At 64.0% G+C, this 432,092-nt stretch carries 440 protein-coding genes, 3 tRNA genes, 2 rRNA genes, 1 other RNA gene and 2 riboswitches (1 of these 448 only partly in view); of the genes, 190 read left to right on the forward strand and 256 right to left on the reverse strand.

Annotated features, from left to right (window positions below; translation table 11 throughout):
* A protein-coding gene (locus CAER_RS0110050; RefSeq protein WP_027235235.1) for a prephenate dehydratase crosses the window boundary here: on the forward strand, window positions 1-623 show its 3' portion. The gene continues 211 nt to the left of window position 1, outside the view; the window shows 623 of its 834 coding nt (coding positions 212-834); its start codon lies off the left edge, out of view; the stop codon is at window positions 621-623.
* 191 nt (window positions 624-814) lie between these two features.
* On the opposite strand, the gene ffs is transcribed toward CAER_RS0110050, so the two are convergent.
* Window positions 815-913, reverse strand: an RNA gene (gene ffs, locus CAER_RS29230) — signal recognition particle sRNA small type.
* A 63-nt stretch (window positions 914-976) separates the two neighbouring features.
* Entirely contained in the window at window positions 977-2,908 is a 1,932-nt protein-coding gene (locus tag CAER_RS0110055) for a 5'-nucleotidase C-terminal domain-containing protein (protein WP_245597349.1), read from the reverse strand.
* Window positions 2,909-3,168: 260 nt separating this feature from the next.
* Here CAER_RS0110055 and nudC point away from each other — a divergent pair, with 260 nt between their 5' ends.
* On the forward strand, window positions 3,169-4,155 hold the full coding sequence (gene nudC, locus CAER_RS0110060; RefSeq protein WP_027235237.1) for an NAD(+) diphosphatase: 987 nt from the start codon (window positions 3,169-3,171) through the stop codon (window positions 4,153-4,155).
* Window positions 4,156-4,212: 57 nt separating this feature from the next.
* Complete coding sequence (locus tag CAER_RS0110065) at window positions 4,213-4,680, forward strand: SRPBCC family protein (protein ID WP_027235238.1); 468 nt, start codon at window positions 4,213-4,215, stop codon at window positions 4,678-4,680.
* A 25-nt stretch (window positions 4,681-4,705) separates the two neighbouring features.
* Here CAER_RS0110065 and CAER_RS0110070 read toward each other — a convergent pair whose 3' ends face one another.
* Complete coding sequence (locus tag CAER_RS0110070) at window positions 4,706-5,584, reverse strand: alpha/beta hydrolase family protein (protein WP_027235239.1); 879 nt, start codon at window positions 5,582-5,584, stop codon at window positions 4,706-4,708.
* Between the two features lie 70 nt (window positions 5,585-5,654).
* Here CAER_RS0110070 and CAER_RS0110075 point away from each other — a divergent pair, with 70 nt between their 5' ends.
* Window positions 5,655-6,251 carry a TetR/AcrR family transcriptional regulator gene (locus CAER_RS0110075; protein ID WP_027235240.1) on the forward strand — a complete coding sequence of 199 codons (597 nt, stop codon included), beginning with the start codon at window positions 5,655-5,657 and terminating at the stop codon, window positions 6,249-6,251.
* Window positions 6,252-6,269: 18 nt separating this feature from the next.
* Window positions 6,270-6,492, forward strand: a riboswitch (cobalamin riboswitch).
* A 109-nt stretch (window positions 6,493-6,601) separates the two neighbouring features.
* Entirely contained in the window at window positions 6,602-7,006 is a 405-nt protein-coding gene (locus CAER_RS0110080; RefSeq protein WP_051357768.1) for a hypothetical protein, read from the forward strand.
* Between the two features lie 65 nt (window positions 7,007-7,071).
* Here the strand turns inward: CAER_RS0110080 and CAER_RS0110085 are convergent, their stop codons facing one another.
* A complete protein-coding gene (locus CAER_RS0110085; protein WP_027235242.1) occupies window positions 7,072-7,614 on the reverse strand; it encodes a protein-tyrosine phosphatase family protein in 543 nt (180 codons plus the stop codon).
* A gap of 193 nt (window positions 7,615-7,807) precedes the next feature.
* Here CAER_RS0110085 and CAER_RS0110090 point away from each other — a divergent pair, with 193 nt between their 5' ends.
* Both CAER_RS0110090 and CAER_RS0110095 read left to right on the forward strand, forming a co-directional pair.
* A complete protein-coding gene (locus CAER_RS0110090; protein ID WP_027235243.1) occupies window positions 7,808-9,595 on the forward strand; it encodes a DNA polymerase III subunit gamma/tau in 1,788 nt (595 codons plus the stop codon).
* 193 nt (window positions 9,596-9,788) lie between these two features.
* Window positions 9,789-10,133, forward strand: coding sequence for a YbaB/EbfC family nucleoid-associated protein (locus CAER_RS0110095; protein ID WP_027235244.1), 345 nt, complete (start codon window positions 9,789-9,791; stop codon window positions 10,131-10,133).
* Between the two features lie 61 nt (window positions 10,134-10,194).
* On the opposite strand, the gene CAER_RS0110100 is transcribed toward CAER_RS0110095, so the two are convergent.
* Window positions 10,195-10,698, reverse strand: coding sequence for a GNAT family N-acetyltransferase (locus CAER_RS0110100; protein WP_027235245.1), 504 nt, complete (start codon window positions 10,696-10,698; stop codon window positions 10,195-10,197).
* A gap of 135 nt (window positions 10,699-10,833) precedes the next feature.
* Here CAER_RS0110100 and recR point away from each other — a divergent pair, with 135 nt between their 5' ends.
* Window positions 10,834-11,433 (forward strand): recombination mediator RecR, encoded by a 600-nt coding sequence (gene recR, locus CAER_RS0110105; RefSeq protein WP_027235246.1) that lies wholly within the window; start codon window positions 10,834-10,836, stop codon window positions 11,431-11,433.
* Between the two features lie 70 nt (window positions 11,434-11,503).
* Here the strand turns inward: recR and ltaE are convergent, their stop codons facing one another.
* Window positions 11,504-12,553 carry a low-specificity L-threonine aldolase gene (gene ltaE, locus CAER_RS0110110; protein ID WP_084299516.1) on the reverse strand — a complete coding sequence of 350 codons (1,050 nt, stop codon included), beginning with the start codon at window positions 12,551-12,553 and terminating at the stop codon, window positions 11,504-11,506.
* On the reverse strand, window positions 12,550-13,227 hold the full coding sequence (locus CAER_RS27880; protein ID WP_036797221.1) for a hypothetical protein: 678 nt from the start codon (window positions 13,225-13,227) through the stop codon (window positions 12,550-12,552). The genes ltaE and CAER_RS27880 overlap by 4 nt, the downstream gene beginning before the upstream one ends.
* A gap of 137 nt (window positions 13,228-13,364) precedes the next feature.
* On the opposite strand from CAER_RS27880, the gene CAER_RS0110120 reads away from it, so the two are divergent.
* The gene (locus CAER_RS0110120) at window positions 13,365-14,252 is read left to right on the forward strand and encodes a LysR substrate-binding domain-containing protein (RefSeq protein ID WP_027235248.1); all 888 of its coding nucleotides are present in this window, start codon (window positions 13,365-13,367) and stop codon (window positions 14,250-14,252) included.
* A gap of 106 nt (window positions 14,253-14,358) precedes the next feature.
* On the opposite strand, the gene CAER_RS30630 is transcribed toward CAER_RS0110120, so the two are convergent.
* The gene (locus CAER_RS30630; protein ID WP_027235249.1) at window positions 14,359-16,494 is read right to left on the reverse strand and encodes an ATP-binding protein; all 2,136 of its coding nucleotides are present in this window, start codon (window positions 16,492-16,494) and stop codon (window positions 14,359-14,361) included.
* 310 nt (window positions 16,495-16,804) lie between these two features.
* The gene (locus tag CAER_RS0110130; RefSeq protein ID WP_027235250.1) at window positions 16,805-17,572 is read right to left on the reverse strand and encodes a DUF1013 domain-containing protein; all 768 of its coding nucleotides are present in this window, start codon (window positions 17,570-17,572) and stop codon (window positions 16,805-16,807) included.
* Between the two features lie 144 nt (window positions 17,573-17,716).
* Between CAER_RS0110130 and CAER_RS0110135 the strand changes: the two genes are divergently transcribed.
* Window positions 17,717-18,361: a ribonuclease T2 family protein gene (locus CAER_RS0110135; protein WP_027235251.1), complete on the forward strand. Its 645-nt coding sequence runs from the start codon at window positions 17,717-17,719 to the stop codon at window positions 18,359-18,361.
* Window positions 18,362-18,666: 305 nt separating this feature from the next.
* A complete protein-coding gene (locus CAER_RS0110140) occupies window positions 18,667-19,524 on the forward strand; it encodes a DUF2189 domain-containing protein (protein WP_027235252.1) in 858 nt (285 codons plus the stop codon).
* 63 nt (window positions 19,525-19,587) lie between these two features.
* Here the strand turns inward: CAER_RS0110140 and CAER_RS0110145 are convergent, their stop codons facing one another.
* Window positions 19,588-20,571, reverse strand: coding sequence for an NAD(P)H-quinone oxidoreductase (locus CAER_RS0110145; protein ID WP_027235253.1), 984 nt, complete (start codon window positions 20,569-20,571; stop codon window positions 19,588-19,590).
* 219 nt (window positions 20,572-20,790) lie between these two features.
* On the opposite strand from CAER_RS0110145, the gene CAER_RS28905 reads away from it, so the two are divergent.
* Window positions 20,791-21,594, forward strand: coding sequence for a class I SAM-dependent methyltransferase (locus tag CAER_RS28905; protein ID WP_027235254.1), 804 nt, complete (start codon window positions 20,791-20,793; stop codon window positions 21,592-21,594).
* Window positions 21,595-21,731: 137 nt separating this feature from the next.
* On the opposite strand, the gene CAER_RS0110155 is transcribed toward CAER_RS28905, so the two are convergent.
* Complete coding sequence (locus CAER_RS0110155) at window positions 21,732-22,433, reverse strand: COQ9 family protein (protein WP_027235255.1); 702 nt, start codon at window positions 22,431-22,433, stop codon at window positions 21,732-21,734.
* Window positions 22,434-22,553: 120 nt separating this feature from the next.
* On the opposite strand from CAER_RS0110155, the gene rpsU reads away from it, so the two are divergent.
* Window positions 22,554-22,760, forward strand: a complete 207-nt coding sequence (gene rpsU, locus CAER_RS29235) for a 30S ribosomal protein S21 (protein WP_005614280.1) — start codon at window positions 22,554-22,556, stop codon at window positions 22,758-22,760.
* 709 nt (window positions 22,761-23,469) lie between these two features.
* Complete coding sequence (locus CAER_RS0110165) at window positions 23,470-24,513, forward strand: CAP domain-containing protein (protein ID WP_027235256.1); 1,044 nt, start codon at window positions 23,470-23,472, stop codon at window positions 24,511-24,513.
* An 82-nt stretch (window positions 24,514-24,595) separates the two neighbouring features.
* On the opposite strand, the gene ppk2 is transcribed toward CAER_RS0110165, so the two are convergent.
* Together ppk2 and CAER_RS0110180 are read right to left on the reverse strand one after the other, a co-directional pair.
* On the reverse strand, window positions 24,596-25,513 hold the full coding sequence (gene ppk2, locus CAER_RS0110170; protein ID WP_027235257.1) for a polyphosphate kinase 2: 918 nt from the start codon (window positions 25,511-25,513) through the stop codon (window positions 24,596-24,598).
* A gap of 326 nt (window positions 25,514-25,839) precedes the next feature.
* Window positions 25,840-26,298 (reverse strand): Lrp/AsnC family transcriptional regulator, encoded by a 459-nt coding sequence (locus CAER_RS0110180; protein WP_008556791.1) that lies wholly within the window; start codon window positions 26,296-26,298, stop codon window positions 25,840-25,842.
* Between the two features lie 140 nt (window positions 26,299-26,438).
* On the opposite strand from CAER_RS0110180, the gene ald reads away from it, so the two are divergent.
* The 4 genes from ald (at window position 26,439) to CAER_RS0110210 (ending at window position 30,893) form a co-directional block, all read left to right on the forward strand.
* A complete protein-coding gene (ald, locus tag CAER_RS0110185) occupies window positions 26,439-27,557 on the forward strand; it encodes an alanine dehydrogenase (RefSeq protein ID WP_027235258.1) in 1,119 nt (372 codons plus the stop codon).
* A 284-nt stretch (window positions 27,558-27,841) separates the two neighbouring features.
* Window positions 27,842-28,726 (forward strand): hypothetical protein, encoded by an 885-nt coding sequence (locus CAER_RS0110195; RefSeq protein ID WP_027235259.1) that lies wholly within the window; start codon window positions 27,842-27,844, stop codon window positions 28,724-28,726.
* 252 nt (window positions 28,727-28,978) lie between these two features.
* Window positions 28,979-29,884: a calcium-binding protein gene (locus tag CAER_RS29715; protein WP_154667762.1), complete on the forward strand. Its 906-nt coding sequence runs from the start codon at window positions 28,979-28,981 to the stop codon at window positions 29,882-29,884.
* Between the two features lie 202 nt (window positions 29,885-30,086).
* Entirely contained in the window at window positions 30,087-30,893 is an 807-nt protein-coding gene (locus CAER_RS0110210) for a mechanosensitive ion channel family protein (protein ID WP_027235260.1), read from the forward strand.
* 96 nt (window positions 30,894-30,989) lie between these two features.
* On the opposite strand, the gene CAER_RS0110215 is transcribed toward CAER_RS0110210, so the two are convergent.
* The 5 genes from CAER_RS0110215 to CAER_RS0110235 form a co-directional block, all read right to left on the reverse strand.
* A complete protein-coding gene (locus tag CAER_RS0110215) occupies window positions 30,990-31,526 on the reverse strand; it encodes a hypothetical protein (protein ID WP_027235261.1) in 537 nt (178 codons plus the stop codon).
* A gap of 243 nt (window positions 31,527-31,769) precedes the next feature.
* Complete coding sequence (locus CAER_RS0110220; protein WP_027235262.1) at window positions 31,770-32,300, reverse strand: GNAT family N-acetyltransferase; 531 nt, start codon at window positions 32,298-32,300, stop codon at window positions 31,770-31,772.
* Complete coding sequence (locus tag CAER_RS0110225; RefSeq protein ID WP_027235263.1) at window positions 32,297-32,746, reverse strand: YtoQ family protein; 450 nt, start codon at window positions 32,744-32,746, stop codon at window positions 32,297-32,299. The genes CAER_RS0110220 and CAER_RS0110225 overlap by 4 nt, the downstream gene beginning before the upstream one ends.
* Window positions 32,737-33,399: a phosphoribosyltransferase gene (locus CAER_RS0110230; protein WP_027235264.1), complete on the reverse strand. Its 663-nt coding sequence runs from the start codon at window positions 33,397-33,399 to the stop codon at window positions 32,737-32,739. The genes CAER_RS0110225 and CAER_RS0110230 overlap by 10 nt, the downstream gene beginning before the upstream one ends.
* Window positions 33,400-33,447: 48 nt before the next feature.
* The gene (locus CAER_RS0110235; RefSeq protein WP_027235265.1) at window positions 33,448-34,083 is read right to left on the reverse strand and encodes a class I SAM-dependent methyltransferase; all 636 of its coding nucleotides are present in this window, start codon (window positions 34,081-34,083) and stop codon (window positions 33,448-33,450) included.
* Between the two features lie 87 nt (window positions 34,084-34,170).
* Here CAER_RS0110235 and CAER_RS0110240 point away from each other — a divergent pair, with 87 nt between their 5' ends.
* On the forward strand, window positions 34,171-35,049 hold the full coding sequence (locus CAER_RS0110240) for a LysR family transcriptional regulator (RefSeq protein WP_027235266.1): 879 nt from the start codon (window positions 34,171-34,173) through the stop codon (window positions 35,047-35,049).
* Between the two features lie 88 nt (window positions 35,050-35,137).
* Here CAER_RS0110240 and pheT read toward each other — a convergent pair whose 3' ends face one another.
* The 4 genes from pheT to pheS all read right to left on the reverse strand — a co-directional run bounded on the left by pheT (window position 35,138) and on the right by pheS (window position 40,335).
* Window positions 35,138-37,534 (reverse strand): phenylalanine--tRNA ligase subunit beta, encoded by a 2,397-nt coding sequence (pheT, locus tag CAER_RS0110245; protein WP_027235267.1) that lies wholly within the window; start codon window positions 37,532-37,534, stop codon window positions 35,138-35,140.
* Window positions 37,535-37,621: 87 nt separating this feature from the next.
* On the reverse strand, window positions 37,622-38,437 hold the full coding sequence (locus tag CAER_RS0110250; RefSeq protein ID WP_027235268.1) for a CE1 family esterase: 816 nt from the start codon (window positions 38,435-38,437) through the stop codon (window positions 37,622-37,624).
* Between the two features lie 435 nt (window positions 38,438-38,872).
* Window positions 38,873-39,265, reverse strand: a complete 393-nt coding sequence (locus tag CAER_RS29245; RefSeq protein ID WP_154667763.1) for a DUF2513 domain-containing protein — start codon at window positions 39,263-39,265, stop codon at window positions 38,873-38,875.
* A complete protein-coding gene (pheS, locus tag CAER_RS0110260) occupies window positions 39,262-40,335 on the reverse strand; it encodes a phenylalanine--tRNA ligase subunit alpha (protein ID WP_027235269.1) in 1,074 nt (357 codons plus the stop codon). The genes CAER_RS29245 and pheS overlap by 4 nt, the downstream gene beginning before the upstream one ends.
* Window positions 40,336-40,506: 171 nt before the next feature.
* Here pheS and CAER_RS0110265 point away from each other — a divergent pair, with 171 nt between their 5' ends.
* Window positions 40,507-41,142, forward strand: a complete 636-nt coding sequence (locus CAER_RS0110265) for a DUF1326 domain-containing protein (RefSeq protein ID WP_027235270.1) — start codon at window positions 40,507-40,509, stop codon at window positions 41,140-41,142.
* Window positions 41,143-41,149: 7 nt separating this feature from the next.
* Here the strand turns inward: CAER_RS0110265 and CAER_RS0110270 are convergent, their stop codons facing one another.
* Entirely contained in the window at window positions 41,150-41,914 is a 765-nt protein-coding gene (locus CAER_RS0110270) for a MauE/DoxX family redox-associated membrane protein (RefSeq protein ID WP_027235271.1), read from the reverse strand.
* Window positions 41,915-42,123: 209 nt separating this feature from the next.
* On the opposite strand from CAER_RS0110270, the gene CAER_RS0110275 reads away from it, so the two are divergent.
* Window positions 42,124-43,170, forward strand: a complete 1,047-nt coding sequence (locus tag CAER_RS0110275; protein ID WP_245597350.1) for a PAS domain-containing sensor histidine kinase — start codon at window positions 42,124-42,126, stop codon at window positions 43,168-43,170.
* Between the two features lie 146 nt (window positions 43,171-43,316).
* Complete coding sequence (locus CAER_RS0110280; protein WP_027235273.1) at window positions 43,317-44,318, forward strand: jacalin family lectin; 1,002 nt, start codon at window positions 43,317-43,319, stop codon at window positions 44,316-44,318.
* An 87-nt stretch (window positions 44,319-44,405) separates the two neighbouring features.
* On the opposite strand, the gene rplT is transcribed toward CAER_RS0110280, so the two are convergent.
* The 3 genes from rplT to pyk all read right to left on the reverse strand — a co-directional run bounded on the left by rplT (window position 44,406) and on the right by pyk (window position 46,717).
* Window positions 44,406-44,771, reverse strand: a complete 366-nt coding sequence (rplT, locus tag CAER_RS0110285) for a 50S ribosomal protein L20 (RefSeq protein ID WP_008206278.1) — start codon at window positions 44,769-44,771, stop codon at window positions 44,406-44,408.
* A gap of 14 nt (window positions 44,772-44,785) precedes the next feature.
* Window positions 44,786-44,986, reverse strand: a complete 201-nt coding sequence (gene rpmI, locus CAER_RS0110290; RefSeq protein ID WP_008557770.1) for a 50S ribosomal protein L35 — start codon at window positions 44,984-44,986, stop codon at window positions 44,786-44,788.
* 285 nt (window positions 44,987-45,271) lie between these two features.
* Window positions 45,272-46,717 carry a pyruvate kinase gene (gene pyk / locus CAER_RS0110295; RefSeq protein ID WP_027235274.1) on the reverse strand — a complete coding sequence of 482 codons (1,446 nt, stop codon included), beginning with the start codon at window positions 46,715-46,717 and terminating at the stop codon, window positions 45,272-45,274.
* Between the two features lie 119 nt (window positions 46,718-46,836).
* Between pyk and CAER_RS0110300 the strand changes: the two genes are divergently transcribed.
* The 3 genes from CAER_RS0110300 to CAER_RS0110310 all read left to right on the forward strand — a co-directional run bounded on the left by CAER_RS0110300 (window position 46,837) and on the right by CAER_RS0110310 (window position 48,356).
* On the forward strand, window positions 46,837-47,574 hold the full coding sequence (locus CAER_RS0110300) for an N-formylglutamate amidohydrolase (RefSeq protein WP_027235275.1): 738 nt from the start codon (window positions 46,837-46,839) through the stop codon (window positions 47,572-47,574).
* 147 nt (window positions 47,575-47,721) lie between these two features.
* On the forward strand, window positions 47,722-47,961 hold the full coding sequence (locus tag CAER_RS0110305) for a DUF6868 family protein (protein WP_027235276.1): 240 nt from the start codon (window positions 47,722-47,724) through the stop codon (window positions 47,959-47,961).
* 80 nt (window positions 47,962-48,041) lie between these two features.
* A complete protein-coding gene (locus CAER_RS0110310; protein ID WP_027235277.1) occupies window positions 48,042-48,356 on the forward strand; it encodes a DUF1244 domain-containing protein in 315 nt (104 codons plus the stop codon).
* A 105-nt stretch (window positions 48,357-48,461) separates the two neighbouring features.
* Here the strand turns inward: CAER_RS0110310 and CAER_RS0110315 are convergent, their stop codons facing one another.
* Window positions 48,462-48,950, reverse strand: a complete 489-nt coding sequence (locus CAER_RS0110315; RefSeq protein WP_245597351.1) for a winged helix-turn-helix transcriptional regulator — start codon at window positions 48,948-48,950, stop codon at window positions 48,462-48,464.
* A gap of 72 nt (window positions 48,951-49,022) precedes the next feature.
* Here CAER_RS0110315 and CAER_RS0110320 point away from each other — a divergent pair, with 72 nt between their 5' ends.
* The gene (locus tag CAER_RS0110320) at window positions 49,023-49,847 is read left to right on the forward strand and encodes a dienelactone hydrolase family protein (RefSeq protein WP_027235279.1); all 825 of its coding nucleotides are present in this window, start codon (window positions 49,023-49,025) and stop codon (window positions 49,845-49,847) included.
* 36 nt (window positions 49,848-49,883) lie between these two features.
* Here CAER_RS0110320 and CAER_RS0110325 read toward each other — a convergent pair whose 3' ends face one another.
* The 6 genes from CAER_RS0110325 to CAER_RS0110350 all read right to left on the reverse strand — a co-directional run bounded on the left by CAER_RS0110325 (window position 49,884) and on the right by CAER_RS0110350 (window position 55,846).
* A complete protein-coding gene (locus CAER_RS0110325; protein ID WP_027235280.1) occupies window positions 49,884-50,720 on the reverse strand; it encodes a CE1 family esterase in 837 nt (278 codons plus the stop codon).
* Window positions 50,721-50,907: 187 nt separating this feature from the next.
* A complete protein-coding gene (locus CAER_RS0110330; RefSeq protein WP_027235281.1) occupies window positions 50,908-51,144 on the reverse strand; it encodes a hypothetical protein in 237 nt (78 codons plus the stop codon).
* Window positions 51,145-51,472: 328 nt separating this feature from the next.
* A complete protein-coding gene (locus CAER_RS0110335) occupies window positions 51,473-52,333 on the reverse strand; it encodes a D-amino-acid transaminase (protein WP_027235282.1) in 861 nt (286 codons plus the stop codon).
* Between the two features lie 10 nt (window positions 52,334-52,343).
* On the reverse strand, window positions 52,344-53,309 hold the full coding sequence (gene dgcA, locus CAER_RS0110340) for an N-acetyl-D-Glu racemase DgcA (RefSeq protein ID WP_027235283.1): 966 nt from the start codon (window positions 53,307-53,309) through the stop codon (window positions 52,344-52,346).
* Between the two features lie 153 nt (window positions 53,310-53,462).
* On the reverse strand, window positions 53,463-54,464 hold the full coding sequence (gene dgcN, locus CAER_RS0110345) for an N-acetyltransferase DgcN (protein ID WP_027235284.1): 1,002 nt from the start codon (window positions 54,462-54,464) through the stop codon (window positions 53,463-53,465).
* A gap of 110 nt (window positions 54,465-54,574) precedes the next feature.
* The gene (locus CAER_RS0110350) at window positions 54,575-55,846 is read right to left on the reverse strand and encodes an MFS transporter (RefSeq protein ID WP_027235285.1); all 1,272 of its coding nucleotides are present in this window, start codon (window positions 55,844-55,846) and stop codon (window positions 54,575-54,577) included.
* Between the two features lie 174 nt (window positions 55,847-56,020).
* Here CAER_RS0110350 and CAER_RS0110355 point away from each other — a divergent pair, with 174 nt between their 5' ends.
* Window positions 56,021-56,980, forward strand: coding sequence for an L-malyl-CoA/beta-methylmalyl-CoA lyase (locus CAER_RS0110355; RefSeq protein ID WP_027235286.1), 960 nt, complete (start codon window positions 56,021-56,023; stop codon window positions 56,978-56,980).
* A 66-nt stretch (window positions 56,981-57,046) separates the two neighbouring features.
* Window positions 57,047-57,661: a hypothetical protein gene (locus tag CAER_RS0110360; RefSeq protein WP_027235287.1), complete on the forward strand. Its 615-nt coding sequence runs from the start codon at window positions 57,047-57,049 to the stop codon at window positions 57,659-57,661.
* A 429-nt stretch (window positions 57,662-58,090) separates the two neighbouring features.
* On the opposite strand, the gene CAER_RS0110365 is transcribed toward CAER_RS0110360, so the two are convergent.
* Window positions 58,091-58,543, reverse strand: a complete 453-nt coding sequence (locus tag CAER_RS0110365; RefSeq protein WP_027235288.1) for an Lrp/AsnC family transcriptional regulator — start codon at window positions 58,541-58,543, stop codon at window positions 58,091-58,093.
* Window positions 58,544-58,616: 73 nt separating this feature from the next.
* On the opposite strand from CAER_RS0110365, the gene CAER_RS0110370 reads away from it, so the two are divergent.
* From CAER_RS0110370 to CAER_RS0110380, 3 genes are all read left to right on the forward strand, one after another.
* Complete coding sequence (locus CAER_RS0110370; RefSeq protein ID WP_027235289.1) at window positions 58,617-59,213, forward strand: LysE family translocator; 597 nt, start codon at window positions 58,617-58,619, stop codon at window positions 59,211-59,213.
* Between the two features lie 150 nt (window positions 59,214-59,363).
* On the forward strand, window positions 59,364-60,326 hold the full coding sequence (locus tag CAER_RS0110375) for an acetyl-CoA carboxylase carboxyltransferase subunit alpha (protein WP_027235290.1): 963 nt from the start codon (window positions 59,364-59,366) through the stop codon (window positions 60,324-60,326).
* 159 nt (window positions 60,327-60,485) lie between these two features.
* Window positions 60,486-61,361, forward strand: coding sequence for a DUF1206 domain-containing protein (locus CAER_RS0110380; protein WP_027235291.1), 876 nt, complete (start codon window positions 60,486-60,488; stop codon window positions 61,359-61,361).
* A gap of 10 nt (window positions 61,362-61,371) precedes the next feature.
* On the opposite strand, the gene CAER_RS0110385 is transcribed toward CAER_RS0110380, so the two are convergent.
* From CAER_RS0110385 to CAER_RS0110395, 3 genes are all read right to left on the reverse strand, one after another.
* Window positions 61,372-62,034 carry a GntR family transcriptional regulator gene (locus CAER_RS0110385; RefSeq protein ID WP_027235292.1) on the reverse strand — a complete coding sequence of 221 codons (663 nt, stop codon included), beginning with the start codon at window positions 62,032-62,034 and terminating at the stop codon, window positions 61,372-61,374.
* An 81-nt stretch (window positions 62,035-62,115) separates the two neighbouring features.
* Window positions 62,116-63,948 (reverse strand): adenylate/guanylate cyclase domain-containing protein, encoded by a 1,833-nt coding sequence (locus CAER_RS0110390; RefSeq protein ID WP_027235293.1) that lies wholly within the window; start codon window positions 63,946-63,948, stop codon window positions 62,116-62,118.
* 85 nt (window positions 63,949-64,033) lie between these two features.
* Window positions 64,034-64,720 carry a M48 family metallopeptidase gene (locus tag CAER_RS0110395; protein WP_027235294.1) on the reverse strand — a complete coding sequence of 229 codons (687 nt, stop codon included), beginning with the start codon at window positions 64,718-64,720 and terminating at the stop codon, window positions 64,034-64,036.
* Window positions 64,721-64,819: 99 nt separating this feature from the next.
* On the opposite strand from CAER_RS0110395, the gene CAER_RS0110400 reads away from it, so the two are divergent.
* Window positions 64,820-65,146 carry a TIGR02300 family protein gene (locus tag CAER_RS0110400; RefSeq protein ID WP_027235295.1) on the forward strand — a complete coding sequence of 109 codons (327 nt, stop codon included), beginning with the start codon at window positions 64,820-64,822 and terminating at the stop codon, window positions 65,144-65,146.
* Between the two features lie 185 nt (window positions 65,147-65,331).
* A tRNA-Ala gene (locus CAER_RS0110405) sits at window positions 65,332-65,407 on the forward strand.
* Window positions 65,408-65,759: 352 nt separating this feature from the next.
* Here the strand turns inward: CAER_RS0110405 and CAER_RS0110410 are convergent.
* Genes CAER_RS0110410 through CAER_RS0110435 form a run of 6 tightly spaced genes read right to left on the reverse strand, consistent with a single transcriptional unit; the run spans window position 65,760 to window position 71,314 of the window.
* The gene (locus CAER_RS0110410; RefSeq protein WP_027235296.1) at window positions 65,760-66,200 is read right to left on the reverse strand and encodes a c-type cytochrome; all 441 of its coding nucleotides are present in this window, start codon (window positions 66,198-66,200) and stop codon (window positions 65,760-65,762) included.
* Complete coding sequence (locus tag CAER_RS27905; RefSeq protein WP_245597352.1) at window positions 66,197-67,465, reverse strand: 6TM ABC transporter family protein; 1,269 nt, start codon at window positions 67,463-67,465, stop codon at window positions 66,197-66,199. The genes CAER_RS0110410 and CAER_RS27905 overlap by 4 nt, the downstream gene beginning before the upstream one ends.
* A gap of 56 nt (window positions 67,466-67,521) precedes the next feature.
* A complete protein-coding gene (locus CAER_RS0110420; protein WP_027235297.1) occupies window positions 67,522-68,220 on the reverse strand; it encodes a copper-binding protein in 699 nt (232 codons plus the stop codon).
* A 36-nt stretch (window positions 68,221-68,256) separates the two neighbouring features.
* A complete protein-coding gene (locus tag CAER_RS0110425; protein WP_027235298.1) occupies window positions 68,257-69,615 on the reverse strand; it encodes a multicopper oxidase family protein in 1,359 nt (452 codons plus the stop codon).
* A 14-nt stretch (window positions 69,616-69,629) separates the two neighbouring features.
* Entirely contained in the window at window positions 69,630-71,090 is a 1,461-nt protein-coding gene (locus tag CAER_RS0110430) for a TolC family protein (RefSeq protein WP_027235299.1), read from the reverse strand.
* Window positions 71,090-71,314 carry a hypothetical protein gene (locus CAER_RS0110435; protein WP_027235300.1) on the reverse strand — a complete coding sequence of 75 codons (225 nt, stop codon included), beginning with the start codon at window positions 71,312-71,314 and terminating at the stop codon, window positions 71,090-71,092. The genes CAER_RS0110430 and CAER_RS0110435 overlap by 1 nt, the downstream gene beginning before the upstream one ends.
* Window positions 71,315-72,614: 1,300 nt before the next feature.
* Between CAER_RS0110435 and CAER_RS0110450 the strand changes: the two genes are divergently transcribed.
* Window positions 72,615-73,655, forward strand: a complete 1,041-nt coding sequence (locus CAER_RS0110450; protein ID WP_027235302.1) for a radical SAM/SPASM domain-containing protein — start codon at window positions 72,615-72,617, stop codon at window positions 73,653-73,655.
* A gap of 78 nt (window positions 73,656-73,733) precedes the next feature.
* Here CAER_RS0110450 and CAER_RS0110455 read toward each other — a convergent pair whose 3' ends face one another.
* A complete protein-coding gene (locus CAER_RS0110455) occupies window positions 73,734-74,531 on the reverse strand; it encodes a phytanoyl-CoA dioxygenase family protein (RefSeq protein ID WP_027235303.1) in 798 nt (265 codons plus the stop codon).
* A gap of 99 nt (window positions 74,532-74,630) precedes the next feature.
* Here CAER_RS0110455 and CAER_RS0110460 point away from each other — a divergent pair, with 99 nt between their 5' ends.
* On the forward strand, window positions 74,631-75,560 hold the full coding sequence (locus CAER_RS0110460) for a LysR family transcriptional regulator (protein ID WP_027235304.1): 930 nt from the start codon (window positions 74,631-74,633) through the stop codon (window positions 75,558-75,560).
* Here the strand turns inward: CAER_RS0110460 and irrA are convergent.
* The gene (gene irrA, locus CAER_RS0110465) at window positions 75,525-75,941 is read right to left on the reverse strand and encodes an iron response transcriptional regulator IrrA (RefSeq protein WP_027235305.1); all 417 of its coding nucleotides are present in this window, start codon (window positions 75,939-75,941) and stop codon (window positions 75,525-75,527) included. The genes CAER_RS0110460 and irrA overlap by 36 nt on opposite strands.
* A gap of 215 nt (window positions 75,942-76,156) precedes the next feature.
* Between irrA and fabA the strand changes: the two genes are divergently transcribed.
* The 3 genes from fabA to CAER_RS0110480 are packed head-to-tail and all read left to right on the forward strand — an operon-like array spanning window position 76,157 to window position 78,739.
* Window positions 76,157-76,666 carry a bifunctional 3-hydroxydecanoyl-ACP dehydratase/trans-2-decenoyl-ACP isomerase gene (fabA, locus tag CAER_RS0110470; protein ID WP_027235306.1) on the forward strand — a complete coding sequence of 170 codons (510 nt, stop codon included), beginning with the start codon at window positions 76,157-76,159 and terminating at the stop codon, window positions 76,664-76,666.
* A gap of 45 nt (window positions 76,667-76,711) precedes the next feature.
* Window positions 76,712-77,941: a beta-ketoacyl-ACP synthase I gene (gene fabB / locus CAER_RS0110475; protein WP_027235307.1), complete on the forward strand. Its 1,230-nt coding sequence runs from the start codon at window positions 76,712-76,714 to the stop codon at window positions 77,939-77,941.
* A gap of 6 nt (window positions 77,942-77,947) precedes the next feature.
* A complete protein-coding gene (locus tag CAER_RS0110480) occupies window positions 77,948-78,739 on the forward strand; it encodes an enoyl-ACP reductase FabI (protein WP_027235308.1) in 792 nt (263 codons plus the stop codon).
* Between the two features lie 233 nt (window positions 78,740-78,972).
* Here CAER_RS0110480 and CAER_RS0110485 read toward each other — a convergent pair whose 3' ends face one another.
* On the reverse strand, window positions 78,973-79,401 hold the full coding sequence (locus CAER_RS0110485; RefSeq protein ID WP_027235309.1) for an FKBP-type peptidyl-prolyl cis-trans isomerase: 429 nt from the start codon (window positions 79,399-79,401) through the stop codon (window positions 78,973-78,975).
* 137 nt (window positions 79,402-79,538) lie between these two features.
* On the opposite strand from CAER_RS0110485, the gene CAER_RS0110490 reads away from it, so the two are divergent.
* The 12 genes from CAER_RS0110490 (at window position 79,539) to CAER_RS0110545 (ending at window position 90,722) form a co-directional block, all read left to right on the forward strand.
* Window positions 79,539-80,225: a haloacid dehalogenase type II gene (locus CAER_RS0110490; RefSeq protein WP_027235310.1), complete on the forward strand. Its 687-nt coding sequence runs from the start codon at window positions 79,539-79,541 to the stop codon at window positions 80,223-80,225.
* Between the two features lie 8 nt (window positions 80,226-80,233).
* The gene (locus CAER_RS0110495) at window positions 80,234-81,064 is read left to right on the forward strand and encodes an alpha/beta fold hydrolase (protein ID WP_027235311.1); all 831 of its coding nucleotides are present in this window, start codon (window positions 80,234-80,236) and stop codon (window positions 81,062-81,064) included.
* Window positions 81,061-82,038 (forward strand): threonine ammonia-lyase, encoded by a 978-nt coding sequence (locus tag CAER_RS0110500; protein ID WP_027235312.1) that lies wholly within the window; start codon window positions 81,061-81,063, stop codon window positions 82,036-82,038. The genes CAER_RS0110495 and CAER_RS0110500 overlap by 4 nt, the downstream gene beginning before the upstream one ends.
* Before the next feature lie 44 nt (window positions 82,039-82,082).
* On the forward strand, window positions 82,083-83,279 hold the full coding sequence (locus CAER_RS0110505) for an endonuclease/exonuclease/phosphatase family protein (protein WP_027235313.1): 1,197 nt from the start codon (window positions 82,083-82,085) through the stop codon (window positions 83,277-83,279).
* A 132-nt stretch (window positions 83,280-83,411) separates the two neighbouring features.
* On the forward strand, window positions 83,412-84,203 hold the full coding sequence (gene pcaD, locus CAER_RS0110510; RefSeq protein ID WP_027235314.1) for a 3-oxoadipate enol-lactonase: 792 nt from the start codon (window positions 83,412-83,414) through the stop codon (window positions 84,201-84,203).
* Window positions 84,196-84,906: an alpha/beta fold hydrolase gene (locus CAER_RS0110515; RefSeq protein ID WP_027235315.1), complete on the forward strand. Its 711-nt coding sequence runs from the start codon at window positions 84,196-84,198 to the stop codon at window positions 84,904-84,906. Before pcaD ends, CAER_RS0110515 begins: the two co-directional genes overlap by 8 nt.
* Window positions 84,906-86,243 carry a class-II fumarase/aspartase family protein gene (locus tag CAER_RS0110520; RefSeq protein ID WP_027235316.1) on the forward strand — a complete coding sequence of 446 codons (1,338 nt, stop codon included), beginning with the start codon at window positions 84,906-84,908 and terminating at the stop codon, window positions 86,241-86,243. The genes CAER_RS0110515 and CAER_RS0110520 overlap by 1 nt, the downstream gene beginning before the upstream one ends.
* Window positions 86,244-86,352: 109 nt before the next feature.
* Window positions 86,353-87,516, forward strand: a complete 1,164-nt coding sequence (locus tag CAER_RS0110525) for a TCR/Tet family MFS transporter (protein ID WP_051357858.1) — start codon at window positions 86,353-86,355, stop codon at window positions 87,514-87,516.
* Between the two features lie 81 nt (window positions 87,517-87,597).
* Window positions 87,598-88,686 carry a Zn-dependent alcohol dehydrogenase gene (locus CAER_RS0110530; RefSeq protein WP_027235318.1) on the forward strand — a complete coding sequence of 363 codons (1,089 nt, stop codon included), beginning with the start codon at window positions 87,598-87,600 and terminating at the stop codon, window positions 88,684-88,686.
* 24 nt (window positions 88,687-88,710) lie between these two features.
* Window positions 88,711-89,079, forward strand: a complete 369-nt coding sequence (locus CAER_RS0110535) for a hypothetical protein (RefSeq protein WP_027235319.1) — start codon at window positions 88,711-88,713, stop codon at window positions 89,077-89,079.
* Window positions 89,080-89,082: 3 nt separating this feature from the next.
* Entirely contained in the window at window positions 89,083-90,315 is a 1,233-nt protein-coding gene (locus CAER_RS0110540) for a mandelate racemase/muconate lactonizing enzyme family protein (RefSeq protein ID WP_027235320.1), read from the forward strand.
* 122 nt (window positions 90,316-90,437) lie between these two features.
* The gene (locus tag CAER_RS0110545; protein WP_008555493.1) at window positions 90,438-90,722 is read left to right on the forward strand and encodes an ArsR/SmtB family transcription factor; all 285 of its coding nucleotides are present in this window, start codon (window positions 90,438-90,440) and stop codon (window positions 90,720-90,722) included.
* A gap of 154 nt (window positions 90,723-90,876) precedes the next feature.
* On the opposite strand, the gene CAER_RS0110550 is transcribed toward CAER_RS0110545, so the two are convergent.
* Both CAER_RS0110550 and CAER_RS0110555 read right to left on the reverse strand, forming a co-directional pair.
* Window positions 90,877-91,725 (reverse strand): fumarylacetoacetate hydrolase family protein, encoded by an 849-nt coding sequence (locus CAER_RS0110550; protein WP_027235321.1) that lies wholly within the window; start codon window positions 91,723-91,725, stop codon window positions 90,877-90,879.
* Between the two features lie 32 nt (window positions 91,726-91,757).
* Window positions 91,758-94,703 carry an ABC transporter transmembrane domain-containing protein gene (locus tag CAER_RS0110555; RefSeq protein WP_209320219.1) on the reverse strand — a complete coding sequence of 982 codons (2,946 nt, stop codon included), beginning with the start codon at window positions 94,701-94,703 and terminating at the stop codon, window positions 91,758-91,760.
* A 247-nt stretch (window positions 94,704-94,950) separates the two neighbouring features.
* Between CAER_RS0110555 and CAER_RS0110560 the strand changes: the two genes are divergently transcribed.
* Window positions 94,951-95,343 (forward strand): DUF3307 domain-containing protein, encoded by a 393-nt coding sequence (locus tag CAER_RS0110560; protein WP_027235323.1) that lies wholly within the window; start codon window positions 94,951-94,953, stop codon window positions 95,341-95,343.
* 132 nt (window positions 95,344-95,475) lie between these two features.
* Here the strand turns inward: CAER_RS0110560 and CAER_RS0110565 are convergent, their stop codons facing one another.
* Complete coding sequence (locus CAER_RS0110565; RefSeq protein WP_027235324.1) at window positions 95,476-95,934, reverse strand: Lrp/AsnC family transcriptional regulator; 459 nt, start codon at window positions 95,932-95,934, stop codon at window positions 95,476-95,478.
* Between the two features lie 147 nt (window positions 95,935-96,081).
* On the opposite strand from CAER_RS0110565, the gene CAER_RS0110570 reads away from it, so the two are divergent.
* Window positions 96,082-99,504 (forward strand): indolepyruvate ferredoxin oxidoreductase family protein, encoded by a 3,423-nt coding sequence (locus tag CAER_RS0110570; protein ID WP_027235325.1) that lies wholly within the window; start codon window positions 96,082-96,084, stop codon window positions 99,502-99,504.
* 31 nt (window positions 99,505-99,535) lie between these two features.
* On the opposite strand, the gene CAER_RS0110575 is transcribed toward CAER_RS0110570, so the two are convergent.
* Window positions 99,536-100,201, reverse strand: coding sequence for a TetR/AcrR family transcriptional regulator (locus CAER_RS0110575; protein ID WP_027235326.1), 666 nt, complete (start codon window positions 100,199-100,201; stop codon window positions 99,536-99,538).
* Between the two features lie 330 nt (window positions 100,202-100,531).
* Between CAER_RS0110575 and CAER_RS0110580 the strand changes: the two genes are divergently transcribed.
* From CAER_RS0110580 to CAER_RS0110600, 5 genes are read left to right on the forward strand one after another with little or no spacing between them, the layout of a single operon-like run.
* Window positions 100,532-102,313, forward strand: a complete 1,782-nt coding sequence (locus CAER_RS0110580) for an ABC transporter ATP-binding protein (protein ID WP_027235327.1) — start codon at window positions 100,532-100,534, stop codon at window positions 102,311-102,313.
* Window positions 102,306-104,219 carry an ABC transporter substrate-binding protein gene (locus CAER_RS0110585; RefSeq protein WP_027235328.1) on the forward strand — a complete coding sequence of 638 codons (1,914 nt, stop codon included), beginning with the start codon at window positions 102,306-102,308 and terminating at the stop codon, window positions 104,217-104,219. The genes CAER_RS0110580 and CAER_RS0110585 overlap by 8 nt, the downstream gene beginning before the upstream one ends.
* The gene (locus CAER_RS0110590) at window positions 104,219-105,247 is read left to right on the forward strand and encodes an ABC transporter permease (protein ID WP_027235329.1); all 1,029 of its coding nucleotides are present in this window, start codon (window positions 104,219-104,221) and stop codon (window positions 105,245-105,247) included. Before CAER_RS0110585 ends, CAER_RS0110590 begins: the two co-directional genes overlap by 1 nt.
* Window positions 105,244-106,398, forward strand: coding sequence for an ABC transporter permease (locus CAER_RS0110595; RefSeq protein WP_027235330.1), 1,155 nt, complete (start codon window positions 105,244-105,246; stop codon window positions 106,396-106,398). Before CAER_RS0110590 ends, CAER_RS0110595 begins: the two co-directional genes overlap by 4 nt.
* Entirely contained in the window at window positions 106,395-107,741 is a 1,347-nt protein-coding gene (locus CAER_RS0110600) for a CoA transferase (RefSeq protein WP_027235331.1), read from the forward strand. The genes CAER_RS0110595 and CAER_RS0110600 overlap by 4 nt, the downstream gene beginning before the upstream one ends.
* A 110-nt stretch (window positions 107,742-107,851) precedes the next feature.
* Here the strand turns inward: CAER_RS0110600 and CAER_RS0110605 are convergent, their stop codons facing one another.
* Complete coding sequence (locus tag CAER_RS0110605) at window positions 107,852-110,326, reverse strand: mechanosensitive ion channel family protein (RefSeq protein ID WP_027235332.1); 2,475 nt, start codon at window positions 110,324-110,326, stop codon at window positions 107,852-107,854.
* Window positions 110,327-110,719: 393 nt separating this feature from the next.
* Between CAER_RS0110605 and CAER_RS0110610 the strand changes: the two genes are divergently transcribed.
* The 7 genes from CAER_RS0110610 to CAER_RS0110640 are packed head-to-tail and all read left to right on the forward strand — an operon-like array spanning window position 110,720 to window position 117,234.
* Window positions 110,720-111,946, forward strand: coding sequence for a glycosyltransferase family protein (locus CAER_RS0110610; RefSeq protein ID WP_027235333.1), 1,227 nt, complete (start codon window positions 110,720-110,722; stop codon window positions 111,944-111,946).
* On the forward strand, window positions 111,943-113,187 hold the full coding sequence (locus tag CAER_RS0110615; protein WP_027235334.1) for a glycosyltransferase family 4 protein: 1,245 nt from the start codon (window positions 111,943-111,945) through the stop codon (window positions 113,185-113,187). The genes CAER_RS0110610 and CAER_RS0110615 overlap by 4 nt, the downstream gene beginning before the upstream one ends.
* 6 nt (window positions 113,188-113,193) lie before the next feature.
* Complete coding sequence (locus CAER_RS0110620; protein ID WP_027235335.1) at window positions 113,194-114,282, forward strand: glycosyltransferase family 4 protein; 1,089 nt, start codon at window positions 113,194-113,196, stop codon at window positions 114,280-114,282.
* Window positions 114,279-114,866, forward strand: coding sequence for a histidine phosphatase family protein (locus CAER_RS0110625; RefSeq protein ID WP_027235336.1), 588 nt, complete (start codon window positions 114,279-114,281; stop codon window positions 114,864-114,866). The genes CAER_RS0110620 and CAER_RS0110625 overlap by 4 nt, the downstream gene beginning before the upstream one ends.
* A complete protein-coding gene (locus tag CAER_RS0110630; RefSeq protein WP_027235337.1) occupies window positions 114,863-115,999 on the forward strand; it encodes a glycosyltransferase family protein in 1,137 nt (378 codons plus the stop codon). The genes CAER_RS0110625 and CAER_RS0110630 overlap by 4 nt, the downstream gene beginning before the upstream one ends.
* Entirely contained in the window at window positions 115,996-116,754 is a 759-nt protein-coding gene (locus tag CAER_RS0110635) for a polysaccharide deacetylase family protein (protein WP_027235338.1), read from the forward strand. The genes CAER_RS0110630 and CAER_RS0110635 overlap by 4 nt, the downstream gene beginning before the upstream one ends.
* Window positions 116,755-117,234, forward strand: coding sequence for a class I SAM-dependent methyltransferase (locus CAER_RS0110640; protein WP_027235339.1), 480 nt, complete (start codon window positions 116,755-116,757; stop codon window positions 117,232-117,234).
* A 65-nt stretch (window positions 117,235-117,299) separates the two neighbouring features.
* On the opposite strand, the gene CAER_RS0110645 is transcribed toward CAER_RS0110640, so the two are convergent.
* The gene (locus CAER_RS0110645) at window positions 117,300-118,442 is read right to left on the reverse strand and encodes an alpha-D-ribose 1-methylphosphonate 5-triphosphate diphosphatase (protein WP_027235340.1); all 1,143 of its coding nucleotides are present in this window, start codon (window positions 118,440-118,442) and stop codon (window positions 117,300-117,302) included.
* A 50-nt stretch (window positions 118,443-118,492) separates the two neighbouring features.
* Here CAER_RS0110645 and CAER_RS0110650 point away from each other — a divergent pair, with 50 nt between their 5' ends.
* Entirely contained in the window at window positions 118,493-119,176 is a 684-nt protein-coding gene (locus tag CAER_RS0110650) for a DUF1045 domain-containing protein (RefSeq protein WP_027235341.1), read from the forward strand.
* On the opposite strand, the gene phnN is transcribed toward CAER_RS0110650, so the two are convergent.
* The 7 genes from phnN to phnG form a co-directional block, all read right to left on the reverse strand.
* Window positions 119,158-119,718 (reverse strand): phosphonate metabolism protein/1,5-bisphosphokinase (PRPP-forming) PhnN, encoded by a 561-nt coding sequence (gene phnN / locus CAER_RS0110655; protein WP_027235342.1) that lies wholly within the window; start codon window positions 119,716-119,718, stop codon window positions 119,158-119,160. The genes CAER_RS0110650 and phnN overlap by 19 nt on opposite strands.
* On the reverse strand, window positions 119,715-120,398 hold the full coding sequence (gene phnL / locus CAER_RS0110660) for a phosphonate C-P lyase system protein PhnL (RefSeq protein WP_027235343.1): 684 nt from the start codon (window positions 120,396-120,398) through the stop codon (window positions 119,715-119,717). Before phnL ends, phnN begins: the two co-directional genes overlap by 4 nt.
* Window positions 120,399-120,408: 10 nt before the next feature.
* On the reverse strand, window positions 120,409-121,179 hold the full coding sequence (phnK, locus tag CAER_RS0110665) for a phosphonate C-P lyase system protein PhnK (RefSeq protein WP_027235344.1): 771 nt from the start codon (window positions 121,177-121,179) through the stop codon (window positions 120,409-120,411).
* Window positions 121,179-122,036, reverse strand: coding sequence for an alpha-D-ribose 1-methylphosphonate 5-phosphate C-P-lyase PhnJ (locus CAER_RS0110670; protein WP_027235345.1), 858 nt, complete (start codon window positions 122,034-122,036; stop codon window positions 121,179-121,181). Before CAER_RS0110670 ends, phnK begins: the two co-directional genes overlap by 1 nt.
* A gap of 315 nt (window positions 122,037-122,351) precedes the next feature.
* The gene (locus CAER_RS0110675) at window positions 122,352-123,452 is read right to left on the reverse strand and encodes a carbon-phosphorus lyase complex subunit PhnI (protein ID WP_027235346.1); all 1,101 of its coding nucleotides are present in this window, start codon (window positions 123,450-123,452) and stop codon (window positions 122,352-122,354) included.
* A gap of 4 nt (window positions 123,453-123,456) precedes the next feature.
* The gene (gene phnH, locus CAER_RS0110680) at window positions 123,457-124,041 is read right to left on the reverse strand and encodes a phosphonate C-P lyase system protein PhnH (RefSeq protein ID WP_027235347.1); all 585 of its coding nucleotides are present in this window, start codon (window positions 124,039-124,041) and stop codon (window positions 123,457-123,459) included.
* Entirely contained in the window at window positions 124,041-124,493 is a 453-nt protein-coding gene (gene phnG / locus CAER_RS0110685) for a phosphonate C-P lyase system protein PhnG (protein ID WP_027235348.1), read from the reverse strand. Before phnG ends, phnH begins: the two co-directional genes overlap by 1 nt.
* A gap of 107 nt (window positions 124,494-124,600) precedes the next feature.
* On the opposite strand from phnG, the gene phnF reads away from it, so the two are divergent.
* Entirely contained in the window at window positions 124,601-125,314 is a 714-nt protein-coding gene (gene phnF, locus CAER_RS0110690; RefSeq protein WP_027235349.1) for a phosphonate metabolism transcriptional regulator PhnF, read from the forward strand.
* 290 nt (window positions 125,315-125,604) lie between these two features.
* On the opposite strand, the gene CAER_RS0110695 is transcribed toward phnF, so the two are convergent.
* The 3 genes from CAER_RS0110695 to CAER_RS0110705 are packed head-to-tail and all read right to left on the reverse strand — an operon-like array spanning window position 125,605 to window position 127,819.
* Window positions 125,605-126,408 carry an ABC transporter substrate-binding protein gene (locus CAER_RS0110695; RefSeq protein WP_027235350.1) on the reverse strand — a complete coding sequence of 268 codons (804 nt, stop codon included), beginning with the start codon at window positions 126,406-126,408 and terminating at the stop codon, window positions 125,605-125,607.
* Window positions 126,405-127,115: an ATP-binding cassette domain-containing protein gene (locus CAER_RS0110700; protein WP_027235351.1), complete on the reverse strand. Its 711-nt coding sequence runs from the start codon at window positions 127,113-127,115 to the stop codon at window positions 126,405-126,407. Before CAER_RS0110700 ends, CAER_RS0110695 begins: the two co-directional genes overlap by 4 nt.
* The gene (locus CAER_RS0110705; protein ID WP_027235352.1) at window positions 127,115-127,819 is read right to left on the reverse strand and encodes an ABC transporter permease; all 705 of its coding nucleotides are present in this window, start codon (window positions 127,817-127,819) and stop codon (window positions 127,115-127,117) included. The genes CAER_RS0110700 and CAER_RS0110705 overlap by 1 nt, the downstream gene beginning before the upstream one ends.
* 347 nt (window positions 127,820-128,166) lie before the next feature.
* Between CAER_RS0110705 and nadA the strand changes: the two genes are divergently transcribed.
* The 3 genes from nadA to nadC are packed head-to-tail and all read left to right on the forward strand — an operon-like array spanning window position 128,167 to window position 131,630.
* Window positions 128,167-129,219 (forward strand): quinolinate synthase NadA, encoded by a 1,053-nt coding sequence (gene nadA / locus CAER_RS0110710; RefSeq protein ID WP_027235353.1) that lies wholly within the window; start codon window positions 128,167-128,169, stop codon window positions 129,217-129,219.
* Between the two features lie 3 nt (window positions 129,220-129,222).
* Window positions 129,223-130,779, forward strand: a complete 1,557-nt coding sequence (locus tag CAER_RS0110715; protein ID WP_027235354.1) for an L-aspartate oxidase — start codon at window positions 129,223-129,225, stop codon at window positions 130,777-130,779.
* Window positions 130,776-131,630: a carboxylating nicotinate-nucleotide diphosphorylase gene (gene nadC / locus CAER_RS0110720; protein ID WP_027235355.1), complete on the forward strand. Its 855-nt coding sequence runs from the start codon at window positions 130,776-130,778 to the stop codon at window positions 131,628-131,630. Before CAER_RS0110715 ends, nadC begins: the two co-directional genes overlap by 4 nt.
* Window positions 131,631-131,690: 60 nt before the next feature.
* On the opposite strand, the gene CAER_RS0110725 is transcribed toward nadC, so the two are convergent.
* From CAER_RS0110725 to CAER_RS0110750, 6 genes are all read right to left on the reverse strand, one after another.
* Window positions 131,691-133,160: a hypothetical protein gene (locus CAER_RS0110725; RefSeq protein WP_027235356.1), complete on the reverse strand. Its 1,470-nt coding sequence runs from the start codon at window positions 133,158-133,160 to the stop codon at window positions 131,691-131,693.
* Window positions 133,157-133,921, reverse strand: a complete 765-nt coding sequence (locus tag CAER_RS0110730) for a class I SAM-dependent methyltransferase (protein ID WP_027235357.1) — start codon at window positions 133,919-133,921, stop codon at window positions 133,157-133,159. The genes CAER_RS0110725 and CAER_RS0110730 overlap by 4 nt, the downstream gene beginning before the upstream one ends.
* Before the next feature lie 18 nt (window positions 133,922-133,939).
* Window positions 133,940-134,320, reverse strand: a complete 381-nt coding sequence (locus CAER_RS0110735; RefSeq protein WP_027235358.1) for a GtrA family protein — start codon at window positions 134,318-134,320, stop codon at window positions 133,940-133,942.
* 2 nt (window positions 134,321-134,322) lie between these two features.
* Window positions 134,323-135,300, reverse strand: a complete 978-nt coding sequence (locus CAER_RS0110740; RefSeq protein WP_036797233.1) for a glycosyltransferase family 2 protein — start codon at window positions 135,298-135,300, stop codon at window positions 134,323-134,325.
* Between the two features lie 202 nt (window positions 135,301-135,502).
* Window positions 135,503-137,488, reverse strand: a complete 1,986-nt coding sequence (locus CAER_RS0110745) for a CocE/NonD family hydrolase (protein ID WP_027235360.1) — start codon at window positions 137,486-137,488, stop codon at window positions 135,503-135,505.
* Window positions 137,489-137,725: 237 nt separating this feature from the next.
* A complete protein-coding gene (locus tag CAER_RS0110750; protein ID WP_027235361.1) occupies window positions 137,726-138,829 on the reverse strand; it encodes a CaiB/BaiF CoA transferase family protein in 1,104 nt (367 codons plus the stop codon).
* A 273-nt stretch (window positions 138,830-139,102) separates the two neighbouring features.
* Between CAER_RS0110750 and zwf the strand changes: the two genes are divergently transcribed.
* From zwf to eda, 3 genes are read left to right on the forward strand one after another with little or no spacing between them, the layout of a single operon-like run.
* Window positions 139,103-140,551 (forward strand): glucose-6-phosphate dehydrogenase, encoded by a 1,449-nt coding sequence (gene zwf / locus CAER_RS0110755; RefSeq protein WP_027235362.1) that lies wholly within the window; start codon window positions 139,103-139,105, stop codon window positions 140,549-140,551.
* A gap of 48 nt (window positions 140,552-140,599) precedes the next feature.
* Window positions 140,600-142,408 (forward strand): phosphogluconate dehydratase, encoded by a 1,809-nt coding sequence (edd, locus tag CAER_RS0110760; RefSeq protein WP_027235363.1) that lies wholly within the window; start codon window positions 140,600-140,602, stop codon window positions 142,406-142,408.
* A 3-nt stretch (window positions 142,409-142,411) separates the two neighbouring features.
* The gene (eda, locus tag CAER_RS0110765) at window positions 142,412-143,062 is read left to right on the forward strand and encodes a bifunctional 4-hydroxy-2-oxoglutarate aldolase/2-dehydro-3-deoxy-phosphogluconate aldolase (RefSeq protein ID WP_027235364.1); all 651 of its coding nucleotides are present in this window, start codon (window positions 142,412-142,414) and stop codon (window positions 143,060-143,062) included.
* Window positions 143,063-143,074: 12 nt separating this feature from the next.
* Here the strand turns inward: eda and CAER_RS0110770 are convergent, their stop codons facing one another.
* Together CAER_RS0110770 and CAER_RS0110775 are read right to left on the reverse strand one after the other, a co-directional pair.
* Complete coding sequence (locus CAER_RS0110770; RefSeq protein WP_027235365.1) at window positions 143,075-144,004, reverse strand: carbohydrate kinase family protein; 930 nt, start codon at window positions 144,002-144,004, stop codon at window positions 143,075-143,077.
* On the reverse strand, window positions 144,001-145,032 hold the full coding sequence (locus tag CAER_RS0110775) for a D-cysteine desulfhydrase family protein (RefSeq protein ID WP_027235366.1): 1,032 nt from the start codon (window positions 145,030-145,032) through the stop codon (window positions 144,001-144,003). Before CAER_RS0110775 ends, CAER_RS0110770 begins: the two co-directional genes overlap by 4 nt.
* A 164-nt stretch (window positions 145,033-145,196) precedes the next feature.
* Here CAER_RS0110775 and CAER_RS0110780 point away from each other — a divergent pair, with 164 nt between their 5' ends.
* Window positions 145,197-145,865 (forward strand): DsbA family oxidoreductase, encoded by a 669-nt coding sequence (locus CAER_RS0110780; RefSeq protein WP_036797236.1) that lies wholly within the window; start codon window positions 145,197-145,199, stop codon window positions 145,863-145,865.
* Between the two features lie 51 nt (window positions 145,866-145,916).
* Here the strand turns inward: CAER_RS0110780 and CAER_RS0110785 are convergent, their stop codons facing one another.
* Window positions 145,917-147,245, reverse strand: a complete 1,329-nt coding sequence (locus tag CAER_RS0110785; RefSeq protein ID WP_027235368.1) for an aspartate aminotransferase family protein — start codon at window positions 147,243-147,245, stop codon at window positions 145,917-145,919.
* Window positions 147,242-148,024: a 3-keto-5-aminohexanoate cleavage protein gene (locus CAER_RS0110790; protein WP_027235369.1), complete on the reverse strand. Its 783-nt coding sequence runs from the start codon at window positions 148,022-148,024 to the stop codon at window positions 147,242-147,244. Before CAER_RS0110790 ends, CAER_RS0110785 begins: the two co-directional genes overlap by 4 nt.
* A 291-nt stretch (window positions 148,025-148,315) precedes the next feature.
* Between CAER_RS0110790 and CAER_RS0110795 the strand changes: the two genes are divergently transcribed.
* Window positions 148,316-149,713 (forward strand): aminotransferase family protein, encoded by a 1,398-nt coding sequence (locus CAER_RS0110795; protein ID WP_027235370.1) that lies wholly within the window; start codon window positions 148,316-148,318, stop codon window positions 149,711-149,713.
* Between the two features lie 74 nt (window positions 149,714-149,787).
* Here CAER_RS0110795 and CAER_RS0110800 read toward each other — a convergent pair whose 3' ends face one another.
* The 3 genes from CAER_RS0110800 to CAER_RS0110810 all read right to left on the reverse strand — a co-directional run bounded on the left by CAER_RS0110800 (window position 149,788) and on the right by CAER_RS0110810 (window position 152,288).
* A complete protein-coding gene (locus tag CAER_RS0110800; protein ID WP_027235371.1) occupies window positions 149,788-150,543 on the reverse strand; it encodes an SDR family oxidoreductase in 756 nt (251 codons plus the stop codon).
* Between the two features lie 409 nt (window positions 150,544-150,952).
* Window positions 150,953-151,984, reverse strand: coding sequence for a permease (locus CAER_RS0110805; RefSeq protein WP_027235372.1), 1,032 nt, complete (start codon window positions 151,982-151,984; stop codon window positions 150,953-150,955).
* Window positions 151,977-152,288 carry an ArsR/SmtB family transcription factor gene (locus tag CAER_RS0110810; protein WP_027235373.1) on the reverse strand — a complete coding sequence of 104 codons (312 nt, stop codon included), beginning with the start codon at window positions 152,286-152,288 and terminating at the stop codon, window positions 151,977-151,979. Before CAER_RS0110810 ends, CAER_RS0110805 begins: the two co-directional genes overlap by 8 nt.
* Window positions 152,289-152,490: 202 nt before the next feature.
* Here CAER_RS0110810 and pdxR point away from each other — a divergent pair, with 202 nt between their 5' ends.
* From pdxR to CAER_RS0110860, 10 genes are all read left to right on the forward strand, one after another.
* Window positions 152,491-153,951 (forward strand): MocR-like pyridoxine biosynthesis transcription factor PdxR, encoded by a 1,461-nt coding sequence (gene pdxR, locus CAER_RS0110815; protein WP_027235374.1) that lies wholly within the window; start codon window positions 152,491-152,493, stop codon window positions 153,949-153,951.
* 356 nt (window positions 153,952-154,307) lie between these two features.
* Entirely contained in the window at window positions 154,308-156,083 is a 1,776-nt protein-coding gene (xsc, locus tag CAER_RS0110820) for a sulfoacetaldehyde acetyltransferase (RefSeq protein ID WP_027235375.1), read from the forward strand.
* Between the two features lie 5 nt (window positions 156,084-156,088).
* Window positions 156,089-156,835 carry a TSUP family transporter gene (locus CAER_RS0110825; RefSeq protein ID WP_027235376.1) on the forward strand — a complete coding sequence of 249 codons (747 nt, stop codon included), beginning with the start codon at window positions 156,089-156,091 and terminating at the stop codon, window positions 156,833-156,835.
* 55 nt (window positions 156,836-156,890) lie between these two features.
* On the forward strand, window positions 156,891-157,889 hold the full coding sequence (gene pta, locus CAER_RS0110830) for a phosphate acetyltransferase (RefSeq protein ID WP_027235377.1): 999 nt from the start codon (window positions 156,891-156,893) through the stop codon (window positions 157,887-157,889).
* 80 nt (window positions 157,890-157,969) lie between these two features.
* Window positions 157,970-159,001 carry a YeiH family protein gene (locus CAER_RS0110835; RefSeq protein ID WP_027235378.1) on the forward strand — a complete coding sequence of 344 codons (1,032 nt, stop codon included), beginning with the start codon at window positions 157,970-157,972 and terminating at the stop codon, window positions 158,999-159,001.
* A gap of 25 nt (window positions 159,002-159,026) precedes the next feature.
* Window positions 159,027-161,849, forward strand: a complete 2,823-nt coding sequence (locus tag CAER_RS0110840; RefSeq protein ID WP_027235379.1) for a molybdopterin oxidoreductase family protein — start codon at window positions 159,027-159,029, stop codon at window positions 161,847-161,849.
* Between the two features lie 82 nt (window positions 161,850-161,931).
* On the forward strand, window positions 161,932-162,708 hold the full coding sequence (locus tag CAER_RS0110845; protein ID WP_027235380.1) for a 4Fe-4S dicluster domain-containing protein: 777 nt from the start codon (window positions 161,932-161,934) through the stop codon (window positions 162,706-162,708).
* Window positions 162,708-163,595 (forward strand): dimethyl sulfoxide reductase anchor subunit family protein, encoded by an 888-nt coding sequence (locus tag CAER_RS0110850; protein ID WP_027235381.1) that lies wholly within the window; start codon window positions 162,708-162,710, stop codon window positions 163,593-163,595. Before CAER_RS0110845 ends, CAER_RS0110850 begins: the two co-directional genes overlap by 1 nt.
* 121 nt (window positions 163,596-163,716) lie before the next feature.
* A complete protein-coding gene (locus CAER_RS0110855; RefSeq protein ID WP_027235382.1) occupies window positions 163,717-164,178 on the forward strand; it encodes a carboxymuconolactone decarboxylase family protein in 462 nt (153 codons plus the stop codon).
* Window positions 164,175-165,056 (forward strand): sigma-70 family RNA polymerase sigma factor, encoded by an 882-nt coding sequence (locus tag CAER_RS0110860; protein WP_027235383.1) that lies wholly within the window; start codon window positions 164,175-164,177, stop codon window positions 165,054-165,056. The genes CAER_RS0110855 and CAER_RS0110860 overlap by 4 nt, the downstream gene beginning before the upstream one ends.
* 141 nt (window positions 165,057-165,197) lie before the next feature.
* Here CAER_RS0110860 and dapA read toward each other — a convergent pair whose 3' ends face one another.
* Window positions 165,198-166,070: a 4-hydroxy-tetrahydrodipicolinate synthase gene (dapA, locus tag CAER_RS0110865; RefSeq protein WP_027235384.1), complete on the reverse strand. Its 873-nt coding sequence runs from the start codon at window positions 166,068-166,070 to the stop codon at window positions 165,198-165,200.
* Between the two features lie 139 nt (window positions 166,071-166,209).
* Between dapA and CAER_RS0110870 the strand changes: the two genes are divergently transcribed.
* Window positions 166,210-168,168, forward strand: coding sequence for a lytic transglycosylase domain-containing protein (locus CAER_RS0110870; protein WP_027235385.1), 1,959 nt, complete (start codon window positions 166,210-166,212; stop codon window positions 168,166-168,168).
* Here CAER_RS0110870 and CAER_RS0110875 read toward each other — a convergent pair.
* On the reverse strand, window positions 168,142-169,050 hold the full coding sequence (locus CAER_RS0110875) for a DMT family transporter (RefSeq protein ID WP_036797241.1): 909 nt from the start codon (window positions 169,048-169,050) through the stop codon (window positions 168,142-168,144). The two genes, CAER_RS0110870 and CAER_RS0110875, sit on opposite strands and share 27 nt — an antisense overlap.
* Window positions 169,047-169,715, reverse strand: coding sequence for a tRNA (5-methylaminomethyl-2-thiouridine)(34)-methyltransferase MnmD (mnmD, locus tag CAER_RS0110880; protein ID WP_027235387.1), 669 nt, complete (start codon window positions 169,713-169,715; stop codon window positions 169,047-169,049). Before mnmD ends, CAER_RS0110875 begins: the two co-directional genes overlap by 4 nt.
* A gap of 58 nt (window positions 169,716-169,773) precedes the next feature.
* On the opposite strand from mnmD, the gene CAER_RS0110885 reads away from it, so the two are divergent.
* A complete protein-coding gene (locus CAER_RS0110885) occupies window positions 169,774-170,814 on the forward strand; it encodes an NAD(P)/FAD-dependent oxidoreductase (RefSeq protein ID WP_027235388.1) in 1,041 nt (346 codons plus the stop codon).
* 220 nt (window positions 170,815-171,034) lie between these two features.
* Here the strand turns inward: CAER_RS0110885 and CAER_RS0110890 are convergent, their stop codons facing one another.
* The 5 genes from CAER_RS0110890 to CAER_RS0110910 all read right to left on the reverse strand — a co-directional run bounded on the left by CAER_RS0110890 (window position 171,035) and on the right by CAER_RS0110910 (window position 175,240).
* Window positions 171,035-171,856: an HTD2 family dehydratase gene (locus tag CAER_RS0110890; protein WP_027235389.1), complete on the reverse strand. Its 822-nt coding sequence runs from the start codon at window positions 171,854-171,856 to the stop codon at window positions 171,035-171,037.
* Window positions 171,857-171,892: 36 nt separating this feature from the next.
* On the reverse strand, window positions 171,893-172,435 hold the full coding sequence (locus CAER_RS0110895; protein ID WP_027235390.1) for an NADPH-dependent FMN reductase: 543 nt from the start codon (window positions 172,433-172,435) through the stop codon (window positions 171,893-171,895).
* Window positions 172,436-172,614: 179 nt separating this feature from the next.
* Window positions 172,615-173,274 (reverse strand): OmpA family protein, encoded by a 660-nt coding sequence (locus tag CAER_RS0110900; RefSeq protein WP_027235391.1) that lies wholly within the window; start codon window positions 173,272-173,274, stop codon window positions 172,615-172,617.
* 136 nt (window positions 173,275-173,410) lie between these two features.
* On the reverse strand, window positions 173,411-174,100 hold the full coding sequence (locus CAER_RS0110905; protein WP_027235392.1) for a helix-turn-helix transcriptional regulator: 690 nt from the start codon (window positions 174,098-174,100) through the stop codon (window positions 173,411-173,413).
* Between the two features lie 270 nt (window positions 174,101-174,370).
* Entirely contained in the window at window positions 174,371-175,240 is an 870-nt protein-coding gene (locus tag CAER_RS0110910) for a methylated-DNA--[protein]-cysteine S-methyltransferase (protein WP_027235393.1), read from the reverse strand.
* A gap of 203 nt (window positions 175,241-175,443) precedes the next feature.
* On the opposite strand from CAER_RS0110910, the gene nth reads away from it, so the two are divergent.
* Complete coding sequence (nth, locus tag CAER_RS0110915; RefSeq protein ID WP_027235394.1) at window positions 175,444-176,088, forward strand: endonuclease III; 645 nt, start codon at window positions 175,444-175,446, stop codon at window positions 176,086-176,088.
* A 121-nt stretch (window positions 176,089-176,209) separates the two neighbouring features.
* Window positions 176,210-177,202 carry an adenosine kinase gene (locus tag CAER_RS0110920; protein ID WP_027235395.1) on the forward strand — a complete coding sequence of 331 codons (993 nt, stop codon included), beginning with the start codon at window positions 176,210-176,212 and terminating at the stop codon, window positions 177,200-177,202.
* A 150-nt stretch (window positions 177,203-177,352) separates the two neighbouring features.
* Here the strand turns inward: CAER_RS0110920 and CAER_RS0110925 are convergent, their stop codons facing one another.
* The gene (locus CAER_RS0110925; protein ID WP_027235396.1) at window positions 177,353-177,859 is read right to left on the reverse strand and encodes a MarR family winged helix-turn-helix transcriptional regulator; all 507 of its coding nucleotides are present in this window, start codon (window positions 177,857-177,859) and stop codon (window positions 177,353-177,355) included.
* 76 nt (window positions 177,860-177,935) lie between these two features.
* Between CAER_RS0110925 and CAER_RS0110930 the strand changes: the two genes are divergently transcribed.
* A complete protein-coding gene (locus CAER_RS0110930; RefSeq protein WP_027235397.1) occupies window positions 177,936-178,811 on the forward strand; it encodes an EamA family transporter in 876 nt (291 codons plus the stop codon).
* 6 nt (window positions 178,812-178,817) lie between these two features.
* Here CAER_RS0110930 and CAER_RS27910 read toward each other — a convergent pair whose 3' ends face one another.
* A complete protein-coding gene (locus CAER_RS27910; RefSeq protein WP_245597353.1) occupies window positions 178,818-179,273 on the reverse strand; it encodes a hypothetical protein in 456 nt (151 codons plus the stop codon).
* 145 nt (window positions 179,274-179,418) lie between these two features.
* Window positions 179,419-179,901 carry an RNA pyrophosphohydrolase gene (locus CAER_RS0110940; RefSeq protein ID WP_027235398.1) on the reverse strand — a complete coding sequence of 161 codons (483 nt, stop codon included), beginning with the start codon at window positions 179,899-179,901 and terminating at the stop codon, window positions 179,419-179,421.
* A gap of 139 nt (window positions 179,902-180,040) precedes the next feature.
* On the opposite strand from CAER_RS0110940, the gene CAER_RS0110945 reads away from it, so the two are divergent.
* Together CAER_RS0110945 and CAER_RS0110950 are read left to right on the forward strand one after the other, a co-directional pair.
* Window positions 180,041-182,068 carry an NADPH-dependent 2,4-dienoyl-CoA reductase gene (locus CAER_RS0110945; protein WP_027235399.1) on the forward strand — a complete coding sequence of 676 codons (2,028 nt, stop codon included), beginning with the start codon at window positions 180,041-180,043 and terminating at the stop codon, window positions 182,066-182,068.
* Between the two features lie 131 nt (window positions 182,069-182,199).
* The gene (locus CAER_RS0110950; protein WP_027235400.1) at window positions 182,200-182,760 is read left to right on the forward strand and encodes a type 1 glutamine amidotransferase domain-containing protein; all 561 of its coding nucleotides are present in this window, start codon (window positions 182,200-182,202) and stop codon (window positions 182,758-182,760) included.
* Window positions 182,761-182,816: 56 nt separating this feature from the next.
* On the opposite strand, the gene CAER_RS0110955 is transcribed toward CAER_RS0110950, so the two are convergent.
* From CAER_RS0110955 to CAER_RS0110965, 3 genes are all read right to left on the reverse strand, one after another.
* Window positions 182,817-183,161 carry an antibiotic biosynthesis monooxygenase family protein gene (locus CAER_RS0110955; RefSeq protein WP_027235401.1) on the reverse strand — a complete coding sequence of 115 codons (345 nt, stop codon included), beginning with the start codon at window positions 183,159-183,161 and terminating at the stop codon, window positions 182,817-182,819.
* 11 nt (window positions 183,162-183,172) lie between these two features.
* Entirely contained in the window at window positions 183,173-183,496 is a 324-nt protein-coding gene (locus tag CAER_RS0110960; protein ID WP_027235402.1) for an NIPSNAP family protein, read from the reverse strand.
* A gap of 76 nt (window positions 183,497-183,572) precedes the next feature.
* Window positions 183,573-184,013 (reverse strand): DUF4399 domain-containing protein, encoded by a 441-nt coding sequence (locus tag CAER_RS0110965; RefSeq protein ID WP_027235403.1) that lies wholly within the window; start codon window positions 184,011-184,013, stop codon window positions 183,573-183,575.
* A gap of 197 nt (window positions 184,014-184,210) precedes the next feature.
* Between CAER_RS0110965 and CAER_RS0110970 the strand changes: the two genes are divergently transcribed.
* Both CAER_RS0110970 and CAER_RS0110975 read left to right on the forward strand, forming a co-directional pair.
* The gene (locus CAER_RS0110970) at window positions 184,211-185,122 is read left to right on the forward strand and encodes an AEC family transporter (RefSeq protein WP_036797246.1); all 912 of its coding nucleotides are present in this window, start codon (window positions 184,211-184,213) and stop codon (window positions 185,120-185,122) included.
* A gap of 164 nt (window positions 185,123-185,286) precedes the next feature.
* Window positions 185,287-186,198, forward strand: coding sequence for a LysR family transcriptional regulator (locus CAER_RS0110975; protein WP_027235405.1), 912 nt, complete (start codon window positions 185,287-185,289; stop codon window positions 186,196-186,198).
* Window positions 186,199-186,463: 265 nt separating this feature from the next.
* On the opposite strand, the gene CAER_RS0110985 is transcribed toward CAER_RS0110975, so the two are convergent.
* On the reverse strand, window positions 186,464-187,255 hold the full coding sequence (locus tag CAER_RS0110985) for a class II aldolase/adducin family protein (RefSeq protein ID WP_027235406.1): 792 nt from the start codon (window positions 187,253-187,255) through the stop codon (window positions 186,464-186,466).
* 95 nt (window positions 187,256-187,350) lie between these two features.
* Here CAER_RS0110985 and CAER_RS0110990 point away from each other — a divergent pair, with 95 nt between their 5' ends.
* Complete coding sequence (locus tag CAER_RS0110990) at window positions 187,351-188,274, forward strand: GlxA family transcriptional regulator (protein ID WP_027235407.1); 924 nt, start codon at window positions 187,351-187,353, stop codon at window positions 188,272-188,274.
* A 190-nt stretch (window positions 188,275-188,464) separates the two neighbouring features.
* Here CAER_RS0110990 and CAER_RS0110995 read toward each other — a convergent pair whose 3' ends face one another.
* Genes CAER_RS0110995 through CAER_RS0111010 form a run of 4 tightly spaced genes read right to left on the reverse strand, consistent with a single transcriptional unit; the run spans window position 188,465 to window position 191,401 of the window.
* The gene (locus tag CAER_RS0110995) at window positions 188,465-189,373 is read right to left on the reverse strand and encodes an OmpA family protein (RefSeq protein ID WP_084299636.1); all 909 of its coding nucleotides are present in this window, start codon (window positions 189,371-189,373) and stop codon (window positions 188,465-188,467) included.
* Between the two features lie 5 nt (window positions 189,374-189,378).
* Complete coding sequence (locus tag CAER_RS0111000; protein WP_027235409.1) at window positions 189,379-189,951, reverse strand: peroxidase-related enzyme; 573 nt, start codon at window positions 189,949-189,951, stop codon at window positions 189,379-189,381.
* Between the two features lie 5 nt (window positions 189,952-189,956).
* Window positions 189,957-190,682, reverse strand: a complete 726-nt coding sequence (locus CAER_RS0111005; RefSeq protein ID WP_027235410.1) for a GNAT family N-acetyltransferase — start codon at window positions 190,680-190,682, stop codon at window positions 189,957-189,959.
* A complete protein-coding gene (locus tag CAER_RS0111010) occupies window positions 190,679-191,401 on the reverse strand; it encodes a competence/damage-inducible protein A (protein ID WP_027235411.1) in 723 nt (240 codons plus the stop codon). The genes CAER_RS0111005 and CAER_RS0111010 overlap by 4 nt, the downstream gene beginning before the upstream one ends.
* 48 nt (window positions 191,402-191,449) lie before the next feature.
* Here CAER_RS0111010 and sfsA point away from each other — a divergent pair, with 48 nt between their 5' ends.
* Complete coding sequence (gene sfsA, locus CAER_RS0111015; protein WP_027235412.1) at window positions 191,450-192,154, forward strand: DNA/RNA nuclease SfsA; 705 nt, start codon at window positions 191,450-191,452, stop codon at window positions 192,152-192,154.
* 24 nt (window positions 192,155-192,178) lie between these two features.
* Here sfsA and CAER_RS0111020 read toward each other — a convergent pair whose 3' ends face one another.
* Window positions 192,179-193,066 carry a mechanosensitive ion channel family protein gene (locus CAER_RS0111020; RefSeq protein ID WP_027235413.1) on the reverse strand — a complete coding sequence of 296 codons (888 nt, stop codon included), beginning with the start codon at window positions 193,064-193,066 and terminating at the stop codon, window positions 192,179-192,181.
* A 154-nt stretch (window positions 193,067-193,220) separates the two neighbouring features.
* Here CAER_RS0111020 and map point away from each other — a divergent pair, with 154 nt between their 5' ends.
* Window positions 193,221-194,030, forward strand: a complete 810-nt coding sequence (map, locus tag CAER_RS0111025; protein WP_027235414.1) for a type I methionyl aminopeptidase — start codon at window positions 193,221-193,223, stop codon at window positions 194,028-194,030.
* Between the two features lie 73 nt (window positions 194,031-194,103).
* Here the strand turns inward: map and CAER_RS0111030 are convergent, their stop codons facing one another.
* The 5 genes from CAER_RS0111030 to CAER_RS0111055 form a co-directional block, all read right to left on the reverse strand.
* The gene (locus CAER_RS0111030; RefSeq protein WP_027235415.1) at window positions 194,104-194,295 is read right to left on the reverse strand and encodes a hypothetical protein; all 192 of its coding nucleotides are present in this window, start codon (window positions 194,293-194,295) and stop codon (window positions 194,104-194,106) included.
* A gap of 24 nt (window positions 194,296-194,319) precedes the next feature.
* The gene (locus CAER_RS0111035) at window positions 194,320-194,982 is read right to left on the reverse strand and encodes an HAD family hydrolase (RefSeq protein WP_027235416.1); all 663 of its coding nucleotides are present in this window, start codon (window positions 194,980-194,982) and stop codon (window positions 194,320-194,322) included.
* Window positions 194,983-195,169: 187 nt separating this feature from the next.
* Window positions 195,170-195,496: a YgdI/YgdR family lipoprotein gene (locus CAER_RS0111045; protein ID WP_027235417.1), complete on the reverse strand. Its 327-nt coding sequence runs from the start codon at window positions 195,494-195,496 to the stop codon at window positions 195,170-195,172.
* 133 nt (window positions 195,497-195,629) lie between these two features.
* Window positions 195,630-196,181 (reverse strand): 16S rRNA (guanine(966)-N(2))-methyltransferase RsmD, encoded by a 552-nt coding sequence (gene rsmD / locus CAER_RS0111050; RefSeq protein ID WP_027235418.1) that lies wholly within the window; start codon window positions 196,179-196,181, stop codon window positions 195,630-195,632.
* A complete protein-coding gene (locus tag CAER_RS0111055) occupies window positions 196,178-197,389 on the reverse strand; it encodes an NAD(P)/FAD-dependent oxidoreductase (RefSeq protein WP_027235419.1) in 1,212 nt (403 codons plus the stop codon). Before CAER_RS0111055 ends, rsmD begins: the two co-directional genes overlap by 4 nt.
* 95 nt (window positions 197,390-197,484) lie before the next feature.
* On the opposite strand from CAER_RS0111055, the gene CAER_RS0111060 reads away from it, so the two are divergent.
* Entirely contained in the window at window positions 197,485-197,973 is a 489-nt protein-coding gene (locus CAER_RS0111060) for a peroxiredoxin (protein WP_027235420.1), read from the forward strand.
* A 149-nt stretch (window positions 197,974-198,122) separates the two neighbouring features.
* Here the strand turns inward: CAER_RS0111060 and CAER_RS0111065 are convergent, their stop codons facing one another.
* From CAER_RS0111065 to CAER_RS0111090, 6 genes are all read right to left on the reverse strand, one after another.
* Window positions 198,123-198,431 (reverse strand): 4a-hydroxytetrahydrobiopterin dehydratase, encoded by a 309-nt coding sequence (locus CAER_RS0111065; protein ID WP_027235421.1) that lies wholly within the window; start codon window positions 198,429-198,431, stop codon window positions 198,123-198,125.
* Complete coding sequence (locus tag CAER_RS0111070; RefSeq protein ID WP_027235422.1) at window positions 198,428-199,615, reverse strand: GNAT family N-acetyltransferase; 1,188 nt, start codon at window positions 199,613-199,615, stop codon at window positions 198,428-198,430. The genes CAER_RS0111065 and CAER_RS0111070 overlap by 4 nt, the downstream gene beginning before the upstream one ends.
* A 48-nt stretch (window positions 199,616-199,663) precedes the next feature.
* Entirely contained in the window at window positions 199,664-200,437 is a 774-nt protein-coding gene (locus CAER_RS0111075) for a glycerophosphodiester phosphodiesterase family protein (protein WP_027235423.1), read from the reverse strand.
* Window positions 200,434-200,892 (reverse strand): RidA family protein, encoded by a 459-nt coding sequence (locus CAER_RS0111080; RefSeq protein WP_027235424.1) that lies wholly within the window; start codon window positions 200,890-200,892, stop codon window positions 200,434-200,436. The genes CAER_RS0111075 and CAER_RS0111080 overlap by 4 nt, the downstream gene beginning before the upstream one ends.
* A 197-nt stretch (window positions 200,893-201,089) precedes the next feature.
* Window positions 201,090-202,394: an HlyD family type I secretion periplasmic adaptor subunit gene (locus tag CAER_RS0111085; protein WP_027235425.1), complete on the reverse strand. Its 1,305-nt coding sequence runs from the start codon at window positions 202,392-202,394 to the stop codon at window positions 201,090-201,092.
* Window positions 202,391-204,124, reverse strand: a complete 1,734-nt coding sequence (locus CAER_RS0111090; protein WP_027235426.1) for a type I secretion system permease/ATPase — start codon at window positions 204,122-204,124, stop codon at window positions 202,391-202,393. The genes CAER_RS0111085 and CAER_RS0111090 overlap by 4 nt, the downstream gene beginning before the upstream one ends.
* Window positions 204,125-204,312: 188 nt before the next feature.
* On the opposite strand from CAER_RS0111090, the gene CAER_RS0111095 reads away from it, so the two are divergent.
* Both CAER_RS0111095 and CAER_RS0111100 read left to right on the forward strand, forming a co-directional pair.
* Window positions 204,313-205,065, forward strand: coding sequence for an MlaA family lipoprotein (locus CAER_RS0111095; RefSeq protein WP_245597355.1), 753 nt, complete (start codon window positions 204,313-204,315; stop codon window positions 205,063-205,065).
* A gap of 2 nt (window positions 205,066-205,067) precedes the next feature.
* Entirely contained in the window at window positions 205,068-205,655 is a 588-nt protein-coding gene (locus tag CAER_RS0111100; protein ID WP_027235428.1) for an MlaC/ttg2D family ABC transporter substrate-binding protein, read from the forward strand.
* A gap of 172 nt (window positions 205,656-205,827) precedes the next feature.
* On the opposite strand, the gene CAER_RS0111105 is transcribed toward CAER_RS0111100, so the two are convergent.
* A complete protein-coding gene (locus CAER_RS0111105) occupies window positions 205,828-208,041 on the reverse strand; it encodes a transglycosylase domain-containing protein (RefSeq protein ID WP_027235429.1) in 2,214 nt (737 codons plus the stop codon).
* Window positions 208,042-208,310: 269 nt separating this feature from the next.
* Here CAER_RS0111105 and CAER_RS0111110 point away from each other — a divergent pair, with 269 nt between their 5' ends.
* The 3 genes from CAER_RS0111110 (at window position 208,311) to CAER_RS0111120 (ending at window position 211,312) form a co-directional block, all read left to right on the forward strand.
* Window positions 208,311-208,649, forward strand: coding sequence for a P-II family nitrogen regulator (locus CAER_RS0111110; protein ID WP_027235430.1), 339 nt, complete (start codon window positions 208,311-208,313; stop codon window positions 208,647-208,649).
* A 26-nt stretch (window positions 208,650-208,675) separates the two neighbouring features.
* Window positions 208,676-210,010: an ammonium transporter gene (locus tag CAER_RS0111115; protein ID WP_027235431.1), complete on the forward strand. Its 1,335-nt coding sequence runs from the start codon at window positions 208,676-208,678 to the stop codon at window positions 210,008-210,010.
* Window positions 210,011-210,445: 435 nt separating this feature from the next.
* Window positions 210,446-211,312: a sulfotransferase domain-containing protein gene (locus CAER_RS0111120; protein WP_027235432.1), complete on the forward strand. Its 867-nt coding sequence runs from the start codon at window positions 210,446-210,448 to the stop codon at window positions 211,310-211,312.
* Window positions 211,313-211,384: 72 nt separating this feature from the next.
* Here the strand turns inward: CAER_RS0111120 and CAER_RS0111125 are convergent, their stop codons facing one another.
* Both CAER_RS0111125 and sseA read right to left on the reverse strand, forming a co-directional pair.
* Window positions 211,385-212,569 carry an amino acid aminotransferase gene (locus tag CAER_RS0111125; protein WP_027235433.1) on the reverse strand — a complete coding sequence of 395 codons (1,185 nt, stop codon included), beginning with the start codon at window positions 212,567-212,569 and terminating at the stop codon, window positions 211,385-211,387.
* Window positions 212,569-213,423 carry a 3-mercaptopyruvate sulfurtransferase gene (sseA, locus tag CAER_RS0111130; RefSeq protein ID WP_027235434.1) on the reverse strand — a complete coding sequence of 285 codons (855 nt, stop codon included), beginning with the start codon at window positions 213,421-213,423 and terminating at the stop codon, window positions 212,569-212,571. Before sseA ends, CAER_RS0111125 begins: the two co-directional genes overlap by 1 nt.
* Window positions 213,424-213,707: 284 nt before the next feature.
* On the opposite strand from sseA, the gene CAER_RS0111135 reads away from it, so the two are divergent.
* Entirely contained in the window at window positions 213,708-214,799 is a 1,092-nt protein-coding gene (locus CAER_RS0111135; protein WP_245597356.1) for a leucine-rich repeat domain-containing protein, read from the forward strand.
* A 73-nt stretch (window positions 214,800-214,872) separates the two neighbouring features.
* On the opposite strand, the gene CAER_RS0111140 is transcribed toward CAER_RS0111135, so the two are convergent.
* The 4 genes from CAER_RS0111140 to CAER_RS0111155 form a co-directional block, all read right to left on the reverse strand.
* Window positions 214,873-215,355: a hypothetical protein gene (locus CAER_RS0111140; protein WP_027235436.1), complete on the reverse strand. Its 483-nt coding sequence runs from the start codon at window positions 215,353-215,355 to the stop codon at window positions 214,873-214,875.
* A gap of 214 nt (window positions 215,356-215,569) precedes the next feature.
* A complete protein-coding gene (smpB, locus tag CAER_RS0111145; RefSeq protein WP_027235437.1) occupies window positions 215,570-216,052 on the reverse strand; it encodes an SsrA-binding protein SmpB in 483 nt (160 codons plus the stop codon).
* 45 nt (window positions 216,053-216,097) lie between these two features.
* Window positions 216,098-216,952, reverse strand: coding sequence for a DMT family transporter (locus CAER_RS0111150; RefSeq protein WP_027235438.1), 855 nt, complete (start codon window positions 216,950-216,952; stop codon window positions 216,098-216,100).
* A gap of 81 nt (window positions 216,953-217,033) precedes the next feature.
* Window positions 217,034-217,594, reverse strand: a complete 561-nt coding sequence (locus tag CAER_RS0111155; protein WP_027235439.1) for a helix-turn-helix domain-containing protein — start codon at window positions 217,592-217,594, stop codon at window positions 217,034-217,036.
* Between the two features lie 105 nt (window positions 217,595-217,699).
* Here CAER_RS0111155 and CAER_RS0111160 point away from each other — a divergent pair, with 105 nt between their 5' ends.
* Together CAER_RS0111160 and ilvD are read left to right on the forward strand one after the other, a co-directional pair.
* Window positions 217,700-218,878, forward strand: a complete 1,179-nt coding sequence (locus CAER_RS0111160; RefSeq protein ID WP_027235440.1) for a benzoate/H(+) symporter BenE family transporter — start codon at window positions 217,700-217,702, stop codon at window positions 218,876-218,878.
* A 134-nt stretch (window positions 218,879-219,012) separates the two neighbouring features.
* A complete protein-coding gene (ilvD, locus tag CAER_RS0111165) occupies window positions 219,013-220,857 on the forward strand; it encodes a dihydroxy-acid dehydratase (protein ID WP_027235441.1) in 1,845 nt (614 codons plus the stop codon).
* 344 nt (window positions 220,858-221,201) lie between these two features.
* Here the strand turns inward: ilvD and CAER_RS0111170 are convergent, their stop codons facing one another.
* The gene (locus CAER_RS0111170; RefSeq protein ID WP_027235442.1) at window positions 221,202-222,020 is read right to left on the reverse strand and encodes a sulfotransferase family protein; all 819 of its coding nucleotides are present in this window, start codon (window positions 222,018-222,020) and stop codon (window positions 221,202-221,204) included.
* Between the two features lie 143 nt (window positions 222,021-222,163).
* Between CAER_RS0111170 and CAER_RS0111175 the strand changes: the two genes are divergently transcribed.
* Both CAER_RS0111175 and CAER_RS0111180 read left to right on the forward strand, forming a co-directional pair.
* The gene (locus CAER_RS0111175; protein ID WP_027235443.1) at window positions 222,164-223,741 is read left to right on the forward strand and encodes a DUF5928 domain-containing protein; all 1,578 of its coding nucleotides are present in this window, start codon (window positions 222,164-222,166) and stop codon (window positions 223,739-223,741) included.
* 121 nt (window positions 223,742-223,862) lie between these two features.
* Window positions 223,863-225,266, forward strand: coding sequence for an MATE family efflux transporter (locus tag CAER_RS0111180; protein ID WP_027235444.1), 1,404 nt, complete (start codon window positions 223,863-223,865; stop codon window positions 225,264-225,266).
* Window positions 225,267-225,271: 5 nt separating this feature from the next.
* Here CAER_RS0111180 and CAER_RS27915 read toward each other — a convergent pair whose 3' ends face one another.
* A complete protein-coding gene (locus CAER_RS27915) occupies window positions 225,272-226,204 on the reverse strand; it encodes a LysR family transcriptional regulator (RefSeq protein WP_051357771.1) in 933 nt (310 codons plus the stop codon).
* Between the two features lie 352 nt (window positions 226,205-226,556).
* Here CAER_RS27915 and CAER_RS0111190 point away from each other — a divergent pair, with 352 nt between their 5' ends.
* A complete protein-coding gene (locus CAER_RS0111190) occupies window positions 226,557-228,209 on the forward strand; it encodes an ABC transporter substrate-binding protein (protein ID WP_027235445.1) in 1,653 nt (550 codons plus the stop codon).
* 58 nt (window positions 228,210-228,267) lie between these two features.
* Here the strand turns inward: CAER_RS0111190 and CAER_RS0111195 are convergent, their stop codons facing one another.
* Both CAER_RS0111195 and CAER_RS0111200 read right to left on the reverse strand, forming a co-directional pair.
* Window positions 228,268-229,353, reverse strand: a complete 1,086-nt coding sequence (locus tag CAER_RS0111195; RefSeq protein ID WP_036797252.1) for an FAD-binding oxidoreductase — start codon at window positions 229,351-229,353, stop codon at window positions 228,268-228,270.
* A gap of 4 nt (window positions 229,354-229,357) precedes the next feature.
* Window positions 229,358-230,593, reverse strand: a complete 1,236-nt coding sequence (locus CAER_RS0111200; RefSeq protein WP_027235447.1) for an aromatic ring-hydroxylating oxygenase subunit alpha — start codon at window positions 230,591-230,593, stop codon at window positions 229,358-229,360.
* A 107-nt stretch (window positions 230,594-230,700) separates the two neighbouring features.
* Window positions 230,701-230,901, reverse strand: a riboswitch (cobalamin riboswitch).
* A 272-nt stretch (window positions 230,902-231,173) separates the two neighbouring features.
* On the opposite strand from CAER_RS0111200, the gene CAER_RS0111205 reads away from it, so the two are divergent.
* On the forward strand, window positions 231,174-231,710 hold the full coding sequence (locus CAER_RS0111205; RefSeq protein ID WP_027235448.1) for a dihydrofolate reductase family protein: 537 nt from the start codon (window positions 231,174-231,176) through the stop codon (window positions 231,708-231,710).
* A 15-nt stretch (window positions 231,711-231,725) separates the two neighbouring features.
* The gene (locus CAER_RS27920; protein ID WP_051357772.1) at window positions 231,726-232,265 is read left to right on the forward strand and encodes a TetR/AcrR family transcriptional regulator; all 540 of its coding nucleotides are present in this window, start codon (window positions 231,726-231,728) and stop codon (window positions 232,263-232,265) included.
* Window positions 232,266-232,337: 72 nt separating this feature from the next.
* Here CAER_RS27920 and CAER_RS0111215 read toward each other — a convergent pair whose 3' ends face one another.
* From CAER_RS0111215 to CAER_RS0111275, 12 genes are all read right to left on the reverse strand, one after another.
* The gene (locus CAER_RS0111215) at window positions 232,338-232,982 is read right to left on the reverse strand and encodes a DUF1523 family protein (RefSeq protein WP_027235449.1); all 645 of its coding nucleotides are present in this window, start codon (window positions 232,980-232,982) and stop codon (window positions 232,338-232,340) included.
* Between the two features lie 11 nt (window positions 232,983-232,993).
* On the reverse strand, window positions 232,994-233,260 hold the full coding sequence (locus CAER_RS0111220; protein WP_027235450.1) for a hypothetical protein: 267 nt from the start codon (window positions 233,258-233,260) through the stop codon (window positions 232,994-232,996).
* Between the two features lie 2 nt (window positions 233,261-233,262).
* Window positions 233,263-234,624, reverse strand: coding sequence for a DUF6638 family protein (locus CAER_RS0111225; RefSeq protein ID WP_027235451.1), 1,362 nt, complete (start codon window positions 234,622-234,624; stop codon window positions 233,263-233,265).
* Window positions 234,621-235,484, reverse strand: a complete 864-nt coding sequence (locus CAER_RS0111230) for a hypothetical protein (protein WP_154667764.1) — start codon at window positions 235,482-235,484, stop codon at window positions 234,621-234,623. Before CAER_RS0111230 ends, CAER_RS0111225 begins: the two co-directional genes overlap by 4 nt.
* A 163-nt stretch (window positions 235,485-235,647) precedes the next feature.
* On the reverse strand, window positions 235,648-237,585 hold the full coding sequence (locus tag CAER_RS0111235) for an AAA family ATPase (RefSeq protein WP_027235453.1): 1,938 nt from the start codon (window positions 237,583-237,585) through the stop codon (window positions 235,648-235,650).
* A gap of 468 nt (window positions 237,586-238,053) precedes the next feature.
* The gene (locus CAER_RS0111245; protein WP_027235455.1) at window positions 238,054-239,175 is read right to left on the reverse strand and encodes a hypothetical protein; all 1,122 of its coding nucleotides are present in this window, start codon (window positions 239,173-239,175) and stop codon (window positions 238,054-238,056) included.
* The gene (locus tag CAER_RS0111250) at window positions 239,172-239,636 is read right to left on the reverse strand and encodes a hypothetical protein (RefSeq protein ID WP_027235456.1); all 465 of its coding nucleotides are present in this window, start codon (window positions 239,634-239,636) and stop codon (window positions 239,172-239,174) included. The genes CAER_RS0111245 and CAER_RS0111250 overlap by 4 nt, the downstream gene beginning before the upstream one ends.
* A gap of 392 nt (window positions 239,637-240,028) precedes the next feature.
* Complete coding sequence (locus tag CAER_RS0111255) at window positions 240,029-241,111, reverse strand: hypothetical protein (protein WP_027235457.1); 1,083 nt, start codon at window positions 241,109-241,111, stop codon at window positions 240,029-240,031.
* 181 nt (window positions 241,112-241,292) lie between these two features.
* A complete protein-coding gene (locus CAER_RS0111260) occupies window positions 241,293-241,916 on the reverse strand; it encodes a class I SAM-dependent methyltransferase (RefSeq protein ID WP_027235458.1) in 624 nt (207 codons plus the stop codon).
* Window positions 241,917-241,943: 27 nt separating this feature from the next.
* Complete coding sequence (gene pssA / locus CAER_RS0111265; protein ID WP_027235459.1) at window positions 241,944-242,684, reverse strand: CDP-diacylglycerol--serine O-phosphatidyltransferase; 741 nt, start codon at window positions 242,682-242,684, stop codon at window positions 241,944-241,946.
* Window positions 242,685-242,987: 303 nt separating this feature from the next.
* Window positions 242,988-244,196: an aminopeptidase P family protein gene (locus tag CAER_RS0111270; protein ID WP_027235460.1), complete on the reverse strand. Its 1,209-nt coding sequence runs from the start codon at window positions 244,194-244,196 to the stop codon at window positions 242,988-242,990.
* 316 nt (window positions 244,197-244,512) lie between these two features.
* A complete protein-coding gene (locus CAER_RS0111275) occupies window positions 244,513-245,298 on the reverse strand; it encodes an alpha/beta hydrolase (protein ID WP_027235461.1) in 786 nt (261 codons plus the stop codon).
* Between the two features lie 200 nt (window positions 245,299-245,498).
* Here CAER_RS0111275 and CAER_RS0111280 point away from each other — a divergent pair, with 200 nt between their 5' ends.
* Window positions 245,499-246,971: an NAD-dependent succinate-semialdehyde dehydrogenase gene (locus CAER_RS0111280; protein WP_027235462.1), complete on the forward strand. Its 1,473-nt coding sequence runs from the start codon at window positions 245,499-245,501 to the stop codon at window positions 246,969-246,971.
* A gap of 27 nt (window positions 246,972-246,998) precedes the next feature.
* Here CAER_RS0111280 and CAER_RS0111285 read toward each other — a convergent pair whose 3' ends face one another.
* The 7 genes from CAER_RS0111285 to CAER_RS0111315 form a co-directional block, all read right to left on the reverse strand.
* Window positions 246,999-247,397, reverse strand: coding sequence for a globin domain-containing protein (locus tag CAER_RS0111285; RefSeq protein WP_027235463.1), 399 nt, complete (start codon window positions 247,395-247,397; stop codon window positions 246,999-247,001).
* A gap of 242 nt (window positions 247,398-247,639) precedes the next feature.
* Complete coding sequence (locus tag CAER_RS0111290; RefSeq protein WP_027235464.1) at window positions 247,640-248,104, reverse strand: Hsp20 family protein; 465 nt, start codon at window positions 248,102-248,104, stop codon at window positions 247,640-247,642.
* A 132-nt stretch (window positions 248,105-248,236) separates the two neighbouring features.
* Window positions 248,237-249,052, reverse strand: coding sequence for a trypsin-like serine peptidase (locus tag CAER_RS0111295; RefSeq protein WP_027235465.1), 816 nt, complete (start codon window positions 249,050-249,052; stop codon window positions 248,237-248,239).
* Complete coding sequence (locus tag CAER_RS0111300) at window positions 249,049-249,858, reverse strand: trypsin-like serine peptidase (RefSeq protein WP_027235466.1); 810 nt, start codon at window positions 249,856-249,858, stop codon at window positions 249,049-249,051. Before CAER_RS0111300 ends, CAER_RS0111295 begins: the two co-directional genes overlap by 4 nt.
* A gap of 102 nt (window positions 249,859-249,960) precedes the next feature.
* Window positions 249,961-251,283 carry a glycolate oxidase subunit GlcF gene (gene glcF / locus CAER_RS0111305; RefSeq protein ID WP_027235467.1) on the reverse strand — a complete coding sequence of 441 codons (1,323 nt, stop codon included), beginning with the start codon at window positions 251,281-251,283 and terminating at the stop codon, window positions 249,961-249,963.
* 3 nt (window positions 251,284-251,286) lie between these two features.
* Window positions 251,287-252,384 carry an FAD-binding protein gene (locus CAER_RS0111310; protein WP_027235468.1) on the reverse strand — a complete coding sequence of 366 codons (1,098 nt, stop codon included), beginning with the start codon at window positions 252,382-252,384 and terminating at the stop codon, window positions 251,287-251,289.
* A 53-nt stretch (window positions 252,385-252,437) separates the two neighbouring features.
* Complete coding sequence (locus tag CAER_RS0111315) at window positions 252,438-253,883, reverse strand: FAD-linked oxidase C-terminal domain-containing protein (protein WP_027235469.1); 1,446 nt, start codon at window positions 253,881-253,883, stop codon at window positions 252,438-252,440.
* Window positions 253,884-253,963: 80 nt separating this feature from the next.
* Here CAER_RS0111315 and CAER_RS0111320 point away from each other — a divergent pair, with 80 nt between their 5' ends.
* Together CAER_RS0111320 and CAER_RS0111325 are read left to right on the forward strand one after the other, a co-directional pair.
* The gene (locus tag CAER_RS0111320; protein WP_027235470.1) at window positions 253,964-254,686 is read left to right on the forward strand and encodes a DUF599 domain-containing protein; all 723 of its coding nucleotides are present in this window, start codon (window positions 253,964-253,966) and stop codon (window positions 254,684-254,686) included.
* A gap of 35 nt (window positions 254,687-254,721) precedes the next feature.
* Window positions 254,722-255,078, forward strand: coding sequence for a hypothetical protein (locus CAER_RS0111325; RefSeq protein WP_027235471.1), 357 nt, complete (start codon window positions 254,722-254,724; stop codon window positions 255,076-255,078).
* Between the two features lie 71 nt (window positions 255,079-255,149).
* On the opposite strand, the gene rlmH is transcribed toward CAER_RS0111325, so the two are convergent.
* The 3 genes from rlmH to CAER_RS0111340 all read right to left on the reverse strand — a co-directional run bounded on the left by rlmH (window position 255,150) and on the right by CAER_RS0111340 (window position 257,607).
* Window positions 255,150-255,620, reverse strand: coding sequence for a 23S rRNA (pseudouridine(1915)-N(3))-methyltransferase RlmH (rlmH, locus tag CAER_RS0111330; RefSeq protein ID WP_027235472.1), 471 nt, complete (start codon window positions 255,618-255,620; stop codon window positions 255,150-255,152).
* Window positions 255,621-255,682: 62 nt separating this feature from the next.
* The gene (gene rsfS / locus CAER_RS0111335; RefSeq protein ID WP_027235473.1) at window positions 255,683-256,063 is read right to left on the reverse strand and encodes a ribosome silencing factor; all 381 of its coding nucleotides are present in this window, start codon (window positions 256,061-256,063) and stop codon (window positions 255,683-255,685) included.
* A 167-nt stretch (window positions 256,064-256,230) separates the two neighbouring features.
* Entirely contained in the window at window positions 256,231-257,607 is a 1,377-nt protein-coding gene (locus CAER_RS0111340) for a mechanosensitive ion channel family protein (RefSeq protein ID WP_027235474.1), read from the reverse strand.
* Between the two features lie 164 nt (window positions 257,608-257,771).
* On the opposite strand from CAER_RS0111340, the gene CAER_RS0111345 reads away from it, so the two are divergent.
* The 7 genes from CAER_RS0111345 to CAER_RS0111375 all read left to right on the forward strand — a co-directional run bounded on the left by CAER_RS0111345 (window position 257,772) and on the right by CAER_RS0111375 (window position 263,664).
* On the forward strand, window positions 257,772-257,870 hold the full coding sequence (locus CAER_RS0111345; RefSeq protein ID WP_226429013.1) for an isopropylmalate isomerase: 99 nt from the start codon (window positions 257,772-257,774) through the stop codon (window positions 257,868-257,870).
* Between the two features lie 53 nt (window positions 257,871-257,923).
* On the forward strand, window positions 257,924-259,327 hold the full coding sequence (leuC, locus tag CAER_RS0111350) for a 3-isopropylmalate dehydratase large subunit (RefSeq protein ID WP_027235475.1): 1,404 nt from the start codon (window positions 257,924-257,926) through the stop codon (window positions 259,325-259,327).
* A gap of 12 nt (window positions 259,328-259,339) precedes the next feature.
* Entirely contained in the window at window positions 259,340-259,945 is a 606-nt protein-coding gene (gene leuD, locus CAER_RS0111355; protein ID WP_027235476.1) for a 3-isopropylmalate dehydratase small subunit, read from the forward strand.
* 364 nt (window positions 259,946-260,309) lie between these two features.
* Window positions 260,310-261,146 carry a hypothetical protein gene (locus tag CAER_RS0111360; RefSeq protein ID WP_027235477.1) on the forward strand — a complete coding sequence of 279 codons (837 nt, stop codon included), beginning with the start codon at window positions 260,310-260,312 and terminating at the stop codon, window positions 261,144-261,146.
* Window positions 261,143-262,183: an endonuclease/exonuclease/phosphatase family protein gene (locus CAER_RS0111365; protein ID WP_027235478.1), complete on the forward strand. Its 1,041-nt coding sequence runs from the start codon at window positions 261,143-261,145 to the stop codon at window positions 262,181-262,183. Before CAER_RS0111360 ends, CAER_RS0111365 begins: the two co-directional genes overlap by 4 nt.
* 126 nt (window positions 262,184-262,309) lie before the next feature.
* Complete coding sequence (gene leuB / locus CAER_RS0111370; RefSeq protein WP_027235479.1) at window positions 262,310-263,413, forward strand: 3-isopropylmalate dehydrogenase; 1,104 nt, start codon at window positions 262,310-262,312, stop codon at window positions 263,411-263,413.
* A gap of 174 nt (window positions 263,414-263,587) precedes the next feature.
* Window positions 263,588-263,664, forward strand: a tRNA-Pro gene (locus CAER_RS0111375).
* Between the two features lie 91 nt (window positions 263,665-263,755).
* Here the strand turns inward: CAER_RS0111375 and CAER_RS0111380 are convergent.
* From CAER_RS0111380 to glyA, 7 genes are all read right to left on the reverse strand, one after another.
* Window positions 263,756-264,676, reverse strand: coding sequence for a LysR family transcriptional regulator (locus CAER_RS0111380; RefSeq protein WP_027235480.1), 921 nt, complete (start codon window positions 264,674-264,676; stop codon window positions 263,756-263,758).
* A gap of 13 nt (window positions 264,677-264,689) precedes the next feature.
* Window positions 264,690-265,733 (reverse strand): ABC transporter ATP-binding protein, encoded by a 1,044-nt coding sequence (locus CAER_RS0111385; RefSeq protein WP_027235481.1) that lies wholly within the window; start codon window positions 265,731-265,733, stop codon window positions 264,690-264,692.
* Complete coding sequence (locus CAER_RS0111390; RefSeq protein ID WP_027235482.1) at window positions 265,730-266,725, reverse strand: ABC transporter ATP-binding protein; 996 nt, start codon at window positions 266,723-266,725, stop codon at window positions 265,730-265,732. The genes CAER_RS0111385 and CAER_RS0111390 overlap by 4 nt, the downstream gene beginning before the upstream one ends.
* A gap of 4 nt (window positions 266,726-266,729) precedes the next feature.
* A complete protein-coding gene (locus tag CAER_RS0111395; protein WP_027235483.1) occupies window positions 266,730-267,680 on the reverse strand; it encodes an ABC transporter permease in 951 nt (316 codons plus the stop codon).
* On the reverse strand, window positions 267,677-268,657 hold the full coding sequence (locus tag CAER_RS0111400; RefSeq protein WP_027235484.1) for an ABC transporter permease: 981 nt from the start codon (window positions 268,655-268,657) through the stop codon (window positions 267,677-267,679). Before CAER_RS0111400 ends, CAER_RS0111395 begins: the two co-directional genes overlap by 4 nt.
* A 146-nt stretch (window positions 268,658-268,803) precedes the next feature.
* The gene (locus tag CAER_RS0111405) at window positions 268,804-270,366 is read right to left on the reverse strand and encodes an ABC transporter substrate-binding protein (RefSeq protein ID WP_027235485.1); all 1,563 of its coding nucleotides are present in this window, start codon (window positions 270,364-270,366) and stop codon (window positions 268,804-268,806) included.
* Between the two features lie 275 nt (window positions 270,367-270,641).
* Window positions 270,642-271,907, reverse strand: a complete 1,266-nt coding sequence (glyA, locus tag CAER_RS0111410) for a serine hydroxymethyltransferase (protein ID WP_027235486.1) — start codon at window positions 271,905-271,907, stop codon at window positions 270,642-270,644.
* A gap of 112 nt (window positions 271,908-272,019) precedes the next feature.
* Between glyA and CAER_RS27925 the strand changes: the two genes are divergently transcribed.
* Window positions 272,020-272,907 carry a LysR substrate-binding domain-containing protein gene (locus CAER_RS27925; RefSeq protein ID WP_051357773.1) on the forward strand — a complete coding sequence of 296 codons (888 nt, stop codon included), beginning with the start codon at window positions 272,020-272,022 and terminating at the stop codon, window positions 272,905-272,907.
* A 42-nt stretch (window positions 272,908-272,949) separates the two neighbouring features.
* On the opposite strand, the gene CAER_RS0111420 is transcribed toward CAER_RS27925, so the two are convergent.
* Window positions 272,950-273,900, reverse strand: coding sequence for a capsular polysaccharide export protein, LipB/KpsS family (locus CAER_RS0111420; protein ID WP_245597357.1), 951 nt, complete (start codon window positions 273,898-273,900; stop codon window positions 272,950-272,952).
* A gap of 175 nt (window positions 273,901-274,075) precedes the next feature.
* Window positions 274,076-275,242 (reverse strand): MFS transporter, encoded by a 1,167-nt coding sequence (locus CAER_RS0111425; RefSeq protein ID WP_027235488.1) that lies wholly within the window; start codon window positions 275,240-275,242, stop codon window positions 274,076-274,078.
* 88 nt (window positions 275,243-275,330) lie between these two features.
* Between CAER_RS0111425 and CAER_RS27930 the strand changes: the two genes are divergently transcribed.
* Window positions 275,331-276,668 carry an aminotransferase-like domain-containing protein gene (locus CAER_RS27930; RefSeq protein WP_036797260.1) on the forward strand — a complete coding sequence of 446 codons (1,338 nt, stop codon included), beginning with the start codon at window positions 275,331-275,333 and terminating at the stop codon, window positions 276,666-276,668.
* A 234-nt stretch (window positions 276,669-276,902) separates the two neighbouring features.
* On the forward strand, window positions 276,903-278,474 hold the full coding sequence (locus CAER_RS0111435; protein WP_027235489.1) for an SGNH/GDSL hydrolase family protein: 1,572 nt from the start codon (window positions 276,903-276,905) through the stop codon (window positions 278,472-278,474).
* A 402-nt stretch (window positions 278,475-278,876) separates the two neighbouring features.
* Here the strand turns inward: CAER_RS0111435 and CAER_RS0111440 are convergent.
* From CAER_RS0111440 to CAER_RS0111455, 4 genes are all read right to left on the reverse strand, one after another.
* A tRNA-Arg gene (locus CAER_RS0111440) sits at window positions 278,877-278,953 on the reverse strand.
* Between the two features lie 98 nt (window positions 278,954-279,051).
* Window positions 279,052-280,437 carry a sensor histidine kinase gene (locus tag CAER_RS0111445; protein WP_027235490.1) on the reverse strand — a complete coding sequence of 462 codons (1,386 nt, stop codon included), beginning with the start codon at window positions 280,435-280,437 and terminating at the stop codon, window positions 279,052-279,054.
* Window positions 280,438-280,452: 15 nt separating this feature from the next.
* Complete coding sequence (locus CAER_RS0111450) at window positions 280,453-281,871, reverse strand: dihydrolipoyl dehydrogenase family protein (RefSeq protein ID WP_027235491.1); 1,419 nt, start codon at window positions 281,869-281,871, stop codon at window positions 280,453-280,455.
* Between the two features lie 2 nt (window positions 281,872-281,873).
* Window positions 281,874-282,647, reverse strand: a complete 774-nt coding sequence (locus CAER_RS0111455) for a TVP38/TMEM64 family protein (protein WP_027235492.1) — start codon at window positions 282,645-282,647, stop codon at window positions 281,874-281,876.
* Between the two features lie 319 nt (window positions 282,648-282,966).
* Here CAER_RS0111455 and rpmH point away from each other — a divergent pair, with 319 nt between their 5' ends.
* The 3 genes from rpmH to yidD all read left to right on the forward strand — a co-directional run bounded on the left by rpmH (window position 282,967) and on the right by yidD (window position 283,908).
* Window positions 282,967-283,101 carry a 50S ribosomal protein L34 gene (rpmH, locus tag CAER_RS0111460; RefSeq protein ID WP_008554144.1) on the forward strand — a complete coding sequence of 45 codons (135 nt, stop codon included), beginning with the start codon at window positions 282,967-282,969 and terminating at the stop codon, window positions 283,099-283,101.
* Window positions 283,102-283,124: 23 nt separating this feature from the next.
* Complete coding sequence (gene rnpA, locus CAER_RS0111465) at window positions 283,125-283,550, forward strand: ribonuclease P protein component (RefSeq protein ID WP_027235493.1); 426 nt, start codon at window positions 283,125-283,127, stop codon at window positions 283,548-283,550.
* A 127-nt stretch (window positions 283,551-283,677) separates the two neighbouring features.
* The gene (gene yidD / locus CAER_RS0111470; RefSeq protein ID WP_027235494.1) at window positions 283,678-283,908 is read left to right on the forward strand and encodes a membrane protein insertion efficiency factor YidD; all 231 of its coding nucleotides are present in this window, start codon (window positions 283,678-283,680) and stop codon (window positions 283,906-283,908) included.
* A 2-nt stretch (window positions 283,909-283,910) separates the two neighbouring features.
* On the opposite strand, the gene CAER_RS0111475 is transcribed toward yidD, so the two are convergent.
* Complete coding sequence (locus CAER_RS0111475) at window positions 283,911-284,447, reverse strand: hypothetical protein (protein WP_027235495.1); 537 nt, start codon at window positions 284,445-284,447, stop codon at window positions 283,911-283,913.
* Window positions 284,448-284,567: 120 nt separating this feature from the next.
* On the opposite strand from CAER_RS0111475, the gene ttcA reads away from it, so the two are divergent.
* From ttcA to CAER_RS0111510, 7 genes are all read left to right on the forward strand, one after another.
* On the forward strand, window positions 284,568-285,455 hold the full coding sequence (gene ttcA / locus CAER_RS0111480) for a tRNA 2-thiocytidine(32) synthetase TtcA (protein WP_027235496.1): 888 nt from the start codon (window positions 284,568-284,570) through the stop codon (window positions 285,453-285,455).
* A gap of 66 nt (window positions 285,456-285,521) precedes the next feature.
* The gene (locus CAER_RS0111485) at window positions 285,522-287,066 is read left to right on the forward strand and encodes a putative bifunctional diguanylate cyclase/phosphodiesterase (RefSeq protein WP_027235497.1); all 1,545 of its coding nucleotides are present in this window, start codon (window positions 285,522-285,524) and stop codon (window positions 287,064-287,066) included.
* Between the two features lie 134 nt (window positions 287,067-287,200).
* The gene (gene yidC / locus CAER_RS0111490) at window positions 287,201-289,006 is read left to right on the forward strand and encodes a membrane protein insertase YidC (RefSeq protein WP_027235498.1); all 1,806 of its coding nucleotides are present in this window, start codon (window positions 287,201-287,203) and stop codon (window positions 289,004-289,006) included.
* Window positions 289,003-289,755, forward strand: coding sequence for an MOSC domain-containing protein (locus CAER_RS0111495; protein ID WP_027235499.1), 753 nt, complete (start codon window positions 289,003-289,005; stop codon window positions 289,753-289,755). Before yidC ends, CAER_RS0111495 begins: the two co-directional genes overlap by 4 nt.
* Complete coding sequence (gene yihA / locus CAER_RS0111500) at window positions 289,755-290,402, forward strand: ribosome biogenesis GTP-binding protein YihA/YsxC (protein WP_027235500.1); 648 nt, start codon at window positions 289,755-289,757, stop codon at window positions 290,400-290,402. The genes CAER_RS0111495 and yihA overlap by 1 nt, the downstream gene beginning before the upstream one ends.
* A gap of 3 nt (window positions 290,403-290,405) precedes the next feature.
* The gene (locus CAER_RS0111505) at window positions 290,406-290,771 is read left to right on the forward strand and encodes a DUF2946 family protein (protein WP_027235501.1); all 366 of its coding nucleotides are present in this window, start codon (window positions 290,406-290,408) and stop codon (window positions 290,769-290,771) included.
* Window positions 290,772-290,842: 71 nt separating this feature from the next.
* Window positions 290,843-292,240 (forward strand): PepSY-associated TM helix domain-containing protein, encoded by a 1,398-nt coding sequence (locus tag CAER_RS0111510; RefSeq protein ID WP_027235502.1) that lies wholly within the window; start codon window positions 290,843-290,845, stop codon window positions 292,238-292,240.
* 103 nt (window positions 292,241-292,343) lie between these two features.
* Here CAER_RS0111510 and CAER_RS0111515 read toward each other — a convergent pair whose 3' ends face one another.
* The gene (locus CAER_RS0111515; protein WP_027235503.1) at window positions 292,344-293,072 is read right to left on the reverse strand and encodes an SDR family NAD(P)-dependent oxidoreductase; all 729 of its coding nucleotides are present in this window, start codon (window positions 293,070-293,072) and stop codon (window positions 292,344-292,346) included.
* A 134-nt stretch (window positions 293,073-293,206) separates the two neighbouring features.
* On the opposite strand from CAER_RS0111515, the gene argB reads away from it, so the two are divergent.
* The 5 genes from argB to CAER_RS0111540 all read left to right on the forward strand — a co-directional run bounded on the left by argB (window position 293,207) and on the right by CAER_RS0111540 (window position 296,912).
* On the forward strand, window positions 293,207-294,067 hold the full coding sequence (gene argB, locus CAER_RS0111520; protein WP_027235504.1) for an acetylglutamate kinase: 861 nt from the start codon (window positions 293,207-293,209) through the stop codon (window positions 294,065-294,067).
* Between the two features lie 156 nt (window positions 294,068-294,223).
* On the forward strand, window positions 294,224-295,018 hold the full coding sequence (locus tag CAER_RS0111525; protein WP_027235505.1) for a sterol desaturase family protein: 795 nt from the start codon (window positions 294,224-294,226) through the stop codon (window positions 295,016-295,018).
* Window positions 295,019-295,126: 108 nt separating this feature from the next.
* Window positions 295,127-295,828, forward strand: a complete 702-nt coding sequence (locus CAER_RS0111530) for a hypothetical protein (RefSeq protein WP_027235506.1) — start codon at window positions 295,127-295,129, stop codon at window positions 295,826-295,828.
* Complete coding sequence (locus CAER_RS0111535) at window positions 295,825-296,322, forward strand: SixA phosphatase family protein (protein WP_027235507.1); 498 nt, start codon at window positions 295,825-295,827, stop codon at window positions 296,320-296,322. Before CAER_RS0111530 ends, CAER_RS0111535 begins: the two co-directional genes overlap by 4 nt.
* A 131-nt stretch (window positions 296,323-296,453) precedes the next feature.
* Window positions 296,454-296,912 carry a DUF411 domain-containing protein gene (locus CAER_RS0111540; RefSeq protein WP_027235508.1) on the forward strand — a complete coding sequence of 153 codons (459 nt, stop codon included), beginning with the start codon at window positions 296,454-296,456 and terminating at the stop codon, window positions 296,910-296,912.
* Window positions 296,913-296,979: 67 nt separating this feature from the next.
* Here CAER_RS0111540 and CAER_RS0111545 read toward each other — a convergent pair whose 3' ends face one another.
* The 37 genes from CAER_RS0111545 to CAER_RS0111725 form a co-directional block, all read right to left on the reverse strand.
* Window positions 296,980-297,771, reverse strand: a complete 792-nt coding sequence (locus CAER_RS0111545; RefSeq protein ID WP_027235509.1) for an amino acid ABC transporter ATP-binding protein — start codon at window positions 297,769-297,771, stop codon at window positions 296,980-296,982.
* A gap of 12 nt (window positions 297,772-297,783) precedes the next feature.
* On the reverse strand, window positions 297,784-299,082 hold the full coding sequence (locus CAER_RS0111550; RefSeq protein WP_027235510.1) for an amino acid ABC transporter permease: 1,299 nt from the start codon (window positions 299,080-299,082) through the stop codon (window positions 297,784-297,786).
* 3 nt (window positions 299,083-299,085) lie between these two features.
* Window positions 299,086-300,318: an amino acid ABC transporter permease gene (locus CAER_RS0111555; protein WP_027235511.1), complete on the reverse strand. Its 1,233-nt coding sequence runs from the start codon at window positions 300,316-300,318 to the stop codon at window positions 299,086-299,088.
* Between the two features lie 126 nt (window positions 300,319-300,444).
* Entirely contained in the window at window positions 300,445-301,461 is a 1,017-nt protein-coding gene (locus CAER_RS0111560; RefSeq protein WP_027235512.1) for an amino acid ABC transporter substrate-binding protein, read from the reverse strand.
* Between the two features lie 229 nt (window positions 301,462-301,690).
* Window positions 301,691-302,395, reverse strand: a complete 705-nt coding sequence (locus CAER_RS0111565; protein WP_027235513.1) for an ATP12 family chaperone protein — start codon at window positions 302,393-302,395, stop codon at window positions 301,691-301,693.
* A 3-nt stretch (window positions 302,396-302,398) separates the two neighbouring features.
* The gene (locus CAER_RS0111570; RefSeq protein ID WP_027235514.1) at window positions 302,399-303,067 is read right to left on the reverse strand and encodes an HAD family hydrolase; all 669 of its coding nucleotides are present in this window, start codon (window positions 303,065-303,067) and stop codon (window positions 302,399-302,401) included.
* Window positions 303,064-304,110, reverse strand: a complete 1,047-nt coding sequence (locus CAER_RS0111575; protein WP_027235515.1) for an RluA family pseudouridine synthase — start codon at window positions 304,108-304,110, stop codon at window positions 303,064-303,066. Before CAER_RS0111575 ends, CAER_RS0111570 begins: the two co-directional genes overlap by 4 nt.
* Window positions 304,107-304,487, reverse strand: coding sequence for a fluoride efflux transporter CrcB (gene crcB / locus CAER_RS0111580; RefSeq protein WP_027235516.1), 381 nt, complete (start codon window positions 304,485-304,487; stop codon window positions 304,107-304,109). Before crcB ends, CAER_RS0111575 begins: the two co-directional genes overlap by 4 nt.
* A gap of 144 nt (window positions 304,488-304,631) precedes the next feature.
* Complete coding sequence (locus CAER_RS0111585) at window positions 304,632-305,954, reverse strand: replication-associated recombination protein A (protein ID WP_027235517.1); 1,323 nt, start codon at window positions 305,952-305,954, stop codon at window positions 304,632-304,634.
* Complete coding sequence (locus tag CAER_RS0111590; RefSeq protein WP_027235518.1) at window positions 305,954-307,345, reverse strand: trypsin-like peptidase domain-containing protein; 1,392 nt, start codon at window positions 307,343-307,345, stop codon at window positions 305,954-305,956. Before CAER_RS0111590 ends, CAER_RS0111585 begins: the two co-directional genes overlap by 1 nt.
* A gap of 246 nt (window positions 307,346-307,591) precedes the next feature.
* Window positions 307,592-308,671: a 3-deoxy-7-phosphoheptulonate synthase gene (locus CAER_RS0111595; protein ID WP_027235519.1), complete on the reverse strand. Its 1,080-nt coding sequence runs from the start codon at window positions 308,669-308,671 to the stop codon at window positions 307,592-307,594.
* A gap of 280 nt (window positions 308,672-308,951) precedes the next feature.
* Window positions 308,952-311,357 carry a CHASE3 domain-containing protein gene (locus CAER_RS0111600; protein WP_036797263.1) on the reverse strand — a complete coding sequence of 802 codons (2,406 nt, stop codon included), beginning with the start codon at window positions 311,355-311,357 and terminating at the stop codon, window positions 308,952-308,954.
* 171 nt (window positions 311,358-311,528) lie between these two features.
* On the reverse strand, window positions 311,529-311,957 hold the full coding sequence (rplQ, locus tag CAER_RS0111605; RefSeq protein ID WP_027235521.1) for a 50S ribosomal protein L17: 429 nt from the start codon (window positions 311,955-311,957) through the stop codon (window positions 311,529-311,531).
* A 136-nt stretch (window positions 311,958-312,093) separates the two neighbouring features.
* The gene (locus CAER_RS0111610; RefSeq protein ID WP_027235522.1) at window positions 312,094-313,110 is read right to left on the reverse strand and encodes a DNA-directed RNA polymerase subunit alpha; all 1,017 of its coding nucleotides are present in this window, start codon (window positions 313,108-313,110) and stop codon (window positions 312,094-312,096) included.
* Between the two features lie 113 nt (window positions 313,111-313,223).
* Window positions 313,224-313,613, reverse strand: a complete 390-nt coding sequence (gene rpsK / locus CAER_RS0111615) for a 30S ribosomal protein S11 (RefSeq protein WP_027235523.1) — start codon at window positions 313,611-313,613, stop codon at window positions 313,224-313,226.
* 14 nt (window positions 313,614-313,627) lie between these two features.
* Window positions 313,628-313,996: a 30S ribosomal protein S13 gene (gene rpsM / locus CAER_RS0111620; protein ID WP_008557298.1), complete on the reverse strand. Its 369-nt coding sequence runs from the start codon at window positions 313,994-313,996 to the stop codon at window positions 313,628-313,630.
* 229 nt (window positions 313,997-314,225) lie between these two features.
* Window positions 314,226-314,618, reverse strand: a complete 393-nt coding sequence (locus CAER_RS0111625) for a hypothetical protein (RefSeq protein ID WP_027235524.1) — start codon at window positions 314,616-314,618, stop codon at window positions 314,226-314,228.
* 71 nt (window positions 314,619-314,689) lie between these two features.
* Complete coding sequence (locus tag CAER_RS0111630; RefSeq protein ID WP_027235525.1) at window positions 314,690-315,337, reverse strand: adenylate kinase; 648 nt, start codon at window positions 315,335-315,337, stop codon at window positions 314,690-314,692.
* Complete coding sequence (gene secY, locus CAER_RS0111635) at window positions 315,334-316,698, reverse strand: preprotein translocase subunit SecY (protein WP_027235526.1); 1,365 nt, start codon at window positions 316,696-316,698, stop codon at window positions 315,334-315,336. Before secY ends, CAER_RS0111630 begins: the two co-directional genes overlap by 4 nt.
* 110 nt (window positions 316,699-316,808) lie before the next feature.
* The gene (gene rplO / locus CAER_RS0111640) at window positions 316,809-317,279 is read right to left on the reverse strand and encodes a 50S ribosomal protein L15 (RefSeq protein ID WP_027235527.1); all 471 of its coding nucleotides are present in this window, start codon (window positions 317,277-317,279) and stop codon (window positions 316,809-316,811) included.
* 171 nt (window positions 317,280-317,450) lie between these two features.
* Window positions 317,451-317,924 carry a hypothetical protein gene (locus CAER_RS0111645; protein ID WP_154667766.1) on the reverse strand — a complete coding sequence of 158 codons (474 nt, stop codon included), beginning with the start codon at window positions 317,922-317,924 and terminating at the stop codon, window positions 317,451-317,453.
* 608 nt (window positions 317,925-318,532) lie between these two features.
* Window positions 318,533-318,748 carry a DUF1127 domain-containing protein gene (locus tag CAER_RS0111650; protein WP_027235529.1) on the reverse strand — a complete coding sequence of 72 codons (216 nt, stop codon included), beginning with the start codon at window positions 318,746-318,748 and terminating at the stop codon, window positions 318,533-318,535.
* A 262-nt stretch (window positions 318,749-319,010) separates the two neighbouring features.
* Window positions 319,011-319,223 carry a DUF1127 domain-containing protein gene (locus tag CAER_RS0111655; RefSeq protein ID WP_027235530.1) on the reverse strand — a complete coding sequence of 71 codons (213 nt, stop codon included), beginning with the start codon at window positions 319,221-319,223 and terminating at the stop codon, window positions 319,011-319,013.
* 268 nt (window positions 319,224-319,491) lie between these two features.
* The gene (locus tag CAER_RS0111660; protein WP_027235531.1) at window positions 319,492-320,418 is read right to left on the reverse strand and encodes a hypothetical protein; all 927 of its coding nucleotides are present in this window, start codon (window positions 320,416-320,418) and stop codon (window positions 319,492-319,494) included.
* Window positions 320,419-320,594: 176 nt separating this feature from the next.
* A complete protein-coding gene (gene rpmD, locus CAER_RS0111665) occupies window positions 320,595-320,783 on the reverse strand; it encodes a 50S ribosomal protein L30 (RefSeq protein ID WP_008554849.1) in 189 nt (62 codons plus the stop codon).
* Between the two features lie 13 nt (window positions 320,784-320,796).
* Window positions 320,797-321,366 (reverse strand): 30S ribosomal protein S5, encoded by a 570-nt coding sequence (gene rpsE / locus CAER_RS0111670; RefSeq protein WP_027235532.1) that lies wholly within the window; start codon window positions 321,364-321,366, stop codon window positions 320,797-320,799.
* Window positions 321,367-321,484: 118 nt separating this feature from the next.
* Window positions 321,485-321,844, reverse strand: coding sequence for a 50S ribosomal protein L18 (gene rplR, locus CAER_RS0111675; protein WP_027235533.1), 360 nt, complete (start codon window positions 321,842-321,844; stop codon window positions 321,485-321,487).
* 11 nt (window positions 321,845-321,855) lie between these two features.
* On the reverse strand, window positions 321,856-322,389 hold the full coding sequence (gene rplF, locus CAER_RS0111680) for a 50S ribosomal protein L6 (RefSeq protein WP_027235534.1): 534 nt from the start codon (window positions 322,387-322,389) through the stop codon (window positions 321,856-321,858).
* 12 nt (window positions 322,390-322,401) lie between these two features.
* Entirely contained in the window at window positions 322,402-322,794 is a 393-nt protein-coding gene (rpsH, locus tag CAER_RS0111685; RefSeq protein ID WP_027235535.1) for a 30S ribosomal protein S8, read from the reverse strand.
* Between the two features lie 13 nt (window positions 322,795-322,807).
* The gene (rpsN, locus tag CAER_RS0111690) at window positions 322,808-323,113 is read right to left on the reverse strand and encodes a 30S ribosomal protein S14 (protein ID WP_027235536.1); all 306 of its coding nucleotides are present in this window, start codon (window positions 323,111-323,113) and stop codon (window positions 322,808-322,810) included.
* Window positions 323,114-323,132: 19 nt separating this feature from the next.
* A complete protein-coding gene (gene rplE, locus CAER_RS0111695) occupies window positions 323,133-323,696 on the reverse strand; it encodes a 50S ribosomal protein L5 (protein WP_036797266.1) in 564 nt (187 codons plus the stop codon).
* Window positions 323,696-324,001 (reverse strand): 50S ribosomal protein L24, encoded by a 306-nt coding sequence (gene rplX, locus CAER_RS0111700; protein WP_027235538.1) that lies wholly within the window; start codon window positions 323,999-324,001, stop codon window positions 323,696-323,698. The genes rplE and rplX overlap by 1 nt, the downstream gene beginning before the upstream one ends.
* 2 nt (window positions 324,002-324,003) lie before the next feature.
* A complete protein-coding gene (rplN, locus tag CAER_RS0111705; RefSeq protein ID WP_005621870.1) occupies window positions 324,004-324,372 on the reverse strand; it encodes a 50S ribosomal protein L14 in 369 nt (122 codons plus the stop codon).
* Window positions 324,373-324,472: 100 nt separating this feature from the next.
* Entirely contained in the window at window positions 324,473-324,703 is a 231-nt protein-coding gene (gene rpsQ / locus CAER_RS0111710) for a 30S ribosomal protein S17 (RefSeq protein WP_008555996.1), read from the reverse strand.
* An 11-nt stretch (window positions 324,704-324,714) separates the two neighbouring features.
* Window positions 324,715-324,915: a 50S ribosomal protein L29 gene (gene rpmC, locus CAER_RS0111715; RefSeq protein ID WP_008554543.1), complete on the reverse strand. Its 201-nt coding sequence runs from the start codon at window positions 324,913-324,915 to the stop codon at window positions 324,715-324,717.
* A gap of 284 nt (window positions 324,916-325,199) precedes the next feature.
* Window positions 325,200-325,994, reverse strand: a complete 795-nt coding sequence (locus CAER_RS27935) for an FkbM family methyltransferase (RefSeq protein ID WP_036797269.1) — start codon at window positions 325,992-325,994, stop codon at window positions 325,200-325,202.
* Between the two features lie 58 nt (window positions 325,995-326,052).
* Window positions 326,053-326,673, reverse strand: coding sequence for a 2OG-Fe(II) oxygenase family protein (locus tag CAER_RS0111725; RefSeq protein ID WP_027235539.1), 621 nt, complete (start codon window positions 326,671-326,673; stop codon window positions 326,053-326,055).
* 202 nt (window positions 326,674-326,875) lie between these two features.
* Here CAER_RS0111725 and CAER_RS0111730 point away from each other — a divergent pair, with 202 nt between their 5' ends.
* A complete protein-coding gene (locus CAER_RS0111730) occupies window positions 326,876-329,038 on the forward strand; it encodes a methyl-accepting chemotaxis protein (RefSeq protein WP_027235540.1) in 2,163 nt (720 codons plus the stop codon).
* 230 nt (window positions 329,039-329,268) lie between these two features.
* Here the strand turns inward: CAER_RS0111730 and CAER_RS0111735 are convergent, their stop codons facing one another.
* The 15 genes from CAER_RS0111735 to parC all read right to left on the reverse strand — a co-directional run bounded on the left by CAER_RS0111735 (window position 329,269) and on the right by parC (window position 342,561).
* Window positions 329,269-330,108, reverse strand: a complete 840-nt coding sequence (locus tag CAER_RS0111735; protein WP_027235541.1) for a DUF2189 domain-containing protein — start codon at window positions 330,106-330,108, stop codon at window positions 329,269-329,271.
* 239 nt (window positions 330,109-330,347) lie between these two features.
* The gene (gene rplP / locus CAER_RS0111740; protein WP_027235542.1) at window positions 330,348-330,761 is read right to left on the reverse strand and encodes a 50S ribosomal protein L16; all 414 of its coding nucleotides are present in this window, start codon (window positions 330,759-330,761) and stop codon (window positions 330,348-330,350) included.
* Window positions 330,762-330,773: 12 nt separating this feature from the next.
* Window positions 330,774-331,484: a 30S ribosomal protein S3 gene (gene rpsC / locus CAER_RS0111745; protein ID WP_027235543.1), complete on the reverse strand. Its 711-nt coding sequence runs from the start codon at window positions 331,482-331,484 to the stop codon at window positions 330,774-330,776.
* Window positions 331,484-331,864: a 50S ribosomal protein L22 gene (gene rplV, locus CAER_RS0111750; protein ID WP_008557868.1), complete on the reverse strand. Its 381-nt coding sequence runs from the start codon at window positions 331,862-331,864 to the stop codon at window positions 331,484-331,486. Before rplV ends, rpsC begins: the two co-directional genes overlap by 1 nt.
* A 3-nt stretch (window positions 331,865-331,867) precedes the next feature.
* Window positions 331,868-332,146 carry a 30S ribosomal protein S19 gene (gene rpsS, locus CAER_RS0111755; RefSeq protein ID WP_024088539.1) on the reverse strand — a complete coding sequence of 93 codons (279 nt, stop codon included), beginning with the start codon at window positions 332,144-332,146 and terminating at the stop codon, window positions 331,868-331,870.
* Between the two features lie 3 nt (window positions 332,147-332,149).
* Window positions 332,150-332,992: a 50S ribosomal protein L2 gene (rplB, locus tag CAER_RS0111760; protein ID WP_019297986.1), complete on the reverse strand. Its 843-nt coding sequence runs from the start codon at window positions 332,990-332,992 to the stop codon at window positions 332,150-332,152.
* Window positions 332,993-333,468: 476 nt separating this feature from the next.
* A complete protein-coding gene (locus CAER_RS0111765) occupies window positions 333,469-333,888 on the reverse strand; it encodes a hypothetical protein (protein ID WP_036797272.1) in 420 nt (139 codons plus the stop codon).
* Between the two features lie 2 nt (window positions 333,889-333,890).
* Window positions 333,891-335,084, reverse strand: a complete 1,194-nt coding sequence (locus CAER_RS0111770; protein ID WP_154667767.1) for a hypothetical protein — start codon at window positions 335,082-335,084, stop codon at window positions 333,891-333,893.
* Window positions 335,085-335,325: 241 nt separating this feature from the next.
* Window positions 335,326-335,622: a 50S ribosomal protein L23 gene (locus CAER_RS0111775; protein ID WP_027235547.1), complete on the reverse strand. Its 297-nt coding sequence runs from the start codon at window positions 335,620-335,622 to the stop codon at window positions 335,326-335,328.
* A complete protein-coding gene (gene rplD, locus CAER_RS0111780; RefSeq protein WP_008553333.1) occupies window positions 335,619-336,236 on the reverse strand; it encodes a 50S ribosomal protein L4 in 618 nt (205 codons plus the stop codon). Before rplD ends, CAER_RS0111775 begins: the two co-directional genes overlap by 4 nt.
* Window positions 336,233-336,937: a 50S ribosomal protein L3 gene (rplC, locus tag CAER_RS0111785; protein ID WP_027235548.1), complete on the reverse strand. Its 705-nt coding sequence runs from the start codon at window positions 336,935-336,937 to the stop codon at window positions 336,233-336,235. The genes rplD and rplC overlap by 4 nt, the downstream gene beginning before the upstream one ends.
* An 18-nt stretch (window positions 336,938-336,955) precedes the next feature.
* Window positions 336,956-337,270, reverse strand: a complete 315-nt coding sequence (gene rpsJ, locus CAER_RS0111790; RefSeq protein WP_027235549.1) for a 30S ribosomal protein S10 — start codon at window positions 337,268-337,270, stop codon at window positions 336,956-336,958.
* Between the two features lie 916 nt (window positions 337,271-338,186).
* Window positions 338,187-339,362: an elongation factor Tu gene (gene tuf, locus CAER_RS0111795; RefSeq protein WP_027235550.1), complete on the reverse strand. Its 1,176-nt coding sequence runs from the start codon at window positions 339,360-339,362 to the stop codon at window positions 338,187-338,189.
* A 123-nt stretch (window positions 339,363-339,485) separates the two neighbouring features.
* The gene (locus CAER_RS0111800; RefSeq protein ID WP_027235551.1) at window positions 339,486-340,085 is read right to left on the reverse strand and encodes a hypothetical protein; all 600 of its coding nucleotides are present in this window, start codon (window positions 340,083-340,085) and stop codon (window positions 339,486-339,488) included.
* Window positions 340,086-340,212: 127 nt separating this feature from the next.
* Complete coding sequence (gene parC, locus CAER_RS0111805; RefSeq protein ID WP_027235552.1) at window positions 340,213-342,561, reverse strand: DNA topoisomerase IV subunit A; 2,349 nt, start codon at window positions 342,559-342,561, stop codon at window positions 340,213-340,215.
* 256 nt (window positions 342,562-342,817) lie between these two features.
* On the opposite strand from parC, the gene CAER_RS0111810 reads away from it, so the two are divergent.
* The 6 genes from CAER_RS0111810 to CAER_RS0111835 all read left to right on the forward strand — a co-directional run bounded on the left by CAER_RS0111810 (window position 342,818) and on the right by CAER_RS0111835 (window position 347,163).
* Window positions 342,818-343,456, forward strand: a complete 639-nt coding sequence (locus CAER_RS0111810; protein WP_027235553.1) for an SH3 domain-containing protein — start codon at window positions 342,818-342,820, stop codon at window positions 343,454-343,456.
* Window positions 343,457-343,490: 34 nt separating this feature from the next.
* The gene (locus tag CAER_RS0111815) at window positions 343,491-344,321 is read left to right on the forward strand and encodes an SDR family NAD(P)-dependent oxidoreductase (RefSeq protein ID WP_027235554.1); all 831 of its coding nucleotides are present in this window, start codon (window positions 343,491-343,493) and stop codon (window positions 344,319-344,321) included.
* A gap of 74 nt (window positions 344,322-344,395) precedes the next feature.
* Window positions 344,396-344,599: a twin transmembrane helix small protein gene (locus CAER_RS0111820; protein WP_027235555.1), complete on the forward strand. Its 204-nt coding sequence runs from the start codon at window positions 344,396-344,398 to the stop codon at window positions 344,597-344,599.
* A gap of 6 nt (window positions 344,600-344,605) precedes the next feature.
* Window positions 344,606-345,178 (forward strand): cob(I)yrinic acid a,c-diamide adenosyltransferase, encoded by a 573-nt coding sequence (locus CAER_RS0111825; RefSeq protein WP_027235556.1) that lies wholly within the window; start codon window positions 344,606-344,608, stop codon window positions 345,176-345,178.
* A gap of 297 nt (window positions 345,179-345,475) precedes the next feature.
* Window positions 345,476-346,234, forward strand: a complete 759-nt coding sequence (locus CAER_RS0111830; protein ID WP_027235557.1) for an electron transfer flavoprotein subunit beta/FixA family protein — start codon at window positions 345,476-345,478, stop codon at window positions 346,232-346,234.
* Window positions 346,234-347,163, forward strand: a complete 930-nt coding sequence (locus CAER_RS0111835) for an electron transfer flavoprotein subunit alpha/FixB family protein (protein WP_027235558.1) — start codon at window positions 346,234-346,236, stop codon at window positions 347,161-347,163. Before CAER_RS0111830 ends, CAER_RS0111835 begins: the two co-directional genes overlap by 1 nt.
* A gap of 70 nt (window positions 347,164-347,233) precedes the next feature.
* Here the strand turns inward: CAER_RS0111835 and CAER_RS0111840 are convergent, their stop codons facing one another.
* Window positions 347,234-348,058 carry a DUF6473 family protein gene (locus CAER_RS0111840; protein ID WP_027235559.1) on the reverse strand — a complete coding sequence of 275 codons (825 nt, stop codon included), beginning with the start codon at window positions 348,056-348,058 and terminating at the stop codon, window positions 347,234-347,236.
* A 153-nt stretch (window positions 348,059-348,211) separates the two neighbouring features.
* Between CAER_RS0111840 and CAER_RS0111845 the strand changes: the two genes are divergently transcribed.
* Window positions 348,212-349,087 (forward strand): 3-hydroxybutyryl-CoA dehydrogenase, encoded by an 876-nt coding sequence (locus tag CAER_RS0111845; protein WP_027235560.1) that lies wholly within the window; start codon window positions 348,212-348,214, stop codon window positions 349,085-349,087.
* Window positions 349,088-349,194: 107 nt separating this feature from the next.
* Here CAER_RS0111845 and CAER_RS0111850 read toward each other — a convergent pair whose 3' ends face one another.
* From CAER_RS0111850 to CAER_RS0111880, 7 genes are read right to left on the reverse strand one after another with little or no spacing between them, the layout of a single operon-like run.
* Entirely contained in the window at window positions 349,195-350,088 is an 894-nt protein-coding gene (locus CAER_RS0111850; RefSeq protein WP_027235561.1) for a lysophospholipid acyltransferase family protein, read from the reverse strand.
* 32 nt (window positions 350,089-350,120) lie between these two features.
* Entirely contained in the window at window positions 350,121-350,390 is a 270-nt protein-coding gene (locus CAER_RS0111855; protein WP_027235562.1) for an HPr family phosphocarrier protein, read from the reverse strand.
* Complete coding sequence (locus CAER_RS0111860) at window positions 350,391-350,798, reverse strand: PTS sugar transporter subunit IIA (protein ID WP_027235563.1); 408 nt, start codon at window positions 350,796-350,798, stop codon at window positions 350,391-350,393. It lies immediately after the preceding gene.
* Entirely contained in the window at window positions 350,795-351,685 is an 891-nt protein-coding gene (gene rapZ / locus CAER_RS0111865; protein ID WP_027235564.1) for an RNase adapter RapZ, read from the reverse strand. Before rapZ ends, CAER_RS0111860 begins: the two co-directional genes overlap by 4 nt.
* Window positions 351,678-352,115 carry an HPr kinase/phosphorylase gene (locus CAER_RS0111870; RefSeq protein WP_027235565.1) on the reverse strand — a complete coding sequence of 146 codons (438 nt, stop codon included), beginning with the start codon at window positions 352,113-352,115 and terminating at the stop codon, window positions 351,678-351,680. Before CAER_RS0111870 ends, rapZ begins: the two co-directional genes overlap by 8 nt.
* Before the next feature lie 3 nt (window positions 352,116-352,118).
* Window positions 352,119-353,834 carry a sensor histidine kinase gene (locus CAER_RS0111875; protein ID WP_027235566.1) on the reverse strand — a complete coding sequence of 572 codons (1,716 nt, stop codon included), beginning with the start codon at window positions 353,832-353,834 and terminating at the stop codon, window positions 352,119-352,121.
* Between the two features lie 50 nt (window positions 353,835-353,884).
* Window positions 353,885-354,589, reverse strand: a complete 705-nt coding sequence (locus CAER_RS0111880; RefSeq protein ID WP_027235567.1) for a response regulator transcription factor — start codon at window positions 354,587-354,589, stop codon at window positions 353,885-353,887.
* A gap of 344 nt (window positions 354,590-354,933) precedes the next feature.
* Here CAER_RS0111880 and CAER_RS0111885 point away from each other — a divergent pair, with 344 nt between their 5' ends.
* Both CAER_RS0111885 and CAER_RS27940 read left to right on the forward strand, forming a co-directional pair.
* Window positions 354,934-356,532, forward strand: coding sequence for a phosphoenolpyruvate carboxykinase (locus CAER_RS0111885; RefSeq protein WP_027235568.1), 1,599 nt, complete (start codon window positions 354,934-354,936; stop codon window positions 356,530-356,532).
* Window positions 356,533-356,704: 172 nt separating this feature from the next.
* Window positions 356,705-357,382, forward strand: coding sequence for a methyl-accepting chemotaxis protein (locus tag CAER_RS27940; protein ID WP_051357774.1), 678 nt, complete (start codon window positions 356,705-356,707; stop codon window positions 357,380-357,382).
* Here CAER_RS27940 and dgt read toward each other — a convergent pair.
* The 3 genes from dgt to CAER_RS0111905 form a co-directional block, all read right to left on the reverse strand.
* A complete protein-coding gene (gene dgt, locus CAER_RS0111895) occupies window positions 357,379-358,734 on the reverse strand; it encodes a dGTP triphosphohydrolase (protein ID WP_209320201.1) in 1,356 nt (451 codons plus the stop codon). The two genes, CAER_RS27940 and dgt, sit on opposite strands and share 4 nt — an antisense overlap.
* Before the next feature lie 63 nt (window positions 358,735-358,797).
* Entirely contained in the window at window positions 358,798-359,694 is an 897-nt protein-coding gene (locus CAER_RS0111900; RefSeq protein WP_027235570.1) for a cation diffusion facilitator family transporter, read from the reverse strand.
* A 20-nt stretch (window positions 359,695-359,714) separates the two neighbouring features.
* Entirely contained in the window at window positions 359,715-360,482 is a 768-nt protein-coding gene (locus CAER_RS0111905; protein ID WP_027235571.1) for a sulfite exporter TauE/SafE family protein, read from the reverse strand.
* Window positions 360,483-360,627: 145 nt separating this feature from the next.
* On the opposite strand from CAER_RS0111905, the gene CAER_RS0111910 reads away from it, so the two are divergent.
* From CAER_RS0111910 to CAER_RS0111920, 3 genes are all read left to right on the forward strand, one after another.
* The gene (locus CAER_RS0111910) at window positions 360,628-362,313 is read left to right on the forward strand and encodes an acyl-CoA dehydrogenase family protein (protein WP_027235572.1); all 1,686 of its coding nucleotides are present in this window, start codon (window positions 360,628-360,630) and stop codon (window positions 362,311-362,313) included.
* A gap of 178 nt (window positions 362,314-362,491) precedes the next feature.
* Entirely contained in the window at window positions 362,492-363,175 is a 684-nt protein-coding gene (locus CAER_RS0111915; protein ID WP_027235573.1) for an SGNH/GDSL hydrolase family protein, read from the forward strand.
* A 261-nt stretch (window positions 363,176-363,436) separates the two neighbouring features.
* Window positions 363,437-363,829 carry an META domain-containing protein gene (locus tag CAER_RS0111920; protein ID WP_027235574.1) on the forward strand — a complete coding sequence of 131 codons (393 nt, stop codon included), beginning with the start codon at window positions 363,437-363,439 and terminating at the stop codon, window positions 363,827-363,829.
* On the opposite strand, the gene recO is transcribed toward CAER_RS0111920, so the two are convergent.
* The 3 genes from recO to era form a co-directional block, all read right to left on the reverse strand.
* On the reverse strand, window positions 363,813-364,538 hold the full coding sequence (gene recO / locus CAER_RS0111925; RefSeq protein WP_027235575.1) for a DNA repair protein RecO: 726 nt from the start codon (window positions 364,536-364,538) through the stop codon (window positions 363,813-363,815). The genes CAER_RS0111920 and recO overlap by 17 nt on opposite strands.
* A 69-nt stretch (window positions 364,539-364,607) precedes the next feature.
* Window positions 364,608-364,937, reverse strand: coding sequence for a DUF1491 family protein (locus CAER_RS0111930; RefSeq protein ID WP_027235576.1), 330 nt, complete (start codon window positions 364,935-364,937; stop codon window positions 364,608-364,610).
* A gap of 88 nt (window positions 364,938-365,025) precedes the next feature.
* Window positions 365,026-365,931 carry a GTPase Era gene (gene era, locus CAER_RS0111935; protein WP_027235577.1) on the reverse strand — a complete coding sequence of 302 codons (906 nt, stop codon included), beginning with the start codon at window positions 365,929-365,931 and terminating at the stop codon, window positions 365,026-365,028.
* Window positions 365,932-366,133: 202 nt separating this feature from the next.
* Here era and CAER_RS0111940 point away from each other — a divergent pair, with 202 nt between their 5' ends.
* On the forward strand, window positions 366,134-367,516 hold the full coding sequence (locus tag CAER_RS0111940; RefSeq protein WP_027235578.1) for a multicopper oxidase family protein: 1,383 nt from the start codon (window positions 366,134-366,136) through the stop codon (window positions 367,514-367,516).
* Between the two features lie 4 nt (window positions 367,517-367,520).
* Here CAER_RS0111940 and rnc read toward each other — a convergent pair whose 3' ends face one another.
* The 9 genes from rnc to folK all read right to left on the reverse strand — a co-directional run bounded on the left by rnc (window position 367,521) and on the right by folK (window position 374,672).
* On the reverse strand, window positions 367,521-368,198 hold the full coding sequence (gene rnc, locus CAER_RS0111945) for a ribonuclease III (protein WP_027235579.1): 678 nt from the start codon (window positions 368,196-368,198) through the stop codon (window positions 367,521-367,523).
* The gene (gene lepB, locus CAER_RS0111950; RefSeq protein WP_027235580.1) at window positions 368,195-369,031 is read right to left on the reverse strand and encodes a signal peptidase I; all 837 of its coding nucleotides are present in this window, start codon (window positions 369,029-369,031) and stop codon (window positions 368,195-368,197) included. The genes rnc and lepB overlap by 4 nt, the downstream gene beginning before the upstream one ends.
* Window positions 369,032-369,089: 58 nt before the next feature.
* Window positions 369,090-369,521, reverse strand: a complete 432-nt coding sequence (gene acpS, locus CAER_RS0111955; RefSeq protein WP_027235581.1) for a holo-ACP synthase — start codon at window positions 369,519-369,521, stop codon at window positions 369,090-369,092.
* Entirely contained in the window at window positions 369,518-369,937 is a 420-nt protein-coding gene (locus tag CAER_RS0111960) for an ABZJ_00895 family protein (protein WP_154667768.1), read from the reverse strand. The genes acpS and CAER_RS0111960 overlap by 4 nt, the downstream gene beginning before the upstream one ends.
* A 7-nt stretch (window positions 369,938-369,944) precedes the next feature.
* Window positions 369,945-370,691, reverse strand: coding sequence for a pyridoxine 5'-phosphate synthase (locus tag CAER_RS0111965; protein ID WP_027235583.1), 747 nt, complete (start codon window positions 370,689-370,691; stop codon window positions 369,945-369,947).
* 106 nt (window positions 370,692-370,797) lie between these two features.
* The gene (locus CAER_RS0111970) at window positions 370,798-371,439 is read right to left on the reverse strand and encodes a DUF2062 domain-containing protein (RefSeq protein ID WP_027235584.1); all 642 of its coding nucleotides are present in this window, start codon (window positions 371,437-371,439) and stop codon (window positions 370,798-370,800) included.
* Window positions 371,440-371,481: 42 nt separating this feature from the next.
* Window positions 371,482-373,617, reverse strand: coding sequence for a RelA/SpoT family protein (locus tag CAER_RS0111975; protein WP_027235585.1), 2,136 nt, complete (start codon window positions 373,615-373,617; stop codon window positions 371,482-371,484).
* A 38-nt stretch (window positions 373,618-373,655) separates the two neighbouring features.
* Entirely contained in the window at window positions 373,656-374,009 is a 354-nt protein-coding gene (gene rpoZ, locus CAER_RS0111980) for a DNA-directed RNA polymerase subunit omega (RefSeq protein ID WP_027235586.1), read from the reverse strand.
* A gap of 93 nt (window positions 374,010-374,102) precedes the next feature.
* Window positions 374,103-374,672: a 2-amino-4-hydroxy-6-hydroxymethyldihydropteridine diphosphokinase gene (gene folK, locus CAER_RS0111985; RefSeq protein ID WP_027235587.1), complete on the reverse strand. Its 570-nt coding sequence runs from the start codon at window positions 374,670-374,672 to the stop codon at window positions 374,103-374,105.
* Between the two features lie 137 nt (window positions 374,673-374,809).
* Here folK and CAER_RS0111990 point away from each other — a divergent pair, with 137 nt between their 5' ends.
* Window positions 374,810-375,379 carry a LabA-like NYN domain-containing protein gene (locus CAER_RS0111990; protein ID WP_008555764.1) on the forward strand — a complete coding sequence of 190 codons (570 nt, stop codon included), beginning with the start codon at window positions 374,810-374,812 and terminating at the stop codon, window positions 375,377-375,379.
* Between the two features lie 53 nt (window positions 375,380-375,432).
* On the opposite strand, the gene CAER_RS0111995 is transcribed toward CAER_RS0111990, so the two are convergent.
* The gene (locus tag CAER_RS0111995) at window positions 375,433-375,894 is read right to left on the reverse strand and encodes a c-type cytochrome (RefSeq protein WP_027235588.1); all 462 of its coding nucleotides are present in this window, start codon (window positions 375,892-375,894) and stop codon (window positions 375,433-375,435) included.
* Between the two features lie 142 nt (window positions 375,895-376,036).
* Here CAER_RS0111995 and ispH point away from each other — a divergent pair, with 142 nt between their 5' ends.
* The 5 genes from ispH to CAER_RS0112020 all read left to right on the forward strand — a co-directional run bounded on the left by ispH (window position 376,037) and on the right by CAER_RS0112020 (window position 379,418).
* Window positions 376,037-376,987, forward strand: coding sequence for a 4-hydroxy-3-methylbut-2-enyl diphosphate reductase (gene ispH, locus CAER_RS0112000; protein ID WP_027235589.1), 951 nt, complete (start codon window positions 376,037-376,039; stop codon window positions 376,985-376,987).
* A gap of 100 nt (window positions 376,988-377,087) precedes the next feature.
* The gene (locus CAER_RS0112005; protein WP_027235590.1) at window positions 377,088-377,702 is read left to right on the forward strand and encodes a LysE family translocator; all 615 of its coding nucleotides are present in this window, start codon (window positions 377,088-377,090) and stop codon (window positions 377,700-377,702) included.
* A 22-nt stretch (window positions 377,703-377,724) separates the two neighbouring features.
* On the forward strand, window positions 377,725-378,324 hold the full coding sequence (locus CAER_RS0112010; RefSeq protein ID WP_027235591.1) for a class I SAM-dependent DNA methyltransferase: 600 nt from the start codon (window positions 377,725-377,727) through the stop codon (window positions 378,322-378,324).
* A complete protein-coding gene (gene rnhA, locus CAER_RS0112015) occupies window positions 378,317-378,778 on the forward strand; it encodes a ribonuclease HI (protein ID WP_027235592.1) in 462 nt (153 codons plus the stop codon). Before CAER_RS0112010 ends, rnhA begins: the two co-directional genes overlap by 8 nt.
* Before the next feature lie 16 nt (window positions 378,779-378,794).
* Window positions 378,795-379,418, forward strand: coding sequence for a trimeric intracellular cation channel family protein (locus tag CAER_RS0112020; RefSeq protein WP_027235593.1), 624 nt, complete (start codon window positions 378,795-378,797; stop codon window positions 379,416-379,418).
* 6 nt (window positions 379,419-379,424) lie between these two features.
* Here CAER_RS0112020 and CAER_RS27945 read toward each other — a convergent pair whose 3' ends face one another.
* The 5 genes from CAER_RS27945 to def (CAER_RS0112045) all read right to left on the reverse strand — a co-directional run bounded on the left by CAER_RS27945 (window position 379,425) and on the right by def (CAER_RS0112045) (window position 382,889).
* Window positions 379,425-380,417 carry a glycosyltransferase family 2 protein gene (locus CAER_RS27945; protein ID WP_051357775.1) on the reverse strand — a complete coding sequence of 331 codons (993 nt, stop codon included), beginning with the start codon at window positions 380,415-380,417 and terminating at the stop codon, window positions 379,425-379,427.
* Between the two features lie 130 nt (window positions 380,418-380,547).
* Window positions 380,548-380,784: a GlsB/YeaQ/YmgE family stress response membrane protein gene (locus tag CAER_RS0112030; protein ID WP_027235594.1), complete on the reverse strand. Its 237-nt coding sequence runs from the start codon at window positions 380,782-380,784 to the stop codon at window positions 380,548-380,550.
* A gap of 12 nt (window positions 380,785-380,796) precedes the next feature.
* Window positions 380,797-381,702, reverse strand: coding sequence for a methionyl-tRNA formyltransferase (fmt, locus tag CAER_RS0112035; RefSeq protein WP_027235595.1), 906 nt, complete (start codon window positions 381,700-381,702; stop codon window positions 380,797-380,799).
* 156 nt (window positions 381,703-381,858) lie between these two features.
* The gene (gene def / locus CAER_RS0112040) at window positions 381,859-382,356 is read right to left on the reverse strand and encodes a peptide deformylase (RefSeq protein WP_027235596.1); all 498 of its coding nucleotides are present in this window, start codon (window positions 382,354-382,356) and stop codon (window positions 381,859-381,861) included.
* A gap of 14 nt (window positions 382,357-382,370) precedes the next feature.
* Entirely contained in the window at window positions 382,371-382,889 is a 519-nt protein-coding gene (gene def, locus CAER_RS0112045) for a peptide deformylase (RefSeq protein WP_027235597.1), read from the reverse strand.
* Between the two features lie 99 nt (window positions 382,890-382,988).
* On the opposite strand from def (CAER_RS0112045), the gene CAER_RS0112050 reads away from it, so the two are divergent.
* Both CAER_RS0112050 and CAER_RS0112055 read left to right on the forward strand, forming a co-directional pair.
* Entirely contained in the window at window positions 382,989-384,161 is a 1,173-nt protein-coding gene (locus CAER_RS0112050) for a MalY/PatB family protein (protein ID WP_027235598.1), read from the forward strand.
* A 2-nt stretch (window positions 384,162-384,163) separates the two neighbouring features.
* Window positions 384,164-384,691 carry a L,D-transpeptidase family protein gene (locus CAER_RS0112055; RefSeq protein ID WP_027235599.1) on the forward strand — a complete coding sequence of 176 codons (528 nt, stop codon included), beginning with the start codon at window positions 384,164-384,166 and terminating at the stop codon, window positions 384,689-384,691.
* 9 nt (window positions 384,692-384,700) lie between these two features.
* On the opposite strand, the gene CAER_RS0112060 is transcribed toward CAER_RS0112055, so the two are convergent.
* Window positions 384,701-385,069 (reverse strand): hypothetical protein, encoded by a 369-nt coding sequence (locus CAER_RS0112060; RefSeq protein ID WP_027235600.1) that lies wholly within the window; start codon window positions 385,067-385,069, stop codon window positions 384,701-384,703.
* A 215-nt stretch (window positions 385,070-385,284) separates the two neighbouring features.
* Here CAER_RS0112060 and CAER_RS0112065 point away from each other — a divergent pair, with 215 nt between their 5' ends.
* The 4 genes from CAER_RS0112065 to CAER_RS0112080 all read left to right on the forward strand — a co-directional run bounded on the left by CAER_RS0112065 (window position 385,285) and on the right by CAER_RS0112080 (window position 389,494).
* Complete coding sequence (locus CAER_RS0112065) at window positions 385,285-386,259, forward strand: glutathione S-transferase family protein (protein WP_027235601.1); 975 nt, start codon at window positions 385,285-385,287, stop codon at window positions 386,257-386,259.
* A 149-nt stretch (window positions 386,260-386,408) separates the two neighbouring features.
* Window positions 386,409-387,371, forward strand: a complete 963-nt coding sequence (gene cobD / locus CAER_RS0112070) for a threonine-phosphate decarboxylase CobD (RefSeq protein ID WP_027235602.1) — start codon at window positions 386,409-386,411, stop codon at window positions 387,369-387,371.
* Window positions 387,368-388,279: an adenosylcobinamide-phosphate synthase CbiB gene (gene cbiB / locus CAER_RS0112075; RefSeq protein ID WP_027235603.1), complete on the forward strand. Its 912-nt coding sequence runs from the start codon at window positions 387,368-387,370 to the stop codon at window positions 388,277-388,279. Before cobD ends, cbiB begins: the two co-directional genes overlap by 4 nt.
* Window positions 388,280-388,324: 45 nt before the next feature.
* The gene (locus CAER_RS0112080) at window positions 388,325-389,494 is read left to right on the forward strand and encodes a lytic murein transglycosylase (RefSeq protein ID WP_027235604.1); all 1,170 of its coding nucleotides are present in this window, start codon (window positions 388,325-388,327) and stop codon (window positions 389,492-389,494) included.
* On the opposite strand, the gene CAER_RS0112085 is transcribed toward CAER_RS0112080, so the two are convergent.
* From CAER_RS0112085 to CAER_RS0112100, 4 genes are all read right to left on the reverse strand, one after another.
* Complete coding sequence (locus tag CAER_RS0112085) at window positions 389,491-389,847, reverse strand: hypothetical protein (protein WP_027235605.1); 357 nt, start codon at window positions 389,845-389,847, stop codon at window positions 389,491-389,493. The genes CAER_RS0112080 and CAER_RS0112085 overlap by 4 nt on opposite strands.
* Before the next feature lie 58 nt (window positions 389,848-389,905).
* On the reverse strand, window positions 389,906-390,373 hold the full coding sequence (locus CAER_RS0112090; RefSeq protein ID WP_027235606.1) for a YbjN domain-containing protein: 468 nt from the start codon (window positions 390,371-390,373) through the stop codon (window positions 389,906-389,908).
* A 57-nt stretch (window positions 390,374-390,430) separates the two neighbouring features.
* Window positions 390,431-393,886, reverse strand: a complete 3,456-nt coding sequence (locus CAER_RS0112095) for a chromosome segregation SMC family protein (RefSeq protein WP_027235607.1) — start codon at window positions 393,884-393,886, stop codon at window positions 390,431-390,433.
* Between the two features lie 165 nt (window positions 393,887-394,051).
* Entirely contained in the window at window positions 394,052-395,260 is a 1,209-nt protein-coding gene (locus CAER_RS0112100; protein ID WP_027235608.1) for an aminotransferase-like domain-containing protein, read from the reverse strand.
* A 158-nt stretch (window positions 395,261-395,418) separates the two neighbouring features.
* Between CAER_RS0112100 and CAER_RS0112105 the strand changes: the two genes are divergently transcribed.
* The gene (locus CAER_RS0112105) at window positions 395,419-396,189 is read left to right on the forward strand and encodes a FadR/GntR family transcriptional regulator (protein ID WP_027235609.1); all 771 of its coding nucleotides are present in this window, start codon (window positions 395,419-395,421) and stop codon (window positions 396,187-396,189) included.
* A 143-nt stretch (window positions 396,190-396,332) separates the two neighbouring features.
* Here CAER_RS0112105 and CAER_RS0112110 read toward each other — a convergent pair whose 3' ends face one another.
* The 6 genes from CAER_RS0112110 to CAER_RS0112135 all read right to left on the reverse strand — a co-directional run bounded on the left by CAER_RS0112110 (window position 396,333) and on the right by CAER_RS0112135 (window position 400,139).
* Window positions 396,333-396,893 carry a F0F1 ATP synthase subunit B gene (locus CAER_RS0112110; protein ID WP_027235610.1) on the reverse strand — a complete coding sequence of 187 codons (561 nt, stop codon included), beginning with the start codon at window positions 396,891-396,893 and terminating at the stop codon, window positions 396,333-396,335.
* 4 nt (window positions 396,894-396,897) lie between these two features.
* On the reverse strand, window positions 396,898-397,446 hold the full coding sequence (locus tag CAER_RS0112115; protein WP_027235611.1) for a F0F1 ATP synthase subunit B': 549 nt from the start codon (window positions 397,444-397,446) through the stop codon (window positions 396,898-396,900).
* Window positions 397,447-397,534: 88 nt separating this feature from the next.
* Window positions 397,535-397,771 (reverse strand): F0F1 ATP synthase subunit C, encoded by a 237-nt coding sequence (locus CAER_RS0112120; RefSeq protein WP_008553903.1) that lies wholly within the window; start codon window positions 397,769-397,771, stop codon window positions 397,535-397,537.
* 87 nt (window positions 397,772-397,858) lie between these two features.
* The gene (locus tag CAER_RS0112125) at window positions 397,859-398,662 is read right to left on the reverse strand and encodes a F0F1 ATP synthase subunit A (RefSeq protein WP_027235612.1); all 804 of its coding nucleotides are present in this window, start codon (window positions 398,660-398,662) and stop codon (window positions 397,859-397,861) included.
* Between the two features lie 40 nt (window positions 398,663-398,702).
* Window positions 398,703-399,038 (reverse strand): AtpZ/AtpI family protein, encoded by a 336-nt coding sequence (locus tag CAER_RS0112130; RefSeq protein WP_027235613.1) that lies wholly within the window; start codon window positions 399,036-399,038, stop codon window positions 398,703-398,705.
* A gap of 204 nt (window positions 399,039-399,242) precedes the next feature.
* Window positions 399,243-400,139 carry a DMT family transporter gene (locus CAER_RS0112135; RefSeq protein WP_027235614.1) on the reverse strand — a complete coding sequence of 299 codons (897 nt, stop codon included), beginning with the start codon at window positions 400,137-400,139 and terminating at the stop codon, window positions 399,243-399,245.
* A gap of 88 nt (window positions 400,140-400,227) precedes the next feature.
* Between CAER_RS0112135 and CAER_RS0112140 the strand changes: the two genes are divergently transcribed.
* Window positions 400,228-400,572 carry an ArsR/SmtB family transcription factor gene (locus CAER_RS0112140; protein WP_027235615.1) on the forward strand — a complete coding sequence of 115 codons (345 nt, stop codon included), beginning with the start codon at window positions 400,228-400,230 and terminating at the stop codon, window positions 400,570-400,572.
* Here the strand turns inward: CAER_RS0112140 and CAER_RS0112145 are convergent.
* The 3 genes from CAER_RS0112145 to CAER_RS0112155 form a co-directional block, all read right to left on the reverse strand.
* Window positions 400,569-400,994 (reverse strand): universal stress protein, encoded by a 426-nt coding sequence (locus CAER_RS0112145; RefSeq protein WP_027235616.1) that lies wholly within the window; start codon window positions 400,992-400,994, stop codon window positions 400,569-400,571. The genes CAER_RS0112140 and CAER_RS0112145 overlap by 4 nt on opposite strands.
* 106 nt (window positions 400,995-401,100) lie before the next feature.
* Entirely contained in the window at window positions 401,101-401,997 is an 897-nt protein-coding gene (locus CAER_RS0112150; RefSeq protein WP_027235617.1) for a DMT family transporter, read from the reverse strand.
* A complete protein-coding gene (locus CAER_RS0112155; RefSeq protein WP_027235618.1) occupies window positions 401,994-402,872 on the reverse strand; it encodes a LysR family transcriptional regulator in 879 nt (292 codons plus the stop codon). Before CAER_RS0112155 ends, CAER_RS0112150 begins: the two co-directional genes overlap by 4 nt.
* A gap of 119 nt (window positions 402,873-402,991) precedes the next feature.
* Between CAER_RS0112155 and CAER_RS0112160 the strand changes: the two genes are divergently transcribed.
* Window positions 402,992-403,573 carry an FMN-dependent NADH-azoreductase gene (locus tag CAER_RS0112160; protein WP_027235619.1) on the forward strand — a complete coding sequence of 194 codons (582 nt, stop codon included), beginning with the start codon at window positions 402,992-402,994 and terminating at the stop codon, window positions 403,571-403,573.
* Window positions 403,574-403,695: 122 nt separating this feature from the next.
* Window positions 403,696-404,448, forward strand: coding sequence for an aspartate/glutamate racemase family protein (locus CAER_RS0112165; RefSeq protein WP_027235620.1), 753 nt, complete (start codon window positions 403,696-403,698; stop codon window positions 404,446-404,448).
* On the opposite strand, the gene CAER_RS0112170 is transcribed toward CAER_RS0112165, so the two are convergent.
* The gene (locus CAER_RS0112170) at window positions 404,445-404,972 is read right to left on the reverse strand and encodes a prolyl-tRNA synthetase associated domain-containing protein (protein ID WP_027235621.1); all 528 of its coding nucleotides are present in this window, start codon (window positions 404,970-404,972) and stop codon (window positions 404,445-404,447) included. The genes CAER_RS0112165 and CAER_RS0112170 overlap by 4 nt on opposite strands.
* Before the next feature lie 141 nt (window positions 404,973-405,113).
* Window positions 405,114-407,021 (reverse strand): elongation factor G, encoded by a 1,908-nt coding sequence (locus CAER_RS0112175; RefSeq protein ID WP_027235622.1) that lies wholly within the window; start codon window positions 407,019-407,021, stop codon window positions 405,114-405,116.
* A gap of 278 nt (window positions 407,022-407,299) precedes the next feature.
* On the opposite strand from CAER_RS0112175, the gene CAER_RS0112180 reads away from it, so the two are divergent.
* The 9 genes from CAER_RS0112180 (at window position 407,300) to rimM (ending at window position 413,598) form a co-directional block, all read left to right on the forward strand.
* A complete protein-coding gene (locus CAER_RS0112180; protein ID WP_027235623.1) occupies window positions 407,300-407,827 on the forward strand; it encodes a hypothetical protein in 528 nt (175 codons plus the stop codon).
* 163 nt (window positions 407,828-407,990) lie between these two features.
* Complete coding sequence (gene ffh, locus CAER_RS0112185; protein ID WP_027235624.1) at window positions 407,991-409,511, forward strand: signal recognition particle protein; 1,521 nt, start codon at window positions 407,991-407,993, stop codon at window positions 409,509-409,511.
* Window positions 409,512-409,514: 3 nt separating this feature from the next.
* A complete protein-coding gene (locus CAER_RS0112190) occupies window positions 409,515-410,066 on the forward strand; it encodes a GNAT family N-acetyltransferase (protein WP_027235625.1) in 552 nt (183 codons plus the stop codon).
* Between the two features lie 149 nt (window positions 410,067-410,215).
* The gene (locus CAER_RS0112195; RefSeq protein WP_036797674.1) at window positions 410,216-410,782 is read left to right on the forward strand and encodes a GNAT family N-acetyltransferase; all 567 of its coding nucleotides are present in this window, start codon (window positions 410,216-410,218) and stop codon (window positions 410,780-410,782) included.
* Between the two features lie 61 nt (window positions 410,783-410,843).
* The gene (locus tag CAER_RS0112200; RefSeq protein WP_027235627.1) at window positions 410,844-411,446 is read left to right on the forward strand and encodes a GNAT family N-acetyltransferase; all 603 of its coding nucleotides are present in this window, start codon (window positions 410,844-410,846) and stop codon (window positions 411,444-411,446) included.
* A gap of 114 nt (window positions 411,447-411,560) precedes the next feature.
* Window positions 411,561-411,869, forward strand: a complete 309-nt coding sequence (locus CAER_RS0112205) for a chorismate mutase (protein ID WP_027235628.1) — start codon at window positions 411,561-411,563, stop codon at window positions 411,867-411,869.
* A 60-nt stretch (window positions 411,870-411,929) separates the two neighbouring features.
* Window positions 411,930-412,298, forward strand: a complete 369-nt coding sequence (gene rpsP, locus CAER_RS0112210; protein WP_027235629.1) for a 30S ribosomal protein S16 — start codon at window positions 411,930-411,932, stop codon at window positions 412,296-412,298.
* A 4-nt stretch (window positions 412,299-412,302) separates the two neighbouring features.
* Window positions 412,303-412,941, forward strand: coding sequence for a 5,6-dimethylbenzimidazole synthase (gene bluB, locus CAER_RS0112215; protein WP_027235630.1), 639 nt, complete (start codon window positions 412,303-412,305; stop codon window positions 412,939-412,941).
* Between the two features lie 153 nt (window positions 412,942-413,094).
* A complete protein-coding gene (gene rimM, locus CAER_RS0112225) occupies window positions 413,095-413,598 on the forward strand; it encodes a ribosome maturation factor RimM (RefSeq protein ID WP_027235631.1) in 504 nt (167 codons plus the stop codon).
* 9 nt (window positions 413,599-413,607) lie between these two features.
* Here rimM and CAER_RS0112230 read toward each other — a convergent pair whose 3' ends face one another.
* The gene (locus CAER_RS0112230) at window positions 413,608-414,651 is read right to left on the reverse strand and encodes a phosphotransferase (protein WP_027235632.1); all 1,044 of its coding nucleotides are present in this window, start codon (window positions 414,649-414,651) and stop codon (window positions 413,608-413,610) included.
* 56 nt (window positions 414,652-414,707) lie between these two features.
* Here CAER_RS0112230 and trmD point away from each other — a divergent pair, with 56 nt between their 5' ends.
* The 6 genes from trmD (at window position 414,708) to CAER_RS0112260 (ending at window position 419,982) form a co-directional block, all read left to right on the forward strand.
* Window positions 414,708-415,511: a tRNA (guanosine(37)-N1)-methyltransferase TrmD gene (gene trmD / locus CAER_RS0112235; protein WP_027235633.1), complete on the forward strand. Its 804-nt coding sequence runs from the start codon at window positions 414,708-414,710 to the stop codon at window positions 415,509-415,511.
* Between the two features lie 112 nt (window positions 415,512-415,623).
* Entirely contained in the window at window positions 415,624-415,959 is a 336-nt protein-coding gene (locus CAER_RS0112240; RefSeq protein ID WP_027235634.1) for a YegP family protein, read from the forward strand.
* A gap of 346 nt (window positions 415,960-416,305) precedes the next feature.
* Window positions 416,306-416,680 carry a 50S ribosomal protein L19 gene (gene rplS, locus CAER_RS0112245; RefSeq protein ID WP_027235635.1) on the forward strand — a complete coding sequence of 125 codons (375 nt, stop codon included), beginning with the start codon at window positions 416,306-416,308 and terminating at the stop codon, window positions 416,678-416,680.
* An 11-nt stretch (window positions 416,681-416,691) separates the two neighbouring features.
* On the forward strand, window positions 416,692-416,913 hold the full coding sequence (gene rpmE / locus CAER_RS0112250; RefSeq protein WP_027235636.1) for a 50S ribosomal protein L31: 222 nt from the start codon (window positions 416,692-416,694) through the stop codon (window positions 416,911-416,913).
* Window positions 416,914-417,027: 114 nt separating this feature from the next.
* Window positions 417,028-419,061 (forward strand): DEAD/DEAH box helicase, encoded by a 2,034-nt coding sequence (locus tag CAER_RS27950; protein ID WP_036797278.1) that lies wholly within the window; start codon window positions 417,028-417,030, stop codon window positions 419,059-419,061.
* Between the two features lie 111 nt (window positions 419,062-419,172).
* Window positions 419,173-419,982, forward strand: coding sequence for a division plane positioning ATPase MipZ (locus CAER_RS0112260; RefSeq protein WP_027235637.1), 810 nt, complete (start codon window positions 419,173-419,175; stop codon window positions 419,980-419,982).
* 18 nt (window positions 419,983-420,000) lie between these two features.
* Here CAER_RS0112260 and CAER_RS0112265 read toward each other — a convergent pair whose 3' ends face one another.
* The gene (locus CAER_RS0112265) at window positions 420,001-421,233 is read right to left on the reverse strand and encodes an adenylate/guanylate cyclase domain-containing protein (protein ID WP_027235638.1); all 1,233 of its coding nucleotides are present in this window, start codon (window positions 421,231-421,233) and stop codon (window positions 420,001-420,003) included.
* Window positions 421,234-421,284: 51 nt separating this feature from the next.
* Window positions 421,285-421,725, reverse strand: a complete 441-nt coding sequence (locus tag CAER_RS0112270; RefSeq protein ID WP_027235639.1) for a MarR family winged helix-turn-helix transcriptional regulator — start codon at window positions 421,723-421,725, stop codon at window positions 421,285-421,287.
* A 71-nt stretch (window positions 421,726-421,796) separates the two neighbouring features.
* On the opposite strand from CAER_RS0112270, the gene hmgA reads away from it, so the two are divergent.
* The 7 genes from hmgA to maiA all read left to right on the forward strand — a co-directional run bounded on the left by hmgA (window position 421,797) and on the right by maiA (window position 428,767).
* Complete coding sequence (gene hmgA / locus CAER_RS0112275; protein ID WP_027235640.1) at window positions 421,797-423,152, forward strand: homogentisate 1,2-dioxygenase; 1,356 nt, start codon at window positions 421,797-421,799, stop codon at window positions 423,150-423,152.
* A gap of 105 nt (window positions 423,153-423,257) precedes the next feature.
* Window positions 423,258-424,514: a fumarylacetoacetase gene (gene fahA / locus CAER_RS0112280; RefSeq protein WP_027235641.1), complete on the forward strand. Its 1,257-nt coding sequence runs from the start codon at window positions 423,258-423,260 to the stop codon at window positions 424,512-424,514.
* 82 nt (window positions 424,515-424,596) lie between these two features.
* Window positions 424,597-425,547 carry an MBL fold metallo-hydrolase gene (locus CAER_RS0112285; protein ID WP_027235642.1) on the forward strand — a complete coding sequence of 317 codons (951 nt, stop codon included), beginning with the start codon at window positions 424,597-424,599 and terminating at the stop codon, window positions 425,545-425,547.
* Window positions 425,548-425,698: 151 nt separating this feature from the next.
* Window positions 425,699-427,309 carry an FAD-dependent oxidoreductase gene (locus CAER_RS0112290; protein ID WP_027235643.1) on the forward strand — a complete coding sequence of 537 codons (1,611 nt, stop codon included), beginning with the start codon at window positions 425,699-425,701 and terminating at the stop codon, window positions 427,307-427,309.
* Between the two features lie 5 nt (window positions 427,310-427,314).
* On the forward strand, window positions 427,315-427,533 hold the full coding sequence (locus CAER_RS0112295; RefSeq protein WP_375543578.1) for a DUF2783 domain-containing protein: 219 nt from the start codon (window positions 427,315-427,317) through the stop codon (window positions 427,531-427,533).
* Window positions 427,530-428,072, forward strand: a complete 543-nt coding sequence (locus CAER_RS0112300) for a VOC family protein (RefSeq protein WP_027235645.1) — start codon at window positions 427,530-427,532, stop codon at window positions 428,070-428,072. Before CAER_RS0112295 ends, CAER_RS0112300 begins: the two co-directional genes overlap by 4 nt.
* 62 nt (window positions 428,073-428,134) lie before the next feature.
* Complete coding sequence (maiA, locus tag CAER_RS0112305) at window positions 428,135-428,767, forward strand: maleylacetoacetate isomerase (protein ID WP_027235646.1); 633 nt, start codon at window positions 428,135-428,137, stop codon at window positions 428,765-428,767.
* A gap of 139 nt (window positions 428,768-428,906) precedes the next feature.
* Here maiA and rrf read toward each other — a convergent pair.
* A 5S ribosomal RNA gene (rrf, locus tag CAER_RS0112310) occupies window positions 428,907-429,021 on the reverse strand.
* A 208-nt stretch (window positions 429,022-429,229) separates the two neighbouring features.
* Window positions 429,230-432,057, reverse strand: a 23S ribosomal RNA gene (locus CAER_RS0112315).
* Window positions 432,058-432,092: the final 35 nt, after the last annotated feature.

A 432,092-nucleotide genomic window follows, 5' to 3' on the forward strand; every position in this document is an offset into this window, starting at 1 on the left:
GCGGGCTGCACATCATTGATGAGGCATTTGTCCGCGTCCATATCAACGTGCTGGGGGTGCCGGGGGCGAAACTGGAAGATATCCGCGAAGCGCGATCGCATCTGGTGCTGCTGCCGCAATGCGGCACCTTCCTGCGCGAGCATAACATCACCGGCCGGGTCAGCCCTGACAACGCGCGCGCAGCGCGCGACGTGGCACAGGCCGACGACAAGCATGTGGCGGCACTGGCCAGCGAGCTGGCGGGCGAGATTTACGGGCTGGAGGTGCTGGCCCGCCATATCGAGGACAATGGCGACAACACCACCCGTTTCCTGATCATGTCGCCGGAGCCGAACTACACCCGCCGCGGCGCCCACAACATGATCACCAGCTTCGTGTTCCAGGTGCGTAACATTCCGGCGGCGCTCTACAAGGCGATGGGCGGCTTTGCCACCAATGGCATCAACATGACCAAGCTGGAAAGCTATATGGTCGACGGCTCCTTTACCGCCACTCAGTTCTATGCCGATATCGAAGGCCACCCGGATGATGCCAATGTGCAGCTGGCAATGGATGAGCTGAGCTATTTCACAACCAATGTGGAAATCCTGGGCGTCTACCCGGCAGACAACGGCCGGTTCTGAGAGCAAAACGGCGGAGGGGCTTTACCCCTCTTGGCCTCACGGCCAATTCACCCCAGGATATTTTCAGCCAGATGAAGCAGCGGAACCCGCCGCGCGGCAGCGCAGCGCCGGACCCAACGGCGGCGATGCAATCGTTGATTGCACCGAAGCGGGCGGTAGGCATCCCGTTCTGCATTTTGTGCGGGGAAATAAGGTGAGAGGCTGGACATCGACCCAAGCGGGGCTCGTTGTGGCTGCTTCCTTCCGGACCTGACCAGGTTGGCGAGGCGCTTGCCCGCGCCAACCTCTCGAATCCCGATATAAGGACCGCCGCCGGAATTGGCAAGGGCCGTGCCCGGTCTGCTTTCAAAGGCTCACAAGTGCAGTTCGATCTGCCAGAATCCGCCGCTGCTGAAGCCGCGCGGCTCTGCCAGACCGGCGGGCAGTTCGTCCAGATGCGCGGCCGCCCCAGGCCCGGTCACAGCCACCGCGCTGGTGCCGGGCATCGGCGCAAGGCGCCAGGGGTACGGCGCCTCCGCCAATGGGTCCGCTGGCAGCTGCCCGGCGATATAGTCGCGCACGGCCTGGCGGATCCGCATCGGCGCCAGCGGCAGTTCATCCGCCTCGCGCAGCATCCGGAAACTGCCGCCGCCGCTGACCCGGTAACTGTTGGCGGCAACTGCAAAGCGCTGCTCCGGCGCCACCGGCCGGCCGTCCCACCTGAGGTCCACGATCCGTTGCGCCGAGGGGTTGATGCACTCTCCGGTGGCGGAATAGCGCGGCGGCTGCGACAGGCAGATCTGATAGGTCAGCCCGAAGATCACATCAAAATGATGCCCCGCCCGCTGCGGATCGGCCAGCAATGTGCCGCGGCTGCCGGGCGCGATGCGGTTGAACAGCCCCGCCGACATTTCCAGCCACTCCTGCAGCTGCGTGCCGGTGACCGCGACCACCCGCAGCTCATTGGGAAAGACCTGCAGATCGGCGATATTGCGGGCGCACAGCTCCCCGGCCGCAATGTCGGTATAGAAATGCGGACCGGATCGGCCGCCGAATTTGCACGGAGCCGCGGCAGACAGCAGCGGCAGGCCTTGCGCCGCGGTGCCTTGCAACAGCGGCCGCACCGCTGCCGCCTGGGCGCCGGCAACCAGCGCGAGGCCGCGGTCAGGCGCGAAAAAGGTGAAATAGGAATGCATTGCCACCGGGCTGTAGCCCGCAGGCTGCCGCATCCGCTCCAGGGTGCGGGCATGATCCGCCGCCAGCGCCCGGGTGAACCCGGCCGCCTCCTCCGCCAGCGGCACGGATGCGCCGGTATCGCCGTGCTGCGCCACCGGCTGCAGGCTGGCGGTGCCGCCAGCGGGCTGCCAGCCTGCAGCGCTATGCTCCAGCTCCAGGCTGATCACGCCCAGATGCGATCCATGCGCGCCCGGCATCACCACCGGCTTGGCAAAGGGATGACCCGGGTGCGGCAGCGTCAGATGGGTATGCCCCCCCACCACCGCGTCAATTTCAGGCAGTGCCGCCAGCTGCTCAAGCGCGTTCTCGCTGCGGTCCGCCCCGGTTCTGGCAGCAACCCCGGTGTGGGCCAGTGCCAGCACCACATCGCAGCCCTGCTCCTTCAACCGGCGGGACTGGGCCTCCGCGGTTTCCACGATACCCGCCGCGGCCAGCTGATCCTCCAGCGCCTTGCCGCACCAGATCAGCGTCTGCGGCGGCAGTACCGACAGCAGGCCTATCCGGACCGGCGGCAAGCCGGGACAGCCCGGGATCTGCCGCTCCAGCACCGCCGTCTGCGTGAACGGCAGGTCAATCCCCGGTTTCGCAGCAGTCAGGTTGGAGCACAAAACCGGGCACCGCACGTCTCCGAGCACCTCCGACAGCGCCTCCACTCCGAAATCGAAATCGTGATTTCCCAGGCCGACCGCATCATATTCCAGCACCTGAAAGGCACGCGCCAGAGGATGCGGCCCATTGGAACCGGGCACAATATCGCCCAGTGGCGACCCCTGCAGGCCATCGCCATTGTCGACCAGAATACAGGCCGCGCCCTGCTCAGCCGCGTCAGCACGCGCCCGGGCGATCAGGCTGGCCACCCGCGACAGGCCAATGGCCGGGTCCGGACGGTCGGCATAGTAGTCGTGGCTCAGCAGGTTGCAGTGCAGGTCCGTGGTCGCCAGCACGTGCAGCACCCCAGCGGGCCGGGCCTCCGGAGCCCCTGCCCCGCCTGTCATGTCCGAATCTCTGCTGACACCGCCTGCCCGCCGCTCTTTCCGCACCATTCGGTGCCATTCTTGATTGTCGGCCATTTGAATCAGCGTTCTAAGGATTTGCAATAACTCCTTTAAGCGGCCTGTTAACTTTTTCGCGCCACCCCCTGCCCTGCGGCACAGTTGCCTCATGGTTTGCAGGCAAAAGCCCCCGCGGCGGCCGGGAAGGTGTGGCGGCGCAGCGACAGGCAAGCGCAGATCGCAGCGGAATGCTGGCACCGCCTGCGTCACACTGTCATGGATTGCATCATTTCATCCGGCAGCCGCGGCAGCCTGCCGCCAGTCAAAGGAGAGCCGCCATGAAACGCGCAGAACAGGTGACTTTCGGCGGCGGCGGTGGACTCGACCGTGCCGCGCATCTGCGCACCGACCCGGCAGCGCTGGACGCCGCCTGGAACAGCCCGCAGTCCCAGGTGCTGCTGATGTGGCGCGGCAAACCGCTGACCCGGCGCGCAGAAGACGCCGGCCTGCCCTGCGGCCTGGCCTGGACCGCGGCTCACCATCCGCTGGCCGCCGGCCGCCGGGACACGGCGCTGTTCCTTGGCCTCACGCCTGACGGCACCCCCTGCTTTACCTGCGACATCAGCGGCTGGAAGCCAGAAGGCCTGGATAAGGACGCGCTCAACAGCTTTGCCGATGCCAGCGAACAGCAGCACCCGGATCTGCCGGACACCCATGTGTTTGCCGAGCTGCGCCGGGTGATGACCCGCCTGACACCGCTGGAGGCCGAGCTGGCCTCCACCGCCAAGGCAATGCTGGCCTGGCACCGCAGCCACCGGTTCTGCGCCTGCTGCGGTGCGCCCAGCGATGTGGCGCAGGCGGGCTGGCAACGGGTGTGCCCGGCCTGCAAGGCGCCGCATTTCCCGCGCACCGACCCGGTTGTGATTATGCTGATCACCCATGGGGATTCCGTGCTGATGGGCCGCTCCCCCGGCTGGCCCGAAGGGATGTATTCGCTGCTCGCGGGCTTTGTCGAACCCGGCGAGACACTGGAGGCCGCGGTGCGCCGCGAGGTACTGGAGGAAACAGGCGTCAGGGTCGGCCGCGTCAGCTACCTTTCCTCGCAGCCCTGGGCCTTTCCAATGTCGCTGATGTTCGGCTGCGCCGGCGAAGCGCTGAGCCGTGAAATCACCATCGACCCGTCAGAGATCGAAGACGCGCTGTGGGTCAGCCGCCAGGAGATGATGACAGTCTTTGCGGGCGATCACCCGGTGCTGAAGCCCGCTCGGGAGGGGGCAATTGCCCATTTCCTGCTGAAGAACTGGCTTGCGGACACGCTGAATTAACGCGCATATTGGCGCAAAACGACCCGAAATCAGGCGGCGCAGCTGAGGCAGGCAGATATGAAGTTTCAAAGCAACGAAGACATCGAAGCCCCGATTGCAGAGGTTTTCGGCGCAATCTCCGATTTTGAACTGCTGGAACGCTCTGCCCTGCGCCGCGGCGTCGAGCTGCAGCGCACCGGCGACCTCGCCCAACCCGAAAACGGTTTGGCCTGGGATCTGAACTTCGACTTTCGCGGCAAGCCGCGCGACATCCGGCTGACGCTGGCTTCCTATACGCCGGTTACCGGGCTGGCTCTGACTGGCAGCGGCAGCGGCATTGATGGGCGGATGGAAATCGAGCTGCTGGCGCTTTCACCGCAGCGGACGCGGATGTCGGTGCAGCTGAAGCTGTCGCCCAGCAACCTGACCGGCCGCCTGCTGGTGCAATCCCTGAAACTCGCGCGCAGCAACCTGACGCGCCGGTTCAAGCTGCGGCTGGCCGAATTTGCCAAGCTCACCGAAGACCGGCTGAACCGCAGCGCCTGAACCGCCGCCCGGCGCCAGAACCGGGTCAGCCCTGCGGCAGCAGCCGCGGCCACAGCGCGGCATTTTCCCGGGCAAACGCCCCAAGGTGGCCAATTGCCTTCAGCCCCAGTTCCCGCGGAGCCAGCACTGTCCGGTGCTGCGCAGCACCGCCAAATACCTCACCCAGCCGCCACACGGCCGGCGGCGGCACAACATCATCATCGGCCACCGCAAACAGGTCGACCGGGATGCCGGTCTCTTTCCAGCGCGGCAGCGGCAGGCCCCGCCCCGTTTCCGGCAGGTAGCTGCCCCGCGTGGTGCACCAGCGCCGCCATTGCCAATAGACTCCCGCCGGCAAGTCGGCCCCGAACCCCACCGCACGCCCGGGCAGATAGCCCAGAACACGGGCCGCTAGCGGCACATGGCCGAACCAGAAAGCCAGCGCCAGCGCGCGGTAGGGCCAGGGATGATCGTGGTGATGCACCAAGCCGCCCGCAACCACGATCATGCGGGCGACGTCCTCAAGATCGTCCTGCAGGGGCATCAGCATCGCTCCCAGCGAATGGCCGATCACCCACAACGGCACGCCCGCATAGTGCCGCCGCATTTCGGCCCGGGCGGCGGGCTGATCCGCCAGCGCCCAATCGGCCATAGTGACAGTGGACCGGCGCGGATGTCCCCGCGCCGAGTCTCCGAAATCCGTGTAGTCATAGGTCAGGCAGGCGATCTGCTGCTCTGCCGCCAGCCAGCGCGCGAAATGCCGGTAAAACCGCTGCGGCACCCCGGTTGCGCCGTTCAGCACCACCGCCGCCCGCGCCGCCCCGTCCGGGCGGTACAGCCGGCCCGACAGCAACGCATCCCCGGACGCAAAGCGCAGCTCTTCCTCCCGGATACCGGCGGTATGTTCTGCGTGTCTGTCCAGCATGGCAGCCTCCTAGACCAATTGGTCCACTTCCTGACTGGACCAATTGGTCTAATACTGTCAAGCTACCGCCATGACTGACGTGACGACAGCCAGCCCGCCCCCCGGCAGCCCGGCCCCGACCCGGGAGCGGCTGATCCGCGCCGCCGCCAGCCTGTTCCGCGAAAAGGGCTACGCCGGCACCGGCCTGGCAGAGCTTCTGGCCGCTGCCGAAGCGCCGAAGGGATCGCTCTACCACCATTTCCCCAACGGCAAGTCCGACCTTGCGCTGGCGGCGGCCACATGGGCCTCGGACCAGATGCTAGCGCTGATCGACGCGGCCTTCGGCCCCGCCCCCAGCTTTCCGGCCGGGGCCAAGACGGTCTGCTACAAGCTGGCAAAACTCTTCGACAAGCAAGGCAGATGGAGCGGCTGCCCGGTCTCTGCGACCTTGTTCGCCGGGCCGGAAAACGACGCCTTCCGCCAGCACGCCGCGGACCTGTTCGAAAGCTGGATCGCCGCCACCGCCCGCCAAGCCCACCGCCTGGGCCTGCCCCGGGCTGAGGCCCGCGCAGCCGCAGAGAACTTCTATATCCTGCTGCAGGGCGGCTGGCAGCTGGCCCGGGTACGGCGCGACTCTGACGTGATCCGCGGCCTGCACACACAGATGCAGATGCAGAAAAACGATTGACGACTCGGCAGGCGAACCGCTACCGCTTGTGGTGATGGTTCCCGCGCCACAGAATCTTGTGTCCGGGATGAAAAGGGAACACGGTGCGGCCCCGCCCCAGGCAAGGCCAACTCCGCGACTGCCCCCGCAACTGTAAGCGGCGAGCGACCCCGATAGAGCCACTGGTCTGATACGAGGCCGGGAAGGATCGGGAAAGCTGCGACCCGCAAGTCAGGAGACCTGCCATCAAACGTGTAACTCGAACCCGGGCGGGGTGTCCGGACAGGGTCTGATGGCACCGCGGGTCTCCCGCATTTTCATCCGGTCTCTTGTCCCCAGAACTCCCCGCACCACGCGCGGAGGGCGCAGATATGATGTGGACGGACACAACGCATTTCTATGCGGCAACGGATTGCAAATACCTCGGGAAACCCTGCCCGGCGGCAGAGCGGATGATCGCCAAGCTGGCCGAGGCGATGACCAAGGCCAAGCCGCTGACCCAGGACGACTTTGAGATCACCGGCACCACCGCGCTGGACGGCTGCCCGCGCAACTGCCCGGCGCAGTTCGTGGCCAGCCACGACCGGATCCGGCTGTTCTGCGGTGTGGGTGAGGACGCCCCGCGCGAAGGCCTGGACCGGTTCGCCGATGCAATCCTCAGCCGCGACGGCACCGGCTTTGCCGCCTCCCGCCTGGACGCCCGCCCCTGCGCGCTGATGGAGGCGCTGCCGAAGTCGGCGGAGGCGCGGCAGGCGGAACAGATGATGGCGCTGTGAGCAAGTATTTATCCGGGCTCTGAGGGCTGCGCCCGGCCTATCGGCCGGGCGAAAGGTTACTCGATCTAACCTGCCACCTGTCCCGCGCAGGCCCAGTCCATCTGCGCTTCGGTCTCCACCGCGCAGGGCCGCACTGACCGCAGCCGCGCCAGCGCCTGCACCGGATCCTCGCCGCATTCGATCATCAGCCGCAGCACCGCCATGCCGGAGCGCCCGCAGCCGCCGCGGCAATGCACCAGCACCCGGCCGCCGCCGCCCAGCGCCTGCCGCGCCGACCGGCTGGCCGCCGGCCACTTCGCCGCCACCGCCGGCGGCGGCGTGCCGAAATCCGGAACCGGCAGATGCAGCCAGCGGCTCGCCATGCTTTGAATATCAATTCCCAGCCGCGGCGCCCCGGCGGCAACGTGCTCAGCCTCGGTGGTCATCGAAAGCACCAGCCCCGGTTTCCACTGATAGATCTGGATCAGGTCGCCCCGGTAGTCGCCTTCGGCGCCCGGCAGCCGGCACAGCGCCAGAATGCCGCCGCCCGCAGACAGCGCGTGGATGGTCAGCCCCGCTTGCGCCGCCTCGTCCGGCGCTGCTGGCTCAGAGGTTTCTTCAGATCGCATACCGCCTCCTTAGCCGCTGCGCTCCTGCGTTCCCCCGCGTTGCCCCGCCCTTGCAGCCTAACCGTTAACCACGCAATGCCAAAGCCCTTTTGCTGCTCCGCATTGCCCCCTTCTGCGGTGGACGAACGGGCTGCGCTTCAATACCCTGCGCGCAACGCGGGCGCCCCGCAAACCGAATCCGGCACGAGACATCATGAACGATACCCCCAGCGACACCGGCCAATCCCAATACCAGGTTCTGGCCCGCAAATACCGGCCCGAGACCTTTGCCGACCTGGTGGGCCAGGACGCGATGGTACGGACGCTGAAAAACGCCTTTGCCGCCGACCGCATCGCTCAGGCCTTCATCATGACCGGCATCCGCGGCACCGGCAAAACCACGACCGCGCGGATCATTGCCAAGGGCATGAACTGCGTCGGCGAACACGGCAATGGCGGCCCGACCACCGATCCCTGCGGTAAATGCGAGCATTGCGTGGCGATCATGGAAGGCCGCCATGTCGACGTGATGGAGATGGACGCGGCGTCCCGCACCGGCGTGAACGACATCCGCGAAATCATCGACTCGGTGCAGTACCGCGCGGCCTCCGCCCGCTACAAGATCTATATCATCGACGAAGTTCACATGCTGTCGACCTCCGCCTTCAACGCGCTGCTGAAGACGCTGGAGGAGCCGCCCGCGCATGTGAAATTCATCTTCGCCACCACTGAAATCCGCAAGGTGCCGGTGACGGTGCTGTCGCGCTGCCAGCGGTTCGACCTGCGCCGGATCGAGCCGGAGGTGATGATCTCCCTCTTGCGCAAGATCGCCACCGCCGAGGGCGCCGAAATTGCCGAGGACGCGCTGGCGCTCATTACCCGCGCCGCCGAGGGCTCCGCCCGCGATGCCACCTCGCTGCTGGATCAGGCGATTTCCCACGGCGCGGGCGAAACCACCGCCGATCAGGTCCGCGCCATGCTGGGCCTTGCCGACCGCGGCCGGGTGCTGGACCTGATGGACATGATCCTGCGCGGCGACGCGGCAGCGGCTCTGACAGAACTTTCAGGCCAGTATGCAGAGGGCGCCGACCCGCTGGCAGTGCTGCGCGATCTGGCCGAGATCACCCATTGGGTCTCGGTGGTGAAGATCACTCCGGACGCCGCCGAAGACCCCACCGTCAGCCCGGACGAGCGCGCCCGCGGCCAGCAAATGGCCGAGAACCTGCCGATGCGCGTCCTCACCCGGATGTGGCAGATGCTGCTCAAGGCGCTGGAGGAAGTCGCCGCCGCCCCCAACGCCATGATGGCGGCCGAGATGGCGGTGATCCGCATCACCCATGTGGCCGACCTCCCCTCACCCGAGGAACTGATCCGCAAGCTGCAGGACACCCCGCCCCCGCCGCCCCCCGGTCCCGGCGGCGGTGTGCCGATGCAGGGCATGGGCGCCCCGGCACTTGGCGGCAACGGACCCGCCAGTCCCCAAGGCGGTCCGGCCGGCGGCGCACCCGTGGCCCATGGCGGCAGCGGCACCATGATGGCGCTGGCACCGCAAGTCAGCTCCGCGCTGGCCCGCTATCCCACCTTCGAACATGTCGTCGAGCTGATCCGCACCAACCGCGATGTGAAACTGCTGGTCGAGGTCGAAGGCGGCGTGCGACTGGTCTCCTACCAGCCGGGCCGGATCGAATTCACCCCGGCGGCCCAAGCGCCCAAGGATCTCGCCGCCCGGCTCGGCTCAGCGCTGCAGAACTGGACCGGCGCCCGCTGGGTGGTCTCCATTGCCCCTGACGGCGATGCGCCCACCATTGCCGAGGTCCGCGACGCCGCAGAAAACGCCCTGCGTGAGAAAGCCACTGCGCACCCGCTGGTGCAGGCCGTGCTGGAGAGCTTTCCCAAGGCCAAGATCAAGCGCATCCGCACGCCTGAGGAACTGACCGCAGAGGTCGCCGCCGAAGCCCTGCCCGAGGTGGAGGACGAATGGGACCCGTTCGAGGACGGGTGATGCAAAAAATCCAGGGCAGCGCCTAACCTCAGGCGGGCGCACTAGCGCCGTATCAGCGGGAAGGCCGGGCGCTGCCTGGCCTGTCGACCGGGCGGTAGAGCGCTAAACTGTTCCGCGCAGATGATCCTGCCCCTTGTTTCGCGCCCCCGCGCCCCGTATCTGTCCCCCAAACCGGAATCTTAGGAGAAGACAGATGCTCAAAGGCCTCGGCGGTCTTGGCGACATGGCCAAGATGATGAAATCGGCACAGGAACTGCAGGGCAAGATGGCCCAGATGCAGGAAGACCTGCACAATGTCATGGTCACCGGCGAAGCAGGCGCAGGCCTGGTCAAGGCCACTGCATCCGCCAAGGGCGACCTCAAGGCACTGGACATTGACCCGTCGATCTTCAACGGCGACGACAAGGAAGTGGTCGAGGACCTGATCCTGGCCGCCATCAAGGATGCTCAGGCCAAAGCGGCTGAAAAGGCGCAGGAAGAGATGACCAAGCTGACCGAAAGCATGGGCCTGCCCAAGGACATCAAGCTGCCGTTCTAAGCGGCACTCATTTCCCTATGCAAAGGCGGCCCGACTGGAGCCGCCTTTTCTTTTGCCCGCCTCAGCCCGTCTCCAGCCGGAACTTCAGGAAGCGCCGGCCTTCGTACTGCACCTCCCCGGTCTGTACCGCCCCCAGCCGTGCCAGCGGGCGCAGGTGGCGGCGTGTTGGCGGCAGCAGGAAGGTAACATAGGGGATGCGCGCATCCGCGCGGGCAAATTCCAGCGCCTTGCGGGCAATGGCAGGGCCAAGGCCAAAGCAGTCCGCCCGCAGTACCAGCCCGAAATCCCACTCTTCCCCCTCTTTCTGGAAGCCGCCCCAGCCGAGATACGTATCCCCGCGCAGGAAGGCCCAGTGGCCCAGCCCGTCGCGCTGCCAGCAGGCTTCCTTGGCGGCGACGAATTCCCTGGCAGCGGCCTCATCCCAGCTCCCAGTCAGCAAGGGCATATGGTCCGCCATCCGCGGGTCGGACATATGGCGGGCAAGCTCCTGCGGCGGCACCTCCGTCAGCCGGGCAAAGCGAAGCGGCCCGGTGCCGTTTTCCGTATGCGCTGCGGCACCTCCCATTGTGATCCCTCCTCCGGCCATGCCAAGCCTTACCCCCGGACGGCAGTAAAACAAACCCCGAACATTTTACCGGCCGGCCCTTGCGCTCCCCAGCCCCGGGTGGCCTATATGGCAAGGAACCAAAGGGCCTGCGGCATGATCAAGAATTCCACCAGCGACATCGAAGACCTGATTGCCCTGATGGCCAAGCTGCCGGGTCTGGGGCCGCGGTCTGCCCGCCGCGCCGTGCTGCATCTGATCCGCAAGCGGGCGCTGTTGCTGACACCCTTGGCCGATGTGATGAGCGAGGTGGCTGCCACCGCGCGGGAATGTCTCAACTGCGGCAATGTCGGCACCAGCGAGATCTGCCCGATTTGCACAGACGACAGACGTGCCACCGGCGAACTCTGCGTGGTCGAGGATGTGGCCGACCTCTGGGCGATGGAGCGGGCAGCCGTGTTCAAAGGCCGCTACCATGTGCTGGGCGGCACCCTTTCAGCGCTGGATGCGGTGGGTCCGGAAGATCTGCGCATCCCGCGGCTGGCGGACCGGGTCGCCACCGAAAACATCAGCGAAGTGATCCTGGCGCTGAATGCCACCATCGACGGCCAGACCACCGCCCATTACATCGCCGACCAGCTGCAGGGGCAGGTGAAACTGACCTCCCTGGCCCAAGGCGTGCCGATCGGCGGCGAGCTCGATTACCTCGACGACGGCACCATCTCTGCCGCCCTTAGCGCGCGCAAGGAAATCTGACGGCGCCGCCGGGCGAAAAGTTCTTCAAAGAATTTTGGCCGCAAAATTTGCATTTTTCCGGCCCCTGCGGCTAGCCGTAGAAGCTTTTCAGCCCCTGAACCGCCCGCGCCAGCGCAGCGTCGTCAACGTCCCTATGCAGCACGATGCGGATGGCACCGGAGCTGCCGCCGCCAATGACCACGCCATCAGCCGCCAAATGCGCCCGAAGGCCGTCGTTGCGCTCATCTGCCGGCGTGAAGAACACCATATTGGTGGCCTGCACCACCTCTCCCGTGCCTAAGCTCCGCAGCACGCCGGCCATTTCTGCGGCCCGTGCGTGATCCTCTGCCAGCCGTGCCACGTTGTGCTCCAGCGCATAAAGCCCGGCGGCCGCCAGCACGCCCGCCTGCCGCATTCCGCCGCCCAGCATCTTGCGCCAGCGCCGCGCCTTGGCAATCAGGTCCGAAGGCCCCGCCAGCACCGACCCCGCAGGCGTGCCCAGCCCCTTTGACAGGCAGACCGACACCGTGTCCGCCAGCCCAGCCAAATCCGTTTCAGAACACCCCAGCGCGGTGATCGCATTGAAGAACCGCGCCCCGTCCAAATGCACGAACAAGCCCGCCGCGCGCCCGGCCCCGGCCGCAGCCGCCATTTCCGCCAGCGGCACCGCCAGCCCGTTATGGGTATTTTCCAGCGACACCAGACGGCTGATGGGCAAATGCGGATCATCTTCGCGCAGCGCCGACCGGATCTCCGCCGGGTCCAGCGCTCCATCGCCGCGCACCGCCACCGGGCACAGCGCAATCCCGCCCAGCACCGAGGCCCCCGCCGCCTCATAAGCATAGACGTGATAGCCGCGTCCGCAGATCACCTCCTCGCCGCGCTGGCAATGGGCCAGCATCGCGGTGAAATTGCTCATCGTGCCTGTGGGAACGAACAGACCCGCTTCTTTGCCCAGACGCTCGGCCAGCACCGCCTCCAGCCGGTTCACCGACGGGTCTTCGCCAAAAACGTCATCGCCCAGCGCTGCCGCGGCCATCGCCTGCAACATGCCCGCATCGGGCCGCGTTACCGTATCGCTGCGCAGATCGCAGAGGGGCGCATCAGCCCCCATCCCTGCCAGCCCAGTGTATTGGCTCATGCCGCCACCTGCTCATAGGCCAGCGCCGCCACGATGTGCACGCGCCGGGTTTCTCCCCCGTTCAATGCGGTGTGATAGCCGCGGGTGTCAGTGAAATAGACCGATCCGTCGGCTGGCAAGTGGGTAACGTGATGATTCACAACGAACAATGAGCCGGGATTGGACACCACCGGGATATGCAGCCGCGGCTCCGGGTCGCGGTGCCAGGAGTTGCAGTTGTACAGCCCTTTGGACAGCACCCGCGTCCGCCCGATCGGAAAGCGCTTGGCAAGTTCGCTGTGCACATGCTCGAAATAGGTGCCCGCAAACTTCGGATTGAACTCGGAAAACTCAACCTCCGGGACCAGATCCTCGCGCGGCTCTTCCACATAACGGTCATCGGCACGCAGCCAGTAGCGGCCGGACAGATCATTTGCGGTCCACTCGGACTGTCCCGGCCGCCGGGTCAGCGGCAGCGCGGCAAACCCCTGATCCTGCATCCCGCCCATAAAGTCCTCGCGCTTCAGGCACTCCTCCAGCGCCTCTTGCAGCAGCTTGAGGTCGAACGTCAGCTCCAGCCGCTGGATACCAGGTCCGGGCACAAAGCCCGCCACCGAGGCCGTGTCGGGCATCGTCTTCATGGCCCTAGTAACAGCCTCAACATCGGCATCATTGATCTGCGGTACAAAAGTCATGCGGCGCGCTCCTGTTTGTCGTGCTGATCGTGAGGGATGATGCGTTTGGCGCCATGGTTGCAGGCCTCTGCCCGCGAAAAAAGCCGGGATTTTGCAATCTGTATTGCAAAAAATGCAACAACTGGCAGGGTGCTCCCATGCGCCGCAAAATCCCGCCCATTTCTGCCCTGCTCTGTTTCGAGGCCGCCGCCCGCGCCGGCAGCTTTGCCCAGGGCGCCCGCACCATGAGCCTGTCGCAAAGCGCTTTCAGCCGCCAGATCCAGAGCCTGGAGGCGCAGACCGGCCAGACCTTGTTCAAGCGCGACCGGCAGCGGGTGCAGCTCACCGCGGCGGGCCATATGCTGCTGGAGGAACTTTCGCCGCAGCTGGAGGCTCTGGAAGCCACCTTTTACCGGCTGCGCACCCGCGATAACCCCTATGGCGCGCTCAACATCGGCACCTATCCGACGCTCGGCAGCCGCTGGCTGATGCCGCATCTGGCACAGCTGGCCCGGGAACAGCCGCGGCTGACGGTCAACACCATCACCTATCTCGACAATGCGCAGGTGGATGCCAGCCTCATTGATCTCGCCATCGTGCAGGGCGATCCGCCCTGGCCGGGCTTCCGCGCCGATTTCCTGATGCCGGAGACGCTGATCGCCGTTGCCGCGCCCGGCCTGCTCAGCACCCCGGTACGGGCGGCAAGCAGCCTGCTGGACTACCCGGCCCTGCAGCACACCACCCGCCCGCTCAGCTGGCAGATATGGTTCGAAGATCTGGGCGAGGCGCTGCCCGTCCGGCCCACCGGCCCGCTGTTCAGCCAGTTCGAAATGCTGATCGACGCAGTGAAATACGGCCACGGCGCGGCGATACTGCCGGAGCTGCTGGTGCGCCGCGAACTCGACGACGGCACGCTGATCCAGGCCCATCCGCACAGCTGCATCCCTGCCAGCGCCTATTACCTGCTGACCCCGCAGGCCAAGGCCGGCACCAGCCGGATCGAACGGGTCCGCAGCTGGCTGCTGGAGCACGCCGCCGCCGGTTAGGGGCTGCCGCGCCGCGCGCCAGCGCGGCGCCGGGCCCAAGGCTGCCAAGCGGCCCCGTCAGGGGCAGCTGCAGGCGCGGGAGCCCCGACCTCTGCCCGCACCGGCCCTAGCGGAACAGCGCCTTATACAGCTTTTCCTTGGTAAAGGGCTTGTCCAGCACCTGCACATCCGCCAGTCCGGGAAAGCCCGCCTCTGCCGCGCTGATGGCACAGCCGCTCATCATCACCGCATTCAGGCACGGCTGCGCCGCCCGCAGGCCGGCCAGCGTCTCCCAGCCGCCGCGCCCCGGCATGCTCATGTCGATCACCGCGCCGTCAAACGGCCCTTCCGAGTCCAGCAAGGCAAGCGCCGCGTCATATCCATCCGCCTGCGCCACCTCGCAGCCGCGCAGCTGCAGCAGCCCCGCCACCGCCCGGCGCACGGTGTCCTCGTCATCCACCACCAGGATCCGCCAAACCGCCGCGCTGCGCGCTGCCGCGGGCGGCTCCACCGCCTCTGCCGCCGCGGCACAAGCCGGGAAATAGCAGCGAATGACGCTGCCCGCGCCTTCGCGGCTCTCCACCGCCAGCCCGCCCTGATGGCGGCTGATGATCCCCATCGCCACCGCCATGCCCAGGCCGCGGCCGCCGGGTTTGGTGGTATAAAACGGGTCGAAGATCCGGGTGACCATGTCGTGCCGCATGCCGCCGCCGGTGTCGCTGACCTCCAGCAGCAGGCAATCGCCCGCCGCCATCCGGCGCCCCTTCAGCAGCCGCTGCCGCTCCGCAGCGTCCAGGCGAGTGCGCCGGGTCTTTACCGTAATGGTGCCTGCACCGGGACCGATGGCCTCCGCAGCGTTCAGCAGCAGGTTCAGCAGCAGCTGGCGCACCTCCTCCCGGTCCAGATGCGCCGCCGGGACGCCCTCGGCCAGATCCAGTACCACCGCCTTGCCCTTCCGGCAGTCCAGGGGCACCAGTGCCAGCGCCTCCTGCACAACCGCGTTTAGGTCGCACGGCGAAGGCGCCGGGCCGTTGGTGCCCTTGGCAAAGCCCGTCAGCTGCCGCACCAGCCCGGCCGAGGCCCGCAGCCCCTGCTCCACCGCCTGCAGATGCTGCTGCGCAGGATGCGCGGCCTCCAGATGCGCCAGCGCCAGTTCGGCCCTGCCCTGCATCGACGCCAGCAGATTGTTGTACTCATGCGCGAGGGCCCCTGCCAGCCGCCCCAGGCTCTCGGCCTTGTGCCGGACCAGCTGGGCCGCCTCCGCCTGCTGGCGGCGCTGCTCCGCGGCGCGGCGGCGCAGTTCCAGACCGGTGCGGGCGGCAGCCAGCGCCATCAGATCCGGCTCCAGCACATCCGTCGCGATGTCGCGGTCATGCAGCAGCCCAAGCCAGCCGGCCGCCGCGCCATCCGCATCGCGCAGCGGAAAACCGAGACAGTATTTCAATGACAGGGGCCGGGTCTGCGCCAATGCCTGCACTATCTGCCGCAGACCGTCCGGCACCTGAACGGCCTCCCAGCCACCCGGCACCTGCTTCCCGGTCGGGTCACAGCGCACGGCCCGGCCTTCCGCCGCATCCAACAACCGGCCGCCGGAACAGCACGCCAGCACCCGGCAGCGGTCCGGCCTGCCCCCACTGCAACCGGCAATGAAAACCGCCCGCACCCTAAGCGCACTTTGCAGTTCCCGCGCAATCTGCCGGAATGCCGCCCGCGGACAGGTGCTGCCCGGCCCCTCTGCCAGCGCCGCCAGGGCTGCCAGCCGCCGCAGGCCCGCAATCTCCGCGCCAAGGCGCGGCGCAAACTGCTGCATCACCGCCACGGCCCGCTGCGCCAAACCGTCGCCGATGTCCTCGCGCCAGGCAGCCTGCACCAGGCCGGACGCCGCGCCGCCAGGATCCTTCAGGGCAACGCCCGCATAGCTCTGGAGGCCTTCCTCAACGAACATCCCGCCTTCGGGATACAGCTCCTCCACCCGGCCGGGGTAAACCTGAGGCTCACCGCTCAGCACCACATCGCAGCACGGCGCCCCGCGCAAGTCATATTCAAAATCGCCCAGCGGCAGCCCGTCGAAACTGCTGGCCAGCACTCTGATGCGCGGGGTCTCCCGGACCGTCAGCTCGCCAACAGTGACCAGATCCGCGCCAGTTCCCTGCGCCAGCTGCCCCGCAAATTCCTGACAGAACTCCAGCCCGTGCAAGCCTGCCAGCGCCCCCAGATTCAAGCCGCAGCTGTCCCCCAGCGGCGGCACGCCTGATGCGTCCATATTTTGTACTCCTGCCATCCCCGTGCAGGCTGGCGTCCTGCACCCGCCTGCTGGCAACACTCATTAACATTCGTCCCTGACACAGCGGGAAACCGCCCTTCTTGGCGAGGGCGCACCCAGACTTCACTGACCGCAGGCAACCTGGAACACGATTACCCCGCAACATCATGCTGCGCAAATCAGCGGCGCGTAGTCAACATCTTGTAACCTTGAGACTCAATTCTAACAGAAAAAGCCGCAAATCCGGAGCACCGGATCTGCGGCTTTTTAATGATTTTCCGAAACCGGGACGCAAAGTCCCCTGGCGGAATCAGGGACGGGTGTCTTCTTCGTCGTCCTCGTCATCGCCGCCAGAGGGCAGGTTGAAGAAGCTGTCGGCGTCGAGGATATCCTCTTCCTTCTTCTCTTCCTCGTCGGAGGAACCGCCGCCCAGGGTGAAGGTTTCCAGCCCTTCGATGGCGCTCGGGATTTTCGGCTCCGCTTCCATCTCCAGCGACTGCTCGGTGGAGACCAGCTTGCGGCGCTCGTCGTCGCTCATCACGCCGCCTTCGGCAGCTTTCTTGGCCGCGGCCTTCTGCACCGCAGAGTCCAGCTCGGACTGCTTGCACAGGCCCAGCGCCACCGGGTCGATCGGCTGCATGTTGGCGATGTTCCAGTGGGTGCGCTCGCGGATCGACTGGATGGTCGGCTTGGTGGTGCCCACCAGCTTGGCAATCTGGCCGTCGCTCAGTTCCGGGTGGAACTTGACCAGCCACAGGATAGAGTTGGGACGGTCCTGGCGCTTGGACAGCGGAGTATAGCGCGGGCCGCGGCGCTTTTCCTCGCCGGCCGCGGCCGGGTTGAACTTGAGCTTCAGCTTGTGCAGCGGGTTGGCTTGCGCTTTGTCGATCTCGTCCTGGGTCAGCTGGTTGTTGGCCACCGGGTCAAACCCCTTGACGCCCACCGCCACTTCGCCGTCGGCGATGCCCTGGATCTCCAGCTCGTGCATGCCCACGAAATCGGCGATCTGCTTGAAGCTGATCGTGGTATTGTCCACCAGCCACACGGCGGTTGCCTTGGCCATCAACGGTTTTGCCATGTGCTCATCTCCTTAAAACACCTTGATCCCCGGATACATCTCTCCCGCCGCCTGAAAGGGCGTCCCCGGCGTGCGGGGCAGGTTTCCGTTGTCGGGGAACTTCTGCCCTATATAGTCAGCTTGATTTCATAAGGAAAGAGGCCAATGCGCAAGTTATTGCTGGGTTTGGCGGCTGTTTTGGCGGCTTTTGCCACGCTTGCGGCGGCAGAGGGCGAACCGGCCGGAGAGTTCGACTACTACGTGCTGGCGCTCAGCTGGTCGCCGAACTGGTGCGCGCAGGAGGGCGATGCCCGCAATGCGGACCAATGCGATGCCCGCCATGACCACGGCTGGACCCTGCACGGGCTCTGGCCGCAATACCACCGCGGCTGGCCCAGCTACTGCCGAAGTGCCGAGGCGCCGCCAAGCCGCGCGATGAGCCGCCAGATGGCGGACATCATGGGCAGCGCAGGCCTTGCCTGGCACCAGTGGAAGAAACACGGCACCTGCGCGGGCCTCAGCGCCCGCCAGTATTACAGCCTGATGCGCGAGGCCTACACCCGCGTCACCCGCCCCGCCGTCTTCCGCAAGCTGGACAAAACCGTCACCCTGCCCGCGTCGGTGGTGGAGGAGGCGTTTCTCAAGGAAAACCCTCCCCTGTCGCGCGACAGCCTGACCATCACCTGCCGCGACGGCGCCATCCAGGAGGCCCGCATCTGCCTGTCCAAGGCGCTTGACCCGGTGCCCTGCGGGCGCGATGTGATCAAGGACTGCACATTGAAGGACGCGCGGCTCGCACCTGTCCGCTGAACCGCCTTGGAGAAGGGGCGCTGCCCCTCTTGGCCTTTCGGCCAAATCACCCCGGGATATTTGCAGCCAGATGAATAAAGGATCCGGATCTTCATCTGGCTAAAAATATCCCCGCCCAGCTGCCCGGCAGGCGGCTTTGCCGCCGAAAGGGGAAGCCACCGCCGCCAGGCGCCGCTCTCGTCGCGCGGCAATAAACGGCCTGTGAAGCAGACTTTGCCGTGTTTCGTGCTACAATAAGCCCACGTGCCGCGCCCGGCCCTGCCTGAACGGCACTTCCGTTTTGGTCAGCGAGGAGGAGGAAGCGCATGGCAAAGACAATCGGTAACCCGCTCAGCTGGCTTCTGCAGGGTGCAGAAACCACCGGGCACCATATCGGCGAAACCGTCGGCGAAATGGGCAGCGACGGCGTCAAGGAGCTGCCGCAGGCACGCGACCTGAGCATGGATGACATCATCCATTCTTTGGCCGCGGGTCTGGAGGATTTTGCAGCCTGCCGCAGCGATGCGATGTTCCTGGTGCTGTTCTATCCGCTGATCGGCATTGCGCTGATCGTGATGAGCCTGTCGATGAACCTCTTGCCGCTGATCGTGCCGATGATCATGGGATTTGCGATCCTCGGCCCGGTCGCAGCAATCGGCCTCTATGAAATGTCCAAGCGCCGCGAAGAAGGTTTGGAGCCGCGCTGGGTGGATGCCTTCAGCGTCATCCGCTCGCCGTCCTTTGGCGCCATTCTGGTGCTGGGGCTGTATCTGGCGGCATTGTTCGTCATCTGGCTGGTGGCGGCCGACATGATCTACAGCCGCACCCTGGGGCCGGAGCCGCCTGCCTCGATCACAAACTTCGCCGCCGACGTGCTGACCACCCGCGCAGGGTGGACCATGGCGATTGCCGGCGGCGTGGTGGGCGCAGTCTTTGCCTTTGCCGCGCTGGCGATGAGCATCGTGTCTTTCCCGCTGCTGCTGGACCGCCACGTCGGCCTGCCGGTGGCGGTGGCCACCTCTATCAGGGTGATGCGCAAGAACCCCGTCGTCTGCATGACCTGGGGCGCGCTCGTCGGCTCAGCGCTGGTGATCGGCGCGATCCCGTTCCTGGCCGGGCTGATCATCGTCGTGCCGGTTCTGGGCCATGCCACCTGGCACCTGTACCGGCGCGCCGTGAAATAGCAGCCGCGCGATCAAAACAGGGCCGGCGGATCCGCCGGCCCTGTTGCGTGAAACCCTAAGGCGTCAGCCGACCTTCAAAACGATCTTGCCGATATGGCCGGAGCTTTCCATCCGGGCGTGCGCTGCGGCCGCGTCCTCCAGCGCAAACTCGCTGTCCATCACCGGCGCCACCTTGCCCGCCTCGATCAAGGGCCAGACCGCCTCGGCCAGATCCTGGGCAATCTGCGCCTTGGCCAGATCGCTCTGCGGCCGCAGGGTCGAGCCGGTCAGCGTCAGCCGCTTGACCATCATCAGGGCAAAGTTCAGCTCCACCTTCGGCCCTTGCAGAAAGGCGATCTGCACCAGCCGCCCGTCCTCGGCCAGCGCCTTGACGTTGCGCGGGATGTAATCGCCGCCAACCATATCCAGCACCAGGTCAGCGCCGCCTTCCTCGCGCATCACCTTGACGAAATCCTCGTCGCGGTAGTTGATCGCCCGCTCGGCGCCCAGATTCAGGCAGGCCTGGCACTTTTCATCCGAACCGGCAGTGGCAAACACCCGCGCCCCGAACTCCCGGGCCAGCTGGATTGCCGTCGTGCCAATGCCCGAAGAGCCGCCATGCACCAGGAACCGCTCCCCGGCTTTCAGGCCGCCGCGGGTGAAGACATTGGACCACACGGTAAAGAATGTCTCCGGCAGGCAGGCCGCCTGTTTCAGGTCCAGCCCTTCAGGGACGGCCAAGCAATGCGCCGCCGGCGTCGCCACATATTCGGCATAGCCGCCGCCGGGCAGCAGCGCACAGACCAGATCGCCTTCGCTTATGCCGCTGACACCCGCGCCCACGGCCGCAACCTCGCCCGAGGCCTCCAGCCCCGGCAGGTCGCTGGCGCCCTTTGGCGGATCATAGGCGCCGGCGCGCTGCAGCGCATCGGGACGGTTCACGCCGGCATAGGCCACCTTGATCACCACCTCGCCATGGCCCGGCTGCGGCACCGGGCGCTGGCACAGCTGCAACACCTCCGGCCCGCCGGGTTTCGTGATCTCCACCGCGCGCATCATCTCTGTCATCGGAATTTGTCCTCCTGATCCTTGCCCCTGCCTAGCATCCGGCCCGATGCGCGCAAACAGCAAAGGCGCCGCAGTCTGGATGGTTTGCGGACTGTCTCTGGCAGCTGAACACACCGGGACTGCCCTCCCCGCCGTGTTCGAGGCAGCCCTCCGCGCATGGCAATTTGGGTTGACCCAGCTAACTTACAAATGTCCGGAAAGATGCAATTGAGGTGAAGAATGGCCGATCCATATTCCAATCTCGGCGCTCAGGATGCCGCCCTGCAAGAGCGGATCGCTGATGCAATGGAAGCCCGCTGCCTGGAACCTGCGCAGATCGCAATCCGGAAGGCTTATCTTGAGAAGCTAAGCCTGCCCGAAAACGCCGCAGCACTGGAGCTGGGCTCCGGCACTGGGCATGTCACCAGGGACCTGTTAGAGCTGGCAGGTGCTGCAACCGCTCATGGGATTGAACCTTCGCCGGTAATGGTGCGCCGGGCCCGTAACAGCTTTACGGACAATGACCGCCTCAGCTTCAGTACCGGGGATGCCAAAGACACGGGACTTGCAGACGAGACGTTTGACCTTGTCGTCATGCACACATTGCTATGCCATGTGCCCGGCCCTGAAGAGGTTGTTCGAGAAGCGTACCGCCTCTTGAAGCCGGGCGGCATTCTGGCGGTCTGCGATGGGGACTACAGCACCGCCACAGCCCAAATCGCTGACTTCGATCCGCTGGATCAACTCATCAAGTTCATGATCAATCAGAATGTCACCAATCTTTGGATCATGCGCCGGATTTCCGGCATTCTGACCGAACACGGGTTCCAGCTCGGCGCCAGAACAGGCCACGGATACGTTGCAGAGGGCGAGGCTGCGTATTTTCTCACGGTGATCGACCGTGGCGCCGACCGCATGGTCGAGGAAGGCCTCCTGTTTGCCGAAACCTCAGAAGCCCTGAAATCAGAAGCCAGGCGCAGGGTCTCTGCCAAGACGTTTTTCGGGTTTATGTCCTATGTGAGCCAGATCGCGGTGAAGCCCTAAGACTTCACACTCATTGTGGTGCTTCCGGTCAGCCTGCGGCACTTTGTGAACCGGGTGCGATAAGGCAGCCGCCGCAAATTACACACAGCGCGGCCGGCAGAATCACCGGCCGCTGTCAGGCAGCTGCGCGTTCCGCCTCAGCGCCGCGGGTTCAGCGATCCCGGCAGATCATCGCGGCCTTTCGGCGGCTTGATCTGCTCCGCCAGCCAGTTCGGCCCCACCAGAAACGGCTTCAGCAGCGGGTTCTTCTGCAGCCCCGCCTTCAGCTTCTCAAAGTCCATCACGTTGTCGATCCGCCGGTCCAGGAAATCCCACGTCGCCTGATGGTCCAGGCTGTCATCGCCCAGCCAATAGAGAACCGTGGCGGAATAGACCCCCGCCAGCGACGCGCGCTTGGTGTACCAGTTCAGATCATCCGAGCCATCGCCCAGCGCCTCCCAGATCAGATCGCAGGTGCCCCAGATCGCCTTGACCCCGTCGCCGGCATACTGCGGCAGCGTCAGCAGCGTGGTGCCGCGGCGCACCGCCTCCTTGTCGTCAACCGCCTCCAGCCGGAACCGCACCGCTGCTGCGACCTTGTCGCGGAACCGCATCCCCGACAGATCCTCTGCCTGCAGCCGCTCCAGCATCCGCGAATCGCCGCGCGCATGATAGGCCAGCGCCAGATCCACCCCGCCGCGCGGGCAGACCGCATGGGCCAGCACCTCCGGCACATCGGCATCCTGGCAGGCGGCCCGGAACGTGACCTCCGACCAGCCGTCGAACGGCACATGCAACAGCGCCGCATCCAGCAGCTTTTCCCTGATATCGTCCTGCGCGTGATCCTGGTCTTCGGTCATCTCACCCTCCAGCTGGCAGTGTCCTGACACCCTACTAGACAAATTAGCGGCGCTTTGCTATATGGCCACTTCCTGCAATCTTCCTTGCAACTCAAAACTTAGAAAGGTGGTGAATACCACATGCAGGTTAGTGTTCGCGACAACAACGTCGATCAGGCGCTTCGTGCCCTGAAGAAAAAGCTGCAGCGTGAAGGCGTCTTCCGCGAAATGAAGCTCAAGCAACATTTCGAAAAGCCGTCCGAGAAAAAAGCGCGCGAGAAAGCTGAAGCGATCCGCCGTGCCCGTAAACTGGCACGCAAGAAAGCCCAGCGCGAAGGTCTGCTCTAAGCACACCTGGCTCTCCAGCTTTGGACAGCACTACGGCAGGTCCCCGGACCACGCCGGAACAAAAGTTCAGACAACCCCCGCGGCTTCGCCCGGGGGTTTGTCATTTGAACGGGCCGCAAACTTGGGGCGGCCTTTTTGCAGCACACGCAAAGATCGTGAAATGCTTTGAATTACATCTTTAGGGTGTATTTCTTCTTTACACTCTGCTATACAGGGTTCGCGGCCAGGCAAACCAGATGCGTTTCCCTAACCTTGCCCCGCCGCCCGGGCTTGGAACACCCGGAACACTGAAACCCGGGGCAGGCCGCGCGCCCCCCCCAATTAAACCGGCGCCCGTCTTGGTCCCTGCAAACAAGGCACGCCACTCCGGGTTTTCATTGCTGCCGGGCGCCGCCAGCTTCCCCCCGCCGGCGCCCGGCCTGCCCGATTCTTCCGTTTGCAAATCCAGCCCCGGCCGCCGCCCCCGGCAGCAACAGGGCGAATCCTGCACCGCCTCTTGCCTCTGCCCGGCGGCGGGATGGCGCCTGCCGCGGATCCGGCCTGCCTGGGCCCGCTCTGCGCGCAGGTTTCCGCGTATCGCGCCCCGGGCTTCGGGCAGAGCTTCGCCGCAAAACCGCCCTTGTGCCCAGCCGCCCTTCCAGCGCTCTGAAATTCCGTTAACCGGTTGGCGCACCGCCGCACAGCCGGCCCACTCACGGAGCAGTACACGATGTCACAGGCAAGCGAACTCGAGCGCCAGATGCTCGACCTGATCAACGCCGAGCGCACCTCGCGCGGGCTCAATCCAGTGCAGCTGGAGCTGCGCCTCAACGATTCGTCAGAAGACCACAGCGAGTGGATGCTGCAGCAGGATGTGTTCTCCCACACCGGCGCGGGCGGCTCCAGCGCCGGCGACCGGATGAAGGACGCTGGCTTTGTCTTCTCCGGCAGCTGGACCTGGGCCGAAAACATCGCTTGGCAAAGCGAACGCGGCGCGGCCGGCCTCTCCGATGACGTCGTCGACCTGCACAATTCGCTGATGAACAGCCCCGGCCACCGCGCCAACATCCTGAACGCGAATGTCGAGGTGATCGGCATCGGCATCGAGCAAGGCAACTTCAACGGCTGGGACGCCGTCATGGTCACCCAGAATTTCGCCAAGACCAGCGCCGGGCTGCAGCTCGACACCGGTAGTTCCGGCGGCGGGTCCGGCGGCGGCACCGGCACCGGTGCAACCGCCGGCGATGACAGCCTGACCCTCAGCAGCGCAGGCACCCTCGACGGTCTGGGCGGCAACGACACCCTGACCGGCAGCAGCGGCGGTGACAGCCTCAGCGGCAATGACGGCCGCGACAAGCTGCTTGGCAGAGCCGGCGGCGACGGCCTGGATGGCGGTTCGGGCAACGACGTCCTGCGCGGCGGCGGCGGCGCGGACGACCTGAACGGCGGCTCCGGCAAAGACAAGCTGTTCGGCGGCGGCGGCAACGACACCCTGGACGGCGGTTCGGGCAACGACCGGCTGACCGGCAAAAGCGGTGCCGACATCTTTGTCTTCAGCAGCGGCGACGACACCGTTACCGATTTCAACCCGAACGCCAGCGGCGAGCGTATCGACCTGGGCGCGGCGGATGGCATCGGCGGTTTCTCCGACCTAATGAGCAACCACGCCAGCCAGACCGCAAACGGCCTGCTGATCAGCGACATCGACGGCGACAGCATGCTGCTGGCAGGCATCACCGCACAGGATCTCAGCGCAGGCGACTTCCTGTTCTGATCCCCACCGGGCAAACGGTGAAAGGGCGCGCTGCGGCGCGCCCTTTTGCCTGTTCCGGCCCCGGCTTCTGGGGGCTCGAACCTCAGTAAATCTTCGGCACGTACAGCTCATCCGGCAGCACCTGCCGTTCGTAATCCGGATTGTACTTGCGGTCCGGCAGCACCACCTTCTCGCCCGGCACCTCCTCATAAGGGATCTTGGTCAGCAGGTGCTCGATGCAGTTCAGCCGCTCGCGCTTCTTGTCGTTGCCCTCGACGATGTACCAGGGGGCCTCGGGGATGTTGGTGCGCTTGAACATCTCCTCCTTAGCCTTGGTGTAATGCTCCCAGCGGATCCGGCTTTCCAGATCCATCGGCGACAGCTTCCACTGCTTCATCGGGTCGTGAATGCGCATCATGAACCGCAACTGCTGCTCCTCGTCGGTGATAGAGAACCAGTATTTCAGCAGGATGATGCCCGACCGCACCAGCATCCGCTCAAATTCCGGAACGTCCTGAAAGAACTGCTCAACCTGGTCGTCGCTGGCAAAGCCCATCACCCGCTCGACGCCCGCGCGATTGTACCAGGAACGGTCGAACAGCACGATCTCGCCGCCTGCGGGCAGATGCGGCACATAACGCTGAAAGAACCACTGGCTCTGCTCGCGGCGGTTCGGCGCCGGCAGCGCCACCACCCGCGCCACCCGCGGATCCAGACGCTGGGTGATCCGCTTGATCACCCCGCCCTTGCCTGCCGCATCGCGGCCTTCGAACAGGATGCAGACCTTCGCGCCGGAATGCTGCACCCAGTCCTGCACCTTGATCAGCTCCGCCTGCAGCCGCAAGAGGTTGCGGAAATAGACCTGCCGGTCGAGCATCTCCGGGTGCTGCTCGCGGTAGATCTTGCGGATCTCCTGGCTCAGCATCGGCTCGGAGAATTCGATCTCGATATCCTCGTCCAGCGTGTCCTGCAGCTCCGCTTCCAGCCAGTCCAGGGATGCGGTTTCAAATTCGCGGGTCACGGGCAGGGTTCCTTCCTTGTCAGGTGGTGCAAACGCTGCCTTTTACCGGCAGCATGTGAATGTTTGATGTCATCCCGCGGGAACAGCCGCGGAATACCTGGCTGCGCGCAACGGAAAACCATCTGCCATTTGCGCCTCCGGACCGGAGACCGCGGGTTGGCAGCTTCCTTTAAGGCAACCGGAAATCCCGCCGGGATTCAAGCCAAAAGCCCGGGCCCGCCCACGCAACCGGCTGGCGCATCAGCTGCCCGCTCTGGCGCGGAGGGCACTCAGGGGGTGCACAGGGGGTGTACAGACGGTGCACGCAAAACACCCCCGCCAGCGCCTCAGACCGGCAGCGCTGTGGTCTTGAACACGGTGCGCAGCGCAAAGCTCGACTGCATCTGCGCCACTCCCGGCAGGCGCGCCAGATGCTGGCGGTGGATGCGGGCGAAATCCTCGGTGTTTTCCGCCACCACCTTCAGGATGTAATCCGCTGTTCCCGCCATCAGATGGCATTCCAGCACGTCCGGGATTCTGGACACCGCCTTCTCAAACGCGTCCAGCACCTCATCCGCCTGTCCGGACAGGGTGATCTCGACAAACACCGTGGACGGCACATTCATCTTGCGCGCATCCAGCAGCGCGACATAATCCCGGATGTACCCCTCCGCCTCCAGCCGCTGCACCCGCCGGTGGCAGGCCGAGGCCGACAGGTTCACCCGCTCCGACAGGTCGGCATTGGAAATGCGGCCCTGCTTTTGCAGTACCGAAAGTATGCGACGATCTGTTTCGTCCAAAGACATTTCTCGAAGATCCTTGCTCATTTTCGCCTGTATAGACGAAGATTCTTCGAAAGGCATGTTTTTGTTCTGCCCAAAAAAGCAGCACCTTTTCCGCCGCCTGCGGCAAAATGACCGCAGACTGATTTGGAGGAGAGACTCACATGAAGATCGGCTGCCCCACCGAGATCAAACCGCAGGAATTCCGCGTTGGCATGACCCCCGACGCCGCCCGCGAGGCCGTCAGCCACGGCCATGAGGTTGTCATTCAGAAAGGCGCCGGCATGGGCGCAGGTTTCACCGACGAGGACTATGTCTCCGCCGGTGCCGCAATCCTCGACACCGCCGAGGAAATCTTTGCCACCGCAGACATGATCGTCAAGGTCAAGGAACCGCAGGCGGTTGAGCGCAAGATGCTGCGCGAAGGCCAGCTGCTGTTCACCTACCTGCACCTGGCGCCCGATCCGGAGCAGACCCACGACCTGCTGGAATCCGGCTGCACCGCCATCGCCTATGAAACCGTCACCGACGACCGTGGCGGCCTGCCGCTGCTGGCGCCGATGTCCGAAGTGGCCGGCCGCCTGGCCCCGCAGGTCGGCGCCTGGACCCTGCAAAAGGCCAACGGCGGCCGCGGCGTGCTGATGGGCGGCGTGCCCGGTGTGGCCCCGGCCAAGGTTGTGGTGATCGGCGGCGGCGTCGTCGGCACCCACGCAGCCAAGGTTGCGGCCGGCATGGGCGCGGATGTGACCATCCTCGACCGTTCGCTGACCCGCCTGAAATACTTGGACGACGTCTTTGGCCGCACCTTCAAGAACCAGTACTCCACCGCCGGCGCAACGGCTGAGCTGGTGCGCGAGGCCGACATGGTGATCGGCGCGGTTCTGATCCCGGGCGCGGCGGCACCGAAACTGGTCTCCCGCGCACAGCTGTCCGAAATGAAGCCGGGCGCGGTGCTGGTGGACGTCGCCATCGACCAGGGCGGCTGCTTCGAGACCTCCAAGGCCACCACTCACGCCGAGCCGATCTATGAGGTCGACGGCATCATGCACTACTGCGTGGCCAACATGCCGGGCGCCGTGGCGCGCACCTCGACCCAGGCCCTTGGCAATGCGACCCTGCCCTTCATGCTGAACCTGGCCAACAAAGGCTGGCGCAAGGCCTGCGAGGACGACCCGCACCTGCTGAACGGCCTGAACGTGCACGCAGGCCAGCTGACCTACTACGCGGTGGGCGAGGCCCTCGGCATGGACGTGCTGTCGCCGAAACTGGCGCTGAAGCAGTAACGCCCAAGCCCGCAAGCAAAGCGCACAAGAGAAGCCCCGCCAGACCGGCGGGGCTTTTCCTTTGCGGCACCTCCAGCGCGCCGCCGGCAGCCAGCCCGCCCGGTCCAGCTACCGTTCACCTGTTGGAGACAATCACCAAGGTTTGTTCCCGGCTGAGTGGTTTTTAGCCCCGGGCAATTTTGTTAAAAATAAGGCGAATTTGTGAAAATGCGGCATGTCTGAACAGTAACGGCCGGCAGGGCAAGGCCGCTCAGCCATTTCCGGCCACAAGGGAAACCACCCCTATGCCTGACAGCTCCAAGGTATTTACCTACGCGGTAGAGGGCCTCTCCTACACCGTCACCGTTTACGAGGAAAACGGCGAGTTCTTTGCCGATATTACGGTCGATGACGGCGCCATGGACGTGAACGCGGTCTATTTCGGCGATGATGACTTTTCCGGCTCCAGCGTGTCCCTGGGCGGCCCGCTGAACATGAACGGCGCCAGGCTGGACGGCGAAAAGGTGCAATGGGACGAGGCCACTGAACTCAGCAGCCCCGGCCTTGGCCCGGAGGGGGAAACCAAGGAAACCTACTTGCAGGCCGGCGATACGATGACGGTTGCCCTGGATATCGAAGACCTGGATGAAATCGACGTCTTCGGCATCCGCGCCACATCCACTACCACCGACGCAGGTTCCATCAAGGCCGTCAGCAGCGATCCTGAGGAGCCGGTGGAGCCGGAAGATCCCGTCTATGGCAAGGTTTTCTTCGGGGAGGTGTTTTCCGAAACCGGCGACCCGCTGGGGGGCACCTACATTCTGGACGAAGAACCCGATCCGAACCCCTACAGCGTGCCTGCGCTTCCCGAGGGAACCGAGCCCACCTTTGAAAACTACCTGTCTTACTACCTGTCGGATGAGATTGGCGGCGCTCTGGCCGCAGTGGAGAGCGTGGTCTTTTACGGCCCTGGCGAGGACGGCACCCAGGAGGAGCTGTTCCGCATTGCAGCACCGGAGGGCGGTTTCGCGGACGCCGATGCGCTGCTGGCGGCCTATGATGATGCTCTCAGCGGCACAGAGGATCTGTCCGGAGAGGACCTGATGGCAGCGCTGAGCCTGGACGATTATGCCATGCCGGAGCCGGAAACTGCTGAGGAAATGGGCGCGGACGAATTCGACCTGGTCTAACCAGCGCCCCGCCTGTCGCTTGTGTGTTCTGGCGGGGCATCCCCAGCCGCACCGGAAAAGCCCCGCCGGACCGGCGGGGCTTTTCTGTTCCCGATGCGGGCATCTCAGCCGCCCGCGGATCTCCAGAGGCTTGACCTGACGGAAAGCGAGGGACAAGCGATACGGCTGATCCTTGAAATCGCCGCAACCCTTAGTGTAGCCCCTCCTTGCCAGCACTTTTAACGACTGTGAAACTTATCAAGGGTTGAGTTCATGCCGACAATGACTGTGACCGGGTCTCTGCAAACTCAGATGGCCGGGCTTGTTGCAACTTTCAACGGTGCGCAGCTGAGCAACAAATACGACACCGGCACCTTCCTGCTGATCTACAACTACCCCTATTCTGTGAGCCTTTTCGGCGACGACCTGCGGGTACCCGGCTCAGGCAGCTATTTCATCACCGGCAGCATCACCGAATTTGAATATGCTGAGATTTCCCTGACCCCGTCGTTTCATACCATCGATAAACTGGTGCTGGACGGCGTCGATGTCAGCGCGGACGGCCTATTCGACCTGACCAGCCGCACCGCCACCACGGCCACGGGCCGGTTCGATCTCGACCAGTTTGTATCTTTCGTGAACGGTGAAGACTGGACCATCAGCGGTTCTAACGAAGACGATAACATCCGGCCCGGTCAGTACTACAAGCTGGACGGCAGCGAAACTATCGATTCCGGACGCGGGGCGGATACTGTCTCCGCCGGAGCGGGCGCCGATTCCATTTCCGGCGGCATCGGCAAAGATGTTCTTAAAGGCCGCGGCGGCAAGGATACCATCGAGGGCGGATCCGGCGCGGACAAGCTTCTGGGCGGCAACGGCAACGACAGCCTGCACGGCGGTGACGGTAAAGACGTCCTGTATGGCAACAAGGGCAACGACACCCTGGATGGCGGCGATGGCGCTGACCTCTTCGTCTTCAAGCGCGGAGACGGCTCTGACACGATCCTGAATTTCGACACCGGCGAGGACCTGATCCGGATCAAACGCGGCGCCTCCGGTTTCTCCGATCTTACGGTTTCGCAAACGGACAGCGGCGCCGAAGTCAGTTTTGCCAATGTTTCCATCACCCTCAGCGGTTTCGATGCAGAGGACGTTACCGCCGATCTGTTCCTGTTCTAACGGCAAGCAGGAGCTGCTGCCCAGCCAGCAGCTCCTGCTTGCGGTCCACAGCACATGCCGGAACTGGCTTGCGGCGGCCCCAATCCGCCCGCACAGGTTGAGCCTTCGCCGCCCGAACTTTCCCCGCTGCGCCCTATTGCCACAGCCCGGCTGTTCCACGACAGTCCGGCGCAACGAATGACAGCGCGGAGGGACAGCGGACATGGAACAGATGATGGAACAAGCAGGCGCCTATTGGCCTCTGCTGGTAAGTGGCGCCAAGGCGCTGGTGGTGCTGATCCTCGGCTGGATTGCCACCGGCTGGATCAGCAGCGTGGTGCGGCGGCGGATCAACAGCACGCCGCAGATCGACCCGACACTGGGCAATTTTGCCGCCAGCACAGTACGCTGGGTGCTGCTCCTGGTGGTGCTGGTCGCCGTCCTCAACATCTTCGGGATCGAGGCCACCAGCCTGGTCGCCATGCTGGGTGCTGCCACCCTGGCGATCGGCCTGGCACTGCAGGGCACGCTCAGCGATCTGGCCGCGGGGTTCATGCTGATCCTGTTCCGCCCCTACAAGATCGGCCAGTTTGTCGATATCGGCGGCACCTCGGGCACTGTGAAGGACCTGAACCTCTTTGTGACCGAACTGGCGACGCCGGACAACGTGCAGATCATCGTGCCCAACGGCCAGGCCTGGGGCGCGATCATCACCAACTTCTCGCACCACCCCACCCGCCGCGCCGACCTTGTGTTCGGCATCGACTATGGCGACAGCGCCGAAGAGGCCAAGGCAATCATCCTGGAGCAGGCGAATGCCGACCCCCGGGTGCTGCAGGACCCTGCCCCTTGGGTCCGGGTCACCAATCTGGGCGACAGCTCCGTCGATCTGACCGCACGGCTCTGGTGCAAGGCCGAGGATTACTGGGAGCTGAAATTTGCCCTGATGCAGGGTGTGAAAGAGGCGTTCGACGCCAAGGGCATCTCGATCCCCTACCCGCATACGGTGGAAGTCAAAAAAGAAGGCTGAGGCCCTCCCGCCCGTCTTCGGCCCCTGCGGGCCTCATCCCGTTGGGCCCGGCGCCCCGCCTGCGGCGGGGCGTCTTGCGGTTCGGCAGCAACCGGCTCAGCGCGAGCGGGCGGCCGTGGCGGCACAGGCGGCGGCCTGGCGCGCCCGCGCCGCACGGGCCCGCTCCAGCCGGCTGTCCTGCGGTGGTTCGGGCGGCCAGCCGCAGACCACCGTGCTCCCGTCCAGATCGGTAAAGGCCCACTGCGCGGCCAGCAGCTGGTAGCTTTTGACCTCCCAGCCGGAAGCATCAGGTTCAAACCGCAGCCGCCACGTGCCCCGCACCTGGACCGGCAGCCGCAACTGCTGGATCCGGGTCATCGCCTCGTGCCCGGTCATTGCCGCGCGCACCCCCTGCGCCCGCAATTTCTTCATCCGCTCCACCAGGGCTGCCGCTTCGCGCATCCGGCGCCCGGCAAAAACCACCTCAATCTCGGTCCCCGGCCGGACGACCCCCTTCACCACCAGATCCCGGCGGTTGTTGCGGCTGAACACCGGCACCAGCTCCACCGGAACATCGCGCACTTCGCGCTTGAACAGGCCCGCGTCCTCAATCTGCGGGGTGATGTGCGAGGGAGGCCTGCGGCGGTTCTTCATGGCATGTCCCGGCATCGCCCGCAGAAGCGAGCAGCTGCCCTGTCTACTGTATGGTTTCTTTTCCGGCACCCTAGGCCGCGGCGCTTAACGAAGCGTTGAATGACCGCAAAAAGGAAAAACCGGCGCAAAAATCAGCGGCGACCGAGCGAGCGGGGCACCGCCGCGCCGCGCAAGGCGCGGCGCCACGCCCAACGCTGCATGGCGCTTCCCCGGAAGCGCCTTCAGGGACGGGAGAAACCCGTCTCAGCCGCGCGCTACCACCCGTTTCATGACCAGCGCCGGGGCGCCCTTGTACACCGCTTCGCCTGCAGGCGCGTATCCCAGCTTGCGCGCCACCTTCTGAGACGCCGCGTGAGAGGGGTCAAGGAGACAGGCGGTCTCCGCCCAATCCGTGGCCTCCGCCGCCCACTGATGGATACGGCGCACCGCTTCGGTTGCCAGCCCCCGGCCGTGCATGTCGGGCGCCAGCACCCAGCCCGCTTCGGGAATGCCAACCAGCGGCGGCTCCATCGCGCGCCGGTAATCGGCAAACCCCACCTCGCCGATGAATTTGCCGCTGCCGCGCAGGGTCACCGCCCAATAGCCATAGCCCAGCGCCTGCCAATGGCCGATATAGCGCAGCAGCCGGGTCCAGCTGTCCTGCAGCGTCGAAGGCTGGCCGGAGATGAACCGCACCACCTCCGGCTCTGCCCAGAGCGCCGCCACAGCTGCAAAATCCTGCACCCTATGCGGGCGCAGGATCAGCCGCTCCGTCTCCAGAACCGGACAGGTCATCCAGGCAGCTTGCCAGTCAGAACATAGCGCAGGATCTCCACAACCTGGCGCGGCTCCTCTGCCACTGCCAGCGCGGCTGCGTGGACCTCTTTCAGCGCGTGCTGATGCTCCGGCGGGCTCAGCACGATAACCGACTTGCCCAACGCGGCGGCATAGCCCGCGTCAAAGGCCGCATTCCACTGCTTGTATTTGTCGCCAAAGCGCACGACGACCACATCAGCGTCCGAGATCCCCTTGCGGGTGCGGATCGCATTGACCATCGCGCCCTTGTGGTCGTGCCAGTACTTGTTCTCCTCGGCGCCGAGAATAGCCACGCCGCAATCGTCGCTGGCGCCGTGATCGGTAACCGGCGCGCTGAAGCTCACCTCCAGCCCCTCTGCGCCTTCAATAATCTGCTCCCGCCAATCGGTGTGAATCTCACCCGAGAGATATACCTTCAATGCCACGTCTTGTCCTTTCCTGCGCCAGCCTGCGGGGCAGCGGCCAAGGCAGCCGTGACCTCATCATCGCTGGTCTGTGCAAAATCCCTGTAATGCGCGCCGACCGCCCAGAATTCCCTGGGGCTCAGCAGGCAGACCAGAGTATCTACCAGCGGGCGCAGTTCGTCCACTGCTTCCGGCGGCGCCACCGGCACCGCCAGGATCACCTCTGCCGGCTTGCGCTCCTTAAGCCAGAAATGCGCCGCCATAAAGGTCGCGCCGGTCGCGATGCCGTCATCCACCACGATGGCTGTGCGGCCTTCCAGCTCCACCGGCGGGCGCCCTTGCAAATAGCCGGCGCGGCGGGCGGCATTTTCCTCCCGCGCCCCGGCAACCTGCGACGCGAAATCCTCCGGCTTCATGCCGGTGGCCTGCAGCAGGGCGCCGTTGAATATGGGATTGCTGCCCTCGGCCAGCGCACCCGCCGCCAGCTCCGGGTTGGAGGGCATGCCGATCTTGCGGATCAGGATCAGGTCCAGCGGCGCGTTCAGCTTCTGCGCAATGGGCAGCGCCACAGGAACCCCGCCCCGCGGCAGCGCCAGCACGACAGGGTCTGTCATCGGCAGTTCAGCCAGTTCCTCGGCCAGCTGAAGCCCGGCAGAAATCCGGTCCTCGAACATAAGGGCCTCCACCCCGTAACCTAGCGCGGCGGGGTAAAAGGCAACGCCTCAGCAGCGCCGGGCCACCAGATAGCGCCCGGGCGTGTCCGCCGGGTAGTTGCCGGTCTCGATGATTTCGAAGCCTGCGCGCTGCACCGCAGCCTCCAGCGTGCGGATATCCAGGAAATCCACATAGCTGGGCGCCTTGCCCGCCAGCCGCATCAGCGGGATGGCCACGGTATACAGCCAATATTTCCAGGATCCCCGCGCCTCGCCCAGGCAGGGTGTCTTGGAAATAAACAGCCCGCCCTCGGGCAGCTTGGCGGCAATCGAGGCCAGCGCCGCCTCCAAATCCGGCAGCAGATGCAGCAGGTTGAAGGCCATCACTGCATCAACCGGGCCGTCCGGCGCGCTCTGCACATCGCAGCAGCGGAAATCCACATTGGCAGCCGCCGCATTCCAGGCCCTCTCCCGCCCCACCTTCAGCATCTCCTCCGACAGGTCGGTGGCAATGATTTCACCCGCGTTTGGCGCCAGCGCAATCGCGGTGGAGCCGGTGCCGCAGCCCAGCTCCAGCACCCTGTCGCTGTCTCTAAGGTAAGACCGGGTCCGTTCCAGCGTGTAGCGGTAGGCGTCCAGGTCGCGGATCGGCGACTCGGCGTATTTCGGGGCAATCCTGTTCCAAAAGCGGGCGTCGGCTGTCATGGCGGCTCTCCTTGCTGGACTTGAGCCTATCCATGCAGGAACCACAGATAAATTGCCGAAATCCGCAAGGTTGTTATACATATTTGCATGGAAAACCCCGACTGGAACCATATCCGCGCCTTTCTGGCCACCGCCGAGACCGGATCGCTGTCCGCAGCCGCGCGCAAGCTCGGCCTGACCCAGCCGACGCTGTCGCGCCAGGTGGCGGCGCTGGAGGCGGAACTGGGCGTGCTGCTGTTTGAACGTGTGGGCCGCGCGCTGGCCCTGACCGAAGCGGGGCACGAGCTGCTGACTCACAGCCGCAAGATGGGCGAGGCCGCCAACGGGCTGCGGCTGGCCGCCACCGGCCAGGCGCAGTCCATCGAGGGCACGGTGCGGATCACCGCCTCGGATGTGATGTCGGCGCATGTGCTGCCGCCGGTGCTGCACCAGCTGCGCCAGCGGGCGCCGCGCCTGACGATTGACGTGGTGGCAGCCAATGACATCCGCGACCTGATGCGGCGCGAGGCCGATATCGCCATCCGCCACGTCCGCCCCGAGCAGCCCGAGCTGATAGCCCGCCTGGTGCAGGAGGCCACCGCCCGTTTCTATGCCGCCCCCAGCTATCTGGAGCGGCGCGGGCGGCCCGCCTTGCCGGCGGATCTGGCGGCTCATGACTTCGTAGGCTTTGCCGACGTGGACCGATCAATCGCCTTCATGGCGCCGCTGGGCATCCATCTGACAGCGGACAACTTCCGCATCAGATCCACCAGCGGCCTGGCCTCCTGGGAGCTGGTGAAACAGGGCTTCGGCGTGTGCCCGATGATGGACGATGTGGCCGCCGTCACGCCGGGGGTGGAGCGGCTGCTGCCGGGGATGGAGCCGCTCACCTTTCCGGTCTGGCTGACCACCCACCGCGAGCTGCACACCAGCCGCCGTATCCGCCTGGTTTTTGACCTGCTGGCGGAGTTCTTTGCCGCCAGGTGACAGAAAAGGCGGCGCCCGTCAGGTGCGCCGCCCAAAAGCTTTCCTCAAAACTTTTACCAAGGCTTTTCAAAAAAGCCTTGGTCCCGGCTCACCCCCGCAGGGTGCCACCGGTTGCCTTGGTCACCTTGGCGATGATCTTGTCGCTCACCGCCTCGATGTCCTTCTCCTTCAGCGTCTTGTCACTGGGCTGCAGCCGCACGGTGATCGCCAGCGACTTCTTGCCCTCGCCCAGGGAGCCGCCGATGAACTCGTCAAAGACGCGCACATCCTCGATCAGCGCCTTGTCGGCACCGGCGGCGGCATTGACCAGGGTCAGCGCCTCGACGTCCGCATCGACCACAAAGGCAAAGTCCCGCTCCACCGCCTGCAGGTCGCTGATCGCGAGCGCCGGCCGGGTTGCACCGGATTTGCGCGGCAGCGGCACCTCATCCGGGAAGATGGTGAAGGCCACGGCAGCGCCCTTGATCCCCATCTGCTTCACAACCTTCGGATGCAGTTCGCCAAAGACGCCCAGGGTCTTTTTCGGACCCAGGCAGATGCGGCCATGACGGCCCGGGTGCCACCAGCTGGCGCCGCCGCGCAGGATCTGCACCTTGGCCGGCGCACCGATGGCGGCCAGCACCGCCTCGGCGTCCGCCTTGGCGTCGTAGAGATCCACCGCGCGCGAGGCGCCATGCACGTCCTTGGGCCCGGTGCGGCCCACCAGCAGGCCCGCGATCTGGGTCACCTGCTCGCCCGGCTCGCCGCCGGTGAAGGCAGGGCCCGCCTCAAACAGCGCCAGGTCCATATAACCGCGCGCCTGGTTGCGGGCCGCGGCCTGCAAGAGCCCTGCCAGCAGATCCGGGCGCATGTGCGACATCTCCGAGGAGATCGGGTTGGCCAGCATCGTGGCATCATCCCCGCCGCCGAACAGCGCGGCCGAGGCCTTGTCGATAAAGCTGTAGCTGACGATTTCATTGTAGCCGAGGCTGGCGCAGGTGCGGCGCGCCATCTGCTGGCGGCGCTGCTGCGGCGTCATCACCGGCTTCGGGATGCCGTCGGTCAGCCGCGGCAGCGGCTTGCCCTGCAGCTTGGTCAGCGAGGCAATGCGCGCGACCTCCTCGACCAGGTCGGCCTCGCCCTGCACATCCGGGCGCCAGCTGGGCACATGCGCCATGTTGCCCTCCAGGCGGAAGCCCAGGCGGGTCAGGGTCTGGCGCTGGTCGCTTTCCGGGATTTCCATGCCCACCAGCGACTGCACCCGGCCGCTGTCCAGCTTGTAAGCGCGCGAATGATCCGGCACGTCGCCCGCAATCACCACCTCCGACGGCTCGCCGCCGCAGATGTCCAGGATCATCTGGGTCGCCCGGTGCAGGCCCTCGATGGTGTATTCCGGATCCACCCCGCGCTCGAACCGGTAGCGCGCGTCGGAGTTGATCTTGAGCGCCCGGCCCGCCATGGCGATCTGCACATGATCCCAGAACGCGCTCTCCAGGAACACATCCATGGTTTCCTCGGTGCAGCCGGTTTCCTCGCCGCCCATGATGCCGCCGATGCTCTCCACGCCTTTTTCGTCGGAGATCACCATATGGCCCGCACCCAGGGTGTATTCCTTCTCATCCAGCGCCACCAGCGTCTCGCCGCCCTGGGCGCGGTGCACCCGCAGGTCACCGGATACCTTGGCCGCATCGAACACATGCAGCGGGCGGTTCTGGTCGAAGGTGAAGAAGTTTGTCACATCCACCAGCGCCGAGATCGGGCGCAGGCCGATCGCCGTCAGCCGGTCCTGCAGCCACTGCGGGCTGGGGCCGTTCTTCACGCCCTTGATCAGGCGGCCGGCGAACAGCGGGCAGCCGTCCAGGGTGTCCTCGTCAATGGTCACCTTGATGGGGCTCGCGAAATCCCCGGGCACCGCCTCAAACGCGCGCGTCTTCAGGGTGCCCAGACCCCGCGCCGCCAGGTCGCGGGCAATGCCGTAAACTCCCAGCGCATCGGGACGGTTCGGGGTGATCGCGATCTCGATGACCGGGTCGACCTTGGCCGGATCGTTTTCCGCCAGCCAGTCCACGAAGCTGTCGCCAACCTTGCCGGAGGGCAGTTCGATGATGCCGTCATGCTCTTCCGACAGCTCCAGCTCGCGCTCGGAGGCCATCATGCCAAAGCTCTCGATGCCGCGGATCTTGCCGACGCCGATGGTGATATCCAGGCCCGGGACATACATGCCCGGCTTGCAAACCACCACGGTGATGCCTTCGCGCGCGTTCGGCGCGCCGCAGATGATCTGCAGCTCGCCCTCGTCGGTGTCCACCTTGCAGACCCGCAGCTTGTCGGCATCAGGGTGTTTCTCGGCGTGCGTCACATAGCCAAGCTTGAAATCCTTCAGCGCATCGGCCGGGTTGACGACCCCTTCGACTTCAAGGCCCAGGTCGGTCAGGGCGTCGGTGATCTCCGCCACCGAAGCATCGGTGTCGAGGTGGTCTTTCAGCCAGGAAAGCGTGAATTTCATCGGTCGGGGACCCCTTGGCAGACATGCAGTTTGCCAGAGGCAATGGCAAAGAATGCGCCAAGGTTCAAGGGCGCAGCGCAGATGCCCTCAAGGATAGCTGGGAGTGAGGTTCAAAAGCTCATCCAATTGCCGCCCGATCCAGCCGTGCGGGATGAAATGGCCGCCGGGGTGGGTGTCCAGCACGACCTGGCCTTGCGCGCAGCCCGCCCACACGGTGCGCTCCAGCTTCAGCCACTCCACCGCCTGCCACTGCCCCAGCACCCGCGCTGCGCCGCAGCCCAGCCGCGCCCGCCACAGCGCCACCGGATAGGTCCGCTCGCCGCCGGGGCCATAGGGAAAATCCATCACCCTGTCCTTCAGCCCGTGCACGTGGCGCACCTCGCGCGGGGCTTCAGGGCAGTCCTCGCTCTGCCGGAGGGTCCCGGCCACCGCCATCAATGCGGCCACATCATTGCCGCTGTGGCAGACATAGCGCCAGGCCATGGCAGAGCCGTAGGAGTAGCCTGAAACGTATATGCGCTCGGGATCAACGGGATAGCGCTTGGCGACGTCCTCCAGCACCCGGTCGGCAAAGGCGGCATCCTCTGTGTCAGCCGACCAGAAATCCCAGGTCTTGCACCGTCCGTTCGGTGTCACCAGCAAGACACCCCGGCGTTTGGCCGATGCCCCAACCCGGTCGCTGTTCTGTGCATGCACCCCGGTCCGCGCCCAGCCGTGAAAATGCAGCAGCACCGGCAGCGGCGAGACCCCGTCCCAGCCCTCCGGCTCCATCACGTGATAGGAGCGGTCCCCCAGCACACAGGGCGTTGCGCCAAGGCACTCAGCCGTTTTCGGCGGCCCCATGGCGGCAGCGGCAGTGGCCCACAGCAGGGCGGCGGTGAAGGCTAGAACGGCCTGGATCATATGTGCGAGCGTAGCCGCGGAGCGGCAGCTGTCACGTCACAACTTTGTGGGATGACTTTGAACGTTTAAGCCGCGCCATCGCCTGGCCGCGGGGAGGCGATCCGACGGTGGTGTCTGGCAGTTTATGCCGGCCAACTCCGCAGGACGTCTAACTGGAGCGCCTGCGTCACCAAATCGCCTGCCCGTGCGGGCGGTCTCTCGAGCATTGCTCAGCAATGCACTGCCGACAGGCGATGGCAAGCAATCGCCGAAAGGCAAGCGATGGCGCGGCGGCCTGCGGCCTTGGTCCTGCGCTGGGGGGCATCCAATGGCAGGAATATTCCAGTCTAGAGGTACCCGTTGCGACAAATCACAGAGCATCGACCCTGCCCTGTGTGTGGGGGTAGTGCGCGATGCAAGCTTCGCTCAGCGGTATCTCATCTTGAAGTATCCGATTTAACCGAGCTCTAGACCCAACTTTTCGGCAGCCTCTTTCTTTAAGAACGCTATAGCCAAGTCTTTCATCAAAGTGAGGGTCGCTCCCCCCATTTGAGCGGCGCCATCTTTGGTTTTTTGCCAAACATTTTCGTCGCGTATCGCGTCCAGATAATCATGACCCGCCCAACTGATGGTGAGAAATTCGCCCGGAGGATCGTCCTCGTCAGCTAACGTCGCATTCCGAAGTAGCCCCGCCTCCCACATTAGCGAAATTTGGTAGTGATCATGCTCTGACCAATCAGCGCCTTTTTGTGCTCCAGCAGGGTATCCGCCTGTTGGTTTAAACCGACCGCCCGGGAGCTCTGACAATATGATCAGCAGTTCCCGAATGCGGTCGAAGTCGCGTTTCACCTGCTCAAACCGCCATGCAGCGCCGGCATATCGAGGCTCTGGAAGCCATAGTGGCGCAGCCAGCGCAGGTCGCTGTCGAAGAAGGCGCGCAGGTCCGGGATGCCGTATTTCAGCATCGCCAGGCGGTCGATGCCAATGCCGAAGGCAAAGCCCTGATAGATCTCCGGGTCGATGCCGCCCGCCGCGATCACCTTGGGGTGCACCATGCCGGAGCCGAGGATCTCCATCCAGTCGTCGCCCTCGCCGATCTTCAGCGCACCACCCTCCCAGGAGCAGCGGATGTCGACCTCTGCCGACGGCTCGGTGAAGGGGAAGTGCGAGGCGCGGAAGCGCAGCTCGACGTCGTCCACCTCGAAGAAGGATTTGACGAATTCCTCCAGCACCCACTTGAGGTTCGCCATCGAGATGTCCTTGTCCAGCGCCAGGCCTTCGACCTGGTGGAACATCGGCGTGTGTGTCTGGTCATAGTCGGCGCGGTAAACGCCGCCCGGGCAGATGATGCGCAGGGGCGCGCCCATCTTTTCCATCGAGCGGATCTGCACCGGCGATGTATGGGTGCGCAGCACATGCGGCGGACGGTTGTCGCCTTCCGCACGGTGCATGTAGAACGTGTCCATCTCGGCGCGCGCCGGGTGGTGGCCCGGAATGTTCAGCGCATCGAAGTTGTACCAGTCGGTGTCAATCCGCGGCCCCTCAGCGACGGAGAAGCCCAGTTCGGCAAAGATCGCGGTGATCTCTTCCTGCACCTGGCTGATCGGATGCAGGCTGCCTTGGCGAGAGGGGCGCGACGGCAGGGTCACGTCCAGCCATTCAGTGCGCAGACGCTCATCCAGCGCGGCATCTTCCAGCCCCGCCTTCTTGGCTGCCAGCGCCGAGTTGATCTCATCCTTCAGCGCGTTCAGCGCCGGGCCCGCCACCTGGCGTTCCTCGGGGGTCATCTTGCCCAGCTCGCGCATCTTCAGCGCCACTTCGCCCTTCTTGCCGACCGCGGCAAGGCGGATCGCCTCCAGCGCCGCCTCGTCGGCGGCCTCTGCAATCTGACCCAGGTATTTGGCTTTAAGATCGTCCATCACGGCCCCTCGAATTCTGCTGATGCCCTGCTACCACAAGGGCGCGCGAAAGCAAGAGGGCGGCGGCGGAAGCCCGGCGGGTGTGTCGCCGCGGCGCGGCCGCGCCTGAAACCCTGCCCGTTTTGTGATACACTCAGGCAAATCTTTTCAGCAGCAGCGGAGGGCACAGCCATGGCACATGTGGATTGGTATATCGAGGGCCGCAGCTTCGGGAACTGCAACTGCAACTACGGCTGCCCCTGCCAGTTCGAAGATCTGCCCACCCACGGCAATTGCACCGGGTTCGAGGTGCTGCATATCGACAAGGGGCATTTTGGCGGGACCGACCTGACCGGCGCCCACTGCGCGTTGCTTTATGCCTGGCCCGGCCCGATCTACGAGGGCAAGGGCGCATTGCAGACGATCATCGACGACCGCGCCTCTGACGCCCAGCGCGCGGCGCTGGAAACCGTGCTTCTGGGCGGTGAAACGGATGAGGAAGCCACCCACTGGTGGGTGTTCCGCGCCATGTGCGACACCGTGCACGAGACGCTGATCAAGCGGATCGACTACGAGGTGGACATTGAAAACCGCACCGCCAGGCTGGATATCGACGGGCTGGTCACCTCCACCGGCCGCCCGATCCAGGCCCCGCACGGCGGCGGCCCGCACCGGGTCCGCATTGATATCCCCGGCGGTATCGAATTCACGCTTGCGGAAATAGGCAGCGCCTCCACCACATCCAACGCAGCGATCAAGCTGGACCTGGACGACAGCTATGGCCAATGGGCCGTCATCCGCCACGGCCCGCACGGGATTGCCGCCTGAGGCAGCCTCAGCTTAGAAGCATCCAAGCGCCCATGCCCGCCATCATCAGGTTTTCGGTGAGCGAAACAAACCCTAACGGCACCTCGCTGCTGCCGCCCATGCAGGCGCATTTCAGCTCCCGCTTGTCAATATAGACCGCTTTGAACACTGAAACCGCGCCAATGGTGCCGATCACCAGCGCCAGCGGCGCCGCCAGCCAGATCAGCACGCCCGCCAGCATCAGAAGGCCCGCCAGCCCTTCGGCGAAGGGATAGATATAGGCATAGGGCACAAACCGGCGCGCCAGCAGGTCATAGTTCAGGAACATGCTGGAGAAGCTTTCCACGTCGCGCAGCTTCTGCAGCGCCAGAAGGCACATGGAAACGGCGACAAACCATTGCAGCGTGCGCCCGCCCGCAAGCGTGCCAAAGGCAGCCCACTGCACCGCCAGCGCAATCCCCAGCGCCATGGCAAACAGCGCAATCACCGGCACATAGGTGGTCTCCCCCTCGGCGCGGACCGGGACGCCGAAATGGGCGCGCAGATCCTCATAGCCGCCAATCCGCTCGCCGCCGATATAGGTCTGCGGCGTGGTTTCGACCCCCGCCCGCGCCTGAAAGCGCTCAACCTCCTCGCGGGTGGTCAGCCGGTGATCCTCAACCTCAAGCCCTTTCCAGCGCAGCAGCGACTTTGACTTCAGCCCGTAGGGGCACAGATGGCCCGGCATATCCATCCGGTAGAGTTTTGCGGTGTTGCGTGCGGCATCCGTGTGCGCGGGGTCTGCGGCGGTCATTGCGTGCTCCTGTTCCGGTCCCGGCCAATGGGTTGGCGTCACCGGCTCAACGCCGTGCCCCCGCCCTAAAGTTCCGCCTGGTTTTCCCGGGTTCGCATACCGCGGCGGAGAAACGGCATTTGGGCCGCAAGAACGGCCTCTTAGCGCTTGCCAGACGGGTACTTGCATGCGCACTTTATCCCGCAGCTTCGAAATTCGGATATATCTTCATGCCTACGCATATGGACCGCACAACGCTGACCTGGAAGGTCACCCCTGACCTTCTCGGCGTCGTCGACGCCTCTGGCATCTTCACCGACACCAACCCCGCCTGGTACACCACGCTGGGCCTGCTGCCCGAGGACATCGAGACCCGCCAGTTCTTCCATTTTGTGCATCCGGACGACATCTCCCGGACAGAGGCTGCGTTTGAGCGGGTCAAGCACGGCCATCCGGTGCTGCAGTTCGAAAACCGCTACCGGCACAAGGACGGCTCCTACCGCTGGCTGTCCTGGAACGCGGTGCCGGAGGGGGACAGGTTCTTCTGCAGCGCCCGGGATGTCACCCGCGCCAAGGAAAACGAAGCCCATCTGGCCACGCGCGAGCAGGAGGCCCGTTTCCGCGAGCAGTTCATCGCGGTGCTGGGCCATGACCTGCGCAATCCGCTGTCGGCGGTCGGCGCGGCGCTGCGGCTGCTTGAGAACGAGCCGCAATCCGCCAAGGCGCTGGAGATCCTTTCCCTGGGCCGCCAGTCCGTCACCCGCATGTCGTCGCTGATCAACGACATTCTCGATTTCGCCCGCGCCCGCCTGGGCAATGGGATCGAGATCGGCCACCCCGAAAAGACAGACCTGCGGCCGGTGCTGAGCCAGACGGTAGAGGAGATCCGGCTGGCCAACCCGGACACGGATCTGCGCGAGGAGTACAGCTTCCAGGATCCGCTCGCCTGCGACCCGGAGCGCATGGCCCAGCTGGTGTCGAACCTGCTCTCGAATGCGGTCACGCATGGCACGCCGGGCAAACCGGTCACGGTGACCGCCAGTGACGACGGCGATAATTTCATCCTGTCCGTCGCCAATGCGGGCAAACCGATCCCGCAAGAGACGATGGACCTTCTGTTCGAACCCTTCACCCGCGCTGAGATGCGGGCCTCGCAGAACGGGCTGGGCCTGGGTCTGTTCATCGCCCAGCAGATCGCCAAGGGCCACGGCGGCCTGCTGACGGCGCAATCGGACGAACAGCAAACCGTGTTCACCCTGCGGATGCCCCGAAGCTGAGCAGCACCGACAAGGCTTTTGAATGAATTTCCACGCGCGCCCAGCCGGTTGCTTATTTAACGCAATTTGAAGATATCATTTTAAAGACGAATCCTAAAGTAGATGCGCAACCTCTGATTGTTCATCATTCAGCGAAAGGGATTGCAATGGACGGCGCATTCAGCAAGGAACTTCCGGTATTTTCCCAGAACGAGATCAAGGACCTCAAACAGAGCGGCGGCAAGTTCGTCAAGCACCACATGGGCGGCGGCGGCGGCAGCCGGTTCGACCATGTTTCCCTGCGCGAGTTGCGCCTCGAATCCGGCGAACTGATTGAAGCCATCATTCTCAACGGCGAGCGCCATGGCGGCAAGGGCAAGGATAAGAGCAACTCGGTCACTCTGTCGCCAGATGTTCTCGTCCAGGATATCGGCTACAGCGTAAGCGACGGCTTTCTCAGCGGGCTCCGGTTCCACTTTACAGATGGAACAACACTTCAGGGCGGCGTCCTGAATGACGAAAAACTGCTGTCTGCGGAACTGGGCTGCTCCCAGCAGGAACTGCTTGTGATCGCCTTGGGCGGCAGCAGCGGGAAGTTCCTCGATTCCCTCGATGCCGTCTGCGTGGTGGGCTACAGCAGAAGCACGGTCCTTGCCCGGGACGTCACCGCCATTGTCGGAGCGATCACACCCGGGATGGAGCTCTCCGAATATACCGAAGTTGCCTCCCGCAAAACGGAATCCTACGAACGCGCGCTGTCCCAGACCCACAGCGTGACAACCAGCGCCTCCGTTTCCGGCACCTATTACGTCACCGCCTCGGTGGAAACCGAATACGCTTACAAGTGGTCCGACGATAGGACGATCGGCCGGGACTTCGAAGAAGTGCTCGCAAGCAAAGCAACCCAGAATATCAGCGTGCCCGAGCACGCCTGGGCCTATCTGAAAGTCACCCGGGGCGACATTATCTCACCGGACGGGAGCCCGGACAAAAGCGTGTTCATTCCGTCCGGCAACAACGCAATCAACTACCGGCTGGCCGACGAACATTCATACACCAACCTGGCTGGGCACTATGACCTGAACGGCTATTGCGCAAATCTGCCTGCGGACCGTGTTTCGACACGGCTGGACGCAACCACCGGCCTGATGATCGTGGAATGCAGCTAGGGCTCCGCCGCTGCCGACTGTGCCCCAAAACAAGAAAGGCCGCTCCAGCTGGAGCGGCCTTTCCTGATTTCAGATCCGTCTGGAGCCTTAGGCTGCCAGCGCGTCCTGTGCCTGGCGCACGATCGCACCGAAGGCTTCGGGCTCGTGCACGGCCAGGTCGGCCAGAACCTTACGGTCCACTTCGATGCCGGCCAGGTTCAGGCCGTTGATGAAGCGGGAGTAGGTCAGCGCTTCGTCGTGCGAACGCACAGCCGCGTTGATCCGCTGGATCCACAGCGCGCGGAAGTTGCGCTTGCGGTTCTTACGGTCGCGGGTTGCGTACTGGTTCGCCTTGTCGACGGCCTGACGGGCAACCTTGAAGGTATTCTTGCGGCGGCCATAGTAACCTTTGGCTGCCTTGATGACCTTCTTGTGACGGGCGTGAGTCGTGGTACCACCTTTAACGCGGGACATATCTCAATCTCCTCTTAGCGGTCGTAGGGCATGAAGCCCTTGACGATCTTTGCGTCGGGTGCCGACAGGACCGTGGTGCCGCGGGCATCACGGATGAATTTCTTGGTGCGTTTGATCATGCCGTGGCGCTTGCCGGCCTGACCTGCGATGACCTTGCCAGTGGCGGTCACCTTAAAGCGCTTCTTGGCGCTCGATTTCGTCTTCATCTTGGGCATTTCCGTCTCCTTCAATGCAGGTTCGCTAGACGCGCGACTCGGCATGCCTCGACGGCCGGCCGCGCGGAACAGAGCTGCCCTTTAAGCAATGCCCGCCCGGGGGGCAAGCGGAATCTCTGGAATTAGCGCCGAGGACCCCGGAAATACGCACACCGCGCGTCTTTCCCGGCATCCGAGCCGGGTGTCGCCGCCCGGCACAGATGCCGGACGGGCACCGCCCGCCCAAGGCGGCAGCATGGGGGGGGCTCAACGCCCCCGGCAATCAGTCCCCTGACCGGGGTATGGTTACTCCGGGTCGGTGCTGTAAATCAACCGCTCGTCACAGGGGGCGATGCGCAGAATGTTGGTGGTGCCCGGCACGTTGAACGGTACCCCCGCGGTGACCACGATCTGGTCGGTATCACCCGCATAGCCGCCCGCCCGCGCCGCCCGCGCCGCGTTCACAACCGCGCCTTTGAAGCGGTCCAATTCCGGTGTCATCACGCATTTGCAGCCCCAGCTGAGGCACAGCCGGCGGGCCGTGGCGCTGACCGGGGTCATCGCGATGATCGGCACGCCGGGGCGCTCGCGCGCGGTCAGCAGCGCTGTGGTTCCTGATTGGGTGAAACAGCAGATCGCCTTGATCTCTGTCTTCTCCGCGATCTCCCGCGCCGCGGCGACGATACCGTCAGCCACCGTGGTGCCCTTGGCCGAACGCGAGGCGGCGATGATCTGGGAATAGGTCGGGTCGGCCTCGACCTCGATCGCCACCTTGTCCATGGTCTGCACCGCCTGCACCGGATACTGGCCCGCGGCGCTCTCGGCGCTCAGCATCACCGCATCGGCGCCTTCATAGATGGCGGTTGCCACGTCAGAGACCTCGGCACGGGTCGGCATCGGGCTTTCGATCATGCTCTCCAGCATCTGGGTCGCCACGATCACCGGCTTGGCCGCCGCCCGGCACTTGCGCACCAGACGCTTCTGGATCGGCGGCACCGCCGCCACCGGCAGCTCCACCCCCAGATCGCCGCGCGCCACCATGATGCCGTCAGAGGCATCAAGGATGGCCTCGAAATCCTCCACCGCCTGCGGCTTCTCAATCTTCGACAGCACCGCCGCGCGGCCATCCGCCAGCGACCGCGCCTCGTAAACATCCTTGGCCCGCTGCACAAAGGACAGCGCCAGCCAGTCCACCCCCAGATCGCAGACAAACTCCAGATCCGCGCGGTCCTTCTCCGACAGGGCGGCCAGCGGCAGCACAACGTCGGGCACGTTCACCCCCTTGCGGTTGGAAATCGTGCCGCCGGTTTCCACCGTGCAATCGGCAAAATCCGGGCCGCAGGCGTCCACCGCCAGGCGGATCTTGCCATCGTTGACCAGCAGATGCGCCCCCGGCTCCAGCGCCTGGAAGATTTCCGGGTGCGGCAGGCACACGCGGCCGGCATCGCCCTCCGCCTCATCCAGATCAAGGCGGAACTTGGCGCCCTCCTCCAGCTCCTCGGCTCCGTTGGCAAACACGCCGACCCGCAGCTTGGGGCCCTGCAGATCCGCCAGAATGGCGATCGGGCTGTCCAGGTCCTTTTCGACCTGACGGATGATCTTGTGCTTTTCGGCAATCTCCGGGTGGCTGCCGTGCGACATGTTCAAGCGGAACACATCGGCGCCGGCCTCATGCAGGGCGCGGATGGTTTCATAAGTCTCCGAAGCCGGCCCCAGGGTGGCAACAATCTTGACATTGCGCGAGCGTTTCATAGGGGTCTACTCCTCCGGACCTGAAATATGTTATCGCAAACAGCGTTGAGCTGCTTATCCCCTAATTCCCATTTTCCCGCAACTCCCCTAAACAGCCGTCACCAAAAGATGACAGGTTCATGACATATACACCCTATTTCGTGCACGGCGCCGACCGCCCCGCCCGCTGGCTGATCACCTGCGACCATGCGACCAACGTTGTGCCGCCCTTTGCCGGCGGCGGCGATTTGGGCCTCCCGCGCGAGGATATGGAGCGCCACATCGCCTATGACGTCGGCGCCTATGAGGTGTCAAAACTGCTGGGCGAGATGCTGGACGCGCCGGTGGTGGCCTCGAATTTCTCCCGCCTGGTGATTGACCCCAACCGAGGCGAAGACGATCCGACCCTGTTGATGAAGCTTTATGACGGCACCATCATCCCTGCCAACCGCCACGCGGGCGCGGCAGAGCTGAAAAAGCGGCTGGAGAACTGCTACCGCCCCTACCACCGGGCGCTGGCGCGGCTGGCGGAACGGCCCCGCACGGTCATCGTCTCGGTCCACAGCTTCACCCGCCAGCTGCGCGGCCGCCCCCCGCGCCCCTGGGAGATCGGCATCCTGTTCCCCAAGGGCGAGCGGTTCTCCCCCTTCGTGGTTGATGAGCTGAACCGCGAGGACGGCCTCTGCGTCGGGGTCAATGAACCCTACACCGGCCACCTGCCCGGCGACGCGATTGAGACCCACGCCACCAAGCCCGGCCGCCCCAACACGCTGATCGAGCTGCGCAATGACCTGATTGCCGAATACACCGGCCAGCACGCCTGGGCCGAACGCCTGGCCCGCATCCTGCCCAGGGCACTGGACGCCTCCGGTCTCTGAACCGCAATCCGGAACGCATTCCGTCTCGGAAAACACGTGATTTCCGGGCCGTTTTCCGCGCCGGAAAACGGCTGCCCGCGTTGCCGAACCGGCACCCCGCCCCCATATCTGTAACGGAAACGCGGGCAAAACCGGGAAATCGCCGTCATGACACTGGATACCCTCTCTGCCTTTTTCGGCTGGCTGACCGTGCTGCACATCGGCCTGTTCACCTTGTCCGCCGTCCTGATTATGCTGATGCACGACTGGGTGGCCGGGCTGCACGCCCGCCTGTTCGGCCTGGCGCCTGCGGATGTCAGCCTCACCCTCTACCGCTGGCTTGGCACCGACAAGATCGTGATCTTCGCCACCGCGCTGGGGCCGTGGCTGGCGCTGCAGCTGATCTGAATGCAGCCCGCCATTGCCCGTCCCTGCCGCGGCTGCTAGGCCTGTGCGCAAACGCGCTGATGACCCGAGGACTTCTTGCCATGGACAAGCAAACCGAGATCGAAATCCAGGCCGCCGCCTTCCGCCGCCTGCAAAAGCACCTGATGGAAGACCGCACCGATGTGCAGAACATCGACCTGATGAACATGGCCGGCTTCTGCCGCAACTGCCTGGCCCGCTGGTACCAGGAAGCCGCCAACGAGCGCGGCATCGAAATGGACAAAAACGAGGCGCGCGAGATCTACTACGGCATGACCATGGCGGAGTGGAAAGCCAATTACCAGACCGAGGCCAGCCCGGAGAAGCAGGCGGAGTTCGAGGTGGCGTTCAAGGAAAACGTGACCGACAAGCAGTAAGCGTCAGCCGCCCGGGGCGGAGGGGCGCTGCCCCTCTTGGCCTTACGGCCAATTCACCCCGGAGTATTTGCCCAAAGGTGAAAAGGGCCGGGCTGGCCGCCGCCCTCACTCCCTCAGCCGCAGGGTTGCGCGCGCAAGATCGGCCGGTGCGCCGTCTGCATCCATCAGCCCGACCCGCAGCGGCGCGCCGGTTTCCCGGTCCACCACCCCGACCGGCGCCGCGCCGCCGGTCACATGCGCCTCGCCCCATTGCGCCAGCGCCAGAAAGGTCAGCGCCAGCCCGCGGCCCGTGTCCGTCAGCACATAGGCCTGGCGCACCCGGTCGCCCGCCTCCTGATAGGGCTGTTTTTCCAGGATCCCGCGCGCCACCAGACTGTTCAGCCGGTCGGTCAGGGTAGAGCGCGGCGCCTTCAGGTCTTCGCGCATATCGTCATAGCGGCACACCCCGTAAAACGCCTCCCGCAGGATCAGAAGGGTCCAGCGGTCGCCCAGGATCTCGGCGGCCAGTGCCATCGGGCACTGTTCCTTGGGCACCAGGGCGCGGCGGCGGACGGCGGGCAGGGTTTCACGGGAATCAGAAGCTGGGTTTGACATACGGACCCAGATAGGGGATTTCTATCTGGGTTCAAAATTCAGACTCAGATTCGCAGACAGGAAGGACCCCCAATGACCAAGCGCCCGATGGACCAGGATGACGCGCTCGAAGATTTCGAGCCGCGCCGGATCACTCTCAACGATTCAGAGAAGACCGTTCATGTGTCCGGCCAGGGCCCGGCAGTGATTGTGATGGCAGAGATGCCGGGGATCAGCCCCCATGTGGCCCGCTTTGCCCGCTGGGTGCGGGGTGCAGGCTTCACGGTTTACGTGCCTTCGCTGTTCGGCCGTGACGGAGCCGTGGCGACGGCAGAAGACGGCGCGGAGGTGTTCCGCCGCGCGTGCGTCAGCGCCGAGTTCCGCGCCTTTGCCGGCAATGGCGCCAGCCCTGTAACCCAATGGCTGCGAGCGCTGGCGCGGCTGGCGCATGAGGAATGCGGCGGCCCCGGCACCGGCGCCATCGGCATGTGCTTCACCGGAAACTTTGCCCTGTCGATGATGCTGGAGCCCTCCATGCTGGCGCCGGTCCTGGCGCAGCCCTCGCTGCCGCTGGACAATCCCGCAGGCGTCGAAAGCCCGCCCGAAGAGCTCGCCGTGGTGCGCGAAAGGCTGGAGCGCGAGGACCTCACCGTGCTGGCCTACCGCTTCCAGGGCGACGCCTTCTGCCAAGCGCAGCGCTTTGCCGCCTACGCCGAAGCCTTGGGAGAGCGCTTTGACGCCCGCACCCTGCCGGACAGCGCCGCCGCCACCCAGGTGCCGCCGTTTTTTGCCAAGCACGTCCCCGCCCCGCACAGCGTTGTGACGGCGCATCTGGTGGATGAAGCAGGCCACCCGACCCTGCAGGCGCGGGATGAGATCCTGGGTTTCTTCAGGCAGCGCCTGACGGCGCGCGGCTGATCATACTGGCCGCAATGGCCGCCCGGCCCTGCCGCCTCAGCGCTCCAGGTCCTCGAACCAGTCCAGCGCCAGGGTGCTCCAGCCCTTGGGCAGGCCATGCCCGCCCTTGTGCAGGATCAGTTCCAGCCCGCCTGCCTCGCACTTCCAGCGCTTGCGCCAGAGCCCGTCCCGGACCTCATGGTCTGCGGCATTACTGGCGCAGGCGTTTTCACGCCGCCACAGCTGCAGCCCCTCCCAGATGTCGGCCTGCACAATCTCAGCCTCCGACCCCTGGATCACACGTCCTTCCAGCGGCACCACCTTGTCGGCAAAGCCGTGGATATGCAGCAGCCGCACGGGGCCTTTGCAGTCCTGGGTCACCGGCAGCCAGAAGCCGCCGGCAACCGGCGCATAGGCGGCGGCAAATTCCGGTGCCTGGCACGCCACATCCCAAACCATTGAACCGCCGCGGGAAAAGCCGCTCAGCAGCAGCCGGTCCGGCATAACCCCGGCGCGGGCCGCGGCATCCGCCAGCACGTCGCGCAGAAACGCGACGTCGTTGCGGGGATAGGTGTTCCAGCCGTCGCGCACCGACCAGTCGGCGGGCTTGCCATCCTTCCAGGGCAGCCCGCTGGGGGCGATCACTGCGTAGTCGCGCCGGGTGAAAGCTGCCACCAGCCCGGAATTGGCAACCACCTTGGCGCCGCTGCTGCCGTAGCCGTGCAGGAACATCACCGCCGGCCCGCCCTGCCAGCTGTCCGGCAGGGCCAGGTGGTATAAGCCGCCGTCTATCCGGCAAGCTGTTTCGCCGCCGCACTCCGCACCGCCTTCCGCGGCGGCTGCCGGTGCGGCAATCAGCACCGCTGCCAGCAGCATCCAAATCCGGTTCAGCATCTGCGCCCCTCCCCCGCCTGGCTTGCCGATCAGATTAGCACATACTGCCGCTGCCGTTGCAGCCGGCCGTTGCTCAGAAGAAAAAAGGCCGCCCGATCCGGGCGGCCTTCGCATGAATATCTTTAACCAATAAGCCGGTACCGGGCCGCCGTCCCGCGGCAGGGCGCGCTCCCCCCCGAGTGCGCGCCTAGCCGCGAAGACGGCCCAGCAGCCGTGCCGCCAGCGAAGGTTTGACCGGGCGGTCCGCCTCCGGCAGCCTGCCTGCAAACCAGCTCCGGCCAGCGGATGCCTGCGCAACGCCGGGATGCTCCACCTCTTCGGCGGTCAGAACCCGGCGGACGGCCGCAAGAATTTCAGCGTCGCTCGGCTCCGCAGCCTGGACTGCCGTCACCTGACCCATTTCCGGCTGAAAACACTGTCCCATCTGGCACCTCCGCGGCTTGTTACTCTGGCAGGCGGCCCGTTTCCCGGCGCCTCTTCAACTGCGTTCCAGACTATCCTATTTCGCCGTTGACGCGCCCATTTTGTATAAAATTAGTTAAAATCCTGAGCGTAAGAGCCGGATTCTGGCGACAGTGCCGCAGCCACAGCGGCGATTGTTGACAGCTTGCGGAAAATACCGCCGACCGCACCGCTGCGCAGCCCCTGCTTTTCACGCAGTTTTACCGTCCGGGGTCACGCCGCCTGATTCCCCGAAACGCAAAAAGCCGCCCACACCGGGGCGGCCTTCCAATCCGGTCCGTCAATCCGCCTCAGACGGCTTTCTTGCGGCTTTCTTCCAGGTAGATCTCGCGCAGGCGCTTGGCGATGGGGCCCGGGGTGCCGTCGCCCAGCTGCACACCGTCGATCTCTACCACCGGCATCACAAAGGCGCTGGCGGAGGTCGTGAAGGCCTCATCCGCCTGTTTCGCTTCCTCGATCGTGAACAGGCGCTCTTCGATCTCCATCTGGGCCTCGGCGGCCAGACGCAGCACCGCGGCGCGGGTGATGCCGTGCAGGATGTCGTTGGACAGCGGCCGGGTCACGATCTTGCCATTCTTGACGTAATAGGCGTTGTTCGAGGTGCCTTCGGTCACATAGCCGTCCTCGATCAGCCAGGCATCATCGCAGCCCGCCTTCTTGGCCATCATCTTGCCCATCGAGGGATAGAGCAGTTGCACCGTCTTGATGTCGCGGCGGCCCCAGCGGATGTCCTCGATCGAGATGATCTTGGCGCCCTTCTGCGCCGCCGGGCTGTCGGCCAGGCCCGGCTTGTTCTGGGTGAACAAAACCAGGCTCGGCGGAGTATCCTCGGACGGGAACACAAAATCCCGGTCGCCGTCAGAGCCGCGGGAAACCTGCAGGTACACCAGGCCCTCTTCAATGCCGTTCAGCTCCACCAGCTTGCGGTGGATTTCCAAGAGCTCCTCCTTGGAGCAGGGCGACGCCATGTCCAGCTCTTTCAGCGAGCGGTCCAGGCGCACCGCGTGGCCATCAAAGTCGATCAGCTTGCCGTCCAGAACCGAGGTCACCTCATAAACCGCATCGGCAAACAGGAAGCCGCGGTCAAAGATCGAAACCTTGGCCTCACCCTCGGGCAGGTATTCGCCATTCACATAAACGGTACGGGTCATCTTGGTCTCCTCAACCCCAAAGCGCCGGTTTCGGCGGGTGCACGCCCTCGGCGTCAAACAACAGTGGTTCCTCGCGGTCTTCGGCCAGAAGCAGCGGCCCGTCAAGATCCGTAACCGCCGCACCCTGGGCCACAAGCGTCGCCGGCGCCATGGCGAGCGAGGAGCCGACCATGCAGCCGACCATCACCTCATAGCCCTCGGCCAAAGCCTGAGCGCGCAGCTTCAGCGCCTCGGTCAGGCCGCCGGTCTTGTCCAGCTTGATGTTGACCACATCATATTTGCCCTTGAGCTTGGGCAGGCTCTCGCGGTCATGGCAGCTCTCGTCCGCGCACACCGGCACCGGGCGCTCCATGCCGATCAGGGCCTCATCCTCGCCCGCGGGCAAGGGCTGCTCCACCAGCTCCACACCCAGGCGCACCAGATGCGGCGCCAGTTCGGCGTAAACCTCTGCCGACCAGCCCTCGTTGGCGTCGATGATGATCTTGGCCTCCGGCGCACCGGCGCGCACCGCTTCCAGGCGGGGCATGTCGTCAGGGGTGCCAAGCTTGATCTTCAGCAGCGGCCGGTGGGCGTTCCCGGCTGCTTGCTTTTGCATGTTTTCGGGCGTGTCCAGCGACAGCGTATAGGCGGTGATCTCAGCCTTGGGTTCCGGCAGCCCGGCCAGTTCCCAGACACGCTTGCCAGCCTGTTTCGCCTCCAGATCCCACAGCGCGCAGTCGACCGCGTTGCGGGCGGCGCCGGCGGGCAGCAGCGATTGCAGCTCCTCGCGGGTGAAATCGGCTGGCAGGCCCTCGATCTCGGCGGCCACGCTGTCCAGCGTCTCGTTATAACGGGCATAAGGCACGCATTCGCCCCAGCCGGTGACGCCGTCCTTTTCCACCCGCACGGTCAGCACCTTGGCCTCAGTGCGCGAGCCGCGCGAGATGGTGAAGACCTGCGCCAGTTTGAAGACGTCCGGGGTGACGGTGATGTTCATGAAACTGCCCTTTCCTGCGGCCCAGCGCGCGCAATCGGCGGGCCTTGGCATGACGCCCGGCAACCGGGGCACCTGCCTTTTCATCTTTCCAAAAATACTCCCGCCGGAGGCGTCCCAGGCTGCGCCTGAACACCTCCGGCGGGGGCTGTTAGATCAGACCGCGGCCAGCGCGTCCACCAGGCGGCCGGCGCCGTGGCGGTACGGGTCGACGGCGGGCAGGCCCATGCGGTCTTCGACCCCGGCCAGGTATTTCACCGCCTCGTCCTCGGACAGATGCTGGGTGTTCACCGAGATGCCGACGATCTGGCAGGCCGGGTTGGAGCGCTGCGCCAGCGGCAGGGCCACGTCGCGCAGCTCTTCCAGCGACGGCACGTCGTATTCCGGCAGGCCGCGCATATGGGTGCGGGTCGGCTCGTGGCACAGGATCAGCGCATCCGGCTGGCCGCCGTGGATCAGCGCCATGGTCACGCCAGAGTAGGACACGTGGAACAGCGAGCCCTGGCCCTCGATCAGGTCCCAGTGGTCGTCATCGTTGTCCGGGGTCAGATACTCGATCGAACCCGCCATGAAGTCGGCGATAACCGCGTCCAGCGGCACCCCGTGGCCGGTGATCAGGATGCCGGTCTGGCCGGTGGCGCGGAAGGTCGACTTCATGCCGCGCTCGCGCATCTCGTTGTCCATCGCCATGGCGGTGTACATCTTGCCGACCGAACAGTCGGTGCCGACCGCCAGGCAGCGCTTGCCGGTGCGGGGCTTGCCGTTGGCAATCGGGTAGCCGACGGTGGGGACGCGCACGTCGTGCAGGGTGCCGCCGTGGGTCTGGGCCGCGGCCACCAGGTCGCCTTCGTCGCGCAGCAGGTTGTGCAGGCCGGAGGCAAGGTCATAGCCCATTTCCAGCGCTTCGATCAGCACTTCCTTCCAGGCCTGGGAAATCACGCCGCCGCGGTTGGCAACACCGATCACCAGGGTCTTGGCGCCGGCTTCTTTGGCTTCGGCCAGGGTCAGGTCCTTGAGGCCCAGGTCGGCGCCGCAGCCCGGCAGGCGGATCTGGCCAACGGCGTGGTCGGGGCGCCAGTCACGGATGCCGATGGCAACCTTGGCAGCCAGCATGTCGGGCGCGTCGCCCAGGAACAGCAGATATGGGGTTTCGATCATGGCGGGTTTCCTCTTCACTCTTGCCGGTGAGTTTGCGGAGATTCTTGCACAAGTTCATACCTTTTCCGCCGCGCGCCGCCCTCACGACGCAAGTTCCTCCTGCCTAATCGTCACTCTGCAGGAGATTCCTGCGTTATGTCATCACTGCTGACATTATTTTCCTCCTCCAGCCAGGATTCGGCCTGAAGCACCCCGGTTTGGGGCGCGCCAAGCACCGCAATCGCCTGCTGGGAGCCGGTTTCCTCCGGCGCTTCGGCCTGTCTGCGCCGCAGCGCAGCGACGCCTGCCACCATAAAACACAGGGCTGCGAGCAGGATCAGCAATCCATTTCCGTCAGCAATGCTGACCATATTTGGAGCCGCCAGCGTGCCGGTGAACTGGCCGGCGTTCAAAAGGAACACCATGGTGCCGCTGGCAGGCACGATCTGGGAGGGCTTCAGCTGGTCGTTGGCATGGGCCGAGCAGACCGCATACATCGGCAGGCTGGCGCCCGCGAGCACCGCAAAGCCGATCACCAGCGCCTGCGGCGCGGGGCTGGCCAGCATCCACAGGCAGGCACCTCCGCCGATGAGGCCCAGCCCCACCAGCACCAGCCGCCGGTCGGTCTTGTCGCTGATCCAGCCGGCCGGATACTGCACTACCGCGCCGACCACCATCGCCACCACCAGCACCCCTGAGGCCTCTGCCGGGCTTAGCCCGCGCGACAGCGCATAGAGCGGCAGCGCGATGAACCAGCCCGCCACCGCCGCAGCGCTGACCAGATTGCCGAGCACCGCCATCGGCGACACCCGGTACAGCATGCGCACGGACATCCGGTCCGGCACCTGATACTCCGGCGCCTTGTTGCCTGACAGCAAGAGCGGCACGATCGACAGCGAAATCAGGATCGACACCACCCCGAACAGCAGGTTGCCGCCAGGATCGGGCAGCGCCACCAGCGCGGTGCCAATCGCCGGGCCTGCCATCCAGATCATGAAATAGATCGACAGGATCTGCGCCCGGTTGCTGTTTTCGGACTTCGCCTGCAGCCAGCTTTCGGTGATCACATACATGCCGGGATAGCAAAACCCGGCCAGGAAGCGCATCGCCGACCAGGAATAGGGGTCCGAGGTCAAGAGGTGCAGGATCGCCGAGATCGACACCAGCGAGGCCAGCGCCGAAAAGGCCCGGATGTGGCCGACCTTGGCCACCATCCCCGGCGCCAGCGCTGTTCCCAGCAGGGCGCCCGCCGGATAGGCCGCCTGCATGATCGAAATGGTAAGGTCGGAAAAGCCAAGCCCTGCGCCCCGGATTGTCAGCAGGGTGACCAGCAGCCCGTTGGCCACCATCAGCATCAGCATGCCCAGAAACAGGGCCCAGTTTTCAATGAATGCACGTCTCATGCTTGCTTGCTCGCATGAGCATCCGGCGGGCGCGCGCCTGTTTGCGGCAATGTTTCCGCCGCCGCATCGCAGCGGCACTTTCTGCACGTGCAAAATTCCCTTGCATGAGGGTGCGCAACTTTCTAACACTTCACCCCAGCAGAATTGAAACGTCATTACCCGGAGGATTGCCCCATGAGCTTCCGCATCCAGCCCGCCGCCCCGGCGCGCCCCAACCGCTGCCAGCTGTTCGGCCCCGGTTCCAAAGTGAAGCTGTTCGAGAAGATGGCGGCCTCGGCGGCGGATGTCATCAACCTCGACCTGGAGGATTCGGTGGCGCCGGACGACAAGGACCAGGCCCGCGCCAATGTGATCGAGGCGATCAACAGCGTCGACTGGGGCAGCAAGTACCTGTCGGTGCGGATCAACGGGCTCGACACCCCCTATTGGTACCGCGACGTGGTGGACATTCTGGAGCAGGCGGGCGAGCGGCTCGACCAGATCATGATCCCCAAGGTAGGCTGCGCCGAGGACGTCTATGCGGTGGACGCGCTGGTCACCGCGATTGAACGCGCCAAGGGTCGCACCAAGCCGGTGTCCTTTGAGGTGATCATCGAATCCGCGGCGGGCATCGCCCATGTGGAGGAGATCGCCAAATCCTCCCCCCGTCTGCAGGCGATGAGCCTGGGGGCTGCGGATTTTGCCGCCTCGATGGGGATGCAGACCACCGGCATCGGCGGCACCCAGGAGAACTACTACATGATCCGCGAGGGCCAGAAGCACTGGTCCGACCCGTGGCACTGGGCGCAGGCGGCGATTGTTGCGGCCTGCCGCACCCATGGCATCCTGCCCGTGGACGGCCCGTTCGGCGACTTCTCCGACGAGGACGGCTATATCGCGCAGGCGAAACGCTCCGCAACGCTGGGCATGGTCGGCAAATGGGCGATCCACCCCAGCCAGATCGCGCTGGCAAACCAGGTGTTCACCCCGTCTGACGAAGCGGTGCAAGAGGCCCGCGAGATCCTGGCGGCGATGGAAGAGGCCAAGGCCTCCGGCGCCGGTGCAACCGTCTACAAGGGCCGTCTTGTCGACATCGCCTCGATCAAGCAGGCAGAGGTTGTTGTGGCGCAGGCCGAACTGATTGCGGGCAGCTGACGCCGGTCCGTGAGTGAAGGTTTCGAGGGCGTCCCCAAGGGGCGCCCTTTTTGATTGGAGGGAGAGATGCCGGATCTGACCTTGCTGCATACGGCTGCGGTGCATGTGGAGACCTTTCGCGCGCTGGCGCTTTCATTGGCGCCGGGGGCGGTGCTGGATCAGCAGGTGCGCGCCGATTGGCTGGAGCGGGCGCAGGGCGGGGTTGATGCGGACCTCAAGGCAGAGATTGCCGCGGCAGTTGCAGCGGCGGACGGCCCGGTACTGTGCACCTGCACCACCCTTGGCCCGGCTGCAGAGGACGCCGGCGCGACCCGCATTGACTGGCCGATGATGCAGGAGGCTGCACGCTTTGGCGGGCCGGTGCTGATGGCCTACTGCCTGGAGAGCACTGCCGAACCATCAGAAGCGTTGCTGCGGCGGGCCTTTGGGGATCGTGATCCTGAGCTCACCTGCCTGGAGCTGGGCCAGCATTGGCCGCTGTTTGAGGCCGGGGACAGCGCCGGCTTTGCAGCGGCTGTCGCGGCGGATGCGGCCGAGGCGCTGGGGACAATGGATTTTGCCTGCGTGGTGCTGGCGCAGGCCTCGATGGCCGGGGCGGCAGAGCTGCTGCGGGCGCAGACAAAGGTGCCGGTTCTGGCCTCGCCGGAGATCGCGATGCGGGCGCTGCTGCGGGACGGGTAACGCCCCCAGGGCGGGGCACGCAAAAACCGCCGGCCAAGGCCCCTGCCCTGCCGGTATGTCTGTTCCGTTTCTGCCCGTTTCCACGTTCCGTTTCAGCGGAGGCATTATGGATTGGCGGCGCCGCCAAAATGGCGGAGATGGACGGGCGTATCCGCCCGCGTGCTGAACGTTGTCTCTGCACGGCCCCGCTGCCAGGCGGGAGTCCGGTACCAAGGATGCCGGGGAGCCAAGCCCCGGCGGGTGATCGCGACCGGTGCCAAGACTGCCAAAGGCGGCTTAAGATCCCGTGAGAGCAGCGTGCGCAGGGTTCGCAACACCTGCAGCCGCGCGTATGAAGCCAACGCAGCGCAGTGAGTATTTGGGGAAAGATGAAGCGCATCAGTCTTTCATCTTTCCCCAAATACTCAATAATCCAGTCTCAGCCAGAGATCACGCCCGCAGATCCTTGGGCGAGCCCATCACCACATAAGTGGTGATCGCGGTGACATAGGGCGAGGTGCCGAGGATATCAGTGTGGAACCGTTTGTAGCTGGGCAGGTCGGCGCATTCGACGCGCAGCAAGTATTCGATGGTGCCGGTGATATTGTGGCATTCGACCACTTCAGGCGCCGCCTGCATGGCACGCTCAAAAGCTTCCTGTGCCTCTTTGGTATGCTCCCCCAGGCCGACGCCGATATAGGTGGCAAAGCCCACCCCCAGCTTCTGCCGGTCCAAGACGGCGCGGTAGCCGGTGATGACGCCGGCGCGCTCCAGCTCCTGCACCCGGCGCAGGCAGGCGGAGGGGGAGAGGCCCACGCGCTCTGCCAGTTCCAGGTTGCTGATGCGGCCATCGCGCGTGAGTTCCTGCAATATCTGCTGATTTATCTTGTCATTTTTCGCCATTAGTTGCGAAAATACGCGCAAGGCACGGCAAAACGCAATTTCATTTGGCGGGTTTGGCGCAATGATTTTGCGCATGACTTATGAACTCCTCACCGCGCTGGCGCTGTTTGCCTTTGTCTCCTCGATCACGCCGGGGCCGAACAACCTGATGCTGATGGCCTCGGGCGCCAACTTCGGCTTCCGCCGCACCATCCCGCATATGCTGGGCGTGGCCTTGGGGTTTGTGTTCATGGTGCTGTTGGTCGGCGCCGGGCTGGTGCAGGTGTTTGATGCCTTCCCGGTCAGCTACATAGTGCTGAAAGTGGTCTCAGTGATCTACCTGCTGTGGCTGGCGTGGAAGATCGCCAACGCCGCGCCGGTGGAGGCGAAAGGGGCGGAGGGCCGTCCGATGACATTCCTGCAGGCGGCGGCGTTTCAGTGGGTGAACCCCAAGGCCTGGGCAATGGCGCTGACGGCGATCAGCGCCTACACGCCGGATCAGACCCTGGCGGCGATCCTGCTGGTTGGGGTGATTTTCGGCGCCATCAACCTGCCCTCGGTCGGGTCCTGGACGGTGCTGGGCCAGCAGATGGCGCGGTTTCTGACCAGCCCGCGCCGCCTGGTGGCGTTCAACTGGACCATGGCCGCGCTGCTGGTGGCCTCGCTTTATCCGGTGATCTGGCCGCAATAAGGCGGGGCGCTCCTCTGCCCGGCCATCGGTGCTTGCCTCTGCTGCGCTGAGGCGGCCTCTGGCGCTCTCGCACATGATCCCGGATCTTGCTGAGTTGCATCTTGGCGCAGCTAAGGCCATATAGCTGCAAACCTGCAGAGCAGAGGCAACATGACCCAGTATCTGGAATTCGAAAAACCGCTGGCCGAAATCGAGGGCAAGGCGGAGGAGCTGCGGGCGCTGGCGCGCGCGAATGAGGAAATGGATGTGGCGGATGAGGCCAAGGCGCTGGACGCCAAGGCGGAGCAGCTGCTGAAGGATCTCTATAAGGAGCTGACGCCCTGGCGCAAATGCCAGGTGGCGCGGCACCCGGAGCGGCCCCATTGCAAGGACTACATCGAGGCGCTGTTCACCGAGTACACGCCGCTGGCCGGCGACCGGAACTTTGCCGACGATCTGGCGGTGATGGGCGGGCTTGCGCGCTTCAACGATCAGCCGGTGGTGGTGATCGGCCATGAGAAGGGCAGCGACACCAAATCGCGGATCGAGCGCAATTTCGGCATGGCGCGTCCCGAGGGCTACCGCAAGGCGGTGCGGCTGATGGAGATGGCCAGCCGGTTCAAGCTGCCGGTGATCACCCTGGTGGACACAGCCGGCGCCTATCCCGGCAAGGGCGCCGAGGAGCGCGGCCAATCGGAAGCGATCGCCCGCTCGACCGAGATGTGCCTGAAGATCGGCGTGCCGCTGATTTCGGTGATCATCGGCGAAGGCGGCTCTGGCGGCGCGGTGGCCTTTGCCACGGCCAACCGGGTGGCGATGCTGGAGCATTCGATCTATTCGGTGATCAGCCCTGAGGGGTGCGCTTCGATCCTCTGGAAAGACGCGGAAAAGATGCGCGAAGCGGCGGAAGCGCTGCGGCTGACGGCGCAGGATCTGAACAAGCTGGGCGTCAACGACCGGATCATCCCGGAACCGCTGGGCGGCGCGCACCGGGATCCCAAGGCGGCGATCAAGGCTGTGGGCGGCGCCATCCAGGAGATGCTGGACGAGCTGAAGGACAAGGACGCAGGCGAGCTGGTCAAGGACCGTCGCCAGAAGTTCCTGGACATCGGCTCCAAGGGGCTGGCGGCGTAACTGCCGGAACAGCTTGGTGAATTTGAAAGCCCGGCCTTGGCGCCGGGCTTTGCCGTTTCAGGGCCTGGCCGCCGCTGCGGCAGGGGCGCGGGAACAAATCCGGGTTTGGCGCATTGAGTCAGGAAGAGCCCTCCCTTTGCCCAGCCCGGATATGATGCCATGACAACCGACAGCTTTTTCAACGACGCCCGCCGCAAGCGCCTGCAGGAAGTGGACCCGGCGGATTTCGCCTGGGCCGTGCCGATCATGCGAACCGGTTATGCGGGGCGCGCCCTGGTCTATCTGGCCGTGGCCGGTGTGTCGCTGCGCTCGATCTGGCAGGGCGGCGAGGCCAAGGGCACAGCGGCGGCGCTGGAGTGGCTGCAAGGCGGCTGGGGCACGGCGGTTATCATCCTCATCACTATCGGGCTGTTTGCCTATGCGGTCTGGCGCATGGTGGACAGTTTCTGGGATCTGGAAGCCTATGGCAGCGGCGCGAAAGGGCTGATCGCGCGCGCCGGGATGATCGTGACCGGGCTGATCCATCTGGGACTTGGCATTCTGGCGCTGTCGGTGCTGACCGGCTCCGGCGATGCCTCGGAGGGCGGCGGCGGCGGTCTGAGCGGATATTTCGACAGTACTGCCGGGCAGGCCGCGCTGGCGGTGGCTGGCATCCTGACGATCGGGTCCGGCGGGTATTACATCCGCAAAGCCTGGAAAGAGTCTTACCGCAACCACCTGCGGGCCAATCCTGTCACCCTGCATCTGAACACCGCCCTGAAGGCCGGGCTGGCGGCGCATGGGGTGGTGATTGCCATCATCGGCGGCCTGATTCTGCAGGCGGCCCTGTCTGCCTCCGGCGCGCCTGAGGGCGGCATCGGCACCGCGTTCGACTGGCTGCATGACAAGGTTTATGGCCGTATCCTGGTGACCATTCTGTGCGTTGGCCTGCTGGGGTTCGCCCTGTTCTGCCTGGTCAATGCGCTGTACCGGATCGTCCCAAAAGCCTCGGACAGCGCGACCGAAACACTGCGCGCGGCTTTGGACAAAAGCTGAGGCCCGCCCGCTAGCCCGCCAGCAGCCGCAGCCCCTGGGTGACATCGGAGCGCACGGCCAGCCGCAGGCCCGGCTCATCCCCCGCCTTGAGCGCTGCAATGATCAGCCGGTGATTCTGCGGCGGGTCGGTGCGGCGCAGGCGGCCGTAGAGCGCCCGCATGGTGGGGCCGAGCTGCAGCCAGACGGTTTCCGCCATGGCCAGCATCGCCGGCGCCTGGGCGCGCAGGTAGAGGGTGCGGTGGAACTCCAGGTTGGTGCGGATATAGCCGACCGCATCGCGTTTTGAGACCATTTCCGCCACAGTTGTGTTGATCATCTGCAGCCGGTCGATCAGCGCGATATGCGCCCGCGGCAGGGCACGGCTGGCCAGCTCCACCTCCAGCAAAGCACGCAGGGCGGCCAGTTCCTCAATCCGCTCATTGGACAGCTCCGGCGTCGACACCCGGCCCGAGGAGGACAGGAACAGCGCGCCCTCGGCGGCCAGCCGCCGCACCGCCTCGCGGGCGGGGGTCATCGAAACTTCGAACTCGCGGCCGATGCCGCGCAGGGTGAGCGCGGCGCCGGGGGTGATCTCGCCATGCATGATGCGGGTGCGCAGGGACCGGTAGACACGGTCATGCGCCGGCGCAGAGGCAGAGGCGGCGTCCTGGGATGAGCGGGCAGTCAGATTCATGCCCTCATGTGATCACAAAACACGGCCCGGTCAAGCGGGCAGATCCGCGCGTGTCAGCGCGGCCCGCAACCGCGGCGCCGGTCAGGGGCGGCCGGAGAGCCCGGCCAGGCTGAGACCCGTGCGCAGCCGCCGCAGCGGAGCCTGGGCCGCATAGGGAAAGCCTGCGGTGGCCTGGTCCAGCGTCAGCGGCGCCCCGGCAAGCCTGCCGCAGGCCGCTGCAGCCTCCTCGAAGCTGCCGAGGGCGGCAAGGCTGGCGCAGTGCAGTGCCAGCGCATGCTGGGCCGCGGGTTCCAGAGCCAGCGCTTCGGCGGCGGCGGCGGCGGCCTCATCCTCCCGCCCGGCGGCCAGCCGGATGGCGGCCTGCACGGTCAGGACGGCCGGCTGCGGCAGCGGGTTGAGGCGGCGGACCTGATCCAGCACTTTCTGCGCCGCACCGCCCTGCCCCGCCAGATGCAGCAGCCAGGCGCGCGCCAGCTGGCCCGAAGCGTCGCTGGGATAATCCTGTGCCAGGGTTTCGGCGAGCTGCAGAGCCTCGCCGGACTGGCCCGCGAATTGCGCTGCCAGCGCCCGCAACTGCAGCACGCCCGCCCCTGGCGGCAGGCCTGCAGTCATCTGCGCGGCCTCGGCGGCGCGCTGCGGCAGGTCCGCCAGCGGACCGGTCAGCGGATCCAAATGCCACATCGCCGCAAGCGCCTGTGCCTCCGGCCAGTCCGGCGCCATCTGCCGCGCCCGCTGCAGGGCCCGCTCTGCGCCGCTGCGGTCGCCCTGCTGCATCAGGCTGCGGGCTGTGAAGAGTTGCAAGACGGCCTCATCTGCGGCGTTGCCGGGGGCAAGCTCCGGCAGCGCCTTGCCGAAATAGCGGACAACGCTGGCCGCCAGTTCCGGGGCGAGCCCGGCAACCGTTTCCTGCGGCTGCGGCGGCAGAATGCTAAGCGGCTCTGCCCCGGCGCCTGCTTGGAGGATTTTCAGCCTGACCCCGTCCTGCAGGGCGCCTGGCAGATGACCGGTGACCACGAAATCCGCGTCCAGAAGCGCGGCCGCTTCGGCGGGCAGCAGGCCCTCGGCGGCGCGGGCGCTGGCGGGAGCGATGAGGCGGATGCCCCCGGCCGGGCCCATGCTGCGGATCACGTCCTCTGCCAGCATGGTGGCAACAGCAGGTTCCAGATCATCAGCGGTGAAGGGCAGGACGGCGATCACCGGGCGGCCTTCGAAGGCGGCCGCAGCCGGAGAGCCGGGAGCCACCGCCGCAACGCTGTTGTGCTGCTGCCAGCCCCACAGGGCAGCCGCAGCGGCGGCGGCCCCGAGGCCCCCCGCCAGCAGCAGCACGGCAAGCCGCATGCCCCGGTGCGGCTTGGCCGCCTTGGGCTTGGGCGGCGGGGTGCTGCGGTGCAGGCTGGGCAGCGAGGTCAGCTCCTGCCCCAACGCATAGACATGCACCGGTTGCGGTATATTCTTGACTTCATGCAGGCCCATGTCCTCGAACGCATAGGGGATGCGGCCCTGCACCTGCCCGTAAGCCGCAGCCGACAGCGCCACCCCGCCCAGCGGCGCCAGCGCTTCCAGCCGGGCGGCGATATTGACGTCATCGCCGTAAACATCACCCTGGGCAATCAGCACCTCGCCCAGGGTTATGCCGATCCGTAGCTGCAGGTGGCGGTTGCGCGCAGCGCCGGCCTGCACCTCCGCCGCGGCCTCCACCGCCGAAATCACGCTGGGAAAGATCGCCAGCACCCCGTCGCCCATCAGCTTGACGATCCGGCCCTGATGGCTGCGGATCGCCGGGGCGATCAGGCTTTGCTGCTGCGCCAGCACCTGATTGAGCGTGCCGGCGTCATCCTCGGCCATCAGGCGGCTGAAGCCGGCAATATCCAGCACGAAGATGGCAGCAAGGCGTCTTTGCGGTTTGTCTGGCACGGGCTGGCCTCAGGAACCGGGGCAACTGGAAACGGAAACGTGACGCGAGCTTAGCCCGCGCAGCCCGGCCCGCAAAGCACTGAGTTTATTCGCCGAACCGGTAGCGGTGCAGGCGGGCTCCGTTTTCCCGCAGCCAGGCGCGGGGGTCCTGCCAGCGCCCGTGGATACGCTCCACCGTGTCCCAGAAGGCCTGCGAGTGGTTCATTTCCGCAAGATGCGCGACCTCATGGGCGGCGACATAGCGCAGCACCGCAGGCGGTGCCAGGATCAGCCGCCAAGAATACATCAGTCCGCCGTCCGCGGTACAGGAGCCCCAGCGCGAGCGGGTGTCGCGCAGGGTCAGGCGGCTGTACCCCTTGCCCAGCCGCGCGGCATAGAAATCCGAGGCCTCGGCCAGCCGGTTGCGCGCCAGCTCTTTCAGATAGCGCTGGAGGGGCCGTGCCGGGCTGTTCCCCGGCACGGCAATCCGGCCTGCCTCCAGCTGGATGCGCCGCCCTTGGGCGCGTTCGACCACCCGGTTCTGGCCGTCGATGGGCAGCACCGCGCCGAAATCCGCCTGCACCGCCTCGGGGTGCTTTTGCAGATGGCCGCGGATCCAGTCGGCCTTTTCTTCGGCAAAGGCCAGCGCGGCGCGCTCCGGCAGGCTTTTGGGCAGGGTCAGCGTCACCCGCCCGTCGAGCGAGGAAATCCGCAGGCTGATCCGCCGCGCCCCGGCTGACCGCCGCAGGGTCAGCGGCACCGGCGGATCTCCGGGCAGGTGATAATCGGCCATGCGCGCCCCCTTCCAGGCAAAGGCTTTGACAGTGCCCCCCTCATATGGCAAGGCACCGGAATCGTCGATACGACTCACCAGTAAATCAAGGGGATCCACATGCCCAAGGAAGAATGGGGTGTAAAGCGCGTCTGCCCTACCACTGGAAAGCGCTTTTATGACCTGAACAAGAACCCGATCGTCAGCCCCTACACCGGCGAGGTCGTGGAGCTGGATACCGGCAAGACCCGGATGATCGAGGCGGATGCCGAAGACGCGGCTACCCTGAAGGCCAAAGAGAACCTGGACACGGATGACGTGGTCCTGGAAGATGACGAAGACGTCGATGTCGATCTGGGCGACGATGTCCTGGATGATGACGATGATGACGACAACGTCTCGCTGGACGACATTGCCGACATGTCGTCGCCTGAGGACGATTCCTGAGGCCATTCAAGCTGTTCGGGGAAGCGTTTGGCCTTCCCCGGACCGCGCTCCGGCCCTGCCCGGAAAAAATTCGGACCCCGGCGCATTTTCCGCTTGCAGCCCGCGCCGCCGTCCCGTAAACGACGCTCACACCGCGAGACGGGCCGCACCGGCAACGGAACGGACACCGAAAAGCGGACAGGTTTGGGGCCTTAGCTCAGTTGGGAGAGCGCTTGCATGGCATGCAAGAGGTCAGGGGTTCGACTCCCCTAGGCTCCACCAAATCTTCACATTCCTCTTCCGACGCAGCCAACGCCTTAAAAATAAAGGCCGGTTACGCTGTTCGAAATCCTCGTTTCAGGGGAATACCGTGGCGGTTTGGCAATCAGGTGCGCAACCCTGCCTGCATGTCCCGAATGCTCCGGTTTTTCCATATTTTCAAAGGGGTTGAGACACTCCTGCGAACGCGTTCGAACATTTCAGAAGCTTTGATTGTGTGACCGCCCCGACGGCATCGGTGTGCCAGGGCGGGCTGGCAATGATCCGCAAAGGACAGCAGCCGTATCATCAGAGACATTCAGAGCCGCGGGAGACTGGAAGGTCTGCCGCCGCGGCCCTGCTTCCCGTGCTTGGGTCATTCGATACCGTTGGTCTGCTGCAGCTCCCGCACATACCGGGTGATGCCCTTGACGTCAGCATCGGTCAGCCCCTGCTGCGCAGGCATGTTGCCGAACTTCCAGTGGTGCGCGCGCACGCCGTTGCGGACCGCAAGCAAGAAGGCCGCATCGCCATGGTGCGAGGGTTCGTAAATCTTGTGAACCAGCGGCGGCCCCATGCCATTGCGGCCTGCAGCGTTATCGCCGTGGCACTCGGCACAGACCGCGTCAAATGCGCGCTTGCCGATCTTTGCGGTATCACTCAAATCCGGTGGCAGCTGAACCGCGGTAAGCGGCGCGCCGGGCTCCAGCACGGCGCGCTGCGCGGTTGCGCCGTCTCTGCCTGCGCTGCTGTAGACGAAATAGGCCGCAGCGGCTGCCACGGCAGCGGCGGCTGTGATGACGAGGGGCTTTCTCATAAGGGTGACTTTCTTTCATGGGTGAATGATGTGCCGCAACGGGCAGGGGCCGGGGTGTACCGGGGATGGCCCGCAGCTTGTCCAAATCCAGGCGCCTCGATGGCGGGGGCGGCAAAGGCGCGGATTTCCTGATAGCGGATCCGCACGTCCTCGCTTTGCTGGTAAAACCGGAACAGATCCTTCAGCGGCGCGGAAAATTCCTTGTGCGCAGACAGCATCGCCACAAGCGCCCCCAGCGAGACCCGCTCCTGCAGCACGAAATAGCCGCCCAGGGAATAGAACAGGAACGGAGTCAGAGCGGTCAGGAAATTGTTGATGGCCTTGGCCAGGAATTTGAGGCGGTGGATCTGCAGGCGCAGGTCCTGCAGCTGCCGGAAACTGCGCGCAGCCGGCAGCGCGCCCTGTCCCGGCCCCCGCATGCCGCGGTCCAGGATTTCCCCCAGCAGGCGCATTTCGCGGATCCGTTTGCGGGACACCGTGTTCACCCGCCGCTGCAGCCGCGGCACGATGATCAGCTGCAAGGGCAGCACCGTCAGCGCAGCCGCGGCCAGGATCGGGTCCTGCACAAACATGAACAGCAAAATCGTGGCCAGCGTCCCGCCTTGCAGCAGCGGCACCGTCAGCATCTCCGAGGCAAAGCCGCCAACAGGTTCAACCTCAGGGCCCAGAACCGGCATGACGGCAGGCTTGCGCCATGCGGGCCGGTCCCGCCGCCACTGGCGGTAAACGGTAAGGCGGAGGCGGCGCACAAAGCGTTCGGCGACCCGGCCCTTGCTGATATTCAGCCAGTATTTGTTGAGGCCGTTGAGCGAGATCGCCGCCAGGTAAGCGCCGCACAGGAAAAACAGCAGCGAGACCTGCGAGAGCTCGAAGCCAAGAACCGGAACCGCGATATCCTGGCTTTCAAAGACACGGTTCACGATCTGCTTGGGCAGTTCCAGGGTGAGGTAGAGGATCGGCATCGCAGTCAGGCTGAGCAGGACAAGGACCATCTGGTGCCGCCCGGTCGTGCGCAGGATCTGGCGCGGCAGACCGGCCCATGCGCCGCCATCCTGCCCCTGCTCAGCAGCACCGGCTGCTGGCGCAGCCTGCAACCGCCGCCGCAGCAGCCAGGCGGCCTTGGCAGCCAGGGTCACTGCCAGCATCGCAGGGGCCAGCACCAGCACCAGATGCATCATCGGATGCAGCCAGGCCGGCGCTGTACTGTCATAATTGAAGCCCAGCGCCGCGGCCGCGTCATGCGCAAGAGTATGGAATTCCGGCATCGGCCGTCCTTGTTCCGGTCAGCGGAAGGCGGGCAGGCCCGCCTTCCGCCACGGGCTTACTTCAGCGCGGTCAGGGTCAGCTTGCCCTTAATCCGCTCGGCAACGAATTCGATGGCATCGCCGGCCTTGAGCAGGTCCAGCATCGCGTCATCCGCCACCCGGAACACCATGGTCATCGCTGGCATCTCCAGATCCACCAGTTCCTCGTGGATGATGGTGACCTTGCCGGACTTGGGATCGACCTTCTTGACGGTGCCTTTGGTGAAGGTGCCATCGCTGCCGTCAAGCACAGCAACCGGCCCGTGCATGCCGGATTCATAGTGGCCGGGGATCAGGCAGGCGAATTCGAAGGTGCCGGCGTTGGAGAAGGTCCAGACGACCTCGCCCGATACGCCGGGATCCAGACGCACCGAGTTCGGGTCGTCATGCTCCATCTCCATCTTGGCCATCATCGCCTTGTGGTGGACATTGCGCTCTGCTGTATCCAGCACGAACTCATGCTCCAGCTCGCCCGCGTTGGTGATCACGAATTTGACCGTCTCGCCCTTGGCGAAGGAAAAACTGGAGGGCTCGAACAGCATTTCGCCGTCATCGGTTTCCTTCATGGTCACGGCGACCTCGCGGTTCACGTGCGCGGCCTCGCCGGGTTTGCCGACTTCCATGCCGCCGCCGTGGCCGCCGCCGTGGGTGCCTCCGGCATAGGCGGGAGCTGCGGAAAGGACGCCCAGCAGGGCTGCGGAAAGGATCTTGTTCATGTCTGTCTCCTCGTCAGGTTTAGTAGAAGCCAGGGGTTAGCCCTTGGCGGATGGTTTCGGTGTAATACGGGTCTGTGCGTCTTCGGCGCGGGCGAAGTCCGGCAGTTCGCCGGTCCACTCATAGGCCTGGGTGCCGGGCGGGTTTTCGTACCAGCCGGGATCGCTGTAGTCGTTTGCATCAATGCCTTCGCGCACCTTCACGACCGAGAACATGCCGCCCATTTCCAGCGGCCCGTAGGGGCCCCAGCCGGCCATCATCGGCACGGTGTTGTCGGGCAGCGGCATCGACATCTCACCCATGTCTGCCATACCGGCAGTGCCCATCGGCATATACTCGGGCTGCAGCTTGCGGATCTGGCCGGTCAGCTTGCGCTTGTCGGCACCGATGAAGGTTGGAATGTCGTGGCCCATGGCGTTCATCGTGTGGTGCGACTTGTGGCAGTGGATCGCCCAGTCGCCCGGATGCACCGCGTCGAACTCATAGGCGCGCATGGCGCCGACGGGAATGTCGATCGACACCTCCGGCCAGCGGGCGCTTTCCGGCACCCAGCCGCCATCGGTGCAGGTGACCTCGAAGTCGTAGCCGTGCATATGGATCGGGTGGTTGGTCATGGTCAGGTTGCCGGTCCTGACCCGCACCCGGTCGCCCTGATTGACCACCAGCGGGTCGATGTCCGGGAAGATCCGGCTGTTCCAGCACCACAGGTTGAAGTCCGTCATCTCCATCACCCGCGGCACATAGGAGCCAGGGTCGATGTCGAAGGCGTTCAACATGATCAGGAAGTCCCGGTCGACGGGCATGAAGGCAGGGTCTTTGGGATGCACGATGAACATCCCCATCATGCCCATTGCCATCTGCACCATCTCGTCGCCATGCGGGTGGTACATGAAGGTTCCGGATTTGATCAGGTCGAACTCATAGACAAAGGTCTTGCCCGGCGGGATGCCGGGATGGCTGAGACCGGCAACCCCGTCCATGCCGGAGGGCAGGATCAATCCGTGCCAATGCACCGTGGTATGCTCAGGCAGCTTATTGGTGACGAAGATCCGCACCCGGTCGCCCTCCACCGCTTCGATGGTTGGGCCGGTGGACTGGCCGTTGTAGCCCCACAGATGGGCAATCATGCCGTCGGCCAGCTCGCGCTCGACCGGCTCCGCGACAAGGTGGAACTCCTTCACGCCGTAGTTCATCCGGAACGGCAGGGTCCAGCCGTTCAGCGTGACCACCGGGTTGTAGTCCGGCCCAGTCGTGGGGGACAGCGGTGGCTGGGTGGCGGCACTGTCCATGCTGGCGGCCTCGGGCAGGCCCATATTCGCGGTCTTGCCCCAGGCCTGGCTGGACACCAGCGCCGCACCTGCAGCGCCGGCGCCAAGCATTTGACGTCTGTTCATCATGTCATGTGGTCCTTTCAATGGCCCGCGCCGCCGCCCGCGGCGATTTCGGCGCTGCCGCCCTGCGGAGCTGATCCAGCACCGCCGCCGTAGATCGCGGCATTCACATTGGCTTGCGCCAGCCAGAAATCGCGCTTGGCATTGGCCGCTTCCAGCGAGCCCGCCAGCTTTTCGCGCACGTCGGTCAGCAGTTCGAAGGTGCTGGTGATCATGCCGTTGTAGCTCAGCAGCCCTTCCTCCTCGATTGTCTTGCGCAGCGGCATCAGCACGTCACGGTAATGGCGCGCGATCTCGTAAGAGGCGTAATAGGCCAGCTCTGCGCTGCGGGCCTCAGAGCGGACATTGACCGCCCGTTCCGCCAGCGCATTTGCGGCCTGCATGTAAGACAGCTCTGCCTTGCGCATCCGCGCCTTGCCGGTGTCGAACACCGGGATGGCGAACTCCAGCTCCAGCTGCGGCAGGGTTTCGGTTTCCGTCTCCCCGTCCTCGCGCTCGCGCTCGGCCTCCACCCCGGCAATCAGCTCCAGGTCGGTGACCAGCCGGGTCCGGTCCGTCAGGCCAAAGGCCCGGGCCTGTGCTTCCAGCCCCAGCTTGGCCACCTGCAGGTCCACCCGGTTCTGCAGGGCCGACTTCTCGATTGCCGGCACTTTGCTCAGCGACTTGGGCAGCGGCGGCAGCGCATCGGGAACATAATAATTGGCATCGCTGCCCCATAGCCCCATCAGCCGGGTCAGCTCCTCCTTTGCGAGCTTTGCCTCCAGCCGGGCCCGGGCCACCTGCCCTGCAAGCTCCGCATTGAACGCAAACTCCCGCGCCTGGCCAGCCTTGTTCAGCGCGCCGGTCTTGCCCAGCTGGCTGGCCAGCTCTGCCCCTGCCTCGGCGGTTTCCCCGGCCTGGCGCAGATAGCTCAGCCGCTCAAAGGCCGCCACGGCATTGATCCAGGCCAGCCGGGTCTGCCCGGCCAGCGCCAGCGTATCGTTCACCGCGTTCAGCTGCGCCTGCTGAAACTGCGTCTCAGCCACGGCGATGCGCTGCTTGCGGGTCTTCACGTCCAGCAGGTTCACGGCGATGGTGGATTCCAGGGCGCGGTACAGGCCCAGTTCCGGCGCGCCGATCCCCATCAGCCCGATTGAGACCACCGGGTTTTCCGGTGTCATCTGCTGCCAGGCCTCTGCCGCCGACAAACCGACCGCGGCATAAGACGCCTGCAGCCCCTTGTTGTTCAACAGCGCCGCCTGCACCGCAGTATCGGCAGAGATCGTCTTGCCCTGCACCATCTGCCGGACGTCCTTGGCCAGCGCGTCGTTCTGGGCCCGGGTTTGGGCAAAGGCCGTGCGTTTGCCGATGGCAGCCGCAGTCTGGCTGGAAACTTGCTGAAACCCGGCCTGCGGGCTGGTGTATTTTTCCGGCACGGCGGCCGAACAGGCGGCCAGCACCAGGGGCGGCGCCAAGAGGACGCGCCAAGTTTTTGCTGTCATCAGTGGCGCTCCCGCTGCTGCTCGTTGACACCGCGCCAGGACACAGGGCCGCCGGGCGTGTGGCTTTTAAATCCCCTGAAGGGAGACTGGTAATTCAGAGAGCGGTATGGGCCGGACGGCGCCGCAGCATGTTGCAAGGCTGCGGTATCGGGCAGCGCCGCCGGTGATTTGGCGCACGCCCCCAGCAGCAGGGCGCCCGCCCCGGCCAGAAAGAGAGATTTCATGTGTTTTTCCTGAGAAATATCTGCACGGCTCCTGCAGGTGCATGCAGGAGCGGGTTAATCACCGCCGAAGCGGTTCAGATGTCTCAGGCTCTCGGCGGGCGCAGAAGCGCGGGCTGTTCTTGGGATGGCAGCTGTGAATTCTTCTGCTTCCAGCGCACAGGCCGCGTCAGGGAGATTTGCTGGGGCTGCAAAGACAGCACCGCAACCGCCATGCAGGCGCCAGCGCAGCAATTGGCGGTTTCTGCGTTCCGGGGCGCATCCTGACTGTCCTGCGCAGCGGCATTCGAAGCGTCATGACCCGCGGCCGCAATAGCTGCGCCGTCATGGCTGTCCCCAGCATGCGAAACCGCGGCCTTGCCGTGATGACCCGCAAAAGAATGCGCGGCGGATGGCAGCGAAAACCCCAGCGCAAGGATCACTGCAAATGCAGCAGCCACCCTGATCAGCCGGAGGATATGTGCCAGTAACGCCATGCCGGTATTTCTCCGGACGGAGCCCCCCGCGTCAAGACGGCAATCATGCATTCAGCGCACAAATTTGTGTATTTCGGAGGCGTTTTCCCGGAATTTCACCGCCGGACCGCAGGCAGCTGCACCGCCATGCAAACCCTCCTGCGCGGGAGGCCTGCGGCTGACCGGTAATGGAGATTCGGTGGCTGAACAGGTCAGCACAGCGGTCGATCCTGCGGCTGGTTAAACGCCTGCTTCGGCCGGCGGAAACCATGCTCAGACGGTGAACGGAGACAAGGCGAACGCCCATCGGGTCACGCCGCTTGCTGCACCGGCACACCGCAGCACGGACTGCAAGCAACGCGAGGCAGCCCTCAATCAAGCACACCTGCTCCTGCCCTTCTGACCGGGAGGCTTCGGCGGTTGGACGGTCAGGGCCCTTCGCCGCGATGCACCCGCCGGACGCCCTGCGCCAGCGCATCTGCTCCTTGATCCGGCATCGGGTGCGGTATCCTGTCCTGCGCCGTCGGGATGCCCGGCCGCAGTGGCGGGCAGCGCGCAGGGTTTCGTTTCCGGCCCACGCCGCCTGACAATCAGCCTTTCACGGCGGGCGGTGCCGTCTGAGCAGTAAGACCGGGTCAGCATCACGCTTGCATATGGCAGTGCGGGCTTGCCCATGCAGCCCGGTTAATTGCTTGAATTCACAATTCAAACCTGCTCCATCCAAAGGTGTGCAGCGACGCCGTTCCAACAGTTCACGTAAAGCTCACAGACCGTGACGCGACAAATGGTTGCCTGTCACCCCCTGAGCTTTAAGGTAGACCCTGTCAGCCCCCTGCGGAGAGCCTCGCATGAAAGATCAAGCCCCCGCGCCGGACCTCAGTCCGGACACCGCGCAGCCAGACCTCCCCGCCAAGCCGCCCGGGCTGCATGAGCGGGCGCTGCATCTGATGGCCCGGCTGCTGCCGTTGTCTTTTTTCCGCCGCCCGCCCAAGATCATCATCATCGACGCCACCAACAGCTGCAACCTGCGCTGCCCGGTCTGCCCCGTCACCTTTGCGATGAGCCGCAAGCGCGGTATGATGAAACCGCATGTGTTCCGCAAGATCATCGACGATTTCATGGACCAGCCGGAAAAACCCGCGATTTACTTCAGCTTCTCCGGTGAGCCGACGCTGCATAAGGATCTGCCCGATTTCATCGCCTATGCGCATGAAAACGGCCATGACACCTATCTGTCGACCAACGCCACCCGCCTGACACCCGAGATGAGCGAGCGGCTGATCCGCTCGGGTCTCGCACGGGTGAATCTTTGCATGGACGGGTTCTCCAAGGAGGCGCAGGAGTCCTACCGGGTCAACTCCGACTTCGATAAGGTCAAGGCCAGCATCGAGGAATTCCTCACGATCAAGAAAGACCTGGGCTTCAAGACGCCGGTCACGGTGCTGCAAACGCTGCTGACCAGCTACTCCGAGCCGCAGATGGACGAGATGGAAACCTGGGCGCGCGAGGCGGGTTTTGACCGTGTGCGGTTCAAGACCTTCTCGATCGGCTCCTACACCTCGGCCGACCAGAAGCGGGAGTTCGCCCATTTCCTGCCGCGCCAGAAGGAGCTGCGCCGCCACCCGCGCCACACCAGCCACGCGCTGTGCACGGTGCCGCTGTTTCAGTCGGTGGTGTTCTGGAACGGCGATTTGGGTCTGTGCTGCATCGACTACGATCAGGTGATCCAGCTGCCCAATGTCGAGCAGGACGGTTTCCTGGCCGCCTACCGCTCAGACGAGGCCGCGCGCGCCCGCAAGCGCGGCTTCCTCAAGCAGTTCGGCATCTGCAAGACCTGCTCCTTCTCAAACGCCGAAAACATGGGCATCCGCCGCGATCTGAAGAAATAGGATCGCGCGGCTTTCATCTTTCCCGAAATATTCTGGGGTGAAGGCCGTCAGGCCTGAGGGGGCAACGCCCCCTCTCCTTTAGCGCTGCAGCAGGATCGGGAACCAATCCTCGCGCAGGCGCTGGCCGGGCTGCATATCGTGGCCCGGAAACGGCGGCGAGGTGCGGCCAGGACGTTCGACATAGCGCGCATCATCGCCCACCAGCCGCAACGAAAACGCGCGGCGGCGCGAGGCCGATGTGTTGCCGCGGGCGCCGTGCAGGGTTTTGTAGTTAAAGGCCACCGCATCGCCCGGCTGCATCGGGTATTCCAGCACCTTCATGCCTTCGGCATCCGGGTCGGGGACGGCCATGTACTGACCCTCGTCCGGGAAGAAATCCTCTTCTGACACCCAGCGGGTCGGCAGCACTTCCTTCTCCCATTTGTGCGAGCCGGCCACACAGCGCAGGGTGGCCTCTTTCACCTCATCCAGCGGCGACCAGAAGCTGATGGTCTGATCACCCTCGACAAAATAGTATGGCCCGTCCTGGTGCCAGGGGGTCGGCATCGAGGTGCCCGGCTCCTTGACCAGAACATGGTCATGGAACATTTGCACTGACTGCGATTGCATCAGGTCGGCGGCGACTTCGGCAACCGGGGAATCTGCAATCGCCTGCTGAAACTCGGGGATTCGGGTCCAGTTGCAGTAATCGTCAAAGAACCGGCCGGTCTGGCCTGCCTTTTCGTTATTCGACGCATAGGGCCCGGGGTTATCCATATTGGCCGCGACGCCTGCGCGCAGCAGTTCCACTTGGTCCGTGAACAGGCCGCGGATGAGGACCACGCCGTCGCGCTGGAACTGCTCCACATGTTCCGGGGTGATGAGGGGGTGGACCATTGCTGTCTCCGCTGCTGAATGATGCAAATCCGATGCGTCATTCCTGCCGCGGCAGATATATAGTTTCAAATCGTATCTTTCTAAGTTACCCATCACTTCATGTTATATCTCACTCTGCGCCATTACGAATATGTCTGCGCCGTGGCACGTCACGGCAGCCTGTCGGCGGCGGCGGATGCCGTGCATGTAAGCCAGCCCGCGCTGTCCGCCGCCCTCAGCCGGATCGAGGAGCATCTGGGCCTCGCGCTGTTCCTGCGCAGGCGCGGCACGGCGCTGGCGCTGACGCCGCAGGGGCGGCGGTTTGCCATGCAGGCGCAGGCGCTGCTGGATCAGGCGGCGCGGCTGGAAAACCCCAAAAACGCCGGAGCCGTGCAAAAGCTGACGCTGGTCTGCTTCTCCGACCTGGCCCCGTTTCTGCTGGCCCCGGCCCTGAAGGCCTTGCGCGCGGCCTTGCCGGACGTGGAGGTCAGCCACCGCGCTTGCGGGTTTGAGCCGCTGATTTCCGCGCTGAGCAGAGGCAGGGCGGATCTGGCCATCACCTATGACCTGGGACTGGATGCGGCCTTCAGCCGGGCGGAACTGGACAGGATCGCGCCGCATGCGCTGGTGCCGCCGGAGCATCCGGTGGCGGAGCGGACCGGCATTTCACTGGCGGAACTGGCACAGCATCCGCTGGTGCTGTCGCAGGAGGGGCTGTCGGTGCAGCACATGCTGGGACTGTTCAAGACGCAGGGGCTGGTGCCGCGGATTGCACACAGGGCGGATTCGCTGGAGCTGCTGCGCAGCCTGGCAGCCAATGGCGAGGGGGTGGGCATCAGCTACAGCCTGCCGCCCGGCGGGATCAGTTATGACGGTAAAGCCCTGTGCGCGGTGCCGGTCACCGACACGGGCGCGCAGGAGCCGGTGATTCTGGCAGCCCACACTGGAATGCCGGAGGCATCCCCGGCCTACAAAGCACATGAAATTCTCCGCGAGGTGCTGAGCGTCCGACGGTCAGACCTTGCGCAGGCGGATCACCACATCAACTGAGGCGATCTCCATCCCCTCCGGCGCTTCCGGCAGCTTGTGAATCACCAGATCCTGCGACGGCGCGTCGCTGACCCGGCCCTCATCCTCCCAGAAGAAATGCGGGTGGTCGTGGGTGTTGGTGTCGAAATAACTCTTGGAGCCGTCCAGCGGGATCTCCTGCAGCACGCCCGCATCGCAGAACGCGCGCAGGGTGTTGTAGACGGTCGCCAGCGACACCGCGGCGCCTTTTTTCTTGGCCGACTCGAACAGGCTTTCGGCGGTGATATGGCGGTGCTTGCCGTCGCCGACCAGCAATTCGGCAAGCGCCACCCGCTGCCGGGTGGGTCTCAGCCCGGCCTCTGTCAGCCAGCGTGTGGCCACTTCTTCGCTGTTTGGCGTCATGAGCAGGTCCTGCATCGCGTTGCTGACCGTATATATAGGAGCAACACCCAAGGTTTTTCAAATGAAATTCATTCGCAGCTAAACTGCCCTTTCCGGGGCGTCTATGGCACATTCAGCGCAGGAAGTGACGCGGGGTCCCCTTGCAGGACCCTTTCGCGCGGTGCTACAGAGCGCCAGATATATAGACCCGAACCCCAGGCAGGAGAGATGCCCGAATGGCCGATTACCCCAGCAGCTTTGACAAGGACGATTTGCTGAAATGCGCGCGGGGCGAGCTGTTTGGGCCGGGCAACGCCCAGCTGCCGGCGCCGCCGATGCTGATGATGGACCGCATCACCGAGATTTCCGGTGACGGCGGCGAGCATGGCAAGGGCCATGTGATTGCAGAATTCGACATCACCCCGGACCTGTGGTTCTTTGATTGCCATTTCCCGGGCAACCCGATCATGCCCGGCTGCCTGGGCCTGGACGGCCTGTGGCAGCTGACCGGCTTTAACCTGGGCTGGCGCGGCTGGAAGGGCCGCGGCTATGCGCTGGGTGTGGGTGAGGTGAAGCTCACCGGCATGGTGCGCCCGGACCGCAAGATGCTGACCTACCGCGTCAACTTCACCAAGGCGGTGCAGACCCGCCGCCTGACCATGGGTGTTGCCGACGGCATCGTCGAAGCCGACGGGGACGTGATCTATCAGGTCAAGGATATGAAAGTGGCTCTGTCCGAAAGCTGACAGGCTTCCGGACAGGACAAAAGTCACAGGAACAGGAGTACGCACATGCGCCGCGTCGTCGTCACCGGTCTGGGGATTGTCTCCTCCATCGGGAACAATGCCGAAGAAGTCACCGCCTCGCTGAAAGCCGGTAAATCCGGCATCGTTGCCAGCCCCGAAATGGCCGAGCACGGCTTCCGCAGCCAGGTGGCCGGCACGCTCAAGATTGATGTGGCTGAGCATGTGGACAAGCGCACCCTGCGTTTCATGGGTCCGGGTGCGGCCTATGCCCATATCGCCATGAGCCAGGCGATTGCCGATGCAGGCCTCAGCGAAGATCACGTTGTGAACGAGCGCACCGGCCTGGTCGCGGGTTCCGGCGGCCCGTCCACCTCGGCCATGCTGGCGGCGCATCAGACGGTGCTGAAAACCGGCGCGACCAAGCGGATCGGTCCGTTCGCGGTGCCGAAGTGCATGTCCTCGACGATCTCGGCCAACCTGGCGACCGCGTTCAAGATCAAGGGCATCAACTACTCGATCACCTCCGCCTGCTCGACCTCGCTGCATTGCATCGGCAACGCGGCTGAACAGATCATGATGGGCAAGCAGGACGTGATGTTTGCCGGCGGCGGCGAGGAGCTGGACTGGACGCTGAGCTGCCTGTTCGACGCGATGGGGGCAATGTCCTCCAAGAAGAACGATGAGCCGGAGAAGGCCTCCCGCGCCTTCGATCAGGACCGCGACGGTTTCGTGATCTCCGGCGGCGGCGGCATTGTTGTGCTGGAAGAGCTGGAACACGCCAAGGCCCGTGGCGCCAAGATCTATGCCGAGGTGACCGGCTTTGCCGCCACCTCCGATGGCCACGACATGGTGGCGCCCTCCGGTGAGGGCGGCGAGCGGGCAATGCGGCTGGCGCTGGCGACCCTGCCCGAAGGCCGCAAGGTCGGCTACATCAACGCGCATGGCACCTCGACCCCGGTGGGCGATGTCGGCGAGGTTGAAGCCGCTCGCCGGGTGTTCGGCGAAGGCAGCGTGCCGCCGATTTCTTCGACCAAGTCGATGACCGGCCACGCCCAGGGCGCTGCCGGCGCGCTGGAGGCGATCTTTTGCCTGCTGATGCTGGACAATGATTTCATTACCCCGTCGATCAATGTCGACACACTCGCCGACGGCATCCAGCCAGGTGAGATTGCCACCAGCCTGGTGGAAAATGCCGGCCTCGACTCGGTGATGACCAACAGCTTCGGCTTTGGCGGCACCAATGGTTCGATGGTTCTGAGCAAGTACAAGGGATAAATGGCGATGACGGGACTTCTGACCGGCAAGCGAGGCCTGATCATGGGCGTTGCGAATGACCGCTCCATCGCCTGGGGCATTGCCAAGGCCATGGCGGACGCCGGGGCCGAACTGGCTTTTACCTATCAAGGCGAGGCCTTCGGCAAGCGGCTGGAGCCGCTGGCCCAGAGCGTCGGCTCGGATTTCATGGTCGACGTGGATGTGACGGACGATGCCTCGCTGGACACAGCGTTCGAGCAGCTGGCCGCGCGCTGGCCCACGATTGATTTCGTGGTGCACGCCATCGCCTATTCCGACAAGTCGGAGCTGACCGGGCGGTTCCTGAACACCACCCGCGCAAACTTCAAGAACTCGATGGATATTTCCGCCTATTCCTTCATCGAGGTGGCGCGGCGCGCCTACCCGCTGATGAAGGACAATGGCGGCACCCTCTTGACGCTGACCTATCAGGGGTCGAACCGGGTTGTGCCGAACTACAACGTGATGGGCGTGGCCAAGGCGGCGCTGGAGTCGGCGACCCGCTATTTGGCCAACGATCTGGGCCCGGAAGGCATCCGGGTGAACGCGATCTCGCCCGGGCCGATGAAGACCCTGGCAGGTGCCGCCATCGGCGGTGCGCGCAAGACCTTCAAGCACACCGCCCAGAACGCGCCGCTGCGCGACAACGCGACGCTGGAGGCGGTGGGCGGCACTGCGGTCTACCTGGCCTCGGACGCAGGCGCCTGCACCACGGGCGAGGTCATCCGGGTGGACGGCGGGTTCCACGTGCTGGGAATGCCGCAGCAGGATCACCTGTAGCCGCCTCCCCCAAGGCTCTCCGTTCATCAAAAAGGCGCCCCACGGGCGCCTTTTTCTGTTTCTTCTCTAAGCTTCACTCGGCCCGCGGCAGTCTGCATCCGGCCTGCGGCGCGCTCCCGCCCGTCGCCGGGCTTCGGGCGAAGCCCGCTCCCGTTGCGCGTGGCAAGCGTCTTCCGGCGCAGCCGGTGGACCTGCGGGCGCGGGAGCACCTCCCCTGCCCCGCAGGCGCGACATCAGTTGATAGACACCAGCTCGATGTCGAAAACCAGATCCTTGCCTGCCAGGAAATGGTTGGCATCCAGCGTCACGGTCTCTTCGGTCACTTCGACCACGGTAACAGGCAGCACATGGCCCTCGGGGCTTTGCATTTGCAGCTGTGTGCCCAGGTCCAGCGGGATATCGGCGGGAATGCCTTCGCGCGGGATTTGCTGGCGCGCTTCGGGATTGATCGGGCCGTAGCCATCGGCACAGTCGATTTCCAGCGTCTTCTTCTCGCCGGCTTCCATGCCCTCCAGACCGGCATCCATGCCGGCAATCACCTGGCCTGCGCCGACGGTGAATTCCAGCGGGTCACGCCCTTCGGAACTGTCGAAAACGGTGCCATCCGTCAGCTTGCCTGTGTAGTGGATGCGCACGGTGTCGCCGTTCTTTACCCCGGTCATGAGACCTCCAATCGGTTGCGGGTTGATAAAGGGGCGCAGCCTAGCGCCCGCAGACGCGATGTAAACCCGTATGGGGGTAATTTCCGGCTTTGCCACCCCGCCGCCTTCGTGCAACTCTCGCCGCAACGGAGGGAGCCATGCCGATCACCACCTGTATCTTCGACGCCTACGGAACCCTGTTCGATGTGGCAGCCGCCGCCCGCCAGGCCGCCGGCGAGCCGCAGTTTCCGCACTTGCAGGACAACTGGGCGGAGCTGGCCGGCCACTGGCGGCTGAAACAGCTGCAATACACTTGGCTGCGCGCCATCACCGGGGCCCATGCGGATTTCTGGGATGTGACCCAGGACGGGCTCGATTGGGCGATGGAAGCCGCCGGGCTGGACGGGGACTCCGCCCTGCGCCAGCGCCTGCTGGATCTTTACTGGGAACTGCAGGCCTACCCGGAGGTGCCCGCAATGCTGAAGGCGCTGAAAGACGCCGGGATGAACACCGCAATCCTGTCGAACGGCTCGCCTGCGATGCTGGACGGGGCGGTACAGTCGGCGGGGCTGGCAGACGTGCTGGATGATGTGCTGTCGGTGGAAAGCGCCGGCATCTTCAAACCTGACAGCCGGGTGTACGATCTGGTCGGCAAGCGTTTCGGGTGCGCCAAGGACGAAGTGCTGTTTGTCTCCTCCAACGGCTGGGATGCGGCGGGAGCTGCGGGCTACGGCTTTGTCACCGCCTGGGTGAACCGGGCGGGCGAGCCGGTGGACCGGCTGCCCTGGAAGCCCGCGCACATCCTGCCGGACCTGACCGCCATTCCAGACCTTGCCCGGAGCTAGGCGGACCCATGGCGTTCTTTGAAACCTCTGACGGGCTGCGGCTCTATTACACGGACAGCGGCGCGGGCTTGCCGCTCCTCTGCCTTGCGGGCCTCACCCGCGACAGCCGGGACTTCCGTTACTTCGCATCTCATGCCGGGCCGTACCGGATGATCACCCTCGACGCGCGCGGCCGGGGGCAGTCGGCGCACGATCCCGATTTCATGAACTACAACGTGCTGCGCGAAGCGCAGGATGTGGTGGAGCTGCTGGATCATCTGAAACTGCAGCGCGCGGCGGTGCTTGGCACCTCGCGCGGCGGGCTGGTGGCGATGACGCTGGCGGCAATGGCCAAGGACCGGCTGGCGGCGGTGATCCTGAATGATGTGGGCCCGGAAATTCCACCGGGCGGCATTGCCCGCATCATGGAATACGTCGGCCGCCGCCCGGCCGCCAAAACCCACGCGCAGGCCGCTCAAGCGCTGGCGGCGCTGATGGCGCCGGCCTTCCCGGACGTGCCCGCGGCGCGCTGGCGGGAGGAAGCGGAGGCGTTCTACAACCAGGGCCCGGAGGGGCTTAGCCTGCGCTATGACCCGCGGTTGCGGGATGCGCTGCTGGCGCAGGCCGAGGCAGGCCCGGCCCCGGATCTGTGGCCGCTGTTCCTGGCGCTGGAGGGGCTGCCCTGCGGCGTGATCCGCGGCGCGAACTCGGACATTCTGAGCGCTGATACTTTCACCGAGATGCAGCACCGCCTGCCGGGCCTGCGCGCTGCTGAAATTGCCGACCGCGGCCATGTGCCCTTTTTGGACGAGCCCGAAGCGCTTGCTCTCATCCATTCAGTTCTGGACCACGTCAAATGACCTCAATTGCCATGATCGACGCCGCGGCGGAGCGGCTGAAGGGCCATGCCCGCGTCACACCTCTGCTGTCTTCGCCGTTTCTGGACGAGGTCGCCGGCCGCCGCGTGCTGGTGAAGGCGGAATGCCTGCAGCACACCGGATCGTTTAAGTTCCGCGGCGGCTGGTCGGCGGTTTCGGCCTTGCCGGAAGAGACGCGCAAGCGCGGCGTCATCGCCTATTCCAGCGGCAACCATGCGCAGGGTGTGGCAGCGGCGGCCAAGGCGCATGGGGTGCCTGCGGTGATCGTGATGCCCGCCGATGCGCCCCGGCTGAAGATCCAGAACACCCGCGATCTGGGCGCCGAGGTGGTGCTCTATGACCGCGCGGGCGGTGAGAGCCGCGAGGCGGTGGGCGCGCAATACGCGGAAGCGCGCGGGCTGACCCTGATCAAACCCTATGATGAGCCGCAGGTGATCGCGGGCCAGGGCACCACGGGGCTGGAGATCGCGGAACAAGCCGCCGCCGAAGGCGTCACCAAAGCGGATGTGCTGGTCAATTGCGGCGGCGGCGGGCTGTCTTCGGGCATTGCGCTGGCGCTGGAGGCGCGCGCGCCGGGCCTGCGGGTGCGGACGGTGGAGCCGGAAGGCTTTGACGACGTGGCCCGCTCGCTGGCGGCAGGCGAAATCTGCCGGAACCCCAGCCAGTCCGGCTCGATCTGCGACGCGATCCTGACACCGCAGCCGGGGGAAATCACCTTTCCCATTCTCAGCCGGTTGTGCGGGCCGGGGCTGGTGATCAGCGAGGAGGAGGCGATGCGGGCAATGGCGCTGGCCTTCCTGCGGCTGAAAATCGTGCTGGAACCCGGCGGCGCGGCATCACTGGCCGCCGCGCTGTTCCACCCTGACCGGATCACCGGCGCCGCGGTGATCGCGGTTGCCACCGGCGGCAATGTGGATGCAGAGCTGTTCCGGGAGGCGCTCTCGCGCTATGCTTGACCCCTGGCCGCGCGTTTCATGGCGCGGCAGTCAGGGGGGCATTTATGACACGCTTCACCATCGCCTCGTTCAACGTCAAGAATCTGATCGGACCGGAGCGGGAATACTACCGCTTCCAAAGCTATACGCCGGAGGAATACGCCTGGAAGGCGGATTGGATGGCCGACCAGCTCTTGACGCTGAACGCCGACATTGTTGGGTTTCAGGAGATCTTTGACGAAGCGCCGCTGCGCCAGGTGATCGCCGAGACCGACCGGCGCGGGGCGGAAGCCAACGCCGCCAGCATCCCCGATCCCTCCAAACGCTATCACCGCAAGGCAGTTTTTCAGAAGCTGGCCTATAGCTCTTACGCAGAGGCGGAACTGGCCTTTGCCTCCAACCTGAACGACACCGGTGATCCAGGCGAGCGGCGGCCCGGGCTGGCGGTGCTGTCGCGGTTCGGCTTTGCGGACGAACCGGAAGCGATCCAGGACCTGGACCAGCCGCTGGACATACCCATGGCCTGCCTGGGCGAGGAAGAGGACGCAGGCTTTTACACTCTGCGCCGGCTTTCGCGCCCGATCCTGAAGGTGCGGGTGCCGATTGGGGATCAGGTGGTCACTGTGTTCAACTGCCACCTGAAATCGAAACTTGGCGAATACATCAAGCCGCAGGGCGCGCCCTATCCGCCCGAAACGGTGCTGACCGCCTATGATGCGGCGGGCCGGGCGATGGGATCGCTGCGCGCGGCGCTCAGGCGGATGGGCGAGGCCTGGGTGCTGCGCCGCGCGGTGCTGGATGAGCTGGAACAGGGACGCCCGGTGGTGGTGCTGGGGGACTTCAACGACGGCGAGCACGCGGTCAGCAGCGAAATCATCTCTGGCGAGGCACCGTTCAAGAACTACGCCTGGATGCTGCGCCATGACGCCAAGCACCCCGGCGACCGTTACAGCGAGGAGGAGGACGCCCTGATCCGCGAAGCCATCGACCGGGTGCGGCTGCGCTCCGCCGAGAAGATGTTCCTGAAGAAATCCCTGCGCGATGTCGTCTATACAACCGCCTTTGGCGGCGTGCATGAGAGCGTCGACCAGATCTACATGTCGCGCCATTTCGATCCGGCCTGGCCCGGGGCGGTTGGAGAGATGCAGTACTACAGCGTTTTCAACGATCATCTGACCGACGGCAGCCACCCGGAGGCGCCTTATAACAAGCTGGCCTCCGATCACGGGCAGATCATGGCCCACATGGTGCTGCGCGGCTGAGGCGCGCCGGAAAATGCAATTTCTCCGGCCAATTTTCTTTCTCAAGAAAATTCCCCCGCCTGCGGCAGGCGGCTGGTTTACCTCTCGGCCCCGGCGCAGGTAGAGTGCGGCGGAACAGCAAAGAGGCGCTCCATGCAGATTGCAGACCTGGGCGATGTCCAGCTTCATTATCGCATTGACGGGGACCCGGACGGCGCCCCCATCGTTTTTGCCAATTCTCTGGGGACCGATCTGAGGGTCTGGGACGCAGTGGTAGACCGGCTTCCCGAGGGCCTGCGCATCATCCGCTATGACAAGCGCGGGCACGGGCTGTCCTCCTGCCCGCCCGCGCCCTATTCGATGGGGGCGCTGGTGCGCGACGCGGAGCGGCTGCTGAATCATCTGCAGGTTCGGGACTGCATGTTCGTTGGGTTGTCGATCGGCGGCATGATCGCGCAAGGCTTGGCGGTGAAACGGCTGGATCAGATCCGGGCGCTGGTGCTGTCGAACACTGCCGCCAAGATCGGCACCGCGGAGATGTGGAAAGAGCGGGTGCAGACAGTGCAGCGCGACGGCATCGAAGCGCTGGCCGACGCGGTGATGGAGCGCTGGTTTGCCCGCGGCTTTCGCGCCACGCCGGAACTGCAGCTGTGGCGCAACATGCTGGTGCAGCAATCCCGCGACGGCTATGCCGGCTGCTGTGCGGCGATTGCAGGCACCGATTTCTATACCCCCACCAGTGGCTTGCGGCTGCCCTGCCTGGGTATTGCGGGATCGGAGGACGGCTCCACCCCGCCCGATCTGGTGCGCGAGACGGTGGACCTGATCCCCGGCAGCCAGTTCCACCTGATCCGGCGCGCGGGCCATATTCCTTGCGTTGAGCAGCCTGACGAATATGCAGAGCGGCTGACCGCGTTTCTGAGGGAGACCGGGCACATTGGCTGACATTCTTCTGGTTCACGGCTCCTGCCATGGTGCCTGGTGCTGGCGCGACGTTGTCCCTGCGCTGGAGACGCGCGGCCACACCGCCCGCACCATCACCCTGCCCGGCCACGGCGATGGCCGCGATCCGGCAGAGGTCACATTGGCCGAAACCGCGGAAGCAGTGCTGGCAGCCTCAACGCCCGGCACTATTGTGCTGGGCCATTCCTGGGCCGGGTTTCCCATTTCCGCCGCGGCAGAGGCCGGGCCTGATAAGATGCGCGGGCTGATCTACTTGTGCAGCTATATTCCGGTCAGCGGTATGTCCCTGATCGGCATGCGCAAGGCCGGGCCGCGGCAGACGCTGACCGGTGCCACCACCAAAAACGCGGCCGGCACCAGCTACAGCTTTGTGGCAGAGACCGCTCCGGAACTGTTCTATCACGACTGCCCGGCTGAGAGGGTGCGGTTCGCGCTGGAGAACCTCTGCCCGCAGCCGATCCCGCCGCAGGATACGCCAATCTTCCTGGGCGACCGATTTGCGAGCATGCCCAAGGCCTATATCCGCTGCACAGAGGACCGGGTGATCCCGCCGGAATACCAGGCGCAGATGGCGGCGCAGCTGCCGCCGCAGCGGGTCTTTGACATGAACACTTCCCATTCGCCCTTTTTTGCAGACCCCGAAGGGCTTGCGGAGTTGATCGGGCACATCGCAAAGGAGGTCTGATGGCAGGCTCGGTTTTTGACAGCCAGGTATATGGCGGGCTTTTCAGCAGCGGCGAGACCAGCCGCCTGTTTTCGGACAGTGCGGAGGTGCGTGCCATGCTGCTGGTCGAGGGCGCACTGGCCAAGGCGCAAGGCGAGGCAGGCGTGATCCCGCAGGAAAGCGCCGCAGCGATTGCCCGGGCGGTGGTGGAAATCGCCGTTGATCCCGGCGTGCTGAAACAGCCCACAGCGCAGAACGGCGTGCCGGTGCCGGGTCTGGTGGCCGCTTTCCGGGAGGAGATGAAGGCGCCGGAGCACGCGCAGTATGTGCATTGGGGCGCCACCTCGCAGGACATCATGGACAGCGCGCTGATGCTGCGGCTGCGTCAGGTGCTGGCGCTGGTGGAAGCAGACGTGAAAGCCGCTGCGGTATCGCTTGGCAGGCTGGCCAAAACCCATGCGGACCTGCCAATGGCCGCCCGCACCTACGGCCAGCATGCCACCCCCACAAGTGTCGGGGCGGTGGCCGCGGGCTGGGGCACACCGCTTCTGAACCTGCTGGAAGAACTGCCCGCGCTGCGCCAGTCGTGCCTGCTGGTCTCCCTGTCGGGAGCCGCGGGAACGTCCGGCGCATTGGGCCCAAAGGCAGCGGAAGTGCGCGCCGCGATGGCCAAAGGGCTGGCACTGCAGGATCCCGGGTGCAGCTGGCACACCGACCGCACCCCCGTCCTGCGGATCGCGGACTGGCTGCAACGGGTGACGCTGGCCTTCGGCAAGATCGGCGGGGACTGCATTGCGCTGGCCCAAAGTGGCATTTCGGAGATTTCGCTGGGCGGTGCCGGTGCCTCCTCCACCATGCCGCAGAAACAGAACCCGGTGGCGCCTTCGGTGCTGGCGGCGCTGGCGCGGCAAGGCAGCGGATTGGTCTCTGTCCTGCAGGGCGCCTCATTGCAGCAGCACCAGCGCGACGGGGCGACCTGGTTCAGCGAATGGATGTGCCTGCCGCAGATCGTTCTGGGTGCGGCCAGTGCTGCGAAAACGGGCAAGGAGCTGTGCGCCGGCCTGGCCCCCAACCCTGAGGCAATGGCCGCCGCGCTGGCGGGCGGGCTGGACATGATCCACGCCGAGGCGCTGAGCTTTGCCCTGACGGAGCAGATACCCCGGCCCGATGCACAGGCGGCGGTGAAGGCGCTGTGCCAGGAGGCGCAGGGCTCGCAAACGCCGCTGCGGGAACTTGTGGCACGTGATTACCCGGATCTGAACGCAGCGGCGTTGTTTGATCCGGCGCAGCAGATGGGCCGGGCACCGAGGGATGCCTTGCAGTTCGCCAAACGCGCTGAGGAGCTGGGCGACCAATAGAGCATCCTGGAGGGGAGAACGCGTGTCAGCGCTGTCAGAAGATCAGGATGATGGCGCTGCAGTCAGACCATTCAGCCGCCTGTCCCTGCTTTTTGTTCTGGCCACGGTGATGATCGACGCCATGGGCATCGGGCTGATCATGCCGGTGATGCCGAACCTGATCACCGAGGTGCAGGGCGGCTCGCTGGCGCAGGCGGCGGTCTGGGGCGGTGTTCTCAGCACGGTGTTCGCAGTGATGCAGTTCCTGTTCAGCCCAGTTCTGGGCAGCCTGTCCGATGCGGTGGGGCGGCGGCCGGTGCTGCTGGTCTCGCTGTTTGTGATGGCGCTGGACTACCTGATCATGGCGGTGGCCGGCACCATGTGGCTGCTGCTTCTGGGCCGTGTTCTGGGCGGAATCACCGCTGCCACCCACTCCACCGCAGGTGCCTATATCGCCGACATTTCGCCGCCCGAGAAGAAGGCTGCCAATTTCGGTCTGCTTGGCGCGGCTTTTGGCGCGGGTTTCGTGCTGGGCCCGCTGATAGGCGGACTGCTGGGAGAACTGGGCACGCGCGCGCCCTTCTATGCCGCCGCGCTGCTGGTTCTGGCGAATTTCGCCCTGGGCTGGTTCGTCATGGGCGAGACAGTCCGGGAGGATAACCGCCGCCCCTTCGACTGGCGCCGCGCCAACCCGTTCGGCGCTTTCCGGGCAGTCGGGCGCATTCCAGGGATCAAGGCGCTGTTGTGGGTCTATTTCCTCTATTCCGTGGCGATTTATGTCTACCCGGCGATCTGGTCCTTCTTCACGCTGGAGCGCTTTGGCTGGCAGCCGCAGGTGATCGGGGTGTCGCTGGCGGTCTACGGCGTCTCGATGGCTTTGGTCCAGGGCTGGCTGCTGCGCTACACAGTGATCTGGGCCGGAGAACGGCAGACGGTGATCTGGGGGCAGGTCTTTGACTTCATTGCCTTTGGCATCCTGGCCTTTATCTCCAACGGCACCCTGGCGATGCTGCTGATCCCGGTTTCGGCGCTGGGGGCTGTCGTCCAGCCCGCCCTGCAAGGGATGATGGCGCAGGCGGTGGAGGACAACCAGCAGGGTGAGCTGCAGGGCGTGCTGACCGCCGTCAACGCGCTGGCGATGATCCTGTCGCCGCTGATGATGACCGCAGTGTTTGCCCGCTTCACGGGCGAAGGCGCCACGCTTTACCTGCCAGGTGCGCCCTTCCTGCTGGCGCTGCTGCTGATGGCCATCGGCTGCGTAGTGTTTCTGCGCAGCAAATCTTCCGTAACGTAAAACCGCCGGCCCGCTGCCGCATTCCGGCTTGCTTGCGGGGCACCCGCCGCGCCACCCTGCTTCAAAACGGGGAGGAAGACCATGCAAACCATCAAAGCCGCCGTCTGCCATGCTTTCGGGGCCCCGCTGGTGATTGAGGAGGTGCAGCTGGCGCCGCCCGGCATGGGCGAGGTCGAGGTGACCCTGGACGCCGTCGCCATCTGCCACAGCGATATCTCCTATGCCGAAGGCGCCTGGGGCGGGCATCTGCCTGCCGTGTATGGGCATGAGGCTGCCGGGGTGATTACCCGCCTTGGCGCGGGGGTGCAGGGATTTGCAGCGGGCGACTCCGTTGTGGTCACCCTGATCCGCAGCTGCGGCACCTGCCCGTCCTGCGCGGGCGGCAGGCCGGTTATTTGCGAAACCCCCTATGACGGCGTGAACGGGCCGCTGAAGACAGCCGGAGGCAAACCGCTGGAGCAGGCTATGGCCTGCGGCGCCTTTGCCGAAAAGGTGGTGGTGGACCAGCGCCAGATCGTGAAGATCCCCGCGAACATGGCCAAGGACGCCGCGGCACTGGTTTCGTGCGGAGTGATCACCGGTGTGGGCGCTGTCGTCAACGCCGCCGGGCTGCGGGCGGGCCAGGATGCGGTGGTTATCGGTGCCGGCGGTGTTGGCCTCAACGCCATCCAGGGGGCCCGTATTGCCGGCGCCCGGCGCATTGTTGCCGTGGACATGAGCCCGGAGAAACTGGAAATCGCCAAGGAATTCGGCGCCACTCACGGGGTTCTGGCGACCGAAGAGAAGCCATGGAAGGCGGTGTACAAGGCGCTGGGGGGCCGCGGCGCGGATGCGGTGCTGGTCACTGTCGGCGCCATCCCCGCCTATGAGCAGGCCCCGCGCTATTTGGCCCGCGGCGGCAAAGCAGTACTGATCGGCATGCCGCATTCAGGTGCCAAGGCCAGCTATGAGCCGGTGGTTCTTGCTGCCGTGGGACAGGGGCTTATGGGCTCCAAGATGGGAGATGTGGTGATCCAGCGGGATATTCCGTGGATGGTCGACCTGTACCAGCAGGGCCGCTTGAAGCTGGATGAGCTGATCTCTGGCCGCTGGTCCCTGGAGCAGATCAACGAGGCCATTGCCGACACCAAGACTGGCTCTGCCAAGCGCAATGTGATTGTCTTTGGCTGACACGCACAAACCGGAGCGCAGCACGTGCTGAAATTCCTGACCAGCCTGTTCAAGCCTGAGGCGGTAAAACCGGCCCCCGCCACCTCGGACACGTCGATGCTGTTTGGGGTGGATGAGATTGCCCCCTTCCTGATCCGGCTTGCCAACAATCGCCGTTTTGGACTGCCCGGCGGGCTTGCGGCCGAGGCCGCCGCGGCGCTGCCGGAGCTCGGCGAACAGCAGAAGCGCCGCTGGCGCATCGACGGCGGTTTTGACGGCGCGCCTGCGCATTTCGAAATCGAGGTTATGATGGAGCGCGGCGGCGAGGCAGATGTCACCTTCTTCGCCCCGCAGCCCGCGGTGGAGGAAATCAACAGGGAACTGGCCGCCTTTGATACGGCGGCGGAGCGGTAGGCCATGAAGCTGCAAGACCTGGATGTCATCGTCACCGCCCCGCCTGCCCCCGGCTGGGGCGGGCGGTACTGGATTCTGGTGAAAGTCACCACCGACACCGGCATCACCGGCTGGGGCGAATGCTACGCATCCTCCGTCGGGCCGGAGGCGATGACCCACGTGATCCGCGACGTGTTCGAGCGGCACATGGCCGGGGAAAACCCGGAGAACATTGAGCTGATGTTCCGCCGCGCCTATTCCTCCGGCTTCACCCAGCGGCCCGACCTGACGGTGATGGGGGCGTTTTCTGGACTGGAAATCGCCTGCTGGGATATTCTGGGCAAGGACCGCGGCCGCCCGGTTCACGCCTTGCTCGGCGGGCGGATGAACGAGCGCATCCGCGCCTATACCTACCTCTACCCGCTGCCGCAGCATGACACTTCAGCGTTCTGGACCTCGCCTGAGATGGCGGCGGAAGCGGCGGCACAAAAGGTGAGCGAAGGCTTCACCGCACTCAAATTCGACCCCGCAGGCCCCTATACAATGCGAGGCGGCCACATGCCTGCAATGTCCGACATCTCGCTGTCGGTGGCGTTCTGCAAGGCAATCCGCGAGGCGGTGGGCGACAAGGCGGATCTGCTGTTCGGCACCCATGGCCAGTTCAATACCGCGGGCGCGATCCGCCTAGGTCAGGCGCTGGAACCCTACGCACCGCTGTGGTTCGAGGAACCCACCCCGCCAGACAATATCGAAGACATGGCCCGGGTTGCCCGCAGCGTGCGAATTCCGGTGGCCACAGGCGAGCGGATGACGACCAAATCCGAGTTCGCCGCAGTGCTGCGCGCAGGTGCTGCTGAGATCCTGCAGCCCGCCCTGGGCAGGGCCGGGGGCATCTGGGAAATGAAGAAAGTGGCCGCCATCGCAGAGGTGTTCAACGCCCAGATGGCACCGCATCTTTATGCCGGGCCGGTGGAATGGGCCGCCAACATTCACCTCGCTGCCTCGATTCCCAACATCCTGCTGCTGGAAACCATTGAGACACCATTCCACGACCAGCTGATCAAGGGTTCGATCCGGGTCGAAAACGGCTTTGCCGCACCGCCGGATGCACCGGGGCTGGGCATCGAGGTGGACGAAGATCTGGCCCGCGCGCATCCCTTCACCGGCAGCGATCTGCACCTCAATATGCAGGAAGACCCCTGTGACTATGCCAATGGCAATGCTTTTGCCGGTGGCTCTCCGCCGATTGTCGAATGAAACGCAACTGCGGGGTGACTCGGCTGCCGGAAATGGTCATGTTGCCGGGAAAAGACGACCGCAGGACCTGAGCATTGACCGTTTCGCACCAAGACGCCCTTCCCCCGGAAACCCCTCAGAACATGCAAGAAAGCGCCGCCGCCGCGGCTGCCTTCCTCAAGGCGCTGGCCCATGAGGGGCGGCTGATGATTCTGTGCCACTTAGGCGCAGGCGAGCGGTCGGTCGGGGAACTGGAGGGACTGCTGGACATGCGCCAGGCCGCGGTCAGCCAGATGCTGGCCCGTCTGCGCGAGGAAGGCCTGGTTGCCACCCGGCGCGAGGGGAAAACGGTGTATTACTCGCTGCAGGATCCAAAAACGGAAGAGACCATAGCCCTGCTTTACAAGCATTTCTGCAGCGGACTCTGAGCGGCCGGCCGGCAGCCCGGTCTGAAATCAACGGCCTGCCCTGAAGCGGACCCCGCGCTGCGCTTTGCGCAGCGCCACGCCCAACCGGAATGGGGCATTCTGCGAATGCGCCGGGACGGGCGGGAGCGCCCCGCCTTGCCTCACCCGCCTTGCCTCAGCTGTCCGCGCGCACGGTCTGGGTCTGAACGCCCAAGCCCTCGATCTCCAGCCGCATCACGTCACCCGGCTTCAGATAGACCGGTGCGGGCTTGATCCCCATGCCTACGCCCGGCGGTGTCCCGGTGGCGATCACGTCGCCTGGGTGCAAGGTCATCAGCTGGCTCAGATGCGCGATGATCTGGGCCACTGTGAATACCATTGTGCGGGTGCTGCCGGTTTGTTTGCGTTCGCCGTTCACGTCGCACGTGAGCCACAGCGCCTGCGGATCGGGCACCTCGTCCCGGGTCACCAGCCAGGGGCCTATGGGCCCGAAGCTGTCGCAGCTCTTGCCCTTGGTCCATTGGCCGGTCAGCTTAGTCTGAAAGTCGCGCTCCGACACATCGTTGATCACGCAGTACCCCGCAACGTGGTTCAGCGCCTCTGCCTCCGGCACGTATTTGGCAGCGGTGCCGATCACCACGCCCAATTCCACCTCCCAATCCGCAGCAACCGAGCCGCGCGGCAGGATCACGTCGTCATTTGCGCCAACAATCGAAGACGTGGCCTTGAGGAAGAGGATCGGATGCTCCGGCAGATCCATGTTCATTTCTTCGGCGTGATCGGTGTAGTTGAGGCCGATCCCCAGAAATTTGCCGGCCTGGCCGACACACGGCGCCAGGTCCGGCGCGCCCGGCACCAGCGGCAGGGTTTGCGGGTCCAGCGCGGCCAGCCGGGCCAAGGTCGCGTCATCCAGCACCGCTCCGGTGATATCCGGCACATGCGCGGACAGGTCCCGGACCGCGCCAGCGCTGTCCAACAACCCCGGCCGCACGTCTCCCCCGGCGCGGTATCGCAGCAGTTTCATGAGTGTTTCCCCTGTGTCCTGGTTGTTCCGGTTCAGTTGGAGACGTAGCCCGCCACCACCTGCAGCAGCTTGAAGGCGGTCGAGGCATCGTTTTCGACAACCGCCAGGAATTCCTCCTCGCCGATGCGCAGGCAGCGCAGGTCGCTCTCCGCTATCATGCTCAGCGCCCGGGGCTCCTGCCGGATCAGCCCCAGCTCTCCGACCAGCCGCCCGGGCCCGACCCTGGCAATCAACCGGTCCTCTGCACCCTCCTGCGGCAGATAAAGCCCCGCCTCGCCTTCGAGGATCATATAGGCGCCGTCCGAGGCCTCATCATCCTTGAGAAAAACCGCCTCGCCTTTGGCGGCCTCGTACCAGCGTGCGCCGAATGCCAGCAGGCGCAGCTGGCGGCGGTTCAGGCCGGAGAACAGTTCCGTCTGTTCCAGCGCCCGAAGCTTGCGGGCGAGGTCCTGGCTGGCCGCCCCCTCGCTGGCCGCCACCTCCTGCGCCTCGTCGCTGACCAGCCGTCCCTGGCGCAGTTCATAAAAGACGTCGAAAACATCCGGATTCTGGAAGCCGGACGCTAGGTAGATCAGCGTGGTGTCCGGCAGCAGTTTGCGCAGGTTTTTGTGCACTGCCACCCGGGTTTCAAGGTCATAGCTCGCCATGGCGGAATCCAGGATCAGGATATCCGGCCGCTTGATGGTGGCCCGGCAGAATGCCAGCGGTTCTGCGAAACTGGCTGCCAGCCCTTGCCCGCCGACGGCGATCGGCATGTCAAAGATCAGCTCTACCACCTGGTCGCGCAGCCCCTCGCGCACCATCAGATCCGAAACCAGCTTGCGCACCTCGTCGCCTTTGGCGCCGGCCGCATCGGAGATTTTACCGAACAAGGCGTTTTCAAGAACCGTCAAGGTGGGCGCAAAACTGCCGCCGGAAAACGGCACAAAGCTTGCCCCCAGCGTTTCCAGCAGGCTTTCCCCGTGCGTGCGGCGGAAACTCAGGATGCGCTCCTTCATCCCGTCCTCAAACGCCGGGCCGATCTGTTCCGCAGAAATGGTGAAGGGCACGATCAGCAGCTGCGCCAGCTCTTCGCGGCTGAGCGCTGCGGCGTTGTCGGCCCCCTGCCGGTCAACCAGGGCAATCGCTGCCTCATAGGCCTCCACATCCAGCCCCAGTTTGCGGAACAGCGGGTGGCCGGTGCCATCCATGCCAAAGATCTGCCGCAGCATCTCCACCACGTCGCGGGTCAGCGACACCAGCCCCTTGTCCAGCCCCAGCTGCTTGAGCTGGCCGAGAAACTCCGCGTGCCGCAGCAGCGTTTCAACGGTCATGGTTTCTTGAGACGCGGCAAACAGCAGGTTCTCCGCAACCGGCAGTGCCGGGTTGTAGCTGTCCGCGTCCAGAAAATGCACATGCACGTCCAGGCCTGCGATCTTGACGGCCTCGCGCACAGCCGGGCGCAGCCTGACCAGCTGTTCTGCAAGGTCCGGGTGCGCAGGGGCCTCAAAGTACTGCTCGATGCCGCGGCGGAACAATGCGGTGTCGGACCCTATCCCCTCCACCAGTTTCAGCCACCAGCCCCGCAGCTCCTCCTCGCTGGAGAATCCCGCCAGCTCCGGGTCCAGCCAGGGCGCGTCAAAGGGGTCCGGGCTGTTGCCAGCCCGAATGGCCGTTTCCAGCCGCTCAAGGTCTTGCGCCTCGCCCAGCGGGCGCAGGCGCATCGGCATCATCACATTGTCGCCGAACGAGCCCTGAAACAGAACCGGCCGCGAGGTGGCGTAGCCGATCCGTGCCGCCAGCGTGGCCTGGTGCATGCCGCTGAGGTTCTGGTCCGCCACCGTCACCGCGCCCGACGACGGCAGAATCTCCCTTGTCAGAAGTTCCGCCAGGGCGCGCCTGTCTTCCTCCGAGGGGGCGGCAATCCCGATCACCTGCCCGGCGGGGAAAGCGGCACTCAGCTCCTCCAGCACAAGGTTCCCGTCGGCGTCCCGCACGGTGACGGAATCCAGCACAATGTCACCTTTGAGGTGCGCCAGTTCCTCCGGCTCGCCGGTCATCAGCTTTTCGCCGACCATCCCCTGCGGTGCAAAGCGCTCAAGAACCACGTCCCAGCGCAAGCTCATGTCCTGGGTCTGGTTGTAATAGGCCAGCAGCTCTTTCCAGGGTGCTGCGAGGTCCTTGTAGGCGGCTAGCGCCGCCACCAGCGCCCCCAGCGAGACCTTGCCTTGCAGCACCAGATAGCCGCCGACCGCATAGAAGAAGAAGGGGGTCAGCTGGGTTATGAAGTTGTTGAGAAACTTCATAAAGAACTTCTTCTGATAGATCTGGAAGCGGATTTCGTACAGCCGTCCCAGCCGTTCGGTGATCACCGCCATCCGGTAGCGCCAGCCGCCGTTGATCCTCAGCGTCGCGGCGCCCGCGGCGCTTTCGCCGATCTCAGTGGCCAGCGCGCGCACCTGCTTGATCCGCTTTTTGTTCAGCTGGTTGATCTGGCGCTGCAGCATCGGGATCAGCCATCCCTGCAGCGGAATAAGCGCAATCGCCGCCATCCCGAACCAGAAGTTCTGCAGGAACAGGAAGAACAGGATGGTCAGCATCTGGCCCGCTTGCAGTACCGGCTGGCTGACCGCATCCCCCATCAGCCCGCCCATCGGTTCCGACTCGGAGGTCACCATCGACACCAGTTCGCCCTGGCTGACGCGCTCGAAATATGGCTGCGGAAAGCGCAGCACCCGGGCGATCAGCTGATAGCGGAAGCGGCGCAGCATGCGCTCGGCCAGCACCCCCTTCATGGTGTTGATCCGCATTTTCAGCAAGCCGTGACAGAGAACCGACACCAGGAAGGCGCCGCACAGGATCCACAGGAACGTCAGTTGGTCGAAACTGTAGCCGAGCACAGTGACGGTGGAAGTTTCCGAGCCGATTGCATCGTTGATTATCCGCTTGGGCAGTTCCAGCGTCAGATACAGCAGCGGGAACAGGCAGGCGGTGACCATCAGCAGCACCAGCTGATCGCGTTTCGAGTATTTCCAGATGAAACGGAACAGAGAGCGTTCGATGGGAAAGCTCCATCAATGGCGGCTTCGGGTGTGGTCTGCCTTATGGGTAGCGCGGTTTGGCGGGCACAGGCAATGGGCAGAAATCCGCTTTGTCCCGTTACGGCACCCTGCTGGCGCGGCATTTGCCAGGCGGCGAAAAATCCGTAAGGTTCCAGCCAGGTACCCATGCTGGAGGTCATTCGGTTTGCCGGACTATGTCGGATCTGTTCTGCTGCTGCTCTGCGCTTTGCAGGTCAAACACCTGTTTGCCGACTTCTTTCTGCAAACGCCCAAAATGCTATCCGGCCGCTGTGCCTATGTCCACGTGGGGCGCGCCCAGCATGCCGGGGTTCATGTCATCGGATCAGCCATCGTCTTTTTGCTGTTCGGCGCACCGGTGATGTTCATCCTGGTGCTCGGTGCGCTGGAATGGGTGGTGCATTTCCACATCGACTTCGGCAAGGCCCGGTTCTCCGAGCGCCGCAAGCTGAACCCGCAGCAACCGTTGTTCTGGCAGGCGATGGGCTCTGACCAGGCGCTGCACCAGCTGACCTATATCGCCATGGCCTGGGCCTGGGTGAAATACGCCGCGATGTAGAAGGCGGCCGCCGGCTTGGGAGCGCCCCCCCCAGCCCCCCGGGGTACTTCTGCAAAGAAGGAGCTCAAGAACGGGGCTAATTTTACTTTGCGCAAATACCCCTGCCGGAGGCATGCGCCGAAGGCGCACTTTTCAGGGTACCACAGGCTTGTCCCGTTTGATCGTGCGAAGCACCACATTGGTCTGGGCACTGGCAACCGCCGGAAGGCGGAACAGGAAATCCTCCAGGAACCGGTTATAGGCGTCCAGATCAGGCGCCAGCACCCGCAGATGATAATCGGCCTGGCCGGTGGTGGCATAGCATTCCTGCACCAGCGGGCTGGTCTCCACCGCCCGGATGAACTCCACCAGCTTGTCCGGATCGTGGCGGGTCAGATGCACGTGCACAATGGCCTGGAACGCCAGGCCCATGGCAGGCGCATTCACCACCGCGCCGTAGTGCTCAATAATGCCCGCATCCTCCAGCGCCCGCACCCGGCGCCACAGGGCAGAGGGCGACATGCCCACTGCCTCCGCCAAGTCGGCATTGGAGATGCGGGAATCTTCCTGCAGCAGGGTCAAAATACTGCGGTCGCGGTGATCAAGCTTCATCTGGCGGTCAGAATTTCCGGTCTTTCTCAAGTTTTCGGGTAATATACCCATATTCCTTCGTAAAACCAGCAAGTCTGGCAATTCATTTCACGCAGGGAGGATTATCTTTCCGCGATCAACAGTTTCCGAGCAAGGACTTCCCCCGCGATGACCAAGCTGAGCCACGATTTCCGCAGCTACAAGCTGGACGACCGTTACGAGATGACCAAGGGCCGAGTGTTCCTGACCGGCACCCAAGCGCTGGCCCGGGTGATGCTGGACCAGGCGCGCCGCGACCGCGAAGCGGGGCTGAACACCGCAGGGTTTGTATCGGGCTACCGCGGATCGCCGCTGGGCGGAGTGGACTTGGAATTCTGGCGCGCCAAGGCGCGGATGCAGGAAAACCGGATCAAGTTCATGCCCGCCGTGAACGAGGACCTGGGCGCCACCGCCGTTCTGGGCGCCCAGCAGGCGGTGCTGGACCCGCACTGCGAGGTCGAGGGCGTGTTTTCCATGTGGTATGGCAAGGGACCGGGCGTCGACCGGTCGGGCGACGCGCTGAAGCACGGCAACGCCTATGGCTCGTCCGCCAAGGGCGGCGTCCTAGTGGTGGCCGGCGACGACCACGGCTGTGTCAGCTCCTCCATGCCGCACCAGTCTGACGTCGCCTTCATGTCCTGGTTCATGCCGGTGCTGAACCCGGCGGATGTCTCTGAATATCTGACCTTTGGCGAGTACGGCTTTGCCTTGTCGCGCTACTCCGGCACCTGGGTTGGCATCAAGGCGGTTTCGGAAACCGTGGAAAGCGCGCGCTCGGTCGAGCTGCAGCCGGACCGCCAGTTCGTTTTTCCCGATCTGCCGGAGTATCCCGGCGGCCTGCATATCCGCCGCGCCGACCTGCCCTCGCCCGAGATCGAGACCCGCATCCACGCCAAGCTGGACGCGGTGCGCACCTTTGCCGAGGCGAACCCGATCGACAAGCGGATCTATGACATCAAAGAGGCCCGCTTCGGTTTCGTGTCCACCGGCAAGGGCCACCTGGACTTGATGGAGGCGCTGCGGCTTCTGGGGCTGGATGAGGCCGCGTGCCGCCGCCTGGGCATCGACATCTACAAGGTCGGCATGGTCTGGCCGCTGGACCGCACCGATGCGCTGAAGTTCGTTAAGGGCAAGCAGGAAGTTCTGGTTGTCGAAGAAAAGCGCGGCATCATCGAGAGCCAGTTCAAGGAAAACTTCTATGACTGGCCCGGCAACAAGCCGGAGAAGATGGTCGGCAAATACGACAGCGAGGGCAACCCGCTGATCCCCTGGACCGGAGAGCTGAGCCCGCTGCTGCTGGCGCCGATCGTGGCAGCGCGGCTGGACAAGTTCTTCCCGGAGGAAAACCTGCCCGCTAAGGCGGCAGCGCTGACTGCGGAGCCGCCGAAGGTGCTGAACGTGCCTGGTGCCACCCGCACGCCCTATTTCTGCTCCGGCTGCCCGCACAACACCTCAACCAAGCTGCCGGCGGGATCCAAGGCGTTTTCCGGCATCGGCTGCCACGTGATGGCGAGCTGGATGGACCGCGAGACGGCGGGCTATGCGCAGATGGGTGGCGAAGGCGTGCCGTGGACCGTGGCCTCGCAGTTCAACGGGGGCAAGCATGTGTTCCAGAACCTGGGCGAAGGCACCTGGTATCACTCCGGCTCGCTGGCGATCCGGCAGGCGGTCGCGGCCGGCACCAACATCACCTACAAGATCCTTTACAATGACGCGGTGGCGATGACCGGCGGCCAGCCGGTGGACGGGCCGGTCTCGGTGCATGGCATCGCGCAGACCTGCCGTGCCGAAGGGGTTGAACGGATTGCCCTGGTCTCGGACGACATCGGCAAGTTCAGCCGCGGCGACTTCCCGGCGGGCACAACCTTCCACGACCGCAGCGCGCTGGACACGGTTCAGCGGGAACTGCGCGAGATCCCCGGCGTCACCGTGCTGATCTACGAACAGACCTGCGCCACCGAAAAGCGCCGCCGCCGCAAGCGCGGCAAGATGGAAGACCCGGCCAAGTTTGCCTTCATCAACGATCTGGTCTGCGAAGGCTGCGGGGATTGCTCGGTGGAGTCCAACTGCCTGAGCGTGGAGCCGAAGGAGACGCCCTTTGGCCGCAAGCGCAAGATCAACCTGTCGACCTGCAACAAGGATTTTTCCTGCCTGAACGGCTTCTGCCCCAGCTTTGTAACCGTCGAAGGTGCCGCCCGCCGCAAGAAGAAGATCGCCGGGCTGGATGCCGCTGCGCTGACGGCCAAGCTGCCCGCGCCCGAACTGCCCGCGCTTTCAGAGCCGTTTGACCTGCTGGTCACCGGGGTTGGCGGCACCGGCGTTGTCACCGTGGGCGCACTGATCACAATGGCGGCGCATCTGGAGGGCAAGGGCGCAAGCGTGTTGGATTTCACCGGCTTTGCCCAGAAGTTCGGCACGGTTCTGAGCTATATCCGGCTGTCGACTGCTCCGGACACTTTGAACCAAGTGCGGATTGATCAGGCCGGCGCGGATGCCGTGATCGGCTGCGATGTGGTGGTCAGCTCGGCGCCCAAGGCCTCGGTCCATTACCGGTCCGGCACCAAGGTGGTGCTGAACCGGGCGGAGATGCCTACTGGCGACCTGGTGCTGCGCCGCGATGCAGACCTGATGGCGGGCGTGCGCGAGAAGACCATCGCCGATGCTGTCGGTCCGAAAAACCTCTCCGGCTTCAACGCCAATGAGGCGGCGGAAAAGATGCTGGGCGATGCGGTTCTGGCCAACGTCATGATGCTGGGCTTTGCCTGGCAAAAGGGGCTGGTGCCGGTCAGCGCCGGCGCGCTGGACCAGGCGATTGAGCTGAACGGCGTTGCGATTGACAAGAACCGCCTGGCCTTTGCCATCGGGCGCGCCATGGCGGTTGATCCGAACCTGGTTGCCAGCCATTACGAGGAAGCACCCCAGAGGGAGGAAACGCTGGACGAGCTGATTGAGCGCCGTGCTACTTTCCTCACCGGATATCAGAACATGGCCTATGCCAGCCGCTATACCGCGGCCCTGAACCGGTTCCGCGAGGCGCTGCCCCGCGACGCGCAGGAGGAGCTGACGGCAGCAGCAGCCCGGTCGCTGTTCAAACTGATGGCCTACAAGGACGAGTATGAGGTCGCCAGGCTGCTGACCAGCGACAGGTTCCGGCATCAGCTGGAGGAGGAGTTCGAGGGCGATTTCTCCGTGAAATACCACCTCGCCCCGCCGCTGCTGAACTGGAAGCAGGACGCACGCGGGCGCCCGGTCAAACGGGCCTTTGGCGCCTGGCTGCGTCCGGCGATGAACCTTTTGGCCAAAGGCAAGGCTCTGCGCGGTTCGGCCTTTAACATCTTCGGCTACCACGAAGAGGCCCGGCTGCACCGCGAGCTGCTGGCCTGGTATGAGGGCATGCTCGACACCGTCGCCAGCCGCTACGCCGCAGAGAAGCGCGAAGCCTGCCTGAAGCTGCTGAAAGCGCCAATGGAAATCCGCGGTTACGGCCCGGTGCGCCTGCAAGCCGCCAAGGATGTCCGTGCGGACGCCGCGGAAACGCTCAACAACCTGTAATCCAAACCGCCGGCCCGCACGGGCCGGCGTGTCACACATCCCAGTGCTGGCGGGTGAATTCGGTAAAGGCTTCCATTTCCTGCGGCAGCGGCTCGCGCCCGGTGAACACCTTGAGGTATTCCGGCGTCACCTCCAGCCGGTGGGCGTGGCTTTCGTTCGGGTCAGCCATGTCATAGCCAAGCTGCATGTAATAAAGCACTTTGGCGCGGGTCACCGCCTCTCGCCCCGGGTAGCCGTAACGTTCGAACATGCCGGTCAAGGCTTCGACCCGGCGGCGGTCCGAGCGGTCCAGCAGGCTGCGCACTTTGCCGGAACGGCGCGACCAGTCGCGCACCGCGAAATCCAGGGCGGTGTTGAACAGGTTGGGGTTGGTGATGCAGTGGAACACGTTCAGCACCGCCCCGGTGATGGTCCTGGCCGGAGCCTCGGCCTGGCGGACCATGCCTGCGGTGTTGGTCTGCTCCCAAGTCTTCAGCAGCGCATCCAGCAGATCCTGGCGCGACTTGAAATACCAGTAGAAGGACGAGCGCGAGACCTGCATCCGCTCCGCCAGCGCCAGCACCTTCACCTGCTCCACCCCGTCAGAGATCAGCACATCCATCGCTACATTCAGCCAGTCATTGCGGGTGACTTTGATATTGCCGACCAGCGGCTCAGCCTCCGGATCGTCGCGGTGGAGAACAGGTTTCTGCGCCATGTGCGTCCCTTCGGATCCTTCGCATTTACGGTCATCTTATTCCGGGGGGACTGCGGGCGCCAACATCGCAGTTCCGCAGGCCGGCAACAGCGGTAAAAGCCGAGTGGCCTGAAGGCCACAGGCCCTGCGCGGCAGGTCTGTTTCGCTCCAGACCACCCGCCGCAGCGCCGTGCTGCACTACGCAAATGCCGGTTAAATTTCCCTTTCACCGCGGGCCACTGGCCAAATGGGGTTTGACTAACCGGGGCCCGGCGCGCGAAGGTGAGGCAAAAAAACAGGGGAACACACGATCTCATGCACGCCTTGAATCAGCCGGGCGGACACATCTGAATGCGCCCGCTGCTGTCCGTCGAAAACCTCAGCATAGGATTCAACAAGGACGACTCCGTCGTGAAAGACGTGAGCTTTGCCGTCCGGCCGGGCGAAACACTAGCCCTGGTCGGGGAAAGCGGGTCCGGCAAAACAGTCTCCTGCCGCGCGGTTCTGCGCATCCTGCCGAAGGTGGCGCAGCTGCGCTCAGGGCGCATCCTGCTGGACACGGGCAAGGGCCAGCTGGATCTGGCCACGCTGGAAGAACGCCGCATGCGCGACGTGCGCGGCAACATCGTGTCGATGATCTTTCAGGAGCCGATGCGTTCCTTGTCCCCTTTGCACCGGATCGGCAACCAGGTGTCCGAGGTGCTGTGGCTGCATGGCCGAAAGAGCGAGCGCGAAGCCCGCAAACTGGTATTGGAGTGCTTTGAACGGGTCGGTTTCCCGGAGCCCGAACAAACCTACCGCTCTTACCCCTTTGAATTGTCCGGGGGGATGCGGCAGCGGGCGATGATCGCCATGGCGATGGTGGCCAAGCCTCAGCTGCTGATCGCCGATGAGCCGACCACGGCGCTGGATGTGACCACCCAGGCGCAGGTGCTGGGGCTGATGAAGGATCTGCAGCGCGAAACCGGCATGGCGATGATCCTGGTGACCCATGATCTGGGCGTCGTCGCAAACATGGCAGAACAGGTGGTGGTGATGCACAAAGGCCGGGTGATGGAATCCGGCGGGGCTGAGCCGATGCTGCGTGCGCCGGCCCATCCCTACACCCAGGCGCTGTTCAAGGCTGCGCCGGAAATCCCGGATGAGGCGGTGGTTGCCATCCCGCCCTCCCGCGAGGACCTGATCTTGGAAATGACATCGGTCTCCAAGACCTACACGCTCAGGGCCGGCAAGGGCTGGCAGGCGCCAACCCTGATCCACGCCTGCCGCGAGATCGACCTGCGGATGAGCCGCGGAGAGACACTTGCGATCGTCGGCGAGAGCGGCTCCGGCAAGACCACTGCGGCCCGGATCGCGCTGGGGGCAGAACTGCCCGATCCCGGCGGCGAGGTGCTGTTCCGGCCGGCGCCCGGGGAGCCGGCGGTTGCGGTCCATGACATGGACCGCACTGCACGCACCGCCTTTCAGCGCCAGGCACAGATGGTGTTCCAGGACCCCTACTCCTCGCTGTCACCCAGGATGCGCATTCAGGACACGCTGGTGGAGCCGTTGGACATCCACCGCATCGGCAGCCGCGCCGACCGCCGTGACAAGGCGGCCGATATGCTGCGGCTGGTCGGGTTGTCGCCCGACATGCTCAAGCGCTACCCGCACGCTTTTTCCGGCGGCCAGCGCCAGCGCCTGTCCATCGCCCGCGCGCTGATGCTGGACCCGGCGCTGATCGTCTGCGACGAGCCGACCTCAGCACTGGATGTTTCGGTGCAGGAGCAGATCCTGCGGCTGCTGGAAGAGATACGCGACCAGCAGAAACTGTCGTATCTGTTCATCAGCCACGATCTCGCAGTGGTTGCCCGGATTGCCGATGAAGTGGCGGTGATGCGGCGCGGGCTGATCGTCGAGCAGGCGCCGCCGGAAACGCTGTTTTACAATCCCCAGCACCCCTACACCAAAGCGCTGATCGCTGCCCAGCCGGAGCCGGATGTCGATCGGCCCATCAACTTGAAACTGGTTGCCCAGGGCGCCGGTGCACCGGAATGCTGGCCGGAGGAGTTCCGCTTTGACGGCGCCGAAGCGCCGCCGCTGGTGAACATGCTCCACCTGGAACACGGCCACAAGGTACGCTGCCATGTTTGATGCTTTGAAGCCCCTCCTTGCCGCTGCGCTCTGCCTGGCACCGCTTACCGCACAGGCCGGCCCCGAGGTGCAGGAGAGCGCCTTCTGGCGCTCCGAGGTCAAAGCCGGTTACATGCCGCCTGCCGCCAAACGCATCCCAGAGGTGCCGCTGGTGGTGGATCTGGCGGCCAAGGGACGTGAATTCGGCGTTCAGGGCGGCACTCTCAACACCATGGTCACCCGCTCCAAGGACATCCGCCAGATGGTGGTCTACGGCTACGCCCGGCTGGCCGGATATGACGAGAACTACCAGCTGCAGCCGGATATTCTGCTGAGCTTTGAGAATGAGGGCAACCGCCGTTTTACTCTGAAACTGCGGCCCGGCCACCGCTGGTCCAGCGGCGATCCCTTCACCTCGGCCGATTTCCGGTACTGGTGGGAGGACGTTGCCAACAACGAATTGCTGAGCCCGGCCGGGCCGCCCGACTTCATGCGGGTGCTGGGCAAGCTGCCGCGGGTGAGTTTTCCCGACGAGACCACTGTCGTCTACGAGTGGGACGCGCCCAATCCGGGCTTCATGCATCTGCTGGCCCAGGCCCGTCCGCCCTTCATCTACCGGCCGGCGAAGTACCTGAAGCAGTTTCACGCGGACTATGCCGATCCGGAGGTTCTGGCGGAAGAAGTCGATTACGCCCGCGTCAAAAGCTGGGCGGCGCTGCACAACAAATACGACAACATGTACAAGTTCGACAACCACGAGCTTCCGACCCTGCAGCCCTGGATCAACGCGTCGCCCGGCAAGAAGATCCGCCACCAGTTCGTGCGCAATCCTTATTACCACCGCATCGACAGCCGCGGCGTGCAGCTGCCCTATATCGACACGGTGGAAATGGAAATCGTCACCGCCGGGCTTGTGGCGGCCAAGTCGAACGCGGGCGAGGCAGACTTGCAGGCCCGCGGCCTTGGCTTCCGCGACATTCCGATCCTGCGCAAGGGGGAGAAGGACGGCAGGAACTACAAGACCTATCTGTGGGCCTCCGGGGCCGCCTCTCAGATTGCGATCTACCCGAACCTCAACGTGAATGACCCGGTCTGGCGCGAAATCCTGCGCGACGTCCGGGTGCGCCGGGCCCTGTCACTGGCCATCAACCGGCGCGCCATCAACCGGGCGCTCTATTTCAATCTGGCCAAGCCCGGCGCTATGACAGTGCTGGAGCAGAGCGAATTCTTCGACCCCGCGCTGCGCGAGGCCTGGGCGGACTTCGACCCGGAGCTGGCTGGCCAGCTGCTGGACGAGGCCGGCCTGACCGAAAAAGACGGCTACGGTATCCGCTATCTGCCCGATGGGCGCCGGATGGAGCTGGTGGTGGAAACCGCGGGCGAGCGGCAGGAGGTGGAAAACGCGCTGCAGATCATCTCGGACGACTGGCGCGATGTCGGAGTGAAACTGGTGATGCGGCCGCTGGACCGCGACATTCTGCGCAACCGGGTGTTTTCCGGCACCACCATGTCCTCTGCCTGGTTCGGCTGGGACAACGGTCTGCCGCAAGCCTATACCTCGCCGGCCTATCTGGCGCCAACCGATCAGGTGTTCCTGTCGTGGCCGAAGTGGGGCCAGTACTATCAGACCGGCGGCAACGCCGGCGAGCCGCCGGACATGGCCCCTGCCCAGCGGCTGATGGCACTGCTGCAGGACTGGAACATGGCCGCCACCCATGAAGACCGGGCCGCGGCCTGGCGCGAGATGCTGAAAATTCACGCGGACCAGGTCTATGCCATCGGCGTGGTGGCCGCTGCCCCCCAGCCCGTCGTGGTCAGCAACCGCCTGCGCAACGTGCCGGAAAAGGCGGTTTGGGCCTGGGATCCGGGGGCGCATTTCGGCGTCTACCACCCGGATGAGTTTTTCTTCGAGGATGGCGAAGGCTGATGGAAATTCTGCGATACGCCATATACCGCTTTGGCACCATGCTGCTTACTCTGCTGGTGGTGTCGGTGCTGATCTTTGCCATCATCAACCTGCCGCCAGGCGACTATCTGTCGAACCAGATTGCGGAATTGCAGGCCACTGGCCAGTCCGCGGGCGTTGCCAAGGCGGAGTTCCTACGCAAGGAATACGCGCTCGATAAGCCCCTGTGGCAGCAATACATGATCTGGATGGGCTTCATGCCCGGCCCGCACGGGTTTTCCGGCATGATCCAGGGCAACTTCGGCTGGTCTTTCGAGTTCGACAGCCCGGTGGCCGATATAGTTGGCGACAGCCTGTGGCTGACCGTTCTGGTCAACGTGGCGGCTGTGGTCTTCGTCTATGCCGTGGCACTGCCGCTGGGCGTTCTGGCCGCGGCCCGGGCGCGCACCTGGGTCGACTACACAACCGCCTTTGTCGGCTACCTGGGTTTGGCCACGCCGAACTTCCTGCTGGCGCTGATCCTGTTCTATTACGGCCACCGCTGGTTCGACCTGCCAATCGGCGGGCTGATGGCGCCTGAATTCGAAGGCGCGCCGATGAACTGGGAGAAGGTGAAATCCATCCTGGTGCATCTGATCGTGCCGACCTTCGTGATCGGCACCGCTGGCGCCTCTGCCATGATGCAGCGGCTGCGCGCCAACATGCTGGACGAACTGGGCAAGCCGTATGTGGAAACCGCCATTGCCAAGGGCATGGCACCCTCGCGCATGCTGGCCAAATACCCGCTGCGGGTGGCCTTCAATCCCTTTGTCGCCGATATCGGCAACCTGCTGCCCGCGATGATTTCCGGCTCGGTGCTGGTGTCGGTCGTGCTGGGGCTGCAAACCATCGGCCCGACCCTGCTGACCGCGCTCAAGACGCAGGACATGTTCCTGTCGGGCTTCGTGCTGATGTTCGTCGCCCTGCTCACCCTCATCGGCACCATGATTTCTGACGTGCTGCTGGTGCTGCTTGATCCCAGAATCCGCTATGAGGGGCGCGGCGCATGACCCAGCTGCCTGACGGACGTTATGTCGACGATGAACCCTTTGACCCGCAAGCCTCGCTGCTCGAGCTGGAGCGCAAGGATCTGGACGCCCCCAACTGGCTGCTGGTCTGGCGCAAGTTCAAGACGCATAAGCTGGGACTGATCTCGGGCATCTTCCTTCTGATTGCCTACGGCCTGATCCCCTTTGCAGGCTTCATTGCGCCATACGGCCCCAATCAGCGGTTTTCAGAGCACCTTTATTCGCCGCCGCAATCCATCAAGCTGTTCCACGAGGGTGAATTCATCGGGCCCTACGTCTATCCGATGACTTCCGAGGCGAACCTGGAGACCTTTCAATGGGAATTCAAACCGGACACTTCGCGTCCGCTTAAGCTGACGTTTTTCTGCAAAGGCAGCACCTATTACCTGGCGGGTTTCATCGAAAGCAACCGCCACTTGTTCTGTGCTAGCGAGGAGGCGACGATCTTTATTCTAGGATCGGACCGTCTGGGCCGCGACATCTTCAGCCGCGTATCCTACGGGGCGCAGCTGTCGCTGACGGTTGGTCTGATCGGGATTACGGTTTCCTTTGTTCTTGGCATCTTTTTCGGCAGCATCGCCGGATACTTCGGCGGCCGGGTCGATTGGCTGGTGAACCGGGTGATTGAAATCCTGCGGTCGCTGCCGGAGCTGCCTTTGTGGCTGGCGCTGTCCGCCGCGGTGCCATCAAATTGGTCGCCGGTTGCGGTGTTCTTCATCATTTCGATCATCCTCGGCATTCTTGACTGGCCCGGGCTGGCACGCTCTGTGCGCTCCAAGTTCCTGTCCTTGCGGGAAGAGGAATATGTCCGCGCCGCGGAAATGATGGGCGCCTCGTCGGGACGCGTGATCCGCAAGCATCTGCTGCCGAACTTCATGTCGCACCTGATTGCCTCGGCCACGCTGTCGATCCCCGCGATGATACTGGGGGAAACGGCGCTCTCGTTTCTTGGCCTTGGCCTGCGCGCCCCGGCGGTCAGCTGGGGGGTGATGCTGAATGACGCACAGAACCTTACCGCGGTTGAGATTTATCCCTGGCTGGCCGTACCGATGCTGCCGATTGTCATTGTCGTGCTGGCCTTCAACTTCCTTGGCGACGGCCTGCGCGACAGTCTGGATCCCTATCAGCAATGACGCTGCTTGCCGCCCTGCCCGCCACGGGCGCTTACCGCCTCACCGGCACCGGCCGATGGCGCAGCGCTTTTGCGGTGACGGAACTGGCCAATGCCTCGATTGCCGCGGTTGGCCTCGAGCTTGCACGGCTGATTGAGGCGCTGAACCTCGCGCCCTTGGCGCCTGAAGTCACCGTCGATCAGCGGCTGGCGTCGCTTTGGTTCAGCTACAGCTTCCGCCCCGATGGCTGGGAGCTTCCCAGCCTGTGGGATGCCATTGCAGGCGTGTATGAAACGCAGGACGGCTGGATCCGCCTGCACACCAATCTGCCGCACCACCGCAAGGCCGCGCTGCGGGTACTTGGCTGCGCAGGCGAACGCAGCGCCGTAGCCGCAGCGGTACGCCATTGGCTGGCGGACAGGCTGGAAAGCGAGATCGTAGCCGAAGGCGGTGTGGCCGCGGCCATGCGCAGCCGCGCGGAGTGGCTGACGCATCCGCAAGGCCGCGCCGTCGCGGCGGAGCCGCTTATCCACTGGACCTCCCCCCGCGCTGTGCGGCTGCTGGACCGGCCTCTGGCAACGGCAGCGCGCCCGCTGGCAGGGCTGCGCGTGCTCGACCTGACCCGGGTGCTTGCGGGTCCGGTGTCCACACGCACTCTGGCCGGTTTCGGCGCCGATGTGCTGCGCATCGACCCGCCCGGCTGGGATGAGCCGGGGGTGATCACCGATATTTCCCTGGGCAAGCGCATGGCGGCGCTGGATCTCACCAAGGGCGAAGACCGGCTGGTGTTCGAGACACTTCTGGCGGATGCGGACGTTCTGGTGCATGGCTACCGCCCCGGCGCTCTGGACGGGCTGGGTTACGGGGCGGACAGCCGCCGCCAAATTGCGCCCAACGCGGTGGAGGTGACGCTGGATGCTTACGGCTGGACCGGCCCCTGGGCCGCCCGCCGCGGCTTCGACAGCCTGGTGCAGATGAGCGCAGGGATCGCCGATGCCGGCCGCGCTTGGGCCGGATCGGACAAGCCCGCTCCGCTGCCGGTACAGGCACTCGACCATGCCACCGGTTATCTGATGGCTGCCGCAGTGCTCTCAGCGCTCACCGCAGCGGCCGGGGGGGCGGAGGTTCCGTCAGCGCATCTTTCTCTCGCGCGCACGGCTGAGCTGCTTGCCGGACTGCCAGAATCTGCTGAAGGCCCGGCCCTCACCACTTCGGCCGGTAGCGATTACAGCGAAAAGATCGAGAACAGCGGCTGGGGCCCGGGCCGCCGCCTCGCACCCCCGCTCTGGATTGGATCAAAGCCGATCCGCTGGGATCTGCCAGCCGGATGCTGCGGCAGCAACGCGGCCTGCTGGCCCGAATAACCGGTTGCTGTCCGGCACTCTGCGCCGCGCGGCAGCGCGGCGCCACGCCCAACCCCAAGCGGAGCGCGCCAGCGGTCCAGCGCGGGGGCGGGAGAGCCCCGGCCGCAGCCTCACCGGTCGTCGCCGCCGGGTCCGCCCATTTCCTCCAGCATGTCTTCGTCGATTGCTGCCTGCACAGCGCCTGCTGCGGCTTCCTTCTGTTTCGGCGTCAGCTCATCCTCCTGGTCCGGCGCCAGCCGCACGGTGACCTCTCGGTGGGCAAATTTGATGCCTTCGCGGGCAAACAGTTCGCGGATTTCCTGATACACCCGTTTGCGGACGATCCACTGGTCCCCCGGTTTGGTCATGAATTTCACCCGGATGATCATCGCCGAGTCCTGCATCTCGATCACGCCTTGGGATTTCAGCGGCTGAATGAACGTGTGTCCGACAACCGGGTCATCCATCAGAGTCTGGCCCAGTTTCTTGATCAGCTTGCGGACTTTTTCCACATCAGTGTCATAGGTCACCCGCAGCGGCAGCTTCATCATTACCCAGTCGCGGGAATAGTTGGTCAGCACCTTGATCTCGCCAAAGGGGATGGTGTGCAGCGCGCCCAGGTGGTGGCGCAGCTGGAAGGAGCGGACCGAGATTTTTTCCACCGTGCCCTTCACATCGCCGATGTCGATGTATTCCCCCTTGCGGAAGGCATCGTCGATCAGGAAGAAGGCGCCGGAAAAGATGTCCCTGACGAGCGCCTGCGAGCCGAAGCCCACCGCCAGGCCGACCACACCGGCACCGGCAAACAGCGGGCTCACGTTGATGCCCAGTTCCAGCAGCACGATCAGCACGATCGACACCAGAACCACCGCCAGGATCGCGCCGCGGAACAGCGGCAGCAGCGTTGCCAGACGGCTGGCACCGCCCGCGCCGCCTTCATCGCCGAGCTCTCCCTGAGGAGCGTCCCCGGCCTCCTCGTCGATCTTGCTGTCGATCCAGATCCGGAACAGGTGATAGACGATGTAGCCGATGAACAGGATCACCGTGACATCGACCGCCCGTTCGGCGGCGGTGGAAGCGATCCAGCTGGCGTCCGGGTTCCACACGATCACCAAAGAGTATGCTCCGACCACAAAGGCCAGGATGCCCGCAACCCGGCGGGCAAGATCCTCGTAGGTGGCAATCGGGTGCTTGGACCGCGGCGCGACTTCCTCTTCTCCGGTTTCGTCTTCCGGTTCCGGCGTTGCGCTGTCCTGCGGTACGTCCACGACTTCCGCGTTCATCGCCGCGGAAGGTGCCGGCCCGGAAGTATCCGGATGGATTTCCTCCGCCGCAGGCGCGTCAGCTGCATGGATGGCGGTTTCCGGCTCCCCCGCCTCAGCCGCAGCTTCCTCCACTTCTGCTGCTTCGCGCTTAACCAGCCGGGCGCGGCTGAAATAGCGCTCAATACCATAGTTGATCACCCCGTAGACCACCAGGATCGTGGTCAGCACGAAATAGCTGCCCGCCATCAGCGGGATCGAAATGTCCTGCTCAAGAACCAGGTCAAAGGCCAGCTTGAGCCAGCCGAACGCCATATAGATCATCAGAACCGGCGCCCATGCCACGGCCAGAACGCGCACTAGCCAGGAACACTCCTCGGGTGCCCGGCCCGCACGGATGGCGTTTGAAATCGCCCGCCTGTTGACCAGAACCATGAGCAGGTTTCCCAGCGTCCCCACCAGGGCCAGAACGCCGTAAACCAGCGCATAAACATTGTAATTCAGGCCGAAATCCCCGACCCAGGTGGCAAATAGCGTCGTGGAAATGTCGTAGGTCGCCAGCAAAGACGCCCAGATATAAAGCCGCTTGGCATCCCGGTCGGAGAATACGGGGATCCGGTACTGGGCCAAAAACGGTGACAACACCATCCGCCAAAGGTCGGACACCGTGCGCGCCAGGAAGAAGGCGGTATAAACGGCCGTCACGGTGAATTCGATGGACGGATCGCCAGAGGCGCCGAAAATCAGGTAGGAAATCAACGCCGCAAAGACCATCGCGAAAACCGTGGCGCCAATCCCCATCAGGAACCGGAACACCAGAAAGGGCATCTTTTCCTGATAGCCTTGGGGTGTTTCCCGGATCCGCGCGACAACGAACCGCTTGGCAAAGCGCTTGCCATAGATCTCCGTCGACAGCCAGCGGCCGATCAGCAGGAACAGCACACTCCAGCCCATCACCTCGACATAGGTCATTATGCGCCCGTCCGGGCTGGTCTGGCGCAGGATGTACTGCATTTCGAAGATTGAATAGGGCAGCGCCTCCAGTCGGCTGTTCAGTTCCGCCCTGAAGGCCCCAACCCTGGATTGCGCCTTCATCAGGATCGAGGGCTCCTCCATCGCGTCAGAGACCGGATGCCCGGCTTCCGGCTCTGCCGCCGGCGGCGCATTCAGCAGCTGGCCGCTGCTATCGACCACAACCACGCTGACGCCGCTTTCGGCCGCCCGTTCAATCGCCTTGGACAGCGCGTCCGCCGGAGCCGTTTCACTTTCCTGCGCGCCGGCGTGAGGTGTCAGCCCAAAACTCAGCAGCAGGCACAGCAGGAACCGGAACAACATTTGCAGCATCACCGCCTATCCTTTTGGAAACTCGCATCAAACTAATCACGCGCAAGAGCGTTGCGCAAATGGCGCGCGCGCAATTTCCTGTGCGTCGCGCAACCAAGGCGCATGATTGCATGCGCCAGGGCTCCGGGCTATACAAATTCAGATATCCGCTCTTGGGGCGGTCAGCTGCCCCCGAGGCCGTGGAAGTCACCGCCCGGAGCGGCAGCTGCAAAGGCAAATACTGACCGCGCCCCCCGCCCTATCCGGCTGCGGTGCGCGCAATCTGAGGCGGACGATGGCGGAGCACAACAGCACGCGCCCGGGGACGAGCGGCAGTACAGGCCGGCGTGCCCCCGGCGCCGCCGGAACCATCCCCTTGCCCGGCGCGGTCCGGAACCCTGATCAGGCGCTTACATGACGGCAACAAGCACCCGAAAGACAGCAGCGGACACCTGCGCGCGCGGACCGCGGATCATGTTCTACAGCCACGACACATTCGGGCTGGGGCATTTGCGCCGCTCGCGGGCGCTGGCCGGGGCGATTACCGCAGCCAATCCGGACGCTTCGGCGCTGATCCTCACCGGCTCGCCGGTGGCGGGGCGGTTTTCCTTTCCGACCCGGGTGGACCATGTCCGCCTGCCCGGTGTGATCAAACGCGCCGATGGCTCCTATGCCTCGCGCACCATGGGCATGAGCATCGAGGAAACCGCCGAACTGCGCGCGGCTCTGATCCGCTCCACAGTGGAGCAATACGAACCGGATGTGCTGGTGGCCGATAAGGAGCCCACGGGATTCCGCGGCGAACTGATGCCGGCGCTGGAGCTGCTCAAGTCCACTAACCGCTGCAAGATGGTGCTGGGCCTGCGGGACGTTCTGGATGAGCCGGAGGTGCTGGCCGCCGAATGGGAGCGCAAGCACGCAGTCGAGGCGACCCGCGACTTCTATGACGAGATTTGGGTCTATGGACCGCGTTCTGTCTATGACCCGACCGCCGGTTTGCCCTTCACGCCGGAGATGCAGGAACGGATGCACTGGACCGGCTACCTGCGCCGCGACCTTGGCCAAGTGGGCGAACCGCCTGAGCAGCCCTATTTGCTGGTCACCCCCGGCGGCGGCGGCGATGGCGAGATGATGGTAGACTTGGTGCTGTCGGCCTATGAAGCCGACCCGGAGCTGTCGCCCCGGGCGGTGCTGGTTTACGGCCCCTTCCTGTCCGGCGAAACCCGCGAGGATTTCGAGGAGCGCGTTGCCCGGCTCAATGGCCGCGTCACCGCTGTAGGTTTTGAGTCGCAAATCGAAACGCTTTTTGCCGGCGCCCAAGGCGTGGTCTGCATGGGCGGTTACAACACCTTCTGCGAGGTGCTGTCGTTTGACAAACCCGCGGTGATCGTGCCCCGCACCACCCCGCGGCTGGAACAATGGATCCGCGCCAGCCGGGCTGAGGAGATCGGCCTCACCACAATGCTGGACGAGACCCGCGACGGCTGGACGGCTCCGGCGCTGGCCAAGGCGATCCGCGCGCTGGCCACCCAGCCGCCGCCCTCTGCCGCGGGCTCCGAGGGTCTTTTGGACGGGCTGGATTATGTGACACGGAGGGTCTCAGCCCTGTTGCAGGACACGCGCCGGGAGGCTGCTGAATGAGCGCCCCCCGCCCGCCCCTTGCGGTGGTGGTCAAGGGCTGGCCGCGGCTGTCCGAGACCTTCATCGCACAGGAACTGGTCGCCCTGGAAGCGGCTGGCCACGCGTTCGAAATCTGGTCCCTGCGCCACCCCACCGACATCAAACGCCACCCGCTGCATGCGCAGTTGCAAGCCAAGGTGAACTATCTGCCGGAATACCTGCATCAGGAGCCTGAGCGGGTCTGGCGCGCCCGCGCCATTGCGCAAGGCTTGCCTGGCTACGGCGAAGCCTACCGCATCTGGCGCGCCGATCTGCGCCGTGACCCGACCCCCAACCGCATCCGCCGCTTTGGCCAGGCCTGCGTGCTGGCGGCTGAAATGCCTGACGAGGTGCTGGGCCTCTACGCGCATTTCCTGCACACGCCCTCCTCCGTCGCGCGCTATGCCGCAATCATGCGCGGCCTGCCGTGGAGCTTTTCGGCGCACGCCAAGGACATCTGGACCTCACCGGATTGGGAGCTGCAGGAAAAGCTCTCAGCCGCCCATCACGGCGCGGCCTTTGGTGCCACCTGCACCGGTTTTGGCGCTAAGCACCTGCAGGAGCTGGCCGATACGCCGGACCGGGTTGATCTGGTTTATCACGGGCTCGACCTGTCCCGCTTTCCCGCCCCGCCGGAGCGCAAGGCCCGGCAGCCGCAGGATCCGATCCGCTTCATGTCGGTTGGCCGCCTGGTGGAGAAGAAGGGTTTTGACCGCCTGATCGCCGCGCTGGCGCTGCTGCCTGCGGGCCTTGACTGGCACTGGACACACATCGGCGGCGGCGGTCTGGGGGATCTCTTGCAAGGCATGGCGGAGGATGCAGGCATCGCCCACCGCATCACTTGGCGTGGGGCCTGCGATCAGCCCGAAGTGATTGAGGCGATGCGCAACTCCGACCTGTTTGTGCTGCCCAGCCGGGTCGCGGCGGACGGCGACCGCGACGGGCTGCCTAATGTTCTGATGGAAGCCGCCTCGCAAACCCTGCCGATCCTGTCGACCCCGGTCTCCGCCATTCCGGAATTCATCACCCACGGCACCCACGGCCTGCTGAGCGAAGACGCGCCCGAGGCGCTGGCGGAAACGCTGCTCTATGCCGCCCGCCATCCGCAGAAGCTGGCAGAGATGGCTGAGGCCGCGCTGACCCGGCTGCGTTCGGACTTCGGCATGGATCCCGGCATTGCCCAGCTCTCGAAACGGCTGATGGCGATGCTGCAGGTCGGCTGACAGGTCATGCTGCCGGGAACCGGAAAGCGGGTCGCATTCTACGCGCCGATGAAGCCGCCGCACCACCCGGTGCCCTCCGGCGATCGCGAAATAGCCCGCAACCTTATGGCTCTGCTCAGCGCCAGCGGCGCGAATGTGCAGCTGGTCTCGGATCTCAGGATCTATGACAAACATGGCGATGCAGCGCTGCAGGCAATCCAGCGCAATGCGGCCAGGGACGAGGCCGCCCGGTTGATCAGGGATATGCCGGCAGCTGACCTCTGGGTCACTTACCACAACTACTACAAGGCGCCGGACCTGATCGGCCCCGCCGTGGCACGCGCCCGCGGCATACCTTATGTGCAGATCGAATCCACCCGCGCCAAGAAGCGCCTGACCGGGCCATGGGCGGGATTTGCCGAGGCCGCCCACGCCGCTGCCGATGCCGCTGCGGCGATCTTCTATTTCACCGGACAGGACCGCTTTGCGCTGGAGCGGGACCGCTCCGGCAGCCAGACCGTGGCCTACCTGCCGCCCTTCCTGCCGCTTGAAGAGCTGCCGGCCGCCTCTTCTGTGGCGGGTCGGATGCTGACTGCAGGCATGATGCGCGCAGGCGACAAGCTTGCCTCCTACCGCGTTATTGCGGAGACACTTGCGTATTTGCCAGAAGATTGGCGGCTGGACATTGCAGGCGACGGCCCGGCCCGGTCCGAAGTTGAGGCCCTGATGGCCCCCTTTGGCAGCCGGGTCCGCTTCCTCGGCCAGCTCTCACGCGAGGAATTGTCAGCGGCTTATTCCAATTCCTCCCTGTTCCTGTGGCCCGGTGTGAACGAAGCCTTCGGAATGGTCTATCTTGAGGCGCAGGCCCATGGTCTCCCAATCGTGGCTCAAGACCGCCCCGGCGTTCGGGATGTGCTGCTGGCCCGGTCCTACCCGGAGCCCGAAGACGGTGCGGAATCATTGGCAGCTTTCACGGCGGCCCTGCTGGCAAACCCCGCGCTGCGCAGCCGCATTGGCCGGGAGGGACGTGATTACATCGCCCGAAACCACCTCGCCCCCGCCGCGGCGCGCCGCTTTTGGGACGTTGCCGCCCCGCTGATGGAGACACAGACATGATCCGCCTCGCCCTCCTGCGCCACGGACATACCGCCTGGAACCGTGCCGGGCGCATTCAGGGGCGCAGCGACATACCGCTGGACGATCAGGCCCGCGCGGAACTGGGCGGTTATGCCTTGCCCGCCCCGTGGGACGCAGCAGAATTATGGTCCAGCCCGCTGGCGCGTGCGGCGGAAACTGCCGAACTTGTTGCAGGCCGCCCGCCCCGGACCGCGCCGGAGCTTACAGAAATGAACTGGGGCGACTGGGAGGGGCTGCACGGTCTGGACCTGAAGGCTGACCCCGCCAGCGGCTTCCGAGATATCGAGGACTGGGGCTGGCACTACCGCCCGCCGGGTGGAGAGAGCCCGGCAAAGGTCTGGGACCGTATAGCCCCCTGGCTGCACGGTCTGACACAGGACACCGTCGCTGTTTGCCACATCGGCATCATGCGGATGATCCTGGCCCGCGCATACGGCTGGGATTTCGACGGCCCCGCCCCCTTCCGGATCAGACGCAACCGGCTGTTCGTGGTGGAAGCCGAAGGAATCTCGCTCAGCCCTTGGGCCGAACCGGTCCGGCTGATCCGCGAGGACGCGCCATGAAAGTCCTGATTGCCGTGACCCACCTCCTGGGCACCGGCCATCTTTCGCGGGCCTTGACGCTGGCCCGCGCCTTTACCGCGGCCGGCCAACAGGTGCAGGTGGCCTCCGGCGGATTTCCCGCCCCGCAACTCAATGCCGAAGGGGTTGAGGTGGTCCAGCTTCCGCCGCTGCGCTCGGACGGGGTGGATTTCACCCGGTTGCTGGACGCGGACGGCTCTTTGACCGGCGAGGCGTATCAGACCCGCCGCAAAGACGCCCTCTGCGCAGCCCTGCGCAGGCTGCAGCCCGATGTGCTGATCACCGAACTCTACCCCTTTGGCCGCCGTTCCCTGCGTCAGGAATTCCTGGCCCTGCTGGAGACCGCCGATGCGCTGCCCCGGCGGCCGGTGATCCTGTCCTCCATCCGTGACATCCTCGCACCGCCCTCCAAACCGGAGAAGGCGGAAAAGGCCGATGCGGTTATCGCCCGGTATTACGATGCGGTGCTGGTCCACTCCGATCCAGCGGCCACCAGGCTGGAGGCCAGCTGGCCGGTCTCGCCGATGCTAAGCGGCAAGCTGCGCTATACCGGCTATGTCGCGCCGCCCGCCGCAGGACCCCACCCGAACCAGGCAGGCAGCGGCGAGGTTCTGGTCAGCGCCGGCGGCGGCAATGTGGGAACGCCGCTGTACCGGACCGCTCTGGAAGCGGCCAAGCGGATGCCGGAGATCCCCTGGCGCCTGCTGGTTGGCGGTGCGGACGCCGACGCGCGGATTGCAGAATTCGCCAAGGCAGGCTCCCCCGCCTTGCTGGAACCGGCGCGCAAGGACTTCCGGCAGATGCTCTCCCACGCCGCCGCCTCTGTCAGCATGTGCGGCTACAACACCGCGCTTGACCTGTTGCAAGCCGGGACGCCTGCGGTCCTGATCCCCTTTGATGCGGGCAATGAGACCGAACAGGGTCTGCGTGCCGCCAGCCTCGCGCCGCTGAGCGGGATAGAGGTGATCAAGACAGCGGACCTCACGCCCGAAACGCTATGCGCTGCGGTCAAGGCGGCAATGCAGGCTCCGCCGCGGCTTGCAGGCGGTTTCAGGTTTGACGGAGCCGCCCGGAGTGTGGAGATTGCCGCAGAACTTGCGGGGGAGCGCGAATGACACCGGATTGGAGCGGGCTGGACCAGGAACTGGAGCACTGGCAGGAGGCGGGCCTGACGCTGCCCTTGTGGTGGCGTGACGACGATGCGATGTCACAGTCCGCCGAACTGGACCGTCTGGCGGACCTCTCCGCGGAGCTTGATTTGCCTGTTCATCTTGCGGTTATCCCCCAAGGCGTCACAGCGGATCTGGCCCGTTTTGTTGCCGCCAATCCGCAGCTCATTCCGGTGGCTCACGGCTGGGCGCACCAGAACCACGCCCCTGCAGGCGAGAAGAAGGCCGAATTCGGTGCTCACCGGCCGCTGGAAGTACTGCTGGACGACGCCGAGCGCGGCTTGACCCGCCTGCAGGAGCTGTTTGGCGCCAGCCTGCGGACGATGTTCGTGCCGCCCTGGAACAGGGTCTCTCCGGAAATGCTGACCTGGCTGGCCGGTGCCGGCTTTACCGCCGTTTCCACCTTCGGCCCGCGCAGCAGCGCCAAACCAGCCTCGGGCCTTTTGCGGGTGAACACCCACCTGGATCCGATCAACTGGAAGGGTTCGCGCAGCTTGCTGCCGCCGGACCAGCTGATTGCGCAAGCCGCGCGCCAGCTGCGCGACCGCCGCCTGGGTGATGCGGACAACGCAGAGCCCTATGGACTTCTCACCCATCACTTGGTGCACGACGAGGCGGTCTGGGAGTTCACCGCCGACCTCGCCAGGCGCTTGTTGAATGGTCCGGCAGAGGCTTGGATCTATGATGAAAGGATGTCCTGAATGAGCCGCCTCGATTCCATGCTGCGTCGCCTGACCGCCCAGCGCGACGGCCTGAACTGGGCCGCAGAGCAAATCAGCGCGATGGAGGGCGATGTGCTCGACATGGGGCTTGGCAACGGGCGTACCTACGACCATTTGCGCGCAATTCTGTCCACCCGCCGGATCTGGGTGATCGACCGTGTGCTACAGTGCCACCCCTCCTGCATCCCGCCGGAACAGGACTTCCTGCAGGGCGAAGCCAAACCGATGCTGGAGCGGCTCGCCGGCAATGGCCGCCGGATCGCGCTCGCGCATTACGACTTTGGCTTCGGGATTAAGGAAAAGGACGTTGCCGAGGCCACCGCCCTGTCTCCCGCCATTGCCCGGGTTATGGCACCGGGCGGCATCATCGTCTCCGGCCAGCCGCTGGCAGGTTTCGAAGAGCTTGACGGTCCAGAAGGCATCCCGCCCGGCCGCTACATGTTCTACCGGGCCAACTGATCCAAGCCCCCGGCCGCCCCCAATTCAAGAGGCCGGGCGCTTCCGCCTCCCCAGCGGCCGGGCGGTCAGGCCACCCGCAAACCGCGCGACCAGACACCGCGCACTGCAGGCGCGCCTGCTGTCACACGGAACCGGATCAGGTCGGCGCGCTTGCCGGTCTCCAGCCGCCCGCGGTCGTGCAGGCCCACTGCATCGGCCGGCGCATGTGTCACCGTGCCCAGGCCCCGCGCCATGTCGCCCCACGATTGCCCCAGCATGACCGCCGCCATCAACAGCGCGGCCGGCACATAATCCGACGACAGGATGTCCAAAAGCTCCAGTTCCGCCAGTTCATGCGCCGCAACATTGCCGGAGTGCGAGCCGCCGCGGATCAGGTTTGGAGCGCCCATCATCACCTTGATGCCATGGGCATGACAGGCCTGCGCGGCCTCCACCGTGGTGGGGAACTCCGCCAGCTGAATGCCATGGCCTGCCGAAACGGCCACCTGCCCGGCCGTGGTGTCGTCATGGCTTGCCAGCACTGCGCCAAATCGCTTGGCCGCCTTCACCGCTTCCGCCTCATGCAAGTCGCCATGGGTCTCGCGCAGCTCTCTCAGATGAGCGATATGCGCCTGGAACGCGGCGTCGTCGAACCCGTGCTTGCCCTTCACGTACTGCTCCAGCTTGGAGAGATCGCGGAACTGCCGCTGGCCCGGCGTGTGGTCCATCAGCGAAACCAGCCCGACCCGGTCCGCTTCGCCAAAGGCCTCCAGTTCCTCAATCAGGGTGTCTGAGCAGACTTCGGCCCGCAGGTGCAGGAAATGCGAGATCTTCAGCGCCTCCGCCGCTCTGAGTTCCAGCAGCTCAGCGGCCAGACCGCGGGCATAAGCGCCATAGCGGCTTTCCTTGCGGCTGATCGAGCCGACACGCATCGCATCAAATACCGTGGTGATGCCAGTGCCCGCCAGTTCCGCATCATGGGCAATGATCGCGCTGGCGTGCGGCCAGTCCACCTTGGGGCGCGGCTGGATGTGACGCTCCAGATTGTCGGTATGCAGTTCCACCAGACCCGGACAGACATAATCGCCCCCGCAGTCGATGGCGCCCGCCGGAACCGAGGTGCCCTCTGCAATGTCCTCGATCTCACCGCTGGAAACCTTCACGCTACCGGTGCGGGTCTCCCCCGGAAGCACCAGTGTGGCATTGGCAAGGATCAACTCTTCTGTCATCTGAACTTCACATCTTTCGAGTTATGGAAGGCCACGTTTAGGAGGCCAATGTGACATTCACGCGATACGCGATCTACTATGCTCCGCCCGCAGATGCGGAATGGTGCCGGTTCGCCGCAAGCTGGCTGGGCTGGGACCTGGAAACAGGCCGCAGCCTGCCTCAACCGGAAGACACCGGGCTGGACGTGGCGGCGATAACGAAGGTTCCCCGCAAATACGGACTTCATGCCACCCTGAAGCCGCCGATGCGCCTTGCCGAAGGGCAATCCCAGGCAGCGCTGGATGCAGCCTGCGCGGCGCTGGCCGCGGCGCAGAGGCCGGTGACGCTCGAGGGGTTCCACCTGGCGCGGCTCGGCCGCTTCCTGGCGCTGCGGCCCTCCGGCGATGAAACCGCGCTGAACGCCCTGGCCGCCGCCTGCGTGACAGAGCTGGACCCTTTCCGCGCGCCGGCGGCCCAGGCTGAGCTGGAACGCCGCCGCGGCGCGGGCCTGAGCCCGGAACAGGACAGGAACCTCACCCTGTGGGGCTATCCTTATGTGCTGGAGCAATTCCGGTTTCACATCACGCTGACCGGCAAACTGCCGAAGCCCGACCTGCCGGCGGTTGAAGCGGCGCTGAACGAGCGTCTCATCCCGCTGCTGCCCGCACCGCTGGAAATCCGCGATATTGTGCTGGCGGGCGAAGCAGAGGACGGAAACTTCCACCTGATCCACCGCTACGCCCTTTCCGGCTGAAGGGCTGCCAGCGCGGCGGCCACCGCCGTGCTGAGCGCACCGCTGTTGTCGATCACATGAACCCTGCGCAGCCCTTCCGGCAAGGGATTGGCCGCCCTGGCAAGACGGCGCCGAACCTCCCCGGCGTCTTCCCGCCCGCGGGCAGACAACCGTTCGACCAGCACCTCTGGTCGCGCCGTCACCGACAGCACAATGAAATCACCGAACACCTCCTGCGCCTGCAGCAGCACAGCACGGGACAAATTGACCAGCACACCGCCCGCACCGGCCCGCAAGGCTTCGATTTCGCGCGGAATGCCATACTGCAGGCCATGCGCTTGCCAGTCCAAGGCAAACACGCCGTTGCGCGCAAGGGCCGAAAACTCAGCCTCGGTCACCGCCTGGTAATCCTCCCCGCCTGCCTCCGGCGCGCGGGTGATCACCCGCCGCATCAGCCGCAGCTGAGGACCGGAGACCGCAAGCGCAGACATCAGGCTGTCCTTGCCAACTCCGGACGGTCCGACCACGGCAATGACCGGGCCTTTATTTGCAGACGCACTCATGCCGCCGCCTTGGGAGCAAAGTCCGACACGTCCACGAACCGGTCGCAAACCTGCTGGCGCGCCGCCTCATCGTGGAAGATGCCGATGATCGCAGCCCCCCGCGCCTTGGCACCTGCGATCAGCGCAAGCACAGTGGCGCGGTTTTGCGCATCAAGGCTCGCCGTCGGTTCATCCAGCAGCAGCGCCGGATACTCATAGGCGAAGCCGCGGGCGATATTCACCCGCTGCTGCTCACCGCCCGAGAATGTCGTGGGGCTCAGACTCCAAAGACGTTCGGGTATATTGAGCTGCGCCAGCAGCGAGGCCGCCTTGTCCCGCGCCTGATCGGCCGGCGTGCCGACTGCCAGCAGCGGTTCAGCCACAACATCCAGCGTTGGCACCCGCGGAACCACCCGCAGGAATTGGCTGACATATCCCAGCGTGTCACGGCGCAGCGCCAGTATCTCCCGCGGCGCGGCCTTGGCCACATCCACGCCGCCGACGACCACGCTGCCGGAGGCCGCCAGATAGTTGCCGTAGATCACACGCATCAGTGTGGACTTGCCCGCCCCGGAGGCGCCCGTCAGGCCGACACATTCTCCGGGTTGCACACTCAGCGTGGCGTTTTGCATGACCGGAATCACCGCACTGCCCTGGTTGTGCAGGGTGAAGCTCTTGCTTACATCGTTCAATTCAATCATCACCCTGCCCTCAGACTTGCAGCACGCTGGAAACCAGCAGCTGGGTATAGCCGTGCTGGGGATCGTCCAGCACCTGATCGGTCAGCCCGGTTTCCACCACATGGCCGTCCTTCATCACCATCAGCCGGTCCGCCAGCAGGCGCACAACGGCCAGATCGTGTGTCACGATAATGGCGCTCAGCCCCATCTCCCGCACGAGGCCCCGCAGCAGATCCAGCAAGCGCGCCTGCACCGAGACATCCAGTCCACCGGTCGGTTCGTCCATGAACACCAGCCGCGGGCCTGTCACCAGATTGCGTGCGATTTGCAGGCGCTGCTGCATACCGCCGGAGAAGGCCGAAGGGCGGTCGTCGATACGGCTTTCGGAAATCTCAACCCGGCCCAGCCAGTCCGCCGCCTGTTCGCGGATCGAGCCATAATGGCGGTTCCCCACGGCCATCAGCCGTTCGCCAATGTTACCGCCGGCCGAAACCGGCATGCGCAGCCCGTCCCTTGCGTGCTGATGCACAAAGGCCCAATCGGTACGGCCCAGCATCCGCCGTTCCGGCTCTGACATTGTGACGGTATCCACCGGCCCGCTTGTGCGGGTGTAATAGATTACCTCTCCCTGGTCCGGCACCAAGTGGCCCGCCAGACTGTTCAGCAGCGTCGACTTGCCAGAACCGCTTTCACCCACGATTCCCATCACCTCGCCCGGGTAGAGATCAAAGCTCACACCGGTGCAGCCGATCCGTGCGCCGTACAGCTTGGCCACATTCTTCACTTGCAGCAAAGGGGTCATCACGCTGCCTCCTCACCCAGGCGGCCGCTATGGCCTGCCTCGCGCCGCGTGCGGCAGTAATCGGTGTCCGAACAGACAAACATCCGGTTGCCCGCATCATCCAGGATCACCTCGTCCAGATAGCTGTCATCCGCCCCGCACAAGTCGCACGGGTGGTCCGCCTTGCTGGCCTCAAACGGGTAATCCTCGAAATCCAGAGACACGACCTGTGTGTAGGGCGGCACCGCATAGATCCGCTGCTCCCGGCCGGCACCAAACAGCTGGATCGCCGCCATCTCCATCTTGGGATTGTCGAACTTCGGTATCGGCGACGGGTCCATCACGTAACGTCCCTCCACCTTCACCGGATAGGCATAGGCGGTGGCAATCGCGCCGTGCTGCGAGATGTCCTCGTAAAGTTTCACGTGCATCAGCCCGTATTCCTGAAGGGCGTGCATTTTGCGAGTTTCGGTCTCGCGCGGTTCCAGGAAGCGCAACGGCTCCGGGATCGGCACCTGATAAACCAGGATCTGGTCTTCAGTCAGCTCCGCCTCCGGGATCCGGTGGCGGGTCTGGATGACGCTGGCTTTTGCCGTTTCTTCAGTCGTTGCCACACCCGCCGTCTTCTCAAAAAACTTGCGGATCGACACCGCGTTTGTGGTGTCGTCAGCCCCTTGGTCGATGACTTTCAGCGTGTCGTCCCGCGTCAGCGTCGCGGCGGAGACCTGAACCCCGCCGGTGCCCCAGCCATAGGGCATCGGCATCTCGCGGCTGGCAAAGGGCACCTGATAGCCCGGCACAGCCAAGCCTTTCAGGATCGCCCGGCGGATCATCCGTTTGGTCTGTTCGTCAAGGTATGCAAAGTTGTAGTCAGGCATCATGACCTCGAATTAGAGCTGTGTGGCCCAAACAGGAATGGAGCGCAGTATTTTGACGGAAAACACTCTCGGCTATGTCTTGGCCGTTGGACTTGGCGTTCTGATTTGGGCTCTCGTCCGCATTTTTCGCACCTTGCGCGCAGGCGGCTATGACCACGCGATGCGCTGCCCATCCGGACACAATCACACGAGTATAGACCCGGTTGATGCAAGCATTGCGTCCCATGGCCCTGGCTCTGGCCGTCCTTGGGTCCAAGGCCACGACAGCGAAGGATTCGGCGGAGGTGACGCAGGCGGCGGTGGAGGCGATTAAGCTCATTCCGCAGCCTCCTTTGCCGCCAGCGTCTCAGCCAGCTCTGCCGCTTCCCGGCGCAGTTTGCGGACTAGTTCCAGCTCGGACTGGAAGTCGACGTAATGCGGCAGCTTGATGTGCTCCAGAAAGCCGGTGGCCTGGATGTTGTCGGCGTGGCTCAGGACAAATTCCTCGTCCTGCGCTGGCGCGCCCAGATTGTCCTCGCCCAGCTCTTCCCAGCGCAGCGCCCGGTCGACCAGCGCCATGGCGATGGATTTGCGCTCTGACTGGCCAAAGACCAGACCATAGCCGCGGGTGAACTGCGGCGGCACCGTCTTGGAGCCCTTGAACTGGTTCACCGTCTCGCATTCGGTCAGCTCCACCTCGCCGATCTCGATGGAAAAGCCCAGCTCCGGGATCTCCATCTCCACAGGCACGCTGCCAATTCGCAGCTCGCCGACAAAGGCATGGTTGCGCGCATAGCCGCGCTGTGTCGAATAAGCCATGCCGAGGATAAACCCCTCATCGCCGCGGGTCAGCGATTGCAGGCGCACCGCCCGTCCCGCCGGGAAGGACATCGGCTCGCGCGTCAGATCACCCGGAACCGCGTCCGAGGCAGGCTCGCGCTCGATGATGTCCTCGCCTTGCAGGAATTCGGTGATATGCGGCGTGGCCTCCTGGCGCGGCTCGGACACTGGCGCCTCGGGCACCTCACCGTCGGCGGCCAGTTTGAAGTCCAGCAGGCGGTGGGTGTAATCGAAGGTCGGCCCCAGCACCTGCCCGCCGGGGGCGTCCTTGAAGGTCGCGGAGATCCGGCGGTCGCAGGCCATTTCTCCGGTCTCCACCGGCTGCGAATAGCCAAACCGCGGCAGGGTGGTGCGGTAGGCGCGGATCAGAAAGATTGCCTCTATCAGATCACCGCGCGCCTGCTTGATGGCCAGCGCGGCAAGGTCCGGATCGTAGAGCGAGCCTTCGGCCATCACCCGGTTCACCGCCAGGCTCAGCTGCTCGCGGATCTGGGACAGGCTCAGCTCCGCGACACTGGTATCGCCGCGGCGCTCCTCAGCCAGCCAGGCATGGGCGTTTTCAATGGCGCGTTCGCCGCCCTTGACTGCAACGTACATGGGCTCAGGCCTCCGTGGTGATCCGGGTGGACCGCGGCAGCGCAGCAACCTGCGCCCCCGCGGTGAAGAAGAAGTCCATACCCAGCGGGTAGAGAGCGGTATTGTTCTGGAACGCAGTTAGTTCCGGCAGCTGCATCCGGGCTTTGTCTTTGATGCCGGGGCCGCTCAGCACCACGTTGGGGGCCGCGAAACCGGGCGTCTCGACAATCAATGTGGCCGAGCGGTCAGGGTATTCAGGGGTGCCGATGCGGAAGCGGTCCAGCGGCATCAGCGCCTCCCAGCTGCCAAGCGCGAAATCCGCCTGCTCCGCCGCAACGACCGGCGCGCCCGTGTGAAAGGCCAGCCAGCCGCGCAAGGCCCCGCTGTCCGTGCCCGGCGCCAGATAGACACCGGTCTCCGGATCGCACAGCGTCAGCAGCAGGCTGCCCGCCGCGACTGATATCCCGTCAGGCGGTGCGGCCCCGGTGATGTCCTGGACCTGGCCGGGCCGGGCCATGGCGTTCATCGCCGCGCGGAAGGCATGTGCCGCATCCACTGGCGGATTGCTGAAACCGCCCGCATAGGCGGCGTTCCGGGTTTCCAGGCGCATCAGTCCTCTCCCCGCACCATGGTGAAAAACTCGACCTTGGTCGCCGCCGCCTTGGCGGCTCGGGCGTTCTTCTTCGTCTGCCTCTCTACGGCCAGCGGCTCCAGCACTGCCTTGCGCACGCCCGCCGCCGCATCTGTTTGCATCAGCGCATCAATCTTGGCGGCCATTGCGGCCTTGGCCTTGCTGCGCCCCTGCACATAGCCTTGGCCGACGGTGCCATCCTCCAGCGACACCGCACAGCGGGTGACGGTCATCTCCCCGAGGTTGAAAGGCGCGCCGGTGCCGCCCATGCGGCCCCGCACCATGACGCTGCCGGCCTCTGGCGGGCGCAGCCATTCATAAACGGGATCAATCCCGCAGCCCTGCCACAGCTTGGTCAGCCGGGCCTCGTCAGCAGTGGCCAGCAGGCTCATCCAGCCTTTGCGGTCCGCTGCGGAGATAGTGGTGTTCATCTGTCTATGCCTCTTGGCCGGGTTGTCTACATCAACTATACAACTAGACAAATGTTAACCGAGTCGCCCCGGCTGGCGCAATCCAAGACTTATGAAAGTTCCATGACATGGCCCGCACCCCGGTTTGGAAATCCATCGCCATCGCCCTGACCGATGACATTGCCCAGGGCCGGTATGAGACCGGCGGCAAGCTCCCGGCTGAGGCCAAGCTGTCAGCGCGGTTCGGGGTCAACCGGCACACCGTGCGCCGGGCGCTGGCGGACATGGCGGCGCAGGGCCTGGTCCATTCCCGCCGCGGAGCAGGGGTGTTCGTCGCTGCCAAGCCAACCGACTACCCAATTGGCAAGCGGGTCCGGTTCCACCAGAACCTCGCGCGCGAGGGGCGGATACCGGCCAAGAAACTGCTGACGCTGGAAACCCGTGCCGCCGGATTGCGCGAGGCGGAGGCATTGGAGTTGCAGGCGGGAGACCCGGTTCTGGTCTACGACGGGCTTTCACTAGCCGACGGCCAGCCCATTGCGCTGGCTCAGGCCGTGTTTCCGGTCGGCTTGCTGCCAGGGCTGCACGAGGCGCTGGAAGAGGACAGTTCAATCACCAAGGCCCTGAAACGCTGCGGCGTCGAGGACTATACCCGCAGGGAAACCCGCATCGCTGCCAAGCTCGCCACCGCCACCCAAGCGCTGCAGTTGCAGATCAGCGAAGGCGCGCCGATCCTGCGCACCACGTCGGTCAGCGTGGACACAGCCGGCACGCCGATTGAGTTCGGCCGCACCTGGTTCGCCGGCGACCGGGTGACTCTGACGGTTGGCGGTGAAACCTGAAGCCCGGCCCTCCCGCCTGCTGCGGTGCAATTGAAATTACCCCTAGCAGTTGGGCATAGCGCCGCGCTGACGCGCGGCGCGGCAGCTTTCCGCCAGAGCCTGGCCAACTGCCACAGCTGCTGCTGTGCGCCAGGCCGGTTCATCCTTGGCGCGGCGCAGGCGAATCACAATTAGCACGGCGCTTCAGGGCGCTTATCTCACTCAATCACGGATCCGCGCGGCGCGGTGCTGCGCCCGACTATGCAGGGCATCTGTGACGCCCGGAATTGGCGGGAGTGCCCCACGCTGCGTTACTGTTCGGCGTTGAAGACAAACAGCGTCTCGCCGTTGATCCGGTAGCCGTTGATCAGCTCCTTCGCCTTGTCAGAGACCAGCCAGCCCTCCAGCTGCATCGCCAGACCGTTCTTCACGTGGCCGTGCTTTTCCGGGTTCACCGGGATGTAGGCATACTGGTTGAAAAGCACCGGATCCCCGGCAAACAGCAGCCCCAGCCCGGCTTTGTTGCCGAAGTTCAGCCAACTGGCGCGGTCCGACATGATATAGGCGTCCATACCCGCCGCCGTGTTCAGCGCAGCGCCCATGCCCGCGCCCACGGCGCGGTACCAATCCCCGAATCCATTTGGCTCCAGCCCGGCAGCGTTCCACAATGCCAGTTCTTTCTTATGGGTGCCGCTGTCATCGCCGCGGCTGACGAAAATTGCTTCGGCCCCGGCAATCCTTTGCAGGGCCGCTGCCGCGTCCTCAGAGCCGGCCACCCCGGCCGCATCGCCTTTGGGACCGATGAAGACAAAGTCATTGTACATGATCTCGCGCCGGTGGGTGCCGTTGCCGCCAGCCAAGAACTTTTCCTCAGCCTTCTTGGAATGCACCAGGATCGCGTCGACGTCGCCCGCCTCGCCCAGCCGGATCGCCTGGCCGGTGCCAACCACCAGCAGCTGCACATCCAGGCCCAAGTCCTTCTTGATCTCCGGCAGCAGGATCTCCGCCAGACCGGAATTGTGGAAGGACGTGGTAACCGCCATCTTCATCTCTTCCGCCAGAGCGGCAGAGGCCAGGGCCACAGATGCAATTGCACCAATAATCAGACGTTTCATTCGACAATATCTCCGTTCAGAAATGCACGGCCCTGCGGCGTTTGCGGCCCGGTAAAGAATGCCTCCGCCGGGCTGAATTCGTGGATGCGGCCGCCTAGGACAAAAATCACCTCATCGGCCAGCCGCCGCGCCTGCCCCATATTGTGGGTAGACATGATCAGCCGCGTACCACTCTCGGCGGCATGGGCCAGGATCTCTTCGATCTCGCGGGTGGCGCGCCCGTCCAGCGCGGCGCAGGGTTCGTCCAGGAACAGCACTTCCGGCTCGCGTACCAGGGCGCGGGCCAGGGCCAGCTTCTGCCGCTCGCCGCCCGACAGCATGGTGGCCTGGCGCTGCAGGATTCTCCCCAGGCCGACACGGGCCGCCCAGTCCGCTGCCCGCGTGCGCGCCTCGTGGCGGCCCACGCCCGTCAGCCGAAGCGGGTAGGCAATGTTCTCGATCACCGTGCGGCGCATCATCACCGGGGTTTGAAACACGAAGGCCTGCCGCTTCTGCGCCTCTTCCAGCGGGCATGCCCAGTCCAGGCTGCCGCCATTCATCCGCACAATGCCATGCAGCATTTTCAGCAGCGTGGTTTTTCCGGCCCCGTTGGGACCGATGACGATAGAGGTCCCCTGCCCGCCAAGCGTCAGATCGACCGGCCCTACCAACACCTTGCCGCGGCGGCGCACCTGAGCGCCCTGGGCCACCAGCGGGAACATCTGCATTACCAGCGCCCCTCGCTTTCGGTGCGGCCCAGCCAGTGGATTGTCAGGTTCACTGCAATCGCCAGCGCGATCAGCACAAACCCAAGCCCCAGCGCCATGGCAAATTCGCCCTTGCCGGTCTCCAGCGCAATCGCCGTGGTCAGCACCCGGGTGGCGTGGTCGATATTGCCGCCCACCACCATGATCGCGCCCACCTCACCAATTGCGCGGCCAAAGCCCGCCAGCGCCGCAGTCAGCAGCGCCCTGCGCCCGTCCCACAACAGCGCCTGGATGCGTTGGAACTGGGTGGCGTTCATCGAGATCAGAAGATCGTGGTAATCGCTCCACAACTCGCGCAAGGACTGATGCGCAACCGAGGCCACCAAGGGCACAACGATGATCACCTGCGCGATGATCATCGCCGTGGGGGTAAACAGCAGGCCGAATACGCCGAACGGACCGGCGCGGGACAGGAACACATAGACCACAAGGCCGACCACCACCGGCGGCAGCCCCATCAGAGCGTTCAGTACCGCAATCGTGGCGCGGCGCAGCCGGAACCGGCGCACCGCCAGAAAGGCCGCCAGCGGCAGCGCAATGGCACAGGCGATGGCAAGCGCGGTCAGCGTCACCCGCAAGGAGCGCAGGGTGATTTCCACCAGATCCGCGTCCAGCGTCACCAGAAGCCAAAAGGCCTGGCACAGTCCTGCCCACAGATCAGTCATGCCGCTCGCTCAACTCCGCTTCAGCCGGTCAGTCCGGTCAGTCCGGGTCTAACACCCTCTGACGAATTTCAAAATCACAGGAGGAGGCATTGGAACAGCCAAAAGCGGCAGTGCTCTGGAAAAAGACCCTATCGAACACCATATCACTAGCGTCAGTCAAAGACTTAGCACTGAAACCCCGGTTCCGGCGGGGTCATGCGGCGCAGGCGTGCAAACCCATGCCGCCTGTTAGCGCCAAATCACCGCATTTGGCCGCAAATCCCTTCACGCGCGCTTGCGTGCGCGATTTGAACGTGAAACAACCCCCGCCCAAAGTGTCACACCGGACGCAACCTTGAGGAAACGCCATGTTCGACCTGCAATCCATGCGGGATCAGCTCGCCGCCCACTATGATCTGGCCCCGAATCCGGCCCTGGCCGAACAGATGGCAGATATCTACGCCCGCATGGACCGCGTGGTGAACCCAATCGAATGGGCCACCCATGCGCCTTATGTTGCGGCGATTCTGGAGCTGAAGAAGCAGCGCAACGCGGTGATCCTGGCGCATAACTACATGACGCCGGAAATCTATCACGGGATCTCGGATGTGGTCGGTGACAGCCTGCAGCTGGCAATTGAGGCCACCCGGGTCGAGGCCGATGTGATCGTGCAGTGCGGCGTGCATTTCATGGCCGAAACCTCCAAGATCCTGAGCCCGGAAAAAACCGTGCTGATCCCCGATATGGAGGCTGGCTGTTCCCTGGCCGAAAGCATCACCGCCGAAGGCGTTGCGGAAATGCGGCGCCGCTACCCCGGCGCGCCGGTGGTCACCTATGTGAACACCACGGCTGAGGTGAAAGCCGCATCCGACATCTGCTGCACGTCCTCCAACGCGGCGCAGATCGTTGCGGCGATGGAAGAAGACACCATCATCATGACGCCGGACCAGTATCTGGCCCAGAACATTGCCCAGCAGGTTCCGGAAAAGAACATCGTCTGGTGGGAGGGCTCCTGCATCGTGCATGAGCAGTACACCGCCAAGGATCTGCGCGACTTCCGCGAATGGAACCCGGGCACCCGGCTGATTGCGCATCCCGAATGCCCGCCAGATGTGGTGGCCGAGGCCGATTTCTCCGGCTCGACCAGCGGTATCGTCAAATACGTGACCGACGAAAAGCCGGAAAAGGCTCTGCTGATCACCGAATGCTCGATGGCGTCGAACATCGCCGATCAGCTGCCTGAGGTGGAATTCGTCGGCCCATGCAACATGTGCCCCTACATGAAGAAGATCACGCTGGAGAAAGTCCTGTGGTCGCTGCACACGATGACCGAGCCGGTCGAGGTTGATCCCGAAGTGGCCGAAAAGGCCCGCGTCGCGGTGCAGCGGATGATCGACCTTTCGCAGAAACTGGGCATCTGATCCGTGGTCGAAACCGGCCGCATCGTCATTGCCGGCGCAGGCCTGGGCGCGCTGTACGCTGCTCTTGAGCTGGCCCCCAGGCCGGTCCTGGTGATCTCCCCCGAAACCCTGGGTGAAGGCGCAAGCTCGGCCTGGGCCCAGGGCGGCGTTGCGGCTGCCATGGCCAATCACGACACGCCGGAAGCGCACGCCGCGGATACTCTGCAGGCGGGCGCTGGCACCGTCGACCCCGAGGTCGCCGCCATGGTCACCCGCGTGGCCCGCGAGCATATCGTCGACCTGACCGAGCTTGGCACTCCCTTCGACCGTGACGCCGAAGGCAACTATGTCATGAGCCGCGAGGCCGCCCATTCCGCTGCCCGCGTGGTTCGGGTAAAGGGCGATCAGGCCGGCGATCAGATCATGCGGACGCTGATTGCCGCGGTCCGCGCTGCGCCCTCCGTGCAGGTTCTGGAAAACACCCAGGCCGTGCGGCTGGAGACCGAGGACGGCACTGTCACCGGCATCTGGATCTCCCGCGCTGACACGCCGTCAGCGCCGGTGCTGATCAAGGCGCCGGGCGTGCTGCTGGCGGGCGGCGGCTCCGGCGGGCTTTATGCCCACACCACCAACCCGCCCCGCATCCGCGGCCAGGTGATCGGCTTTGCTGCCCGCGCAGGCGCCCGCATTGCCGATCCGGAATTCGTGCAGTTCCACCCCACTGCCTTTGACATAGGCGAGGACCCTGCCCCGCTGGCCACAGAGGCCCTGCGCGGCGAAGGCGCGGTGCTGATCAATGCGGACGGCGAGCGCTTCATGCTGGCAGCTCACCCCGATGCGGAGCTTGCCCCCCGTGACATTGTCGCCCGGGCAATCTTTGCCGAGACCCAAGCAGGCCGCCGGCCGATGCTCGACACACGTGCAGCGCTGGGGTCCGAGGTGCTGACCCGCTTCCCAACCGTGGCCGAAACCTGCGCCCGCGCGGGCATCGACCCGGTGCAAGAGCCGATCCCCGTGGCCGTCGCCGCCCATTACCACATGGGCGGGGTCGATGCGAACATGAATGGCCGCACCAGCCTGGCAAATCTCTGGGTCTGCGGCGAGGCGTCCTCCACCGGCCTGCATGGCGCCAACCGGCTCGCCTCCAACGGATTGCTGGAAGCGCTGGTCTATGCCCGCAACGCGGCGCAGGACATGTCCGCCCCGCAAACCCCGGAACACGCAGAACAGGTCCGCCTCAGCTTCCCCGCCGGCGGGCAAGAGCTTGACCGGGAGGCGGTGAACACCCTGCGGAAGACCATGACTGCCCATACCGGCGTGCGCCGCACCGCTGCAGGTCTGAAACAGGCGCTCTCCACCATAGCCCGGCTTGAGGCCGAACAGTCTGCGGACGAAAACTTCCTCAATATGTGCGCCACCGCCACGCTGATCGCTGCCGCGGCGCTGAGGCGAGAGGAAAGCCGCGGCGGCCATTTCCGCGACGACTTTCCCATGGCGGACCCGGCACAGGCCCACCGCACCCGCATCACCCTGGACGAGGCCCTGGCCATCCGCGCCGGGGCCGTGAAGGAACTGACATGAGCACCCACTTCGCCACCCTGCCCGACCTGATCCTGGAACCGATGGTGCGCGCCGCCCTGATGGAGGACCTGGGCCAGAACGGCGATATCACCACCCGTGCGGTGATCCCGGCCTCGGCAACCTACGCCGCCCGGCTGAACGCCCGCGAGGACGGTGTTGTGTCGGGAATGCAGATTGCCCGCATCGCCTTTCACCTGGTGGATGCCGGACTGAAGGTGGAAACGCTGCTCCCCGATGGCAGCCCTTGCAAAAAGGGCGACACGCTGATGACTGTCGAAGGCTCTGCCGCCTCGATCCTGTCGGGCGAGCGCGTCGCGCTGAACTTTGCCGGCCGCCTGACCGGCATCGCCACGCTGACCTCCGCCTTCGCCGCGGAAACCCAAGGCACCTCCACCCGCATCACCTGCACCCGCAAGACCACCCCGGGCCTGCGCATTGCCGAGAAACAGGCGGTGCTGCACGGAGGCGGGTACAATCACCGTTTCGGCCTGTCGGATGCGATCCTGATCAAGGACAACCACATCGCCGCTGCCGGCGGTGTAAAAGCGGTGCTGGAAGCCGCCAAGGCCAGCGTCAGCCACATGATGAAAGTGGAAATAGAAGTCGACACCCTGGACCAGCTGGCCGAGGTGATCGCCACCGGCGGGGCAGACGTTGTCCTGCTCGACAACATGGATACCCCCACTCTCGCCAAGGCAGTGGAGATATCCAAGGGTCATGTGGTGACCGAGGCCTCCGGCAACATGCGGCTGGAACGCATTGCGGAAGTGGCAGCAACCGGCGTCGACTACATCTCGTCCGGTGCGCTTACCCATTCGGCGCGCACGCTGGATCTGGGCCTCGACTTCTGATTTCCCCGGTCAGCTGGCAGCGGCTGGCGGGCCTTCGCTTGCCAGCTCTGGTCTGTCTCTCTAATCCGACTGGCGCAACTGACGGGCCGCTTCAAGCTTGTCCTGCCGCAGCGCCTCGGGCGACAGCATCAGCACTGAACCGCCTTCAACCTGGCGCACCTCGAACCCTTTGCGGCCCTGCAACCCGGCGCGCAGTTCGTCCGGCAGCGCTGCGCAATCCTCAGGACGGCTCTCGCACATCACGATCTCGCGCCCGGTCAGATGATGCAGGCGGAATGCAACCGAATGGTGCTTTTGCAGATCCGATTTCCGGGTCGCCTCCAGCGACAGATAGGTGCCGGTGACGTAAACCGGACCCTGCCCTTCTGCCAGCTCCGCGGCCATGACCTGGCTCACCCTGTGCCATTCAGTGAGAACCCGGTGCGTCAGGCCGCCAAAAATCACATAAACCGCGGTCACGGCAAACAGCAGGTTCCGGCTCAGCCGGGCCCCGCCGCTGTCGCGCAGTGCAATGGCGAACAGCCCGATGAAAACAGCGCCAAAGATCCACAGAAACCCGCCAGAGCGCACCGGCATGTCAATACCGCTGCGGATCACTTGCACGCAGATCAGCGCCACCCCCATGGCAGCGCCGGACAGCAGGTAGAGCGCCCGCCATTTATCCTGCCGCAGCACAACCCAGACCGCGCAGGCCAAAAGCACGGCCTGCATGAGCGCCAGAACCCAGTTGTTATAAGCACCCTTCTGCGCCAGGCTGGCCAGGAACTGCCAGGCCAGTTTGGAATTTTCGAGCGCCGACGCCAGATCCCGCGCCGGGCTGGGATTGCGCCATTCCGCCATCGGCACGCCGAACACCCCATGCACGGCATAGTTCAGCGAATAGATCGCCAGCATGCCGAGCGCGAAACTGGCAATGAACAGCGCCAGCAGCCCCGCCAGGTCCCGGGCCGATCGCGCGACGCCGGCGCGGGTCAGGCTCAGCCCCAGGATCAGGAACGGATAGGTCGTGTAGGCCATTAGCGAGACCGGAACAAAAATCAGCATCAGCCAGCGGCAGGCCCGCTCGCTCAGCCTTGTGGTCAGCCAGGCATAAAGCGCGACAATGGCCAGCCCCGGGATCAGCGTGTTGAACCACAATGAGATCAGCACCCAAGGCAAGCCGAGACCTGCGATCAGCGCAACCATCACCCGCTGCCAAGTCTCTGCCTCGCGCCCAAAAGCGTTGTGGACCAGGCAGCCAAGATAGACGGCCCATAACAGCTGATAGACCAGGTAATTCAGCCATGCCGGCGTCACGTATCCGCGCAGATGCCAAAGGTAATTGATCCAGCGCCCCTCAGTCAGGGTCTTTGAGTAAAACAGCGATGGGTCTGACAGCAGCGCCGGGTAGTCATCATGCCGGATCATCGGGTCCGGCAGCTGGAACAGCGCCGTCAGCAGCAGCATCGCAAAGATTGCAGCCACCGTGACCGGCAGCTGCGGCAGGGCGCGCCGCTGCGCAGCGCTGCTGCCGGCCGAGACCAAGGTCATCCTGCGGTCTCCTGCAGGCGGCGGGCGCGGCGGGCCAGTACAGCGGCCTGGATCTGGGCAATCTTAGTCACCATCGGCCGCGGCATCAGCGACACGATTCCGCGCCGCATCCGCCAGCTCAGGCTACCAGCCAGCGGCACCTTCTGCCCGGCCGGAACTGCCGCGGCCAGCACCTCTTGCGGCAAACCTTGCCGGCCTGCTTCATTGGCATAAAGCACAGTGTTGTAGCGGTACCAGGGCGCGACGCCTTGCATGTGTCTCAGCCGGGGGCGGGCAAAATCGAAGGCGGTGAAACCGCGCGCCGCAAACATCTCCTGCCAGAAGGACAGCGGCTTCTCATTGATATGAAACTCGCCCCCCTGTCCTGGTACCGCGGCGGAAAACAGCACCCGGTCGGCATGGCGGGTCAGGCTGTCGACCAGCTTCTCCGAAGCCGCTTCAGGCAGGTGCTCGCCCACCTCAAGGCTTTGCGCCAGGTCAAACTTGCGGCCCAGGTCAAAGGTTTTGGTCAGGTCTGCTGCGTGGAACTGCTGGCGCGGGATCGCCAGCTGATCACGATCCACATAATCGCCGTCAACGCCGGCGACATCGGTCACACCGGCCTTGATCCATTCGCTCAGCCACACACCGCGGCCGCTGCCCAGGTCCAGCACGCTGCCCGCCTGCAGTTGCGGCTGCACCACAGAGATCATCGCCTGCGCCGAAGACCGCGCGCCCCGCTCGATATAATCGTAAAATTCGTTGGAATAGATATGAGACATGATTGCTCCGAACTTTAGTCAGCCAGCCGCGGCATACACCCAGAGGCGGAAGATGATGAAATTCTGTACCGGCAAGATCACCGTGACGGCAGCGGCGGACAGCCAGTCCGCCCAGCCCAGCGCAGGGCCGAACACGCCGGTGATCAGCGCCGAGACGGCAAAACCCGCGGCAATGGTGCAGGCAAACCGCGCCATCTGGTCCGGCAGGCCCAGCGGGCGGCGGAAGGTCCACCAGGTTTGCAGCACATATTGCACCGCAACCGCGCCAGCAAAGGCCAGGGCATTGGCCGGCGCCTGCGCCATGCCCGCCGTCAGCAGTGCGGTGTAGGCCAGCACATAAAGCCCCGCGACCGTCGCACCGACGACGGAAAAGCGCAGGATTTGCCCGGTGTCCGCCATACTCACGACGCTTCCTTGCGCAGCGGTGCGGGCTCGATCTGCACCGGCTCTGCAGCTTTGCCTTCGCCGGTTTCCTCTGACAGAAAGTACATCGGGCGCTGCTTGCTCTCCATATAGAGCCGCCCGATATATTCCCCCATGATCCCCAGCGTCAGCAGCTGGATCCCCGAGAAGAAGGAAATCGCCAGCAGCATCGAAGCCCAGCCGGGTGCGGTGTTGTAAAGGACCAGCGACAAGAACACGTAGACCGCCATCAGAAAGGTCACATAGAGGCTCAGAAACGCCAGCCGCGTCGCCATCTTCAGCGGTTTGGTGGAAAAGCCGGTCAGCGCATCCGTTGCAAAGCGCAGCATCGCCCGGAACGGGTACTTTGTTTCGCCCGCAACCCGCGCATCGCGCACATACTCCAGCCCGATCTGCTTGAACCCCGCCCAGGCGAACATGCCGCGGATGAACCGCGCCCGCTCCGGCATCGCCAGCACCGCATCCAGCGCGCGGCGGCTGACCAGGCGGAAGTCGCCGGTGTCCTTGGGAATATCCACATCCGACAGCGTGTTCAGGAAGCGGTAGAACAGATAGGCGGTGGCCTTCTTGAACAGGGTTTCCCCCTGCCGTTCGGCCCGGCGCCCGTAGACCACGTCATAGCCGCGGTCCATCATCATCATCATGTCCGGCAGGATCTCCGGCGGGTCCTGCAGGTCGGCGTCCAGCATAAAAATGCGCGCGCCGCGCGCCGCCTCCAGTCCCGCGGTCAGCGCCACCTGGTGGCCGCGGTTGGCCGACAGCCGTATTCCCCGCACCACCGGGTATTTGGCATGGGCGGCCTCGATCGCCGCCCAGGTACCGTCGCTGGAGCCGTCATCCGCCAGGATGATCTCGGCGTCCTGCGCCCATGGTTCTATGGCCTGCACCAGCCGTTCCACCAGCAGCGGAACCGACTCTTCTTCATTGTAGCAGGGCACAACAACGGAAAGCTGCACTTTCTCGCCCTCATGTCTGTTTGTTAACCGCTCGTTAACCGCGATACTGGCCGATCCGGCGCGGACAGGGCAACGGCGGCCTGCTGAGAGTTAAATTTGCAATCAAATGGTTAAGGGCCTGTGTGCTTTGGGTAACGCACTTTGGCGAAACCAAGGCAAATGCGGACGAATTGCCTAAAATCCGCCGACATCCCGCCCCGGTTTACAGCACGCCGCGGGGAATCGTTTCCCGCCACTCCTTGGTCAGCACCACATCCCGGTCCGCGCTCTCATAAGCGGTCACCTTGCGCCAGAGATAGAAATTCTCCCGGTCGCAGGTCATCTTGTTCTCAGTGTCAATCGCAACCTGCCAGCCCCCGCGCTCGAACTCGAAGATCCAGTCACTGGCAAAAGCTGCCGTGGCCGGGTCATCCGGATGCACCTCGTAGTGCATGGTCACATGGCTGCCCGCGCACATCCCGTGATAGGGATCCACCGCCTTGCCGTAATCGTCAAAGGTATCCAGCACCAGCGCGCCGTCCTCCCGCGTCCAGGTTCTGGAGGTGCCGCCTGGCGGGCGCAGCTGCTCTGCCTGCAGCACCGGATATTCCCGCGGCGCTCCGGGGTTCTGCGGTTCGACCTCCTGGTCCGCTTTGCGCTCCGGCAGTATCAGGGCGCAGCCCTCCAGATGCAAAGTCACCTCCGCCGCCTCCGGCGCGGGCCAGACAATCGGCCAGTAGGACGCTGACAGCGCCAGCCGCAGCACATGCCCCGGCTTCAGGCGGTGCGCGCATTCATTCAGCTCAATCTCCGCCTCATAGCGCTGCCCAGGCACCAGCTTTTGCGGCGCTTCAAACCCGTTGCGGCAGGTCAGATTCAGCGGCCGGAAAGTGATCCGCTGCGACACGCCCTCGGGTGAAACATCGCACAACCGCGCCACAAGCTGCGCCACCGGCTTGTCGGCGCTGAACGCCACCTTGACCCGCGGCCTGCCCAGCAGTTCCAGCGGGTCCGTCAGAGGCACGGTATCGAAACAGGCGGACAGCCTGTCATCTTCCCTCTGATCGCCCGCCAGCTCATTATCGAACCGCATCCCCGGGCAGAAATAGCCGGAGGCCTGTCCGACCGTCGCGGGATTGCTGACCACGGTGACACCTCTGCCCGGCTGATCCGCCAGCCCGCCCTGCGCCACATGCATCACCCGGTCCCGCACATTCGGCGAGGGCCACTCAGCCTCTGCCACCCATCGGCCCTGGCGCGGCTTGTTCTGCATGGTTGGGTTGAAGTGCTCCTGCATGAAAACGCGGTAATCCGGCAAGGCTTCGGCGCCGGTCTCTTTGCCCTTCAGCCACTTGCCGAACCAGCGCAGTACCTCGCCATGGAAATCCGCCGGATCCAGCTTGGCGACATGGGCATAGCGGTGTTCCCAAGGGCCGATCATGGCCTTGGCGGGCACAGTCAGATTGGCCGCCAGCGCAGACGGTGCGTTCACATAGGCGTCGGCCCAGCCGGTGATCGCCAGCACCGGCGCCTGGATCGCCGACCAGTCCTCGCAGACCGAGCCGTGTTTCCAGAAATCCCCGCGTGTCTGCCGCCGCAGCCATTCGGCAGCCATGAAAGGCATACCCTCGATCCGCTTGATCCAGTCCTCGCGCCAGTCCGGCCGGTGCTGCGGGTCCGCGGGGCGCGACTGATAGGCGAACATCTGGCTGCCCCAGTTGGCGTTGTCGCTCAGCAGACAGCCGCCCATGTAATGGATGTCATCGGCGTAGCGGTCCACGGTCGAGGCCACCGAGACCACCGCTTTCAGCGCCTCCGGACGGCGGAAGGCCAGTTGCAGCCCGTTAAAGCCGCCCCAGGAAATACCGATCATGCCGATATTGCCGTTGCACCACTCCTGCGAGGCGATCCAGGCCAGCACCGCCTCGCCGTCGCTCAGCTCCTTTTCAGAATATTCATCGTCAAACACGCCCTCGCTATCACCGGTGCCTGCAATGTCCACCCGGATACAGGCGTATCCTTCGGCGGCAAAGACCGGATGCGTGGTCTCGTCCCGGGGCGCGGTGCCGTCGCGCTTGCGGTAGGGAAGATACTCCAGGATCGCCGGAAACGGCCCCGCACCCTCCGGCATCCAGGTCCGCGCCGACAGCCTGCGGCCGTCTGGCAGGGGGATCCAAGTATTCTCGATGATGCGGTAAGCGCCGGACATGGGCATGTTCCTGTTGTTAGTTTAGCTTCAGCCACACCCAGCAACCTCTCCAGATCAGCCGTTCATGAAAAGGGCGCACTTGTGAGCGGATGTAAGCGAATTGACGCGGGTTAGATCCAGGTTGAGACGGCCTGCCCTGCACACCTCTGCCTTTTGGGGAATTTTAACCGCCCCAGCCGCACGCACACTGCGCCGCCGGGCGGAGCCGGTTTGCCGCCGCAGACGCCTAGGGCGCGGTTACTTCGGCAGCTTCGGCGCTGACTTTTCCAGGGCCAGTTCCGCGTCCGAGAACTTCCACGGACCCCGCACTCCCTGCACCCCTTCAGGTGCGATCTGCATCTCCCGGTGCTTGATTTGCGGATCCTCGAAGGCCTGTCCGATGGTGTTGATCGGTCCCGCAGGCACCGTCGCCGCCTCCAGCGCCGCCAGCAAATCCGCCTGGGTCCACTCTGCCAGAACTTGCTCCAGAATTGCCGTCAGCGCCTTTCGGTTGGCGACCCGCAGCTGGTTGGTCTGGAAGCGCGCATCCGCCTTGGACTGCGCCAGACCCAGCACATCGCACAAACGCTGGAACTGCCCGTCATTGCCCACCGCCAGGATCACATGGCCGTCCTTCACCGCCATCACCTGGTAAGGCGCGATGTTCGGGTGGTCATTCCCCAAACGCATGGGGCTATCGCCGGTCGCCAGGTAGTTCATCGCCTGGTTCGCCAGCAGGGCCGTTGCGCAATCCAGCAGCGACATGTCCAGATGCTGGCCGCGCCCGGTCCGGTGGCGCTGCTCCACCGCTGCCAGAATGCCGATGGTGCCATAAAGCCCGGTGACAATATCCGTGATCGCCACACCGACCTTTTGCGGCTGGCCATCCTGCGCTCCAGTGATCGACATCAGCCCGGACATACCCTGCAGCAGAAAGTCGTACCCCGCCCGCTTGGCATAAGGCCCGTCCTGGCCAAAGCCGGTCACTGAACAGTAGATCAGCCGCGGATTGATCCTGCTAAGGCTGTCATAGTCCAGGCCGTATTTCTTCAGCCCGCCGACCTTGAAATTTTCGATCAGGATGTCTGCATCCTTGATCAGTTCGATGACCCGGCGCTTGCCTTCTTCCGTGCGGAAGTCAGCGGTTACGCAGCCCTTGCCGCGGTTGGCGGCATAATAGTAGGCGGCCGTCCTGTCGCCATCGCGCTCGATGAACGGAGGGCCCCACTTGCGGGTATCGTCACCCTCCGGGCTTTCCACCTTCACCACTTCGGCGCCCAGGTCCGCCAGCGACTGGCCGATCCAGGGCCCGGCCAGGATGCGCGCAAGTTCAACCACCTTGAGGCCTGCAAGCGGGGTCATGGGCACTCCTCCCTGTTGGTGCCTTCGTCTTTGCCGGTATGCTTAGCCGCTGCGCCGCTCTCCTGCAAGATTTGATCAAATCCAGGTCCAGCGAAAACGCCCAAGGCTGAAAGCCTGCCCCGGAAAATTTCCCGATGGCACCGGCTGCAACAATATGTTAGCGATAACTCAACTTTAACCGGCCATGTGCCAGCTGAGGCAATTGAATTGCCCCGTCCCAGGCGGCACAATGGCCCGGCCTTCTGGCCCCAATGGAACAGCGATGTAAAATCAATGGTTTCCCGCGTCATACCCGTCCAGCCCTTTGACCTCGTGCTGTTTGGCGCGACCGGCGACCTGGCCCGGCGCAAAATCCTGCCGGCCTTGTTCCACCGCTTCCAGATAGGCCAGTTCGACAGCAACTGCCGGATCATCGGCAGTTCGCGCAGCGACCTGACAACGGAGGAGTTCCGCAGCCAGACCGCTGATGCCATCCGCGACTTCGGCCAGGACGTGGAGACCACGCCGGAAGAGATTGCCGGTTTCACCGCGCTTCTGGACTATGTCGCGGTAGATGCGCGCGGCGATAACGGCTGGGCCGAAATCCACGGAAAACTGCGTGACGATGCCGTCCGCGCTTTCTATCTTTCCGTGGGCCCATCCCTGTTTCCCGACATTGCCCGCCGCCTCAGCGAAACCGGGATTGCCACGCCCGAAAGCCGTATAGTGCTGGAAAAACCCTTTGGCCATGACCTCGCCTCGGCCCAAGCGCTGAACGCGGCGCTGCGGGAGCACTTCGAGGAGCAGCAGATCTACCGGATCGACCACTACCTCGGCAAAGAGACGGTGCAGAACCTGATGGCGCTGCGCTTTGCCAACTCGCTGTTTGAGCCGCTCTGGAACTCCTCTCATATCGACCATGTGCAGATCACAGTGGCCGAAAGCATCGGCATTGAGGGGCGCGAGGAATATTATGACAAATCCGGCGCCATGCGGGACATGGTGCAGAACCACCTGGTGCAGCTCCTGTGCCTGACCGCGATGGAGCCGCCCGCCCATTTTGCGCCCAATGCAGTGCGCGACGAGAAGGTCAAAGTGATCGAAGCGCTGCGCCCGGTGCCGCAGCCCAGCATCGCCCGCGGTCAGTACAGGGGCAAAACCGGTGACGGCTACCGCGATCACGCAGGCAACGCGCAGAGCCGCACCGAAAGCTATATCGCGCTCAAGGTCGAAGTGGCGAACTGGCGGTGGGCCGGCACGCCGTTCTACCTGCGCACCGGCAAACGGCTGCGCGACCGGGTGAGCGAAATCGCGGTCTATTTCCGCGACCCGCCGCACAATATCTTCGAAGGCTCCGGCCCGGTGCACGGCAACGTCCTGGTGATCCGTCTGCAGCCCGACGAAGGCATAACTCTGAAGACCACCATCAAGGATCCTGGCCCCGGCGGCATGCGCCTCACGGGCGCCAACCTCGACATGACCTTTGCTGATGAGCTGCCGGAGTCGGGCCGTCCGCAGGACGCCTATGAGCGGCTGATCATGGATGTGATCCGGGGCAACCAGACCCTGTTTATGCGCGGCGACGAGGTTGAGGCCGCATGGGCCTGGGCCGATCCGATCATTGCCGGCTGGGAAGACACCGGCGAGGCCCCTCAGCCCTACGACAGCGGCAGCGCCGGACCCGACGACTCTCTCCTGCTGATCCACCGCGACGGCCGCCGCTGGCGCAGTATCGGAACCTAAGACAGCCGCCCTCCCCTTTGCCCCCGCAGTTTGCTACAAAGGCCCCACATGAGCTTGAATTCCACACTGGCCGCCGTCACTGACCGCATCATCGCCCGCAGCGAACCCACCCGTGCAGCCTATCTGGAGCGGATGCGCGCGGCCCGCGGCAAGGGACCTGCGCGAGCGCATCTGTCCTGCTCCGGCCAGGCCCATGCCTATGCTGCCACCGGACCGGACCAGCAGACGCTGGCGGAGGCGTCCAAGGGGCATCTGGGGATTGTCTCGGCCTACAACGACATGCTGTCGGCGCATCAGCCCTTTGAAACCTACCCGGTTCTGATCCGCGACGCCGTGCGCAAGGCCGGCGGTACCGCGCAGGTGGCGGGCGGCGTGCCCGCGATGTGCGACGGGGTCACGCAGGGCGAGGCCGGCATGGAGCTCAGCCTGTTCTCCCGCGATACCATCGCCATGGCCACCGGCGTCGCGATGAGCCACAACGTCTTTGACGCCGCCGTCTATCTCGGCGTCTGCGACAAGATCGTGCCGGGGCTGGTGATCGGGGCGCAGGCCTTTGGCCATATCCCGGCAGTGTTCCTGCCGGCAGGCCCGATGACCAGCGGCCTGGCCAATGACGAGAAAGCCCATATCCGCCAGAAATTCGCCGCGGGCGAAATTGGCCGCGAGGAGCTGTTGAAGGCCGAAATGGCCGCCTACCACGGCCCCGGCACCTGCACCTTTTATGGCACCGCCAACACCAACCAGATGCTGATGGAGTTCATGGGGCTGCACTTGCCCGGGTCGTCCTTCGTGAATCCCGGCACCCCGCTGCGCGAGGCGCTGACGGTGGAGGGCGCCAAACGCGCCCTGTCGCTCAGCGCGCTGGGGAACAACTACACCCCGGTTTGCGACGTGCTGGACGAGAAAGCCTTTGCCAACGGCATTGTCGGGCTGATGGCCACCGGCGGCTCGACCAATCTGCTGATCCACTTGATCGCCATGGCGCGGGCGGGCGGCATCCTGCTGGACTGGCAGGACTTTGCAGAGCTCTCCGACGCGGTGCCGCTGCTGGCCCGGGTCTACCCCAACGGCTTGGCCGACGTGAACCATTTCCACGCCGCCGGCGGCCTGGGGTATATGATCGGCGAGCTTTTGCAGGCGGGTCTTTTGCACCCGGACACCCGGACAGTCGCCGGCGAAGGGCTGGAGCTTTATACGCAGGAACCCTTCCTGACGGAAGACGGCCTCACCTTCCGTCCCGGCCCGGGGCAAAGCCTGAACGATGCGATTCTGCGCCCCGCCGATGCTCCGTTCCAGAAATCGGGCGGGCTGAAGCGGCTGACCGGCAACCTGGGCACCGCGGTCATCAAGGTTTCGGCAGTGGCGAAGGAGCACCACGTGGTCCAAGCCCCCGCCCGCGTTTTCCACGACCAGGAGGAGGCCAAGACGGCCTTCAAGGCGGGCGAGCTGACCGGCGATGTGATCGTTGTGGTGCGTTTCCAGGGCCCCAAGGCCAACGGCATGCCGGAACTGCACAGCCTCACCCCTTTCCTTGGCATCATGCAGGGCCGCGGCCAGAAGGTAGCCCTGGTGACCGATGGCCGCATGTCGGGCGCGTCCGGCAAGGTGCCCGCCGCGATCCACGTGGTGCCGGAGGCCCTGGATGGCGGGCCTGTTTCCCGGATCCAGGATGGCGACCTGGTGCGGCTGGATGCGGTCAAGGGCACATTGGAAGTCCTCACCGAAGGCGCGCTGGAACGCGAGCCCGCCACCGCCGACCTCAGCGCCCACCAGCACGGCACAGGCCGTGAGCTGTTTTCCCTGTTCCGCCGCTCGGTCGCTTCGGCCGACGAAGGCGCCAGTGTGTTTGGAGTGTAACTCATGCGGATAACCCCACAGGACGCCAGCCTGCGCACCTGCGAGATTTGCGCCCTGGCGCCGGTGATGCCGGTACTGGTGGTGGAGGACGCGGCCCACGGCCGTCCGCTGGCCGAGGCGCTGGTGGCCGGCGGCCTGCCCGCGCTGGAGGTCACCCTGCGCACCGGTGCCGCGCTGGACGTGATCAGCGAGATGGCCCAGGTAAAGGGCGGCGTGGTCGGGGCGGGAACGCTGATCACCCCCAAGGACGCCGAAGCCGCCAAGGAGGCTGGCGCTCAGTTTGGCGTTTCTCCCGGTGCTACGGACTATCTGCTGGACGCCTGCGAATCCATCGGCCTGCCGCTCCTGCCCGGCGCCGCCACTGCAACCGAAGCGATGCGGCTGCTGGCCCGCGGCTATGGGATGCTGAAGTTCTTTCCGGCTGAGGCCTCCGGCGGTGCTCCGGCGCTGAAAGCCATTGGCGCGCCGCTGCCGCAGATCTCCTTCTGCCCCACCGGCGGCATCAGCCCTGCCAACGCCGAAAGCTACCTGAGCCTGCCCAATGTGGTCTGCGCCGGCGGCAGCTGGGTGGCCCCCGCCGATCTGGTTCAGGCCGGTGACTGGGGCGCCATCGAAGCACTGGCGCGCGATGCCAGCAAGCTGGGCAAGGATTGAGCCAACGCAAAATCACTCTGGTATTTCCGCGCGCCACGGCGGGTTTGCTCCGGCCCGCGAGACCGAAACCGCGGCCGCCCTCACGGCGAATTGCAGGCAAGCCTTGAGATCCGGTCCGGTGATTTCCCCTGCCGCCGCGGCTTTCAGCACCCCCCGCTCCTGCGCCATGGCAAGAAAGCCCGCGTTGAAGGTGTCACCTGCTCCGACCGTGTCAGCGACGGTTACCGGCACGGCCTCTGCCTTCACGCTCTGACCGTCCGGCAGATAGGCCTCCGCCCCCGCGGCGCCGCGAGTCAGCAATACCATCTTGGGTCCGGCAGCGAACAAGCTGCGCAGTCTCGTACCCGTGTCCCCGCAGGGATTGAGCCAGATAAGGTCCTCCTCCGAGACCTTCACGATATCTGCGAGCGTCATCATTTTCAGCAGCCGCGCGCAGTAGGCCGCCTCATCCCTAGCAAATCCGGCGCGCACGTTCGGGTCCAGCATCACGGGCCGGCGGCCAGCCTCGCGCTGCGCCAGCGCCAGATAGGCGTCTGCGGCTGGCGGATTGCACAGGCTGATGCCGCCAAGCAGCAACGCAGCCACGCTGTCCGGTAAATCCGGCAGCTCCTGCGGAGTGAGCGACGAGCCGGCAGAACCGGTGTCATAGAAACTGTAGCTGGCGTCCCCGTCCGTCAGGTGGACAAAGGCAAGGGTGCAGGGCCGCGGGCTGGTGACGGCAAGGGAGGTGTCCACACCAGCCTCCGCTAGTGCCTGAGCCAACTGTTGCCCGAACACATCCGAGGACAGCCCGGTGAACAGCCCTGCCGAGACTCCGAGGCGGCCCAGCGCCAGCGCGGTGTTGAACGACGCGCCGCCGCCATGCGGAACATATGCCGCCTGGCCTGCAGCGGTTTCGCCGGGGATCATGTCGATCAGCGCTTCACCGCAGCAAAGGATCATGGCGCAGCCCTGCCTTCGCCGAAGCCGAGCGCGTTCTGATAGGCAAACAGCGCGGGCAGTCCGCCGGTGTGCAGCAGCAGCACCTTCTGCCCCTTGCTGATGGCGCCCTCTTCCAGCAGCCCCAGCAGCCCGGAAAAGGTTTTGGCGGAATAGACCGGATCCAGCAGGATACCCTCAACCACGGCCATGCGCTGGAGCGCGGCGCGGGTCGCGGGGTCTGCGCGGCCATAGCCGGGCGCCAAAGCACCGTCCCAAGTGAGAATTTCGCCGCCGGCAAAGGGCCGCGGGATGCCCATCAGCCTGGCAAGTTCTGCGGTAACCTGCTCCAGCCGCGCCTTTTGATGGCGGGCATCGCGGCGCACGCAGATGCCAAAGACCGGCGCGGTGATACCGGCCAGGCGCACACCGGTCAGGAACCCGCCATGGGTGGCCCCGCTGCCCGAGGGCACCACGGCGGCATCAAAGCAGCCGATCTGCGCCGCCAGCTCTGCCCCGCCCTGCACATACCCCAGCGCGCCCAGCGGCGGATGACCGGGGCCTAGCGGTATGACATAAGGCGTGCGGCCTGCTGCGCGCAATTCCGCTGCCCGCGCCGCCAAAGCGGCATCGGCGCCGGCTTCGTCTTCTCCCTCCGGGTAGCTCATGGTCTCCGCGCCCAGAATATCCGAAAGGAAAACATTGCCCGAGCTGTAGTGGAGCGGGTCCATGCCCGGCACCCGCTCCTCGCGCTGCAGCACCGCCTGCATCCCGTATTTCGAGGCCGCTGCGGCGGCGGTGCGGGCAAAGTTCGACTGCACCGCGCCGGTGATCAGGATGGTATCCGCACGGGCCGCACGCGCCGCGCCGATGTAGAACTCCAGCTGCCGGGTCTTGTTGCCACCAAAGCTGAGCCCGGTGAGGTCATCACGCTTGATCCAGAGGTCTAGCTCCAGCTCCTCCGACAGGCGGTCCAGCCGCTCCAGCGGTGTCGGTTGGGACAGCAGCTTGGCGCGCGGGAACGCGGAAAGGAGCGTGTCGATGCGGGACATTGCAGTCTCTTTCTTTCTGATCGGGCAGCGGCACCAGCCTGCTTGGGCCGCACCACGTTGCAGCAGTATGCGCAACCGGGCAAGGCCCCGCATGGCGACGGTTGCTTTTCGAGCCGCGCACCCCCATGTCCCTGCAAAGCACCGGAAATCCAAGGAAACGCGCCATGACAGAGACCACACACAGCCCCGCCCTGCGGGTCGACATCATCTCCGACGTGGTCTGCCCCTGGTGCGCGGTCGGCTACAACCAGCTGGCCTTTGCCGCCCGCCGCGCCGGTGTGGCATTGGACGTCCACTGGCAGCCGTTTGAGTTGAACCCGGATATGGCGCCAGAAGGCGAGGACCTGCGCGAGCATCTGGCCGCGAAATACGGCAGCACCGCAGAGCAATCGGCCCAGGTGCGGGCGCAGCTGACGGAAATGGGCGAGGCTCTGGGCTTCACCTTCCGTTTCTTCGACGGCATGCGGATCTACAACACCTTTCAGGCGCATCAGTTGATCGAATGGGCCGAAGAGCACGGCAAGGGCCATGAAATTAAACAGGCGCTGCTGAGCGCGTACTTTACTGATGGCAAGAATGTCTCGGACCCGGAGGTGCTGGTGGAGACAGCCGAAAGCCTGGGCCTTGATGGTACCGGTGCACGTGCGGCGCTGGAGAGCGGCAAACACGCGGACAACGTGCGCCAGCGCGAGGCATTCTGGGTGCAGCAAGGCATCCGCGGCGTGCCTGCGATGGTGTTCAATGGCCGCCACCTGGTGACCGGTGCGCAGGGGGTGGAGACCTACGCCAGCATTCTGGAACAGTTGGGCGCAGCCGAAGGTGAGTTCCGCTAAACGCGGCGCCCGGCCTATTGGCCGGGCGGTTATTCAATCGCTCCGGGCAGCTTATGCCGGCGGCAGGCATTGGGTAATCGCGGCCTCCAGCTTGTCCACCACCTCGGTGATCTGTTCCTCAGTGATGATAAAGGGCGGCGCCAGCAGGATGTGGTCGCCGTTCTGGCCGTCGCGGGTGCCCGACATCGGGTAACAGATCAGTCCGGCCTGAAAGGCCGCCTTCTTGATCCGCCCGGCCAATCCCAGGGCCGGATCAAACGGCTCCTTGGTGTCCCGGTCGGCCACCAGCTCCACCCCGCGGAACAGCCCGCGGCCGCGGATGTCGCCCACATTGGGATGCTGACCGAAACGGTCCTCCAGCGCTGCCTGCAGCTTCTCTCCTATTTCCGCACAGCGTTGAACCAGGCCGCGCTCCAGCATCGCCTTGACCACGGCGAGGCCCGCTGCAGTGGCCACCGGGTGGCCGATATAAGTGTGGCCGTGCTGGAAGAAACCGGACCCATGCTCGATCGCCTCATAGATCTGGCGGGTGCAGAGCATCGCCCCGATCGGCTGGTAGCCTGCGCCTAAGCCCTTGGCGATGCAGAGGATATCTGGCGCCACGCCGTCCGCCTCGCAGGCGAACAGATGACCGGTGCGGCCCATGCCGCACATCACCTCGTCCAGTATCAGCAGCACGCCGTACTGATCGCAAATCTCGCGGATACGCTTGAAGTAGCCCTCAACCGCAGGCACCGCGCCGGAAGTGGCACCAACAACCGGTTCGGCCATGAAAGCCATCACCGTATCGGGGCCAAGCCGCAGGATTTCCGCCTCCAGCTCGTTCGCCACCCGCTGGCCGTAGTCATAGCTGCTCTCACCCTCGGCCCGGCCAACATATTCGTAACAGGGCGAGATGTGGGAAATGTCGATCAGCAGCGGCGCAAATTGCGTGCGGCGCCACTCGTTGCCGCCCGCTGCCAGCGCGCCGAGCGTGTTGCCGTGGTAGCTCTGCTTTCGGGCGATGATATGGCGGCGCTGCGGCTCGCCGCGCTCCAGGTGGTACTGGCGGGCAAGTTTGATCGCGGCCTCGGTGGCCTCCGACCCGCCGGAGACGAAATAGACCCGGTCAATATCCCCCGGCGCGTTGGCGACCAGCAAGTCCGCAAGCTCTTCCGCCGGTTCCGAGGTGAGGAAGCCTGTATGGGCAAAGGCCAGTTTACCGACCTGCTCCTGCACCGCCTTGATCACATCGGCGTCGGAGTGGCCAAGGCAGGACACCGCGGCGCCACCCGACCCGTCAAAATAACTCTTGCCGTCCGCGTCGATCAGATAGCAGCCGTCACCGGCAACTGCGGTGGGCAGGCTCGCCTTGGTGTGGCGGGGAAAAACATGGCTCATGATCTGCACTCCTTGAGCGTATGGCCCTGGGCCTTTGCGGCCTGAACGAAGGCGGCAACCGAGGCCGCATTGTCTGCCAGCAGCCCGCCATCCTGTGTTTCGATGTTATTCTCAAACCCGATTCGCGCATCCCCTCCTGCGGCTACCGCTGCCAGCAGACAGCTTTGCTCATGGCGGCCAAAGGCACAAACGGCCCAGTTAAGGTGCAGATCCGCTGCGGCGCTCCGGAAGACGGCAAGCCCCTCGGGCCGCGCTAGAACTGGCGGATTGTACTGGCCCAGAACAAAGATCGCATCGCGCATGCCGCCCGGAACGGTGCCGTCCTGATACCAGATGCGCAGCTGGGCGATGCAGTCCGGACCATACAGGATATGCTGCACCTGCGTGCCTGCTTCCGCACACAGAGCATAGGCGCGCGCCGCCAAGTCCGCGTCCCGCGCCATTTCCCGAACCGAGACGGAGGCCGCGTCTGGGCGCAGCGACTGCAGACAGGCGAATTGGGCCGCCACATCGTAAAGACCCGCGCTTTCCGTGGTGATCTGCACCGCCATTTCCGGCGCGCTTTCCCGCACCGCGTCAAGGGCTTCGCGGTAGCGGCCCGAATCCAGCGAATGCCGCCCGTCATCGTCGCGCACATGAAGGTGCAGCGCATGGGCTCCTGCGGCAAAACAGGCCGCTGAGGTTTCAGCCGTCTGCTGCGGTGTCACCGGTAGCTGCGGATGTTCTCCGCGCCCCCGCCGGGCCCCGTTGGGCGCCACCATTAATCTGTATTCCGCCACCGGTATCCTCCCTTGCCGCCCGATCCGGGACGACTCGCGTCCGGGCTGGCTGCAGCATGGCCTGTCGACACATACGCTCTCAATATGGCGCTATCAGAACATTTGTTTTACCCCTCCGCTCCGGCGGACAGCCGCCGCGGCGCACCGGCCTGCCGTCTCTGGACTTAAGCAAGCAAATGCTCTGGCCCTAACGAATTCCGCGAAACTGACGTTTCTGGTACATAATACGCCTTAAAGCCCAGGTAGGGTGCCGGGCAGCCTGATTCACTTCCAACGCCGAAAGGACATGTCATGGACGGCACGTTCAACGAAAACGATCTCTCCCGCGTGGTGGAGGCCGACAAGGCCCACATGTGGCACCACCTGTTCCAGCACAAGGCGCTGGAAAGCGCCGACCCGCGCATCATTGTCGAGGGCAAGGGCATGCGCGTCTGGGATCAGAACGGCAAGGAGTTTCTGGATGCAGTCTCCGGCGGTGTTTGGACCGTCAACGTCGGCTATGGCCGCGAAAGCGTCTGCAAGGCCGTTTACGACCAGCTGATGAAGGTCTGCTACTTCGCCAACTCCGCCGGTTCCATCCCCGGCGCGCTGTTTGCCGAAAAGCTGATCGAGAAGATGCCGGGCATGACCCGGGTCTACTACACCAACTCCGGATCCGAGGCCAACGAGAAGGCCTTCAAGATGATCCGCCAGATCGCCCACAAGAAATACGGCGGCAAAAAGACCAAGATCCTGTACCGCGACCGCGACTATCACGGCTCCACCCTGGCGACCATGTCGGCGGGCGGCCAGGACGAGCGCAACGCGCAGTACGGCCCCTTTGCGCCGGACTTTGTCCGCGTGCCGCACTGCATGGAATACCGCAAGCATGAACTGGGCCTGGAGCACTTGTCCGGCCGCGAGTTCGGCATCGCCGCGGCGGACGCGATCGAGGAAGTGATCCTGCGCGAAGGCCCGGAAACTGTCGGCGCCCTGTGCCTGGAGCCGGTGACCGCAGGCGGCGGTGTGATCGAGGCGCCCGAGGGCTACTGGGAGCGTGTGCAGGAGATCTGCAAGAAGCACGACGTGCTCCTGCACATCGACGAAGTGGTCTGCGGCGTCGGCCGTACCGGCAGTTGGTTCGGCTACCAGCAGTACGGTATCAAGCCCGATTTCGTGACCATGGCCAAGGGCGTCGCCTCCGGCTATGCGGCGATTGCCTGCATGGTCACCACCGAGGAAGTCTTTGAAATGTTCAAGGACGACGCGGGCGATCCGATGAACTACTTCCGCGACATCTCCACCTTCGGCGGCTGCACCGCAGGCCCGGCGGCGGCGCTCGAAAACATGCGCATCATCGAGGAAGAAGGCCTGCTGGAAAACACCGTGGCCATGGGCGAGCGGATGCTGAACAACCTGCGCGCGCTGCAGGAAAAGCACGCTGTGATCGGCGATGTGCGCGGCAAGGGCCTGTTCCTGGGAGCCGAGCTGGTCGCAGACCGTGACAGCAAGGAGCCGGTGGACGAGAAGCTGGCCCAGCAGGTGGTCGCGGAATGCGGCGCACAGGGCGTGATCATCGGTGTGACCAACCGCTCATTGCCGGGCCGCAACAACACCCTGTGCTTCAGCCCGGCGCTGATCGCCACTGCCGACGACATCGACCAGATCTGCGACGCGGTCGACAAGGCCCTGACCAAAGTATTCGGCTGACACCTCTCCCTGTTGGACGATTTGACTGCGCCCCGGACTTTCCGGGGCGCTTTTTTGTCAGAAGGCACCCCCGTTTAGGCCAGCCGCACGGCCACTCCGCCGTCCACCGCCAACGGCGCCCCGGTCACAAAGCTGGCGCGGTCCGACAAAAGGAACAGCGCCGCCTGGGCGATTTCCTTCGGAGCGGCCATCCGTTTCATCGGGTGCAGCCTGGCGATCATACGGTGGGCCTCAGGATCGTCGCCTGCCATTGCTGTTTTGGTTCCGCCCGGCAGCAGGGCATTCACCCGGATGCCGTCTGCCGCAAGGTCTGAGGCGAGCGATTGGACCAGCCCGGCCAGCCCGGCCTTTGACGCTGCATAAGCCCCCATGCCCGGCATTCCGCCGTTGCTGATACCGACAAAGGATCCGGTAAAGACCAGCGATCCGCCGCCCCGCTCTTTCAGGGCCGGAATTTGCGCCCTGGCACAGTAGAAAGCGCCAGTCAGATTGGTTGCAATCACTGCACTCCAATTGGCGGCGTCCATTTGCTCCACCGGCACCGTTTCGCCCATCATACCCGCGTTGTTGAAAGCACCGTCCAGCCCGCCAAACTCTTCGGCCGCTAGCGCCACCAACGCCTGTGAATAGGCCTCGCTGGTGACATCACCAGCCAGAAAGGCTGCTTTGCCGCCGCTTTGCCTGATCTGCCCCGCAAGGGTTTCCAGTTCAGCCTGCCGCCGGGCCCCTAGCACGACATTGGCCCCATCTTCTGCAAACAGCAGCGCCGCGGCGGCGCCGATGCCGCTACTGGCGCCGGTAATGATCAGTGTCTTGTTCTGAAGTTCCATCGTCATAGCCTCCTTTGATTGGATGGCATTGAACAAAGCGCCGCGCACTCCTCCGCTCGACCCGTTTCCTGCGCTTGCCGCTTCGGGCAGGCCCTTTACCGCAAGAAACGGGTCAAACACTGGAAACGAACAGCTGTCGGGGTCAAGGAGGCCGCAGGTTCCGCCGTCAGGCGCCAGGCTTCGCCTGTTTGCGAGCGAAACGTCCCCCGGACCGTTTCCGGGAAGCCCGCTCATCCTTGACGCGCCTTCAAAACACAATCGGGATTGGCATCTGAGGGGCAGTCCTGCGTTTCAGAGCCTTCTCGGCAAAACAGACGGCGCCGCGCGTCAGCGCGGCGCCGGGCCCAACGGGAGCGGGGCATTCTTCGATTGATATCTGACGGGCGGGAGCCCCCGCCGCCAAACAGCTTCAGATCAGCTGAAAAAGATTGCCCGACAGGATCGCACCGCTCACCCCCAATCCCAGATAGGCGGCAAAGACCCGCGGCTTGACCAGCGACCAGACCGCAGCCATGGCAGGAATTGAGCTGACCGCCCCGGCCACCATGAAGGCCATGGCCGCGCCTGCGCTCATACCCTGCTCCATCAGCCCCGCCAGCAGCGGCGGCGCGACATAGGAGTTGAGGTAAGCCGGCATTCCCACCAGCGCCGCGGTGGCGATCGGCAGCACACCCTCGCCGCCCACCAGACCGGCGATCACACCGGCCGGCACGTAGTGGACCAGAAGCGATTCCAGCACATAGGCCAGCGCCAGCCATTTCAGCAGGAAAAGACCGTTGGAGACGAACTCCTCGCGGAACTTCACCCTGCGCCCGTCCTCGTTCCAGAAGCGCCAGTTCGGCTTGGCGTCCGGCTTGGGCCCGCCGCAGCCGCAGCAGCTTTGGCTTTGCTGCTTGCGCAGCGGGTTTGCAAAGGCCCCCCGCCCCCGCAGCAGTTTGATGGCAAAGCCGCCGAACAGCCCCAGGGCCACCGCCGCCACCGCCTTGCCAATGGCAAAGGGCCAGCCCAGCGCGCCCGCGGTAATCAGCAGTGTCGGCGGGTCAATGAGCGGCGAGGACAGCCAGAACGCCATCACCGCCGAAAGCGGCGCGCCGAGCGCCAGAAGGCCGGCAATGAACGGAATCACCTCGCAGGAGCAGAATGGCGCCAGCCCGCCGAACAGCGCCGCCAGCAGGATCATGCGCGTCTCCCGCCCCTCGAAGGCGCGCGCTACCATCGCCTCGGCCCCCGTCGCCTTGAGATAGGCCAGCAGCAGGACCGCAAACAGGATGTACCGCGCGGTGCTGCCCAGTGCGGACAGGGTGAACTCAACGACAGAGCGGAAACTGCCCGGATCAAGAACCGCTGCACCCGCCAGCAGGGCAACGCTCAGCGCCCAGGGTGTTTTCAGACAGCTGCCAAGCGTTTTCGCCTTGCCGGGGTTTTGTGCCAGTTCAACCATGGTTTGCCGCCTTCTTGCCCGCATCCGCGCAGCATTCGCTGAGGATGAAACCGGCCAATGCCTCCAGCCGGGAAAATTCGGCCCGGTTGATTGTCGACCGCCCCACCCGCTCCTGCGCCACCACACCGGCACCGGTGAGGAATTTCAAATGATGCGCCAGGGTTGAGGGCGCGATGCCGGTGCGCTCCTGGATGTCCCCGACCGTCAGCCCGGCCTCGCCCGCCCGGATCAGGCAGCGCAGCACCTGCAGCCGCGCCTCCGATCCCATCGCGGCAAAGCCCTGTGCGGCTTCTTCCCATTGCATGACGTCAACTCCACTTGATTCGACAAAACTAGTTTTATGGTTTCTTTGGTCGCCTTTCAAGAGCGCTGCGTTTTGCCCGAACCAATATCTGCCAGCCGCCGGTTGCGGCCCGGCTTTTGAAACCAGAGCAAGGCGCAGATTCCTCCAAACTGGCCCTAAGTCCAGATTGCGCAGCGTTTAAGTCCACCCTAAGGTGGCGCGCATGGCCATCTCCGTTGACACGTTCTTTCTGAACCCGGACGCCCAGGGCACCCTGCAGGCGCAGATCCAGGAAATGATTGCTGAGGGCATTCTGTCCGGCCGGTTCCGGGTCGGGGAGAAGCTGCCGTCCTCGCGCAAGCTGGCGGCGCATCTTGGCATCAGCCGGATCACCGTGACGCTGGCCTATACAGAACTTCTGGCCAATGACTACCTCACCTCGCGCGGGCGGTCGGGGTATTTCGTGTCAGAAAACGCCCCGGTGCCGCCCTCCTATACGCCGCAGCAGAAGGCCGGCGATGCGATGGACTGGGACAAGGTGCTGGCGCGCAGCTTTACCGGCGGCGACACACCGCGCAAACCCCAGGACTGGCGCGACTACCGCTATCCGTTCATTTACGGGCAGGCGGATGCGTCGCTGTTCGACCACGCCAACTGGCGGCTGTGCGCACTCAGGGCGCTGGGGCAGAAAGATTTCGCGGCGCTTGCCAACGACTACTTCGACCAGGATGACCCGCTCTTGATCGAATACATCGCCCGCCACACGCTGCCGCGGCGCGGCATCACCGCGCGGCCGGAAGAGATCCTGATCACGCTCGGGGCCCAGAATGCGCTGTGGATCACCTCCCAGCTGCTGCTGAACCGCAAGCGCCGCGCCACGGTGGAGGACCCGGCCTATTACACCCTGCGCGACCAAGTGGTGCAGACCCGCTGCCAACTGGATTGCATCCCGGTGGATGAGGGGGGCCTGCCGCCCGAAATGATACCGGAAGGCACTGATGTGATCTTCTGTACCCCCAGTCATCAGAGCCCGACCACCTTCACCATGCCGATGGAGCGCCGCAAAGAGCTGCTTCGGCGGGCCAGCAGCATCGACGCAGTGATTGTCGAGGATGACTACGAGTTTGAAATGTCGTTCCTTGGCGCCCCCTCGCCGTCGCTGAAATCGCTCGATACCGAGGGCCGGGTGATCTATGCCGGCAGCTTTTCCAAGTCGCTGTTTCCCGGGCTGCGCCTGGGCTATCTGGTTGGATCGGAACCGTTTATCCGCCAGGCAAGGGCCTTGCGCGCAAGCGTACTGCGGCATCCCCCGGGCCACGTTCAGCGCACGGTGGCCTATTTCCTGTCGCTGGGCCATTATGATGCACAGATCCGCCGGACCGCCAAGGTGCTGCATGACCGCCGCGCGGTGATCGAGGACGCCATCCGCAAGCACGGGCTGGAGATTGCAGGCGTCGGCGGCTATGGCGGCTCCGCCCTGTGGATGCGCGCGCCGGAGACGGCGGATACTTCGGCTGTAGCCCAGCGGCTGAAGGAAAAGAGTGTTCTCATCGAACCCGGCGCGCCGTTCTTTGCGGCAGGGAACCGCAAGCAGAACTACTACCGGCTGGGGTATTCCTCAATCCCCGCCACCCGGATCGAACCTGGTCTCGCGCTGCTTGCCCAGGCGCTGAAGCAGGGCTGAGCCCCGCACGCGTCCGGGCGGCTTTCGCGCCCGCGCAGGCACCGGCGGTGCCACAGGCTGGCGGTCTTGGGTCCGGCGCCGCGCTTGACGGCACGGCGCGGGCCGGCCGAATTGCGCGGACAGGGGTGGATTGCAGCACCCGGCGCCGCGGGTGCCCGCCGCCCGGCACGGGCGGCGCCGGGCCCAACGGGCACAGCTCATCCTGCGGATGAGCGAAGCCGGGCGGTAGAGCCCCACTGGTCTTAACCGGCCGGAAAAACTGGCCCTAACCCGGCCCTCCGCCGCCCCCTAAACCAGAGTCAATTCCCGGCCTCCGCGCCCGGAGGAATTCCGCGTCTCACTCAGGAGAACCCGCCATGAAAATGACCACCGAAGAAGCCTTTGTCAAAACGCTGCAGATGCATGGCATCCAGCACGCGTTCGGCATCATCGGCTCTGCAATGATGCCGATTTCGGACATCTTCCCCGCCGCAGGCATCACTTTCTGGGACTGTGCCCACGAAGGCTCCGGCGGCATGATGGCTGACGGCTACACCCGCGCCACTGGCAAGATGTCGATGATGATCGCCCAGAACGGCCCCGGCATCACCAACTTTGTGACCGCCGTCAAAACCGCCTACTGGAATCACACCCCGCTGCTGCTGGTCACCCCGCAGGCGGCCAACAAGACCATCGGCCAGGGCGGCTTCCAGGAAATGGAGCAGATGCGCATGTTCGCCGACTGCGTCTGCTACCAGGAAGAAGTGCGCGACCCGTCCCGCGTAGCCGAAGTTCTGAACCGGGTGATCATGAACGCCAAGCGCGCCTCCGCGCCGGCCCAGCTGAACATCCCGCGGGACATGTGGACCCAGGTGATCGACATCGAACTGCCCGCCATCGTCGAGTTCGAACGCCCCTCCGGCGGCGAGACCGCCGTTGCCGAAGCGGCCAAACTGCTCTCTGAGGCCAGGAACCCGGTGATCCTGAACGGTGCCGGCGTTGTTCTGTCCAAAGGCGGCATTGAAGCGTCCAAGGATTTGGCCGAGCGCCTGGACGCCCCGGTTTGCGTTGGCTACCAGCACAATGACGCCTTCCCCGGCTCGCACCCGCTGTTTGCAGGCCCGCTGGGCTATAACGGCTCCAAGGCCGGCATGGAGCTGATCAAGGACGCCGATGTGGTGCTGTGCCTCGGCACCCGCCTGAATCCGTTCTCCACCCTGCCGGGCTACGGCATGGAGTACTGGCCGGCCAACGCCAAAATCATCCAGGTCGACATCAACCCGGACCGCATCGGCCTGACCAAGAAAGTTTCCGTCGGCATCATCGGCGACGCCGCCAAGGTGGCGCAGGGCATCCTGGCACAGCTGTCTGATACCGCAGGCGACGAGGGCCGCGCCGAGCGCAAGAACCGGATCGCCGAAACCAAATCCCGCTGGGCGCAGCAACTGACCGAGATGACCCACGAGGACGACGACCCGGGCACCACCTGGAACGAGCGCGCCCGTGCAGACAAGCCGGACTGGATGAGCCCCCGTATGGCATGGCGCGCCATTCAAGCGGCGCTGCCGAAAGAGGCGATCATCTCCTCCGACATCGGCAACAACTGCGCCATCGGCAACGCCTACCCGTCTTTCGAGGCAGGCCGCAAGTACCTGGCCCCCGGCCTGTTCGGCCCCTGCGGCTATGGCCTGCCGGCGGTTGTCGGCGCCAAGATCGGCAACCCGGACACCCCGGTCGTGGGCTTCTCCGGCGACGGCGCATTCGGCATCGCGGTGAACGAGCTGACCGCCATCGGCCGCGGCGAGTGGCCCGCCGTCACTCAGATCGTTTTCCGCAACTACCAGTGGGGCGCGGAAAAGCGGAACTCCACCCTGTGGTTCGATGACAACTTTGTCGGCACCGAGCTGGATCAGCAGGTCTCCTATGCTGGTATCGCCCAGGCCTGCGGCCTTAAGGGCGTGGTTGCCCGCACCATGGACGAACTGACCTCGGCGCTGGCGCAGGCAATCGAAGACCAGAAGAACGGCACCACCACCCTGATCGAAGCGATGATCAACCAGGAGCTGGGCGAGCCGTTCCGCCGGGACGCCATGAAGAAGCCGGTCCGCGTGGCAGGCATCGACAAGGCGGACATGCGCGAACAGCAGGTCTGACGCACGTGCCCCTGCCCTTTGACCTCTCGATGGGCCAGGGGGCCTACCTGGCCGCCGCGTTGTTCGCGGCGGCCTTGATCCGGGGCTTTTCCGGCTTCGGGTTCTCCGCCATCTTCATCATCCTGGCGGCGCTGACCACCAATCCGCTGCCGCTGATCCCGGTGGTGTTTTCCTGCGAAATCGCCATGACTGCCTTTCAGGCCAAAGGTATCCGCCCGCATATCGACTGGCACAGGGCCATTGCCCTGCTGGGCGGGGCCGCCATCGCCACCGTTCCCGCCATCGCCATCATGGCGCGGCTGGGCGAACAGGAAGCGCGGCTGGCGATCTCCAGCCTGATCCTGGTGCTGAGCCTGGTGCTGCTGAGCGGCTGGCAGCTGGCGCGCCCGGTCGGGCGCAACGGCAATGTGGGCGTGGGAGCCATTGCAGGCATCGCCAACAGCGCCGGTGTCGGCGGCCTGCCGGTGGCGGCCTTCCTGACCGCGCAACCGGTGCCGCCCGCGGTGTTCCGCGCCACTATGATCGTGTTCCTGACCGGCATCGACGTGATGGCGCTGCCAGTGATGGCCGCAAACGGGCTGGTCGGGCCGGAAACCCTGACCGGCATCCTGCTGGCCTTTCCCATTCTGGGCCTCGGCATCTGGGCCGGGTCTCATGGCTTCCAGGCAGTCTCCCAAAGGCTGTTCCGCCGCGCGGTGGTGCTGATGCTGACCGCGCTGTCGCTGCTCAATATCGCACGGCTGGCGTTCTGACCGCCCGCCCTGTCCCGAAACCGCTGTTACAGGACGCACGCCCGTGACCCACACTATGTCCCCGCTCGAACTGCTGCAGGCCGCCCCCCCGGCCGTCCGCCCCGTCGTCGCGCTGAGCGAAGGCACCGACCCCCGCGTCGTGGCGGGCGCTCTGGCAGCGCATCAGGCCGGTATCGCCGATGTGATCCTGGTCGGCCCGCAAGCAGAGGTCGAAGCCGCCCTGCAAGCCGAAGGCGCAACCACCGGCGGGGGCGTGGCAATCCACGACCCGGCAACATCCGGGCTGACCGAAGCTTTCGCAGCCGAGTATCATGAGCTTCGCAAGCACAAGGGCACCGATGCGGCCACAGCCCGCGCCGCAGCCGAGACCCCGCTGGTCTATGCCACCATGCTGGTGCGCCTGGGCCATGCCACCGGCACCGTCGGGGGCGCTGTTCACACCACCGGCGACGTGGTGCGCAGCGCCATTCAGGTGATCGGCATGGCGCCGGATGCGGGCATGGTCTCGTCGTTCTTCCTGATGTACCCGCCCGGAGGCGCGCCGGTAGGCTCCCGGGCCATGCTCTATTCCGATTGCGGCCTGGTCATCGACCCGACCCCTGCCGAGATGGTTTCCATCGCTGCCGCCTCAGCCCAATCGGCCCGCGCGTTGCTGCGGGTGGACCCGAAACTCGCTTTCCTCAGCTTTTCCACGACCGGCAGCGCAAAACACCCGGCGGTGGACAAGGTAACCCAAGCGCTGAACCTGTTCCGGGCAGCGCACCCGGAACTGCCGGCCGACGGAGAGCTGCAATTCGACGCAGCCTTTGTCCCCGCGGTCGGGGAGCGCAAATCGCCCGGTTCCAGCGTTGCAGGCCAGGCAAACGTGATGATTTTCCCCAATCTGGATGCGGGCAACATCGGCTACAAGATCACCCAGCGGCTGGGCGGCTATTCCGCCATCGGCCCGGTCCTGCAGGGGCTGGCCAAACCGGCCAACGACCTGTCACGCGGCTGCACTGCCGAGGACGTCACCCAGATTATCGCCGTCACCATTCTGCAGGCGAACCCGTAAATCCATCCTTTGGGCGCTGCGCACTCTTGACCACAGGCCAGAATGTGCAACCCATGGGTCAATCAGGAAAGTTTCCCGCCATGTCCGTTCTGGCACAGATAACATCTCTGCAATCGGGTGAATTGCAAAACAAACTCCGCCAGCTGCTGCCAGGTATTGCGGTGTCGGCCCTCGTTGCGATCACCGCGCAGTTCCTTGCGGAGCATTACGCAACGCCCGCCATGCTGCTGGCGCTGCTGCTGGGTATTGCTGTCAGCTTTTTGGGCGAAGAAGGCAAGACCGTGCCGGGCATCGCCTTTTCCGCCCGCTCGCTGCTGCGGCTGGGGGTGGCCCTGCTGGGCGTGCGGGTGTCGATGGTGCTGATGATGGGGCTTGGCTGGGACCTGATCGCGCTGGTGGTCGGCGGCGTCATCGCTACCATTGCCTTCGGCCTGACCGTGGCGCGGTTCTTTGGCCACAAGTGGCGCTTTGCCTTTCTGACCGCGGGCTCCGTGGCGATCTGCGGCGCTTCGGCGGCAATGGCGATCAGCGCCATCCTGCCGCGCGACGAGCGTTCCGAAGAACGCCTGATCTTTACCGTGATGGGCGTGACGGTGCTGTCGACGGTGGCGATGATCGCCTATCCGATCCTGGTCAACCTGCTGGAGCTGAATTCCATCCAGGCCGGCGTGTTTCTGGGCGGCACCATTCACGACGTGGCGCAGGTGGTCGGCGCAGGCTTCTCGATCTCCGAACAGACCGGCGACACAGCCACCCTGGTCAAGCTGATGCGGGTGGCCATGCTGGCCCCCATCGTGCTGGCGGCCTCGCTGATGATCCGCTCCTTTGCCGAGCTGCCCAGCGACGGCAAGCGCCCGCCAATTCTGCCGGGCTTTGTGATTGCATTTCTGGTGCTGGCCGGGGTCAACTCCTTTGGACTGATCCCGCCGGCCGTTACCGAATTCCTCAGCCACGCGTCGCGCTGGCTGCTGCTCACCGCAATCGCCGCGGTGGGGATGAAAACAAATCTGAAACAGGTCCTGGCCGTAGGAGGCGCGGCCATTGCCCTGATCATCGTTGAAACTCTGTTCATTGCCGGGCTGATCCTGGCGGGGATTGAGCTGTTGACCTGATTGGGGAGACCAGAAGGGAGGCCAGATGACATTCCAGCAACCCCGGGTGGACACGTCCCCCCCTGTATCCGACGAGGTGCGGAAAACCACCTGCTACATGTGCGCATGCCGCTGCGGCATCAACGTGCACATGAAGGATGGCAAGGTCGCCTACATCGAGGGCAACCGCGACCACCCGGTGAACAAGGGTGTGTTGTGCGCCAAGGGTTCGGCGGGGATCATGCAGGTAAACGCGCCGTCACGGCTGCGCGCCCCGCTCAAACGGGTGGGGCCGCGCGGGTCGGGAGAGTTCCGGGAGATTTCCTGGGACGAGGCGATCAGCACCGCTGTCGGCTGGCTGAACGAGCTGCACGAGACCGCGCCGCAGAAACTGGCCTTTTTCACCGGACGTGACCAGAGCCAAAGCTTCACCAGCTTCTGGGCCCAGAATTTCGGCACCCCGAACTATGCGGCGCACGGCGGCTTCTGCTCGGTCAACATGGCGACCGCCGGCATCTACACCATGGGCGGCGCGTTCTGGGAATTCGGCCAGCCCGACTGGGAGCACACCAAGCTGTTCATGCTGTTCGGCGTGGCCGAGGATCATGACTCCAACCCGATCAAGATGGGCATCGGCAAGATCAAGAAGCGCGGTGCGCGGGTGATCGGCGTGAACCCGATCCGCTCCGGCTATAACGCGGTGGCGGACGACTGGGTCGGCATTACCCCGGGCACCGACGGACTGTTCATCCTGTCGCTGATCCACGTTCTGATGAAGGCGGGGAAGATCGACCTCGATTACCTCAGCCGCTACACCAACGCGCCAGTGCTGATCAACGCCTCCGAAGGTCCGGAGAAGGGTCTGTTCCTGCGCGATGACGACGGCAAGATGCTGGTGATCGACCGCAACACCGGCAAGCTCACCCCCTTTGACCAGCCCGGCGTGCGCCCGGACCTGACCGCGGTCCACGAACGCGATGGCGTCACCCACCGCCCGGTCTTCCACCTGATGGCAGAAAGCTACCTGTCGCCGGACTACGCGCCGGAGGCGATTGCGGAGAAATGCGGCATCCCGGCCAAGCGCATCCGCGCCATTGCCGGCGAGCTGGCCCGCGTCGCCTTTGACGAGGCGTTTGAGCTGGACGTTGAATGGACCGACTTCCGGGGCGAGACACACACAAAGATGACCGGCCGCCCGGTGTCGATGCACGCGATGCGCGGGGTGTCGGCGCATGCCAACGGCTTCCAGACCTGCCGCGCATTGCATGTGCTGCAGATCCTCTTGGGCACCGTCGAGGTGCCCGGCGGTTTCCGCTTCAAACCGCCCTATCCCAAACCGGTTGAGGCCCACCCCACCCCGCACGGCGACCGCCGCCCCGGACGCCCGCTGGATGGCCCTCACCTGGGCTTCCCGCGCGGCCCCGACGACCTGCTGCTGGACGAAAACGGCAAGCCGCAGCGCATCGACAAGGCGTTCACATGGGAAAACCCGATGTCGGCCCACGGGCTGATGCACATGGTGATCTCCAACGCCCATGCGGGCGATCCCTACAAGATCGACACGCTGTTCATGTACATGGCCAACATGTCGTGGAACTCCTCGATGAATACCAAGGGCGTGATGGAGATGCTGAGCGCCCGCAACGATGACGGCGGCTACATGATCCCGCACATCATCTACTCCGATGCCTATTCGTCGGAAATGGTGGCCTATGCGGATCTGATCCTGCCTGACACCACCTATCTGGAGAGACACGACTGCATTTCATTGCTGGACCGTCCCATCTGCGAAGCGGATGCGGCGGCCGATGCGATCCGGTGGCCGGTGATCGAGCCGGACCGGGAAGTGCGCGGCTTCCAGTCTGTGCTGATCGAACTCGCCAACCGGATGAGCCTGCCGGGCTTCACCAACGATGACGGCACCCCCAAGTGGAAGGATTACGCCGACTACATCGTCAACCACGAGCGCAAGCCCGGCATCGGCCCGCTGGCCGGTTTCCGCGGTAAGGATGGCGACAAGGAAGGCCGAGGCGAAGTGAACCCGGACCAGCTGAACCGCTATATCGAAAACGGCGGCTTCTATGTGGCGCATATCCCGGAAGGCGCGGACTACTACAAGCCCTGGAACGCGGCCTATCAGGACTGGGCGGTCGGCATCGGGCTTTATGACAGCCCGCAGCCCTACCTGTTCCAGCTTTATGTAGAGCCAATGCGCAAGTTCCAGCTGGCCGCCGAAGGCCACGGCGAGCGCCAGCCGCCGGATCATCTGCGCCAGCGGCTGAAGACGGTGATGGACCCGCTGCCGATCTGGTACGAGACCGACCAGCAGGGCAACGAGGGCTTTACCGTCAACGCGCTGACCCAGCGCCCGATGGCGATGTACCACTCCTGGGGCACACAGAACGCCTGGCTGCGCCAGCTGCACGGCCGCAATCCGCTATACGTCCCGACCAAACTGATGCGCGAGCACGGGCTGCAGGACGGCGACTGGGCCAAGGTTTCCTCGCCGCACGGCGAGATCACCGTGCCGGTGATGGAGATGGCCGCACTGAACGACAACACCGTCTGGACCTGGAACGCCATCGGCAAGCGCAAGGGCGCCTGGGCGCTGGAAGAGGACGCGCCGGAGGCCACTAAGGGCTTCCTGCTCAATCACCTGATCCACGAGCTGCTGCCACCCAAGGGCGACGGTATGCGATGGGCCAACTCGGACCCGATCACCGGCCAAGCGGCCTGGTTCGACCTCAAGGTCAAAATCGAAAAGGCCGCCGCCCCGGACGGCCTGCAGGAAAGCCAGCCCGCCTTCCCGGCGCAGAAGTCGCCAGTTGGAACCGGCCCGGAAGAACTGAAATGGAAGGTCGGCAAATGACGGTGCAAAATTTTTCCGCAAAATTTTGCCAAGACTTTTCAGAAGAGTCTTGGTTCGCAACCCAGCGACGGAGGTGCCCGGTATGACTGAACTTCCCGCCACGACCGAGCGTAAGATGGGACTGGTCATTGACCTAGACACATGCGTCGGCTGCCATGCCTGCGTGATCTCCTGCAAGGGCTGGAACACCGAAAACTACGGCGCCCCCCTCAGCGATCAGGACCCCTACGGCAGCGATCCCTCGGGCACTTTCCTGAACCGGGTGCACTCTTACGAAGTGCAGCCAGAGCAGGGCCACGCCCAGCTGATCCATTTTCCCAAGTCCTGCCTGCACTGTGAGGACGCTCCCTGCGTCACGGTCTGCCCCACTGGTGCCAGCTACAAGCGTGTCGAGGACGGTATTGTGCTGGTGAACGAGGACCACTGCATCGGCTGCGGCCTCTGCGCTTGGTCCTGCCCCTATGGCGCGCGGGAATTGGATCTGGCGGAGGGAGTCATGAAGAAATGCACCCTTTGCGTTGACAGGATCTATAACGAGAACCTGCCGGAGGCGGACCGCACCCCCTCCTGCGTGCGGACCTGCCCCGCAGGCGCGCGCCACTTCGGCGACCTGGGCGATCCGGACAGCGACGTCTCCAAGCTGGTGGCAGAGCGTGGCGGCATGGACCTGATGCCGGAAATGGGCACCAAACCGGTGAACAAATACCTGCCGCCGCGGCCCAAGGACCGGATCGAGGATCAGATCGACATCCTCGCCCCGCTGCTCGCGCCGGTTGCCGAAGAGCCGCAGGGCTTCCTCGGTTGGCTGGACAAGGCGCTCGACAAACTCCCGGGCCAATCTTCAGGGGGAACGAACTGATGCATCCCGCGCCATCCGTTATCCTGTTCACCACACTGTCTGGCCTGGGCTTTGGCCTGTTGTTTTTCCTCGGCCTCGGCCAGCCTGCGGCGACCGGCGCCGTCGCCTTCGTGTTCTACGCCATCGCGTATGCACTGGCCGTGGGCGGGCTGCTGGCCTCCACCTTTCACCTGGGCCGCCCCGAGCGCGCCTGGAGGGCCCTTACCCAGTGGAGAACCAGCTGGCTGTCCCGCGAAGGCATTTGCGCTGTTGCTGCGCTGCTGGTGATGGGGCTCTACGCGCTGGGGGCGGTGTTTCTGGACAGCCACTGGACGCTTTTGGGCTGGCTCGGAGCGGCACTCAGCCTTGCCACCGTCTTCACCACCTCGATGATCTACACGCAGCTTAAGACCATCCCGCGCTGGAACATGGAGCTGACGCCTGCGGTGTTCCTGACCTTCAGCCTGGCCGGCGGCGCGCTGCTGGCCGGGGCCGAAGGTTTGGCGCCTTGGCTGCTGGCCATCGCAGGCGCCGTGCAACTGGCCTACTGGGCCAAGGGCGACAAAGCGCTGGAACACTCCGGCACCAATCTGGGCACTGCGACCGGCCTGGGGGATCGCGGCTCCGTGCGGGCCTTTGAGCCGCCGCACACAGGCTCCAACTACCTGTTGCGCGAGTTTGTGCATGTGGTGGGCCGCAAGCATGCGCAGAAGCTGCGGATCATTGCCTTTGTCCTCGGTTTTGCGCTGCCACTGCTCTTGATCCTGACGCCAGTGCAGGGCTTTGCGATCAAACATCTGCTTGCCGCCCTTGCGGTGCTCTCCCATCTCGCAGGCGTCGCCGTCTCGCGCTGGCTGTTCTTTGCCCAGGCCGAACATGTGGTCGGGCTTTACTACGGCAAACGCTGACAGCAACCGGGGCGCCTTCACCCGGCGTCCCGCGTTTCTTTCAGCATTTTTTCCGGCAGCATGTCACAAACCGCCCTGCTGCCTCGTCCTGTTCCTGAAGCCATCAGAAAGGAACAGATTGATGACCCAACGCCTTGACCATTTCGCCGCCGCGCCTGACCTGTTTCAGCCAATGCTGGAGCAGGAAAAACTGTTCAAGGACAGCGGGCTGGAACACAGCCTGGTGGAGCTGGTGAAACTGCGCGCCTCGCAGATCAACGGCTGCGCCTTCTGCATCCACATGCACAGCCAGGACCTGCGCGCCCATGGTGAAAGCGAGGACCGGATGCAGCTGCTGAACGCCTGGCGCGAGTCCAGCCTCTACTCGAACCGCGAGCGGGCCGCGCTCGCCTGGACCGAGGCTCTGACCCGGGTGGAAACCAGCGGTGCGCCGGACGCGGATTACGAGGCCGTTGCGCAGCTGTTCTCCCCGCGCGAGCAGGTGGTGCTGACGCTGCTGATCAGCGCCATCAACGCCTGGAACCGGATTGCAATCGGCTTCCGCACCCCGCATCCTGCCGCGCAGGAGGCCAACGCCGCGTGACTGCACCTGCACCACATGACGGAACCGATGCGTTCCTGACCGCGCGGCCGCGACTTTTCGCGGCCGCCTACCGGATGCTGGGCACCGTCAGCGACGCCGAGGACATCCTGCAGGACGCCTACCTGCGCTGGCAGGCGGCACCCCAAGCCGAGGTGCAGGACCCAACCGGCTATCTGATGCGGATCACCACCCGGCTGTGTCTGGACCAGCTGAAATCGGCCCGCGCCAGGCGCGAGACCTATCCCGGCGAATGGCTGCCCGAACCCTTGCTGACCGATGACCCGGCAGAGCATCTGGACCACGACGTCTCCGTTGCGCTGCTGCTGGCGCTGGAGACCCTGTCGCCGCTGGAGCGCGCCGCCTTTTTGCTGCATGACATCTTCGACAACTCCTATGCAGATGTTTCCGCCGCGCTCAACCGGTCTTCCGCAGCCTGCCGCCAGCTGACGGCACGCGCCCGGCGCAAGGTGCAGCAGCTGCGGCCGCAGGCGCCTGTAGACCCGGATGAGGGGCGGGATCTGGCCGAGGCGTTTTTCCGCGCGTCGAAAACGGGCGACACCGCGGCGCTGACGCAGATGCTGGCGCAGGATGTGCAGCTGGTCTCGGACGGCGGCGGCAAGGCGATGGCCACGCTGAACCCGATTTACGGGCTGGAGCGCGTGCTGCGGCTGTGCGAAGGTCTGGCCCGCAAGGCCGGGCGCGTTCTGCCGGAGCACTGGCGGCTGTGCCAGCTGAACGGCCTGCCCGCCATCTTGAGCCGGGAACCCGACGGCATCCTCCAGGCCATGGCGCTGGAAGTCCGAGATGGGCGGATTGCCCGCATCTACGTGATCCGCAACCCGGACAAGATGCGGCATCTGGCCGACACTCTGATTTAGGCAGGAGCGGCCAGCCCCTCTTGCCCCTGGAGGAGCAATTCACCCCGGGATATTTTCAGCCAGATGAACAGGGGACCCTGGAAGGGAAGCGGGCGGCGCTAAGTGAGGAGGCCGCCCGGTATTGTCAGAATGGATGCGGTGTCAGAGCAGGCCGGCGTGGACCATGGCCGCATCTATCGCTGCCTTGGTGCTGTCCTCCAGGGTGGTCAGCGGCGAGCGGACCTCTTCGCTGCACATGCCGAGTTTGGACAAGCCGTACTTGGCACCGGCCAGGCCGGGCTCGATAAAGATCGCCTCATGCAACGGCATCAGCTTGTCCTGATACTCCAGTGCTTTGACATAGTCGCCTGCCAGGGTGGCCGCCTGGAATTCGGCACAAAGCTTCGGCGCAACGTTGGCGGTCACCGAGATGCAGCCGACGCCGCCATGGGCGTTGAAGCCCAGTGCGGTGGCATCCTCGCCGGACAGTTGGATGAAGTCTGCACCGCAGGACGCGCGCTGCTGGCTGACGCGGGCGAGATCGCCGGTTGCGTCCTTAACGCCCGCAATGCGCGGCAGCTTGGCCAGCTCGCCCATGGTCGCAGGTGTCATGTCGACAACCGACCGGCCGGGGATGTTGTAGATGATGATCGGGATCCCGGCACAGTCATGCGCAGCAGTGAAATGCTGCACCATGCCGCGCTGGGTCGGCTTGTTGTAGTACGGCGTCACAACCAGGGCCGCATCGGCGCCGACCTTTTCGGCAAACTCCACAAATCGAATCATCTCGACGGTGTTGTTGGAGCCAGCCCCGGCGATCACCGGCACCCGGCCTGCCGCAGCCTTGACCACTTCAGCAATGACGGTCTCATGCTCCTCGTGGGTCAGCGTCGGGCTTTCGCCGGTGGTGCCGACCGGCACCAAGGCACTGGAGCCTTCGGCAATCTGCCATTCCACCAAGCGTTTGAGCGCATCCAGATCCAGCTCGCCGTTCGAAAACGGGGTGACGAGTGCTGGCATAGAGCCTTTGAACATGGGCACGCTCCCTTTGCTGCAGGTGCAGGCGGCAATCCGCCGCCGTCAAGATACGGAATGCCGGGGATTTGAGTTGATACCGGCACGCCAATGAGTAACGTTCAAGCCTCTATCCCCGGACTGCTGGAAAATGCAAGAGATGACACGCATCCTGGCCCTTATTCTGCTGATATCCGCAGCCCTGCCCGGGTCGCCGGCGCAGGCGCGCGATCTGGGCGCCGCGCTGGAGCTGATGCGGGCGGAGAAATGGGACAAGGCCGCCCGCGAGGCCGGGGCGCAGCAAACTGTTGCCCGCGATATAATCGAGTGGCACCGCCTGCGCGCCGGGCTAGGGTCGGCAGGCGATGTGATGGCGTTTCTGCAGCGGCGCCCCGACTGGCCGGGGCTGGCCTATCTGCGGCGCCAGAACGAGGATGTGATTGCCGCCACCGGCCGCGAAACCATTCTGGTGTTCTATGAAAATGAGCGGCCCCAAACCGCCGAGGGCGCGCTGAGCCTCGGCAAGGCGCTGATTGATCGCGGGCGGCGCGGCGATGGCGAGGCGGAGATCGTGCTAGCTTGGCGAACCATGGCAATGGGAAGTGCCATCCAGGACCTGTTTATGCACGACTTCGCCAAGCTGCTGAAACCGCACCACACCGCGCGGCTGGACCGGCTGTTGTGGGAGAACCACCTGGTCAGCGCCAAACGGATGCTGCCGCTGGTGCCCGAGGGTGAGCGCAAGCTGGCCGAAGCGCGCATCGCCTTGCAGGAGCGCGCGCCGGGCGTGGACGCGCGGATCGAGGCGGTTCCGGACCGGCTGAAGGGGGCGGCGGGACTTGCCTACGACCGCTTTGCCTGGCGTGACCGCAAGCGGCTGCAGGACGGCGCCATCGCGATGATGATGGACCGCAGCACCAGCGCCGAAAACCTGGGTGAACCCGGTAAATGGCTGCGCCGCCGCCGTGATCTGGCCCGGCAGCTGATGCGCGACGGCGAACATGAGCGTGCTTACCAGCTGGCCGCCTACCACTTCTCGACCCCCGCGGACGGCTATGGATACTCCGATTGCGAATGGCTGGCTGGCTACATCGCATTGCAAAAACTGCGCGACCCGGAACTGGCCGCGGTGCATTTTCAGCGCTTCCTGGCGTCGGTGGAAACCCCGATCTCGATCGGCCGCGGCGGCTATTGGCTGGGCCGTGCTAACGCTGCTCTTGGTCAGGCCGACAAGGCGCACGAGGCCTATGCGGCAGCCGCAGAATACCAGACCTCATTCTACGGGCTGCTGGCGGCCGAGCAACTGGGCCGCCCCTTCGACCCGGCGCTGGTGAAACCGGCACCGCTGCCGGACTGGCAGACGGCGGATTTCATGAAGTCCACCGTTGCCGAGGCCGGTTTGTTGCTGCTGAAAGCAGGCGATCTGGCGCTGGCCGAGCGCTTCCTGACCCATCTCGTCGAGGACCTGCCGCCGGTACAGGCCCGCCAGCTGGGACAGATGGCAGTGGAGCTGAACCAGCCGCACCTGGCGGTCATGATCTCCAAACGCGCCGCCCGCAGCGGGGTGGAGCTGGAGGGCGCCTATTACCCGCTGCATCCAGTTGCCAAGCGGCAGCTGCCGATGGCGGAGGAAATGACCCTGGCCATCGCCCGGCGCGAAAGCGAATTCGATCCGGCAGTGATCAGCCATGCCGGGGCGCGCGGTCTTATGCAGGTGATGCCGGCCACCGCGAAGCTGGTCGCGACTGAGCTGGGCATCCTGGCAGGCCATAAGACTTCCCGCCTGACGGCGGAGTGGGATTACAACGCCAAGCTGGGGGCGAACTACCTGGCCGGGCTGGCGGGCAAGTTCCGCGGCAACGTGGTGATGATGGCGGCGGGCTACAACGCCGGGCCGCACCGCCCTGCGACCTGGATGGAGCGCTATGGCGACCCGCGCGACGGCGACCCGGACATTGTCGACTGGATTGAGCACATCCCCTTCAACGAGACCCGCAATTATGTGATGCGGGTCACCGAAAGCTTGCCTGTTTACCGGGCCAGGCTTGGCAAGGAGCCGCTGCCGGTGCCCTTTTCCAAGGAGCTCATGGGCTCAACGCTTCACGCGTTCGCGCCATAGGGTGAACAGCCCTGCTGCGATGATAACCCCCGCACCGATGGCCACATTGGTGCGGATCACCTCGCCGAACACCGCCATGCCCAGCATCGCCGCCCAGATCAGGTGGAAATAGGCAAAGGGCTGCACTGCGCTGGCCTCGGCCATCTCGTAGCATTTGATCAGCAGCCAGTGTCCGGTCACGCCGGAAACGCAAAGCAGAGCCATCCAGATCCAGTCCTGCTGGGTCATCGGCTCCCAGAACCAGATGCCGATGGCAGTCATGAAGACCATGCCGGCAACCCCGGTCCAGAAGAAGCTGGTGGCTGTGCTGTCCTTGCGCGCGGCATAGCGGGTCACCAGCCCGTAGACCGCAAACATCAGCGCCGAGATGAAGGGGATCACCGCCGCCGGGTTGAACACACCCATGCCCGGTTGCAGGATGATCAGAACACCGATCAGGCCAACTCCGATAGCCGCCCAGCGCCGCCAGCCGACGCTCTCGCCCAGCACCGGGCCGCTAAGCGCGGCCACCAGCAGCGGATAGCAGATGAACACCGCCTGGCTCTCGATCAGGCCCAGCACGGTAAACCCATAGACCGCCACGCAGATTTCCCCAACCAGCAGCACGCCGCGGAAGATTTGCAGCCTCAGCTGATCAGTACGGGCTGCCTCTTTGATCCCGCCTTTGGCCCGTGCCGCAAGGAACACGACAAAGGCGGCAAAAAACCAGTAGCGCACCATCACCACCATGTAGGTGTTGTAGGTGCCCGCCAGGTGGCGCGAGATACCGTCCTGCAGGGCAAAGACAATGGTGGCGCTGATCATCAGCAGGATGCCCAGCGGCACGTTGTTCTGCTGAACCCGGGGCTGGGGCAGGCTTTTGGCCTGTGGAACCATGCTCATCGCAGTACCGCCTTTGTCATATGCCGCTTGCGCCCGTAGCCGGGAATGCGGGTCACGTCGAATCCTGCCGCCTCCAGCCCGCGGCGCACAAAGCCCGCCGCGGTGTAGGTCGCGGTCGTTCCGCCCGGCGCAGTATGCGCAGCCACCTGGGCCATCAGGGCTTCCTCCCACAACTCGGGATTCTTGGCTGGCGAAAACCCGTCCAGAAACCAGGCATCCGCCTGCCCTGTCCACTCCGCCAGCGACATCCGTGCGTCGCCCTTAACCACCTCCAATTGCAGGCTGCCAAGGTCGCAAGCTCCGGCCCCTTGCCATTTGTCAAGGAACCGTTCCGTCCAGGGCGCAAGGGCGGGAAAGGTCTCCAGCGCCTTGCCCATGTCTGCGGGCGCCATCGGGAAGGCTTCGAAACTGGTGAACCGCAACACCCCCTCCTGCCCCGCTGCCTCCCAGGCGCGCCAGGCTGCCAGCATGTTAAGGCCGGTGCCGAAGCCCAGCTCGGCAATCCGGAACCCCGGCTCAAATCGCCCGGGCAGATCGTTGCCCGCCAGGAACACATGCTCCGTCTCCGCCAGACCGTCCTGGATCGAGAAATAGGGATCATCGAACTGATCCGACACCGGAACAGTGCCATCGCGCCAGCTGAGGCGGGCCTGCTGGTCTGCCATGCTATAATCCCCTAAGTGGTTGTCCGGAACGGCGCGACACTGGCGAAAGGAATACCAAATGGCAATGGCAGATGTAACGGTGCGCGGGGCGGGCATCTTCGGCCTGTCAATCGCCTGGCTCTGCGCCCGGCATGGTGCGCAAGTTCAGGTAGTGGATCCATACGGAGCAGGCGCCGGCTCCAGCGGCGGGCTGGTCGGCGCGCTGGCGCCGCATGTGCCGGAAAACTGGAATGCCAAGAAACAGTTCCAGCTGGAAAGCCTGCTGATGGCCGAAAGCTTCTGGGAGGAGGTCGAGGCGACCGGCGGTGTTTCCCCCGGCTACGGCCGCACCGGACGGCTGCAGCCGATCAACGACGAACGCACGCTGGAACTGGCCCGCCTGCGCGAACAAACCGCCCGCGATTTCTGGAAGGACGAGGCCGAATGGCGCGTCTGCGAGGCCGCGTCCCTGGGCCCTTGGGTGCCGCCCAGTGCCACCGGCTATGTCGTCCACGACACCCTCAGCGCCCGCATGCACCCCCGCCGCGCCTGCGCCGCGCTGGTCTCTGCGCTGGCGGTGATGGGGGTAGAGGTGCAACAGGAAGCCCCGGATCAGGGCAAGGTGGTGCACGCCAAGGGGTATGCCGGCCTGCTGGAGCTGAACGAGGCCTTCGGCAAAACCATGGGCGGCGGCGTCAAGGGCCAGGCCACGCTGCTGCGCTTTCACGAGGGTGAGGTGCCGCAGCTTTATGCCGACGGCCTGCACATCATCCCGCATGCGGACGGCACCCTTGCCATCGGCTCAACCTCCGAGCGCGAGTTCGAGGATGGCAAAGCCACCGACTCCCAGCTCGACGACGTGATCGAGCGCGCCCGCGCCGCGGTGCCGGTGCTGCACGGGGCCGAGGTGATCGAACGCTGGGCCGGTGTGCGCCCCCGCGCCAAGTCCCGCGCCCCGATGCTCGGCGCCTGGCCTGGCCGCGACGGCCATTACATCGCCAATGGCGGTTTCAAGATCGGCTTTGGAATGGCACCCAAGGCGGCTCATGTAATGGCGGACCTGCTGCTGGAGGGGAAGGACGGCATTCCCGAGGGCTTCCGGGTCGAAGACAACCTCTGACCCCGCACCTCTTCCGCCGTTTGACGGGTCAAGGGCGGCGCCAGCCGCCACGCGGCATACCCTTTAGGCGGGGAAGGGTTTCTGACAATTGAAATTGCGCCTTCAGAGACAGTATTGCCGCGCAAGCGCGTCTCAGCAGAAAAAAGCGCCGCGCAGCGGCGCCACGCCCAAGCCCCTAATCTGCCCTTCCAGGGCAGCTTGGGGCGCGGGAGCCCCTGATTCACTCCATCGGCGCGGCCACGGCGCTCATGCACTGCCGTCCGTCCGGCCCGCGCACCCACAGGTCCCGGCCCTTGCGGCACAGCGTTGCGTTCTCGAAGTGCATCAGCGGCGAGGACGCCCGGAAGGAAAACTCCGCGAGCGGCCCCATCAGCTCCTCCGCCAGCAGCATCAGGTGCTGGGCCAGCAAGGGGCCGTGCACCACCAGCCCTTCGTACCCCTCAACATCACGGGCGTAATCCAGGTCATAGTGGATCCGGTGCCCGTTGAAGGTCAGCGCCGAGTAGCGGAACAGCAGGGTCGAGCTGAACGGCACCTCCCGCGCTTCCGTCTCATCGGTCCGCGCCACTGGAGGCACCGGTTCCGGTGCAGCGGCGTCCGGGTCTTCGCGGTAAACCAGGTCATGCCACTCTGTGAGGCAGAGCCTTCCCTCCTGACGGATCTCATGGCGCAGCCTCACCAGCCCCAAGGGACCGGTGCGGCCCGCCTTTTGCTCCGCCTTTTCCAGCACAGAGGACTTCTCTGCCGCGATTCCGGCCAGTAGGGGCTTCTCGAACCGCAGCCGCCCGCCAGCCCACATCCGGCGCGGCAGGCCCATGTCCGGGATCAGCCCGGCACCGCCCACCTTGGGATGGCCATCGCGGCCCAGCCCCTCCGGCGGCAGCGGTGTCCAGAAGTAGAGCTGGTGAAAGAACGGCGGCAACTCGCTGCCTGCCGCTATGTCCGGGGCCAGCCCCAGCGCAGCCTGAAAAGCGGCGGCCCGGGCCGGATCCAGCATGTCGGTCAGATTCCGCGCGGGAGCGGCGGCGGTTTCGCTAGTCATACCGCCACCTTAGCCGCAGCCCGCTTCGAGGCAAGCTCAGCGGACCAGTTCGGCCCGCAGCTTTTCCATCAGCTTGGTCAGCGTCGCCTCATATTGCGCGCTGGTCAGCCGGCCGGTTTCATCGAACTCCTTGCTGGAGCCTGCCAAATGCACCCCCGGACCCGACAGCACCCGCGACTGGAACGGCACCAGGAAACCGCGCAGCAGCGCCTGCGCCTGCTCGCCGCCGGCCCGGCCGGCTGCGGCCGACATCACCGCAACAGGTTTGTCTGCCCAGGGGTTGCCCTCGGTGCGGCTCACCCAGTCGAGCGCGTTTTTCAGCACACCGGACGGCCCCTTGTTGTATTCCGGGGTGGAGATTGCCACCGCGTCCGCGGCTGCAATCTGATCCGCCAGCTTCTGCACGGCGGGTGGGATGCCGTCCGCTGCCTCTGCGTCGCCGTCATACAGCGGCAGGTTCAGATCCGCCTCAACCACCGATGCGGGCCCGAACACTCGAACTGCCTCCGCCAGCAGCTTGCGGTTGGTGGCCTCGCGGCGCAGCGATCCGGAAATGGTGAGCAATACGGGGTCAGCCATGGGGGATTCCTTCTGTTCGCGTCTCTGTTGTGCCCATCATGTATGAAGCGGCCCCCGGCAGAAAACAGCAATCGCCGCGCAGGCAATGTGCGGCGTTACATTAACCGGCCTGGCCGCACCCACGAAAACAGCCCGCCCCGCAGGGGGACGGGCTGCACATTTTGCCTGCAGGTGCCGGATCAGGCTGCCTGCGGGATCACCACAACTTCGACGCGGCGGTTGCGGGCCTTGCCCTCCGGCGTCAGGTTGGACGCCACCGGCTGCGACTCGCCGCGGCCGATGATCCGCATCCGGTGATAGGGCACGCCGCCGGCTTGGATGTGGCTGGCCACCGCATTGGCGCGGCGCTCCGAGAGGCCCTGGTTGTATCCGGCATCGCCATCGCTGTCGGTGTGGCCGATCACCTGAATGGTGCTGTTGGGGTAGCGCACCAGACTGTCGGCCACCCGGCGCAGGTCGGCCTGCACCGCCGGCGCAACCGAGGCGCTGTCGGTGGCGAAGGTCAGATCGTTCGGGAAGGACAGGATCAGGCGGTCGCCGGTGTTGACGATGGTGATCGAGTCATTGGCCAGGGTCTGGCGCAGCTCGCGCTCCTGCGCGTCCAGCTGGTTGCCGATCACACTGCCGGCAGCTGCACCAACCAAAGCACCGGTTGCTGCCCCAAGGCCACGGTCGGAGTCATTGGCGATCGCACCGACGCCCGCACCGATGATGCCGCCCAGGACTGCGCCCTTCTGGGTGTTGCTGCCCGGCGTGCCGACGGTTGCGGGATCGGTACAGGCGCTCAGGCCCAGTGCTGCGGCGACAATACCAGCCGTGGTGAGTTTCATCTGCATCATCAAATTGCCTTCTGCTTTCTAAGGTCCGGGGAAGCCCGGAGGTCCGCTCGAATATCATGCCGGCACCGCGCCTACTCAAGAGACGGTCTTGCAGTTTCGGCGAAATACCGCGCAAAATCCGCGCAAACACCGCATTTTATGGTGCAAAAGCAAAGTCCCAGCCCTCCTGCTCCATCCACAGTTTGCGCAAGGCGCCGGCTTCTGGCGCGAACCCGTCCTCCAGCATGTCCGCTGCAAGCATCCGGTCAGTGCGGAAGTGGCGGAACCCGCCGCGCAGTTCGCACCACGCCGCCAGCATGGTGCAGTCGATATGATAGATCAGCGCCAGCGGCCGCAGGGTGCGGCAGCTCTCGCCGCTCTCCGGGCTGAGATAGGTAAGCTGCAGCTTGCGGCTTTCCCGCACGGCCTGGCGCAGCAGCGCCTTGGAGACGCAGCCCTGCTCCGGGTCGTCCAGCGGCGCCCCCCAGGGGGCTACCTGCAGCCAGTCGGCAGTGGCATGCACATCCTTGATCTTGTGGCTTACCCGCGCGGCCGCCTTCTGCAGGGCGCCGTCGCCGGTGCGCATCAGCATCGCCAAACCGACGTGCAGCGCCTCCAGCTCCTCCTCGTCGAAATTCAGCGGCGGCAGGTCATACCCCTTGCGCAGCATGTAGCCGATCCCGGCCTCGCCCTCCACCGGCGTGCGCATCGCCTGAAGTGCGGCGATATCGCGGTAGATCGTGCGTTTGCTGACCTCCAGCGTCTCGGCAAGATCCTCTGCCCGCACCGGGGCCGCGGCGGTGCGCAGAATCTGGATGATTTCAAACAGGCGGCCAGTGCGGGGCATGGGCAGTCTCCAGTGACAGTCTGCTGACACCCTAACACATGCCACTGACAACAGCCTGTCAGCAGTGCTCTGGTTTTCTGGCCTCCTCAAGAAGGAGAAACGCCATGCTGAGTTATGACTGGATCGTGCTGATCACCCTGGGACTGGACCGCTGGGAAAACCAGCGCCGCCCATTGGCCACGCATGAAATTGAGCTTGAAGCAGCGCGCAGCCGTCACGAGGCGCAACAGGCGTCCAGGCCCGCCCGCCCCGGGCTGCTGCAACGCCTGTTCAGCCGGCGGCGCGCACTTCTTGCGCCGGACTCTCCTCGTCCCGGGCGGCCTCATAAGCGAGCATCGCGCGTTTGACCGGCAGGCCCCAGTGGTAGCCGCCCAGCGCCCCGGACTTGCGCAGGGCACGGTGGCAGGGGATCAGCCAGCTGACCGGGTTGCGCCCCACTGCGGTGCCGACAGCCCGAACCGCGCGCGGAGAGCCGATCGCCTGGGCCAGTTCGGAATAGGTGGTGACATGGCCCGAGGGGACGCGCAACAGCGCCTCCCAAACCTTGATCTGCAACGGCGCGCCGATCATGTGCAGCGCGGTCTCACCCTTCTGGGCAAAGGCCGCCTCTGCCAGCGGTCGCAGGGCCGCTGGGTCCTCGACGAATTCCGCCTGCGGCCAGCGGGCGCGCATGTCGGCCATGGCGGGCTCCGCCCCGGTTTCGGCGGCAAAGGCCAGCCCGCAGATACCCTTTTCGGTGCCCATTACCAGGGCCAGGCCAAAGGGGCTGTCGAACCATCCCCAGAAGATCCGCAGGCCGTCACCTTTGCGGGCATATTCGCCAGGGCTCATCGCCTCCCAGCGCAGGAAAAGGTCGTGCAGCCGCCCGGATCCCGACAGCCCCACCGCGTGCGAAGCCTGCAGTGTGGTGAACCGGTCGCGCAGCAGCGCCTTGGCGTGGCCCAGCCGCAGATACTGCTGGTATCGCTTGGGCGACACGCCTACCCAGGCCGAGAACAGCCGCTGGAAATGCGCCGGGCTCATGTCCATGCGGGCGGCCAGCTGTTCCAGCGTCAGATCCTCGCCGCCATCGTCGATCAACTCAATCGCCCGCCGCATGACGCCGTAGTGATACGTGCTTTCCCGTGCTTCGATATTCATCGCTGTGTCCTTCGGCTGTCTTGCAAGCCAAGTTACCCCGCGCAGGCCCGCCATTCGACCCGGAACATGCGAAATATGACGTTCGGCGCAACGGCTTTGCGCAGGCAGGCAGGCCGGAGCGCCACCGTGAAACGCCCGGCAACCGGGTTGCGGGGTGCAAAATAAATTGCGCTTTAAGGTCTGACCTGTACATATGGCGCGCGATGGCCAAGCAACTCGATTATCATACCCTCCGCGAGATCTTCACGCGGTTCCAGGCAGCTGAACCGGAACCCAAGGGCGAGCTGGAGCATGTCAACGCCTACACGCTGGTGGTGGCGGTGGCGCTTTCTGCGCAGGCAACCGATGCCGGCGTGAACAAGGCAACCCAAGAGCTGTTCAAGATCGCGGACACCCCGCAGAAAATGCTGGATCTGGGCGAGGAGCGCCTGATCGAGCATATCAAAACCATCGGCCTTTACCGCAACAAGGCCAAGAACGTGATCAAGCTGTCCCGGATCCTGGTCGAAGACTACGGCGGCGAGGTGCCCAACTCCCGCGCCGCGCTGCAGTCGCTGCCCGGCGTCGGCCGCAAGACCGCTAATGTCGTTCTGAATATGTGGTGGCATTACCCGGCCCAGGCAGTCGATACTCATATCTTTCGGGTCGGCAACCGCTCCGGCATCTGCCCGGGCAAAGATGTCGATGCCGTGGAACGCGCCATCGAGGACAATATCCCCGTGGACTTCCAGCAGCACGCCCATCATTGGCTGATCCTGCACGGCCGCTACCACTGCAAGGCGCGCAAGCCGATGTGCGGAAGCTGCCTCATCCGCGACCTCTGCATGTATGAGGACAAGAACCTTTGAGGCGCAGCCTCTCAGCCATTCCCCGGCCGGGCCGGCACCTGATTGATCCCGGCCATAGCGATTATCGAAACAGACACGCCGGCCCCGGACCCGGCACAAACATCCCCGAGGAGGGCAGTTCATGACCAAAACCTATCATCTCGTCGGTATCGGCAACGCTGTCGTCGACGTGATTGCGCAGTGCGAGGACAGCTTCCTGGCCGAGCAGGGCATCGAAAAAGGCATCATGCAGCTGATCGAACGCGACCGCTGCGAGGATCTTTATGCAGCGATGGGCAACCGGGTGCTGACCCCCGGCGGCTCGGTGGCCAACACCATCGCGGGCGCCGGCGCGCTGGGGCTGGACGCCGCATTTATTGGCCGGGTCCGCGACGATGCGCTTGGGAAGTTCTACGCAGATGCGATGAACAACGAGGGCGTGGACTTCGTGAACCCGCCGGTCACCGATGGTGAGCTGCCGACTTCACGGTCGATGATCTTTGTCTCGCCCGACGGGGAGCGGTCGATGAACACTTACCTGGGTATTTCCTCAGAAGTGAGTTCGGCAGACGTGCCGCAGGACGTGGCCGGCAACGCGCAGATCATGTTCCTCGAGGGCTACCTGTTCGACAAGGACAAGGGCAAGACCGCCTTTCTGGAGGCCGCCCGCGACTGCCGCGAGGGCGGCGGCAAGGTTGGCATCTCGATTTCCGACCCGTTCTGCGTCGAACGCCACCGGGCCGACTTCCTCAACCTCATCGGCAACGAGCTGGATTTCGTAATCGGCAACCAGGACGAAATCTGCGCCCTGTTCGAAAACAGCGACCTGGAAGACGCAATGGCCAAAACCGCGGCGATCTGCCCGCTGGTGGTCTGCACCCGCTCCGGCGACGGGGTCACGGTGCTGAACGAAGGTGTGCGCATCGACGTGCCGGTCGAGACGATTGTGCCAGTGGATGCCACCGGCGCAGGCGACCAGTTTGCCGCCGGGTTCCTGTTCGGCATGGCCACCGGCCGGAGCATGGAAATCTGCGCCCGGATGGGCTGCATCTGCGCGGGCGAGGTGATCCGCCACATCGGCCCGCGCCCGGAAACCCACGTGCTGCACCTGCTGGAAGAGGCCGGTCTGGTCTAAGGGCGGCGCGGCACTCCCGCCCGTCGAAACCGCACCTGACGGTGCAATTCCTCCCGTTGGGCGTGGCGCGGAGCGGCAAAGCCGCTCCGCGCCACGCCCCGCCCTCCGTCCGTAGGACACAAGGGCGCCAGCCCGCGCAGCTTCGCCGGTTCAGCCGGAATGCTTTGTTTCAGACCGATCAGCTGCTGCCTGGGCCTTGCTCAAAAGCCCGGTCAACGCTTCCACCTCCGCAGCGCTCAGCCCTGCCAGAAGCCGTTTCTGGGTCTGCACATGTGCTGTCACCGCCCGGTCGATCAGCGCAAACCCCTCCTCCGTCAAGCCGACCAGGAAACTGCGGCTGTCCTCCGGGTTCACGTCCCGCTTGACCAGCCCGTCCGCCTCCAGCCGGTCGATCCGGTTGGTCATGGTGCCGGAAGCCACCATCGTCGCCTTCAGCAGTTCACCCGGCGACAGCGTGTAGGGCGCACCCGACCGGCGCAATGTGGCCAGCACATCGAACTTGGCCGCATTCAGCCCGAATTCGGCAAAAGTCTTATGCATCTCGCGCTGGTAAGCCAGGTACAGCCGCGCCACCCGGCCGATAACGCCCATGGCCGTGACGTCCAGGTCCGGCCGCTCTTGCCCCCATTGCTGGGTGATAAAATCCACATGATCCATGGCTACCGGTTTAAGCCTTTACATCTTGACGTCAAGATAAAAACCATTATCTCGACATCAAGATAAGGAGAGACACATGCCCATCCGCACCCTTCTGCTGACGGCGCTGGCCCCTGCCATCTGGGGCAGCAGCTATATCGTGACGACGTCCCTGCTGCCTGGCCATTCGCCGCTTGTGGTGGCCCTGCTGCGGGCGCTGCCTGCCGGGTTGCTGCTGCTGGTGCTGGTGCGCCAGCTGCCGCCGCTGAATTGGCTGCCGCGCCTTATGGTGCTGGGCGCGCTGAACTTCTCGCTGTTCTGGGTGCTGCTGTTCGTCTCCGCCTACCGCCTGCCGGGCGGAGTCGCCGCCACCCTGGGTGCGGTGCAGCCCCTGATCGTGGTGTTTCTGTCGGCCCTGTTACTGAAAACGCAGATCCGCGCCGCCGCCGTCGCTGCTTCTGTGCTCAGCATTGCGGGCGTGGCCCTGCTGGTTCTGACGCCTGCCGCCAAGCTTGATACGCTGGGCGTGCTGGCGGGTCTGGGCGGAGCGGCGTCGATGGCGGCAGGCGTGGTTCTGACGCGAAAATGGCAGCCGCCGGTGCCGCCGCTCACCTTCACCGCTTGGCAGCTCACCGCGGGCGGTTTGCTGCTGGTCCCCATTGCGCTTTGGACGGTGCCGGAGCTGCCTGTCTTCACCGCCGCCAATATCGCAGGGCTCGCCTATATGAGTCTGATCGGCGGGGCGCTGACCTATATCCTGTGGTTCCGGGGTCTCGCCCGGATCGAACCCTCGCAGGTTTCGCTGCTGGGCGTGCTGAGCCCGCTGTCGGCAGTGATCCTGGGCTGGCTGCTGCTGGGAGAGACGCTGACGCCCAACCAGATGCTGGGCGCGCTGCTGGCCCTGTTCAGCCTGTGGCTCGGCCAAGCCCGGCTGCAGCGGCGCGCGAATCGCGCCACAGCGCCGGCAGAGTAACTCCCGTCACCGCGGCATCGCAGGCTCACAGGCCCCGCCGCGGTGGCACTCCAGCACCTGCCGCCGGACCTCAGGCGTATCGCCAAATGCGAAACCGCCGCAAGCACCCGCCCGGATCACCAGTTCCTGCCCGCGCTGTTCGGCGAAGAACACATAATCCGCACCGGACTTCATCCCGCCGCACCAGGGGCCAAGGCATTCCACCTCCAGCATCGCCGGCACATTGACCCGCCCTGAGAAATACTTGCCCTCCAGCATCTTGCCCGAAATCTGTGCCGGGATCCTGGTCAGCGGCGGGGTCTCATTGGGATTGTCCGAATGCGATTGCGGCAGCAGGCTTTCGTCGAACCGCAGTTCGCCCGCGATGACATTATAGGCGCTCTCTGATGCAGCAGCTTGCAAATAGGCGTCCGCAGGCCCCCAAGGCAGGCAGCTGAGGGCCGCGGCGGGAGTTACAGACATTACCGGCAACAAGGCTGCGGCGAATACGCCTAGGGCAGCGCCTGACCTTAGGAAGGTGCAATGCGCCTTCCCATTGTGAAGGTCAGGCGCTGCCCGGCCTGCCGGCCGGGCGAAACATCCGTACAAGAACCGCGGGAAATGCATCTCACAAAAACTCCTGGAACTCTTCCACCACCCGCGCATAGACCTCACGCTTGAAGGGCACGATCTTCTCCACCAGGCTATCGACCGGCTGCCAGCACCAGGCAGAGAATTCCGGGTGGTCGGTTTCGATGTTCACTTGCTCATCCGTTCCCAGGAACCGCATCAGATACCACTTCTGCTCCTGCCCGCGGTATTTGCCGCCCCAGAAACCGGGCACCACGTCATGCGGCAGGTCATAAGGCAGCCAGCCATCGCTCTCTGCGATGATCTCCACCAGCTCCGGCCCCACGCCGGTTTCTTCCTCCAGCTCGCGCAGGGCCGCGATCCGCGGGTCCTCGCCCTTGTCGATCCCGCCCTGCGGCATTTGCCAGGCGTCCTTGTACCGGTCCTTGCGCTGCCCAACGAACACCGCGCCCTCTGCGTTGATCAGCATCACGCCTACGTTGGGGCGATAGGGCAGCTTGGCAATCTCTTCCGGCGTCATCCGGCTCTCCTCGAAATGCGTTTCCCTGAACCTTAGACCGCTTGCCGCCGGGGCACGCAAGAGGGTGACGCGGCGTTTACACGTGACAAGCCGGCCTTCGCGGGGCGATCCTAGCGGTAACTGCCAGGGAGAGTTTTAGATGACTGCGTACCCCAATCTGCTTGCCCCGCTGGATCTCGGCTTCACCCAGCTCAAGAACCGCGTGCTGATGGGCTCCATGCACACCGGGCTGGAGGAAACCGGCGACTGGAACCGGGTGGCCGAGTTCTATGCCGCCCGCGCCCGCGGCGGTGTCTCCTTGATGGTGACCGGCGGCATCGGCCCCAACCTCGAAGGCTCGGTCCTGCCCGGTGCCGCGATGATGACCAGCGCCAAGGACGTCGCCAATCATTCCGTGGTGACCAAACGCGTCCACGAGGCCGGCGGCAAGATCGCAATGCAGATCCTGCACGCGGGCCGCTATGCCTATGGCCCCAAATGCGTCGCCCCCAGCCCGGTGAAATCGCCGATCTCCCCCTTCCCGCCGCAGGAGCTGGACGAGGCAGGCATCGAGAAGCAGATCGCTGACATCGTGAACGCCGCGCAGCTGGCACAGGAAGCCGGCTATGACGGGGTCGAGATCATGGGGAGCGAGGGCTACTTCCTCAACCAGTTCCTGGTCACCCATACCAACAAGCGCGAGGACCGCTGGGGCGGGTCGTACGAAAACCGCATGCGCCTGCCCATCGAAGTGGTGCGCCGCACCCGCGAGGCCGTGGGCCGCGATTTCATCATCATCTACCGCCTGTCGATGATCGACCTGGTGCCCAACGGCTCCACCCACGAGGAAGTCGTGCAGCTGGCGCAGGAGATCGAAAAGGCCGGCGCCACAATCCTCAACACCGGCATCGGCTGGCACGAGGCGCGCATCCCGACCATCGCGACCAGCGTTCCGCGGGCGGCCTTTGCCTGGGTCACAAAGAAGCTGATGGGCAAGGTCGGCATTCCGGTGATCACATCGAACCGGATTAACACGCCGGACGTGGCGGAAGAGGTGCTGGCGGACGGCTGCGCCGACATGGTGTCGATGGCGCGGCCGATGCTGGCGGATGCGGATTTCGTCGCCAAGGCCGAAGCAGGGCATGCGGACCAGATCGCCCCCTGCATCGCCTGCAACCAGGCCTGCCTTGACCATACATTCAGCGGCAAGCTGACCTCCTGCCTGGTCAACCCGCGCGCCTGCCACGAGACCGAGCTGGTGATCGAACCGGCCGCGGCCGCCAAAACGGTGGCCATCGTCGGCGCTGGTCCCGCCGGTCTGTCCACCGCAGTGACAGCGGCGCAACGGGGGCACAAAGTCACCTTGTTCGACAAGTCTGAAGAGATCGGCGGCCAGCTCAACATGGCCAAACAGGTGCCGGGCAAGGAAGAATTTTGGGGCCTGGTGGACTGGTACCGGGTGATGGTTGCTGATGCAGGCGTCACGCTGGAACTGGGCCGTGAGGTTTCGGCGGATGATCTGACCGGTTTCGACGAGGTGGTAATTGCCACCGGCGTCCTGCCGCGCGATCCGGCCATCCCGGGCCAGGACCGGGACAATGTGCTGAGCTATATTGACGTGCTGCGCCACAAGAAGCCGGTCGGCCAAAAGGTCGCCGTGATCGGCGCCGGCGGCATCGGTTTTGACGTCTCCGAGTTCCTCCTGGAAGAGGGCCACAGCCCCGCCACCGATCTGCCCGCCTGGATGAAGGAATGGGGCGTCGCCGACCCCGCTGAGCATCGCGCGGGCCTTGCCCCCGAGGGTCCGCAACCCGCCGCCCCTGCCCGTCAAGTGACACTCCTGCAGCGCAAGGCCGAACGCCACGGCAAACGCCTCGGCAAGACCACCGGCTGGATCCACCGCGCCACGCTCAAGATGAAGGACGTCGAGTTCCTGGGCGGCGTGAACTACGAGAAAATCGACGAAGAAGGCCTGCACGTGAGCTTCGGCGAGGCCCGGGAGAACCCGACGCTGGTGCCGGCCGATACCATCGTGCTGTGCGCGGGCCAGGTGTCCGAGCGGTCGCTGGCAGATCAGCTGGAAGAACGCGGAATCACCGCCCATGTGATCGGCGGTGCCGACGTGGCTGCGGAACTGGACGCCAAACGCGCCATCAACCAGGGCACGCGGCTGGCAGCCGGCCTCTGACCTGCGGCCAAACGCCGCGGACTTCTACTCCCTGCGCGCCCGTCCGGAACACCGCCGGACGGGCGCGCGTTTGTTCTGTAGCACCGCCCCACCGGGCGGTATGGCATTTCAGAACAGGAAAGGAGCCCGTTATGCCCAAAATCGCAGATGCAAAGATCCTGATCATTGCCACCCATGGGTTTGAGCAGTCGGAACTGGAATTTCCGCGCGACCAGCTGCGAGTGAAGGGCGCTGAGGTCCATGTCGCCACCCTCGACGGCAAGCCTGCCAAGGGCTGGGAAGGCAGCGACTGGGGCCGCGAGGCCGAGGCCGATCTGAAAATCGCTGATGCCAAGGCGGATGGATACGACGCGCTGGTGATCCCCGGCGGCCAAATCAATCCCGATCTGCTGCGGGTCGAGGACGATGTCATCAATCTGGTCAAGACCTTCCATGACAGCGGCAAGGTGATCGCCGCCGTGTGCCACGCGCCCTGGGTGCTGGCGGAGGCCGGCGTTGCCAAGGGCCGCAACATGACATCCTATCACTCGATCAAGACCGACATCTCCAATGCCGGCGCCAACTGGAAAGACGCCGAAGTCGTTACGGATCAGGGCATCGTGACCAGCCGCCAGCCCGAGGACCTGAAGGCGTTTGTGTCGAAGATCGCGGAAGAGATTGAGGAAGGCACGCACCCGCGCGCCGCAGCCTGACCGTTTTCCGCCCCGCGCCCGCCGCGCGGGGCGCTTTCCCCGCCCAGCCTGTGTGCTCAGCCGTGAACGGCACGGCTGTCAGGAGGCACAGCTTCCCGCGTGGACATACCGTAATCCCGGATCACACCCGCCACCCGCAGCCGGTAGTCCGCAAAGACCCCGGCCCGCCCCTTGGCCTGAGCGGCCCGGTGCTCCTCCAGGTTTCGCCAGCGCTGCACCGCAGCCTCGTCGCGCCAGAACGACAGCGACAGGAGTTTTTCCGGCGCGCTCAGGCTCTGGAACCGTTCCACCGACAGGAAACCGTCCACCTGCTCCAGTAAGGGCCGCAGCTCCGCGGCAATTTCCAGATAAGCCTCTCTCTGCCCGGCTGCGGTCTCCACCTCGAAAATCACGGCAATCATCTGCGCCTCCCTCACCCTGCCTGCCCATGCGGCGCTGAAGCCAGCTTCAGCCAGGTCCGGTCCTCGCGCAGCAAAAACCGTTCGCGCTGCGCAAACTCATAATTCTCGCGCCCCAGCGGATCCCGCGCCAGCCGCGCCCGGTAGGCCTCATACTCCGCCAGGCTCCCCACGTTGTAGATCCCGTAGGCCAGCGTCGAGGAGCCCTCATGCGGCGCGTAATACCCCACCAGGTCGGCCCCGCAGCGCGGGATCGCCTGACCCCAATTGCGGGCGTATTCCTCAAACTGCGCTTTTTTGGCGGGGTCGATGTGATAGCGGATGATGCAGGTCAGCATGACGTGTCCTTTGATTACTCAGGGACACCTCCCTACCCCGCCCCATCAGCCGGATGCTTCGGCGCAGACCGAACCGTCACTCCACCGTGATGGTGATCTGATCCGAAATGATCGGAGTCGAATGCGGCACGTGGCCTGCGTCGCCCAGCACCAGCTGCAGCGTGTGGCGGCCCGGGGACAGTTCCAGCGTCACCTCGGTCTGTCCGCCGCCGAAATGCAGGTGGTTGTCATCCGACGGCAGGCCAAAGGCCAGCTCGTCCGCGCCATCTTCACCCTGGCCCAGCGGCGGGCGGTCGATCAGCAAGTGATGATGGCCGGTGTTCTCCTTCGCAATCCCGGATGGCGCCACTCCCATCCCCGACAAGCCAAAGACCAGCGTCACCGGCGACGTGACCGTGTCCCCGTCCTGGATATTTGCAAAATAGACCTTGGCCTCCGGGTTCGAGGCCGTCTCGCCGCCAGCCCAGAGCGGGGCCGCCAGGCAGGCAGACAAGGCAGCCGCAATCAGCAGTTTCATATCCGGTCCTCCAGAAATTGTCTCAACCAACAAGACAAAGCTAGCGGCAGGCCCGGGCCTGGCAATCCCGCCGCCCATGACAAATGCACAAAATAGCGGCAGCCATTTGCGAAGCCGCCGCATCTTTCATCCTTCCGCTTGCCTGCTGCGCCTGCCAGTTGCAGTGTCGCCGCCGGGCAGCGCAGCGGGAGCGAGCCATGGTATTTGCAGTCATTCTGATGGGACTCACCCCCAGCTTCCTGATGGTCGGCCTGGGCGGAATTGTTCGTAACCGGCTGGCGCCGCAGGCCTGGCAGGGGCTCGACAAACTCAACTTCGAGGTGCTGTTCCCGGCGCTGCTGTTCTTTGCCGCCAGCGGCCGGCCCATTGCGGTGGCGGATCTGGGCCGCATCGGCCCGGCCGTGTGGGGCATCCTCGCCCTGGCCTTGGGGCTGGGCCTGCTGGCGCGCCGCTTCGGCCCGGTGACGTTCCTCGATTTTGCCGGCGCCTGGCAGACCGCCTGGCGTTTCAACACCGCGATTGCCTTTGTCGCCCTGCCCTCGGTCGGTAAGGAGCTGACAGGGCAGATGGCCGTTGCCATCGGCATGGCGGTGCCGGTCGCAAATGTACTGGCGGTGAGCGCCCTGTCGCGCGGCGGCAGCCTGTCCTTGCGGCAGACCGCGCTGAAGGTTGCGCTGAACCCTTTCCTGCTGGCCTCTGTCGCGGGCGTTGCGGTGGGGCTGTCGGGCTACAGGATCCCCGCACCGGTCCTGGCCCCGGCGGAAATGCTGGCGCACGCGGCGATTCCCATCGCGCTGCTCTCTATCGGCGCCACCATGAACTGGCGGGCCCTGGCGCGGCTGGACCTGTTCAACGGCTATCTCTGCCTGGTGCGGCTGGTTCTGGTGCCGGCCGCAACCCTCGCCGCCTGCTTGCTGCTGCGCACGGACCCCGGCTTTGCCGCGGTTCTGGTGCTGTTTGCCGCCCTGCCCACTGCCTCGGCTGCGCATGTTCTGGCCTCCGCTTTTGGCGCTGACCGAACGCTCGCAGCCACGCTTATCGCGCAGTCCACGTTGCTCAGCGCGGTTTCCCTGCCGCTGTGGATCCTGGTCATCAAGCTTGTGCTTTAAAGTTTCCTGAATGCCGATCCCCGCTGCAAAACCCTTGCCGCCTGGCCGTTTCCAGCGCGCAGACGATCCCTGCAAAACCCCGCAATTATCCCACCCCCGCCCCGATCTTGCCCGATTTCCCCCGCATCACTGACGGCAACACAGCTTAACGAGGATGGGTGAACATGGACCGACTGACCGAGATGGAGGCCTTTGCCAATGTGGTGGACCAGGGCGGCTTCACCGATGCGGCACGCAAGATGGGGATTTCAAAGTCGGCGGTCTCCAAACATGTCTCCAGCCTGGAAGCCCGCCTGGGCGCACGGCTTTTGAACCGCACCACCCGCCGGGTGTCGCCGACCGAAATCGGTCTGGCCTACTACGACCGTGCCCGCCGGGTGCTGAATGACGCAGGCGAGGCGGATGCGCTGGTCACCTCGATGCAATCCGCGCCCTCGGGCCTTCTGCGGATCTCGGTCGCGACCGACTTCGGCGTCAATCATCTGTCACCGGTGCTGTCCGACTTCCTGCGCGACTTCCCGGACATCACCGTCAACATGGTGCTGAACAATCGCTATGTGGAGCTGATCTCCGAAGGCTTTGACATGGCGGTGCGGATCGGCGAGCTGGAGGACAGCTCCCTGCGCGCCCGCAAACTGACTGAGACCACCAAGCGGATGATCGCCTCCCCCGCCTATCTGGAGAAATTCGGCCGCCCGCAAAAGATCGACGAGCTGAACAATCACAAGCTGCTGCATTACTCCAGCCAGTCCAGCGGCAACGTCTGGAAGATCACCGCTCCTTCCGGCGAAAAGCGGCAGGTGCGCACTTCCGGCTGGCTGTCGGTGAATGACGGCCAGTCGCTGCTGACCGCGGCCATTTCCGGACTCGGAATCGCCTATCTGCCCAGCTACCTCTATTCCGAGGCGCTGGAGGAAGGGCTGGTCGAAGACGTAATGCCCAGCCTGCCGGTCGAGACCCAGGGAATCTACGCGGTTTACCCGCCCGGCAAGTTCACCCAGCCCAAGGTGCGGGCCTTCATCGATTTCCTGGTCGCAGCCTTTGCCGACCGCGACCCGTCCGAATGGAAAACCTGAACCGGTCCTCCCCCCGGGAGCCGGACAAAGATATCCCTCGAAGACCTGCCCCCGCGCCCCTGCGGGGGTTTTTTTCGGCTTTTCCTAATAATACTTGCCAAAAGCGCAGCGGGCAGGCTCCCGCCCGCCGCAGATCAATCACAGATTGACCCGCTCCTGTTGGGCCAGCGCCGCTGCCGCGGCGCCGGGCCCAAGGCTTTCGGCGGCATCCTGGATGCCGCGGCCAAGGCGCGGGAGCACTCCGGCCTGCGGCTTGGCGGTTTTTTCAGCTCTTGTAATGCGGCGCCTCCAGATCCAGCCGCCGGCGGTTGGCGTGCCACTCCAGCTCACCCTCGTAGCCGTACCAGTCGCTGGCCGCCATATCACGCAGATGGCGCTTCTGCTCAGCTTCGGGAATGGTGCGGACCGCCACGCCCGGGCAGGCCGCCGCCTTCTGCACCTCCAGCTGGACCGCGCAAGCCTGGTCCAGATAGAAGGACCGGAAAAAGGCCTCGCCCGCTGTGGACCCGAACACAAAGGCACCATGCCAGGCCTCGACCACCGCTTTCTTGCCGCGGCCCGCCTCCAGCAGACCGCTCAGAAAATCCTCGGTGCATACGAACTCATAGTCAGTGTAGCCCAGAACATCGCCGCCGCCGATCATCAGATAGGCCTGGCTGTACGGGCCCACTCCGCCAGCCTGGGCCGAAACTCCCATGATCGCCTTGGTGTGGATGTGCATGATGCAGTTTTTATCCGGCTCCGCCTCAAAGAACAGCTTGCCGATCTCAGTGGCCGAGGGGTTCGGCTCGCCGTTTTCCGGGTTGTGGTTCACCCGGTCAAAGCCGACCTTAACCAGGTTCGACGCGGTCACCTCCTCATGCATCCAGCCATAGTGATGGGTGATCAAAGCCTCCTCACCAGGCACCCGGATCGAATGCCACTGGTTGGTTTGATCCGTCAGCCGGTATTTGACCAGCGCGTTGTAGATCGCAGCCAGCTCACAGCGGGCCTCCCATTCGGCGTCAGAGCAATTGGCCGGGCGGCCCTGCAACGGGGTGGGTGTCATGATGGTCATTGGCGTTTCCTTTCCTGTGAATTGAAGAACTCTAGCTGCCGGAAACTTGCCTTATTTGCATGGAAACGCCCCCTGCTTGCATCTAAACTCCCGGCATGCCGAAGGTAAGCTTCATCCTGTTTCCTGAATTCCAGATGCTGGCTTATGTGCTGGCCTCGGAAACTCTGCGCATTGCCAACAAGAACGCCGGACGCCCGCTTTACACATGGGAGACCCTCAGCGTCACCCAGGCGGCGGTGCCGGCCTCCAGCGGACGGCTGGCCGCGCCGGACCGCAGCGGCTGGGATCTCGGCGACCCGCCCGACCTGGTGCTGCTTTGCGCCGGCTACGATCCTTTGCGCCACCTGCCGCAGGGGCTGCGCGCCTATCTGGCGCGGGCCGTGCGCGCAGGTGCCACACTGGGCGGCATCGACACCGGCACTGTGGTGCTGGCCCAGCTCGGCTACCTGGACGGACATGAGGCAGTGCTGCATCACGAAGCCGAGGCAGGGTTCCGCGAGCGCTGGCCCGGCATTGCGGTCAGCGACCGGATCTACTGTTTCGGCCGACGCAGGCTGACCGCCGTGGGCGGCACCGCCACGGGGGACGCGATGCTGGCCTGGGTTTCGGCCACCGGCCCGGACGAGCTGGCAGCTGCCACGTCCGAAGACATGGCGCATGGCTCCATCCGGCCGCCGGAGGCACGCCAGCGGCTGCAGCCTTCAGCCGATCCGGTGCTGGGGCAGATGCAGCAGATGATGCTGGATAACCTGCAGGACCCGTTGGCGCTGCCGGACATTGCCAAGCCGCTTGGCCTCAGCCTGAAAGCCCTGCGCCTGCGCTGCAAACGCGGATTGGGGATGACACCGCAGGAGGCTTATCTTCAGATCCGCCTGCAGCGGGCGCGCGAACTGCTCATGAGCACTGCCATGCCAGTCACAGAGGTGGCTCTGGCAACGGGGTTCGGCTCACTGCCCGGTTTCTCCCGCCTGTTCAAGGCCAGATACCAGCGCAGCCCGCGGGACCTGCGCCGCCGCTGAACGCCCCGGGCATGGCCTGTTGCACCGGCTGCACTCCCGCTCGCCGCAAGAGCATGTTCCATGCTCCCGCGTCCGTTGGGCCAGGCTCGGCGCGCAGCGCCGAGCCTGGCCCAACCCCGCCAAGGAGCCTTGGCAACGCCAAGGCGCCTGCCGGGGCGGGAGCCTTTCGGTGGTTCCCTGCCACTAGCTGCTACGGGGCGAGCAGCACTGCTTCCACACGCCTGTTGGCCTCACGGCCCTCCGGGATAAGGTTGCTGGCGATCGGGGCCAGATAACCGGCACCGGCGACGTCAATGCGCCCCCCATCGGCCTTGTAGGCCTCAATCATCCGCTCCCTTACCGACTGCGCCCGGCGCTCGGAAATGCCGGCATTCTGCTGCTGGGAGCCGACCATGTCGGTATGGCCTACCAGCAGCAGCCGGTATTGCGGATTGGCGGCCAGAAAGCCCGCCAGCTGCTTCAGGCTGCTATACTGCCCCTCCCGCAGCCGGGTGGAGCCGCTTTCGAACACCAGATCGGGCAGCACTGCGTGGCCGCGGACCTCCAGCACCTTGGCCAGCTCTACCGGACGCACCGGGGCCGGCGCCTCTGCGGCGGGCTTAACCTCTGGTGTTGCCGCATCAGGCGGCTGCACGGTGATCATTTGCACATAGGCCGTGCCGCCTGCCCGCGACACCAGGATCGAGACCGCCTGATCGCCCTTGGCTGCCGACAGGAAGTGATAACGGGAGATATCCACCATCATGTCCGGCGCAGGCACCACCTCGATCCCGAAACGGAAGCCGAAGCCGCCGCAATCCCGTGCCGCGCAATCGAACACAACCTCATAGCCCTGCGCCAGCAGCTGCTCCCGCATCGGCGCCAGGATCTCCAGTACCGTGCTGCCACCCTCCAACCGCCAGGTTCGGCGCAAGATCCGGCCCTCGAACCTCTGCGACGGCACCTCATCCGAGGCCTCAGAGCCCACCGGAAGCTGGTAAACACCCAGCGCCGTGGCCCTTTCGGAAACCCCGGCCGCCCCGGAAGGCAGGGTCATCTCCACCGCCCCGGCCCCCGCCGCCAGCAGCACCGCCGCGGCGAAGCCAGCCAAAGCAATCAGGCGCGTTAGCGGCACTGGCTGTGGTATTCCGGATTGGGCACCATGGCCGTCGCGCTGGCCACCCGGTTCGACATGTTGAAAAAGCCGGTGACGTTGGCGATGTCCCAGATATCCCGGTCGCTGAAACCGGCAGCGCGCAGGCCCTGGCGGTCCGCCTCTTCGATCTCCGCGCTGGCCGTGGTCATCTTGGCGGCAAAATCCAGCATCGCCCGCTGCCGTGCATCCAGCGGCGCCACCCGGTAGTTCATCACCAGCATCTCGCCCAGCTGCGGATCGCCCGACAGCTGCCGCACCGCCGCGCCATGCGCCACCAGGCAATAGAAACAGCGGTTGATCGAGGAGACCACCACCGCGATCATCTCCCGCTCCAGCTTGCTGAGACCACTGTCCGCCAGCATCAGGTCGTTGTACATGCCGGTAAAGGCATTCAGCTTATCAATGTCGAACGCATTGGCTTTCAGCACATTGGGCACCATACCCAGCTTTTCCTGGCAGATGTCGAAATACTTCTGCGTCTCCGGTGGCAGCGGGTCCGCCATCGGCAGGTCAAGGGCTGTGGGCTGGGTCTGATCAGTCATCGCGGTCAATCGCCTTCCTTCAAAATCCGGTAGTGGTACTGTCCGGTGCAATCCATCCCGAGGGAAGCATAAAGCCCGTTTGCGCCTTCATTACGTTTCGTACAGAGCACCGCCAGCTCGCTGGCGCCGTTTTCCAGCGCCCAGAACGCGGCCTGGCGCATCATCCAGCCGCCCATGCCGGCCCGGCGCTGATGCGGCAGAATCTCCAGCGCATGCACCATCGCCACCCCGTCATGAACAGCCACAAAGCCTGCGCCCGCGGGTTTGTCCCTGTGGCGTCCCAGCAGCCCTGTCTTGGGCCCCTGCACCCGCTGCATCACCGCCAGACGCTCCGGTCCGATGCCCGCCTGCTCCCAGATCTCGCGCTGGATCGCCAGCGGCTCCCAGACGCAAAAAGCGGTGACGCGCGGCACCGGAGAATCCGTCAGCCGTTCCGCCGGGCAGGTCCACAAATTGACCGGATCCTTCACCGCATAGCCGCGGGCCTCCAGCAGCGCGTCCAGATCCGCCTCGCCGTCGCGGATCATGAACAAACTGTCCTGCCCCACGGCGCGCATCGCCTCTTCCGCCGCTGCGATCTGCGCTTCTGTAACCGGGCCGGAGACCGTTGCCGCCGACACCCGGCTGCCGCCGCCCTGCCCCTCTCGCAGGGTCACGGGGCCAAGCGCGCGCACCGAGGCGGGCGGCCAGGTCGCCTCTGTCACAGCGTAATACCGGGGGTCGGTGGTCACTGCTCCAGCTCCTTTGCCAGCTCAGTCATTGCCGCATCGATCCGTGCGCCGTCGGTGCCGCGGATCACCACGTTGGCGCCGAACACGCCGTCCTTTTGAAACGGGTAGCAGCCGACCGACAAATCCTCATAACCCTCAGCCAGCAGACGCAGCGGCCCTGCAATCTCGCCCTCGCCGCGCATCACCCGCAGGGTCTGCGACAGCATCGGCTGACCGCCGGTAAGCTTTGGGATCACACTGGCCACCATCGCCTGAAAGATCATCGGCACACCGGCCATCACATGCACATTGCCAAGGGTGAACCCCGGCGCCGCAGAGACCGGATTGTCGATCAGCTCAGCGCCATCCGGAATCCGCGCCATGCGCAGCCGGGCCTCGTTCATTTCCAGCCCTTGCGTGTCGTAATGCGCCTGCAGGATCGCGCGGGCATCGTCGCGCACGTCCAGATGCGCGCCAAAGGCCTTTGCGATGCAGTCGGCAGTGATGTCATCATGGGTTGGCCCGATGCCGCCGCTGGTGAAGACATGATCATAGACCCCGGCCAGCGCCTTGACCGCGGTGATAATCGCCGCCTTATCATCGCTGACGATGCGGACTTCCTTCAGGTCGATGCCATGCTTGGCCAGTTCACCGGCCAGGTAATGCATGTTGGCATCGCGAGTGCGGCCCGACAGGATTTCATCTCCGATCACCAGCATGGCAGCCGTCGGATTGGCCATGGTTGTCCTCCCTTGATACCTCGTCTTCGCAGGTATAGGCCCGTTGTCATGCGCTTTGAAACCCCTCTGATCCCCGCCGTGCTGATCCGCCGCTACAAACGCTTCCTCGCCGATTGCCGGCTGGAGGACGGGCAGGAGGTCACAGCCCATTGCGCCAACCCCGGCAGCATGATGGGGCTGGCGGAGCCGGGCATGAAAATCTGGCTGGAGCCCAACGACGATCCGAAGAAAAAGCTGAAATACGGCTGGCGGCTGGTGGAGCATGAGGGCGGCCACTTTACCGGCGTCGACACCTCGGTCCCGAACCGTGCCCTGCGCGCCGCGCTGGAAAACGGGGACGTCGCGGAGCTTGCGGCCTACAAATCCGTGCGTGCAGAAGTGAAATACGGTGAGAACAGCCGCATCGACTTTCTGCTGAGCCAGGACGGCCTGCCGGATTGCTATGTCGAGGTGAAAAGCGTGACGCTCTCGCGCCAGCCGGGGCTGGCGGAGTTCCCCGACAGCGTCACCGCACGCGGCACTAAGCACTTGGGCGAACTGGCAAACATGGCGGCACAGGGCCACCGGGCTGTGATGCTGTATCTGGTGCAGCGCACCGATTGCGATCGGTTCCGGCTGGCCGCGGATATCGACCCGGCCTATGCAGATGCCTTTGCCAGCGCTCACGCCGCGGGGGTAGAGCGGCTGGTATTGGGCACGAAGATCTCACCTGCGGGGGTTGAGGCAGGCGCCCCCATCGCCGCCGCGGAGTAACGGCGAGGGGGCCGGCACAGCCGGTCAGGCGGCCTTGCTGGCCTCGTCCTTCTGCGCGTCCGGTTCGGCGTGCACGATGGTGCGGGTCGGGAACGGAATATCGACCCCGGCCGCGTCCAGCGCCTCTTTCACCTTGCGCTTCATGTCGGCCTGATACTGGAAGTACTCGGCGGCATCGACCCAGACGCGCACCAGGAAATCAACCGAACTGCTGTTTAGTGCATTAACCTGAATGAACGGCTCCGGATCGCTGTGCGAGCGGCTGTCGCTCATGATGGTTTCGCGGATCACCCGCTCCGCCACCGCCAGATCGGCGCCATAGCCGACGCCAAACGTCCACTCGGCGCGGCGGGTATCGAAGGAAGAGTAATTGGTAATGGTGTTGCCCCAAACCTCGGAGTTGGGAATGATCACCTTCAGATTGCTGAGGCTGGCAATAACCGTGTTGTTCAGGTTGATGTCCTTGACCGTGCCCATCTCGCCGTCCACTTCGATGAAATCGCCCAGCTTGAAGGGGCGGAACAGGATCAGCATCACGCCCGCGGCAACGTTCGACAGCGCCCCCTGCATGGCCAAGCCGATCGCCAGGCCGGCAGCACCGATGGCTGCGATGATCGAGGTCGTCTGGACACCAAAGGTGTTCAGGACAAACAGCACCGCAAAGGCTAGAATTGTATAGCGTGCCAGATTTCCCAGAAAGTGAAACAGGGTAACGTCAAGGCTCGCATGGGTATCGCCCAGGGCCACAATCCGGCGCTTGACCCAGTTTGCCACGATGAATCCCGCCAGCAGGATGACAACTGCGGCAACAACGCTGCCCAGCAGCTCGGCCAGGAACTCCAGCGTCACCAGGTCGGACAGTGACTTTCCATCGTAAATCTCGGTCTCCATCAGGCTGTTGATACTCTCCATACCGCCGTGTCTCTCCATGTTACCGCAATTTCTCCTAGGCGGTACAACGCTGTGCGGCGGAAAAAGTTCCCGGATGCCACCCCCGCCCCCTCTGGCCCTTTTGCCGCGAACCCCTTACATAGCTACGCAAAGACATCCGATGGAGCTCCGCCTGATGAGATCGAAAGACGGCCGCACAACCAAGGACGGCATCCGCATTCATGAGCCCGGCGATTTTGCCGGCATGCACAAGGCGGGGGCGCTTGCCGCGCGCATTCTGGATGACATCGCGGCCCATGTGGTTCCCGGTCAAACCACCGGCGAACTGGACCGCCTGATCACCCGGATGGTTGAGGACGCGGGCGCCACCTCGGCGACTATCGGATACAAAGGGTATCAGCACGCCAGCTGCATCTCGGTAAACCACGTGGTCTGCCACGGCATTCCCGGCGACAAGAAGCTGAAGGATGGCGATATCCTGAACATCGACGTGACCGTGATTGTCGACGGCTGGTTCGGCGACACCTCGCGGATGTTCGTGGCGGGCAAACTCAGCCGCAAGGCGGAGCGGCTGATCCAGGTCACCCATGATTCGCTGATGAAGGGGATCGAGGCGGTGAAGCCCGGCAATACCTTCGGCGACATCGGCCACGCAATCCAGACCTATGCCGAAAGCCAGCGGATGAGCGTGGTGCGCGACTTCTGCGGCCACGGCCTGGGCCAGGTGTTCCATGCCCCGCCCAACGTGCTGCACTATGGCCGCCCCGGCACCGGCCCGGTGCTGGAGGAAGGCATGTTCTTTACCATCGAGCCTATGATCAACCTGGGCCGCCCGGAAACCAAGATCCTGGCCGACGAGTGGACCGCCGTGACCCGTGACAAGTCGCTGTCGGCGCAGTTCGAGCATTCGATCGGGGTAACTGCTGACGGGGCGGAGATTTTCACCCTGTCTCCGGCCGGGAAATTCCACCCGACCTACGGGTAAGCCGGTAAGGCACAGGCGAGGGCCAGCCCCCGCACCCCCCGGATATTTTCAGCCAGATGAAGGACGGATCCTGTCAGGAGCCGGCGCCGTCCTGACCCTCCGCGTCCTGCATCCGCCACAAGGCGAGCAGCAGGGTGCCATCTCCGAATGGCGTCACTGCATCTTGTATGAACAGTGGGGGCCGGGCAGGTTCCGGTTTGGGTTTTGTCCCGGCTTCGGCCTTGGTCACAGGCGGCAGGAACGGCGTACTCAGTGTCTGTTCCATGCCCGGAACAGTAGCACATCCGCCTCAGATCGACAAAAGCGCGGGCACCTCAGCCATATCGCGGAACACCTCCGCTCCCAGCGCCGCAAGCTTCCGGCCGCCTCCGTGCGGCGCGTGACCGAGACAGCGCATCCCCGCACGCACCGCGGCGGTGACGCCGCTGCCGCTGTCCTCGATCACAAGGCAGTCGCGCGCCTGCACGCCGAAGTGGCTGGCCGCGGCCAGGAACAGCCCCGGCTCCGGCTTGGCCACGCCCAGCGAATGGGCCGAAAACATCGCCTGCGGATGGAACCGGTCCCACAGGCCGTTCTGGCCCAGGGTGATGCGCATCTTCTCCTCGCTGCCGTTAGAGGCGACGCAGACCGGGATGTCCTTGGCATCAAGCCGCGCCAGCAGCTGCGGAATGCCCGGTGTCAGCGGCACCCCCTGCTTCAACCGCGCATAGGTCTCGGCGTAGACTTCGCGGGTCCAGTCCTCCGGCAGGTCCGCCCCCAGGTTGCGGGCCTTTTCCATGACACCGGCCATGGTGCCGCCAACAAAATACGCCATCGACTGCTCCATGGTCAGCTCCAGCCCGTGCCGGGCCAAATTTTCGATCAGCGCCTGATTGGAGGCCGGCTCGCTGTCGACCAGCACGCCGTCGCAATCAAAGATCACCAGTTTCGGGGTTGGAAATGTTTTGGGCATCAAAAGCGCCTTTGCCGGAATAAACCTGTTCTGGGCCACAGGTTTATTCGGCAATCAGGCCCCCGGCAAACAGGACACCGCGGTTTTTCGCCGGCTCGATCACAAACCAGGCCGGATCTGAAAAAGGCGGAAACAAAAAATGCAGGGGAGGCCCCTGCATTCAATTCTTGCAACGGTCTGGCTAAACTCAGAACTTGCAGCGCTTTTTCTTGGCCAGAGCAACCAGCACTTCATGGCGCTTGTTTGCCGCGTTCATGGCCTCGTTTGCGTTGGAGTAATTGCCGATAACCGCCGGCCAGAACAGGATCGCCGCCGCCACATTGGCGCCGGATGCGGTCTTGCCTTTCTTGGCCTCGGCGCGGATCTCGTCCAGCTGGCCCATCTGGGTCTTGATCTCGTCGCAGGTCAGCGAGGCATCGTCGATGTTGTTGGTGGTCACAACCTCAGGAGACACGCAGCCGGCCAGGAACAGCGAACCAGCGGCCAGCAGGCCAAGGAATTTTCCAGTTTTCATATGAAACCCTCTGAAACCGCCAGAATTGACGGAAGTTTGATTGAAATCACGGGGCTGTTACATCCCTAGGAATGATTGCGCAAATAGAAAATCAATTATTTGGGGAAAGCGCCCGTCTGGCTCCGGACCTGTTTTACTGCCGCCACATCAGCGAAATATGGGTATCGCCGTATTTGCGGCTGTCGTGCAGCTCGAATCCTTCCGGGGCGGCCATCGGCGCGCTTTCCTCCCAGACCACCAAAGCGTCCTCCGCCACCCAGCCGCCAGATACGGCAGCGGCAAGGGCCTTCTCCCCCAGGCCCTTGCCGTAGGGCGGATCGAGGAAGATCAGATCGAACGGCGCCCCCGGGTTTTGTCCCAGCTTCAGCGCATCGCGGCGTATCAGGGTGCAGCGGTCCCCGGCCCGGCAGATGCTTATATTCTTGCGGATCAAACCGGTGGAGACGCGGCCGTCATCGACGAATACCACCTCTGCTGCGCCGCGCGACAGCGCCTCAAGCCCCAGCGCGCCGGTGCCCGCGAACAGGTCCAGAACCCGGGCGCCGGGGATGGCGCCGGTGTGCATCAGCACATTGAACAGGCTTTCGCGCACACGGTCGGTGGTGGGGCGCAGGTGCGCGCCCGCATCCCCCTTTCCCACCGCGGCCAGTGCCCGGCCGCGGAACTCCCCTGCGATGATCCTCACGCCTTCAGCAGCGGCTTCAGATCGGCAGAGGGATCGGCAACCACGGTCTTGTCCGCGGTCTTGCCCATGTCGATAAGCCGCTTGGCCACCATATAGGCGCGCGGATCGTTCATCGCGTCGACCGCGACCAGCCGGTCGCCGGCAAAATACCAGAACGAGACCTGCCGGCCGTCGCCCTGGCGGGTGACCACGTTGTCATAGCCGGTGTTGAGGCCCGCGATCTGCAGCTTGACGTCGTATTGATCCGACCAGAACCACGGCGTCGCGATGTAGTCCTTTTCCGACCCCAGCATGTTCTGCGCCACAACCTCGGCCTGGTCGATAGCGTTGGGCACGCTTTCCAGACGGATGCGGTTGCCCTGGAACGGGAAGGAGGCGCAATCGCCCGCCGCCCAGATGGACGCAACCGAGGTGCGCCCTTGCGCGTCCACCTTGATGCCGTTGTCCAGCTCCAGACCGGCCATCTCCGCCAGTTGCGAACACGGGGTGATGCCGACGCCCACAACGACAAAATCCACCTCCAGCACCTCGCCGCCGCTCAGCACCGCGCGGGCCACCTTGCCGCCCTCACCTTCCAGCCGCTCCAGGCCGGTGCTCTCGCGGATATCGACACCATGAGAGGTGTGAAGCTCGCGGAAGAAGTCCGACGTTTGCGGCGCTGCGACGCGCTGCAGGATGCGGTCTGCCATCTCGAGCAGGGTGACCTGCACTCCGCGCTTGGCGCAGACCGCAGCCGCCTCCAGCCCGATGTAGCCGCCGCCGACGATCAGCGCGCGCTTGCCTTCGGTCACATGCGGCGCCATCGCATCGACGTCCGTCAGGCCCCGCACCACAAAGACGCCGTCCAGATCGCCGCCGATCGCCGCCGGCAGGCGGCGCGGGTCGGAGCCGGTGGTCAGCGCCAGCTGGTCATAGGCGATCACCTCATCCCCCAGCGAAACGGTCTTGGCCGCCGGATCAATGGCGGTGACCCGCTGGCCCAGCTTCAGGGTGATGTTGTTGTCGGCATAAAAGCTCTCGGGGCGCAGGAACAGCCGCTCCACTTCCATCTCGCCCAGCAGATAGGCTTTGGACAGCGGCGGGCGCTGATAGGGCAGCGCTGCTTCCGCGCCGATCAGGGTAATCTCCCCCTCGAACCCGTCTTTGCGCAGCTTTGCCACCAGCGAGGCCCCCGCCTGCCCCGCTCCAATCACGACGATGTGGGACATCTCTGCTTGCCTCCCGCAATAGTTCCCGTCACGCTTCCAACGGACCCTATATACCGGGGGCCCCAAAACGCAATCATGAGAAAGAGGAACGTGCGATGATTTCTGTTGGAGACCAGCTGCCCGACGCCGTGCTGACGCGGATCGGAGACGACGGGCCGGAGCAAGTTCAGCTGTCAAGCAAGCTGAAGGGGCGGAAAGTGGTGATCTTTGCGGTTCCCGGCGCCTTTACCAGCACCTGCCATTCCGCTCATGTGCCCAGCTTTATCCGCACCAAGGACCAGTTTGCCGCCAAAGGCGTCGATGAAATCATCTGCCTGGCCGGCAATGACCCGTTCGTGATGTCGATCTGGGGCGACAACACCGGCGCCACCGATGCCGGGATCACCATGCTGTCGGACGCCGAGTGCACCTTTACCGAGGCGGTCGGCATGCGCTTCGATGCGCCTCCCGCCGGCTTGATCGGCCGCTCTCTGCGCTATGCGATGCTGGTGGAAGATGGCGAAGTGAAGATCCTCAACAAGGAAGAAAACCCCGGCCAGTGCGAGCTTTCAGCAGGCGAAGGCTTGCTGGAGTCGATGGGCTGAGGGCTGGATTTCTGCGGCTGCCAGTGCTGGCGGCCGCAGCTGCAAACCCTTAACAATTCTTGAAAAATCAGGTCAGCACCTCTGCCGCAATGTTTCGCGCGCGAAACATTTGGACAGGGCTGCTGACCTTTTCTGTCATATCCCGCAGCTCAGGTCTGCGGCTCGCCGTAAAGACCGTCCATCTTGCGCGCCAGCTTGGCATCCTGAGAGCTGATGCCGTCCACGTCGTGCGTGGTCAGCACCACCGTCACCCGGTTGTAGACATTGCTCCATTCCGGATGGTGGTTCCATTTCTCCGCCCAGATCGCTGCGCGGGTCATCCAGCCGAAGGCATCGGCGAAATTGCTGAACTTGAAGGTCTTGGTGATGGCATCACGGCCGTCCACCATCTCCCAGCCAGTGGCGAACAGCGGCTCCAGCAGCGGGCCGCGGGTGGCGTCGGACAGTTTCTCCGTCATTCTTGCTCCTCCACATGCGCTTTGCGGAACGGGCCGTACTCGGTCAGGATTTCGATTTCTTCCTCGGTGGCGGCCCGCTCAGCCTCGAGGTAGCGTCCGACGGCCCCGGCAAACCCGGGATCGCCGATCCAGTGCAAGCTATAGGTCTGGCACGGCAAATAGCCGCGCGCCAGCTTGTGCTCACCCTGCGCGCCGGCTTCGATCCGGTCAAGCCCCAAGGCAATGGCCAATTCTATGGCCTGATAGTAGCACAGTTCAAAATGCAGGCACGGGTGGTTCTCGACACAGCCCCAGTAGCGCCCGTACAGAGAGTCCCGGCCTATGAAGTTCAGCGCCCCTGCCACATAGCGCCCATTCCGCCACGCCAGAATCAGCGCAATGTCCTGCGCCAGCGTGCGGTGCGCGATGTCAAAGAACTGCCGGGTCAGATAGGGAGATCCCCATTTGCGCGCGCCGGTATCCTGGTAGAACTCCCAGAATGCCTCCCAATGCTCGGGCCGCAGGCTGCCGCCCTGAAAGACCTGGATTTCGCCGCCAAAGCACTGAGCTTGCATCCGCTCCTTGCGGATGTTCTTGCGCTTGCGCGACGACAGCGCCCGCATGAAGCCCTCAAAATCGCTGTACCCCTGGTTTTGCCAATGGAACTGCTGGGTGGTGCGCAGCATCAGTCCCATTTCCTCGCCCAGCCGCGCCTCATCCGCAGTGCAGAAGGTCACGTGCAGCGACGACAGGTTGTTGTCCGCCGCCAACTGCACGGAGCCCTGCAGCAGTGCCGAATGGCCGATGCCGTCAAAGCCGGGGCGCACCAGGAAACGCCGCCCGGTCACCGGCGTGAAGGGCACCGCAATCTGCAGCTTGGGGTAATAATGCCCGCCCGCCTGCTCATAGGCATGCGCCCAGTTGTGGTCAAAGATGTACTCGCCCTGGCTGTGCCCCTTGGCATAAAGCGGCGCGCAGGCGATCAGGCGGCCGTCCTGATACGCAGTCAGGTACTGCGGCTGCCAGCCGGTGCCCGGCCCGACAGAGCCGCTGTCCTCCAGCGCACTCAGGAACCGGTGGGTGGTAAAAGGGTCGTAAGGACGGCCCCCGTCCGCCACTTCCGGACAGGCGCAGGCATCCCACTCCGCCGCCGCGACCTGCGACAGCGACGACAGCACCCTGATTTCGATTTGCGCCTGGGACATGCCTTTCCTCCGCACCACTTCACAGATGTGGGGTGCCCCCCAGCCTGATCAAGATGTTAGCGGCGGCAGGTACTGTTCAAAGGTCACATTGTCGGCAAAGGCGCGGGCCGCGGCCGCTTCTGCTGGCGAGGTCACGGTCCAGCACAGAACCGGAACCCCCTGGTTGCGCAGCGCCTGCACACGCGGCCGGGCCAGATCGCCGGCTTCGTGGCTGATAAAGCTGGATCCGGTGCGTTCAAAGTCCGGGATCGCGCGCAGGTCATCGCACACCGCCCTGGCCAGCTCCGGCCAGTCCGCCGGATCGTAGGCGCTGGTGGTCAGCCCGCGCGGAAGCTCCGGGGCCAGGCGGGCCAGTTCCGCGACCGAATGCGGGTTGAAGGACATCAGCGCCACCGGGCCGCCGTAGCCGGCCAGCGCCTTGGCCACGGCCTGTTCAAGCACACCGTCAGTGACGCCCATCCGGCCGTGCTGATCCTTCAGCTCAATCAGCAGCGGCACCTGGCCGGCCACCAGCTCCAGCACTTCGCCGAGGTCTGGAATGCCCTCGCCATCACCGCCCTTCAGCGGAACGGCGCGCAGCTCCTCGCAGGTGCGCGACCGGACCGGACCGGTGGCCTCAGCCAACCGGTCCAGGCTCTCGTCGTGAAAAGCCATCGCGCAACCGTCGCTGGACAGCTGCAGGTCGATTTCAATCCCGTAACCCGCGGCCAGCGCCGCGCGGATTGCCGCACGGCTGTTCTCCGGGCGCCCGTCGGCGGCATCATGCAAGGCCCGATGGGCCAGCGGCACGCTCAGAAAGGCTGCAGGCAGGCCGGGTCTCATTTGATCTGGAAGACGCCGTCGATTTCGACCGCAACGCCCAGCGGCAGCGAGGGCGAGCTGACGGCAGAGCGCGCGTGGCGGCCAATCTCACCCAGCGCTTCGACCAGGAAGTCGGAGGCGCCGTTCACCACCTGCGGCTGCTGGGTAAAGTCCGCGGTCGAACTGACAAAGGCCCCCAGTTTGACGACACGGACCAGCCGGTCCAGATCGCCGCCGCAAGCTGCCTTCAGCTGCGCCAGCAGCGCAATAGCGCAGCGCTTGGCCGCGGCCTGCCCGGCCTCGACATCCATGTCTTTGCCCAGGGTGCCGGTGATCAGCCCGTTTTCATCGGACGGGATCTGGCCGGAGATATAGACCATATCGCCCGCGACCACATACGGCACATAGTTGGCGGCCGGTGCCGGCGCGTCAGGCAGGGTCACCCCCAGCTCTTTCAGTTTCGCTTCGATGCTCATGGCCGAGTTCCTCCGAGTCTTTGCTGGCCGGGACGCTACCCGGCGCGGCGGCTTTCGGAAAGAGCAAATGCGAAGCCCCCGCGCGCCTTTCCGCCCCTTGGCCGCAGCAGTGGAGGGAAGCCGGTGTCATGCAGGGAAACCGGCCATGAAAAACCGGTTTCCCTTGGCCGGTCTCCGCGCCGGTTTCCGGGGCGCCTTCAGCTTTCGCGGAAGGCTTTGACGAAGTAATCGGACAGCGGCTTGATCAGATAGGCCAGCGGCGAGCGGTCGGCGGTGCGGATGTAGCTTTCCACCGGCATCCCCGGGATCAGCACCGTGCCGGCAGGCAAGCGGCCGCGCTCACCGGGATTGAGCTCAATCTCGGCGCGGTAATAAGACGCCCCGCTGCCCTGATCCTCAAACGCATCCGCCGAGACCTGGGTGACATGGCCGAACAGTTCTGGCGTGCTGCGCTGATCCAGGGCGGAAAAGCGCAGGGTCACTTCCTGGCCTGTATGCAGCTGGTCGATATCGGTCGGCGCCACCTGCGCCGCAATCACCAGCGGCCGGTCCTGCGGCACCAGGTACAGCACCGGATCGGCCGGCCGTATCACCGAGCGCGGCGTCTGAACCTGCAGCCCGTAGACGATCCCCGACACTGGCGCGGTGATATCCAGCCGCTCCAGCCGCTGCCGCAGCGACCGGCGGGTTTCGGCCAGCTCAACCTCCTGCGAGCGCAGGTCCCGCAGCCGGGTGATCGCCTCTTCGCGCTGTCCTGTGGCCAGTTTCAGGATCTCAATGTCGATTTCGGTGATCCGCCCCTCAGCCTGCGCCTCCGAGGCCACCAGCTCGCCCAGCTGGCCCTCCAGATTGGCCAGGGTGCGGCGCAGGTTCAGCACCGTCGCAGCCTGTGCAAGGCCGCGGTCCAGCAGCGACTGCTGGTTGCTCAGTTCCTCGTCGATCAGTTCCAGCTGAACCTTCATGGACTGCTGCTGCGCCTGGATGCCGCGTATCTGCTCTTCGATCTGGACCCGGCGCTTCTCCAGCTGCTCGATCTCGCGGGCCGTGGTGGCCCTGCGAGCCTGGAACAGGCGCTGCTGGCCCTCCACCAGATCCTTAACATCCGGCTGGGTTTCAACCGCTTTCAGCAGTTCAGGATCGAAAGTGATTTCTTCAGCCTCGTCCCGCTCCGCCTCCAGCCGGCCGCGGCGCGCCATCAGCTCAAACAGCTGGCCTTCGGTGATCACCAGCTGCGAGGTCAGCTCATTGGCGTCCAGCCGGATCAGGGTGTCGCCCTCCTGCACGGTGTCGCCTTCATCCACCAGGATTTCCGCGACGATGCCGCCGTCCAGATGCTGCACAACCTGGCGGTTGCGGTCGACCTCGATCCGGCCGGAGGCAACCACCGCACCGGAAATCGACGACAGCACCGACCAGGAGCCAAAGCCCCCCACCAGCACCACAAGCGCGATCAGTCCGATAATCAGCGGCCGCCGCGCGGACCAGGTGCCATCGCCGCTCATCGCACGCCTCCCGCGCTGGTGGCCTGGCGGATGTTCTGATGGTTGGCGACCATTTCCTGCAGCACCTTGTCCTTGGGCCCGAAGGCGGTCTGAGTCCCTTTGTCGATCACCAGCAGCATATCACACTCCTGGATCGCAGCCGGGCGGTGCGCCATGATCAGCACCGAGCGGCCCTCCGCCTTGATCTGCTTGATCGCCTGGTTGAGCGCGATCGAGCCTTCGTTGTCGAGGTTGGAGTTCGGCTCGTCGAGGATCACGATCACCGGATCGTCGAACAGCGCCCGGGCCAGGCCGACCCGCTGCATCTGACCGCCCGACAGCCGTCCGCCGGAGGCGTTCACCCGCGTGTCGTAGCCTTCGGGAAGCTTCAGGATCATTTCATGCGCAGCGGCCTTGCGGGCAGCTTCCACCACCTTTTCGGCATCCGGGCGCTGGTCCAGGCGGGCAATGTTCTGGGCGATGGTGCCGTCAAAGACCTGCACCCGCTGCGGCAGATAGCCGATATGCCCGCCCAGCACGTCCGGCGCGTATTGGTCCAGCGACGCGCCATCGAGCCGCACCGAGCCGGCAGCAGGCCGCCAGACGCCGGTGAGCGACCGCGCCAACGTCGACTTGCCGGATCCGGAGGGGCCGATCACGCCGATCGCCTGGCCTGGTTGCACCCGGAAATTCACATTGCGCAGCAGCGGCGCATTGCTACCCGGCGGCACCACCGCCAGCCCCTGCACCTCCAGCAGCGCCTTGGGCTTGGGCAGCGCGGTGCGCAGATCCTCTTCCGGCACCTTGTCCAGCAGCTCCGCCAGGCTGTGCCAGCCCTTAAGCGCCCGCTGCACCAGCGGCCATTGCCCCAGTCCCAGCTCAATCGGCGCCAGGGCGCGGCCCATCAGGATGGAGCCCGCAATCATCGCCCCCGGCGTCACCTCGCCCTGCAGCACCAGATAGGCGCCCAGCCCCAGCATGGCCGACTGCAGGAACAGCCGCAGCGTCTTTGTCAGCGTGGTGAAGCCGCCGCCGGTGTCATTGGCCGTGACGCTGTCCGCCAGCGCCGCGTCGCGGGCCTGTTTCCAGCGCTCGAAGGAGGCCCCGCGCATGCCCATCGACTGGATCATCTCCGCCTCGTTGCGGATTTCCTCGGACATCAGGTTGGCCTTGTGGCCGGTCATGTTCGCCTTCTGCATCGGCAGCCGGGTGAACAGCTGGTTGAAGACGGCAATGATCACCAGCACCGCCCCGCCCCCCAGCGCCAAGAGGCCCAGCCAGGGATGGAACAGGGCAATGCCCGCCAGGAAAACCGGCGTCCACGGAAGGTCGAATGCAGCCGTCAGCACCGGCGAGGAGATCAGCCGCTGCACCGATTCCAGATCGCTGAGGCCGGTTTGCGCGGCCGGGTCCTGCGCCACTGCCGAGCGGCGGATCATCGCGTCGAACACCCGTTTGTCCAGCGCCGCCTGGAACCGCGCGCCCACCCGCGCCATGATCCGGCCGCGGGCATAGTCCAATAGCCCCATCATGCCGTAGAGGAAGACCACCAGCAGCGACAGCGCCAGCAGTGTCGCCTCCGAGCGGCTGCCCAGCACCCGGTCATAGACCTGCATCATATACAGGGGCCCGGTGAGCATCAGCAGGTTCACGAAGAAACTGAAAATGCCAGTGAACCAGTAGAGGTCCCGGCTCTGCCGCCGCACGGCACGCAGTTCCTCATAGCCATTCTTATAAACACTTTTACTCATGGGCAGACTGCACTAGTGGTTCCTTAGCTTCGGGTCAGGGCTGGGTTGCATCATGTCCTCGGTTGTATCAGTTGTGACACAAGCAGGTAAAAAAATGCAATCAGACTGGAAAACGGCGGGAGAACCCTTATTTGCCCTCCGAACGCGCCGGCGCCAGTATTAATTGGACACTTAACCGAATGCCCTACATGTTGCGACCGCATAAATTTCTGTTTGCGCTGATTTTTGCCGCCTTCGCTGCAGGCTGCGCCACCCAGGATCCAGTCGCCCGGGCCTCCGGGGAAGTGTTCGACCCTTACGAGAAGACCAACCGCACCGTTCACGCGTTCAACCGCGGCGTCGACCGTCTGGCGTTCCGGCCCGCCTCCAAAAGCTATGTGGCGATCGTGCCCGCGCCGATGGTGACCAGCTTCTCGCATTTCGCCGAGAACCTGTCGATGCCGGGGCAGATGGTCAACGCGCTGCTGCAGGGCGATCTGAAGCTGGCGGGCAATGCGTTCTCGCGCTTCGTGATCAACTCGACGGTGGGCTTTGCGGGCCTGGCCGATCCGGCCAGCGAGTTCAATGTGCCGCCGGTCGATACCGATTTCGGCGAGACGCTGCACGTTTGGGGCGTTGGTGAGGGCGCCTATGTCGAACTGCCGTTCTTTGGCCCCTCCACCTCCCGCGATGCGGCGGGGATTGCGGTGGATTTCTTCACCAACCCGCTGGGGTATGTCGAGCAGAATACTGCCGACAATATCAGCATTTATGCGGAGATCGTGCGCCGCATGGGTGATCGTGGCAACTATTCCGACACGATCGATTCGATTCTCTACGAGAGCGCCGACAGCTATGCGCAATCGCGCCTGATCTATCTGCAGAACCGCCGGTTCGAGCTGGGCGAAGGCGAAGAGATACAGGAAATCGACCCGTTCGAACTGAACACCGAAGGATTCTGAAGATGGACCGCCGCAATTTCATGATAGGTGCCGGCGCCGTGCTGGCCACGGCGCCGCAAGCCCTGTGGGCGCTGAACGAAAGCAGCGCCAGCACGCTGATCAACAGCTTGGTCACCGACATCAACCGGGTGATCGCCTCCGGCAAGGGCGAGAGCGCGATGTACCGCGACTTTGAGCGGATTTTTCAGCGCTACAGCGACACTTCCTATATCGCCGCCTACGCTCTGGGCGCGGACGGGCGCCGGGCGTCCTCCGCCCAGAAACGGGCGTTCTCCAAGGCCTTCCAGGGCTACATCTCGCGCAAATACGGCAAGCGCTTCCGCGAATTCATCGGCGGCAAGCTGGAGGTGCGGGGCGTCAAGAAGGTGAAGAAATGGTATGAGGTGAGCACCATCGCCTACCTCAGGGGTCAGTCGCCGTTTGAGGTGACCTTCCTGGTGTCGGACCGCTCCGGCCGGGATCTGTTCTTCAACATGTTCATCGAGGGTGTGAACCTGCTGCTGACCGAACGCACCGAGATCGGCGCAATCCTCGACAGCAAGCGGGGCGACATCGACGCCCTGATTGCAGAGCTGAAACGGCTGAGCTGACGCGGCCCCGCCGCTGGACTTGAAAAAGGCTCCCTGCGGGGAGCCTTTTTTGTTGCGCTTGCTGTACCGGTCCACACCCAGCGGAGCACACCCGCCCGCCGCTGCAGCATCAAAGTCGCTTGGCTCCCTTTGGGGCCGGAGCCGGGCGGGAGCGCCTCGGGCCAGCGGCCTGTCAGTTGCCCAGGATGTCGCGCAGGATGTTGTCGACCGCCCGGCCCAGCTCCTTGCCCAGGTTCGGGCCCTGGCGGCGGCGGCGCTCGCGCCGGGTCTGTTGCGGCGGCGGGGCGATCGGGGCGGGTTCCAGCATCGGCAGCGGCTTGGGCTCCAGCCCCTCGTGCACGCGCACCATGGTTTCCTTCCAGATCTCGGCCGGCAGGCCGCCGCCGGTCACACCGGACAGCGGCGTGTTGTCGTCATAGCCCATCCAGACACCAGCCACGTAATCCGCGGTGAAGCCGATGAACCAGGCATCCTTGGCCGCCGAAGTTGTGCCGGACTTGCCCGCCGCCTGCCAGCCCGGGATCTGCGCCCGCTGGCCGGTGCCGCCGGCAATCACCTTTTCCATCATCCAGACCAGCTGCTGCGCCGCCTCGGTGCGGATCACCCGCTCGCCGATGCCGCCGCTGGCGCCCATCAGCGCGTTGCTGTCCTCGACCAGCTTCAGCTCGGTCACCCCGTAGGGCGTCACCGAGGAGCCGCCGTTGAGGATGCCGGCATAGGCCCCGGTCATCTCCAGCAGGCTGCTTTCCGAGGCGCCAAGCGCCAGCGCAGGCCCTGCGGCCAGGTCGCTGTCGATGCCGAAATCCCGGGCGACCCGGCTCACCTTGTCGCGGCCCACGGCCTCGGAGATCTTGACTGCGGGCACGTTCAGGGAATCCCGCAGCGCCCGCGCCAGTGTTACCTCACCGTAGAACTTGCGGGTGTAGTTGTCCGGGCACCACTGGCCGGAACCGGGAATGTTCAGGCAGTATTTCGCGTCCAGCACCCGGTCATAAGGCGAGTAGCCCAGTTCCAGCGCGGTCGCATAGACAAAGGGCTTGAAGGCCGACCCGGTCTGCCGCTTGGCCTGCGTAGCGCGGTTGAACACGCCCGAAACCCGGGTCTTGCGGCCGCCCACCATGGCGCGCACCGCGCCATCGGCGCTCATCACCACAATTGCCGCCTGTGCCTTGGAGCCCTTGCGCACCTTATTCTCGAACACGTGCTTCAGCGCTTCTTCAGCCGCCGTTTGCAGGCGCTGGTCCAGCGTCGAGCGGATCACCACGTCCTCGGTTGTCTGATCGCCCAGGAAGTCCGGGATGGTGTCCATCACCCAATCGGCAAAGTAGCCGCCTGCCCGTGCTGCCGCGGCCTCGCTCAGCCCAGCCGGGTTGTTCTGGTTCTTCTGCATCTCGGCAGTGGTCAGATAGCCCTGCTCCTGCATCAGCCGCAGCACGGTGGCGGCCCGGTCCTGAGAGCGCTGCAGGTTATTGGTGGGCGCCAGCGTGGACGGCGCGGTCAGCAGACCGGCCAGCATTGCACCTTCCGCCGGATTCAGCTGGTTGGCCGACTTGCCGAAATAACGCTGCGCCGCGGCCTCAGCCCCATAGGCGCCGCCGCCCATATAGGCGCGGTTCATATAAATCGAGAGGATCTCGTCCTTGGTGTATTTGGCCTCCAGCGCCAGGGCAAACACCGCTTCGGTCGCCTTGCGCCACAGCGAGCTTTTGCGGCAGTCGGCCTCATAGGCGCTTTCACTCTTCCATTCGGCCGGGTCGTACTCACGGCCCAGGCACAAGAGCTTGGCAGTCTGCTGGGTGATGGTGGAGCCGCCATGGCCGGACAGCGGGCCGCGGCCTTCGCTTAGGTTGATCCGCACGGCGCTGGCGATGCCGCGCGGCGAAATGCCGAAATGGCGGTAAAACCGCTTGTCTTCGGTCGCGACAATCGCGTTCTTCAAATGCGGCGAGACGGTATCCGCCGTCACCACACCGCCGAATTGGTCGCCGCGCCAGGCAAAAACCTCGCCCTCGCGGTCCAGCAGCGTGACCGATCCCCGCGCCCGCCCGTCCAGATAGGCGGAGACGTCCGGCAGCTTGACGTACTGAAAGGCCACCGCCAGGCCGACCAGCAGGCAGACCACCATGCCAATGCGCCAGGTAAAGCCCCAAGCCAGCCGGAACGCCCAGGCAAAGGGCGCCAGCAGCAGGCCGATGACCCCGCGCTTTCTGGGCGCGGGCCTGGCGCGCGTCTTTTTGCGGGCGAACAGGCCGAACAGCCCGGGCTTCTTTGTCTTGCGCACGGGTTTCTTGCGCGCAGTTTTTTTCGCGGCAGAGGGCTTCCCCTTGCCGCCCGCGGTATAGCGTTTTTCTGCCACCAGAGGCTTGCGCCCGGATCCTTGAGCCATCGTCATTTCCTGCCCGGTTTGCCCGTTTGCCGCGACAATACTCTGCCTGCCGCGGTTTGTAGAGGGGCAGAATCCGGACCTTTCCCCTTTTGCCAGATGGCCGGTTTTTAAGCGAACCGGGCAAAAGGCGCAAAATTATTGTGCGCTCGCAGAAAGACGCGCGGAAACTCGCTGGGCCTTTCTTTGCAAGACTCGGATCGCCGGTTTTGCTGCAAGTGCGAAATGCATCGGCATGGGGCCGGCGTGAAGCAAATGCAGGGGATGCTGAGATGAAACTGATCATAGCTGCCATCAAGCCCTTCAAGCTGGACGAGGTCCGCGAAGCGCTGACCTCGCTGGGTGTGAGCGGGCTGATGGTCACCGAAATCAAGGGCTTTGGCGCCCAGGCCGGGCACACGGAAATTTACCGCGGCGCCGAGTACGAAGTGAATTTCGTGCCGAAGCTGAAGCTGGAGCTGGTGGTGCCCGCGGATCAGGCCGAGGCGGCCGTCAGCGCCATCGCCGAGACCGCCCGTACCGGCAAGATCGGTGACGGCAAGATTTTTGTTCTGGATGTGGAACAGGCGGTGCGGGTGCGCACCGGCGAAACCAACCTCGAGGCGCTGTAAGCGCGCCCGGCACGGAGGAAAGACATATGACGCAACTGAAACTCCCTTTGGCAGCCCTGGCGCTGACCGCGCTGCCGGGCCTGGCACTGGCCCAGGACGGCCCCGCCCCGGGTGTGAACCCGGCGACCGATACCGTGTTCATCCTGAACTCGCTCCTGTTCCTGATCGGCGGCTGCCTGGTATTCTGGATGGCGGCGGGCTTTGCCATGCTGGAAGCAGGCCTGGTGCGCTCCAAGAACGTGACCATGCAGCTGACCAAGAACATGGCGCTGTTTTCGCTGGCGGCGGTTTTCTACTGGCTGATCGGCTATAACCTGATGTATCCGCTAGGCAACTGGGCAGTTGACGGCGTGCTGTCCGGCGTCTTTGGTCCCGGTGTGCTGGAGGCTGTGGGGATCACCGCAGAAGGGGCAGATGATTATTCCTACGCCTCCACCGGCTCGGATTTCTTCTTTCAGCTGATGTTCTGCGCCGCCACCGCCTCGATCGTGTCGGGCACCTTGGCCGAGCGCATCAAGCTGTGGCCCTTCCTGATCTTCACCATCGTGCTGACCTCGGTAATCTATCCGTTCCAGGCCAGCTGGAAGTGGGGCGGCGGTTTCCTGGAGGAGATGGGCTTCTTGGATTTCGCAGGCTCGACCGTGGTGCATTCGGTGGGCGGCTGGGCCGCGCTGACCGGCGCGCTGATCCTGGGCCCGCGCATCGGCAAGTACAAAGACGGCAAAACCATCCCTATGCCCGGTTCCAACCTGGCGCTGGCAACTCTTGGCTGCTTCATCCTGTGGATGGGCTGGTTCGGCTTTAACGGCGGATCGCAGCTGGCGATGGGCTCGATTGGCGACGTGGCGGACATCTCTCGCATCTTCGCCAACACCAATGCGGCCGCCGCCGGCGGTGCCGTGGCGGCACTGGTGCTGACCCAGCTCTTGTTCCGCAAGCCTGACCTGACGATGATCCTGAACGGCGCGCTGGCGGGCCTGGTGGCGATCACCGCCGAACCGCTGACCCCGGGCCTGGGCCTGGCCACCCTGATCGGGGCCATCGGCGGCGTGATCGTGGTCTTTGCGGTGCCGTTCCTGGACAAGCTGCAGATCGACGACGTGGTCGGCGCCATCCCGGTGCACCTGATCTGCGGCATCTGGGGCACCGTGGCCGTGGTGCTGTCGAACCCCGAAGCCAGCCTGCTGACCCAGCTGACCGGTATCGCCGTGGTGGGTGTGTTCACCGTCGCTGCCTCGGCCGTGGTCTGGATCATCCTGCGTGCCACCATGGGCATCCGGGTCGAGGAAGAGGATGAGGTCAACGGGCTCGACATGGCAGAGCTGGGCATGGAGGCCTACCCGGAGTTCTCGCCGAGCTGATTTTACAGCCCTTGAACCAAAAGCGCGGCGCCTGCTTCAGGCGCCGCGTTTGCATTTGGCCGAGACACCAATTCAGCAGCCCAACCCCTAGACCGATCATCCGCCAAGGATTGGCAGCACGTTTCCGGTGTATAAAGCGGACTTTGAAGTGATCAGCCCGGCCGCTCCGCCGAAGCCTTTGATGCAAGCTGCGGTTCCTGGCGAAGAGGCCCTGAAATGAAGCCAGCGGCCGATTTCTTGTCACGGATTCGCTCCGCATTATATCTTTGGCCCAGAGGCGCGATGACCTTGGTTTACAAGTTAGCTACAGCCGTTCCTTCGAATGACCGAAGGCACGGCAGTTTTTTGAGGAACGGATCATCCGGCCTTGCTACGGGCTGCTGACAGGCAATTCCGGAGAGGGCAGATCCCGCGGCGGGTCAAGGGGGCTCGGATATGAAACCCAATTTTATTATTGCCGGTGCTCCTAAGTCCGCGACTTCCTGGCTGGTGAATGCGCTGAAGCGCCACCCTGATACCTACCTGCCCCGAAGCGAGCTGCACTTTTTCAATATCAAAGAAAACTACGCACGCGGCTTTGACTGGTACTGCGGGAAATTCGATCCTGGGAAGGGGCGGCGCGCCATTGGCGAAAAAACTCCGAACTACATGTGGATTACACCGGCCCCGCACAAAAGCCGCTTCGGCACCCATCTTCCAGACATCCATAAGGCCATTCATGGCCTGCTTCCAAACGTCAAGCTGATCTTTGTGCTGCGCGACCCGGTAGACCGCTTGGTCTCGGCTTTCAACCATTACCGCAGAAGCGGGCAGTTTTCACCGTATTGGGACTTGGAAGATGTTGTCTTTGGCCGCAAGGCCCATCTGGGTGAGAAATACGGCCTGATCGACATGGGGCTTTATGCGAAACACCTCGAGGCCTATTATCAGCTGTTTGACCGAAGCCGCTTGAAAGTGATCATTACCGAAACCGACATCAAAGGCGCTGCGGATAAGACTCTGATGGATATCTGCCGGTTTCTGGATATTGATCCCGCACATCCGGAGATGAACCCAGGAAAGGAAGTTAATCCCTTTGACCCCATCCGGGTCTCGCAGGCCTACCTGAACTATCTCAACCCGTTTCCGAATGTGAAACCGCTCAAGCGTGGCGCGCGGTTCGCCTCAAAGATCCTAAAGGGGCCACCGCTAGAAAAATATAAACCGGACGAGAATATCCTGAAGCAAATCGCTGCAGTCTATGCCGAGCCCAACCAAGAACTATTCACCTTGATTGGGCGGCAGGATGTGGACTGGAAGTAACCCGCCCCGCGGGACAGTGCAGCCTGCACGCGGGCTGCGCCAAAAGGCGCAACCCGAGGTTTGTGAGCTGCATTAAACGCCGGCGTCGACAATCGCCTTGGCCAGCACCGGCACGGTCTGTGCATTCAAACCAGCAATGTTCAGGCGGCTGTCGCCGACCATGTAGATCCCATTGTCGACCCGCATCTTCTCGACCAGATCCGGCGTGGTGCCCAAAAGCGAGAACATGCCGCGGTGCTGGGCAATGAAGCTGAACCGGTCGGAGCCGGTCAGCCGCTGCAGCTCATCCGCCAATTGCTGGCGCAGGCCGAGCATGCCGAGGCGCACCTCTTCCAGCTCTGCCGCCCAGTCGGCGCGCAGTGCGTCGTCGTTCAGGATCATGGTCACCAGACGGGCGCCGTGGTCCGGCGGGAAGGAGTAGTTCTGCCGGTTCAGGAACGCCAGTGTGCCCTGGTTCAGCGCCTGCGCGGAGGTATCGTTGGAGACCGCCACCAAGAGGCCGGTACGCTCACGGTAGATGCCGAAGTTCTTGGAGCAGCTTGCGGCGATCAGCGTTTCCGGGCAGCTGGAGGCCACCAGGCTTACGCCCAGCGCATCCTGTTCCAGACCGTCGCCAAAGCCCTGATAAGCGATGTCGATCATCGGAATCAGGCCGCGCTCGTTCAGCAGCGCGATGACCTCTTTCCACTGCACCTCATTGAGGTTGGCGCCAGTCGGGTTGTGGCAGCAGCCGTGCAGCAGCACCACGTCGCCCTTCTCAGCGCCCTTCAGGTCTTCCATCATGCCGTCGAAGTTCACGCCGCGGGTGTCGCGGTCGAAGTAGCGGTAGACGACGGTTTCGATGCCGACATACTTGAGGATCGAGACGTGGTTCGGCCAGGTCGGATCCGACACAAAGACGCGCGCCTTGGGGTTGGCCATCTGGATCAGCTCAAACGCCTGGCGCACCGCACCGGTGCCGCCGGGAGTGGCCGCCGCCGCGATGTTTTCACGCGCCACCGCATCGCCCAGGATCAGCTTGATCATCGCGTCCGAATAGGCCGGATCGCCCGCCAGGCCGACATAGGCCTTGGTGGTCTGCTCTTCCCACAGCTTGTGCTCCGCTGCCTTGATCGCGCGCATCACCGGGGTGACGCCCTCGGCGTTCTTGTAGACGCCGACGCCAAGGTCGATCTTATCCGCGCGCGGGTCGTCGCGGTACATCTGCATCAGCGCCAGGATCTTGTCGGCGGGCTGGGGTTTCAGGGTCTCGAACATCAGTTCTCTCCGGTAGCAACGGGAAGGGTCGGGAAGGCACCCCACTCCACCCAGGACCCGTCATAAAGCGAATGATCGGTCTTGCCGGTCCGCTCCAGGGCGAGGCTGAGGATGGCGGCGGTGACGCCCGATCCGCAGGAAGTAATTGCAGGTTTGCTCAAATCGACACCGGCGCTTTCAAAGGCGGCGCGAATGCCCTCGGGATCCTTCATGGTGCCATCTTCATTAAGCACCTGGCCGAATGGCACGTTCTTGGAGCCCGGGATGTGGCCCGCGCGCAGGCCCTCGCGCGGCTCCGGCGCGTCGCCGCGGAAGCGTTCAGCGGAGCGGGCGTCGATGATCTCATGATCGCCCAGCTTGGCGGCGGCAGAGACCTGGGTCACGTCGCGCACCATATGATTTTGCACCCGCACCGTCATATGGCGGTCGCGGATCACCGGCGGCAGGTCCTCAACCGGATGGCCCTCGGCCTGCCACTTCGGGAAACCGCCGTCCAGCACCGCAACATTTGTCTGGCCCATGAGCCGGAACAGCCACCAGACACGGGCCGCCGAAAACAGGCCCGCGCCGTCATAGATCACCACCTGGTGACCGTCGCCCACGCCCATGGCGCGCAGCTTGGACATGAACTTCTCAACCGGCGGCACCATATGCGGCAGGTCGGAGCGGTTGTCGGAAATCTCGTCAATGTCGAAGAACCGCGCGCCGGGGATGTGGGCGGCCTCATACTCCGCCCGGGCGTCGCGGCCCTGTTGCGGCAGATACCATGACGCGTCCAGCACCCGCAGATCCGGGTCCTTCAGATGGGCGGCCAGCCAGTCCGTGGAAACCAGCGTCTTCGGATCGTCCTGCATCAAAGCGTCTCCCTATCTGCACATAGCGCCATGGGTACATCCGGCAGCACAGCGGTGCAAGGTATCCCCGCTCTCTACCTGCGGTTACAAAATTCTTGCGGGCCTTTAACGCGCCGGCAATAAACGGGGACCATTGTTTGAGCTTGTTATTGCAGAGGCGTATTGCCATGCCCGGTATTCGACGCATTTTTTCAGCCCTCCTCGTTTTCCTTTCGCTGGCCAGCCCCCAGGCGCTGCGCGCAAGTTGCGTGGAAATTGGAAAAACTTGCATAAATGACAATGACTTGAAGGCGCAGATCAGGATCGGGAGCCATACACCGGACTTGCAGGGGCTGGAACGGTTCACGCATCTGAGGGAACTGACACTGATGGCCGATCTGCGGTTTGACGCGCCGGTCGACCTGTCGCCGCTGGAGGCATTGCCCGGGCTGGAGCGGCTGGCGCTGGTCAGCATCACCGCGCCGGACCTAGCACCGCTCACCCGGCTGCCGGGGCTTAAGCGGCTGAGCCTTGATTCTGTGCACGCGCCGGACTTCAACCCGCTGGCCAGCATGGCCGGGCTGGAGCACCTGTCGGTCTGGGGCATTAAAGAGGTCACCGATCTGTCCTTCGCGCGCGGTCTGACGCGGCTGCAAAGCCTGAACATCGCCGATTCCGGCGTCACCAACCTGAGCCCCCTGGAGGGTCTTCAAGAACTGGAGGTCTTTCTGGCCTTCAACACACAGGTCTCCGACCTGAGCCCGCTGGCGGCCGCAAATCTGCGGGTGGCCTGGATCTCCAATTGCCCGGTCGAAAGCGTCGCCACACTGGCCGCCTCGGACCGGCTGGAGATGCTGCGGGCCGATGGCACCCGGCTGCAAAGCCTGGAGGGGCTGCAGAACAAGCCGGCGCTGCAAACCCTGATCCTGTCGGACACACCGGTGGCGGAGCTGGCGCCGATCGCGGATGCGGCCAGCCTGAATGAACTGGCGCTGGACGGCACGAAGGTCAGCGATCTCTCACCGCTGACCGGATTGAACGCGCTGCGCAAGCTGACCCTCAAGGGCACCGCGGTCACCAGCCTGAAACCGCTCGCGGGCAAGAACCTGCGGGAGCTTTCGGTGACCGATACGGCGGTCGCGGACCTGGACGGGGTTCAGGATATGCACGACCTGTGGGAGCTCAGCATATCCGGGACCGGCATCCGCGATTTGACCCCGCTCACCGGATTGAGAAAGCTTGCCATTCTGCGGGTGATCGGCCTGCCTGCCGCGGCGCTGCAACCGCTTTTGGAGATCGACAGCCTGCGGATCGTCTTTGCCGGCCCCTCGCTGACGTCGCGCAAGCGACTGCTGGGCCGGGAAAAGATCACGGAATACATCACCGGCCATCAGTGATCCGTCAGGTCCTACCGGCCTTCCCGGCCTCTGCCGCGGCATCAGGCTGGTTCACTGGCGGTTTCCCAAGACCTCAGGCCACCACCCGCAAGCGCGGCGGTTCCGGCCGGGCCGCCGCCTGCCCCGCAGGAAACCGGTGCGCAAAGGCGAGGCCCGCCCGGATCACATGCGGGTCCATATGCCCGCCTGTCACCTCAGCGACGGCTTCGCGCGCCCCCGGCGTCTGGTCCCGGCGCATGTGGTGCAGCATCTGCAGCAGCGCCGCCTCATCCGGGGTCAACGTCCCGCGAAGCCCCAGGTCGAAGGGGTCGATGGACGCAAACTGCCGGTCGCGGCAGTCCAGCACCGCCCGCAGCAATTTCATAAGCGCGTGCGCCGCCGGCAGGCCGATGGCCTCGCCCCAGCGCTCCGCAGCCACCATGTAGGCCCTCTGCCACGCCTGGCTCTCCGGTGTCTCGTAACTCAGCAGAAACTGCCGCATGACCGGCAGCAGCCCGGTCTCAAAGGCGTCAAACCCATGCGCCGCCAGCCCGGCCTCGTGCGAAGGTTCCCTCATTCGCTTTCCCCTGGTGAAGTTTGGGCAGCAGGCGGGCTCTCCTCTCCGACCGGGCCTGATCCAGAGGCGAATCTGCTGGGCAGTATTTTTCTGACCTATTTAGTCAGGAAATGCAATAACCAGTGAGGATCGAACAGCGCCTTGCGGCGCTGGCCTGCGGCGGGAGTAGTTTCACAAAGGCGAAAGGGAGCCGTACGAGCGCTCGCCGGAGGCTTTACCGCGCGTCTTTCAACAGCCGCTGCTTCTGCCGGCCCCAGTCGCGCTTGGCCTGGGTTTCACGCTTGTCGTGCAGTTTCTTGCCCTTGGCGATGCCCAGCTTGATCTTGGCGCGGCCCTTGTGGTTGAAATAAATCACCAGCGGCACCAGCGTCATCCCCTTGCGCTGCGTGAGGTTCCACAGATCCGCCAATTCCTTCTTGGACACCAGCAGTTTGCGGCGGCGGCGCTCCTCATGCTTGAACACCTTGGCCTGCTCATAGGGCGGGATGTAGGAGTTCACCAGCCACAGCTCGCCATTTTCCACCGCAGCATAAGAATCAGCGATATTGGTGCCGTTGCCGCGCAGCGCCTTGACCTCGGACCCATCCAGCACGATGCCGCACTCGATGTCGTCCTCGATCGCGTAATCGAAGCGCGCCCGCCGGTTCTCGGCGATCACCTTGTAATTCGGGTCTGATGTCTGCTTTTTCTTGGCCATGGGCGGCAGATGTAAGGCCGCGCAGCGGCGGGCGCAAGATGGCGCTCACATCTTGCGGCTGCGCAGCAGCGTGAAAACACCACTGCCTACGACCACTGCGCTGCCGATCAGGGTCAGCGCATCGGGCTGCTCGCCGAACACCAGCACCCCCAGCACCATGGCAAAGACCAGCCGGGTATAGCGGAACGGTGCTATGACAGAGATTTCGCCCGCCCGCATCGCGCCCGACAAGGCGTTATAGGCAATAACCCCGATCACCGTCGCCGCCGCGATATCCAGCCAGTTGCGCGGGGCCGGCCAGACAGCGCCGCCGGTCCAGCCCAGCGCAATCGCGCCGGCAACCACCAGCATGGCAAAGCCCAGGAAACCCAGCTGATTGTTGCTCATATCCCTGGGTGCGGCGCGGGTGGCCAGATCGCGGCCCGCGAACCCCAGCGTGCCGGCCACCGCAAACAGCGAGGCAGGCTCAAACCCGCTGAGACCCGGCCGCAGGATCAGCAGCACCCCGGCAAAGCCCAGCCCGATCGCCAGCCAGCGCCGCCACCCGACGGTTTCACCAAAGAACACCACCGCGCCGGCCGCCACCACCAGCGGCGTCGCCTGCAAGATGGCCGAGGCTGAGGACAAAGGCGTCAGCGCAATCGCCAGTGTGTAACACAAGCGTCCTGCGACCTCTGCCACAGAACGCCACAGCATCGGGCGCGTGCCAAAGCCCGGGTGCCAGGGGGCGTGACCTTGCGCACGCGCCATCGCAGCAAAGAGCACCATACCGCCCAGGCCGAACAGGATCAGGATCTGTCCCACCGGCAGGCTGGCAGCGGCGGATTTGATGAACATGTCCTCCAGCGCAAAGGCCGCCATGGCCAGCACCATCAGAAGACTTCCGCGCAGCGTGTCCATTCCGGTGCTCCTCAAATCCCTGAACGTCAATGGCTTGGGCAAGTGGTAGGGAGCTGATCAACAATGCACAAGTGAAGCAATTCAATCCCGCTGCGTCAGACCCGCCTGCCGGTAGTGATGCATGTTCAGGAAGGCCGCACCGGTCTCCAGGCTGCGGTAGCCATGCGGCTGATCGGCGGCAAAGCGCAGGCCTTGGCCTGCCTCCAGCGCCACCCACTGGCCGTCTTTCAGCACCTCCATCGACCCATGCAGCACAAAGACTTCCTCGGTCACGCCGGTGTCATGCGGCTGAGACTGGTGGCTCTGGCCCGGCTTCAGCGTGACCTGAAAGGTCTCGGCGCCTAGCAGCGGGTCGAATGGAAAGACGATCTTGACCCCGATGCTGCCGGGGAATTGCACCGTTTCATAAACACCCGTTGCCGCGCTCACCGGCCGCGCCGCCTCTCCCAGCAGAGCGGTCAGCGGCAGGTGGAACCCCTTGGCGATTTTCCACAGCGTCGCAATTGTCGGGCTTGATTCGCCGCGCTCGATCTGGCCCAGCATCGCCTTGCTGACACCGGTGATCTCTGCCGCTTTGGACAGGCTAAGCCCCGCCGCAGACCGGATTTCCCGCAGGTTCAGGGTGATGCCGTCATCGCTCATTGTTTCTGCCCGTCAAAAAAGCCTTGTGCGCTATAACGCACGGCGTGTAGTGTGCGCTATAACGCACGAAACCCCTACCCGATCCGGCGCCAGAGGAAAACCCGCATGCTCAAGGATCTGAAACTGTCGCATATCGTATCCGGCGCCGTCGCGGTTCTGGTCGGCTACACCGGATCGGTCGCGATCATCTTTCAGGCGATCGAGTCGGTGGGTGCCACGCAGGCGCAGGCCAACAGCTGGATGCTGGTGCTGGGGCTGGGCACGGGCATCACCTGCCTGATTTTGTCGCTGATCTACCGGATGCCGATCCTGACAGCCTGGTCGACACCGGGCGCCGCGCTGCTGGCGGTCAGCCTCAATGGCGTCCCGCTGGCGGAGGCGGTGGGTGCTTTCCTCCTCTGCGCAGCCCTGCTGACCCTCACCGGCATCACCGGCTGGTTCGCCGCGCTCTCCCGGCTGATCCCCGACAGCCTGGCCAGCGCCATGCTGGCGGGCATCCTGTTCCAGTTCGGGCTTTCGGCCTTCACGTCGCTGCAAACCGACACTGCATTGGTCGCTGTCATGGGCCTTACCTTCCTTACAGGCCGCAAGCTGTTTCCCCGCTACTGTATCCCCGCGGTGCTCGCTGCGGGCGTAGCCTGGTGCGCAGGCACCGGAGCATTCGGCAACCTGGAAGCGCTGAACCTTACACTCGCCCTGCCTGAGTTCGTGATGCCCGCCTTCTCGCTTCCGGTGCTGATCGGCATCGGCCTGCCGCTCTACATCGTCACCATGTCCTCACAGAACATGCCGGGCGTGGTCGCGCTGAAGGCCTGCGGCTATGAACCTCCGGTCTCCGCCAGCCTCACTGTCACCGGCTTGGCCTCGCTGATCCTGGCCCCTTTCGGCGGCTTCGCCTTCAATCTCGCTGCCATCACCGCCGCCATCTGCGCGGGCCCCGAGGCAGACGAGAACCCGGACACTCGTTACCTGGCGGGCGTGATGACGGGCCTCGTCTACATCCTGGTGGGGCTCGGCGGCGCCACCGTCATCAGCCTGTTCTTGATCGCACCCAAGGCACTGATCGCTACTGTCGCGGGCCTCGCACTGCTGGCGACCATCGGCAACAGCCTGTCCGCTGCGCTGGCGGAGCCGCAGGGGCGCGAGGCGGCGCTGATCACCTTCATGACCACGGTCTCCGGCATCAGCTTCCTGGGAATCGGCGCGCCGTTCTGGGCGCTGCTGCTGGGGCTTGCGGTGAATCACTGGCTGAAGCCCCCCGAACCGGTCCCGGTCCGCGCCTGAGGAAACACCCCCAGAGACATTTCGCCACTGAAATCCGGCGCAAACTGCGCCAATATTACCGAAGAGAGCCCCGCCCGGTTGCCTTTATTGCGCAAATCGTGTCCCTGAGGGCAAAGACTAAGGGAACCAGCCTGATGCCAAAGTACCGATCCAGAACCTCCACCCATGGCCGCAACATGGCGGGCGCGCGCGGATTGTGGCGCGCCACCGGCATGAAGGATGATGATTTCGGCAAACCGATCATCGCCATCGTCAACTCCTTCACCCAGTTCGTGCCCGGCCACGTCCACCTCAAGGACCTGGGCCAGATGGTCGCCCGCGAGGTCGAGACGGCCGGCGGCGTCGCCAAGGAGTTCAACACCATCGCAGTGGATGACGGCATCGCCATGGGCCACGACGGCATGCTCTACTCGCTGCCCTCGCGCGAAGTGATTGCCGACAGCGTCGAATACATGGTCAACGCGCACTGTGCGGACGCCATGGTCTGCATCTCCAACTGCGACAAGATCACTCCAGGCATGCTGATGGCCGCCATGCGCCTCAACATCCCGGCGATCTTTGTCTCCGGCGGCCCCATGGAAGCAGGCAAGATCGACATCGCCGATCTGGACATGAAGAAGATCGACCTGGTGGACGCCATGGTCGCCGCGGCAGATGACAAGTTCACCGACGAGCAGGTCAAGCACATCGAGGAAAACGCCTGCCCGACCTGCGGCTCCTGCTCCGGCATGTTCACCGCCAACTCGATGAACTGCCTGGCCGAGGCGCTGGGGCTGGCGCTGCCGGGCAACGGTTCGACGCTCGCCACCCATGCGGACCGCAAGGAGCTGTTCCTGGAAGCAGGCCGCAAGATCGTCGAGATCACCAAGCGCCACTACCAGGACGAGGAAAAGGGCTTCCTGCCGCGCGAGATCGCCACTTTCGAGGCCTTCGAGAACGCGATGAGCCTCGATATCGCCATGGGCGGCTCCACCAATACCGTCCTGCACCTGCTGGCCATCGCCAACGAGGGCGAGGTGGATTTCACCATGTCCGACATGGACCGTCTCAGCCGCCGGGTGCCCTGCCTGTGCAAGGTGGCGCCGAACATCCACAACGTCCACATGGAGGACGTGCACCGCGCGGGCGGCATCTTCTCGATCCTGGGCGAGCTGAGCCGCGCCGGGCTGCTGCACGAGGATTGCCACACCGTGCATACCGCCACCATGGGCGAAGCGATTGCCAAGTGGGACATCAAGGTCGCCAACAATCCGGAGGCTGAGGCGCTGTTCAAGGCTGCCCCCGGCGGCGTGCGCACCACGCAGGCGTTCTCCCAGGCCAACCGCTACAAGGAGCTGGACACCGACCGCGAAGGCGGCGTGATCCGCGCCAAGGAGCACGCCTTCAGCCAGGACGGCGGGCTTGCTGTGCTGTTCGGCAACATTGCCCGGGACGGCTGCATTGTGAAGACCGCGGGCGTCGATGAGCACATCCTGAAGTTCACCGGTTCCGCCTATGTCTGCGAAAGCCAGGACGCGGCGGTGAACGACATCCTGACCGGCAAGGTCAAGGAAGGCGATGTGGTGGTGATCCGCTACGAGGGCCCGCGCGGCGGCCCGGGGATGCAAGAAATGCTCTACCCGACCTCTTACCTGAAATCGAAGGGCCTCGGCAAAGCCTGCGCGCTGCTGACCGACGGCCGCTTCTCCGGCGGCACCTCGGGCCTGTCGATCGGCCACGTCTCCCCCGAGGCAGCCGAAGGCGGCACCATCGGCCTGGTGCGTCCGGGCGACAAGATCGAGATCGACATCCCCAACCGCACGATCCACCTGGCGGTCTCCGACGAGGAGTTGGCCGCGCGCCGCGAAGAGCAGGACGCCAAGGGCTGGAAACCGGCCGAGCCGCGCAAGCGCAAGGTCTCCAAGGCGCTGAAGGCCTATGCGCTGCTGGCCACTTCTGCCGCCAAAGGCGCCGTGCGCGCGCTGCCTGACGAGGACTAAGGCAGGACACTCGCAGGGAGATGCCAAACCCGCCGCTCAAACGCGGCGGGTTTTCTTTTGCGTCCCGCGCCTGAGACCGCTTCTCAGCAAACTTCCTTCATCCGCAAAGCTCTCCCGCCCCAGCTATGGCCCGCTGGCTGACGCCAGCACGCCAAGCCGCGTTGGGCCAAGCGCCGTGCTGACGCACGGCGCGCCTCCGGCGGGAGTATTTGGGCAAAGGTGAAGCCGGATGGCCAATTGCAGCACCCGCCCGCGCCGCGCCAGCGGCGCCGGGCCCAAGGCTTGGCGCGGCATCTTCGATGCTGCGCCACAGGCGCGGGAGCTCCCGTTGCGCCCCGGCCCGGCTACTCCCCCAGCTTGGCGTGCACCTCGTCCAGGTCGATCTCGCCCACCGGCATCTTGTTGGCCGGGTTCTCGAAATCATATTTGAACAGCTCGAAATCGCGCTTGTAGATCTCATAGACCAGATGCATCGAGAGGTCGTCGAAGTAATCCTCCACCGGGTGCGCCCGCTTGGGGCCGTGGCCTTCGCTTTCGTTGAAGCGCGGAATTGCGGCGAGGTCGACGGCATGCGGTGTCTCGATCGCGTCCAGCACCTGCTGCATCCCGTCGTTGAAAGCCTCGGTCCAGAAGATCCGGTTGTAGCGCCCGCCGTTCAGGATGAAGGTCGACACATGCCCGGACATCGCCGACCAGTGGATGTCCGGGTCCATCGGGCGGCGCCAGCGGATGGTGTCGCGCACGAACAGCAGGAACCGGCGGAAGCTGGCGATCTGGTCGAACTCCTGCTTGCCGTCGTCGCCGCCGACCTCGATCCCGTATTCATAGACCAGCTTCGGCACCAGGTTGCCGCGGTAGCGGCGGCCGTTGCGCTGGATGCCGCAGATCTTGTCGAAAAAGGAGCTGAGGATGCGGGTATAGGGGTTGCGCACGCAGGTGAAGGCATAGGCCCGCTGCCCCTGCACATTGCGGGTGATCGGCTTTTGGCTGTGCTCCAGCGCCCATTTGTGCAGGCCGTCCTCGGCGTCGTGGATGTCACCGTCAAAGAACCGCCCGTGATCGGAGTAATAGAGGATCTGCCCGATCGTCGAGCAGGCGCATTTCGGCACAACCCTGTAGACCACGCTTTCACTTTCCGTCATCCAGGTGCCGGGAAACCCCATCTGCTGCCCTCATTTGCTTCTTGCGCTGTGTTCCAGCACTAATCGCATATGTTTACCCAAACGGGAACTATCTGGTTTATTCGTACTCTCAGCCCGCTTATCAAGAGAAACAATCAGGCAAGACAAGGCGCTCCGTCCCTCCTATGGCGAAAATCGCATATATCCTGCTCTGCCACAAAGACCCCGAGGCAATTATCCAGCAGGCTGAACAGCTGACTGCGGCCGGCGACTACATGGCAATTCACTTCGACGGGCGGGCAGCGGCGGAAGACTATCAGCGGATCCGGGCAGAGCTGGCCGGCAACCCCAATGTGGCGTTTGCCGGAAAGCGGATCAAATGCGGCTGGGGGGAATGGTCGCTGGTGCAGGCCACCCTGCAGGCGCTGCGCAGCGCAGTGGAGGAGTTTCCGCGCGCCACCCATTTCTACATGCTGTCGGGCGATTGCATGGCGGTGAAGACGGCGGAATATGCCCGCCGCTTCCTCGACGAGCACGATAAAGACTTCATTGAGAGCTTCGATTTCTTCGAAAGCGACTGGATCAAGACCGGCATGAAGGAAGACCGGCTGATCTACCGGCACTTTTTCAATGAGCGCAAGCACAAGCAGCTGTTTTACTGGAGCCACGGGCTGCAGAAACGGCTGGGGCTGCAACGCGGGATACCGTCCGATATACAGGTGCAGATCGGCAGCCAGTGGTGGTGCCTGCGCCGCCGCACGGTGGAGTGGATCCTGAAGTTCATCCGCAAGCGCCGCGACGTGATACGCTTCTTCCGCACCACCTGGATTCCGGATGAGACGTTTTTTCAGACCCTGGTGCGCCACCTGGTCCCTGAGGCGGAAATCGAAAGCCGCACCCTCACGTTCCTGATGTTCACCGACTACGGGATGCCGGTGAATTTCTACAACGACCACTATGATCTGTTGCTGAGCCAGGACTTTTTGTTTGCCCGCAAGATCAGCCCAGGCGCCAAGGAGCTGAAATCACGCCTGGGACGGCTTTATGCGGCGCAAGGCGCCGACTTCCAGATCTCCAACGAGGGCCGCAGCCTGTACAGATTCCTGGCCCAGCGCGGCCGCATCGGGCGCCGCTTTGCGCCGCGGTTCTGGGAAACCGAAAGCACCCTGGGGCGCGAGCGTGAACTGCTGATCGTGGTCTGCAAGAAATGGCACGTTGCCAAGCGGCTGCTGGGGCAGATCCGCCAGGTGACAAACATCCCCGCCATTGAGTATCTGTTCAACGAAGAAGACACCGCCCTGCCCGACCTTGGCGGCATCCAGGCAGCGCTGATGAAGCGCACCCGCCACCGCCGGGCGCTGGTGCGGATGCTGTTCGAATACTACGGGACGGATCAGCTGATTATCTGCCTGGACCCTGCTGCCATCGACCTGATGAATGATTTCCATTCCGACCGCTCCTCGACCCGGTTCCTGCATATTGAGTGCGCGTTCAGCGACGACTACCTGATCGGCCATGCGCACCGGGTTGGCCTCGCGGGCGAGCGCACGCCGCAGTTGACGCTGGAACGGCTGCTGCCGACGATCCGGAACGATATCCTGCACGAAAGCGACCGCATTCGGGATGCGGGCTACAGCCAGCTGTATCACCTGCGCGAGGGGGCCAGCCCGGAGGAAAACGCAAGTCAGCTCAGCGGTTTCCTGAATGTGTCCGGCGGCAAGGCGATGGAGATTGCCGCAACCCGCTGCCTGTTTGACGACTGAGGCGGCTGCCGCGCATGCAACGGCAAGAGATTGACAAGCCGCAACCTGTGGCCTCGTCATGGGCCGGTGAAAGGGGCCGCCCGGCGCTGATCAGCAACCCGAACAGCAAAAGGGGTAAAGGATGGCAGACCAGGCAGAACGCAAGGCCGTCTTCCTGACCGGCAGCCTGATGCGGCATGTCACCCGCATGTCGCTGACGGCCAGCATCGGGCTGATGGCGATGTTTGCGGTCGATTTCGTCGACATGGCCTTTATCGCCATGCTGGGCAATGACGCGCTGGCGGCTGCGGTGGGCTATGCGGGCACCCTGCTGTTCTTCACCAATTCGATCAATATCGGGCTGTCAATTGCCGCAGGCTCCTTGGTGGCGCGGGAGTTGGGGGCGGGCCGGCCGGATCAGGCCCGGCATTACGCCACCAGCGTCGCGGCTATTGGCGTTCTGACGGGGCTGGTGATGCCGGTCGTTGTGCTGGCCTATCTGGAGCAGATCCTGACGCTGCTCGGTGCGCAGGACGAGGTGCTGAGGCGGGCGATGCGCTATGTCTGGATCATCCTGCCAACGATGTGGGTAATGGCGCTGGCGATGACCGGCATGGCGGTGCTCCGCGCCCATGGCGACGCACGCCGCTCGATGGTGGCGACGCTTTACGGCGGCGGGCTGAACGCGGTGCTGGACCCGCTGCTGATCTTTGGCCTGGGGCTGGGGCTGGACGGGGCGGCCATCGCCTCTGTGCTGGCCCGGGCCTGCATGCTCGGCGCTGCCTTTTGGCCCGCTATCCGGGTGCACCGGGGGTTCATGCGGCCTGCGTTCGGGCAGATTGCCGGCGATCTGCGGGCGATCCGGTCGATTGCGGTGCCGGCGGTGCTGACCAATATCGCCACGCCGGTCGGCAATGCCATTGTGCTGCGCGAGATCGCCCAGTTCGGCACTGAAGCGGTGGCCGGCATGGCGGTGATCGGCCGCCTGATGCCGGTGGCGTTCTCGGTGATCTTTGCGCTGTCGGGCGCCATTGGCCCGATCATCGGCCAGAACTTCGGCGCCGGGCAGTTCGCCCGCGTCCGCCAGGCCTTTGCGGCCGGAATTACCTTTACCGCTGTTTACGTGCTGCTGATGGCCGTCGTGCTGTTTGCGCTCAGGGTGCCGATAGCCGATCTGTTCTCAGCCACCGGGGAGACCCGCAGGCTGATCTACCTGTTCTGCGGGCCGCTGGCGCTGGCCTATTTCTTCAACGGGGTGATCTTTGTCGAGAACGCCAGCTTCAACAACCTGGGCAGGCCAGTCTATTCCACCTGGATCAACTGGGGCCGCCACACCCTGGGCACCTGGCCGCTGGCGGTGCTGGGCGGCCACTTGGCCGGTGCGCCGGGGGTGCTTCTGGGCCAGGCCGCAGGCGGGATGATCTTTGCCGGGCTTGGCGGGCTTCTGGTGCACAGGGTGCTGGCGGGCCTCACCCGGCCTGCCCCGGTCGATGCCTTTGCGCCGCAGAACCGGTTGCACGCCCTGCTGGGCCGCCGCGGCTGGTAGCGCCGCTACAGCCTGCCGGCCACTGCCAAGTGCTCGGCAATCCAGTCGAACACCAGGCTGGGCCCCTGCAGGCGGCTGGAATAGTCGCGCGACATCACATAGCCGGCATCGCTTGCCACCACATCCGGCACCGCCTGCACCAGCGCGCCGCTCTGCAGCAGCCGGTCGATCAGCCCCAGCCAGCCCAGCGCAATGCCGTCGCCGGACACCGCCGACTGAACCACCATGTCGTAGTTGTTGAAACTGATGTAATGCTTCGACCGCTCCCCCGTGATGCCCAGGCGGTCGAACCACCCCTGCCAGGTCTGCCACTCTGCCGAGGCCGGTTTCGACAGGCTGAGCAGCTGGCAATCCAGCAGGCCGGCGGCCGAGGACACCGGGCCGTGCCGTTCCAGATAGGCCGGGCTGCACACCGCCCCGACCCGCTCCTGCAGCAGCATCACGTCACCGCCGCCCATGCTGCTGCGCGGGCCGACGTGAATCTTGATATCGCAATCCTCGCCGTAATCATCCGGCGGCACCTGGCTGGCCAGGATCTGGATCTCGATCTCATCCCCCAGCTCCGCCCGCAGATGCGACAGCCGCGGCAGCAGCCAGAAGCTGGCAAAGGCAAAATCCGCCGAAATCCGCACCCTCGGCCGGGACTTGCGCTCCAGCAGCGACGCCAGGGAATTGCCGATTTGCGTCATCGCCGGGCGCACCACATTGAGCAGCCGCACACCTTCGTTTGTCAGCGACACGCCGCGGTGCTCGCGCCGGAACAGGGCAATGCCCAATTCGGTCTCAAGCCCTTTGATCTTCTGTGAAACAGCCGACTGCGTCAGCCCCAGCGCCTCTGCCGCGCCAGTGAAGTTGCCATGCCGCGCCACCAGGTCGAACGTGTGAAGCGCGACCAGGTTGTAGCTGAGCTTCCTATTAATGCTGCTAATGTCATCCATAAATAATTGCTTACTGCAAAAGGCAGAGTTTTTATAACAGAAAAGCCCTGCGCAAATTCTGTTAAGGCCGCGCCCCCCGGCGGCAGCAACCGGCAGATCACAGGAAGCAGGGATACCGGATGTCAGTTAATCCTCATCTGACGGAGCTGCCGGCCGGAAAATTCGGCTGGGGCATTTGGCAGGGTTTCGACCGGATCGCCGCCATCTCATCCAGGTGTCTGATTGGCAGACCGGCGGTCTGCCCTGAGGCCTCGCCGGACCGATCGGGCGCGCTGCGCAACCATCCAGCACTTTACAAGCTTCACCGCTGCTTCATGCTAGGGGCAGATGTGTTCAACCGAAGGACCAGACAATGACCAAATACTACAACAGGGAAACCTTCCACCCCGCGGTGCGGATGCATGCCAGGGAAGTTGCGCAACACAAACTGGACCGGCGTGAGTTCCTGAGCCGCGCAACCGCGCTGGGTGTGACCGCCTCTGCCGCCTATGGCATGATCGGCCTCAGCCAGCCGGTGCAAGCAGCCGCCAATGTCCAGGAGGGCGGCACCATCCGCATCCAGCAAGTGGTGCGCGCATTGCTGGATCCGCCGCTGTTCAACTGGCCGCAGCTGGGCAATGTGGTGCGCGGCTATATGGAATACCTGGTGCAGTACAACGCCGACGGAACCTTTGAACCCCGGCTGCTGGAAAGCTGGGAAGTCAACGAGGACGCCACCGAGTACCTGCTGCATATCCGCCCCGGAGTGAACTGGAACGATGGGCGCGGCACCCTGACGGCCAAGGACGTGGCCTACAATTTTGCCCGCTGGTGCAATGGCAAATGGGAAGGCAACTCAATGGCGGCCCGTATGGGCTCCTTGCAGAACGAGGCTGGCGACGGCCCCGCCGAGGGCGCGCTGGAGGTGGTCGACGACCTGACCCTCAAGGTGAAGCTGACCCGCCCCGACATCACCATCATCCCGGCGGTGACCGAATACCCCGCCGCGATCGTGCCGGACGGCTGGTCAGGCGACCCGGGCGCCGACCCGATCGGCACCGGCCCCTACAAGCTGGTTGAATACGAGGTCGGCGTGAAGGCGGTGCTGGAGAAGAACCCGGACCATGAATGGTGGGGTGAAGGCGCCCATTTGGACCGGATTGAGTTCATCGACTTCGGCACCGACGGCGCCACCCACCTGTCGGCGGCGGAGTCGGAAGAAATCGACATGACCTACGAAACCGTGGGCGAATATGTCGACATCTTCACCTCCATTGGCTGGAACGTCAGCGAGTCGGTCTCGGCCAACACCCTGGTGCTGCGCACCAACCGCAACGCCGAGGTGGACGGGAAACAGCCCTACGCCGACGCCCGCGTCCGCCGCGCTCTGGCGCTGGCCTGCGACAATGCGGTGCTGCTGGAACTCGGCTACGACGGCCGCGGCACCCTGGCCGAGAACCACCATGTCTGCCCGATCCACCCGGAATACGCCGATATCGGTGCGCCGGTACGCGATGCAGACGCCGCGCGCCAGCTGATGGAGGAGGCCGGAATGCTCGATTTCGAGCACGAGCTGATCTCCATCGACGACGACTGGCGGCGCAATACCACCGACGCCCTGGCGGCGCAGATGCGCGATGCAGGGCTCAAGGTCAAACGCACGGTGCTGCCCGGCAACACCTTCTGGAACGACTGGGACAAATACCCGTTCAGCTCAACTGACTGGGGCCACCGCCCGCTGGGGGTGCAGGTGCTGACGCTGGCCTACAAGACCGGGGTGGCCTGGAACGAAACCGGCCTCGCCAGTGCAGAGTTCGATTCCATGCTGGAAGCCGCCTCGGCCATTGCCGACGCCGACACCCGCCGCGGCCACATGGAAGGCATCGAGACGTTCTTGCGTGAGGACGGCACCATCATCCAGCCCTACTGGCGCTCGCTCTACCGCCACGCCCGCCCGGGTGTGGTCGGCGCCGAAAGCCACCCGATCAACGAAATTCACGTGCACAAGCTGGCACTGGAAGCCTGATCGGGGCCTGCAATTGAAAGGGGCGCGTGCCAGACCCGGCGCGCGCCCCTTTCTGTGGTCAGATCTCGACCTCAACCCAGCCAATCGGATTGGAGCAGCAGGCCAGGATATACCCTGCCTCCACATCTTCTTCCGAGATGCCGCCGTTGTGGACCATATGCACATCGCCCGCGGTCTTCTTGACCTTGCAGGTGCCGCAGATGCCGAAGGTGCAGCCCGACGGGATGTTGAGCCCCGATGCCTTGGCCACCGCCAGAACCGTGTCGGTTTCGGTGCAATTGGCAGTGACACCCGACGCGGCAAAGGTGATCTCGGCGGCTGCGGATTCCTCGGGAACCACATCGTCCAGCTCGGGCGCGTCTGCCTCGGTCTCCACCGGCGCGCCAAAGCTTTCCTGGTTGTAGTTCTCCATGTCGAAGCCCAGGCCGTTCAGCATGTCGCGCACCGCCTGCATGAACGGTTCGGGCCCGCAGCAGTAGACCTCGCGCTCCAGGTAATCACCGGCGATCAGGCCCAGCATGATCTGGTTCAGCTGCCCGCGGTAGCCGGTCCAGACCTGATAGGGATCGTCCTCCTCCACCACAAAGTTCAGCTTGATCCCTGGCACCCGCGACGCCATGCTTTCCAGCTGCTGACGCGCGATGATCTCGCTGGGCCGCTTGGCGCAGTTGATAAAGCAGACGTCCGGCGACTGGCCGCGGTCGAACAGGTACTGGGTCATCGACAGGCTGGGCGTGATGCCAGAGCCTGCGGAGATGAACAGGAACTTGCCGTTCGGGCGCTTGGGCAGCGTGAACACGCCTGCCGGGCCGGACGCCTTGAGGAACATGCCCGGGCGCAGGTTGTCCAGCATCCAGCGGGTGCCGATGCTGTCGGCCTGCGCCTTCACTGTGACCGAAATCGACAGCGGCCGCGAGGGCGAGGAGCTGATGGTGTAGGTCCGCCAGACGGTCCCGCCCGGCACCGGCAGCTCCAGCGTCAGAAACTGGCCCGGCTGATACTTGAACCACGCGCCGGAGGGCGCGCGGAAGCTGAAGGTGGCGGTGTTCGGCGCCTCCGGCACGACCGAGACGCATTCCAGCATCTCGTCGTCCTTCCACGCCAGGGTTTCGTCCAGCGTCTCGAAATTGGCTTGCAGTCCCATGCCGTCACTCCGCCGCGATCAGGTGGCGGCCGGTCAGCGCGCGGGTCAGGTGCTCGGCATACCAGTTGGAGAACTGGATGACACCGCTTTCCTGCACTTCCGAATAGGGGCCGGGCTCATAAGCGGGCGAGTTGATACCGCGCTGGTTGTCCTCGACCACGATGCGGTCCTCGTCGTTGGTGGCAACCCAGACTTCGGTCAGCCGCTTCAGGTCATAGTCCTGGCCCTCGACCGCGTCCTTGTGCACCAGCCATTTGGTGGTGACTTCGGTCTCAGTGGGGCTGATCGGGGTCACCCGGAACACGATGGAATGATCCGGCAGGAAGTGGTTCCAGGTGGTTGGATAGTGGAACTTCAAGAGCGTGCCCGCATCGGCGAACGGCACCCGACCCAGCTTCTTGGCAACAGCCGCCTTGCCATCCAGGGTATAGCTCTCAGCGCCTTCGTTCAGCGGCATCCGGGCCACGCGGTACTGGCCGCGCGCGTTGATCTGGAACTGCGCCGGCACGCCCGCCGCCTCGATCCGGTCGAAATGCTTCTGCAGGTGCGGCGGGGTCTCACCACCCTCAACACCAGTGACGGAGGGATCTTCGGGGAATGTCCGGCACAGCGACGGGTGGTTGCCGCCGCAGTGATAGCACTCACGATTGTTCTCCCAGACCAGCTTCCAGTTGCCGTTCTCGATGATCGAGCTTTCATAGGCCACCTTGGCGTTGCTCAGGTCATGCGGCTCCAGATAGGGGCGGGCCACGTCTGCGAAAGCATCGAAATCCGGCGCTTCATCTGCCAGGCAGATATAGATCAGCCCGGCCAGGTCGCGGCAATGCACCGGTTTCAACCCATGTTTGGAGGCATCAAAATCCGGCCCCATGTCGCGCGCCCACAACAGCGAGCCGTCCAGCTCATAGGTCCACTGGTGGTAGGGGCAGACCAGCTTGGGCGCGTTGCCCTTCTTCGCCTTGCACACGACCGAACCGCGGTGGCGGCAGGCGTTGTGGAAGGCGCGCACCTCGCCATCGGTGCCGCGCACGATGATAACATTGTAGGAACCCACCTGATGGGTCACGAAATTGCCCGCCTTCGGGATTTCGCAGGCGGGAATGGCAAACAGCCACTCACGGTAGAAGATCTGCCGCATGTCCAGATCCAGCACGCCCGGATCGGTATAAAACGCCTGTTCCAGGGAATAGTTTTTCTGACGGGCCATCAGCTTGGCCAGAATGTCGCTGTCGTGAAGCATCTGCTTCTCTCCTTTGCCGCATCCCCGCGGCAGGTTGGCTTGGCTGCGGGCATGGATAGAGAGATTGCAGGCCACGCGCCTGCAACCGCCCCGCCGCCGCCCGCGGTTGACGTTTCTAGGGCAAGGCTGGTTTCCGGACTGTCCCGGGGCCATTCGGCGGCGGGGCCTGGCACCTTCCCGAAGCCTCTGGCCTCAGTGGTTTCTCGCCATGCCTTGCCCGGGGTCACCGTTGCGGGGGCAGTGCCGGAATTTCACCAGCTTCCCAATTCTCCGCCCCAAGGGGCGGCACCTTGCTGAGGCGCAAATTGCCCTAATCCCGGCGTAAGGGCGGAGACAAATCCGACCCGCCAAAACCGGAAAAAGACATGCATGTTTGCCGTGCCAGCAGGGACAGGGGTGTCCAGAATCTCAAACCGGCATCCGCCAGTCTGTTTGCGGCAAGCGCTTATCTTTCATGCGGTTAGGCGCCACCGGCCAATCCGAAGCGATTCGCAGGCAGCGTATCTTGCGCCGGCCTCTTGGAACGCGAAGCGCGATTAATTATATGCCGTATAGTTTTTTAAGAGCACAGGAGCGGCCGATGACCACCGGACACGTCTTCATCGCCGCCAGCCTCGACGGCTTCGTGGCCCGCCAGGACCATTCACTGGACTGGCTGTCCAAACAGCCCGCTACCGAAAACGACGATGGCGGTTTTGCCGCCTTCATGGACAGCGTCGACGGGCTGGTCATGGGAACAGGATCCTTCCGCACCCTTCTGGAATTCGGCCAATGGCCCTACAGCAAGCCGGTTGTGGTCCTCAGCAGAAGCCTGACCGGACAGGACATTCCCGAAGGGCTGAAGGACAAGGTGCGCCTCAGCACCGCTGAACCCGCAGACCTGATGCAGGAACTGCAAAAAGAGGGCTGGACCCGCGCCTACATCGACGGCGGGCGGCTGGTGCAGTCTTTCCTGCGCCAGGGGCTGATCGCCGATCTGACCATCACAACGGTTCCGATCCTGATCGGCAGCGGCATCCCGCTGTTCGGCAGCCTCGACCAGGACATCGACCTCCAGGTGGCAAGCTCCCGCATCCTTCCCACCGGCATGGTCCAGAGCAAGTTCCGGGTGGTCTGACCAATGCCCCCGCGCATGGGACGCCCACCCAAGGGCAGCCGGATCCTCAGCAAGGATGATGTGCTGGATAAGGCCATGCAGCTGCTCGACGAGGGCGGCAGCAAGGCCCTGACCTTTAAGGCGCTTGCAGATGCGCTTGGCGTCACCCCGATGGCGGTGGCCCATCACGCCGGCACCCGGGACGAGATGATCGCCAGCCTTGTGGCAAAAGCGTTTGGAGGTTCAGACACCCCGTCAGAAGCAGCAACGCCCAAGCTGCGGCTCCGCGAGCTGATGACACGCTACTGCACCCAGGTGACCCGGCACCCGGAACTCGCGAAGTGCATCCTGGAAAATCCGTCCCTGATCGGCCCCTCCCTGACCGGGCTGACGCGGCTGATCGAGGCGGAAATCACCGCCGCAGGCGTGAAGGGCGCAGAGGCCCGCACCCTTCTCTGCCTGCTCGTGGATTACACACACGGGTTCGCCTTTGCCGCCGCCGCGGCACCGGCAGGGGCGCTGTCAGTTGACAAATTCACACTGGCTCTAAACTGGGTGCTTGACCGTATTGAATAAAAAATGCGCGGAGCCATCGAGGCCCGCGCATCCGCTTTCGTCTTTCAGAGCCGCCCAACCAGCGGCCTCTCCTTACTTCGATTTCCAGCTGTCCAGCCAGCGGCGGAACCGGCCTTTGCGCTCGGCGATCGCATCGCCCGCCGCATACAGGCTGTCCTCCGCGCTTTCGATCATCGGCTCGATCCGCGCCCGCCGGAACCGGCGCCAGCGCACGTAGATGGCCCACAGGATGGCGGCCAGCAGCACCAGGAAGATGATCGTGAACCAATTGGTCGGCTTGTCCTCCGGCCCTGCCACCGGCTTGATCGACACCGCATTCGGGAAGATCGACAGGAACTCGTTGCGCCAGCCGTAATGAGTCACCGCCACCCACTCCGGGTTGGCCCTGGTCGAGATGCTGTCATTGGCGTCCGTGTACAGATTGGCTGTGTCGAACTTGAAATAGGGCGGCCAGCTCCAGCCCGTGTCCTCGTTGCGGTAGACAATGGCGCGGCCGCTGGGGCGCACACCCTGGATGAATTGCACATCGCGGTTGATCAGCTGCGCCGACTGGTCGTCGGGCTTGGACCAGAAAATGCGGGTCCAGTCGTTCAGCTCCTGCCGCTCCTCATAGGTATTGACGATGCGCACCACGTCATACTGCGGCAGCGTGTAATGCAGGAAGGCGCCGAACAGCACCCAGAAGGTGATCAGGAAGGCCCATTTGATGAAACGCACGGGACAGCTCCTCACATAAAGTTAATGACATAGACCAGAAGCGCGATGGCTCCCAGCGGAACGATATAGACCAGGAGGATCAGCTTGCGCCGGAACGAGCGGTCATACTGCCTCAGCCCCCGCTGGATGAAGGCCGCGCGGTCGCCGGTCAACCCCTTGTCTTTCCAGCGCCGCTTCAGCTTCGCCCGCCGCACCTCGCGCGAGTAGAGCGACACCGCGCCATAGGCCACGGTCAGCACCACCATCAGGATCAGGAGCAGGCGGATAAAGCCGAACATCTCTAGCGCCCCTTCACCCGGTTCACCGCACCCCAAGGGCCAACCCGCTCTACCACCCCCCGGCGCCGGTTCCGCGGCAGCTTCGGCATCCGCCCTTCCATATCCGGCTCATGCCCGAACAGCGCTTCCCGCGCGCCCGCCTTATCCACCGCATACTCCCGCGCCAGGAACTCCGCCGCATAGGCTTTCTTGGTTTCCGGCCAGCGCCGGTACTGCCGGTAAAACTCTTCCTTGTGGCAGATGAACATCTGGCGGAAGTCATGCGGGCACAGCTCTGCCAGCAGCATGTTGACCAGATCGCGGCAGGGCGTGTCCGAGGCCCTCAGACTATAGAAATAGGCCGGGTGGTCCGAGGAAATCCGCGGCCACTTGCCGCCGCCCTCGGCCCAACGCACCAGCGCCGCCAGCCCTTCGAATTCTGCCGGCAGCTCATCCGCATGCCGCGCCGCCATCCGCCGGAGGTCGGACCGTGACAGGCCCGATAGATCTCTGCCCTTCTCCGTCAGCACAGACACGGCCAGGAACCCCATTTTCTGCCGCAGGATCGCCGCGCCATCAACGCCGCGCGCCCGTATCACCGGCTCCGCCAGCCGGTTAAGCTCCAGGAACCGGGCAATCGCATTGCGCTCGCTCAGGTCAAACACACGTTTCAGCGGCACGCCTTCCGGCTTTGCCCCGCTGGCGATCACCGCCGGATGTTCAACGTCCTGAAACACATAGAGCCCGCCGAAATGCGCAGTCCAGAAATTCGCCTGCTCAAAGACCTCATGCTCCAGATGCACCGGATTGCGCGTCACATCGCCGGTCTTCTCGGCCGTCGCAATCATCTCCCCGATCAGCGCATCATCAAACCAGGCATCCTCCCCGGTCTTGAACCGCTCCACCAGCGCCGCCAGCCGATCCGCATGGCGCAGCGTGCCGCGCGTCGTATCCGCCTCGATCCGCACCTGCCGGATGTCGAAAAGGCGCGCGGGCGAGGACACCTCAAACACCGAATTCACCAGTTCGCCCGCCACCGCATCCGTCGCGGTCAGCGCAAACAGCTGGCGTTCATTCACCTCGATAAACCGGCGCAGGATGTCCCGGCTGGTGGAGAATTTCACGTGAAGCAGCGGGCAGCGCTTCTGCTCGGTCGACAGCAGGATGAACTGCCGGTTCACGCCTGCATGGTTCAGATAGTGATCATCCCCCAGCTCATCCCCGACCTCCGGTGAAAAGCCCGAGATATCGACGTGGAAATCAGTGAGTTGGGTGGTCTTGCCGGTCAGATGCTTCAGCGCGCGCCTATACCGCTCCACCAGCGCGGGCGAGGTCACATGGAAGAGATTGCCGAACATCAGGCCATGCTGGATGAGGCGTTTCATTTGGCGGCCTCCTTCCATAGTTCAGGCGTTTCTTGAAGCTGTAACAGAGCGGCGGAAATTTCACTTAATCTCATTCTAGATAGGCGCTCTTGCTGAGAAGGTGAAAGATCACTACGCATCGCGTCAATATTCTCAAGCTTCTTCGCTATTTGCTGAATAGAATCAGTTCTTGCAGGAAGGCGATAGTCAACCGATTGATGCAGATAGTCCCAAAGAGCGTCGCGCATACTCGAAAGTCTCTGATGAAACTTCGAAATGGCTTCGTCTATTGAGACGTCCTCATCGATGAACCTATCCAACGACAGACCATGGACTTCTCCATCAAACCCGAAATCTTCATCTATAAAAGGACCGTTGGAGAATGCCCAATTAATGCCCTTTGAACCAGTTTCCTTTATTTCGGCGATCAATGATCTCATTTTCTCGTTGAAGAGTTTTTCTGCTTCTAGCTCCTTTCTGTTTCTTTGTTCATGACGAAAGACTTCAGCCTGCTCTTTCATCACTACGACTTGCTGTTCTTGAGCTTCCCGAGCCAATTTCAGTTCAGATCGTGTAGCAGCAAGCTCCTCCCGCTGCGCGGCCAGTTCTTGGCTCTGAAGCCAAACCGTTACGATAATCCATAGAAAAGCGAGAACTCCGGCAACACCAGCGAAGGTATCTCCAATCTCATTTGGCGGAGATGTAATCAGCGCCCAGCCACGCAGTTGCCAACCACCGTCACTCGTGAACTGCGGTAGCAAAGCCAACACAATGACAATTGCTAGAAAGGCCTTTGTGATCGTTTTACCCACGTCCATTGGACGGTCACTTTTCAAACCTCTTCGAATAGAACGCCAGTGATTTGTAGCCCAGTCGATCACTCAGAAACCTCCTGACGACGCTGAAAAACCTCCCGACCCGAGGCGCTTGCGGCTCGGGCAGCGCCCGTCCGCCCCGTCAAACCGCAGGTTTGCCTCCGGCAAAACGGGCGGGCGCTTCGCTTCCGCCCGCGGACAGGCTCAGCCCTCATGTTGCGCGCAACAGTCACCCCTTCCCCTCCAAATACCGCCGCTTGGCCTCTTCCTGCCGCTCGAAATCGCGCACCATGTTTTCAATCGCCATCTCATCCGACTTGTCGGCATAGCGGAACTCGCTGTCGGCGTAGCGGTTGATCTCCTGCACCACCATGTCGACCGTGATGGGCACCCGCAGCTCCGCAATCATCGCGGATTTGGTCTCGTAATCCTTGAACAGGAACAGCTCCGGGTTCTCCATCCATTCATCCGGCAGCTCAAAGTCCATCGCCCGGACCTTGACCGCATCCGTGATGTTCTTGACGGCTCGGCCGGTAAACCGCTCATCCGCCTGCTGAATGGCCTTCAGATAGGTGCCCAGCTTGGCCAGATCATCCAGCTCCCCAATCTGGTCGTGCACCCGTTCAAAGACCTCCATCAGCCCCGGCTCCTGCGGGCGGTTGTGCGCCTCAAACGATCGCGCCACCGCCTTCTTGATCTCCTGCGCGCCATAAAGGTCATGCTCCCCCAGCGGGATCGCATGGTTCTTGCCCATCAAGAGCGTCAGGATGTCGATGTAATCCTCCCGCGTCTGCGGCCCGTCCACCAGGAAGCGCGCGCCGGCCCGCTGGCGCAGGGCGTCGTCCACATTCTCCGGGTAGTTGGAGAACATGCCGAAGGTGCAGTTGCCGCGCACCACGGTATTGGCGCCGGCAAAGGCTTCCATGAACACCGCCGTCACCTCCTGCTGGCCCGCAGAGGACTGCCGGTCGCCGCGCTTGCCCGCGATCTGGTCGATGTCGTCGATGGTGCCAAAGCCGATCACGCCCGGGTCGATCACATTCTGGATGAACGATTTGGCGTTCTGCCCCGACTTGCCCTGATAGCTGTCGATATTGTCGATGCCGAAATTCTGGTAGCGGAAGGCATAGCCAGCATTCTGGCAATAATCATGGATCAGCCCGGCCATCATCTGAATGAGGGTTGTCTTGCCCGTCCCCGGCTTGCCGTCGCCCATGAAGGTGAAGATGAAGCCGCCCATCTCGGCAAACGGGTTCAGGCGGCGGTCAAAGTCATAGGCCATCAGCATCTTGGAGAGCCTTAAGGCCTGGTATTTGGCGATATGGTTGCCCACCACCTCATGCGGCTTCTTGAACGCCATGGTGAGCGTTGTGGACTTTGCTTTCGCCGCCGGTTCAAAACCGCTGATGGTCAGATCATCCGCCTCCACCCGCCAAGAAGCCGCGGTGAATGTCTCCAGCCGCGGCGCGTTTTGCGCCCGCAGGGCGGCCTTCTCCATCAGCTGCTCGGCATAGGCCGCGGCGGCCGCAATCAGATGCACATCATCCAGTGCATGCAGCGCCAGCTTCTGGTCCAGCTCCCATAGCGCCCCGTGCAAGGCCAGCGGCGCGTTGTCGGTCAGCAGCTCCTCCGCCTCGCCAACCTCGGCCTGCACCTCAGAGCCGTGCGGTGCCAGCAGATAGGCCGTGGCATTGGCAAAGACATGCGCGGCAATCAGCGCCTCGGCGGCCAGCAGTTCGGTGAACTCCCCCTTGCGCGCTGCATCCAAAGATCCAGCCAGATTAGCCCGCTTCAGATCCGCCAGGCCCGAAGCCTCCGCATAAGCCTCCCCCATCGCCAGGGAGACCGCCAAGGCCCGGCGCAAGGCGTGCTGCAAGGTTGCTTGAAGGGGTGAGGTCAGCGGATCATCCTCATCCGCCGCCTCGATGCGGGCAATCAGATGCACCCCTTCGGGCCGCGCGGTGGAGCGTGTGACCAGTCCCGGCGTGGTGGAGCGGAACCGCCGCGTGCGGGCAATCCCGGGCGAGCGCTCCGGGACCTTGCCCTCCGCCTGCGGCTTGGCGATGCGCGGGGTGTGGTCGAACCCCTCCAGCATAGCGGCAGCCGCCGCGTAATGCTTGCGGATATCCTCTTCCCGCAGCTCCATCTGATTGCCTGAAATGCTCATCTCACCCTCTCAATCCGTCGATTGCGGGTTACAATCCAACCCGCTTTCATCTTTCCCAAAATACTCACGCCGGAGGCTCCCGCCCCCGCAACAGGCGCAGGCTTCAATACCTGAGCACTTGTTCGCATGGGCCTTGTTTTGCTGGCACCATTTCTACGCCTCTCTTGGCCTTTGCCAGGCGAAGACTATTAATCAACAGGAGCAGCTGTGTTCTTGCCGCTCTTGCTAATTAAGGCCTGCATCTGAAAAACGAAAACCGCCAACCAGAAGCCGGACAAAAAGGCATGGAAATTGTAGTAGCTTGCCATCTCTCCGCTCTTGTTCGGCACAAACCCGAGGAAACCTTCTCCAAGCGCCAAGAAGAACGACAAGAAAAGGTACCAATTCGATCTAGAAAAGTACCCTGTTCGCATTCCCAATTCCTCACCTATTCAATTCCCTGGGCCACCTTCTCCTGAAGACCGGCCCCTAGTACCTCAGCACCTGCCCCGACGGACTCACTACAAATTTCTGCACATCGCCAAACCCCGGCGGATCCAGCTCTGCCAGCACCTGGAACGGTCGCTGCGGCAGGATGATGGCGCGCTGGGTCCGGGTTGCCCCGGTATCTGCGCCGCGCCCGCCAAAGGGGTCGAGCGCAAAGATCTCCCGCTCCACGGTGCCGAACCAGCCTGCGCGCTCCTCGCGCACGTCTTCGCTCTCCAGCTCCTCCAGCGTCCAGGCCAGGGCCCAGTCCTGGCCCGCAGGCGCCTCCGCCTCCTCCAGCACCCGGTGCAGCGGCCCGGACTGCTCGGTATAGGCCGAGGAATACATCGGCCCGACATGGTAGCGGCGCAGATGCTTGGGGTGAAGGTCTGCGAAATCCTCGTCAAATCCCTTGGCAATCGTCACCAGCTTCAACCCGGCCAGCGCCTGCGCCATCAGATGTGCCTGCACTTCGGGCCAGCGGCGTTCATCCTTGGGCAACGCCACCTTGCCGCTGTCCTCCAGCTCCATCAGGTAGATCACCGGCAGGTTCACCTGGCTGTCATAGGCCGCCCAATGCAGCAGGAACCGCCTGCGCCGCTCGCGGATGTTTTCCAGCCATTCGCATTCCGGGTCGTTCTGGGTCCAGAACAGCTGCCCCTTCAGCAGCTCCTGATAATACAGCCGCTGCGACAGGGCGAACTGCAGCTTCGAGGGCACCGCCCGGTCGGAGATGATGGTGCGCACCATATCGTCCTTCAGCTGCGCCTCGCTCGCCATATTGGCCAGGTGCCGCTCCGCCTGCTGGGCGTCATTGGCCATGGTCATGAGTTCCGCGGCAACCGGAAAGCCGCTGTCGCGCTTGTCCATCGCCAGGCTGCCAAAGAAGCGGCCCGTATCGCGCCCCGCCATCAGGTATTTCATGCTCAGCGCGCGGAAGGTGAAGTTAAGCCGCATCAGGTAAGCGGTCAGCACCTTCACATCGGACTTCGACAGCCGCCCCTCCGCCTGCATTGCCGCCGCCACCCGGGTCAGATGCCGGATGATGGTCTCGAACTTCTTGAAATACCGGCGCGAGGCGAACGTATCGCCAAGGCCCGCGTGGTCGTGGGAGGGATCGGTCATGCGCACGCCCTTCTCAGGTCAACAGACGATTTCGCATGCAAGAAACCCGCCAGAATGGCAAAGACCCAAAATCCCACAGCACCAACCCAGGGCAGCCATCCTGTGTGAAGCAATAGAAATCCTGTGAAAGACAAACTGGCGACGACAAACCAATTCCGCTTGAAGAATTGCAGCCAAACCTCGCGCGACCGCATTGCATCGCTTGCTGACAAGCAGTGTTTCGGCTCCACAATTGGATCGAGTGCAACCGGAAACCTGGCTGCAAAAACCAGCAGCATCGGCGTCAGCATGCAAATCGCTACGACAGCAACCCATGTTTGCCCGACCCAAATTCCATAGAAAAACAGCGCCATAAAAACACATGCCCCGAAAAGCCGGACGAAGCGGTTTACAGCCCGCTGTCTGCGGCGTGAGGCGAAGGTATCGCCGAGGCCAGCGTGATCGTGCGAGGGATCGGTCATGCGTCTCCCCTTCCCGGACGTGCCGCTTGCGGCGCGGACAGCGCCCGGCCGCCCCCCGGGCGGGCGCTACGCCCCCACCCGCGGCCGGGTGCCGTCCTGTGTCTCTCAATAAGTGTAATGCCAAGATTCGTCTCCAGCTGAGTAGAGGCATTTTGCGTGGCGTTGAGTTTAACCGGCGCCTTTGCCAGATTTCCCGCTTTCAGCTCTTTCCAGTCGCGATCTTAAATGAAGTGCAGTGCCTATCATGCTGCCTATCATCGCGGAGAGGAGTATGGCCTTTGAAAGCTCTGTAAATACCGCAAGCAACGCGACGACCAAAGCAGCACAGCACAAGTCCAGCCACCAGTCACGCCAGGTTTTCGGGTTTTGCAACAAGGGAAAACGCAACCCGCTCACCCCCCATACAGGTTCTTGTCATGCTTCTCGACAATCGCCGCAAACCGGCGGGCAAAGCGTTCATCCGCCTTGGCCTTCTTCTCCAGCACGTCGCGGGCGAACACCATGTTGCCCTCATGCGCTTCCAGCATGTCGGCCATCTTCTGGTTGGTCGCGGTGCCGATCGCCGCCATTGCGGTCTGGGCTTCCTTGTCGGTCTGCACGCCGATCTCGTTGATCCTGTGCGCCACGTCCTGCTGCTGCGCGGTCTTCAGCGATTTGGTCAGCGCATCATACAGCACCACCCGCTGCTGGGTGTCCGTCTGCAGCTTGTTGATCAGCACCATCTGCGTCGCCGCCTGGTTCTGCAAGCTGTCGACCCAGGTCTTGCCCTTCTCGATATAGCGCTCCAGCGTCTGGGACTTGGCAAGCTTCACCTGCTCGTCCTGCACCAGCGCGTTGTACTTCGCATTCAGCTCGGCCAGTTCGGTCTCCAGCTTGGTGCGCGCGGCGGCGTCCTGCTCGACCGAGATCTTGTTCTCCAGCTCGATAATCTGCGGATCCAGCGCCACGATCTCAGCCCGAACGCCCTCCAGCTCCTGCACGGTGAACTCGCGGTCGTCCAGCGTGGCGGTCAAGTTCACCTGCACCTTCTCCCGCTGATCTTCCAGGGTGGCCAGCTGGCCCTCCAAGAGCTTCACGATCACGTCCGACTTGGCGATCAGGTCCTGCAGCTTGTCGTCGATATTGGCGGTGCGCATCCGCTCCTGGCGCATCGAGTCCGATTTGCCTTTGGAGAAAAACCCGACAAAGCTCTCCCAGCCGGTTTTCGACCGCATCTCGTCGAAGTCCTTGGAGAACGCCGCGGTCACATCATCCAGCCCCATGATCAGCTCGGCGATGTTGGCGTTCATTACCTCGGTATGCGCGTGCACGTCTTCCAGCGTGGCGTTTTCGATGTCGATGCTGGCATCCTCGCCCGCCTCGATCTTGCTGCGCGCAGTTTCGATGCGCGAGGTCAGCGCCTCGATCCTGGCCTGGGAGTCCCGGACCTTCTCCTGGCTCTCCTCCACCATCCTGTCAAATTGGGAAACACTCATAGTATCCGTTCCTCCCGCTCAAATAACTGATCCGGATATGGGGATGTAAAAGGATTTTACATCCCCCTGGGCGGCGTAATTCCGCCCCTTTCCAAGTCACTGTTGCAGAGAGGCCGCACAAAGAAAACCCCCGGACGAACCTGAACGGAACCGGGGGCTGTCTCGCGCAAAAGGAGCAGCGTCACATCGTCTGCTGTTTGCTCAGAACCAGAAATGTCATCATGCCGAAGGGCGGAATGTTCTCCTGCTGCTCGACGCTCAGCCCGTCCTCCTGCAGCACCGTTTCCAGCGCAAAGTCGGAATGCCAGCCAATCACATTGGCAAGCGGCGCCGAGAGCTTCTCCAGCGAGGCCCGGACCCCCTTGCCGCTCTTAAAATGGTTGGTGATCACCACCTTGCCGCCAGGTTTCAGAACCCGGGCAATCTCGCGCATCACCCGCTCCGGTTCAGGCACAACGGACAGCACATGCATCGCCGCCACGGTGTCAAAGGAGTTGTCCGGGAAATCCAGCTGCCGCGCATCCATCTGGCGCAGCGCCTCCACCTGGCTCAGCCCCATTTCCTGCACTTTTCTCTGCGCCTTTTTCAGCATGTCATGGCTGAAGTCGATGCCAGTCACCTGCAGATGCGGCGCATAGTGCTGCAGCGACAGCCCGGTGCCGACGCCAACCTCCAGCACCTTGCCCTTGCGGGAATTAATATAGCGGGTTGCCCGGCGGCGGCCCGAACGCGTCACCGCGCCAAAGGTCCTGTCGTAAACCGGCGCCCAGCGCGCGTAAGATTCCTCTACTGCCTTGATATCCAATTCGTCCCTCCCCTTGGACGTCTCGGGCTAGTCCTTCGGCTTGGAAACCAGCCCCCAAATCACCATCACAACATAGCCGACGCATAGCACAACCAGCACCGTCCATGCATAGGTCAACAGTGCCGCAGCCATAAAGGCAAACCCCACCAGCAGGTACTTAACATGCTCGCGGGAGATTTTCATCGCCTTGGGCGACCAGGTCTGGATGTGGCTGATCATCAGCAGGCCGACCACCACCATATGCAGGCAGATCAGCAGCTCCGGCAGCACCATCGCCCCGTCAAATGCAAAGGAGACAAACATCGGCAGCATCGCCAGAAACGCCCCAGCGGGCGACGGGATGCCTTCGAAATAGCCGCTGCGCCCCTTCGGCTCCTCCTCCGATTTGCTGCCGACATTGAACCGCGCCAGCCGCACGACGCAGCAGACCGAAAACACCAGCACCGAAATCCAGCCCACGCCGCGCACGTCCTGCAGGGCCCAGAGATAGATCACCATTGGCGTCGCCACCCCGAAGTTCAGGAAATCGGCCAGCGAGTCGAGCTCCGCGCCCATCTTGCTCTCGCTGTGCAGCGCCCGCGCCAGCCGTCCGTCGAGCCCGTCCAGCACAGCGGCCAGCAGGATCAGCATCACCGCCAGGGTGTAATTGCCGTAAACCGCCGCGCGGATCGCCGACAGGCCCGCACAGATGGCGCCGATGGTCATCATGTTCGGCATCAGCTGGATCAGCGCAAATTCGGATTTTTTCTTTTCCGGAGCGTCATACATGGCGGTGGCACTTTCTTCCTCGCGAGGCGCTGGAGAGGCCGCGGCGCAAAGGTAAACCTTGGGGCAAACTAGGCGGCTATTGTAACCGTTGCGCACGTATGCCCCAAGAGCAGCTCAGGTGCAATATTTGCAGATCCTGCAGCCAGCCAGTGCGCTGGAGGTGCACAGGGGGTGCACGGGAAGTGTACAGGCGGTGCCCCCTGAAAAAAAGGGCACCGTGCATCGCACGGTGCCACGCCCAACTGTGAAGGCCTCCCGCCGGAAGGCCATGAGCAGGCGGGAGCACCCCGCCCGCGCCGCGGCTCAGCCGACCACGTTGAACTCCGGCCCGTAAGGGTACTTGGTGATGTTCTCGTTGCCATCCTCATGGATCACCAGGATGTCATGCTCGCGGTACCCGCCCGCGCCGGGGTTGCCCTCGGCAACGGTCAGCATCGGCTCCATTGAGATCACCATGCCCGGCTCCAGCACCGTGTCGACGTCCTCGCGCAGCTCCAGCCCGGCCTCGCGGCCATAGTAGTGCGACAGCACGCCGAACGAATGGCCATAGCCGAAGGTGCGGTACTGCAGCAGGTCGCGTTCTTCGAAGAAGGCATTGATCTTATGGGTGATGTCAGCGCAGCTGGCGCCCGGCTGCAGCAGCGAGATGCCGTATTCATGGGCCGCCACGTTGGCCTCCCAGATCTTCAGGCTCTCGGCGTCCACTTCCTTGACGAACATGGTCCGCTCCAGCGCGGTGTAATAGCCGGAGATCATCGGGAAGGTGTTCAGCGACAGGATATCGCCGCGCTGAAGAGTGCGCCCCGTGACCGGGTTGTGGGCGCCGTCGGTGTTGATGCCGGACTGGAACCAGACCCAGGTGTCCCGGTACTCGGCATCCGGGAAGCGCTTGGCAATCTCCAGCTCCATCGCGTCACGCCCGGCCATCGCCACGTCGATCTCGCGCACCCCTTCCTTGACCGCATCGCGGATCGCAAAGCCGCCCACGTCTGCCACTGCGGCACCGGCCCGTATGATCTCGATCTCGGCCGCCGATTTGCGCATCCGCTGCTCCATGGTCGGCAAGTAAAGATCGACCAGTTTGGACGGATTCAGGAACGCTTCCAGCTTGCCCTTCTGCAGCAGCGTCAGGTGGTCGCTTTCATAGCCGACAACCGCGCCCTCGCCGCTTACAGTCTTGATTGCACGCCAGAAATTGTCGCGCTGCCAGTCGGTATAAGTGATGTTGTCGCAGAATGAGCGGCGCCAGGGCTGGCCCGCGTCGATACCTGCTGAGATGGTAACTGCCTCGGTCCCGGTCACCACCAGGCCGTAGGGCCGGCCAAAGGCGCAATAGGTGAAGCCCGAGTAGTAGGAGATGTTGTGCATCGAGGTGAAGACGGCAGCGCTCACCCCGGTGTCGGCCATGATCTTGCGCAGGCCGGCAATCCGCGCCTCGTACTCGGAGACAGCAAATTGCAGCGGCGCTTTTTCACCATTGTGAAAACGGTACATTTCAGGACGTGCAGTCATATCAGACCCTTCCTTCTTACAAGAAAGGTCCCGGCGTTCAGGACAGTTTTGGAATGTGGGGGCACCATGTATCCCATGCGGCGACGCCATCGCCTGGCCCTTGCGCGGAAGATGCGGCGGAAACCGGATTCTGGCAAGAAGATTTTTCCGCCGATGGCCGCATCGCAGAGAGGGCAGCGCCCGAGCCTCGGGGCGGGAGCTGAAAACGCCCTCCCCGTGAGGGAGGGTCGGGCGCTGCCCGGCCGGCCGGCCGGACATAAAGCTTCAATTCGGGATCAATGTGCCGCGGCGGGCGCTTCCGCCAGCCAATGCGCGTTTAATTCACGATCAGCGCGACCAGGTCGCTTTCGGGATCCCCCAGCTGGTCGATCACGTTGAAATGGTGTTTGCCAAAGGCGATCACGTGATCCGCCTCCCAGGCCTCCACCAGCCAGATCGCCTGATCCAGAAACGCCGGACGTTCCTCGCCGCCAACCCAGACCGTGACCTCCGCCGGATAGCGGTCCGTCATATCCACCGGGCTTTCTGCAATTGCCGCTGCCGAGTCCATCCGGAACTTCTGGTTCATCGACGTCCGCAGAAGCGGCCGCAGATCCGCCAGCGGCGAGATCGGGATCACCGTCTTGATCCGCTCCCCCACCTCTGCCGGCAGCAGCGCCTTGTCCAGCATCCGCGCCACCAGATGCCCGCCCGCCGAATGGCCGGCCAGCGCAATCGGGCCGTCCACCTCTGCCGCGATCCGCGTCACCGCCGCGGCGATCTGGCGGGTGATATCGGCGATCCGCACATCCGGGCACAGGTCATAAGACGGCATCGCCACCGCCCAGCCATGCGCAATCGCGCCGCGTGCCAAATGCGACCAGGAGCTTTTGTCGAAGGCCAGCCAGTAGCCGCCGTGCACAAAGACAAACACCCCCTTGGGCGTGCCTTCCGGCAGAAACAAGTCGAAGCGCTGCCGCGCCCCCTCGCCATAGGGGATGTCCAGCCGGGCGCGCTCATGCAGGCTGTTGCGGAAATCCTCGGCTGAGGCAGCCCAGCGCGGCGGGTACGCCTCTGCATTCTCGATATAAGCCCCGTTGGCATAGGCATCATCCAATTCCATGCCCAGTCTCCCCTTTAATTTTGTTCTTTGCGGCTACCTGACAGTCTCGCACAGGACATGTCAAATTGCCCTGCGGAAAATTCCATTCCCCGGACTCTTGGCCGGAAAATTTGATCAAATTCTGGACTTATCGTTCTGTCTGGACATATCAAGGCACAGCTGATTTGCATTTCAGTGACAGAACCCCTGGGAGGCCCGCAATGCTTGATGCAACCACTGACCTGAAATCCCTGCTAAACGACCCCAGCCTGCTGGAGACGCGCGCCTATATCGGCGGCCAGTTTGTCGAGGGCGAGGACACCTTTGACGTGACCAACCCGGCCCGCGGCGACGTGATTGCCAAGGTCGCGGATGTCAGCCGCGCCCAGGTGGCGGGCGCCATTGCCCAGGCCGAAACCGCACAAAAGGACTGGGCCAAATGGACCGGCAAGGAGCGCGCCAATGTGCTGCGCAAATGGTTCGACCTGATGATGGAGAACCAGGAGGATCTGGCGGTGATCCTGACCGCCGAAATGGGCAAGCCGCTGGCTGAGTCGCGCGGCGAGGTTGCCTATGGCGCCTCCTTCGTGGAGTTCTTCGCCGAAGAAGCCAAGCGGATCTACGGGGAGACCATCCCCGGCCACCAGCGCGACAAGCGCATCACCGTGATCAAGCAGCCGATCGGCGTCGCCGCTTCGATCACGCCGTGGAACTTTCCCAACGCGATGATCACCCGCAAAGCGGGTCCGGCGCTGGCGGCGGGCTGCTCCTTCGTTGCGCGCCCGGCGGCAGAGACGCCGCTGTCCGCCATTGTTCTGGCGGTGCTGGCCGAGCGCGCGGGCATTCCGGCGGGCGTGTTCAACGTGGTGCCGTCCTCGCGTTCCTCCGATGTGGGCAAGGAGTTCTGCGAGAACCCGGCGGTGCGCAAGCTGACCTTCACCGGCTCCACCGAAGTGGGCCGCATCCTGCTGAAGCAAGCCTCCGAGCAGGTGATGAAATGCTCGATGGAACTGGGCGGAAATGCGCCCTTCATCGTGTTCGACGACGCGGATCTGGACGCCGCGGTCGAAGGCGCGATCATGTGCAAATTCCGCAACAACGGCCAGACCTGCGTCTGCGCCAACCGGATCTTTGTGCAGGCTGGCGTTTACGATGCCTTTGCGGAAAAGCTGAAAGCGGCCCTGGAGAAGATGACGGTGGGCGACGGGCTGAAAGACGGCACGGATTTCGGCCCCCTGATCACCAAGGACGCGGTGGAAAAGGTCGAGGAGCATATCGCCGACGCCACCTCCAAAGGCGGCGAAGTGATCCTGGGCGGCAACCCGTCGGAGCTGGGCGGCACCTTCTTCCAGCCGACCGTCGTGACCGGCGCGACCCAGGACATGGCGTTTGCCAACGAGGAGACCTTTGGCCCGCTTGCGCCGCTGTTCAAGTTCGAGAACGAGGACGAGGTGATCGCGATGGCCAATGACACCATCTTCGGCCTGGCGTCCTATTTCTATGCCAACGATCTGAGCCGCGTTTACAAGGTGGCCGAAGCGCTGGAATACGGGATTGTCGGGGTGAACACCGGCATCATCTCCACCGAAGTGGCACCGTTCGGCGGCGTCAAGCAGTCCGGCCTGGGCCGCGAAGGCAGCCACCACGGCATCGAGGACTACCTGGAGATGAAATACATCTGCATGTCGGTCTGACCCCGTAACGCCGGCAGCAGAAGCAGATCAATGCCGGTCCATCGTCCCGGCCACCCTGCTGATGGCGCTGGCCCAGGCGGTTTCCGTCTCCGGGTCCAGTGCCGGTCCCAGAACATCGCGCAAAGCGGCAATCAGCGCCCGCTTTGCCACTTCGCTCTCCCGCGCGCCCAGATCCAGATGCGCGTGGTCCTGAACCAGGCGCGCGCTAAGTTCTGCCAGCGCCGCTGGATCGTCCAGATTGCGCACACAGGCGGCAATCATCGCCGTCAGCATCGCCTTCTGCTTCACAAAATTGCCCCGGAACATGCCGCGCGCCTGCGGTATGCGGGTGAACAGATGCACGTAAAACCGTTCCGCCAGATCCGCCTTGCGGGCAAAAACCCCGGCAAAGCTCTGCTGAACATTCTGAATTTCCTGAGGGGTCATCAAACCGCCAATTCACCGAGACCAAACCAAGGCACCAGGCGTGCCCGCCGCGGTGCCTGCTGCAGGCGGAAACAGCGCCGGTGCAAATTTTTTCTTCCCCTCAACAGTGCGCCCAAAAGGCTAAGAATTGCTTGAGCCCCAGACACGCAGGCGCGTCCAGCGCCCGCGGCAGGCCACCTGGCACAAAAAATGCCCCCCGGCAGAACCGGGGGGCGTATGCGCTCGGACCGGAGTCCGCGGGATCAGTTGACCGTTTTGGCCTCGATCTCGGGACGGGCCGGGCGGGAGGAGGAGATTTCGATCCGGCGCGGTTTCAGCGCCTCCGGCACCTCGCGGTGCAGATCGATATGCAGCATGCCGTTTTCCAGGCTGGCGCCGGTCACGCGCACATGGTCGGCCAGGGTAAACCGGCGTTCAAAGGCGCGGGTTGCGATGCCGCGGTGCAGGAAGGTGCGCTCTTCGCCGTCTTCGGCCTTTTTGGCCGCGACAACCAAGGCGTTTTCCTTGACTTCGACGCTCAGGTCTTCCTCGGCAAAACCGGCGACGGCAATCGAAATGCGATAGCTGTCGGCGTCGGTCTTTTCGATGTTGTAGGGCGGGTAGCTGGACTGGGCGGCATCGGCGCTCAGGGCGCGGTCCATCAGGTTGGCGATCTGGTCAAAGCCGATGGTTGCACGGTGCAGCGGTGTAAAATCAAAGGTACGCATTTTCCATCCTCATTCATGAGCGATTTCAGGACGCCTTCCCCGCGGGGACAGGCTGGAATAACCCGGGCCCCATTCAGCGGCTGCCCGGATAGTCCTGAGATAGGAAGCGAAATTACGGCTTCAAGGGGGCTGTCAGCCGCCCGGGCGCACAAATTTCGCGCCGCCGGCAGAGCTGCCGCCGCCGACCCGGATACGCTTGATCCGGCGGCCCGGCGCGGCCACCGGATTGCGCCGCAGCTGGGCCTTCAGCTCGGCCACCCGCTGCGGCAGTTTCATACCGAACGCCACCTGCTTGCCGCGGTAAGTGCCGCCGCCGGACACTAGAGCCAGGATGCGCCCGCGCCCGCCCACCTGGGAAAACACCGGCGCACCGGAGGAGCCGAAAGTGACGTTGCAGTCGATCATCAGCACGTCCTGATGCTCGCCCATCAGGTTGCACGCGCGCTGCCGCGACAGCGCCTCGGCGCGGCCCTGGCCATAGGAGGTCACCGAAATGCCGCTGCCGTACTCCCGGCCCGTGTGCAGGGCAAAGGCGTCGGCCTCGCCGCTGAGGATGGGTTCCGCCAGCCGGACCAGCGCCACATCATGGCGAATGTTTTCCATATTAAGGCGTGTTTGCGGATTGAAGCCCGGATGCGCGGCGATCTGAAGCGCCCGTCGTTCGGCAATCGCCACCCCGTCGCGCAACCCGGCGCGGAAAGCGATCTGCTCTGCCGGGCGCAGAGTTCTGTTCCGGTCATAGACACAATGCGCAGCGGTCAGCACCAGATCCGGCGCGATCAATGTGCCGGTGCAGAACCCCTGGCCGTTCAGCTCCAGGCGCCCCACGGCCTCCCAGCCCAGCAGGTCATCGCGGTCGGTCAGGCGCCTGAGGCCAGTGCCCTGCGCCATTGCGCTGCCAGCGCAGGCCAGCATGGCGACACCCGCTATCAGCGCCCGCCGGATCATTGCCTGATGAACTTGGCGCCTGAGGAGCTGCGCCCCTCGCCCACGCGCACGCGCCCCACTCCGGGCGGCAGGCGGCCGCCAGTAGCGACCCCGGTCAGCTGCGCCTGCAACAGCGTCAGCTCTTCCGCCAAGGCGGAGCCGAGCGAGACCCGCTCGCCGCTGACCTCCGCCTTGGCGGAGATCACCGACACAATCCGCGGAGAGCCGCCTTCAAAGGAAAACACCGGCGCGCCGGAAGAGCCGAAATCCACATCGCAGGACATCACCAGCACCCCCTCCTGCCGCGCCATCACTGCGCAGACTTCCTGCAGGGACGGCGCCTCGGACCGGTCGTGGGCATAAGAGACGACGCCGATCTTGGCCCCCTTGCGCGGGCGCTCATCGGTTTCGAACGGTGTCACGGTGGTATTGCGGATCGGGCGCTGCAATTGCAGGAGGGCAATGTCGTTGCGCACCCGGCTGGTAGAAAGCTCCCCGTCGTAGATATAGGATGGATGCTGCACCGCCCGGCGCACGCTGCGGTAGGCCGAGGCGCGCCCGTTGCGCCAGCCGGCCCGGAATTCGATGGTGGCAGGGTCGATCGGCGCCTTGGTGCGGCTGTCATAGAGGCAATGCGCGGCGGTCAGCACCAGATCAGGGGCAATCAGCGCGCCGGTGCAGAAACCCTCGCCATTCACGTCGAGCCGCCCGACAGCCTCCCATTTGCGGCCCGCATCCAGGGTATCCATCCGCTGCAAACGGCTGTCCTGCGCCGTCGCCGCAGCCGGCAGCAACGCTGCCAGAGCGGCCAGTATCCACTGCCTCACATGCGTCTCCTCTTATCCACCGGCTGGGAGATTATCGGTCTGTTCAGGCAAAATTACGGCAAGCCTGCGGATAATGCAGCCCGATTCTTTCGGCAGGCAGACTTAGCGCAGTATTGGAACCTCCGGCGCGCGTTTGCCCGGCGCCGTCAGCGCAGGCGGCTGCGGGCCGCCGGTGGCCCAATCCAGAAGCTCCACCGTATGCACGATGGGCAACGCAGTGCCGGAGCCGATCTGCATCATGCAGCCGACGTTGCCTGCCGCGATCAGGTCGGGGCTCTTTGCCTCCAGCGTCTTCACCTTGCGCGCCTTCAGCTCGGCGGAAATGTCCGGCTGCATCAGGTTATAAGTGCCAGCCGACCCGCAGCAGAGATGGCTGTCGGCGGGCTCCACCACGGTGAAGCCTGCGCGTTTCAGCAGTGTCTTCGGATGGGTCTTGATCTGCTGCCCGTGCTGCAGCGAGCAGGCAGCGTGATAGGCCACGGTCAGCCCCTTGTCCGCGCCCTCGGGCAGCTCCAGTTGCATCAGCAGTTCGGAGACATCCATCGCAATGGCCGAGACGCGCGCCGCATCCGCCGCCAGCGGCTCATTGCGGAACATGTGGCCATATTCCTTGACCGTGGTGCCGCAGCCGGAGGTGTTGATGACAATGGCGTCCAGCCCCTGCCCGTCCATCTCTGCCGTCCAGGCGCGGATGTTCTTGGCAGCGGTGGCGTGGCTTTCGTCCTCGCGCCCCATATGGTGGGTCAGCGCACCGCAGCAGCCCGCGCCCTTGGCCACCACCACCTCACACCCCAGCCGGGTCAGAAGGCGGATGGTGGCGTCGTTGATATCGGTGTTCAGCGCCTTCTGCGCACAGCCGGTCATCAGCGCCACGCGCTTTTTGCGCGGCACTGCGGGGGCAAAGCTTTGCGGATCGTCGTTGCGGCTCACCGGCGGGATGTGTTTCGGCGCCATGTCCAGCATCGCCCGCAGCCGCGGATCGGGCAGCAGCCCCTTGAAAGGCCTGGCCAGCTTGGCGCCCATCAGCGCTAGCCGGAACCGGGTCGGATAGGGCAGGATGCGGGCCAAGAGCCAGCGCAGGGCCTTATCGCTCCAGGGCCTGTCGTAGTGTTTTTCAATGTAAGCGCGGGCATGATCAACCAGGTGCATGTAATGCACGCCCGAGGGGCAGGTGGTCATGCACGCAAGGCAGGACAGGCAGCGGTCGATATGCTTGACGGTCTTGGCGTCCGGCACCCGCTCATTCTCCAGCATGTCCTTGATCAGATAGATCCGGCCGCGCGGGCTGTCGAGTTCGTCGCCCAGCACCTGATAAGTCGGGCAGGTCGCGGTGCAAAAACCGCAATGGACGCAAGTGCGCAGGATCTCATTGGCGCGTTTGGTGCCGGGGTCCTGGAGTTGCTGCTCGGTGAAAGTGGTTTGCATGTCTTACCCCATTAAGCCCGGATTGAGGATGCCGCGCGGGTCGAACTGCCGCCGCAGCCCTTCGGAAATCGCTGCCAGAGGCGCTGGCTGCGGCTGGAACACGCCCAGCCGCGCGCGGGTGTCCTGCGAAGCCCGCACCAGAGTGGCGTGACCCGGCACATTGATCCTTGCGCGCAGATCCGCGCCCTCCGGCACCAGCGCCCAGATCAGCCCGCCGCCCCAATCGAATTGCAGCGCCTCCGCCTGAAGCTGCGGCGCCAGTTCCGCCGCGTCCGAGGGCTTCACCGAAATCCGCCAGACATCCCCCGCGCGCCCGTGAAAGGCCGAGACATCGCGCAGGCTCTGCCACAGGTCTTGGGCCTGCTCCTGCACCTCGGCCTTGCCAAAGGGCGACAACATCTCCGCCAGCCTGCCGCTGCGGTAGGCGGTGGAACCGGCAAACCCTTCCACCCGGATGCACACCTGACCGGCCTCTGCGTCATAGGCCGCGCCGGTGACGTCATATGGTGAACCCAACGCCGCTGACATCGCCCGCACTGCCTGCGGCAAGTCGAGCCCGGCCACCGTCACCGTCGCCTCCGCCTCGGCCCGCGGCAGCACCTTGAGCGATACCTCCGTCAGCACTCCCAGCGTGCCGTGTGCCCCGCAGAGAAGTTTGACAAGGTCATAGCCGGTCACGTTTTTCATCACCCGGCCGCCGTTCTTCACCACCTGGCCGGACCCGTCCACGAACCGAACGCCCAGCAAGTGATCGCGCGCCGCGCCCGCCTGGATGCGCCGGGGGCCGGAAATGCCCGCGGAAATCACACCGCCAATGGTCGGCTCCTCTTCGGTGCCCAGCAGCCCGCGGTGGTCCATCGGCTCAAATGCCAGCCGCTGGTTCTGGGCGGCCAGCAGCGCCTCCACCTCCGCAACCGGCGTGCCCGCCTTCACCACCAGCGTCAGCGCGCCGGGCTCATAAAGCTCGATACCGGACAGGGCACGTGTGCTCAGCACATCCCCGTCCACAGCCAGCCCGTGGCTGCCGCCGCCCTGAATGCACAGCGGCCCGCTTGCGCCTGCGATGGCTTCGGCCAGTTCTGCCTCGCTCCCTGGTGTCATCATTCTCATCTTTCCGGAAATACTCTGGGGGGGGTTTGGGGGCCAGCCCCCAGTTATTCAGCTGCCAATGGCGCCCGCCGGCCTTCTGTCACCGACAGCGGAAACACCTTGGCCGGATTGAGCAGCCACTTGGGGTCAAACACATCCTTGACCTTCAGCTGCGCCTCCAGATCCGTTTCATCGTACTGGTGCAGCATCAGATCCCGTTTCTCGATCCCCACCCCATGCTCGCCGGTCAGGCAGCCGCCCGCCTCGACGCACAGCTTCAGGATTTCGGCGCCAAAGGCCTCGCAGGTCTCCAGGTCGCCCGGCTTGTTGGCATCGAACAGGATCAGCGGGTGCATGTTGCCGTCGCCCGCGTGAAAGACATTGGCCACGTCCAGACCGAATTCCTGGCTCATCTCGCCGATCCGGCGCAGCACAAAGGGCAGCGAGGACACCGGGATGGTGCCGTCCAGGCACATGTAATCGTTGATCTGCCCCATGGCGCCAAAGGCGGATTTGCGGCCCAGCCATATGCGGGCGGCCTCATCCGCATCTCCGGCCTCGCGCAGCTCCACCGGGTTGTGCGACCGGGCAATCTCCATGATCAGTCCAAGCTGGTGATCAATCTCCGCCGGGCTGCCCTCCACCTCGATAATGAGGAGCGCCTCGCACATCGGGTAACCTGCCTTGGCAAAGGCCTCGCAGGCCTCAATGCAGGGACGGTCCATGAATTCGATGGCAACCGGCAGCACGCCTGCCTTGATGATGTCGCTGACACAGGCGCCGGCCACCTCATTGCTGTCAAAGGCGATCAGAACGGGGCGGGCTCCCTCCGGCTTGCGCAGGATGCGCAGGGTGGCCTCCGTCACCACGCCCAATTGCCCCTCGCTGCCGCAGATCACACCCAGCAGGTCCAGCCCGCCCGAATCCAGATGGGCGCCGCCGATCTCCACCACGGTGCCATCCATCATCACCATGGTCACGCCAAGCAGGTTGTTGGTCGTCACCCCGTATTTCAGGCAATGCGCGCCGCCGGAGTTCATCGCGATATTGCCGGCAATGGCACAGGCCAGCTGCGAGGAGGGATCGGGCGCGTAGAAGAACTCTTCCTCCTCCACTGCACCGGAGACGCTCAGATTGGTGCGGCCGGTCTGCACCCGGATGATGCGGTTCTCGTAGTCGGTCTCCAGCACCTCATTCATCCGCGCCACGCCCAGGATCACGCAATCCGCGGTGGGCAGCGCCCCGCCCGCCAGCGAGGTGCCCGCCCCGCGCGGCACCACCGGGACGCCTTCCTCGTGGCAGATGCGCAGAATGTCTGAGACCTCCTGCGTGGTGCGCGGCAGCACCGCCAGCAGCGGCGGGCATTTATAAGCGGTCAGCGCATCACATTCATAGGCGCGGGTCTCCATCTCATCCTGGATGACCGCATCGGCGGGCAGCACAGCCAGCAGCCGCTCAGCAATCCGCGCTTTGCGGGCCAGAATGGCGGGGTTCGGGGATGGCATCTCCATGGGGCTCTCCTCTTTGGTAAAATAATATTACCAATTTATCGCATCTGGCAAGGGGCGGATTGCCGCGCTAGGGTCTGGCCATGATCTGGACCACCCGCCTTGCACAGTTTTCCCTGTTTGACCTTGCCGCCCTGACCCTGCTGCTCGCCAGCTGGCTGTGGATCGGCTGGCGGATCGAGAACCCGCCAAAGGGGCGGCCGTCGGTGTCCTGGCTGATGGCGGACTTCCGGCGCGACTGGATGAAGCGGATGGTAGAGCGCGACCCGCGGATCTTTGACGCCCAGCTGGCAGGCAACCTGCGCCAGGCCACCGCCTTTTTCGCCTCAGCGGCGATGATCGCCATTGGCGGCGGGCTGGCGCTGATCGGCAATACAGAACAGCTGGCGGGCGTTGCTGAGGACCTGATCCAGGACAGCGCCCCGGCCTTTGTCTGGGAGGTGAAGATCCTGGTGGTGCTGCTGTTCCTGTCGAATGCCTTTCTGAAATTCGTCTGGTCCCACCGGCTGTTCGGTTATTGCGCTGTGGTGATGGCGGCAGTGCCGAACGACAGCGGGGATGCTCTGGCCTATCCGCGCGCCGCGCAGGCAGCTGAGATCAGCATCAGTGCCGCGCGCAGCTTCAACCGCGGCATGCGGGCAACCTATTTCGCCTTGGCCGCGGTGGCCTGGCTGGCGGGAGCGTTGGCCCTGGCCGGTGCAGCGGTGATCACCTTTGCCGTCCTCTACCGGCGTGAATTTGCCTCGCACTCGCGCGCGGTCCTGATGCGCATCCCGCCGGAAAGCGACGGGGACACGGTTTCGTGACTGCGCCGCTCCGCCTGCAAAGATATGGTGCGGGCATGAAACAACTGCTTCTGCCGCTCCTGCTGACAACCGCCGCCCTGCCCGCCCTTGCGGATGAGCCGGTGATCGAAAACACCACGGCCCGCCAATCCGGCGGCGGCTGGACCTTCAATACCACCCTGTCCCACCCGGATACCGGATGGGAGCATTATGCCGACGGCTGGCGGGTGCTGGACATGGACGGGAAAGAGCTGGGCATGCGGGTGCTGGCGCATCCGCATGAGCACGAGCAGCCCTTCACCCGGTCATTGAGCGGTGTGCAAATCCCGGAGGGCACAACTCAGGTGCAGATCCAGGCCCGCTGCCTGGTCGACGGATGGGGCCGGGATACGTACGTCCTCACCCTGCCGTGACTTCACCTTTCTGAGAAAACTCGCGCCGCAGGCATGCGCCTGCCAGGCGCATTCACACCCTGTGAGACGGCTCACACCCGGTGATAGGGGCTGCCGGCCAGAATGGTTGCAGCGCGGTAGATCTGCTCCGCCAGCATCACCCGCACCAGCATGTGCGGCCACACCATCTTGCCAAAGGAGATCGAAAAATCCGCCTCAGCCCGCAACGAAGGGTCGATCCCGTCCGCGCCGCCGATGATCAGCGCCAGGTCCTGGCGGCCGCTGTCGCGCCAGCCGGCCAGCTTGTCCGCGAAATCCGGCGAGGACAGCAGCTTACCGCGCTCATCCAGGGTGCAGATCACCGCGCCCTTGGGCAGCGCTTTGCGCAATAGCGCCGCCTCGGCGGCCATGCCTGCGTTTTTCTTGTCCTCGATCTCCACCACCCGCGCAGGCCCCAGGCCCAGCGCACGGCCGGTCCGGTCGAACCGGGTCAGGTAGTCGTCGATGAGGGATTTTTCCGGGCCAGAGCGCAAGCGGCCGGCCGCACAGATATGCAGGCGCATGAAATTCCTGAAGCAATCCGGCCCGCACCCTGCGCGCGGGCCTGCATCTATTCAGCCTGGGATCAATCCTCGGCTGCCGGAGTTGCCGGAGCAGACTCGGCACCTGCGGGCATCCACATCTTCTCAAGCTGGTAGAACTCGCGCACTTCCGGGCGGAAGAGATGGACGATCACATCGCCGGTGTCGATCAGCACCCAGTCGCCTGCATCCTTGCCTTCGACCTTGCAGCTGATCCGGAACTCCTGCTTGAGCCGGTCCATCAGTTTTTCCGACATTGCCGCAACCTGGCGGGTGGAGCGGCCGGACGCCAGCACCATATAGTCGCCGATCGAGGTCTTGCCGCGCAGGTCGATCTGCACAACATCTTCGGCTTTGTCATCGCTGAGTGAGGAGAGAATCCGCTCCAGCAGCTGTTCGCTGGTGGGCTGGGACTGGGCGGCCATCACGGCTGCCCCATTAACAGCGGCACCTGCCGCTTGAGGTACGGGTGACAGGACATAGTCCTCCTTGCAACGCGCCGCCAAGCCCCGGCGCCGGGCCTGTTAATAATGTAGCAACCAGTTGGTGAATTTTCAATGAAACCCCGCTCTGGCGATGCAAGCCATGGGCTTTACTCCTCATTTCCCTCAGGTGCAACCCTGACCGGCAGCGGGTCGTTCAGCATCCGCACCTCGCGCTGCGGGAACGGGATTGAGATGCCCTGCGCCTGGAACGAATCCCACAGCGCCAGAAAGACGTTGCCGCGGATATTGGTCAGCCCGCCGGTGGGATCGTCGATCCAGAACCGCAGCACATAATCGACGCTGCTGTCGCCAAACCCGGTGATGTGGCAAACCGGCTTCTTGCTGCCGTACTGCAGCACCCGGTTGACGCTGGAAGCCGCTTCAATCGCGATTTTACGGACCTTGTGGGGATCATCGCCGTAGGCGGTGCCAAAGGTCAGGTCCAGGCGGACAAATCTGTCCGAATGCGACCAGTTCACCACCTGAGTGGTGATCAGATCCTCATTCGGGATCAGATACTCCCGCCCGTCGCGGGTTACGACGGAAACATACCGGGCGCCCAGCGAGTTGATCCAGCCGAAGGTTTCGCCCAGCGAAATCACGTCTCCCGGCTTGATCGACTTATCCAGCAGAATGATCAGGCCGGACACCAGGTTCGACACCACCTTCTGCAGGCCGAAGCCAAGGCCCACGCCGATGGCGCCGGACAGCACCGCCAGCCCGGTCAGGTCGATGCCGATGGCCTTCAGACCGATGAAGAACGCGCCGCCGAACAGCAGGATCTGGGCCAGCTTGGCCCCCAGCACCTGCATTGAAGGGGAAATCTCAGAGTTGGAGCGGATCCGGTTTGCCGCCATCTGGGAAATCACCCGTGCCAGCGTCAGCATCACCCCGAGGATGACAACCGCCTGAACCACCAGAAACAGCGAGATTCTCAGGTCGCCGAAGTCAATGGCGATGCTGTCCAGCAGCGCGGTGGCCTCCTGTGTGATCCCCAGGATGCGCAGGGTGATCCAAACCCATGCGCCGTATTTCACAATGTTGCGCAAAAGCGGGTTGCCGACCAGCCGGGTGGCAAAGGAGACGATCAGCCAGGCCAGCGACAGGTTGGCGGCCACCGCCAGCAAGCGGGAACGGCTGGGCCAGGTGGCCTCCTGCATGATCAGGACAACTGTCCAGATCAGCACCACGAACAAGACCCCGCGGATCCGCTTGTGCACCACCAGCCCCAAACGCATCCGCCAGCGCGGCCAGCCTTCACGTGCGCGCAACCAGTTGTGAAACGCCTGGCTGATCGGCCGCGCGATCAGGGTCGCCAGCACAAAGAGGGCCACCCCGATCCCCACCTGATAGGCGTTCCAGGGTCTTAGCAGCAGTTCGATGCCGCCGGCGGCGAATTCCCAAAGCTGCTGTCCAAGCTCGATCGCTTCAGCGGCGCTTTCCGCCAGCGCGTCCTTGGGTTGGGTCTGCTCTTCCGGCTCCATCACGCCCCCTTTTTCCTGCAGTCTGCCGTCCCCGCAGGTTTTGATCAAGAACACACCCTGAAAGCAAAGAGCGGCGCGGCGGCACACGTCCGGTTCCAGGCCTGCCGGCCGTGCAACGGAGAACGAATCTTGATTGCCGGCCCCAGCGGATGTATCTGACAGCCATGACCCTCGTATTGGCCCAAAAGATCGAACTGCAAGACCGCGCCCGCCTGCGCGAGCGGTTCTTTGGCGCCGCCCGCACGGTCCTGGCGCGCCTATAAGGTGCCTGCCCAGCCCTAAGCCAGCATACCCAATACATCACGGGAGAGGACCCATGTCCCCCAAGACACTCTATGACAAGATCTGGGATGCGCATGTTGCGCATGAAGCAGAGGACGGCACCTGCCTGCTCTATATCGACCGCCACCTGGTCCACGAAGTGACCAGCCCGCAGGCGTTCGAAGGCCTGCGCATGGCCGGCCGCAAGGTGCACGCGCCCGAAAAGACCATCGCGGTGCCGGACCACAACGTGCCGACCACGCTGGACCGTGCCAAAGGCATCGAAAACGAGGAAAGCCGCATCCAGGTGGAGGCGCTTGACAAGAACGCCAAGGAATTCGGCGTGCATTACTACCCGGTGGATGACGTCCGCCAGGGCATCGTGCACATCGTCGGCCCGGAACAGGGCTGGACTCTGCCCGGCATGACCGTGGTCTGCGGCGACAGCCACACCGCCACCCATGGCGCCTTCGGCGCGCTGGCACATGGCATCGGCACTTCTGAGGTGGAGCACGTGCTGGCCACTCAGACGCTGATCCAGAAGAAGTCCAAGAACATGAAGGTGGAGATCACCGGCAAGCTGAAGCCGGGCGTCACCGCCAAGGACATCACCCTGGCCGTGATCGGCGAAACCGGTACTGCCGGCGGCACCGGCTATGTCATCGAATACTGCGGCGAAGCGATCCGCGATCTGTCGATGGAAGGCCGCATGACCGTCTGCAACATGGCGATCGAAGGCGGCGCCCGCGCAGGCCTGATCGCGCCGGACGAGACCACCTTTGAATATGTCAAAGGCCGCCCGCACGCCCCGAAGGGCGCCCAGTGGGAAGCGGCGCTGAACTGGTGGAAGACGCTGTACACCGACGAAGGCGCGCATTTCGACAAGGTGATCACTCTGAAGGGTGAGGACATCCAGCCAGTCGTGACCTGGGGCACTTCGCCCGAAGACGTGCTGCCGATCACCGGCGTCGTGCCGAACCCCGAGGATTTCAGCGGCGGCAAGGTCGAGGCGGCGCGCCGCTCGATCGAGTACATGGGGCTGACCCCCGGCCAGAAGCTCACCGACATCGAAATCGACACCGTGTTCATCGGCTCCTGCACCAACGGCCGCATTGAGGACCTGCGCGCCGTGGCTGAGGTTGTGAAAGGCAAGAAGATCAAGGACGGCATGCGCGCCATGATCGTTCCGGGCTCCGGCCTGGTGCGGGCGCAGGCCGAGGAAGAAGGCCTGGCCGAGATCTTTCAGGATGCCGGTTTCGAGTGGCGCCTTGCGGGCTGCTCCATGTGCCTGGCGATGAATCCCGACCAGCTGGCCCCGGGCGAGCGTTGCGCTGCAACCTCGAACCGGAACTTCGAAGGCCGCCAGGGCTATAAGGGCCGCACCCACCTGGTGTCCCCTGCCATGGCTGCCGCCGCTGCCCTGACCGGCAAGCTGACCGACGTGCGCGAGCTGATGTAAGGAGCCAGAAGCATGGAAAAGTTCACAAAGATCCAAGGCGTTGCTGCACCGATGCCGCTGGTCAACATCGACACCGACATGATCATCCCGAAGGTGTTCCTGAAATCCATTCAGCGCACCGGTTTCGGCAAGAACCTGTTCGACGAGATGCGCTATAACCGCGACGGCACCGAGATCGAGGATTTCGTGCTGAACAAGCCGCAGTACCGCAACGCCGAGATTCTGGTGGCGGGCGACAACTTCGGCTGCGGCTCCAGCCGTGAGCACGCGCCCTGGGCGATTGCCGATTTCGGCATCAAGTGCATCATCTCGACCTCGTTTGCGGACATCTTCTTTAACAACAGCTTCAAGAACGGCATCCTGCCGATCGTGCTGCCGCAGGAGCAGGTCGACGTCCTGATGGCCGACGCGGAGAAGGGCGAGAACGCCCGCATGACCGTGGACCTGGAAGCGCAGGAGATCACCACCTCGGACGGCGAAGTGATCAAGTTCGACGTGGACCCCTTTAAGAAGCATTGCCTTCTGAATGGTCTTGACGATATCGGCCTGACCCTGGAAAAGGCCGATTCGATCAAAACCTTCGAGTCAAGGGCTGCGCAGGAGCGTCCTTGGGTCTGACCCTTTGCCCTGAAACTGAGACTCATTGGAGCCGCCCGCCCGGGCGGCTCTTTCATTTTTCGGCCCCGCTAGATTCGCACCGCACGTCAGCAGGCGCGCCAGCCTTGTGCCGCCAATTTTCCAAACTACAGCATATGGTAGCGCGCCCGCGAACCTCCGCTTACACCCCCAAAGCGCTGATGCAATCCCGCACCAGTCCCGCGGTCAAAGTACCCCCTGCCGCACTGCCGGGCCTTGAGCGGAATACCGCCAACCGGCACCATCAGGGCAAAAATGAGGCAGAGCACCCCGAACCCTACCGGGGGGGCTTAAAAGCCGGACACAGAGGCGAAAACGCCCGCGCCGGTCGAAGGGAAACAAAGACGTGTTTGCACGCATCACAGGCGCGGCGTTCCGCGGCATACTGGTGGCCATGCTGTTTGCGATGCCGACGCTGATTCTGCCGGCATCCGCCACCGAGTCGCCCGAGATCATCCTGTTTATCGCTCTGCTGGGCTCGGCCCTGGCCTTCAGCGAATACGCCTCGCACTTCCCCAGCTTCGTGGAATTCCGCAATGCTCCGCCGATCAACCGCATGCGCTTTGCCGCTGTTGCCGTCACCGTCGGCGCGCTGAGCCTGCTGGCAGCGCATCCGCTGGCCCCGACCGGGCTGACGGCCCTGGTGCAGCGGCTGGGCGGCTGGCTGGGCGGCCAGCTCGACTTTGCCTACTCGCCGGTGCAACTGGCGGTGCTGATGATGCCGCCGCAGATTTCCGAGGCCACGGTGCTGATGGTGCGCGACGCCGCCGGGCTGGCCTGTTCGATTGCCGGCATCGCGATCGCCGTCTTTGCGCTGGTGATCCGGATCGGGAACTGGCCGGTGGGCAATGGCGCCTTCAATGTATGGGTCAACCTGCCGCTGTTCGATCCTACCGCCGGTGGCGATGTGGTGCAGCGGCTGCAGCGGGACGGGCGGATCAATATCGTCGGCGGCGTGCTGCTGCCTTTCGCCCTGCCCGCCGCGGTCAAGCTCACATCCGGCCTGGTGGATCCTGGAATACTGGCCGCACCGCACATGCTGATCTGGGCGATCAGCGCCTGGGCGCTGATGCCGGCCTCAATGATCATGCGCGGCCTGGCGATGCTGCGCATTGCCGGTCTGATCGCGCAAAAGCGCCGCGCCGCCTGCAGCGATGCGGATAAGGCATTGCAGACTGCATGAGGCAGCTGGCGGCCGGCCTCCTTCTGACCCTCGCCGCTGCAACAGGCCGGGCCGAAACCCTGCGCATCGCGACCTTCAACACAGAGCTGTCACGCGACGGGCCAGGGCTGCTGCTGCGCGACATCGAACGCGGCACAGACCCGCAGGCAGCCGCCGTTGCGGATGTTATTGCCGCCGTGCAGCCGGACGTGCTGGCGCTGCAAGGAATCGACTGGGATTATGAAGGCCGGGCGCTCGCCGCGCTGGCTGGTCGGCTGGCGGACAAGGGCCTGAGCTTTCCGTACCGCGTGTCTTTGCAGCCCAATGCAGGGCTGCCGCCCCCCGCCCCGCTGGATCTGGACGGCGACGGCCGCGCCGGCGGGCCGCGCGACAACCAGGGCTATGGCCGGTTCCGCGGCCAGGGCGGCATTGCGCTGCTGTCGCGCCTGCCCGTCAGCCACGAGGGGATCCGGGACTTTTCTGCCTTTCTGTGGCGCGACCTGCCGGACGCGCTGCTGCCGCAGCACCCGGACGGCCGGCCCTTCCCCTCGCCAGAAGCGCAGGCCGTGCAGCGGCTGTCCTCCACCGGGCATTGGCTGGTGCCGGTGGATCTTCCGGATGGGCGGCGGCTGAATGTAATGACCTTCCATGCTGCTCCGCCTGTGTTTGACGGGCCGGAAGACCGCAACGGGAGGCGCAACCAGGACGAAATCCGACTGTGGCAGCTGCTGCTGGACGGCCGGCTGGGGCCGGTGCCAGAAGCGCCCTTTGTCATTGCCGGCGACGCCAATCTTGACCCCGCAAAGGGCGAAGGCCGCAAACAGGCGATCCGCAGCCTGCTGGCAGACCCGCGCTTGCAGGACCCGCAGCCGCAAAGCCCGCAAGGCACCGCGACGGTTGACTGGCAGGGCATTGGACAGATGCGGGTGGACTATGTGCTGCCCTCCGCCGGGCTGACGGTAGCCGGCAGCGGCATTGCCTGGCCCGATGCCCCGGATGCGGCCGCAACCGCCGCCAGCCGCCACCGGCTGGTCTGGGTGGATTTGTTGCTCGACTGACCCGCCGCACCACAGCTTCATCGCGCAGGCAAATCCCCCTCAATCCCCTTTATTTCCAAGGGCCGTTATTGACCCTGCCCCGCTGTCCCGCTACGCCCTTGCCAGCTGTTTTTTTGGAGGATCCCCATGCCCAACCCATCGATTCTGATTCTGCCCGGCGACGGGATCGGCCCCGAAGTTATGACCGAGGTGCGCAAGATCATCACCTGGTTCGGCGACAAGCGCGGCCTGCAGTTCGATGTGAGCGAGGATCTGGTCGGCGGCGCAGCCTATGACAAGCATGGCAAGCCGCTGGCGGATGAGACCATGGCCAAGGCACAGGACGTCGATGCGGTGCTGCTCGGCGCCGTCGGCGGCCCCGCCTATGACGACCTGGACTTTTCGGTGAAGCCCGAGCGCGGCCTGCTGCGCCTGCGCAAGGAAATGGACCTTTATTCCAACCTGCGCCCGGCGCAGTGCTTTGATGCGCTGGCGGACTTCTCTTCGCTGAAGAAGGACATCGTCGCGGGCCTCGACATCATGATCGTGCGCGAGCTGACCTCCGGCGTCTACTTCGGCGAGCCGCGCGGCATCTTCGAAGAAGGCAACGAGCGCGTCGGCATCAATACCCAGCGTTACACCGAGTCCGAGATCGAGCGTGCCGCCCGGTCCGCGTTTGAGCTGGCGATGCGCCGCAATAAAAAGGTCTGCTCGATGGAGAAGGCCAACGTGATGGAATCCGGCATCCTGTGGCGCGAGGTCGTGACCCGCGTTGCCGCCGATTACCCCGAGGTCGAGCTGTCCCATATGTACGCCGACAACGGCGCCATGCAGCTGGTGCGCGCGCCCAAACAGTTTGACGTCATTCTGACCGACAACCTGTTCGGCGACATCCTGTCCGACTGCGCCGCGATGCTGACCGGCTCTCTGGGCATGCTGCCCTCCGCGTCCCTCGGCGCGCCGATGGAAAACGGCCGTCCCAAGGCGCTCTATGAGCCCGTGCACGGCTCTGCCCCCGACATCGCGGGCCTGGGCAAGGCCAACCCGATCGCCTGCATCCTGAGCTTTGCAATGGCGCTGCGCTACAGCTTCGACCAGGGTGCCGAGGCCGACCGTCTGGAAGCCGCAGTCGAGAAGGTGCTGGCCGACGGCGTGCGCACCGCGGACCTCTTGGCCAGCGAAGGCGTGGAGCCGGTCTCCACCAGCCAGATGGGCGACGCCGTGGTTGCTGCGCTGGACGCAAGCCTCTGATTTCCCGGACATTCTCCGGAACACTCCTAGCCCCGCCCGGTTGTCCGCGCGGGGCTTTTTCGTGCCGTCCGGCACCGGGCCCGCAGCCGCACAAAAGAATTCCCGAAAACCGCATCTTTCTGTGGAATCGCCCTTGTCAAACCCCGCGCCCTGAGCTATTTCGCCCTCCACGGTCGGAGTGTAGCTCAGCCTGGTAGAGCACTGTCTTCGGGAGGCAGGGGTCGGAGGTTCGAATCCTCTCACTCCGACCAATAAAACAAGGCGCCCTCGGGCGCCTTTGTTGTTTTCAATACGTTAGCAAGACAGAACCACAGCTCCCCTCGCAGGCGCCTGTTTCGGCGTTCAGGCTGCTTTCATTGCGGAGCGTTTCAGCTGCTTCCACAGCACATCCAGCGTCTGCTTGGTGCTGCGCGGGTCGCGGTACAGGCGGATTTCAAGGTCGGTGCCCAGCCGCTCGTCTACGATGGCAAACCGGCCGGAGGCGATCTCCTGGCGGCACAGGCTCAGCGGCAGCCAGCCCATGCCGAACCCCTCCTGAATCATCGCTTTGACGCTGTTGGCCAGCGCGTTCTGATTGACCACAAAGACCTTTTGCGTGGACAGCAACTGGGTCAGCGCAAACTCCTGCACCGAGCGCAGCGCGGACACCGCGCCATAGGACAGCAGCGGCACCGCGTCCTTGCTGCCGGCCGCAAACCCGAATTCCGGCGCGCCGTCCGCCGTGGTGCGCGAGACCGGCACATAGCGGTCGGTCGACAGGGTCAGGTATTCGAAATTTGCGACCTCCAGCGGCCCCAGGAAATCCATCGACGGGTGCCAGTAAGTCAGGATCACATCGCAATAGCCCTGCTGCAAAGCGCTGACGAACTGATCGGCGGCCCAGGAGGTGGAGTTAAGGTCGGTATCCACCCCGCCTTCGCTCGCCAAGGGCGCAATCAGGGTCTTGTAGTGCGTCATGTAAAGCGACTGCGAAGCGGCAAAGCGGATCACGTTTTCGCCCGCCGCATCAATCGTCTGGCAGCGCTCGATGGTTTCCTCGTAGGTGCGCAGCATGATACGGGACTGGGACAGGAACACCTCCCCCGCCGGGGTCAGCGTCAGCGGCAGGGTCTCGCGGTTGATCAGCCGCACGCCGATCTCATTCTCCAACGCCCGGATACGGCGGGAGAAAGCCGGCTGGCTGACATTGCGCTCTTCGGCCGCGCGCGAGAAATTCTTGCACGCGACCAAAGCCTCGAAATCCTTGAGCCAGATGATGTCCAACTAGCGTCCCGTCCTAGCCGGCGGCCACCGCATCCAGCCTGTCTTCCTCGACAGCGTGGCAGGCAACAAGGCTGCCATCGGGCTGGTGAATGGCTTTCGGCTTTTCACTCTTGCATCGTGCGTCCGCAAAGGCGCAGCGGCTTTGGAACGGGCAGCCTGTCGGCAGGTTGATCGGCGTCGGTATCTCGCCCTTGAGGCGGATATGGTTCGGCCGGTCGTCCTTCAGCTGCGGCACCGCGGACAGCAAGGCCCGAGTATAGGGGTGTTTTGGGTTGGAGAACAATGTCGCGGTGTCCGCAACTTCGCATACCGACCCGAGGTAAAGAACCGCAACACGGGTGCCGAAGTGCTCCACAACACTCAGGTCGTGCGTGATGAACAGATAGGTGAGGCCGCGGCTCTCCTTGGCTTCCAGCATCAGGTTCAGCACCTGCGCCTGAATCGACACGTCCAGCGCGCTGATCGGCTCATCGGCGATGATGAATTCCGGGTCCACCGTCAGGGCGCGGGCAATGGCGATCCGCTGGCGCTGGCCGCCGGAAAACTCATGCGGATAGCGCTTGGCCCAGCTGGGATCGACGCCCACCGACAGCATCACCTCTGTCACCTTGTCCCGCACTTCCGCCGCCGAGGCGTTGGGATAGTGGTGGCGCACCGGTTCCTCCAGCGCCTGGCGGATGGTCATGCGCGGGTTGAGCGAGGCATAGGGGTTCTGGAAGATCATCTGGATCTTCTTGCGCAGCGGCTGCATCGCGCCGCGTGACAGGTTGTCGATGCGCTGGCCGTCATAGTGGATCTCGCCCGCAGACGGGCTCAGCAGCCCTGCCACCAGCCGCGCCACGGTAGACTTGCCGCAGCCCGACTCGCCCACCACACAAAGCGCCTCGCCCTTGCGGGCCTCCAGCGAGATGTTGTTCACCGCATGGACCGAGCGGGTCTCCCGCACGAACTTGCCCTGTTTGAACTTCAGCGTCTCCAGGAATCCGCGGTCGAGATCGAACCGCTTTTCCAGGTTCCTGATCTCCAGCAGCGGGCGGTCAGTGTTTACGTCCTTCATGCCCGTGCCTCCTGACGGTCTTCATCGCTGTGCAGGCGCTGCACCTCATGGCAAGCCACTTCGACCTCGCCGTAATGCACGGTTTCCGGCACCCGGCTGCGGCACAGGTCGGTGGCGTATTTGCAGCGCGGGTTGAAGGCGCAGCCCTGGGGAATGCTGGCCAGGCCCGGCATGTTGCCCGGGATCTGCTTCAGCCGCTGCCCCGGCACCGTCTGCTGCGGCAGCGCGTTGATCAGGCCCTGGGTATAGGGATGCTGCGGGTCGTTGATGATCTCCCGGGTCCGCCCGGCTTCGATGATCCGGCCCGCGTACATCACCAGCGTGCGCTCGGTCATCTGGCTGACCACGCCCAGGTCATGGGTGATCAGGATCAGCCCCACCTGGTTGGACTGGCACAGCTCCAGCATCAGCTCCATGATGTCGGCCTGAATGGTCACATCCAGCGCAGTGGTCGGCTCATCCGCGATGATCAGCTGCGGATCCAATAGCAGCGCAATCGCGATGATGATCCGCTGGCGCATGCCGCCCGACAGCTCGTGCGGGTACTGCTCCAGCCGTTCCTCGGGCGAGGGGATATACACCTCGCGCAGCTTGACGATGGCAATCTGGCGCGCTTCTTCGCGGCTGAGTCGGCGGTGCGCCATCAGGGTTTCGATCATCTGCTGGCCAATGGTCAGCACCGGGTTCAGCGTCACCATCGGATCCTGGAAGATCATCGCCATCCGGTTGCCGCGTAGGTTGCGCAGGCGCTTGTCGCTCATCTGAACGACATCCTCGCCGTCGAACAGGATCTGGCCGCTGTCGATATAGCCCGGGCGGCTCAGCAGATTCATCAGCGAAAAGCCGGTGATGGACTTGCCGGCGCCGCTTTCGCCGACGATGCCCAGACGCTCGCCCTTGGCCAGGTCAAAGGAAATGCCGTTGAGGGCGGTAACCGTCTGGTCGCGCATGGCGAATTTGACGGTGAGGTCGCGAACGGAAAGAAGGCTCATCGCGTTACCCCTTGTAGAGTTTCGGGTTCAGGACGTCGCGCATCCAGTCGCCCAGCAGGTTGATGACAAGGACCAGCACCACCAGCACCACGCCGGGAATGGCGGTGATCCACCAGCTGCCGGAGAAGATGTAGTCGAAGCCGGAGGAGATCAGCGAGCCAAGCGACGGCTGGCTCGGCGGCATGCCCAGGCCCAGGAAGCTGAGCGAGGCCTCGGAGATGATCGCATTGGCGACCTGCACGGTGGAGATCACGAAGATCGGCGACAGCGAGTTCGGCAGGATGTGCCGCACCATGATCCGCATCGGGCCAAAGCCCAGCACCCGGGCGCTGTCGACGTATTCCTTCTTCTTCTCGGCCAGCACGGTGGCGCGCACGGTGCGGGCGTACTGCGGCCACTCCGCCACCCCGATCACCGCGATCAGAAAGACGACGGCATAGCGGTTGAAGGTGTCAGAGCCGAACATCGCCTGCGTCACAGCCAGAAAGATGATCGCCACCATCAGGGTGGAGAACGACAATTGGATATCGGCAAGCCGCATCAGCAGGCTGTCCAGGCGGCCGCCGACATAACCGGCCAGCAACCCGATGGAGATGCCAAGAAAGGCCTGCAGTGCCACCGCACAGATACCGATCAGCAGCGACAGGCGGGTGCCGTACAGGATCGTCGACCACAGGTCGCGGCCCTGGTCGTCGGTGCCCAGCATGAATTCCGGCAGGGCGCCGTCGATCCAGACCGGCGGGTATTCGGAGTTCATAATGTCAATGGATCCCGGATCGTAGGGATCATAGGGCGCGATCAGCGGCGCCAGAAAGGCCGCCACGGCAATCATCAGGAAGACAACCATGCTGATCACCGCCACCGGATTACGGCGGAAGCTGTAGCCCATGTTGGAATTCCAGACCTTGGACCAGCGCGACGGTTCAGATTTCGGGTTCAGCGTTTCGGTGCTCATGCGCCCATCCTCGCAATGTTCACGGTCGGGTTCACCAGGCCATAGATCAGGTCGACGATGGTGTTGGTGACCACAAAGATGAAGCCGACAACAATCAGGTAGGCCACGATCAGCGGTGTATCGACACGGTTCACCGCCTCAAGGAACATGAAGCCCATGCCCGGCCACTGGAACACCGTCTCGGTCAGGATGGTATAGGCCACCATGGTGCCGATCTGCACGCCGCCCACGGTGATCACCGGCAAAAGCGTGTTCTTCAGCGCGTGGACAAAGTAGATGCGCCACGGGTTGATACCCTTGGCTTTGGCGTATTTCACGTATTCCGACTGCAGCACTTCCATCATCTCAGCCCGGATCAGTCGGACAAACAGCGGCAGCATGATCGACGCCAGCGCAAAGGAGGGCAGAATGATGTGCATCCAGCCGTCGGCGGTGGCAAAGTTGGTCTCCCAATAGCCCCAGACATGCACGGTGTCGCCGCGCCCGTAAGAGGGGAACCAGCCGTATTCCACCGAGAACACAAAGATCATCAGAATGGCGGTCAGGAACACCGGGATCGAGATTCCGACAATCGACAGGCCCATGATGATGCGGCTGATGATGCTGTCGGGCTTGATCGCGGTATAAACGCCCAGCGGCACTGATAAGCCGACGATGATCAGGGTGGCCCCGAACACCAGCTCCAGCGTCGCGGGCAGCTTCTTCAGGATCACGTCCAGCGCCGGCTCCTTGAAGAAATAGGAGGTGCCCAGATCGCCCTGCAGCGCATTGCCGGCAAAGCGCAGGTATTGAGTCACGAAGCTGTCGTTCAGCCCCAGCTCATCGCGCAGCTGCTGGCGCACTTCTTCGGACACCGACTGGCCGACCAGCTCGCGCAGCGGGTCGCCCAGGTTGCCCTGGATGGCAAAAGCAATCAGCGAGATGACGAACATCACCGCAATCGCCTGAATCACTCGCTTGGCGAGATAGGCAAACATCTTCCTGACCTTTGTAGAGTTCGATGACAGCGCAGGCGGCAATGCCCAACGGATCGGCGGCGCCTGCAACCGCGGCCTTGGCAGCCGCTTGTTATAGGGGTGGCCCGGGCCGGCCGGGGGAGACCGGCCCGAGTCTTTTCAGTGGCTTAGCTGCCGGTTTCGACAACCAGGTCACCGAAATAGGGGAAGTTCAGCGCGTTCACGATTTCTGCCGCGTTCATGCCGGACTTTGCGCCCCAAGCAAGGTTCTGCCAGTGCAGCGGGATAAACGCCGCTTCGTCGTACAGGATGCCTTCCAGCTTCTGCAGCAGTTCCGCACGCTTGTCCGGATCGGTTTCCGCGTTGGCCTGGTTCATCAGCTTGTCGGCTTCTTCGTTGCAGTAGTTGCCGGAGTTGTACTGGCCATTGCCGGTTGCTTCATCCGGGCAGGCGGACAGGAACTGATGGAAGTTGGCAGAGTCTTCGGTATCCGCGTGCCAGCCGATCATCATCATGTCTGCTGCGCGCTCGTCGAACGCCGGCCAGTACTGCGCCTTGGGCATGGTCTGCAGGTCAACCTTGATGTTGATCTGTGCCAGCATCGAAGCCACCGCCTGAGCGATCTTGTCGTCGTTCACATAGCGGTTGTTCGGCGCCATCATGGTGATCGAGAAACCATCGGCATAGCCTGCCTCAGCCATCAGCGCCTTGGCTTTCTCCAGGTCGAAACGCGGTGCCAGCGCCTCGTCATAACCCAGGTAACCCGCCGGGCTGGCCTGTGCGCCCACGGTGCCGAAGCCGCGCATGATGCGGTCAACGATGCCTGCGTTGTTCACGGCGTAGTCGATCGCCTTGCGGACGCGGGCATCCTTGAAGGCTTCGACGCGGTTCTGGTTCATCTGGAAGGTGATGATGCGGGTGCCGGGCATGGTGATCAGGTCAACGCCCTCAGCCTCTTCCACGCGCTTCAGATCGGTCGGCGGAACCGGCGCGATGAAGTCCACGTCGCCGGACAGCAGCGCTGCCACGCGGGTCGGGTCTTCCTTGATCGGGGTCAGCACGATCTTGTCGACGTTGCCGCCGGTTTCGGTGTCCCAGTAATCGGCATAGCGGTCGAACACGACGCGCACGCCCTGCTCGCGCTCAGAGACGATGAAGGGGCCGGTGCCGGAAACGTTGCGGGACGCAAAGCTGTCGCCGTGCTTGACCACTTCGGCCTTGTCCTTGCCGTCAGCAGTAGTGCCGGAATAAAAGGCGCTGTCCATCGGGAAGATGTAAGTCGCGGTGTGCAGGACCAGCGGATAGGGCTCCGAGGTCTTGAGGTCGAAGGTCATGTCGTCAACGACTTCGACATCGGTGAACGGGGCGAAGATGCCCTTGAAATCGTCGCTCTGCTTCAGGCGGTCAAAGGTCCAGTCGACGTCCTTGGCAGTCAGCGGGTTGCCGCTGTGGAAGGTGACGCCGCTGCGCAGCTTGAAGCGCATGGTTGTGCCGTCGATCTGCTCCCAGCTTTCGGCCAGGCGCGGTTCGAACTGCAGGTCCTGGGTCCAGCGCACCAGCGGGTCAAAGACCATGTGCGACAGCTGCAGCGTGCCGCCGGACAGCTGCTCGTGCGGATCGAGCGAGACCGGGTCAGCGTCATAGGCAACGCGCACGGTGGTTTCGGCATAGGCAACCGGTGCCATTGCCACCACCGCAGCAGCCGCCAGGCTTCTGACAAATTTCGTCATTAGGCATACTCCCCTGTGATTATGCCGCAAACGCTAGCCTGCGGCGCGGGAACTGTGAAATGCCGATATCGCATAGGGTATGCAGGACTCACATCGGCGCTATGCGCACAGGGAATAGCGGCGCCTTTGCAAAGGGTTACATGTTACGCGCCAGCCGCCAAACAGCGCGTTTTCCTAAGCTTTCCTGCACTGGGGAACGCCTTTGGCACGGTCAAAGCCGCGGCGGGACAGGGAACGGCAGTGCATGTGAGGGTCTGCCGTTCCTTCTGTCAGCGTCAGCCGGGGCCTGCCGGGAACGCAGCGCAAAGCTCAGCCGCATGCGCCTTGCAGCGCGCGACCGCAGCGCCAGTTTCCCCGGCTGCCTCCGCGTCCACCAGGTCCGCGATCATGCCTCCCAGCGCTTCGAACTCCGCTTCCTTCATGCCGCGGGTGGTGGCGGCGCCGGCGCCCAGCCGCAGGCCAACCCATTCCGGCGGCCGCGGGCTGTCGTTTGGAATGGCATTCTTGTTGGCGGTGATGCCGGCCCGCTCCAGAACCGCCTCCGCCCGCTTGCCGGTAATCCCCTTGGGGCTGAGGTCCACCAGAACCAGATGGGTATCAGTCCCGCCGGAGACGATGCGCAGCCTGCGTTTCTGCAGGGCCGCAGCCAGAACCGCCGCGTTGGCCTTCACCTGCGCGGCATAGGTCTTGAACTCACCCGTCAGCGCCTCTCCCAGGCAGACCGCCTTAGCCGCCAGCACCTGGCTGTGGATTGAGCCCTGAACACCGGGGAACACCGCCGATTGCAGCTTTTGGAACCAGTCCTGGTTGTTGGTCAGGATCAGCCCGCCGCGCGGGCCGCGCAGGGTCTTGGTGGTGGTGCAAGTGACGATATCCGCATGGGGAAAGGGCGACGGATGCTCACCCGCGGCCACCAGCCCCGCGATATGCGCCATATCGACGTGCAGCCAGGCGCCGGCTTTTCTGGCGATTGCCCCCATGCGCTCGAAGTCGATTTCCCGCGGATAGGCCGAACCGCCCGCGATGATCAGCCGCGGGCGGAGCGCTTCGGCCTGTTCCTCCAGCGCGTCATAATCAATAACCTCTCTCTCCGCATCGACACCATAGTGATGCGGCTCGAACCAGCGGCCCGACAGGTTCGCCCGCAGCCCGTGGCTCAGATGGCCGCCCGCCGCCAGGTCCAGCGACAGCACCTTGTCGCCCGGTTTCAGCAGCAGGAAGAACACCGCCAGATTGGCCTGGCTGCCGGAATGCGGCTGCACATTGGCATAGCCGCAGCCGAACAGCTGTTTAGCCCGCTCGATGGCGGCCTCCTCCACCACATCGACAAACCGGCCGCCCCCGTGAAAGCGGTTGCCGGGATAGCCTTCCAGCGTTTTGTTGGTCATCTCGTGGCCCAGCGCATCCAGCACCGCCCGGCTGACGATGTTCTCCGACGCGATCAGCTCGATCTGGTCCTGCTGGCGCGCCTTTTCGCCAGCCAGCGCTTTGGCCACCAGCGGGTCGGCTGCGGTGACGGTTCGGGTGAAATGCTGCAGCATCGGGGCTCCTCCGCATCTGCTGTTCAACTGGTTCCAGAATGCGGGGCCGGGCCTGTTCACAGCAAATCAGTATTGCTATTATTTTCGCGTAGAAAAACTAAGGCTCAACCGTATGGCCATTGCCCCGCTCCGCCCCAAAGGCCCGCACCTGAATGCGCTGCGCGCGTTTGAGGCCGCTGCCCGCCTGGGCAGCTTCACCGCCGCCGCCGAAGAGCTGTCGGTGACGCCCGGCGCAGTCACCCAGCACATCAAGTCGCTGGAGGACTGGGCCGGGGCGCCGCTGTTCCGCCGCCACGCCCGCGGCGTGGCGCTGACACCGCTGGCAGAGGAGCTGTCGCCGGGTTTCACCCGGGCCTTCGATCAGCTTGGCCTGGCGGTGCAGGCGCTGCGGACCAAGGCGGCTCCGGGCAAGGTCAAGGTTGCCGCCCTGCCCTCGATCGCCCAGCTCTGGCTGCCGCCGCGGCTGGGCCGGCTGCGCAAGGCAGCGCCGGAAATCTCGGTCTCGGTGGTGGCGATGGAGGCCCCGCCGAACCTGGCGCGCGAGCCATTTGATCTGACCCTCTTCTACAAATCCGGCGCGCTGGATGACGGGGAAACCGAAGTCAGCAAGGACCGGATCTTCCCGGTCTGCGCGCCGGAGATTGCTGCCCGGCTCACATCGCTTTCCGATCTGAACGATGAGACGCTTCTGCATGACGGCGCCTGGGCAGATGACTGGGACATGTGGCTGAACGCCCAGCCCGGCACCGGTTCAATCGGCCGGGCCGGCATCGTGCACTCCCTGTTTTCGGTCGCGCTCGAAGAAGCCCGCCACGGCGGCGGCGTGCTGATCGCCCACGAGGCGCTGGTGGCGCCGCTTCTTGCCAGCGGCGAGCTGGTGCGCCCGTTTCCCGCCGCCCTCGAACTGGAGGCAAGGATCGTTGCCCGGTTCACCCCTGCGTTCACCCGCTCCCCAGCGTACGAGCCGCTCCGCCAGACGCTGTTTCCCGGCCCCCTCTGACCGGTGGCGGTTCTCACCTGCGGCGCTCCGCCCGCCCGGCTCTTACAATGCCGCAATACGCGCCCAGGCCCGGTCGGTGAACTCTTCCTTCTGCGGTTCCAGCATGTTCTCCCCCAGAAACCAATAGAAGTACTTCTCGTACGGAAAATCCCCAAGCTGCTGCGGCGCGGTGCGGACACAGTGCTGCAGCTGTTCAGCCGTGCGGGCCGCCAATGCGGCGTGGTGATAATCAATCCGGGCGCAGGTCACGGCCGGTTTCTTGTGCATCAGCGCTTCGAACCCGACGGCCGAATTCTGCGAAACGATCACGTCCGACGCTTCGATCAGGTCGTGAACATTTGCCTGTGTCACCGCCACGTTGGGCAGTTGCGCGCACAGCCGCAGCACCTTGTCCTTGGTTTCATCCGCCTGCGCCGGGTGCAGTTTGACATAAACCAGCCCCTCCACCGCCAGCGACGTGTTTTCGATCATTTCCAGCGTGGTCAGATAATGGACAGGAGTCTTGAAGTTGTCGATCTCCTGCAGAAACACAGCCGCCGCGGCGGGCTCCGCCGGGATGGCGCCGCGCTCCGGTTGCGCAAGTTTGGAGACATTCGCGCGCTTCATATGCCCGCTCACGCCATTAAAGAAATACGCGGCCTTGGCCGCGTCCACCGCCGAGGGATCAAATTCGGCATCAACCAGCGAGGACGACCAGTAATACCCTTTGGGATCAAGATACCAGAACCCCCACAAATAGCTGGTGTGCGCGTGTAGGATATTGGGCCCCTGCGCCTTGCGCAGCCCGACGGCGATGTGTTTGTGCCCGGTGGCCAGGGCCAGCCGCGACGTGATGCTCTCAGCGGGGACCAGCAGCGGCTTGTGGCCATGCGCCGCCGCGCTGGCGGCGATCTTCTCGAAGAAGTCGATCTGCCCCGAGCGGATCTTGCCATACCAGTCTTTGGTGGCATGCACGACAAGCGGGGTTTTGCCGGTCAGCAATTGGCCCAACATGTTCAGCTTTCGAAAACTGCGCTTTTCTGCCGGTCCTGACGTCTTCACCATACCTGTTCCGATCGGTCTGCCCCAGTGCGTTTCCAGAAACCACAGCGAGGCGCCTGCGGCAAGCGCCGGGCGCGCCGGCAAGGCAAACCGCTTAGCCGCGGAAGCATTCACCTCCGGCCCGTGCTCACCCGGCATCAAACGCAAGCGCAGAGGGCCCCGGCCGCCGCCTCCAGGCTCCGGCGATCACCACCGCCGCCGCCACCTGCGCTGCGGCAAAAATGGCCAAGGCGGGCAGAAGGCCCAGCAGATCGGCCAACGCACCGCTTGCGATCACCGGCAGGGAAAACCCGCAATAGGCATAGACGAACAAACCCGCGGTGGCGCGGGCACGGTCGTCCGGTGTCCGCACCGAGACCTCAGCCAGGGACGCAAGATAGGTGAACCCGTAGCTCGCCGCGCTGGTGATGCAGGTTCCCGCCAGCACCAAGGGCAGCGCCTGCAGCCAGACGCCCCCCAAAAGCACAAGGAAACCAAGCGGAACCATAACAAACCCGGCGGCAAGCGCCTGTCGGTTGGTCAGCCGCCGGGCAATGGGCTGGCACAGAAGGCCCGCAAAGATCGCCAGAAAGATCACCAGCCCGGTCCAGCCTCCAAGGCCATGCGCCGCCAGTTGCAAGGGCACCACCGCAATGGTCATGCCGGTGGCGGACCACGCCAGCGCCATCGCCGCACCGTACACCCAGGTGCCGGAGGGAAACACAGGCAAGCGCAGCAGGGAAACCGGCTGCGGCCGGCCGGTCCGGGGCAGTGCAAAGACCAGTGCCGCCAGCACCGGCGCGGCGGCGAGCAGGGCAGCATAGCTGGCCGGAACCAGGGTTGACCCCTGGACCGCCAGGCTGACACCGGTGGCAAGAGCGCCGCCGCCAAACCCCAGCGAGGTCGCAGACGTCACAGTCAGAGCCGCGGTCCGCGCACGGTTATCGCCCAGAATCTCTGTCATCCACGCTGTCCCGGCGGTTGTTGCAAGGGCTGTCCCGGCGCCAAGCAGAAACCGCGCGGCCACCAGGCTGGACCAGCCCGGAGCGACAACCAGCAGCGCGGTGGCCGCACAGCCGAGAACCAGCGCCAGCGCCACCGGAATGCGGCGCCCGATCCGGTCCGACAGCCCGCCAAGCAGCAGCAAGGCCGGCATCAGCCCCGCCGCATAGGCCGCAAAGGCCACTGTCACGGCCGTTGCACCAAGGTTGCTGCCAGCCGCATAGGCCTCATAAAGCGGCGCCTGAAGGTTGACGGCAAAGGTGACCGTGAACAGGCACAGGGCCAGCAGCGGCGCGAAAAGGAAACGGGGCATGGCACGGGCCTCAAGGTTGACTTCAGACCGGGATGCCACGAGATTCAACCCATGACAATTTTTCCATTGTACTAATGACAGCGGGTCCATGAGCAAAGCCAGATACACACAGCTTGCCGACCTGCTGTCCAAGGCGATCCGCGAGGGCAAGCTGGCACCGGGCTCCAGGCTGCCGACTCACCGGGCCTTTGCCGAGGCATCCGGCGTCGCGCTTGCCACCGCGACCCGCGTCTACAAGGAGCTTGAACACCGGGGGCTGGTCACCGGCGAAGCGGGCCGCGGGACATTCGTGCGGGACCCTGGCTTGCCTATGACGCTTGGCGTTCACCAGTCCGCGGCTGAAGGTGTCACCGACCTTGTGTTCAATATGCCCGGCGAGGCTGCTGACGCCGCCATGCTGCGCGCCGGGCTGCGGCGGCTGGCAGCAGCCGGCGACCTGGAGACGATGCTGCGCTATCAGCCCCACGGCGGGCGGATGCACGAACGCCGGATCATTGCAGGGCATCTCTCCCCGCTTCATGGCCCAATCAGCCCGGAGCAGCTGCTGGTCACGTCAGGCAGCCAGCACGGCCTGGCCGCCACCTGCCTGGGGCTGTTCAATCACGGCGATGCCATTGCTGCTGACACCCTCACCTACCCCGGGTTCAAATCCGCCGCGGCCCTGCGCGGGCTTGAGCTGGTGCCCGTCAGCGCGCCGCAGGGCATCATGGACCCGGAGGACCTGGACCGGCAATGCCGCCAGCGCAAGATCCGGGCGGTCTACCTGATGCCGACGGTCCACAGCCCGCTTGGGGCGGTCATGGATGAGCCCGCGCGCCGCCGTCTGCTTGCCGTTGCCGAGCGCCACAGCCTGCTCATCATCGAAGATGCCGCCTATGCGTTTCTGGAGCCCGACCCGCCGCCCAGCTTTCTGGCGCTGGCACCGGACAGGACCGTGTACACCGGCGGCTTTTCCAAGAACCTCGCGACGGGGCTGCGGCTGGGATATCTGATCGCGCCGCCGCCGCAAACCGCCCCGCTGCTCGAGGTGATACGCGCCACGACCTGGAACGCCCCGGCGCTGATTTCCGCGCTGGTCACCGGCTGGATCGAAGACGGAACGCTAAGCCGGTCTGAGGAAAACCGCCGGCGCGACGGGGCAGAGCGCCAGGCCATCTGCCGAAGCGTCTTTGCGGACCTCCCCATCATTTCGCACCCCAACGCAGGCTTCGCCTGGCTGCCGCTCGGCAAGGGTGTCCGCGCCCAGCCTGTCGTGACGCGGCTGAAGCAGCAGGCAATCTCTGTGTCCGGCGCCGAACCCTTTGCAACCACCGCAGCCGCGCCGCAGGCGCTGCGGCTGGCCTTTGGCGGCGTGCCGAAGGCTGAACTGGAAGGTATCCTGCAAACTGTGCGGGAGGCGGTGCTCAGCCAGGGCCGGCCCGCCTGACGGCTGCTGCGGCCTCCTCGCTTGCCCAAGGCCCGTGCGCCCATTGCGCACCTGCCCTGTGAACGGCGCCAAACCGAAAAACTTGCTTTGCAAGGCCCGCAGTGGCAGCATTAATCCGGAACGCGCTTGGGCAGCGAAACCGGAATCGCACGTCGCTTGGGACGGCCGCGCCTCTTCCAGTCGTCAGGTTAACGATATCGGGCGCAGCCCCGGCGGCGCCGGGAGTGCATGGTTATGACCCCATTTTCACGAGTCTACTACTTCGGCGACAGTCTGACTGACGAAGGCAATGCAGTGGACCTTCTGGCCTCGGTGATCGAGCCGGTCATCCTGGCTGATCTGATCCTTGATTCCGGCGGCATACCGTCGTCCGGTGAATTGGACGCCCTGCGTGCCCAAGCCAAGATCGAGGCGCGGCAGACCGTGATCAGCAGCTTTTCCGAAATCGGTCCCGAAGGCGCGGTGACCAATGCGCTGACCCATGCCAGCTATGCCGCAGCCCTGGGCGGGTTTGAGGTTGTGAACTACGCCGTCGCAACCGCAACGGCGCTGGGGGACGGGTTTCTGGAGGACATGATCGACCTCGAAGCGCAGATTTCGGATTTCACAGAAGATGCCGCTGGCGGCGTGCCAGCGGATTCGGCCGCGTTCCTGCTGATCGGGGGCAACGACTTCATCGGCCTGCTGGACACTGCCCAGGATCAGCAGGTTGCCACCCAGGCCGAGTTCCTGGCGCTGGCAACGCCGGTGATGGAGGGGCTGATCGCGCAGATAACCGCCGCCGCCGGCACTCTCGCCGCCGCCGGGGTCGGCACTGTTTTCCTGGCAACCCAGCCGCGGGCAGGCTTTTACCCGGAATTCGACACACTCTCCCCGTTGCACACCGGCTTTGCCGACCTTCTCATCGACGCCTTCAACGGCATGATCTCCGCCAGCATCCCTGATCTGCGCAGCGCCGGGACCGATGCCCGGGCGGTTGACCTCTTTGCGGTCTCGGAGGCACTCACTGAGGATCCGGCAGGCTTCGGGATCCTTGCAGAGCGGACGGATTACCTGATCGACGGCAGCAGCTTCGACAGCGACCAGGTTCTGGCCTGGGACGCGATCCACCCGGCCGAGACCCCGCATCAGCTCTGGGGTGCCTACAGTGAGTTCGTCATGGGCGGCGGCAGGACAGCGCTGCTGGACAGCGGCGCAACAGATCAGGGCTGGGGCAGCAAGGCCAATGCGATCTTCGCGCTCGGCGGCGACGACACTATACGGGCCGGCGCGGGCAGCGATGCCGTGTTCGGCGGCACCGGACACGATGAGATACAGGGCGGCAGCGGCGGCGACGTTCTCCTGGGGGGCAGCGGCAATGACACCGTGAACGGCCGCCGGGACAATGACATCATCAGCGGCGGCGATGGCAATGACACCCTGCGCGGCGGCGCGGGCGACGATGTGATTGCGGACGGGCGCGGTAACGATTTGGCCCTTGGCGGCCGGGGCGACGACACCTTCATTTTCACCGCGGCCGCGCTGGCCGGCGGCGGCGGCGCTTCGGGCGGCACATTCCGGGGCGGAGCGGGCTCGGACACGCTCTACCTCGTGCTGGAGGGCGCGGATTATGCAGCCTTCAGTGCTGGTGATGCGGGCGGTGTGCTGAACAGCCTCGGCCTTACCGTTTTCGGCATCGAGGTCATCCGCGCCATCGACGGCCGCGGCAATATCGCCGCAGAGCTTGACGGCTTCGGCTGGTTCCAGGCCGCCGACAGCTGGGGCGCTGTCTCCGCCCCGCAATCAGGCGACGCCTTGCTGGTATGACCGCGTGCCAATGCCGGGCAGGTGAAAGCGGCAGCGGAAGGCCGGCACCGGTCTTCAGCGAGAGATTGAACCGGTTTGGCGAGGCTGAGACATGATGGCGGCAACCGGCGGGCAAAACATCCTGCGCACCGGGCCGCCTCGGCCGCCTAGGCATCGCCCGCGCCTTGGCTGTGAGATTAAAGTCTGTCCTGGGCCGCGCACAGTGCGGGTTCAAGACTGGCGCGGCTGGCATCCTCCCGTTTCATGGACCCGCCTGCCCTCCCGCAGGCACCAGGGCTTGCGAAACGGCAATCAGCACGGATTCGCCTCTGGCGGACCAGAAAGCGCTGGCGGAAATTCTAGTGAGACAGAAACGGTCTGCCGCAAGCGGTGGGCCTATTCATCATCCGGCGGGAGAGAAAGTGGCGGACCGAGGAGGATTCGAACCCCCGACCCCTTGATTCGTAGTCAAGTACTCTATCCAGCTGAGCTATCGGTCCACTGCGGCGGGGTTTAATCGTAGCACCGCAGAGTCGCAACCCCAAAAACAAAAATAGTTTCATCCGCCTGTCACATTTCCGCCAGGCCCGCCAGCGCCTCAGATCGTGCCATCGCCCTTGGGCAGGCAGATCTCAAAGACCGTGCCGCCGGGTCCGGTTTCCTTGAGCTTCACCGAACCGCCGTGGCCGCGGGCCAGCTCGCCGGCAATCGTCAGGCCCAGCCCGGTGCCGCCCTTGCGGGCGCCGCCCTGGAAGGGGGTGAACAGATTGTCCTGCGCCTTTTTCGGCAGCCCGGGACCGGTATCCGCCACTGTAATATACCAGGCATCCTCGGTTTCCCGGGCAGCCACCGACACTGTGCCGGCCTGTCCGGTGGCCGTAATCGCCTGGCGGGCGTTGCGCACCAGGTTCATGATGATGCGGAACAGCTGCTCCGGATCGGCCCGCAGCATCATCGGCGCGGGCACGGTGTTGACGATCTCAACCTTGGAGCTGCCGGCGGCCAGCAGCTCGCTTTCGGCGATGTCGCCGACAATTTCATGCAGGCAGACCACCGCAAAGGTGGGCGACGGCTCTTCTGCCCGGCCAAAGGCCAGCGTGCCCTCGCACAGGGAGACCGCGCGGGTGATCGAGTTCACCAGCTTCGGCGCCAGGCGGCGCACCAGCGGGTCTTCGCTGCGCTCGATGCGGTCGGTGAACAGCTGCGCCGAGGTCAGAATATTGCGCAGGTCATGGCTCACCTTGGCCACCGCGCCGCCCAGCTGCGCCAGACGCTCGCGCTGTTTCAGCGCATGGGTCAGCTCGGTCTGCAGCTGCATCAGCGCCTCTTCCGCCTCGCGCAGCTCCACCACGCTGGAACTGGGATGAATGATGCCGCGCACATCCTCCGGCGCCGCCGCATAACGCTGCATATGGCCAACCACGCTTTTGATCGGCTTCACCAGAACGATCCGCACCGCGACAAACAGCAACAGTGCAGTGAAAATGGAGATCACCGCCGACAGGATCAGAATCCGCACCCCGTAATCCACCATTGCGCGGCGCAAATGGGCGGTTTCCATGGTGACCTCGATCAGCAGCCCGGCATCGCGCACCGGCGCGCCGATCACCCGGATGATTTCATTCCCGGGTGTGGCCAGCCGCAGCATCGCGTCCCTGATCAGCGTCACCGCCCCGGCCATGCGCAGATCATAGGTGCCGGTGATCTGCTGCGGAATGGGCGAGGCCAGCATCAGCTGGCGGATTTCGTCCCGGCGCAGCACGACATTGTAGACGCCCGCGTTTTCCAGCAGTTCCGCTTCCAGCTCGGTCTCCAGCATGTCGTCGGCCAGCAGTGCCAATGAGGCGATCTGCGCCCGCTCCAGCCGGTCCGACAGGTAATCCATGCGGAACCGGGCGATCGACGGCACAAAGATCAGCACTTCGGCCAGCATCACGAAAACCGTGGTCAGGACCAGAAATCTGCCCGATAGCGTGTTGAGCATCCCGCCGCCCTTACCTCATGGAACCCAGCGCTGAACCAGGCGCACCGCGCGTTTCACCAGACTGCTTTCAAAAAGCCGCGGAGAAAAATACGCGCCCGCCGCCCGTTTGTTGATCTCGCCAAAGGAGGGGTACGGCGCGACCATGGCTGCAATCTGGCTCATTTTCAGGCGGTTGGCCAGTGCCAGGGACCACAGGCTGATCAGCTCTCCGGCCTGATGCCCCGCGATGGTGGCCCCCACGGGGCGCCCGCCGGAGACCATCACTTTGATAAACCCTTTGGTCTTGCGTTCGGCGATGGCGCGGTCGTTGTGTTCATACTCAAAACGCACCACCTCCAGCTTCACGCCATAGCGGTCGCGCGCCTGCGTCTCGGTCAGGCCAACCTGCGCCAGTTCCGGGTCGGTGTAGGTCGCCCAGGGGATATGGCTGGTCTTGACCTTGGACGGCAGCCCGAACAGGGCGGAGCGGATGATGACGCTGGCGTGGTAGCCCGCCACATGGGTGAACTGCATCCCGCCGGCCACGTCGCCAATGGCATAAACGCGTCTGTTGGTGGTCAGCAGGCTCTCATCCACCTTGATGCCGTTGCCCCGGGTCTCGATCCCGGCGGCCTCCGGATTCAGCCGGTCGGTGTTGGCCTTGCGCCCCACCGCCATCAGCAGATGGGTGCCGTGGAATGTGCTGCCGTCCTTGGTCTCGACCTCAATCGCGCCAGCCTGCCCGCCGACGCGGGACACCATGGCGCCTTCGGCAATTTCCACGCCTTCGCTGCGCAGGGCCTCCAGCACCAGCGCCGCGGCCTCCGGGTCATCCTTGCCCAGCGCTTTCTGGCCTTCGATCACGGTGACCTTGCAGCCCAGCCGCACATGCGCCTGCGCCATTTCCATGCCGATCGGGCCGCCGCCGATGATCAGCAGATGCGCGGGCTTTTTGCGCAGATCGAACAATGTCTCGTTGGTCTCAAATGGCACCTTGTCCAGCCCCGGAACGGGCGGCACCAGCGGCGAGGAACCGGTGGCAATCACGATCCGGCGCGCGGTGATGCGGTGCGGCCCGGCCTCCACCTCGGTTTCAGAGGTGAAGTGGCCGAACTCCCGGATCACCCGCACACCCAGGCCCTCGAACCGCTCCTGGCTGTCCACCGGCGCAATGGTTCCGATCACCTGGTGCACATGATCCTTGGCCGCGTCATAGTCCGGCTGCGGGCGCTGATCCGCCACGCCGAACGCCGCGGTATGCGCCTGACCATAGGCGGCCTTGGCGCTGGCCAGCAGCGCCTTGGAGGGCACACAGCCGTAATTCAGGCAATCGCCGCCCATCTTGTGGCCTTCCAGCAGCACCACATCGGCGCCCATCTGGCTGGCCCCTGCGGCCACCGACAAGCCGCCCGATCCGGCGCCGATGACCAGAAGATCGCATTCAATACGGTTCATGTTCAGCTGTCCTTGTTCTTGCGGCCGCGGATATTGCCGCGCACGGCCTTGACCAGAATCGGCATTGCCGCCAGCACGCACAAGCCCAGGATCGGCCCGATCACGTGCGGCTCCCACAGCAGGCTCAGGTCCGGATCCTCGCCGCGGTCAAAAACAGAGCCGACGCCCACCCCGATCCAGGTAAAGACGATGGCGCCCGGAATGATGCCCGCCGCTGTGGTCCACAGGAAGTTGCGGAACTTGACCCCCACCAGCGCCGGCAGCAGGTTGGCCACAAAAAACGGCACCGCCGGCACCAGCCGCAACAGCAGCAGAACCTCAATCTCATTTTCCCGCAGCGCCTGCTTCAGCATCTGCACCCGGCCCTCGGCCGCTTCGATCTTGGCCGTCAGCATCGCCCCGAGCCCCATGCGCGCGGCCAGAAAGATGCCCGCCGCGCCGATGGTGGCAGAGATCACGTTGAACACCGTGCCCGCAGCCAGCCCGAACAGAAAGCCGCCGGTCACCGAGGCCACCGCCGCACCGGGCAGCGAAAACACCACGATGACAATATAAAGCCCCATGAACAGCGCCACCAGACCCAGGTAATTCTGATCCCGGAACGCCATCAGCGCCTCGCGGTTGTCGCGCAGCGTGTCAAACGTCAGATAATCCTTCAGCGCCACCGCCCCGATCAGCGCCACAGCCGCCACCGCAATCAGCGGCAGGTGGCGGGCCAGGCCGGGCTTTGATCCAGCTTGCGGGTCGGAATTCGGGGTCTCGGTCATATCGCTCATCGGTCCGTGGCTGCTGCAGGGTTTGTTGCTACGTGTTAAATGGCCCCGGCGCGAGGCCAAGCAGCCCCGCTTCACAGGTGCTTGAACACAGATCCGGATTTCGTGAGCTTTGTGGCAGAATCACTGGCCCCATGTTACAGCCGCGGCGTCCGGACCGGCCGTTGCGGGGCAGTTTTTGGCAGAAATGTTGCATATTGCCCGGAAAAGGCGGCCTGCAGGGTTTGACTTGGCCGTCATTCCCTCCTAAAGACCGGGCTTCGAGATAGACCCCGGGCGGGCGATTCCGCGCACCCGACGAAAAAATGTGGAGACCGGAGCGATGAAACGCACCTATCAGCCTTCGAACCTGGTTCGCAAACGCCGCCACGGCTTCCGTGCGCGCATGGCCACCAAGGCAGGCCGCAAGATCCTGAACGCACGCCGCGCCCGCGGCCGTAAAGAACTGAGCGCATAAGCTCAGTTCCCGTTCTGACGGACATGACACCGCCGGAGGCCCCCAAGGACGGCAACGCTGCCCGCGGGGACACGCCTCCGGCGGTGTCCGTTTGCGCATCGGATGCACCCAAGCTTGAGGTCATGGCCAAGCGCCGTGACTTCCTCGCCTGCGCCCGCCCCCCTGCCTGCAAGCAGGGCACCAAGGGCATGATGGTGCAGGGCCGGAACCGCCAGGATGATGGCGGCATCCGCATGGGCTTCACCTGCTCCAAAAAAGTCGGCAATGCGGTCGCCCGCAACCGCGCCAAGCGCAGATTGCGCGAGGCCGCGCGGATGATTCTGCCCGCACACGGCCGTCCCGGCTGGGATTACGTTCTGATCGGCCGCGCCGCAGAGACCGCCCAGCGCCCGTTCGAGGAGCTGAAGCGCGACCTGATCTATGCGCTGAAGAAAATTCACGGCCAGTAGCGCACGCAGCCCCCTCGCCTTACTGAGCCACTCTTGTCCGGCCGGCAGGCCGGACAGCGCCCGGCCCTCCCTGCGGGAGGGCGCTGTCCTCATTGCCTTACCGCATTCCTGCCCCTATCTATCCGCCATGACCCCTCTGGCCCATATCCTTGCACTCCCCGTGCGCGCTTACCGGCTGCTGTTCAGCCCCTGGGTCGGCTTCAATTGCCGGTACCAGCCCACCTGCTCGGCCTACGCACTGGAATCGCTGGAGAAACACGGCGCCATCAAGGGCGCCTGGCTCACCATCCGCCGCATCGGCCGCTGCCACCCTTTCGGCGGCGACGGTTATGACCCGGTGCCGGACAAGAAAGACTAAGCTCACGTCCTCCGGTTCAGCCCGCGCGCGATGGTGTCGATGATCATCCACATCAGGATGATGAACGGCAGGAACGCCATCATCGGATCGCCCGCCGCCTTCCCGGCTTTGGCCGCCTTCAGCAGCGTGCCCACACCCTTGGGCGGCTGGCTGATATAGCTCTCCAGCTCGCGTGAAGCCTTGACCAGGATTCCGTAATCCTTGTCCGGCTTCTTCTGCATCAGCTTCAGCGCCCCGGCGAGCCGCCCCAGCACGTTGTTCAGCTCATTCACAACGCTGTCCAGCCAGGTCACCCCGTCCTGCACATCCATGGGCAGCTCGCCAAAGAACGGCGCGTTCTGCAGCTTGGTAACCTGCGACTGCTTCTTCATGAAGGCCGTGACTTTCTGCGCCGCGGCCTTGCCCTTGGCGGGCGTCATCGCCCCCTTCTCGAACTGCTTGACCACGCCGCGCAGCTCTTTCTCCAGCCCCTTCAGGCCGGTCTCCGCCTCGCCCACGGCCTTGCGGACAATCCGCGCCTCCTTGCTGTCTTCGCTCATCAAATGCCCTCACTGATCAAATCGCCTTACCGCGCCAGCTTAGCGCGCATTGCCGCCGCCCCCTAGCGTTGCACACCTTTTTTCCTTGGCAAAACGCCCGTCCTCGGCTAGGGCGCGCCCATGCTTGATGATGACCTGGACGAAATCCATCCGCTGTTTGCCGGCGCCCCCGCGACCACTGAGTTCAAGAAGCTCAGGAAGCGCATTGTGCGCCATGCACGTGAAGCGATCGACCAATACGGCATGGTCGAGCGCCGCGAGGACGGCAGCACACCCAAGTGGCTGGTCTGCCTGTCGGGCGGCAAGGACAGCTATACCCTGCTGGCAGTTCTGTATGAGCTGAAATGGCGCGGCCTCTTGCCCGTGGATCTGCTGGCCTGCAACCTGGACCAGGGCCAGCCGGGCTTTCCGGCCACGGTGCTGCCGGAGTTCCTGGAAAAAATGGGCGTGCCGCACCGGATCGAGTATCAGGACACCTACTCCATCGTTGTCGACAAGGTGCCGCAGGGGCGGACCTATTGCGCCCTGTGCTCGCGCCTGCGCCGCGGCAACCTCTACCGCATCGCGCGCGAGGAAGGCTGCTCAGCAGTGGTGCTAGGCCATCACCGCGACGACATCCTGGAAACCTTCTTCATGAACCTGTTCCACGGCGGCCGCCTCGCGACCATGCCGCCCAAGCTGGTCAACGAGGAAGGCGATCTGTTCGTGTTCCGCCCGCTCGCCCATGTGTCCGAGGCCGACTGCGAGAAATTTGCCCGCTCCATGAATTACCCGATCATCCCCTGCGACCTCTGCGGCAGCCAGGACGGGCTTCAGCGCCAGCAGGTCAAGCAGATCCTGGACCAGTGGGAATCAAACTCGCCCGGACGCCGCCAGGTGATGTTCCGGGCGCTGATGAACGCGCGGCCCTCGCATCTTCTGGACCCGAAATTGTTCGACTTTGCCGGTCTGGAGCTGAAGAATTCCGACGCTGAGCCGGAAAATACTGCAATTCCTATGCTGCGTTAACTCCCGGGTTAGAACAGCGCCTTAGTCTCGTGCCGGAACGACTGGCAGCAGACAAAGGGTCTGAGAATGACAAACACGGGTTCAGGTCTCCTGGCACGGCTCCGGCAAACCCTTGCCCCCGCACTTTTCGGGCCGCCCGTGCTCGCGTTCCTGCCCGCGCTGACGCTGGCCACCTACTGGCTTGGTGGCGAGGCGGCGCTGCTGTCGGTGGCGCTTGGCCTGCCGGTGCTGATCGCCGCAACCGGCGGGTTCAGCAAACTGGGCGGCCGCGGCCGCCCCCGCGACAGCATCACCGGCATGATCCTGCGCGACGGGTTTGAGGAGGAGACGGCACGGATCTACGGCGAATGCGCCGACTCCGACCTGCGGTCGGCCGTCTTCATCGTCGACCTGGACGACTTCAAGGAGCTTGCCGACCGGCACGGCCAGGAAGCCGGCGACCGGATCATGCAGCATTGCGGCGCGCAGATCGCCTCCGCCCTGCGCCAGAACGATGTCGTGGCCCGGCTCGGCGACAGCCGGTTTGCCATCTGTCTGGCCCCTACCCTGCAGCTGGACCTGGAACTGTGCATCCAGCTGGCGGGCCGGATTCAATCCGCCGCTGAGGAACCGGTGCCGCTGGACGGCACCACGATCTACATGACCTCCTCCATCGGCTTCTGCCAGCGCAACCGGGCCCCGGGAAAAACCAGCGCCGAATGGACCGCGGCCGCCATCGCCGCCCTGGCCGAGGCGCAAAGCAACGGCCCCGGCGGAATCCGCGCCTATTCGGCGGATATGTCGGGCCGCGGCAACTCCCGCTCCAACCTGCGCGACGAAGCCGCAGCGGCGCTGGAATCCGGCCAGATCCAGGCCTGGTTCCAGCCGCAAATCTGCACCGACACCGGCCGGGTTTCGGGCTTCGAGGCACTGGCGCGCTGGTCGCATCCGGTGCAGGGGCTGATCCCGCCCTCCACCTTCCTGCCCGCGCTGGAAGAGGCCGGGCTGATGGACCGGCTCAGCCAGGTGATGCTTTACAACGCCCTTGTGGCGGTCAAGGCCTGGGACGCGGCCGGCGTGAGCGTGCCCCGCGTCGGCGTGAATTTCGCCACCCAGGAGCTGCGCAACCCCGGGCTGGCCGGGCGCATCAAATGGGAACTGGAGCGGTTTGAGCTGCCCGCTGACCGCCTCTGTGTCGAGATCCTGGAAACCGTGATGACCGATCAGCCCGATGATGTGGTCACCCGCAACATCCTCGCGCTCAGCGAACTGGGCTGCCACATCGACCTTGATGACTTCGGCACCGGCCATGCCTCGATCGCCGCGGTGCGCCGCTTCAACATCTCCCGCATCAAGATCGACCGTTCCTTTGTGATGAAGGCGGATCAGGACCCGGAACAGCAGAAACTGATCTCCGCTATCCTGACCATGGCAGAGCGGCTGGACCTTGAAACCCTGGCCGAAGGGGTGGAAACCGCGGGCGAGCACGCGCTGCTGGCGCAGCTGGGCTGCGGCCACGTGCAGGGCTTCGGCATCGGCCGCCCGATGCCGTTTGAGCAGACGCTGGACTGGATCGCCGCCCATGAGGCGAAACTGCAGAACACGCCTGTGATTGGCCGCCAGACCCCGTGACCCGCTCAATTCCGGGCAATTAATACCGCGCCGGGGCGCTCTGCCGCCCCGGCGCGGCCCGATTCTGCTTGACCTTTGCGGCCCACCTCTGTTGAACCCCACGTGTCCTTCCCTACACGAGGTGGCAGTCCCCAATGGACGATCAGAACAAAAATCTAATTCTCGCAACCGTACTCAGCTTTCTGGTGATCCTCGGGTGGTATACCTTCTTCCCGCCCCCGGAGCCGGAGCAGGCGCCTGAAACCGCGGTCAGCGAAACCGCCCCCGCAGGCGATACCGCACTGGCGCCCAGCGCCGCGGCTGAGGCCGTGGACGGCAGCGCCCCGGAACAGGCCGAGGCCCCGCAGGCCGCGCGTCTGGCCATCGACACGCCGCGGGTGACCGGCAGCATCTCGCTGCAGGGCGGCCGGATCGACGATCTGTCGCTGAAGGACTACCGCGAGACGCTGGACGAGAATTCCCCGATCGTCAAACTGCTGAAGCCGGTGGGCGAGGCCGAGGCCTATTACGCGCTTTACGGCTGGGCCCCGGGCGCCGGCCTGTCGCTGGATCAGGTGCCGGGCGCCAACACCGTCTGGAGCGCCGAGGCAGATGCCACCCTGACCCCGGACAGCCCCGTCACCCTGACCTGGGACAACGGCAACGGCCTGACCTTCAGCCGCACCATCTCGGTCGACGAGGATTACATGTTCTCGGTCACCCAGTCGGTTGCCAACGCCTCCGGCGGCACCGTGTCGCTGGCGCCCTACGGCACCCTGGCCCGCCACGGCCAGCCCGCCGACCTGAAGAACTTCTTCATCCTGCACGAAGGCCTGGTCGGCATGTCCGACGGCGAGCTGGCCGAGATCGACTATGACGACATGGCCGATTTCGAGCCCGACGCGCGCGACGGCTCCAAGGCAGAAATCCGCCAGGTCGCCGAGAACGGCTGGATCGGCTTTACTGACCATTACTGGATGTCGACCCTGGTCCCCGAGCCGGGTCAGGCCTTCCGCTCGATCGCCAAATTCGACGAGCGCCGCGAGATCTACCAGACCGACATCGTGCTGCCGACCGTGACCGTCGCTGACGGCCAGTCGTCCGAAGTCACCACCCAGCTGTTTGCCGGCGCCAAGGAATGGGAAACCATCCGCGGCTACCAGAAGGCAGGCATCCAGGGCTTCCTGGACGTGATCGACTGGGGCTGGTTCTTCTTCCTGACCAAGCCGATGTTCTGGCTGCTGCACAATCTGAACGTCCTGATCGGCAACATGGGCTGGGCGATCATCGGCCTCACCGTGGTGATCAAGATCCTGGTGTTCCCGCTGGCCTATAAATCCTACGCCTCCATGGCCAAGATGAAAGAGCTTCAGCCGGAGATGGAGAAGCTCAAGGAGCGCGCCGGCGACGACCGCCAGAAGATGCAGAAGGAGATGATGGAGCTCTACAAGCGGGAGAAGGTGAACCCCGCCGCGGGCTGCCTGCCGATTCTGATTCAGATCCCGATCTTCTTCTCGCTCTACAAGGTGATCTTCGTCACCCTGGAGCTGCGCCACGCGCCCTTCTTCGGCCCCTTCCAGGACCTCAGCGCGCCGGATCCGACCTCGATCTTCAACCTGTTCGGCCTGCTGCCCTTTGCGGCCCCGGCTCCGGAAAGCATCCTGGCGCTGGTCTTCATCGGCATCCTGCCGATCCTGCTGGGCGTCTCGATGTGGCTGCAGCAAAAGCTGAACCCGGCGCCCACCGACCCGACCCAGCAGATGATCTTTGCCTGGATGCCCTGGGTGTTCATGTTCATGCTCGGCGGCTTCGCCTCCGGCCTGGTGGTCTACTGGATCGCCAACAACACGATCACCTTCACCCAGCAGTATCTGATCATGCGCAGCCACGGTTATAAGCCGGACGTGTTCGGCAACATCAAGTCGAGCTTCAAGAAGAAGCCGAAGGCTGAGAACGAATGACCTGCAAGGTCACAAATATCTGGCGCCACCCGCTCAAATCCCACGGGCGGGAGGCACTGGAATCCGTAACTCTGAGCGCCGGGCAGACCATGCCCGGCGATCGCGTTTGGGCGGTCGCGCATGAGGCGTCATCGGCGGATGGCTCCGAATGGGTGCCCTGCACCAATTTCACCCGCGGCTCAAAGGCGCCGCAGCTGATGGCCGTCAATGCCAAGCTGGACGAAGCCACCGGCCAGCTGACGCTGAGCCACCCGGACCGTCCCGACCTGACGTTTGATCCGGACGCCGCTGAGGACCTGACCCGTTTCCTGGACTGGGAAAAGCCGCTGCTGCCTGCAAACCGGGCCGGGTCTTCCCATATCGTCCGGGTGCCGGGCCGCGGCATGACCGATAGCGATTTCCCCTCGGTCACGCTGTGCAACCTGGCCTCCCACCGCGCGGTGGAGCAAGCCATCGGGCATAAGCTGTCGCCGCTGCGCTGGCGCGGCAACATCTGGTTCGATCTGGGCGAGGCCTGGGCCGAAAACGAATGGATCGGCCGCGAGGTGCAGATCGGCGAGGCGGTCCTTGCCGTGCGCGAGCGGGTGGTGCGCTGCCTGGCGACCACCGCCAACCCCGAAACCGGCGAACGCGACGCCGACACGCTGAAAACCCTGAAAGACAACTGGGGCCATCAGGACTTCTCGGTCTACGCCGAGGTGGTCCGCGGCGGCCCTGTCCGCATCGGCGATGCGGTGAAGGTACTGTGATGCAGATGCAATTCCCCCTGGCCGAGGCGCCGGACGAACTTTCCCTGGAAAAAGGCCGCAAGCTGTTTGCGGGCGAGACCGAGTTCCTCAAGGGCGTGGTCGCAATGAGCGGCCTGCCCGGTGCCGACCGGATGGAGGTCTGCTTTGCCGGCCGCTCCAACGTCGGCAAGTCGAGCCTGATCAACGCGCTGACCGGCACCAAGGGCATCGCGCGCGCTTCCAACACCCCGGGCCGCACGCAGGAGATCAACTTCTTCACCCAAGGGCCGGAGCTCTATCTGGTCGACCTGCCCGGCTATGGCTATGCCAACGCGCCGCTGGCGGTGGTGGAGAAATGGCAGAAGCTGCTGAAGCAATACCTGTCCGGCCGCCAGAACCTGCGCCGCGCCTTTGTGCTGATCGACAGCCGCCATGGCGTCAAGAAGGTGGACGAGGACATCATGAAGCTGCTGGACAGCTCCGCCGTCACCTTCCAATGCGTGATGACCAAGGCTGACAAGGTCAAGGAAAAGGACCGTGCCAAGGTGCTGGAGCAGGTCCGCGGCGCGCTGGCCAAACACCCTGCGGCCTATCCGGAAATCGTGCTGACCTCCTCTGAAAAGGGCGACGGCATCCCGACCCTCAGGTCGATCATCGCCAGCCTCTGATCCATGCTTGCCCGCCTTGCCTCTTATCTGGTTGTGATCGCCCTGGCCGTGGCCGGGCTGATCCCCTCCGGATGGATGCCGGGCACGGCGCAGGACGGCAAGGTGCTGCTGGTGATCTGTACCGGCCATGGCATGGTGGAAACCTGGGTCGATCTGGACAGCGGCGAACCCCATGCGCCCGCCGAGCAGATGGAGGACCGCAGCTGTCCTTTTGCGGCCCTTGGCGCAGTGGCGCTGCTGCCGGACAGCCTGATAGACCTGAACCTGGACACACCTCTCAGCGACCGCTGGTCGCGCGAGGCCTTTACCCATCACACAGCCGGCTTCCACTGGCGCTATGATGCCCGCGGCCCGCCCGCACTCTCCTGATTTTCTGAACACTTCTGACATTACCGCCGGCGCCCCGCGCGCCCGGCCCCGTTCCGATATGGAGAGACCCAATGGCAACCAGCCAACCGCAATCCGCGGGCCAGATGCGCCCGCTTTCTGAAAAGTTCTACTTCGCCGCCTGGCGCTGGCACTTCTACGCCGGCCTGTTTGTGATCCCCTTCCTGATCATGCTGGCGGTGACCGGCCTGATGATGATGTTCATCACCCAAGTGGACGGCCGCGAGGGCGAGAAGATCCCCGTCCCCCCAGGCCCCACCGAGCTGAGCATACCTGAGCAGGAGGCCGCCGTGCTGGCCGCCCAACCCGGCACTATAGCCGAATGGATCGGCCCCAAGGCCCCGGATCTGGCCGCAGTGTTCCGCGTGAAAACTGATGAAGGCCAGCGCCTGGTGGCGCTCAACCAGTACAGCGGCGAAGTGATCGAGGTCTGGGACCGCCGCGCCGGCTGGTACGATCTGGCCGACAACATCCATTCTACCCTGCTGATCGGCGACACCGGCGACCGGCTGATCGAGATCGCCGCCGGTTTGGGCCTCGTGCTGGTGCTGACCGGCCTCTACCTGTGGTGGCCCCGTGGCAATGCCATCAGAGCTTTCATCCCCAACTTCCGCGCCAAGGGCCGCGCCCTGTGGAAGAGCCTCCACGCGGTCACCGGCTTCTGGATGTCGGCGCTGCTGGTGGTGTTCCTGATCTCGGGCCTGTCGTGGACCGGCATCTGGGGCGGCAAGATCATGCAGGCGTGGTCCACCTTCCCGGCGGCGAAATGGGACAATGTGCCCCTGTCTGACGATATCCACGCCAGCATGAACCATGGGCATACCAACGACGTGCCTTGGGCGCTGGAGCAAACCCCGATGCCCGCCTCAGGCTCTGACGCCGGGATCACCGGCGTGGCCGAAGGCGCCCCAGTGGATGCCGCCAGCCTGATCGCTTTGGGCCGCTCGCTGGGAATGGAAGGCCGCTTCCGCCTCGCCTACCCCGGTGGCGAAAGTGGCGTCTGGACAATCAACCGCGACAGCATGAGCGGCGACGGCGACAGCCCCTTCATCGACCGCACCGTGCATGTGGACCAGTACAGCGGCAGGATCCTCGCCGATGTGACGTATGACGACTACTCCTGGGCGGGTAAAGCGATGGCGGTCAGCATCCCCTTCCACATGGGGCTGATGGGCACCTGGAGCTTCGTGTTGAACGTGGTGTTCTGCCTCGCGGTGATCTTTGTTTGCGTCTCCGGCCTGGTGATGTGGGTCAAGCGCCGCCCTTCCGGTGCCGCCCGCCTTGCCGCGCCGCCGGAACCGGCAGAGATGCCGTTCTGGAAAGGTGCCGCGCTGATTGCCGTGCTGGTCTCGCTGGCCTTCCCGCTCACCGGCCTGGCGCTGCTGGCGGTGCTGGCGTTTGACGTGCTGCTGCTGGGCAACCTGCCGGTGCTGAAACGCGCGATGAGCTAGTAGAAAGCGAAGGGCAGCGCCCGACCCTGGGTGGGTGCGAAAGCGCCGTCCCGTGGGGAGGGTCGGGCGCTGCCCGGCCTCTAGGCCGGGCGGTTGACAAAAATCAAACGTGCTGCGCGCCGTTCACCTCGATCTCAGCGCCGGAGATATAGGAACTCCCCTCCGAGCACAGGAAATAGATCGCCGCCGCCACTTCCTCAGGCTGGCCCAGCCGCTGCATCGGCAGCTTGGCGACGATCTTCTCGGTGCCGGGCGACAGGATCGAGGTTTCGACCTCGCCCGGCGCAATGGCGTTCACGCGCACGCCCATCGGCCCGAAGTCATGCGCCATCTCCCGCGTCAGCGCCGCCAGCGCCGCCTTCGAGGTGGCATAGGCCGCGCCTGCAAAGGGATGCACACGGCTGCCCGCGATCGAGGTCACGTTGACGACAGAGCCCTGCGCCGCCGCCAGCTCCTCCTTGAGGCCGCGGGCCAGCACCACCGAGGCAAAGAAGTTCACATGGAACACCTTGCCCCAGTCCATCAGATCAGTGTTCAGCGTATTGAGCCGCTCCCCGTCCGGTCCCTTGGGCGAGATGCCCGCGTTGTTAACCAGCGCATCCAGCCGACCGTCCAGCAGCTCCTGGATCTGGCCCACTGCATTGATCGTGTCCGACGGATCCGACAGGTCCAGCTGCACATGGTTCTCCTGGCCGCCGCCCCAGGGGCATTCCTGCGGGAATGGCTGGCGCGAGCAGGTGATCACCCGCCAGCCCTCGGCGTTGAAACGGCGCACGGTGGCGTGGCCGATGCCGCGGCTGGCCCCGGTCAGCAGCAAAGTCTTCTGGCGCATGGCGCACTCCTTGTGTGAGAATCTGGCCTGAGCCTAGCACCCGCGCCGCGATCCGCAACGGGGTGCGCCAAACGCAACCCTTGGCAGCGGCGCCGGAACCCCGTAACACATCGGGGCCAAGGGATGATGCAGCAATGAAGAAACAAGATATGAACCGCGATTGGATTGCCACCGCCGAAACCCTCTCCAGCGCGCTGCCGTATTTCCAGCGCTTTGCCGGGGCCATTGTCGTCATCAAGCTGGGCGGCCACGCCATGGGCAGCGACGAGGCGATGGACACCTTTGCCCGCGATATCGTGCTGATGCGCCAGGTCGGGGTGAACCCGGTGATCGTGCATGGCGGCGGGCCGATGATCAACGCGATGCTGGAAAAGCTGCAGATCAAGTCGGAGTTCGTGAACGGCAAGCGCGTCACCGACGCCGCTACCATGGAGGTGGTGGAAATGGTGCTGTCCGGCGTCGTCAACAAGCGCATCGTGCAGGCGATCAACCGCCAGGGCGGCCGCGCGGTGGGGCTGTCGGGCAAGGATGCAAACCTCATCACCTGCGATCAGGCCAACCCGGACCTGGGCTTTGTCGGCGCACCGGCCGAGATGGACCCGATGGTGCTGCACGGGCTGTTTGAAAAGAACATGATCCCGGTGATCGCCCCGATCGGCGGCGGCCGCAATGGCGAGACGTTCAACATCAACGGCGACACCGCCGCCGGCGCCATCGCCAAGGCGCTGACCGCCGACCGGCTTTTGCTGCTGACCGATGTGGCGGGCGTCAAGAATGCCGAGGGCGACGTGGTGACCGAACTGAAGGCGGCGGATGTCGAGGAGATGACCGCCAGCGGCGTGATCGCGGGCGGTATGATCCCCAAGACCGAAACCGCGCTGGATGCGGTCCGCAATGGCGTGCGCGCCTGCACCATCGTGGACGGGCGGGTGCAGAACGCAGTGCTGCTGGAGCTTTATACCGACCACGGCGCAGGCTCGATGATCCGCGCCTGAGGCACGGGCCGGCTGAGGGGCGCTGCCCCTCTTGGCCCCTGGGGCCAATTCGCCCCGGGATATTTCGGGGCCAGATGAACAGAGGATCCGTGTTTCAGGCGGCGCGCTGCGGCGTTGGGAGTTGCTTTTTGCCGCTGCATGCGCATCGCTGAAAGCATGGAGTATGAAACCCTGATCCGCCTTGCGGCCTTCCTGGGGCTGTTTGCGCTATTTGCGGCGGCAGAAGCCTGGGCGCCGCGGCGCGGCCGCAGCCTGCCGCGGCGGCGGCGCTGGCCGGCCAACCTGTCGATCTCGATCCTGAACACGCTGACCCTGCGGGCGCTGGCGGTCGGGCTGCCCTTGCTGGCCGTCGGCGCGGCGCTGGATGCGGCAGAGCATGGCTGGGGGCTGCTGAATGCGGTCCGCTGGCCCGGCTGGGTGGAGGTGCTGCTGGCGGTGCTGGTGCTGGATTTCGCTATCTGGCTGCAGCATCTGATCACCCACAAGGTGCCGCTGTTGTGGCGGCTGCACCGGGTGCATCATGCCGACCGCGACATGGACGTGACCACCGCGGTGCGGTTTCACCCGGTGGAGATTGCCCTGTCGATGCTGCTGAAGATCGGGCTGGTCTATCTGCTGGGGCCCTCAGCCCTGGCGGTGGTGCTGTTTGAGATCCTGCTGAACGGCACCGCGCTGTTCAACCATGCCAACCTGGCGCTGCCCCGCAGGGCGGATGCGCTGCTGCGGCTGCTGCTGGTGACGCCGGACATGCACCGGGTGCATCACTCTATCCATCGCCACGAGCATGACAGCAACTACGGCTTTGCCCTGTCGGTCTGGGACCGGATCTTTGGCACCTACACGGCGCAGCCGGGCCAGGGGCATGACGGCATGACCGTGGGGCTGCAGTGGCAGGACGGCCGCCCGGCGCGGCTGGGCTGGAGCCTGATGCTGCCGTTCCGCCGCCGCTGAGCCGGGCGGCAGGAAGACGCCGGCGGACGGTTGCGCGGCGTTTTTGCACTCTGGACGGGACGCCCGCGCTGCTAGGCTCGCCCCATGCCACCGGACCGGATGCCGCTTATGACCCTGACTGACCTGCCGGATGCCCCTGACCGGGACACTCCTTTTTATGCGCGGATCGAAGCAGCCGCCGGGCAGGCCGGGCTGGCGGTGTACGGTGCGCTGCATCCGCGGCGCCAGCCCGTCAAGGCGCTGGAGGGCGGCACCCTGGTGCTGCTGGGCACGGATCAGGCATTCTGGCCCCGCTTCACCGCCAGCTTGGAGTACCGCGACGGCAGGCCGGACCCTGTGGACCGCTGGTCGCAGCGGGTGATCGTCGCCTTGGCAGAAACCCTGGGCGGCCGCGCCCATTACCCCTTTGGCGGGCCGCCCTATACGCCCTTCATCAACTGGGCTTTGGCTACGGGGCGGTTTTTCACATCGCCGTCACAGATGATGGTGCATGATCAGGCCGGACTGATGATTTCCTTGCGGGGGGCCCTTCACTTTGAACAGGAATTTGACATTCCCCCTCCGCCTTTGGCAGAGTCACCCTGCCACAGCTGCCGCTCCCGTCCCTGCCTGGCCGCCTGCCCGGCCGCCGCACTGGCGGACGGGGGGCCCTACGATCTGGCGGCCTGCCATGACTATCTCGATACCAGCGCAGGCGCCGGCTGCATGACCGGCGGCTGTCTTGCCCGCCGGGCCTGCCCGCTGAGCCGCACCGCCGGCCGGGACCCCGGTCAAACCGCACATCACATGAGGCATTTTCATCCGCAATGACCTGCACCCTGATCCTGACCCGCCACGCCAAATCCGCTTGGGACACCAGTGTCCCCAGCGACCACGCCCGCCCGCTGAACAAGCGGGGCCGCCGCTCGGCCCCGGCCATTGCCGACTGGCTGCGCGGCAACGGCCATGTGCCGGATCAGGTCATCTCCTCCTCATCCAGACGCACCCGCGAGACCTTTGAGCTGATGGAACTGGGGGTGCCCGCGGCCTTTACCGAGCGGCTGTACCACGCCAATTCGGACATCCTGTTCAAGGTGCTGTGTCAGGCTGAGAAACCCCGCGTGATGCTGATCGGCCACAACCCCGGCATTGCCGCCTTTGCCCATTCCATCGTGGCCACCCCGCCGGACCATTCCCGGTTTGACGACTACCCGACCGGCGCCACACTGGTGGCTGAGTTCGACATCGGCAACTGGAAGGATCTCAGCTGGAGCAGCGGCAAAGCGATTGATTTCGCCGTCCCGCGGGAGCTGCTGGGCGAGTAGCCCGCCTCCCAAAGCCCCCCGGGCCTGCGGCACGCTGGCGCATCCCGCGCCGGAGGCCACTGGCGCGGCGGCGCGGGCAGACCTATATTGCGGTCCGGAAACACGCCCCCCGCGAGGATTGGAGAAGACCCATGCACCGCCGTACCCTGCTGCTGGCCGCAGCCGCCCTCCCCTTTGCCGCCCTGCCGGGCTTTGCCGCGGCGGCGGCGGAGACCACCATCCGCATCATGAAGTCGCCCACCTGCGGCTGCTGCACCGCCTGGGCCGACCGCCTGGCCGCTGCAGGCTTCACCACCGAAGTGCGCAATGTGGCGGATGAGGAGCTGTGGGCGATGAAGGAGCGGCTCGGCGTCAACGGCGATCTGGCCTCCTGCCACACCGCGGTGGCAGGGCCTTATGTGATCGAGGGCCACGTCCCGGCAGAAGACATCCAGCGGCTGCTCGCGGAGCAGCCTGAGGCGCTTGGGCTGACGGTGCCGGGGATGCCGATCGGCTCGCCGGGGATGGAGATGGGCGACGAGCGCGAGGCCTTCGATACCCTGCTGATCCTGGCAGATGGCAGCACAGAAGTTTTTGCCAGCCATTCCTGACCATAGCTGCCGAAACAAAAAAGGCCGGGCGCGCTGCCCGGCCTTTCTGTTTGGTGATTGAGCTGCCTCAGTGGCCCAGGATCTGGCTGAGGAACAGCTTGGTGCGGTCGCTCTTCGGGTTGTTGAAGAACTCTTCCGGCTCGTTCTGCTCCACGATCTGGCCCGCATCCATGAAGATCACCCGGTTCGCCACCTGGCGGGCAAAGCCCATCTCGTGGGTCACGCACAGCATGGTCATGCCTTCCTCGGCCAGCTCGATCATGGTGTCGAGCACCTCCTTGATCATCTCCGGGTCCAGCGCCGAGGTCGGCTCGTCGAACAGCATGATGCGCGGCATCATGCAAAGCGAGCGCGCAATGGCCACACGCTGCTGCTGGCCGCCCGAGAGCATGCCCGGGTACTTGTTGGCCTGCTCCGGGATCTTCACCTTCTCCAGGAAGTGCATCGCCCGCTCTTCAGCTTCCTTCTTGGGGGTCTTGCGCACCCAGATCGGCGCCAGGGTGCAGTTCTCCAGGATGGTCAGATGCGGGAACAGGTTGAAGTGCTGGAACACCATGCCAACCTCGGACCGGATCTTGTCGATGTTCTTGAGGTCGTTGGACAGTTCGGTGCCATCCACCACGATCTTGCCCTGCTGATGCTCTTCCAGCGCGTTCAGGCAGCGGATCAGGGTGGACTTGCCAGAGCCCGACGGGCCCGCGATCACAATCCGCTCGCCCTGGTTGACGGTCAGGTTGATGTCGCGCAGCACGTGGAAGGAGCCGTACCACTTGTTCATGTTGGTGATTTCAATGGCGACCTCGTCGCTCACCTGCATCTTGGAGCGGTCGATTTGGCGGTCGGACATAAGTTCAGACATATGTTGAACTCCTTAACGGTGGTCGGTGGCGAGACGGCGCTCGAGCCACTGTGAGTATTGAGAAATGCCGTAGCAGACGACGAAGAACAGCGCGGCCGCAAAGCCCAAAAGCTCCCAGTACACGCCGTTCCACTCTGTGGAGGCGAGGATCGGGCCGCGGATCATGCCAACCAGGTCGAACATCGAGATGACCGAAACCAGGGTGGTGTCCTTGAACAGGCCGACGGCCACGTTCACGATGCCCGGGATGGAGATCTTCAGCGCCTGCGGCAGGATGATCAGCCGCATCGCCTGGGGGTAATCCAGGCCAAGGCTGTCAGCCGCTTCGTACTGCCCCTTCGGAAGCGCGGCAAGGCCGCCGCGGATCACCTCGGCGATATAGGCCGCGGAGAACATGGTGATCATGATCACCACGCGCAGGAACAGGTCGACGGTGCTTTCCGGCGGGAAGAAATAGGCCAGCATCACCGAGGCCACGAACAGCAGCGTGATCAGCGGCACGCCGCGCACGAACTCGATGAAGATGACACAGACCCACTTGATCAGCGGCATGTCCGACTGGCGCCCCAGCGCCAGCGCGATGCCCAAGGGCAGCGACAGCGACACACAGGTCACCCCCAGCATCAGGTTCAGCATGAAGCCGCCCAGATCGCGCGAGGGCACCGGGCTCAGCCAGGCATTCTCCGACGCGCCTTCGGGGATCAGCATACCGCCGATGATCCAGACCGCCAGCGCCACCGCGATGGCGCCGAAAAAGCCGATTGCAAAGCTGCTCTTGCCAAATTTCTGGAACACGGTCGCAGCCGCTGCAAAGCCCACAATCGCCACCACCGGCACCATCAGCGTGCCGCCCCAGATCAGCCAGAAGGCCAGGAACGGGTAGACGGCAGTAAAGGCCAGCAGCTTGCGCGGCAGATCGAAGAAAAGGACCGGGGCCGCAGCCACGAGGAACAGCACCAGCGCCAGGTTCGGCCGCCAGTATTGGTCGCCCGGGTACTTGAAGCCGTAAAGCAGCTGGTTCCAGCGCTCGGTCAGCACCGAGAAACAGGCCCCGGTCTTGCCTTGCAGCACCTCGCGGCACTCGGCCAGCGAGCTGGTGGTCCAGACCCCGTTCAGCACCCAAGGCAGGATGTTGCTCAGCACCATGAAGATCGCGGCCAGCGCCACGATGGTCAGCGCGGAGTTCGCGGCGTTGGAGAACAGGTTCTCGCGCAGCCATTTTATCACGCCGGTTTCAGAGGCCGGCGGCGGGGCCGGCGGAATCTGGGTTTCGCGGACAAAGGCGACGGTTTGTGCGTGTGTATCGCTCATGTCTCAGCGCTCCTTCAGCTTCACAGATGCGTTGTAGACGTTCATCACCATCGAAATCACCAGCGAGGCGGTCAGGTAGAACAGCATCAGAAGCAGCACGCATTCGATGGCGCGGCCGGTCTGGTTCAGGGTGATGCCGCCCAGGGTTGCGGTGATATCCGCATAGCCCACGGCGATGGCGAGCGAGGAGTTCTTGGTGATGTTGAGGAACTGCGAGATCAGCGGCGGGATGATCACCCGCAGCGCTTGCGGCAGCACCACCAGGTTCATCACCCGGCGCGGGCGCAGGCCCAGCGCAGAGGCCGCCTCGGTCTGGCCCTTGGACACCGCCTGGATGCCGGCCCGGACGTTTTCCGCGATGAAGGCGCCGGTGTAGATCGACAGTGCAAACCACAGCGCGATCAGCGGGCCGCCGATCTTGATGCCGCCGCTGAAGTTGAAGCCCTTCAGCTCAGGGTATTCCCAGGTCAGACCCATGATCAGTGTCAGCGCCAGGAACGGAACCAGCCAGGCTGCGAGGATCGGCAGCATGGTCTTGGGGCGCACGCCGGTGGCTTCCTGCTTGTGGCTGGCCCAGACGTTGATCTGATGCGCCACGATCCAAGAGAGCGCGAACCCGGCCAGGATCAGCAGCCAGTTCATCGCGGTGCTGGCAAAGATCCCGTTCTGGAACCAGGGCAGCGGCGTATAGATCCCGCGGTTGGTGAAGGCGAAGGCGTCAAACAGCATGCTTGCCGAAGGATCATTCCCCCGGAAAGCCCGCGGCCCCGGCAGCACCGCCGTCATGATCGTGAAGATGATGATGATCCAGATCAGCACCGGAATGTTCCGGAAGATCTCGACATAAACAGCCATCAGCTTGGAAACGAGCCAGTTGTTGGAAAGCCTCAGCACCCCGGCGATCACCCCGAACACGGTGGCGGTGATACAGGCCAGGAAGGCCACCAGCACGGTGTTCAGCAACCCGACCAGCGCGGCGCGCGCGTGGCTGGACTGGCTGTCGTATTCAACCAGGGTCTGGTTGATATCGTACCCGGCCGAGTCGCCAAGGAAGCTGTAGGAAATATTGAGCCCGGCAGCGCGCAGGTTCTGGATCAGGTTGTTGCCCAGATACCAGATACACAGGGCCAGAACGATCGCCGCAATCACCTGGAAGGTCAGTGACCGGTAGCGGGTATCGTTGATGAGCATAGACAGCCGAAAACTCTCGTTCGGCGGGTCAGTAAGCGTTGACATGTATTGTGATCCCCTGACTCCGGCGTCCTGATCCTGGCGGGGTTGTCCCCGCTCCGCAGCTTGCCGGAGCTTTTTTCAGATAGGAAAAGGGCGCAGGAAATTCCTGCGCCCCTCCCGGTGGTGTGTTTAGCGGAACGGCGGAGCGTACAGCAGGCCGCCTTCGGTCCACTGAGCGTTCAGGCCGCGGGCCAGGCCGACCGGGGTGTCTTCGCCGATGGTCTTGGCAAAGATTTCACCATAGTTGCCATTGGCGGCGATCGCTTTGTGCGCCCAGTCGGCATCCACACCCAGCATCTCGCCCAGGGTGCCTTCGCTGCCCAGCAGGCGGTTGATTTCCGGGTTGTCGGTGCCGGCTGCCATTTCGCTGATGTTGGCGGACGTGACGCCCAGCTCTTCGGCTGCGATCAGTGCGTTCAGGGTCCAGCGGACAACGTCACCCCACTCGTGGTCGCCGTGGCGGACCAGCGGGCCCAGCGGCTCCTTGGAGATGATTTCCGGCAGGATTACATGCGCGGACGGATCGTCGAAGGTGGCACGGGTTGCGGCCAGCCCGGAGGCGTCGGTGGTGTAGACGTCGCAGGCGCCTGCCAGATACTGCTGCTGCGCTTCGGCGTTGGTTTCGATCGGAACCGGCTCATAGCTGATGTTGTTGGAGCGGAAGAAGTCCGCCAGGTTCAGCTCGGTGGTGGTGCCGGTCTGGATGCAGACGGTGGCGCCGTCCAGTTCCTTCGCCGAGGACACGCCCAGCTCTTTCGGGACCATGAAGCCCTGGCCGTCGTAGTAGTTCACGCCGGTGAATTCGAACTTCAGGTCGACATCGCGCGAGAAGGTCCAGGTGGTGTTGCGGGCCAGCATGTCGATTTCGCCGGAGGCCAGCGCGGTAAAGCGGGTCTTGCCGGTGGTCGGCACGAATTCAACAGCGGTCGAGTCGCCCAGCACGGCTGCAGCCACAGCACGGCAGACGGCGACGTCAAAACCTTCCCATTCGCCATTCGCATTCGGGGCCGCAAATCCGACCAGGCCGGTGGTGACGCCGCAGTTCAGCTTGCCGCGGGCTTTCACGTCATCCAGCGTGCCGGCAGCAGCTGCGCCAGCCGCCAGACCAGCAACGGTCAGAGCGCCCAAAAATACGGTTTTTTTCATTTTTACCTCTTCCTGATAGTCCGCCTGTCCGGCGGTTCTTATTACCCGGCGATCCCCCGCCGGAAATGAGACCGAAGAAGGGTTTACCCCTTTTTCGCGCCTGAGTGTGGGCGCATTCATCAACAAACGTCAAGGGCGGGATCAGGAAATTCGATGGGCGCGATGCGCACAAATGCACCGGGAGTAAACATTTTTACTCCACGCGGCCCGAATTGGTAATTTTCTGTTCTCAGGAGAAATCGAAGAACCGTTTGGCGTGCAGAAATTCCTGCCGTTTGACCCCGGCGGCCGCCGCAGCCTCCTCGTCGGTGCCCCACTGCTCTTCCTGCCAGCGCTCGTCCAGCCGCGACAGCAGCCAGATCTCCTCGGCGCTGCGCCAGCCATGCGCGGCGGCAAAGCCCAGGATCAAAGAGCCGGAAATCCCTACCAAATCGTGGAACGCCGCCAGCTGGAACGGGTTCATCGCCTGCACCTTTTCGGCCAGCGCCGCCAGCGCCGCAGCCTCCTGCGGCTGGTGCAGAACGCCGGTGCGGGGCTGCAGCCGCACCCCCAGCGCCTCTGCCGCCCAGTCCAGCGCCGGATCCCATTCCTGCGCCTGACGCAACGTCAGCTCAACCGGCGCGTCAGCGCGGTAGCACAGCAGGTCGCAATCGCCGTATTCGGTCAGCATGGCGGCGACTTCGCTGTGCTGATGTGTCACCTTGTCAATTGCGGCATTCGCAGACCGGGTGCAGGGCATTGTCGAAGGGTCGACTGATTCGGTCTGGGCGTCCCATTCCGCGGCAATGGCCTGGGCCATCTCCTGCGTCGGCACCGCCAGCGGTGCCTTGGCCGGGGTCTTGACCCGGCGGCCGTCCAGCTCCACCGCAAACCCGTCACCGGTCTCCGCTACCGAAACCGCTTTCCAGAACCGTTTCTGTGCCCAGCCGCTCATCTCTTAGCCTTTCCAGATCTCTGCCAGCAGCGGGCGCAGCTCCGCGAAATCGCGGATCAAGTGGTCGGCGCCCAAAGTCTCTGCCGGATGATACCCCCAGGGCACGGCGATGGTGGTGACCCCCGCCGCGCGCCCCATTTCAATGTCAAACCGCGTGTCGCCGATCATCACGGTGCTGTCGCGCTCCACCCCGGTCTCCGCCATCGCAGTCAGGATCATCGACGGGTGCGGTTTCGACGGGTGGTGATCCGCCACCTGCCGGGTCACGAAGCAGCTCAGCCCATGCGCCGCGATCAGCGCGTCGACGCCGCGCTGGGATTTGCCGGTGGCAACCCCCAGCAGGTACTCCGGCACCTCGTTCAGCTCCGCCAGCATCTCCAGCGTGCCGGGATAAAGCGGCGAATGCGCCGCCCCCGCCGCCTCGCGCGCCAGCATGTAGGAGGACTTGTAGCCCTCCACCAGCCGCTCCAGCGTGGCGGCATTCTGGTCCGGCGCCAGCTCCTTCATCGCCAGCGGCAGCGACAGCCCGACGATGGACAGGATCGCCTCGCGCGGCGGCGTTCTCAGCCCGGCGCCTTCAAACGCCTCGGCCATGGCGCCGGTGATAGCGCCCTGGCTGTCCACCAGGGTGCCATCGACGTCAAACAGGATCAGCCGCAGCGGTGAACTCACTTCAGGTCCTCGAACGGATCATCGGCAGCCAGGTCCTCGGTCCAGCCGAAGGTCTCCCAGCTTTCCTTCATATGGTCGGGCAGCGGCGCCACAACCGAGACCGGCTTGCGGGTCACCGGGTGCTCAAACACCATCCGGCGCGCGTGCAGGTGCAGCTTTTTGGAGATCACCCCGCCGATCTGCGCGCCCCATCCGTCGCCCAGGTTCTCTTGGCCCGAACCGCCGTATTTGCCGTCGCCGGCAATCGGATGGCCCATGCCCGACATATGCGCCCGCAGCTGATGGGTGCGGCCGGTGATCGGCTCCATCGCCACCCAGGCGGCGCGGCTGGCTACGCGGTAAAGCGTGGCATACAGCGTATGCGCCCGCTTGGCGCCCGGCGTATCGTCGATGTCCTGCGGATGGACGTTGATCATCTTCTCGCCCTCGCCGGACTTGCCGTGGCCCGGCGCCTTGACCAGCCCGTTCTTGATTTCGCCCAGATAGGGCGTCGGCACGCCTGCGACCAGCGCCCAATAGATCTTGCGGGTGTTTTTGTGGCGGAAGGCGGCGGTCAGCGCCTGTGCCGCCTTGCGGTTGCGCGCCAGCACCAGAACACCGGAGGTGTCCTTGTCGATCCGGTGCACCAGCTTGGGCTTGTCCTCAAGCCCGAATTTCAGCGCCTCGGCCAGGCCGTCCACGTGCTTGGTGGTGCCGGAGCCGCCCTGCACCGCCAGCCCGGCGGGCTTGTTCAGCACGATCACGTCATCGTCGCGGTAGATCACGCAGGACTGGATCATCTTGGCATCCGCCTCCGAGATCCGCATCGCGCGCGGCTCGGCCGGTTTCAGGTCGCTGTCCGCCAGCGGCGGCACGCGCACTACCTGCCCGGACTCGACACGGGTGCTGGCCTTGACGCGGCCGCCATCCAGCCGCAGCTCGCCCTTGCGGCACATCTTCTCGATGCGGCCCTGGTTCACATGCGGAAACAGCCGCCGCAGCCAGCGGTCAATGCGCTGGCCGCCATCGTCTTCGCTGACGGTAATCATCTGAACGCCGCTCATGCGAACACTCCTCTTGCGGCCATCAGGCCCAGAAACAATCCGCCGACCGACAGGGCCACGGACAAACAAACATAAAGCGCCGCCTGCCCGAAGGCGCCGCGCTCGATCAGGTTGGCGGTCTCCAGCGAGAACGCCGAGAAGGTGGTGAACCCTCCCAGAAGCCCGGTCATCACCAAGGGGCTCAGATGGGTCAGCCCGCGCATCGCCGCGGCCACCACAAACACCCCCATCAGGAAGGAGCCCAGGATGTTCACGGTGATCACCGCCACCGGAAAATCGTGATGCCCCAGCAGGCGGATCATCCCCAGCCCGGCCAGATAGCGGCACACCGCCCCAACAGCGCCGCCAAGGGCGACCATGGAAACCGAAAAAATCATCCCCGTCCTGTCGCCGGCGCGGCCCGGGATGTCAAGTTTTGCCCGTATTGCACGGCGCGCAGGGCTGCCAACAAAAGGCTCCCGCCCCTTCATCTTTCCCCGAATACTCCCGCCGGAGGCAGCGGCTTTGCGGGCAAAGCCGCTTCACTTGTTCCGCTTTGCCCTCAGGTTCGCAAAGTAATCCGTGCGCCGCTTCAGTTCCCGCTCGAACCCGCGTTCCACCGGCTGATACAGAACCGGGCGTTTTACCCCGTCGGGAAAGTAGTTCTGGCCGGAAAACCCGTCCTCCGCGTCATGGTCATAGGCATAGCCGTCGCCATAGCCCTGCTCCGACATCAGCTTGGTCGGCGCGTTCAGGATGTGCTTGGGCGGCGGCGCGCTGCCGGTCTGCTTGGCCAGCCGCCGGGCGGCCTTGATGCCGACGTAGACCGCGTTGGATTTCGGCGCCAGCGCCAGGTAGACCGCCGCATTGGCCAGCGCCAGTTCGCCCTCCGGGCTGCCGAGGCGCTCGTAGGTCTGCCAGGCATTGAGGCACACGGTATTTGCCTGCGGGTCGGCCATGCCGATGTCCTCGGTCGACATCATCGTCAGCCGCCGGGCCAGGAACCGCGGGTCCTCGCCGCCCTCCAGCATCCGCGCCAGCCAGTACAGTGCTGCATCCGGGTCAGAGCCGCGGATGGATTTGTGCAGGGCGGAAATGAGGTTGTAATGCTCGTCGCCGGACTTGTCGAACTTGGCCGCCCGGCGCATCAGCCGGTTTGACAGCGCCTCCCGCCCAAGGGGCGCCTCCACCTTCCAGGCGGCGACTTGCTCAATGAGGTTCAAAAGCGCCCGCCCGTCGCCATCGGCCATCTCATGCAGCGCGTCGCGGGCATCGCCCGACAGCGGCAGGGCGCGGCCCAGCTCCTTCTCGGCGCGCTGGGTGAGGCGTTCGAGATCGGCCAGCGACAGGCGTTCCAGCACCAAGACCTGGCTGCGTGAAAGCACAGCGGCGTTCAGCTCGAACGAAGGGTTCTCCGTTGTCGCCCCGACCAAGAGGATGGTGCCATCCTCCATATGCGGCAGGAAGCCGTCCTGCTGGGCCTTGTTGAAGCGGTGGATCTCATCCACGAACAGAAGCGTTCCCTGCCCGTTCTGGCGGCGGATCCTGGCGGCCTCGAACACCTTGCGCAGCTCCGGCACCCCGGTGAAGATCGCCGAGATCTGCACGAAATGCAGGTCGGTCTCCTTGGCCAGCAGCCGTGCGATGGTGGTCTTGCCCACCCCCGGCGGCCCCCAGAAGATCAGCGACGACAAGGACCCCGAGGCCAGCATCACGCCCAGCGGCGCCTCCGGCCCCAGCACCTGTTCCTGTCCGATCACCTCGCCCAGCGACTGCGGCCGCAGCCGATCGGCCAGCGGCCGGTTCGGCGCAGGCTGCTGCGGATCGCTGTCCGCGGATGCGGGGCTGCCGAACAGATCTGCCATCAGAGCCGGAACCTCAGCGCCATGCGACGGCCGCGCCGGTTCAGATCCAGCTGGATCCAGCGGCCGCTGCCCGCGAGAATCGCATAGACGTCATCGGTGCTCGCCACCTGCTGGCCATTGACCGCCAGCAGCAGGTCGCCCGCCTGCACACCGCCGCGCCCGGCATAGGGGCCGGGGTCTGTGACCACCACGCCCTCCGCCGACAAGGGCAGGCCGAGACGGGCGATCACCTGCGGATTGATACGCGCCACGGTCAGCCCGGGCAGCGCGGTCTTGTCATCCAGCTGCACCGGGTTGGCGGGCGGCTGATCGGGCGCCACAATCATCGGCACCTCGATTTCCTCCCGCTCGCCGCCGCGCAGGCGGGTGATGACGGACAGATCCCCAAGCCCCGCCACCGACATGCGGAACACCATTTCCGAGGGCGAATTCACCACCTCGCCGTCCACATGGGTAATCACGTCGCCGACCCGGAAACCGGCCTTGGCAAAGGGGCTTTCGCGGTGCAGGTCCGAGACAACCATCCCCTCCGGCAGGTCCATCCCCAGAGAGGCCGCCAGATCGGCATCCACCGGCTGGCCCGCCATGCCCGCCCAGGGGCGCTGGAACTCTTCCGCGCCGGTCCGGGCCTGGTTGACGAACTCCCGCACCAGATTGGCCGGAATCGCAAAGCCGATGCCGTTGGAGCCGCCGGAGCGGGACAGGATGCGGGTATTAATGCCGATGAGATCTCCGTTCACGTCGATCAGCGCGCCGCCGGAGTTGCCCGGGTTGATCGGCGCATCGGTCTGGATGTAGTAGCCAAAGCCGTCGCCCGCCCCCATGCCGGTGCGCGCAAGGCCGGAGATGATGCCGCTGCTGACGGTCTGCCCGACCCCGAACGGGTTGCCGATCGCCAGCGCCAGCTCGCCCACCTGCACCTGGTCGCTGTCGCGCAGGTCCAGATACGGCAGGTCCGCCGCCTCTTCCAATTGCAGGATCGCCAGGTCGCTGGCCTTGTCGCCCAGGATCACCCGCGCATTGTATTCGCGCCGGTCATTGGTCACCACGCGGATTTCGGTGGCGCTGCCGACAACATGGTAGTTGGAGACCACGATGCCGTCCGCCGACAGGATCACGCCGGAGCCCAGCGAATTCTCCACCCGCGGCTGCGGCTCGGCAAAGCCGCGGAAGAAATCATCGAAGAACGGATCGTTCATGAACGGCGAGCGGCGGCGCTGCTGCACCTGGCGCACCACCTTGGCGTATATGTTCACCACCGCCGGCGAGGCTTCCTTGACCAGCGGCGCGAACCCCAGCGCGATCTCCGCCTGGCTTTGCGGCACCCGGGTTTCAGCGGCGGCAGGCAGGGCGAGAACGATGGCAAGGGCAGTGAGTGCGGGACGGATCATGAGGACTCCAGCAGATGTTGCCCGAAGGATATGCGGAGTACGCGCGCGGATTGCAAGGCGGGAGGCGGACCGGGCCGCAGCGGAGCGCAGGCGCGCTGCCCCTCTTGGCCTGACGGCCAATTCACCCTGGGATATTTGGGGCCAGATGAAGCAAGCGGCCGAAAACGGCTCCTGCTTTTCATCTTTCCCCAAATACTCCCGGCCGGAGGCACGCGCCGCAAGGCGCGTCCCTTTGCGGCGCCGGCCTCAGGCCTCGGCCAGCTCGTCCTGTGCGGCGGCCGTGCGGCGCTTGGCAACCGCTGCGGCCAGATGCTCCAGCTCTGCCACAGTCTCCTCCCAGCCCAGGCAGCCGTCGGTGATCGACTGGCCGTAGGTCAGCTCCCCCTTGCCCAGATCCTGGCGGCCCGCCACCAGGTGGCTTTCGACCATCACGCCGGTGATGCGGCTGTCGCCCGCGGCGATCTGGCCCGCCACATCGCGCAGCACCGCAGGCTGGCGCATCGGGTCCTTGCCGCTGTTGGCGTGGCTGGCGTCGATCATCACATGGCCGCGGATGCCGTCCTTCTCCGCCAGCTTGCAGGCCGCATCGACAGAGGCCGCGTCATAGTTGGTGCCGCCGCCGCCGCGCAGGATCAGGTGGCCGTCAGGGTTGCCGCTGGTGGCCGCAATCGCCGCGCGGCCCGATTTGGCCAGCGCCATGAAATGATGCGGGTGCGCCGCCGAGCGCACCGCGTCCACTGCGATCTGCACATTGCCGCGGGTGCCGTTCTTAAAGCCCACGGGGCAGCTGAGGCCGGAGGCCATTTCGCGGTGGATCTGGCTTTCGGTGGTGCGGGCGCCGATGGCGGCCCAGGCCACAAGGTCAGAGATGTACTGCGGCACCGCGGTGTCCAGGAATTCGGTGCCGACCGGCAGGCCCAGGGCGTTGATGTCCAGGCACAGGCGGCGCGCCAGCCCCAGCCCTTCGTTGATGCGGAAGGAGCCGTCGAGGCCCGGATCGTTGATCAGCCCTTTCCAGCCGCTGATGGTGCGGGGTTTTTCGAAGTAGACCCGCATCACGATCTCCAGCTCACCGGCGAGCCGTTCGCGCAGCGGCGCCAGGCGGCGGGCATAGTCCATCGCCGCCTTGGGGTCGTGCACCGAACAGGGGCCGACGACCGCAATCACACGGTCGCTGCGGCCGTGCAGCACATCCTGAATGGCGGTGCGGCTGGCCAGCACGGTATCGGTCACTGTTGCCGTTGAAGGCAGCTGCGCGGCGAGATCCTCGGGCGAGATCAGTTCCTGCATACCGGTGATGCGGAGGTTTTCGGTCTGGGGTGTCATGGGTCTGCTTCCTTGGCGGGAGGCCCTGGGCGCTGCGGCGGATACAAAAAAACCGCCTGCGGGCTGCGGGCGGTTGGTGGTATCCTGGTGCGTTCCGATGTCCTAGCTCAGAATGCGCTGACCCCTCCGTCCGCCATGTGGCGCGGATAAAAGAAATACCAGAATGCGGCATAGGTCCGGGTCATGGACCGGACGCTAGCGGAGATTCGCGCCCCTGTCACCCCGGAAAATGGCAGCAGGCCCTCCACACGGAAGGGCCTGCTTTTTGTGCCGGCTCGGGTCAGAAATCCTGCCACAGATCGCGGGCAGCATTGCCCTCTGCCGGGGGCACGGCTGCGGCAGCAGGCGCCGGGCTGGCCTCGATCTCCCAGTCATCGCCGCCGTGGGCAGACGGCGCTGGTGCCGCCGGGGCCGCAGGCGCGGCGGTGCTGCCGTCCACCTGGAAGCGCGCCACCAGTTCGGCAAGCTTCACGGCGTCGGTGTTCAGCAAATGGCCTGCGGCGGTCGCCTCTTCGACCATCGCGGCGTTCTGCTGGGTCACCTGGTCCAGCTGGGTCACTCCGGTGTTGATCTCAAGCAGGCCGGTGGATTGCTCCGCCGCGCCCTCGGCAATCTCCGACACCAGCTGCGAGATGTGGCTCACCCGGCCGACGATGGACTGCAGCGCCTCGCCTGCGCGGCCGACCAGATCGACGCCTTCCGCCACCTGCCGCGAGCTGTCGCCGATCAGCGTCTTGATCTCCATCGCCGCATCCGAGGACCGCTGCGCCAGAGCGCGCACTTCGGAAGCGACCACCGCAAAGCCGCGGCCGGCCTCGCCCGCGCGGGCAGCCTCGACGCCTGCGTTGAGCGCCAAGAGGTTGGTCTGGAAGGCGATGTCGTCGATCACCGAGATGATCTGCGAGATCTTGTTGGAGCTGTCCTCGATGCCGCTCATGGCCGCCACCGCATCCTGCACCACCTCGCCGCTGCTTTCGGCCTCCTGCCGGGCCTCCCGCACCGTGGTTTCCACGTTGCGGGCGCCGTCGGCGGCGGAGCGCACGCTGGCGGTCAGCTCGTCGATGGCGGCAGCGGTCTCCTCCAGCGTCGCGGCCTGGCTTTCGGTGCGGTGCGACAGGTCGTCGGAGGCCTGGCTGATCTCAGCCGCGCCGTTGCGGATGCTGGACGCGGCGCCGATCACCTCCTGCACGGTGGCGGTGAGGTTGTCGATGGAGCCGTTGAAGTCCGCCCGCAGCTGTTCGTATTCCTCCGGGAATTCTTCCGCGATGCGGATGGTGAGGTCGCCGTGCGACAGGCGCGACAAGCGCTCGCTCAGCTCCCGGACCACCCCGGCCAGCTCAGCGTCCTTGCTTTGCGCCTTCTGCTGTTCGGCTTCTTGCATCCGCACCAGCTCATCGCGGAACTTCTCCAGCGCGCGGGCCATGTCGCCGACTTCGTCGCCGCGCTCCTGGCCGTGGATCTCGACTGCATTGTTGCCCTCGGCCAGGCCGCGCATCGACACCACGATGCGGCGGATGCCGGACGCGATTCCGGAGCTGGTGACCAGCGCCATCACCGCGCCGATCAGAATCGCCGCGCCGATCGCGGCTGGGATCATGATCCGGGTCTGTGCTGCGATCTCATCGCTGGCGGCGCGGCGGGCGGCCATGGTCTCAGCGCCGCGGGCCTGCAGCGAGGCCAGGGTTTCGCGGAAGCGGTCGAAGTACGCCTTGCCCTGCCCTTCGGCGACCCGGTCGGCCATGTCGTCCATGGTGGCGGCGCTGCCGATCACCCGGCGCAGCTGCAGCATCGGCACCACCACGTCATTGCGCCAGTTGCCGATGATCTCTGCCACCGTGTTCAGGCGGTTGGTCTGCATCAGCTTGTCGGTGAAAGCCAGGCGCAGGTCTGCGAGGATCTCGTTGAAGCGTTCGTTGCCTTCCATATAGGGGTCCAGAAACGCCCGGTCGCCCGCCAGAAGGAAGCCGCGCACGCCGGTTTCCATGTCGACGGCGGCGGCCAGCAGGTCCTTGGCGGTGCTGATCACCTCATGGGCTTTCTCCACTTCCTCCAGCGAGGCGCTCAGATAGTCCGGATCGGCAATCCCGGCATTGACCAGCGAGGAGAAAATGTTGCGGCGGTTGGCAAGCTCCACCTCCTCGTCCGCGATGATCTTGCCGACCTCGGCGCGGAACTCATCAAACAGGATCCGGCCCTGGGACTTTTTTACCGCGTCCGCCATGTCGTTCATGCTCATGGCGTCGCCGATTTCCCGGCGCAGCTCGATGGCACCGGCGGCCACATTCTCCTGCCAGCCGGTCAGAATCTGCTCCGCCTCCTGCAGGTCCGCCATCATTTGGGGATCATCCGCCGCCAGGGCCTTGAGCGCCGTCAGCGCCTCAGCCAGGTCGGCCTGGCCAGCCTCATAGGGTTCCAGAAACTTCTCCTGCCCCGCCAGCAGGTAGCCGCGCAGCCCGGCTTCCATGTCCAGCGCCGCCACAGCCAGCGATTGCGCCTCGCTGAGGATCCGGCCGGTGTGATCGACCGCCTTGGAGGTCTTCTCCATGCGGCCCAAGTCCACAACAGCCATCACGCCGACGCCAAGCACCAGCAGCAGGGGGAACAGGGCCACCGTAACGATTTTCGTTTTCGTACTGAGGTTTGCCAGTGAGAACCGCCTGGCTGCGGAAGTCTTCTTCTTTTTCATCACGTCCGATCCGGAGCTAAAGGGATGCGGCAGTGAAATCAGAATAAAATTACGAATCTCTTTCGCACAAAAAGTGAATCCTAAACATCCTGCGATTGTCGTCGCGTAACGAAAAACCCCGCTCCAGGCGGAGCGGGGGCCAGACAGTTGAACCCAAGGGTTCAGCGCGTCTTATTCTTCAGCTTCTGCAGCTGCTTCTTCTGCTTCCAGGCGGGCCTTGTCGGCAGCGCCCTTGGCGGAAACGTCGCGGTCGACAAACTCGATGATCGCCATCGGAGCCATGTCGCCATAGCGGAAGCCGGCCTTCAGGACACGGACATAGCCGCCCTGACGGTCCTTGTAGCGCGGGCCCAGAACCTCGAACAGTTTCGCGACGTCCTTGTCCTCTTTCAGCTTGGCTGCGGCCTGACGGCGGGCGTGCAGGTCGCCGCGTTTTGCCAGGGTGATCAGTTTTTCAACGATCGGGCGCAGTTCTTTTGCTTTGGGCAGGGTCGTTTTGATCTGCTCATGCTCAATCAGCGAGCCGGCCATGTTGGAGAACAGGGCCTTGCGGTGCTCATGAGTACGGTTCAGGCGGCGGTAACCACGTGCGTGACGCATTTTTCAGTTCCTTGTCTTGCGTTTTGCTTTGTCAGGCGGCTGATGCGTGTCAGCCGCTCTCCTTGGGGCAGGTGCCCAGATCGTCCCCGGCAGTCCCGGGCATTGAAGAGGAGGGCCGGAGCCCTCCTCTGAAGTCTTAGAAGCTGTCTTCGAACTTCTTGGCCAGATCTTCGATGTTGTCCGGCGGCCAGTCCTCGACGTCCATGCCGAGGTGCAGGCCCATGCCCGACAGAACCTCTTTGATCTCGTTCAGCGACTTGCGGCCGAAGTTCGGGGTGCGCAGCATCTCCGCTTCGGTCTTCTGGATCAGGTCGCCGATATAGACGATGTTGTCGTTCTTCAGGCAGTTTGCCGAACGCACCGACAGTTCCAGCTCGTCCACTTTCTTGAGCAGAAGCGGGTTGAACTCCAGACCATCGTCCTCGTCCTGGCGGCCAGCCGATTCCGGCTCGTCGAAGTTGACGAAGATCGACAGCTGATCCTGCAGGATGCGGGCGGCAAAGGCCACGGCGTCATCGGGAGTGATGGAGCCGTCGGTTTCCACCTTCATGGTCAGCTTGTCATAGTCCAGCACCTGGCCCTCACGGGTGGGCTGAACGTCATAGGAGACCTTCTTGACCGGCGAGTAGATCGCGTCGATCGGGATCAGTCCGATCGGTGCGTCTTCCGGCTTGTTCTTGTCTGCCGAGACATAGCCCTTGCCGGTGTTCACGGTCAGTTCCATGAACAGGTCGGCGCCATCGTCCAGGTGGCAGATCACGTGATCGCGGTTCAGAACCTCGATGCCTGCGGTCTCAGCAATGTCGCCTGCGGTGACGACCGCCGGGCCCTTGGCATTGATCGACAGCCGCTTGGGGCCTTCGACTTCCATGCGCAGGGAGACCTGCTTGAGGTTCAGGATGATGTCGGTGACGTCTTCACGCACACCGGCGACGCTGGAAAACTCGTGCAGCACGTTGTCGATCTGCACGCTGGTGATGGCCGCGCCTTGCAGCGAGCTCATCAGCACGCGGCGCAGCGCGTTGCCCAGGGTCAGGCCGAAACCGCGTTCCAGCGGCTCTGCAACAACGGTTGCCTGGCGTGCAGGATCGTTGCCCGGCTTCACTTCCAGCTGTGCCGGCTTGATCAGCTCTGCCCAGTTCTTGTGGATCATGCGTTCCCTCCATTCCTGTCCCTGCCCCATGTCCGGAAGGCCAAGGACGCCCGAGGTTTAAATGACGCACTGGGGCCCTGCGAATCAAGCGGGGCCCCAGCAAAAAATTCAGATTAGACGCGGCGGCGCTTCGGCGGGCGGCAGCCGTTGTGCGCGATCGGGGTCACATCACGGATCGAGGTGATGTTGAAACCGACAGCGGCCAGTGCGCGCAGCGCCGATTCACGGCCCGAACCGGGGCCCTGAACTTCGACTTCCAGAGTCTTCACACCGTGTTCCTGTGCCTTCTTGCCTGCATCTTCTGCAGCCATCTGAGCGGCATAGGGGGTCGACTTCCGCGAGCCTTTGAAGCCCATGGTGCCGGCCGACGACCAGGAAATCGCGTTGCCCTGCACGTCGGAGATCAGGATCTTGGTGTTATTGAACGAAGAGTTCACGTGAGCAACGCCGGAGGCGATGTTCTTGCGCTCTTTACGCTTAATGCGGGATTTATCGCGTGCCATTGATCAAGCCTCCCTTACTTCTTCTTGCCGGCGATCGGCTTCGCCGGGCCCTTGCGGGTGCGGGCGTTGGTATGGGTACGCTGACCGCGGACCGGCAGGTTGCGGCGGTGGCGCAGGCCACGGTAGCAGCCGAGGTCCATCAGGCGCTTGATGTTCATCTGAACTTCACGGCGCAGGTCGCCTTCGACGGTGTAGTTGGCGTCGATGTGCTCGCGCACGGCCAGAACTTCAGCGTCGGACAGTTCGTTCACACGGCGGGTCGGGTCGATGCCAACGGCGTCGCAGATCGCTTTCGCCGAGGTGTTGCCGATACCGGTGATATAGGTGAGGGCGATGGGAACCCGCTTTGCAGTCGGGATGTTAACGCCGGCAATACGTGCCACGTGTCACTTTCCTTTTCGTTGCGGTTCCGTAGTTCCGGAACCTTTTTTCACAACACTTGACCGTGGCAGTGTGGCCAGAGGGTCCAGCATTTTGAGGTGGTAAGGCAGACAGACGAATCCGCCCGCCGGGAATCATTCCCAGAAGGGATGGGGTTGCCTATGTGGAATTACCGCGGGGGTCAACCCCGTGATCCGCGAAAACGCCGCCAGGGGCGGCGGGCCTGCCCTGTCAGCTGGCGCAGGCATAGAATCGCAGCGGCTCCGCCTCGCCCATCCAGATGGATACAGTGCCGGGCTCCTCCGGGTCCAGAACAACCGTGAACAGCTGCGGGTAATACTGCGGCCCCGGCAGCTCGCAGCGGCCCATGTGGTCGCTCACCCGGTGGCTGCTCCAATCCAGGCGGAGGGCTGGCTGGAAGCTGCAGAAATACTCCAGCGAGCTGAAGCCGGAGCCGTCCAGGATCAGGCCGCCCTCCGCGGCATAGTCCAAAATCCCGTCCTCGCTGATCAGCACCCGGTCGCAAGCGGCGGCATCATCGAGATAGAGCTGCTCCGCGGACAGCGGGCCGGCCAGGGCAACTGCGGCCAGCACGGCGGGAACTTTGGCAAAATGAGCGGTCATGGGAGCCTCTGAAAAGGAAAATGCCCCGCGCTTATGCAGCACGGGGCACTTCGATCCGGTAAACGGGCGGCTTATTCACCCATGATCCAGGCCATGCTCTTGCGCACTTCCTCGATCGAGGCGAGGCCGTCCAGGCGCTGGAGGTTGCCTTTGGCATAATAGTAGCCGATCAGCGGCGAGGTCTTTTTGTAGTATTCCATCAGGCGGGTCTTGAGGCTGTCCTCATTGTCGTCCGCCCGGCGCTTGACCTCGGTGGAGCCGCAATTGGCGCATTTGCCGTCCGCGGGCCAGGGCTTGGTCTGGTCGTGGTAAACCTCGCCGCAGCCGCCGCAGGTGGAGCGGCCGGTGATGCGGGCGACCAGCGCGTCGTCATCGACCTGCATCTCGATCACGGCGTCGAGTTTCAGGTCCATCTCGTCCAGCAGCTTGGCCAGCGCGTCGGCCTGGGCCAGGGTGCGCGGGAAGCCGTCGAAGATAAAACCGCCCTCGGCGCCGCCCTGCAGCTTCTCGCGGATCAGGCCGATCACGATCTGGTCGGTGACCAGCTTGCCCTCGGCCATGATGGCGGCAACCTTCTTGCCCATTTCGGTGCCCGAGGTCTGGGCCTCGCGCAGCATGTCACCGGTGCTGAGCTGCACCATGCCGCGGCTTTCCACAAGGTAGCGCGCCTGCGTACCTTTGCCCGCCCCCGGCGGGCCAAGGAGAATAATGTTGGTCATCGGCGAGAGGGTCCCCGTTTTGTCCGTTTCTTGTTGCGCCCGCGCAGCTGGCTCTTTTCGATAAGGCCCTCATACTGATGCGCGAGGAGGTGGCTTTGCACCTGCTGGATTGTGTCCATGGTGACGGATACCACAATCAGAACGGACGTGCCGCCAAAATATACCGGGATGGCGAATTGGCCGCGGAGGACCTCCGGCAGCAGGCAGACCAGCGCCAGATAAGCCGAACCAAGAACCAGCACGCGGTTGACCACATACTCGATGTATTCCGCGGTTTTCTTGCCCGGGCGGATGCCGGGGACAAAGCCGTTCTGGTTCTTCAGGTTGTTCGCCACGTCATCCGGTTTGAAGGAGACGTTGAAGGTGTAGAAATAGGCAAAGAACACGATCATCGCGACGAAGAACAGCAGGTACAGCGGCTGACCGGGGCCGAAGTTGGCCAAGAGCCAGGACATCACCGGACCGGTTGCCGCGCCCGAGGAGAACGCCGAGATGGTGGTCGGCAGCAACAGCAGCGAGGAGGCGAAGATCGCCGGGATCACGCCCGCCGGGTTCACCTTGACCGGCAGGTGCGACGATCCGCCGTCATAAACCTTCATGCCGACCTGGCGGCGCGGGTACTGGATGTGGATCTTGCGCAGCGCGCGCTCCATGAACACCACGAACATGATCACCGCAACCACCATCAGGATCACGCCGATGATCACCGCGGGGCTGATCGCGCCGGAGCGGCCGGAGGCAAAGAACTGGGCGATGGCTGCCGGAACCTCGGCGATGATGCCGACGAAGATGATCAGCGAGATGCCGTTGCCGATGCCGCGCTGGGTGATCTGCTCGCCCAGCCACATCAGGAACATGGTGCCGCCGACCAGGGTGATCATGCAGGCCATGCGGAAATACATGCCCGGATCGGTCGCCAGGTCGCCCTGCTCCAGCGACACGGCCAGGCCATAGGCCTGCGCGGTCGCCAGCAGCACGGTGCCGTAGCGGGTGTACTGGTTGATCTTCTTGCGGCCCTGCTCGCCCTCTTTCTTGAGCTGCTCAAGCGAGGGCACCATCGAGGTCAGAAGCTGAACGATAATGGAGGCGGAGATATAGGGCATGATGCCGAGGGCAAAGATCCCCATCCGGCCAAGCGCGCCGCCGGTGAACATCGACACCATGCCGCCGATGCCCTGGCCTGCCTGCTCCATGAACTGGCGCAGGGCGGCTGCGTCGATGCCCGGAACCGGAATAAAGGTGCCCAGGCGGTAGACAATCAAAAGGCCGATGGTGAACAGGATGCGGTTGCGCAGATCCGTGGCCTTGCCAAGGGCAGCCCAGCTGGTGTTCGCCGCCATTTGTTCTGCTGCTGATACCATGAAAAGGTCTCTTCTTTAGCGAAACGCCGCCCGGAACCGTTTTCCGGCTCGGGCGGCGTTCTAGGAAAACTCAGGTCTATGTAAGCGGCATTGGCGCCGCTCACAAGCCGTTACTCTGCGGCGGCTGCAGTTGCCACAGTCAGAGCGCCGCCAGCCTTTGCCACAGCGTCAACGGCAGCTGCCGATGCACCGGTGACGGAGATGGTGGCTTTGGAGGTGATTTCGCCTTTGGCCAGGACGCGGACGCCGTCCAGCTTGCGGCGCACCAGGCCGGATGCGACCAGCGAATCCTCGGTGATGTCGGCTGCGTCCAGCTTGCCTGCGTCGATGAACTTCTGGATCAGGCCCAGGTTCACAACGGCGTATGCCTTGCGGTTCGGCTTGTTGAAGCCGCGCTTGGGCAGACGCTGGTACAGCGGCATCTGGCCGCCTTCGTAGCCATTGATCGAGACGCCCGAACGGGATTTCTGGCCTTTGATACCACGGCCGCCCATTTTGCCTTTGCCGGAACCCGGGCCACGGGCCACACGGGTGCGTTTCTTGGCGGCGCCGGGATTGTCGCGAAGTTCGTGAAGTTTCATGTCGCTTCTCCTTGCCGGATGCGGGCCCCGAAGCGTGATGGCCCGACCGCGGCTTTTCTTGATTGGTGATTCCGTGGCGCAGAACGCCACCGGGTGCCTATAGACCTGTTGGGGAGCGGGATCAAGTGTCGGCGTTCACTACTGATCTGAACACAAAGAACTCAAGATGCATTAAACGTTATTTATTTCTTTGCCTTGAGTTCGAAGTTCTTCGATCGCTTGGTTCAACAGAGTGTGAAAGTGTTCCACGATAGACGTCGTCGCAACTAGTTGCTCGTCTACTGCCAGACTTTGCCTGTGTAGCAGTGCAATTACCTCGTCCCATTTTTGAAGGGCCGCGAAGGAAGAACCGGCAGATATAGTCGCGTTGCTGTTTATGACTGTTTGCTTACCAACAACTATGTCTTGCTCCAGTTTGTCAAAGTACTCCTCACAACTGTGCAATGCGTCAACCTCATTAGGCATATAGGTCATGAGAGTATTGACGAGTTTTATACGCTCAAACTTTTGAAAGCTGTCCAATCGAAGAAGCTTTGCTTCAACCTCAGCGTTCAGTCGAAATGCTTCGGAACGGCGGTCACTGACTATCTCTGAACGCCTAGCACCTAGTCCTAAAGCCGTCAGTAAACCTGAAAGAAAGTCCATCGGAATACCAAGATTGCAAACTATCAGGTGAATTATGCCCTTCGAACAAAGGGAACTCTACCGGTTTTGTCCAACGAATCTCACTACCCCGCCAGGACCCCTGCCCTGCCGGTTGCGTGTCGCGTTGCCTGTCTGTGTCCGCTCCGTCAAGGGCCGTCCGTTAAAGGGTGGCGGCGCCGCCGGGGTGGAGATCGGATGGGGATGACCCCATGCGAATACGCGTATCGCGCGCTCCGGGTGCCAAACCGGAGCCCAGTTCCAGGTGCCGGGGGTGTCAGGCCCGGCGGGTGATCATGACCGGGGTTGATCCTGCCAGACCCGGGTTAAAGCCCCGTAGGCGGTGCGTACGGTGGGTGCGCAACGGGCTTGTCAGGGATACATCAATCGATGTCCCCGAACTGTTCACAGAGGGCAGAGCCCGAACCGAGGGTTGGGCGAGGAGCGCCCGCCCCGTGGGGGCGGTTTGGGCGCTGCCCGGCTTGCCGCCGGGCGGTGACATTTTCGAGCTTGCCCGCTGAACAAACAAATACGCCCCCGCCGGGATGGCAGGGGCGCTTTTGGGCCGGGCTTTCGGAGAGGGAGGAGGATCCGTCAGCCGGCCAGGGAGATCACTTGCCGTAGACGTGCTCGCGGGCGGCGCCGGGGATGGCGCAGCGGCTGAGGCCGATGTCGGCCAGATCGCGGCTGGACAGGGCGCGCAGTTCGCGCACGGTGCGCTGGTACTCGCGGCGCAGCTTCCAGTTCTGGATCAGGCCGGCAGCCACGCCGCGCAGGCGGACGGAAAACCCGGTAGAAGCAGGGGCGGAGAGAGTTGAATAAGCCATTGTTCTTGTTCCTTCGCATCGGTTCCGGAACGTGCTTCCGGTGCGGTGCTTGATCTGTTCGTCTGAAGTGATGGGGACATAAGGATGCCCCTGGGCGTGCGCAACGGCTGCTTTGGTCTGGCAGATATGCAGCCGCCGCATAGCACATTCGCGTGAGGGCTCTTGCCCCCCTTGGCAAAAGAAAGCGCTCCCGCCCGACAGGGCAGGAGCGCTTTGGCCCGGGCAAGAAGAGGAGGAGGAGAAGAGCGCCCGGGCGGGAGAGTTACTTGCCGTAAACGTGCTGATGCGCGATGTCGGCGATATCGCTGCGGCGCACGCCGATGTCGGCCAGCTCATGATCGGAGAGCCGGTCCAGTTCGTTGTAGGTGCGCTGGAACTCGCGGTGCAGCGCCCAGGCTTCCAGCACGCCCTCGGCGGTGCGGCGGATACGGGCGGTCAGGCTGAGCGTCGGTGCGGCGGAGATAACATGTGCCATCTTGTAGATCCTTGTCTCTTGGGCCGGGCCTATTCCCGGCGGTCCGTTGTTTGGTCTTTTCTGTGACAGGCCTGAGATAGGAAGAACCGTTGGCGATAACAATTGCCTGATCGGACTGCCCGCTATGCACATGCTGCAAGGGGCTTTGGGGCGGATAACCGCCCTGCCCCGGGCAAACCTGGAAAACGAACGTATGGGGGGCGCCCGGAAAGCGGGCTGGTCCGCCAAGCAAGCCAAGCGCCTCTCAAGGCGAGGGGCACTGGGGGTATTACGCTTCCGCCGCAGGGCGCAAAACGGTCCGGAGCAGCGACAATGCCCCCCAAAGCAGGAAGACCGGCAAGACGAGCATCCGGAGCGTGAAGATGCCGATGATCGTCAGGGAAGAGCGCAGTATCGTGTCGGCTTCCTCCACGAAGACCTGCGCGGCGTCCAGATACCGGCCGCTTTGCTCAAAAACACCGCTCACGCTGTCTCCGGCTTCGCTGATCCGGCTGCTCAGCCAACCCAGCACCCCTGCATCTCCCTCCTCTGCCGGAGACGCCGCCTCTGCCTCAGCCGCCTCTGCGCCGATGAGGAAATTCGCCTCCTGCGCGACGGCATCAAGCTCAGCCATGGCAGCGCTCATCTGCGCCGCAGTGGCCTGCTCTCCGACCCACACAGCCAGCACGAACACCGCGGGGATGGCAAAGCCGACCGCAATGCCCACGGTGATCGCCTTGTTGCAAAGCGGTCTCACTGTCCTGGCAAGCGCGGAACTGCGGCCGAAGGAGAGACGGCCCAGCAGCGCGGCGCCGAGCACCACGAGGCCAACCGACACCACCGGCGCCAGACCCACAGCGGCAAGCGCGGCGCCGGCCGCCACGAGAAACACGGCATCGGCCACGCGCTCCACCGTGTCATCGACGGGTTCCAGCACCTTCAGCGGCTGCAGGCTTGCCTGCCCGACAACCGAGGCGCCCACCTCGATCTCCTGCGCCGTGGACAGCGCGGCGTTGATTGCCCGGAGCGACACATACACCGTCACCGCTGAGGCCGCGATATTCTCCGCTGTCCGCTCCGAGACAGTGGCAAGCGGGTTCCAATCGCTGCGCCCGGACAGGCCAAGGACGCCGGTGAGCAGAAAGAGCAGGCCTGCCATCAGGCCAAAGGCGGTGCGGGCGCGTTTTCTCGGGACATCGCGGGACGGGTCGGTCATTGCTGGTTCGCTGCCTATGCCGGGACGGATCTGCAAACGCATACCATGCAAAGGCCGCGGCACAACACGTCCGCTTCGCCTCTGACCGGACAAACAGGGCGTGCCGCGGCGCCCCGAAACGAAAAACGCCCCCGGTTTCCCGGAGGCGTTTTCCAAAGTCTGATACCGAAAAGGGCTTAGCCGCGCTCTTCGATGATCTGAACCAGGTGCGGGATCGATTCGACCATGCCGCGGACCGAAGGAGTGTCCTCCAGCTCACGGGTCTTGTGCATCTTGTTCAGGCCCAGGCCAACCAGGGTTGCGCGCTGCTTGGCGGGGCGGCGGATCGGCGAGCCGATCTGCTTGACGACGATGGTTTTTGCCATGTCTCTCTACTCCTTACGCTTCAGCTTCGGCAGCTGCCGGTGCGTCGTCCCGCTTGGGCAGGATGTCAGCAACCTTTTTGCCGCGGCGCTGAGCCACCGAGCGCGGGCTCTGCTCTTTCTGCAGGCCGTTCAGGGTGGCGCGGATCATGTTGTAGGGGTTCTGCGAGCCGATCGACTTGGAGACCACGTCCTTGATGCCCAGCATCTCGAACACGGCACGCATCGGACCACCTGCGATGATACCGGTACCTTCCGGTGCGGTGCGCATCACAACTTTGCCTGCGCCGTGACGGCCGGCCATGTCGTGGTGCAGGGTGCGGCCTTCTTTCAGCGGCACACGGATCATCTGGCGCTTGGCCTGCTCGGTTGCCTTACGGATCGCCTCGGGCACTTCTTTCGCCTTGCCCTTGCCAAAGCCCACGCGGCCTTTCTGGTCGCCTACGACAACCAGGGCTGCGAAGCCAAAGCGCTTGCCGCCTTTGACGGTTTTCGACACGCGGTTGATCGCGACCAGACGATCTGCGAATTCCGGTGTTTCTTCACGGTCGCGGCGCGGGCCGCGGCGGTTTTCACGTTCTGCCATCAGGCATTCCTTTCATAGGGCGCTCAGGCGCCTGTTTGTCCGATCCTTGGTGAGGGTCCGGCGTCAGGCCGGCCTCCCGGATCATCGGGGCGGCCCCGAAAGGCCGCCCGCATGGGATTTAGATCTTCAGGCCGCCTTCACGCGCAGCGTCGGCCAGAGCCTTCACTTTGCCGTGGAACAGGAAGCCACCGCGGTCGAAGTAGGCTTCGGTCACGCCGGCCGCTTTTGCGCGCTCGGCGATCGCTGCGCCAACCTTGGCTGCTGCTTCGACGTTGTTCTTGCCGACAACGCCCAGATCTTTTTCCAGGGTCGAAGCGGAGGCCACGGTCACGCCGCGCAGGTCGTCGATCAGCTGAACAGAGATGTTCTTGTTCGAACGGTGCACGGACAGACGCGGACGGCCTGCGTTCACTTTGCGAAGCTTGTTCCGGACGCGCAGCCGGCGCTTCAGAAACAGGGTACGTTTGCTGTTTGCCATTTTGCTGGTCCTTACTTCTTCTTGCCTTCCTTGCGGAAGATGAACTCGCCCTTGTAGCGGATGCCCTTGCCTTTGTACGGCTCGGGACGGCGCCAGTCGCGGATTTTCGCCGCCACTTCGCCCACCTGCTGCTGGTCGATACCTTCCACAACGATTTCGGTCTGCTTCGGCGCGGTAATGGTGATACCTTCCGGAGCAACGAAGTCGACATCGTGGCTGTAGCCCAGGTTCAGCTTCAGGGTGTTACCCTGCATCTGCGCCCGGTAACCCACACCCTGGATCTCAAGCTCTTTCTTGAAGCCCTGGGTCACGCCGGTCACGAGGTTGGCCACCTGAGTGCGGGACATGCCCCACTGCTGACGGGCACGCTTGGACTTGCCGCGCGGCTCGATGGTGACAACGTTGTCGTTCACGGACAGGGTGACGTCGTCGGTTGCGGTAAAGCTGCGGGCGCCTTTCGGGCCTTTCACTTCGATGGTCTGGCCGGACACAGAGGCGGATACGCCGCTGGGCAGTTCGACCGGTTTCTTACCAATACGGGACATTGCGAGGCCTCCTTAGAAGACGGTGCAAAGCACTTCGCCGCCAACGTTGGCTGCGCGTGCGCTTGCGTCCGACATCACACCCTTGGGGGTGGAGACAATCGACACGCCCAGGCCCTGACGGACCGACGGGATGTCATTGACGCCCATGTAAACGCGGCGGCCGGGCTTGGAAACCCGCTTGAGCTCGCGAATGACAGGTTCGCCGTCGAAGTATTTCAGGCTGATTTCGATGGCCGGGTGGCCATTTTCACCAGTGGTCTTCTCATAACCGCGGATGTAGCCCTCGTCCGCCAGCACGTCCAGCACCCATGCCCGCAGCTTGGAAGCCGGGGTCATGACGGTGGATTTGCCGCGCATCTGAGAGTTACGGATACGGGTGAGCATATCGCCGATAGGATCGTTCATACCACTCTCTCCCTTACCAGCTCGATTTCACCAGGCCGGGGATCTGACCAGCAGACCCCAGCTCGCGCAGCGCGATACGGCTGATCTTCAGCTTACGGTAGTAAGCGTGCGGACGGCCGGTCAGCTGGCAGCGGTTGTGCAAACGGCTCGGGGCCGAGTTGCGCGGCAGTTTCGCCAGTTTCAGACGCGCCTTGAAGCGCTCTTCCATCGGGCGGCTTTCGTCATTCGCGATCTCTTTCAGCTCGGCGCGCTTTGCGGCGTATTTTGCCACCAGGCGCTCGCGCTTCTTCTCGCGTTCGATCATGCTTTTCTTAGCCATGGTCTCTTCCTTCCCGCGCTTAGCTGTTGAAGGGCATGTTGAAAGCTTTCAACAGCGCCTTTGCTTCCGCGTCGGTTTTCGCGGTGGTGGCGATCACGATGTCCATGCCCCAGGGCTCATCGATTTTGTCGAAATCGATTTCCGGGAACACGATGTGCTCTTTCAGGCCCATGGCATAGTTGCCGCGGCCGTCAAACGAGGTGCCCGAAACGCCGCGGAAGTCGCGGATACGGGGCATCGCAATGGTGATCAGACGATCCAGGAATTCGTACATCCGGTCGCCGCGCAGGGTCACCTTGGCACCCATCGGCATGCCTTCGCGAACGCGGAAGCCGGCGATGGAGTTCTTTGCCACGGTGGTCAGAGCTTTCTGGCCCGCGATGAGGGTCAGGTCGGCCTGAGCGGATTTGGCTTTCTTGCTGTCTTTGACAGCCGCGCGGCCGCAGCCGATGTTCAGAACGATTTTCTCCAGCTTGGGGAGCATCATGTCGTTCTTGTAGCCGAATTCCTCTTTCAGAGCGCCACGGATGGTCTCTTTGTAGAGGGTCTTCAGGCGCGGGGTGTAGGTTGCAGCGTCAAGCATCAGACAGTCTCCCCGGTGGTCTTGGCGAAGCGCACCTTCTTACCGTCTTCCTCGCGGAAGCCGACACGGGTTGCTTTGCCGTTGCTGTCCAGCAGTGCCAGGTTCGACAGGTCGATCGGCAGTGCCTTGGGCAGACGGCCGCCCTGGCTGTTTTGGGTCTGGCGAGTGTGGCGGATCGCCATGTTCACGCCTTCGACAACGGCTTTGCCGGCCTTCGGGTCAACGGAGGCGATGGTGCCTTCTTTGCCCTTGTCCTTGCCGGCCAGCACGACGACCTTGTCGCCTTTACGGAGTTTAGCAGCCATGATTACAGCACCTCCGGAGCCAGCGAGATGATCTTCATGAAGTTCTTCGCGCGCAGTTCACGAACAACCGGGCCAAAGATACGGGTACCGACCGGCTCGTTGTTGTTGTTCAGGATAACGGCTGCGTTCCGGTCAAAACGGATCGCGGTGCCGTCTTCGCGGCGGACTTCTTTGGCGGTGCGCACGACAACGGCCTTACGGACGTCGCCTTTTTTCACGCGGCCGCGCGGGATGGCTTCCTTGACCGAGACGACGATGATGTCGCCTACGGATGCGTATTTACGCTTGGAGCCACCCAGAACCTTGATGCACTGAACTCGGCGGGCGCCGGAGTTGTCAGCTACATCCAGATTTGTTTGCATCTGGATCATGTGGTTTCTCCCGACCTTTGGGGCAGCGATGCGTGCTGTGATCCCCCAGGGTTTCGACTTTGCTGTTCAGCCCAGTCGCCAGGAGTCTCGGATGAGACTCTTAGGCTTCCAGAACTTCCCAGCGTTTCGTTTTCGATTTCGGCGCGCATTCGATGATGCGTACGGTGTCGCCGACCTTGAAAGCGTTCTTTTCATCGTGAGCCCGGTACTTCTTGGACTTACGGATGGTTTTCTTCAGAACCGGGTGCGTGAAGCGGCGTTCAACCGAGACGGTGACGGTCTGGGCGTTTGCGTCGCTGGTCACAACGCCTTGCAGGATACGTTTGGGCATTGTGTCGCTCCTTATTCGGCTGCTGCTGCAGCTTTTTCGTTCAGGATGGTCTTCACTTTGGCAGCATTGCGGCGGGCCGCTTTGATGCCGGCAGTGTTTTCCAGCTGACCGGTCGCCTGCTGAAAGCGCAGGTTGAAGCTCTCTTTTTTCAGGGATGCGAGCATATCGCGGAGTTCATCCACGGTCTTCTCGCGCAGATCATTGGCGTTCATCGCCTTTGTTCCTTGTCCAAAGCACCAGAAGGCCCCTGACGGGTCACCTTTTTACCTGGTGGGTTATGTCAAACCGCGCCGGAAAGCGCGGAAAAAAGAATCACTTGGCCCGGATCCAACGCGGATTGGGGACAAGCGATGGGTCCCTATAATGGAGACCGGGTGCGGGGGCAAGGGAAAGATTGGCCGCCGCACCAGGGCAGCCGGCGCAGTCCGGCGCCCCTGCCCGGCCAGGCGGGCGCCGCGTGCCGGTTGCAGGCTCAGCCGGCCTCGGCCCTGGCCGGTCAGCCGGCCTTGACCGGGCTGTCCTGAGGCACGAACCAGTCGTCATAGCCGGACGCCCCGGCAGCGACGTTCCTGTAGCCGTTCTGCTCCAGCAGCGCCCTGATCTCCGCCCTCTGCTCGGTGTAATTGTGCTCCACCGTAATGGCATTGAACCGGTATTTGCTGAAATCGAACGCCTTCAGAATATCCAGTTCGCTGCCCTCGGTATCAACCGACAGGAAATCAATCTCCCGCGGGGCGCCGTGCCGGTCGAGCATATCCAGCAGCGAAACGGTTTTGACCGGATAGCTTATCGCCTTGCGCCGGCTTCTTGAGTGCAGGTCCGCTTCGCTGAAATCCGAGATCGTCGACAGCTCCGCCGCGCCGGTCTCCTTGAATTCCAGCTCCGCCCCGGTTTCCTTCCAGACGCAATCGAACTCAACCTCGCAGGAGCGGTTGCGGCGCAGGTCCTCGTGCCAGCACTTTGCGGGCTCGGCCACGATGCCGGTCCAGCCGAACTCCTTTTCCAGCACATAGGTGTTGCTGATGGATTTGCCGTTGGTGGCCCCGAACTCGACGAAATACCCGCCCCGCTTGAAGCCATTGGCGACCAGAGCGAATACGTCCTGGCTTGCCTGGGACTGCCAACCGGCGCTGGCGCCGTTGAGATTGGCGAGCAGGAAATCCCGGAAGGCGTCCCCCTCAGCCGCCTTGCGGCGGCTTTCCTCCAGCTGGTTCTGCAGGGCCTTGTACTTGGACGCACTGCTTACGTGGAGGCCGATTGCATGAAGCGCGCTTCGAATCTTGGGATGCATTAGGGGTTCCAGTCGGTTTGTGTCAGACAAACGCCCTTAGCGGGCGCGGCGCGCGGGCTCACTCCCACTTGTAATTGAAGCTGACCGAGATCCGCTCGTCCTCGGCCATGTTCATAGGCACTTCGTGGCGCAGCCAGCTTTCCCACAGCAGCACATCGCCAACGTCCGGCTTCATGTAGATGAACGGCTGCAGCTCGCGCCGTGCGTCCTTGGTGCGGGTTGGCGCCGCCATCATCCGGGCAGAGCGCGGATCCTCCAGCTTGAGCGCGGAGGCACCGTCCGGCATCGACACATAGGTGGTGCCGGAAATCACCGAATGCGGATGCAGGTGGCTGGAGTGGGTGCCGCCCTCGGGCAGGATGTTGATCCACAGGTCCTCCAGCTTCAGCTCGCGCCCGTCCAGATCAAACTCCAGATCCTTGGCAAAAGCCGCGACATGGCTGTCCAGCGATTTCACCAGATCGGCAAAGATCGGGAACCGCCATGGCAGATCGGTCAGGGAGGCATAGGAGGTATAGCCCGGGTAACCGTTCTCCTCGCACCAATCCTGCCCGGCATCATCATCGCCGGCGATGACAAGGCAGGAGTTTTCCAGTTCCTGCGCATCAACCTTGGGTCCGAATTCGGACAGCTGCGCGCGGTAGAGGCGGGTCACAAAGAGCGATTCAATCTGGGCCATGGCTGCGTCTTACCGCAGTCCGCAGCCAAGCGCGAGAGCCTGCGGCGGGGCGGCAACCGGTTTCGCCCCTGGCGTGCAGCGCCGCCAGCATGTTGGAATAGTTCAATTTACCCTCGGTAAGCTCACGCTGATTTAACGAATGCTGTCCATTTTGGACCAAAACAACACCAACTAGATGTCTCAGTGAAATGGTCCAGGTCACATGAAAGCAAAACTCACCGTCAGCACGGCAATTCTTTCCATCATTGTTCTGGCCGGGGGTCTGATGGCCGCCCTGATCAGCCTTCTTCTGTATTCGCACGGCGTGCGCGACGACATGCAGCGGCGCGTTGCCGAAATCGAGGAGATCTACCTTGGCCTCGATAAAATCGAGCTTGAGTTCCTGATGGCCCGGCGCGCCGAAAAGGATTTCCTGCTGCGCCGCGATGACAAATACCTGTCCCGCCACGCCGCAACCATGACCCGGATACAGGCGACCTACGGCTCTCTCGTCCGCCGGATGCCGGAGGTGGCGGAACTGTCCGGCACAGGCCCGCAGCTCAAGGAAATCGGCGCCGCGATTGACGCCTATGAGGCAAGCTTTGCCGCCCTTGCCAGCAGCAACAAGCGGCTGGGCCTGGATGAAAACAGCGGCCTGGAGGGGCAGTTGCGCACGGCGGTCAAGAATGCCGAAGCCACCCTGAAATCCCTGGATCAGCCGGTCATGCAAGTGAAAATGCTGATGATGCGGCGGCATGAGAAGGACTTTATCATGCGTAAGGCGCCGAAATACCTGGACCGGCTGAACGCACGGGTGGAGGAGTTCCGCGCTTTCCCGGACAGCTTTTACGGCAGCACCGCCCGGCAGAAGGAGATCCTGGGACTGATGGAGGCCTACCAGAAGTCCTTTGCCGCCTATGTGGAAGAGTCGCTGAAGGAACAGCAGCTACGCAAGCAGGTGTCCGGCCATTATGCCGGCGCCGAGCCGCTGCTGGCCGCGGTCCATGACGAGGTGCGCGCCCTGCTTGCGCAGGTCTGGGCCCAAGGCGAGGCAGTCAGCGCCGGGGCTCAGACCAACGCGCTTCGGGCGGGCATCGGCGGCTCTATCCTGTTCGTGGCGGTGGCCCTGCTTCTGGCCCGCAGCATTGCCCGGCCGCTTAAGCAGACCGACACCGTGCTGAAAAAGATGATGCAGAACGACTTCAGCCCGGCCATCCCGAAAACCGGAATCCGCGAGACTGCCGCAATTGCCAGTGCGGTCGGCGCGTTCCGCGAGGCGGAGGCCGCCAAGCAGCAGCTGACCAGGGAAGTCACCGAAGTCATCGCGGCCTGCGGAGAGGGCGATTTCTCGCGCCGCATCGCAACCGGCGGCGATGACAGCCGGGACAGCGGCCTGGGCCAGGGCGTGAACACAATCGGCGAAGTGGCCGAGAAGGGCCTGGGCGATGTGCTGAAGGTGCTGGACGCAATCGCCGAGGGCGATCTGACACAGCGGATGCCCGCAGGGCAAAAGGGCGTATTCAAGGATATCGCCGGGGCCATCGACAACCTGGCCGGCAGTCTTGAAACAGTGGTCCAGCAACTGGCAGGCAGCGGAAAAATGCTGAACGACACCTCGCAGGAGATCGCCGCGGCGGTCGCCGATGCCTCGCAGCGCGGCGAATCCTCCGCCGCGGCGCTGGAGCAAACCGCAGCGGCGCTGCAAACGGTCCGCGACACGGTCCACGACACCGCCGCCAGCGCCCAGGACGCCCGGCAGTTCGTCAACGACGCCCAGACCAAGGCGGAAGCCACCCGCGAGGTCGCGGAAAAAACCGTCTCTGCCATGCAGCGGATCAAGGACTCCTCGGACGCGATCTCCAAAATCACCGGCCTGATCGACGATGTGGCATTCCAGACCAACCTGCTGGCGCTGAACGCCGGGGTGGAGGCCGCGCGCGCGGGCGAAGCCGGGCGCGGATTTGCGGTTGTCGCCTCAGAAGTGCGGGCGCTGGCGCAGCGCTCTTCCGAGGCGGCCAATGAGATCAGCACGCTGATCAACAGCAGCCAGAGCGAAGTCACTGGCGGCGTGGAGCTGGTCGATGAGGCCGGCGAGGCGCTGGCCGCAATCCATCAGACGGTCACCCAGGCCGCGGAAAAGGTGAACGAAATCGCCGAAAACGCAACCGAACAGGCGAACGGCATTTCCGAGGTGAATGTGGCGATTGAGGCGCTGGACAAGGATTCCCAGCGCAGCGCCGCCATGCTGGAGGAAACCGCAGCAGCCGGCCAGATGCTGCGCGACGAGGCGGGCAACCTGACCAGGGCGATCTCCGGCTTCCGGCTGGAGCCCGCGGCGGCTGCGCCTGCGGCCCCGGTGCAGGCTACCGTCGCGCAAGCGGCATAGGGGCCCGCGCAAGGGGCTGGCAGGCAATCCCGGGGCGGAGCTGACCACGGCCTCGGCCGCAGTCCGCAAACAGACCGGGTTGCCTCCCCGTCCGGCCCCATAACGGCTCGCCCCGTGCCGCCGGTGATTTCGTTGCCGCCATTGCTCAATCCGCTACGCCCGCGGGCTTGCCCCGCAACCGCCTGAGGATTGCGCGTCGCTTCCCTGCGGACGAAGAACGCACGCAGGTGTCAAGGTGATGGCTGGACAGATCCCCCCTGCACCGGCGGCACGGCCCGCTGATAAAGATGCCATGTGGTGTGGCCAAGGACCGGCAAGGTGAAGATCAGGCCCAGAAACGCCGGAACCAGCGACACCAGCATAGCCGCCGAGATGATCGCCGCCCAGGCGAGCATGACCACCGGGCTTTCCGAGACAACGCGAAGGGACGTCAGCATCGCGGACACGAAATTGGTTTCCCGGTCCATCAGCATCGGCATGGCGATGACGGTCAACGAGAACAGAACAACCGACAAAAAGGCGCCTACACAGGTGCCAATTGCAAGGAAGGTCCAGCCCTGCGGCGTGAAGAATACGGTGCTCAGAAAACCGTCAAAATCCGAGAAGGACGCATCCTTGAGGATGATCGCCAGCCAAAGCCGGATCTGGTAAATCCACACCCAGAAAATGAACAGGGTGACAAAAGCCATCCAGCCCAGTTCGCGCTTACGCTGATCGGCCACCACGGTGAGGATATCGGACCAGCCGAAGCGCTCTCCCTTTTGCAGCCGGCGGGACATTTCATACAGCCCGGCGGCGGCGAATGGCGCGACCAGCGGAAAGCCCACAGCGGCGGGAATGATCATCCAGATCGCGCCGAGCCAGACCAGGCACCAGACAAACAGGATCCCGAAAACCGCATAGAACAGGCCGAAGAATCCGCTCATGAAAGGGTGCGCGCGGAAGTCGGACACCCCGGCCTTCAGCGACGCGGCGATATCGCCCGCGGTCACCTTATTGACCTCAGGCACAAACTGCGGCGGCGGTTTCAGTTTGTCCGGCGGTGTGGACCCTGCGGTCTTGGATGTCATGACACACTCCTCCCAAAGCATGGCACCGCGCTGGCCCGCTTGCCAATCGGCCCGCGGTGAAACAGACATCCCTCCCCGCCAGCAAGTGTGCATCAGGCGAGGCTCAACGGCAAGTGGGGAGTGGAGCAGCCAAACCCGCGCGGCAGGCTTGGCCGCCCCTTGGCTGATACAGCTGACTCAACAGAAAAACCCCCGCCGGTCTCCCGGCGGGGGCTTTCATTTCATGGCAGTCGTGAAACTTACCAGTCTTCGCGGACCACGACGCGGGTCTTGACCGGCAGCTTCATCGCCGCCAGGCGCAGGGCCTCGCGGGCGACTTCATCGCTGACGCCGTCGATCTCAAACATCACGCGGCCAGGCTTAACCTTGGCTGCCCAGTAGTCCACGGAACCTTTACCTTTACCCATACGGACTTCGGTCGGCTTCGAGGTCACCGGAGTGTCCGGGAAGATACGGATCCAAACACGGCCCTGACGCTTCATGTGGCGGGTCATGGCACGGCGGGCAGCCTCGATCTGGCGTGCAGTCACACGCTCAGGGGTGGTTGCCTTCAGGCCATAGGTGCCGAAGTTCAGGTCGGAGCCGCCTTTTGCCAGGCCGTGGATCCGGCCCTTATGCATCTTGCGGAATTTAGTGCGCTTTGGCTGAAGCATCTCAAATCCTCCTTAGCGACGGCCGCCACCGGCACCACGGGGTGCAGGGCCGTCCTGGATTTCTTGTGCTTTACGGTCACGCGCCGAAGGATCGTGCTCCATGATCTCGCCTTTGAAGATCCAGACCTTGATCCCGATGATCCCGTAGGGGGTCATCGCTTCGGAGTGTGCGTAATCGATGTCGGCACGCAGGGTGTGCAGCGGCACGCGGCCTTCACGGTACCATTCGGTACGCGCGATTTCCGCACCGCCCAGACGGCCAGCGACGTTCACCCGGATACCCAGGGCGCCCATGCGCATGGCGTTCTGCACGGCCCGTTTCATGGCACGGCGGAAGGACACACGGCGCTCCAGCTGCTGGGCGATGGACTCGCCAACCAGCTGAGCATCCAGTTCCGGCTTGCGCACTTCAACGATGTTGAGGTGCAGCTCGGAGTCGGTCATCTTGGCAATTTTCTTGCGCAGGACTTCGATGTCCGCGCCTTTCTTGCCGATGATGACGCCCGGACGGGCGGTGTGAATGGTCACGCGGCATTTCTTGTGCGGGCGTTCGATGATCACGCGCGCAATGCCAGCCTGCTTGCACTCTTCCTTGATGAACTCGCGGATTTTGATGTCCTCGAGCAGCAGATCACCATAGTCTTTGGTGTCGGCGTACCAGCGGCTGTCCCAGGTGCGGTTCACCTGCAGGCGCATGCCGATCGGATTGACTTTCTGACCCATTAGGCTTGCTCCTCAACTTGACGCACCTTGATGGTGATCTCCGCGAACGGCTTCAGGATTTTGCCGAACCGGCCACGAGCCCGCGGACGGCCGCGCTTCATGGTCAGGTTCTTGCCAACCCATGCCTCGGCGACGATCAGTTCATCGACGTCCAGGTTGTGGTTGTTCTCAGCGTTCGCAATCGCGGACTGAAGGCATTTCTTCACGTCCTGCGCAATCCGCTTGTTGGAGAAAGTCAGGTCGGTCAGCGCCTTCTCGACTTTCTTGCCGCGGATCATCTGAGCCACCAGGTTCAGTTTCTGCGGGGAGGTACGGAGCATGCGCAGTTTTGCCATTGCTTCGTTGTCTGCCACGCGGCGGGGGTTCTTTTCCTTGCCCATGACTTACTTCCGCTTCGCTTTTTTGTCTGCGGCATGGCCATAATAGGTGCGGGTCGGCGAGTACTCACCGAACTTCTGACCGATCATGTCTTCCGAGACGTTGACTGGGATGTGCTTTTTGCCGTTGTAGACACCAAAGGTCAGGCCGACGAACTGCGGCAAGATGGTGGAACGGCGCGACCAGATCTTGATCACTTCATTGCGGCCCGATTCACGCGCTGCTTCGGCCTTTTTCAGGACGTAAGCATCAACGAAGGGGCCTTTCCATACGGAACGTGCCATGGATTAGCGGCCTTTCTTCTTGGCGTGGCGCGAGCGGACGATGAGCTTCTGCGACGCCTTGTTTTTGTTGCGGGTCCGTTTGCCCTTGGTCGGTTTGCCCCAGGGGGTCACCGGGTGGCGGCCACCGGAGGTCCGGCCTTCACCACCGCCGTGGGGGTGGTCGATCGGGTTCATGACGACACCACGCACGGAGGGACGCTTGCCCTTGTGGCGCATACGGCCGGCTTTACCGAAGTTCTGGTTCGAGTTGTCCGGGTTCGACACGGCACCGACGGTGGCCATGCATTCCTGACGCACCAGGCGCAGTTCGCCCGAGGACAGGCGGATCTGAGCGTAACCGCCGTCACGGCCAACGAACTGAGCGTAAGTACCGGCTGCACGGGCGATCTGGCCGCCTTTGCCGGGCTTCATTTCGATGTTGTGAACGATGGTACCGATCGGCATGCCCGAGAACGGCATTGCGTTGCCCGGCTTGATGTCGGCTTTTGCAGACGCCACGACCTTGTCGCCGACAGCCAGACGCTGCGGCGCCAGGATGTAGGCTTGCTCGCCGTCTTCGTATTTGATCAGCGCGATGAATGCGGTCCGGTTCGGGTCGTATTCGATCCGCTCAACGGTGGCCGCAACATCAAATTTGTTCCGTTTGAAGTCAACGATCCGGTAGAGGCGCTTTGCGCCGCCGCCACGGCGGCGTGCAGTGATCCGTCCGGTGTTGTTCCGGCCGCCCGATTTGGTCAGACCCTCAGTGAGGGATTTGACCGGACGCCCTTTCCAAAGCTCCGAACGGTCGATCAGAACCAGCCCACGCTGGCCCGGCGTCGTCGGCTTATACGACTTGAGTGCCATGCTTTCTGTCTTCCGTTTAGCGTGCAGGCCCTTAGGTTCTTGTCTTTGGACCCGCTATGTTTAAGGCCCCCGTAGGTGCCTGAGTTATAGGGCCCCGAAGGTCCCCAGGTTCGAACATCCTGACAAACGTAACGACCCCGGAACGAATCCGGGGTCTGCAGGATGGATGGCGTTTAGCAGAGTCGGGGGGGGGTGGCAATGGCCCAGCGGCAGGTATGAAACTTTTTCCGGATTGCGGCTCTTAGCTCGAGCGATTTAGGGAAATTAAGAAATACACGACGTATCCTACCGCTGCAAAAGCGGACATTGCAAAAAGACTGACTACCATGGGGTTTTCGAAGAGATACGTTTCCATGTCACCTTCCAACTGCGAAGCCCTTCGCTGAGACGCATACATTATTAGCGACTACATATGAACATCCACTTAATCCGCCACGCGCTCTCTTCCAGCCTACAGTCAAAATAATGGAGTAAACTTACCGTGTGCCCTCGCGAGGTTTCCCGAACACCGCCTCGGACATGATAGTGAAAACCCCGCCGAAGACAGCCTCCGCTGCAACTACATACCTCTTGAAGTCATCGACGCTTTGATCGCCATCCAACTTCCAAAGCCCATCAACCAAGATGTAGAAGAACATCAGAGGCACCACTATCGCAAAGACCGCAAAGAAAACGTTCGCCCTAGCGGTTTCTGAGAGTTTTATGTCTGCATGCTTCACTGCGTACAGAGCCGCGCTTGTCAAGGCGGCAACAGTCAAGGGAATGAAAATTGCAACAACATCACTTTTAGAAGAAGGGCTGACGGAGTCATTAGACGTAATAACAAAATAACAAATTGCATGCCCGCCCAAAAGTATAAACCCAAAAGTCATTGCAATTAGTCCACGGGGAAACATAGTCACCTCCTCACCATCGCCTTGAATCCAAAATGCTCTTCTAAAGTTTGCGCCACATACTCAGTTGCCCTTACCGCGAGCTCTCGCTCTGTTCCATCACCGTGTTTAATCGGCGAAAACTTCTCATACGCCGGGCCAGAGGATTTACGATCAAACTTTCTTGTGAACGAGAATGTCAGATCTGCAATCAAGCGCCCACCTCTATCGGATATGCTAATAAAGCAAAAAACCCTCAGCCAAACTGGATAACGGCCAAACTTCATATCATCACTATGAAGAAAACAATCCCACGTAGGTCTACCGCCATAATAACTGTACTTACAAAGCTCGTCAGGACCTGCAAGCACCCCAAAGAAAGTTTTCATCCTCGAGTTTATGTTCTTTACGTCTTCAGGATTTTTTAAGATTTCTCCGAAAAAATTGTCTTGCTCATTCATTTCCAGTTGAAGATTGTGGAAGTTGATAGGGCGATAAGCAGGTGATCTGCTGACGACCTTCCAGGAAGAGAAATCTAAGGTCCCATCCCGCAGAGAAGGCCCAACAGCTTCCGCGACAGCTTTCAGGACCGACGGAGAAGTAACAAGCATCGCGCCATCAAATTGACTAGTGGAAAAGGTTGCAACAGAAGTCTCCGCGTTCTGAGAACGAGCTACCAGCTTTGCGGCTGGTACAAGCGACTGCTCCATAACGATACCAACCTCAGAACTCTCTTGGCACAATTCCAAAAATCCGATTCTGCAAAGATGACTGTTGATCTCCATAGCGCCAACATAGTCCTGAAACCGCATTCCACGCTCGTCCCTATTTCTCCCGTAATAGTTCAACAGCTCTACTGCGTCCTGATCTGCCTTTAGCGTGGTCCCAATCAAGCTATCATAGCAATTTTGGCAAAAGTCAGCTTTCTGCCAAGCGCTATTACTGTCAAGCTTGCGCAAATTGTATGCAGACGAAAAATCCTTAGGCAGATCGTGATCCTCAGTAACTACACTCAACGTTCGATTACTTCGGTCGATTTTTCCATTAACCGGAAAATGAAAAAAACCCTTCTGGGGATCATAAGTCGTAACATGCCCAACATACTCCGAAAAACCTGGCGCATTGGTTTCAACTCTTGTGAGAGATAAATAGCCATCGTTCTGGACTGACAGACCTATGTCTTGGGCCGCGGCGGTCGAGACGCAAAGAAAGCTCAACATAAAAAGTGACGTGCAAGAGACGCTAACCATAACACTTAGCCACATTCATCCAAGACGAGAACTCAACTTAAACTATGTGACCCTATGAGGTTCAATGCAAGGGACAAGTGGAAGTGCGGGACGGCGCTGGCGTAGCGGCCCGCGGGATTGATACCGCGCCAGGGTTAGACTCCCCCCCAAAAAAACGAAAAAGGCCCCCGCTTCCGCGAGGGCCTCTCAATCTTCTCAAAGACACGGGATCTCAGAGTCCGGTGGACACGTCGATGGTGTTGCCTTCTTCCAGGGTCACATAGGCTTTTTTCACGTCCTTGCGGCGGCCGATCTGGCCGCGGAAACGCTTCACCTTACCCTTGGTGACTGTGGTGTTGACCGCTTTCACCTTCACACCAAAGAGCGCCTCGACAGCTTCCTTGATCTGCGGCTTGTTGGAGTCGATTGCCACTTCGAACACCACCGCGCCGTTTTCGGACGCCATGGTGGATTTCTCGGTGATGATCGGCTTGCGGATCACGTCGTAGTGTTCTGCCTTCACGCTCATTTCAGACGAGCCTCCAGTGCTTCGACACCCGCCTTGGTGATCACCAGGGTGTCACGCTTCAGGATGTCATAGACGTTGGCACCGATGGTCGGCAGGATGTCCAGACCTTCGATGTTGCGCGACGCTTGCAGGAAGCCTTCGTTGACCGATGCGCCGTCGATGATCAGCGCGCGCTTCCAGCCCAGGTTTTTCACCTGCTTGGCCAGAGCTGCGGTCTTGCCTTCGGCAGCAGCGTCCTCGATGATGACCAGCTCGCCCGCTTTGGCTTTGGCGGACAGCGCGTGGCGCAGGCCCAGCTTGCGGAACTTCTTGGTCAGCTCGTGGCCGTGCGACCGGACAACGGGGCCCTTGTAGATGCCGCCCTTGCGGAAGATCGGCGCGTTGCGGTCACCGTGGCGTGCGCCGCCGGTGCCCTTCTGGCGGTAGATCTTCTTGGTCGAGTAGGAGGTCTCGGAGCGGGTCTTCACCTTGTGGGTGCCCTGCTGCGCATTGTTGCGCTGCCAGCGGACCACACGGTGCAGGATGTCCGCACGCGGCTCCAGGCCGAACAGGTCTTCGGACAGCTCGATGTCGCCAGCCTTGCCGCCGTCGAGTTTGATCACGTCAAGTTTCATGCTTCACCACCTTCCGCGGAAGCTTCCGCAGTTTTCAGAGCGGCCGGGAAAGGCAGACCCTCGGGGGCTTTCTTCTTCACGGCATCCTTGACGGTAACCCAGCCGGATTTCGGGCCCGGAACGGCGCCCTTGATGAAGACCAGGCCGCGCTCGGCGTCGGTTTTCACCACTTCCAGGTTCTGGGTGGTCACGCGGGCTGCGCCCATGTGGCCGGCCATCTTCTTGCCTTTGAAGACCTTGCCCGGGTCCTGACACTGACCGGTCGAACCGTGCGAACGGTGCGAGATCGACACACCGTGCGAGGCGCGCAGGCCGCCGAAGTTGTGCCGCTTCATGGCACCGGCGAAACCTTTACCGATCGAGGTGCCGGTCACGTCCACTTTCTGGCCAGCCAGGAAGTGTTCGGCCGAGATTTCGGCACCGACTTCGATCAGGCCGTCCGCGGGCACGCGGAATTCGACCAGCTTGCGCTTGGGTTCAACCTTGGCAGCTGCGAAGACACCGCGCATGGCTTGCGAAGTACGCTTTGCCTTGGCGGAGCCAGCACCCAGCTGAACGGCGGTGTAGCCGTCTTTTTCCTCGGTGCGCTGTGCAACAACCTGCAGGCCGTCCAGCGACAGAACGGTCACAGGAATCTGCTTGCCGTCTTCCATGAACAGCCGGGTCATGCCGACTTTCTTTGCGATAATACCGGAACGCATATCTAATACCCTCCGATCTTACGACTGCAGCTTGATTTCGACGTCAACGCCGGCGGCCAGGTCGAGCTTCATCAGCGCGTCCACGGTCTGCGGAGTCGGGTCGACGATGTCGAGAAGACGCTTGTGAGTGCGGATCTCGAACTGGTCGCGGGATTTCTTGTCGATGTGAGGGCCACGCAGAACGGTGAACTTCTCAATCTTGTTCGGCAGCGGGATCGGGCCGCGCACTTGGGCGCCGGTCCGCTTGGCAGTGTTGACGATTTCCTGGGTGCTGGAATCCAGCACGCGGTAGTCAAATGCCTTCAGCCGGATACGGATGTTTTGGCTTTGCATCGTATAGCCTTATTCTAGGCGTTGAGGTTGAGAGGAGGGCCTGCGCTCACCGCAATCCCTCATCGAACCCAAAAGGCGGGAATCATCCCGCCCCAATTCGCATCAGCGAACTTGCGCCCTATACGCCCTGCGGCCCCATGTGGCAAGGGGTTTCGCCGCGAAACGGTTGCGTTTGGGGAGAGCGGTGCGTTTGGGGTTTGTTTGGGAAGGTTGAGGGGAAGTTAACGCGGGTAGACTGTTACTCGGCGAAGCTCGGCTTACTACATAGAACAGGCGACTTCTCCTTAACCTTCATTAAGGAACTCGAGGCCACGAACTAGCGCATTGAGGTCGAACTTTTTCAATTCTTTTTTGGCTATGTACTTAAGCCCGCTGTCTGCCAACTCGCGCCTTCCCAACAAGAACCCGCCCCTCTGTAACAACCCAAGTCTGTCAAGGTGCAGTCTTAAGTTACTGTGTTGCGCTTGAACCCTAGCAGTTCTTGTCAATGAAGGGTCGCCGATTAGGTCTCCGGGGAACTCAAGCCAAGCATGGCCGTCCCATTCAATCGGACCCGAAGGTCTACGTGGAAATGAACGCGTGTACTTAAACGTCTTTACGCCCAAGCAATTTAAAGAACCTAGTACAATGGAATGAGGGACATTTCGTTCTGACAATTGCGTCGACAGATATGCGCACAGTGAAATGCATTGCCCAACAGTGTTAGGAAACCTCTGCAAAGCCTCCGAAGCAACTTCCAAGAATACTGGTCCAACTTCGACACTTTCTCTCGACATCTCCAAGAAACCCTCCCTCACGCAAATTGCCTTTGACAAGAAAAAGGGCCTCCCGAAGGAGGCCCTCTATTAGATCAGAACCGAGTGGGCTTCCGGCAAATTTCTAGCGAAAAAACCGCCAGCCGCCCACTGGTCCAAAATCACTCGATGATCTTCGACACGACGCCGGCGCCGACGGTGCGGCCGCCTTCGCGGATGGCGAAGCGCAGGCCGTCTTCCATCGCGATCGGCGCGATCAGCTCAACCGCGAACTTCAGGTTGTCGCCCGGCATCACCATCTCGGTGCCTTCCGGCAGGGTCACGGTGCCGGTCACGTCGGTGGTGCGGAAGTAGAACTGCGGACGGTAGTTCGCGAAGAACGGGGTGTGGCGGCCGCCTTCTTCCTTGGTCAGGATGTAGGCTTCGGCTTCGAACTTGGTGTGCGGGGTCACGGAACCCGGCTTGCACAGCACCTGGCCGCGCTCAACACCGTCACGGTCCACACCGCGCAGCAGGGCGCCGATGTTGTCGCCTGCTTCACCGCGGTCCAGCAGCTTGCGGAACATTTCCACGCCGGTGCAGGTGGTCTTCTTGGTGTCGTTGATGCCGACGATTTCGATTTCGTCGCCAACGTTGATCACACCGCGCTCCACACGGCCGGTCACAACGGTGCCGCGGCCGGAGATCGAGAACACGTCTTCGATCGGCATCAGGAACGGCTGGTCAACCGCGCGCTCCGGGGTCGGGATGTATTCGTCCACGGCCGCCATCAGCTCTTTGATCTTCTCTTCGCCGATTTCCGGATCACGGCCTTCCATCGCCGCCAGCGCGGAGCCTGCGATGATCGGAATATCGTCGCCCGGGAACTCGTAGGAGGACAGCAGCTCGCGGATTTCCATTTCCACCAGCTCCAGCAGCTCTTCGTCGTCGACCTGGTCAACTTTGTTCATGAAGACAACCAGGGCCGGAACGCCGACCTGGCGCGCCAGCAGGATGTGCTCGCGGGTCTGCGGCATCGGGCCGTCAGCAGCGTTCACAACCAGGATCGCGCCGTCCATCTGCGCCGCGCCGGTGATCATGTTCTTGACGTAGTCGGCGTGGCCGGGGCAGTCGACGTGCGCGTAGTGGCGCGCGTCAGTTTCATATTCCACGTGCGCGGTGGAGATGGTGATGCCGCGGGCTTTTTCTTCCGGCGCGCCGTCGATCTGGTCGTAGGCTTTGAAGTCGCCGAAGTACTTGGTGATCGCTGCGGTCAGCGTGGTTTTGCCGTGGTCAACGTGGCCGACGGTGCCGATGTTGACGTGCGGTTTATTACGTTCAAACTTTTCCTTAGCCATGCCTTGGGCGCCTTTTGAAATGAGGGGTCAGCGTTGACCCGGTTTCCTCTGCGCGGGCGGGTTATTTGGTTTGCGCGGAAAAATCAACCCGTTCCTGCTTGACAGAAGCGGAAATCGCCGGGCTCAGCCGGCCGGTGCCGGCTCCGCCGCATCCGGTGCTGCCGCGCCTGCGGATCCCGCTGCAGGGCGCGGTGCGAACCAGTCCTGCTCCTTGTGGTTTTCGGCCATCCATTCTTCGACCTTGTCGGCGATATTGACCGCCAGCCCCTGGATCTGCTGCTGCTTGGTGCGGGCGTGGCCCGACCCAAGCAGCGCGCTTTCGCCGGTGGTGCTTTCGAAGATTTCCATCTGGTGCTTCTTGGCGAGGAATTTCTTGTTTGCCACGTCATAGACAAACACATTCACCACTACCGCGCTTTTGGGCGAGAACAGCACCGGCACGCCGGGCGGGGCCAGCATGAACCCTTCGAGCGTCACCGCCACATCGTATTCCTGCCCGCCGCTGTAGCGGCGCAGCCGGGTGTTCAGCGCATTCTCGATCGGGGCGGTCCATTCGCTGTGCTCCGCGTCGCGCGACAGCGGCCATTGCAGCGCCTTTTCGGTGTAGACATGGGTCACCCGGGCCTGGAACGCCCCCAGATCCTCGGGTGCTTCGTCCAGGCGGGTTTCACCGCAGGCGGTTAGCAGCGCCAGGGCGGCACACAGGGCAGAAATGCGGATCATGAGGGGTCCTCTGCAGGTATTTGGCCCTGTCCTGATAGCCTTGCGCGGCGCAGCGGGTAAAGAGCCGGAAACAGGAACCCCCCGCGCGGGTGGCGCGGGGGGCACAGGGCTGGGGAAAATCAGCCGCCTATTTGAACTTGTAGCTCCGCGGGAAGCCGTGCGGCGGGCGTTTGCCGACGCTGGCGCGCTTGCCCAGCCATTCGCTGAGGTCGGCCGCGTGGCGGGTCTTGCCGCCGCCCATCTCCCATTTGAGCCCGTCGTCCCAGTTGAAGGTGGTGATGTCGGAAAGGCCGCCGTCCAGTTCCAGCGAGCCCTGCTTGCCGCGGGCCATGTTGTATTTCTGCAGGCGCACGCCCTTGCCGCGGGTCAGCTCGGGCATCTCCTCGACCGAGAAGACAAGGAATTTGCCGTTTTCGGAAACCACGGCAACGTGATCGCCTTCGACCGGGATACAGATCTTGGCGCGTTCGTCGTCCTTGACGTTCAGCACCTGCTTGCCGCTGCGGGTCTGGGCGACGATGTCCTTTTCGGAGCAGATAAAGCCGTTGCCCGCATCGGAGGCGACCAGCAGCCTGCCCTCCGGGTTGTGGATCAGCAGGTCGACGATCTCCACCTCGTTGGGCAGGTCGACCATCAGCCGCACCGGTTCGCCCATGCCGCGGCCGCCGGGCAGATTTGCCGCCGACAGCGTGTAGAAACGGCCGTTGGAGCCGAACACCAGCAGCCGGTCGGTGGTTTCCGCATGGAAGACGAAGCGCGGGCCGTCGCCGTCCTTGAACTTCAGCTCGCGGTTCAGGTCGATGTGGCCGGTCATGGCGCGGATCCAGCCCATCTGGGAGCAAACCACGGTGATCGGCTCGCGGTCGATCATCGCCTCCAGCGGCACCTCCTCGACCTCGCCGGCCTCGGCAAAGCGGGTGCGGCGGGCGCCGCCTGCATATTCCTTGCCGAACTGCTTCTTCGTCTCTTTCAGCTGTTCGGAAATGCGGGACCACTGGAGGTCCTCGGAGGCCAGCAGTTCTACCAGCCCGGCGCGCTCCTCGCGCAGGGCGTCGCGCTCGCGGGTCAGTTCGATCTCTTCCAGCTTGCGCAAGGACCGCAGGCGCATGTTGAGGATCGCCTCGGCCTGCACCTCTGTCAGCTCGCCAACGCCTTGCGCCGGGGTGATGTACTCCGCCTCGGTGAAGGCGCGCGGGTGGTCCTTGCTCCAGTCCTCGCGGATCAGAGCGGCCTTGGGGTCCTCGTCATAGCGGATGATGTCGATCACCCGGTCGAGGTTCAGGAAAGCGATGATGAAGCCTTCGAGCACCTCCAGCCGGTGGTCGATCTTTTCCATCCGGTGGCGCGAGCGGCGCTGCAGCACGTCGCGGCGGTGGTCGAGGAAGGCGCGCAGCACCTCCTTCATCGAGCAGACCTTGGGGGTCACACCGTCGATCAGCACGTTCATGTTGAGGCTGAAGCGGATTTCCAGGTCCGAGTTGCGGAACATCATGTTCATCAGAACCTCGGGGTCCACGTTCTTGGACTTGGGTTCCAGGATGATGCGGATGTCGTCCGCCGATTCGTCACGCACGTCGGCGAGGATCGGCACCTTCTTGGTCTGGATCAGCTCGGCGATCTTCTCGATCAGCTTGGACTTCTGGACCTGATAGGGGATCTCGGTGACGACGATCTGCCACTGGCCGCGGCCCAGATCCTCGACCTCATGCTTGCAGCGCAGGCGGAAGGAGCCTCGGCCGGTGCTGTAGGCCTTGGCGATGTTTTCCTTGGGTTCGACGATGATGCCGCCGGTCGGGAAATCGGGACCCGGCACATAGTTCAGCAGGGTGTCGTCGCGGGCATCCGGGGTCTTGATCAGGTGGATACAGGCGTCGATCAGCTCGGCAATGTTGTGCGGCGGGATATTGGTGGCCATACCCACCGCAATGCCGGCCGCACCGTTTGCCAGAATATTCGGGAAGGTCGCAGGCAGCACCGCCGGTTCCGTCAGGCGCCCGTCGTAGTTATCGCGGAAATCGACCGCGTTTTCATTCAGGCCGTCCAGCATCGCCTCGGCCACGAAGGTCATCCGCGCCTCGGTGTAGCGCGACGCCGCCGGGTTGTCGCCGTCGATGTTGCCGAAGTTGCCCTGGCCATCGACCAGCGGGTAACGGACGTTGAAGTCCTGTGCCAGGCGCGCCATCGCGTCATAGATCGCGGCGTCGCCGTGGGGGTGGAAGTCGCCCATGGTGTCGCCGGAAATCTTGGCCGACTTCAGGAAGCCGCCGGTCGAACTGAGCCGCAGGCGGTTCATCGCGTAAAGGATTCGCCTGTGCACCGGTTTCAGGCCATCGCGGGCATCGGGCAGCGCCCGGTGCATGATGGTGCTGAGCGCATAGGTCAGATAACGCTCGCCAATGGCGCGGCGCAGCGGCTCCAGGATTTCGCCGTGTTCGGGGGCGGAGGGCATGTCGGGGTCTTCTACCAGGTCGGTCATGGAATCGTGATACTTGGGCTGCCGGAATTGGTAAAGCGGGCGCGCGCGAAATTCGCACAGCTTCGCCGGCCGGTTGCAGGGCGCCGGGGAGAAGACCGCAGTATCTCCCCTGTTTCCTCGCCGGTAACTTGCTCTAGATAAATTGGAACCAGGCAGCCGCGCCGCGCGTTACTTTCCCAACTCTTGCAATCAGGGCAGCGGCCTTTTGCGGGTCATTGGATTTGCCTGTTTATTTATGGTCTGGGGGGACCGGGTTATGTCGCGATTTGTTATGTTGTCCTTCGCCTTTCTTGGATGGGGATTTTATGAGCTGAGCGGCGGGTCGGATTTTGAACCGCCTCAGCGGCCCGAACCGGTCGCGGCTGCCAAAACCGGCACCAGCGCGCCGGAACCTGTTAGAATCACTGCCGCCTCGCTGACGGCCCAGCCTGTTCTGACGCGGCGGTCGCAGGCGGCAACGCCCCGGCGGCCCAAAGCTGATCCGGCGCTGCGGCAGCGCGTGGCAGCCGCGCAGCTGGCCAGTGCCTCAGGCGTTCTGGCGTCGACCCAAGCCGCGTTCTCCGCCGGATCCGGCGGCGGCACGCTGCAGCTGGCGTCCCTGGATGGCGGCCTGGCCGCAATCACGGCCACGCCTGCCGCACAAACTGCTGTGGTTTCTGCCGCGGCGGCAGAGCCTGCACCGGAACCGGTCATCGACCGCCGCAGAATCCGCGCGTCGCGGGTGAATATGCGGCAGGGGCCCGGCACCAGCTATCCGGTGCTGACCCGGCTCTTGGCTGGCGACGAGGTCATCGTGATCGAGGACAGCGGCACCGGCTGGCTGCATTTGCGCGCGCCGAAGAAGGGCATTGTCGGCTGGATTGCCGCTTCCCTGGTGAGCAAGAAACGCCCATAAGTGCACCGGAGGACTCCGGGCAAAGGGCGCTTTGATGAAGAAAACCATCCTGATCACGGGCTGCTCCTCGGGGATTGGCCTGGATGCAGCGCGCGGAATGCGGGAACGCGGCTGGCGGGTGTTTGCCTCCTGCCGGCAGCAGCGCGATTGCGACAGGATGCGGGCCGAAGGATTTGAAAGCCCGCGCATTGACTACACCGACCCGGCCAGCATCGACTCCGGCCTGGCAGAGGTGCTGGCGGCCACCGGCGGAACCCTGGATGCGCTGTTCAACAATGGCGCCCACGGATTGCCCGGCGCGGTGGAGGATCTGCCCACCGATGCGCTGCGCACGATTTTCGAGGCCAACTTCTTTGGCTGGCATGAGCTGACCCGGCAGGTGATTCCGGTGATGCGGAAACAGGGGCACGGGCGGATCGTGCAGAATTCCTCGATCCTGGGTTTTGTCTCCTTTCCCTGGCGCGGCGCCTACGTGGCAACGAAATATGCGCTGGAGGGGCTGACCGATACACTGCGGGTCGAGCTGCAGGGCTCCGGCATCCACATGGTGCTGATAGAGCCGGGACCGGTGACGTCGAAGATCCGGGAAAAGTCGATCCCGTATTTCGAGCGGTTCATCGACTGGAAATCCTCGCCGCTGCGCGAGCTTTACGAAACGCGGCTGCTGAAGCGGCTGTATGAGAGCAGCGGCCCGGACCGGTTTGAGCTGCCGGCCTCTGCCGTGACCGCCAAGCTGGCGCATGCCTGCGAAGCCCGCCGCCCGCGGCCGCGCTACTATGTCACCACGCCGACACATATTGCCGGGGTCCTGCGCCGAATCCTCAGCACAAGGGCAATTGACCGCATCCTGGTGCGGCTCGGATAGCGGATTCGCGGTCGCCTTCGGCCTTTGCGCGGGGTAGATGGGGCCAACAGAATTGATACGCTTTGGGGGACAGAATGAGCGATCCGCTGTATTATCTGGCACTGGCAGCCGTGGCGGCTGTGGTTGTGGCGCTGGTCATCGGCATTGGCGGCTTTGGCAAGGGCGGCGCGTTCAACCGCCGCAATGCGAACAAGATGATGCGTTTGCGCATCCTGTTTCAATTCATTGCAGTGGTGCTCTTGCTGTCCTACGTCTACCTGCGCAGCCAGGGAGGATAATTGGCAATGGTCGTTCTGAACAAAATCTACACCCGCACCGGCGACAAGGGCGAAACCGCCCTGGGCAACGGCGAACGCGTGGCCAAGCATTCGGCCCGCGTCAACGCCTATGGCACCTCGGATGAGCTGAACTCCTTTGTCGGGGTGGCCCGGCTGGAGGCGGACGGCGAGATGGACGCGGCGCTGGCGCGCATTCAGAACGATCTGTTCGACCTGGGCGCCGATCTGTGCCGCCCGGAGATGGAAAAGGACGCGGATGCCGAATACCCGCCGCTGCGGGTTGCGGTGGCGCAGGTCGAGCGGCTGGAGGCCGAGATCGACGTGATGAACAAGGATCTGGAGGCGCTGCGCAGCTTTATCCTGCCGGGCGGGTCCAAACTGGCGGCGCATCTGCATGTCTGCCGCACCGTGGCGCGCCGGGCCGAACGGCTGGCCACCGACCTGAGCACCGCAGAGGACGTGAACCCGGCTGCGGTGAAATACCTGAACCGTCTCAGCGACTGGTTCTTTGTCGCGGCCCGCGTGGCCAACAACGGCGGCAAGGACGACGTTCTGTGGGTTCCCGGCGCCAACCGCTGAGGGCCCCTGCCCCGGCCGGATCCCTCCCTGATTCGCCCTTTGGCGCCGGATTCTGGCGAATCCGGTGCCAAACGCGTCATGCGCTACCGCGGTGCCTTGCCGTTGCGGCAGGCGGATTTCCTAGCGGAAACATTCTTGCAAAAATGATGTTCCAAATGAGCATACGCGACGTCGGCGTGCGCTAACGTGACGATTTTGCCCTGTTGCAGGCGCACACCAGCCGGTATCAACGCTGCGAGAGCATAGAGGGGGAGTCGCCCTGGGGCGGCTTGCCGTTTGTTAAGGAGAGAACGCAAAATGAAGGTACTTGTGCCTGTCAAACGCGTGATTGACTACAACGTGAAAGTCCGCGTCAAAGCGGACGGCAGCGGTGTCGATCTCGCCAACGTCAAAATGTCGATGAACCCCTTCGACGAAATCGCCGTTGAAGAAGCCATCCGCCTGAAGGAAGCCGGCAAGGCTGACGAGGTTGTTGCGGTTTCGATCGGCGTGAAGCAGGCCCAGGAAACCCTGCGCACCGCGCTGGCGATGGGTGCGGACCGCGCCATCCTGGTGGTTGCTGCCGACGACGTGCACACCGACATTGAGCCGCTGGCGGTTGCCAAGATCCTGGCCAAAGTGGTCGAGGAAGAGCAGCCCGGCATCGTGCTCTGCGGCAAGCAGGCGATCGACAACGACATGAACGCCACCGGCCAGATGCTGTCGGCGCTGTTGGGCTGGTCCCAGGGCACCTTTGCCTCTGAGCTGGACATCGAGGGCGAGACCGCCAAGGTCACCCGCGAGGTCGACGGCGGCCTGCAGACCATTTCCGTGAAGATGCCCGCCATCATCACCGTGGACCTGCGCCTGAACGAGCCGCGCTATGCGTCGCTGCCGAACATCATGAAGGCGAAGAAAAAGCCGCTGGACGAGAAAACCGCCGCCGACTACGGCGTCGACGTCACGCCGCGCCTGGAAATCGTCGAAACCAAAGAGCCGCCGGCACGCGCCGCAGGCATCGTGGTTGGTTCCGTCGACGAACTGGTTGAGAAACTCAAAGAAGCGGGGGCTGTGTAATGGCTGTTCTTCTCCTTGCTGAAGTGACCGACGGCGCGCTGGCGCTGGACGCAACCGCCAAAGCCGTTGCCGCAGCCTCCAAACTGGGCGACGTGACCGTTCTGGCCGCTGGCGCCTCTGCTGCTGCGGCTGGCGAAGAAGCCGCCAAGATCGCAGGCGTTGCCAAGGTCCTGGTTGCCGAAGATGCGTCGCTGGGCCACCGCCTGGCGGAGCCGACCGCGGCCCTGATCGCCGGCCTGGCCTCCGACTATGAGCACATCGTTGCGCCGGCCACCACCGACGCCAAGAACGTGCTGCCGCGCGTCGCGGCCCTGCTGGACGTGATGGTGATCTCGGATGTGTCCGGCGTTGTCGACGGCAACACCTTCGAGCGCCCGATCTACGCCGGCAACGCGATCCAGACCGTGAAGTCGAACGACGCCAAGAAAGTCGTCTCCTTCCGCACCGCGTCCTTCGACGCGGCCGGCGAAGGCGGTTCCGCATCCGTGGAAACCATCTCTGCCGCTGAAAACCCGGGCCTGTCCGAGTGGGTCGAAGACAAGGTTGCCGAAAGCGACCGTCCCGAGCTGACCTCGGCCGGGATCGTTGTCTCCGGCGGCCGTGGCGTTGGCTCCGAGGAAGACTTCAAACTGATCGAAAACCTGGCCGACAAGCTGGGCGCGGCAGTGGGCGCATCCCGCGCCGCGGTCGACTCGGGCTATGCCCCGAACGACTGGCAGGTTGGCCAGACCGGCAAGGTTGTTGCCCCGGACCTGTATATCGCTGTCGGCATCTCCGGCGCCATTCAGCACCTGGCCGGCATGAAAGACTCCAAGGTCATCGTGGCGATCAACAAGGACGAAGAAGCACCGATCTTCCAGGTTGCGGACTTCGGCCTGGTTGCCGACCTGTTCGAAGCCGTCCCGGCGCTGACCGAAAAGCTGGGCTAAGCCCTGCTGGACCGCTGAAAAACACAAAGGCCCGCCATTTGGCGGGCCTTTTCAGTTCCCAGAGCTGGCGCTATTTCTCCGGGAGCAACGGCTCCAGGCGGGCCGACAGGGCCTCGGCGATTCGCAGATGCTCCTTGGGGCCGATCATGTGACGCGCTGCCGGCAGCTCCATCTGGCCGAAGACCATGCCGGCGATGTCATGCGCCGCCGCAGCGGATTCGGCCCGGAACTCCAGGATCCCCTGCACCTTTGGACGCAGCGCATCCGCCATTGAACGGTCCACCAGTACCGGCTCTTCCGGGAATCCGGTGTCGGCATCTAACTGGTAGCGCAGCCACAGCAGCAGCACACGGCCGTCCAGCGCTTCGATCAGGGTGCTCATCCTTTCTACCCAGCTGCGCTGCAGCTGTTCGCGCACCTGTTCGAACCGCTGGCCGGAGATGTCCCGGAGGGTGCAGAGCAAGTGCTTGTTGAAGTGGAATTCGGTAAAGTCCACCTCCGGATACAGCGTCTTGAGCGCGGGCTTTGCCTGCAGGAAGCGGTCATTGCGGCGCGGATGCACCCGGTAATACGGGTTTGAGATGTTCTGCGCGCCCAGCATCTGCATCACCGAGACCTGCGCATCCCTGGCGATGCCGATCAAGGATTCGTCCTGCGCGAAACTGTCCAGCCCGGCGTTCACACTGCCCAGGTTGATGCAATCCACGCCAAGCCGGCTTTGCAGGGAGTCGACAAAGGGAAATTCAACGAATCGCCCGTACACTTCGGTTCCACCAAGAAAGGCAACATAAGGCGCATCCAACGACCGTTGCGGCCCCCGCACCAGCAGCCTGGATTGCCCATATCTGCATGGTTCCCCCGAAAGCGCCCCCGCGCTTTTGAGTTCATAGCTCATTTCACCACCAATTTTTCACCCGAGACTCACTCTGGAGGCGAAGCATTGCAATTTCCCTAAAGTGAGAATTTGCCTCAAATCCGACCAAGCTGCTCTTGTGCCCGCCCTTCCCCGGCCAGTAAGGTTGCGGCAGATATTTCAGGAGCCTGAGGCATGGAAATTCAGAAGGTTGGTGTGATCGGCGCCGGGCAGATGGGCAATGGTATTGCCCATGTCATGGCGCTTGCCGGGTATGATGTCGTGCTGAATGACGTCAGCCAGCAGGCGCTGGATGCCGCGCTGAGCCTCATTCACAAAAACATGGCCCGCCAGGCCAGCAAGGGAAAGATCTCCGAGGACGACGTGCAGGCAGCATTGGCACGGATCGTGCCGTCGCTGACGCTGGCCGATATTGGCGCGACCGATCTGGTGATTGAGGCCGCCACCGAACGGGAAACCGTCAAGCAGGCTATTTTCGAGGATCTGCAGCCGCATCTGAAACCGCACACGATCCTGACGTCTAACACGTCGTCGATCTCGATCACCCGTCTGGCCAGCCGGACCGACCGGCCGGAGCGCTTTATGGGGTTCCACTTCATGAACCCGGTGCCGGTGATGCAGCTGGTGGAGCTGATCCGCGGCATCGCCACCGATGAGCCGACGTTCAAGGCGTGCCAGGATGTGGTGGCGCGGCTGGGTAAGACTTCTGCCAGCGCAGAAGACTTCCCGGCGTTCATCGTCAACCGCATCCTGATGCCGATGATCAACGAGGCGGTCTATACGCTGTACGAGGGCGTGGGGTCGGTGAAGTCGATCGACGAATCGATGAAGCTGGGCGCCAACCACCCGATGGGGCCGCTGGAGCTGGCGGATTTCATCGGGCTGGACACCTGCCTGGCCATCATGAACGTGCTGCACGATGGGCTGGCGGACACCAAATACCGCCCCTGCCCGCTGCTGACCAAATATGTCGAGGCCGGATGGCTGGGCCGCAAGACCCAGCGCGGATTCTACGACTACCGTGGTGAAACCCCGGTGCCGACACGCTGATCCTGAGCGGCGGAAGGGGGGCGCTGCCCCCTCTTGGCCTCGCGGCCAATTCACCCCCGGGATGTTTTCAGCCAGATGAAGAGGCGGACCTGCGTCGCGCCTGTTTTTCAGCCCTGCTTGCCGAGGCTGAGCGTATGCTCGCGCAGCCAGGCCATGAAGCCGCGCGGGTCGCTGTGCAGCTTTTCCATCTGCGCGTCGGTCAGCGGTTTGCCGACCACCGGCGCCTGCGGCTTGTTGCAGGAGCGCACGATTTCATGCAGCAGGAGGCCCTGGCGCAGGATCGGAGAGATCTGGCAGGCGATCTGGTACCAGCGCGAGTTTGAGCCCGGGAAGTAAATCGGCACCACCCGGGCGCCGGAGCGGCGGATCAGCTGGGCGGTGAAGACATTCCATTCACGTTCGATGGCCGGCCCGAACCAGCTGTCGGACGACATCACCACCCCCGAGGGGAACAGTGCCACGGCGCCGCCGTCCTTGAGAAACGCCATGGTCTTGGCGCGCATGTCGACCATCTTGCGCTGCGCGTCGGGGTCATGCGGGAAGGGTACCGGGATCATGAAAGAGGTCGCGGCCTCATCCAGCCCGGTCAGCACCGAGCGGGTCAGAATGCGGTAATCCAGGCGGCGGCGGCCGATGAGGTCGGCGAAGATCATGCCGTCGACCATCCCGTGCGGGTGGTTGGCGACGATCACCACCGGACCGTCGGCGGGGATATTTTCGATCTGCTCCTGCGGCGTCTGCAGTTCGATGCCCATGGTGTTGAGGGCCCCGCGCCAGAACTTCTGGCCGCGGTATTCGGCGTTCTGCTTTTCGAATTTGCTGACCATGCGCAAAATCGTCAGCTTGCCGGTCAGCCATTCGATGGTCTTTATCGCCAAGGAGGTCCAGCGGTCATCGAAGGAGTTGGCATAGGTCAGCGTGCGGCGGTCATAGACCTCGCCCGTCTGCTCAGCGGTATCAGATGCGATGCCGGTGTTCCTGTCGTGTGCGGTATCCGCCAATGTGCTCTTCCCGTTCCGCTGCCGGCGCGGGCCTAGTAGCCCTCGCCGAACTTGTCGGCCACCAGGGCCTCCAGCGCATGCGCCAGCGCATCAGCATCGGGCCCCGAAGTCTCGACGTCAATAGTCGTTCCTTTCGAGGCTGCCAACATCAAAAGGCCCATAATGCTGTCACCGGAGGCGGACAGCCCGTCCTTTATCACTTCAGCCGAGGCGTCAAACCCTTCCACCACCTCCACCAGCTTGGCCGAGGCCCGGGCGTGCAGCCCTTTTTCGTTGATGATTTTCAGCGTCTTCAGAGCCATTTAGTGTGCCTGCTCCCCGTCAGGGTTTACGTTTTGCGCGTTGATATACTTGCGCCCGGCCTCCATGGCCTGCCGGACCGCGTCGGCCACCGGCAAGTGGCGGGATTTTGCCAGTTTGATCAGCATCGGCAGGTTGGCTCCATAGAGAATGCGGCGGTCAGGCGGTGCGCAGGCCTTGAGGCTGAGGTTGGAGGGCGATCCGCCGAACAGGTCTGTCACAACCACAACGCCGCCGCCGGTGTCGACTTCATTGGCCGCCACGCAAATCTCGTCCTGCTTGCCCTCCCGGTCGTCATCGGGACCGATGGCGATGGCCACCAGGCTGGGCTGCGGACCCACAACGTGTTCCACCGCGGCGAGGTACTCCTTCGCCAGCCCGCCATGCGCTACGATCACAATCCCGATCAACCCGGCCTCTCACTTTTTCGCTGGCCTTGCAGCTCGCGGTGTCTAATTGACACTTGCTGGCCGTCTTCTGCAAGGGCCTTGGCCAGGGATTCCGCCATCGTCACCGATCTGTGCTGGCCGCCGGTGCAGCCGAAGGCGATGGAGAGATGCGACTTCCCCTCGTCCCGGTAGGCGGGCAGCAGCAACCGGGTCATATCCAGCACCCGGGAGAAGAACGGCTCATAAAGAGGGTCTGCCTTGACGTAGTCCTGAACCGCCTGGTCCTCGCCGCTCAGATGCCGCAGCGCCGGCTCCCAATAGGGGTTTGCCAGGAACCGGCAATCGAACACCATGTCGATCCCATGCGGCATCCCGCGTTTGTAGGAGAAGCTTTGCACCGACAGCGCCAGCGCCCTGCCCTCCGGCGCGAACCAGCGTTCGATCTCGGCCTTCAGCTGGTGGACGTTCATCTCCGATGTGTCCAGCAGGATATCGGCGCGGTCGCGGATCGGCGCCATCAGGTCAAGTTCGCGGCGCACGCCCTCGCCCGGAGATTCGGCGGGCGCCAGCGGGTGGCGGCGGCGGGTTTCCGAATAGCGGCGCAAGAGCACGTCAGGCTGCGAATCGAGATAGAGAACAGTCAGTTCCGCCTCACGGCGGCCGGCCAGCATGTCGATCACATCCAGCAGCGCCCGCGGCGAGAAATCCCGGTTGCGGCTGTCAAGCCCCAGCGCCATCGGCCGCGGCTCGGCGGCAGCATCAATCAAGCCGGGCAGCAGCCGCAGCGGCAGGTTGTCGATGGCCTCGAAACCGAGATCCTCCAGCACGTTGATGGCTGTGGTCCGCCCGGCGCCCGATGGGCCGGTCACCAGAACCACAGGCACCGCCTTCTTGCCGGGATCAGGCATCGGGGTCCAAGGCTCCGCATCTGAGGAATTGCATCAGCGCCGGGGCGAAATGGGCGCCGTCCACACGTTTCAGGCGGATCACCTCCTGCTCCAGCAGCCGGGCGGTCTGGCGCACCGGCAGCCGGTCGGTCTCCGTTTCGTCCAAGTCCACCAGCGCCACCACAGGAACAGGGCTGCGGATCTGGGCGTGAAGAAGCCCCATGCAGCGGGCCTCAACCAGGCCGCGGATCGGCTCCGGCGCGCTGGCAACGACCTGCGCGTGCAGGAGCTGCAGCAGCACCCGGTCATCGGCGACCAGCTGGGCGCCATAGGCCATCAGCTGCAGCGCCAGCGCCGACTTCCCCTGCCCGGAGGTACCGGTGATCAAAAGCCCCCGCCCCTCCAGTGCGACGCAGGAGGCATGCAGGATGAGGCTTTCCGTATCAGGCATGATTTACACCGGCAGGCCGACCACAAAGCGCGCGCCCAGAGGTTCAGAAGTCACATCAGCCTCGGTCGGGCGGATATTCTCGGCCCAGATGACACCGCCATGCGCCTCGACGATCTGCTTGGAGATCGCCAGGCCCAGGCCGGAGTTATTACCGAAATGCTCCACCGGGCGCTGCGAGTAGAAGCGTTTGAAAATCTTGGACAGCGCCTGGTCCGGGATGCCAGGGCCGGTGTCCTCGACCACCACCAGCACCCGGTTGGCGCGGCGGCGCGCCCAGACGCGGATTGCGTCGCCCTCCTCGCAGAAGGAGATGGCGTTGGTGATCAGGTTGACGAAGACCTGCGCCAGCCGGGCTTCCAGCCCCTGCAAGCGGATGGGCTGGGCCGGCAGATCGGTGATATAGTCGATCCCCTTGGCGCGGGCGTCTTCGCCCAGGTACTGGTTCAGATTGCCCAGCATGGCCAGCAGGTCGAAATCCTCTTCCTCCTCCTTGACCAGCTCGGCGTCGAGCCGCGAGGCGTTGGAAATATCGCTCACCAGACGGTCCAGGCGGCGCACGTCGTGTTCGATCACATCCATCAGCTTCTCGCGCTGATCGTCGCGCTTGACCATGCGCAGGGTGCCGACGGCGGACTGCAGGCTGGCCAGGGGGTTCTTGATTTCATGCGCCACATCGGCAGCGAACTGTTCGTTGCTGTCGATGCGGGAATAAAGCGCCTTGACCATGCCGCGCAAGGCGCGGCTGAGGCGGCCGATCTCATCCGGGCGGGCGGAGAGGTCGGGAATGCGGATGCGGCCCGGGCTGGACCTGCGGCTGCCGCGGTCGCGGCCCAGTTCAGCGGCCTCGGCCAGATCGGCCAGCGGATTGGCGATTGTGGAGGCCAGCACCAGGCTGAGGCCGACCGAGACCAGCAGGGCAACGACGAACATCTGCAGCACCCGCTCCTGCTCGCCGCGCACCAGGGCGTCCACTTCGCCGGTGGGCGATGTCAGTGCAATCACACCGACAGCCTGCCCGTTGTGGAGGATCGGGGTTGCCGCCGAAATCACCCGGCTGCCGCTGGTGTCGACCACGGTTTCAACCCCGGTGCCGCCATTCATTGCCCTGTCGACCAGCCCGCCCAGCCGCTCTTCCAGCGCCGGGCCGGAGCTGCCTGTGCTGCCGGCAGGCGCAGTGCTGCCGCCGGCAATACCCCACAGGGCGGACAGCGCATCGCTGATCAGGGTCCGGCTCCTGCCGCTGTCATTCAGCACATTCAGGGCATCGCTGCGGTCGATTCCCTTGATGCTGGAAATCAGATTGCCTGTGGTGTCGAAGACAAAAGCCTCGACGCCGCCGCGCAGGCTGAGCCGGGCCAGCGTGTCCTCGGCCCGAATGCCATCACCGGCGGCAAAGCTGACCGCGCCTGCGGCAGGCATTTCCGCCTCGAACACATCTGCAGCCAGCATCGCCTCAGAGACCAGCGCACCCGCGCGCTGCTGCACCAGGCTTTGGCGCGAGGAATTCAGATACAGAATGCCGGTGACCAGAATGATCAGCGCGATCAGGTTGAAGGTAATGATCTTGCGGGTCAGCGGCGAGCCTTTGAGCGACAGCAGACCGCGGCGCGCGCGTTTGACCTGCATCTCGCGCGTCACGGATTGCTCGGGGGTGACCCAATCCTCCCCCAAGACAACATCGCCGTCCTGCTGGCGTTGCACTATGCTGGTATCGCGCATGCGCGCCCACTCCTCCGGCCGGGGGCTTTTGCCCCGCTCAAACGTGCCGCCTATTCTTCATTATAACGGTAACCGATTCCATAAAGAGTTTCGATTGCCGCAAATTCCGCATCTGCGCTGCGCATTTTCTTCCGCAGACGCTTGATATGGCTGTCGATGGTGCGGTCGTCCACATAAACCTGGTCATCATAGGCCACATCCATCAGCTGGTCGCGGCTTTTGACAAAACCCGGCCGCTGGGCCAGCGCCTGCAGCAGCAGGAATTCGGTCACGGTCAGCGACACATCCTTGCCCTTCCAGCTGACCGCGTGGCGCAGCGGGTCCATCCGCAGATTGCCCCGTTCCATCACCTTGGTCTCCGGGCTGCTGGTGCCGGCGGCATCGCTGCTGATCGCCTCCTGGCGGCGCAGTAAGGCCCGGATCCGTTCCACCAGAAGCCGCTGCGAGAAGGGTTTCTTGACATAATCGTCAGCGCCCATGCGCAAACCCAGCACCTCGTCGATCTCGTCGTCCTTGGAGGTGAGGAAGATCACCGGCATCTGGGTTTTCTGGCGCAGCCGCTGCAGCAGGTCCATGCCATCCATCCGCGGCATCTTGATGTCCAGCACCGCCATGTCCGGCAGCTTCTTGTTGAACGCATCCAGCGCCGCCTGGCCGTCGTTATAGGTTTCGACCTCAAAGCCCTCGGCCTCAAGCGTCATGGAAACCGATGTCAGGATGTTCCTGTCATCGTCAACCAAAGCAATCTTTGACATTGGAATTGCCCCTAATCTGCTCTGTTCTCTGTTTTGTTTTAGCCACTTTCATCGCCGTTCTGATGCGCCGAATCAATCCCATTTGGGGAATCGCCGCGATCTTTGGGCTCCATTGGGGCAAAAATACCTTAGCGTCTGCTGAACAAGCGGGCGCTTTTCCCCATTGCAAATAATGGTTGCGCTAAACATCGCCTTGGTGGCGCTAACTAGGGGAGGCCGGCCTGTTCACCGCCCAAAACGCCATGCTAAGACCCCGCCACCGGCAGCGATGCCGTTTTCTATTGCCCCAATGGCGCAGCCGCGCAGCCTGCGTGCCGCCCGCGCCGCCACAGGAGAAAAAACGCATGACATCTGGACGGGTTAACCCGCAATTCCGCCTCGAAGATCAGGGCATCGAGGGTCTGGGAAATGTCTATTACAACTTCATGGAGCCGGCGCTGATCGAAGCCGCGCTGAAGCGCGGCGAAGGCACGCTGGGCAATGGCGGCGCCTTCCTCGTGACCACCGGCAAATTCACCGGCCGCTCGCCCAAGGACAAACATGTCGTGAAAACCGACAGCGTCCGCGACACCATCTGGTGGGATAACAATGCCGCGATGAGCCCCGAGGGCTTTGACGCACTGTACGCCGACATGCTGGAGCACATGAAGGGCAAGGACTACTATGTCCAGGACCTGGTGGGCGGTGCCGACCCGGCGCATGCGATCAACGTCCGCATGGTGACCGAACTGGCCTGGCACAACCTGTTTATCCGCACCATGCTGCGCCGCCCGGACCGCGAAGACTTGGATGATTTCATCGCCGACTTCACCGTTATCAACTGCCCGAGCTTCCAGGCTGATCCCAAGCGGCACGACTGCCGTTCTGAGACCATCATCGCGATGAACTTCGACCGCAAAATGATCCTGATCGGCGGCACCGAGTACGCGGGTGAGAACAAGAAATCGGTGTTCACCCTGCTGAACTACCTGCTGCCGGAAAAAGGCATCATGCCGATGCACTGCTCCGCCAACCACGCCAAGGGCAATCCGGTCGACACTGCCGTGTTCTTCGGCCTCTCCGGGACCGGCAAGACCACCCTGTCCGCCGACCCCGACCGCGTGCTGATCGGCGATGACGAGCATGGCTGGGCCGACAACGGCACCTTCAACTTTGAAGGCGGCTGCTATGCCAAGACCATCAACCTGAACCCCGAGGCAGAGCCGGAAATCTATGCGACCACCTCCAAATTCGGCACCGTGATCGAAAACATGGTGTTTGACGAGGAAACCAAGGAGCTGGATTTCAACGACGACAGCCTGACCGCCAACATGCGCTGCGCCTACCCGCTGCATTACATCTCCAATGCATCGGAAAGCGCCCGCGGCGGCCACCCGAAGAACATCATCATGCTGACCTGTGATGCGTTCGGCGTGCTGCCTCCGATCTCGCGGCTGACACCGGCGCAGGCGATGTATCACTTCCTGTCGGGCTTCACCTCCAAGGTGGCCGGAACCGAGCGCGGCGTGACCGAGCCGGAGCCGACCTTCTCCACCTGCTTTGGCGCGCCCTTCATGCCGCGCCGCCCCGAGGTCTACGGCAACCTGCTGCGCGAAAAGATCGCCCAGCACGGCGCGACCTGCTGGCTGGTGAACACCGGCTGGACCGGCGGCGCCTACGGCGTTGGCAGCCGGATGCCGATCAAGGCCACCCGCGCGCTGCTGACCGCTGCGCTGGACGGCTCGCTGGCTGAAGCCGAGTTCCGCAAAGACGGCAACTTCGGCTTTGACGTGCCGGTCACCGTGCCGGGCGTGCCGGAAGTGCTGCTGGACCCGCGCCGCACCTGGGATGATCAGGAGGCCTATGACCGTCAGGCGGCCAAGCTGGTGCAGATGTTCTCTGACAACTTCGAGCAGTATCTGCCGTTCATCGACGAGGACGTGAAGGCCGCAGCCATCGGCTGATGCCTTCGAATTCCTCTGAGGAAAGAAAACCCCGGCCTCTGTGCTGGGGTTTTTCACTTCAGGAAACTTATTTTCCAGTAAACACTTCCTTAACCCTTCCGGCGCAAACCTTCCGCAAGCGCAGATTTGCGGCTGTTTTACAGATTTTCGCGCCGCAGCCAGGGAGGGCAGAATGGATAAAGAGGCTTTGACCGTTTTCAACAGCATCTTCAGCACCGGCAGCGCATTTGTGTACCGTTGTGCAAATGACGAGAACTTCACCATGAAATTCATGGCGGGACAGGTTGAAAAACTCTGCGGCTGCCCGAAATCGGATATTCTTGGGAACGCGAAGGTGTCCTACGCCGGCCTGACCCATGCAGATGACATCGACCGCGTCTTTGCCGATGTGGACGCAGCCATTGAAGCGAAAGCGAACTGGGATGTCGCCTACCGGCTCAGCCAGCCCGACGGCTCCGAAGCCTGGGTGCGCGAGCGCGGTAATGCGGTTTATGACGACAACGGCGAAATGGTCTACCTGGAGGGGCTGGTGGTGGATGCTTCGGCCGAGGTCAATCTGCGCAAGGAACTGCAAGAGACCTTGAACCGCACCGAAGAGGCCAATGCCGAGATCATTGATCTGGCGGAAAACATCCTGCGGTCTGTGCAGAAACTGTCCATCCTGGCAATCAACGCCGGGATCGAGGCCGCGCGGGCGGGAAAGGCGGGCCTGGGCTTTGCCTATCTTGCCCGGGAGATCAAGGCGCTAGCGGATGAGAACAACCGCTGGGCCAGCCGCATCACGGATACGATGGCACAGCGCAAGCGCGATGAGGCCCGGGAGGCAGCCGGCCAGGCAAAGGCCGGTTAGCGGGCCACCGATCCAGTGACCATATCCCGCACCTTGAGCGCATAGCGGTCAGTCATTCCGGAGACGAAATCGGCCAGCGAATGCATCGCGGAGTATGCGTCCTCAACTCCGCGCAGGTCCAGATCCACGGCACGGATCAGCTTGGCCCAATAGCCATGCCGCGCCTTCAGTTCGTCAGCGTCCCAGCCGCACGCGCCCAGATCGTCGTAAAGGCCGTGGAAATGGTCCAGCACCGAATGGAGGACCTGGCGCCCGGTGATCTCCAGCTCGGTCTTGCGGCGGGCGACAAAGATCCGCTGCTCTGACAGCTCTTTCAGGCGGGCAAAGGCCTGCGCCTTGGAGGAGACTTCCATCAGCCCGTCGTTAAACTCGCCCATCATGATGGCGTCGTAGTTCTCCACAAACGCCGTCACGGCGGCGTCGATCGACTGGCCGATGGCAAAGGCGCGCAGAAGCCCGATACGGTCGCGCATCGGCAGGCCGCGGTCCTCGTTCGGCTTCCCGACGATCCCTTCCAGCGCCTCGGCCACCTCGGCACGGTAAAGGTCGCCCATACTGGCCGCATCCTCGATATCCAGGATGCGGTAGCAGATGTCATCCGCTGCCTCGACCAGAAAGGCCAGCGGGTGCCGCCGCCGCCAGCCGCCCGGCTCGGCCGGCAGGCCCAGGGCATCGGCGGTCTCCTCAAACAGCTCCGCGTCCGACTGGAAAACGCCGAACTTCTTCAGGCCGACATAGGGCGCCTTGCCGGCGCCCGCCGCCTCATCCCGCACCAGGCGGGTGCAGGGATACTTCATGAACGCGCCCAGCGTCGCATAGCTGAGCCGCAGCCCGCCCTGCTGCTGGGCGTATTCCAAGCGCCCGACGATGCGGAAGCCCTGCGCGTTGCCCTCGAAATGCTCGAACTCGGCGCGCAGGTGCTGCGGCACTTGCGCCGCGATGCCGCGGCCGGACCGGAACTTCGCTGCGAACCAGCCGCCGATGCTGTCTTCGCCGGAGTGGCCAAACGGCGGGTTGCCGATGTCATGCACCAGGCAGGCGGCCTCTGCATGGCCTGCCAGCCGTGCCACCTGATCCGCCTGCAGGCTGCCGCGCTCCACCAGGGCAGCCCCTACGCCCGCGCCCAGCGAGCGGCCCACGCTGGCGGTTTCCATACTGTGGATCATCCGGTGGTGCACGTGGTCATGGTCATGCAGCGGATGCACCTGCGTCTTCTGTGCCAAACGCCGGAACGGCTCCGAAAACAGAATCCGGTCGTAATCCTGCAGGTAGGCCGGGCGTCCCGGTTTCTCGCCATACTCCGGCCGGCACAGCCGCCCGGGGTTCAGCAGCCTGTTCCACTCCATCGCCATGTGCCTGCTCCTTTGCCTGTTTGAGGGCGGTTAAAAGGGAGACAGCTAGGAAATGCAAACGCTTCAGCGCGGCGCGATCCCGGCGGGCTCCAGCTTGTGTTCGGGCTCCACGTGAATCACCGGCTGCACGTCAGGAATGGCGGCGCGCAGGGCGGCCTCGACCCGGTCGCAGATGTCATGGGCAGCGCGCACCGTCATGGCGCCGTCGACCACCATGTGGAACTCGACAAACAACGCACGTCCGGCGCGGCGGGTTTTGAGGCCGTGCACCTGCATCGCGCCATTTGCCGAGGCATGCAGTATCTCCTCGATCCGGGCGCGTTCCTCCGCCGGGGCGGCGGTGTCCATCAGGCCGCCGACGGAAGCGGCAATCACCAGCCAGCCCTCGCGCAGGATGTTGACGCCGACCAGCAGCGCCAGAAGCGGGTCGAGCACGGTCCAGCCTGTTGCCAGGGCCAGCCCCAGGCCGGCCAGAACCCCGGCGGAGGTCCAGACGTCGCTCATCAAGTGGCGGCCGCCTGCGGACAGCGCCGGGGATTTCAGGCGTGCGCCCGCCAGCAGCAGCATCCGCGCCCAAGCAAGATTCACCAGCATCGCCAGCGCGTTCACCACCATGCCGGCAGCACCCCAGTCGGCGGCGGCCGGGCGGGCCAGTGCGCTGATCGCCTCATGCAGGATCACCAGGGCGGCAATCACGATCAGGATGCCCTCGATCACCGCCGAGAAGTATTCGGCCTTGTGGTGGCCATAGGGATGGTCCGCGTCCGGGGGCCGCTGGGCATAGCGCACTGCAACCCAGGCCATCACCGCGCCGCCGATGTTGACCAGCGATTCCAGCGCGTCAGACAAGAGCGCCACGGAGCCGGTCATCATCCAGGCGGCGACCTTCAGCGCCATCACGGCCAGCGCGATCAGGATGGAGCCGGTTGCCAGCTGTTCTGCGCTGAGCCGTTGATGCATGGCGCCCCTGCCCCTCCCCGCTATATCAGCACGCCGCGGCGCAGCAGGTTCAGCCCAGCAATAAGCAGAACCACCAGCGTGGCGCGGCGGAACAGCACCTGGTCGATCCGGTCATGCAGAAGCCCGCCGATCCACATGCCCGCCACCGCCGGCAGGATCAGCAACAGCGAGAACGGCGCGGTTTCAGTCCGGATCACGCCAGAGCCGACATGCGCCACCAGCAGCGCCACAGCGCCAAGGCCGTAGATCACCCCCTGCACCCGGATCTGCTCTGTCTTTTCAGTGTTCAAGGCAGTCAGGTAGGCCACGGTCGGCGGGCCCCAGACACCGGACACGCCGCCGATCAGGCCCGCAATGCCGCCCACCATCGCCTCGCTGCGGCGGGTCGGATTGGTGATTGAGAACGTCTTTCCCATCAGCTGGATGCAGGCAAAGACCGTGACCGGCAGACCGATCACCAGCAGCAGCGCCTGCTGCGGCAGCAGCCGCACGGACTGGGCGCTGAGCAGCAGGCAGACCAGGCCGATCAGCAGAAACACCCGGAACTTGCGGATCGAGGCGAAGGCCGCCGCAGGCCCCTGGCGCAGCGCCTGCATGCCGTTGGTGACCAGGGTCGGCAGAATCAAACCAGCCAGCGCCAGGTCCGGCGCCAGAAACATGCTGAGGCCGGAGATGAAGATCATCGGCATGGCAAAGCCCACCAGGCCCTTGACCGTGCCGGCCAGCAGCGCGATGCCAAAAGCCGCTGTCAGCTCTGCCGGGGAGAGAAACGAAAACAGTGCCGTCATACCTCCGCTCTACCACATCCGCAGCGTGCTGCACGGGCAAAATCAACACGCAATATTTGATCCAAACGACGCACCCGTGAGTATTTTTGTTGCGCTGCACCTGCAAAATGATTTACCACCGGGCGACCGAAGAAGGATCTGATTCATGGCCCACGACGGACAGGACTTGCATATGAAACCGACACTCATTCCCGACCTGCTGGCGCTGACCGGCGCCGCGCTGGAACCGCTGGACCAGCTGCTTGAGGCCGCGCGCGCCTCCGTCAAGGACATGGTGAGCAGCGACGGCCGTGTGTCCGGCAAGCTGATCGAGGAAAATCAGGTGGCGGCGCACGGGCTGTCCTGGCTTGCCACCTATGTCTACTCGCTGCGGCAGATGCAGAAATGGGCCGAGAAGCTGCAGGGCGAGGGCAAGTTCGGCGAGATGGAGCAGCTGCTCCACCAGATCGGTTTTGGCGAATACCTGTGGCAGGTATATGGCGGCATCCAGATGAACCAGGGCGAGATCATCCGCCTGCAGGACCTGGGCCTGAACCAGGATGCCCAGCGTGCGCTGATGGTGCCTGCAGTGATGACGCTGTGCGAGCAGGGCAACAGCCAGGCCGCGCGCACCCGGCTGGTGCAGCTGATGGAGGAGCAGGCCGGCTCCACCATGTTCGGCGCCTCCGGCCTGGAGGAAGAGCTGGAAATGATCCGCGACCAGTTCCGCCGCTATGCGGTGGAAAAGGTCGAGCCGCACGCCCACGAGTGGCACCTGAAGGATGAGCTGATCCCGATGGAAGTGATCGAAGAGCTGGCGGAGATGGGTGTCTTCGGGCTGACCATCCCGGAGGAATACGGCGGCTTCGGCCTGTCCAAGGCATCAATGGTGGTGGTTTCCGAGGAGCTGTCGCGCGGCTATATCGGTGTTGGCTCGCTGGGCACCCGCTCTGAAATCGCGGCGGAGCTGATCCTGTGCGGCGGCACCGAGGAGCAGAAAGCCAACTGGCTGCCGAAGCTGTCCAGCGCTGAAATCCTGCCCACTGCCGTTTTCACCGAGCCGAACACCGGCTCCGACCTTGGCAGCCTGCGCACCCGCGCAGTCAAGGATGAGAACGGCGATTACAAGATCACTGGCAACAAGACCTGGATCACCCACGCCGCCCGCACCCATGTGATGACCCTGCTGGCGCGCACCGACCCGGACACCACTGATCACCGCGGCTTGTCGATGTTCCTGGCAGAGAAAACGCCGGGCACAGACGAGCACCCCTTCCCGACCGAAGGCATGACCGGCGGCGAGATCGAGGTGCTGGGCTACCGCGGCATGAAGGAATACGAGCTGGGCTTCGACAATTTCCATGTGAAGCAGGAAAACCTGCTGGGCGGCGAGGAGAACAAGGGCTTCAAACAGCTGATGGAGACCTTTGAATCGGCCCGCATCCAGACTGCGGCCCGCGCCATCGGTGTGGCGCAGTCGGCGCTGGATATCGCCATGCAATACGCGCAGGAGCGCAAGCAGTTCGGCAAGTCGCTGATCAATTTCCCGCGGGTGTCGGGCAAGCTGGCAATGATGGCGGTGGAGATCATGATCGCCCGCCAGCTCACCTATTTCTCCGCCTGGGAAAAGGACCACGGCCACCGCTGCGATCTGGAGGCCGGCATGGCCAAGCTGCTGGGCGCGCGGGTGGCCTGGGCTGCGGCCGACAACGGGCTGCAGATCCACGGCGGCAACGGCTTTGCGATGGAATACAAGATCTCCCGCGTGCTGTGCGATGCGCGTATCCTCAACATCTTTGAAGGCGCAGCCGAGATCCAGGCGCAAGTGATCGCCCGCCGCCTGCTGGGCTGACCGCCACTTGTTACTACCGCAGGGGAGCAATCCCCTCCTTGCCCGGCGTTCGCGCCGGGCTTTTTCTGTCAAGCTAAGTGCCGCGCCCCGAACGCTCAGCCTGCAAACGCAGCGCAAAATGAACCTGTTTCCGATTCTGGTCATTCGCTCCTGAGCGAAAGCCGTCTAACAAGGGGGCATGTCACTCCTGCGCTGCCTCCTTCTGTCCTGTCTGCTCCTGTTGACCGCCTGCGGCGATACAGTGCCGGCGGGCCAGTCCCCGCGCATTCTGGCCATGGGGGATTCCCTGCTGGCCTGGCACAGGCTGGCGGGAAAATCCATTCCGGACATGGTGGCGCGGGAATTGCAGGAGCCTGTGGTGGACCGCTCTGTCTCTGCCGCGCGGATCATTTACAAGCTGCCCGTTTCCGGCGCCGCCGGGATGAACATCCGCAAGCAGTACACGTCCGGGGAATGGGACTGGGTGATCGTGAACGGCGGCGGCAACGACCTGTGGTTCGGCTGCGGCTGCTTTGCCTGCGACCGGAAGATGGACAAGCTGATCTCGTCTGACGGGCGCAGCGGGGCCATCCCGGCCATGCTGTCAGACCTGCGCGCGACAGGTGCCAGGATCATTTACGTCGGCTATCTGCGAAGCCCCGGTGCTGGCTCGCTGATTGAGCACTGCCGGGATGAGGGGGACGAACTGGAAACCCGCATCACCCGGCTGGCAGAGCTGGACGCGGGCATCTTCTTTTTGTCGAACAGGGACTTGGTGCCCCATGGCGACCGCTCCTACCACGCGCCGGACATGATCCACCCGTCAGTCAAGGCCAGCGGCGAGATCGGCCGCAAGGTCGCCGAGATTATCCGCGCAAACTAAAGGGGCAGTGCTCCCGCCCACTTGGCGGCGCATTCCATCGAATGCGCCCAAGGCGTTAGGCCGGGCGCCGTGCTGCGCACGGCGCGGCAGCGCTGCGGCGCAAGGGTGCGGCAGGCGCCGCGCCCCGCGCGGCGCCGGGCCCAACGGGCGCAAGGCATTTTCAATGCCGCGGCGGCGGGCGGGAGCGCTTGTTGCCGGCTGGCCTTGCCCTGCCTGCCGCGGCATTCCAATGTGCTTTGAAACATCCCTCAGGAGGTCTTGATGCTGCGTTCTGCCCTGATCGGTTCCCTGCTGCTGGCCAGCGCCTGCACCGGGGATGAGAGCCTGTCGGCCTATGGTGCCGCAGGCAAGGTGTGGCGCCTGCAGAGCGTCGATGGCGCGGCCTTTCCAGCCTCCGCCAGCCTCAGGTTTCCGGAACCGGGCAAGATCGCCGGAAGGGGGCCTTGCAACAGCTTTAGCGGCATCCAGACTGCCCCCTACCCCTGGTTTGAAACCGGGCCGCTGGCGGTGACGCGCATGGCCTGCCCGGGATTGGCGGCGGAGGACGCGTTTCTGCAGGCACTGCAGGAGATGACACTGGCGGAAGTGTCGGGTGACGTGCTGATCCTCAGCAATGAGGCAGGCCGCGAGATGCTGTTCACAGGCGGCGGCTGAGCAGGTCCATGAGCCGGCCGCGCGCCTCTGGCAGCGGATGGTTGCCCAGCGAGGGCGCCAGATGCGCCTCCAGAAAATGGCCCGTTGTGCGCAGGGCCTGGACGATTTCGGCGTCTCCGGCATCACCGTGGCCCAGCATCACCGGCGGCAAGGGCAGCAGCCGGTCCGCCCACTCCCCCGCGCCTTCACGTGAAACAGCCCGGCCCGTTTTCGGCGACACAAAGGCAAGCCCGAAACGGCTGCCGGTCACGGCGCAGGCCGACAGGTCGAGGCCAAAGCCCATTTCCTCCAAGAGCGCCAGTTCCCAGCGCAGATAGGCGAGCGGCCAGAGGTCTTCATTCGCCAGAAGGTCCAGCAGCTGTTCGCTGCGGGTAAAGAGGTCCGGATGCGGCTCCCGTTCGGGCAGGCAAAAGGACAGCAGCGCGGTAACCGTGTTGAGCCCGGCGAGTGCCAGCCGCCCCGAAAGCGCCGCAGCGGCCCGGCTGCGCAGGGGTTCTGCGTGGTAGCTGCCGAGGTGATCCTCCAGCCGCGCCCGCCAGGTCACGTCCAGCTGAGCGCCGGGTTGCAGGATCGGGGCCATTCTGCGGCCGGCGCCGCCGCGGACTACACCGGCATGGCGGCCGTGTTCTTCGGTAAAGACGTCGATGATGGCCGAGCTTTCGCCGTGGCGGCGCACCGAAAGCAATATGCCGTGATCACGCCACTCCAACACCGGGCCTCCCTGTCCTGCGGTCCGCCCTACCAGACCGCATTGCCGGAGGGGCTGCAAGCGGCGGGGTCATTCCAGGCCGGGTTCGTCCAGCAGGTGGCGGCCCTGCCGGTCCTCGACCTCGATCACCCAGAGGTCCGGGTCAAAGCTGCGCTGGCGGCTGATCGAGGCATCGACGTCAGTCTCTGCCCCGGTGGCCAGCTCATCCCATTTGCGGTCGCCGCTCATCAGGTCATAGGTGCGGTGAAAGGCACGGGCCTGGCCGTCCAGGGTGTTGAGCTTGACCAGAACCGCGCCCGCGGTGTCGTCGCCGTGGGAAGTGATGAAGGCCGGGATATCCTGAAACCGCAGGCGGGTCAGATATGCGTCGACCCAGAAGCGGGCGGTGAGGCGGGTCATGCCGCGCACCTGCCAGCTTCGGCGCCCATGGGGAGTGCGGGAGCCTCCGGCGGGAGTATTTCCACAAAGGTGAAAAGCATGGGGGGCTTCAGTTGCCGTCTTTGAAGTCGAGGCCCATTTCCGAGTAGCGCTCTGCCTCTTCCAGCCAGTTCGGGCGCACCTTCACCTGCAGGAACAGGTGCACCTTGCGGCCCAGGAACTCCTCCAGCTCGGCGCGGGCGGCTTGGGAAACGGATTTAATGGTCTCGCCGCGCTTGCCCAGAACAATGCCCTTGTGGCCGTCGCGGACCACATAGATGATCTGATCGACGCGGGCAGAGCCGTCCTTGCGCTCTTCCCATTTCTCGGTTTCGACGGTGAGCTGGTAGGGCAGTTCCTGATGCAGGCGCAGGGTCAGCTTTTCGCGGGTCATCTCCGCCGCGATCATCCGCATCGGCAGATCGGCGATCTGGTCTTCGGGGTAGAGCCAGGGGCTTTCCGGCAGCTTGCCTGCCAGCCACTGGCGCAGGTCGTCAACACCATGGCCGCGCTCTGCCGAGATCATGAAGGTTTCGGCAAAGCCGTAGCGGCTGTTCAGCTCCTGGGTAAGGCCCAGCAGTTTTTCAGCGGGCACCTTGTCGATCTTGTTGATCGCCAGCGCCACGGTGCGGCCCTTGCCGATTTCCTCAAGACCTTCCAGGATGGTTTCGACGCCTTCGGTGATGCCGCGGTGGGCCTCCACCATCAGCACAACGACGTCGGCGTCTGCAGCGCCGCCCCAGGCGGCGGCGACCATCGCGCGGTCCAGGCGGCGGCGGGGCTTGAACAGGCCCGGCGTGTCGACAAATACCAGCTGCGCGTCGCCCTCCATCGCCACGCCGCGGATGCGGGCGCGGGTAGTCTGCACCTTATGGGTCACGATCGAGACCTTGGCCCCGACCATGCGGTTCAGAAGGGTGGATTTGCCCGCATTGGGCTCTCCGATCAGGGCAACGAATCCGGCGCGTGTGGTCATCAGTACTGGTCCTGTTTGCAGAGCCGATCCCCTACAGGATTTTACCCACAGGGGCCAGAGGTGTTTTCTTGGGCGCTTGGGGCAGCGTTGCACAGCCTTGCCCTATGTCAAAGACCTGTGGCAGATCCCGTGTGAGAACCGCAGCGCCAAGCCAGTCCCGCAGCCAGGCCTTTCTTTGATTGCATGACAGGAGGCCTGCCTGATGAACCGACGTGATTTTCTGCTTGGGAGCGCTGCTACCGCCGGGGTGCTTGGCGGAGGCGGATGGAGCTTGGCCGGTGCCGCAGCGGCGCAGCAGCTGACAATTCAAACCGCAAGCTTCAGGTTCCGGGACCAGCCGACGAAGGGCATGGTGAGCCTGTCGCCGGATGCGCCGCCGCCGGTTCTGTACGGCACCCAGGGCAAACCCATGCAACTGCAGGTCGTCAATGGCACCGAAGATTACACCGCAATGCACTGGCACGGGCTGCGGATCGGCAACGCAATGGACGGGGTGCCTTACCTGACCCAGATGCCAATCGCGGGCGGCGAGGCGTTTGAGTATGAATTCACCCCGCCGGATGCGGGCACCTATTGGTATCACCCGCACTGCATGACCATGGCGCAGATGGCGCATGGGCTGACCGGGGTGATGGTGATCAAAGAGGCGGAAGATCCCGGTTTTGACGCCGATCAGGCGGTCAACCTGCGGGATTTCCGGCTGTATGAGGATGGCGCCTTCCTGCCCTATTACACCGCGCGCGGGGCGGCCCGCGCCGGGACCCGCGGCAATGTGCTGACCGCGAACTGGCTGCAGGCGCCGGTGTACGATCACCCGGCAGGCGGGCTGGTGCGGCTCAGGGTGGTGAACACGGACACCACGCGGATCTACAAGCTGCATCTAAGCACAGATCAGGCGCGGATCATTGCCCGGGACGGGCATCCGGTGGAGTTTGAGCTGCCCCTGCCCTCTGCCGGTGAACCGCTGCTGGTCGGCCCTGGCCAGCGGGTGGATTTCGCGGTGCGGATGCCCGCGGAGGAAGGGCAGACGGCGGGTCTGCTGGCGGAGCTGCCGGGGCAGCCCACGCGCACGATGGCAACACTACGCTCGGTTGGTGCGGACCTGGCGCGGGAATTGCGGGAGCTGAAGCCGCTGCCTGCCAATCCGGTTGCCCGGCCGGACCTATCAAAGGCAGAGGTGCATGATTTCGTGTTTGGCTGGGCGCCGGAGGGCGGGCCGCCGAATGACGGCTATTGCGGCTCTATGGGGTACAGTTTCTGGTCGATCAACCGCACGCCTTGGGCTGGAGACGCGGCCAAAGGGACCGGGCCGCTGGCCGTGTTGAAACAAGGCAGGAGCTACGTGCTGCGGCTGAGGAATGAATCGCCGAACCTGCACCCGATCCACCTGCACGGGCTGGCATTTGTGCCGATAAGCTCAAACCTTCGGAAATTGCCGCCGCTGGTGACGGACACCATGCTGCTGATGAAGGACGAGGTGGCCGAGATTGCGCTGGTGGCCGACAACCCCGGCGACTGGGCGTTCCACTGCCATGTGATCGAGCATCAGAAAACCGGGCTCGCGGGTTACATCCGGGTGGTTTGAAACCTCAGCCGATCTGTTCCAGCAGCGCCCTCGCCGCCGCTTGTTCCGCTTGCCGTTTGGAACCCGCCGTGGCCTGAGCTTCAGTGCCGTCCTGAAGCCTTGCCGCAATGGTGAAGACCGGCGCGTGGTCGGGGCCGCTGCGGGACACCTCGACATAGGTGGGCACCTTCTGCCCGCGGGCCTGCGCCCACTCCTGCAGCGATGTCTTGGCGTCGCGCGCGTCGCTTTCGACCTTGTGGATGCGGCTGCCCCACAGGCGCAGGATCATCTCGGCAGCGGCGTCAAAGCCTGCGTCCTTATAGACCGCGGCAATCACCGCCTCCATCGCGTCGCCCAGGAGTGCCTGTTTGCGGCGGCCGCCGGACATCATCTCTGAGCGGCCCAGCTTCAGCACAGCGCCAAGGTCGATCTCCTTGGCGACATCGGCGCAGGCTTCCTTGCGCACCAGCGCGTTGAAACGCGGCGCCAGCTGGCCCTCGGTGGCGGTTTTGTCATGCTCCAATAGGGCGGTGGCCATCACCAGCCCCAGTACCCGGTCGCCCAGAAACTCCAGCCGCTGGTTGTCCTGGCGGGTAGCGGAAGAGACGGAGGCATGGGTCACGGCGCGCTGCAGCAGGTCGGGGCGGGCAAACTTATGCCCGATCCGATCCTCGAACGCGCGCAATTCCTTGGACAGTTTCACTCGATCCCCTTGAAGAAACGGTCGCCGCGCCAGGTCCAGAAGTAGAGCATGGACCGCCCGGCGGAGGAGAACATAATCCGGTCGGCCCGGCCGATCAGGTTTTCGTAAGGCACAAAGCCAACCCCGCCGGCAGACTGCGGCAAGCGGCTGTCGGAGGAGTTGTCCCGGTTGTCGCCCATGAAGAAATAGTGCCCTTCCGGAACCTGGTAGACGCCGGTGTGGTCCATGCCCTGGTTGGTGATGTTAAGCACGATATGCTCATTGCCGCCCGGCAGGGTCTCCAGCTTGCGCGACTTCTTGCAGACGGCGCCCTGGCCGACAGGCGCATTTTCACAGCGCGGGAAGGAGCCCTGCGGCCCCTGGCGTTCCATCACTTCCTCGAACTGGCCCGCATCCTGCAGCTTGACCGGCGCGCCGTTGATGAACAGCACGCCGTTCTTCATCTGAATCTTGTCGCCCGGCAGGCCGACCAGCCGCTTGATGAAGTCATTGCCGTTGACCGGGTGGCGGAACACCACCACGTCGCCGCGTTCCGGCTGTCCGCCCATCAGGCGGGTGTTGTCACCGTCCAGAAAACCGCAGATGTCCTTGGCGTCGATGTTCAGCCCGACCGCCCCGATACGCACGCTGGGGCAAGAGGCATAGGAATAGCCATAGGCCATCTTGTTGACGAACAGGAAATCCCCGATCAGCAGGGTTTCCTTCATCGATCCGGAGGGTATCCAGAAGGGCTGAAAAAACAGGGTGCGGAAGACACCGGCGATCAGCAGCGCGTAGACGATCGTTTTGATCGTCTCAAGGATCGAACTGCCGGTCTTTGCTTTGGCCGTCATCAGGCTCTCCGGTTTGGAAACAAGGTCCGGGGCTACATGCGGGCCTGAGGGGGCCAAGTCAAGTTCCCGAAGCCGATTCCGCCGGGTCGCTGGCGATCGGACGCGCTTCGATCACCACAAAGGCCTGCGCCCAGGGGTGGTCGTCGGTCAGTGTCACGTGGATCACCGCCTCATGGTCGGGCGGGGTCATCTCGCGCAGCCGGTCGGCGGCCCAGCCGGTCACATGCATCACCGGCTGGCCGGTGCGCAGGTTGGAGACCGCCATGTCCTTCCAGGCGATCCCCATGCGCAAGCCGGTGCCCAGCGCCTTGGAGCAGGCTTCCTTGGCGGCCCAGCGCTTGGCGTAGGTGCCCGCCACATCGCGGCGGCGCTCAGCCTTGCGCTGCTCTATTTCGGTAAAAACCCGGTTGCGGAACCGGTCCCCGAACCGGTCCAGGGTGCGCTGGATCCGCTCGATATTGGCAAGATCGGTTCCGACGCCCAGGATCATTCTTGCAGCCGTTTCAAACCCAGCTTGATGCCATGGCCCAGAAACAGCCGGTTGACCATCAGGATGACCGCCAGCAGCAGCACACAGACACCCGCCAGGAACAGGACCGGAACCGTCTGCCGCGCCTCCACCACCACCGGATTGTCCCAGTAAAGCGGCAGCTGCACAACCGTCAGCACTGCCACAACCCCGGTCATCGCTGCCGCGTTGACCCAAGCTGCCTTGCCTGACAGCGGCGCCCGGGTGGCTTGCGCAATGCGCATCCCCTCCAGCACCGAGGCAAACATCGGCGGCAGCACGGTCGCGAGCCCGGTCGGCAATTCAACACCGAATTGCGCCAGCAGCAGTCCCAGCAGCAGCATCGCGACAGAGGCCGCCATCCACAAGAGCCCGTAGCGGATCAGATTGACGTGCATGGCTCCGTCACCCCCGCGCTTCATCCATCAGGCGGCGCATCTCCTGCACTGCCGGGGGCAGGCCGCGAAAGATTGCCTCGCCGATCAGGAAGTGGCCGATGTTGAGCTCCTTCACCTCCGGAAAGGCCGCAACCGGCTTCACCGTGTCATAGGTGAGGCCATGGCCTGCATGCACCTCCAGCCCCAGCGAATGGGCATAGGCAGACATGTCCCGCAGCGCCTCCAGCTCGCGGTCGCGGTCCTCGAACCGGCCTTCGGCGTGGAAGTCGCAATAGGCGCCGGTGTGCAGCTCGATCACCTCGGCACCGATCCGGTGCGCGGCCTCGATCTGCTTCTTGTCGGCGGCAATGAAGATCGACACCCGGCATCCCGCATCCCGCAGGGGGGCAATGTAATGCGCCAGGCGATTTTCCTCGCGGGCCACTTCCAGCCCGCCTTCGGTGGTGCGCTCCTCGCGCTTTTCCGGCACGATGCAGACCGCATGCGGCTTGTGGCGCAAAGCAATCCTCTGCATCTCCTCGGTTGCTGCCATCTCGAAGTTCAGCGGCACCGTCAGCGCCTCCATCAGCGCGTCGATATCGGCGTCGGTGATGTGGCGGCGGTCTTCGCGCAGGTGCGCCGTGATGCCGTCGGCGCCCGCCTCCTCCGCCAGCTTCGCGGCGCGGACCGGGTCCGGATAGGCGCCCCCGCGGGCGTTGCGCACCGTGGCAACATGGTCGATGTTCACGCCCAGGCGCAGTTGGTTCTGTGTCATGACAGCTGTCTCATCCGTCTGAAGTCAAAGCCTTAACCCAAAGACTAGACAGACAGCGGGCAAGAGCAAGCCTGCAGGCGATAATGGTACAATCCGGCAGCCCCGCTCAGGAGCCGGTGCTGACCTCGGCGCGCTGCTTGATCGCCTCGAACTTGGCCTTGATCTTGGCCCGGCGGCGCTGCTGGTAGACCCGGATCACCGGCAGGCTGAGCATGTAGCAGACCGTGGCGCAAATGATGCCCGGGATGATGCCGCCGATCATGTAAGGATAAAACACCTCGTTATAAAACAGATGCAGCCCCTGCCAGTCGGCGGGCTTGTCCATGAAGAGCGCAAACAGGTTGTCCTTCAGGTCGCCGCCAGCGGCAAGGAACTTGCCCACCAGGGATTTGTCGACCTCCTCGTCAAACTCGGTGCCCAGCAGCCAATGGCCGGTCTGCAGGCTGGCCACCCCGATCGGCACATAGGTCAGCGGGTTGCCAAAGAAGGTGGCGCTGAGCGAGGCCAGGATATTGCCGTTCATCATCCGGGCGATGATTGCCGCCACCAGGAAGTGCAGCCCGTAGAACGGCGTGAAGGTGGTGAACACCCCGGCCCAGATGCCGCGGGCGATGCGTTCGGGCGAATCGGGCAGCCGCCGCACCCGGTGTTTCACGTACAGGAAGGCCCGGCCCCAGCCGCCGCGCGGCCAGACAAAATCCGCCAGCGCCCGGAGGGGCGAACGTCTGTCCCGGCGCCTGAATACCAAAGCTGTCCGTCCTTCCCAGTTCCGGCTCAGAGTTTCAGCGGCTTACCCCGGAAAATGGCGCTCTTCCGGCTTATTCCGGAACCGCGCCACCGCGGCAACATCGCTTTCCGCCTCAAGCGTCAGCATCAGCGAGTGCAGCTGCTCCACATCCCGCAGCTCCACATTGATCATAAGCCGGTAAAAGTCTGGTTTCCTGTCAACAAATTCAAGGTCCGAGATATTGGCCTTTTTCTCGCCGATCAATGTGCAAATGCGCCCCAGCACCCCGGCATCGTTGCCGATGGTCAGCTCCAGCGTGGTGCCGTAGACAGCCGGGTGGGTGCCGCTGTGCCACTGCACGTCCATCCAGCGCTCCGGCTGCTCCTCGAATTCGCCGAGCTTGTCGCAATCGGCGGCATGCACCACCACGCCGCGGCCGCGGTAGGTGATGCCGATGATGCGCTCGCCCGGCAGCGGTTGGCAGCAGGGCGCGCGCTCGAAGCTCTGCCCCGGCTCCAGGCCGATCACCGCCCGGCGCGGCGAGATTTCGTCGCCATCGCCAGAGGTGGTCAGTTCAGGATAGACAGACTGCACCACGTCATGCGCGGTGATCTCGGCCGCGCCCAGCCTTGCAAGCAGCTCATTCACGCCGCTGGCGCGCAGCGCGCGGGCTGCGGTTTCCAGCGCCTTGTCAGTCGCCTTCTTGCCGACGTGCTCAAACGCCGAACGCGCAAGCTCATGACCCAGTTTCACAAACCGCGCCCGGTCCGCCTCGCGCAGGGCGCGGCGGATGGCGGTGCGGGCCTTGCCGGTGGTGGCGATCTCCAGCCAGCTGACCTGCGGGGTCTGGCCCTCGGCAGTGATCACATCCACCGACTGGCCGTTGCGCAGCCGGGTCCACAGCGGCACCCGGATACCATCGACCTTGGCCCCTACACAGGCATGGCCGATGCGGGTGTGGATGGCATAGGCAAAGTCGATCGGCGTGGCGCCTTTGGGCAGCTTGATCACATCGCCTTTGGGAGTGAAGCAGAACACCTGGTCCGAATACATCTCAAGCTTCACGGCTTCGAGAAATTCGTCGTGATCATCCTCGGCATCGAACTGTTCGGTCAGCGAGGCGATCCACTTGGCCGGGTCGACGGCAAAGGGGTTTTCCGACCGCACACCATCGCGGTAGGACCAATGCGCCGCCACGCCGGTTTCGGCCACGTCATGCATCTGGCGGGTGCGGATCTGCACCTCCACCCGCTTGCCGTCTCGGCCCGACACCGTGGTGTGGATCGACCGGTAACCGTTGGATTTCGGCTGGCTGATGTAGTCCTTGAACCGGCCCGGCACCGCCCGCCAGCGCTGGTGGATAGCGCCCAGCGCGCGATAGGCGTCTTCTTCGGACCCGGTAATCACCCGGAAGCCATAAATGTCCGACAGCCGTGAAAAGCCCTGGTCTTTGGCCTGCATCTTGCGCCAGATCGAATAGGGCTTCTTGGCGCGGCCAAAGACCTCTGCCTCGATCCCGGCTTTTTCCAGCTCCAGCCGCATGTCGCCGGTGATCCGGTGGATCACGTCGCCGGTTTCGCGCTGCAGGGTCACAAAGCGGCGGATGATCGACTGGCGCCCCTCCGGGTTCAGCACGCGGAAGGCCAGATCCTCCAGCTCCTCGCGCATCCACTGCATGCCCATGCGGCCTGCCAGCGGCGCATAAATATCCATTGTCTCGCGGGCCTTCTGGGCCTGCTTCTCGGGGCGCATCGCCTTGATGGTGCGCATGTTGTGCAGACGGTCGGCAAGCTTGACCAGGATCACCCGCAAATCCTTGGACATCGCCATGAACAGCTTGCGGAAGTTTTCTGCCTGCTTGGTCTCGCGGCTGGACAGCTGCAGGTTGGTCAGCTTGGTGACGCCATCGACCAGCATCGCCACCTCACCGCCAAAGCGGCGGGCAACCTCCTCGTAAGAGGCCTTGGTGTCTTCGATGGTGTCGTGAAGCAGCGCGGTGATGATCGTCGCATCATCCAGCCGCTGTTCGGTAAGGATCGCGGCGACGGCAACAGGATGCGTGAAATAGGGCTCGCCCGAGTGGCGGAACTGGCCATCGTGCATCTGCTCGCCAAAGGCGTAGGCCTCGGCAATCCGTTCTGCATTGGTCTTGGGATTGTAGTTGCGGACCAGAGCAATCAGGTCGTCAGGGGAAATCATGTCCGGTCCGCAGCCTCAAAATTCTCGTAACGCGCGCCTCAGCCCTGGCCCTGGGCCTCCATCAGCGCGCGCAGCAGTTTCTCTTCCGACATGTCGTCTTCGGCAGGTTTGTCGCCATCCGCGCCCATCAGCAGAGCCATGGAATCCTCTTCCGGCTCATCAACCTCGATCTGAGTCTGGTTGCTCTCGATCAGGCGCTCGCGCAGCTCGTCGGCGCTCTGGGTCTCTTCAGCAATCTCGCGCAGGGACACAACCGGGTTCTTGTCGTTGTCGCGCTCGACGGTGATCGGAGCACCCGCCGAGATTTCGCGGGCACGATGCGCAGCCAGCATCACCAGCTCAAAGCGGTTAGGCACCTTATCTACGCAATCTTCAACCGTCACGCGGGCCATCAGCGACTCTCCAATTCATTCCTGGTCCAGAAGGCAGACATTTACGCCCAAATCTTTCTCTTGACAAGGGCGGAAAACACCGCATCGCGCGGGTTACAGAGGGACAACCTCCGCCACCTCTTCCGGCGGCAGGTCTGCCAGCATCTGCGTCACGGTTTTCTGCAGCACCGGATGCCGCCAGCGCGGTGCGATATCCTTGAGCGGCACCAGCACAAAGGCCCGGTCCTGGATGCGCGGATGCGGCAGGATCAGCTGCCCCGGCGCCTCCTGCATCTGTCGCTCCAGCGGCAGCCCCTGCCAGCGGGCATACCCCGCGGCGTCCGGCAGAACCGCGCCGCCGTGATCCAGCAGATCCAGATCCAGCGTGCGCATGCCCCAGCGCTGCTCCCGCACCCGGGCAAACTGCGCTTCAACTTCATGCAGCCGCGCCAGCAGATCGCCCGCGGACAGGGCTGTTTCGACCGCCACCGCGGCGTTCACATAATCAGGACCTGCACCGGCCGGAAAGCAGGGCGTGCGGAAGAACCGCGAGACGCTGCGCAGCCTCACATCCTGCGCCTGCAGCGCGGCGATCGCCTTTGACAAGGTTGCTTGCGGCGCATCGGCGTCAACTGGCAGGTTGCCGCCAAGCGCGATCAACGACAGTTTCCGGTTTCCGGCCATTTTTGACCCTATTTCAGAATGGCAGTATACTTGCGGCAGATGACAAATAACTTACATTAAGTCCACCCGTTTCGCCGTTTTCAAGCTCACACTCACGGAACTCCCGGCCGAGGCGGATATACCGGAAGGAACATTTGATGTTTTACAAAGACGAACGGCTTGCGCTGTTCATAGACGGGTCGAACCTGTACGCCGCGGCTAAGGCGCTTGGGTTTGACATCGACTACAAGCTTCTGCGGCAGGAATTCATGCGCCGCGGCAAGCTGCTGCGCGCCTTTTATTACACTGCTCTGCTGGAGAATGACGAGTATTCGCCGATCAGGCCGCTGGTGGACTGGCTGCATTACAACGGCTTCACCATGGTCACCAAGCCTGCCAAGGAATACACCGACAGCCTGGGCCGCCGCAAAGTCAAAGGCAACATGGATATCGAGCTGACCGTCGATGCCATGGAACTGGCGCCGCGGGTGGACCATATCGTGCTGTTCTCGGGCGATGGGGATTTCCGCCCGCTGATTGCCAGCCTGCAACGCCAGGGCGTGCGTGTTTCGGTGGTTTCGACCATCCGCAGCCAGCCGCCGATGATCTCTGACGACCTGCGCCGCCAGGCCGACAATTTCATTGAGCTGGAGGAGCTGCGCGACGTGATCGGCCGCCCGCCGCGCGAGCAGAGCGATCAGCGCTCGGCAACGGTCGCGCACGGGTGAACACCTGCCCCGGAGCGAGGCGCCGGATGGGGCGGCGCCTGCTCCGGACTTGATCAATCGCCAGCCTGACTGTTTATCTGGTTGTGGCGGGCGATGACTTCTGCTGGCCAGCGGCTCTTGATGTAGGCCAGCACTGCCAGCATCTCCTCCTCCGTCAGCACACCGGCAAAGCCGCCCATACGGCTGCGATAGCCGTCGCCGACCACCTCCGCGACGCCGCGCCGTGTGATGTCCAGCAGCTGCGCGTCCGGGTGATGCCAGGTGTGGCCGCTTTCGTCCTGCGGCGGCGCCGGCAGGTAGCCATCGCTGTCCCGGTCCTGCCAATTGGGCTCGCCTTGCAAGTCCGCTCCGTGGCAGCTGGCACAGTTGTCCAGATACACCGCCTCGCCCAAGGCCACCGCCTGCGGGTCCCGGTACGGCAGGATCCCGGCGTCCTGCGGATCGCTCCTTGCCAGCCAGTAATACGCAGCCGCCGCCACCCCGGCCGCAGCGGTCACGGCAACCACCTGCTTCATGCTGCCCTCATTCCAGTTGCTGTCCAAGGCGGGCTTTTGCCGCCTTCCCCCGCGGGAAGCTCCAATCACAAACCTGTGATGCCGCCCGGGCACTGGACCTTGCCGCCTGAACCGCTTACCTCTGGCGCGCAAGGAGACGCCTATGACCAAGCCAGCCCTGACCCTCTACCTCGCCGCGCCGCGCGGCTTTTGCGCCGGTGTGGACCGCGCCATCAAGATTGTCGAAATGGCGATCGGCAAATGGGGTGCGCCGGTCTATGTGCGCCACGAGATCGTGCACAATAAATACGTGGTCGACAGCTTGCGGGAAAAAGGCGCGGTGTTTGTCGAGGAGCTGGACGAATGCCCGGACGACCGGCCGGTGATTTTTTCCGCGCACGGGGTGCCGAAATCGGTGCCTGCCGCGGCTGAGGCGCGCGAGATGATCTATGTCGATGCCACCTGCCCGCTGGTCTCCAAGGTGCATATCGAGGCCCAGCGCCACGCGGAAAACGGCCTGCAGATGATCATGATCGGCCACAAGGGCCACCCGGAAACCATCGGCACAATGGGCCAGCTGCCGGAGGGCGAGGTACTGCTGGTGGAGACCGTCGCGGACGTGGCCACGGTGGAGGTGCGCGACCCGGACAGTTTGGCTTATGTGACTCAGACCACCCTGTCGGTCGATGACACCAAGGGCATCGTCGCGGCGCTGGAGGAGCGTTTCCCAAACATCATCGGCCCGCACAAGGAAGACATCTGTTATGCCACCACCAACCGCCAGGAGGCGGTGAAGTCGGTAGCCCCCAAAGCAGACGCCCTGCTGGTGGTCGGCGCGCCGAACTCCTCCAACTCGCGCCGCCTGGTTGAGGTCGGCGCCAAGAACGGCTGTGATTATGCCCAGTTGGTGCAGCGCGCCGAAAACATTGACTGGCGCGCCCTGGAGGGCATCCGCTCCGTCGCCATCACCGCCGGCGCCTCCGCCCCCGAACTGCTGGTCAATGAAGTGATCGACGCCTTCCGGGCACGGTACGACGTGACCGTGGAAATCGTGGAGACCGCGGTGGAAACGGTGGAATTCAAGGTGCCGCGCGTCTTACGGCAGCCTGCGTAAACGCACGCACCCTGAAAGCGACCCAGGTTACAGAAAACACTCCCGCCGCGGGCTAATCGTGTTACGCATTAGTCCCGGGGCATTTTCTGGAGCCGCATACATGGTCACTCTGCACTTTCTGATTACCGCCTTTGTCGTCGTCCTAGCGCCCGGCACGGGTGTCATCTACACGCTGGCGCTGGGACTTGGCCAAGGCTGGCGGGCCTCCATCTGGGCCGCCGCCGGCTGCACATTCGGCATCGTCCCGCACTTGGCCGCTGCCACGCTGGGGCTGGCGGCGGTGCTGCACAGCTCTGCGCTGCTGTTCCAGATCGTCAAGGCCGCAGGCGTTGCCTATCTGCTGTACCTTGCCTGGCAGGCCTTGCGCAGCGGCGGTGTGCTGGCGGTGGATTCGAAACGCACCAGCCAGCCGGGCTGGAAAATCGCCTGGCGCGGCGCGCTGATCAACATCCTGAATCCCAAGCTGTCGGTGTTCTTTCTGGCGCTGCTGCCGCCGTTCCTGAGCGGCAACCCAGCCAGCGCCACGCTGGAAATGTCCGTCCTGGGGCTGGTGTTCATGGCGATGACCTATGCCATCTTTGTGCTCTATGGGCTGTTTGCATCCCAGGCCCGCACGTACTTCCTGAGCAGCGAACGGGCGCTGAAGTGGATGAGCCGCGGCTTTGCCGCCGTGTTTGCGGGCCTTGCCGTCCGGCTTGCGGCAGAACGCGCCTGACAGCTAAACGCGGAGATGGCAGATGAGCGACCGGCAAACACTGGAGGTCTATGCCCAGGCAGCGCAGGCATACGCGGATGGTTTCGCGCGGTCCGATGACAGGTTCCACGATCCGGATTTTGAAGCCTTCACTTCCCTATTGCCGGCCGCCGCCCGTGTCCTGGATCTGGGCTGCGGTCCGGGCCATTGGGCGGCACGCTTCAAGGCGCAGGGCTTTGAGGTTTCGGCCATGGATGCCTCCGCTGAAATGGCCGAACTGGCAAAATCGGATTTCGGGATTGAGGTGGAAGTTGCCGAATTCGAAGCGCTGGAGAGCAAAAGCGGCTTTGATGGCATCTGGGCCAACTTCAGCCTGCTGCATGCGCCGCGGGCCGATCTCCCCGGTCATCTGACCCGCATCCATCGTGCCTTGAACCCCGGTGGCATCTTCCATATTGGCATGAAGCTCGGAGACAGCGAGGGGCGTGACAAACTGGGACGTTTCTACGCCTATTACAACGAGGACGAATTGAAAAATCTGCTTCAAAACGCGGGCTTCACCGTGACCCGGTCCCGCCGCGGCAATGGCCAGGGCCTGGCCGGCGGAATGGAAACCTACGTGATCCTGACCGCCCATGGCTGAGCTGTTTGCCTATACTGACGGCGCCTGTTCCGGAAATCCCGGCCCCGGCGGATGGGGTGCACTGCTGCGTGCGATGGATGGCGGCACCGTCGTCAAAGAGAAAGAGATGAAGGGCGGCGAGGCCGAGACCACCAACAACCGGATGGAACTCTTGGCGGCGATCAACGCGCTGGAGAGCCTCGCGCGGCCTTCCACGATCACCGTGGTTACCGACTCTGCCTACGTGAAGAACGGCGTCACCGGCTGGATCCACGGCTGGAAGAAGAACGGCTGGAAGACGTCCAGCAAGAAACCCGTAAAAAACGTCGAGCTGTGGAAGCGCTTGGATGAGGCCCAGCGCCGCCACAAGGTGACATGGGAATGGGTCAAGGGCCACGCAGGACACCCTGAAAACGAGCGCGCCGATGAACTGGCCCGCGCCGGCATGGCCCCCTTCAAGAGGAAAAGCGCCTGATGCGCGGGGCTGCCGCATGAGCTTTCTGACCCTGCTCGATTACGCCTCGGTGCTGGTCTTTGCCCTGACCGGAGCGCTGGTCGCCAGCCGGGCGCAGCTCGACATCGTGGGCTTTGCCTTCGTCGCCTGCCTGACGGCGGTCGGCGGCGGCACGGTGCGCGATCTCCTCTTGAACCGGGATCCGGTGTTTTGGGTCGGTGACCCCAATCACATCCTGCTCGCAGCCAGTGCCGCAGTGGCGGTGTTCTTCACCGCGCATCTGGTGGAAAGCCGGATGCGCTGGGTGATCTGGCTGGACAGTTTCGCCTTGGCGATTGCGGTGTCGGCAGGCACTGGCGCAGCGATTGCGCTGGGTAAGGAGCCGGTGATCGTGGTGCTGATGGGCATGGCCACTGGCTCGCTGGGCGGGCTGATGCGCGATGTGGTCTGCAATGAGGTGCCGCTGGTCCTGAAACAGGGCGAGCTGTACATCACCTGCGCAATGGCAGGCGCCATCACCGCCGTGCTGGCAATTTCAGCGGGGCTTGAGCTGCGGTTTGCCCTGCTTGCCTGCGCCGGTGTCTGCTGGACCCTGCGTGCGGGCTCCATCCTGTTCGGCTGGCACCTGCCGGTTTACAAAAGCCGCCCGCCGCGCAGCTAAGCTGGTTCAGGCGTCTTTACGGCTGTCCTCCATGGCTTTCAGAAACGCCTGCCCTTCTTCGCTGATCCGGGCCTTGCGGCCGCGGCGGCGGTGCCAGACCAGCGCCGATTCATGATACTCGCGCAAGCTGGCGTCGCGCAGCAGGTCTTCCTTGATCTCCAGCGCGGCAGAGAAATTGTCAGCCAGCCGCCGGTCCTCTTCCTCGTTCCGGTCAAACTTGTGCCAGTAGCCCGGTTCGATAGAGGCTGTGAAATGGTTGGCCCGGCCGCGGGCTTTCTTGTTCAGGAACCCATCGCGCGAGCGCAGCGCATAATGGTTGAGCTGAGCTGCCGAATATCCATAGCTGCCGCGCACATACAGCGCGCCTTCCAGCTCATTCTGCGGCAGACGAGTGCCATCGGCCAGCTGCCAGTTCACTTCCTCCGGCGGAACGGCCAGAAAGGGGCGGTGAACGCCCATCCGCTCAAACTTCCCGTTGTTGCGGAAAGCCGTTTTAAAGAACCGGTGCTCATCCGACTGGCCTGCCTCCGGCTCAGCCCGAACAAAAGCCTGCGGCACGGCAGGGTGGTCCGCAGTCCCGACGCCCGCGTTGCCGAATATCCGCCAGACAAAGGAGACAGCGTCCGCGTCCTCCCGCACCGCCAGCAGCCCTGGCAGCGTGCCGTCAGCGGCGTTGATCTGCAGAAATTCGTCGACATCCGCCACCAGCACCCAGTCGGCCCCGGCCACCTTGGGCTCGTACTCTGCCCACATCAGCGCGCTTTTGTGCGGCCCGCGCCGCATCACCCGGTTAAAGCGGTGCTCAACCACCCCCATCCGGTGCAAGCAGCGCAGGATGTGGTCGGTCGGATCAGAGCAATCATTGGTGAAAACCACAAAGTCACTGACACCGATGGACTTGTAGTGGCTGATCCAGTCGAGAATATAGGCGCCTTCGTCCTTCATGGTGGTCACAATCACCACATTCGGCGTGCCGCTCCGGCCGGTGTCCTGTGTCATTCTCTGATGCTCTCTGCCTCGGGTCCCGCCGCATTTTGCTGCGATTGCGCTATCTTATCGAACAAGCTTCGCTGCGCAGCATGAATTGCGCTTTCCCGCTCCGGCTGTGTCCCGCGCGCCTCAGCCCCGGTTATCTGCTTACGTAGCGCTGCCAGAGCCAGATCAGCACCAGCGCCCCCAGCACCGCGCCGACGAACCCCGCCATGAACCCCATCACTGCAAGCAGCCCGCGCAGCACAAGCCCGCCGACCAGCGCGCCGGCCATGCCGATACAGACCGTGGTGATGATATCGGTTTCCAGCCGCATCAGCCGCGTGGCCAGGAAGCCTGCCGCGGCACCGATGATGATCAGGGCAATTATGGGCATGCCGGCCTCCGGTTACAGGCGGCTGCCCTTCGGAACAGGGAAGCCGCGCAGGAATACATCCGGATCCTGCGCGCTTTTGCCTGCCCGTTGCAAGCGCAACAGCTGCACCGCACCGGTCCCGCAAGCAATGGTCAGCGCGTCATCCAGCACCTCGCCGGGCGCGCCCTGGCCTTCCGCCAGGCGCGACGCCAGCAGCTTGACACGCTGGCCTTCGATCTCGCACCAAGCGCCGGGGAAAGGCGACAGACCGCGGATCTTGCGGTCCACGTCCGAGGCCGGGCGGGACCAATCGATCTGCGCCTCGCCCTTGTCGATCTTGCCGGCGTAGGTGACGCCCTCTTCGAGCTGCACCTGTGGCGTCAGCTCCGGCAGGCGCCGCAGCGCCTCGACGATCAGCCCTGCGCCCATGTCCGAGAGCCGGTCATGCAACTGGGCAGTTGTTTCCTCAGCCCCGATTTCCGTCGCCTCGCGCAGCAATACCGGGCCGGTATCCAGCCCCGCCTCCATCTGCATGATGCAGATGCCGGTTTCGGCGTCGCCCGCCATGATCGCCCGGTGGATCGGCGCCGCACCGCGCCAGCGCGGCAACAGGCTGGCGTGGATGTTCAGGCAGCCGTGCTTTGGCGCATCCAGAATGGCCTGCGGCAGGATCAGGCCGTAGGCGACAACCACAGCGATATCAGCGTTCAGCGCCGCAAAAGCCGCCTGTTCCTCCGCGCCTTTCAGCGAGACCGGGTGGCGCACCTCGAGCCCCAAGGCCGCGGCGCGGGCGTGGACAGGGGTTGGACGGTCCTTCTTGCCGCGGCCCGCAGGCCGGGGGGGCTGACAGTAGACGGCGGCAATCTCGTGCCCGGCCCCCACCAGCGCGTCCAGCACCGGCACCGAGAAATCAGGGGTTCCCATGAAGATAATGCGCATATCGTGCTCCTGCTCCCATCAAGGTCCCGCTATTGAGCACAAAGGGCTGCGCAGGCCTGCGGGGTGGCGCAATCGTGCTGCCCCAAGGGGCGGGTCATGCCGGAGGCATGCTTCCAGCATGACGCGGCCCGGCCTGCGGCCGGGCGGTGTTGTCTATCAGCCGGTCAGCTTCTTCGCCTTGCGGATCAGCATGTCGCGCTTCACCTTGCTCAGGCGGTCAAAATACATCCTGCCGTTCAGATGCTCGATCTGGTGCTGCACCGAGGTCGCCTCGATCCCGACAAAATCGCGCCGGTCAATCATGCCCTGCTCGTTCAGGTAGCGGACGGTGACAGCCCGCGGCCGTTTGATCCTGGCGGACACACCCGGCAGGTTGGGGCTTGCCTCGTCATGCTCGCGCAGCTCAATCGAGGCGTGCAGAATCTCCGGGTTGGCAAGCTTCACCGCCTTGCCGCGCTCCGTGGAGCCATCGACAACGGCCAGCCGCAGCATCACGCCGATCTGATTGGCAGCCAGCCCCACGCCCGGCATCGCGTCCATGGTATCGACCATGTCATTCCAGATTTCGCGGATTTCATCGGTGATCTCTGTCACCTCTTCAGCCTTTGTGCGCAGGCGCTTGTCAGGCCAGGGCAGGCAGGTGCGGACGGTCATGTCTGTAGGTTTCCTCAGGCGCGGGCGCGTTCGCGTTTCAGCTTCTGCATCTTGCGGGTGATCATCTGGCGCTTCAGCGGCTTCAGGTAATCAATGAACAGCTTACCGTTCAGATGGTCGATCTCATGCTGCACGCAAGTCGCCCACAGCCCGTCAAAGGTCTCGCGCCGCGCATTGCCGTCGCGGTCCATCCATTCGACGTCCACCACCTTGGGGCGGGTCACCTCGGCATACTGGTCCGGGATCGACAGGCAGCCTTCCTCATAGACATTTGTTTCATCCGAGGAGGAGATGATTTCCGGGTTGAACATCACCAGCGGGCGCGGGTCGCCGTCCTCTTCCTTGACGCAATCCAGCACGATCAGCCGTTGCATAATACCGATCTGCGGCGCCGCCAGGCCGATGCCGGGGGCTGCATACATGGTTTCCAGCATGTCATCCGCCAGCACGCGCAACTCGTCGCTGAGGTCCGGCACAGCCGCACAGACCTTTTTCAGGCGGGGATCGGGATGGATCAGGATCTGTCGTTTCATGAGGTTCATGTATGCGATCAGCCGCCCCATCGCAACGCCCCCCTTGCGCATGCCGCTGCAGCGATTAGCTTCGCTGCCAACCACAGGGGAGTTCACCATATGGATTTTGACACGATCATCGACCGCCGCGGCACCCACAGCTCGAAATGGGACAAGATGGAAGCGCTGTTCGGCGTCTCCCCGCAGGACGGCCTGGCGATGTGGACTGCGGACTCCGATTATCAGACCGCGCCTTGTGTGATCGAGGCCGTCAAAAAGGCCGCTGAGCATGGCGTCTTCGGCTACTCCTGGCAGCATCCGGAGTATCTGCAAGCGGTGCAGTGGTGGATGAAAAACCGGCACAGCTGGGAGATTGAGACCGATTGGGTGCTGACCACCCAGGGTTTGGGCAACGCCATCGCCCTGAGCCTGGATGTCTGGAGCCAGCCCGGCGACGGCGTGGTGATCTTCTCGCCCGTCTACCATGAGTTTGCCCACAAGGTGAACAAGGCCGGGCGCAAGGTTACCGAGTGCCCGCTGGCGCGGGACGGCGACACCTACAACCTGGATCTTGACGATGCACAGTCGCGCCTGAACGGGAGTGAAAAACTGCTGCTGTGGTGCTCGCCGCAAAACCCCTCGGGCCGGGTCTGGACCCCGGAGGAGCTGCGTGCGGTGGCCGCGTTTGCCAAGCGCAACGATCTGATCCTGGTTTCTGACGAAATCCACCACGATCTGGTCTATCCCGGCAGCACCTTCGTGCCGATGGATGTGGCGGCGCCCGAGGCGCGCGCCTGGACCGTTACCCTGACGGCGCCCTCCAAGAGCTTCAACATAGCGGGCCAGCGCACCGGCAACATGATCATACCCGACCCGGACCTGAGGTCCGCGATGCGCCATCGCCAGGCGACACTGGACTATGACCCCAGTGCCCTTGGCGTGGCGATGATCACCGCCGCCTATTCTCCCGAAGGCGCCGAGTGGGTCGACGCCCAGATCGCCCATCTGCAGGGTAACCGCAAACTGTTCGACGAGGCGGTCAACGCCCTGCCCGGTCTGAAATCCCTGCCGCTGCAGTCGACCTATCTGGCCTGGGTCGATTTCTCCGGCACCGGCATGAGCCGCGCGGAATTCATCAAGCGCCTGCGCGAGGACGCAAAAATCGCCACCTCGCCCGGCGACGGCTTCGGCACCGGCGGCGAGTTCATGGAACGCTTCAACCTGGCCACCCAGCGCGCCCGGGTCGAAGAAGCCTGCCGCCGCCTGACCGCAGCCTTCTCGGACCTGCAGTAACAATGAAACGCCTGCTGCGCCTGCTGGCGCTGGTTTTTCTGACCGGCGCCGCCTGGGCCGCCTGGCAGGCCTTTGCCCCGCGCCCCGTACCGCCGCAGGCCACGGCGGTGGACCGGATCGACCGCATCCTGATCGAGAAATCCGCCCGCCGCCTGACCGCCAGCCGCGGCGGCGAAACGGTGCTGGAATTTCCCATTGCTCTTGGGTTCGAGCCTAATGGTGATAAGGAACAGGAAGGCGACGGCAAAACCCCTGAGGGCACTTTTCAGATCGACCGGCGCAACCCCAACAGCGCCTATCACCTGTCATTGGGGATCAACTATCCCCAGCCCGAAGACCGGGCCCGCGCACAGGCCGCTGGGGTCAGCCCCGGCGGCGATATCTTCATTCACGGACAGCCGAACGCGGCGGGCAATCTGAGCACCCTGCCCGGCGACTGGACCGCCGGCTGCATTGCTGTCAGCAATCAGCAGATGGAAACGCTCTGGCGTCTGACGCAGGTCGGAACTGAGGTGGAAATCCGTCCCTGACCTGCCGCCTCAGATCTTGCCCTGCGACTGGTCGAAGGGGATCAGCCCGGCAGGCGCGTCCGGCGACTTATAGAAATCCAGCGGCGCTTTGTCGGAGGCAAGCGTCGAGCGCTTGAACTCATACCGCATCTCGCCGCCATCTTCCTCACTGGCGACAATCAGACATTGCGACAGATGGCGTGCGCCTTCGTAGATATCGACCAGCCCGCGCAGCATCGGTGCGGTTTCCGCCTCGACAGAGAACCCAGTCTTCCAGATCCGCAACACCGGATACAGCTCATTATCCGCCATCACCCGCAGCCGGCTCTTCTTTCGCATCCCCCGCAGGCGGGCTGTATCGAGCGCTTCCTGCACGGCTTTGGGAACGTAGGTATTCATAGCGGCAGCCTTCCAAATGCTTGGGTTTCCACGGATCTATTTATTCAACGGTGCGTCACAAAAAGATAAAATCAAGTGAACTTTTTCGGAAATTTCACGGCAGCGCAATTTTGTTGCGCCTGTGCAGTGGCGCAGAGGCCTTGCGCGCTGCGCTGCATAGGCGCAAGGCCCCGCCGGGCCTATGTTTGAACCGCACAGCAGCAGGAGCAGATACGATGGGCCTTTTGATCGACGGAAAGTGGCGCGACCAGTGGTATGACACCGATTCCACCGGCGGCGCCTTCAAGCGCAGCGAATCGCAGTTCCGCAGCTGGATTACCGCCGATGGCAGTGCCGGCCCCTCGGGCGAGGGCGGCTTTGCGGCGGAAAGCGGGCGCTACCACCTGTACGTGTCGCTCGCCTGCCCCTGGGCCCACCGCACCCTGATCTTCCGCAAGCTGAAGGAACTGGAAGACCATATCTCCGTTTCTGTTGTGCATCCCGACATGCTGGGCGAAGGCTGGACCTTTGAGACCGACAGCCACGGCGCCACGGGCGATACCCTGTTCGGCAGCTCGCATCTGCACCAAGTCTACACCCGGGCCGACTCCGTCTACACCGGCCGGGTGACTGTGCCTGTGCTGTGGGACAAGTTGCAAAACACCATCGTCTCCAACGAAAGCTCCGAGATTATCCGGATGTTCAATTCAGCCTTCGACGGGATCACCGGCAACACGGATGACTACTGGCCGGAAGAACTGCGCGAGCCAATCGAGGCGGTGAACGCCCGCGTCTACAGCACCATCAACAACGGCGTCTACAAATGCGGCTTTGCCACCTCGCAAGAGGCCTATGACGAAGCCGTTGTGCCCCTGTTCGAAAGCCTGGACTGGCTGGAGGACCTGCTGTCGCAGCACCGTTACCTGCTGGGCGGCCGCATCACCGAAGCCGATTGGCGCCTGTTCACCACCCTGCTGCGCTTCGACCCGGTCTACCACGTGCATTTCAAATGCAACCGCAAGCGGCTGGTGGATTACCCGAACCTTTGGGCCTACACCCGCGAGCTGTACCAATGGCCCGGCGTGGCGGAAACCGTCGGGATGGACCACATCGTGCGCCACTATTATTACAGCCACGACACCATCAACCCGCACCGTATCATTCCGGTCAATCCCGCGATCGACTGGATGGAACCGCACCGCCGCGGCTGACGCCTGCGACGTGACGCCGCCTGGCGTCAGATCCGCCTCTCCTGCATCAAATAGGGAGTTCACGCACTGAACCGGTTGCGTTAAGAAACGGGGAATCTCATATGGCATTCAACCAGCCTGGAGAGAAATATCCACCGGTGACAACCGCGATGCCTGAACGCCCGCTTGATAACGCATCACCGCCCCGCGACCACGGCGGCAACCTCAGCGCAGCGATGGCCGAATTCGGCGGGACACGCAGCGGCTGGATGGACCTGTCCACAGGCATCAACCCGCATCCCTACCCGCTGCCGGAGTTTGCCGCAGGCGATTGGCGCGCACTGCCTGACGCCGATGCCCTGGCGGACCTCGAACAGGCGGCCCGAGCGTTCTGGAACATCCCCGGCGAGGCGGCGGTCCTCGCCGCGCCGGGCGCTTCTGCGCTGATCGCAGCCCTGCCCGCCCTGGCCGCGCCGCGCTGGGTTCAGATCACCAAACCCACGTACAACGAACACGCCGCCGCCTTCGAAGCCCGCGGCTGGAAAATTCGCGTCGACGGACCGGCCGAGGCCCGTGTCGTGGTCCACCCGAACAATCCGGACGGCCGCCTGTGGAGCGAAGAACATCTTTCCTCTCCGCTCACCATCGTCGACGAAAGCTTCTGCGACGTCTGCCCCGGCCAGAGCCTGATCCGCGCGGCTGAACGCCCGGGTGTCATCGTGCTGAAAAGCTTCGGGAAATTCTGGGGTCTTGCCGGCATGCGGCTGGGGTTTGCCATCGGTGACCCCAAGCTGATTGCCAATCTTGCCACCTGGCAGGGCCCCTGGGCCGTATCCGGCCCTGCTTTGCGCACCGGGGCGCTGGCCCTGCAGGACCGCCCCTGGGCCGAAGCCACCCGCACCCGCCTGAAACAGGATGCCGCCCGGCTGGATGAGCTGGTTCTGGCCAAGGGCGCCAGCCTGGCCGGCGGCACCGACCTGTTCCGGCTCTACACCGTGGAGGATGCTGCCGCCTGGCAGCGCCGGCTGGCCCGTGCCCATATCTGGAGCCGCATCTTCCCCTATTCCCGAACCTATCTGCGCCTGGGCCTGCCGCCTTCGGACGGCTGGGACCGGCTGGAGGCGGCGCTATGAGCACGGCCGCTATGCTGTCCCTGGCCCTGCTGCTGGATGCCGTCTTCGGCGAGCCGGAATGGCTCTGGTCCCGCCTCACCCACCCCGCGGTGCTGATGGGCAAGGCGGTCGGGTACCTGGACCGCAAGCTCAACACTGGCGGCAACCGCCGCGGCAAGGGCGTGCTGGCAGCTCTGGCGCTGGTTCTATGCGGCTATTTCGCGGGCAAGCTGCTGGCGCTGCCGGGGGCGCTGGTGGAAATACTGGTGGCTGCCGTCCTGATCGCCCAGCGATCGCTGACCGAACATGTCGCCGCGGTCGCCAAGGGGCTGCGCAGCAGCCTGGCGGAAGGCCGCGAGGCGGTGGCGATGATCGTCAGCCGCGACACCGCTGCGATGTCCGCACCGCAAGTTGCCCGCTCCGCCATCGAAAGCGGGTCGGAGAACCTGTCCGACGGCGTCATCGCGCCTGCCTTCTGGTTCCTGATCGCCGGGCTGCCGGGGCTGATCATCTACAAGATGGTCAACACCGCCGACAGCATGATCGGCTACCGCAATGACTGGTACAAGGACTTTGGCTGGGCCGCCGCCCGGCTGGACGACCTGCTGAACCTGATCCCGGCGCGGCTGACCGGCCTGCTGATTGCGCTGCCCGGCGGCCAGCTGCGCCACTGGAACGCCATCGCGGCAGATGCCCGCAAACACCGCTCCCCTAACGCCGGCTGGCCCGAGGCCGCCATGGCGCGGGCGTTGAACACCGCTTTGGCCGGCCCGCGCTCCTATGACGGACAACTGAGGGACTTCCCCTGGGTTCATGCCGACGGAGCCAAAAGCGCCAGCGCCGAAACCATCAGCCGCGCCGTCACCCTGCTTTGGCAGACCTGGGCAATTGCCCTGGCACTGACCATTGCCATCGCCGTGTTTTTCTAGCACATAAGACCCTGTGGGAGCGGAATGACAAGGAGCGCCAGAGTTATGCGCCTATTGCCCTTTGCCCTCGCGGTGAGCCTGCTGCCAGCAGCGGCGGCGGCCCAATGCGGCGGCGGCTTTCAGAATTTCGTCAACCTCTTGAAAGACGAGGCGGTGCAGGCCGGCTATGGCGTCACGACGGTCAATGCCTTCTTTGACGGCACCCGCCAGGACCGCCGCGTGCTCAAGGCCGACCGCGCCCAAGGTGTTTTTCAGAAACCCTTCGTCGACTTTTCCCGCCGCCTGATCTCGCAGAGCCGCCTGCAGCGCGGCTTGCAGATGTCGCAGAAGCACGACAGCACGTTCCAGCGGATCGAGAGCACATATGGCATCAACCGCGGCGTTCTGCTGGCCTTCTGGGCATTCGAGACCGACTACGGCGGCTATCAGGGCGATTTCAACACCCGCGACGCGCTGGTGACGCTGGCCCACGACTGCCGCCGCCCTGAGTTGTTCCGGCCGCAGGTCTTTTCTGCGCTGGAGATGTACCGGCAGGGCAATTTCGACCCCAAGCGCACCACAGGCGCCTGGGCGGGGGAAATCGGCATGGTGCAGATGCTGCCCAGCGACATTCTGGAACACGGCGTGGATGCCGATGGCGACGGCAAGGTCAGCCTGAAAACCTCTGCCGCCGATGCGCTGATGTCCGGTGCGCGGATGCTGTCGCACCTGGGCTGGCAGCCCGGGCAGCCCTGGCTGCAGGAAGTCACCATCCCTGAAGGCTTGGACCTGACGCTGTCCGGCACCGCCCGCAAAAAAACCGTGGCCCAATGGCGCGCGCTCGGCGTTTCAGCGCGTGACGGCAGCCTGCCCGACCCCTCCATGCGTGCCTCCCTTCTGCTGCCGCAAGGGCATAAGGGGCCGGCCTTCCTCGCTTACCCCAACTTCGATGTCTATTTCGAGTGGAACCAGAGCTTTACCTACGTGCTGACTGCCGCCTATTTCGCCAACCGGCTGGAAGGCGCGGACGTCTATAAGGCCGGCCAGCCCGACAGCGGACTGACCGGCACTCAGATGAAGCAGCTGCAACAGAAACTGCAGGCACGCGGCCACAATGTCGGCGATATCGACGGTATCCTCGGCGCCCGCACACGGCTTGCCGTGCAGAAAGAGCAGCAACGCCTCGGCCTGCCTGCCGACGCATGGCCCACTCCAGCGCTGCTGAAGAAGCTCTAACGCACCGGGAACCGCTCGCCCTTCTGGGTGATCAGGATTACCCGGCTTCCGTTGCGGACATACAGATCGCAGCGGCCAAACCCGTTTGGGAAATCCACGCAGATACTGCCGTCCCCGGCAATCCGGTACGTGCCCCAGGCGGTGCCGCCGCCATTTTCCCGCGAGTAGGTGTAGGAATAGGCGCCGTCACGGCCATAGAGCGACTCGCCGCCGTCATAAAAGCGGAAGGACTGCCCCGGCAGCGCCTCCAGCTCGGAGAGCGCAAATGGGGCGTCGCCCGGGCGCAGTTCCCAGTCCGCGGCTTGGGCTGTGCCCGCTGCCAGGCTTAGAAAAAGGGGCATGATCCATTTCATGCCCCTACTCTAGCGTCTGTATTTTGAACCTGCCGTCACGATGCGGTGACAGCGCCACTTACCAATCGATGAAAGTCTCGAAATCCTGCATCGCCCGGGTCCACAGGCTGACAGCCTGGGCAAAGTCATCCGGGCTCATGCCGTCATCGCCAAGGAACAAATCCATTTCGATCCGCGCCGAGCCTTCCTCGGAGATATAGCCGCGGGCAAAGCGGTTTTCATTGTTCCACTCGTTGATCTTGGCCAGGCGCACGCTGCCATCTGTCTGATATCCCGAGAAAAACTGGATCGCGTTGCAGTTGGTGTTGTTGTCGCAGCCGTAGTAGTAGACCGAGAAGTCATTGCCGTAATACTCGACCTTGACGTTCGGATCGCCGACGCTGTCAGTGGTCAATTCCACCGTCGCGCCCTCATCCTTAAAGAAATCAGCCACGCTGTCGCCGGTCGTGGCCACAACATTCTGGGCCGCAGCCGCCCCCGGCAGCATCAGCGCCGCGCAGGCGGCAATTGCCTTGATAATATTCATTCGTGTCTCCACCAATAGTTTCGCGCGCCCCTGCACCGATCCCCCCGGCGCAGAAACTCAGGCCACCATCGCCTCTGCTTTCTTCAGGTCAACTGAAACCAGCTGGCTGACTCCCTTTTCCTGCATGGTGACTCCGAAAAGCCGGTCCATCCGCGCCATCGTCACCGCGTGGTGGGTGATGATCAAAAAGCGGGTTTCGGTCTGGCGGCACATCTCGTCCAAGAGGTCGCAAAAGCGGGTGACGTTTGCGTCGTCCAGCGGCGCGTCGACCTCGTCCAGCACGCAGATCGGGGCCGGGTTCGACAGGAACACCGCAAAGATCAGCGCCATCGCGGTCAGCGTCTGCTCGCCGCCCGACAATAGCGACAGGGTCGACAGCTTCTTGCCCGGCGGCTGGCACATGATCTCCAGGCCTGCATCCAGCGGGTCGTCGCTTTCGACCATCACCAGGTTGGCCTCGCCGCCGCCGAACAGATGGGTGAACAGCATGGCAAAGCTGTTGTTCACCTGTTCGAACGCCGTCAGCAGCCGCTCGCGCCCCTCGCGGTTGAGGCTGGCGATACCGTCGCGCAAGGTCTTCACCGCGCCTTCCAGATCCAGCTTTTCGGCGACCAGCGTGTCGTGCTCCTCCTGCACGCTGCGGGCGTCTTCCTCCGCCCGCAGGTTCACAGCACCCAAAGCATCGCGCTGGCGCTTGTAGCGGTCGACATCCGCCTCCAGGCTTTCCGAGGCCGGCATTTCGTCCGGCGACACGCCCAGCTTCTCCAGAAGGGCCTGCGGGGTGATCTGCTGCGCCTCAATGATCCGGCCCGCGGCCTGGGTCACCGCCTCCTTGGCTGCATCGCTGCGCGCCTCGGAGCGCGCCCGTGCTTCGCGGGCCTCGGAGGCCAGACGCTCGCATTCCCGCTCTTTGTGCACCGCCTCGCGCAGTTCGGCTTCCGCGGCGATCAGGGCTTCTGTGGCCGCAGACTTGCGTGCCTCGGCCTCGGAAATCGCCTCGTTCAGCTCTTCCCGCTTCTCCGCAATCTCCGCCGGGACCGCATTGGCCTCTTCCAGCTCCTCCTGCGAGGCCTCGCGGCGCTCCGCCAGCTCCTCGATCCGCTGCTTGGCGCTTTCCAGCCGGTGGCGCCAGCCCGACAGCTCCTTGGTCACCTCCTGCGCGCGCTTGGTGCGCGCCTCGCCCTCACGGCGCAGCTCGTCATGGCTGGAGCGGTGGGTCAGCATGGTAATCCGCGCGGCTTCGACCGACTGCTTGATCTCCTCGACGGCCCCGCGCGCCTGATCCAGGTCGCCCAGCTCGCCCAAGGCCTTCTGCGCCTCTTTCAGCTGCAGGCGGGCATTCAGCGCATCTTCCTCATGGCGGGAGACCGCAATGCCGAGTGTCTCCAGTTTGGCCTCCGCGAGGTTGCGGTCCGCCTCGGCCCGGCTCAGCGCGCGGGCCGCATCGGCCACCCGCTGATCCGCCACCCGTCGCGCCTGGCGGGCGTTCTGGTCGGCCAGCGTCACCTCGTCCAGCTTGCGCAGCAGCATTTCATGCGCGTCGCGGGCACCATCGGCCTTGGCGCTGACGCGCTCCATGTCCTGCTTCAGCGCTTCCAGCTTGTTGAGCTGCTCCAGCCGCAGTGCAGCGGCACTCGGCGCATCCTCGGCCCAGGCGCGGTAGCCGTCCCAGCGCCACAGGTCGCCCTCGACTGTCACCAGCCGCTGCCCCGGCTTGAGCTGCGCCTGCAGCCCGGCGGCAGCATCGCCATCCACCAGCCCGATCTGCGCCACCCGGCGTGACAGCGCCTCCGGCCCGGAGACAAACAACGCCAACGGCTGCACGCCGTCCGGCAGCGCCGCATCGTGGTCATAACCCGGCAGCAAGACCCAGCCAGTCGGCCCGTCCGCCTCTGCCAGCGGCGCCCGCAGGTCATCGGCCAGCGCCGCCCCCAGCGCCTTCTCGTATCCTGGCGCCACGGTCAGCTCATCCAGGATCTGGCCGCCCTCGGCGGTGTCGCGCTCCACCAGCTTGGCCAGCGCGGTGACCTCGGCACGCAGCGCGCCGAGCTCGCCTTCGGCCTCGGACCGCTGGGAGCGTGCTTCTGCCTCGAGGCTCTGGGTCTCCGTCCGCAGCTCGTCCGCGGCAGCCAGCGCCTCTTCGGCCGCCTCAGAGGCCTCGCGGGCCTCCTCCTCGGCCGTCACAGCGGCTTCGAACCTCTCTGCCGCAAGCTCCAGAGCCTTCTGTGCCTCGCCCTGCGCGGCGCGGGCTTTCTCCGCCTCGCCCTCAGAGCGGCCAAGCGCCCGCTGGCAGTCCTCGACCGCGCGCCGTGCGGACTGGTGCCGGGCCGCCAGGCGGGCGACATCCTCGGTCACCTGCGACAGGTGTTCCTCGCGCGCCTGCAGGATCGAGCCCGCATCGCGCGCCAGCTCCGCCACCTCGGCCAGCCGGCCGTCGTGCCCCTCGCCGGCCTTGGACAGCTCGCGCTGCTCCCATTCCAGCCGCTCGATGGTTTGACCGGCGTCGTTGTTCAGCCCGGACTCGCGTTCGATGTCATTGCCCAGCTGGAGAATCCGGCTGCTAAGCCGCTCAATGGCCTGGCGCGCCTGCGCCTCCTGATCGCTCAGGGAATCCCGCTGCACCACCAGCCGCTGCAGAACGGCGGCAGCAATCGCCTCCTCCTCGCGCAGAGGAGGCAGTTTTTCCTCAAACGTGCCGCGCTGCGCCGCCGCCGCGCGCACCAGCGCCTCAGCCTTTGACGCATGTTCGACCCGCACCCGCAGCTCATCCTCGGCCGTCAGCCGGGCCTCATCAGCCTCGCGCCAGCGTCGGTACAGAAGCATCCCCTCAGACAGCCGCAGCTTTTCGCCGATCTCGCGGTAGCGCTGCGCCTGGCGCGCCTGCTTGGCCAGCTGCGACAGCTGTGCCGCCAGCTGTTCAATCACATCGTCGACGCGCAGCAGGTTCGCCTCGGTATTCTTCAGCTTCAGTTCCGCCTCATGACGGCGCTGATAGAGGCCGGAAATCCCCGCAGCCTCTTCCAGAATGCGGCGGCGCGCCTTGGGCTTGGCGTTGATCAGCTCGGCAATCTGCCCCTGCCGGACCAGCGCCGGCGAATGCGCCCCTGTGGAGGCATCGGCAAACAGCATCTGCACATCGCGCGCCCGCACGTCCTTGCCGTTGGACTTATAGGCGCTGCCGACATCGCGGGTGATCCGGCGCACGATCTCCAAAAGGTCGCTGTCGTTGAACCCGGAGGGCGCCAGCCGTTCCGAGTTGTCGATCTGCAGGCTCACCTCGGCAAAGTTGCGCGCGGGCCGTGACGAGGTGCCGGCAAAGATCACATCTTCCATGCCGCCGCCGCGCATCGCCTTGGCGCGGGTCTCGCCCATCACCCAGCGCAATGCCTCCAGAAGATTGGATTTGCCGCAGCCGTTTGGACCCACAACCCCGGTCAGCCCATCGGCAATGACCAGTTCGGTAGGATCAACAAAGCTTTTGAAGCCGTTCAGCCTGAGCTTGGAAAACCGCAAAGCTGCCCCTTCGTGATTCCGTATCGAGAAAGTTCAGCGGGTCTTATCGCGTGTGTCAACGCTCCGCACCCCCAAATCGGGGCAGGAACGTTTCAATTCACACTATATCTTGTGGATAACCTGCAAGATCCGGCGGTGTTTTGCCAAGCCGGAGCCGTTTGGCAGTCAGACAGACCGCAACAACCGTCCCAGCCGGGCGATCCCGTCCTCAATCGCTGCATGGTTGGAGTTGGAAAAGCTCAGCCGGATCGTGTTCTGGCCGCTGCCATCGGCAAAAAACGCCTGCCCGGGAACAAAGGCCACCTTCTCCGTCTCCAGCGACCGTGCCAGCAGGTCCGCCCCGTTCATGCCTTCCGGCAACGTCACCCAGACAAACATTCCGCCCTCAGGCCGGGTCCAATCCACGCCTTCCGGCATGTGTTCCTCCAGGGCCGCCAGCATCACATCCCGGCGGCGCTGATAGACAGCGCGCAGCTGCTCCACGTGTGCGTCGAAACAGGTTTCTGCAACGCCATGCACCGCCATCTGGTTGATGGTCGACGTGTGCAGGTCCGCCGCCTGCTTCAGCAGCACCATCTGCGAGATCACCGGCTTTGCCGCTACCGCCCAGCCGATCCGCAGCCCGGGCGCCAACGTCTTGCTGAAGGTGCCGCAATAGACCGTCCGGCAGTCCTCGATCGAGCCCTTCTGCTCCAGTTCCAGCGCCAGCACCGGCGGCACCGGCTCGCCGTCAAAGCGCAGCGACTGATAGGCGGCGTCCTCAATAATGGCACAGTCCAGCGTGTCCGCCAGTTCTAGCAGCCGCAGCCGCCCGGTGCGATCCAGCGTTTCCCCGGTCGGGTTGGCAAAGTCCGGCGACAGATAGGCAAATTTCACCGCACTTCCCGCCGCAGCCGCGCCCTCGGCATAGCTTTCCGCCGTTCGGTTGCCTTTCAGCGACAACCGGTCATACCGCGGTTCATAGGCGTTGAAAGCCGCCAGCGCCCCAAGGTACGTCGGCCAGCCCACCAGCGCGGTGTCGCCCGGCGACAGAAACAGCTTGCCCAGGTAGTCCAGAGCCTGCTGGGAGCCGGAGGTGATCAGCACATTCTCCGCCTCGCAGACAATCCCGATCGTCGCCATCTCCCGCACAATCCATTTGCGCAGCGGCAGGTAGCCCTCGCTCACCGAATATTGCAGCGCCAGCGCCTGACGCTCCGGCGTTAGCGCGGCCTGAAAGGCTTCGGCGAATCCATCCGCCGGAAACAACGCCGGATCCGGGATGCCGCCGGCAAAGGAGATGATGTCCGGCTGATCCAGCAGCTTCAGCAGCTCGCGGATTTCCGACGCCTTCATCCGCGCATTGCGGGTGGCAAAGATCTGGTTCAGCTGCATGCCTCTCTCCTCGCGCATGATCTAGGACCACGGTAGGAGAGTGCAAAACAAAGTCAACAAAGCTGACCTTTTGTTACAGCCATCGTGATCCCTGCCCGCCCTTGCAGCCGCCCCTTGCGCGTGGTCATATGTTTTGACCAATTCAGCAGAGCGCCAAGATGCCCTTCCAAAAAGTCCAGCCCGAGAAACTCTCCGCCTCCGTCGTCAAGCAGATCGAGCAGCTGATCCTGCGCGGTATTCTGTCGCCTGGCGAACGGCTGCCTGCTGAACGGGAACTGGCGGAACGCCTGGGCGTCTCCCGCCCCTCCTTGCGCGACGCCATCGGCGAGTTGCAGGCGCGCGGCCTGCTGGCGTCCAAGGCCGGCTCCGGCGTGTTTGTGGCGGATGTTCTGGGCTCCGCATTCTCGCCTGCCCTGATCCAGCTCTTCGCCACCCATGACGAGGCGGTGTTCGACTACCTCTCCTTCCGCCGCGACATGGAGGGCCTCGCCGCCGAACGCGCCGCCCGCTTTGGGTCCGACTATGACCTGCAGGTGATCCAGGCAATCTTTGAAAAGATGGAGGCGGCCGGCAACCCGGCGACCTCCGAGGAAGCCGCCAAGCTCGACGCCCAGTTCCACTCCGCCATCATGGACGCCAGCCACAACGTGATCATGCTGCACATGATGCGCTCGATGTTCGATCTCCTGCGCGAAGGCGTTTTCTACAACCGCCGCATCATGTTCCAGCAACACACCACCTATGAGGCACTTCTGGAACAGCACCGCGCCATAAACGCCGCCCTGCAGGCCCGAGACCCGCAGGCCGCGCGCACCGCGGTCGAGGCGCATCTGGACTATGTGAAACAGGCCCTCACCGACCACCAGCGCGCTGAGCGCAACGCCGAAGTGGCCCGGCAGCGGCTGGAGCATGAGACCGGGAAGGGATGAAACCCCACGGTGGGCAGATTGCCCGCCCTGCAACTGCGCTTACCCGGTAGGGTGGGCGATTCCGCCCACCGTGCCCGCAGCCACAACAAAAAACCCGGCCACTCGGACCGGGTTCTTTTAACTTGCCTGTATCAGCTCAAGGCTTAGTGCAGCTTGGCGTCCACATCCGCGATGGCGGCGTCGATCAGCTTGTTGGCCTCGGCGGCGGTCATCTGCTTGGAGATCACCTGATCCGCAGCCGCAACAGCAATCGAGATCGCCTGGTCGCGCACTTCCTTCACAGCCGAAGCTTCCGCCGAAGCGATCTGCTCCTCGGCAGCCGCCAGACGGCGGGCGATGGAGGTTTCCAGATCCGCCTTAGCAACGTCCGCTGCACGGGCAGCCTCGTCACGGGCGGCAACAACAATCTGATCGGCCTGGGCCTGAACTTCCTGCTGCTTGCGCTCATAAGACGCCAGGATGGTCTGGGCCTCCTCACGCAGCGCGCGGGCTTCGTCCAGTTCCTTCTGGATGGCCTCGGCACGGTTGTCCAGCTGGTTGCCCAGCAGGCCCGGCACCTTGGCCAGCAGCAGGATGCCGACGAACAGAAGGAAAGCCAGCAGAACAACGAAATCGGTGTTGCCCAGCGACAGGAACGGGCCTTCTGCCGCCAGCGCCGGGCCGGCTGCGCCAAAGGTCAGGGCAAGGGCGAGAATATTGCGCATGTCCTTATCCTTTCGTCCGCTGTGCAACTGCCGAAGCAATTGCGTCTTTGTCTGCCGAACCGCCCAGCGCGGTCACCAGCGCCTCTGCGGTTTCGGTGGCAACAGCCTTCACGCTTTCCAGCGCGCCGGCCTTGATTTCGGCGATCGCCTTTTCGGACTCGGCGGCCTTGGCAGCGATCTGCTCGTCTGCTTTGGCGATGGCCTCGTCCAGCCCGGCCTGGATTTCTGCACGGGTCTCAGCAGCGATGCGCTGAGCTTCCGCACGGGCATCCGCCAGAGCTTTGTTATATGCGTTTTCGGCCTCGACAGCCTTGGCTTTCAGGTCTTCAGCCGCGGCGAGGTCGTTGGTGATGGTCCCCTGACGCTCGGCCAGCACCGCAGAGATGCGGGGCAGCGCGACGCGCGACAGAATGAGGTAGATCACGACCAGGGCGACCACGAGCCAGAAGATCTGGTTCCCGAAGGTCGAGAAGTCCAGCTGCGGCATGCCCGGAGCAGACCCGTGCGCTGCGTCTGCGGCGCCGTGTGCTGCGTCTTGCGTATTAGATGCCATGTCGTCCTCCTTGGGAACTTGCCGTTACACCGGGCAGCGCAGGGTTTTGCCGCACTGCCCGGCCGTAAGGAAATAGGTTCCTAAGGTCTTAGACGGCGAACATCAGCAGCAGAGCGACCAGGAACGAGAAGATGCCCAGTGCTTCTGCAAACGCGATGCCGATGAACAGGGTTGCGGTCTGGCCGGCAGCTGCCGAAGGGTTGCGCAGAGCGCCTGCCAGGAAGTTGCCAGCCACGTGGCCCACACCGATTGCGGCTGCGCCGGAACCGATTGCTGCCAGGCCTGCGCCGACGAACTGACCGAGTTGTGCGATATCGCCTTCCATGATTTCTCTCCTTACGATGGAATGTGGTGATTTCTAGGGTGGGCAGGCCCAGTCCGGGCGCGCCCGCTTAGCTTTCAGATCCTGGCCTTAGTGGCTCGGGTGCAGTGCATCCTTCAGGTACACGCAGGTCAGGATGGTGAACACGTAGGCCTGGATGAAGGCCACCAGAACTTCGAGGGCGTAGACTGCGGTGATCGCGAAGATCGGCAGAAAGCTGAACAGGCCCAGGGCGCCAGCAAAGCCTGCGAACACTTTCAGAACCGCGTGGCCGGCCATCACGTTACCGGCAAGACGGATGGAGTGGCTGACAGGGCGCACGAAGTAGGAAATCAGTTCGATGATGGCCAGGATCGGGCGGAGCGCCAGCGGTGCGCTCGACACCCAGAACAGGCCCAGGAAACCGGCGCCGTTCTTGACGAAACCGACGATGGTCACGGTGAAGAACACCAGCGCCGCCAGGATCGCGGTCACAGCGATGTGCGACGTGGTAGTGAATGACATCGGGATCAGGCCCAGGAAGTTGGCCATCACGATGAACATGAACAGGGTCATGATGTAGGGGAAGAACTTGACGCCGTCCTTGCCGGCCACGTCTTCGACCATCTTGTAGATGAAGCCATAGGCCAGTTCCGCCACCGACTGGGTGCGGCCCGGCACGATGGCGCGGCGGGAGGAGCCCAGCACCAGCAGGGCGAACACCGCCAGAACCGCCAGGCCCATCCACAGGGTCACGTTGGTCGGGGTGTACCAGGAGACGTGGTCACCGCCGAACAGCGGCTTCACGATGAACTGGTCCATCGGGTGGATCGCCAGCTTTGATTCCGCCGGAGCGAAAATCAGGCCCGACACTACGACCAGTGCCAGAACTGCGAAAAAGAATATTTTGCCCATCGGTCCGCTTCTCCTGTCGCCGGCAGCCGATCCCGTCGGATCAGTCCCGGTCTTGCGCATTTTTTTCGGCCTCATCGGCCAGTTTCTTGTCCTGGATCTCCTGCGCGCTGCGAAGCATCGTCTTCACCCCGGCCGCAAGACCCAGCAATACAAACAGCACCATGAATATCGGGAGCGTGCCAAACAGCAGGTCGAGCCCGTATCCGATGCCAAAGCCGATCGCGAGACCGGCCACCAATTCGATCACCATCCGCCAGGCCATATTGGCCATCGAATAATGCTCATCCGCGCGCGGCTTGGGCTCCTGGGCCTTACGCGCCGCTGCCAGCTTCTCCTCCAGCTGCGCCATGCGCTGCTTTTGGTCGTCGTTGGTCACGGGCGCCATCCTCACGCGAAATTCTGTGAAGGGTGCTAAGGCCAAGGGGCTGAGGAGTCAATTACAAGGATTGAAGATTAAAATTCGACCCAAGCCGCTGAAAACAAACGGACAAAACTGCAACAGATCAGGCCGCGCCGCCTTGCCGCAGGCGCCGGTAGCGCAAAACCGCCCCGGATTCCATATTCAACCGAAAGGTTGATATTAACGGACGGGCCGCCGCGGCATCCGAAAGCGCACGATCCGCCCGTCGATCAGCAGCAGCCCCACCAGGATCGCCGCCATGCCCCACAGATGCTCCGCCAGCAGCTGCTCCTTCAGGATATAGGTGCCCAGGAACAAGGCTGAGACCGGCGCGATCAGCGTTGGCAGGGTGATGTTTGTCGGCCCCACCTTGGGCAGCACCCAGTAAAATGCGATGAAGGCCGCCGAGGTCAGAACAAAGCCGATCACGAACAGGGAGGCCCAGGTCTCCATCCGTGTGACATGCGGCAGCCCTTCGCTCCAGATGGCCAGCGGCGCAATCGCGGCGGTGGCGCCGGTCAGCGCAATCGCCACCAGCACTACTGGCTCCATATCCCGGAAGCTGCGCGCGAAGTTGACTGAGAAGGCATAGCACAGCGGCGCGCACAGGGTGATCAGCACCGCCCAGGCCTCCGACGACTGGCCGCCCTGCAGCAGCGGCAGAGACAGCAGCACGATGCCAAGGAAGCCGCACAGCACCCCCAGCGACTTCAAAAGCGTCGCCCGCTCGCCGCTGGGCCAGAAATGCGAGACAACAACCGCCATCGCCGGGGTTGTGGCGTTGACGATCCCGGCCACGCCGCTGGCGATATGCTGCTGGCCCAGCGCATAGAATGCAAAAGGGCCGGCATAGCTGAGCACGCCGAAGCCGAACAGCGCCAGCCATCGCCCCGGCGCCGCGGGCACAGGCTTGCGCGCCGCCAGCACATAGATCCAACAGCCCAGCGCGCCAAACCCCACCCGCCCCATCGAGACGGACAGCGGCCCCAGCTCGCGCAGAAGGATGGCGTTGAACATGAACGACATGCCCCAGCCAATGCCAAGGATGAAAATCACCAGCCAGTATTTCAATGCCATGCCATCAATCCCCGTGCGCCTGAAAGGCGCTACCATGACGGCTCAGGACCGATTGTCAAACCCCCGGGCTGTGGATAGGAGTGAAGGCATGAGCGATCCCCTCGACATTGTCTTTGCAGCCCTGGCCGACCCGACCCGCCGGGCGATCCTTACCATGCTTCTGGAGGACGACATGGCGGTGACCGATGTGGCGGAGCCATTCGAGATGTCGCTGGCGGCCATTTCCAAGCACCTGACGATCCTGACCAGGGCAGGGCTGATCGCGCAGGAGAAGCGCGGCCGGGTGAAATGGTGCAAGCTGCAACCCGACGCCATGCGCGGGGCATCGGTCTGGATGCAGGGGTTCGGCCAGTTCGAACCGGTGAACCTGGATGCGTTCGAGCGCTTCCTGGAAGCGGAGCTCAACGCCGGAGATCCCCAGCCAGAAGGCTAGCGCACGACAAACACCGAGGCTTTGGAATGACGCACCAGATACCCGGCATGGGAGGTTGTGATATAATCCAAGAGCCGCGGCGCATGGCTGCCTGCGATCACCAGGTCGGCGCCTGTTTCGTCGACCGTGCGGGCCAGAATGCCGTCCACCTCCGCCGCGACGTCGTTCGAGTGGACCGTGATGCCCTCAACTTTGACCCCGTCGGCTTGCCCGGCAATCTTGCCTTCTATCTTTTTGGCCAGCGAGGTGATGACCTCCTCTGCCGCGTCGTCGTTGTAGGTCTCCCCGGAAGTGCCGCCGGACACGTTGACCAAGGTCATGCGCGCCCCTTCGATCCGGGCCATCTCCATCGCCACGTCCAGTGCCTTGGACACCGGGTCAGGCAGTCTCAGGTCCACCGGGACCAAGATGTGTTTGAACATGTCACGCTCCTCGTTACCTGAGCGCGTTTCCAGCGACTGTCATGGTATCCGGGCCAGCCGCGGGCGCCTTGACCTCCATCAAGCGCCGCCGCCGGGGCCGCAGCGGTCACGCAGGCTGCCGCTCCCGCACACCCTCCAGCAGCATCACCAGCGCCACCACCGACATCGCCACCCCGATCAGCACCATGCCCGGCGGCATGCCGCGGCCCAGCGCGATCTCCCACAGGATCACCCAGCTGGGGGTGAGGTATGTATAGGCCATCACCTTGGCCGATGGCAGCCGCAGCGTTGCGTATTGCAGCAGCACAAAGGTGGCCGAGCTGGCACAGACCGCGAGGTAGAACAGACCGATCCACACGATGCCGGGCAGCTGCATCCAGTCTGTGGCCAGAATGTCCCGCCAGCCGAAGGCAGCCAGCAGCGCACCGCCTGCCAGCAGCATTCCGAAGGTAAAGACCACGGCCGGCTCGCCCCGGTTCAGCTTGCGCACCATCGGCGTATAGATGGCATGCAGCACGCAGCCCCAGAAGTAGATGATCTCGCCCTGGCCGATCTCAAACGCCGCCAGCGCGCCCAGGTCGCCGCGCACGATCACCCAGACCGCCCCGGCCGCGCCCAACGCCAGCGCCAGCGCCATCCAAGGGGTGGTGATCTGGCGCAGCAGCAGCCAGCCGAACAGCGCACTCATCACCGGCACCAGCGTGAACACCGCCGCGGCGCTGACCGGCGCTGCGGTTTGCAGCCCATAAAACATCAGCACGAAATAGCCGCCGAACAGCCCGCCCAGCACCGCAAACCGCCAGGGCGCGCGGAAATGGACGCGCCGCAGCCCGGTGGTGGCCAGCGCCGCCGCGCCGATGACAACAGCGGCAATGCCAAAGCGCGCCGCGTTCAGCGCCGCGGGCGCGATCTCATTCGCCACCATGACGCCCAGCGAAAACGACCCCGCCACCAGCGCCGAGAACGTCAGCATCGCAAGATGCCCGCGCAGTTCCTCGCTCACAGCTGCCAGTCCTTCACCTGCTCCTTCAGGAACTTCAGGAAAGCCTGCACTTTGGTGGTCCGGTGCAGATCCACATGGGTGACCAGCCACAGGGTGCCCTCCCAGTCTTCCTGTGGCGCCATCATCTCCACCAGGTCCGGTTGCTGCCGCGCCTCCCAGGCCGCCATGAACCCGATGCCCGCCCCGCTGCGCACCGCCGCCTTGAGGGTAGAGCCGTCAGTGCAGCGGAAGGCAATCGCCTCTGCCGGGGCATTGGCCCGCAGCCAGCGCGAAAACGGCGCCCGGCTGCTTTCATCATCCTGGCCGACAAAACGGTGATTGGGGATATCCTCCACCCCCTTCAGGATCCCGTATTTTTCAGCATAGGACTTGGCGGCATAAAGGCCGATCTGCTGCTTCATGAAGGGCTGCACCACGTTGTCCGGCTGATCCGGCGCATTGCCCGCGCGGACCGCCACATGCGCCTCGCCGTATTCCAGCCGGAACAGCCGGTCGCCGGTCAGATAGCGGATGATCAGCCCGGGGTGCATGTCCTGAAACTGCTTGAGCGCCGGAACCATCATCGGCGCAAAAGACGCCAGCGAAGTCACCACCAGCTCGCCCGAGACATCATCGCCTTGCCCCTTCAGCCGCCCGACCAGCTGGCTGAACTGATCGTCGGTGGCCTGCGCCACCCGCAGCAGGTCCTGCCCGGCCTCCGTCGGCGTATAGCCGCGGGCATGGCGCTGAAACAGCTTCACCCCGAGCCGCGCCTCAATCGCGTCGATGTGGCGGATCACGGTGGCATGATGCACCCCCAGCACCTCCGCCGCGCCGCTGACCGTGCCCATGCGGGCCACCTGATAGGCGGTGCGCACTTCATCCCAGTTTTCCATGCCAGTCTCCCTGTCAGCCCAGCTGCGCGCCAGTGCACAAATGATGTGATTTCATCGGCGTTGCGTTCAAATTTGCAATACCCCAAATTCCTGACAGCAACAAGCTCAGGAACTTGAAAATGACCCGCACCGTTCTCCATATCGACTCTTCTGCCCGCATCGAGGGCTCCGTCACCCGCGACCTCTCGGCCCGGATCGTCAGCCGCCTCGGCGCTGACCAGGTGATCCGCCGCGACCTGGCCGCGCCGCTGCCGCTGCTGGACGGCGCCTGGGTGGGGGCCAACTTTACCCCGGCAGACCAGCGCACCGACGAGCAGAAACAGCTGCTCGCCCTCTCCGACTCGCTGGTCGAAGAGCTGAAACAGGCCGATACCATCGTGATCGGCGCGCCGGTCTACAACTTCTCGGTCCCCTCCACGCTGAAGGCCTGGATCGATCTGGTCGCCCGCGTGGGCCTCACCTTCCAATACACCGAAAACGGCCCCATCGGCCTGCTGGAAGGCAAGCGCGCCATCATCGTTATGGCCTCCGGCGGCACCCAGGCGGGCTCCGACATCGACTTTGCCACCACCTACCTGCGCCACGTGCTGGGCTTCATCGGCATCACCGATGTTGAGGTCGTGGCCGCCGACGCGATGTCCATCGACGCCGACGGCGCCCTGGCCAAGGCCAAAACCCAGATCGAAGCCCTGGCCGCCTGATCCCCTGCACCAAGGCGACGCCGCCAGCCCTCCCCGCGGAGAGCTGGCGGCTTTTTGCGTTTGGCAGGCCCCCGCCGCCGTGCCAGTCTGCCCGCATCGGCATTTCAACGGCGGGCAATTTGATGAAGAAGATCGGCATTCTCGGCGGCGTCGGCTGGGCCTCCACCCTCGATTACTACCGCGCCATCTGCGAAGGCGCCGGGCGGTTCTTTGCAGACCGCGGCGCGGGATCACCACTGCCAGTGCCGCCGATCACAATCGAATCCGTGGTGCAGGCGCAAACCCGGTCCTTGCGCGGCCGCCCGGGGGATGAGGCCAGCTGGGCCGCTTTTGATGCCGTTTTCCGCGAGGCGATTCTGACGCTGGAACGTGCGGGCTGCGACTTCGCCCTGATCGCCTCCAACACGCCGCACGCCCGGCTGCATGCGATCCGCGAGGGTGTGATGATGCCGATCCTCAGCATCTTCGACACCACAGCTGAAGCCACCGCCGCAACCGGCGCCACCCGCGCACTGGTGCTGGGCACCGCTGTTACCATGCAGGCCCGCAACTACGCCAATGTGCTGGCTGAACACGGAGTCAGCGCCAACGAAACCCTGCCGGACACTGACATTGCCGAAATGCAAGCCATGATCGACGAGGATTTCCACGGCGGCGCCTCCGCCAGCGCGCAGGACCGCCTGCTGCGCTTCTGCGCCAGACACGCGCAGCCCGGCACAGCTATCCTGCTGGCCTGCACCGAACTGCCACTGGCCTTCCCCGATTATATCGATGACGTCAGCTTCGAAGCCGGCGGCTTCTTGTTCGTGAACCCCTCCGCCGCCCATGTGGCCGCCGCGCTGGATCTGGCGCTGGAGGACGAAAGTATCGGTTAGACCCAGTTCACCTGGACACCTGCCTTCTCAAAGAACGCCATCAGATGGTCACGCTTCATCGCCACGGTGCGGTCATTGACCAGCGGGTGCATGTAAATCACGTCCGCCTCCAGCGCCTGCGCATCCATGTAGAAGGTAACCCCCTTCTCCACCCCGGTGATCATCGCCAGCGGGCTGACCGCGCCAGGGCGGATGCCGAGGTTCTCCAGCAGACGGTCAGCGGAACCGAAGGACAGGTTGCCGATCCCCAGCTCTGCGCCCAGCGCCTTCAGGTCGATCTCCCGGTCCTGCTGCAGCGTCACCAGATAGCTCCGCTTCTTCTTGTCCCGCAGATACAGGTTTTTCAGCCGCAGCGCGTTTTCGCCCGGCACCATGAACTGCGCCTCGACACCTTTAGCGTCCTCCACCGTGCGCAGCGGCACATGGGTGTGCAGCTGATAGGCAATGCCCCAATCGTCCAGCTGCCTCAGCAGCGCGTCCGAGGTGATGGGCAGGCTGTCCTGATAGGCCGATGACGCATCCATGATCCTACTCCGCAAGTCAGTCCGGGTTGCTGTGCAGATCACAAAAAACAGCTGCGGGGCGCAAGAGCTGTTCCGCCCCCTGCGCCCCGTTTTGCGCCATAGCACTGCAGGACGGGCGTGTCCGCCCGCCGCCCTGCCGCATCAAGCCTCGGCGAAATCCGCCCGCCGCGCCTCCTCGTAGTGGTCGAAATCGGTGCTGAACCAACCGGTGCCGCGGGTGGCACTGGCCAGCGTGTTGCACAAGTCATCCTGCGCCGACATCGGCAGCAGCGTCTCGAACACATCCCAGCCTGCGACGCCAACTTCGGCCTCGAACCCCAGGATCTGGCCCTTCATCCCGCTCACCACCGGCACCAGCCCGCCGGTGAACACCGACGGCACATGGATATGCACCCGCATGATCGGCTGCAGCAGCACCGCGCCGGCCTCTGCCAGCGCTTCACGCACCGCATTCTTGCCCGCGGTGCGGAAAGCATAGTCGGAGCTGTCCACCGAATGATGCTTGCCATCCTTCAGCGTCACGCAGACATCCACCACCGGGTGGCCGTTCAGGCCCTGCGCCAGCGCCTCCCGCGCGCCGGCCTCGACCGAAGGGATGTAGTTCTTGGGCACCGCGCCGCCTTTCACGGTTTCGTCGAACACAAAGCCGCTGCCCCGCGGCAGGGGCTTCACCTCGATCACAACGTCGGCAAACTGCCCGGCGCCGCCTGATTGCTTGCGATGGCGGTGATGCACCTTGACTGGTTTCTTGATGGTTTCCCGCAGTGCCGGCGGCACCGGCCCTTCCTCCACCTCGACGCCGAACTCGTCCTTCAAAGCCTGCTTGATGCGGCGCATGTGCAGCGGCCCCTGCAGGTTCAGTAGCACATGGCCGCTGGCCTCATCCTGGCCCACCACCAGCGCCGGGTCGATCTCCGCCAGCCGCTCCAGCGCCCCCGACAGGCGCGCGTCGTCCCGCTCATGCACCGGGGTGATCACACGCCGGAAGGTCGAGGGCCGCGGCTGCGCCCAGTCCGGCAGCGGCGCCGCCCCGTCCGGGCCATAGGCGTAACCCAGGTTCAGATGGTCAGACTTCACCACCTGCCCCATGTCCCCAGGTGTCAGGCTGGTGATGGCCGCGGAACCGACACCGGTCAGCGACCCCAGAGTCGCGCCGCCGACCGGCAGGCCGTTTCCGACCCTGCCGTCCATCGCGCGCACCATCAGCGTCTTGCCCAGATGCTTGACCAGATCCGCCATGCAGCCGACCGCCATCACCTTGCCGTCCTGCGACAGCCGCTCCAGCGCAACGCCCACATCCGGCGCTTCATGCCGCAGCGATTTCATCAGCCGCAGGATGCCGTTCTTGTGCTCCGCCGATCCCATCAGCGCCGGGATCAGGTCGTTATGCTGCAGCACCTTGGTGGCCACGTCATAGACCTCCTCCGGCATCACTTTCTGATCCTCGATCAGCTCCTCCAGCAGGGTGTCGTCAAAATCCGCCAGCGCCTCCAGCAGCTCGGTCCGCGCTTCTTGCTCGCGCGCATACATCGCCACCGGCAGCTCGATCAGCGCCGAGGGCTTGCCCTCCTGATACTGCCAGGCGCGCTCCGAAATCAGATCCACAGCACCCACAACCTGCCCATCCTCGCGGATCGGCACCTGCCGCAGGATAATGTTGTGGCTGCAATAGGCCTGCAGCGCGGCCACGATTTCCGCCACCCGGTCCGTTGCCTGGTCCATGCGGTTGACAAAAATAAAGGCGGGGATCCCCGCCTCCTCCAGCTTGCGCAGATACGGCGCACTCAGCACCGCAGCGCCGGCGTCGGCCGGAACGCAAAGGACGGCAGCGTCGCTGGCGGCCAGCGCCGGGCCGGCCTGCGCCAGATTGTCGGCGCCGCCCGCGATGTCGATCGCGGCCCAGTCCTCTCCCATGAATAAAAAAGGCTGCAAAGCGGCGACGCCTGCAACCTCCTGCCTCTTGCCGGCGGCGCTGTCCAGATTGGCGAGCGCCGTAGCCAGCGTTGATTTGCCGGACTGCGACGGTCCCAGAATAGTGAAAACGCGCATGTTCTCAGATCCTCCCTTGGCTGATGCGGCTGCCCGGTAAGGAGCGCGAACGGTCAGGTTCGCGTGACATGCCTGTGCTGAAGATCTGCCTCGATGCCCGTGCGGGCAGGCCCCGCCGGTGAGTGGGCGGCAAAAGGGCCAACCTCCCGATGTTGGCCAGGCCCGCCCCCCTGAGTCAAGCGCGCAGGTGGTGCAGCTGCGCTGGTTGCCGGTCATATGTGACGGCCACGCCGCCAGTTTCCCCTGAATGGCAGCATTCCCCAGGGTAAACTGACTGCATGAAAATCACCCGCAACACGCCCGGGCAGCTGATCCTGTCCGACACGCCGTGGTTCATCGGTATTGCACTCGCCCTGTTCATTCTGGCTTTCGCCGGCGCCGGCCTCGGCGCTGCCAGCTCCGGCGGCGAGAATCTCTGGTTCGGAATCATCTTTGCGCTCATGGGCGGCGGCATGGGCTTTGCCGCCTTCTGCCTGTTTGTGCGCCGGGTGCAGGTGATCCTCGACCGGTCCGAGGGCAGCCTTGTGATCCGGCGCCAGTCGGTATTCGGCTACAGCCGGGTCGAGCACCGCCTCGCCGACCTCTCCCACGCCGAGGTGGAAAGCACCACCAGCCGCAGCGAGGGCCGCAGCCGCACGCTCTACCGCACGGTGCTGATCCTGGACGGCGGCATGAGCGCAGGCCGCCACCCGGTGGACGAGGCCCACACCAGCGGCCGCGGCCCCCACCAGCTGGCAGAAGCGGTCAACGCCTGGCTTCCCGCTGCCGGCCCGTCAAAGGTTGACTCCGGCGGCCAATCCGCGTAACGCCTGCCCAAACATCCGGGAGATCTGAGTCTTCCGGTCCCTGCCCGTGCCAGGGATCGCCCCCCACCAGCGTGTTACGCCCGTGGGGGCATTTGCGCATGGACCGCTTGTCGCCTACATACGGGGCGCCACACATTGAAACCGGCATCAGGAGGCCGCAGGCATGTTTGAAAATCTATCCGAACGCCTTTCCGGCGTCTTTGACCGGCTCACCAAACAGGGCGCCCTCAATGAAGAGGACGTGAAATCCGCCCTGCGCGAAGTCCGCGTCGCGCTGCTGGAAGCCGACGTCTCGCTGCCGGTTGCCCGCGACTTCGTCAAGAAGGTGCAGGAGCAGGCCACCGGCCAGGCCGTCACCAAGTCGGTCACCCCGGGCCAGCAGGTGGTCAAGATCGTCCACGACGCGCTGGTCGACGTGCTGCGCGGCGACGAAGACCCCGGCAAGCTAAAGGTCGACAACCCGCCCGCCCCCGTCCTGATGGTCGGCCTGCAGGGCTCAGGTAAGACCACCACCACCGGCAAGCTGGCAAAACGGCTGAAGGAAAAAGAGGGCAAGAAGGTCCTGATGGCCTCGCTCGACGTCTACCGCCCGGCGGCGATGGACCAGCTGGCCGTCCTGGGCGCCCAGATCGGCGTCGACACCCTGCCCATCGTGCCCGGCCAGAAACCCGTCGACATCGCCAAGCGCGCCAAGCAGCAGGCAACGCTCGGCGGCTATGACGTCTACATGCTGGATACTGCCGGCCGTCTGCACATCGACGAAACCCTGATGCAGGAGGTCGAGGACGTCCGCAACGTGGTCTCCCCACGTGAGACGCTCTTGGTGGTCGATGGCCTGACCGGCCAGGTTGCGGTTGAGGTGGCCGAGGAATTCGACGCCAAGATCGGCATCTCCGGCGTGGTCCTGACCCGAATGGACGGCGACGGCCGCGGCGGTGCGGCGCTGTCGATGCGCGCCGTCACCGGCAAGCCGATCCGCTTTGTCGGCCTGGGCGAAAAGATGGACGCCCTGGAAACCTTCGAGGCTGACCGGATCGCCGGCCGCATCCTCGGCATGGGCGACATCGTGGCGCTGGTCGAGAAGGCCCAGGAAACCATCGAGGCCGAACAGGCCGAGAAGATGATGAAGCGCATGATGAAGGGTCAGTTCAACATGAACGACCTGAAGATGCAGCTTGAACAGATGCTCCAGATGGGCGGCATGGAGGGCATGATGCAGATGATGCCCGGCATGGGCAAAATGGCCAAGCAGGTGCAGGACGCGGGCATGGACGACAAGGTGCTGAAACGCCAGATTGCCATGATCCAGTCGATGACCAAGAAGGAGCGCGCCAACCCCGCTCTGCTGCAGGCCAGCCGCAAGAAACGCATCGCGGCCGGTTCCGGCATGGAAGTCTCCGACCTCAACAAGCTTCTGAAGATGCACCGGCAGATGGCCGATGTGATGAAGAAGATGGGCAAGATGGGCAAAGGCAAGATGCTGAAACAGGCCATGAAGGGCATGTTCGGCAAGGGCGGTATGCCGGATATGGGCGGCATGGATCCCAGCCAGATGGACCCCAAGGCACTGGAAGCCGCGGCCAAGGCAATGGGCGGCAAAGGCGGCCTGCCCGGCGGCCTCCCCGGCCTTGGCGGCGGCATGGGCCTGCCCGCGGGCCTCAGCGGCTTCGGCAAGAAGAAGTAAGCCATGCAGCTCCCCGTCATCCCTCAGCTTGAAACTGATCGCCTGGTCCTGCGCGGACCGGAGGCGGCGGATTTCGGGCCGGTGGCAGCGTTCTTCGCCGACGAAGCACGCTCCTGGGGGTTTGGCGGGCCACTCGACCGCAACGAGGCCTGGCGCTGGTTCACCATGTCGGTGGGCCACTGGGCAATGCGCGGTTTCGGCTTTTGGACCATCACCAGCAAAGAGACCGGCGAGACGCTTGGCATCACCGGCATCTGGCAGCCCGAAGGCTGGCCCGAACCGGAACTGGGCTGGGTCGCCTTCCCGGCTGGTGAAGGCCGCGGTATCATGGCCGAAGCCGCACTGGCCGCCCGCACCCATGCCTATGAGGTGATGGGCCTGCCGGCGCTCTGCTCCAATATCTTTCCGGGCAACACCCGGTCGGTGGCCCTCGCCGAACGGCTGGGCGCGGTGTTCGAAAATGAGTTCGACAACCCCAAGCACGGGCGCGAGCTGGTTTACCGCCACCCTGCCCCTGCAGCGCCCTGCGACGGCGGGATGGAGGCCTACGCATGAGCTTTCATCAAATTTGCGCCAACCAGGCTTGTCCGGCCGCGGCAGGCGCGGCCCGTTTAACTGAAAATTACGCAGTCTCCCCGATACTCCTTCACCGGATGGGTGAAAATTTTGCCGGGCGGCCCGCCGCCCGGGCAGAGGGGTATAAGATGACTGATGCGCAAAAACCGTATCCGCGGCTTGTTTCCAAACGGCTTATGCTGATTTCTCCGGCCGATCCGGAATTTGACGCCAACGCTGCTTTCCTTGATCCGGGCGCGCCCCGCTTCATTGATGCGGCGGACGATCCCGACTCCCTGTGGTGGTCGATTGCCACCATCATCGGCCACTGGCACCTGCATGGCTACGGCCTGTTTGCGGTTGTCGAACGCAGCACCGGAATGACCGTGGGCCTCGTCGGCCCCTGGTTCCCCAAGGGCTGGCCGGAGCCGGAACTGTCCTGGCACCTGATGGAGCCGGGCCGCGGCAAGGGCTATGCCAGCGAAGCCGCACAGGCCGTCCTGGACTGGCTGTTCACAGAGGCCGGCTGGAAGTCTATCGTCTCCTACGTGCCGGAAGAAAACGACGCCTCCATCGCGCTGGCCCGCCGCGTCGGCGCGCGGCCGGAAAAGCCGGTTTCCTTCCGCCTGCAGCCCGCGCCCAACATCCGCGCCTGGCGCCACATGCCGCCGGTCCGGGTTTCCGGCCCGCAGGCTGCACGGGGCCTGCTGCACTGATGCGCCTGAACGGGGTCATATCCCGGCCCGGCCGCGCCCTTCCCATGGAAGGAGCGCGCTGATGCCGTTTGACATCCCGGTGATCGAAACCCGCCGCCTGGTGCTGCGCGGCCCCGAGCCGCAGGACTACCCGGACTTCAAGGCCACCTTCAGCTCCTACCGCTCCCGCTTCATGGGCGGGCCGCTGAACCCTTACGAAGCCTGGATGCTCTATGCCGCCGAGATCGGCCATTGGCAGGTCCGTGGCTTCGGCATGTGGATGATCCACGACAAGGCCACGGACGAAACCTACGGCATGGCCGGCGGCTGGCAGCCCGCAGGCTGGCCCGAACGCGAGATCGCCTGGATCATCTGGCCCGGTGCGGCCGGCAAGGGCTATGCGCTGGAGGCTGCGCACGCCGCACGCCGCCATTTTTATTCAAATCTGGGCTGGGAGACCGCGGTCAGCTATATCGACCCCAAGAATCTCGACTCGATCCGGCTTGCGGAACGGCTGGGCGCTAAGAAGGACCGCGAGGCCGCCACCATCGACGGCAATGATGCGGTCTACCGCCACCCCGCGCCGGACGCCCTGAAGGACAGCCAGATCGCGCATGGCATCGACATGGAAATTGCCCATTACGCCGACCCGCTCTTCAAACCGGAGGGCTGGGCCATTGACTGAACGGCGTTCGGATACCATGTCGCTGCACTGCGGCGGTGCACAGCTGTTGCACGCCCGCTGCACGCGCGGCACCCTCTTGACGACACCCCGGCCTGCTGCATTGCGGAGAACCTGATGACAACAGATATCCAAGATCCCGTTGCCCGTGCAGCCCAGCTGCTGAAGGGCCACCGCGAAAGCATCGACCGCCTGGATGCGATCCTCGTCTATACCTTGGGCGAGCGCTTCAAACACACCCAGGCGGTGGGCCGGCTCAAGGCCGAACACGACCTTCCCCCGTCCGACCCCACCCGCGAAGCGGCGCAGATCGCACGGCTCGAAGACCTGGCGCAACAGGCCGATCTGGACCCTGAGTTCGCCAAGGCTTTCCTGAACTTCATCATCGGTGAAGTTATCAGGCATCACAAGAAACACCAAGAATAACAAAGACAACAGGAACAACCGGGGCATACCCCGGACAACGCCATCAAAGGAGATGTACCCATGGCAATGAAAATCCGTTTGGCCCGCGGCGGCTCTAAAAAGCGTCCCTTCTACCGCATCGTGGCTGCTGACAGCCGCATGCCGCGCGACGGCCGCTTCATCGAGAAGCTGGGCACCTACAACCCGCTGCTGCCGAAAGACTCGGAAGACCGCGTGAAAATGGACATGGAGCGCGTGCAGCACTGGCTGGACCAGGGCGCGCAGCCGACCGACCGTATCGCCCGTATGCTGGAAGCAGCAGGCGTCCGTGCCAAGGCCGAGCGCAGCAACCCGAAAAAAGGCACCCCGGGCAAGAAAGCCCAGGAACGCGCCGAAGAGAAAGCTGCAAAGGCTGCTGAGGCTGCCGAAGCAGCTGCAGACGCGGAATAATTCCGTGGAGCTGCGGGGCGCTTTTCCCGAAGAGTTCCGCAGCCAGCTTGATCTGCTGATGCGGCTCCGGCGCGACGTGCGCCGGTTCCGCAGCGATCCGGTGGAGGAGGCAGTGCTGATGCGCTGCCTCTCTGCCATTCCGCTTGCCCCGTCTGTGGGCCTAAGCGAACCCTGGCGCATCCTGCGGGTAGAAAGCGAAACCGCCCGCGCTGCTGCGCTGAAGAATTTCGAAGCCGCCAATGCCCAAGCGCTGACTGGGTATTCCGGTGAGAAAGCAGAGCGTTATGCAGAGCTGAAACTGTCCGGCATGCGCGAAGCCCCGGTGCAGCTGGCGATTTATTGCGACGATGATACCGCACAGGGCCACGGGCTGGGCGCGGCCACCATGCCAGAGATGCGCCGCTATTCGGTGGTCACCGCCATCACCCTGTTCTGGCTCGCCCTTCGCGCCGAGGGGCTGGGCCTGGGCTGGGTTTCCGTTCTGGATCCGGAGCAGCTGAACCACGACCTGAACGTGCCAGCAGGGTGGCAGCTGATCGGCTACTTCTGCATCGGCTATCCGGAACGGCTGTCGGACACGCCGGAACTGGAAGAAACCGGATGGCAAAGCCGGATGGCGGACCTGCCGCTCGAAACCCGCTGAGACCGCCCATGGGACGGTTGATAAGGCTTGTGTTTTTTGTTGCAGTGGCCTTTACCGCGGGCATCTTCTTTGAACGCAACCATCAAGTGGAACTCTGCGAACAATCCGGCGGCCAGTGGCTGCGCGCGGGGTTCTGTGCAAAGGACTGACACCATGAGCGATCTGATCTGCGTTGGCGCAATTGCCGGATCCTTCGGGGTGCGCGGCGAGGTGCGGCTCAAGAGCTTCTGTGCGGTCCCGGAAGAGATCGAGGATTACTCGCCGCTCAGCAATGAGGACGGGTCCAAAACCTATTCCCTGACCATCACCCGCCCGATCAAAAACGGCTTTGCCGCACTGCTGGAAGGCGTGGAAACCAAAGAGGACGCCGACGCCATCAAGGGCCTGCGCCTGTTTGCCCGCCGTGATCAGCTGCCGCAGCTGCCGGATGACGAGTTCTACCACGCTGACCTGATCGGGCTGGAGGTTTATGACACCGGCGGCACCCTTCTGGGCACGGTGAAATCGGTGCAGAACCATGGCGCCTCGGACCTGCTGGAGGTCCACGGACCGGGGCTGAAGTCGGCGGTGCTGCTGCCCTTCACCCTGGAGGCTGTGCCGACCGTGGACCTATCCCAGGGCCGGGTTATCGCCGATCCGCCCGAGGGGCTGCTCTGAGACGGCTGCTCAGTCGTCTTCATCGGCCAGCAACGCCTCAAGAACCTGAACCGCCTTAGCCGCGACCTGCGCGCTTTTCAGGCGCTGCTCCGGCGGTTTATGGCACAATCCCACCCAGCATCTGAACAGGCGATGAGCATAGAAGAAGCGGAACACAGGGTCATTCACCAGCTCCGCGCCATAGCCGTCCTGAAACGCCTCCCAATCGGCCTGCGCAACCAGCCCGAAGCCGGGCGTCTCGCCCTCCGCGGCCAGATGGTCCGGGCAGTTGGCCAGCCAGATGTTGGCGAGATCGCGCTGCGGGAAGATACCATCATGGTTTGAGAAATCGATAAAGGAGACGGTTGTTTCCGACATCAGGATATTGCGCAGATGCAGGTCGCCATGCTCGACCGCGGCGCGAAAGGGTTGCCCCCGCGCACGCCGCCCTGCCCGGTGCAGGTAAGCACAAAGACCCAAGAACTTGTTGGGTTTCGGCACCGGCAGCTGCCCGTCGCGCACCGCCTGAGCCTGGTTTGCAACACGGGTCAGGAACGGCTTCGGCCAAAATTGCCGGTCTCCGGCAGCGGAAACCTCATGCAATGCGGCCACTGCAGACCCAATCCGCCGCAAAATACTGCCCCGGTCTCCGAACCCGTATTCTGCGACCGCCAATTCGCGATGTGCTGTGTCACCCCGGACAAATTCCATCAGGACAAAGGGGTTTCTCGTGTCCCGCCACAGGAGCGCTGGTGCAGACACGCCCGGCATCGCCTCCAGACTGACTGCAGCGGCCTGATGCCGGCTCAGAATCCTGGCCTGCCGAAGCGGATCGGACGCCTCAAAATCGGCACGCAAGACAAAGCTCCGGCCATCCGCGATCCTGACCTTCAAGACACAGCGGCGATGCTCAACACCGCTGTTGACCTGCATCCTGCGGAACACAGCCCCATCTTCGGGCAGGCCGGCTTCAGCGGCCGCCCTGGGCCAAAGCGCCCGCGCACGGCCCTCTACCGCGTCCATCGCGGCAAACGGATCGTGCCGGGCTGCCGCAGGCGGCTGTTCTGAATTCATCGAAACACCAAAGCTTTTTATTGCGTGGAAATCTGACTGCACTAAACAGCACCATTATGACAGCACCAAGCAAATCTCATGGCCGCAAGGCGATCCGCCCCACGCTGAAGCCACGCGAGCTGATGACGCCAACGCCGGATCTGGCGGGGGTGTGGAAAGCCAAAATCATAACGCTGTTCCCCTCGGCTTTTCCTGGCGTGCTGGGCGAAAGCCTGACCGGCAAGGCGCTGCAGGAAGGCCTTTGGCAGCTGGAAACCGTGGACCTGCGCGAGTTCGGTGTCGGCAAGCACCGCAATGTCGATGACACGCCCGCCGGCGGCGGCGCCGGCATGGTGCTGCGCGCCGATGTTCTGGGCGAGGCGATTGAGCACACGATGGCGGATGCCCGGGGCAACTGGCCACTGGTCTACCTGACCCCGCGCGGACGGCCGATGAACCAGCAGATGATGCAGAGTTTTGCCCGGTGCGACGGCATCACCCTGCTGTGCGGCCGCTTTGAGGGCGTCGACGAGCGCGTGCTGGAACACTACGGCATCCAGGAAGTCTCCCTGGGCGATTTTGTCATGACCGGCGGCGAACTGGCCGCCCAGGCGCTGATCGACGCCACCGTGCGCCTGATCCCCGGGGTGCTGGGCAACCAGGCCTCCACCGAGGAGGAAAGCTTCTCCTCCGGCCTGCTGGAGCACCCCCAGTATACCCGCCCTGCCGAATGGAAAGGCCGGGAAATCCCCGAAGTTCTGATGTCCGGCCACCACGGCAAGATTGCCGAGTGGCGGCATGATATGAGCGAAGAAATCACCAAGACCCGCCGCCCGGATCTGTGGGACGCCTATTGCCGCAAGAGGCAAAACGAAGGCTGAACGGCAGGCCGGATATGCGGCCCAGGGGGCGCCAGCTGCGCCAGACCGTTGCCGGACGCCCCAAGCCGTGCTTTAGTCCGCTCATATTCATGAAGAATTAGGAGTGAACAGGGTGGCTGCTAAATTTGAACTTTATACCGACAACGCAGGTGAATTCCGGTTCCGCCTGAAAGCAGGCAACGGCGAGAACATTCTGTCCAGCGAAGGCTACAAGCAGAAGGCCAGCGCCGAGAACGGCATCGAGTCGGTCAAGAAAAACGCGGGCGACGATGCGCGCTATGAGCGCAAGGAGACTTCTGCGGGCAAGCATATGTTCAATCTCAAGGCCACCAACGGCCAGGTGATCGGAACCTCCCAGAGCTATGCCAGCGCATCGAGCCGCGATGGCGGCATTGAGTCAGTCAAGAAAAACGCCCCGGATGCCGCGGTCGACGACCAGACTGGCTGAGGCCTGAAAGACGGGGACAAGCGGCCCCAAATCTTTTGAGAAAAGATTTGGCAAGAGTTTTGTGAAAACTCTTGCCAGCAGCGCAGCCGGGCACTTGTTTTGTTGGTCTTGCGGACGTATACAGCGCCGGTCTGGATTCGCATTTGCGGCTCCGGGCCGCTGGCTGTTGGATCACTCACCTGAAAATCTTCTTCGGTTTTCGCTTTGGGCCCTGCCGCCAGCAGCAAGGAACAGACGGCGTGATCTCTGGCGGGCTGCCATATGGCGGGACCCGGTGAAGACCAGGAGCTCTCATGACGGCAGAAACCTCTGCGGAAAGAACCGCAGGCAGATTAGGAGAGTTGCGATGGACCTGATCGCACAGCTGGAGGCGGAACAGATCGCCGCCCTGGGGAAAGAGATCCCCGACTTCAAAGCCGGTGACACCATCCGTGTCGGCTACAAGGTGACCGAAGGCTCGCGTTCGCGCGTGCAGATGTACGAAGGCGTTTGCATCAGCCGTAAGAACGGCTCGGGCATTGCAGGCTCGTTCACCGTCCGCAAGATTTCGTTCGGCGAAGGCGTGGAGCGTGTGTTCCCGCTGTATTCGACCAACATCGACAGCATCACCGTGGTGCGCCGCGGCCGCGTCCGCCGCGCCAAGCTGTATTACCTGCGCGCGCGCCGCGGCAAGTCGGCCCGTATCGCAGAAGACGCGAACTACAAGCCCAAGAAAGCCTGAGGAGTGGTATCATGAAAAAAGACACCCATCCCGATTACCACTTCATCGACGTCAAAATGACCGACGGCACCATCATCAAGATGCGCTCCACCTGGGGCAGCGAAGGTGATCAGCTGGCACTGGACATCGACCCGACCGTGCACCCGGCCTGGACCGGCGGCACCTCGCGCCTGATGGATGCCGGCGGCCGCGTGTCCAAGTTCAAGAAAAAATACGAAGGCCTGGGCTTCTAAGCCGCCTGCCGTATTTTTCAAACTCCCGAAGGCTGCCCCGGACGGGCAGCCTTCTTTCTTTTTCTCCTTACGCTGGGGCCGGATCCGTGCCCCGCGGGAAAGACAGCTCCCCTCGTGAAACAAGCCCTGGCAAATGCCCTGCAAGAGCGCGGATATGAAACCCTGACCCAAGTTCAGGAGGCTGTGACCCAGCCTGACCTGGAAGGGCGCGACCTGCTGGTGTCTGCACAGACCGGATCTGGCAAGACAGTCGGTTTCGGCCTGGCGCTGGCGCCCACCCTGCTGGGCGAGGGCGAGGCATTCGGCGAAGCCGCCGCGCCGCTGGCGCTGGTGATTGCCCCGACCCGCGAACTGGCATTGCAGGTTAAACACGAGCTGAGCTGGCTTTACCGCGAGGCCGGTGCCGTGATCGCCTCCTGCGTCGGCGGCATGGACATGCGCGACGAGCGCCGGGCGCTGGCCCGCGGCGCCCATATCGTTGCCGCAACGCCGGGCCGTTTGCGCGACCACATCATGCGCGGCTCCATAGACCTCAGCAACGTGCGCGGCGTGGTGCTGGACGAGGCGGACGAGATGCTGGACCTTGGCTTCCGCGAGGACCTGGAATTCATCCTGAGCGAAGCGCCGGAAGAGCGCCGGACACTGCTGTTCTCCGCCACGGTTCCGCCGGCGATTGCCAGCCTGGCCGAGACCTTTCAGCGCGACGCGATGCGGATCAAGACCGCCGGCGAAACCAAGCAGCACGCGGATATCGAATACCGGCTGATGAGCGTGGCGCAAGCGGACGCGGAAAACGCCATCATCAACGTGCTGCGTTACTACGAGGCGCCCAGCGCCATCGTCTTTGCCAACACCCGCGCGGCGGTGAACCGGCTGGCGGCGCGGCTGACCAACCGCGGCCTGCCGGTGGTGACGCTTTCGGGCGAGCTGAGCCAGACTGAGCGCAGCCATGCGCTGCAGGCGATGCGCGACGGGCGCGCCCGGGTCTGTGTAGCCACCGACGTTGCTGCGCGCGGCATCGACCTGCCGGGGCTGGAGCTGGTGGTCCATGCAGAACTGCCCTCCAACCACGAAACCCTGCTGCACCGCTCCGGCCGGACCGGCCGCGCGGGCCGCAAAGGTGTCAGCGCCCTGATCGCCCCTCCCAAGGCGCGCGCCAAGGCGCTGCGGCTGCTGAAATGGGCCAAGCTGAATGCGGAGCATTGCGAGGCGCCCTCGGCCGACGACATTCTGGCCCGTGACGAAGAGCGGATGCTGGCCGATCCTGTCTGGCAGGAACCCGTTACCGAGCAGGAACAGGCAGGGGTTCAGACCCTGCTGAACACGTTTTCCGCCGAGCAGATCGCCGCCACCTATCTGCGCCTGTTCCGCAGCCGCCACTCAGCGCCGGAAGATCTGCGCCCGGCGGATACGGCGGAACCGCGCAAGGAGCGCAAGGAACGCAAAGCCTTTGGCCCGTCGGTCTGGTTCTCGCTGTCCGGCGGCCGCGAAGCCGGTGCCGATCCGCGCAAGGTGCTGCCGATGCTGTGCAAGGCCGGCAATATCGACCGCGATGCCATCGGCGCGATCCGGGTACAGGACAACGAGACATTTGCCGAGATCAGCGAAGGCGCGGTTGAAGGCTTCCTGAAAGCGCTGGACGGCAAGACCGAGCTGGAACCGGGTGCGGTGCTGACACGGCTCTCCGAAGCGCCGGAACTGGCCCCTGCCCCGCGCCGCGGGCCTGGTGGTCCGAAAGGCGGCTTCAAGGGCGACCGCAAGCCCAAGCCGCACCGCGGCAAGGAAGACGGCCCGAAGCCTTATCGCGCCAAATCCGGCGACAAGGGCGACAGCCGGCCACCGCGCAAGGAATGGCAAGAAAAGCCGGCCCGAGAAGAGCGCCGCGAGCCGCGTTCGGACGTGCATCCCAGCAAACCCAAGCCGGCTGTGACCGCCAAGCCGAAAGGGGCGTCCGATCCGTCCAAGCGGATGGCCAAGCCCGGCGCCCCAGCAGCCAAATCGTTCAAGGCGAAAGGCCCCAAGCCGCCGGTTGGCAAGCCGAACAGCAAAAAGAACAAGGCGCGCGCGGCCGTTGTGCCAGGAAAGCCGGGAAAGGGCGGTGACGCCCGCCCCAAACGCAAGCCGGCGGGACCTGCAAAACACAGGTGATACACTAAGTTTACCAGCCTGCGCGCACCACTTTTCTTGGCGGAGTCCAGACCCTATACAGGGGCACAAAGCTAAAGACGTGCAACAAAGCACGAGCAAAGGGACCTGTACATGGCGCATATCATTGTCGTCGGCAACGAGAAGGGCGGCGCGGGCAAATCGACTGTCTCCATGCATGTTGCAACCACTCTGGCCCGGCTGGGCCACAAGGTGGCAGCGCTGGACCTGGACTTGCGGCAGCGCTCCTTGGGGCGCTATCTGGAAAACCGCAAGGACTTCTGCGCCAAGGCGGGGCTGGACCTGCCAATGGTGGACATGCACGAGCTGCCGGAGATCGACCCGGCCAGCCTGCAGCCAGGTGAGAACATCTATGACCACCGCCTGTCAGCCGCGGTTTCGGCGCTGGAGCCAGGGCATGATTTCATCCTGATTGACTGCCCCGGCTCGCACACGCGCCTGAGCCAGGTCGCGCATTCGCTGGCGGACACGCTGATCACGCCCCTGAACGACAGCTTTGTCGATTTCGACCTGCTGGCGCATGTGGACCAGAAGGGCGAGAGCATCACCGGCCCGTCAGTCTATTCCGAGATGGTGTGGAATGCGCGGCAGCTGCGGGCGCAGGCAGGCCTGAAGCCGATTGACTGGATCGTGATCCGCAACCGGGTCGGCACCCAGCGCATGGTCAACAAGGAAAAGATGGAACGCGCCATCAAGATGCTGTCCAAGCGGATCGGCTTCCGCGTGGCACCGGGTTTCTCCGAGCGGGTGATCTTCCGCGAGCTGTTCCCGCGCGGCCTGACGCTGCTGGACCTGAAGGACATCGGGGTGAAGCAGCTGAACATCTCCAATATCGCCGCCCGGCAGGAGCTGCGCGACATGATGAAGGAAGTGAACCTGCCCGGGGTCGAGATCAGCATCTAATCCCGCCCCGGCAGCGCCTCAGCTATCGCAGCCGCAATTGCCGCGGTAGATGGTGTACAGCTCCATCGGCTCAGCGACCCCGCGCAGCATGTAGCGGCCCAGAGACACCAGATCATGGTTGGTGCCTCTGGCGGCCGACTTCACGACTTCGGACATAATGATGTTCTGGCCGACCGACCGGTGCATCCCAGCAATCCGCGCGGTCTGGTTCACCGCCTGGCCGATCACGGTAAAGTCGAGCCGGTTCTCAGCCCCGATGTTACCATAGAGGATAGTGCCGGCGTGCAGCGCCAGGGTAAAGCCCGCGGTCGGTAGGCCCTGCTCCTCACGTTCGGTGTTGTACGCGCGGATCTTGCCGCACAGCTCATTGGCTGCGGCCAGCGCCGCGTGGGCGTCTTCCTCGATGCTGCCGAGGTTGAACATGGTCAGCATCCCGTCCCCCATGAACTTGAGGATGTTTCCGCCATGCGCCTGGATGGTTTCCACCGCCAGGCCGAAGTAGCCGTTCAGCATCTCGATCAGTTCGGTTCCAGGCAACCGCTCAGCCAGCTGGGTGAAGCCTTTGAGGTCGAACAGGCAAATCACCGCGTCAATCTGCTGCGAGGAGCCGCGCTGGATCTCGCCCGACAGCACCCGGCGGCCGGCATCGCGGCCCAGGTAGACCTGCAACAGGTCGCTCGCCATCTGCCGGTTGGAGGAGGATTTCAGCGCCAGCCCCAAGTGAGGCAAAGTGGTGCGGATCAGGTCCAGCTCGCGGTTGGAGAACCCGCCCGGACGGTCCGTCGCCCAGGAGACCAGCATGCCCTCTTGCGGGTGAACGGGGTCGTTCGGCCCGGCCTCGGGCGGGGCGAACCGCACGCCCTTGGCAAAATAATCCGTTGCCCCGCGTTCCCGCAGCTCCGGCAGCAGCGGGAACTCCTCCGGCGCGCCGTCTTCGAGTTTCTCGCGGAATTCGTCCAGCTCCTTGTCCAGGATGTGGAAGAAAGGGCTGCGCAGCCATTCCTCGCGCGGAGACTCGCGGTATTCGTAATGCTGGTGCGACAGGCCGTCTGCGCGGGTCCAATTGAAACCGATGCCGCCGAATTTCGGGTGAAAGGCGCGCTGCGCCACATGAAATCGCCACAACGGCACGCCCGCATCGCACAGCCGCTGGCAATAACCCTGCAAAAGGTCCTGCTGCTGTGCCCCGTGCAGCCCCTGCTCCATCAGCCAGGCAATCAGCGGTCCCGAATTGACATCAATCTGTATCATGCGCTCACCTTCAATTCCGCTGCCTTATCTGGGCATTGCGTCTCGCGATGTCTACGGGTCGATGCCTGCTAATTTGCGCAGCATATACCGCAAAATCGCAACCTCGCCGGTCGTGAACTGGCGGCACAATCTGGCATCGAACTCCTGCGCCACATCCCGCAGCTCCCGGTAGGCGGATTGCCCCGCCGGGGTCAGCGTCAGATGCTCCGCCCGGCGGTCGTTTTCATCCCGCGTCCGGGTGACGAACCGCTTCTCGGCCAGCTTTGCCACCGCACGGCTGATCTTGGTCTTATGGATCTTGGCCCGCTCTCCGATCTCCTTGGCGGTCATCTGGCCATAGTTGCCCAGGTGGAACAGCACCCGCCATTCCGTGCGCAGCATACCATAGCGGTCCTTGTAGTGCCGCTGAAACCCGAGGGAGCTTTCCTCGGCCGCCCGGTTCAGCAGAAAAGGCAGGAAATCCTGCAGAGTGAAGTCATCTTTTTCGGTCATTTGCGTCCTCTCTCCCTTGTTAGTTACAAAACCAACTAATATTCCGCAAGCAGTGACAGGAGGAACGCGCGATGAATCGGCCAGCCGATCCCCATAAAATGATCCAGGCTCCCTCGCTTGCGGGGCCGAACGAGGGCTATATGCCCGGCTTTGCCAACGACTTTGAGACCGAGGCGCTGCCTGGCGCCTTGCCGCAGGGCATGAACAGCCCGCAAAAATGCAACTACGGCCTTTACGGCGAACAGCTGAGCGGCACCGCCTTTACCGCCGACCCGCCGGAGCGGACCTGGACCTACCGGATCCGCCCCTCGGTCAAGCATTCGCACCGCTACCAGAAGATCGACCTGCCGCACTGGAAGTCGGCGCCCTGTGTCGATCCGGACGTGATTTCGCTGGGCCAGTACCGCTGGGATCCGGTGCCCCATTCCGATGAGGGCCTGACCTGGCTCACCGGCATGCGCACGATGACCACCGCAGGCGACGTGAACACCCAGGTCGGCATGGCCAGCCACATCTATCTGGTCACAGAATCGATGGTGGACAGCTATTTCTTCTCTGCCGACTCGGAACTGCTGGTGGTGCCGCAGGAAGGGCGCCTGCGCTTTGCAACTGAGCTGGGCATCATTGACCTGGCACCGCAGGAGATCGCGATTATCCCGCGCGGAATGGTGTACCGGGTGGAGGTGCTGGAAGGCCCCTGCCGCGGCTTTGTCTGCGAAAACTACGGCCAGAAATTCGAGCTGCCGGGCCGCGGGCCCATTGGCGCCAACTGCATGGCCAACCCGCGCGACTTCAAGGCGCCGGTGGCGGCGTTCGAGGACCGCGAGGCGCCCTCGACCGTGACCATCAAGTGGTGCGGCCAGTTCCATGAGACCAAGATCGGCCACTCGCCGCTGGATGTGGTCGCCTGGCACGGCAACTACGCGCCCTACAAATACGACCTGACCACCTATTGCCCGGTAGGCGCGATCCTGTTCGACCACCCGGATCCGTCGATCTTCACCGTGCTGACCGCGCCGTCGGGTGTGCCGGGCACCGCGAACATTGATTTCGTGCTTTTCCGCGAGCGCTGGATGGTGGCGGAAAACACCTTCCGCCCGCCGTGGTATCACAAGAACATCATGTCGGAGCTGATGGGCAACATCTACGGCCAGTACGACGCCAAACCGCAGGGCTTTGTGCCGGGCGGGATGTCCCTCCACAACATGATGCTGCCGCACGGGCCGGACAAGAACGCCTTTGAGGGCGCGTCGAACGCCAACCTCGGCCCCGAGAAGCTGGACAACACCATGTCCTTCATGTTCGAGACCCGCTTCCCGCAGCATCTGACCGCATTTGCAGCCAAGGACGCGCCGCTGCAGGATGACTACATCGACTGCTGGAGCGACATCGAGAAGAAGTTCGACGGCACGCCCGGCCTGAAATGAAATGGTGAGGGGGCGCTGCCCCCTCTGGGCCGGACCGGCCCATTCACCCCCGGAGTATTTCCGGAAAGATGAAAAGGATCTGAGGATCCGGAAACTGGAGACACTATGCCTCTGCTGAAATCCTGGGTGGCCTCGGCCAATGATGCGGACCACCCGTTCCCGCTGAACAACCTGCCCTACGGTGTGTTTTCCATTGATGGCGATGATCCGCGCTGCGGCGTGGCCATCGGTGACATGATCCTGGACATGCAGGCCGCCGAAGAGGCCGGGCTGATCCAGCTGGGCGATGCGCCGCTGTTCGACGTCCCTTACTGGAACGACCTGATGGAAGAAGGCCCCGCCGTCTGGGCCGCGCTGCGCGACCGTCTGACCGCGCTGCTGTCCGAAGGCTCCGCCGAGCAGGAGAAGGTGGAGACCCTGCTGGTTCCCGCTGCCGATGCGGAGCTGCACATGCCCTTTGCGGTCAGCGAATACACTGACTTCTACGCCGGCAAGAACCACGCCTTCAACGTCGGCACCATGTTCCGCGGCCCGGAAAACGCGCTGCCGCCGAACTGGCTGCACATCCCGATCGGCTACAACGGGCGCGCGTCTTCTGTTGTGGTCTCCGGCACCGATGTCCGCCGCCCCTGGGGCCAGCTGAAAGGCCCGAGTGATGACAAGCCGCGGTGGGCGCCCTGCGCGCGCTTCGACATTGAGCTGGAAATGGGCGCGATCGTCGGCACACCCTCGGACGGTCCCATCACTGTTCAGGAAGCGGATGACAACATCTTTGGTTACGTGCTGCTGAACGACTGGTCGGCGCGCGATATCCAGGCCTGGGAATACCAGCCGCTGGGGCCGTTCCAGGCCAAGGCAACTGCCAACACGATCTCCCCCTGGATCGTGACCAAGCCGGCGCTGGAGCCGTTCCGCTGCGACACGCCGGAGCGCGAAGTGGAGCTGCTGGACCACCTGAAGGACTGCGGCCCAATGCTCTATGACATCGATCTTGAAGTGACCTTGGCACCGGAAGGCAAGGAGGCCACGACCATCGCGCGGACGAACTATAAGGAAATGTACTACTCTGCCGCGCAGCAGCTGGCACATCACACCACCTCGGGCTGCCCGATGAACGCGGGCGACCTGTTGGGATCCGGCACCATCTCCGGCCCCACCAAGGAAAGCCGCGGTTCGCTGCTGGAACTCAGCTGGGGCGGTAAGGAGCCGCTGACGCTGGACAGTGGCGAGGAGCGCTCCTTTATCGCTGACGGCGACACGCTGACCCTGAAAGGCGCGGCCAAAGGAGATGGCTACACCATCGGGTTCGGCGACTGCACCGGCACCGTGCTGGCTGCTCTGGACGATCCGTTCAAGAGGTAAGCCGCGCTTTCCCTCTTGCCACAAATACACCCGCCGGAGGCTCCCGCACTTGCCTCTGGCGCACCGCTGAAAGGACAGACACATGGCCAAGGCATTCGCGTCCCAAGGGGACATGAGCGAAAAGAAAATCTCCTTCACCGAGGTTGGCGAGGGCCTGTATGCCTTCACCGCAGAGGGCGATCCGAACTCCGGCGTGATCATCGGCGATGACAGCGTGATGATTGTCGAGGCGCAGGCGACCCCGCGGCTGGCAAACAAGGTGATCGAATGCGTCCGCTCGGTCACCGACAAGCCGATCACCCATGTGGCGCTGACCCATTACCACGCGGTGCGCGTGCTGGGCGCCTCCGCGTTTGGCGCACAGCAGATCATCATGGGCGACGCCGCACGCGCCATGGTCGTGGAGCGCGGACAGGAGGACTGGGACAGCGAATTTCAGCGTTTCCCGCGGCTTTTCGAAGGCCATGAGAGCATTCCCGGGCTGACCTACCCGACCACCACATTCTCCGACGACATGACCGTCTACCTCGGCAACCGCCGGGTCGACCTGATGCACCTGGGCCGCGCCCACACCGCGGGCGACATCGTGATCCATGTGCCGGACCAGAACGTGATGTTCACTGGCGACATCGTCGAATACCACTCCGCCTGCTATTGCGGCGACGGCCATTTCGGCGACTGGGGCGACACGCTCGACAACATCAAGGCTTTCGACGTTGACGCCATTGCACCGGGCCGCGGCGATGCGCTGGTCGGCAAAGAGATGGTCAATGCCGCAATCGAGAACACCCGCGATTTTGTCGAAAGCACCTACCGCCCCGCGGCCAAAGTGGCGGCCCGCAACGGCACCCTGAAGGAAGCCTGGGACGCGGTGCGCGCGGAGTGCGATCCGAAGTTTGCGGACTATGCGATCTATGAGCATTGCCTGCCCTTCAACGTCGCCCGCGCCTATGACGAGGCCCGCGGCATCGACACCCCGCGGATCTGGACCGCTCAGCGCGATCTGGAGATGTGGGAGGCCCTGCAGGGCTGAGCTCAGGCCAGAATTTGCAACCGGGGCGTTTTGATCCAGATCGTGTCGCCCCGGCAAAACCTGTGAGACGCTGGACCATGCTCCCGGCTGCCCTCTGCCGGGAAAGGGTTGAGCTGTGCCTGAAGGCACCCGGAATTTGGGAGGAGACCTGATGAACAAGATCTTTGAAGTCCCTTTGTACCCCTACGAGCGCCATGCGGATGAGGATGCCTCTTCGCCCGTACGCCGCAAGGTGGTGGTTATAGGGGCGGGCCCGGTTGGCCTGGCTGCCGCCATCGACCTGGCGCAGCAGGGCACCGAAGTTGTGGTGCTGGACGACAACGACAAGGTGAGCTTCGGCTCCCGCGCGATCTGCTTTGCCAAGCGGCCGCTGGAAATCCTAGACCGGCTGGGCTGCGGCCAGCCGATGGTGGACAAGGGTGTGCAGTGGAACACCGGCAAGGTGTTCTTCGACGACCGGCAGGTTTATGAATTCAACCTGCTGCCGGAAGAGGGCCACAAGCGCCCCGCCTTCATCAATCTGCAGCAGTATTACTTCGAGGAATACCTGGTGAACCGGGTGCGCGAACTCCAGGAGCAGGGCGCGCCGATCGAAATCCGCGGCCGTAACAAGGTTTCCGCCATAGGCACTCATCCCACCCACGTGGTGCTGGAAATCGATACTCCCGAAGGCTCCTATAACTTGGAAACCGAATGGCTGATCGCCTGCGATGGCGCTGGCTCCCCCACCCGGCAGATGCTGGGTCTGGATTTCGTCGGCCGTGTATTCGAGGACAACTTCCTGATTGCCGACGTGATCATGGAGGCGGATTTCCCGTCGGAACGCTGGTTCTGGTTCGACCCGCCCTTCAACAAGGGCCAGTCGGCGCTGCTGCACAAGCAGCCTGACGGGGTCTGGCGCATCGACCTGCAGCTGGGCTGGGATATAGACAAGGAGCGTGAGAAGCGCCCGGAAAACGTGATCCCGCGCCTCAAGGCGATGCTGGGCGAGGATGTGAAATTCGAACTGGAATGGGTCTCGATCTATACCTTCCAGTGCCGCCGGATGGAGCAGTTCCGCCATGGCCGGGTGATCTTTGCCGGAGACGCCGCGCACCAGGTCTCGCCCTTCGGCGCCCGCGGGGCCAACTCCGGCCTGCAGGACACCGATAACCTGTGCTGGAAGCTGAAGCTGGTGATGGACGGCAAGGCGCCTGAAAGCCTGCTGGACAGCTATGATGCGGAGCGCATCCACGGTGCGGATGAGAACATCCTCAACTCGTCGCGCTCGACCGATTTCATCACCCCGAAATCGGAGATCAGCCGGGTGCTACGCGACGCGGTCCTGGACCTGTCGGAACAGTATGAATTCGCACGTCCCCTGGTGAACTCCGGCCGCCTGTCGGTGCCCTGCACCTATGACGGCTCGCCGCTGAACTCGGCGGATGCGCTGGACGGGCCGGACCGCACCCGCCCCGGCTCCCCCTGTCCTGACGCGCCGCTGAGCGACGGATTCCTGTTGGACAAGCTGGGCGATAAATTCGTGCTGCTGACCATCGACGCCGACGCGCCGGATGTGATCGTGGAGGAAGGCATCGAGGTCACCCGCCTGGCGCTGTCGATCAAGGATGACAAGACACTGGCACTGCAGCAGCGCTATCTGGGCAAGCATGAAAGCGGCGTCTACCTGATCCGCCCGGACCAGCACGTGGCCGCCCGCCGGCCTGCCTTTGATGAAAACCAGTTCCGGCACGCAATCCGCCGGGCCATCGGCAAGGAATGACCGCCATGACAGAGACCGATCAGCTGATCCTGACCGCCAACACCGAGCGCGCCGACGATTTCTACGCAGATCTCTTGGCGGCGCACGAGGGCCTCAGCAGGTCCGAAAGCGATGCCCTGAATGCACGCCTGGTGCTGGTGCTCGCCAACCACATTGGAAAACGCGCGATCCTAAAACAGGCGCTGGCTGCGGCCGCGCTGAAACCCGGGGAGGACACCGCTTGAAAATCGAACAGATTCACCACGTCGCCTACCGCTGCAAAGACGCCAAAGAAACGGTGGAGTGGTACAACAAGATGCTGAAGATGGACTTTGTCCTGGCCATTGCCGAGGACCACGTGCCATCGACGCATGAACCCGATCCCTACATGCATATCTTCATGGATGCGGGCAACGGCAACGTCCTGGCCTTCTTCGAGCTGCCGACCAAGCCGGAGATGGACCGCGACCGCAACACGCCGGTCTGGGTGCAGCACATCGCCTTCAAGGTGAAGGACCGCGACACCCTGATCCAGTTCAAGGAGCATCTGGAGGCAAATGGCGTCGAGGTGCTGGGCGTCACCGACCACTCCATCTTCCACTCGATCTATTTCTTCGACCCGAACGGCCACCGGGTGGAGCTCGCCTGCCCCGATCCGGCAGAAGACGCGCTGCTTGAAAAGCTGGACGCGGTGAAGTGGGAGATGCTGGAGGAATGGTCCAAGACCAAGAAGGCGCCGAAACACGCTGACTGGCTGCACGCCAAGGAACTGAACAAGGGCTAAGCCCGCACGAACGGGCAAAGGCAGCCCCCAAGGGCTGCCTTTTCACGAGAGGGAGGACGCAGATGAGCCGCACGGTTCTATATGATTACTGGCGCTCTTCAGCCAGCTACCGGCTGCGCATTGCGCTGAACCTGGCGGAGATCGGCTACACCACCGTCCCGGTCGATCTGGTCAAGGGCGAACACAGAAGCCCGGACCACCTGGCCCGCAACCCGCAGGGGTTTGTCCCGGTGCTGGAAATTGACGGTCTGCGGCTGACCCAATCGCTGGCGATCCTCGACTACCTGGACGAAACCAGGGCGCTCGGCCTGCTGCCCCAGGACACGGGCCAGCGCGCCTTGGCACGGGCCCTGGCGCATTCTGTAGCGGTGGATGTGCACCCGGTCTGCAATCTGCAAGTGGCGAAACACGCCACCGCACTCAGCGGCGGCGCGCCGGACATGCCCAAAGCCTGGATGCAGCATTTCATCCGCCCCGGCCTGCAAGCGTTCGAAGTGCTGCTTGGCGGATTCGAACAGACGCCTTTCTGCACCGGGGACACACCGGGGCTGGCGGACATCTGCCTGATGCCTCAGCTGTACAACGCCCGCCGCTGGGAGGCGGAGTTCTCGGACCTGCCGCGCATCTGCGCGGTGGAGGCCGCCTGCACAGAACACCCCGCATTTACAGCCGCACATCCGGATCAGGCGGCCTGAGCGGCGCGCGCCGCAGCCTTAGCACTCCGGGTCAGTTGGCCGGTTATTGTGTTTTTTAACGCAAAACCGCCGCTTGCGTTATGTGCAGCGGCGGTTTTGTTTTGGGCATCGTTTAAGAGAGTTATTTGGATTTTACTAGGTTTGGCGGTGACCTACTCTCCCAGGGCTTGAGCCCAAGTACCATCGGCGCGACAGTGCTTAACTTCCGGGTTCGGGATGGGACCGGGTGTTTCACTTGTGCTGTGGCCACCAAACCGAGAAAAATCCAGATGCCTTCGGCAGGTGGATTTTTCTCGGTTAGCGGCAGGCAGCGTATTTGCAAAGCAAATGCGCGTTGCCGCACCTGAGTTACGTCACAGGACGTTTCCACAAGCGGAAGGCAATACAATCAACGTTTGTCCAAGTTTTTTGTTTTGGATGGTTTGCTTTATTTGGTTCGAGTAACACTGTCTGTTACTGGATCAAATCAAGCCTATCGGGCGATTAGTACCGGTCAGCTGAACGCATTGCTGCGCTTACACCTCCGGCCTATCGGCGTGGTGGTCTTCCACGGCCCTCAGGGATACCTTGTTTTGAGGGGGGCTTCCCGCTTAGATGCCTTCAGCGGTTATCCTGTCCGATCATAGCTACCCAGCACTGCTATTGGCATAACAACTGGTCCACCAGTGGATCGTTCACCCCGGTCCTCTCGTACTAGGGGCAACTCCTCTCAAGTATCCTGCACCCACGGCAGATAGGGACCGAACTGTCTCACGACGTTCTAAACCCAGCTCACGTACCTCTTTAAACGGCGAACAGCCGTACCCTTGGGACCTGCTCCAGCCCCAGGATGAGATGAGCCGACATCGAGGTGCCAAACACTGCCGTCGATATGGACTCTTGGGCAGTATCAGCCTGTTATCCCCGGCGTACCTTTTATCCGTTGAGCGATGGCCCTTCCACGCGGGACCACCGGATCACTATGGCCGACTTTCGTCTCTGCTCGACTTGTCAGTCTTGCAGTCAGGCTGGCTTCTGCCATTGCACTCAACGAGCGATTTCCGACCGCTCTGAGCCAACCTTCGCGCGCCTCCGTTACTCTTTAGGAGGCGACCGCCCCAGTCAAACTACCCGCCACGCAGGGTCCCGGATCCGGATAACGGACCGCGGTTAGACATCAAGAGTGCGAAGGGTGGTATCTCAAGGGAGGCTCCACCGGAACTTGCGTTCCGGCTTCGATGCCTACCACCTATCCTGCACATCACAATCCTGATGCCAGTGCGAAGCTGTAGTAAAGGTGCACGGGGTCTTTCCGTCTAACCGCGGGAAGCCTGCATCTTGACAGGCAATTCAATTTCGCTGAGTCGATGTTGGAGACAGCGGGGAAGTCGTTACGCCATTCGTGCAGGTCGGAACTTACCCGACAAGGAATTTCGCTACCTTAGGACCGTTATAGTTACGGCCGCCGTTTACCTGGGCTTCAATTCGGAGCTCTCACCCCTCCTTTTAACCTTCAGGCACCGGGCAGGCGTCAGACCCTATACGTCGCCTTGCGGCTTCGCAGAGCCCTGTGTTTTTAATAAACAGTCGCCACCCCCTGGTTTGTGCCCCCGGATCCAAGTTGCCTTGAACCCGGGCCTCCTTCTCGCGAACTTACGGAGGTATTTTGCCGAGTTCCTTCAACATCGTTCTCTCAAGCGCCTTGGTATTCTCTACCAGTCCACCTGTGTCGGTTTAGGGTACGGTCTGACGGAGGGCTATTTCCAGGGACTGATCAGCAGCCCAGTCAATCCGATAAGACTGAACTACCTTCACAATCCGTCACATCCTCCTGGCCTAGGAATATTAACCTAGTTCCCATCGCCTACGCCTTTCGGCCTCGGCTTAGGGGCCGGCTTACCCTGCTCAGATTAGCTTTAAGCAGGAACCCTTGGACTTTCGGCGAGAGTGTCTCTCACACTCTTTGTCGCTACTCATGTCATCATTCTCGCTAGTGATCTCTCCACCGGATGGCTCACGCCCCGGCTTCATCGAAAGCCTCTCTCCTCCAATACTCCCGAAGGAGTTAAGGAGGAATGAGACTATGTCACACTACGCTCTGCTACCATGCACTATGTGCATCCTCGGCTTCGGCTCATGGCTTGAGCCCCGTTACATCTTCGCCGCAAGACATCTTATTTAGACCAGTGAGCTGTTACGCTATCTTTAAAGGATGGCTGCTTCTAAGCCAACCTCCTGGTTGTTTTGGACGTCTCACCTGCTTTCCCACTTAGCCATGAATTGGGGGCCTTAGCCGGAGGTCAGGGTTGTTTCCCTCTCCACGACGGACGTTAGCATCCGCCGTGTGTCTGCCATCCAGTACTCCCGGGTATTCGGAGTTTGGTTAGGATCAGTAAGCCTGTGGGGCCCCATTACCCATCCAGTGCTCTACCCCCCGGGGTATTCGGATGACGCTCTACCTAAATAGATTTCGCAGAGAACCAGCTATCTCCGAGTTTGATTGGCCTTTCACCCCTAGGCACAGCTCATCCCGATCCTTTTCAACGGATGTGGGTTCGGCCCTCCAATGCGTGTTACCGCATCTTCAGCCTGGCCATGCCTAGATCACTCGGTTTCGGGTCTGATCCCACGAACTCATGCGCCCTATTAAGACTCGCTTTCGCTGCGCCTCCGCCTAACGGCTTAAGCTTGCTCGTGAGACCAAGTCGATGACCCATTATACAAAAGGTACGCTGTCAGCCCTCAAGGGGCCTCCAACTGATTGTAGGCGTTCGGTTTCAGGTACTGTTTCACTCCCCTCGCCGGGGTGCTTTTCACCTTTCCCTCACGGTACTGGTTCGCTATCGGTCAGTAAGGAGTACTTAGCCTTCGGAGGTGGTCCTCCGATCTTCAGACAGGATTTCACGTGTCCCGCCCTACTTAATACGTCCTTCAAAGCTTCCCATACGGGGCTGTCACCCGCTCTGGCTGCGTTTCCCAACGCATTCTGGTCACTTATCAGGCTCGGCTGGTCCGCGTTCGCTCGCCGCTACTGACGGAGTCTCTATTGATGTCCTTTCCTCCGGGTACTTAGATGTTTCAGTTCCCCGGGTTTGCTCTTAAAGACCTATGTATTCAGTCCTTAAGTACCTGGTTCAAACCATTATTGATTACCGAAGGTAACAATAACGATCTGTCAGGTGGGTTCCCCCATTCAGAGATCTTGGGATCAAAGCCTATTCCCGGCTCCCCCAAGCTTATCGCAGGGTATCACGTCTTTCATCGCCTCTTACTGCCAAGGCATCCACCAAACGCCCTTCTCGCGCTTGATTTGATCCAGAAAAAGACAGTGCAAACCGTCGCGGCA

The sequence above is a fragment of the Leisingera caerulea DSM 24564 genome (genome assembly GCF_000473325.1).
Taxonomy (GTDB): Bacteria; Pseudomonadota; Alphaproteobacteria; order Rhodobacterales; family Rhodobacteraceae; genus Leisingera; species Leisingera caerulea.

What these genes read in the sequence shown, in the direction of transcription:
- CAER_RS0110605 (WP_027235332.1), bottom strand. Translation starts at nt 110,326, where the DNA reads ATGCTGCAAATGTTGTTCCGGTTCCTGCTGTGCCTGCTGCTGAGTTTT.
- ispH (WP_027235589.1), top strand. Translation starts at nt 376,037, where the DNA reads ATGACCAAGCCAGCCCTGACCCTCTACCTCGCCGCGCCGCGCGGCTTT.
- CAER_RS0112050 (WP_027235598.1), top strand. Translation starts at nt 382,989, where the DNA reads ATGGATTTTGACACGATCATCGACCGCCGCGGCACCCACAGCTCGAAA.
- CAER_RS0110500 (WP_027235312.1), top strand. Translation starts at nt 81,061, where the DNA reads ATGACCTCAATTGCCATGATCGACGCCGCGGCGGAGCGGCTGAAGGGC.
- CAER_RS0110320 (WP_027235279.1), top strand. Translation starts at nt 49,023, where the DNA reads ATGACCAAGCGCCCGATGGACCAGGATGACGCGCTCGAAGATTTCGAG.
- CAER_RS0110700 (WP_027235351.1), bottom strand. Translation starts at nt 127,115, where the DNA reads ATGCAGATGTTCCCGCTGGTGGCCCAGGGCGCTCAGGTGCGCCGCCGC.
- CAER_RS0110370 (WP_027235289.1), top strand. Translation starts at nt 58,617, where the DNA reads ATGACTTATGAACTCCTCACCGCGCTGGCGCTGTTTGCCTTTGTCTCC.
- pdxR (WP_027235374.1), top strand. Translation starts at nt 152,491, where the DNA reads ATGGCCATCTCCGTTGACACGTTCTTTCTGAACCCGGACGCCCAGGGC.
- dgt (WP_209320201.1), bottom strand. Translation starts at nt 358,734, where the DNA reads ATGGCGATGGAGTGGAACAGGCTGCTGAACCCCGGGCGGCTGTGCCGG.
- CAER_RS0111775 (WP_027235547.1), bottom strand. Translation starts at nt 335,622, where the DNA reads ATGAGCGTGAAGGCAGAACACTACGACGTGATCCGCAAGCCGATCATC.
- CAER_RS0111770 (WP_154667767.1), bottom strand. Translation starts at nt 335,084, where the DNA reads ATGTTGAGCTTTCTTTGCGTCTCGACCGCCGCGGCCCAAGACATAGGT.
- CAER_RS0111365 (WP_027235478.1), top strand. Translation starts at nt 261,143, where the DNA reads ATGAGGCAGCTGGCGGCCGGCCTCCTTCTGACCCTCGCCGCTGCAACA.
- CAER_RS0110330 (WP_027235281.1), bottom strand. Translation starts at nt 51,144, where the DNA reads ATGGGACAGTGTTTTCAGCCGGAAATGGGTCAGGTGACGGCAGTCCAG.
- CAER_RS0111530 (WP_027235506.1), top strand. Translation starts at nt 295,127, where the DNA reads ATGACCCTGACTGACCTGCCGGATGCCCCTGACCGGGACACTCCTTTT.
- rpsJ (WP_027235549.1), bottom strand. Translation starts at nt 337,270, where the DNA reads ATGCAAAGCCAAAACATCCGTATCCGGCTGAAGGCATTTGACTACCGC.
- rapZ (WP_027235564.1), bottom strand. Translation starts at nt 351,685, where the DNA reads ATGCCTGATCCCGGCAAGAAGGCGGTGCCTGTGGTTCTGGTGACCGGC.
- CAER_RS0110525 (WP_051357858.1), top strand. Translation starts at nt 86,353, where the DNA reads ATGATCGACGCCATGGGCATCGGGCTGATCATGCCGGTGATGCCGAAC.
- CAER_RS0112055 (WP_027235599.1), top strand. Translation starts at nt 384,164, where the DNA reads ATGAAACGCCTGCTGCGCCTGCTGGCGCTGGTTTTTCTGACCGGCGCC.
- CAER_RS0110055 (WP_245597349.1), bottom strand. Translation starts at nt 2,908, where the DNA reads ATGGCCGACAATCAAGAATGGCACCGAATGGTGCGGAAAGAGCGGCGG.
- CAER_RS0110395 (WP_027235294.1), bottom strand. Translation starts at nt 64,720, where the DNA reads ATGGCCGATTATCACCTGCCCGGAGATCCGCCGGTGCCGCTGACCCTG.
- CAER_RS0111395 (WP_027235483.1), bottom strand. Translation starts at nt 267,680, where the DNA reads ATGAGCACCGAAACGCTGAACCCGAAATCTGAACCGTCGCGCTGGTCC.
- CAER_RS0110925 (WP_027235396.1), bottom strand. Translation starts at nt 177,859, where the DNA reads ATGGATCATGTGGATTTTATCACCCAGCAATGGGGGCAAGAGCGGCCG.
- cbiB (WP_027235603.1), top strand. Translation starts at nt 387,368, where the DNA reads ATGAGCACGGCCGCTATGCTGTCCCTGGCCCTGCTGCTGGATGCCGTC.
- CAER_RS0110065 (WP_027235238.1), top strand. Translation starts at nt 4,213, where the DNA reads ATGAAGTTTCAAAGCAACGAAGACATCGAAGCCCCGATTGCAGAGGTT.
- CAER_RS0110985 (WP_027235406.1), bottom strand. Translation starts at nt 187,255, where the DNA reads ATGACCATCATGACACCCACCCCGTTGCAGGGCCGCCCGGCCAATTGC.
- CAER_RS0111105 (WP_027235429.1), bottom strand. Translation starts at nt 208,041, where the DNA reads ATGGCTCAAGGATCCGGGCGCAAGCCTCTGGTGGCAGAAAAACGCTAT.
- CAER_RS0111455 (WP_027235492.1), bottom strand. Translation starts at nt 282,647, where the DNA reads ATGAGCGATATGACCGAGACCCCGAATTCCGACCCGCAAGCTGGATCA.
- CAER_RS27945 (WP_051357775.1), bottom strand. Translation starts at nt 380,417, where the DNA reads ATGACACAGGACACCGGCCGGAGCGGCACGCCGAATGTGGTGATTGTG.
- CAER_RS0110910 (WP_027235393.1), bottom strand. Translation starts at nt 175,240, where the DNA reads ATGAATATCGAAGCACGGGAAAGCACGTATCACTACGGCGTCATGCGG.
- rplE (WP_036797266.1), bottom strand. Translation starts at nt 323,696, where the DNA reads ATGCTTGACGCTGCAACCTACACCCCGCGCCTGAAGACCCTCTACAAA.
- CAER_RS0111060 (WP_027235420.1), top strand. Translation starts at nt 197,485, where the DNA reads ATGATTTCTGTTGGAGACCAGCTGCCCGACGCCGTGCTGACGCGGATC.
- CAER_RS0110360 (WP_027235287.1), top strand. Translation starts at nt 57,047, where the DNA reads ATGCCGGATCTGACCTTGCTGCATACGGCTGCGGTGCATGTGGAGACC.
- CAER_RS0111660 (WP_027235531.1), bottom strand. Translation starts at nt 320,418, where the DNA reads ATGACCGACCCGTCCCGCGATGTCCCGAGAAAACGCGCCCGCACCGCC.
- CAER_RS0111345 (WP_226429013.1), top strand. Translation starts at nt 257,772, where the DNA reads ATGACCCTCGTATTGGCCCAAAAGATCGAACTGCAAGACCGCGCCCGC.
- CAER_RS0110635 (WP_027235338.1), top strand. Translation starts at nt 115,996, where the DNA reads ATGACACCGGATTGGAGCGGGCTGGACCAGGAACTGGAGCACTGGCAG.
- CAER_RS0111160 (WP_027235440.1), top strand. Translation starts at nt 217,700, where the DNA reads ATGCTCAAGGATCTGAAACTGTCGCATATCGTATCCGGCGCCGTCGCG.
- yihA (WP_027235500.1), top strand. Translation starts at nt 289,755, where the DNA reads ATGCAGATGCAATTCCCCCTGGCCGAGGCGCCGGACGAACTTTCCCTG.
- CAER_RS0111565 (WP_027235513.1), bottom strand. Translation starts at nt 302,395, where the DNA reads ATGAGCGGCTGGGCACAGAAACGGTTCTGGAAAGCGGTTTCGGTAGCG.
- yidD (WP_027235494.1), top strand. Translation starts at nt 283,678, where the DNA reads ATGACCCCTCTGGCCCATATCCTTGCACTCCCCGTGCGCGCTTACCGG.
- CAER_RS0110965 (WP_027235403.1), bottom strand. Translation starts at nt 184,013, where the DNA reads ATGAAACTGCTGATTGCGGCTGCCTTGTCTGCCTGCCTGGCGGCCCCG.
- CAER_RS0111630 (WP_027235525.1), bottom strand. Translation starts at nt 315,337, where the DNA reads ATGACCAACATTATTCTCCTTGGCCCGCCGGGGGCGGGCAAAGGTACG.
- CAER_RS0111555 (WP_027235511.1), bottom strand. Translation starts at nt 300,318, where the DNA reads ATGTCAACGCTTACTGACCCGCCGAACGAGAGTTTTCGGCTGTCTATG.
- rpsE (WP_027235532.1), bottom strand. Translation starts at nt 321,366, where the DNA reads ATGGCAGAACGTGAAAACCGCCGCGGCCCGCGCCGCGACCGTGAAGAA.
- CAER_RS0111075 (WP_027235423.1), bottom strand. Translation starts at nt 200,437, where the DNA reads ATGAGACCCGGCCTGCCTGCAGCCTTTCTGAGCGTGCCGCTGGCCCAT.
- CAER_RS0112295 (WP_375543578.1), top strand. Translation starts at nt 427,315, where the DNA reads ATGACAGAGACCGATCAGCTGATCCTGACCGCCAACACCGAGCGCGCC.
- CAER_RS0111800 (WP_027235551.1), bottom strand. Translation starts at nt 340,085, where the DNA reads ATGATCCGCATTTCTGCCCTGTGTGCCGCCCTGGCGCTGCTAACCGCC.
- map (WP_027235414.1), top strand. Translation starts at nt 193,221, where the DNA reads ATGAGATCGAAAGACGGCCGCACAACCAAGGACGGCATCCGCATTCAT.
- CAER_RS0110595 (WP_027235330.1), top strand. Translation starts at nt 105,244, where the DNA reads ATGACCCAGCTGCCTGACGGACGTTATGTCGACGATGAACCCTTTGAC.
- CAER_RS0110310 (WP_027235277.1), top strand. Translation starts at nt 48,042, where the DNA reads ATGGACAAGCAAACCGAGATCGAAATCCAGGCCGCCGCCTTCCGCCGC.
- CAER_RS0111250 (WP_027235456.1), bottom strand. Translation starts at nt 239,636, where the DNA reads ATGACCGATCCCTCGCACGATCACGCTGGCCTCGGCGATACCTTCGCC.
- glcF (WP_027235467.1), bottom strand. Translation starts at nt 251,283, where the DNA reads ATGCAAACCACTTTCACCGAGCAGCAACTCCAGGACCCCGGCACCAAA.
- CAER_RS0110265 (WP_027235270.1), top strand. Translation starts at nt 40,507, where the DNA reads ATGGCACATGTGGATTGGTATATCGAGGGCCGCAGCTTCGGGAACTGC.
- CAER_RS0111485 (WP_027235497.1), top strand. Translation starts at nt 285,522, where the DNA reads ATGACAAACACGGGTTCAGGTCTCCTGGCACGGCTCCGGCAAACCCTT.
- CAER_RS0110230 (WP_027235264.1), bottom strand. Translation starts at nt 33,399, where the DNA reads ATGTTCGAGGACCGGATTTCTGCCGGGCTTCAGCTGGCCGAGGAACTG.
- CAER_RS0110615 (WP_027235334.1), top strand. Translation starts at nt 111,943, where the DNA reads ATGAGCGCCCCCCGCCCGCCCCTTGCGGTGGTGGTCAAGGGCTGGCCG.
- recR (WP_027235246.1), top strand. Translation starts at nt 10,834, where the DNA reads ATGATCAAGAATTCCACCAGCGACATCGAAGACCTGATTGCCCTGATG.
- CAER_RS0111845 (WP_027235560.1), top strand. Translation starts at nt 348,212, where the DNA reads ATGGAAATTCAGAAGGTTGGTGTGATCGGCGCCGGGCAGATGGGCAAT.
- rpsQ (WP_008555996.1), bottom strand. Translation starts at nt 324,703, where the DNA reads ATGCCCAAACGTATCCTGCAAGGCGTTGTGACCAGCGACGCAAACGCC.
- CAER_RS0111540 (WP_027235508.1), top strand. Translation starts at nt 296,454, where the DNA reads ATGCACCGCCGTACCCTGCTGCTGGCCGCAGCCGCCCTCCCCTTTGCC.
- era (WP_027235577.1), bottom strand. Translation starts at nt 365,931, where the DNA reads ATGACCACACGCGCCGGATTCGTTGCCCTGATCGGAGAGCCCAATGCG.
- CAER_RS0111315 (WP_027235469.1), bottom strand. Translation starts at nt 253,883, where the DNA reads ATGGAGATGCCATCCCCGAACCCCGCCATTCTGGCCCGCAAAGCGCGG.
- CAER_RS0111550 (WP_027235510.1), bottom strand. Translation starts at nt 299,082, where the DNA reads ATGAGCGATACACACGCACAAACCGTCGCCTTTGTCCGCGAAACCCAG.
- CAER_RS0111820 (WP_027235555.1), top strand. Translation starts at nt 344,396, where the DNA reads ATGAGCGATCCGCTGTATTATCTGGCACTGGCAGCCGTGGCGGCTGTG.
- CAER_RS0110645 (WP_027235340.1), bottom strand. Translation starts at nt 118,442, where the DNA reads ATGACAGAAGAGTTGATCCTTGCCAATGCCACACTGGTGCTTCCGGGG.
- CAER_RS0110640 (WP_027235339.1), top strand. Translation starts at nt 116,755, where the DNA reads ATGAGCCGCCTCGATTCCATGCTGCGTCGCCTGACCGCCCAGCGCGAC.
- fahA (WP_027235641.1), top strand. Translation starts at nt 423,258, where the DNA reads ATGCCTCTGCTGAAATCCTGGGTGGCCTCGGCCAATGATGCGGACCAC.
- CAER_RS0111840 (WP_027235559.1), bottom strand. Translation starts at nt 348,058, where the DNA reads ATGAGCTATGAACTCAAAAGCGCGGGGGCGCTTTCGGGGGAACCATGC.
- CAER_RS0111900 (WP_027235570.1), bottom strand. Translation starts at nt 359,694, where the DNA reads ATGCATCAACGGCTCAGCGCAGAACAGCTGGCAACCGGCTCCATCCTG.
- CAER_RS0110610 (WP_027235333.1), top strand. Translation starts at nt 110,720, where the DNA reads ATGACGGCAACAAGCACCCGAAAGACAGCAGCGGACACCTGCGCGCGC.
- glyA (WP_027235486.1), bottom strand. Translation starts at nt 271,907, where the DNA reads ATGCTGCAGCATTTCACCCGAACCGTCACCGCAGCCGACCCGCTGGTG.
- CAER_RS0112285 (WP_027235642.1), top strand. Translation starts at nt 424,597, where the DNA reads ATGGCCAAGGCATTCGCGTCCCAAGGGGACATGAGCGAAAAGAAAATC.
- CAER_RS0110565 (WP_027235324.1), bottom strand. Translation starts at nt 95,934, where the DNA reads ATGAAGCTTGATCACCGCGACCGCAGTATTTTGACCCTGCTGCAGGAA.
- rimM (WP_027235631.1), top strand. Translation starts at nt 413,095, where the DNA reads ATGAGCGATCTGATCTGCGTTGGCGCAATTGCCGGATCCTTCGGGGTG.
- CAER_RS0110810 (WP_027235373.1), bottom strand. Translation starts at nt 152,288, where the DNA reads ATGCAATGGGAAGAAGCCGCACAGGGCTTTGCCGCGATGGGATCGGAG.
- CAER_RS0110945 (WP_027235399.1), top strand. Translation starts at nt 180,041, where the DNA reads ATGACTGCGTACCCCAATCTGCTTGCCCCGCTGGATCTCGGCTTCACC.
- rpsS (WP_024088539.1), bottom strand. Translation starts at nt 332,146, where the DNA reads ATGGCACGTTCCGTATGGAAAGGCCCCTTCGTTGATGCTTACGTCCTG.
- CAER_RS0111930 (WP_027235576.1), bottom strand. Translation starts at nt 364,937, where the DNA reads ATGACCCGCCTCACCGCCCGCTTCTGGGTCGACGCATATCTGACCCGC.
- rpsH (WP_027235535.1), bottom strand. Translation starts at nt 322,794, where the DNA reads ATGAACGATCCTATCGGCGATATGCTCACCCGTATCCGTAACTCTCAG.
- CAER_RS0112175 (WP_027235622.1), bottom strand. Translation starts at nt 407,021, where the DNA reads ATGCGCGTTTTCACTATTCTGGGACCGTCGCAGTCCGGCAAATCAACG.
- secY (WP_027235526.1), bottom strand. Translation starts at nt 316,698, where the DNA reads ATGGTATCAGCAGCAGAACAAATGGCGGCGAACACCAGCTGGGCTGCC.
- CAER_RS0110695 (WP_027235350.1), bottom strand. Translation starts at nt 126,408, where the DNA reads ATGAAACGTCTGATTATTGGTGCAATTGCATCTGTGGCCCTGGCCTCT.
- CAER_RS0111870 (WP_027235565.1), bottom strand. Translation starts at nt 352,115, where the DNA reads ATGCCTGATACGGAAAGCCTCATCCTGCATGCCTCCTGCGTCGCACTG.
- CAER_RS0111995 (WP_027235588.1), bottom strand. Translation starts at nt 375,894, where the DNA reads ATGAAGCAGGTGGTTGCCGTGACCGCTGCGGCCGGGGTGGCGGCGGCT.
- CAER_RS0110855 (WP_027235382.1), top strand. Translation starts at nt 163,717, where the DNA reads ATGACCCAACGCCTTGACCATTTCGCCGCCGCGCCTGACCTGTTTCAG.
- CAER_RS0111405 (WP_027235485.1), bottom strand. Translation starts at nt 270,366, where the DNA reads ATGACGAAATTTGTCAGAAGCCTGGCGGCTGCTGCGGTGGTGGCAATG.
- CAER_RS0112100 (WP_027235608.1), bottom strand. Translation starts at nt 395,260, where the DNA reads ATGCAGCTGAACCAGATCTTTGCCACCCGCAATGCGCGGATGAAGGCG.
- rpmD (WP_008554849.1), bottom strand. Translation starts at nt 320,783, where the DNA reads ATGGCAAAAACCATCGTCGTCAAGCAGATCGGCTCGCCGATCCGCCGC.
- rpmC (WP_008554543.1), bottom strand. Translation starts at nt 324,915, where the DNA reads ATGAACGCCAATGATCTGCGCGAGAAGACCGTGGATGAACTCCGCGAT.
- CAER_RS0112110 (WP_027235610.1), bottom strand. Translation starts at nt 396,893, where the DNA reads ATGCGCAATATTCTCGCCCTTGCCCTGACCTTTGGCGCAGCCGGCCCG.
- CAER_RS0112065 (WP_027235601.1), top strand. Translation starts at nt 385,285, where the DNA reads ATGGGCCTTTTGATCGACGGAAAGTGGCGCGACCAGTGGTATGACACC.
- folK (WP_027235587.1), bottom strand. Translation starts at nt 374,672, where the DNA reads ATGGCCGGAAACCGGAAACTGTCGTTGATCGCGCTTGGCGGCAACCTG.
- CAER_RS0111340 (WP_027235474.1), bottom strand. Translation starts at nt 257,607, where the DNA reads ATGGAGCCGGAAGAGCAGACCCAACCCAAGGACGCGCTGGCGGAAAGC.
- CAER_RS0111575 (WP_027235515.1), bottom strand. Translation starts at nt 304,110, where the DNA reads ATGAGCGGCGTTCAGATGATTACCGTCAGCGAAGACGATGGCGGCCAG.
- CAER_RS0111835 (WP_027235558.1), top strand. Translation starts at nt 346,234, where the DNA reads ATGGCTGTTCTTCTCCTTGCTGAAGTGACCGACGGCGCGCTGGCGCTG.
- leuB (WP_027235479.1), top strand. Translation starts at nt 262,310, where the DNA reads ATGCCCAACCCATCGATTCTGATTCTGCCCGGCGACGGGATCGGCCCC.
- CAER_RS0110435 (WP_027235300.1), bottom strand. Translation starts at nt 71,314, where the DNA reads ATGAAATCTCTCTTTCTGGCCGGGGCGGGCGCCCTGCTGCTGGGGGCG.
- CAER_RS0110805 (WP_027235372.1), bottom strand. Translation starts at nt 151,984, where the DNA reads ATGGTTGAACTGGCACAAAACCCCGGCAAGGCGAAAACGCTTGGCAGC.
- CAER_RS0110325 (WP_027235280.1), bottom strand. Translation starts at nt 50,720, where the DNA reads ATGCTGAACCGGATTTGGATGCTGCTGGCAGCGGTGCTGATTGCCGCA.
- CAER_RS0111320 (WP_027235470.1), top strand. Translation starts at nt 253,964, where the DNA reads ATGATCTGGACCACCCGCCTTGCACAGTTTTCCCTGTTTGACCTTGCC.
- CAER_RS0112060 (WP_027235600.1), bottom strand. Translation starts at nt 385,069, where the DNA reads ATGAATACCTACGTTCCCAAAGCCGTGCAGGAAGCGCTCGATACAGCC.
- CAER_RS0111735 (WP_027235541.1), bottom strand. Translation starts at nt 330,108, where the DNA reads ATGACATCCAAGACCGCAGGGTCCACACCGCCGGACAAACTGAAACCG.
- CAER_RS0111285 (WP_027235463.1), bottom strand. Translation starts at nt 247,397, where the DNA reads ATGACCCCTCAGGAAATTCAGAATGTTCAGCAGAGCTTTGCCGGGGTT.
- CAER_RS0111205 (WP_027235448.1), top strand. Translation starts at nt 231,174, where the DNA reads ATGACCACCGGACACGTCTTCATCGCCGCCAGCCTCGACGGCTTCGTG.
- CAER_RS0111510 (WP_027235502.1), top strand. Translation starts at nt 290,843, where the DNA reads ATGGCAACCAGCCAACCGCAATCCGCGGGCCAGATGCGCCCGCTTTCT.
- CAER_RS0112085 (WP_027235605.1), bottom strand. Translation starts at nt 389,847, where the DNA reads ATGAAATGGATCATGCCCCTTTTTCTAAGCCTGGCAGCGGGCACAGCC.
- cobD (WP_027235602.1), top strand. Translation starts at nt 386,409, where the DNA reads ATGCCTGAACGCCCGCTTGATAACGCATCACCGCCCCGCGACCACGGC.
- CAER_RS0110600 (WP_027235331.1), top strand. Translation starts at nt 106,395, where the DNA reads ATGACGCTGCTTGCCGCCCTGCCCGCCACGGGCGCTTACCGCCTCACC.
- rplV (WP_008557868.1), bottom strand. Translation starts at nt 331,864, where the DNA reads ATGGGCAAGGAAAAGAACCCCCGCCGCGTGGCAGACAACGAAGCAATG.
- CAER_RS0112200 (WP_027235627.1), top strand. Translation starts at nt 410,844, where the DNA reads ATGCCGTTTGACATCCCGGTGATCGAAACCCGCCGCCTGGTGCTGCGC.
- CAER_RS0111045 (WP_027235417.1), bottom strand. Translation starts at nt 195,496, where the DNA reads ATGAAAACTGGAAAATTCCTTGGCCTGCTGGCCGCTGGTTCGCTGTTC.
- CAER_RS0110375 (WP_027235290.1), top strand. Translation starts at nt 59,364, where the DNA reads ATGACCCAGTATCTGGAATTCGAAAAACCGCTGGCCGAAATCGAGGGC.
- CAER_RS0111225 (WP_027235451.1), bottom strand. Translation starts at nt 234,624, where the DNA reads ATGAAACGCCTCATCCAGCATGGCCTGATGTTCGGCAATCTCTTCCAT.
- CAER_RS0111475 (WP_027235495.1), bottom strand. Translation starts at nt 284,447, where the DNA reads ATGAGCGAAGACAGCAAGGAGGCGCGGATTGTCCGCAAGGCCGTGGGC.
- nadC (WP_027235355.1), top strand. Translation starts at nt 130,776, where the DNA reads ATGAGCACCCACTTCGCCACCCTGCCCGACCTGATCCTGGAACCGATG.
- CAER_RS0111645 (WP_154667766.1), bottom strand. Translation starts at nt 317,924, where the DNA reads ATGGACTTTCTTTCAGGTTTACTGACGGCTTTAGGACTAGGTGCTAGG.
- CAER_RS27915 (WP_051357771.1), bottom strand. Translation starts at nt 226,204, where the DNA reads ATGGATGACATTAGCAGCATTAATAGGAAGCTCAGCTACAACCTGGTC.
- CAER_RS28905 (WP_027235254.1), top strand. Translation starts at nt 20,791, where the DNA reads ATGGCCGATCCATATTCCAATCTCGGCGCTCAGGATGCCGCCCTGCAA.
- CAER_RS0110080 (WP_051357768.1), top strand. Translation starts at nt 6,602, where the DNA reads ATGATGTGGACGGACACAACGCATTTCTATGCGGCAACGGATTGCAAA.
- CAER_RS0110795 (WP_027235370.1), top strand. Translation starts at nt 148,316, where the DNA reads ATGGACGGCACGTTCAACGAAAACGATCTCTCCCGCGTGGTGGAGGCC.
- CAER_RS0110850 (WP_027235381.1), top strand. Translation starts at nt 162,708, where the DNA reads ATGCATCCCGCGCCATCCGTTATCCTGTTCACCACACTGTCTGGCCTG.
- CAER_RS0110145 (WP_027235253.1), bottom strand. Translation starts at nt 20,571, where the DNA reads ATGACAGAGATGATGCGCGCGGTGGAGATCACGAAACCCGGCGGGCCG.
- CAER_RS0110380 (WP_027235291.1), top strand. Translation starts at nt 60,486, where the DNA reads ATGACAACCGACAGCTTTTTCAACGACGCCCGCCGCAAGCGCCTGCAG.
- rplC (WP_027235548.1), bottom strand. Translation starts at nt 336,937, where the DNA reads ATGCGTTCCGGTATTATCGCAAAGAAAGTCGGCATGACCCGGCTGTTC.
- CAER_RS0111625 (WP_027235524.1), bottom strand. Translation starts at nt 314,618, where the DNA reads ATGACCGCTCATTTTGCCAAAGTTCCCGCCGTGCTGGCCGCAGTTGCC.
- CAER_RS0110800 (WP_027235371.1), bottom strand. Translation starts at nt 150,543, where the DNA reads ATGGAACTTCAGAACAAGACACTGATCATTACCGGCGCCAGTAGCGGC.
- CAER_RS0111020 (WP_027235413.1), bottom strand. Translation starts at nt 193,066, where the DNA reads ATGGAGAGTATCAACAGCCTGATGGAGACCGAGATTTACGATGGAAAG.
- rsfS (WP_027235473.1), bottom strand. Translation starts at nt 256,063, where the DNA reads ATGGCCGCCCAGTCCCAGCCCACCAGCGAACAGCTGCTGGAGCGGATT.
- edd (WP_027235363.1), top strand. Translation starts at nt 140,600, where the DNA reads ATGAGCTTGAATTCCACACTGGCCGCCGTCACTGACCGCATCATCGCC.
- CAER_RS0110845 (WP_027235380.1), top strand. Translation starts at nt 161,932, where the DNA reads ATGACTGAACTTCCCGCCACGACCGAGCGTAAGATGGGACTGGTCATT.
- rplS (WP_027235635.1), top strand. Translation starts at nt 416,306, where the DNA reads ATGGACCTGATCGCACAGCTGGAGGCGGAACAGATCGCCGCCCTGGGG.
- CAER_RS0111000 (WP_027235409.1), bottom strand. Translation starts at nt 189,951, where the DNA reads ATGACTGATCAGACCCAGCCCACAGCCCTTGACCTGCCGATGGCGGAC.
- CAER_RS0110235 (WP_027235265.1), bottom strand. Translation starts at nt 34,083, where the DNA reads ATGACAGCCGACGCCCGCTTTTGGAACAGGATTGCCCCGAAATACGCC.
- phnL (WP_027235343.1), bottom strand. Translation starts at nt 120,398, where the DNA reads ATGATTGAATTGAACGATGTAAGCAAGAGCTTCACCCTGCACAACCAG.
- CAER_RS0110590 (WP_027235329.1), top strand. Translation starts at nt 104,219, where the DNA reads ATGGAAATTCTGCGATACGCCATATACCGCTTTGGCACCATGCTGCTT.
- rplR (WP_027235533.1), bottom strand. Translation starts at nt 321,844, where the DNA reads ATGGCAAACAGCAAACGTACCCTGTTTCTGAAGCGCCGGCTGCGCGTC.
- nudC (WP_027235237.1), top strand. Translation starts at nt 3,169, where the DNA reads ATGAAACGCGCAGAACAGGTGACTTTCGGCGGCGGCGGTGGACTCGAC.
- rplT (WP_008206278.1), bottom strand. Translation starts at nt 44,771, where the DNA reads ATGTCCCGCGTTAAAGGTGGTACCACGACTCACGCCCGTCACAAGAAG.
- CAER_RS0111090 (WP_027235426.1), bottom strand. Translation starts at nt 204,124, where the DNA reads ATGAGTAAAAGTGTTTATAAGAATGGCTATGAGGAACTGCGTGCCGTG.
- CAER_RS0110495 (WP_027235311.1), top strand. Translation starts at nt 80,234, where the DNA reads ATGGCGTTCTTTGAAACCTCTGACGGGCTGCGGCTCTATTACACGGAC.
- CAER_RS0110975 (WP_027235405.1), top strand. Translation starts at nt 185,287, where the DNA reads ATGGACCGACTGACCGAGATGGAGGCCTTTGCCAATGTGGTGGACCAG.
- CAER_RS0110075 (WP_027235240.1), top strand. Translation starts at nt 5,655, where the DNA reads ATGACTGACGTGACGACAGCCAGCCCGCCCCCCGGCAGCCCGGCCCCG.
- CAER_RS0112230 (WP_027235632.1), bottom strand. Translation starts at nt 414,651, where the DNA reads ATGAATTCAGAACAGCCGCCTGCGGCAGCCCGGCACGATCCGTTTGCC.
- CAER_RS0110775 (WP_027235366.1), bottom strand. Translation starts at nt 145,032, where the DNA reads ATGTCCCGCATCGACACGCTCCTTTCCGCGTTCCCGCGCGCCAAGCTG.
- CAER_RS0111435 (WP_027235489.1), top strand. Translation starts at nt 276,903, where the DNA reads ATGACCCCATTTTCACGAGTCTACTACTTCGGCGACAGTCTGACTGAC.
- CAER_RS0112080 (WP_027235604.1), top strand. Translation starts at nt 388,325, where the DNA reads ATGCGCCTATTGCCCTTTGCCCTCGCGGTGAGCCTGCTGCCAGCAGCG.
- CAER_RS0112290 (WP_027235643.1), top strand. Translation starts at nt 425,699, where the DNA reads ATGAACAAGATCTTTGAAGTCCCTTTGTACCCCTACGAGCGCCATGCG.
- maiA (WP_027235646.1), top strand. Translation starts at nt 428,135, where the DNA reads ATGAGCCGCACGGTTCTATATGATTACTGGCGCTCTTCAGCCAGCTAC.
- CAER_RS0111825 (WP_027235556.1), top strand. Translation starts at nt 344,606, where the DNA reads ATGGTCGTTCTGAACAAAATCTACACCCGCACCGGCGACAAGGGCGAA.
- CAER_RS0110620 (WP_027235335.1), top strand. Translation starts at nt 113,194, where the DNA reads ATGCTGCCGGGAACCGGAAAGCGGGTCGCATTCTACGCGCCGATGAAG.
- CAER_RS0110770 (WP_027235365.1), bottom strand. Translation starts at nt 144,004, where the DNA reads ATGATCCTTTGCTGCGGTGAAGCGCTGATCGACATGATCCCCGGCGAA.
- CAER_RS0111295 (WP_027235465.1), bottom strand. Translation starts at nt 249,052, where the DNA reads ATGATCCGGCGGGCGCTGATAGCGGGTGTCGCCATGCTGGCCTGCGCT.
- CAER_RS0111200 (WP_027235447.1), bottom strand. Translation starts at nt 230,593, where the DNA reads ATGCTTCACGACAGCGACATTCTGGCCAAGCTGATGGCCCGTCAGAAA.
- CAER_RS0110480 (WP_027235308.1), top strand. Translation starts at nt 77,948, where the DNA reads ATGACGGGACTTCTGACCGGCAAGCGAGGCCTGATCATGGGCGTTGCG.
- CAER_RS0111730 (WP_027235540.1), top strand. Translation starts at nt 326,876, where the DNA reads ATGAAAGCAAAACTCACCGTCAGCACGGCAATTCTTTCCATCATTGTT.
- CAER_RS0112145 (WP_027235616.1), bottom strand. Translation starts at nt 400,994, where the DNA reads ATGTTCAAACACATCTTGGTCCCGGTGGACCTGAGACTGCCTGACCCG.
- CAER_RS0110540 (WP_027235320.1), top strand. Translation starts at nt 89,083, where the DNA reads ATGAAGCTGCAAGACCTGGATGTCATCGTCACCGCCCCGCCTGCCCCC.
- CAER_RS0111875 (WP_027235566.1), bottom strand. Translation starts at nt 353,834, where the DNA reads ATGCGCGATACCAGCATAGTGCAACGCCAGCAGGACGGCGATGTTGTC.
- rplX (WP_027235538.1), bottom strand. Translation starts at nt 324,001, where the DNA reads ATGGCTGCTAAACTCCGTAAAGGCGACAAGGTCGTCGTGCTGGCCGGC.
- CAER_RS0111065 (WP_027235421.1), bottom strand. Translation starts at nt 198,431, where the DNA reads ATGACGGAGAAACTGTCCGACGCCACCCGCGGCCCGCTGCTGGAGCCG.
- CAER_RS0112005 (WP_027235590.1), top strand. Translation starts at nt 377,088, where the DNA reads ATGGTCACTCTGCACTTTCTGATTACCGCCTTTGTCGTCGTCCTAGCG.
- rpmI (WP_008557770.1), bottom strand. Translation starts at nt 44,986, where the DNA reads ATGCCCAAGATGAAGACGAAATCGAGCGCCAAGAAGCGCTTTAAGGTG.
- fmt (WP_027235595.1), bottom strand. Translation starts at nt 381,702, where the DNA reads ATGCGCATTATCTTCATGGGAACCCCTGATTTCTCGGTGCCGGTGCTG.
- def (WP_027235596.1), bottom strand. Translation starts at nt 382,356, where the DNA reads ATGACCGTCCGCACCTGCCTGCCCTGGCCTGACAAGCGCCTGCGCACA.
- pheS (WP_027235269.1), bottom strand. Translation starts at nt 40,335, where the DNA reads ATGGACGATCTTAAAGCCAAATACCTGGGTCAGATTGCAGAGGCCGCC.
- phnH (WP_027235347.1), bottom strand. Translation starts at nt 124,041, where the DNA reads ATGCGCCTGGAAACCCGGAACGCCGCCTATGCGGGCGGTTTCAGCAAT.
- rnhA (WP_027235592.1), top strand. Translation starts at nt 378,317, where the DNA reads ATGGCTGAGCTGTTTGCCTATACTGACGGCGCCTGTTCCGGAAATCCC.
- CAER_RS0110725 (WP_027235356.1), bottom strand. Translation starts at nt 133,160, where the DNA reads ATGACCTTGGTCTCGGCCGGCAGCAGCGCTGCGCAGCGGCGCGCCCTG.
- CAER_RS0111095 (WP_245597355.1), top strand. Translation starts at nt 204,313, where the DNA reads ATGTTGCGACCGCATAAATTTCTGTTTGCGCTGATTTTTGCCGCCTTC.
- CAER_RS0111085 (WP_027235425.1), bottom strand. Translation starts at nt 202,394, where the DNA reads ATGAGCGGCGATGGCACCTGGTCCGCGCGGCGGCCGCTGATTATCGGA.
- CAER_RS0111855 (WP_027235562.1), bottom strand. Translation starts at nt 350,390, where the DNA reads ATGGCTCTGAAGACGCTGAAAATCATCAACGAAAAAGGGCTGCACGCC.
- CAER_RS0111815 (WP_027235554.1), top strand. Translation starts at nt 343,491, where the DNA reads ATGAAGAAAACCATCCTGATCACGGGCTGCTCCTCGGGGATTGGCCTG.
- CAER_RS0112125 (WP_027235612.1), bottom strand. Translation starts at nt 398,662, where the DNA reads ATGGGCAAAATATTCTTTTTCGCAGTTCTGGCACTGGTCGTAGTGTCG.
- CAER_RS0110275 (WP_245597350.1), top strand. Translation starts at nt 42,124, where the DNA reads ATGCCTACGCATATGGACCGCACAACGCTGACCTGGAAGGTCACCCCT.
- rplP (WP_027235542.1), bottom strand. Translation starts at nt 330,761, where the DNA reads ATGCTTCAGCCAAAGCGCACTAAATTCCGCAAGATGCATAAGGGCCGG.
- CAER_RS0110120 (WP_027235248.1), top strand. Translation starts at nt 13,365, where the DNA reads ATGCGCCGCAAAATCCCGCCCATTTCTGCCCTGCTCTGTTTCGAGGCC.
- CAER_RS0110520 (WP_027235316.1), top strand. Translation starts at nt 84,906, where the DNA reads ATGGCAGGCTCGGTTTTTGACAGCCAGGTATATGGCGGGCTTTTCAGC.
- CAER_RS0110990 (WP_027235407.1), top strand. Translation starts at nt 187,351, where the DNA reads ATGCCGAAGGTAAGCTTCATCCTGTTTCCTGAATTCCAGATGCTGGCT.
- CAER_RS0110095 (WP_027235244.1), top strand. Translation starts at nt 9,789, where the DNA reads ATGCTCAAAGGCCTCGGCGGTCTTGGCGACATGGCCAAGATGATGAAA.
- rplO (WP_027235527.1), bottom strand. Translation starts at nt 317,279, where the DNA reads ATGAAACTTCACGAACTTCGCGACAATCCCGGCGCCGCCAAGAAACGC.
- CAER_RS0110410 (WP_027235296.1), bottom strand. Translation starts at nt 66,200, where the DNA reads ATGAGAAAGCCCCTCGTCATCACAGCCGCCGCTGCCGTGGCAGCCGCT.
- CAER_RS0110555 (WP_209320219.1), bottom strand. Translation starts at nt 94,703, where the DNA reads ATGGTCACCGCCTGCCTGTTCCCGCTGCTGTATCTGACGCTGGAACTG.
- CAER_RS0111150 (WP_027235438.1), bottom strand. Translation starts at nt 216,952, where the DNA reads ATGGACACGCTGCGCGGAAGTCTTCTGATGGTGCTGGCCATGGCGGCC.
- smpB (WP_027235437.1), bottom strand. Translation starts at nt 216,052, where the DNA reads ATGGCCAAGAAAAAGCAGACATCAGACCCGAATTACAAGGTGATCGCC.
- CAER_RS0110955 (WP_027235401.1), bottom strand. Translation starts at nt 183,161, where the DNA reads ATGATTGCCGTGATTTTCGAGGTGGAGACCGCAGCCGGGCAGAGAGAG.
- CAER_RS0111920 (WP_027235574.1), top strand. Translation starts at nt 363,437, where the DNA reads ATGCTGCGTTCTGCCCTGATCGGTTCCCTGCTGCTGGCCAGCGCCTGC.
- CAER_RS0111445 (WP_027235490.1), bottom strand. Translation starts at nt 280,437, where the DNA reads ATGCTCAACACGCTATCGGGCAGATTTCTGGTCCTGACCACGGTTTTC.
- pheT (WP_027235267.1), bottom strand. Translation starts at nt 37,534, where the DNA reads ATGAAATTCACGCTTTCCTGGCTGAAAGACCACCTCGACACCGATGCT.
- CAER_RS0110505 (WP_027235313.1), top strand. Translation starts at nt 82,083, where the DNA reads ATGACACGCTTCACCATCGCCTCGTTCAACGTCAAGAATCTGATCGGA.
- CAER_RS0110365 (WP_027235288.1), bottom strand. Translation starts at nt 58,543, where the DNA reads ATGGCGAAAAATGACAAGATAAATCAGCAGATATTGCAGGAACTCACG.
- CAER_RS0110875 (WP_036797241.1), bottom strand. Translation starts at nt 169,050, where the DNA reads ATGAGCATGGTTCCACAGGCCAAAAGCCTGCCCCAGCCCCGGGTTCAG.
- CAER_RS0111235 (WP_027235453.1), bottom strand. Translation starts at nt 237,585, where the DNA reads ATGAGCATTTCAGGCAATCAGATGGAGCTGCGGGAAGAGGATATCCGC.
- CAER_RS0110585 (WP_027235328.1), top strand. Translation starts at nt 102,306, where the DNA reads ATGTTTGATGCTTTGAAGCCCCTCCTTGCCGCTGCGCTCTGCCTGGCA.
- CAER_RS0112030 (WP_027235594.1), bottom strand. Translation starts at nt 380,784, where the DNA reads ATGCCCATAATTGCCCTGATCATCATCGGTGCCGCGGCAGGCTTCCTG.
- CAER_RS0110670 (WP_027235345.1), bottom strand. Translation starts at nt 122,036, where the DNA reads ATGCCTGACTACAACTTTGCATACCTTGACGAACAGACCAAACGGATG.
- xsc (WP_027235375.1), top strand. Translation starts at nt 154,308, where the DNA reads ATGAAAATGACCACCGAAGAAGCCTTTGTCAAAACGCTGCAGATGCAT.
- def (WP_027235597.1), bottom strand. Translation starts at nt 382,889, where the DNA reads ATGAAACGACAGATCCTGATCCATCCCGATCCCCGCCTGAAAAAGGTC.
- crcB (WP_027235516.1), bottom strand. Translation starts at nt 304,487, where the DNA reads ATGATTTTTTCGGTTTCCATGGTCGCCCTTGGCGGCGCTGTTGGGGCG.
- CAER_RS0110785 (WP_027235368.1), bottom strand. Translation starts at nt 147,245, where the DNA reads ATGAGCCATGTTTTTCCCCGCCACACCAAGGCGAGCCTGCCCACCGCA.
- CAER_RS0112170 (WP_027235621.1), bottom strand. Translation starts at nt 404,972, where the DNA reads ATGGATGCGTCATCGGCCTATCAGGACAGCCTGCCCATCACCTCGGAC.
- ald (WP_027235258.1), top strand. Translation starts at nt 26,439, where the DNA reads ATGAAGATCGGCTGCCCCACCGAGATCAAACCGCAGGAATTCCGCGTT.
- CAER_RS0111940 (WP_027235578.1), top strand. Translation starts at nt 366,134, where the DNA reads ATGAACCGACGTGATTTTCTGCTTGGGAGCGCTGCTACCGCCGGGGTG.
- CAER_RS0110530 (WP_027235318.1), top strand. Translation starts at nt 87,598, where the DNA reads ATGCAAACCATCAAAGCCGCCGTCTGCCATGCTTTCGGGGCCCCGCTG.
- CAER_RS27930 (WP_036797260.1), top strand. Translation starts at nt 275,331, where the DNA reads ATGAGCAAAGCCAGATACACACAGCTTGCCGACCTGCTGTCCAAGGCG.
- irrA (WP_027235305.1), bottom strand. Translation starts at nt 75,941, where the DNA reads ATGACGCCAAACAGCGAAGAAGTGGCCACACGCTGGCTGACAGAGGCC.
- CAER_RS0111190 (WP_027235445.1), top strand. Translation starts at nt 226,557, where the DNA reads ATGACCAAATACTACAACAGGGAAACCTTCCACCCCGCGGTGCGGATG.
- CAER_RS0111055 (WP_027235419.1), bottom strand. Translation starts at nt 197,389, where the DNA reads ATGTCCCACATCGTCGTGATTGGAGCGGGGCAGGCGGGGGCCTCGCTG.
- CAER_RS0110425 (WP_027235298.1), bottom strand. Translation starts at nt 69,615, where the DNA reads ATGATGAACAGACGTCAAATGCTTGGCGCCGGCGCTGCAGGTGCGGCG.
- rpsU (WP_005614280.1), top strand. Translation starts at nt 22,554, where the DNA reads ATGCAGGTTAGTGTTCGCGACAACAACGTCGATCAGGCGCTTCGTGCC.
- CAER_RS0111965 (WP_027235583.1), bottom strand. Translation starts at nt 370,691, where the DNA reads ATGACACAGAACCAACTGCGCCTGGGCGTGAACATCGACCATGTTGCC.
- CAER_RS0110870 (WP_027235385.1), top strand. Translation starts at nt 166,210, where the DNA reads ATGACACGCATCCTGGCCCTTATTCTGCTGATATCCGCAGCCCTGCCC.
- CAER_RS0110400 (WP_027235295.1), top strand. Translation starts at nt 64,820, where the DNA reads ATGCCCAAGGAAGAATGGGGTGTAAAGCGCGTCTGCCCTACCACTGGA.
- CAER_RS0110485 (WP_027235309.1), bottom strand. Translation starts at nt 79,401, where the DNA reads ATGACCGGGGTAAAGAACGGCGACACCGTGCGCATCCACTACACAGGC.
- CAER_RS0111910 (WP_027235572.1), top strand. Translation starts at nt 360,628, where the DNA reads ATGGCCCACGACGGACAGGACTTGCATATGAAACCGACACTCATTCCC.
- phnK (WP_027235344.1), bottom strand. Translation starts at nt 121,179, where the DNA reads ATGACCCCTTTGCTGCAAGTGAAGAATGTGGCCAAGCTGTACGGCGCA.
- CAER_RS0112190 (WP_027235625.1), top strand. Translation starts at nt 409,515, where the DNA reads ATGCAGCTCCCCGTCATCCCTCAGCTTGAAACTGATCGCCTGGTCCTG.
- CAER_RS0111270 (WP_027235460.1), bottom strand. Translation starts at nt 244,196, where the DNA reads ATGACTGCACGTCCTGAAATGTACCGTTTTCACAATGGTGAAAAAGCG.
- CAER_RS0111420 (WP_245597357.1), bottom strand. Translation starts at nt 273,900, where the DNA reads ATGTTGGGCCAATTGCTGACCGGCAAAACCCCGCTTGTCGTGCATGCC.
- rpsC (WP_027235543.1), bottom strand. Translation starts at nt 331,484, where the DNA reads ATGGGTCAGAAAGTCAATCCGATCGGCATGCGCCTGCAGGTGAACCGC.
- sfsA (WP_027235412.1), top strand. Translation starts at nt 191,450, where the DNA reads ATGCGCTTTGAAACCCCTCTGATCCCCGCCGTGCTGATCCGCCGCTAC.
- CAER_RS0110950 (WP_027235400.1), top strand. Translation starts at nt 182,200, where the DNA reads ATGCCCAAAATCGCAGATGCAAAGATCCTGATCATTGCCACCCATGGG.
- CAER_RS0111180 (WP_027235444.1), top strand. Translation starts at nt 223,863, where the DNA reads ATGGCAGACCAGGCAGAACGCAAGGCCGTCTTCCTGACCGGCAGCCTG.
- leuC (WP_027235475.1), top strand. Translation starts at nt 257,924, where the DNA reads ATGTCCCCCAAGACACTCTATGACAAGATCTGGGATGCGCATGTTGCG.
- CAER_RS0112205 (WP_027235628.1), top strand. Translation starts at nt 411,561, where the DNA reads ATGACAACAGATATCCAAGATCCCGTTGCCCGTGCAGCCCAGCTGCTG.
- CAER_RS0111175 (WP_027235443.1), top strand. Translation starts at nt 222,164, where the DNA reads ATGGCGAAAATCGCATATATCCTGCTCTGCCACAAAGACCCCGAGGCA.
- CAER_RS0110155 (WP_027235255.1), bottom strand. Translation starts at nt 22,433, where the DNA reads ATGACCGAAGACCAGGATCACGCGCAGGACGATATCAGGGAAAAGCTG.
- CAER_RS0110420 (WP_027235297.1), bottom strand. Translation starts at nt 68,220, where the DNA reads ATGAACAAGATCCTTTCCGCAGCCCTGCTGGGCGTCCTTTCCGCAGCT.
- pta (WP_027235377.1), top strand. Translation starts at nt 156,891, where the DNA reads ATGTCCCCGCTCGAACTGCTGCAGGCCGCCCCCCCGGCCGTCCGCCCC.
- CAER_RS0111155 (WP_027235439.1), bottom strand. Translation starts at nt 217,594, where the DNA reads ATGAGCGATGACGGCATCACCCTGAACCTGCGGGAAATCCGGTCTGCG.
- ltaE (WP_084299516.1), bottom strand. Translation starts at nt 12,553, where the DNA reads ATGAGCCAATACACTGGGCTGGCAGGGATGGGGGCTGATGCGCCCCTC.
- leuD (WP_027235476.1), top strand. Translation starts at nt 259,340, where the DNA reads ATGGAAAAGTTCACAAAGATCCAAGGCGTTGCTGCACCGATGCCGCTG.
- trmD (WP_027235633.1), top strand. Translation starts at nt 414,708, where the DNA reads ATGACAGCACCAAGCAAATCTCATGGCCGCAAGGCGATCCGCCCCACG.
- CAER_RS0111610 (WP_027235522.1), bottom strand. Translation starts at nt 313,110, where the DNA reads ATGATCCACAAGAACTGGGCAGAGCTGATCAAGCCGGCACAGCTGGAA.
- nadA (WP_027235353.1), top strand. Translation starts at nt 128,167, where the DNA reads ATGTTCGACCTGCAATCCATGCGGGATCAGCTCGCCGCCCACTATGAT.
- rplQ (WP_027235521.1), bottom strand. Translation starts at nt 311,957, where the DNA reads ATGCGTCACGCACGTGGTTACCGCCGCCTGAACCGTACTCATGAGCAC.
- CAER_RS0111725 (WP_027235539.1), bottom strand. Translation starts at nt 326,673, where the DNA reads ATGGCCCAGATTGAATCGCTCTTTGTGACCCGCCTCTACCGCGCGCAG.
- CAER_RS0112010 (WP_027235591.1), top strand. Translation starts at nt 377,725, where the DNA reads ATGAGCGACCGGCAAACACTGGAGGTCTATGCCCAGGCAGCGCAGGCA.
- CAER_RS0111515 (WP_027235503.1), bottom strand. Translation starts at nt 293,072, where the DNA reads ATGCGCCAGAAGACTTTGCTGCTGACCGGGGCCAGCCGCGGCATCGGC.
- CAER_RS0111290 (WP_027235464.1), bottom strand. Translation starts at nt 248,104, where the DNA reads ATGCGTACCTTTGATTTTACACCGCTGCACCGTGCAACCATCGGCTTT.
- CAER_RS0110490 (WP_027235310.1), top strand. Translation starts at nt 79,539, where the DNA reads ATGCCGATCACCACCTGTATCTTCGACGCCTACGGAACCCTGTTCGAT.
- CAER_RS0110280 (WP_027235273.1), top strand. Translation starts at nt 43,317, where the DNA reads ATGGACGGCGCATTCAGCAAGGAACTTCCGGTATTTTCCCAGAACGAG.
- CAER_RS0112135 (WP_027235614.1), bottom strand. Translation starts at nt 400,139, where the DNA reads ATGGCATTGAAATACTGGCTGGTGATTTTCATCCTTGGCATTGGCTGG.
- CAER_RS0111070 (WP_027235422.1), bottom strand. Translation starts at nt 199,615, where the DNA reads ATGTCCCAGGCGCAAATCGAAATCAGGGTGCTGTCGTCGCTGTCGCAG.
- CAER_RS0111035 (WP_027235416.1), bottom strand. Translation starts at nt 194,982, where the DNA reads ATGCCCAAAACATTTCCAACCCCGAAACTGGTGATCTTTGATTGCGAC.
- CAER_RS0110085 (WP_027235242.1), bottom strand. Translation starts at nt 7,614, where the DNA reads ATGCGATCTGAAGAAACCTCTGAGCCAGCAGCGCCGGACGAGGCGGCG.
- CAER_RS0110905 (WP_027235392.1), bottom strand. Translation starts at nt 174,100, where the DNA reads ATGCCCCGCACTGGCCGCCTGTTTGAAATCATCCAGATTCTGCGCACC.
- CAER_RS0111220 (WP_027235450.1), bottom strand. Translation starts at nt 233,260, where the DNA reads ATGTTCGGCTTTATCCGCCTGCTCCTGATCCTGATGGTGGTGCTGACC.
- CAER_RS27880 (WP_036797221.1), bottom strand. Translation starts at nt 13,227, where the DNA reads ATGACTTTTGTACCGCAGATCAATGATGCCGATGTTGAGGCTGTTACT.
- phnG (WP_027235348.1), bottom strand. Translation starts at nt 124,493, where the DNA reads ATGAACACCACTATCTCCGCAGCGGACCGCAAAGGCTGGATGAGCCTG.
- CAER_RS0111275 (WP_027235461.1), bottom strand. Translation starts at nt 245,298, where the DNA reads ATGGAATTGGATGATGCCTATGCCAACGGGGCTTATATCGAGAATGCA.
- CAER_RS0110100 (WP_027235245.1), bottom strand. Translation starts at nt 10,698, where the DNA reads ATGGGAGGTGCCGCAGCGCATACGGAAAACGGCACCGGGCCGCTTCGC.
- nth (WP_027235394.1), top strand. Translation starts at nt 175,444, where the DNA reads ATGGCCAAGCAACTCGATTATCATACCCTCCGCGAGATCTTCACGCGG.
- CAER_RS0110450 (WP_027235302.1), top strand. Translation starts at nt 72,615, where the DNA reads ATGAAAGATCAAGCCCCCGCGCCGGACCTCAGTCCGGACACCGCGCAG.
- CAER_RS0110130 (WP_027235250.1), bottom strand. Translation starts at nt 17,572, where the DNA reads ATGGCAAAACCGTTGATGGCCAAGGCAACCGCCGTGTGGCTGGTGGAC.
- CAER_RS0111325 (WP_027235471.1), top strand. Translation starts at nt 254,722, where the DNA reads ATGAAACAACTGCTTCTGCCGCTCCTGCTGACAACCGCCGCCCTGCCC.
- CAER_RS0110550 (WP_027235321.1), bottom strand. Translation starts at nt 91,725, where the DNA reads ATGAAACTGCTGCGATACCGCGCCGGGGGAGACGTGCGGCCGGGGTTG.
- CAER_RS27905 (WP_245597352.1), bottom strand. Translation starts at nt 67,465, where the DNA reads ATGCCGGAATTCCATACTCTTGCGCATGACGCGGCCGCGGCGCTGGGC.
- CAER_RS0111390 (WP_027235482.1), bottom strand. Translation starts at nt 266,725, where the DNA reads ATGAGCCTTCTTTCCGTTCGCGACCTCACCGTCAAATTCGCCATGCGC.
- CAER_RS0112265 (WP_027235638.1), bottom strand. Translation starts at nt 421,233, where the DNA reads ATGATACAGATTGATGTCAATTCGGGACCGCTGATTGCCTGGCTGATG.
- CAER_RS0111960 (WP_154667768.1), bottom strand. Translation starts at nt 369,937, where the DNA reads ATGCACGTCAATCTGATCCGCTACGGGCTCTTGTGGATGGCGGCCTCT.
- CAER_RS27935 (WP_036797269.1), bottom strand. Translation starts at nt 325,994, where the DNA reads ATGCATCCCAAGATTCGAAGCGCGCTTCATGCAATCGGCCTCCACGTA.
- CAER_RS0110460 (WP_027235304.1), top strand. Translation starts at nt 74,631, where the DNA reads ATGTTATATCTCACTCTGCGCCATTACGAATATGTCTGCGCCGTGGCA.
- CAER_RS0111585 (WP_027235517.1), bottom strand. Translation starts at nt 305,954, where the DNA reads ATGGCAGATCTGTTCGGCAGCCCCGCATCCGCGGACAGCGATCCGCAG.
- dgcN (WP_027235284.1), bottom strand. Translation starts at nt 54,464, where the DNA reads ATGATCGAAACCCCATATCTGCTGTTCCTGGGCGACGCGCCCGACATG.
- CAER_RS0110885 (WP_027235388.1), top strand. Translation starts at nt 169,774, where the DNA reads ATGGCAATGGCAGATGTAACGGTGCGCGGGGCGGGCATCTTCGGCCTG.
- CAER_RS0110940 (WP_027235398.1), bottom strand. Translation starts at nt 179,901, where the DNA reads ATGACGCCGGAAGAGATTGCCAAGCTGCCCTATCGCCCCAACGTAGGC.
- CAER_RS0111655 (WP_027235530.1), bottom strand. Translation starts at nt 319,223, where the DNA reads ATGGCACATGTTATCTCCGCCGCACCGACGCTCAGCCTGACCGCCCGT.
- CAER_RS29715 (WP_154667762.1), top strand. Translation starts at nt 28,979, where the DNA reads ATGCCGACAATGACTGTGACCGGGTCTCTGCAAACTCAGATGGCCGGG.
- CAER_RS0112140 (WP_027235615.1), top strand. Translation starts at nt 400,228, where the DNA reads ATGAGCGATCCCCTCGACATTGTCTTTGCAGCCCTGGCCGACCCGACC.
- CAER_RS0111120 (WP_027235432.1), top strand. Translation starts at nt 210,446, where the DNA reads ATGAAACCCAATTTTATTATTGCCGGTGCTCCTAAGTCCGCGACTTCC.
- CAER_RS0111915 (WP_027235573.1), top strand. Translation starts at nt 362,492, where the DNA reads ATGTCACTCCTGCGCTGCCTCCTTCTGTCCTGTCTGCTCCTGTTGACC.
- CAER_RS0112155 (WP_027235618.1), bottom strand. Translation starts at nt 402,872, where the DNA reads ATGGAAAACTGGGATGAAGTGCGCACCGCCTATCAGGTGGCCCGCATG.
- CAER_RS0110135 (WP_027235251.1), top strand. Translation starts at nt 17,717, where the DNA reads ATGCGCAAGTTATTGCTGGGTTTGGCGGCTGTTTTGGCGGCTTTTGCC.
- CAER_RS0111280 (WP_027235462.1), top strand. Translation starts at nt 245,499, where the DNA reads ATGCTTGATGCAACCACTGACCTGAAATCCCTGCTAAACGACCCCAGC.
- CAER_RS0111990 (WP_008555764.1), top strand. Translation starts at nt 374,810, where the DNA reads ATGTTTTACAAAGACGAACGGCTTGCGCTGTTCATAGACGGGTCGAAC.
- hmgA (WP_027235640.1), top strand. Translation starts at nt 421,797, where the DNA reads ATGAATCGGCCAGCCGATCCCCATAAAATGATCCAGGCTCCCTCGCTT.
- rplF (WP_027235534.1), bottom strand. Translation starts at nt 322,389, where the DNA reads ATGTCCCGTATTGGTAAGAAACCGGTCGAACTGCCCAGCGGCGTATCC.
- CAER_RS0111525 (WP_027235505.1), top strand. Translation starts at nt 294,224, where the DNA reads ATGGAGTATGAAACCCTGATCCGCCTTGCGGCCTTCCTGGGGCTGTTT.
- CAER_RS0111505 (WP_027235501.1), top strand. Translation starts at nt 290,406, where the DNA reads ATGCTTGCCCGCCTTGCCTCTTATCTGGTTGTGATCGCCCTGGCCGTG.
- CAER_RS0110180 (WP_008556791.1), bottom strand. Translation starts at nt 26,298, where the DNA reads ATGTCTTTGGACGAAACAGATCGTCGCATACTTTCGGTACTGCAAAAG.
- CAER_RS0111255 (WP_027235457.1), bottom strand. Translation starts at nt 241,111, where the DNA reads ATGAGTGTTTCCCAATTTGACAGGATGGTGGAGGAGAGCCAGGAGAAG.
- CAER_RS0112195 (WP_036797674.1), top strand. Translation starts at nt 410,216, where the DNA reads ATGACTGATGCGCAAAAACCGTATCCGCGGCTTGTTTCCAAACGGCTT.
- pcaD (WP_027235314.1), top strand. Translation starts at nt 83,412, where the DNA reads ATGCAGATTGCAGACCTGGGCGATGTCCAGCTTCATTATCGCATTGAC.
- CAER_RS0110220 (WP_027235262.1), bottom strand. Translation starts at nt 32,300, where the DNA reads ATGACCTGTCCGGTTCTGGAGACGGAGCGGCTGATCCTGCGCCCGCAT.
- ttcA (WP_027235496.1), top strand. Translation starts at nt 284,568, where the DNA reads ATGCTTGATGATGACCTGGACGAAATCCATCCGCTGTTTGCCGGCGCC.
- fabA (WP_027235306.1), top strand. Translation starts at nt 76,157, where the DNA reads ATGGCCGATTACCCCAGCAGCTTTGACAAGGACGATTTGCTGAAATGC.
- CAER_RS0110745 (WP_027235360.1), bottom strand. Translation starts at nt 137,488, where the DNA reads ATGTCCGGCGCTTACCGCATCATCGAGAATACTTGGATCCCCCTGCCA.
- lepB (WP_027235580.1), bottom strand. Translation starts at nt 369,031, where the DNA reads ATGACGGCCAAAGCAAAGACCGGCAGTTCGATCCTTGAGACGATCAAA.
- rpmH (WP_008554144.1), top strand. Translation starts at nt 282,967, where the DNA reads ATGAAACGCACCTATCAGCCTTCGAACCTGGTTCGCAAACGCCGCCAC.
- CAER_RS0111650 (WP_027235529.1), bottom strand. Translation starts at nt 318,748, where the DNA reads ATGGCTTATTCAACTCTCTCCGCCCCTGCTTCTACCGGGTTTTCCGTC.
- CAER_RS0111545 (WP_027235509.1), bottom strand. Translation starts at nt 297,771, where the DNA reads ATGTCTGAACTTATGTCCGACCGCCAAATCGACCGCTCCAAGATGCAG.
- CAER_RS0110960 (WP_027235402.1), bottom strand. Translation starts at nt 183,496, where the DNA reads ATGCTGACCTGCATCATCCGCTATCACATCGACCCCGCCAAAAAAGCG.
- CAER_RS0111080 (WP_027235424.1), bottom strand. Translation starts at nt 200,892, where the DNA reads ATGAGCATCGAAGCGAAACTGAAAGAGCTGGGGGTGACCCTGCCTGAC.
- CAER_RS27920 (WP_051357772.1), top strand. Translation starts at nt 231,726, where the DNA reads ATGGGACGCCCACCCAAGGGCAGCCGGATCCTCAGCAAGGATGATGTG.
- ilvD (WP_027235441.1), top strand. Translation starts at nt 219,013, where the DNA reads ATGCCAAAGTACCGATCCAGAACCTCCACCCATGGCCGCAACATGGCG.
- CAER_RS0110580 (WP_027235327.1), top strand. Translation starts at nt 100,532, where the DNA reads ATGCGCCCGCTGCTGTCCGTCGAAAACCTCAGCATAGGATTCAACAAG.
- CAER_RS0111385 (WP_027235481.1), bottom strand. Translation starts at nt 265,733, where the DNA reads ATGAAGGACGTAAACACTGACCGCCCGCTGCTGGAGATCAGGAACCTG.
- ffh (WP_027235624.1), top strand. Translation starts at nt 407,991, where the DNA reads ATGTTTGAAAATCTATCCGAACGCCTTTCCGGCGTCTTTGACCGGCTC.
- rpsK (WP_027235523.1), bottom strand. Translation starts at nt 313,613, where the DNA reads ATGGCACGCGATAAATCCCGCATTAAGCGTAAAGAGCGCAAGAACATC.
- CAER_RS0110625 (WP_027235336.1), top strand. Translation starts at nt 114,279, where the DNA reads ATGATCCGCCTCGCCCTCCTGCGCCACGGACATACCGCCTGGAACCGT.
- rplB (WP_019297986.1), bottom strand. Translation starts at nt 332,992, where the DNA reads ATGGCACTCAAGTCGTATAAGCCGACGACGCCGGGCCAGCGTGGGCTG.
- CAER_RS0111125 (WP_027235433.1), bottom strand. Translation starts at nt 212,569, where the DNA reads ATGTTCGAGACCCTGAAACCCCAGCCCGCCGACAAGATCCTGGCGCTG.
- CAER_RS0110545 (WP_008555493.1), top strand. Translation starts at nt 90,438, where the DNA reads ATGCAAGAAAGCGCCGCCGCCGCGGCTGCCTTCCTCAAGGCGCTGGCC.
- CAER_RS0112090 (WP_027235606.1), bottom strand. Translation starts at nt 390,373, where the DNA reads ATGAATATTATCAAGGCAATTGCCGCCTGCGCGGCGCTGATGCTGCCG.
- CAER_RS0110070 (WP_027235239.1), bottom strand. Translation starts at nt 5,584, where the DNA reads ATGCTGGACAGACACGCAGAACATACCGCCGGTATCCGGGAGGAAGAG.
- CAER_RS0111975 (WP_027235585.1), bottom strand. Translation starts at nt 373,617, where the DNA reads ATGATTTCCCCTGACGACCTGATTGCTCTGGTCCGCAACTACAATCCC.
- CAER_RS0110350 (WP_027235285.1), bottom strand. Translation starts at nt 55,846, where the DNA reads ATGAGACGTGCATTCATTGAAAACTGGGCCCTGTTTCTGGGCATGCTG.
- CAER_RS0110250 (WP_027235268.1), bottom strand. Translation starts at nt 38,437, where the DNA reads ATGATCCAGGCCGTTCTAGCCTTCACCGCCGCCCTGCTGTGGGCCACT.
- yidC (WP_027235498.1), top strand. Translation starts at nt 287,201, where the DNA reads ATGGACGATCAGAACAAAAATCTAATTCTCGCAACCGTACTCAGCTTT.
- CAER_RS0110630 (WP_027235337.1), top strand. Translation starts at nt 114,863, where the DNA reads ATGAAAGTCCTGATTGCCGTGACCCACCTCCTGGGCACCGGCCATCTT.
- pssA (WP_027235459.1), bottom strand. Translation starts at nt 242,684, where the DNA reads ATGTATGACGCTCCGGAAAAGAAAAAATCCGAATTTGCGCTGATCCAG.
- CAER_RS0112105 (WP_027235609.1), top strand. Translation starts at nt 395,419, where the DNA reads ATGCCCTTCCAAAAAGTCCAGCCCGAGAAACTCTCCGCCTCCGTCGTC.
- CAER_RS0111495 (WP_027235499.1), top strand. Translation starts at nt 289,003, where the DNA reads ATGACCTGCAAGGTCACAAATATCTGGCGCCACCCGCTCAAATCCCAC.
- CAER_RS0111245 (WP_027235455.1), bottom strand. Translation starts at nt 239,175, where the DNA reads ATGACCGATCCCTCCCACGACCACGCGGGCCTTGGCGATACGTTCGCC.
- CAER_RS0111425 (WP_027235488.1), bottom strand. Translation starts at nt 275,242, where the DNA reads ATGCCCCGTTTCCTTTTCGCGCCGCTGCTGGCCCTGTGCCTGTTCACG.
- CAER_RS0110355 (WP_027235286.1), top strand. Translation starts at nt 56,021, where the DNA reads ATGAGCTTCCGCATCCAGCCCGCCGCCCCGGCGCGCCCCAACCGCTGC.
- CAER_RS0110570 (WP_027235325.1), top strand. Translation starts at nt 96,082, where the DNA reads ATGACCAAGCTGAGCCACGATTTCCGCAGCTACAAGCTGGACGACCGT.
- CAER_RS0111310 (WP_027235468.1), bottom strand. Translation starts at nt 252,384, where the DNA reads ATGACACCAGGGAGCGAGGCAGAACTGGCCGAAGCCATCGCAGGCGCA.
- CAER_RS27925 (WP_051357773.1), top strand. Translation starts at nt 272,020, where the DNA reads ATGGCCATTGCCCCGCTCCGCCCCAAAGGCCCGCACCTGAATGCGCTG.
- CAER_RS0110930 (WP_027235397.1), top strand. Translation starts at nt 177,936, where the DNA reads ATGCCCATCCGCACCCTTCTGCTGACGGCGCTGGCCCCTGCCATCTGG.
- CAER_RS0110215 (WP_027235261.1), bottom strand. Translation starts at nt 31,526, where the DNA reads ATGAAGAACCGCCGCAGGCCTCCCTCGCACATCACCCCGCAGATTGAG.
- rpmE (WP_027235636.1), top strand. Translation starts at nt 416,692, where the DNA reads ATGAAAAAAGACACCCATCCCGATTACCACTTCATCGACGTCAAAATG.
- CAER_RS0111595 (WP_027235519.1), bottom strand. Translation starts at nt 308,671, where the DNA reads ATGACACCCCAGACCGAAAACCTCCGCATCACCGGTATGCAGGAACTG.
- rplN (WP_005621870.1), bottom strand. Translation starts at nt 324,372, where the DNA reads ATGATCCAGATGCAAACAAATCTGGATGTAGCTGACAACTCCGGCGCC.
- CAER_RS0110335 (WP_027235282.1), bottom strand. Translation starts at nt 52,333, where the DNA reads ATGACCCGTACCGTTTATGTGAATGGCGAATACCTGCCCGAGGGTGAG.
- CAER_RS0110140 (WP_027235252.1), top strand. Translation starts at nt 18,667, where the DNA reads ATGGCAAAGACAATCGGTAACCCGCTCAGCTGGCTTCTGCAGGGTGCA.
- CAER_RS0111140 (WP_027235436.1), bottom strand. Translation starts at nt 215,355, where the DNA reads ATGAGGGAACCTTCGCACGAGGCCGGGCTGGCGGCGCATGGGTTTGAC.
- CAER_RS0110315 (WP_245597351.1), bottom strand. Translation starts at nt 48,950, where the DNA reads ATGTCAAACCCAGCTTCTGATTCCCGTGAAACCCTGCCCGCCGTCCGC.
- acpS (WP_027235581.1), bottom strand. Translation starts at nt 369,521, where the DNA reads ATGATCCTGGGCGTCGGAACCGATCTTGCCAATATCGAGCGGATCCAG.
- CAER_RS0111100 (WP_027235428.1), top strand. Translation starts at nt 205,068, where the DNA reads ATGGACCGCCGCAATTTCATGATAGGTGCCGGCGCCGTGCTGGCCACG.
- CAER_RS0112120 (WP_008553903.1), bottom strand. Translation starts at nt 397,771, where the DNA reads ATGGAAGGCGATATCGCACAACTCGGTCAGTTCGTCGGCGCAGGCCTG.
- CAER_RS0110750 (WP_027235361.1), bottom strand. Translation starts at nt 138,829, where the DNA reads ATGACCCCGCTTGCAGGCCTCAAGGTGGTTGAACTTGCGCGCATCCTG.
- CAER_RS0110210 (WP_027235260.1), top strand. Translation starts at nt 30,087, where the DNA reads ATGGAACAGATGATGGAACAAGCAGGCGCCTATTGGCCTCTGCTGGTA.
- CAER_RS0111765 (WP_036797272.1), bottom strand. Translation starts at nt 333,888, where the DNA reads ATGTTTCCCCGTGGACTAATTGCAATGACTTTTGGGTTTATACTTTTG.
- CAER_RS27940 (WP_051357774.1), top strand. Translation starts at nt 356,705, where the DNA reads ATGGATAAAGAGGCTTTGACCGTTTTCAACAGCATCTTCAGCACCGGC.
- dapA (WP_027235384.1), bottom strand. Translation starts at nt 166,070, where the DNA reads ATGTTCAAAGGCTCTATGCCAGCACTCGTCACCCCGTTTTCGAACGGC.
- phnF (WP_027235349.1), top strand. Translation starts at nt 124,601, where the DNA reads ATGGCCCGCACCCCGGTTTGGAAATCCATCGCCATCGCCCTGACCGAT.
- CAER_RS0112020 (WP_027235593.1), top strand. Translation starts at nt 378,795, where the DNA reads ATGAGCTTTCTGACCCTGCTCGATTACGCCTCGGTGCTGGTCTTTGCC.
- CAER_RS0110735 (WP_027235358.1), bottom strand. Translation starts at nt 134,320, where the DNA reads ATGGCGGACACCGGGCAAATCCTGCGCTTTTCCGTCGTCGGTGCGACG.
- CAER_RS0110575 (WP_027235326.1), bottom strand. Translation starts at nt 100,201, where the DNA reads ATGGCGCAGAAACCTGTTCTCCACCGCGACGATCCGGAGGCTGAGCCG.
- rplD (WP_008553333.1), bottom strand. Translation starts at nt 336,236, where the DNA reads ATGAAACTTGACGTGATCAAACTCGACGGCGGCAAGGCTGGCGACATC.
- CAER_RS30630 (WP_027235249.1), bottom strand. Translation starts at nt 16,494, where the DNA reads ATGGACGCATCAGGCGTGCCGCCGCTGGGGGACAGCTGCGGCTTGAAT.
- CAER_RS0110705 (WP_027235352.1), bottom strand. Translation starts at nt 127,819, where the DNA reads ATGACTGATCTGTGGGCAGGACTGTGCCAGGCCTTTTGGCTTCTGGTG.
- fabB (WP_027235307.1), top strand. Translation starts at nt 76,712, where the DNA reads ATGCGCCGCGTCGTCGTCACCGGTCTGGGGATTGTCTCCTCCATCGGG.
- eda (WP_027235364.1), top strand. Translation starts at nt 142,412, where the DNA reads ATGCGGATAACCCCACAGGACGCCAGCCTGCGCACCTGCGAGATTTGC.
- CAER_RS0110305 (WP_027235276.1), top strand. Translation starts at nt 47,722, where the DNA reads ATGACACTGGATACCCTCTCTGCCTTTTTCGGCTGGCTGACCGTGCTG.
- CAER_RS0111560 (WP_027235512.1), bottom strand. Translation starts at nt 301,461, where the DNA reads ATGAAAAAAACCGTATTTTTGGGCGCTCTGACCGTTGCTGGTCTGGCG.
- rnpA (WP_027235493.1), top strand. Translation starts at nt 283,125, where the DNA reads ATGACACCGCCGGAGGCCCCCAAGGACGGCAACGCTGCCCGCGGGGAC.
- CAER_RS0110165 (WP_027235256.1), top strand. Translation starts at nt 23,470, where the DNA reads ATGTCACAGGCAAGCGAACTCGAGCGCCAGATGCTCGACCTGATCAAC.
- CAER_RS0111450 (WP_027235491.1), bottom strand. Translation starts at nt 281,871, where the DNA reads ATGAACCGTATTGAATGCGATCTTCTGGTCATCGGCGCCGGATCGGGC.
- CAER_RS0110970 (WP_036797246.1), top strand. Translation starts at nt 184,211, where the DNA reads ATGGTATTTGCAGTCATTCTGATGGGACTCACCCCCAGCTTCCTGATG.
- CAER_RS0111885 (WP_027235568.1), top strand. Translation starts at nt 354,934, where the DNA reads ATGACATCTGGACGGGTTAACCCGCAATTCCGCCTCGAAGATCAGGGC.
- pyk (WP_027235274.1), bottom strand. Translation starts at nt 46,717, where the DNA reads ATGAAACGCTCGCGCAATGTCAAGATTGTTGCCACCCTGGGGCCGGCT.
- CAER_RS0110895 (WP_027235390.1), bottom strand. Translation starts at nt 172,435, where the DNA reads ATGGCTGACCCCGTATTGCTCACCATTTCCGGATCGCTGCGCCGCGAG.
- CAER_RS0110385 (WP_027235292.1), bottom strand. Translation starts at nt 62,034, where the DNA reads ATGAATCTGACTGCCCGCTCATCCCAGGACGCCGCCTCTGCCTCTGCG.
- argB (WP_027235504.1), top strand. Translation starts at nt 293,207, where the DNA reads ATGAAGAAACAAGATATGAACCGCGATTGGATTGCCACCGCCGAAACC.
- CAER_RS0111010 (WP_027235411.1), bottom strand. Translation starts at nt 191,401, where the DNA reads ATGGCCAATCCGACGGCTGCCATGCTGGTGATCGGAGATGAAATCCTG.
- phnN (WP_027235342.1), bottom strand. Translation starts at nt 119,718, where the DNA reads ATGAGTGCGTCTGCAAATAAAGGCCCGGTCATTGCCGTGGTCGGACCG.
- CAER_RS0111600 (WP_036797263.1), bottom strand. Translation starts at nt 311,357, where the DNA reads ATGAAAAAGAAGAAGACTTCCGCAGCCAGGCGGTTCTCACTGGCAAAC.
- CAER_RS0110300 (WP_027235275.1), top strand. Translation starts at nt 46,837, where the DNA reads ATGACATATACACCCTATTTCGTGCACGGCGCCGACCGCCCCGCCCGC.
- CAER_RS0111030 (WP_027235415.1), bottom strand. Translation starts at nt 194,295, where the DNA reads ATGGAACAGACACTGAGTACGCCGTTCCTGCCGCCTGTGACCAAGGCC.
- CAER_RS0111170 (WP_027235442.1), bottom strand. Translation starts at nt 222,020, where the DNA reads ATGGGGTTTCCCGGCACCTGGATGACGGAAAGTGAAAGCGTGGTCTAC.
- CAER_RS0111830 (WP_027235557.1), top strand. Translation starts at nt 345,476, where the DNA reads ATGAAGGTACTTGTGCCTGTCAAACGCGTGATTGACTACAACGTGAAA.
- CAER_RS0110835 (WP_027235378.1), top strand. Translation starts at nt 157,970, where the DNA reads ATGTCCGTTCTGGCACAGATAACATCTCTGCAATCGGGTGAATTGCAA.
- mnmD (WP_027235387.1), bottom strand. Translation starts at nt 169,715, where the DNA reads ATGGCAGACCAGCAGGCCCGCCTCAGCTGGCGCGATGGCACTGTTCCG.
- dgcA (WP_027235283.1), bottom strand. Translation starts at nt 53,309, where the DNA reads ATGAACATCACCGTCACCCCGGACGTCTTCAAACTGGCGCAGGTCTTC.
- CAER_RS0110090 (WP_027235243.1), top strand. Translation starts at nt 7,808, where the DNA reads ATGAACGATACCCCCAGCGACACCGGCCAATCCCAATACCAGGTTCTG.
- sseA (WP_027235434.1), bottom strand. Translation starts at nt 213,423, where the DNA reads ATGCAGGACGATCCGAAGACGCTGGTTTCCACGGACTGGCTGGCCGCC.
- CAER_RS0111535 (WP_027235507.1), top strand. Translation starts at nt 295,825, where the DNA reads ATGACCTGCACCCTGATCCTGACCCGCCACGCCAAATCCGCTTGGGAC.
- CAER_RS0111195 (WP_036797252.1), bottom strand. Translation starts at nt 229,353, where the DNA reads ATGGGACTGCAAGCCAATTTCGAGACGCTGGACGAAACCCTGGCGTGG.
- CAER_RS0110675 (WP_027235346.1), bottom strand. Translation starts at nt 123,452, where the DNA reads ATGTACGTTGCAGTCAAGGGCGGCGAACGCGCCATTGAAAACGCCCAT.
- CAER_RS0110840 (WP_027235379.1), top strand. Translation starts at nt 159,027, where the DNA reads ATGACATTCCAGCAACCCCGGGTGGACACGTCCCCCCCTGTATCCGAC.
- CAER_RS0112180 (WP_027235623.1), top strand. Translation starts at nt 407,300, where the DNA reads ATGAAAATCACCCGCAACACGCCCGGGCAGCTGATCCTGTCCGACACG.
- CAER_RS0112270 (WP_027235639.1), bottom strand. Translation starts at nt 421,725, where the DNA reads ATGACCGAAAAAGATGACTTCACTCTGCAGGATTTCCTGCCTTTTCTG.
- CAER_RS0110780 (WP_036797236.1), top strand. Translation starts at nt 145,197, where the DNA reads ATGACAGAGACCACACACAGCCCCGCCCTGCGGGTCGACATCATCTCC.
- CAER_RS0110455 (WP_027235303.1), bottom strand. Translation starts at nt 74,531, where the DNA reads ATGGTCCACCCCCTCATCACCCCGGAACATGTGGAGCAGTTCCAGCGC.
- CAER_RS0112115 (WP_027235611.1), bottom strand. Translation starts at nt 397,446, where the DNA reads ATGGCATCTAATACGCAAGACGCAGCACACGGCGCCGCAGACGCAGCG.
- tuf (WP_027235550.1), bottom strand. Translation starts at nt 339,362, where the DNA reads ATGGCTAAGGAAAAGTTTGAACGTAATAAACCGCACGTCAACATCGGC.
- CAER_RS0110195 (WP_027235259.1), top strand. Translation starts at nt 27,842, where the DNA reads ATGCCTGACAGCTCCAAGGTATTTACCTACGCGGTAGAGGGCCTCTCC.
- CAER_RS0110430 (WP_027235299.1), bottom strand. Translation starts at nt 71,090, where the DNA reads ATGACAGCAAAAACTTGGCGCGTCCTCTTGGCGCCGCCCCTGGTGCTG.
- rpsP (WP_027235629.1), top strand. Translation starts at nt 411,930, where the DNA reads ATGGCAATGAAAATCCGTTTGGCCCGCGGCGGCTCTAAAAAGCGTCCC.
- CAER_RS0112260 (WP_027235637.1), top strand. Translation starts at nt 419,173, where the DNA reads ATGGCGCATATCATTGTCGTCGGCAACGAGAAGGGCGGCGCGGGCAAA.
- CAER_RS0110890 (WP_027235389.1), bottom strand. Translation starts at nt 171,856, where the DNA reads ATGACTAGCGAAACCGCCGCCGCTCCCGCGCGGAATCTGACCGACATG.
- CAER_RS0112160 (WP_027235619.1), top strand. Translation starts at nt 402,992, where the DNA reads ATGACCCGCACCGTTCTCCATATCGACTCTTCTGCCCGCATCGAGGGC.
- rlmH (WP_027235472.1), bottom strand. Translation starts at nt 255,620, where the DNA reads ATGCGCCTGCATATCTGTGCGGCCGGCCGCTTGCGCTCTGGCCCGGAA.
- zwf (WP_027235362.1), top strand. Translation starts at nt 139,103, where the DNA reads ATGGTTTCCCGCGTCATACCCGTCCAGCCCTTTGACCTCGTGCTGTTT.
- CAER_RS0111400 (WP_027235484.1), bottom strand. Translation starts at nt 268,657, where the DNA reads ATGTTTGCCTATCTCGCCAAGCGAGTGATTCAGGCGATTGCGGTGATG.
- CAER_RS0110270 (WP_027235271.1), bottom strand. Translation starts at nt 41,914, where the DNA reads ATGACCGCCGCAGACCCCGCGCACACGGATGCCGCACGCAACACCGCA.
- CAER_RS0111110 (WP_027235430.1), top strand. Translation starts at nt 208,311, where the DNA reads ATGAAACTGATCATAGCTGCCATCAAGCCCTTCAAGCTGGACGAGGTC.
- CAER_RS0111115 (WP_027235431.1), top strand. Translation starts at nt 208,676, where the DNA reads ATGACGCAACTGAAACTCCCTTTGGCAGCCCTGGCGCTGACCGCGCTG.
- CAER_RS0111590 (WP_027235518.1), bottom strand. Translation starts at nt 307,345, where the DNA reads ATGATCCGTCCCGCACTCACTGCCCTTGCCATCGTTCTCGCCCTGCCT.
- rpoZ (WP_027235586.1), bottom strand. Translation starts at nt 374,009, where the DNA reads ATGGCCCGCGTGACGGTTGAAGATTGCGTAGATAAGGTGCCTAACCGC.
- rpsN (WP_027235536.1), bottom strand. Translation starts at nt 323,113, where the DNA reads ATGGCTAAGAAAAGCATGATCGAACGCGAGAAGAAGCGCGAGCGCCTG.
- CAER_RS0110920 (WP_027235395.1), top strand. Translation starts at nt 176,210, where the DNA reads ATGACCAAAACCTATCATCTCGTCGGTATCGGCAACGCTGTCGTCGAC.
- CAER_RS27910 (WP_245597353.1), bottom strand. Translation starts at nt 179,273, where the DNA reads ATGTCTGTAACTCCCGCCGCGGCCCTCAGCTGCCTGCCTTGGGGGCCT.
- parC (WP_027235552.1), bottom strand. Translation starts at nt 342,561, where the DNA reads ATGACCGACCTGGTAGAAGACCCCGACATGCCCTCCGCCCCCGAACAC.
- CAER_RS0111905 (WP_027235571.1), bottom strand. Translation starts at nt 360,482, where the DNA reads ATGACGGCACTGTTTTCGTTTCTCTCCCCGGCAGAGCTGACAGCGGCT.
- CAER_RS0111810 (WP_027235553.1), top strand. Translation starts at nt 342,818, where the DNA reads ATGTCGCGATTTGTTATGTTGTCCTTCGCCTTTCTTGGATGGGGATTT.
- CAER_RS0110240 (WP_027235266.1), top strand. Translation starts at nt 34,171, where the DNA reads ATGGAAAACCCCGACTGGAACCATATCCGCGCCTTTCTGGCCACCGCC.
- CAER_RS0112165 (WP_027235620.1), top strand. Translation starts at nt 403,696, where the DNA reads ATGAAGAAGATCGGCATTCTCGGCGGCGTCGGCTGGGCCTCCACCCTC.
- CAER_RS0110900 (WP_027235391.1), bottom strand. Translation starts at nt 173,274, where the DNA reads ATGATGCAGATGAAACTCACCACGGCTGGTATTGTCGCCGCAGCACTG.
- CAER_RS0111880 (WP_027235567.1), bottom strand. Translation starts at nt 354,589, where the DNA reads ATGTCAAAGATTGCTTTGGTTGACGATGACAGGAACATCCTGACATCG.
- CAER_RS0110730 (WP_027235357.1), bottom strand. Translation starts at nt 133,921, where the DNA reads ATGTCTCATATCTATTCCAACGAATTTTACGATTATATCGAGCGGGGC.